Annotated in this window: 378 protein-coding genes, 11 tRNA genes, 2 rRNA genes and 1 pseudogene (1 of these 392 running past the window's edge); 212 read left to right on the top strand and 180 right to left on the bottom strand. The window is 55.8% G+C overall.

All coding sequences use genetic code 11. The features are described from left to right. Nucleotides 1–342 carry the 5' portion of a peptidylprolyl isomerase gene (locus ACDI13_RS05470; RefSeq protein WP_045931048.1) on the bottom strand. Its footprint begins 168 nt before the window's first position, so 342 of the gene's 510 nt are visible here — the first part of the coding sequence; the start codon lies at nucleotides 340–342; its stop codon lies off the left edge, out of view. Between the two features lie 169 nt (nucleotides 343–511). Continuing rightward, a complete protein-coding gene (locus ACDI13_RS05465) occupies nucleotides 512–1,123 on the bottom strand; it encodes a tetratricopeptide repeat protein (protein ID WP_372372848.1) in 612 nt (203 codons plus the stop codon). 265 nt (nucleotides 1,124–1,388) lie between these two features. Here ACDI13_RS05465 and cysS point away from each other — a divergent pair, with 265 nt between their 5' ends. The 10 genes from cysS to ACDI13_RS05415 all read left to right on the top strand — a co-directional run bounded on the left by cysS (nucleotide 1,389) and on the right by ACDI13_RS05415 (nucleotide 9,797). Beyond that, a complete protein-coding gene (gene cysS, locus ACDI13_RS05460; protein ID WP_316991020.1) occupies nucleotides 1,389–2,840 on the top strand; it encodes a cysteine--tRNA ligase in 1,452 nt (483 codons plus the stop codon). Continuing rightward, nucleotides 2,825–3,496 (top strand): DNA-3-methyladenine glycosylase 2 family protein, encoded by a 672-nt coding sequence (locus ACDI13_RS05455; RefSeq protein WP_316991021.1) that lies wholly within the window; start codon nucleotides 2,825–2,827, stop codon nucleotides 3,494–3,496. The genes cysS and ACDI13_RS05455 overlap by 16 nt, the downstream gene beginning before the upstream one ends. A gap of 26 nt (nucleotides 3,497–3,522) precedes the next feature. Next, nucleotides 3,523–4,488 carry an acetyl-CoA carboxylase carboxyltransferase subunit alpha gene (locus ACDI13_RS05450; protein ID WP_316991022.1) on the top strand — a complete coding sequence of 322 codons (966 nt, stop codon included), beginning with the start codon at nucleotides 3,523–3,525 and terminating at the stop codon, nucleotides 4,486–4,488. Next, entirely contained in the window at nucleotides 4,481–5,566 is a 1,086-nt protein-coding gene (gene tilS, locus ACDI13_RS05445; protein WP_316991023.1) for a tRNA lysidine(34) synthetase TilS, read from the top strand. Before ACDI13_RS05450 ends, tilS begins: the two co-directional genes overlap by 8 nt. A gap of 171 nt (nucleotides 5,567–5,737) precedes the next feature. Then, a complete protein-coding gene (locus ACDI13_RS05440; RefSeq protein ID WP_094195904.1) occupies nucleotides 5,738–6,991 on the top strand; it encodes an aspartate kinase in 1,254 nt (417 codons plus the stop codon). Nucleotides 6,992–7,051: 60 nt separating this feature from the next. After that, nucleotides 7,052–7,144: transfer RNA gene (locus ACDI13_RS05435), tRNA-Ser, on the top strand. A 418-nt stretch (nucleotides 7,145–7,562) separates the two neighbouring features. Then, complete coding sequence (locus ACDI13_RS05430) at nucleotides 7,563–8,123, top strand: hypothetical protein (protein WP_316991024.1); 561 nt, start codon at nucleotides 7,563–7,565, stop codon at nucleotides 8,121–8,123. A 172-nt stretch (nucleotides 8,124–8,295) separates the two neighbouring features. Beyond that, nucleotides 8,296–8,436: a hypothetical protein gene (locus ACDI13_RS05425; RefSeq protein WP_022983530.1), complete on the top strand. Its 141-nt coding sequence runs from the start codon at nucleotides 8,296–8,298 to the stop codon at nucleotides 8,434–8,436. After that, nucleotides 8,426–9,349, top strand: coding sequence for an SPFH domain-containing protein (locus tag ACDI13_RS05420; RefSeq protein ID WP_316991025.1), 924 nt, complete (start codon nucleotides 8,426–8,428; stop codon nucleotides 9,347–9,349). The genes ACDI13_RS05425 and ACDI13_RS05420 overlap by 11 nt, the downstream gene beginning before the upstream one ends. A gap of 88 nt (nucleotides 9,350–9,437) precedes the next feature. Further along, nucleotides 9,438–9,797: a hypothetical protein gene (locus ACDI13_RS05415; protein WP_316991026.1), complete on the top strand. Its 360-nt coding sequence runs from the start codon at nucleotides 9,438–9,440 to the stop codon at nucleotides 9,795–9,797. Here ACDI13_RS05415 and ACDI13_RS05410 read toward each other — a convergent pair whose 3' ends face one another. The 3 genes from ACDI13_RS05410 to ACDI13_RS05400 form a co-directional block, all read right to left on the bottom strand. Beyond that, nucleotides 9,798–10,781: a helix-turn-helix domain-containing protein gene (locus ACDI13_RS05410; RefSeq protein ID WP_316991027.1), complete on the bottom strand. Its 984-nt coding sequence runs from the start codon at nucleotides 10,779–10,781 to the stop codon at nucleotides 9,798–9,800. A 212-nt stretch (nucleotides 10,782–10,993) separates the two neighbouring features. Beyond that, nucleotides 10,994–12,064, bottom strand: a complete 1,071-nt coding sequence (locus ACDI13_RS05405; protein WP_316991028.1) for a nitrilase — start codon at nucleotides 12,062–12,064, stop codon at nucleotides 10,994–10,996. A 220-nt stretch (nucleotides 12,065–12,284) separates the two neighbouring features. After that, nucleotides 12,285–12,542, bottom strand: a complete 258-nt coding sequence (locus ACDI13_RS05400) for a hypothetical protein (RefSeq protein ID WP_316991029.1) — start codon at nucleotides 12,540–12,542, stop codon at nucleotides 12,285–12,287. Nucleotides 12,543–12,655: 113 nt separating this feature from the next. Between ACDI13_RS05400 and ACDI13_RS05395 the strand changes: the two genes are divergently transcribed. Both ACDI13_RS05395 and ACDI13_RS05390 read left to right on the top strand, forming a co-directional pair. After that, the gene (locus ACDI13_RS05395) at nucleotides 12,656–13,246 is read left to right on the top strand and encodes a phenylacetic acid degradation protein PaaY (RefSeq protein WP_094198279.1); all 591 of its coding nucleotides are present in this window, start codon (nucleotides 12,656–12,658) and stop codon (nucleotides 13,244–13,246) included. A 134-nt stretch (nucleotides 13,247–13,380) separates the two neighbouring features. Further along, nucleotides 13,381–13,524, top strand: coding sequence for a hypothetical protein (locus tag ACDI13_RS05390; RefSeq protein ID WP_316991030.1), 144 nt, complete (start codon nucleotides 13,381–13,383; stop codon nucleotides 13,522–13,524). Nucleotides 13,525–13,738: 214 nt separating this feature from the next. On the opposite strand, the gene ACDI13_RS05385 is transcribed toward ACDI13_RS05390, so the two are convergent. The 3 genes from ACDI13_RS05385 to ACDI13_RS05375 are packed head-to-tail and all read right to left on the bottom strand — an operon-like array spanning nucleotide 13,739 to nucleotide 17,482. Next, on the bottom strand, nucleotides 13,739–14,743 hold the full coding sequence (locus ACDI13_RS05385; RefSeq protein ID WP_316991031.1) for an extracellular solute-binding protein: 1,005 nt from the start codon (nucleotides 14,741–14,743) through the stop codon (nucleotides 13,739–13,741). Nucleotides 14,744–14,759: 16 nt separating this feature from the next. Beyond that, nucleotides 14,760–16,427, bottom strand: a complete 1,668-nt coding sequence (locus ACDI13_RS05380) for an iron ABC transporter permease (protein ID WP_316991032.1) — start codon at nucleotides 16,425–16,427, stop codon at nucleotides 14,760–14,762. Between the two features lie 5 nt (nucleotides 16,428–16,432). After that, nucleotides 16,433–17,482, bottom strand: coding sequence for an ABC transporter ATP-binding protein (locus tag ACDI13_RS05375; protein ID WP_316991033.1), 1,050 nt, complete (start codon nucleotides 17,480–17,482; stop codon nucleotides 16,433–16,435). 653 nt (nucleotides 17,483–18,135) lie between these two features. Between ACDI13_RS05375 and ACDI13_RS05370 the strand changes: the two genes are divergently transcribed. The 3 genes from ACDI13_RS05370 to ACDI13_RS05360 are packed head-to-tail and all read left to right on the top strand — an operon-like array spanning nucleotide 18,136 to nucleotide 21,012. After that, nucleotides 18,136–19,254: an NAD(P) transhydrogenase subunit alpha gene (locus ACDI13_RS05370; RefSeq protein WP_316991034.1), complete on the top strand. Its 1,119-nt coding sequence runs from the start codon at nucleotides 18,136–18,138 to the stop codon at nucleotides 19,252–19,254. 4 nt (nucleotides 19,255–19,258) lie between these two features. Continuing rightward, on the top strand, nucleotides 19,259–19,579 hold the full coding sequence (locus ACDI13_RS05365; protein ID WP_009457776.1) for an NAD(P) transhydrogenase subunit alpha: 321 nt from the start codon (nucleotides 19,259–19,261) through the stop codon (nucleotides 19,577–19,579). After that, the gene (locus ACDI13_RS05360) at nucleotides 19,576–21,012 is read left to right on the top strand and encodes an NAD(P)(+) transhydrogenase (Re/Si-specific) subunit beta (protein WP_316991035.1); all 1,437 of its coding nucleotides are present in this window, start codon (nucleotides 19,576–19,578) and stop codon (nucleotides 21,010–21,012) included. Before ACDI13_RS05365 ends, ACDI13_RS05360 begins: the two co-directional genes overlap by 4 nt. Before the next feature lie 82 nt (nucleotides 21,013–21,094). Here the strand turns inward: ACDI13_RS05360 and ACDI13_RS05355 are convergent, their stop codons facing one another. The 3 genes from ACDI13_RS05355 to ACDI13_RS05345 all read right to left on the bottom strand — a co-directional run bounded on the left by ACDI13_RS05355 (nucleotide 21,095) and on the right by ACDI13_RS05345 (nucleotide 22,221). After that, the gene (locus ACDI13_RS05355; protein WP_316991036.1) at nucleotides 21,095–21,430 is read right to left on the bottom strand and encodes a hypothetical protein; all 336 of its coding nucleotides are present in this window, start codon (nucleotides 21,428–21,430) and stop codon (nucleotides 21,095–21,097) included. A 340-nt stretch (nucleotides 21,431–21,770) separates the two neighbouring features. After that, a tRNA-Arg gene (locus ACDI13_RS05350) sits at nucleotides 21,771–21,847 on the bottom strand. 297 nt (nucleotides 21,848–22,144) lie between these two features. Continuing rightward, a tRNA-Arg gene (locus ACDI13_RS05345) sits at nucleotides 22,145–22,221 on the bottom strand. 273 nt (nucleotides 22,222–22,494) lie between these two features. Between ACDI13_RS05345 and ACDI13_RS05340 the strand changes: the two genes are divergently transcribed. Continuing rightward, nucleotides 22,495–23,664, top strand: coding sequence for an alpha-hydroxy acid oxidase (locus ACDI13_RS05340; RefSeq protein ID WP_316991037.1), 1,170 nt, complete (start codon nucleotides 22,495–22,497; stop codon nucleotides 23,662–23,664). Here ACDI13_RS05340 and ACDI13_RS05335 read toward each other — a convergent pair. From ACDI13_RS05335 to ACDI13_RS05305, 7 genes are all read right to left on the bottom strand, one after another. Further along, nucleotides 23,658–24,671, bottom strand: coding sequence for a glutathione S-transferase family protein (locus ACDI13_RS05335; protein WP_316991038.1), 1,014 nt, complete (start codon nucleotides 24,669–24,671; stop codon nucleotides 23,658–23,660). The genes ACDI13_RS05340 and ACDI13_RS05335 overlap by 7 nt on opposite strands. Nucleotides 24,672–24,685: 14 nt before the next feature. Beyond that, nucleotides 24,686–25,285: an NAD(P)H:quinone oxidoreductase gene (gene wrbA / locus ACDI13_RS05330; protein WP_316991039.1), complete on the bottom strand. Its 600-nt coding sequence runs from the start codon at nucleotides 25,283–25,285 to the stop codon at nucleotides 24,686–24,688. Nucleotides 25,286–25,463: 178 nt separating this feature from the next. Continuing rightward, nucleotides 25,464–25,871, bottom strand: coding sequence for a PaaI family thioesterase (locus ACDI13_RS05325; RefSeq protein ID WP_316991040.1), 408 nt, complete (start codon nucleotides 25,869–25,871; stop codon nucleotides 25,464–25,466). A 6-nt stretch (nucleotides 25,872–25,877) separates the two neighbouring features. Next, on the bottom strand, nucleotides 25,878–26,192 hold the full coding sequence (locus ACDI13_RS05320) for an I78 family peptidase inhibitor (RefSeq protein ID WP_316991041.1): 315 nt from the start codon (nucleotides 26,190–26,192) through the stop codon (nucleotides 25,878–25,880). 58 nt (nucleotides 26,193–26,250) lie between these two features. After that, nucleotides 26,251–26,868, bottom strand: a complete 618-nt coding sequence (locus ACDI13_RS05315) for a DNA-3-methyladenine glycosylase (RefSeq protein ID WP_316991042.1) — start codon at nucleotides 26,866–26,868, stop codon at nucleotides 26,251–26,253. Then, complete coding sequence (locus tag ACDI13_RS05310; protein WP_316991043.1) at nucleotides 26,861–27,898, bottom strand: adenosine deaminase; 1,038 nt, start codon at nucleotides 27,896–27,898, stop codon at nucleotides 26,861–26,863. The genes ACDI13_RS05315 and ACDI13_RS05310 overlap by 8 nt, the downstream gene beginning before the upstream one ends. 58 nt (nucleotides 27,899–27,956) lie before the next feature. Beyond that, nucleotides 27,957–28,337, bottom strand: coding sequence for a DUF423 domain-containing protein (locus ACDI13_RS05305; RefSeq protein ID WP_316991044.1), 381 nt, complete (start codon nucleotides 28,335–28,337; stop codon nucleotides 27,957–27,959). A 92-nt stretch (nucleotides 28,338–28,429) separates the two neighbouring features. On the opposite strand from ACDI13_RS05305, the gene ACDI13_RS05300 reads away from it, so the two are divergent. The 8 genes from ACDI13_RS05300 to ACDI13_RS05265 all read left to right on the top strand — a co-directional run bounded on the left by ACDI13_RS05300 (nucleotide 28,430) and on the right by ACDI13_RS05265 (nucleotide 38,617). Then, the gene (locus tag ACDI13_RS05300) at nucleotides 28,430–29,434 is read left to right on the top strand and encodes a magnesium and cobalt transport protein CorA (protein WP_316991045.1); all 1,005 of its coding nucleotides are present in this window, start codon (nucleotides 28,430–28,432) and stop codon (nucleotides 29,432–29,434) included. A 41-nt stretch (nucleotides 29,435–29,475) separates the two neighbouring features. Further along, nucleotides 29,476–31,077 carry an acyl-CoA dehydrogenase family protein gene (locus ACDI13_RS05295; RefSeq protein ID WP_316991046.1) on the top strand — a complete coding sequence of 534 codons (1,602 nt, stop codon included), beginning with the start codon at nucleotides 29,476–29,478 and terminating at the stop codon, nucleotides 31,075–31,077. 102 nt (nucleotides 31,078–31,179) lie between these two features. Further along, nucleotides 31,180–31,752: a thermonuclease family protein gene (locus tag ACDI13_RS05290; RefSeq protein ID WP_316990799.1), complete on the top strand. Its 573-nt coding sequence runs from the start codon at nucleotides 31,180–31,182 to the stop codon at nucleotides 31,750–31,752. Further along, nucleotides 31,746–33,932, top strand: a complete 2,187-nt coding sequence (locus ACDI13_RS05285; RefSeq protein WP_316990800.1) for an ABC transporter substrate-binding protein — start codon at nucleotides 31,746–31,748, stop codon at nucleotides 33,930–33,932. The genes ACDI13_RS05290 and ACDI13_RS05285 overlap by 7 nt, the downstream gene beginning before the upstream one ends. After that, nucleotides 33,932–34,909, top strand: coding sequence for an ABC transporter permease (locus ACDI13_RS05280; protein ID WP_316990801.1), 978 nt, complete (start codon nucleotides 33,932–33,934; stop codon nucleotides 34,907–34,909). Before ACDI13_RS05285 ends, ACDI13_RS05280 begins: the two co-directional genes overlap by 1 nt. 7 nt (nucleotides 34,910–34,916) lie before the next feature. Next, entirely contained in the window at nucleotides 34,917–36,371 is a 1,455-nt protein-coding gene (locus ACDI13_RS05275; RefSeq protein WP_316990802.1) for an ABC transporter permease, read from the top strand. Then, entirely contained in the window at nucleotides 36,368–38,053 is a 1,686-nt protein-coding gene (locus ACDI13_RS05270) for a dipeptide ABC transporter ATP-binding protein (protein ID WP_316990803.1), read from the top strand. Before ACDI13_RS05275 ends, ACDI13_RS05270 begins: the two co-directional genes overlap by 4 nt. An 87-nt stretch (nucleotides 38,054–38,140) precedes the next feature. Further along, nucleotides 38,141–38,617, top strand: a complete 477-nt coding sequence (locus ACDI13_RS05265) for a DUF1178 family protein (protein WP_316990804.1) — start codon at nucleotides 38,141–38,143, stop codon at nucleotides 38,615–38,617. On the opposite strand, the gene ACDI13_RS05260 is transcribed toward ACDI13_RS05265, so the two are convergent. Next, entirely contained in the window at nucleotides 38,568–40,445 is a 1,878-nt protein-coding gene (locus tag ACDI13_RS05260) for a sigma-54-dependent Fis family transcriptional regulator (RefSeq protein WP_316990805.1), read from the bottom strand. The two genes, ACDI13_RS05265 and ACDI13_RS05260, sit on opposite strands and share 50 nt — an antisense overlap. A gap of 242 nt (nucleotides 40,446–40,687) precedes the next feature. Here ACDI13_RS05260 and ACDI13_RS05255 point away from each other — a divergent pair, with 242 nt between their 5' ends. After that, a complete protein-coding gene (locus tag ACDI13_RS05255; protein WP_316990806.1) occupies nucleotides 40,688–42,214 on the top strand; it encodes an aldehyde dehydrogenase family protein in 1,527 nt (508 codons plus the stop codon). 134 nt (nucleotides 42,215–42,348) lie between these two features. After that, nucleotides 42,349–43,497, top strand: coding sequence for an iron-containing alcohol dehydrogenase (locus tag ACDI13_RS05250; RefSeq protein WP_316990807.1), 1,149 nt, complete (start codon nucleotides 42,349–42,351; stop codon nucleotides 43,495–43,497). Nucleotides 43,498–43,663: 166 nt separating this feature from the next. Here the strand turns inward: ACDI13_RS05250 and efp are convergent, their stop codons facing one another. The 11 genes from efp to prpB all read right to left on the bottom strand — a co-directional run bounded on the left by efp (nucleotide 43,664) and on the right by prpB (nucleotide 56,648). Then, nucleotides 43,664–44,221 carry an elongation factor P gene (gene efp / locus ACDI13_RS05245; RefSeq protein ID WP_003802564.1) on the bottom strand — a complete coding sequence of 186 codons (558 nt, stop codon included), beginning with the start codon at nucleotides 44,219–44,221 and terminating at the stop codon, nucleotides 43,664–43,666. 72 nt (nucleotides 44,222–44,293) lie between these two features. Then, on the bottom strand, nucleotides 44,294–45,433 hold the full coding sequence (gene earP / locus ACDI13_RS05240; RefSeq protein ID WP_316990808.1) for an elongation factor P maturation arginine rhamnosyltransferase EarP: 1,140 nt from the start codon (nucleotides 45,431–45,433) through the stop codon (nucleotides 44,294–44,296). Nucleotide 45,434: 1 nt separating this feature from the next. Beyond that, nucleotides 45,435–46,646 carry a DUF2863 family protein gene (locus ACDI13_RS05235; protein ID WP_316990809.1) on the bottom strand — a complete coding sequence of 404 codons (1,212 nt, stop codon included), beginning with the start codon at nucleotides 46,644–46,646 and terminating at the stop codon, nucleotides 45,435–45,437. 148 nt (nucleotides 46,647–46,794) lie between these two features. After that, nucleotides 46,795–48,717 (bottom strand): TRAP transporter large permease subunit, encoded by a 1,923-nt coding sequence (locus ACDI13_RS05230; RefSeq protein ID WP_316990810.1) that lies wholly within the window; start codon nucleotides 48,715–48,717, stop codon nucleotides 46,795–46,797. Next, on the bottom strand, nucleotides 48,714–49,346 hold the full coding sequence (locus tag ACDI13_RS05225; protein ID WP_316990811.1) for a TRAP transporter small permease subunit: 633 nt from the start codon (nucleotides 49,344–49,346) through the stop codon (nucleotides 48,714–48,716). Before ACDI13_RS05225 ends, ACDI13_RS05230 begins: the two co-directional genes overlap by 4 nt. Before the next feature lie 138 nt (nucleotides 49,347–49,484). Beyond that, nucleotides 49,485–50,651: a TRAP transporter substrate-binding protein gene (locus ACDI13_RS05220; protein ID WP_316990812.1), complete on the bottom strand. Its 1,167-nt coding sequence runs from the start codon at nucleotides 50,649–50,651 to the stop codon at nucleotides 49,485–49,487. Nucleotides 50,652–50,978: 327 nt separating this feature from the next. Then, nucleotides 50,979–53,564, bottom strand: coding sequence for a bifunctional aconitate hydratase 2/2-methylisocitrate dehydratase (acnB, locus tag ACDI13_RS05215; RefSeq protein ID WP_316990813.1), 2,586 nt, complete (start codon nucleotides 53,562–53,564; stop codon nucleotides 50,979–50,981). 139 nt (nucleotides 53,565–53,703) lie between these two features. Further along, nucleotides 53,704–53,979: a GNAT family N-acetyltransferase gene (locus tag ACDI13_RS05210; RefSeq protein ID WP_316990814.1), complete on the bottom strand. Its 276-nt coding sequence runs from the start codon at nucleotides 53,977–53,979 to the stop codon at nucleotides 53,704–53,706. 11 nt (nucleotides 53,980–53,990) lie between these two features. Continuing rightward, entirely contained in the window at nucleotides 53,991–54,392 is a 402-nt protein-coding gene (locus tag ACDI13_RS05205; RefSeq protein ID WP_316990815.1) for a hypothetical protein, read from the bottom strand. Nucleotides 54,393–54,480: 88 nt separating this feature from the next. After that, nucleotides 54,481–55,644, bottom strand: coding sequence for a 2-methylcitrate synthase (prpC, locus tag ACDI13_RS05200; RefSeq protein ID WP_316990816.1), 1,164 nt, complete (start codon nucleotides 55,642–55,644; stop codon nucleotides 54,481–54,483). A 104-nt stretch (nucleotides 55,645–55,748) separates the two neighbouring features. Then, nucleotides 55,749–56,648, bottom strand: coding sequence for a methylisocitrate lyase (gene prpB / locus ACDI13_RS05195; RefSeq protein WP_316990817.1), 900 nt, complete (start codon nucleotides 56,646–56,648; stop codon nucleotides 55,749–55,751). 254 nt (nucleotides 56,649–56,902) lie between these two features. On the opposite strand from prpB, the gene prpR reads away from it, so the two are divergent. Continuing rightward, nucleotides 56,903–58,816: a propionate catabolism operon regulatory protein PrpR gene (prpR, locus tag ACDI13_RS05190; protein ID WP_316990818.1), complete on the top strand. Its 1,914-nt coding sequence runs from the start codon at nucleotides 56,903–56,905 to the stop codon at nucleotides 58,814–58,816. A 43-nt stretch (nucleotides 58,817–58,859) separates the two neighbouring features. On the opposite strand, the gene ACDI13_RS05185 is transcribed toward prpR, so the two are convergent. After that, the gene (locus tag ACDI13_RS05185) at nucleotides 58,860–60,320 is read right to left on the bottom strand and encodes an MFS transporter (protein ID WP_316990819.1); all 1,461 of its coding nucleotides are present in this window, start codon (nucleotides 60,318–60,320) and stop codon (nucleotides 58,860–58,862) included. A gap of 100 nt (nucleotides 60,321–60,420) precedes the next feature. Here ACDI13_RS05185 and ACDI13_RS05180 point away from each other — a divergent pair, with 100 nt between their 5' ends. After that, complete coding sequence (locus ACDI13_RS05180) at nucleotides 60,421–61,236, top strand: helix-turn-helix transcriptional regulator (protein WP_316990820.1); 816 nt, start codon at nucleotides 60,421–60,423, stop codon at nucleotides 61,234–61,236. Between the two features lie 226 nt (nucleotides 61,237–61,462). On the opposite strand, the gene ACDI13_RS05175 is transcribed toward ACDI13_RS05180, so the two are convergent. Then, nucleotides 61,463–62,452 (bottom strand): malate dehydrogenase, encoded by a 990-nt coding sequence (locus ACDI13_RS05175; RefSeq protein ID WP_316990821.1) that lies wholly within the window; start codon nucleotides 62,450–62,452, stop codon nucleotides 61,463–61,465. Between the two features lie 280 nt (nucleotides 62,453–62,732). On the opposite strand from ACDI13_RS05175, the gene ACDI13_RS05170 reads away from it, so the two are divergent. The 7 genes from ACDI13_RS05170 to gltA all read left to right on the top strand — a co-directional run bounded on the left by ACDI13_RS05170 (nucleotide 62,733) and on the right by gltA (nucleotide 68,524). After that, the gene (locus tag ACDI13_RS05170) at nucleotides 62,733–63,512 is read left to right on the top strand and encodes a GntR family transcriptional regulator (RefSeq protein WP_372372830.1); all 780 of its coding nucleotides are present in this window, start codon (nucleotides 62,733–62,735) and stop codon (nucleotides 63,510–63,512) included. A 101-nt stretch (nucleotides 63,513–63,613) separates the two neighbouring features. After that, a complete protein-coding gene (gene sdhC / locus ACDI13_RS05165) occupies nucleotides 63,614–64,027 on the top strand; it encodes a succinate dehydrogenase, cytochrome b556 subunit (RefSeq protein ID WP_094195945.1) in 414 nt (137 codons plus the stop codon). Beyond that, nucleotides 64,027–64,410, top strand: coding sequence for a succinate dehydrogenase, hydrophobic membrane anchor protein (sdhD, locus tag ACDI13_RS05160; protein ID WP_316990823.1), 384 nt, complete (start codon nucleotides 64,027–64,029; stop codon nucleotides 64,408–64,410). The genes sdhC and sdhD overlap by 1 nt, the downstream gene beginning before the upstream one ends. Before the next feature lie 3 nt (nucleotides 64,411–64,413). After that, nucleotides 64,414–66,192: a succinate dehydrogenase flavoprotein subunit gene (gene sdhA / locus ACDI13_RS05155; RefSeq protein ID WP_316990824.1), complete on the top strand. Its 1,779-nt coding sequence runs from the start codon at nucleotides 64,414–64,416 to the stop codon at nucleotides 66,190–66,192. 13 nt (nucleotides 66,193–66,205) lie between these two features. Further along, nucleotides 66,206–66,922, top strand: a complete 717-nt coding sequence (locus ACDI13_RS05150; RefSeq protein WP_094195948.1) for a succinate dehydrogenase iron-sulfur subunit — start codon at nucleotides 66,206–66,208, stop codon at nucleotides 66,920–66,922. Between the two features lie 18 nt (nucleotides 66,923–66,940). Further along, on the top strand, nucleotides 66,941–67,201 hold the full coding sequence (locus ACDI13_RS05145; protein ID WP_003802528.1) for a succinate dehydrogenase assembly factor 2: 261 nt from the start codon (nucleotides 66,941–66,943) through the stop codon (nucleotides 67,199–67,201). Nucleotides 67,202–67,219: 18 nt separating this feature from the next. After that, entirely contained in the window at nucleotides 67,220–68,524 is a 1,305-nt protein-coding gene (gene gltA, locus ACDI13_RS05140) for a citrate synthase (RefSeq protein ID WP_316990825.1), read from the top strand. A 181-nt stretch (nucleotides 68,525–68,705) separates the two neighbouring features. On the opposite strand, the gene lldR is transcribed toward gltA, so the two are convergent. Next, nucleotides 68,706–69,485 (bottom strand): transcriptional regulator LldR, encoded by a 780-nt coding sequence (lldR, locus tag ACDI13_RS05135; RefSeq protein ID WP_316990826.1) that lies wholly within the window; start codon nucleotides 69,483–69,485, stop codon nucleotides 68,706–68,708. 239 nt (nucleotides 69,486–69,724) lie between these two features. Here lldR and ACDI13_RS05130 point away from each other — a divergent pair, with 239 nt between their 5' ends. Then, entirely contained in the window at nucleotides 69,725–71,488 is a 1,764-nt protein-coding gene (locus ACDI13_RS05130; RefSeq protein ID WP_316990827.1) for an L-lactate permease, read from the top strand. A 95-nt stretch (nucleotides 71,489–71,583) separates the two neighbouring features. Here ACDI13_RS05130 and ACDI13_RS05125 read toward each other — a convergent pair whose 3' ends face one another. After that, a complete protein-coding gene (locus ACDI13_RS05125; RefSeq protein WP_316990828.1) occupies nucleotides 71,584–73,878 on the bottom strand; it encodes an NADP-dependent malic enzyme in 2,295 nt (764 codons plus the stop codon). A 520-nt stretch (nucleotides 73,879–74,398) separates the two neighbouring features. On the opposite strand from ACDI13_RS05125, the gene ACDI13_RS05120 reads away from it, so the two are divergent. The 5 genes from ACDI13_RS05120 (at nucleotide 74,399) to ACDI13_RS05100 (ending at nucleotide 82,812) form a co-directional block, all read left to right on the top strand. Further along, nucleotides 74,399–77,266, top strand: coding sequence for a 2-oxoglutarate dehydrogenase E1 component (locus ACDI13_RS05120; RefSeq protein ID WP_316990829.1), 2,868 nt, complete (start codon nucleotides 74,399–74,401; stop codon nucleotides 77,264–77,266). Nucleotides 77,267–77,300: 34 nt separating this feature from the next. Next, on the top strand, nucleotides 77,301–78,515 hold the full coding sequence (gene odhB, locus ACDI13_RS05115; RefSeq protein WP_316990830.1) for a 2-oxoglutarate dehydrogenase complex dihydrolipoyllysine-residue succinyltransferase: 1,215 nt from the start codon (nucleotides 77,301–77,303) through the stop codon (nucleotides 78,513–78,515). A 161-nt stretch (nucleotides 78,516–78,676) separates the two neighbouring features. After that, complete coding sequence (gene lpdA, locus ACDI13_RS05110) at nucleotides 78,677–80,104, top strand: dihydrolipoyl dehydrogenase (RefSeq protein ID WP_316990831.1); 1,428 nt, start codon at nucleotides 78,677–78,679, stop codon at nucleotides 80,102–80,104. 217 nt (nucleotides 80,105–80,321) lie between these two features. Then, nucleotides 80,322–81,413, top strand: a complete 1,092-nt coding sequence (gene zapE, locus ACDI13_RS05105) for a cell division protein ZapE (RefSeq protein ID WP_316990832.1) — start codon at nucleotides 80,322–80,324, stop codon at nucleotides 81,411–81,413. Nucleotides 81,414–81,489: 76 nt separating this feature from the next. Continuing rightward, on the top strand, nucleotides 81,490–82,812 hold the full coding sequence (locus tag ACDI13_RS05100) for a tryptophan--tRNA ligase (RefSeq protein WP_316990833.1): 1,323 nt from the start codon (nucleotides 81,490–81,492) through the stop codon (nucleotides 82,810–82,812). A 155-nt stretch (nucleotides 82,813–82,967) separates the two neighbouring features. On the opposite strand, the gene ACDI13_RS05095 is transcribed toward ACDI13_RS05100, so the two are convergent. Continuing rightward, the gene (locus ACDI13_RS05095; RefSeq protein WP_316990834.1) at nucleotides 82,968–83,480 is read right to left on the bottom strand and encodes a hypothetical protein; all 513 of its coding nucleotides are present in this window, start codon (nucleotides 83,478–83,480) and stop codon (nucleotides 82,968–82,970) included. A gap of 3 nt (nucleotides 83,481–83,483) precedes the next feature. Then, nucleotides 83,484–85,832 (bottom strand): Tex family protein, encoded by a 2,349-nt coding sequence (locus ACDI13_RS05090; protein WP_316990835.1) that lies wholly within the window; start codon nucleotides 85,830–85,832, stop codon nucleotides 83,484–83,486. Between the two features lie 160 nt (nucleotides 85,833–85,992). Here ACDI13_RS05090 and ACDI13_RS05085 point away from each other — a divergent pair, with 160 nt between their 5' ends. Further along, a complete protein-coding gene (locus tag ACDI13_RS05085; protein ID WP_316990836.1) occupies nucleotides 85,993–88,041 on the top strand; it encodes an ATP-dependent DNA helicase in 2,049 nt (682 codons plus the stop codon). Nucleotides 88,042–88,420: 379 nt separating this feature from the next. Continuing rightward, complete coding sequence (locus tag ACDI13_RS05080; protein ID WP_316990848.1) at nucleotides 88,421–89,902, top strand: SulP family inorganic anion transporter; 1,482 nt, start codon at nucleotides 88,421–88,423, stop codon at nucleotides 89,900–89,902. A 219-nt stretch (nucleotides 89,903–90,121) separates the two neighbouring features. On the opposite strand, the gene ACDI13_RS05075 is transcribed toward ACDI13_RS05080, so the two are convergent. Next, the gene (locus tag ACDI13_RS05075) at nucleotides 90,122–90,898 is read right to left on the bottom strand and encodes an outer membrane protein assembly factor BamD (RefSeq protein WP_372373088.1); all 777 of its coding nucleotides are present in this window, start codon (nucleotides 90,896–90,898) and stop codon (nucleotides 90,122–90,124) included. Nucleotides 90,899–91,014: 116 nt separating this feature from the next. Between ACDI13_RS05075 and ACDI13_RS05070 the strand changes: the two genes are divergently transcribed. The 5 genes from ACDI13_RS05070 (at nucleotide 91,015) to phaR (ending at nucleotide 95,969) form a co-directional block, all read left to right on the top strand. Beyond that, nucleotides 91,015–91,980, top strand: a complete 966-nt coding sequence (locus ACDI13_RS05070; RefSeq protein ID WP_316990837.1) for an RluA family pseudouridine synthase — start codon at nucleotides 91,015–91,017, stop codon at nucleotides 91,978–91,980. After that, complete coding sequence (gene pgeF, locus ACDI13_RS05065) at nucleotides 91,962–92,729, top strand: peptidoglycan editing factor PgeF (protein WP_316990838.1); 768 nt, start codon at nucleotides 91,962–91,964, stop codon at nucleotides 92,727–92,729. The genes ACDI13_RS05070 and pgeF overlap by 19 nt, the downstream gene beginning before the upstream one ends. A gap of 142 nt (nucleotides 92,730–92,871) precedes the next feature. Beyond that, on the top strand, nucleotides 92,872–94,503 hold the full coding sequence (locus ACDI13_RS05060) for an alpha/beta fold hydrolase (RefSeq protein WP_316990839.1): 1,632 nt from the start codon (nucleotides 92,872–92,874) through the stop codon (nucleotides 94,501–94,503). A gap of 126 nt (nucleotides 94,504–94,629) precedes the next feature. Beyond that, nucleotides 94,630–95,367 carry an acetoacetyl-CoA reductase gene (phbB, locus tag ACDI13_RS05055; RefSeq protein WP_316990840.1) on the top strand — a complete coding sequence of 246 codons (738 nt, stop codon included), beginning with the start codon at nucleotides 94,630–94,632 and terminating at the stop codon, nucleotides 95,365–95,367. A 59-nt stretch (nucleotides 95,368–95,426) separates the two neighbouring features. After that, a complete protein-coding gene (phaR, locus tag ACDI13_RS05050) occupies nucleotides 95,427–95,969 on the top strand; it encodes a polyhydroxyalkanoate synthesis repressor PhaR (RefSeq protein ID WP_316990841.1) in 543 nt (180 codons plus the stop codon). A 5-nt stretch (nucleotides 95,970–95,974) separates the two neighbouring features. On the opposite strand, the gene ACDI13_RS05045 is transcribed toward phaR, so the two are convergent. Further along, the gene (locus ACDI13_RS05045; protein ID WP_316990842.1) at nucleotides 95,975–97,117 is read right to left on the bottom strand and encodes a GNAT family N-acetyltransferase; all 1,143 of its coding nucleotides are present in this window, start codon (nucleotides 97,115–97,117) and stop codon (nucleotides 95,975–95,977) included. A gap of 138 nt (nucleotides 97,118–97,255) precedes the next feature. Here ACDI13_RS05045 and ACDI13_RS05040 point away from each other — a divergent pair, with 138 nt between their 5' ends. Then, nucleotides 97,256–98,224 (top strand): hypothetical protein, encoded by a 969-nt coding sequence (locus ACDI13_RS05040; protein WP_316990843.1) that lies wholly within the window; start codon nucleotides 97,256–97,258, stop codon nucleotides 98,222–98,224. A gap of 219 nt (nucleotides 98,225–98,443) precedes the next feature. Here the strand turns inward: ACDI13_RS05040 and ACDI13_RS05035 are convergent. The 3 genes from ACDI13_RS05035 to ACDI13_RS05025 all read right to left on the bottom strand — a co-directional run bounded on the left by ACDI13_RS05035 (nucleotide 98,444) and on the right by ACDI13_RS05025 (nucleotide 99,422). Further along, nucleotides 98,444–98,520, bottom strand: a tRNA-Met gene (locus ACDI13_RS05035). A gap of 536 nt (nucleotides 98,521–99,056) precedes the next feature. Next, nucleotides 99,057–99,275 carry a hypothetical protein gene (locus tag ACDI13_RS05030; RefSeq protein ID WP_372372821.1) on the bottom strand — a complete coding sequence of 73 codons (219 nt, stop codon included), beginning with the start codon at nucleotides 99,273–99,275 and terminating at the stop codon, nucleotides 99,057–99,059. A 70-nt stretch (nucleotides 99,276–99,345) separates the two neighbouring features. Further along, nucleotides 99,346–99,422 (bottom strand) — tRNA-Met (locus ACDI13_RS05025). 132 nt (nucleotides 99,423–99,554) lie between these two features. On the opposite strand from ACDI13_RS05025, the gene scpB reads away from it, so the two are divergent. The 11 genes from scpB (at nucleotide 99,555) to ACDI13_RS04970 (ending at nucleotide 112,804) form a co-directional block, all read left to right on the top strand. Then, nucleotides 99,555–100,496 carry an SMC-Scp complex subunit ScpB gene (scpB, locus tag ACDI13_RS05020; RefSeq protein WP_372372819.1) on the top strand — a complete coding sequence of 314 codons (942 nt, stop codon included), beginning with the start codon at nucleotides 99,555–99,557 and terminating at the stop codon, nucleotides 100,494–100,496. Nucleotides 100,497–100,498: 2 nt separating this feature from the next. Continuing rightward, the gene (rluB, locus tag ACDI13_RS05015) at nucleotides 100,499–102,325 is read left to right on the top strand and encodes a 23S rRNA pseudouridine(2605) synthase RluB (protein ID WP_316990845.1); all 1,827 of its coding nucleotides are present in this window, start codon (nucleotides 100,499–100,501) and stop codon (nucleotides 102,323–102,325) included. A 334-nt stretch (nucleotides 102,326–102,659) separates the two neighbouring features. Then, entirely contained in the window at nucleotides 102,660–103,151 is a 492-nt protein-coding gene (gene rimP, locus ACDI13_RS05010; protein WP_316990846.1) for a ribosome maturation factor RimP, read from the top strand. After that, entirely contained in the window at nucleotides 103,148–104,632 is a 1,485-nt protein-coding gene (nusA, locus tag ACDI13_RS05005; RefSeq protein WP_316990847.1) for a transcription termination factor NusA, read from the top strand. The genes rimP and nusA overlap by 4 nt, the downstream gene beginning before the upstream one ends. A gap of 66 nt (nucleotides 104,633–104,698) precedes the next feature. Next, the gene (infB, locus tag ACDI13_RS05000) at nucleotides 104,699–107,755 is read left to right on the top strand and encodes a translation initiation factor IF-2 (protein ID WP_372372816.1); all 3,057 of its coding nucleotides are present in this window, start codon (nucleotides 104,699–104,701) and stop codon (nucleotides 107,753–107,755) included. A gap of 3 nt (nucleotides 107,756–107,758) precedes the next feature. Beyond that, nucleotides 107,759–108,172, top strand: a complete 414-nt coding sequence (gene rbfA, locus ACDI13_RS04995) for a 30S ribosome-binding factor RbfA (protein ID WP_316989149.1) — start codon at nucleotides 107,759–107,761, stop codon at nucleotides 108,170–108,172. 33 nt (nucleotides 108,173–108,205) lie between these two features. Then, nucleotides 108,206–108,958: a tRNA pseudouridine(55) synthase TruB gene (gene truB, locus ACDI13_RS04990; RefSeq protein WP_316989150.1), complete on the top strand. Its 753-nt coding sequence runs from the start codon at nucleotides 108,206–108,208 to the stop codon at nucleotides 108,956–108,958. A 3-nt stretch (nucleotides 108,959–108,961) separates the two neighbouring features. Then, nucleotides 108,962–110,779 carry a translational GTPase TypA gene (gene typA / locus ACDI13_RS04985; protein WP_316989151.1) on the top strand — a complete coding sequence of 606 codons (1,818 nt, stop codon included), beginning with the start codon at nucleotides 108,962–108,964 and terminating at the stop codon, nucleotides 110,777–110,779. A 360-nt stretch (nucleotides 110,780–111,139) separates the two neighbouring features. Then, nucleotides 111,140–112,330, top strand: coding sequence for an FAD/NAD(P)-binding oxidoreductase (locus ACDI13_RS04980; protein WP_316989152.1), 1,191 nt, complete (start codon nucleotides 111,140–111,142; stop codon nucleotides 112,328–112,330). A gap of 14 nt (nucleotides 112,331–112,344) precedes the next feature. Further along, the gene (locus ACDI13_RS04975) at nucleotides 112,345–112,539 is read left to right on the top strand and encodes a hypothetical protein (protein WP_316989153.1); all 195 of its coding nucleotides are present in this window, start codon (nucleotides 112,345–112,347) and stop codon (nucleotides 112,537–112,539) included. Next, nucleotides 112,511–112,804 (top strand): DUF1641 domain-containing protein, encoded by a 294-nt coding sequence (locus tag ACDI13_RS04970; protein WP_316989184.1) that lies wholly within the window; start codon nucleotides 112,511–112,513, stop codon nucleotides 112,802–112,804. Before ACDI13_RS04975 ends, ACDI13_RS04970 begins: the two co-directional genes overlap by 29 nt. A gap of 75 nt (nucleotides 112,805–112,879) precedes the next feature. Here ACDI13_RS04970 and hisM read toward each other — a convergent pair whose 3' ends face one another. The 4 genes from hisM to ACDI13_RS04950 form a co-directional block, all read right to left on the bottom strand. Beyond that, nucleotides 112,880–113,581, bottom strand: coding sequence for a histidine ABC transporter permease HisM (gene hisM / locus ACDI13_RS04965; protein ID WP_316989154.1), 702 nt, complete (start codon nucleotides 113,579–113,581; stop codon nucleotides 112,880–112,882). Beyond that, nucleotides 113,581–114,270, bottom strand: coding sequence for an ABC transporter permease subunit (locus ACDI13_RS04960; protein WP_316989155.1), 690 nt, complete (start codon nucleotides 114,268–114,270; stop codon nucleotides 113,581–113,583). The genes hisM and ACDI13_RS04960 overlap by 1 nt, the downstream gene beginning before the upstream one ends. Before the next feature lie 16 nt (nucleotides 114,271–114,286). Then, the gene (locus ACDI13_RS04955) at nucleotides 114,287–115,081 is read right to left on the bottom strand and encodes an ABC transporter substrate-binding protein (protein ID WP_316989156.1); all 795 of its coding nucleotides are present in this window, start codon (nucleotides 115,079–115,081) and stop codon (nucleotides 114,287–114,289) included. A 102-nt stretch (nucleotides 115,082–115,183) separates the two neighbouring features. Next, on the bottom strand, nucleotides 115,184–115,852 hold the full coding sequence (locus tag ACDI13_RS04950; RefSeq protein ID WP_316989157.1) for a TIGR00730 family Rossman fold protein: 669 nt from the start codon (nucleotides 115,850–115,852) through the stop codon (nucleotides 115,184–115,186). On the opposite strand from ACDI13_RS04950, the gene polA reads away from it, so the two are divergent. Next, on the top strand, nucleotides 115,851–118,568 hold the full coding sequence (gene polA / locus ACDI13_RS04945) for a DNA polymerase I (RefSeq protein ID WP_316989158.1): 2,718 nt from the start codon (nucleotides 115,851–115,853) through the stop codon (nucleotides 118,566–118,568). The genes ACDI13_RS04950 and polA overlap by 2 nt on opposite strands. 103 nt (nucleotides 118,569–118,671) lie before the next feature. Here polA and ACDI13_RS04940 read toward each other — a convergent pair whose 3' ends face one another. Then, on the bottom strand, nucleotides 118,672–120,336 hold the full coding sequence (locus ACDI13_RS04940) for a Na/Pi cotransporter family protein (protein ID WP_316989159.1): 1,665 nt from the start codon (nucleotides 120,334–120,336) through the stop codon (nucleotides 118,672–118,674). Between the two features lie 208 nt (nucleotides 120,337–120,544). On the opposite strand from ACDI13_RS04940, the gene ACDI13_RS04935 reads away from it, so the two are divergent. The 3 genes from ACDI13_RS04935 to ACDI13_RS04925 all read left to right on the top strand — a co-directional run bounded on the left by ACDI13_RS04935 (nucleotide 120,545) and on the right by ACDI13_RS04925 (nucleotide 122,663). Further along, the gene (locus ACDI13_RS04935; protein ID WP_316989160.1) at nucleotides 120,545–121,498 is read left to right on the top strand and encodes a prolyl oligopeptidase family serine peptidase; all 954 of its coding nucleotides are present in this window, start codon (nucleotides 120,545–120,547) and stop codon (nucleotides 121,496–121,498) included. Between the two features lie 61 nt (nucleotides 121,499–121,559). Continuing rightward, entirely contained in the window at nucleotides 121,560–122,018 is a 459-nt protein-coding gene (locus ACDI13_RS04930) for a GNAT family N-acetyltransferase (protein ID WP_316989161.1), read from the top strand. A 39-nt stretch (nucleotides 122,019–122,057) separates the two neighbouring features. Then, the gene (locus ACDI13_RS04925; RefSeq protein ID WP_316989162.1) at nucleotides 122,058–122,663 is read left to right on the top strand and encodes a GyrI-like domain-containing protein; all 606 of its coding nucleotides are present in this window, start codon (nucleotides 122,058–122,060) and stop codon (nucleotides 122,661–122,663) included. Between the two features lie 88 nt (nucleotides 122,664–122,751). Here the strand turns inward: ACDI13_RS04925 and htpX are convergent, their stop codons facing one another. After that, nucleotides 122,752–123,633, bottom strand: coding sequence for a protease HtpX (gene htpX / locus ACDI13_RS04920; RefSeq protein ID WP_316989163.1), 882 nt, complete (start codon nucleotides 123,631–123,633; stop codon nucleotides 122,752–122,754). Between htpX and ACDI13_RS04915 the strand changes: the two genes are divergently transcribed. From ACDI13_RS04915 to ACDI13_RS04860, 12 genes are all read left to right on the top strand, one after another. Continuing rightward, nucleotides 123,632–123,790: a hypothetical protein gene (locus tag ACDI13_RS04915; protein WP_372372812.1), complete on the top strand. Its 159-nt coding sequence runs from the start codon at nucleotides 123,632–123,634 to the stop codon at nucleotides 123,788–123,790. The genes htpX and ACDI13_RS04915 overlap by 2 nt on opposite strands. Before the next feature lie 89 nt (nucleotides 123,791–123,879). Continuing rightward, nucleotides 123,880–124,788, top strand: a complete 909-nt coding sequence (locus tag ACDI13_RS04910) for a DMT family transporter (RefSeq protein WP_316989164.1) — start codon at nucleotides 123,880–123,882, stop codon at nucleotides 124,786–124,788. Further along, nucleotides 124,781–125,632, top strand: coding sequence for a sulfurtransferase (locus ACDI13_RS04905; protein ID WP_372372809.1), 852 nt, complete (start codon nucleotides 124,781–124,783; stop codon nucleotides 125,630–125,632). Before ACDI13_RS04910 ends, ACDI13_RS04905 begins: the two co-directional genes overlap by 8 nt. 192 nt (nucleotides 125,633–125,824) lie before the next feature. Then, nucleotides 125,825–126,091: an exodeoxyribonuclease VII small subunit gene (gene xseB / locus ACDI13_RS04900; protein WP_316989165.1), complete on the top strand. Its 267-nt coding sequence runs from the start codon at nucleotides 125,825–125,827 to the stop codon at nucleotides 126,089–126,091. A gap of 1 nt (nucleotide 126,092) precedes the next feature. Continuing rightward, nucleotides 126,093–127,001, top strand: coding sequence for a farnesyl diphosphate synthase (locus tag ACDI13_RS04895; protein WP_316989166.1), 909 nt, complete (start codon nucleotides 126,093–126,095; stop codon nucleotides 126,999–127,001). Nucleotides 127,002–127,114: 113 nt separating this feature from the next. Next, nucleotides 127,115–128,980, top strand: a complete 1,866-nt coding sequence (gene dxs, locus ACDI13_RS04890) for a 1-deoxy-D-xylulose-5-phosphate synthase (RefSeq protein ID WP_316989167.1) — start codon at nucleotides 127,115–127,117, stop codon at nucleotides 128,978–128,980. 149 nt (nucleotides 128,981–129,129) lie between these two features. Beyond that, nucleotides 129,130–129,933: a GTP cyclohydrolase FolE2 gene (gene folE2 / locus ACDI13_RS04885; RefSeq protein WP_316989186.1), complete on the top strand. Its 804-nt coding sequence runs from the start codon at nucleotides 129,130–129,132 to the stop codon at nucleotides 129,931–129,933. A gap of 143 nt (nucleotides 129,934–130,076) precedes the next feature. Then, nucleotides 130,077–130,469, top strand: a complete 393-nt coding sequence (gene rpsF, locus ACDI13_RS04880; RefSeq protein ID WP_316989168.1) for a 30S ribosomal protein S6 — start codon at nucleotides 130,077–130,079, stop codon at nucleotides 130,467–130,469. A gap of 13 nt (nucleotides 130,470–130,482) precedes the next feature. Continuing rightward, nucleotides 130,483–130,800, top strand: coding sequence for a primosomal replication protein N (priB, locus tag ACDI13_RS04875; protein ID WP_316989169.1), 318 nt, complete (start codon nucleotides 130,483–130,485; stop codon nucleotides 130,798–130,800). 89 nt (nucleotides 130,801–130,889) lie between these two features. Further along, nucleotides 130,890–131,162 (top strand): 30S ribosomal protein S18, encoded by a 273-nt coding sequence (rpsR, locus tag ACDI13_RS04870; protein ID WP_003802444.1) that lies wholly within the window; start codon nucleotides 130,890–130,892, stop codon nucleotides 131,160–131,162. Nucleotides 131,163–131,180: 18 nt separating this feature from the next. Beyond that, complete coding sequence (gene rplI / locus ACDI13_RS04865; RefSeq protein ID WP_316989170.1) at nucleotides 131,181–131,636, top strand: 50S ribosomal protein L9; 456 nt, start codon at nucleotides 131,181–131,183, stop codon at nucleotides 131,634–131,636. A 274-nt stretch (nucleotides 131,637–131,910) separates the two neighbouring features. Further along, entirely contained in the window at nucleotides 131,911–133,281 is a 1,371-nt protein-coding gene (locus ACDI13_RS04860) for a replicative DNA helicase (protein WP_009457570.1), read from the top strand. Nucleotides 133,282–133,517: 236 nt separating this feature from the next. Here the strand turns inward: ACDI13_RS04860 and ACDI13_RS04855 are convergent, their stop codons facing one another. From ACDI13_RS04855 to ACDI13_RS04835, 5 genes are all read right to left on the bottom strand, one after another. Continuing rightward, nucleotides 133,518–134,489, bottom strand: a complete 972-nt coding sequence (locus ACDI13_RS04855; RefSeq protein WP_316989171.1) for a bile acid:sodium symporter family protein — start codon at nucleotides 134,487–134,489, stop codon at nucleotides 133,518–133,520. Beyond that, on the bottom strand, nucleotides 134,486–135,478 hold the full coding sequence (gene pdxA, locus ACDI13_RS04850) for a 4-hydroxythreonine-4-phosphate dehydrogenase PdxA (RefSeq protein ID WP_316989172.1): 993 nt from the start codon (nucleotides 135,476–135,478) through the stop codon (nucleotides 134,486–134,488). Before pdxA ends, ACDI13_RS04855 begins: the two co-directional genes overlap by 4 nt. Before the next feature lie 113 nt (nucleotides 135,479–135,591). Beyond that, on the bottom strand, nucleotides 135,592–137,316 hold the full coding sequence (locus ACDI13_RS04845) for a PhoH family protein (RefSeq protein ID WP_316989173.1): 1,725 nt from the start codon (nucleotides 137,314–137,316) through the stop codon (nucleotides 135,592–135,594). A 52-nt stretch (nucleotides 137,317–137,368) separates the two neighbouring features. Continuing rightward, nucleotides 137,369–137,836: a peroxiredoxin gene (locus ACDI13_RS04840; protein ID WP_316989174.1), complete on the bottom strand. Its 468-nt coding sequence runs from the start codon at nucleotides 137,834–137,836 to the stop codon at nucleotides 137,369–137,371. Continuing rightward, nucleotides 137,833–138,276, bottom strand: a complete 444-nt coding sequence (locus tag ACDI13_RS04835; protein ID WP_316989175.1) for an Mth938-like domain-containing protein — start codon at nucleotides 138,274–138,276, stop codon at nucleotides 137,833–137,835. The genes ACDI13_RS04840 and ACDI13_RS04835 overlap by 4 nt, the downstream gene beginning before the upstream one ends. 167 nt (nucleotides 138,277–138,443) lie before the next feature. Between ACDI13_RS04835 and alaC the strand changes: the two genes are divergently transcribed. The 4 genes from alaC to speG all read left to right on the top strand — a co-directional run bounded on the left by alaC (nucleotide 138,444) and on the right by speG (nucleotide 143,204). Further along, complete coding sequence (gene alaC, locus ACDI13_RS04830; RefSeq protein WP_121738467.1) at nucleotides 138,444–139,631, top strand: alanine transaminase; 1,188 nt, start codon at nucleotides 138,444–138,446, stop codon at nucleotides 139,629–139,631. Then, entirely contained in the window at nucleotides 139,628–140,926 is a 1,299-nt protein-coding gene (locus ACDI13_RS04825; RefSeq protein ID WP_316989176.1) for a homoserine dehydrogenase, read from the top strand. The genes alaC and ACDI13_RS04825 overlap by 4 nt, the downstream gene beginning before the upstream one ends. Further along, nucleotides 140,926–142,335, top strand: a complete 1,410-nt coding sequence (gene thrC / locus ACDI13_RS04820; RefSeq protein ID WP_316989177.1) for a threonine synthase — start codon at nucleotides 140,926–140,928, stop codon at nucleotides 142,333–142,335. The genes ACDI13_RS04825 and thrC overlap by 1 nt, the downstream gene beginning before the upstream one ends. A gap of 311 nt (nucleotides 142,336–142,646) precedes the next feature. Then, nucleotides 142,647–143,204, top strand: a complete 558-nt coding sequence (gene speG / locus ACDI13_RS04815; RefSeq protein WP_094196017.1) for a spermidine N1-acetyltransferase — start codon at nucleotides 142,647–142,649, stop codon at nucleotides 143,202–143,204. 243 nt (nucleotides 143,205–143,447) lie between these two features. Here speG and hpnE read toward each other — a convergent pair whose 3' ends face one another. Genes hpnE through hpnC form a run of 3 tightly spaced genes read right to left on the bottom strand, consistent with a single transcriptional unit; the run spans nucleotide 143,448 to nucleotide 146,461 of the window. After that, nucleotides 143,448–144,734: a hydroxysqualene dehydroxylase HpnE gene (gene hpnE / locus ACDI13_RS04810; RefSeq protein ID WP_316989178.1), complete on the bottom strand. Its 1,287-nt coding sequence runs from the start codon at nucleotides 144,732–144,734 to the stop codon at nucleotides 143,448–143,450. After that, a complete protein-coding gene (hpnD, locus tag ACDI13_RS04805) occupies nucleotides 144,731–145,594 on the bottom strand; it encodes a presqualene diphosphate synthase HpnD (RefSeq protein WP_316989179.1) in 864 nt (287 codons plus the stop codon). Before hpnD ends, hpnE begins: the two co-directional genes overlap by 4 nt. Before the next feature lie 6 nt (nucleotides 145,595–145,600). Then, nucleotides 145,601–146,461 (bottom strand): squalene synthase HpnC, encoded by an 861-nt coding sequence (gene hpnC, locus ACDI13_RS04800; protein ID WP_316989180.1) that lies wholly within the window; start codon nucleotides 146,459–146,461, stop codon nucleotides 145,601–145,603. Nucleotides 146,462–146,531: 70 nt separating this feature from the next. Between hpnC and alr the strand changes: the two genes are divergently transcribed. From alr to phoU, 12 genes are all read left to right on the top strand, one after another. Continuing rightward, the gene (alr, locus tag ACDI13_RS04795) at nucleotides 146,532–147,662 is read left to right on the top strand and encodes an alanine racemase (protein WP_316989181.1); all 1,131 of its coding nucleotides are present in this window, start codon (nucleotides 146,532–146,534) and stop codon (nucleotides 147,660–147,662) included. 18 nt (nucleotides 147,663–147,680) lie between these two features. Next, nucleotides 147,681–148,397, top strand: coding sequence for an SDR family oxidoreductase (locus ACDI13_RS04790; protein ID WP_009461640.1), 717 nt, complete (start codon nucleotides 147,681–147,683; stop codon nucleotides 148,395–148,397). A 9-nt stretch (nucleotides 148,398–148,406) separates the two neighbouring features. Next, entirely contained in the window at nucleotides 148,407–149,792 is a 1,386-nt protein-coding gene (radA, locus tag ACDI13_RS04785) for a DNA repair protein RadA (protein WP_153229484.1), read from the top strand. Nucleotides 149,793–149,797: 5 nt separating this feature from the next. After that, nucleotides 149,798–150,577 (top strand): sulfite exporter TauE/SafE family protein, encoded by a 780-nt coding sequence (locus ACDI13_RS04780; RefSeq protein WP_316989182.1) that lies wholly within the window; start codon nucleotides 149,798–149,800, stop codon nucleotides 150,575–150,577. A gap of 9 nt (nucleotides 150,578–150,586) precedes the next feature. After that, the gene (locus ACDI13_RS04775; protein WP_316989183.1) at nucleotides 150,587–151,306 is read left to right on the top strand and encodes a 3-deoxy-D-manno-octulosonic acid kinase; all 720 of its coding nucleotides are present in this window, start codon (nucleotides 150,587–150,589) and stop codon (nucleotides 151,304–151,306) included. Between the two features lie 89 nt (nucleotides 151,307–151,395). Further along, complete coding sequence (locus ACDI13_RS04770; RefSeq protein ID WP_372372799.1) at nucleotides 151,396–152,490, top strand: polyamine ABC transporter substrate-binding protein; 1,095 nt, start codon at nucleotides 151,396–151,398, stop codon at nucleotides 152,488–152,490. A 5-nt stretch (nucleotides 152,491–152,495) separates the two neighbouring features. Next, entirely contained in the window at nucleotides 152,496–153,626 is a 1,131-nt protein-coding gene (locus tag ACDI13_RS04765) for a polyamine ABC transporter ATP-binding protein (protein ID WP_316989039.1), read from the top strand. Further along, the gene (locus tag ACDI13_RS04760) at nucleotides 153,623–154,540 is read left to right on the top strand and encodes an ABC transporter permease subunit (protein ID WP_316989040.1); all 918 of its coding nucleotides are present in this window, start codon (nucleotides 153,623–153,625) and stop codon (nucleotides 154,538–154,540) included. The genes ACDI13_RS04765 and ACDI13_RS04760 overlap by 4 nt, the downstream gene beginning before the upstream one ends. Continuing rightward, the gene (locus ACDI13_RS04755; protein WP_316989041.1) at nucleotides 154,540–155,346 is read left to right on the top strand and encodes an ABC transporter permease subunit; all 807 of its coding nucleotides are present in this window, start codon (nucleotides 154,540–154,542) and stop codon (nucleotides 155,344–155,346) included. Before ACDI13_RS04760 ends, ACDI13_RS04755 begins: the two co-directional genes overlap by 1 nt. Before the next feature lie 27 nt (nucleotides 155,347–155,373). Then, nucleotides 155,374–155,718: a Spx/MgsR family RNA polymerase-binding regulatory protein gene (locus ACDI13_RS04750; RefSeq protein WP_372373085.1), complete on the top strand. Its 345-nt coding sequence runs from the start codon at nucleotides 155,374–155,376 to the stop codon at nucleotides 155,716–155,718. A gap of 39 nt (nucleotides 155,719–155,757) precedes the next feature. After that, entirely contained in the window at nucleotides 155,758–156,441 is a 684-nt protein-coding gene (rpiA, locus tag ACDI13_RS04745) for a ribose-5-phosphate isomerase RpiA (RefSeq protein ID WP_316989042.1), read from the top strand. Between the two features lie 87 nt (nucleotides 156,442–156,528). Then, nucleotides 156,529–157,263 (top strand): phosphate signaling complex protein PhoU, encoded by a 735-nt coding sequence (phoU, locus tag ACDI13_RS04740; protein WP_316989043.1) that lies wholly within the window; start codon nucleotides 156,529–156,531, stop codon nucleotides 157,261–157,263. A gap of 103 nt (nucleotides 157,264–157,366) precedes the next feature. Here phoU and ACDI13_RS04735 read toward each other — a convergent pair whose 3' ends face one another. From ACDI13_RS04735 to argA, 3 genes are all read right to left on the bottom strand, one after another. Next, nucleotides 157,367–158,653 carry an EAL domain-containing protein gene (locus ACDI13_RS04735; RefSeq protein WP_316989044.1) on the bottom strand — a complete coding sequence of 429 codons (1,287 nt, stop codon included), beginning with the start codon at nucleotides 158,651–158,653 and terminating at the stop codon, nucleotides 157,367–157,369. Nucleotides 158,654–159,080: 427 nt separating this feature from the next. Further along, a complete protein-coding gene (locus tag ACDI13_RS04730; RefSeq protein ID WP_009461661.1) occupies nucleotides 159,081–159,353 on the bottom strand; it encodes an oxidative damage protection protein in 273 nt (90 codons plus the stop codon). A 207-nt stretch (nucleotides 159,354–159,560) separates the two neighbouring features. Continuing rightward, complete coding sequence (gene argA, locus ACDI13_RS04725) at nucleotides 159,561–160,916, bottom strand: amino-acid N-acetyltransferase (protein ID WP_316989045.1); 1,356 nt, start codon at nucleotides 160,914–160,916, stop codon at nucleotides 159,561–159,563. Nucleotides 160,917–160,988: 72 nt separating this feature from the next. Between argA and hrpA the strand changes: the two genes are divergently transcribed. The 8 genes from hrpA (at nucleotide 160,989) to ACDI13_RS04685 (ending at nucleotide 174,341) form a co-directional block, all read left to right on the top strand. Next, nucleotides 160,989–164,780, top strand: coding sequence for an ATP-dependent RNA helicase HrpA (gene hrpA / locus ACDI13_RS04720; RefSeq protein WP_316989046.1), 3,792 nt, complete (start codon nucleotides 160,989–160,991; stop codon nucleotides 164,778–164,780). Nucleotides 164,781–164,942: 162 nt separating this feature from the next. Continuing rightward, nucleotides 164,943–168,419, top strand: a complete 3,477-nt coding sequence (dnaE, locus tag ACDI13_RS04715; protein ID WP_316989047.1) for a DNA polymerase III subunit alpha — start codon at nucleotides 164,943–164,945, stop codon at nucleotides 168,417–168,419. Then, nucleotides 168,416–169,522, top strand: a complete 1,107-nt coding sequence (locus ACDI13_RS04710) for a glycosyltransferase family 4 protein (RefSeq protein ID WP_316989048.1) — start codon at nucleotides 168,416–168,418, stop codon at nucleotides 169,520–169,522. Before dnaE ends, ACDI13_RS04710 begins: the two co-directional genes overlap by 4 nt. Next, nucleotides 169,519–170,361, top strand: coding sequence for a polysaccharide deacetylase family protein (locus tag ACDI13_RS04705; protein WP_316989049.1), 843 nt, complete (start codon nucleotides 169,519–169,521; stop codon nucleotides 170,359–170,361). The genes ACDI13_RS04710 and ACDI13_RS04705 overlap by 4 nt, the downstream gene beginning before the upstream one ends. Beyond that, nucleotides 170,334–171,140, top strand: coding sequence for a glycosyltransferase family 2 protein (locus tag ACDI13_RS04700; protein ID WP_316989050.1), 807 nt, complete (start codon nucleotides 170,334–170,336; stop codon nucleotides 171,138–171,140). Before ACDI13_RS04705 ends, ACDI13_RS04700 begins: the two co-directional genes overlap by 28 nt. A 33-nt stretch (nucleotides 171,141–171,173) precedes the next feature. Next, nucleotides 171,174–171,890: a polysaccharide deacetylase family protein gene (locus ACDI13_RS04695; protein WP_372373083.1), complete on the top strand. Its 717-nt coding sequence runs from the start codon at nucleotides 171,174–171,176 to the stop codon at nucleotides 171,888–171,890. Continuing rightward, nucleotides 171,887–173,065: a glycosyltransferase family 4 protein gene (locus ACDI13_RS04690; RefSeq protein ID WP_316989052.1), complete on the top strand. Its 1,179-nt coding sequence runs from the start codon at nucleotides 171,887–171,889 to the stop codon at nucleotides 173,063–173,065. Before ACDI13_RS04695 ends, ACDI13_RS04690 begins: the two co-directional genes overlap by 4 nt. Nucleotides 173,066–173,216: 151 nt before the next feature. After that, nucleotides 173,217–174,341, top strand: a complete 1,125-nt coding sequence (locus tag ACDI13_RS04685) for a glycosyltransferase family 4 protein (protein ID WP_316989053.1) — start codon at nucleotides 173,217–173,219, stop codon at nucleotides 174,339–174,341. Nucleotides 174,342–174,414: 73 nt separating this feature from the next. On the opposite strand, the gene ACDI13_RS04680 is transcribed toward ACDI13_RS04685, so the two are convergent. From ACDI13_RS04680 to ACDI13_RS04670, 3 genes are read right to left on the bottom strand one after another with little or no spacing between them, the layout of a single operon-like run. Beyond that, nucleotides 174,415–174,687 carry a YkgJ family cysteine cluster protein gene (locus ACDI13_RS04680; protein WP_316989054.1) on the bottom strand — a complete coding sequence of 91 codons (273 nt, stop codon included), beginning with the start codon at nucleotides 174,685–174,687 and terminating at the stop codon, nucleotides 174,415–174,417. Beyond that, complete coding sequence (locus ACDI13_RS04675) at nucleotides 174,684–175,448, bottom strand: YdcF family protein (RefSeq protein WP_316989055.1); 765 nt, start codon at nucleotides 175,446–175,448, stop codon at nucleotides 174,684–174,686. Before ACDI13_RS04675 ends, ACDI13_RS04680 begins: the two co-directional genes overlap by 4 nt. After that, nucleotides 175,445–176,407 carry a glycosyltransferase family 9 protein gene (locus tag ACDI13_RS04670; protein ID WP_372372794.1) on the bottom strand — a complete coding sequence of 321 codons (963 nt, stop codon included), beginning with the start codon at nucleotides 176,405–176,407 and terminating at the stop codon, nucleotides 175,445–175,447. Before ACDI13_RS04670 ends, ACDI13_RS04675 begins: the two co-directional genes overlap by 4 nt. 91 nt (nucleotides 176,408–176,498) lie before the next feature. Here ACDI13_RS04670 and msbA point away from each other — a divergent pair, with 91 nt between their 5' ends. From msbA to ACDI13_RS04655, 3 genes are all read left to right on the top strand, one after another. Then, nucleotides 176,499–178,292 carry a lipid A export permease/ATP-binding protein MsbA gene (gene msbA, locus ACDI13_RS04665; RefSeq protein WP_372372792.1) on the top strand — a complete coding sequence of 598 codons (1,794 nt, stop codon included), beginning with the start codon at nucleotides 176,499–176,501 and terminating at the stop codon, nucleotides 178,290–178,292. Between the two features lie 30 nt (nucleotides 178,293–178,322). Then, nucleotides 178,323–178,781: a lipoprotein gene (locus tag ACDI13_RS04660; RefSeq protein ID WP_316989057.1), complete on the top strand. Its 459-nt coding sequence runs from the start codon at nucleotides 178,323–178,325 to the stop codon at nucleotides 178,779–178,781. A 126-nt stretch (nucleotides 178,782–178,907) separates the two neighbouring features. After that, on the top strand, nucleotides 178,908–179,432 hold the full coding sequence (locus ACDI13_RS04655; RefSeq protein ID WP_316989058.1) for an ATP-binding protein: 525 nt from the start codon (nucleotides 178,908–178,910) through the stop codon (nucleotides 179,430–179,432). A gap of 105 nt (nucleotides 179,433–179,537) precedes the next feature. Here ACDI13_RS04655 and rng read toward each other — a convergent pair whose 3' ends face one another. Then, nucleotides 179,538–181,001 carry a ribonuclease G gene (rng, locus tag ACDI13_RS04650; protein ID WP_316989059.1) on the bottom strand — a complete coding sequence of 488 codons (1,464 nt, stop codon included), beginning with the start codon at nucleotides 180,999–181,001 and terminating at the stop codon, nucleotides 179,538–179,540. A gap of 1,651 nt (nucleotides 181,002–182,652) precedes the next feature. On the opposite strand from rng, the gene ACDI13_RS04645 reads away from it, so the two are divergent. From ACDI13_RS04645 to ACDI13_RS04625, 5 genes are all read left to right on the top strand, one after another. Next, nucleotides 182,653–184,191: ribosomal RNA gene (locus tag ACDI13_RS04645) — 16S ribosomal RNA — on the top strand. Between the two features lie 93 nt (nucleotides 184,192–184,284). Beyond that, nucleotides 184,285–184,361, top strand: a tRNA-Ile gene (locus tag ACDI13_RS04640). A 13-nt stretch (nucleotides 184,362–184,374) separates the two neighbouring features. Then, nucleotides 184,375–184,450 (top strand) — tRNA-Ala (locus ACDI13_RS04635). 377 nt (nucleotides 184,451–184,827) lie between these two features. Next, nucleotides 184,828–187,710 (top strand): 23S ribosomal RNA (locus tag ACDI13_RS04630). Together the 16S and 23S rRNA genes with 2 tRNA genes alongside form the textbook arrangement of a ribosomal RNA operon. Before the next feature lie 815 nt (nucleotides 187,711–188,525). Continuing rightward, the gene (locus ACDI13_RS04625; protein ID WP_316988574.1) at nucleotides 188,526–188,891 is read left to right on the top strand and encodes a hypothetical protein; all 366 of its coding nucleotides are present in this window, start codon (nucleotides 188,526–188,528) and stop codon (nucleotides 188,889–188,891) included. Between the two features lie 375 nt (nucleotides 188,892–189,266). Here ACDI13_RS04625 and ACDI13_RS04620 read toward each other — a convergent pair whose 3' ends face one another. The 3 genes from ACDI13_RS04620 to ACDI13_RS04610 form a co-directional block, all read right to left on the bottom strand. Next, nucleotides 189,267–189,845 carry a hypothetical protein gene (locus ACDI13_RS04620; protein WP_316988573.1) on the bottom strand — a complete coding sequence of 193 codons (579 nt, stop codon included), beginning with the start codon at nucleotides 189,843–189,845 and terminating at the stop codon, nucleotides 189,267–189,269. A gap of 18 nt (nucleotides 189,846–189,863) precedes the next feature. Continuing rightward, entirely contained in the window at nucleotides 189,864–191,303 is a 1,440-nt protein-coding gene (locus ACDI13_RS04615) for a deoxyribodipyrimidine photo-lyase (RefSeq protein ID WP_372372492.1), read from the bottom strand. 111 nt (nucleotides 191,304–191,414) lie between these two features. Beyond that, entirely contained in the window at nucleotides 191,415–191,693 is a 279-nt protein-coding gene (locus tag ACDI13_RS04610) for an SWIB/MDM2 domain-containing protein (protein WP_009459783.1), read from the bottom strand. 318 nt (nucleotides 191,694–192,011) lie between these two features. On the opposite strand from ACDI13_RS04610, the gene pyrC reads away from it, so the two are divergent. After that, complete coding sequence (pyrC, locus tag ACDI13_RS04605; RefSeq protein WP_316988571.1) at nucleotides 192,012–193,070, top strand: dihydroorotase; 1,059 nt, start codon at nucleotides 192,012–192,014, stop codon at nucleotides 193,068–193,070. An 87-nt stretch (nucleotides 193,071–193,157) separates the two neighbouring features. Continuing rightward, nucleotides 193,158–193,958 (top strand): hypothetical protein, encoded by an 801-nt coding sequence (locus ACDI13_RS04600; RefSeq protein ID WP_316988570.1) that lies wholly within the window; start codon nucleotides 193,158–193,160, stop codon nucleotides 193,956–193,958. A gap of 4 nt (nucleotides 193,959–193,962) precedes the next feature. Here the strand turns inward: ACDI13_RS04600 and ruvB are convergent, their stop codons facing one another. Beyond that, nucleotides 193,963–195,033 (bottom strand): Holliday junction branch migration DNA helicase RuvB, encoded by a 1,071-nt coding sequence (gene ruvB / locus ACDI13_RS04595; protein WP_316988569.1) that lies wholly within the window; start codon nucleotides 195,031–195,033, stop codon nucleotides 193,963–193,965. 201 nt (nucleotides 195,034–195,234) lie between these two features. On the opposite strand from ruvB, the gene ACDI13_RS04590 reads away from it, so the two are divergent. Beyond that, nucleotides 195,235–196,194, top strand: a complete 960-nt coding sequence (locus tag ACDI13_RS04590) for a threo-3-hydroxy-L-aspartate ammonia-lyase (RefSeq protein ID WP_316988568.1) — start codon at nucleotides 195,235–195,237, stop codon at nucleotides 196,192–196,194. Between the two features lie 24,735 nt (nucleotides 196,195–220,929). Here ACDI13_RS04590 and ruvA read toward each other — a convergent pair. The 6 genes from ruvA to ACDI13_RS04560 form a co-directional block, all read right to left on the bottom strand. Beyond that, on the bottom strand, nucleotides 220,930–221,511 hold the full coding sequence (gene ruvA / locus ACDI13_RS04585; protein WP_316988566.1) for a Holliday junction branch migration protein RuvA: 582 nt from the start codon (nucleotides 221,509–221,511) through the stop codon (nucleotides 220,930–220,932). 18 nt (nucleotides 221,512–221,529) lie between these two features. Further along, complete coding sequence (gene ruvC, locus ACDI13_RS04580; protein WP_316988565.1) at nucleotides 221,530–222,075, bottom strand: crossover junction endodeoxyribonuclease RuvC; 546 nt, start codon at nucleotides 222,073–222,075, stop codon at nucleotides 221,530–221,532. A gap of 1 nt (nucleotide 222,076) precedes the next feature. After that, the gene (gene purH / locus ACDI13_RS04575; protein WP_316988564.1) at nucleotides 222,077–223,669 is read right to left on the bottom strand and encodes a bifunctional phosphoribosylaminoimidazolecarboxamide formyltransferase/IMP cyclohydrolase; all 1,593 of its coding nucleotides are present in this window, start codon (nucleotides 223,667–223,669) and stop codon (nucleotides 222,077–222,079) included. Between the two features lie 26 nt (nucleotides 223,670–223,695). Further along, nucleotides 223,696–223,935 carry a helix-turn-helix domain-containing protein gene (locus ACDI13_RS04570; RefSeq protein ID WP_003803089.1) on the bottom strand — a complete coding sequence of 80 codons (240 nt, stop codon included), beginning with the start codon at nucleotides 223,933–223,935 and terminating at the stop codon, nucleotides 223,696–223,698. 54 nt (nucleotides 223,936–223,989) lie between these two features. Next, nucleotides 223,990–224,985 carry a tRNA dihydrouridine synthase DusB gene (dusB, locus tag ACDI13_RS04565; RefSeq protein ID WP_372372787.1) on the bottom strand — a complete coding sequence of 332 codons (996 nt, stop codon included), beginning with the start codon at nucleotides 224,983–224,985 and terminating at the stop codon, nucleotides 223,990–223,992. 95 nt (nucleotides 224,986–225,080) lie between these two features. After that, complete coding sequence (locus ACDI13_RS04560) at nucleotides 225,081–226,241, bottom strand: FAD-dependent monooxygenase (RefSeq protein ID WP_316988562.1); 1,161 nt, start codon at nucleotides 226,239–226,241, stop codon at nucleotides 225,081–225,083. 126 nt (nucleotides 226,242–226,367) lie between these two features. On the opposite strand from ACDI13_RS04560, the gene ACDI13_RS04555 reads away from it, so the two are divergent. From ACDI13_RS04555 to ACDI13_RS04540, 4 genes are all read left to right on the top strand, one after another. Next, on the top strand, nucleotides 226,368–226,817 hold the full coding sequence (locus ACDI13_RS04555; protein ID WP_316988561.1) for a hypothetical protein: 450 nt from the start codon (nucleotides 226,368–226,370) through the stop codon (nucleotides 226,815–226,817). Nucleotides 226,818–227,157: 340 nt separating this feature from the next. After that, nucleotides 227,158–227,493 (top strand): hypothetical protein, encoded by a 336-nt coding sequence (locus ACDI13_RS04550; protein ID WP_003803097.1) that lies wholly within the window; start codon nucleotides 227,158–227,160, stop codon nucleotides 227,491–227,493. Nucleotides 227,494–227,523: 30 nt separating this feature from the next. Then, nucleotides 227,524–228,378 carry a cytochrome c oxidase assembly protein gene (locus ACDI13_RS04545; RefSeq protein WP_316988560.1) on the top strand — a complete coding sequence of 285 codons (855 nt, stop codon included), beginning with the start codon at nucleotides 227,524–227,526 and terminating at the stop codon, nucleotides 228,376–228,378. A gap of 17 nt (nucleotides 228,379–228,395) precedes the next feature. After that, nucleotides 228,396–229,889, top strand: a complete 1,494-nt coding sequence (locus ACDI13_RS04540; protein ID WP_316988559.1) for a M48 family metalloprotease — start codon at nucleotides 228,396–228,398, stop codon at nucleotides 229,887–229,889. A 28-nt stretch (nucleotides 229,890–229,917) separates the two neighbouring features. Here the strand turns inward: ACDI13_RS04540 and ACDI13_RS04535 are convergent, their stop codons facing one another. Together ACDI13_RS04535 and ACDI13_RS04530 are read right to left on the bottom strand one after the other, a co-directional pair. Beyond that, complete coding sequence (locus tag ACDI13_RS04535; RefSeq protein WP_316988577.1) at nucleotides 229,918–231,063, bottom strand: alpha/beta fold hydrolase; 1,146 nt, start codon at nucleotides 231,061–231,063, stop codon at nucleotides 229,918–229,920. Nucleotides 231,064–231,114: 51 nt separating this feature from the next. Continuing rightward, the gene (locus ACDI13_RS04530; RefSeq protein WP_094197523.1) at nucleotides 231,115–231,327 is read right to left on the bottom strand and encodes a zinc-finger domain-containing protein; all 213 of its coding nucleotides are present in this window, start codon (nucleotides 231,325–231,327) and stop codon (nucleotides 231,115–231,117) included. Nucleotides 231,328–231,612: 285 nt separating this feature from the next. Between ACDI13_RS04530 and ACDI13_RS04525 the strand changes: the two genes are divergently transcribed. The 3 genes from ACDI13_RS04525 to ACDI13_RS04515 all read left to right on the top strand — a co-directional run bounded on the left by ACDI13_RS04525 (nucleotide 231,613) and on the right by ACDI13_RS04515 (nucleotide 234,116). Then, complete coding sequence (locus ACDI13_RS04525) at nucleotides 231,613–232,299, top strand: AzlC family ABC transporter permease (protein ID WP_316988576.1); 687 nt, start codon at nucleotides 231,613–231,615, stop codon at nucleotides 232,297–232,299. Beyond that, nucleotides 232,299–232,634 (top strand): AzlD domain-containing protein, encoded by a 336-nt coding sequence (locus tag ACDI13_RS04520; RefSeq protein WP_316988558.1) that lies wholly within the window; start codon nucleotides 232,299–232,301, stop codon nucleotides 232,632–232,634. Before ACDI13_RS04525 ends, ACDI13_RS04520 begins: the two co-directional genes overlap by 1 nt. A 114-nt stretch (nucleotides 232,635–232,748) precedes the next feature. After that, nucleotides 232,749–234,116, top strand: coding sequence for a DEAD/DEAH box helicase (locus tag ACDI13_RS04515; RefSeq protein WP_316988557.1), 1,368 nt, complete (start codon nucleotides 232,749–232,751; stop codon nucleotides 234,114–234,116). Here ACDI13_RS04515 and ACDI13_RS04510 read toward each other — a convergent pair. Next, a complete protein-coding gene (locus ACDI13_RS04510) occupies nucleotides 234,096–234,485 on the bottom strand; it encodes a thioredoxin family protein (protein WP_316988556.1) in 390 nt (129 codons plus the stop codon). The two genes, ACDI13_RS04515 and ACDI13_RS04510, sit on opposite strands and share 21 nt — an antisense overlap. A 73-nt stretch (nucleotides 234,486–234,558) precedes the next feature. Here ACDI13_RS04510 and ACDI13_RS04505 point away from each other — a divergent pair, with 73 nt between their 5' ends. From ACDI13_RS04505 to phaP, 4 genes are all read left to right on the top strand, one after another. Beyond that, nucleotides 234,559–235,377: an EI24 domain-containing protein gene (locus tag ACDI13_RS04505; protein WP_316988555.1), complete on the top strand. Its 819-nt coding sequence runs from the start codon at nucleotides 234,559–234,561 to the stop codon at nucleotides 235,375–235,377. After that, nucleotides 235,367–236,176, top strand: coding sequence for a molybdopterin-binding protein (locus ACDI13_RS04500; RefSeq protein ID WP_316988554.1), 810 nt, complete (start codon nucleotides 235,367–235,369; stop codon nucleotides 236,174–236,176). The genes ACDI13_RS04505 and ACDI13_RS04500 overlap by 11 nt, the downstream gene beginning before the upstream one ends. 121 nt (nucleotides 236,177–236,297) lie before the next feature. Continuing rightward, nucleotides 236,298–237,047: an IclR family transcriptional regulator gene (locus tag ACDI13_RS04495; RefSeq protein ID WP_162496905.1), complete on the top strand. Its 750-nt coding sequence runs from the start codon at nucleotides 236,298–236,300 to the stop codon at nucleotides 237,045–237,047. Between the two features lie 243 nt (nucleotides 237,048–237,290). Next, nucleotides 237,291–237,890, top strand: coding sequence for a TIGR01841 family phasin (gene phaP, locus ACDI13_RS04490; protein ID WP_316988553.1), 600 nt, complete (start codon nucleotides 237,291–237,293; stop codon nucleotides 237,888–237,890). 135 nt (nucleotides 237,891–238,025) lie between these two features. Here phaP and ACDI13_RS04485 read toward each other — a convergent pair whose 3' ends face one another. From ACDI13_RS04485 to ACDI13_RS04460, 6 genes are all read right to left on the bottom strand, one after another. Then, nucleotides 238,026–239,060 (bottom strand): quinone-dependent dihydroorotate dehydrogenase, encoded by a 1,035-nt coding sequence (locus tag ACDI13_RS04485; protein ID WP_316988552.1) that lies wholly within the window; start codon nucleotides 239,058–239,060, stop codon nucleotides 238,026–238,028. Nucleotides 239,061–239,081: 21 nt separating this feature from the next. After that, nucleotides 239,082–239,807, bottom strand: coding sequence for an arginyltransferase (locus ACDI13_RS04480; protein ID WP_316988551.1), 726 nt, complete (start codon nucleotides 239,805–239,807; stop codon nucleotides 239,082–239,084). A gap of 48 nt (nucleotides 239,808–239,855) precedes the next feature. Then, a complete protein-coding gene (aat, locus tag ACDI13_RS04475) occupies nucleotides 239,856–240,584 on the bottom strand; it encodes a leucyl/phenylalanyl-tRNA--protein transferase (protein ID WP_316988550.1) in 729 nt (242 codons plus the stop codon). Nucleotides 240,585–240,586: 2 nt separating this feature from the next. Continuing rightward, complete coding sequence (locus tag ACDI13_RS04470) at nucleotides 240,587–241,177, bottom strand: NUDIX hydrolase (RefSeq protein ID WP_316988549.1); 591 nt, start codon at nucleotides 241,175–241,177, stop codon at nucleotides 240,587–240,589. Nucleotides 241,178–241,197: 20 nt separating this feature from the next. After that, on the bottom strand, nucleotides 241,198–241,800 hold the full coding sequence (locus tag ACDI13_RS04465; protein ID WP_316988548.1) for a DUF2946 family protein: 603 nt from the start codon (nucleotides 241,798–241,800) through the stop codon (nucleotides 241,198–241,200). A gap of 111 nt (nucleotides 241,801–241,911) precedes the next feature. Beyond that, entirely contained in the window at nucleotides 241,912–242,469 is a 558-nt protein-coding gene (locus ACDI13_RS04460) for a MarR family transcriptional regulator (protein ID WP_316988547.1), read from the bottom strand. Between the two features lie 839 nt (nucleotides 242,470–243,308). Here ACDI13_RS04460 and ACDI13_RS04455 point away from each other — a divergent pair. Further along, on the top strand, nucleotides 243,309–244,727 hold the full coding sequence (locus ACDI13_RS04455) for an aspartate ammonia-lyase (protein ID WP_316988546.1): 1,419 nt from the start codon (nucleotides 243,309–243,311) through the stop codon (nucleotides 244,725–244,727). A gap of 380 nt (nucleotides 244,728–245,107) precedes the next feature. Further along, the gene (gene hppD, locus ACDI13_RS04450; RefSeq protein WP_316988545.1) at nucleotides 245,108–246,184 is read left to right on the top strand and encodes a 4-hydroxyphenylpyruvate dioxygenase; all 1,077 of its coding nucleotides are present in this window, start codon (nucleotides 245,108–245,110) and stop codon (nucleotides 246,182–246,184) included. A 102-nt stretch (nucleotides 246,185–246,286) separates the two neighbouring features. Here the strand turns inward: hppD and ACDI13_RS04445 are convergent, their stop codons facing one another. Next, nucleotides 246,287–247,420, bottom strand: coding sequence for an HPP family protein (locus ACDI13_RS04445; RefSeq protein ID WP_316988544.1), 1,134 nt, complete (start codon nucleotides 247,418–247,420; stop codon nucleotides 246,287–246,289). Between the two features lie 55 nt (nucleotides 247,421–247,475). Further along, entirely contained in the window at nucleotides 247,476–247,916 is a 441-nt protein-coding gene (locus ACDI13_RS04440) for a hypothetical protein (protein ID WP_316988543.1), read from the bottom strand. Nucleotides 247,917–248,043: 127 nt separating this feature from the next. On the opposite strand from ACDI13_RS04440, the gene gspG reads away from it, so the two are divergent. Genes gspG through gspF form a run of 11 tightly spaced genes read left to right on the top strand, consistent with a single transcriptional unit; the run spans nucleotide 248,044 to nucleotide 258,011 of the window. Beyond that, nucleotides 248,044–248,514, top strand: a complete 471-nt coding sequence (gspG, locus tag ACDI13_RS04435; protein WP_316988542.1) for a type II secretion system major pseudopilin GspG — start codon at nucleotides 248,044–248,046, stop codon at nucleotides 248,512–248,514. A 22-nt stretch (nucleotides 248,515–248,536) separates the two neighbouring features. Then, nucleotides 248,537–248,986: a type II secretion system protein GspH gene (locus ACDI13_RS04430; RefSeq protein WP_372372776.1), complete on the top strand. Its 450-nt coding sequence runs from the start codon at nucleotides 248,537–248,539 to the stop codon at nucleotides 248,984–248,986. Between the two features lie 11 nt (nucleotides 248,987–248,997). Then, nucleotides 248,998–249,342 (top strand): type II secretion system minor pseudopilin GspI, encoded by a 345-nt coding sequence (gene gspI / locus ACDI13_RS04425; RefSeq protein WP_316988540.1) that lies wholly within the window; start codon nucleotides 248,998–249,000, stop codon nucleotides 249,340–249,342. Further along, entirely contained in the window at nucleotides 249,339–249,938 is a 600-nt protein-coding gene (locus ACDI13_RS04420; RefSeq protein WP_316988539.1) for a prepilin-type N-terminal cleavage/methylation domain-containing protein, read from the top strand. Before gspI ends, ACDI13_RS04420 begins: the two co-directional genes overlap by 4 nt. Continuing rightward, nucleotides 249,935–250,795 (top strand): type II secretion system minor pseudopilin GspK, encoded by an 861-nt coding sequence (gene gspK / locus ACDI13_RS04415; protein WP_316988538.1) that lies wholly within the window; start codon nucleotides 249,935–249,937, stop codon nucleotides 250,793–250,795. The genes ACDI13_RS04420 and gspK overlap by 4 nt, the downstream gene beginning before the upstream one ends. 4 nt (nucleotides 250,796–250,799) lie before the next feature. After that, nucleotides 250,800–251,765 (top strand): GspL/Epsl periplasmic domain-containing protein, encoded by a 966-nt coding sequence (locus ACDI13_RS04410; RefSeq protein ID WP_316988537.1) that lies wholly within the window; start codon nucleotides 250,800–250,802, stop codon nucleotides 251,763–251,765. Next, nucleotides 251,762–252,313, top strand: coding sequence for a type II secretion system protein GspM (gene gspM / locus ACDI13_RS04405; RefSeq protein WP_316988536.1), 552 nt, complete (start codon nucleotides 251,762–251,764; stop codon nucleotides 252,311–252,313). The genes ACDI13_RS04410 and gspM overlap by 4 nt, the downstream gene beginning before the upstream one ends. After that, complete coding sequence (gspN, locus tag ACDI13_RS04400) at nucleotides 252,310–253,056, top strand: type II secretion system protein N (RefSeq protein ID WP_316988535.1); 747 nt, start codon at nucleotides 252,310–252,312, stop codon at nucleotides 253,054–253,056. Before gspM ends, gspN begins: the two co-directional genes overlap by 4 nt. A 13-nt stretch (nucleotides 253,057–253,069) precedes the next feature. Further along, a complete protein-coding gene (gspD, locus tag ACDI13_RS04395; protein ID WP_316988534.1) occupies nucleotides 253,070–255,379 on the top strand; it encodes a type II secretion system secretin GspD in 2,310 nt (769 codons plus the stop codon). Further along, nucleotides 255,376–256,794 (top strand): type II secretion system ATPase GspE, encoded by a 1,419-nt coding sequence (gspE, locus tag ACDI13_RS04390; protein WP_316988533.1) that lies wholly within the window; start codon nucleotides 255,376–255,378, stop codon nucleotides 256,792–256,794. Before gspD ends, gspE begins: the two co-directional genes overlap by 4 nt. Nucleotides 256,795–256,808: 14 nt before the next feature. Further along, nucleotides 256,809–258,011: a type II secretion system inner membrane protein GspF gene (gene gspF / locus ACDI13_RS04385; RefSeq protein ID WP_316988532.1), complete on the top strand. Its 1,203-nt coding sequence runs from the start codon at nucleotides 256,809–256,811 to the stop codon at nucleotides 258,009–258,011. Nucleotides 258,012–258,113: 102 nt separating this feature from the next. On the opposite strand, the gene ACDI13_RS04380 is transcribed toward gspF, so the two are convergent. Next, nucleotides 258,114–258,677: a recombinase family protein gene (locus tag ACDI13_RS04380; protein ID WP_316988531.1), complete on the bottom strand. Its 564-nt coding sequence runs from the start codon at nucleotides 258,675–258,677 to the stop codon at nucleotides 258,114–258,116. A 664-nt stretch (nucleotides 258,678–259,341) separates the two neighbouring features. Here ACDI13_RS04380 and ACDI13_RS04375 point away from each other — a divergent pair. The 5 genes from ACDI13_RS04375 (at nucleotide 259,342) to ACDI13_RS04355 (ending at nucleotide 268,471) form a co-directional block, all read left to right on the top strand. Beyond that, nucleotides 259,342–260,538 carry an EAL domain-containing protein gene (locus ACDI13_RS04375; RefSeq protein WP_372372769.1) on the top strand — a complete coding sequence of 399 codons (1,197 nt, stop codon included), beginning with the start codon at nucleotides 259,342–259,344 and terminating at the stop codon, nucleotides 260,536–260,538. Continuing rightward, nucleotides 260,535–266,510, top strand: coding sequence for a YadA-like family protein (locus tag ACDI13_RS04370; RefSeq protein ID WP_372372768.1), 5,976 nt, complete (start codon nucleotides 260,535–260,537; stop codon nucleotides 266,508–266,510). Before ACDI13_RS04375 ends, ACDI13_RS04370 begins: the two co-directional genes overlap by 4 nt. Nucleotides 266,511–266,584: 74 nt before the next feature. After that, on the top strand, nucleotides 266,585–267,358 hold the full coding sequence (locus tag ACDI13_RS04365) for an OmpA family protein (protein WP_316989496.1): 774 nt from the start codon (nucleotides 266,585–266,587) through the stop codon (nucleotides 267,356–267,358). A gap of 63 nt (nucleotides 267,359–267,421) precedes the next feature. After that, nucleotides 267,422–267,970 (top strand): hypothetical protein, encoded by a 549-nt coding sequence (locus ACDI13_RS04360; protein ID WP_316989497.1) that lies wholly within the window; start codon nucleotides 267,422–267,424, stop codon nucleotides 267,968–267,970. Between the two features lie 24 nt (nucleotides 267,971–267,994). Continuing rightward, nucleotides 267,995–268,471, top strand: coding sequence for a hypothetical protein (locus tag ACDI13_RS04355; RefSeq protein WP_316989498.1), 477 nt, complete (start codon nucleotides 267,995–267,997; stop codon nucleotides 268,469–268,471). Nucleotides 268,472–268,626: 155 nt separating this feature from the next. On the opposite strand, the gene ACDI13_RS04350 is transcribed toward ACDI13_RS04355, so the two are convergent. The 5 genes from ACDI13_RS04350 to ACDI13_RS04330 all read right to left on the bottom strand — a co-directional run bounded on the left by ACDI13_RS04350 (nucleotide 268,627) and on the right by ACDI13_RS04330 (nucleotide 276,397). After that, nucleotides 268,627–270,801 (bottom strand): phosphocholine-specific phospholipase C, encoded by a 2,175-nt coding sequence (locus tag ACDI13_RS04350; protein WP_316989499.1) that lies wholly within the window; start codon nucleotides 270,799–270,801, stop codon nucleotides 268,627–268,629. Nucleotides 270,802–270,822: 21 nt separating this feature from the next. After that, on the bottom strand, nucleotides 270,823–271,020 hold the full coding sequence (locus ACDI13_RS04345) for a hypothetical protein (RefSeq protein ID WP_316989500.1): 198 nt from the start codon (nucleotides 271,018–271,020) through the stop codon (nucleotides 270,823–270,825). Nucleotides 271,021–271,041: 21 nt separating this feature from the next. Then, nucleotides 271,042–273,120, bottom strand: a complete 2,079-nt coding sequence (locus tag ACDI13_RS04340; RefSeq protein ID WP_316989501.1) for a LamG-like jellyroll fold domain-containing protein — start codon at nucleotides 273,118–273,120, stop codon at nucleotides 271,042–271,044. Between the two features lie 907 nt (nucleotides 273,121–274,027). Continuing rightward, a complete protein-coding gene (murI, locus tag ACDI13_RS04335) occupies nucleotides 274,028–274,864 on the bottom strand; it encodes a glutamate racemase (protein ID WP_316989502.1) in 837 nt (278 codons plus the stop codon). A gap of 186 nt (nucleotides 274,865–275,050) precedes the next feature. Further along, nucleotides 275,051–276,397, bottom strand: a complete 1,347-nt coding sequence (locus tag ACDI13_RS04330) for an aspartate aminotransferase family protein (protein WP_316989503.1) — start codon at nucleotides 276,395–276,397, stop codon at nucleotides 275,051–275,053. A 100-nt stretch (nucleotides 276,398–276,497) separates the two neighbouring features. Between ACDI13_RS04330 and ACDI13_RS04325 the strand changes: the two genes are divergently transcribed. Next, entirely contained in the window at nucleotides 276,498–277,421 is a 924-nt protein-coding gene (locus ACDI13_RS04325; protein WP_316989504.1) for a LysR family transcriptional regulator, read from the top strand. A gap of 41 nt (nucleotides 277,422–277,462) precedes the next feature. On the opposite strand, the gene ACDI13_RS04320 is transcribed toward ACDI13_RS04325, so the two are convergent. Both ACDI13_RS04320 and ACDI13_RS04315 read right to left on the bottom strand, forming a co-directional pair. Next, the gene (locus tag ACDI13_RS04320; RefSeq protein WP_316989505.1) at nucleotides 277,463–277,888 is read right to left on the bottom strand and encodes a lipocalin-like domain-containing protein; all 426 of its coding nucleotides are present in this window, start codon (nucleotides 277,886–277,888) and stop codon (nucleotides 277,463–277,465) included. A gap of 116 nt (nucleotides 277,889–278,004) precedes the next feature. Further along, on the bottom strand, nucleotides 278,005–279,432 hold the full coding sequence (locus ACDI13_RS04315) for a PLP-dependent aminotransferase family protein (protein WP_316989506.1): 1,428 nt from the start codon (nucleotides 279,430–279,432) through the stop codon (nucleotides 278,005–278,007). 233 nt (nucleotides 279,433–279,665) lie between these two features. On the opposite strand from ACDI13_RS04315, the gene ACDI13_RS04310 reads away from it, so the two are divergent. From ACDI13_RS04310 to ACDI13_RS04300, 3 genes are read left to right on the top strand one after another with little or no spacing between them, the layout of a single operon-like run. Continuing rightward, the gene (locus ACDI13_RS04310) at nucleotides 279,666–281,318 is read left to right on the top strand and encodes a cbb3-type cytochrome c oxidase subunit I (protein WP_316989507.1); all 1,653 of its coding nucleotides are present in this window, start codon (nucleotides 279,666–279,668) and stop codon (nucleotides 281,316–281,318) included. Between the two features lie 4 nt (nucleotides 281,319–281,322). After that, complete coding sequence (locus ACDI13_RS04305) at nucleotides 281,323–281,931, top strand: cbb3-type cytochrome c oxidase subunit II (RefSeq protein ID WP_316989508.1); 609 nt, start codon at nucleotides 281,323–281,325, stop codon at nucleotides 281,929–281,931. Continuing rightward, on the top strand, nucleotides 281,928–282,518 hold the full coding sequence (locus ACDI13_RS04300; protein WP_316989509.1) for a cytochrome c: 591 nt from the start codon (nucleotides 281,928–281,930) through the stop codon (nucleotides 282,516–282,518). Before ACDI13_RS04305 ends, ACDI13_RS04300 begins: the two co-directional genes overlap by 4 nt. A 1,092-nt stretch (nucleotides 282,519–283,610) precedes the next feature. Here ACDI13_RS04300 and ACDI13_RS04295 read toward each other — a convergent pair. Beyond that, the gene (locus ACDI13_RS04295; protein ID WP_316990868.1) at nucleotides 283,611–284,471 is read right to left on the bottom strand and encodes a DMT family transporter; all 861 of its coding nucleotides are present in this window, start codon (nucleotides 284,469–284,471) and stop codon (nucleotides 283,611–283,613) included. 672 nt (nucleotides 284,472–285,143) lie between these two features. On the opposite strand from ACDI13_RS04295, the gene ACDI13_RS04290 reads away from it, so the two are divergent. The 4 genes from ACDI13_RS04290 to ACDI13_RS04275 all read left to right on the top strand — a co-directional run bounded on the left by ACDI13_RS04290 (nucleotide 285,144) and on the right by ACDI13_RS04275 (nucleotide 288,197). Further along, complete coding sequence (locus ACDI13_RS04290) at nucleotides 285,144–285,626, top strand: AmiS/UreI family transporter (RefSeq protein ID WP_316990867.1); 483 nt, start codon at nucleotides 285,144–285,146, stop codon at nucleotides 285,624–285,626. 184 nt (nucleotides 285,627–285,810) lie between these two features. Next, on the top strand, nucleotides 285,811–286,914 hold the full coding sequence (locus ACDI13_RS04285; protein ID WP_372373081.1) for a transporter substrate-binding domain-containing protein: 1,104 nt from the start codon (nucleotides 285,811–285,813) through the stop codon (nucleotides 286,912–286,914). Nucleotides 286,915–286,917: 3 nt separating this feature from the next. Then, entirely contained in the window at nucleotides 286,918–287,607 is a 690-nt protein-coding gene (locus ACDI13_RS04280; protein ID WP_316990865.1) for an ANTAR domain-containing protein, read from the top strand. Nucleotides 287,608–287,774: 167 nt separating this feature from the next. Beyond that, nucleotides 287,775–288,197, top strand: a complete 423-nt coding sequence (locus ACDI13_RS04275) for a hypothetical protein (protein ID WP_316990864.1) — start codon at nucleotides 287,775–287,777, stop codon at nucleotides 288,195–288,197. A gap of 2 nt (nucleotides 288,198–288,199) precedes the next feature. On the opposite strand, the gene ACDI13_RS04270 is transcribed toward ACDI13_RS04275, so the two are convergent. From ACDI13_RS04270 to ACDI13_RS04260, 3 genes are read right to left on the bottom strand one after another with little or no spacing between them, the layout of a single operon-like run. Continuing rightward, a complete protein-coding gene (locus tag ACDI13_RS04270; RefSeq protein WP_316990863.1) occupies nucleotides 288,200–289,633 on the bottom strand; it encodes a TolC family protein in 1,434 nt (477 codons plus the stop codon). Further along, on the bottom strand, nucleotides 289,630–292,746 hold the full coding sequence (locus ACDI13_RS04265; protein ID WP_316990862.1) for a MexW/MexI family multidrug efflux RND transporter permease subunit: 3,117 nt from the start codon (nucleotides 292,744–292,746) through the stop codon (nucleotides 289,630–289,632). Before ACDI13_RS04265 ends, ACDI13_RS04270 begins: the two co-directional genes overlap by 4 nt. Then, nucleotides 292,743–293,816, bottom strand: a complete 1,074-nt coding sequence (locus ACDI13_RS04260) for an efflux RND transporter periplasmic adaptor subunit (RefSeq protein WP_316990861.1) — start codon at nucleotides 293,814–293,816, stop codon at nucleotides 292,743–292,745. Before ACDI13_RS04260 ends, ACDI13_RS04265 begins: the two co-directional genes overlap by 4 nt. A 332-nt stretch (nucleotides 293,817–294,148) precedes the next feature. Here ACDI13_RS04260 and soxR point away from each other — a divergent pair, with 332 nt between their 5' ends. Next, nucleotides 294,149–294,625, top strand: coding sequence for a redox-sensitive transcriptional activator SoxR (gene soxR / locus ACDI13_RS04255; protein ID WP_316990860.1), 477 nt, complete (start codon nucleotides 294,149–294,151; stop codon nucleotides 294,623–294,625). Here soxR and ACDI13_RS04250 read toward each other — a convergent pair. The 5 genes from ACDI13_RS04250 to ACDI13_RS04230 form a co-directional block, all read right to left on the bottom strand. Further along, nucleotides 294,622–296,613: a choline BCCT transporter BetT gene (locus tag ACDI13_RS04250; protein ID WP_316990859.1), complete on the bottom strand. Its 1,992-nt coding sequence runs from the start codon at nucleotides 296,611–296,613 to the stop codon at nucleotides 294,622–294,624. The two genes, soxR and ACDI13_RS04250, sit on opposite strands and share 4 nt — an antisense overlap. Before the next feature lie 85 nt (nucleotides 296,614–296,698). After that, nucleotides 296,699–297,565: a pyridoxine/pyridoxal/pyridoxamine kinase gene (gene pdxK / locus ACDI13_RS04245; RefSeq protein ID WP_316990858.1), complete on the bottom strand. Its 867-nt coding sequence runs from the start codon at nucleotides 297,563–297,565 to the stop codon at nucleotides 296,699–296,701. Next, entirely contained in the window at nucleotides 297,562–298,284 is a 723-nt protein-coding gene (locus ACDI13_RS04240) for a glutamine amidotransferase (protein WP_316990857.1), read from the bottom strand. Before ACDI13_RS04240 ends, pdxK begins: the two co-directional genes overlap by 4 nt. 32 nt (nucleotides 298,285–298,316) lie before the next feature. Continuing rightward, nucleotides 298,317–299,369: a 2Fe-2S iron-sulfur cluster-binding protein gene (locus ACDI13_RS04235; protein ID WP_316990856.1), complete on the bottom strand. Its 1,053-nt coding sequence runs from the start codon at nucleotides 299,367–299,369 to the stop codon at nucleotides 298,317–298,319. Continuing rightward, nucleotides 299,366–300,319, bottom strand: a complete 954-nt coding sequence (locus tag ACDI13_RS04230; protein WP_316990855.1) for a diiron oxygenase — start codon at nucleotides 300,317–300,319, stop codon at nucleotides 299,366–299,368. The genes ACDI13_RS04235 and ACDI13_RS04230 overlap by 4 nt, the downstream gene beginning before the upstream one ends. Nucleotides 300,320–300,492: 173 nt before the next feature. On the opposite strand from ACDI13_RS04230, the gene ACDI13_RS04225 reads away from it, so the two are divergent. Continuing rightward, on the top strand, nucleotides 300,493–300,705 hold the full coding sequence (locus ACDI13_RS04225; protein ID WP_316990854.1) for a hypothetical protein: 213 nt from the start codon (nucleotides 300,493–300,495) through the stop codon (nucleotides 300,703–300,705). Nucleotides 300,706–300,980: 275 nt separating this feature from the next. Continuing rightward, the gene (gene glyA / locus ACDI13_RS04220) at nucleotides 300,981–302,276 is read left to right on the top strand and encodes a serine hydroxymethyltransferase (RefSeq protein ID WP_316990853.1); all 1,296 of its coding nucleotides are present in this window, start codon (nucleotides 300,981–300,983) and stop codon (nucleotides 302,274–302,276) included. Nucleotides 302,277–302,288: 12 nt separating this feature from the next. On the opposite strand, the gene ACDI13_RS04215 is transcribed toward glyA (ACDI13_RS04220), so the two are convergent. After that, on the bottom strand, nucleotides 302,289–303,794 hold the full coding sequence (locus tag ACDI13_RS04215; protein WP_316990852.1) for a PLP-dependent aminotransferase family protein: 1,506 nt from the start codon (nucleotides 303,792–303,794) through the stop codon (nucleotides 302,289–302,291). Between the two features lie 125 nt (nucleotides 303,795–303,919). On the opposite strand from ACDI13_RS04215, the gene serC reads away from it, so the two are divergent. The 3 genes from serC to ACDI13_RS04200 all read left to right on the top strand — a co-directional run bounded on the left by serC (nucleotide 303,920) and on the right by ACDI13_RS04200 (nucleotide 307,216). Then, nucleotides 303,920–305,002 (top strand): 3-phosphoserine/phosphohydroxythreonine transaminase, encoded by a 1,083-nt coding sequence (serC, locus tag ACDI13_RS04210; protein WP_316990851.1) that lies wholly within the window; start codon nucleotides 303,920–303,922, stop codon nucleotides 305,000–305,002. A gap of 73 nt (nucleotides 305,003–305,075) precedes the next feature. Beyond that, nucleotides 305,076–306,365 carry a serine hydroxymethyltransferase gene (gene glyA, locus ACDI13_RS04205; protein WP_316990296.1) on the top strand — a complete coding sequence of 430 codons (1,290 nt, stop codon included), beginning with the start codon at nucleotides 305,076–305,078 and terminating at the stop codon, nucleotides 306,363–306,365. A 53-nt stretch (nucleotides 306,366–306,418) separates the two neighbouring features. Beyond that, entirely contained in the window at nucleotides 306,419–307,216 is a 798-nt protein-coding gene (locus tag ACDI13_RS04200) for a DUF6216 family protein (protein ID WP_316990297.1), read from the top strand. Between the two features lie 10 nt (nucleotides 307,217–307,226). Here ACDI13_RS04200 and queC read toward each other — a convergent pair whose 3' ends face one another. The 3 genes from queC to ACDI13_RS04185 form a co-directional block, all read right to left on the bottom strand. After that, on the bottom strand, nucleotides 307,227–307,940 hold the full coding sequence (queC, locus tag ACDI13_RS04195) for a 7-cyano-7-deazaguanine synthase QueC (protein ID WP_316990298.1): 714 nt from the start codon (nucleotides 307,938–307,940) through the stop codon (nucleotides 307,227–307,229). Continuing rightward, complete coding sequence (locus ACDI13_RS04190) at nucleotides 307,937–308,611, bottom strand: 7-cyano-7-deazaguanine/7-aminomethyl-7-deazaguanine transporter (protein ID WP_316990299.1); 675 nt, start codon at nucleotides 308,609–308,611, stop codon at nucleotides 307,937–307,939. Before ACDI13_RS04190 ends, queC begins: the two co-directional genes overlap by 4 nt. Before the next feature lie 243 nt (nucleotides 308,612–308,854). After that, the gene (locus ACDI13_RS04185) at nucleotides 308,855–309,520 is read right to left on the bottom strand and encodes a TetR/AcrR family transcriptional regulator (RefSeq protein WP_316990300.1); all 666 of its coding nucleotides are present in this window, start codon (nucleotides 309,518–309,520) and stop codon (nucleotides 308,855–308,857) included. Nucleotides 309,521–309,957: 437 nt separating this feature from the next. Between ACDI13_RS04185 and ACDI13_RS04180 the strand changes: the two genes are divergently transcribed. From ACDI13_RS04180 to ACDI13_RS04135, 10 genes are all read left to right on the top strand, one after another. After that, on the top strand, nucleotides 309,958–311,712 hold the full coding sequence (locus ACDI13_RS04180) for an alpha/beta fold hydrolase (RefSeq protein WP_316990301.1): 1,755 nt from the start codon (nucleotides 309,958–309,960) through the stop codon (nucleotides 311,710–311,712). A 142-nt stretch (nucleotides 311,713–311,854) separates the two neighbouring features. Continuing rightward, nucleotides 311,855–313,360 carry an efflux transporter outer membrane subunit gene (locus ACDI13_RS04175; RefSeq protein WP_316990302.1) on the top strand — a complete coding sequence of 502 codons (1,506 nt, stop codon included), beginning with the start codon at nucleotides 311,855–311,857 and terminating at the stop codon, nucleotides 313,358–313,360. Continuing rightward, nucleotides 313,357–314,436 carry an efflux RND transporter periplasmic adaptor subunit gene (locus tag ACDI13_RS04170; RefSeq protein ID WP_316990303.1) on the top strand — a complete coding sequence of 360 codons (1,080 nt, stop codon included), beginning with the start codon at nucleotides 313,357–313,359 and terminating at the stop codon, nucleotides 314,434–314,436. Before ACDI13_RS04175 ends, ACDI13_RS04170 begins: the two co-directional genes overlap by 4 nt. Nucleotides 314,437–314,439: 3 nt before the next feature. Continuing rightward, the gene (gene rbbA, locus ACDI13_RS04165) at nucleotides 314,440–317,181 is read left to right on the top strand and encodes a ribosome-associated ATPase/putative transporter RbbA (RefSeq protein WP_316990304.1); all 2,742 of its coding nucleotides are present in this window, start codon (nucleotides 314,440–314,442) and stop codon (nucleotides 317,179–317,181) included. 1 nt (nucleotide 317,182) lies between these two features. Further along, nucleotides 317,183–318,307, top strand: coding sequence for an ABC transporter permease (locus ACDI13_RS04160; protein ID WP_316990305.1), 1,125 nt, complete (start codon nucleotides 317,183–317,185; stop codon nucleotides 318,305–318,307). Nucleotides 318,308–318,361: 54 nt separating this feature from the next. Then, nucleotides 318,362–318,802: a phasin family protein gene (locus ACDI13_RS04155; RefSeq protein ID WP_372372754.1), complete on the top strand. Its 441-nt coding sequence runs from the start codon at nucleotides 318,362–318,364 to the stop codon at nucleotides 318,800–318,802. Nucleotides 318,803–318,807: 5 nt separating this feature from the next. Next, nucleotides 318,808–319,554 carry an acetoacetyl-CoA reductase gene (gene phbB, locus ACDI13_RS04150; protein ID WP_316990307.1) on the top strand — a complete coding sequence of 249 codons (747 nt, stop codon included), beginning with the start codon at nucleotides 318,808–318,810 and terminating at the stop codon, nucleotides 319,552–319,554. A gap of 69 nt (nucleotides 319,555–319,623) precedes the next feature. Further along, nucleotides 319,624–320,808, top strand: coding sequence for an acetyl-CoA C-acetyltransferase (locus tag ACDI13_RS04145; RefSeq protein ID WP_316990308.1), 1,185 nt, complete (start codon nucleotides 319,624–319,626; stop codon nucleotides 320,806–320,808). Between the two features lie 28 nt (nucleotides 320,809–320,836). Further along, nucleotides 320,837–323,659, top strand: a complete 2,823-nt coding sequence (locus ACDI13_RS04140) for a DUF3141 domain-containing protein (protein WP_372372751.1) — start codon at nucleotides 320,837–320,839, stop codon at nucleotides 323,657–323,659. A 38-nt stretch (nucleotides 323,660–323,697) separates the two neighbouring features. Continuing rightward, nucleotides 323,698–324,450 carry an SDR family NAD(P)-dependent oxidoreductase gene (locus tag ACDI13_RS04135; protein WP_316990309.1) on the top strand — a complete coding sequence of 251 codons (753 nt, stop codon included), beginning with the start codon at nucleotides 323,698–323,700 and terminating at the stop codon, nucleotides 324,448–324,450. 100 nt (nucleotides 324,451–324,550) lie between these two features. Here ACDI13_RS04135 and ACDI13_RS04130 read toward each other — a convergent pair whose 3' ends face one another. Further along, entirely contained in the window at nucleotides 324,551–325,744 is a 1,194-nt protein-coding gene (locus ACDI13_RS04130; protein ID WP_316990310.1) for an MFS transporter, read from the bottom strand. 192 nt (nucleotides 325,745–325,936) lie between these two features. Between ACDI13_RS04130 and ACDI13_RS04125 the strand changes: the two genes are divergently transcribed. Next, complete coding sequence (locus ACDI13_RS04125; protein ID WP_316990311.1) at nucleotides 325,937–327,274, top strand: PLP-dependent aminotransferase family protein; 1,338 nt, start codon at nucleotides 325,937–325,939, stop codon at nucleotides 327,272–327,274. Between the two features lie 693 nt (nucleotides 327,275–327,967). Here ACDI13_RS04125 and ACDI13_RS04120 read toward each other — a convergent pair. Both ACDI13_RS04120 and ACDI13_RS04115 read right to left on the bottom strand, forming a co-directional pair. Next, nucleotides 327,968–329,380, bottom strand: a complete 1,413-nt coding sequence (locus ACDI13_RS04120) for an amidase (protein ID WP_316990312.1) — start codon at nucleotides 329,378–329,380, stop codon at nucleotides 327,968–327,970. Next, nucleotides 329,373–329,555, bottom strand: a complete 183-nt coding sequence (locus ACDI13_RS04115; protein ID WP_316990313.1) for a hypothetical protein — start codon at nucleotides 329,553–329,555, stop codon at nucleotides 329,373–329,375. The genes ACDI13_RS04120 and ACDI13_RS04115 overlap by 8 nt, the downstream gene beginning before the upstream one ends. A 419-nt stretch (nucleotides 329,556–329,974) precedes the next feature. Between ACDI13_RS04115 and ACDI13_RS04110 the strand changes: the two genes are divergently transcribed. Beyond that, on the top strand, nucleotides 329,975–330,889 hold the full coding sequence (locus ACDI13_RS04110) for an EAL domain-containing protein (RefSeq protein WP_316990314.1): 915 nt from the start codon (nucleotides 329,975–329,977) through the stop codon (nucleotides 330,887–330,889). On the opposite strand, the gene ACDI13_RS04105 is transcribed toward ACDI13_RS04110, so the two are convergent. The 6 genes from ACDI13_RS04105 to ACDI13_RS04080 form a co-directional block, all read right to left on the bottom strand. Then, entirely contained in the window at nucleotides 330,886–331,545 is a 660-nt protein-coding gene (locus tag ACDI13_RS04105) for a response regulator (protein ID WP_316990315.1), read from the bottom strand. The genes ACDI13_RS04110 and ACDI13_RS04105 overlap by 4 nt on opposite strands. 23 nt (nucleotides 331,546–331,568) lie before the next feature. Continuing rightward, complete coding sequence (locus ACDI13_RS04100) at nucleotides 331,569–334,712, bottom strand: response regulator (RefSeq protein WP_316990316.1); 3,144 nt, start codon at nucleotides 334,710–334,712, stop codon at nucleotides 331,569–331,571. Between the two features lie 85 nt (nucleotides 334,713–334,797). Then, nucleotides 334,798–337,590: an ATP-binding protein gene (locus ACDI13_RS04095; protein WP_316990317.1), complete on the bottom strand. Its 2,793-nt coding sequence runs from the start codon at nucleotides 337,588–337,590 to the stop codon at nucleotides 334,798–334,800. After that, nucleotides 337,587–340,259, bottom strand: coding sequence for a fimbria/pilus outer membrane usher protein (locus ACDI13_RS04090; RefSeq protein ID WP_316990318.1), 2,673 nt, complete (start codon nucleotides 340,257–340,259; stop codon nucleotides 337,587–337,589). The genes ACDI13_RS04095 and ACDI13_RS04090 overlap by 4 nt, the downstream gene beginning before the upstream one ends. Nucleotides 340,260–340,385: 126 nt before the next feature. After that, complete coding sequence (locus tag ACDI13_RS04085) at nucleotides 340,386–341,141, bottom strand: molecular chaperone (RefSeq protein WP_316990319.1); 756 nt, start codon at nucleotides 341,139–341,141, stop codon at nucleotides 340,386–340,388. A gap of 65 nt (nucleotides 341,142–341,206) precedes the next feature. Continuing rightward, nucleotides 341,207–341,770, bottom strand: coding sequence for a fimbrial protein (locus tag ACDI13_RS04080; protein ID WP_316990320.1), 564 nt, complete (start codon nucleotides 341,768–341,770; stop codon nucleotides 341,207–341,209). 384 nt (nucleotides 341,771–342,154) lie between these two features. Between ACDI13_RS04080 and ACDI13_RS04075 the strand changes: the two genes are divergently transcribed. Continuing rightward, nucleotides 342,155–343,309, top strand: coding sequence for a fimbrial protein (locus ACDI13_RS04075; RefSeq protein ID WP_316990321.1), 1,155 nt, complete (start codon nucleotides 342,155–342,157; stop codon nucleotides 343,307–343,309). 40 nt (nucleotides 343,310–343,349) lie between these two features. Here the strand turns inward: ACDI13_RS04075 and ACDI13_RS04070 are convergent, their stop codons facing one another. The 12 genes from ACDI13_RS04070 to hcaE form a co-directional block, all read right to left on the bottom strand. Continuing rightward, entirely contained in the window at nucleotides 343,350–343,967 is a 618-nt protein-coding gene (locus tag ACDI13_RS04070) for a hypothetical protein (protein WP_316990322.1), read from the bottom strand. Between the two features lie 263 nt (nucleotides 343,968–344,230). Next, nucleotides 344,231–345,475, bottom strand: a complete 1,245-nt coding sequence (gene mhpT, locus ACDI13_RS04065; protein WP_316990323.1) for a 3-(3-hydroxy-phenyl)propionate transporter MhpT — start codon at nucleotides 345,473–345,475, stop codon at nucleotides 344,231–344,233. A gap of 141 nt (nucleotides 345,476–345,616) precedes the next feature. After that, a complete protein-coding gene (dmpG, locus tag ACDI13_RS04060) occupies nucleotides 345,617–346,651 on the bottom strand; it encodes a 4-hydroxy-2-oxovalerate aldolase (protein ID WP_316990324.1) in 1,035 nt (344 codons plus the stop codon). 17 nt (nucleotides 346,652–346,668) lie between these two features. Next, nucleotides 346,669–347,616, bottom strand: coding sequence for an acetaldehyde dehydrogenase (acetylating) (locus tag ACDI13_RS04055; RefSeq protein WP_316990325.1), 948 nt, complete (start codon nucleotides 347,614–347,616; stop codon nucleotides 346,669–346,671). Between the two features lie 25 nt (nucleotides 347,617–347,641). Continuing rightward, nucleotides 347,642–348,439: a 2-keto-4-pentenoate hydratase gene (gene mhpD, locus ACDI13_RS04050; protein WP_316990326.1), complete on the bottom strand. Its 798-nt coding sequence runs from the start codon at nucleotides 348,437–348,439 to the stop codon at nucleotides 347,642–347,644. A 1-nt stretch (nucleotide 348,440) separates the two neighbouring features. Further along, nucleotides 348,441–349,295, bottom strand: coding sequence for an alpha/beta fold hydrolase (locus tag ACDI13_RS04045; protein ID WP_316990327.1), 855 nt, complete (start codon nucleotides 349,293–349,295; stop codon nucleotides 348,441–348,443). A gap of 32 nt (nucleotides 349,296–349,327) precedes the next feature. Continuing rightward, a complete protein-coding gene (locus ACDI13_RS04040) occupies nucleotides 349,328–350,275 on the bottom strand; it encodes a 3-carboxyethylcatechol 2,3-dioxygenase (RefSeq protein ID WP_316990328.1) in 948 nt (315 codons plus the stop codon). Nucleotides 350,276–350,294: 19 nt separating this feature from the next. Further along, nucleotides 350,295–351,590 (bottom strand): 3-phenylpropionate/cinnamic acid dioxygenase ferredoxin--NAD(+) reductase subunit, encoded by a 1,296-nt coding sequence (hcaD, locus tag ACDI13_RS04035; RefSeq protein ID WP_316990329.1) that lies wholly within the window; start codon nucleotides 351,588–351,590, stop codon nucleotides 350,295–350,297. Beyond that, nucleotides 351,590–352,405, bottom strand: a complete 816-nt coding sequence (hcaB, locus tag ACDI13_RS04030; protein WP_316990330.1) for a 3-phenylpropionate-dihydrodiol/cinnamic acid-dihydrodiol dehydrogenase — start codon at nucleotides 352,403–352,405, stop codon at nucleotides 351,590–351,592. The genes hcaD and hcaB overlap by 1 nt, the downstream gene beginning before the upstream one ends. Next, on the bottom strand, nucleotides 352,402–352,722 hold the full coding sequence (hcaC, locus tag ACDI13_RS04025) for a 3-phenylpropionate/cinnamic acid dioxygenase ferredoxin subunit (protein ID WP_094198412.1): 321 nt from the start codon (nucleotides 352,720–352,722) through the stop codon (nucleotides 352,402–352,404). Before hcaC ends, hcaB begins: the two co-directional genes overlap by 4 nt. 28 nt (nucleotides 352,723–352,750) lie before the next feature. After that, nucleotides 352,751–353,299 (bottom strand): 3-phenylpropionate/cinnamic acid dioxygenase subunit beta, encoded by a 549-nt coding sequence (gene hcaF / locus ACDI13_RS04020; protein WP_316990331.1) that lies wholly within the window; start codon nucleotides 353,297–353,299, stop codon nucleotides 352,751–352,753. Beyond that, on the bottom strand, nucleotides 353,296–354,654 hold the full coding sequence (gene hcaE / locus ACDI13_RS04015; RefSeq protein ID WP_316990332.1) for a 3-phenylpropionate/cinnamic acid dioxygenase subunit alpha: 1,359 nt from the start codon (nucleotides 354,652–354,654) through the stop codon (nucleotides 353,296–353,298). Before hcaE ends, hcaF begins: the two co-directional genes overlap by 4 nt. Before the next feature lie 384 nt (nucleotides 354,655–355,038). On the opposite strand from hcaE, the gene ACDI13_RS04010 reads away from it, so the two are divergent. Continuing rightward, nucleotides 355,039–355,992 (top strand): LysR substrate-binding domain-containing protein, encoded by a 954-nt coding sequence (locus ACDI13_RS04010; RefSeq protein ID WP_316990333.1) that lies wholly within the window; start codon nucleotides 355,039–355,041, stop codon nucleotides 355,990–355,992. 89 nt (nucleotides 355,993–356,081) lie between these two features. Here the strand turns inward: ACDI13_RS04010 and ACDI13_RS04005 are convergent, their stop codons facing one another. From ACDI13_RS04005 to ACDI13_RS03985, 5 genes and pseudogenes are all read right to left on the bottom strand, one after another. After that, nucleotides 356,082–356,387, bottom strand: coding sequence for an addiction module antidote protein (locus ACDI13_RS04005; protein ID WP_042487247.1), 306 nt, complete (start codon nucleotides 356,385–356,387; stop codon nucleotides 356,082–356,084). Nucleotides 356,388–356,400: 13 nt separating this feature from the next. Beyond that, nucleotides 356,401–356,580: pseudogene (locus tag ACDI13_RS04000) on the bottom strand (type II toxin-antitoxin system RelE/ParE family toxin); the annotation flags it as partial. A gap of 49 nt (nucleotides 356,581–356,629) precedes the next feature. Beyond that, the gene (dbpA, locus tag ACDI13_RS03995; RefSeq protein WP_316990355.1) at nucleotides 356,630–358,018 is read right to left on the bottom strand and encodes an ATP-dependent RNA helicase DbpA; all 1,389 of its coding nucleotides are present in this window, start codon (nucleotides 358,016–358,018) and stop codon (nucleotides 356,630–356,632) included. Between the two features lie 263 nt (nucleotides 358,019–358,281). After that, nucleotides 358,282–359,574, bottom strand: a complete 1,293-nt coding sequence (locus ACDI13_RS03990; RefSeq protein ID WP_316990335.1) for an MFS transporter — start codon at nucleotides 359,572–359,574, stop codon at nucleotides 358,282–358,284. Nucleotides 359,575–359,610: 36 nt separating this feature from the next. Then, nucleotides 359,611–360,585, bottom strand: a complete 975-nt coding sequence (locus tag ACDI13_RS03985; protein WP_372372741.1) for an ornithine cyclodeaminase family protein — start codon at nucleotides 360,583–360,585, stop codon at nucleotides 359,611–359,613. Between the two features lie 127 nt (nucleotides 360,586–360,712). Between ACDI13_RS03985 and ACDI13_RS03980 the strand changes: the two genes are divergently transcribed. Continuing rightward, complete coding sequence (locus tag ACDI13_RS03980; RefSeq protein ID WP_316990337.1) at nucleotides 360,713–361,300, top strand: XRE family transcriptional regulator; 588 nt, start codon at nucleotides 360,713–360,715, stop codon at nucleotides 361,298–361,300. Nucleotides 361,301–361,433: 133 nt separating this feature from the next. Here the strand turns inward: ACDI13_RS03980 and ACDI13_RS03975 are convergent, their stop codons facing one another. Beyond that, nucleotides 361,434–361,919, bottom strand: coding sequence for an Lrp/AsnC ligand binding domain-containing protein (locus ACDI13_RS03975; protein ID WP_316990338.1), 486 nt, complete (start codon nucleotides 361,917–361,919; stop codon nucleotides 361,434–361,436). A gap of 117 nt (nucleotides 361,920–362,036) precedes the next feature. Here ACDI13_RS03975 and putA point away from each other — a divergent pair, with 117 nt between their 5' ends. From putA to ACDI13_RS03960, 3 genes are all read left to right on the top strand, one after another. After that, nucleotides 362,037–365,822 carry a trifunctional transcriptional regulator/proline dehydrogenase/L-glutamate gamma-semialdehyde dehydrogenase gene (putA, locus tag ACDI13_RS03970; RefSeq protein WP_316990339.1) on the top strand — a complete coding sequence of 1,262 codons (3,786 nt, stop codon included), beginning with the start codon at nucleotides 362,037–362,039 and terminating at the stop codon, nucleotides 365,820–365,822. 110 nt (nucleotides 365,823–365,932) lie between these two features. After that, nucleotides 365,933–367,408, top strand: a complete 1,476-nt coding sequence (locus ACDI13_RS03965; RefSeq protein WP_316990340.1) for an NAD-dependent succinate-semialdehyde dehydrogenase — start codon at nucleotides 365,933–365,935, stop codon at nucleotides 367,406–367,408. A gap of 72 nt (nucleotides 367,409–367,480) precedes the next feature. Further along, complete coding sequence (locus ACDI13_RS03960; protein ID WP_316990341.1) at nucleotides 367,481–369,220, top strand: DUF4153 domain-containing protein; 1,740 nt, start codon at nucleotides 367,481–367,483, stop codon at nucleotides 369,218–369,220. A 51-nt stretch (nucleotides 369,221–369,271) separates the two neighbouring features. Here ACDI13_RS03960 and ACDI13_RS03955 read toward each other — a convergent pair whose 3' ends face one another. From ACDI13_RS03955 to ACDI13_RS03930, 6 genes are all read right to left on the bottom strand, one after another. Next, nucleotides 369,272–370,177, bottom strand: coding sequence for an alpha/beta hydrolase-fold protein (locus ACDI13_RS03955; protein WP_316990342.1), 906 nt, complete (start codon nucleotides 370,175–370,177; stop codon nucleotides 369,272–369,274). Nucleotides 370,178–370,466: 289 nt separating this feature from the next. Further along, nucleotides 370,467–371,339 (bottom strand): formate dehydrogenase accessory protein FdhE, encoded by an 873-nt coding sequence (gene fdhE, locus ACDI13_RS03950; protein WP_316990343.1) that lies wholly within the window; start codon nucleotides 371,337–371,339, stop codon nucleotides 370,467–370,469. Beyond that, nucleotides 371,336–371,989, bottom strand: coding sequence for a formate dehydrogenase subunit gamma (locus ACDI13_RS03945; RefSeq protein WP_316990344.1), 654 nt, complete (start codon nucleotides 371,987–371,989; stop codon nucleotides 371,336–371,338). The genes fdhE and ACDI13_RS03945 overlap by 4 nt, the downstream gene beginning before the upstream one ends. Next, nucleotides 371,973–372,887: a formate dehydrogenase subunit beta gene (gene fdxH / locus ACDI13_RS03940; protein WP_316990345.1), complete on the bottom strand. Its 915-nt coding sequence runs from the start codon at nucleotides 372,885–372,887 to the stop codon at nucleotides 371,973–371,975. The genes ACDI13_RS03945 and fdxH overlap by 17 nt, the downstream gene beginning before the upstream one ends. Further along, nucleotides 372,884–375,976, bottom strand: a complete 3,093-nt coding sequence (fdnG, locus tag ACDI13_RS03935; RefSeq protein WP_316990346.1) for a formate dehydrogenase-N subunit alpha — start codon at nucleotides 375,974–375,976, stop codon at nucleotides 372,884–372,886. Before fdnG ends, fdxH begins: the two co-directional genes overlap by 4 nt. A 125-nt stretch (nucleotides 375,977–376,101) precedes the next feature. Further along, nucleotides 376,102–376,371 carry a hypothetical protein gene (locus ACDI13_RS03930; RefSeq protein WP_372372736.1) on the bottom strand — a complete coding sequence of 90 codons (270 nt, stop codon included), beginning with the start codon at nucleotides 376,369–376,371 and terminating at the stop codon, nucleotides 376,102–376,104. Nucleotides 376,372–376,723: 352 nt separating this feature from the next. On the opposite strand from ACDI13_RS03930, the gene ACDI13_RS03925 reads away from it, so the two are divergent. The 3 genes from ACDI13_RS03925 to ACDI13_RS03915 all read left to right on the top strand — a co-directional run bounded on the left by ACDI13_RS03925 (nucleotide 376,724) and on the right by ACDI13_RS03915 (nucleotide 381,313). After that, nucleotides 376,724–377,668 carry a helix-turn-helix transcriptional regulator gene (locus ACDI13_RS03925; protein ID WP_316990348.1) on the top strand — a complete coding sequence of 315 codons (945 nt, stop codon included), beginning with the start codon at nucleotides 376,724–376,726 and terminating at the stop codon, nucleotides 377,666–377,668. Between the two features lie 157 nt (nucleotides 377,669–377,825). Continuing rightward, the gene (locus ACDI13_RS03920; RefSeq protein WP_316990356.1) at nucleotides 377,826–379,001 is read left to right on the top strand and encodes a multidrug effflux MFS transporter; all 1,176 of its coding nucleotides are present in this window, start codon (nucleotides 377,826–377,828) and stop codon (nucleotides 378,999–379,001) included. Between the two features lie 116 nt (nucleotides 379,002–379,117). Then, nucleotides 379,118–381,313: a TonB-dependent siderophore receptor gene (locus tag ACDI13_RS03915; RefSeq protein WP_316990349.1), complete on the top strand. Its 2,196-nt coding sequence runs from the start codon at nucleotides 379,118–379,120 to the stop codon at nucleotides 381,311–381,313. Nucleotides 381,314–381,490: 177 nt separating this feature from the next. On the opposite strand, the gene ACDI13_RS03910 is transcribed toward ACDI13_RS03915, so the two are convergent. The 5 genes from ACDI13_RS03910 to ACDI13_RS03890 form a co-directional block, all read right to left on the bottom strand. Further along, nucleotides 381,491–382,015, bottom strand: coding sequence for a DinB family protein (locus ACDI13_RS03910; RefSeq protein ID WP_316990350.1), 525 nt, complete (start codon nucleotides 382,013–382,015; stop codon nucleotides 381,491–381,493). A gap of 64 nt (nucleotides 382,016–382,079) precedes the next feature. Next, entirely contained in the window at nucleotides 382,080–384,329 is a 2,250-nt protein-coding gene (locus ACDI13_RS03905; RefSeq protein ID WP_316990351.1) for an EAL domain-containing protein, read from the bottom strand. Between the two features lie 290 nt (nucleotides 384,330–384,619). Further along, nucleotides 384,620–384,695: transfer RNA gene (locus ACDI13_RS03900), tRNA-Gly, on the bottom strand. Nucleotides 384,696–384,732: 37 nt separating this feature from the next. Continuing rightward, a tRNA-Cys gene (locus ACDI13_RS03895) sits at nucleotides 384,733–384,806 on the bottom strand. A 42-nt stretch (nucleotides 384,807–384,848) separates the two neighbouring features. Further along, nucleotides 384,849–384,924: transfer RNA gene (locus ACDI13_RS03890), tRNA-Gly, on the bottom strand. A 330-nt stretch (nucleotides 384,925–385,254) separates the two neighbouring features. Between ACDI13_RS03890 and murB the strand changes: the two genes are divergently transcribed. Further along, complete coding sequence (murB, locus tag ACDI13_RS03885) at nucleotides 385,255–386,265, top strand: UDP-N-acetylmuramate dehydrogenase (RefSeq protein WP_316990352.1); 1,011 nt, start codon at nucleotides 385,255–385,257, stop codon at nucleotides 386,263–386,265. Here the strand turns inward: murB and ACDI13_RS03880 are convergent. The 3 genes from ACDI13_RS03880 to ACDI13_RS03870 all read right to left on the bottom strand — a co-directional run bounded on the left by ACDI13_RS03880 (nucleotide 386,262) and on the right by ACDI13_RS03870 (nucleotide 388,573). Next, nucleotides 386,262–386,933: a GntR family transcriptional regulator gene (locus tag ACDI13_RS03880; RefSeq protein WP_316990353.1), complete on the bottom strand. Its 672-nt coding sequence runs from the start codon at nucleotides 386,931–386,933 to the stop codon at nucleotides 386,262–386,264. The genes murB and ACDI13_RS03880 overlap by 4 nt on opposite strands. 322 nt (nucleotides 386,934–387,255) lie before the next feature. Continuing rightward, a complete protein-coding gene (gene dapB, locus ACDI13_RS03875) occupies nucleotides 387,256–388,047 on the bottom strand; it encodes a 4-hydroxy-tetrahydrodipicolinate reductase (protein WP_316990354.1) in 792 nt (263 codons plus the stop codon). 25 nt (nucleotides 388,048–388,072) lie between these two features. After that, nucleotides 388,073–388,573, bottom strand: coding sequence for an outer membrane protein assembly factor BamE (locus ACDI13_RS03870; RefSeq protein ID WP_372372732.1), 501 nt, complete (start codon nucleotides 388,571–388,573; stop codon nucleotides 388,073–388,075). 113 nt (nucleotides 388,574–388,686) lie between these two features. On the opposite strand from ACDI13_RS03870, the gene fur reads away from it, so the two are divergent. Next, nucleotides 388,687–389,142, top strand: a complete 456-nt coding sequence (gene fur, locus ACDI13_RS03865) for a ferric iron uptake transcriptional regulator (RefSeq protein ID WP_316990546.1) — start codon at nucleotides 388,687–388,689, stop codon at nucleotides 389,140–389,142. Between the two features lie 179 nt (nucleotides 389,143–389,321). Here fur and recN read toward each other — a convergent pair whose 3' ends face one another. Both recN and ACDI13_RS03855 read right to left on the bottom strand, forming a co-directional pair. After that, nucleotides 389,322–390,968, bottom strand: coding sequence for a DNA repair protein RecN (gene recN, locus ACDI13_RS03860; protein WP_316990545.1), 1,647 nt, complete (start codon nucleotides 390,966–390,968; stop codon nucleotides 389,322–389,324). Nucleotides 390,969–390,974: 6 nt separating this feature from the next. Continuing rightward, a complete protein-coding gene (locus ACDI13_RS03855) occupies nucleotides 390,975–391,874 on the bottom strand; it encodes an NAD kinase (RefSeq protein WP_316990544.1) in 900 nt (299 codons plus the stop codon). A 127-nt stretch (nucleotides 391,875–392,001) separates the two neighbouring features. On the opposite strand from ACDI13_RS03855, the gene hrcA reads away from it, so the two are divergent. The 5 genes from hrcA (at nucleotide 392,002) to dnaJ (ending at nucleotide 398,224) form a co-directional block, all read left to right on the top strand. Continuing rightward, nucleotides 392,002–393,015: a heat-inducible transcriptional repressor HrcA gene (gene hrcA, locus ACDI13_RS03850; RefSeq protein ID WP_316990543.1), complete on the top strand. Its 1,014-nt coding sequence runs from the start codon at nucleotides 392,002–392,004 to the stop codon at nucleotides 393,013–393,015. Nucleotides 393,016–393,078: 63 nt separating this feature from the next. Beyond that, nucleotides 393,079–394,164, top strand: a complete 1,086-nt coding sequence (gene hemH, locus ACDI13_RS03845; protein WP_316990542.1) for a ferrochelatase — start codon at nucleotides 393,079–393,081, stop codon at nucleotides 394,162–394,164. A gap of 116 nt (nucleotides 394,165–394,280) precedes the next feature. Next, nucleotides 394,281–394,871, top strand: coding sequence for a nucleotide exchange factor GrpE (grpE, locus tag ACDI13_RS03840; protein WP_316990541.1), 591 nt, complete (start codon nucleotides 394,281–394,283; stop codon nucleotides 394,869–394,871). Nucleotides 394,872–395,059: 188 nt separating this feature from the next. Further along, complete coding sequence (dnaK, locus tag ACDI13_RS03835) at nucleotides 395,060–396,988, top strand: molecular chaperone DnaK (RefSeq protein WP_372372730.1); 1,929 nt, start codon at nucleotides 395,060–395,062, stop codon at nucleotides 396,986–396,988. A 102-nt stretch (nucleotides 396,989–397,090) separates the two neighbouring features. Then, nucleotides 397,091–398,224 carry a molecular chaperone DnaJ gene (dnaJ, locus tag ACDI13_RS03830; protein WP_316989566.1) on the top strand — a complete coding sequence of 378 codons (1,134 nt, stop codon included), beginning with the start codon at nucleotides 397,091–397,093 and terminating at the stop codon, nucleotides 398,222–398,224. Nucleotides 398,225–398,339: 115 nt separating this feature from the next. Here dnaJ and ACDI13_RS03825 read toward each other — a convergent pair whose 3' ends face one another. The 8 genes from ACDI13_RS03825 to ACDI13_RS03790 form a co-directional block, all read right to left on the bottom strand. Then, nucleotides 398,340–401,180 (bottom strand): pitrilysin family protein, encoded by a 2,841-nt coding sequence (locus ACDI13_RS03825; protein ID WP_316989565.1) that lies wholly within the window; start codon nucleotides 401,178–401,180, stop codon nucleotides 398,340–398,342. Nucleotides 401,181–401,356: 176 nt separating this feature from the next. Further along, a complete protein-coding gene (locus tag ACDI13_RS03820) occupies nucleotides 401,357–401,881 on the bottom strand; it encodes a helix-turn-helix domain-containing protein (protein WP_316989564.1) in 525 nt (174 codons plus the stop codon). A gap of 12 nt (nucleotides 401,882–401,893) precedes the next feature. Then, the gene (locus tag ACDI13_RS03815; protein WP_316989563.1) at nucleotides 401,894–402,853 is read right to left on the bottom strand and encodes a hypothetical protein; all 960 of its coding nucleotides are present in this window, start codon (nucleotides 402,851–402,853) and stop codon (nucleotides 401,894–401,896) included. A 107-nt stretch (nucleotides 402,854–402,960) separates the two neighbouring features. Continuing rightward, a complete protein-coding gene (locus ACDI13_RS03810) occupies nucleotides 402,961–403,881 on the bottom strand; it encodes a hypothetical protein (protein WP_316989562.1) in 921 nt (306 codons plus the stop codon). Between the two features lie 102 nt (nucleotides 403,882–403,983). Beyond that, a complete protein-coding gene (locus ACDI13_RS03805; RefSeq protein WP_372372729.1) occupies nucleotides 403,984–405,831 on the bottom strand; it encodes a collagen-like triple helix repeat-containing protein in 1,848 nt (615 codons plus the stop codon). A gap of 226 nt (nucleotides 405,832–406,057) precedes the next feature. After that, nucleotides 406,058–406,648 (bottom strand): MarR family transcriptional regulator, encoded by a 591-nt coding sequence (locus ACDI13_RS03800; protein WP_316989560.1) that lies wholly within the window; start codon nucleotides 406,646–406,648, stop codon nucleotides 406,058–406,060. Further along, entirely contained in the window at nucleotides 406,645–408,294 is a 1,650-nt protein-coding gene (locus ACDI13_RS03795; protein ID WP_316989559.1) for a collagen-like triple helix repeat-containing protein, read from the bottom strand. Before ACDI13_RS03795 ends, ACDI13_RS03800 begins: the two co-directional genes overlap by 4 nt. A 337-nt stretch (nucleotides 408,295–408,631) precedes the next feature. After that, nucleotides 408,632–410,383 (bottom strand): ShlB/FhaC/HecB family hemolysin secretion/activation protein, encoded by a 1,752-nt coding sequence (locus ACDI13_RS03790; protein WP_372372727.1) that lies wholly within the window; start codon nucleotides 410,381–410,383, stop codon nucleotides 408,632–408,634. A 674-nt stretch (nucleotides 410,384–411,057) separates the two neighbouring features. Between ACDI13_RS03790 and ACDI13_RS03785 the strand changes: the two genes are divergently transcribed. The 15 genes from ACDI13_RS03785 (at nucleotide 411,058) to ACDI13_RS03715 (ending at nucleotide 425,620) form a co-directional block, all read left to right on the top strand. Continuing rightward, nucleotides 411,058–411,261, top strand: a complete 204-nt coding sequence (locus tag ACDI13_RS03785) for a Flp family type IVb pilin (RefSeq protein ID WP_316989557.1) — start codon at nucleotides 411,058–411,060, stop codon at nucleotides 411,259–411,261. 62 nt (nucleotides 411,262–411,323) lie between these two features. Beyond that, nucleotides 411,324–411,833, top strand: coding sequence for a prepilin peptidase (locus ACDI13_RS03780; RefSeq protein WP_316989556.1), 510 nt, complete (start codon nucleotides 411,324–411,326; stop codon nucleotides 411,831–411,833). A gap of 110 nt (nucleotides 411,834–411,943) precedes the next feature. Next, entirely contained in the window at nucleotides 411,944–412,354 is a 411-nt protein-coding gene (locus tag ACDI13_RS03775; protein WP_372372724.1) for a pilus assembly protein, read from the top strand. Next, complete coding sequence (locus ACDI13_RS03770; RefSeq protein WP_316989554.1) at nucleotides 412,351–412,848, top strand: pilus assembly protein; 498 nt, start codon at nucleotides 412,351–412,353, stop codon at nucleotides 412,846–412,848. Before ACDI13_RS03775 ends, ACDI13_RS03770 begins: the two co-directional genes overlap by 4 nt. After that, on the top strand, nucleotides 412,848–413,804 hold the full coding sequence (cpaB, locus tag ACDI13_RS03765) for a Flp pilus assembly protein CpaB (RefSeq protein ID WP_316989553.1): 957 nt from the start codon (nucleotides 412,848–412,850) through the stop codon (nucleotides 413,802–413,804). The genes ACDI13_RS03770 and cpaB overlap by 1 nt, the downstream gene beginning before the upstream one ends. Nucleotides 413,805–413,888: 84 nt before the next feature. Beyond that, nucleotides 413,889–415,223, top strand: coding sequence for a type II and III secretion system protein family protein (locus tag ACDI13_RS03760; protein WP_316989552.1), 1,335 nt, complete (start codon nucleotides 413,889–413,891; stop codon nucleotides 415,221–415,223). A 17-nt stretch (nucleotides 415,224–415,240) separates the two neighbouring features. Continuing rightward, nucleotides 415,241–416,518, top strand: coding sequence for a pilus assembly protein CpaF (locus tag ACDI13_RS03755; protein WP_316989551.1), 1,278 nt, complete (start codon nucleotides 415,241–415,243; stop codon nucleotides 416,516–416,518). 27 nt (nucleotides 416,519–416,545) lie between these two features. After that, a complete protein-coding gene (locus tag ACDI13_RS03750) occupies nucleotides 416,546–417,880 on the top strand; it encodes a CpaF family protein (protein WP_316989550.1) in 1,335 nt (444 codons plus the stop codon). Continuing rightward, nucleotides 417,881–418,804, top strand: a complete 924-nt coding sequence (locus ACDI13_RS03745; protein ID WP_316989549.1) for a type II secretion system F family protein — start codon at nucleotides 417,881–417,883, stop codon at nucleotides 418,802–418,804. Between the two features lie 9 nt (nucleotides 418,805–418,813). Then, nucleotides 418,814–419,794 carry a type II secretion system F family protein gene (locus tag ACDI13_RS03740; RefSeq protein ID WP_316989548.1) on the top strand — a complete coding sequence of 327 codons (981 nt, stop codon included), beginning with the start codon at nucleotides 418,814–418,816 and terminating at the stop codon, nucleotides 419,792–419,794. Nucleotides 419,795–419,799: 5 nt separating this feature from the next. Next, a complete protein-coding gene (locus ACDI13_RS03735) occupies nucleotides 419,800–420,798 on the top strand; it encodes a tetratricopeptide repeat protein (RefSeq protein WP_316989547.1) in 999 nt (332 codons plus the stop codon). Between the two features lie 25 nt (nucleotides 420,799–420,823). Next, complete coding sequence (locus tag ACDI13_RS03730; protein ID WP_316990923.1) at nucleotides 420,824–421,315, top strand: DUF3613 domain-containing protein; 492 nt, start codon at nucleotides 420,824–420,826, stop codon at nucleotides 421,313–421,315. Between the two features lie 34 nt (nucleotides 421,316–421,349). Further along, nucleotides 421,350–423,422 (top strand): pilus assembly protein TadG-related protein, encoded by a 2,073-nt coding sequence (locus tag ACDI13_RS03725; RefSeq protein WP_316990922.1) that lies wholly within the window; start codon nucleotides 421,350–421,352, stop codon nucleotides 423,420–423,422. Nucleotides 423,423–423,442: 20 nt separating this feature from the next. Further along, on the top strand, nucleotides 423,443–424,846 hold the full coding sequence (locus ACDI13_RS03720) for a sigma-54 dependent transcriptional regulator (protein WP_316990921.1): 1,404 nt from the start codon (nucleotides 423,443–423,445) through the stop codon (nucleotides 424,844–424,846). A gap of 135 nt (nucleotides 424,847–424,981) precedes the next feature. Further along, nucleotides 424,982–425,620, top strand: coding sequence for a DUF2968 domain-containing protein (locus ACDI13_RS03715; protein WP_316990920.1), 639 nt, complete (start codon nucleotides 424,982–424,984; stop codon nucleotides 425,618–425,620). Nucleotides 425,621–425,773: 153 nt separating this feature from the next. Here ACDI13_RS03715 and ACDI13_RS03710 read toward each other — a convergent pair whose 3' ends face one another. Genes ACDI13_RS03710 through ACDI13_RS03700 form a run of 3 tightly spaced genes read right to left on the bottom strand, consistent with a single transcriptional unit; the run spans nucleotide 425,774 to nucleotide 428,415 of the window. After that, a complete protein-coding gene (locus tag ACDI13_RS03710; protein WP_316990919.1) occupies nucleotides 425,774–426,946 on the bottom strand; it encodes a VWA domain-containing protein in 1,173 nt (390 codons plus the stop codon). Continuing rightward, on the bottom strand, nucleotides 426,936–427,556 hold the full coding sequence (locus ACDI13_RS03705) for a GNAT family N-acetyltransferase (protein WP_316990918.1): 621 nt from the start codon (nucleotides 427,554–427,556) through the stop codon (nucleotides 426,936–426,938). The genes ACDI13_RS03710 and ACDI13_RS03705 overlap by 11 nt, the downstream gene beginning before the upstream one ends. Nucleotide 427,557: 1 nt before the next feature. Then, nucleotides 427,558–428,415, bottom strand: coding sequence for a MoxR family ATPase (locus ACDI13_RS03700; RefSeq protein ID WP_009456767.1), 858 nt, complete (start codon nucleotides 428,413–428,415; stop codon nucleotides 427,558–427,560). 217 nt (nucleotides 428,416–428,632) lie between these two features. Here ACDI13_RS03700 and ACDI13_RS03695 point away from each other — a divergent pair, with 217 nt between their 5' ends. Together ACDI13_RS03695 and ACDI13_RS03690 are read left to right on the top strand one after the other, a co-directional pair. Further along, nucleotides 428,633–428,989 carry a c-type cytochrome gene (locus ACDI13_RS03695; RefSeq protein ID WP_009456766.1) on the top strand — a complete coding sequence of 119 codons (357 nt, stop codon included), beginning with the start codon at nucleotides 428,633–428,635 and terminating at the stop codon, nucleotides 428,987–428,989. A 16-nt stretch (nucleotides 428,990–429,005) separates the two neighbouring features. Then, complete coding sequence (locus ACDI13_RS03690; protein WP_316990917.1) at nucleotides 429,006–429,374, top strand: c-type cytochrome; 369 nt, start codon at nucleotides 429,006–429,008, stop codon at nucleotides 429,372–429,374. Between the two features lie 17 nt (nucleotides 429,375–429,391). On the opposite strand, the gene ACDI13_RS03685 is transcribed toward ACDI13_RS03690, so the two are convergent. After that, entirely contained in the window at nucleotides 429,392–429,820 is a 429-nt protein-coding gene (locus ACDI13_RS03685) for a DUF1841 family protein (protein ID WP_316990916.1), read from the bottom strand. A gap of 267 nt (nucleotides 429,821–430,087) precedes the next feature. Here ACDI13_RS03685 and icd point away from each other — a divergent pair, with 267 nt between their 5' ends. The 3 genes from icd to ACDI13_RS03670 all read left to right on the top strand — a co-directional run bounded on the left by icd (nucleotide 430,088) and on the right by ACDI13_RS03670 (nucleotide 434,218). Further along, a complete protein-coding gene (gene icd, locus ACDI13_RS03680; protein ID WP_026483219.1) occupies nucleotides 430,088–431,344 on the top strand; it encodes an NADP-dependent isocitrate dehydrogenase in 1,257 nt (418 codons plus the stop codon). Nucleotides 431,345–431,644: 300 nt separating this feature from the next. Further along, nucleotides 431,645–432,880 carry an acyl-CoA dehydrogenase gene (locus ACDI13_RS03675; RefSeq protein WP_316990915.1) on the top strand — a complete coding sequence of 412 codons (1,236 nt, stop codon included), beginning with the start codon at nucleotides 431,645–431,647 and terminating at the stop codon, nucleotides 432,878–432,880. A gap of 3 nt (nucleotides 432,881–432,883) precedes the next feature. Continuing rightward, nucleotides 432,884–434,218, top strand: coding sequence for a carboxylesterase family protein (locus ACDI13_RS03670; protein WP_316990914.1), 1,335 nt, complete (start codon nucleotides 432,884–432,886; stop codon nucleotides 434,216–434,218). 14 nt (nucleotides 434,219–434,232) lie between these two features. Here the strand turns inward: ACDI13_RS03670 and ACDI13_RS03665 are convergent, their stop codons facing one another. Continuing rightward, nucleotides 434,233–435,129 carry a PaaX family transcriptional regulator C-terminal domain-containing protein gene (locus ACDI13_RS03665; RefSeq protein ID WP_316990913.1) on the bottom strand — a complete coding sequence of 299 codons (897 nt, stop codon included), beginning with the start codon at nucleotides 435,127–435,129 and terminating at the stop codon, nucleotides 434,233–434,235. Between the two features lie 148 nt (nucleotides 435,130–435,277). Continuing rightward, a complete protein-coding gene (locus tag ACDI13_RS03660) occupies nucleotides 435,278–435,583 on the bottom strand; it encodes a Dabb family protein (RefSeq protein WP_316990912.1) in 306 nt (101 codons plus the stop codon). Nucleotides 435,584–435,875: 292 nt separating this feature from the next. Here ACDI13_RS03660 and ACDI13_RS03655 point away from each other — a divergent pair, with 292 nt between their 5' ends. The 4 genes from ACDI13_RS03655 to ACDI13_RS03640 all read left to right on the top strand — a co-directional run bounded on the left by ACDI13_RS03655 (nucleotide 435,876) and on the right by ACDI13_RS03640 (nucleotide 439,422). Further along, the gene (locus ACDI13_RS03655) at nucleotides 435,876–436,373 is read left to right on the top strand and encodes a flavin reductase family protein (protein WP_316990911.1); all 498 of its coding nucleotides are present in this window, start codon (nucleotides 435,876–435,878) and stop codon (nucleotides 436,371–436,373) included. Nucleotides 436,374–436,468: 95 nt separating this feature from the next. Next, on the top strand, nucleotides 436,469–437,764 hold the full coding sequence (locus tag ACDI13_RS03650; protein ID WP_372372717.1) for an MFS transporter: 1,296 nt from the start codon (nucleotides 436,469–436,471) through the stop codon (nucleotides 437,762–437,764). Between the two features lie 68 nt (nucleotides 437,765–437,832). Continuing rightward, the gene (locus ACDI13_RS03645) at nucleotides 437,833–438,879 is read left to right on the top strand and encodes a peptidase M29 (protein ID WP_316990909.1); all 1,047 of its coding nucleotides are present in this window, start codon (nucleotides 437,833–437,835) and stop codon (nucleotides 438,877–438,879) included. A gap of 216 nt (nucleotides 438,880–439,095) precedes the next feature. After that, complete coding sequence (locus ACDI13_RS03640; protein ID WP_316990908.1) at nucleotides 439,096–439,422, top strand: tetratricopeptide repeat protein; 327 nt, start codon at nucleotides 439,096–439,098, stop codon at nucleotides 439,420–439,422. A gap of 251 nt (nucleotides 439,423–439,673) precedes the next feature. Here the strand turns inward: ACDI13_RS03640 and ACDI13_RS03635 are convergent, their stop codons facing one another. Both ACDI13_RS03635 and trxB read right to left on the bottom strand, forming a co-directional pair. After that, complete coding sequence (locus tag ACDI13_RS03635; protein WP_316990907.1) at nucleotides 439,674–440,441, bottom strand: Smr/MutS family protein; 768 nt, start codon at nucleotides 440,439–440,441, stop codon at nucleotides 439,674–439,676. Then, complete coding sequence (gene trxB / locus ACDI13_RS03630) at nucleotides 440,428–441,384, bottom strand: thioredoxin-disulfide reductase (protein WP_316990906.1); 957 nt, start codon at nucleotides 441,382–441,384, stop codon at nucleotides 440,428–440,430. Before trxB ends, ACDI13_RS03635 begins: the two co-directional genes overlap by 14 nt. Before the next feature lie 43 nt (nucleotides 441,385–441,427). Here trxB and ACDI13_RS03625 point away from each other — a divergent pair, with 43 nt between their 5' ends. The 4 genes from ACDI13_RS03625 (at nucleotide 441,428) to serS (ending at nucleotide 447,346) form a co-directional block, all read left to right on the top strand. Further along, nucleotides 441,428–443,803, top strand: a complete 2,376-nt coding sequence (locus tag ACDI13_RS03625) for a DNA translocase FtsK 4TM domain-containing protein (RefSeq protein WP_316989746.1) — start codon at nucleotides 441,428–441,430, stop codon at nucleotides 443,801–443,803. Then, on the top strand, nucleotides 443,793–444,419 hold the full coding sequence (lolA, locus tag ACDI13_RS03620) for an outer membrane lipoprotein chaperone LolA (protein WP_316989747.1): 627 nt from the start codon (nucleotides 443,793–443,795) through the stop codon (nucleotides 444,417–444,419). Before ACDI13_RS03625 ends, lolA begins: the two co-directional genes overlap by 11 nt. Nucleotides 444,420–444,543: 124 nt before the next feature. Then, nucleotides 444,544–445,857 (top strand): replication-associated recombination protein A, encoded by a 1,314-nt coding sequence (locus ACDI13_RS03615; RefSeq protein WP_316989748.1) that lies wholly within the window; start codon nucleotides 444,544–444,546, stop codon nucleotides 445,855–445,857. A gap of 142 nt (nucleotides 445,858–445,999) precedes the next feature. Continuing rightward, nucleotides 446,000–447,346: a serine--tRNA ligase gene (gene serS, locus ACDI13_RS03610; protein ID WP_316989749.1), complete on the top strand. Its 1,347-nt coding sequence runs from the start codon at nucleotides 446,000–446,002 to the stop codon at nucleotides 447,344–447,346. A gap of 80 nt (nucleotides 447,347–447,426) precedes the next feature. Here the strand turns inward: serS and ACDI13_RS03605 are convergent, their stop codons facing one another. The 4 genes from ACDI13_RS03605 to ACDI13_RS03590 form a co-directional block, all read right to left on the bottom strand. Next, nucleotides 447,427–447,735, bottom strand: coding sequence for a hypothetical protein (locus tag ACDI13_RS03605; protein ID WP_316989750.1), 309 nt, complete (start codon nucleotides 447,733–447,735; stop codon nucleotides 447,427–447,429). 184 nt (nucleotides 447,736–447,919) lie between these two features. Next, the gene (locus ACDI13_RS03600; protein WP_316989751.1) at nucleotides 447,920–448,330 is read right to left on the bottom strand and encodes a hypothetical protein; all 411 of its coding nucleotides are present in this window, start codon (nucleotides 448,328–448,330) and stop codon (nucleotides 447,920–447,922) included. Between the two features lie 234 nt (nucleotides 448,331–448,564). After that, the gene (locus ACDI13_RS03595; RefSeq protein ID WP_316989752.1) at nucleotides 448,565–450,118 is read right to left on the bottom strand and encodes a serine hydrolase; all 1,554 of its coding nucleotides are present in this window, start codon (nucleotides 450,116–450,118) and stop codon (nucleotides 448,565–448,567) included. An 11-nt stretch (nucleotides 450,119–450,129) separates the two neighbouring features. Continuing rightward, nucleotides 450,130–450,798 carry a helix-turn-helix domain-containing protein gene (locus tag ACDI13_RS03590; RefSeq protein ID WP_316989753.1) on the bottom strand — a complete coding sequence of 223 codons (669 nt, stop codon included), beginning with the start codon at nucleotides 450,796–450,798 and terminating at the stop codon, nucleotides 450,130–450,132. A 482-nt stretch (nucleotides 450,799–451,280) separates the two neighbouring features. Here ACDI13_RS03590 and ACDI13_RS03585 point away from each other — a divergent pair. Next, nucleotides 451,281–451,370, top strand: a tRNA-Ser gene (locus tag ACDI13_RS03585). Between the two features lie 15 nt (nucleotides 451,371–451,385). Here the strand turns inward: ACDI13_RS03585 and ACDI13_RS03580 are convergent. The 6 genes from ACDI13_RS03580 to ACDI13_RS03555 all read right to left on the bottom strand — a co-directional run bounded on the left by ACDI13_RS03580 (nucleotide 451,386) and on the right by ACDI13_RS03555 (nucleotide 455,471). Then, entirely contained in the window at nucleotides 451,386–452,456 is a 1,071-nt protein-coding gene (locus ACDI13_RS03580; protein WP_316989754.1) for a site-specific integrase, read from the bottom strand. Between the two features lie 291 nt (nucleotides 452,457–452,747). Continuing rightward, a complete protein-coding gene (locus ACDI13_RS03575; RefSeq protein ID WP_316989755.1) occupies nucleotides 452,748–452,975 on the bottom strand; it encodes a hypothetical protein in 228 nt (75 codons plus the stop codon). A 104-nt stretch (nucleotides 452,976–453,079) separates the two neighbouring features. Further along, entirely contained in the window at nucleotides 453,080–453,376 is a 297-nt protein-coding gene (locus ACDI13_RS03570) for a hypothetical protein (protein ID WP_316989756.1), read from the bottom strand. Continuing rightward, complete coding sequence (locus tag ACDI13_RS03565; RefSeq protein WP_316989757.1) at nucleotides 453,369–453,584, bottom strand: hypothetical protein; 216 nt, start codon at nucleotides 453,582–453,584, stop codon at nucleotides 453,369–453,371. Before ACDI13_RS03565 ends, ACDI13_RS03570 begins: the two co-directional genes overlap by 8 nt. Continuing rightward, nucleotides 453,581–454,306, bottom strand: a complete 726-nt coding sequence (locus tag ACDI13_RS03560) for a hypothetical protein (protein WP_316989758.1) — start codon at nucleotides 454,304–454,306, stop codon at nucleotides 453,581–453,583. Before ACDI13_RS03560 ends, ACDI13_RS03565 begins: the two co-directional genes overlap by 4 nt. A gap of 949 nt (nucleotides 454,307–455,255) precedes the next feature. Next, entirely contained in the window at nucleotides 455,256–455,471 is a 216-nt protein-coding gene (locus ACDI13_RS03555; protein WP_316989759.1) for a hypothetical protein, read from the bottom strand. A 162-nt stretch (nucleotides 455,472–455,633) separates the two neighbouring features. On the opposite strand from ACDI13_RS03555, the gene ACDI13_RS03550 reads away from it, so the two are divergent. Next, nucleotides 455,634–455,879, top strand: a complete 246-nt coding sequence (locus ACDI13_RS03550; protein WP_372372709.1) for a hypothetical protein — start codon at nucleotides 455,634–455,636, stop codon at nucleotides 455,877–455,879. On the opposite strand, the gene ACDI13_RS03545 is transcribed toward ACDI13_RS03550, so the two are convergent. From ACDI13_RS03545 to ACDI13_RS03515, 7 genes are all read right to left on the bottom strand, one after another. Further along, nucleotides 455,876–456,775 (bottom strand): recombination-associated protein RdgC, encoded by a 900-nt coding sequence (locus ACDI13_RS03545; protein ID WP_372372707.1) that lies wholly within the window; start codon nucleotides 456,773–456,775, stop codon nucleotides 455,876–455,878. The two genes, ACDI13_RS03550 and ACDI13_RS03545, sit on opposite strands and share 4 nt — an antisense overlap. Before the next feature lie 325 nt (nucleotides 456,776–457,100). Further along, nucleotides 457,101–457,541 (bottom strand): single-stranded DNA-binding protein, encoded by a 441-nt coding sequence (locus ACDI13_RS03540; protein WP_316988749.1) that lies wholly within the window; start codon nucleotides 457,539–457,541, stop codon nucleotides 457,101–457,103. Then, the gene (locus tag ACDI13_RS03535) at nucleotides 457,542–458,177 is read right to left on the bottom strand and encodes a YqaJ viral recombinase family protein (protein ID WP_316988750.1); all 636 of its coding nucleotides are present in this window, start codon (nucleotides 458,175–458,177) and stop codon (nucleotides 457,542–457,544) included. It abuts the gene before it with no gap. After that, complete coding sequence (locus ACDI13_RS03530; protein WP_316988751.1) at nucleotides 458,177–458,914, bottom strand: ERF family protein; 738 nt, start codon at nucleotides 458,912–458,914, stop codon at nucleotides 458,177–458,179. Before ACDI13_RS03530 ends, ACDI13_RS03535 begins: the two co-directional genes overlap by 1 nt. 7 nt (nucleotides 458,915–458,921) lie before the next feature. Continuing rightward, nucleotides 458,922–459,989 (bottom strand): hypothetical protein, encoded by a 1,068-nt coding sequence (locus tag ACDI13_RS03525; protein WP_316988752.1) that lies wholly within the window; start codon nucleotides 459,987–459,989, stop codon nucleotides 458,922–458,924. 179 nt (nucleotides 459,990–460,168) lie between these two features. Further along, nucleotides 460,169–460,564, bottom strand: a complete 396-nt coding sequence (locus tag ACDI13_RS03520) for an ead/Ea22-like family protein (protein WP_316988753.1) — start codon at nucleotides 460,562–460,564, stop codon at nucleotides 460,169–460,171. 106 nt (nucleotides 460,565–460,670) lie between these two features. Continuing rightward, nucleotides 460,671–461,030, bottom strand: a complete 360-nt coding sequence (locus ACDI13_RS03515; protein ID WP_316988754.1) for a hypothetical protein — start codon at nucleotides 461,028–461,030, stop codon at nucleotides 460,671–460,673. Between the last annotated feature and the right edge of the window lie 343 nt (nucleotides 461,031–461,373).

Genomic DNA, 461,373 nt, shown 5'->3' with positions numbered 1-461,373 from the left:
GTTCAGGAAGTCGTTGTCAGCCACGTTGATGAAGAACTGAGCGGTAGCCGAGTGCGGGTCGGACGTGCGAGCCATGGCCAGGGTGTATTTGTCATTCTTCAGACCGTTGTCGGCTTCATTTTTGACAGGAGCGTTGGTCGCTTTTTGCTTCATGTCGGCCTCAAAGCCGCCACCCTGGATCATGAAGTTGTTGATCACACGGTGAAACACGGTGCCATCATAAAAACCGCTGGACACGTAGTCCACAAAGTTGGCGACGGTGTTGGGGGCCTTTTCTGCGTTCAGTTCGATCAGGATGGTGCCCTGGTTCGTCTGCAGTTGGACGCGTGGGGAGGTGCTCATAGAAGTGCCTTCAGAAGAAGTGGAAGAATCTGCTGCCATAGCCGGACTGCTCATCATAGGCATAGCCATACAGGCAGCAATAAGCAGGGTGCGCAAGCGGCGAGCCTGATCACACCATTGAAATGTGCTTGCAAACATAAGATAGGGACAATCCCGTCAAAGAAAAATCTTATTGTTGCAGAATTTGGCCAGTTTGTTGCGCGCGTTGGGCTGCGTTGGGCACACCGCTGGCTGCTGCCTGACGATAGGTGTCGTTGGCCAGCATCAGTTGGACTTCACCCATATTGGCACGGGCCAGTGCGTAGGACGGATCGGCAGTCAACGCCATTTTCAGGGCCTCCAATGCCATGTCCAGCTTGTCTTGCGCAATGTACTCAGCCGCCAGATTATTCCAGGGCTCGGGAAGCTCCGGGTAATAGGTGGTCATGTTCTGATAAAGGCGGATGGCGCCATTATGATCACCACTGGCCGACAGGGCGCGCGCTTTCAAAAACAGCAGTTGCACATTGGCACCGGGTTCGCCACGGTCCTTGCGCTGCGCCAGTTGTTTTTCAATGGCTTGCAAGGCGTCGGCATGACGGCCCTGGGCAATCAGGGTGCTGATGCGCTGACTGATTTCAGCGGAGCTAAGCGGCAAAGACGTATCAACACTGGGAGCCAGCACGTCCAGAGCGCGGGCCAGTCCCTTCCAGCCACGTTCAGGTTCGGGGGCAATATCCAGCAAGGGATCATTCACCCGTGCGCTGGGCGGGGGCAAATCGGGCAGGGATTGGGCGCTCACGTTAAGACCCAGGGCCAGTAAAAAGGCCAGGGTGTACGGAGCGAAAAACCGAGTCCGTTGAGGTGTACTGAGCACGGAGGGGGCGCCTATAAAATCTGGCTTGAAGACCAGGAAGGTTGGTAGATTGCTGCCTTTAACGAGGTCTGCTTGCTATACTTGTTGACCATCATTCTAACCTTGCCTCTTGCCGGGCGGGAAATACGGAACCTGGTCCAAGGGCAAATTGTTCTGGCACCAAGTTTCGATTTTATGACGATTACAGGCCATGTTGCGTATTTATAACTCGTTGTCACGCTCTAAAGAGGTGTTTTCTCCAGTTGAACCGGGCCACGTACGCATGTACGTCTGTGGCATGACGGTGTACGACTTCTGTCATTTGGGGCACGCTCGTATGCTGGTCAGCTTTGACATCGTGCAACGCTGGTTGCGGGCAAGCGGCTATCGCGTCTCGTATGTGCGCAACATTACCGATATTGATGACAAGATTATCCGCCGTGCTGTCGAGCGCAAGCAACGGATGTCCCAGGTCACGGACTTCTATATCAAGGCTATGCATGCCGACGAAAAGGCCCTGGGTGTGCAAAGCCCGGATTCGGAGCCACGTGCTACCCAGCACGTACCCGATATGCTGGGCATTATTGCCAAGTTGGAAGAGAACGGTCTGGCCTATCAGTCCGAAGACGGCGATGTGAACTACGCGGTGCGTCAGTTCCCCGGCTACGGCAAATTGTCGGGTCGCTCTTTGGATGACTTGCGCGCCGGTGAGCGTGTCGCCCTGAACTCGGCCAAGCGTGACCCTCTGGATTTTGTGCTGTGGAAGTCGGCCAAAGAAGACGAGCCAGCCGAATCCAAATGGGAATCGTCCTACGGCCTGGGCCGTCCAGGCTGGCATATTGAGTGCTCGGCCATGAGCAAGGCACTGCTGGGCTTGCCTCTGGACATTCACGGTGGTGGCCCGGATTTGAAGTTCCCCCATCATGAAAACGAAATTGCCCAATCGGAAGGCGCCTTTGGCGGCCAGTTGGCCAATGTCTGGATGCACTGCGGCCCCCTGATGGTGGATTCGGAAAAAATGTCCAAGTCCCTGGGCAACTTCCGTCGCATTCGCGATACCGTGGCGCCTGAAGGTCTGGCTGACGAACAAAGCAGCTACATCGCCAATCCGCGTGAAGCGGAAATGCTGCGCTTTTTTATTGTGCGCAACCATTACCGCAGCTTGCAGAACTACGCGCCGGACAACCTGCGCGACGCTCAACAGGCTTTGGATCGTCTCTACCAGACTCTTCAACACGTTCCTGCCGCTGAGGTTCAAATCGATTGGACTCAAGGCCCCGCTTTGGCTTTTGCCGAGGCCATGAACGATGACTTCAATACGGCTGGTGCCATTGCCGTTCTGTTCGAGCTGGCGGGTCAGGCCAACCGCGAAAAGGATGCGCAGGCTGCTGGCTTGATGCGTGCCCTGGGTGGTGTGATTGGTCTTTTGCAAGTGGACCCTGCCGTCTACTGGCGCGCCAGCACACGTTTTGGTCAAGCGGCCAGCGTGGCGGGTGTCGACTCCTTGAGCGATGCTCAAATTGACGAACTGTTGGCTGAACGCAGCCAGGCTAAACAGAACCGCGATTTTGCCCGTGCCGACGCCATCCGTGAGCAGCTTAAAGAGCAGGGCGTTGAGCTGGAAGATCGGCCAGGTGGAGCAACGCAATGGCGCAGGGCCTAAACGGCGTTCAATCCGGCCCTCAAGTTCGTTTGGTGGGCAAACCTGATTACTGGGACGACGCGTGCGCCCAGTTGATGAAGCGCGATCGTATCCTGCGCAAGCTCATCCCCCAGCATGGTGACTACTGGCTACAGCATCAGGCCCCGGCTTTTACCACGTTGGTGCGTTCTATCGTGGGCCAGCAACTGGCCTCGCGTACAGCGGATCAGTTGTGGCGCAAGCTGCTGGACGGTTGTGGCCAGGCCCTCTCGCCCAAACTGATTGTGGAGCTGGGCTACGAGTCCTTGCATGGTTTGGGTTTGCCCAAACGCAAGGCCGAATACATTGTTGATTTGGCGACGCACTTTGATGCTCGTAAAATCGACCCCCAGGCATGGCAGTCCCTGCCTGACGAGGCCGTTATTGCTGATCTGTGCACCATTCGTGGCGTGGGTCGCTGGACGGCAGATATGTTTCTGATTTTCAACTTGCACAGACCCGATGTTCTCCCTTTGGATGATGCGGGACTGCTCAAGGCAATCTCTCAGCACTATTTCAGCGGCGAGCCGGTATCCCGGTTCGAGGCGCGTGAAGTTGCCCAAGCGTGGGCACCGTGGTGTACGGTGGCTACCTGGCATCTGTGGCGCAGTCTGAACACAGTTGCGGTACGATATTAAATTAGGCCTAAACCTTAAGAACCGACATGCGAAATACATTCCTGGAATTTGAGCAGCCTTTGGCCGAGCTCGAAGGCAAAATCGAAGAGCTCCGCTACGTGCAATCTGATTCCGCAGTGGATATTTCAGAGGAGCTCAGCCGTCTGCAGCAAAAAAGCCAGACGCTGGCCAAGAATATTTACGCCAAGCTCACGCCTTGGCAAACGGCCCTGGTTGCTCGCCATCCCCAACGTCCCTACACGCTGGACTATATCAACCAGATTTTCTCGGACTTTCATGAATTGCATGGTGACCGCATGTATGCGGATGACCTGGCGATCGTGGGAGGGCTGGCCCGTTTCAATGGCACACCGTGTATGGTCATTGGCCATCAGAAAGGTCGTGATACCAAAGAACGCGCCCGTCGCAACTTCGGCATGCCACGTCCCGAAGGGTATCGCAAAGCCTTGCGCCTGATGCATCTGGCAGAAAAATTCGGTATTCCGGTGTTCACGTTCGTGGACACCCCCGGTGCCTATCCCGGTATTGGTGCGGAAGAGCGTGGTCAGTCCGAGGCGATCGGCCATAACCTGTTTGCCATGGCCAAGTTGCGTGTGCCTATTATCTCCACCATTATTGGTGAAGGCGGCTCGGGTGGTGCTTTGGCGATTGCGGTCGGTGACGTGGTTTCCATGCTGCAATACTCCACCTACGCTGTGATCTCGCCCGAAGGGTGTGCCTCAATTTTGTGGCGTAGTGCGGATAAGGCTCCGGTGGCCGCAGAAGCCCTGGCCATTACTGCCCCGCGTCTGAAAGAGCTGGGTCTGGTCGATCGCGTGATCAATGAGCCTATTGGTGGTGCTCATCGCGACCCCACCATGATGGCGCGTCAATTAGGCCGTGCGCTGGCCGATGCCTTGCGCCAGGTTTCGGGCCTGAGTACCGAACAATTGCTGGCGCAGCGTATGGAACGTCTATTGGCCTACGGTCGTTATCAGGAAGTTCGTGCCTGATTCATTGTCTTCCAGTCAGCTTTGGGGCTTTAGCCCCTCACCCACGCTGCTGGAGGCGCTTGACCACCACCTAGGTTTTAAAAGTGGCGATAGCGTCGCTGTTGCCTTAAGTGGTGGTGCGGACTCGGCAATGCTGGCGGTACATGCTCATCTTTGGGCCAGCCGCCGCAACGTCACACTTCATTTTTTCCATATTCATCATGGCCTGCAAGCCATTGCCGATCAGTGGCAAGCGCACGTGCATGATTTGGCTGCGCGTTTGCAGAGGCCCTGTCACAGCTTGCGGGTTCAAGTTCAGTCCCGCCGCTTGAGTGCTGATGGTATGGAGTCCGCCGCGCGTGATGCCCGCTATCAGGGCTTGGCTGAACTGGCGCGTTTTGCTGGCTTGCAGCATATACTGCTGGCCCATCATCAGGACGATCAGGCTGAAACTGTTTTGATGCGTTTGCTGCGAGGCACGGGCACAACCGGCCTGGGCGCGATGGCGCCTCATAGTCTGCGCGATAATCTGAACTACTGGCGACCTTGGCTGGAACAGCCCAGGGCACTCATTCTTCAAGCCAGTGAACATTTTTCGGCGGCCACAGGCTGGCACGCAGTACAAGATCCTACCAATACCAATCCTGATTACACACGGGGTGCGGTGCGCGACTTGCTCACGCCTGTGCTGGATGCGCGCTGGCCGGGTTGGCAAAGCCGTTTGCAACGACAAGCCCAGTTAAGCCGCGAGACGCAGGCAGTATTGGACAGCGTAGCCCGCCAGGACTGGCTGGGTCTGGAGCCGGATGAAACCGGCCGTAGCTTCAGTCTGAGCGCCTGGCGCAGTCTGGAACCGGCTCGGCAAAGTATGGTTATCCGTCATTGGTTGCAGGAGCAGGGCGCTGGTTTACCCACGCATGCCCGCCTGGCTGAGTTGTTGCGCCAGCTGCGGGGGGTGCATGCTCAGGGTCATGACAGAAATTTGATGTGGAAGCATGGACCGAACCTGATCCGCTGCGTGCGTGGTCGGGTGCAGATTGAATCTGCCTGTTCAGGTGAGCAGAAAAGCAGCCTGGGGGCCGATCAATCGAGCAAATAAGTCGTTTTTGGGTGGCCTGTGGTTGGAGCGTGGGCTATGGTGTTGAGTCGGCAAAGTATGTGTTTTTTGCGTGCGTATCAGGTAGAGCCTGCGCTTGGGGCACAGAAAGTCGTTAAAATAGTCGGGTTTTGTGTCTATCCCAGACCTTAGCCCTTTGATGCAGAGTAAAAGATGTCCCTGATCGTACATAAATATGGCGGCACGTCGATGGGCTCGATCGAGCGCATCCAGAATGTGGCGCGTCGGGTTGCCAAATGGCATGCTGCCGGGCACCAAGTGGTGGTCGTTCCGTCGGCCATGTCCGGTGAAACCAACCGTTTGCTAGGCTTGGCAAAAGAATTGAGTATTCAGCCTGATCCGCGTGAGCTGGATATGCTGGCTGCCACGGGCGAGCAAGCCAGTAGTGCCTTGTTGGCCATGGCCCTGGCCGCTCAAGGTGTTCCCGCCCGCAGCTACGCCGGTTGGCAGGTTCCTGTCAAAACCGACAATGCCTATACCCGTGCCCGCATTAGTTCTATTGATGACACCCGTATTCGCCAGGATCTGGACGCAGGCCGTGTGGTCGTTGTGACAGGTTTCCAAGGTGTAGATGAAGAAGGCAACATCACGACCTTGGGTCGTGGCGGTTCGGACACCTCTGCGGTGGCCATGGCCGCTGCCATGAAGGCCAGTGAATGCCTGATCTTTACCGATGTGGACGGTGTTTACACGACTGACCCGCGCGTTGTGCCAGAAGCCCGCCGCATGAAAGTGCTGTCCTTTGAAGAAATGCTGGAAATGGCCTCTTTGGGCTCCAAAGTTCTTCAAATCCGGTCTGTGGAGTTTGCTGGCAAGTACAAGGTGCCTGTGCGCGTCCTGTCCTCCATGACCGACCCCATGATTCCGCTCGAAGAAGAAATGTCTTCGGGCACGCTGATTACTTTCGAGGAAGACCAAAAAATGGAAGCTGCCGTTGTCTCTGGCATTGCCTTCAGCCGTGATGAAGCCAAGTTCACCCTGCGCGCCGTTCCTGACACCCCCGGCGTGGCCTATTCCATTCTGGGCCCCATCGCCGCAGCCAACATCGAAGTCGACATGATTTTGCAGAACCTGTCGGTTCAAGGCACCACAGACTTCTCCTTTACCGTCAGCCGCAACGATGCACTGCGTACCAAGGAATTGTTGATGAACCAGGTCGGTCCTGCTGTGGGCGCTGGCGAAATCGTGTTTGATGAAGCTGTGTGCAAAGTGTCCATCGTTGGTATCGGCATGCGTAACCACGCTGGCATTGCCAGCTCCATGTTCCGCGCCTTGTCCGAAGAGGGCATCAACATCCAGATGATCAGCACCAGCGAGATCAAAACCTCCGTGATCATTGCCGACAAGTACATGGAGTTGGCCGTGCGTGCTCTGCACAAGACGTTCGAGCTGGATCAGGAAAAATAATCCCTTTGGCTATTTGCATTGGTTTTTTAAAAATGCTATAGTTACTTCTTTCCTAGAGCTGGAGACGTGGCCGAGAGGTTGAAGGTACTCCCCTGCTAAGGGAGCATACGGCTTATACCCGTATCGAGGGTTCGAATCCCTCCGTCTCCGCCAGCTGAAATTAAATTAAGCCCTTGTTTTCAAGGGCTTTTTTTATTGCCTGACGCTTTGCTTGAACAGTGTTCGGGTAAGTTTTCAAGTCTGACCTGGTTCAGGTAAACCCCTGATTGCTGTATCAGCAGCGGCAAGCGGACAGGGCTAGAGCTTTTACAGCGACAAGAACAAAAAATAATGGTTACTTTTTTATCTCAGCCGGCTCAGGCGAAGTTAAGCCTCGGGCATCTGTCGGCAGGCCTGTTTTAAACGATATGAATGTTTAAAGCGCAAGGCTTTTCAATTCAATATTGTTGAGGATTGAAAATGCTGTGTCGTTTTTGGCACAGGCTTAGAAAAGCAGTGAGTCTCGTGCTTACAATCAATCAACGTGTTTTGCGTCGTTCAAGACGGCAGTCTTGTTTTTTTAGGATGAGCGATGATTAAACGAGTCCTCTGTATCTGTGGCATGGCCTTGATGGGCCTGCCGTTCTTGGCATCCTCAACAGAGCGGGGATTGGATGATCAGGTCGTGACTCGTTATGTGCAAAGCCTGGCTGAGATCTTGCCGGTGCTACAAACTGTAGAGCGTAGCGAACCGGTATGGAATGGTGGTCTGCCAGACGGTTTCCCACCCATGTTGGAGGTAGGTCAGGTGGAGCCTGGGTCTGGCCTTTACCGTCAACTGAACAGCCTGTCGCAAAAATATGGTTTTGCCGGGCTGGAGCAATGGGATGCGGTAGGCCGTGATATCTGGCTGACCCGTCTCTATATCCAAGAGCGGGAAGATCTGGACTTGGTTTATGAGCAGCTCGATGCGCTGGAAGCGACCTTGCGTGATAACGCTCGCCAATACTCCACGGCCGAGCTCGAGCAACTGATGCGCACCTTTCAGAGCAGCAAAAATCATATTCTGCGCTTGATTGCGACTCGCAACGATGTGCCGCCCGTGCAGGCTCATATGGCTGATCTGGATGCTGCATTGGCTTCTTTGGAATAGCGAGATAAGTCGTTTTTTCCCCTGTTCAGGCCACTGCAATGGCGGCCGTTTAAGATTTGTTACCAGCAATGCTGCCCATTTGTCATATTTTGACGCTTCTTTTCTGAGCGTGGCAGAAGGAATCGGGGATAATTGCCGTCTGTTTGAAATCTAGTGGGAAGACTGAAGCGTCATGCGTATCATCTTGATTTTGTTGGGGGCCGCTGTGCTGGCCTACTTGATTGCCAAAGGCATACGGCAACTGATGGTGGAACGTCGTCAATTAAAAGACCAGACGCGTCAGCCACACAAAGGAAGCCGTGATGAGCACTGATAAAAATCCATTGATGAAACTGGCCGCTAAAACAAAGTCAGAAGGTGGCACGACCAATTACTCCAAGGGACTGGGTTTCCTTGGGGCTGCTGTGGTTATTTTCCTGATCCTGATCGTGGCCTCCATGGGCTCGTTCTTGCAGGTCGATCAGGGTGAGCGTGGCGTGGTGCTGCGTAACGGTAAGCTGGTTCGTGTGGCTGAACCTGGTTTGGACTTCAAGGTCCCGTTCTTTGATACGGTACGCAAAATCTCGGTACGTGATCACACGGTTCGCATGCAACTTGAGGCGTACAGTTTTGACCAGCAGTCTGCCTCCATGGTGGCCTCGGTAACGTATCGAGTGCCTGAAACCGATGTGGCTCAGCTATATTCCGAATACGGTTCGCTGGAAGCGTTGGAAGCCCGCTTGCTGGAGCGTAAGGCTTTGGACGTGATCAAGAACGTGTTTGGTAAATACACGGCTGCTCAGTCCATCCAGAATCGCGAGAAGCTGGGGGCTGACATCAATGAAGCCATGCGTGTGACGTTGGAGGCCGCTCCTTTGCAAATGATGGGCGTGCAGGTTGAGGAAGTGGCTTTCTCAAAAGCCTACGAGCAATCGATTGAAAACCGCATGTTGGCTCAGGTTCAAATTGAAACCACACGCCAGCAAAAAGAAACTGCTTCCATTCAGGCTGAAATCCAAGTTGTGCAGGCTGAAGCAGAGGCTCGCGCTCAGCGAGAACGCTACATGGCTGAAGCCGATGGTATTCGTCTGCGTGGTGAAGCCGAAGCCAAGGCGATTTCTGCCAAGGCACAGGCATTGGCCCAGAACACAAATCTGGTCAATTTGAATGCAGTGGAAAAATGGGACGGTAAATTGCCAGAAAGCCTGGTTCCCGGTTCTGCCATGCCCTTTATTGGACTGCGTTAATTTACTGGCAGTCGTTGGCCCGAACAACTTTTCTCCGGTAGCGTTACGGCAAAGGTAACGCTACCGTTTGTTTTCCAAGGAGTAATGAATGAGTGATGACATGAACCCGGTTCCACAAGACGAGGGTACCAAGCAGTTGGTCAACCTGCGTAACCTGACATTAATCAATTACGCCCTGTACATTTTGTCCATGTTTGGCGGTATTACCGCCTTGGCCGCCATCATCATCAATTACATCAAGCGTGATGAGGTTCGCGGCACCTACCTGGAGTCGCACTTCGATTGGCAAATCCGTACCTTCTGGTGGGGCTTTGTGGGCGTGGCGCTTTCGTTCTTGCTGATGGCAATTCTGGTGGGTTTTGTGACCATCGTAATTGTGGGCGTGTGGATTTTGTACCGCCTGGTCAAAGGCCTGTTGGCCTTGAATGATGGCAAGGCGATTGCCTGATCAGACAGGCATCGAGTCTGATTGAACCAGGGCCCGCATACTTTCGCGGGCCTCTTTGGGCGGCACACCAAAGTGCTGCCGAAATGCCCGGCTGAAATGGGCAGAGCTGCTGAACCCCCAGTGGTAAGCAATTTCCGTGATGGTCTTGTTGTGGTGGGCCAGCCGGCGCAAATCCTGTTCAGCGCCTTTCAGGCGCATGGACCAAATCCAGTTTGTCAGTGAATCGGCTTCGCCTTCCCAGGCACGATGCACGGTGCTGGCCGTCAGGCTCAGACGTTTGGCAATCTTGCCTATATTCAGCTCCGGGTCGCGCAGATTTTCCAGCACATAGGCTTTGATGCGGTCGCGTCGGACAGATCCCGTATCGTCGCTTAAAGGCAGGCTGCCCAGATTTTCTGCCAGCGCGGCGACCAGAATACCGACCAGGCTGTCGGCAAGCGACAAATCTACAATAGGGCCACCGGAGGGTGGGCAGTCCATCAGTTCGCTGACCATATGGGAGAGCAAACGTGCCGTGCCCGATTGGGCGCTAGTGATTTTGCAGGCCGTCATGTCCTCGGCATTGTGCAAACGCTTGCGCAAGATGGAGCCGGGCAAAGAAAGCACATACTGCTTGAAGTCATGGTCAAACAAGAGCTGATAGGGACGGGTGGAGTCGTACAAGGCCAACTCACCGGGCTGCAGGTAAGCGGTCTTGTCATCCTGAACCAGCTTTCCCGCTCCGGCCACTTGTATGCTGAGCAGAAAAATATCCTCGGATGCTCTGGAGATTTGCAGCGGTGTGCGCAGGACTGTCTGTGTGGTCGAGGTGATATGAGAGAGGCTGACGGCCGCCAGCTCACGACGCGTAATGGCTCCGAAGAAAGGGGCGCTGGAGCGGGACGGAACGGCGCATTCCAGTTGCACATAGGCCTTGCTGACGGCCTCCATCCAATAGGGCGCGCGCCGGGTGGCGGGAATTGCCGTGGTGGACCATTGCTCCATTGATGACCTCTCCGTCTTGAGTCCAAAGGCTGATGGCTGGGACTGCGATCAACTGGACTGACTAAGTATCCGGCAAGATCTCTGGTTTGTGCCAGACCAGAAAGAGTGACAGGCGACGATAATTTCCGACCAGGATGAAGCGGATGCGGGATCGGGGACGCAGAAGGAATCAAGGCCCGGACAGTTTGCCCGGGCCTTGTCATCTTTTGGGGTCAGGACGGTTCTTGCACCAGCAGCGTATCCGAGTCCTGAGTCTGGCTGATGGCGACGGGCGCAGCCGTACTTTGCCCGCGCGGCTCGGGCGCTTCTTCCTTGATCACACTTTTGGAGTGCACCCGAGTCATGGGTTCACGGTGCCCCAGGTCCAGTACCAGACGGGTGGCCTCGGGTTTGGAGTAGTGGCCCACAGGGTCGTTGATGGCCTTGGCGAAGGCAATTTCTTCCATGTTCAGATCGGCAATGATCAGGCCTTCGGCATCGTGTGGCAGGTAGGGCGCCAGGGTGCGTCCGTCCGGCGCAAAAATCATGGAACTGCCGCCGCCCACTTTCAGCAAGGAGGCGTTGTGTTCACCGACTTCCAGCATGTCCAGTGTCTCCTGGGTGACGACACTGCTGGCGGCGATGGTAAAGCACTGGCCTTCAACTGAATAGATTTGCGAGGCAGCCATGTTCACTTTGGCGCTGAGCGCATGGGCCTGTTCGCTGTACAGCGAAAAGGACGGCCAGGCGGCAATGTGAATGGCTTCGTGCTGGGAGTACAGCGCGTACTTGCTCAAGGGGGACAGGTGCTCCCAGCAGCACAGGGCACCGACGCGGCCCAGCTCGGTGTCGGACACAATCAGATCACGGGCATAACCTTCACCAAACACGGTGCGCTCGACATGTGTAGGTTTGAGTTTGCGACGCGACCACAGCATCTCGCCCTTGTCGTCGATCAGGCATTGGCCCAGGTAAAGGCTGCCCCCGCTGCGCTCGCTATAACCCAGTGCGATGAAAATACCCAAGGTCCGTGCGGCCTGGGCAATGCGTTGAAACTCTGCACTGTCCAGCGAGAGTGAGTTGGCATAGTAGCGGGCACTGTACTTCAGCGACCAGGCCGGTGCGCCCAGCCAGACGTGGAAGGGATAGCCGGGCAGCCAGGTTTCACCAAACACGATCAGGTCGCAGCCCTCATCGCGTGCCTGACGAGCCAGCTCAATGGTTTTATCAACACCCGCTGCCAGATCGTAGTTGGGAGAGGCGGCCTGTACGGCGGCTGCCCGGACGATTTTTCTTGTCTGCATACATCCTCCTTGTCGCGGTATCCGCGATCTTGATCGCCAGACCGCGCTGCTTACCGAGCCCGGCCGTCTTGGTTTGCGTCAGTGTAGGAGGGGAGGGCGGCGCTGAATTGACTGACAGGCGCAGAATGCTTGACTGGGAGTCGCAAGCACGGGGAGCGGGAGTCCCCTATCCTGGCTTGGCCGTTTGGGCAGTGAACAAGAGGGATGGGGGCTGTCTGGCTTAAAGCGCGAAGCTGTATTGCACCGTCAGTCCCATGCCCACGACCCACAGAATCAGGGGAATGGGGCGCATCAGCAAGCCGGGAATGGCGCGCAGAATAAAGCCGATCAAGCGGGTGAACAGCCAGAGCAGGGGTGGCGATTGATCTTTTTCCTTCATATAGAGGATGCCTTGCGACAGCAAAAAGGACTGCGACAAGTAGGCGGCGTAAAACACCATGCCCAAGGAAAAAGCCAGCCAGTAATACAACATGCTCATAGGATGCAAAAAGAAAGAGTACGGCGCATTATATCGGTCTGTAGCAGCTATGATCGTATTTTTGGCCGGACCTGGGGCCGGCTGTGGGTGCAGGCTTTTTGTACGAGGCAGGTATGCAAAATATTTATTCTATTGATGGGCTGGTGCCCGTGGTTCATCCTACGGCCTATGTTCATCCTACCGCTGTACTGATTGGTGACGTCATTATTGGTGAGGGCGTGTACATCGGCCCTCTGGCCAGTTTGCGAGGGGACTTCGGGCGCATCATCATGAAGGCCGGCTCCAACATTCAGGACACCTGTGTTATTCACGGCACGCCTTATCAGGACACCGTGGTGCATGAGGATGGCCACGTCGGACACGGTGCAGTGCTGCACGGCTGCGTCATTGGCCGCAATGTGCTGGTGGGCATGAATGCGGTCGTCATGGACGCGGCGGACATCGGTGCAGACAGCATTATTGGTGCCATGGCCTTTGTGAAAAAAGGCATGCAGGTGCCACCCCGCAGTCTGGTGGCGGGTTCTCCAGCCACGGTGGTCAAGGAACTGGATCAGAAAGCCATTGATGGCAAGTTCTTCGGTACGCGTATGTATCAGCGTCTGGCTCAGCGGTCCCTGGCAACGATGCAGCGCGTGGAGCCGTTGACGGAAGTGGAAGCAGACCGTCCGCGTTTGCGTGAAGACCAGATTTATCCGGTGGATTAAATACGGTGGGGGCTGGAATGGAGATAGGCTTCCATCAGGATCCCGTTCTTGTTGCTGATTGATGCGCCGATTTGCATAAGCACGGGGCTATTTATTGGCGCTCCACGCGCCCTAATTTTCGGCTTGTGTTTGATATGGTGACACAACAGGGGCTGGAGGTTCTGCCCTTGGCGGCCAATGTAGGCGGGGACTTTTTAAACTACATCATTCGTCTTGATTGTGTGGAGCAAGAGGGTTTGGAGGCTACAGGACAGCGAGTCTCGGCGGCGATGGCTTGATGGATGGAGCTTGGTGAGCCGGTGCTGCATATTGAACGACTCTGAGAGGGTTAGGGCGGATCTTGCTTCTTTTTTGGGCGTCGTTTTTTAGCGGTGATAAAAAACCCTTGGTGCGCAGCGAAGCCCACACCAAGGGTTTTGTATTGAGTTCTGATCAATCAACGGGTGGGTCAGGCCCACTTGGCGTCGTTGTTCAGTTCGGGGCTTGGTCGGTTTATTTACCCACTGCTGCCAACGCCTGTTTCCAGGCCTCGATGACTGTTTCGTACTCGGCAGCGGCCTTCAAAGGATCGGTGCTGGCAATCTTGATCTGATCCAGGTTCGGCAAGTTGGTCAGCTCGGCCACATTGATGTCGCTGCGGGTGGGGCGGCGAAAGTTCTCAACCAGCTCGGCTTCCTGAACCTCTTTGGACAGCAAGATGTCCACCAGTTTGTGGGCGGCTTCCTGGCCGTTTTTGGGGTTCTTGATCACGGCCACGCCTTCCGGGGCAATGAAGGTGCCGTCTTCAGGGTAGATCAGCGCAATGCCTTTCTGACCACCGGCCACGTAGGCGTAGGCGGCGTACTCCATGGTCACGCCCAAGGGGTATTCGCCGTTCGCCACGCTCTTGTAAACCTGGCCTGAACTTTTGGACACGACGACGTTGGCCGCCAGTTTCTGCAGGCCTTCAGCGCCGTACAGTTGGTAGATGCCGTAAACCTGGTCGTACGCACTGCCCGAGGATGCTGGATCACCAATAATGACCTTGCCTTTCCACTGGGGATCGAACAGGTCGGCCCAGGTTTTGGGAGCGGCCTGGCCTTTCAGTTGGCGATCATTGGCCATGATGACCATGACGTGGGCGTTGGAGCTGGTCCACAGGCTGTCCTTGCCGTGGAAGGCTTCAGGAATGGCCTTGTTTTCGGGCGATTCGTAGGCTTCGAAATTCTGCTGGAAAGCAGCCATGGTGCCATAGCCAGTGCCCCATACCACATCACCCAGCGGGTTTTTTGCTTCGGCTTCGATACGCTTCATCAAGGCGCCAGCACCCGAAGTCACTTGTTGAATGGACAGGTCAGGAGCGGTCTTGCGAGCGATTTCCAGTGCTGTATCAATGGTTTGTACATTATTGGGCGTGTACATCACGGCATTGGCGGCCAGGGCGGCACTGGATAGGGACAGGGCGCCGACACTGAAGGAGAGTGCCAGACCAGTTTTCAGAAAACGTGTAGTCAGCATAGTGAGCCTTTTTAGATTAGCGGCTGGAAAACAGATCCAGCTTGAGAAAACGGATAGCCAGATAAATCGGCACCAGAATCACGACCATCAGGATCACCCCGTAAGCCGAAGCGCGGGCCAAAAAGCCGGCGTCGATCTGGCGGAACATCTGGATGGGCATGGTCTCCATACCACCGTAATACAGCACGATAGTGGCGGAAATTTCAGCCAGCGACGTGACCCACATCAGGATGGCCGCGCCTAGAATGGCGGGTTTCATCAAGGGCAGAACCACTTTGAAGAAACTCTGGAAGGGGCTGACGCCCAGATTGATGGAGGCTTCTTCGATGGAGTCGGGAATGTTGTAGAGCGAGGCCGAGGCCGAGCGAATGGAGAAGGGTACTTTACGCACAAAGTACGCGCCGGCCATAATCACCCAGGTGCCAGTCAGCACCAGCATGCCGCTGTTGTAGGTCTGGATCAGGGCAATACCCAGCACGGTGCCGGAAATGGCCAACGGCAGCATCACCATATAGTCCAGCGCGGTTACCACGAACAGGCGCTTTTTCACGATCAGGTAACTGCAGATCGTGGCAAAGCAGGTGCCTGCAATCGTGGCGACACTGGCCAGCATCAGCGAGTTCAGGATAGGCTCGGGAGCGTAGCGCAGGGCACGCTCCATATTGTCCAGCGTGAAGGTGCCGTATTGCATGACCGGGCCGCTGGCTTTGGTGAAGGCGCCCATCAGCACGATAAAGGCCGGGATCAGCGAGAAGGTCACAAACAGTACGGCACCGATGGTCAGCAAGATGCCGGCCAGACCTTGAGCACGGACCGGGAGCGGGGCACGGCCTTGCTGCATCTGGAAGGTCTTGCGCTCCAGCACTCGTTTCTGAATGAACAGCACGGCACCGACCAAAATCACGGACACCACGGCCAGCACACCTTGCATGGTGGGGTTGCCGCTCATCTCGGACAGAAAGGTGGTGTAGGTCAGCGAGGACAGCACATCCACCTGACCACCCAGAATCATGGGGATGGAGAAGTTGTCCACGGCCAGCGTGAACACAATCATGGCGTTGACCAGCAGGGCAGGCATCAGCACCGGGAAGGTCACGCTAAGCGCACGCTTGAAGTTGCTGGCACCCAGGTTCACGGCCGCTTCTTCCAGCGTGCCATCAATGGCCTTGAGCGCAGCCAGCATGCCGATATACACATAGGTGTAATCGTTCAGGATCAGCACGTAGGACATGCCGAACCAGCCATAGAAGCTGGGCAGGTCGATACCAATACCTTCCAGGGCCAGACGCACCACACCGTTATTACCCAGCAGCATCAGCCAGGCCTGTGAGACGATGATGTCCGGCAGCACAATGGTGGTCAGGGGCAGGATGGCCACAATGGCCTTGCCGGGGAAGTCGTAGCGGGCCACCACATAGGCCAGCGGAGCACCCAGCAGCAAGGTGCCGATGGTGGAGATCAGGCCCAGCTTGATGGTGTTGAAAAAGGCTTCAACATAGCGCGGTTCGCTAAAGAAGGTTTCAAAGCCATGCAGGCTGGGCAGGCCCGTTGCCGGGTCGATGACGCTTTGATAGAACAGGGAGGCGAGAGGCCAGACAACCCAGAACACCAGCACCACCAGACAGACCAGGGCGGGCAGAAACCAGGGAGAACGAAGGGCCAGGGGGCGTGCAGCAATAGCCATGGGTCTTAGGCCTCGACCAGACGACATTCAGGGCTAAAGCTCAGGTTCACCGAAGCTCCTGCAGACAGATGCAGATCCTGGGCGGCAGCAACGTCAGCAATAATTTGTTTGCCGTCGCTCAGCTTCAGGCTGTAGGCCGTTTTGGTTCCCAGATACTGGCGCGCCACGACGTGGGCCGGAATGCTCGCAGCCTGGGCCTCGGTATGCAGGGTGATGTTTTCAGGGCGTACTGCCAGCAGCACTTGGCCGGCAGGTGGTGGGTTGTTCACCATAATGTGCCCACCGGCAATGCTGACGGTGGTGTGATCAGCTTCCATGTGCACGCTTAGGGTGTCGATCAGGTTGGCCGCACCGATAAAGTCGGCGGCATAGGCGGTGCGTGGGGTGGAGTACATGGCTTCGGGGGTATCGAGCTGGTCGATACGGCCCTGGCGCAGCAAGGCAATACGGTCCGACATGGACAGGGCTTCTTCCTGGTCATGTGTCACGAAAATAGCCGTAATGTTGGATTCCTGCTGCAATTCGCGGATGACCTGACGCATTTGAATACGCAGCTTGGCATCCAGATTGGACAAGGGCTCATCCATCAACAAGACGCGGGGCTCGATGACCAAAGAGCGGGCCAGGGCCACACGCTGGCGCTGGCCGCCGGACAGCTCGGCCGGGTAACGTTCGCCCATACCGCCCAGTTCCACGCGGTCCAGAATATAGGCGACTTTTTTCTTGATGTCGCTGCTGCTGACTTTGCGGACGCGCAAGCCGTAAGCCACATTGTCAAACACGGTTTTATCCGGGAACAGTGCGTAGTCCTGAAACACCATGCCGGTCTCGCGCTTGTGTGCGGGCAGATAGGTAATGTCTTCTTTGTCCAGAAACAGACGGCCTTCATCAGGGATGATGAAACCGGCAATCATACGCAGCAAGGTGGTTTTTCCACAGCCGCTGGGCCCGAGTAAAGTAAAGAACTCGCCATGCCGGATTTGCAGGCTAAGTTCATTGATGATGGTGTTGCTGCCGTAGCGTTTCACTACGCGATCGATGTTGATTTCTGCCATGGGGATAGATCAGCCTGGAGCTTAATAGTGCAGGTGAACCGTGATTCAAGGGAGCGCCTGCCTAGGCTTTTAAAAGAAGCGACTCAGTAGCGATTAACGAGGTAAGCCTCGCGGTGGCGTGATTCTGAGTAAGCATTACAGCTTGATGACAAGTTTTATAAGAAGTTGCTATCTTAGCAGCAGAGCAATACTTGTGGTTTTAATTATCAGGCGTCTAAGTCCAGGGCACAGGCTGATCTGATCCGTGTTGCCTGGCAGGTAAATAAAAAAAATCGGTAGAACAAGCCTCCTATTGCGATAATCAGGTGGTAGTAATGTGTCTTGCTTTTTCGCCTAAAGCGGTCTAGTGCGAGTTAGGGTTTCTTGTGTCAAATAAAGGCCCTTATAGTGAGTTAAAAAGAATGACAGTTTCCTGCAAGGGGCAGGAGTGGGAGAGGGACACAAAAGGGTGGGTTTCTACCCTGTTCAAGCAGGCCTGGAATAGGCCTGTTCATGCACATCCGAATTTATAGATGGTGTTCCGGTACTGTGGACAAACACATACCGGGCCGGAGAGGTTGTTGGGTCATGTCCTGTTGGTGACAGACTCACCCATCCGGGTACTGCACGTCGTCAGAGATCGTAGAAGTTAGTTAATTAACTGGAGATTGAAGATGCGACTGGGTGTACTAAGCCCCCGGGGGACCGGGGAAAAGAGGGTAGCGGCCACGCCCGATACCATCAAGGCCTACCGCAAGGCGGGCCATGAGGTGATTATCGAGGCGGGTGCCGGACAAGGTATTGCCAGCTCGGATGCCGATTACCAGGCAGCAGGGGCAACGATAGGAGATCCCTATCAAGCTACCGTGCTGTTGGTAGTAGGCCCGGCTGATGTGGATTCGGCGCGTTTACGTGCCGAGCATGTGGTCGTCGGTATGCTGGATCCTTACGAGAGTCAGGGTCTGGACCGGCTGGCCTCTTCGGGTTGTCAGGCATTCGCCCTGGAGCTGATCCCGCGTACCACGCGGGCGCAAAGCATGGACGTTCTGTCCTCGCAGGCCAATATCGCGGGTTATGCCGCGGTACTGAAAGCGGCCACCTTATATCCCCGATTCTTTCCCATGATGATGACCGCGGCGGGCACCGTCAAAGCGGCCCGTGTCGTGGTGCTGGGCGCGGGTGTAGCTGGCTTGCAAGCGATTGCGACAGCACGTCGTTTGGGGGCGGTAGTGGAAGCCTCTGACGTACGTCCTGCCGCGCGTGAGCAGATCGAATCGTTAGGCGGCAAGTTCATTGATGTGCCTTACGAGACCGATGAGGAGCGTGAGGCCGCGCAAGGAGTGGGCGGTTATGCCCGTCCCATGCCGGCTTCCTGGTTACAACGGCAGGCAACGGTCGTGGCCGCACGCTGCGCGCAGGCTGATGTCATTATTTCCACGGCCTTGATTCCGGGGCGTCCTGCTCCGCGGTTGATTGCCGAGGAAGTCGTGCAGTCCATGCGAGCGGGTTCGGTCATTGTTGACCTGGCTGCAGCACGTGGCGGTAATTGCGCGTTGACTGAAGCCGATCAGATTGTGGAAAAACATGGCGTGACCCTGGTGGGCGAGACCAACTTCCCGGCCCGGGTGGCCGCGGATGCGTCAGCCTTGTATGCACGCAATATTCAACAGTTCCTGGGCTTGATGCTCAAGGATCAGTCTGACGAGCTGCATATCCCTGCGGACGACGACATTGTGAATGCCAGCCGGGTGGTACAGGGTGGCAAACGACTCTTTCCACAGCAGGGAGCCTGACGCCATGGATATTATTTCTCCTCTGGTCATTAACCTGATCATCTTTGTTCTGGCCATTTACGTGGGGTACCACGTGGTCTGGACAGTGACGCCCGCTTTGCACACGCCTTTGATGGCGGTGACCAATGCGATCTCGGCCATCATTATTGTGGGCGGGATGCTGGCAGCGGCCCTGACCGAAAGCCCTTGGGCGCAGGCGATGGGCATTATTGCCACCGCGCTGGCCTCGGTCAACGTGTTTGGTGGTTTCCTGGTAACCCGCCGCATGTTGGAAATGTTTAAAAAGAAGGGCGCTAAAAATACGCCCAAGGAAGGGCAGTCATGATCTCCATGAATACCGTTACCTTGTGCTATTTGCTGGCCTCGGTGTGTTTTATTCAAGCCCTGAAAGGCTTGTCGCATCCGGCCAGTTCGCGTCGTGGCAATTTGTTCGGCATGGTGGGGATGGCCTTGGCCATTGCCACTACCGCTGTGCTGATCTATAGCCTGGCTCCTGCAGGCAAAGAGCTATCGGGCCTGTTGCGGGTGCTGATTGGTCTGGTGATTGGTGGCGTGCTGGGCACCGTCATGGCGCGCCGTGTCGAAATGACCAAGATGCCGGAACTGGTGGCCTTCATGCACAGCATGATCGGTCTGGCTGCGGTAGCCATTGCGATTGCCGTGGTGCTGGAGCCGGTGGCCTTTGGTATTGGTTCGGCCGAGTTTGCTCTTCCCATGGGTAACCGTGTGGAGCTGGCTTTGGGCGCGCTGGTCGGTGCCATTACCTTCTCCGGCTCGGTGATCGCGTTTGGCAAGCTGTCGGGCAAGTACAAGTTCCGATTGTTCCAGGGCGCACCCGTCACCTTTAAAGGTCAGCACATGCTGAACCTGCTGCTGGGCTTGCTGGCTTTGGCGTGCGGCGCGATCTTTGTGATGACGCAGGCATGGTGGGCCTTTGGTGTGCTGCTGGCCTTGTCCTTTCTGCTGGGTGTGATGCTGATCATCCCGATTGGCGGTGCGGACATGCCCGTGGTGGTGTCCATGCTGAACAGCTATTCGGGCTGGGCGGCAGCCGGGATTGGTTTTTCCCTGAACAACTCCATGCTGATCATTGCGGGCTCGTTGGTGGGTTCCTCCGGGGCGATTCTGTCCTACATCATGTGCAAGGCCATGAACCGTGCCTTCTTCAACGTGATTCTGGGTGGTTTTGGTGCCAATCCGGAAGCTGCAGCGGGTGGGGCAGATCAGGGCAATCGTTCGGTGAAGTCCGGTAGTGCTGACGATGCCGCGTTCATGATGAGCAATGCCGAGTCCGTGGTGATTGTGCCTGGTTACGGTTTGGCCGTGGCTCGTGCCCAACACGCTTTGAAAGAGTTGTCGGACAAGCTGACCAGCCAGGGCGTGAATGTGCGCTACGCTATTCACCCAGTGGCGGGTCGTATGCCTGGTCATATGAACGTCTTGCTGGCCGAGGCAGAAATGCCTTACGAACAGGTCTTTGAAATGGACGACATCAATAGTGAGTTTGCCCAGACCGATGTGGTGCTGGTTCTAGGCGCTAACGATGTGGTCAACCCGGCCGCCAAGAACGATCCGGCTTCGCCGATTGCGGGCATGCCGATTCTGGAGGCCTACAAAGCCCGAACCGTGATCGTGAACAAACGTTCCATGGCAGCCGGTTATGCTGGTCTGGATAACGAGCTGTTCTATATGGACAAGACCATGATGGTGTTTGGCGATGCCAAAAAGACCATCGAAGATATGGTCAAGGCGCTGTAAGCCCTTCGGGTTTTGGCGCTGGCAGTAAAAGGCGCTCTGGTTCCTTGCGAACCAGAGCGCCTTTTTGCTGGGCGGAGCGAACTCAGAACTTCGGGCCGGAGCGCAATTGCTCGCACATTTGCTGGCGTTGTTCGGCTGTGGCTTTCTGTAGATCCTGACGACCCCGACCCAGGCCTTGCTCAAAGGCTTTCTCAAAGTCCTCGTCATTCAAGCCCATGCTTTGAATGGAGGATTTCTGCTGTTTTTTCATTTCATCAAGCTGGGCCTGGTTGTAGTCACCACACACTTCGGCGGCAGCATGCATGGCTCCGCCCATTTGGGCCAGTTGAATGGCGGGGCTGCTGTCCTGAGCATGGCTATTGGCGCTGCTCAGAAGGAGGGCCGCTACAGGCAAAAGAAGTTTTGTGCGCTCAAACATGGTCAATCCTGTCGAATAAGAAGAGTTCCGCGCAGATTGTGTGGGTAAGCAGGAACAGGGAGGTCCTGTCTGGCGGAAGTCGCTACTTTACACTGTGTGCCCCTTTGCGATTTATGTCATCGGGGCAGGAGGGCGTTATGGCTATTGTGCCCGGTTTTCAATGACAGGGATTTGATTGGCCTGTGGGTGAGCAGTAGAAAGGAGAAGAAAGTGGCAGGCAAAGAAAAAGCCCTGATGACAATGTCATCAGGGCTGATCTTTTCAGAGTCCTATCCATTGGGTTTGACCCCACGAGTTCTAACTCTGGTCGTTGATTTCAACAAGGGAACCAACTGGAATATGGCGCGGCTGGCAAGATTCGAACTCACGACCCCTTGGTTCGTAGCCAAGTACTCTATCCAACTGAGCTACAGCCGCTAAAGAAGTGAAACTATAGCAGACTATTTATTCTCATGACAAGCCAAAAAAGCATTTTTCTTAAAATAAAGATGAAATTTTTTTGAAAATGCCAAGAAATAAGGCTTTGCTGGGGCGTGCGGAGCAGGGGGAGGCGGATTTAACCCGGCACTGTGTAGTGTTTTTAGTTTTTGGTATTGGCGATTGTACCGAGGCCAGCGTGCCTTGTCTGTGCCCTATCGTATTGCGGATGCAGGGGTGATGCTCGAGTAGAAAGCAAAAAAGCCATTTCCGAAGAAATGGCTTTTTTGCTGAATATGGCGCGGCTGGCAGGATTCGAACCCACGACCCCTTGGTTCGTAGCCAAGTACTCTATCCAACTGAGCTACAGCCGCTAAAGAAGTAGAACTATAGCACGGCTATTTTTACTTGTCACCAATATCTCAGTGCTTTTTAGCGAAATAGTCTTTTTTTGGATTTTTTATGTATGAAAACACTGGGAGGCCGCCAGTGGCAAGGTTTGCCGCTCTGCCAGGGCCTGGTCACGCTCAGTATGGCGCATACGAAGTAAAACAGAGAAGGCAGAAACTTCGCACTTTGGCCTCGGATGACTTGCCCCACAGGACACAAAGTCGCATTATTACGACATTGTTTTGGAGCCTACTGTAATGGATCTGTCGAAAATTACCTGCACTGAAGATTTCCGCTTGGTGGCTAAACGCCGTGTGCCCAAGATGTTTTATGACTACGCCGACTCCGGCTCCTGGACACAGGGTACGTATCACGCGAACGAGCAGGATTTTCACAAGCTGAAATTCAAACAGCGCGTGGCCGTGGACATTGACCACCGCAGTCTGAAAACCCAGTTACTGGGCCAGGATGTGGCCATGCCAGTCGCCATTTCGCCTACGGGTCTGACGGGTATGCAGCACGCCGATGGTGAAATGCTGGCGGCTTTGGCAGCACGGGATTTTGGCATTCCTTTTACCCTGTCCACCATGAGCGTGTGCTCGTTGGAAGATGTGGCCCAGGCTACCCGCGCCCCATTCTGGTTTCAGTTGTACGTGATGCGTGATCGCAGCTTTATTGAAAACTTGATTGCGCGTGCTAAAGCAGCTAATTGCTCGGCGCTGGTCCTGACTCTGGACTTGCAGGTTCTGGGGCAGCGTCACAAAGATATTAAAAATGGCCTGACCACGCCTCCGCGTCTGACTATTCCTAACCTGCTGAATCTGGCGACCAAGCCGTACTGGTGTCGCAATATGCTGCGCACACACCGTCGCAGCTTTGGCAATATTGTCGGCCATGCCAAGGGAGTGTCGGATTTGCGCTCCTTGTCCACGTGGACGGCAGAGCAATTTGACCCGACCTTGAACTGGAAAGACATTGAGTGGATCAAGAATGCCTGGGGCGGAAAGCTGATTGTGAAAGGCATTATGGATGCGGACGATGCGCGTTACGCCGTCGATAGCGGCGCCGATGCCTTGATCGTGTCCAATCACGGTGGCCGTCAGTTGGATGGCGCACCGTCATCAATTTCCTGCCTGCCTGCGATCAGCAAGGCGGTGGGCGACAAGATTGAAGTGCTGGTCGATGGGGGGGTCCGCAGCGGCCAGGATGTGTTGCGCGCCCGTGCCCTGGGTGCCCAAGGCGCCATGATTGGTCGTGCTTTCCTGTATGCCCTGGGTGCAGCAGGTCAGGCCGGCGTAGCCCGTTTGCTGAAACTGATGGCCAATGAGCTAGATGTATCCATGGCGTTTTGCGGCCGTACCGATATCAATCAGGTAGACCGCTCGATCTTGCTCAATCCTGATATTTTCGATCGTCCTGGTTACTGAAGACCGATATGCAAGGGCCCTGGCTGGACAGGTAAATGACCTCGTCCGTGGGGCCCGTTCAGATCCAGCACCGGGCCAGCCGGCACAATGCCTGTTGGGTTCAGTTGACGATGGCTGCTGTAGTAGTGGATCTTGATGTGATTCAGGCTGAGCGTGTCGGCCACGCCGGGCATCTGGTACAGCTCCAGCATGTAATTCCACAGGTTCGGATAGTCAATCAGACGGCGCAGATTGCATTTGAAATGATCAACATAGACGGGATCAAAGCGAATCAAGGTGGTGAACAGGCGCCAGTCGGCTTCGGTCAGTTGCGTACCGGCCAGGTAGCGTTGTTGGCTTAGGCGGACTTCCAGTCCGTCCAGACTATCGAACAAGCCATGAACCGCTGTGTCGTAGGCGGCTTGTGAGCGGGCAAAACCTGCTTTGTAGACCCCGTTATTGACGGTGTCATACACATGGGCATTGATCTTGTCTATTTCGCCCAGCAGCTCGACAGGTGCCATATCCAGGCTCCGCGCGCCCAAAGTATCAAAGGCGCTATTGAAAATGCGCATGATCTCGGACGACTCGTTATTGATGATCGTGCCGCGCTGCTTGTCCCACAGTACGGGGACGGTAACGCGCCCCGTAAATTGCGGGTCTGCCTTGGCATAGAGCTGATGCAGGAATTGAGCATCCATGACCGGGTCCGGCACCACGCCCTCTGCTGGTTCAAAGGTCCAGCCCTGATCGCCCATGATAGGGTTCACCACCGAGACGGAAATCAGTTTGTGCAGCCCTTTTAATTCGCGCATGATCAAGGTGCGATGCGCCCAGGGGCAGGCCAGCGAAACATACAGGTGATAGCGGTTGGCCTGGGCCGCTTGCGCTGCCTGGCCGTCCGGGCCGGGGCCACCATCGGCCGTAATCCAGTCCCGGAAGGCAGACTGGGCACGTTCAAAGGTATCGGACTGGGTGTTGCTGACAGGCTCTTTGCTATGCCATTGTCCATCTATCATCATGCCCATCTGTGTACTCCGTTTCAGCCTTTGAGCTTGATTGCAATTTCAGCGATATGACGGCCCTGGTAGCGTGCGCCGTCCAGTTCGTTCTGGCTGGGCTGACGAGAACCGTCGCCACCGGCAATGGTGGAGGCGCCGTAGGGGCTGCCACCGGTTACCTCATCAATCAGGGTCTGACCGGCAAAGCTGTAGGGCAGGCCCACCACGATCATGCCAAAGTGCATCAGGTTATGAATAATGGACAGCAGTGTCAGCTCCTGCCCGCCGTGTTGGGTGGCGGTAGACGTAAAGGCGCCGCCTACCTTGCCATTGAGTGCGCCACGCGCCCACAGACCACCGGCCTGATCCAGAAAACTGGCCATTTGCGAGCTGATGCGCCCGAAACGGGTGCCAGTGCCCACGATAATGGCGTCGTAATTTTCCAGGTCGGCAATGGTGGCGACCGGAGCGGCTTGATCCAGCTTGAAATTCGCTTTCTGGGCCACCGCTTCCGGGACCAGTTCGGGGACACGCTTGATATCTACCGCCGCGCCAGCACTTTGTGCTCCTTCGGCCACTGCTTGAGCCATTTTTTCTACGTGGCCATAGGCGGAGTAATAGAGAACCAGGACTTTTGCCATTTCAACTTCTCCAGTAAAGCGATCAACGAGGAATCGGGCGGGGTAGGGCCCCAAGGCAATGCTGGGGCACAGGTGCTAGGACGATGATAGTCGGGCCAGGCTTGCTCTGACAAACGGTTAGGCGCACTGTTTTGTGTCAGAGTCTGTCTTGAAAATCGGGTGGGTGTTTAGGGCGGAATCAGCCCGGCAGGAGCGCGTAGGTGGTGGTGGCGTGAGCCGCCAGCCTGCCTTGCTCGTCCAGCAGCTTGATGTCGCCAAAGACCATGCTTTTGCCACGTTTCAGCACCTGGGCGTGTACCAGCACATCCCCTTGGCTGACCGGGCGGACAAAGCTGGTGTTCAGTGAAACCGTGGTCATGGGGCGAAACTCGCCCAGGCTTTGGCTGACCGCCAGCACCATGGCGGTATCGGCCGCCGCCATATACACCTGACCGCAGACCACACCGGCCACGTGTGTCAATTGATCCGAAAAAGGCAGGCGCAACACAACGCCGTCTTCATTGACGTTTTCTACGCTCAGCTTGAGGGCTTGTACCCAGGGGGCGAACAGAGTGTCCAGCAAATGCTGGCTTTGGTCGTGAGTCATGGGGGATCAGCCGCAGTAAACAGAAATAATGCTGTTTTGTTCGTCTACGCGGATGTTCAGGCGGCTTGGGTCGTAGTCGGTGGTGTACATGCGGTCTGGGGCCAGTACGCGCGCTTTAGCGGCACCGGCTTGTTTAACCAGACGCTCAACCTGGCTTTTGCTGGCGGTCTGACCTGCAGGGCTCAGGGCGTCCGCATTGCATAGGCCAACAGGGTCGTCGCTGAACGAAGAGCTCGAGCCTGTTTGTGCGCTATTACCTGTGGCTGTGCAAGCAGTCAGCAAAATGGCGGGAAGGACGCTAAGTAGTACGGAGAGTCGCATGAGAAATCCTTAAAAGCAGCTAGTAAGCATTCAGCGTGAAGGATTAATAATACCTGTTCTAAGCGGGGCGTTTAAGGCCTTTGACACTGCGTTTTGTGGTGGCTTTGCCCGGTTTGACCGATACCTCCGGATGCTGGGCAATTGAGTAGCGCAAGGGCGCCTTGGCCCAGGCTCCTGCATAGTCCACGCCGATACGCGGGCTGATCAGGATTTGCTCGGGCGGTAGGGCCGGGGCGTCCAGTAAATGCAGCTCAGGGGCGCAGGCATCCGCACCGTTATAGGCCTTGTCGATACCCAGTCCTTTGCACAGACGCCCTGGGCCAGACAGGGAGAGGCCATCCTCAGGGGAAGTCCATTGTGCTGCCCGCAGCAAGACGGCCGTGCCGTCGCCGGGTACGCCACTGACGATATTCATGCAGTGGTGCAGGCCATAAATCAGATACACATAGGCGTAGCCTGCCGGGCCAAACATCAGGCGTGTGCGCTCGGTAATGCCGCGCCGGCTGTGGGCAGCCTGATCTTGAGGGCCCAAATAAGCCTCGGTTTCTACTATGGTGGCGCAGCGTCTGCCCCGTTCGTCATTCAAAACCAGGGTTTTGCCCAGCAACTCCAGGGCAACGTAACGCGGGTCACGGGCAAAGAAGGCTCTTGGTAGAGACAGCGTGGACTCAGTCATGTCCGGGGATCTGCTCCAGTTTGTTCAACCAGGCCTGTTTTTGTTCCTTGGGTAAAAAGGAGGAGCGCAGGCTATTGGCTGCCAGGGTACGCAAGTCGGCTTCTCGTAGATTCAGAGCCTGGGCGCTTTGCATATAGTTGTCCAGCAGATAGCCGCCAAAATAGGCCGGGTCGTCCGAGTTCACGCAAACATTCAGGCCGCGATCGAGCAAATGCTTCAGATTGTGCTGGTGCAGGCTGTCAAAAACCTTGAGCTTGATGTTGGACAGGGGACAGACCGTCAAGGAAATGGCGTGATCGGCCAAATATTGCATCAGGGCTGGGTCGTCCTGGCTGCGCACACCATGATCGATGCGCTCCACGTTCAGAAGTTGCAGGGCATCGCGTACATAGCTGGCTGGGCCTTCTTCTCCGGCATGGGCGACCAGTCTGAAACCTAGTTCTCGGCAACGGGCATAGACCTTCTCGAACTTGGCGGGCGGGTTGCCTTTTTCAGAGGAATCCAGGCCAATCGCAATCCACAGGTCGGAGTATTGGTTACGTAAGGGCAGGGCGGCGTCCAGAGTGGCAAAAGCGTCGGCTTCGCTCAGATGACGCAGGAAACTCAGGATCAGATAGCTGCTGATACCCAGGTCGGACTTGGCCTGGCGGGCGGCGCGGGCAATTCCGGCAAAGACGGTTTCCATGGCGATCCCGCGTGCCGTGTGTGTTTGCGGGTCAAACATGATTTCTGTATGCACAATGCCATCGGCCTGGGCGCGCAGAAAGTAGGCCCAGGTCATGTCAAAGAAATCCTGCTCGGTGATCAGGACGCCGGCCCCCGCGTAATACAGGTCCAGAAAGGATTGCAGGTCGGTGAACTGATAGGCGGCGTGCAGGCTGGCCTGATCGGGATAGGGCAGCGTCATGTGATTGCGCTGGGCCAGCTTGAAGATCAAGTCTGGTTCCAGTGTGCCCTCAATATGAAGGTGCAGTTCAGCCTTGGGCAGTTGGCGGGTAAATTCGCGTAAAGAAAAAGCGGAATCAGACACGGGGCGCTCCTGTTAAGCACACTATGCGCCCCATTATACGAAGGCGTAGACTCTGGGGTCAGGTGTCCTTGCCACGCCAGGCGGCTATTGCCAGACAGAGCCAGGCCAAGATCATGGCAACCCCGCCGATAGGGGTAATGGCACCTAGCCATTTCACGCCGCTCAGCACCAGAATGTACAAGCTGCCGCTGAATATCAGCACGCCAGCCAGCATCAGAATGGCGCTGCGGGACTGCCAGGCCATATTTAGTTGTGAGCCCAACGCGACAATCAGCAGCAGGCCCAGGCCATGCAGTAATTGATACAGCACGGCGGTATGCCAGGTCGCCAGGGCTGACGCCTCAACCATGGCGCGCAATGCGTGAGCGCCGAACGCGCCCAGGCCTACGCCCAGAGCCAGAATCAGTGCGCCCAGGCACAGGATGGATCGTGATTTCATGTCTTTCCTTGCAAGTCGCTGCAGTCGCAGCGCGGAGGGAGGCCAGTGCTATTATCGAACAAAAAAATGGGCTTTGTCTGCAAGGAGGCAGCATGCAAGAGATGGCTCCGGTTCCCCCAGATGCACAAGATATTGTGGTGGCTGCGTATCGCTATCAGTCTGGCCAGCCAGCGCAGGTTTTGGATATTCATCACCTTGCTGCACATGACCCCTTGCAGGATGGTTTTATCTGGATTGGTTTGAAAGACCCTGGCGAGGCCACCTTGCGCGAAGTGGGGGCGCAACTGGGTCTGCCAGACAATGCAGTTGAAGAGTTAATGGCTCCCCATCGCCGCCCCAAGTTGCTGGAGTTCAGTAATTGTCTGATTGTGGTGGCGGTGACTCTGGGCCTGAAAGATCTGCGCCCGCTGTTGGGTACGACCCAGATTTTGATTGCCCATGGCTTGTTGCTGACGGTGCGCCGTGGCTCCAACAGCAGTTACCTGCCCTTGCGTGCCCGTCTGGAAAGCACACCTGCTTTGCTGGCACGGGGCAGCGATTTTGTAGCCTCAGCGTTGCTGGATCTGATTGTGGACCAGTACCAGACTTCTTTGGAGCAGACCGAGAAGGCCGTGGAGGCCATTGAACAGCAGTTTCTGATTCGTGGTTTCAAGGAAAATGATGTGCGGCGTATTTATCGTTTGCGGCGCGATTTGCTGCGTGTCCATACGGCGGTATCGCCGCTGGCTGAATTGACGCGTCGCTTGTCGCGCATCGAACTTGAGTATGTCGATGCGGAAAGCAGGGCTTATTTTGCTGAGGTTTCAGACCGTATTGCTCGAACTGCCGAGTTTATTAATAGTCAGCGACAAGCCCTGGCTTTTGCCTTTGAAGGCGGCTTGATGATCGGGCAAATGCAGCAAACCGATACGACCCGCAAGCTGGCAGCCTGGGCGGCCATTCTGGCTGTGCCGACCGCCGTGGCGGGGATTTATGGCATGAACTTCAAGTACATGCCGGAACTGGAGTGGACGCTGGGCTACCCCCTGGCCTTGGGCTTGATGGGCAGCGTTTGCGGATTTTTGTATTGGAAATTCAAAAAGGCCAAATGGCTCTAGTCTGAAACAAAGAGCGACAAGGCCGAAATCAAGGAGGCGATATGAGTCTGGGACAGCAATTACAGAATCAGGTGCCGGATTTGATGAATGACGATCTGTTTGGCGAGGATCCGGCCCTGCAACAGTGGCAAAGCAAATTGGCTTCCAACAAGGCCCGGCAAGCTCTGGCGGACTACGGCCAGAAACTGGGCTCTGCTCATTGGCGCGGACAAGGTGCCTTGGCCAATCGTCAGCCGCCGCAATGGCGAGGCTGGTCTGCTCAAGGGCAACGAGTCGATCAGGTGGACTTCCATCCCGCTTGGCATCACTTGATAAGCCTGGGCATGGAGCAGGGCCTGCATATCTGGCCCCATCAGTCCGAGCCCGGCTTGCATCTACAACGAGCCATGGGCTTTTATATGCATGGTCAGATCGAGGCGGGCACCCTGTGTCCCTTGACCATGACACGTGCCGCAGCGCCCTTGTTGCAGTCTGATCCGTTTCAGGAGTGGGCGGCCAAGCTGGACATTAATCAGTACGATTCTTCTGACCAGTTGATGACAGAAAAAAGCAGCGTGCTGCTGGGCATGGGCATGACGGAAATGCAGGGCGGCTCTGATCTACGTGGCTGCACCACCGAAGCACACCCGGACGGGCAGGCTTTTCGTCTTTACGGGCACAAATGGTTTTTCTCTGTGCCGCAGGCGGACGGGCATCTGGTACTGGCGCGTGAGCACGAGCAGTTTTCCTGTTTCTTGATGCCGCGCTATACCGAATATGGCTTGAATCGCCGTTATATACGCAGGCTGAAAGACAAATTGGGTAATCGTTCCAATGCCAGTGCCGAGATGGATTTTGATGGTGCGCTGGCCTGGCGCGTGGGCCAGGCCGGTCGCGGTATTGCCCTGTTGGCTGCAATGGCGGCCCGTACCCGTATTGACTGCGTGTTGGGCAGCGCCGCCCTGATGCGGCAAGCCTTGGTGCAGTCTTTGCACTACTGTCAGCACCGACGCTGCTTTGGCAAACAATTGATCGAGCAGCCTTTGATGCAGGCGGTTCTGCTGGATATGAGTCTGGAAAGCGAAGCCGCCACTCATCTGGCTCTGTTTCTGGTGGACTTGCAGGAGCGGGTCGATGATCCTGTCGCGCAGGCGGTGTTGCGCGTGCTGGCCCCAGCCGCCAAGTTCTGGGTATGCCGTCGGGCCATCGCTCTGTGTGCGGACGCCATGGAAACCTGGGGCGGTAATGGCTATATCGAGGATGGCCCCATGCCGCGCTTGCTGCGCGAGGCTCCCGTTAACTCCATTTGGGAAGGCTCGGGCAATGTGATGTGCCTGGATGTGCAGCGCGCCTTGAGTCAGGAAGGCGTTTTGGAGGCCTTGCAGGCGGACTTGCGTGCCCGTACAGGGGATGATGCCGACCTGGGGCAGGTTGCACAGGATTTGTTGAGCACTGTTTCCCAGGCGGGAGGCCGTATCTGGACGCAGAAACTGGCCCTTCTGTACCAAGCCTGCCTGATGCGCCAGGTGGCTCCTGATGCCGTCGCGGATCTGTTTGCGACCCATCGTCTGCAACAAGGCCCCGCTGCCGTATTCGGGCTGGAAGGTGTGGAGCAGGCCTGCTGGTATTTGCATCGCATCTGGCCCCGTCTGCAAGCGTCTTGATGTGAGCCTGCCTACTAGGGACATTGCTCTGGACAGGCGGTGCGCAGTATCTATAATTTGTTAGCCTAGTTTCTGCTACCCGCCTGGAGTGTTGTCCGCATCATGACTGTGTTTTCCCTGTCCGGCTTTTCTTCTTTGACGCGGCGCACAGCCGTTTGTGCTGGCTTGACGGCTGTGATGGCTGTCTGTGCCTTGCCTGTTCAGGCTCAAAACTTCGAATTGACCGGACGCGTGGTGCGGGTGGCGGATGGCGATACGCTGACGATTCTGCCCAGCAATAACAGGCAGGTTCGCGTGCGTCTGGCCAGTATTGATGCCCCCGAAACCACCAAAGACAGCCGTCGTCCTGGTCAGCCCTTTGCGGTGGCCTCGCGGCGCTTCTTGTCGGATTTGGTCTCCGGCAAGCACTTGACCCTGTCTTGCTATGAGAGCGATCGACACGGTCGTGCCGTATGTGATGTCCTTTTGGCTGATGGTGAAACCGCTAATCAGAAGCTGGTACAGGCTGGTATGGCGATGGCCAATCGGGAAAAACGGGGTCGCTTCTTGCGTGATCCGCGTATCGACCAACTGGAGCGCGAGGCCAAAGAAGCCCGTGTGGGCATCTGGTCCGAGCCCAACCCAGTGCCGCCATGGAAATGGCGCTATGACTGCTGGCGGCAAGGGCAATGTTAAGCCTTTGGCGGTGGGGCGGGTTGGCCCTGTTGTGTGTCGGATTGGTAGCCTGCTCCAAGCCCGTTAACAGCCCTTATCACGAAGAAAGCGCAGCAGAAAACACGTTGTACAGCGCGTTCACGACCCGTTCCCCCAATCACCTGGATCCGGCCTTGTCCTATTCTGGTGATGAGACGCCGTTTACCTATTCGATTTACGAGCCGCTGTACGGCTACCACTATCTGGACCGTCCCTATCGCCTGATCCCCAAGACGGCAGCCGAGTTGGTCGACCCGGTGTATTTGGATGCGCAAGGCAAGCGTCTGCCTGCCGATGTGCCGGGAGAGCAGGTGGCCATCAGCCGTTATGACATTCCCATCAAGCAAGGCATTCGCTTTCAGCCGCATCCGGCCTTTGCCTTGGATGAGCAGGGCGAGTTCTACTATTACCCCATGCGGGCGCCGGACTTGAATGACGCCTTTAGCATTGCTGACTTTGCTCATACTGGCTCGCGGGAGTTGACGGCTCACGATTATGTTTATGCCTTCAAACGTTTGGCCAGCCCGCGTTTGGCTTCGCCTGCATTGGGGGTGATGGCCGAGCATATCCGTGGCTTCAAGGAGTTCAGCGACGAACTGGCCCGGATCGACAAGCAGGAGCCGCGTGCGCAATGGTTGGATCTGCGGCCCTTTAGCTTGCCGGGTGTGCGGGCTCTGGATAAACATACCTTGCGTATCGAGGTCAATGGCAAGTATCCGCAGTTCAAGTACTGGCTGGCCATGACTTTTACGGCTCCTATGGCTTGGGAGGCCGAGCGTTTCTATAGCCAGCCACGCATGGCACAGCACAATCTGACGCTGGATAGTTGGCCGGTGGGCACGGGCCCATTCATGCTGACGGAGTCCTTGACCAACCGCCGCCATGTGTTGAGCCGCAATCCCAATTACCGGGGCGAGCCCTACCCGTGTGTGGGCGAGCCGGGTGATCAAGCAGCCGGTTTGCTGGAGGATTGCGGTAAACCCATGCCTTTCCTGGACAAAGTGGTGTTCTCTTTGGAAAAAGAAGGCGTACCTTTGATGGGCAAGTTCCTGCAAGGCTATTACGACATTCCGCAGGTGGAGCGGGGCGAGTATGGTGTGGCCATGACTGTAGCGGCACAGGATTCGGTTGATAAAGCCAATCTGTATCAGGAGCGCGGTTTGCAATTGCGCACGGCTCCTGAAGCGCAATTGTTTTATATGGGCTTTAACTGGCACGACCCGGTGGTCGGTCAGGGCGACACCCCCGAGCAGTTCGAGAAAAACCGCAAGCTGCGTTTGGCCATCAGTATTGTGTTCGACTGGGAACAGTACGTTTCCATTTTCATGAATGACCAAGGGCAAGCCGCGCATGGGCCCTTACCGCCCGGCGTGCCGGGTTATCAGCCCTTGCCCCAAGGCGCCAACCCCTACGTCTACACCAAGGACAATGGTGTGGTGAAACGTCGCAGCCTGGACGAAGCACGCGAGTTGCTGCGGCAGGCCGGTTATCCCGGTGGACGGGATAGTCGAACCGGCAAGCCCTTGATCCTGTATTACGACTCCATGATGGGCATGGGGTCGGATGCCACGGTGGACTGGATGCGTCGTCAATTAGCCCAAGTGGGCTTGCAACTGGAAGTGCGTGCCACCGACTACAACCGCTTTCAGGACAAGATGAAGCGTGGTGCGGCCCAGTTGTTCTTGTGGGGATGGGTAGCCGACTACCCGGATGCTGAAAACTTCTTCACCTTGCTGTATGGTCCCCAGGCCAAAAAAGATTTTGGCGGTGAAAACGCCGCCAACTATCAAAGCGCGGAGTTTGATCGTCTGTACGAGCAGATGCGCTTTTTGAATGACGGCCCGGACAAGCAGGCGGTGGTGCAGCAGATGATTCATCGGGTTCAGCATGATGCCCCCTGGATGTTCGGCTATGTGCCCAATGCGGGCGGGGCGTATCAAAGCTGGGTGCGCAATGCCAAACCGTCCATGATGGTGCGCGACAGCATCCAGTATTACCGTATCGACCCCGAACAGCGCGTTGAGCGCATTGATCGCTGGAACCGTCCTGTCTGGTGGCCTGCCATACCGTTGGGCTTGCTGGCCTTGATGTTGCTGTGGGTGGTGCGCTCGCAGGCGTTGGCTCGTCGGCGCCATGTGGCTTTGCGCAAGGAGAAAGACTGATGTTTTCCTATGTGCTGCGGCGCATTCTGTATGGCGTGCTGATTCTGATCGGGGTCAATTTGCTGACCTTCGTCTTGTTTTTTGCCGTCAATACGCCGGACGATATGGCCCGTTTGTCCATTGGTGGTCAGCGCGTCAGCCAAACTGCCATTGAAAACTGGAAGGCTGAGCGCGGCTACAACAAACCGCTGTTTTATAACGCTCAAGCCGAGGGCAGCAACGCGTTGACCGACACGATTTTCTACGAACGCTCGGTTCCCTTATTGCGCCTGGACTTTGGCTTGTCTGATCAGGGGCAGGATATTGCCTATCAAATCAAGCAACGCATGGGGCCCAGCCTGGCGCTGGCCCTGCCCACCTTCTTTTTAGGTTTATGGGTGTGTATCAGCTTTGCCTTGCTGATGGTGTTTTTCCGGGGAACCCGACTGGATTTCTCAGCCGTCGTGCTGTGCGTGGTGCTGATGTCCATTTCGGGTCTGTTCTACATCATTGCCGGGCAGTGGCTGTTTGCGCGGGTGCTGCGCTGGGTGCCGTTCTCGGGTTGGGTGGAAGGGATGGATAACTGGCGCTTTCTGGTCTTGCCGGTGCTGGTGGGGATTTTGTCGCGCATTGGCGCGGAGTCTCGCTTTTATCGCAGTTTGTTCCTGGAAGAGGCCAGCCGTGACTACGTGCGTACGGCACGTTCCAAGGGCCTGACGGAGTCCTCCGTTTTGTTCCGCCACGTGTTGCCCAATGCGCTCTTGCCCATTCTGACGGGCACCGTATCGGCTCTGCCCTTGTTGTTCATGGGGAGCCTGATTTCCGAGTCTTTTTTTGGTATTCCGGGCCTGGGCAGCTTCACCATTGATGCCATCAATGCTCAGGACTTCTCCATTGTGCGTGCCATGGTGTTTTTAGGATCGATGCTTTATATCGCTGGTTTGATTTTGGCTGATATCTCCTACACCCTGGTCGACCCCCGCATTCGTTTCAGTTGAGCCCGCCATGCCACAGTTCGTCTTTCTTTGGACCGATACCTTCGTGCTGGCACTGTTTTTGGCCATGGCGGTCTATACCTGGCGTGTCGTCAAGCGTCCCGCTTTGCGCTCGGCCTGGGCCAGTGTGGCGCGTACACCTTCGGCCATGTGTGCTGCTGTTTTTCTGTTGTTTTTCCTGTTGGTTGGGCTATTGGATTCCATTCATTACCGGCCGCTCTTGCCAGCGGCTCCGGGGCAGGAGGCCAGCACACCCAGTTATGCGCCTGTGGCCCGATCGGCACTGGATGATGTGTTGAAAGCGGCAGGTCTGAGCAAGGTTGAAAAAACGTATTCGGCTCCCTTGGCGCGTTTTCAGTTGACCAAGGAAAGCATGTTGATTGACGGCAAGCCTGTGCGCGATTTTCCGCGCCTGGTCAATGCCGGGGTAGGCATGGATACGCCAGAGGAGCACCAACAGGATATTCTCCAGCTCAGTCTGAAAGGCTTGATCTGGGGACTTCTGGGCAGCGTGGCGCTGGCTGTCTTGCTGACACTTTGGGGGCGCAAGCAGTCCATGGAGCCGGGTTGGGGCGCGGCCTGGCGCTATTGGTGGCAGGGGCAGGGCTTAGTGAATTGGCGGCTGGTCTGGTTCAGCGCCTGCGCGCTGGTGATAGGGCTGTGCCTGATTCTGAGCCTGAGCGCGAATTACTATGTGCTGGGCACCGATCGCACGGGTAACGACATCATCTGGCAGGCTTTGAAAAGCGTGCGCACTGCCTTGGTGATTGGCACCTTGACGACCTTCGCCATGCTGCCACCGGCCATTATTCTGGGTTTGGCCGCTGGCTACTTCCGGGGCTGGGTGGATGATGTCATTCAATACATTTACACCACACTGACCTCCATCCCCGGCGTGTTGCTGATCGCTGCTTGCGTTCTGATGATGCAGGTCTATATCGATACCCACCCCGACAGCTTTGATACCGTGGCTGCCCGCGCTGACCTGCGTTTGTTCATGCTGTGTCTGATTCTGGGCCTGACTGGCTGGGCGGGCCTGTGCCGCCTGCTGCGTGCCGAGGTGTTGAAACTGCGCGAGCTGGACTATGTTCAGGCTGCCCAAGCTTTTGGTGTGGGTCATCTGCGCATCATGTTCCGGCACCTGCTGCCTAACGTCATGCACATTGTGCTGATCACCCTGATTCTGGAGTTCTCTGGCCTGGTGCTATACGAGGCCGTGCTGTCTTATCTGGGCATTGGTGTGGACCCCAGCATGCCTTCCTTTGGACGCATGATTGATGCCGCCCGTAGCGAACTGTCCCGCGATCCGATTATCTGGTGGGGGCTGGCCGGGGCCTTTGTGATGATGCTGGGGCTGGTTCTGTCTGCAAACATTTTTGCTGATGCGGTGCAAACAGCTTTTGATCCTCGTACCCGCCGCTTCAAGGCTTGGCGAGTACGTCGTCCAGGAGGAGCCAAGGTATGAGCCAGCTTGAGAACGTCTCCGCCGTGAAGCCCTCCGCCATGCCTGCTGTGCTGAATATCGAGGGTCTGGAACTGCGCGTGCAGTCCGATGCGGGTGTGCAAAGTGTGGTGCGCAATCTGTCTTTGGCCGTGCAGCGCGGTGAAACCTTTGCTTTGGTGGGGGAGTCTGGCTGCGGCAAAAGCATGACAGCCATGGCGATTCTGCGCCTCTTGCCCGAAGCCGCCTGGATGCAGTCCGGTCATATTGCCTTGGACGGGCTGGAATTGCCGCCTTTGCCTGAACAGCACATGCAAGATGTGCGCGGCAAACGCATCAGCGTGATTTTTCAGGAGCCGTCCACCAGCCTGAATCCGGTCATGTCGATTGGCCGGCAGATCAGTGAGGTGATTCGTCGTCATGATGTGGCTCCTGCAGGGCAGGAAAGGGCAAGGGCCATCAAATGGCTGGAGCGAGTCGGCATTCCCGGTGCTGCCCAGCGTTACGACGATTTTCCGTTTCAGTTTTCCGGTGGCCAGAAGCAACGCATCATGATTGCCATTGCTTTGGCGGCGGAACCTGATTTGCTGGTGGCTGACGAGCCAACCACCGCGCTGGATGTGACGGTTCAGGCGCAGATTTTGCAATTGCTGGCTGATATACAGAAAGAGATGGGCCTGGCGATCTTGTTGATCACGCACGATTTGCTGTTGGTAAAGCAGTACGCCGACTATGTGGCCTTGATGCGGCATGGGCAAATTGTGGAAGCGGGACTGGCCAGCCAGTTCTTTTTGCGCCCTAGCCATCCGTATGCCCGTGAATTGCTGGACGCTATTCCCACGTTTGAAAAGCGTGGGCGACCCTTGTCCCGTGCCATTGCACCTATCGAGGCGGTAGCACCGCGCAATAGCGGCAAAGAGCGGGTGCTGGATATTCAGAACCTGTCTGTTTCCTATAAGCAGGCTGGTTCCTGGTGGCGGCGCTTGCCCGTGATTCCTGTGGTCAAAGACTTGAGCCTGCAACTGCACAAGGGCGAAACCCTGGCTTTGGTCGGCGAGTCGGGCTGCGGTAAAAGCACGGTCGCACGTACCTTGATGCGCTTGCTGGATCATCAGGCGCAGATCAGAGGTCAGGTGCAGATGCAGGGGCAGAATGTTCTACAAGTGAAAGGCAAGGCCTTGCGGCAATTGCGCTCCCGTTTGCAGATCATTTTTCAGGATCCGTATGGGTCGCTGGACCCGCGCATGATGGTGGGCGATATCCTCTTGGAGGGCCTGACGGCGCTGCGTCCCGAACTGGATGCCAAGGCGCGTCGCAAGCGAATTGAAACTTTAGTGGACCAAGTCGGTCTACCCAAGAACGCCCTGGATCGTTACGCGCATGAGTTCTCTGGTGGACAACGACAGCGCATCGCCATTGCGCGCGCCTTGGCGGTCGAACCCACCGTTCTGATTTGCGATGAACCCACCTCGGCCCTGGACGTATCCGTACAAGCGCAGATTCTGGATTTGATGCGCGAATTGCAGATGGAGTTGGGTCTGGCTTATTTGTTCATTACCCATAATTTCGGGGTCGTGGAGTATCTGGCTGATCGAATTGCTATCATGGCCAAGGGGCGTATCGTGGAGCAGGGCAGTGCACAGCAGGTTCTGTTCCATCCACAGGAAGAATTGACGCAGCGTTTGCTGGCCGCTGTGCCCCGTTAAGCCTTACCGCATGCCGGGCCTGGCATCATCGGTCCGGTACTTCCATGTCACCCTACGGCGGCTTGTCCGCCCATCGATAGACACATTATGAGTTTGAAGGTTTTTGATCTTGAGTGCGAGCACGGCCATGTGTTCGAGGGTTGGTTTAGCTCACGCGAAAGTTATGATGAGCAAATCAGTCGTGGACTCTTGTGTTGCCCTGTCTGTGATAGCCACGAGGTCAAACGCAAACTTTCGGCTTCACGTATCAATGTGGGTGCGCAAGAAAGCGGCAGTGCTCCTGTCAGTACTCCCGTCCCACCACCCTTGCCGTCAACCATGCCCACCGAAGCGCAAATGCGGGCGATGCAAGGCCAGCTCTTGCAAGAGCTGCGCTCGGTGATCCGCCAGTCGGACAATGTAGGTACCCAGTTTGCCCAGGAAGCGCGCCGTATGCATGAAGGCGATATTGAGCCGCGCGCCATTCGAGGTCAGGCTACCGTGCAGGAGTATCAGGAGTTGGCCGACGACGGCATTATTGCCATGCCGATTCCTGATTTTCTGGACGATGATCATCTGCAGTAAATAGCTGCGACATTTCTTTCAGCCTGCGATGCAAGGTGCTGCGATGCAGGCCCAAGGCGCGTGCCGCTTGGGAAATATTCCCCTGATACTGCTCCAAAGCCTGTTGCACGGCGGCGTACTCCTGCTCCTTCAGGGTTTGCGGCTTGGAAGCGGCAAAGGAGCTTGCATCTGTTATGTTTTTGCTTTTTGGGGTGGCGGGTTCTTGGGCCAGCACCGGGTGTTCGATATTCAAACACGGCAGGGTCGGCAAATCCTGGGTCAACCAGAGCCGCCCTGGCGCATCTTCCACAATGATTTGCAGCAGCACTGATCGCAACTGGCGGTAATTGCCCGGCCAATCGTAATCCTGCAGGGTTTGCAGGGCGTCGGGGTGCAGTTGGGGTGTGGCCTGCCCGTGTGCCAGAGTGGCCAGCTCCTTTGAAATGTAGTCGCCCAGATCCTTGCGTTCTCTGAGGCTAGGGACCGTGCAGATATAGTCTTGTAGCCGGAAGTACAGGTCGGCACGGAAGTGGCCATCCCGTACCCGTTTTTCCAGTGGCTGATGGCTGGCACTGATCAACTGGAAGTCCAGTCGGTGCGTGCGCTCCGAACCCAGGGCCTGAACTTCGCGTTCTTGCAAAACCCGCAGCAGACGGCTTTGCAAACCGACCGGCATATCGCCAATCTCATCCAGAAACAGTACGCCGCCGTGTGCTTGCCGTAATTTGCCCGCATAGCCCTGGCGACGCGCGCCGGTAAACGCACCGGCTTCATACCCGAACAACTCGGCTTCGATCAGGGTTTCGGGCAGGGCGGCGCAGTTAATCGCCACAAAAGGACCGGGCTGCGACTTGTGACGGCGATGCAGCTCACGCGCCATACGCTCCTTGCCCGAGCCGCTGGGGCCGCTGAGCAAGATGGACAAGCCCATTTTCATGGCCCGTAAAGCCGGTTCCAACGCCTTTTCCTGCTGAGGGGACAGTTGCGTTGTTTCTGCTGTCTCCGCCCGAGCCTGCACCGCACGAGCCGGAGCCGGGGCTTTGGCCACCGTACTCAGGTGCAGCGCCACGGGGCGACTCGTATTCTTCGCCTGTTCCAGTACCGAACGTAAATCCTGGCCGGGCAGCTCTTGCCAATCCTGGCGCAACATGCGGGCGGCCAACTCATCGGCAGCCACAATCGTGTCGTCCTCCAGAACCAGTCGACCACTAAAAGCACTATTAAGCAAACCAGGATCGGTATGCAGGTGCAGAAGGCGGCGGGATGAGGTACACAGCGATTCCAGCATCTGGCGGCTGATTTGGCGCGCGTACAACTGCGCCAAATCCAGCGCGTAGTGATGCTCCAGCTCCGAAGGCCCGGAAATATCCAGCACCCCAATGATCTGACCGTAAGGGTCGTGGATGGGAGCAGCATGGCAGCTCAGAATCCGGTTGTCAGGCAGATAGTGCTGGCTGCCGTGAATCTTGATGGGCTGGGCGCAGAACAGGGCGGTGCCAATTGCATTCGTACCGCGATGGTTTTCGGCCCAGCTAACGCCAGCACGCAAGGCAACCTGCTCGGCCCGCTGCAGAAAATGTGGATCGCCCGCCTGTTGCAACACCGTGCCCTGCGCGTCGCACAATAAAACCAGACTGCGATGCGGGTGCACGAGCGCCGCCAGATCCTGTATCGCTGCTGAGGAATGATGCAGCAAGTGATGCTGCTGTTCCAGTAACTGTCGCAGGGCGCCTTGGCTCATGTCCCTGGGTTCCGCGCTTAATTCTGACTTCATCGTTTGACAACGCTCCCAGGACTGACGCCACATGGTTTCGTTGGTCTGCGGGCAAAACGAGTGTAGAGAAGTCATGAATGTGCTCCGGGAGGGGTGTCGCATTTTGCGACAGTGCTCGCTTTTTGCGACAGTGGCTGTCGCAGCTTGCGACTGGAGGTCGTTCCATTATGGAGGTGGGCAGGCTCAGGAGCGAGTCGGGACAATCGCTAGTTAGCTTGGCACGCTATTTGCTTTAGTAAAACCAAGATAAAGGAGAACCTTGCCTTTTTCTACGGTGCGCCTTCGGTGACACCACATTAACTAATAAAGGAGACATCATGAATCTGTCCGATCTCAAATCCATGGGCCTGGATCTGGAATTCCCCTTCAAGTCCCGTTACGACAATTACATTGGTGGACGTTGGGTACCGCCGGTCGAGGGTGAGTATTTTGATAACGTCTCCCCCGTCACCGGGCAAGTGTTTTGCCAGGTCGCCCGATCGGGCGCAGCGGACATCGACCTTGCTCTGGACGCGGCGCACAAGGTGCGTCATCAGTGGGCCAACACACCGCCTGCCGAGCGTTCTGCCGTCTTGCTGCGCATTGCTGACCGTATCGAGCAAAACCTGGAACGTCTGGCGGTTGCCGAAACGATCGACAACGGCAAACCCATCCGTGAAACTCGTGCTGCCGACTTGCCCTTGGCTGTGGACCACTTCCGTTACTTCGCCGGTTGCCTGCGCGCACAAGAAGGCAGTATTTCGGATGTGGACAGCACCACGGTTGCCTACCACTTCCATGAACCTATCGGCGTCGTCGGCCAGATCATCCCCTGGAACTTCCCGCTGCTGATGGCCGCCTGGAAACTGGCTCCTGCCCTGGCCGCTGGTTGCCCTATCGTCCTGAAACCCGCCGAGCAAACCCCCGCTTCCATTTTGCTGCTGATGGAAGTCATCGGCGATCTGTTGCCTGCTGGCGTACTGAACGTCGTCACTGGCTACGGTAAAGAAGCTGGCCATGCCTTGGCCAACTCCAAGCGCATCGCCAAAATCGCCTTCACCGGCTCCACCCCCGTTGGCCGGGAAATCCTGCACGCGGCTGCCGACCGCCTGATCCCCGCTACGGTCGAGTTGGGCGGCAAAAGCCCCAACATCTTCTTTGAAGATGTGATGCAGGCTGATGATGCTTTCCTGGACAAAGCCCTGGAAGGCTTGAGCATGTTCGCCCTGAACCAAGGCGAGATCTGCACATGCCCATCGCGCATCCTGATTCAGGAGTCCATCTACGAACGCTTTATTGAGCGTGCTGTCGAGCGAGTCAGACGTATTCAGACCGGCAATCCGCTCAATGCCGGGACAATGGTGGGCGCGCAGGTGTCCGAGAAACAGATGGAGCGCATCCTGGGTTACATCAATATCGGTCGTGAGGAGGGCGCACAAGCCTTGACCGGTGGCGAACGCAATCGTCTGGGCGAAGGCCTGGATAATGGCTACTACATCAGCCCCACCATGCTGCTGGGTAAAAACAGCATGCGTACCTTCCAGGAAGAGATCTTCGGACCGGTGGCCGCCGTGACCACCTTCAAGGACGAAGAAGAAGCTATCGCCATCGCCAACGACACCGAGTTTGGCCTGGGTGCTGGCGTCTGGAGTCGCGACGGCTCGCGTGCCTATCGCGTGGGCCGTGGCGTTGAAGCTGGTCGCGTCTGGACCAACTGCTATCACCTGTATCCGGCTCATGCCGCCTTCGGTGGCTACAAGCAATCCGGCATTGGCCGCGAAACCCACAAGATGGCCCTCAATAACTACCAGCAAACCAAGTGTCTGCTGGTCAGCTACAGCCCGAACGCCCTGGGCTTTTTCTGATCTCTTGATCTATTCGTAGTGTTGTCAGACCTCCCCCCATGCAATATGGGGGGATGCCCTTCTTGCGTGCTTTCGATGCGTATTGCCTTGAGGTCGCAAGGAGCTTCTTCTAGCGTTCATTAGGAGCACGCACAATGACTGTCTCTGAGTTTTTCATGACCCCCCACAATGTTCTGGGCCCAGGCGCTCTGGATCAGGCTATGTCGATTGTTGGAAAAATGGGCTTCAAAAAAGCCTTGATTATCACCGACTCCGATCTGGCCAAATTGGGTATGGCCAAATTGGTGGCAGATAAGCTGATTGCGCAGGGCATCGATACAGCGATTTTTGATCATGTGCAGCCTAATCCCACCGTGGGTAACGTCAATGCAGGCTTGGAAGCCCTAAAAGCACACGGTGCAGATATGATCGTCTCCCTGGGGGGCGGCTCCTCCCACGACTGTGCTAAAGGTGTGGCCCTGGTTGCTAGCAACGGCGGCAAGATTGCGGACTACGAAGGCGTAGATAAATCCGCCAAGCCACAACTGCCATTGCTGGCTATCAACACCACAGCAGGCACGGCGTCGGAAATGACACGCTTCACCATCATTACCGACGAAACCCGCCACGTAAAAATGGCGATCATCGACCGCCACATCACTCCCTTCCTGTCTGTGAACGACTCCGACCTGATGGAAGGCATGCCTGCCTCGCTAACTGCGGCCACCGGCATGGATGCCCTGACTCACGCAGTCGAAGCCTATGTATCAACCATTGCCACCCCCATCACCGATGCCTGTGCAGTGAAAGTGGTAGAGCTGATTGCCAGCTATCTGCCTGTTGCCGTGCGTGAGCCACATAACAAGAAAGCCCGTGAACAAATGGCGTATGCGCAGTTCCTGGCAGGCATGGCATTCAATAACGCGTCACTGGGCTATGTCCATGCCATGGCGCACCAGCTAGGTGGTTTCTACGACCTGCCGCACGGTGTTTGCAATGCCCTGTTGCTGCCGCATGTGCAGTCGTTCAATATGCAAGCAGTAAAAGGACGCTTGGATGAGTTGGGCAAAATATTGTCGGACAATAATCCTGACCTGAAAGGCCTGGATGTTATCGCTGCGATTAAAAAGCTGGCAGATATTGTGGGGATTCCGAAGTCGCTGGAGGAACTGGGGGTAAAGCGGGAGGATTTTGATGTCTTGGCTGAGAATGCACTGAAAGATGTGTGTGGTGCAACGAATCCGGTTCAGACGGATAAGAAGACGATTGTGGGGATTTTTGAGGAGGCGTTTGGGGAAAGGTAGGAGCTTGCGGGCTGAACACCGAGTGTATTAACGATAGCGGTATCCAGCCTCTACTACCTTTACCATGTTCAGAAGGCCTCTTGGTGAATCTGGCAGGCAGGAAAAAGGGGCTGTTTTTACAGCCCCTTTTTTGGCGTGTACCACACTGGGCGGCACTGCGCCTTTCTTACATCACGCGGCTGCGGTATTCGCCAGTGCGGGTGTCGATTTCGATCTTGTCGCCGATATTGCAGAACAAAGGCACGCTGATTTCGGTGCCCGTGTTGATCTTGGCAGGCTTCAGCACTTTACCGGAGGTATCGCCTTTCACGGCAGGTTCGGTGTAGGTGATTTCGCGCACGATGATGGTGGGCAGCTCAACCGAGATAGCACGACCTTCGTAGAAAACGGCCTCAACGGACATGTTTTCTTCCAGGTAGTCCAGGGCGTCGCCCATGCTTTCGGCTTCGATTTCGTACTGGTTGTACTCTTCGTCCATGAAGACGTACATGGGGTCAGCGAAGTAGGAGTAAGTGCATTCGCGCTTTTCCAGCTGAACAACTTCAAATTTTTCGTCGGCTTTGTGCACGGCTTCGCTGTTCGAGCCGGTCAGCAGGTTTTTGAACTTCAGTTTGACAACGGCGGAGTTGCGACCGGATTTGTTGTATTCCGTTTTCTGAACGACCAGAGGGTCGCCATTGACCATCGCGACGTTACCAACGCGCAGTTCTTGTGCGGTTTTCATTTAAAAAACTCCGAATGGGACAGGCTCCGCCAAACGCAGTGTCAGGGAGCTTTTAAGAGGTAATCCGTTATTTTAGCGTTTTCGGGCGACTTGGGTGTAAAAACTCAGCAAACTGCTGGCCAAATCGGCTTGTTCAGCCAGTTTTTCACTATAAGCACGGGCTTCTTGTTGCCATAGACGCAACACCTGCGGTTCCAGGCAGCGGCTCAAGGCAGTGGCGGCACCGGCTTGATCGGTACTGCTCCAGGCCAGATGCAGGGCTTGAACCGGGTCGGGCAAATTGCCGGTATCCAGCCAGGCTTGCAGCTTGTCCAGATGAGCCTGTTCTTCCTGCACGTAAGGCTGCCACAGCATGGGCTGACCGGCCCAGATGGCGCGTACCAGCGAGTCCTCGCCACGCACCATATTCAGTGCGCTGCGCCAGAGCAGGGCATCAAAATCGGCCTGATTTACGGCGGGGATGTGCTGGACTCGCAAGTGGCCTTGCTCCAGATCCGGGATGCGTTGGGCAACAGACTCGGGCACCAACAGCAGGGTTTTCTGCTTTAGCGTGGACAGTACGTCAGGCAGGGCCAGGACGGGTGCATCGGGATAGCAGAACAGGAACATTTGCTGCATCTGGCCCTGGAGCAGGGCTTGAATGTGTTCCTGTGCGACGCCGAGACGATTCAGCATGGTCTGGTAGGCGGCATCGTCCTGTTGAAAGGCCTCGCGACGGGCCAGCAGATCGCTTTCACGCAGCAGCCCCCCTGTTTGCGGGACAAAACCGGGGAAAAAGAAATACTTGTTGGCCCCGTTTGCTTGTGGGGAGGGCAGGCCGTGGCAGCCCTGTACCCAGGGCTCGGCGCTCAGGTAATCCAGATTGATCCACACATGGCTATCTGCCGTCAGTTGCCTTGTCATGGCTTCGGGCGGTTCGCAGGCAAAGGCCTCGATCACGAAGGGATGTGCTGCGGGGTAGTCTTGGCGGGCATCGTGCCAATGCTCAATATCCACACCTTGTAACTGCTGGCTTTGCAGGCCGCTTTGGATGTCGGACTGGATGCGGCCAAAGCTGTGTAGATCATCCACCCATAGGCGTAGCTGGGCGACCTCGGGTTTGGCCGCCAGTTGACGGGCCAGCCGCCAGCACACGCCTATATCCCCCAAATTGTCGATAACACGGCAAAACAGGTCTATGGATACAGGCAGGGAAGCAGTAGCGGTATTCAATTTAGTGTAGCTGTACGGGGTCCAGATCGATTTCGTCCGGCAGTTCCGGGTGCTGCATCTCGCCGTTAATATCCGGGAAGAAAGGTGCGTTGCAATCGTCGCAGGTCTCGGTGGAGTGCAGGCCGGGCAGGCGCTGAATCTGGACCAGGCCCAGATTGCTGAGCAGGGCGGCAATCACGTCCGGGATGTCGATATGATCATCGCTGTGGAGTGAGGATTCTGCCTCCTCCTGGCTCAACACCGGCCAGATACAGCCATAAATCACGGTGGGCGAGGAAATGGTGCTAAAGCCCACGCGATATTCTTCGATCTGTTCTTGGCCGCACGCAACGATGACCGCACGTAAATGGTCGGGTGAGAGCGTCACGGCCGTTTGCAGCCAGGTAATACCGGCCTTCAAGGCTAATGGGCGAATTTCGCGGTCTGACTCGCGGTTGTTGACGTAATAAGCGTTGGGAGCCAGGAATTGCAGTTGGCAGCCGGTAAACAAAGGCGTGACGATGGCGGAGTAACGCTCCACCCACTGCTCTACCCAACGCAGGTGCTCGGCTTGCAGATTGTCGCTGGATTGCTGCCAGCGAAACAGAGGCTGACCGACCGGAGCCATGACGACACCAATCAGAAAGCGGGCGTCGGCTAGCAAGCTATTGGCCTCTTCGGGTTTGTTCAGTGGAGCAGGTTCCTGACTGCGGCCCAGGGCTTGCGCAGTCAGACTGCGCGTCCAGGCGTAAGCCTGCTGATACGTCTGCGGCATCTCGTCGTAATTGACCAGATTGGGCAGTAGAGCGCACATCGTGCCCTCGGCCAGAACCGTGGCGCGCAAGGCCTCTTCCAGTTCTTTGTGTTGCTGGGGTTTGAGGACGCCCTGAGGCAGTTGATAGCGTGTCCAGGCCGTCAGCGGGGCCGAAAACAGCAGGGCGTCATACAGCACGCCCTCATGCTCGATTTGCTGACACTCGGCGTGGGACTCGGCCAGTTCCATCAGGATTTCGTAATGTTGGTTTTGTTGCTGGCTGCCCAGCAATTCCAGTGTCTGTTCAACCGCTGTATTGCGGCGTCCGCTATAGAGTTTGTCCAGCAATTGAGCGGTCAGCCCTTGCCAGTAGCGATCTTCGATCTGCGAGCCGGAACGCACCAGCGCATCTGTGTAATTGATCAGACGCTGGATTTCTTTGGGTTGTTGGGCGAGCAGTTTGGAATTGAGTTGCGACATGGACATACAAAACCGATAGAGGGACAAGCTAGTTTACCCTTTGCCACGACCGGGGTGTGTGAATGATGGGACCGTCCCTATGCACCCGAAGCCGCCTCATTCAAAAATGGGACGGCTTCTGGCCTGATCCGATGTTGGCAGATTGCTCTCAGTACAACACGCTGGGTAGCCACAGGCCGATGCCGGGGAACAGGTACAGGATGATAATCGCCAGGACCTGGATGCCCATGAAGGGCAGCATGCCCAGGAAAATCTGGTTCAGGGTGACATGGGGTGGCGAGACGCCCTTCAGGTAGAAGGCCGACATGGCAACCGGTGGCGACAGGAATGCCGTTTGCAGGTTCAGCGCCACCAGCAAACCGAAGAACAGGGGGTCGATTTGATAGTGCCCTAGCAGCGGCAGGAAAATGGGCATGAAAATAATGATGATCTCTGTCCATTCCAGTGGCCAGCCCAGCAGAAAAATAACAATTTGCGCCAGGATCATGAACTGGATGGGCGTCAGATCCATGGACAGCACCCAGTTATTGATCAGTTCCTGGCCGCCCAGCAAGGCGAAGGCAGCCGAGAAAATACTGGAACCGACGAACAGCCAGCAGACCATGGCACTGGTCTTGGCGCTGAGGTACACCGATTCGCGCACCATGGCGAAGTTCAGGCGGCGATAGGCGAAGGCTAACAGGATACCGCCCAAGGCACCCAAGGCCGCCGCTTCGGTGGGGGTGCACAGGCCAACGATGATGCTACCCAGCACGGCAAGGATCAGCATGGTCAGCGGAAAGAAGGAGCTGAGCAGCATCTTGAAGATTTCCAGCCGTGCGAAGTTCAGCATGGCGTAATAAGCCAGCAAGGCCAGACTGCCCACGATCAGAAAGATCCAGAATGTCATCGGCGCAGCTCGGCGCTCTGTTGTCGTGGCTTCTTCGGTGGCCCCCGCTGCAGTTGCGGGAGCTTCTGCGCCCGGTTCGCTGATACCCAGCGCAAGGAGTGGCTCACTGCCTTCGGGTTCGGACAAACCGCCAGCCCCCGGAGGCTCTGCCAGTCCGCCGCTACTGTAGTCATTGTCGAAACTACTGAAACCACCGCCCATTTCCTGCAGCTCGTAGTGCTCGGCTGTCTTGGGTGCGGTAACCGATTGATAGCTAAAGCCCATGACAGCGAGGAAGATCACCGCGGGCAGCAAGGCCACGGCCAGATTCTTGAGCAGCAGCGTCATGGGTACATCGACATTGCGAGGCCCCTTCATGGCGCTGATCAGGCCGGGCACAGCACGATCCGTCATGGTCTCCTTGATGGTTTGCGCGAAGGCCGGCAGTGGCACAATCCGGTCTTGCGCAGAAAGCGGGGGCGCGACGCTGGGTTTGAGCTTGGCCAGGATGATCACGTACAGCACGTACATGACGGCCAGTAGCAGGCCAGGGAAGAAGGCGCCAGCGTACAGTTTCACGACCGAAACCCCCGCGACGGCGCCATACAGAATCAGCAGCACGGAGGGGGGCAGCATAATACCCAGGCAGCCCCCGGCGGTGATGGAGCCGGCTGTAAGCTGTACGCTGTAGCCCGCCCGCAGCATGGCGGGCATCGCCAGCAAGCCCATCAGTGTTACGACCGCGCCCACAATGCCAGTGGCGGTAGCAAAGATGGCGCAGGTGGCAATCGTGGCTACCGCCAGCGAACCAGGAACTCTCGCCATGGCCAGGTGCATGCCCTGGAACAGGCTTTGGATCAGGTTTGCGCGTTCAACCAGGTAACCCATGAAAATGAACAGAGGCACTGCAATCAACACATCGTTGGTCATGACGGCGTAGGTGCGCAGAACCATCAGGTCCAGGGTCTGCTGAATCGCTTGTTGCGTGCCCATGTCGCGATAGGCAAGCCAGGTAAAGATCACCCCCATCCCCATCAAGGTGAAGGCAGTGGGAAAGCCCAGCATGATAGTGACAACAATCAGCGCCAGCATGAGCAGACCCAAATGACCGTTTGTCATGTCTGCAGGGGCTGGCATGAAGATGGCAATGCTCAGGACAATGCCGATCAGTAGGGAGAGCCCGAACCAGATTTCTTTTCTCATGTTGGACTCCCTTTCTTGCCGTTGCTTGTGACAAAGGCATCCAGCTTTTTGAGGTCATCGCTCTTGACGTCCACCATATTCCTTAGCTTGTCTACATCGACCTCTTCAACGTCCTTGTCGCGTGAAGGCCATGTTCCGTCCCGCAGGCAGCGTACGCAGTACACCATTTCCACGAAGCTTTGCAGCAGCAGGCAGAAACCAGCCAGTGGAATGATGGCCTTGAACGGGTAGATAGGCGGCCCGTTGGCGGTGATATTCGAGTGCTCCATGATGGCCCAGGACTCGGCAGCGAAGTAGTAACCGGCCCAGAACATGGCGACCACACCGGGGATGAAGAACAGGATGTACAGGATCAGATCCAGGGCCGCCTGCAGGCGGGGCGGGAAAAAGCCATACAGGACATCCCCGCGGACATGGCCGTTCTTGGAGAGCGTATAGGCACCTGCCATCATGAACAGGCCGCCGTACAGCATGTTCATCATGTCAAAGGCCCAGGCGTGTGGGTTGGAGAGTACGTATCGAGAGAAAACCTCGAAGGAAACGAACAGGGTCAATGCCAGGACTAGCCAGCCGAACAACTGGCCTATCCACGTATTGAACCGGTCGATAAAGACCAGAATTTTCTGCATGGTAGGTTCACCTTGCTAGCGCGGAAAGGGTCTGATGCGTGTCGGCTGCGGCTTGAGGCGCGGCCGGCCTGGAGCGGGGAGGGAGACGTCATCCGCATCCGGCAGGACGGGATGACGCGGTGCGATTGCCGCCAGGGGTCAGCTCTTGGCTTGGGGGGTCTTGCGACCGAAGTAGTGGTTGTAGGCCATACGGCGGTTATTGTTGGTGTCCATATCCCAGGCCATGGCGCGTGCCGCGAACGCTCGTTGCGAGGCGTCGATTTCTTTGAACAAGGGGTTGGTCTCGGCTTTCTTGGCGACAATCTGGTCCCACACGACCAACTGTTGTTGCAAGATGGTGTCAGGCGTTTTGTAGAATTTGACGCCGTCTTCTTTTTGCAGGCGTTGATAGTCTTGCGAGTAACGGTCAACCGCCTTCCAGGACATGTCGGCCGATGAGGCCTCGACAGCGTTATCGACAATGGCTTTCAGTTGTGTCGGCAAGGCGTTGTACTTGTCCTTGTTGAACATGATCTCGAAGGTTTCGGAGGCCTGGTGGAAGCTTTGCAGCATGCAAACCTTGGACACGTCCGGAAAGCCCAGGGCGCGGTCCGATGCGGCATTGTTGAACTCGGCTCCATCGAGCAGGCCGCGGTCCAGGGCGGGGACAATCTCACCACCTGGCAGGGCGTTGACGGCAGCGCCCATTTCGGTGAACAGGTCGATCGCCAGGCCATTGGTACGGAATTTCAGGCCCTTGAGGTCTTCGGTCTTGGCGATGGGGTTTTTGAACCAGCCGAACGGTTGAGTGGGCATCGGGCCGGTCAGAAACGAGACAACATTGCCACCGATGGCATCGTACAGCTTGGCGAGCAATTCTTTGCCGCCGCCGTATTTGTGCCATGCAAGAACCATATTGGCGTCCATGCCAAAGGCCGGGCCAGATGAAAACAAAGCCAAGGCATTTTGCTTGCCGTAGTTGTAGCCCAGCACGCCATGGCCGCCGTCAAGCGTTCCCTTGGAGACGGCATCCAGCAAGCCAAAGGCCGGTACAACGGCCCCTGCGGGCAGGACTTCGATTTTCAGGTCTCCACCGGTCATGTCGTTGATCTTCGTGGCGAAATCAAGGGCGAATTCGTGGAAGATATCGACGGTGGGCCAAGTGCTTTGAAAGCGGAAGTTGATGGGACCCTGCGCGCGAGCGATGGCAGGAAAGCCCATCGTTGCTGCAGCCGCGGTGCCGGCTGCAGCACCGCTCAGGAACTTGCGCCGGGATGCGCCAGTGTGTTCGTGTGGCGCGGTGCTTTTTTTGATCCTGTTTCTCATGAGGTGTGTCTCCGAAGTGGCTGTAAGCGTTCGAGAGCAAACTGCAGCAACCTGATATGTTTTCAGCTTTATTTCAGTATTCTTTCAGTTTGCTTTCAGCGTTATAGGCGATTCGAGCACCAGCCGTACATAAGGAGTAACCACGATGATGGTAGGGGTATACCCGAGTGCAGTCAGGTTCGGGTATGCGTACTGATAACTGCAGGTAGTCCTGATATCCAGGCTTTTTTTGTCTGTGCCTTGAGAGAGGGGGATTTCAAACAGGCAAAGAAAAACGCCTTCGCCGCATGAAGCGGCGAAGGCGTTATTTGCAAGCGCCAGGGCGGCTTACAGACCTACGGAGTCAGCAATTTCCTTGAACTCTTCGATCTGGTCGAAGTTCATGTAGCGATAGATGTTGTCGCTGTCGGCTTGCAGAACGCCCATGTCGGCCAGGTACTCTTCGCGGGTTGGGATGCGACCCAGACGCGAGCAGATGGCGGCCAGTTCAGCCGAACCCAGGAACACGTTGGTGTTCTTGCCCAGACGGTTGGGGAAGTTACGGGTACTGGTGGACATGACGGTGGCGCCTTCACGAACCTGTGCCTGGTTACCCATGCACAAGGAGCAACCGGGCATTTCCATACGAGCACCGGCCACGCCCAGAACGCCGTAGTGACCTTCTTCGCTCAGTTGTTGCTGGTCCATCTTGGTCGGCGGAGCGACCCACAGGCGGGTTGGAATGTCACGCTTGCCTTCCAGCAGCTTGGAGGCCGCACGGAAGTGACCGATGTTGGTCATGCAGCTACCGATGAACACTTCGTCGATCACGGTGCCGGACACGTCGGACATGGTTTTCACGTCGTCAGGGTCGTTGGGGCAAGCCACGATAGGCTCGTGGATTTCAGCCAGATCGATGTCGATAACAGCCGCGTACTCAGCGTCTGCATCGGGTTCCAGCAGTTCAGGGTTGGCCAGCCAGGCTTCCATGTTCTTGATACGACGCGAGATAGTGCGCTCGTCTTCGTAGCCATTGGCAATCATCCACTTGAGCAGTGTGATGTTGCTGTTCAGGTATTCGATGATGGGCTCTTTGCTCAGACGAACGGTACATGCAGCGGCGGAACGCTCGGCTGACGCGTCGGACAGCTCGAAAGCCTGTTCGATCTTCAGGTTGGGCAGACCTTCGATTTCCAGGATGCGACCGGAGAAGATGTTCTTCTTGCCGGCTTTTTCCACGGTCAGCAAGCCTTGCTTGATGGCGTACAGGGGAATGGCGTTAACCAGGTCACGCAGGGTGACGCCGGGCTGCATTTCGCCCTTGAAGCGCACCAGCACGGATTCTGGCATGTCCAGAGGCATCACGCCGGTAGCAGCGGCAAAGGCCACCAGACCGGAACCAGCAGGGAAGCTGATGCCGATAGGGAAACGGGTGTGCGAGTCGCCACCGGTACCCACGGTATCGGGCAACAACATGCGGTTCAGCCAGGAGTGGATGATACCGTCGCCTGGACGCAGGGAAACACCACCGCGTGTGCTGATGAAAGCAGGCAGTTCGTGGTGAGTTTTAACGTCAACAGGTTTGGGGTAAGCGGCGGTGTGGCAGAAGGACTGCATTACCAGATCGGACGAGAAGCCCAGGCAAGCCAGGTCTTTCAGTTCGTCACGAGTCATTGGGCCCGTCGTATCCTGGCTGCCAACGGTGGTCATGCGTGGTTCGCAGTAGGTACCGGGACGCACGCCTTGGCCTTCAGGCAGACCGCAAGCACGGCCAACCATCTTCTGAGCCAGGGAGAAGCCTTTACCGGAATCGGCAGGGCTTTGTGGCAGACGGAACAGGGTGGTTGGGGGCAGACCCAGTGCTTCGCGAGCACGGGTAGTCAGGCCACGGCCAATGATCAGGGGAATACGGCCACCGGCGCGTACTTCGTCAAACAGCACGTCGGACTTGACCTGGAATTCGGCAATCAGCTCGCCATTCTTGAAGGCTTTGCCTTCGTAGGGACGCAGTTCAACGACGTCGCCCATTTCCATGTTGGAAACGTCCAGTTCGATGGGCAGAGCGCCAGCATCTTCCATGGTGTTGTAGAAGATAGGAGCAATCTTGCTGCCCAGGCACACACCACCAAAACGCTTGTTGGGAACGAAAGGAATGTCTTGGCCGGTGAACCACAACACGGAGTTGGTGGCCGATTTACGCGAAGAGCCGGTACCGACCACGTCGCCTACGTAGGCAACCAGGTGGCCCTTTTCTTTCAGGGATTCGATAAAGTTGACAGGCCCTTTCTTGCCGGGCTCTTCAGGCTCGATACCTGGGCGCGGGTTCTTCAGCATGGCCAGAGCGTGCAGCGGAATATCCGGGCGGCTCCAGGCGTCAGGGGCGGGGGACAGATCGTCCGTGTTGGTCTCGCCGGTGACTTTGAAAACGGTCACGGTCAGGCTTTCGGGGACTTCAGGACGGCTGGTGAACCATTCGCCGTCGGCCCAACTTTGCAGCACTTCTTTTGCAAAGGCATTGCCCTTTTCGGCTTTTTCCTGAACGTCGTGGAAAGCGTCAAACATCAACAGGGTGTTTTTCAGGCCGTTGGCAGCGATCTGGCCCAGCTCGGGGCTGTCCAGCAGATCGATCAGCGGGCTGATGTTGTAGCCACCCAGCATGGTTCCCAGCAGCTCAGTGGCACGCTCGCGGCTGATCAAGGCACAGGTTTCTGTGCCCAGCGCGATGGCGGCCAGGTAGGAAGCTTTCACTTTGGCAGCATCGTCCACACCGGCGGGGACGCGGTGCGTCAGCAGCTCGAGCAGGAATGCGTCCTCACCGGCAGGTGGGTTCTTGATGAGCTCGATCAGCTCGGCGGTCTGCTGAGCCGACAAAGGCAGCGGGGGAATGCCCAGAGCAGCGCGCTCGGCAACATGTTCGCGGTAAGAGTCCAGCATAGTGCGGGTGCCTATCGGTAAATGGTTGATATGAAAATGCAATAAATCGCGTGTTGCCCCAATTGTAATTTGAAGCGCACAGCGAAGCAATGGTCTTATATCTTATATAAGACTTGCAGGAAGCTGAATGTTGCCGGGTTCAGGCCAGCAAGTCGGCGTATTCAGGGTGACGGCGGAAATAGACCACGGCATAGCTGCAAACCGGGTGTACTTTCCACTGTTGGTTTTTTGCTGTTTCCAGCGCAAAGCGGGTCAGTTGCCCGGCAATGCCGCGGCCTTCCAGCTCGGGCGGCACACGGGTGTGGGTGATGCTCATGACAGCATCGTCCAGTTCGTATTCGATCACGCTGCGGCGGTTTTCAACATCGCAGTAAAACAGACGCGCTTGCGGGTCGTGATGGATCTCGGTAGTCAAGGCAGGCTCCTTCAAGTAGGGGTGGAGTGCAGGGCGACCAGAATCCAAACAGCCAGCATACTGATCATGCCCAGAAAGCAGCCGCCCCATAGCCCCATCAGGGGCCATTTGATGCCCATGGGGACGTCCTCGGGTTGTACATGCTTGAGCAGACGGTTGGCATTGCCAAACAGCGAGCTTTGGCGTTTGGGGAAATTCAGGCGCAAAAAATAATCCAGCAGTACGCCGGCCTTCAGCGAAAAACTGAGTTTTTCCCAGGGGTATTGGTCCAGATAAGGATGGCGCAATACCTGGTTGCTGCGGCGCAGATTGAACAGCAATAAATAAGCACCGGAAACCAGAGTGGTCAGGGCGCAGGCAATCATCAGGGTGCCGGCCAGCGGCAGGGCGTAGCGTACAAATTCAGAGAGCATGGAAGTCACCAGCAAGACGGCCCCGCGTGCGCAATGCAGCGGGGCCGTGGGTTAGATCACAGGCGAATAATAGCCCAGGATCGGTGACTTATGGGCGCTGATCCAGAGGCACAAAGCTCTGGTTTTCAGGGCCAATGTAGTTGGCGGTGGGACGAATAATCTTGTTGTCCACGCGCTGCTCAATGACGTGAGCGGCCCAGCCAGCCGTACGCGCGATCACGAACAAAGGCGTGAACATGGCGGTCGGCACACCCATGGTGTGGTAGGACACGGCCGAGAACCAGTCCAGGTTGGGGAACATTTTCTTCACTTCCCACATCACGCTTTCCAGACGCTCGGCAATGTCGAACATGCGGGTGTTGCCATCGGCCACGGCCAGCTCTTTGGCCACCGATTTGATCACTTCGTTGCGTGGGTCGGAGATGGTGTAGACGGGGTGACCGAAGCCAATGATGACTTCCTTGTTTTCCACGCGCTTGCGGATATCTTCCTCGGCCTGGTCAGGGGTCTCGTAACGCTTCTGGATTTCAAAGGCGACTTCGTTGGCGCCACCGTGCTTGGGACCGCGCAGGGCGCCAATCGCACCAGCGATGGCGGAGTAGAAATCCGAACCTGTACCGGCGATCACGCGGCTGGTAAAGGTGGAGGCGTTGAACTCGTGCTCAGCGTACAGGTTCAGCGACACGTGCATGGCTTTTTCCCACTCGGCCGATGGCTTCTCACCATGCAGCAAGTGCAGGAAATGCGCGCCGATGCTGTCATCGTCAGTCTGCACATCAATCATCTCGCCGTTGTGGCTGTAGTGGTACCAGTACAGCAGGGCCGAACCCAGGCAAGCCATCAGACGGTCGGCGATGTCGCGCGCGTCGGGCAGGTTGTGGTCGTCTTTTTCAGGCAGCACGCAACCCAGAACCGACACGGCAGTACGCATCACGTCCATGGGGTGACTGTGAGCAGGCAGGGTTTCCAGCGCGGTTTGCAAGGCCAGGGGCAGGCCACGCAGACGCTTGAGCTTTTGCTTGTACGCGCGCAGTTCGTCGCGGTTGGGCAATTTGCCGTGAATCAGCAAATGAGCCACTTCCTCAAATTCGCAAGCCTGGGCCAGATCCAAGATATCGTAGCCGCGGTAGTGCAGATCATTGCCACTGCGGCCGACCGTGCACAAGGCGGTATTGCCTGCCACAACGCCAGACAGGGCAACAGACTTCTTGGGCTTGAAGCCAGTGCTAGGGGTGTTCTCAGTACTGCTCATAAAGGTCTCCTGGTTGCTGGGCAGCCAGCACGAGGCTGGCTGCTGAATGGGGTTTTATCCGCGCCAAAGCTCTGTTAACGGGCCGGGCGGGAGCCTGTGGTGGCTCAGGACTTCTTGTTTTTCTGGAACAGCTTGTCAAGGCTTTGCTCGTAAGCATGGTAGCCGATACGATCGTACAGTTCTTCACGAGTCTGCATCAAATCGATGACATTTTTTTGATGTCCGTCACGACGGATCGCCTGGTAGACCGTTTCTGCGGCCTTGTTCATGGCGCGGAAGGCGGACAGGGGGTAGAGCACCATGGCCACATTGGCCGACGCCAGTTCTTCCACGGTGAACAATGGGGTTTGACCGAACTCGGTAATGTTCGCCAGCACAGGCACATTCAGCGTTTCGGTAAAACGGCGGTAGGTGTCCAGGTCGTAGCAGGCTTCAGCAAAAATGCCGTCTGCACCCGCTTCCACGCAAGCCTGGGCACGTTCCAGAGCGGCGTCCACGCCTTCGACGGCAATCGCATCCGTACGAGCCATGATGAAAAACTCCGGATCGGTACGGGCATCAACAGCGGCTTTCACGCGGTCGGCCATTTCGCCAGTGCTGACGATTTCTTTGCCGGGGCGGTGGCCGCATCGCTTGGCACCGACCTGGTCTTCAATGTGGCAAGCGGCTGCGCCGAACTTGATCAGACTCTTGATGGTACGGGCGATGTTGAAGGCCGAAGCACCAAAGCCGGTATCAATGTCCACCATCAAAGGCAGATCGCACACATCGGTAATGCGACGAATGTCGGTCAGCACGTCGTCCAGCGTATTGATGCCCAGATCAGGCAAGCCCAAAGAGCCAGCCGCGACACCGCCACCCGACAAGTAAATAGCGCGGTAGCCGGCGCGTTGGGCCAACAAAGCGTGGTTGGCGTTGATGGCGCCGATGATTTGCAAAGGCTGTTCTTCACGCAGGGCCTGGCGGAAACGGACGCCTGCCGATGTCAGTTGGTTTTGGCTCATTTGGGGCTCCAGATCACAAGATAAGAAAATGTCGTCAGCGCAATGCTGCGATGGGTTGAATTGATTAAAGCAAATGCTGTGCCAAGTTCAGTTATGGGGATGATGAAACGCCTGAAGCCAGCCAGGAAGGGGAGTTCTTCCGTGGTTTGTAGTCATCATCCCTTTCTGCGAATACTGTCTTTTCCTGTTTCGTGTTTCAATATTGAAACGTAATTTGAAACAGCGTCGCATTGTTGATGCCTGGGTGAAACCGTATGCCTTATCCTTCTTCCCCTCCTGCCCGTCTGCGTCTGGTGGCCTTTGGCCTGCATGGACTGCGTTCTCTCCTGGAAGAACTGGTGCCGCAGTTCCGCACCCAGGCTGAAATCCTGATCGTGGATAAAGCCTATGGCGAGGCCGTAGAAGCTGTGCAGGTGTTGCGACAAACAGGCGAGATTGATGTGCTGGTGTCTGCCGGTTCCAACGGCAGTTATTTGCGCGAACATCTGGACCTGCCGGTGGTGTTGGTCCATCCAGGTGGCTTCGACATCATGGGCAGTTTGGCCTCGGCACAGGCCGAGCGTAAAGCCGTGGTGACTTACGGCGAAATGCCGCTGGAGCTGATGGAGTTCGTGCAGCGTTTTGATCTGCCTGTGGAGCTACGCAGCTATCGCAGCGAGGCCGATGCCCGTAGCTGTGTTCAGGATTTGAAAGAGCTGGGCGTGGAGTGGGTGCTGGCACCCGGCCTGGTCGTGGATCTGGCGCGTGAGAACCAGATGGAAGGCATGCTGCTGTATTCACAAGGAGCGGTGCGACAGGCCCTGGAGTCCGCTATTGAACTGGCCCGCGTGGCTCGTGCTGAAGCGGCTCGCCGGGATCGCTTGAATACGATTCTGGCGCAGTTGCGTGACGGTGTGGTGTCAGTGGACAGGGATGAACGTATTGAAACCGTGAACCCGGCGATGGAAGCCTGGTTGGGCCAACCGGCTCAAGCCATGATTGGCCGCCGTTTGGGTTCCTTGTATCCCGAGCTGGATCTGGCTGGCACGCTGCGCAGTCTGGACGTGCAGTTGGATACGGTGCAACAAGTGGGTGGCCGTACCGCAATTGTCACCCGCATGCCGATTCTGGAGCAGGGGCGTTTGAGCGGGGCGGTGTTGCTCTGCCAGGACCCGGCCGCGATTCAACGACTGGACCGCAGCTTGCGTTCCCGCAGTCAGCAAGCGGTATCGCGTCATGCCCGGTACGAGTTATCTGATCTGGTGGGACAGAGCTCGCTCATGCGCAAGCTGCGTGCCCAGGCTCAGGCTTGTGCACAAAGTACGGCGACGACCCTGATTATTGGGGAGAGCGGCACGGGTAAGGAGCTGCTGGCTCAAGGAATACACAGTGCCAGCGCCAGGCGCGCGCAACCTTTTGTGGCCGTGAACTGCGCGGCTTTCCCCGACAGTCTGCTGGAAAGTGAGCTGTTCGGTTATGTGGAGGGTGCCTTCACGGGTTCCAGCCGGGGCGGCAAAGTCGGGCTGGTGGAAGCAGCTCACACCGGCACCCTGTTTCTGGATGAGATCGGGGAAATGCCCTTGCCACTGCAAACCCGTTTGCTACGGGTGCTGCAAGAAAAAGAAGTCCTGCGTATCGGGGCGATTGAGCCCACGCCGGTGGATGTGCGTGTGATTGCGGCCACTCACCGGGATCTGGCCGCGCAGGTTAAAGAAGGCGTGTTCCGTCAGGACCTGTTTTATCGCCTGAACATTCTGGTGCTGCGCTTGCCGCCCTTGCGTTTGCGCACACAGGATTTGCCAGAACTGGTGGAGCATCTCCTGGCAAAAGTGGCCCAGCGTCTGGGTGGTGCCGTGACGCTGAACCCGGATTGGCTGGCCGAGCTGCTGGAACTGGGCCGTCACTACACCTGGCCCGGTAATATCCGCGAGCTGGAAAATCTGATCGAACGCTTGATGGTCCTGGGTACAGTGCAAGGCGATCAGGCTGTGGTGCTGGAAGATATTGCGCCGGAGCTGCGGGCGGGGGGGGTAGCGCCTGCTATCCCTGCACTACGTGATCAACAAGAACGCAACGAACAGAAGCATTTGGCCAAGGTGCTGGAAGAGTGTAGGGGTAACCGTGCCCTGGCCGCCCAGCAATTGGGGATTAGTCGCAGCACCTTATGGCGGAAGTTGCGCAAAATGTGAGGTTGGCCCCTGTGTGCCGGAGGGGGCACATAGAGAGCCGTTTTCAGATATCTTGTTCGTGTTGATGAGTCTTGCTTAAAGCCAATAATAGAAAACTGATCAGTACGGAGGCCAGTAGGTTGTAGCTCATGCCTATCACAAAGGCAGAGGCATATTGCTCAGCCAGTGATGACACTGCAGCGCCCGAGTGTTGCCCTGCAGTAAAGAGCAGTCCAACCACGGCAACCCCAAGGGCGGCCCCCACCTGCTGGATACTGGAAACAACACCTGACGCCATGCCTGCCTGATCTTCGTTTACAAAGCCCAGAACCAGATTCAACAAGGGGGTCATGATCAAACCTTGGCAGGCTCCCAGAAAGATTAAGGCAGGGATCAGATGGGCGGGTTCTGTTTGTGCGCCTGCCCAGGCAACCTGGCCGATCAAGCAGGCAAACGATACGGCGTAGCCCATAGCGCCAAACGTAATCGCACGAGTGCCGTAGCGTGTGACAAGGCGAGGTGCTCCGAGAGAGGCCGCGACAAAGCCCACGCTGGCAGGGGCGAAAATACTGCCCGCATGGAAAGGGCTCAAGCCCAGCCCACTTTGCAGTAAAAGGGCAAAGCACAGAAAAAAAGAGCTGGCGGTGGAGTACACCAGCAAGACCAGCAGGACTCCCAAGGCAAAACGAGGTTGTGCCAGAAGCTGCATATCCACCAAGGGTGAGTGTCCTGCGCATCGGCGCCTTTCTTGTTGCTTGTAAAAAATGATGAACAGTAAGCCGGCGGCGGCCAGAGCGGCCAGGCTGGAGGCGGGCCAGCCGTACTCCGAGCTTTGGATCAGGGGGATCAGTAGCAGGCTCAGGGCAAGGCTGATCAGGACTACGCCTGTACTATCTAGCCCTTGGCCGTGCGGGGCGCGGGTTTCAGGGATGTAGCGGGCCGATGCAATGGCCAGCAGGCCTATGGGGATATTGATCAGGAAGATGCTGCGCCAACCCAGGCCAAACAGGTCGGCATGAACCAGCCAGCCTCCCAGTACTTGCCCGGCAATGGCGGCCAGTCCCAGGGTCATGCCCAGCAAGCCGAAGGCACGGCGGCTGTCATCGCCCTCAAAATTCACCCGGATGGATGCATACACTTGGGGAAAGAGCAGGGCGGCAGCCAGGCCCTGCAATACCCTGGCAATAATCAGAAAAAAAGCGTTGGGCGCCAGACCGCATAGGGCAGAGGCGAGCGTAAAGCCTGCCATGCCGATGATAAAGAGTCTGCGTCGGCCAAATAAATCGCCTAGCCGTCCGCCTGTAATGAGCAGGACGCCAAAAGCCAGTTCGTAGCCCGCCACGATAAAGCCGATCTGGCTAAAGCTGGCCTCTAGCTGGTTCTGGATATTGGGAATGGCGACATTGACGACGAACAGATCAAAAATAGTGACAAAACCAGCCAGAAGTAATACCGACAGGCCCAGCCAGGGCGGGGTGTGGGTGGCCCCTGAGTGGATGTCTTGAGAGTTAATCTTGGAGTTCATGATAGGTGCTTGAGGTGAAAACCTGTGTATTCTTGAACTCTTTTTAAGCAATTACAATTTAACTATTTATGCTATTACTAAAAGCAATGGGGGTGCACTCATGAGAACGCTGGAACGAACGCGTCCGGATCTGGCTGCCTTCTTGCGCGCCTGTCGTGAGCGTCTCTTGCCCGAGGAGGTGGGCCTGCCCAGCGGCGGGCGCCGTCGGACTCCGGGGCTGCGTCGTGAGGAAGTTGCTGCTTTGGCGGGAGTCGGGCTGACCTGGTACACCTGGCTGGAGCAAGGGCGTGATATTGGGGTGTCGGCCAGCTTTCTGGACAATTTGGCGCGGGTTCTGAAACTGGATGCGGCCGAACGTAGACACTTGTTTTTGCTGGCGCACGAGCGCCTGCCTGCCGAGCCAGGAATTACCTGGTGTGTCTTGCCGCCCTTGGTGCGACGCCTGATGCATGATGTGCCTCATCCCGCTTTTGTTTTGAATCTGCGTTGGGACGTTCTGGGTTTCAATACTTTGGCGGATAAATTGCTGGGCTTTGGTGCGTATCCGGAGGGACAGCGCAATTTGCTGTGGCAGATGTTTACGAACCCCGCTTTGCACACGCGCTTTATGCCCTGGGAGCCACAGGCATTGGAGATGTTGTGCAGTTTTCGCCGCGACTTCGCCCGGGCAACGGCAGGCACGGATATTCATGGGCTGGCCGATGAACTCAAATGTGTATCACCAGAGTTCAAGGAGTGGTGGGAGCAGCACGACGTGCAACCGCCTTGCGGTGGGCGGCTTTCCTTGATGGTGCAAGGAAAACAGCGCGAGTTAGAGCAAACTTCGCTCATTATTGATGAGAGCCGCCATTTGCGTATGGTGGTGTATGTACCCGCTTTGCAGGAAGGTAAAGGCGATGGGGGCGGTTCACGCTAGTATTGTGCAGAGCTTGTAGAACGCAAGTAGTGAGTGCTCAGTACTGCCGTGATGCTAATAGCAGGATCCTGGTTTTACGTGTTGAGTTCCAGCATTCAGCATCAAGCACTAAGCATCGAGCAGCAGACGTTAGGGATCAGGCGTCAGGTCTCACCCATTAGACGGTAGGTATCAGGTAAAAAAATCCCCGCCGATCAGGCGGGGATTGCAGACACTGGTGGCTTAATTAGCCCAGCAGGTCTTTCACACCGTCACGCTCTTCCAGCAGCTCGTTCAGGGTGTGGTCCATACGCTCACGCGAGAAAGCGTCGATCTCCAGACCTTCAACACGCTTGTACTCACCGTTTTCGGTGGTGACAGGCACGCCGTAGATGATGCCCTCGGGGATGCCGTAGGAGCCGTCCGAAGGAACACCCATGGTGACCCATTTGCCGTTGGAACCCAGGACCCAGTCACGCACGTGGTCGATGGCCGCGTTGGCAGCCGAAGCAGCCGAGGACAGGCCACGGGCTTCGATAATGGCGGCACCACGTTTGCCCACGGTGGGGATAAAGGTTTCGCGGTTCCAGGCCTGATCGTTGATGATCGCGTCGATTTTCTCGCCGTTCACGGTAGCGAAACGGGTATCTGGGTACATGGTGGGCGAGTGGTTGCCCCAAACGATCAGGTTTTCGATATCAGCAACAGCCTTGCCGGACTTGGTGGCCAACTGCGACAGGGCGCGGTTGTGGTCCAGGCGCAGCATGGCGGTGAAGTTCTTTGCTGGCAGATCAGGAGCGGACTTCATGGCGATGTAGGCGTTGGTGTTGGCCGGGTTGCCGACAACCAGAACCTTGACGTCACGGCTGGCCACTTTGTTCAGGGCGCGGCCTTGGGCGGTGAAGATCTGGGCGTTGAAGGCCAGCAGGTCTTTACGCTCCATGCCTGGGCCACGAGGACGGGCACCGACCAGCAGGGCGACATCAACATCTTTGAAGGCGGTTTCAGGGTCGCTGTGGGCGGACATGCCTTGCAGCAGCGGGAAGGCGCAGTCGTCCAGTTCCATCATGACGCCCTTCAGGGCCTTCTGGGCTTTCTCGTCGGGAAGCTCCAGCAACTGCAGGATCACAGGCTGGTCTTTGCCCAGCATTTCGCCGGAAGCGATGCGAAACAGCAGGGCGTAGCCAATCTGGCCAGCAGCGCCGGTAACAGCGACGCGCATTGCGGGTTTGGACATGAGAGTATGACTCCGTTTTTGGGTTTGAAGACGGTGACGAAAAACACAGTTTAAATCTTTTGCAGACCGGGCGGCTGGCGTGGAAAACGGTTTTTCGCAAGAGAAAAAGCCTCTTTTTTCACTGCGCAGACTAGACCAAAACGATAGCGCCGTCAAACGTCTTATATCTTATATAAGACATAAGAGCGTTAGACATTCGGGGCCGGGCATGCGAAAATTAGTGCACTGTCTATTTTATGAACAAATGCGCGCCGCAGGCTGTATTGATCGCGCATTTTTTATGAGCCCCATGTCTGATAACGTGCCGCCGCTACGCGCCCAGGAAATCGAAAAGTCCGCTCCTGGCGCTGCCTATAGCCCTCTGTACCAACAGATCAAGGCGTTGTTGCTGCAGGGGCTGGATCGTGGCGAGTGGAAGCCCGGCGAGGCCATCCCCAGTGAACTGGAACTGGCCGCCCGTTTTCAGGTCAGCCAGGGGACGGTGCGCAAGGCCATTGACGAGCTGGCTGCCGACAATCTCCTGATTCGTCGCCAGGGCAAGGGTACTTTTGTCGCTACCCATCACGAGGCTCGTGTGCGCTTTCGTTTTTTGCGCCTGGCCCCGGACGATGGCAAGCCCGTTGCTTCCCAAAGCCGTATCCTGGATGTGCGCCGCATGAAAGCACCTACGGATGTAGCCGTGCTACTGGATTTGCGCACTTCCGATATGGTGGTGAACCTGCGCCGTGTTCTGTCTTTTGATCAGGCCCCGACCATTTATGACGACATCTGGCTTCCTGGCTCTGTCTTCAAGGGGCTGACCCTGGAAGCCGTCGAGCAGAACAGGGGCCCGATGTATGCCTGGTTCGAGAGCAAGTTTGGCGTGAGCATGGTGCGTGCCGATGAAAAGATCGGTGCTGTCAGCGCCACCGAGGAGGCTGCCTCGGTCTTGCTGGTGGAAGCTGGTTCACCGCTTTTGCACGTGGAACGCGTGTCCTATACCTATGGTGATCGACCGATGGAGTTGCGCCGGGGTTTGTACCTGACGGAGCGCTTTCATTACCGAAACACGCTCAGCTAGTTCGGCGGCATACGTATTTGATACTGCACCGTAGTGTCAAATAGGTGAAAATACCAAGGTTAAAAATTTTATGACTTTTTTTTATCTACTTCGAGGCCATCATGTCTGATACCGCACCCAAGCAGCGTCCGCAGTATCGCAATGTCAGCTTGCCGCAGATATTGAGCTACCGCATGCCCCTGGCTGCAAAATCGTCGATTTTGCATCGTGTCAGTGGTGCATTGCTGTTTCTTTGCCTGCCGCTCGTTTTATTGCCACTGTTCTCTTTGAGCGTCAGCTCTCCAGAGTCTTTCGAGACCTTGCGCAGCTACGTCGACAACCCCGTCTGTAAGCTGATTCTTCTGGTCCTGATCTGGGGCTACCTGCACCATTTCTGTGCCGGTATCCGCTATCTGACACTGGACCTGCACCTGGGTAACGACAAAGAGTCCGCCAAGAAATCGGCCGGTCTGGTGTTCGGGGTTAGCTTGGCGCTGACCGTTGTGTTTGGTTTGAAACTGTTTGGGGTGTGGTAATGGCTAATCGTGAACGCATCGGCGCACACCGTCTGGTCGTGGGCGCCCATTACGGGACCTTGGATTTTCTGGCACAACGTGTCACCGCAGTCATCATGGCCATCTACACCTTGGTCATCATCGGCGGCATTCTGTTTAGCAGTGAACTGAATTTCGAGACCTGGCGCGGCCTGTTCTCGTTCACGGTCGGCTCCCTGCCTTTGGGTCAGTTGCTGGCAACCTTGTTCTTCCTGTCTTTGTCCTGGCACGCCTGGATCGGTGTGCGTGACATCTGGATGGACTACGTCAAGCCTGCTGGCCTGCGCTTGTTCCTGCAAGTGTTGACCTTGCTGTGGCTGGTTGCCAGTGTCGTCTTTTTTGCAAAAATTATCTGGAGTCTCTAAACCGTGGCTTCCATCACAAAATCTTTGCCCCGCCGTCAGTTTGACGTAGTGGTGGTCGGTGCCGGTGGCGCCGGTATGCGTTGTTCCCTGCAATTGGCTCAGGCTGGCTTGTCCGTGGCCGTGCTCAGCAAGGTGTTCCCAACCCGCTCCCACACTGTGGCGGCTCAGGGCGGCGTCAGTGCTTCCCTGGGCAACATGAGCGAGGACCACTGGTACTGGCACATGTACGACACCGTTAAAGGTTCGGACTGGCTGGGCGACCAGGACGCCATCGAATTCATGTGCCGTGAAGCTCCACATGCTGTGTACGAGCTCGAGCACTTCGGTATGCCGTTTGACCGTAACCAGGACGGTACGATTTACCAGCGTCCATTTGGTGGCCACACCGCCAACTTTGGTGAAAAGCCGGTTCAACGTGCCTGTGCTGCTGCTGACCGTACCGGCCATGCCATGTTGCACACTCTGTACCAGCGTAACGTAGCTGCCCGTACCCAGTTCTTCGTGGAATGGATGGCTCTGGATCTGCTGCGTAACGAAGCGGGCGACGTTCTGGGTGTAACCGCTCTGGAAATGGAAACCGGCGAAATCTACGTTCTGGAAGGCAAGCGCGTGGTGCTGGCGACCGGCGGTGCTGGCCGTATCTGGGCTGCTTCCACCAACGCCTTCATCAACACGGGTGACGGCCTGGGTATGGCTGCTCGTGCCGGTCTGCCTTTGCAGGATATGGAATTCTGGCAATTCCACCCCACTGGTGTGGCGGGTGCTGGCGTGCTGATTACCGAAGGCGTGCGCGGTGAAGGCGGTATCTTGCTCAATAAAGACGGTGAGCGTTTCATGGAGCGTTATGCTCCCACCCTGAAAGACTTGGCCCCACGCGACTTCGTGTCCCGTTCCATGGACCAGGAGATCAAGGAAGGTCGCGGTTGTGGCGACGGTAGCTACGTGGTTCTGAAACTGGATCACCTGGGCGCTGACGTCATCAAGAAGCGTTTGCCCTCGATTCGCGAAATCGCGATCAAGTTCGGTAACGTGGACCCGATCAAAGACCCAATCCCTGTGGTCCCCACCATTCACTACCAGATGGGCGGTATTCCCACGAACTACTACGGTCAGGTTGTGACCCAAACGCCAACGGGCGAGAGCAAGGTTGTCAACGGTCTGTACGCCATCGGTGAATGTGCTGCTACGTCTGTGCATGGTGCCAACCGTCTGGGTACGAATTCCCTGCTGGACCTGATCGTGTTCGGTCGCGCCGCGGGCAACCACATTGTGGATTCTCACCCCGAGAAAACGCACGCTCACCAGGAAATCAACGAGTCCTCCATCGAGTACTCGCTGGACCGCGTCAACCGTCTGGAATCCCGTACCTCGGGCGAGAAGGCACAGGACGTGGGCAACAAGATCCGTGTGGCCATGCAGGCTCACTGCGGTGTGTTCCGTACCCTGGATCTGTTGCACAAGGGTGTCGACCAGATCGAATCCCTGGTTCCCGAAGTTAAGGATATTTACTTCAAAGACAAGTCCAAGGTGTTCAATACCGCCCGTATTGAAGCTCTGGAAGTGGCCAACATGATCGAAGTGGCTCGTGCTACCACGAAGTCGGCCGCCAATCGTACTGAAAGTCGCGGCGCTCATGCTCTGAACGACCACCCAGAACGTGACGACGAAAACTGGCTGCGTCACACCTTGTGGTATTCGGAAGGCAGCAAGCTGGACTACAAACCTGTCCAGATGAAGCCACTGACGGCCGAAACCGTTCCGCCCAAGCCTCGGACTTTCTAAGCAGGATACTGACATGAGCCAAAAACGTAAGGTCAAATTTGAAATCTACCGCTACGATCCTGACAAGGACGAGCGTCCCTACATGCAAAAGATCGAAGTCGAGTTGGAACCGACCGACAAGATGCTGCTCGATGCGATCCTGCGCATTAAAAACGACATGGACGACAGCCTGGCGCTGCGTCGCTCCTGCCGTGAAGGTGTGTGCGGTTCCGATGCCATGAACATCAATGGCAAGAACGGTCTGGCCTGCACCACCAACATGCGCGACTTGAAAGAGCCTGTGGTTCTGCGCCCACTGCCAGGTCTGCCGGTTATCCGTGACCTGATCGTGGACATGACCCACTTCTTCGATCAGTACCATTCGGTCAAGCCGTTCCTGATCAACGATGCTCCTCCTCCCGAGAAAGAGCGTTTGCAAACGCCTGAGGCCCGCGAGGAGCTCGATGGTCTGTACGAGTGCATTCTGTGCGCCTGCTGCTCGACCTCTTGCCCATCGTTCTGGTGGAACCCCGACAAGTTCGTCGGTCCTGCTGGTTTGTTGCAAGCCTATCGTTTCATTGCTGACTCGCGTGACGAAGCAACGGGTGAGCGCCTGGACAATCTGGAAGATCCATACCGCTTGTTCCGCTGCCACACGATCATGAATTGTACGGACGTCTGTCCAAAAGGACTGAACCCGTCGCATGCCATCGGCAAGATCAAAGAAATGCTGGTGCGTCGCGGTATCTAAAAAGGTGGGTATGTACCGATGAGAACATTGACGGAATTGGAGCGTGCACGCCTGCGTTGGCGTGCGCGCCGGGGCTTGCTTGAAAACGACTTGATGATCACCCGTTTTCTGGATCAATACGAAAACGAGCTGACTGATCAGGACGTCTCGGCCCTGACCCGCTTGTTCGAAATGGACGATACAGTTTTGCTGGATGTCCTTCTGGCTCGCTCCGAGCCAGAAGGGCAGTACGCCACACCGGACATTCAGCGACTAGTAGACATTATGCGAAAGCTATAACCATTGAGGAAAAAAGTGATGGAATTGTCAGATAAAAAAGCCACGCTATCCTTCTCCGACGGTAGCCCTTCGGTTGAGTTCCCTGTACACAAGGGCACCGTAGGTCCGGACGTGATCGATATCCGTAAGCTCTACGGTCAGACAGGTATGTTTACCTATGACCCCGGCTTTATGGCGACGGCGGCTTGCGAATCCGGTATCACCTACATTGACGGCGACAAGGGCCAGTTGATGTACCGTGGCTACCCGATCGACCAGTTGGCGCAAAAGTGCGATTTCATGGATGTGTGCTACTTGATCCTGAACGGCGACTTGCCCAACGCAGATCAGAAGCAGGAATTTGATTCCCTGGTCACGAACCACACCATGGTTCAGGAACAGATGCAGCACTTCCTGCGTGGCTTCCGTCCGGACGCTCACCCCATGGCCATACTGACCGGTCTGGTTGGTGCCCTGTCGGCGTTCTACCATGATTCCACGGACATCACGAATCCTCATCACCGTCATGTGTCGGCTATCCGCTTGATCGCCAAGCTGCCTACTCTGGTTGCGATGGCGTACAAGTATTCTTTGGGACAGCCTTTCATCTATCCCAAGAATGATTTGTCCTACACCGGCAACTTCTTGCGCATGATGTTCGCGACCCCTTGCGAAGACTACAAGGTCAACGAAGTGGTTGAGCGCGCTCTGGACCGTATCTTCATCCTGCATGCAGATCACGAACAAAACGCCTCCACCTCCACCGTGCGCCTGTGCGGTTCGTCGGGTACCAATCCTTTCGCTGCGATCGCTGCGGGTGTTGCTTGCTTGTGGGGTCCTGCCCACGGTGGTGCAAACGAAGCTTGCCTGAACATGCTGGAAGAGTTGCAAGCCAACGGCGGCATCGACAAGGTTGGCGAGTTCATGGAGAAGGTCAAGGACAAGAACTCGGGCGTGCGCCTGATGGGCTTTGGTCACCGTGTCTACAAGAACTACGACCCACGCGCCAAGCTGATGCAAGAAACCTGCAAGGAAGTTCTGGAAGCCCTGGGCCTGGAGAACGATCCTCTGTTCAAGCTGGCCATGGAACTGGAGCGCATTGCTCTGGAAGATCCATACTTCGTCGAACGCAAGCTGTACCCCAACGTAGACTTCTACTCGGGTATCGTTCAGCGCGCTATCGGCATCCCAACATCCTTGTTCACCGCTATCTTCGCCCTGGCTCGTACCGTAGGCTGGATTGCTCAGTGGAACGAAATGCTGTCCGATCCAGATTACAAGATCGGCCGTCCACGTCAGTTGTACGTGGGTCAAACTCAGCGCGACGTACCTGATCAGCGTTAATAACGGTGGGCTCAAAGGGGCCTGGATCAATCCGGGTACCATTCGTCATTGTGTTGACTGAGCCCCTGGTTTTACGCAAGTGCACCAATATGTGGTGCACTTTTTTTTCGTCCGTGTGTTTCGGTATTGGGCCGCTGCTCAGACAGGCTCTTGATAAACCGTATCCTGTGCAGATAAGGGTTCAGGGCTGTAGGAACTGGTGGTTGAAACGGGAGAGCCGCTGCTCGCGGGCATTATTTTCTTCCGACTGTCGGACTTTGGCCTGTACATGATCCAGGTGCTTGTTGATCTGATCACGGGCCAGATCGGCATTACCTTCCAAAATAGCGTTCATCACGGCCTCATGCTGCTGGGTCAATACCTCTACTTCGCGTGCATTGTCGAACTCGAACATGGCACGACGGTTTTCCTTGACGGTGGAAAAGACGAGTTGAAACAGGCCATTCATGATCTGCAAGAGCACCACGTTGTGAGATGCTTGGGCAATGGCCAGGTGGAAATGGGCATCAGCGCGGGCCGATAGCTCGGTGTCCTGGTTTTGTTGGTGCTCCACCATGATGTCAAAGCATTGCTTGATCCGCTTTTTATCCGTTTGTGTGGCCCGCATGGCAGCGTGCCATACCGTGCTGGCTTCCAAGGCTCGGCGAGCCTCCAGAACATCGTAGCGATACAAGGGGTCCTGGCTAATAAGCTGTTCCAAGGGAGCGATGGCCTGGGCGGGCCAATTGATCAAGTCGCTTTTCTGTACGAAGGTGCCGCCACCTTGGCGGGTAAACAAGACACCCTGTGAACAGAGCGTGCGTAGGGCTTCCCGTATTGGCACACGCGATACGTCCAACTGCTCAGCCAGTTGTCGCTCGGAGGGGATCCGGTCGCCAGGCTGCAGTTGCTCTTCCTGAATGAGCTGGATAATTTTTTCAGTAATCTGGTCTGATAGACGGGTTTTGGGGTTGGTAATCATAAATCAACTAAAGTGGTAAGACCAATTATTGTTTTTGGTGTCAGTATAAGGGAGAAAAACGCTAAAAATATCAGGGTTTATGCTGGTAATTAAAAAGTGGTAATACCGCTATCATTCTCCAAGCGACAACAAGAGGGGGAAGGGCTGCACGACGCTAAGGCTGGCATTCCGGTCTTGGCGCTTGGGCTAGCAGCCTCTCTTTCCATAAAACGTGCTATCGACACGAAGGAGAACTGGAGATGAGTCTGTTATACACCTTGATGGCGCTGGCGCCATTGTTGGTTGTGTTTTTGTTGATGGTGGTGCTGGGGCGCTCGGCGAAGCTGTCTATGGGTACGGCCTATATTGTGACAGCCTTGCTGGCCTTGTTTGTGTGGGGCAGTCAGGCCGAGGTCATTGCTGCGGCCACGGTCAATGGAGTGGTCATCGCCTTGACCTTGCTGTTCATTGTTTTTGGCGCCATCTTGTTGCTGAACACACTCAAGGTAGGTGGGGCGCTGGCAGCCATTCGCCAGGGCTTCATGGATGTGTCGCCTGACCGTCGCGTACAGGTCATTATTGTGGCCTGGTTGTTTGGCTCTTTGATTGAGGGTTCATCCGGTTTTGGTACACCGTCTGCGGTCGGTGCCCCTTTACTGCTGGCGTTGGGTTTTCCGGCCATGGCGGCGGTGATGTCGGTTTTGGTTATTCAGTCCACACCGGTTTCGTTTGGGGCTGTGGGTACGCCCATGCTGGTTGGTGTGCGCTCGGGGGTCGATAACAAACTTGATGTAGCCGCGGCTATTGCTCCTATGCAGCCTCTGGAGTATTTGCAGCAGATTGTCGAGAACGTGGCATTGATTCATGCCATGACTGGCTTTGTGATTCCTCTGCTGCTGTGTGGCTTGTTGACGCGCTTTTTTGGCGAACGTCGCTCCTTTACGGAAGGCTTTGGCGCCTGGAAATTTGCCTTGTTTGCCGGTGTTGCCTTCACTGTTCCTTATTACTTGATCGCGGTTGTTTTGGGGCCGGAGTTCCCATCCATGTTGGGCGCGATGGTGGGGCTGGTGATTGTCGTGACTGCGGCACGTAAGGGGTGGTTTGTGCCGTCCAAGACGTTTGATTTCCCGGACCGCAGTCAGTGGCCTTCCCATTGGCTGGGCACGGTCGTCATGGACAATGTTGAAACCAAGCAGACTTTTTCCGTGCTGAGAGCCTTTTCGCCTTACGTGCTTGTTGTGTTGCTGTTGATTTTTACCCGTACAGTTCCTGCCGTGAAAGCCTGGCTGACCGGTCCGTCTACGACGATCAGGATTGAGGCGTTGTTCGGTACGAATATTGCAACGTCGGTACAGTTGTTGTTTTCGCCGGGCGCGATCTTGATCCTGGTTTCCCTGGCATGTATTGCCATCTTCCGCATGAGTGGTCAGCAGTATATGCAAGGGGTCAAGCAATCGCTTGGCACGATGGCCAGTGCTGCTCCCGCCTTGTTGCTGGCGGTGCCGATGGTGCAAGTGTTCATCAATTCAGCCGCTGCTGATGGTTCGATTGCCAGCATGCCGTTGGTCCTGGCGCAAGGTGCGGCGGCGGCTGCCGGTCAAGCATGGCCAACAATTTCACCCTGGGTAGGCAGCTTGGGCGCCTTTATTGCTGGCTCCAATACGGTCAGCAATATGATGTTCTCGTACTTCCAGTTCTCGACAGCTCAGCAAATTGGCCTGAGTGTGGATCAGTCCGCTATCGTCGTGGCTCTGCAGGCAGTCGGTGGTGCGGCTGGCAATATGATTTGTGTGCATAACGTTGTGGCCGCGGGCGCCGTGGTAGGCATGTTGGGACGGGAAGGGGAGATTGTGCGCAAGACCCTGATACCCATGGTGTATTACGTTATTCAGGCGGGCTTGATTGGGCAGGCTTTGATTACAGGTGCCGTAGGCTGGTGGCTGGCTGCCGCTGTTTTCCTGGTCGTGACCATCGGCGGCTTGAGTTTGTCTCGTGGCCGTCAAATGGCCCCGGCGATGGCCTAAAGAGTGCTCCTGTCGAATATGGCAGGGGTTGATCAAGCAATAAAAAACCGGATGTCGCTTTATGCGGCATCCGGTTTTTATTTAGCTAAACAGGATTAGCTGTTTTGCAGGGCTTCTTGCTGAGCATCCACAACAGCCAGGGCTGTCATGTTGATGATGCGACGCACCGTGGCGCTGGTCGTCAGGATGTGGATGGGGCGAGCCGCACCCAGCAGGATGGGGCCCATGGCCACACCGTTGCTGCCTGTCATTTTCAACATGTTGTAGGTGATGTTGCCGGCATCCAGATTAGGCGTGATCAGCAGATTGGCCGAACCGCGCAGCGTGCTGTCGGGGAAGGCTTTCAGGCGGATCTTCTCGGACAGGGCGGAGTCAGCGTGCATCTCGCCGTCCACTTCCAGGTCGGGAGCGCGTTCAGCCAGGATCTGACGAGCCTTGGCCATCTTGCGCGAGGACTCGGTCTGGCGGCTACCAAAGTTCGAGTGCGACAGCAGAGCAACGCGAGGCACCACACCGAAGCGTTTGACTTCATCGGCGGCCTGGATCGTCATGTCGGCGATCTGTTCGGCTGTGGGGTTCTCGTTGACGTGGGTGTCACACACAAACAGCGTTTGTGTGGGCAGCATCAGCACGTTCATGGCGGCGAAGGTTTGGGCTTCTTTTTTCAGGCCAATGACTTGCTCGACATAGTTAAGCTGGCTGTCGTAGTTGCTGGCCACGCCGCAGATCATGCCGTCGGCATCACCGCGTTGCAGCAGCATCACGCCAATTAGCGAATTGTGCTTGCGGATCATGGCCTTGGCGATGTCTGGCGTGACGCCCTCACGTGCCTTGAGCTTGTAGTAGGCAGTCCAGGTTTCGGTGAAGCGATCGTCGTCTTCAGGGTCAACGATTTGCACGTTTTTACCCGCTTCCAGACGCAGGCCAGCTTTCTTGACGCGCATGTCGATCACGCTGGGGCGACCCACCAAAATAGGCTGGGCCAGCTTTTCGTCCACCACGGTTTGCACCGCACGCAATACGCGCTCGTCTTCACCGTCAGCGTAAATGATGCGCTTGGGTGCGGCCTTGGCCTGCATGTACAACGGACGCATCAGCGGGCCGGTGTGGTAGGTCATGGCGATCAGTTTCTGGCGGTAGGCGTCCATGTCTTCGATAGGACGGGCGGCAACGCCGGAGTCCATCGCCGCCTGGGCCACGGCAGGAGCGATCTGAACGATCAGACGGGAATCAAACGGTTTGGGAATGATGTACTCAGGACCAAAACGCAGATCTTCGCCGCCGTAAGCAGTGGCCATATCGTCGCTTTGCTCGACCTGGGCCAGCTCGGCAATGGCTTTCACGCAAGCCAGCTTCATTTCTTCGTTGATCACGCTGGCGCCAACGTCCAGGGCACCACGGAAAATGAAGGGGAAGCACAGCACGTTGTTGACCTGGTTCGGGTAGTCCGAACGGCCGGTAGCAACGATGCAGTCAGGGCGAGCTGCCTTGGCGACTTCGGGGCGGATTTCAGGCTCGGGGTTGGCCAGGGCCAGAATCAGCGGTTTGTCGGCCATGGTCTTGACCATATCGGCGCTCAGCACGCCAGGAGCCGAACAACCCAGGAACACGTCGGCACCCACCATGGCATCGGCCAGTGTGCGGGCATCGGTTTCTTGAGCGTAGCGAGCCTTGTTGGGCTCCATGTTTTCGTCGCGACCTTTCCAGATGATGCCGCGCGAATCGGCCACGAAAATGTTGCTTTGCTTCACGCCCAGGGCCACCAGCAAGTCCAGGCAAGCAATGGCGGCAGCACCTGCGCCCGAGCAAACCAGCTTGATGTCGGCAATGTTCTTGTTGACGACTTTCAGGCCGTTCAGAACGGCGGAGGACGAGATGATGGCCGTACCGTGCTGGTCGTCGTGGAACACGGGAATGCTCATGCGCTCGCGCAGCTTCTTCTCGATGTAGAAGCACTCGGGGGCCTTGATGTCTTCCAGGTTCACCCCACCCAGAGTGGGTTCCAGCGCAGCAATGATGTCGACCAGCTTGTCCGGATCGGTTTCGTTCAGTTCGATATCGAATACATCGATGCCGGCGAATTTCTTGAACAGGCAGCCTTTGCCTTCCATGACGGGCTTGGCAGCCAGTGGGCCAATATTGCCCAGACCCAGCACGGCGGTACCGTTGGTAACCACCGCTACCAGGTTGGCGCGCGAGGTGTACTTGGCGGCAGCTTCTTCGCCTTCGGCGTGGATGGCCATGCAAGCAGATGCGACGCCGGGGGAGTAGGCTAGCGAGAGGTCATCTTGATTGGCTAGGGTCTTGGTGGGGACCACCGAGATTTTTCCGGGCGTGGGATACGCGTGATAGTCCAGCGCAAGTTTGGCCAGATCGGCGTTGGCATCCATGTTGGTAAAGCTCCTGATAGGATTTTCTAGTGTAAAAGTGAATCTAATTTATAAGAAATACAGTCACCAGGTAGGTGCTGATTTGTTATAGGCAGCATATGTGAAGGCAACGCTGCTTGCCTGCCTCAAGGTGACCAAGGGCAGGCAGGGCTCGGTTTGGTGGAAAAGGGGCCCGCGAAGCGCGTACTTGCTGCACCCGTTTAGCATATCGGAATTTTTCCTTCATGTGGGGCGGGCCAGAGGTGTCAATCATGATTTGAGGTGCTTCTTTTGTAAGAATTCACCCCCGTGATAGATCGATGTGTTTGTTAATGCCAACGGTCTGATGTAGTCCCCAAGCATTTTAGATGTCATTAATTGCGCCTTTTGTGTGCGGCGTTATACTAGATCGATACGGCTTGTATAAGGCGTCCTACGTTGCCTTCTGCTCCTGCTATCCGCTAACCGGCGAGGTCCGTGTCGCGGAAGGTTTTCCTGCATCTCAACACGAGTGAAACACTCGGATAGGTGAAGCGTAATAATGTCATCGCAAAAAGAACTGCTTAGTAATTCATATCTGTTCGGGAGCAATGCTCCTTACGTCGAAGAACTCTACGAGTCCTACCTCGACAATCCGGGCTCTGTTGCCGACCAATGGCGCGAGTACTTCGATCAACTACAGCATCAGCCAGCGACTGACGGCCGCGACAGCACCCGCGATCAAGCGCACGCGCCTATTGTCGAGTCCTTCGCCCAACGTGCCAAAGCCAATGCCTTCCTGACCAGCGCGCAAGCACCGGATCTGACCGTTGCCATGAAGCAGGTGTCGGTCCAGTCCATGATTGCGGCGTACCGTTCTCTGGGTGCCCGTATTGCCGATCTGGATCCCTTGAAGCGTTCCGAGCGACCCAGCATTCCAGAACTGGATCCCGCTTTTTACGGCTTGACGGAAGCGGATCTGGACCAGGTCTACTCCGCTACCAACACCTACTTCACCAAAGCCGACACCATGACGCTGCGCGACATGCTCAAGGCCTTGCGTGATACGTACTCCCGTTCGGTGGGCGCAGAATTCATGTACATCTCCGACCCGGTGGTCAAACGCTGGATTCAGCAGCGTCTGGAGTCCGTGCATGGTACTGGTTCGTTCAACGTTGAGCAAAAACGCAATATCTTGAAGCAGTTGACCGAGGCCGAAGGCCTGGAGCGTTTCCTGCACACCAAATACGTAGGCCAGAAGCGCTTCTCCCTGGAGGGTGGTGAAAGTTTCATTGCTTGTATGGATGAAGTCGTCAATCACGCTGGCGAGAACGGCGTTCAGGAAATCATCGTGGGCATGGCTCACCGTGGTCGTCTGAACATGCTGGTCAACATCATGGGCAAAATGCCCGGTGACCTGTTTGCCGAGTTTGAAGGCCGTCACGCTGAAGGCCTGACCGACGGCGACGTGAAATATCACAATGGTTTCTCCAGCGACCTGTCCACCCGTGGCGGTCCGGTTCACTTGTCCTTGGCCTTTAACCCCTCCCACCTGGAAATTGTTAATCCAGTGGTCGAAGGTTCGGTCCGTGCTCGCCAGGACCGTCGTAGCGACGAGGACGGCAGCCAGGTTCTGCCCGTGCTGGTTCACGGTGACGCGGCCTTTGCTGGTCAGGGTGTGGTCATGGAAACACTGAACCTGGCCCAGACTCGTGGTTACGGTACCGGTGGCACGCTGCACATCGTTATTAACAACCAGATCGGTTTCACCACCTCTGACCCCCGCGATACACGCTCCACGCTGTATTGCACGGACGTGGTCAAGATGATTGAAGCCCCAGTATTCCACGTAAACGGCGACGATCCTGAAGCCGTGGTGTTCGTGACTCAGTTGGCTCTGGATTTCCGCCGTGAGTTCAAGCACGACGTCGTGGTTGATATTGTTTGCTTCCGTAAACTGGGCCACAACGAGCAAGATACGCCTTCGATGACCCAGCCGCTGATGTACAAGACGATTGGTCAGCACAATGGCACCCGCAAGCTGTACGCTGATAAGCTGGTTGCACAAGGTGTTCTGTCCGATAACGAACCCGAAGATCTGGTCAAGGGCTATCGTCAACTGATGGAAGACGGCAAGCGGACGGTTGAACCTGTTCTGACTGACTACAAGAACAAGTACGCCACCGACTGGTCTGCCTTCCTGGGCGCCAAATGGACCGACCAGGCTGATACCGCCTTGCCGATGTCCGAGCTGACACGCATCGGTGAAAAACTGACGACCGTGCCAGAAGGCTTTACCGTTCACCCTCTGGTCAACCGCATGTTGAACGACCGCCGTGCCATGGCGCGTGGTGAAGCGCAAGTGGATTGGGGCATGGGCGAGCACCTGGCCTTTGCAACCTTGGTGAACAATGGCTATGCCATTCGTATTACCGGGCAGGATTCGGGCCGTGGTACGTTCACGCACCGCCATGCCGTGCTGCATGATCAAAAACGCGAACGCTGGAACGACGGTACCTACATTCCTTTGCAGAACGTCTCCGAAGGCCAAGCTACCTTCACGGTGATTGACTCGGTCTTGTCCGAAGAAGCCGTGCTGGCCTTTGAATACGGTTACGCTTCGGCAGAGCCCAATATCTTGACGATCTGGGAAGCCCAGTTCGGCGACTTTGCCAACGGCGCCCAGGTTGTGATTGACCAGTTCATTACATCGGGTGAAGCCAAATGGGGCCGTCATTGCGGCCTGACCTTGATGCTGCCACACGGTTACGAAGGTCAGGGTCCCGAGCACTCTTCGGCACGTATCGAGCGTTTCTTGCAACTGTGTGCAGACAACAATATCCAGGTTGTCCAGCCCACCAATGGTGCCCAGATCTTCCACGTTCTGCGTCGCCAGATGATCCGTCCTTTCCGCAAGCCTTTGGTCATCATGACGCCCAAGTCCTTGCTGCGTAACAAAGATGCTACCTCGCCATTGAGCGATCTGGCTGAAGGCCACTTCATGCCTGTAATCGGTGAAACGGATCAGGCGATTGATGCAGCCGCTGTCAAACGTGTTCTGGCTTGCTCGGGCAAGGTTTACTACGATCTGGTCAACCACCGCAAAGAGCTGGAGCGCAACGATATTGCCATTATCCGTGTGGAGCAGTTGTATCCGTTTGCCCACAAGGCCTTCCAGGCAGAGCTGGCTAAGTACAGCAACGCCAAGGAAGTTATCTGGGTTCAGGACGAACCTCAAAACCAAGGTGCATGGTTCTACGTTCAGCATCACATCTACGAGAACATGACCGAAGGTCAGAAGCTGGGTTACGCCGGTCGTGCCGCGTCCGCTTCGCCGGCTGTTGGTTACCTGGCCAAGCACCAGGAACAACACAAGGTGTTGCTGGAGCAGGCTTTCGGCGCTCGCAAAGGCTTCATGCTGACCAAATAACGCACCCCAAATTTTAAATACGGAAAATATAATCATGGCAATTACTGACGTTCTGGTTCCCCAACTTTCTGAATCCATCTCCGAAGCCACCTTGCTGGAATGGAAAAAACAACCTGGCGAAATGGTTCAGGCCGACGAAATCCTGATCGAGGTCGAAACTGACAAGGTTGTGCTGGAAGTTCCCGCTCCTGCATCGGGTGTACTGAGCGAAATCGTCAAGGCCAACGGCAGCACCGTGACCTCCGGTGACGTGCTGGCCCGTATCGACTCCGAAGGCAAGGCCAGCGCCGCCGCTCCTGCTGCCGCTCAAGAAGCTGCCCCAGCCGCTGCGCCCGCTGCTGCTGCCCCAGCCACCAGTTCGGCTGCTTCCTCGGTTGCTTCGCCTGCTGCTGCCAAGATCCTGGCTGAGAAAGGCGTGGAAGCCAGCTCCGTGGAAGGCTCCGGCCGTGGTGGTCGCATCACCAAGGGCGACGCTCTGGAAGCCAACGCCGCTGCCGCCAGCAAGCCTGCGGCTGCTCCTGTTGCACCCGCCACCTTGTCTCTGGATGGCCGTCCAGAGCAGCGCGTGCCCATGAGCCGCCTGCGTGCTCGTATCGCCGAGCGTCTGCTGCAGTCGCAATCCGAAAACGCCATGTTGACCACGTTCAACGAAGTGAACATGCAAGCGGTGCTGGATTTGCGTAAAAAATACAAAGATCAGTTCGAGAAAGAGCACGGTGTGAAACTGGGTTTCATGTCCTTCTTCGTGAAAGCGGCTGTGGCTGCGTTGAAGAAGTACCCCGTGCTGAACGCCTCGGTGGATGGCAAAGACGTCATCTATCACGGTTACTTTGACATCGGTGTGGCCGTTGGCAGCCCACGCGGTTTGGTGGTGCCCATCCTGCGTAACGCCGATCAAATGTCCATCGCTGACATCGAAAAGCAAATCGCTGACTTCGGTGCCCGTGCTCGCGACGGCAAGCTGACCCTGGAAGAAATGACAGGCGGTACCTTCTCGATCTCCAACGGTGGTGTGTTCGGCTCCATGCTGTCCACTCCCATCATCAACCCACCTCAGTCCGCCATCCTGGGCATTCACGCCACCAAGGACCGTGCTGTTGTGGAGAACGGTCAGATCGTGATTCGCCCCATGAACTACCTGGCCATGTCCTACGACCACCGCATCATCGACGGCCGCGAAGCCGTTCTGGGTCTGGTGGCCATGAAGGAAGCCTTGGAAGATCCACAGCGTCTGCTGTTGAACGTCTAAGCACGCGGTAGTTTCGGTCTAGTATGTTTACGGCCAAGTGCTTGCTTCTAAGCCTTGGCCGACTTTGTTTAAGGAGCTGGGGGTTGGCGTCCGCCACCTGATTCTTTCCCGCCTGCTTGTAGGGCGGTCCAGTGTGCCTTTTCACATTTATGGGATTTTTTATGGCTAAGCAATTTGATGTTGTCGTGATTGGTGCAGGCCCTGGTGGCTACATCGCCGCCATCCGCGCTGCTCAACTGGGTATGAGCGTCGCTTGCGTGGATGCATGGTCCACCGCGGAAGGCAAACCCGCTCCTGGCGGTACGTGCACCAACGTTGGTTGCATTCCTTCCAAGGCCTTGCTGCAATCGTCCGAACACTTCGAGCACGCCAATTTGCATCTGGCTGATCATGGCGTGGATGTCAAGGGCGTATCGCTGAATCTGGACAAGCTGATCGGTCGTAAAGACGTGGTCGTCAAGCAGAACAACGACGGCATTCTGTACCTGTTCAAAAAGAACAAGGTTAACTTCTTTCACGGTACGGCCTCTTTTGGCGGCAAGGTTGACGGCGGCTGGTCGGTGAACGTGGCCGGTGCCAATGCCGAAGAGCTGGTTGCCAAGAACGTCATCATCGCTACCGGTAGTTCGGCTCGTGCCTTGCCTGGTGCCGATTTCGACGAAGAGCAAATTTTGTCCAACGACGGCGCACTGCGTCTGCCCAAGGTTCCCAAGAAGCTGGCCGTTATCGGTGCTGGCGTGATCGGTCTGGAACTGGGTAGCGTGTGGCGTCGTCTGGGCGCCGAAGTGACCATTCTGGAAGGGGCTCCCGAGTTCCTGTCCGCTGTGGATCGCGACGTTGCCAAGGAAGCTCTGAAGGCTTTCACCAAGCAAGGTCTGAAGATCAATGTGGGCGTGAAAGTGGGTGAAATCAAAAAGACGGCCAAGAGTGTTGCCATCAACTATGTGGACGCCGCTGGTGCCGAGCACAAGCTGGAGGCCGACAAGTTGATCGTGTCCATTGGCCGTGTGCCTAACACGGCCGGTCTGGGTGCAGACACCATTGGTCTGAAACTGGACGAGCGCGGCTTCGTGGTGGTGGACGACGATTGCGCCACCAGCCTGCCAGGTATCTGGGCGGTGGGTGACGTGGTGCGTGGTCCTATGCTGGCTCACAAGGCCGAAGAGGAAGGTGTGGCTGTGGCCGAGCGTCTGGCTGGTCAGCAACCCCACGTCAACTTCGACACCGTGCCTTGGGTTATTTACACCTCGCCCGAAATCGCCTGGGTTGGCAAGACCGAACAGCAACTGAAGACCGAAGGCCGTGCTTACCGCGCTGGCAGCTTCCCCTTCCTGGCTAATGGCCGTGCCCGCGCATTGGGTGACACTACCGGCTTTGTGAAGGTTCTGGCGGATGCCAAGACGGACGAAGTTCTGGGCGTGCACTTTGTGGGCCCTGTGGCTTCCGAGCTGGTGGCTGAAGCTGTTGCCATTATGGAATTCCGTGGCGCGTCGGAAGATATCGCCCGTATTTGCCATGCTCACCCAACCCTGTCCGAAGCCCTGAAAGAAGCGGCCTTGGCAGTGGACAAACGCGCTCTGAACTTCTGATAGACTTTCAGGGTGTTGTTGGAAAAGGGCGGGCACGGGCTCGCCCTTTTTTTCGTCACGAAAGGCTGATCACAGCAGTCCGTAGCGGCTGCGATGCGTGAGGTAATTAACCGCGCAGTAGGCTCAGACCCTGCGTCAAAAGCGGTGCTGCTGGGGATTACAGTGCATACTGGCAGACCACTACCTGTCTTGGACAGGTTCTTTTATTTTCAGTGATATGAATGTTCACGAGTATTACCATCAGGCTTTAGCGGAAAAAGGCTACCGTGCCGACCAGGCACAGGAGCAGGCTATAGACCGGTTGCAACGCTATTACGACGAGTGGGTGGAGTTTCGCAGAATGCGCTCCGGGGCCTTGCGTCGTATGTTTTCCCGTCCGGAAGTGCCGCGTGGTGTGTACCTGTGGGGTGGGGTCGGGCGCGGCAAGAGCTTCCTGATGGACGCCTTCTACCTGACGGTGCCGCTCAAGCGCAAAACTCGGATTCACTTCCATGAGTTCATGCGCGGCGTGCACAAAGAGCTGAATCAGGTCAAAGGCATGAGTGATCCCTTGGATGAGGTCGCCAAACGTATCGCCAAGCGTTATCGCCTGATCTGTTTTGACGAGTTCCACGTCTCGGATGTGGCCGATGCCATGATTTTGTACAAGCTGCTGCTGGGCCTGTTCGAGCGCGGTACGTCCTTTGTGATGACCTCCAACTACGAGCCTTCCACCTTGTATCCGGAAGGCCTGCACCGCGACCGCATCTTGCCCGCTATTGCGCTGATCCAGAAGAACATGGACATCATGAACGTGGACACGGGGGTGGATTACCGTCGCCGTGCGCTGGAGCAGGTGAAAACCTATTTGACGCCATTGGGGCCACAGACCACCGCAGAGTTGCAAGCCATGTTCACGGCCTTGTCGGACACGGCCCCTCAAGAGCCGGTGCTCAGCATCGAAAACCGGGATGTAAAAGCGGTGGCCTTGTCAGGCTCGGCTGTCTGGTTTGATTTCGAGACTTTGTGCGTCAGCGCACGTTCGCAGAACGATTATCTGGAACTGGCTAACCGATTCCAGACTGTGATCCTGTCCGATGTTCCCCGCATGACGGCTCGTGATGCTTCTGCGGCCCGGCGCTTTACCTGGCTGGTCGATGTTTTTTACGATCACAAAGTCAAATTTATTATGTCCGCGGCGGTGCCCGAGGATCAGTTGTATGTCGATGGCCCCATGGCCAATGAGTTCCACCGTACTGTCTCGCGTTTGATGGAAATGCAATCGCGCGAGTACCTGGAGTCAGAGCGGCGCCAGGCAGTTATTTTGTAGGAGGCTGGGTGCGGCCACTGGCCACGCGCCTGATTCCTGAACCCTGACACGTAGTTTTATAAGCGTATTTTTTATCATGACGACACGAGTACTGACCGGCGTTACAACGACCGGTATTCCACACTTGGGTAATTATGCCGGGGCGATTCGTCCGGCTATCCGTGCTAGCCAGCAAGCTGATGTCGACGCATTTTTCTTCATGGCGGACTACCACGCCCTGATCAAATGTGACGACCCGGAACGCGTAGCCATTTCGCGCCGTGCGATTGCGGCTACCTGGCTGGCCTGCGGCCTGGATGTGGAAAAAGTAACGTTCTACCGTCAATCCGATATTCCGGAGATTCCGGAGTTGTCCTGGATGCTGGGCTGTGTAACCGGCAAGGGCTTGATGAACCGTGCGCACGCTTACAAGGCTTCTGTCGACAAGAATGAGGCGGCGGGCGTAGAGCCTGATGATGGCGTTACCATGGGCCTGTTCAGCTACCCCGTACTGATGGCGGCCGACATCCTGATGTTCAATGCCCATAAGGTACCTGTGGGCCGGGATCAGGTGCAGCACCTGGAAATGGCACGCGATATCGCCAAGAGCTTCAATCACCTGTATGGCCGTGGCAAGGAGCTGTTTGTCTTGCCTGAGGTGCAGGTAGAAGAGGACGTGGCCCTCTTGCCCGGCCTGGATGGCCGCAAGATGTCCAAGAGCTATGACAACACCATTCCCTTGTTTGAAGGTGGTGCCAAGGCACTGAAGTCTGCCATCGCCCGCATCGTGACGGACTCCAAAGGTCCCGGCGAGTCTAAAGACCCCGATGAGTCGCACCTGACGGCCTTGTACAAGGCCTTTGCGACACCCGAGCAGACTCAAGCCTTCCGTCAGCAGTTGATCGACGGTATGGCCTGGGGCGAGGCTAAGGATGCTTTGCATCAGTTGCTGGAAGCCATGATTGCGCCCATGCGGGATCGCTACGAAGCCTTGATGGCTCGTCCTCAGGATATTGAGGATTTGCTGCAAGTTGGCGCGCGCAAGGCCCGAGCCTACGCCACCCCCTTCATCCATGAATTGAAGGCGGCCGTGGGCCTGCGTGACCCCTTGAGCGTGGCAGTTAGCAAGACTGAAGCCAAGGCTCGTAAAGCTCGTTTTGTGAACTTCCGCGACGAAGACGGCACCTTCCGTTTCCGCCTGCAAGATGCTGCTGGACAAGAGCTGTTTCTGTCTCGCTCTTACGCAGACCCAAAACAGGCTGGTGTGGCGATCAAGGCACTGCAGACAGCGGCTTTTGCCGAAGTCGCCAAACAGGAAGGTCAGGAGCTGCACATTCATTGCGCTGGTGAAGAAGTGGCACGTGTCTCGGCAGATTTGCGCGATGCGCTCGAAGCGGCTTTGGATTCGATGCGAGACTAGGTGATGATTCTGCTGCGAGATGGGTATGAAGGATACCCGTAGCGGATGCAGTCAGTTTGAAAAGCAACAGGCCCACTCATCCGTGGGCCTGTTGGTTTATGGTGGCTAGTCCCCGTGTATCTCGATGAGGGCTTGTGCTCGCATCGATACGGTCTTTATTGAGCAGGCTGGGCGGGAATACCCAGCTCTTCACACAGATTTAGAATTTCTTCCAGGTTCTCGCGTTTGACCACGATCAGTTGAAACTCTTCGTCATAGCTTTGGGCAAACTCCAGCAGGCAGTAGGAGGGGTGAAACTCTTGTAACTGTTCGTTAGCCCATTGGAAAAAGCCGTCCACGTCCTGAAAAGGCATATCGTCGTAGGGAAAGGCGGGCAGGTCCTGGCTCTCAAACGCAGCCAGGATTTCTTCCCACAGCTCATCAACGGTATCGGCCAGGGCCAGATAGTCGTCCAGTTCGTAGCTGATGGCCAGGATCAGAGCACCATCTGGATCATGTTCCATCAGGTTCTGGGCGTGCTTGCCATAAGCCTCACCCATCGCCGCCGGGCTGGCGCTGGCAGTCAGTACGGACTGGCTGATGGCTGCAATATCCTGTTCCTTCTGATCAAATCCGGTCAGCAGATTGAGCAGACGCGTCAGTTGGGGAAGGCGCTCGGTCTCAGTCATGGCTTATCTCCGAAGCTTGCTAAAGGCGGCTGCCATGGCACCGGTTGGTGCCGGTTCAGCTTGCCGGTTGGGACGATTGTTTCCGGAACGGCGCTGGGGAGCGTTGTTTGTGCTGCTGGAACCACGCATCGGGCCGCTGTCGTCGTTCAGGCGCATGGTCAAACCAATACGCTTGCGGGCTACATCCACTTCCTGAACTTTAACCTTAACCGTCTGACCCACGCGAACGACATCTCTCGGGTCTTTCACAAAGGTGTCGGACAGGGCCGAGATATGGACCAGACCGTCCTGGTGTACGCCTACGTCCACGAAGGCGCCAAAGTTGGCTACGTTGGTGACTACGCCTTCCAGAATCATGCCGGGCGTCAAATCGTTCAGAGAGTTGATGCCTTCCTGGAACTTGGCGGTGGTGAATTCAGGGCGAGGGTCGCGGCCGGGTTTTTCAATTTCGTTAAAAATATCACGCACGGTGGGCAAACCAAAGCGTTCATCCGTAAAGTCCGACGGCGACAAGCCTTTCAATGCGCCGGACTTACCCATGACATCACTGGCTTCGGTTTGCAGACGCTCCAGAATACGGGCAGCAACCGGGTAGGCCTCCGGGTGAACTGCAGAGGCATCCAGCGGGTTGGCTGCGCCGGGAATACGCAAAAAGCCCGCGGCCTGTTCAAAGGCTTTTTCACCAAAACGTGGTACGTCACGCAACTGCTTGCGGCTTTGGAAGGCACCGTTTTCGTCACGCCAGATGACGATGTTTTTGGCCAGCGTGTTGTTCAGGCCGGACACGCGCGCCAGCAGGGGAGCGGAAGCAGTGTTGACGTCCACACCCACGGCGTTCACACAATCCTCGACGACGGCGTCCAGGCTGCGAGCCAGTTCGCGCTGGTTCACGTCGTGCTGGTACTGACCCACACCAATGGATTTGGGGTCGATCTTGACCAGCTCGGCCAGTGGATCTTGCAGGCGGCGGGCAATAGAGACGGCACCGCGCAGGCTGACGTCCATGTCAGGGAATTCCTGGGCAGCCAGCTCGGAGGCGGAGTACACCGAAGCACCGGCCTCGGACACGACGACGCGGGTTAGCGGCAGTTGGGGGAAAGCCGATTGCAGGTCAGCCACCAGTTTTTCGGTTTCGCGTGACGCTGTACCGTTACCAATCGCCACCAGTTCAACTTGGTAGCGAGTAGCCAGACCGGCCAGGGTACGAATGGCGCCTTCGCGGTCACGACGGGGCTCAAAGGGGTAGACGGTGGCCGTATCCAGCACCTTGCCGGTTGCATCGATCACAGCGGCTTTTACGCCGGTACGAATACCTGGGTCCAGGCCCAGCACGGCTTTATTGCCAGCGGGGGCCGCCAGCAGCAAATCACGCAGGTTGGCGGCAAACACGCGGGTGGATTCTTGCTCGGCTTGTTCGCGCAGACGACCAATCAGCTCGGATTCAAACGCTGTCAGCAACTTGACGCGCCAGGTCCAGCGGCAGACCTCGGCTAACCAGTGATCACGTGGGCTGGCGTCGGCGGAAAAGTCAGCGCCAATATCGGTCAGCTCGGCAACTTTCAGCACACAAGGGTGGGGCAAAAGCGCATCCTGCTCGGGGTTCAGACCCAGGCGCAGATCCAGCGCACCTTGCTGGCGACCGCGCAACAAAGCCAGTACGCGGTGAGAAGGCAGTTGGCGCAGTGCTTCGTTAAAGTCGAACCAGTCGCGGAACTTGTCGCCTTCCTGCTCCTTGCCTTCGGCAACCTTGGAGTACAAGTGGGCGGACTTCCACAGATAGTCGCGCATGGCTTCCAGCAGGTCGGCTTGCTCGGCAAAGCGTTCGGCCAGAATGTCGCGGGCACCGTCCAGAGCAGCTTTGGTCGTGTCGATCTTGGCTTCGGCATTCAGATAGCCTTCGGCCAACGTCAGAGGGTCGGCCTCCTTCTGGGCCAGAATGGCGTCCGCCAGCGGCTCCAGACCGGCCTCGCGGGCAATCTGAGCACGGGTACGACGCTTGGGCTTGTACGGTGCATATAAGTCTTCCAGACGCTGCTTGGTGTCCGCCGCCAAAATGGCTTGCTCCAGCTCGGGCGTCAGTTTTTCTTGCTGGCGGATCGATTCCAGAATGGCATGACGACGCGATTGCATATCGCGCAAATAGATCAGGCGCACTTCCAGATCACGCAGGACATTATCGTCCAGGCCGCCAGTCGCTTCCTTGCGGTAACGGGCAATAAAAGGGACCGTGGCCCCGTTGTCCAAGAGCTCAACCGTAGAGGCGGCTTGTTGGATGCGGATGTTCAGTTCAGAGGCCAGTAGCGCCAGAATCTGTTGGTGATCCTGTTGCTGGGCGAGGGTTTCCACAGTCATTTCAGTTATGGGTCCATCGTTGTAAAAGGGTCTGCAAGCGCCGCATTTTGCCATAAAGACCGGCAGCGACCCAGAATTGGCAGGTATCATCTTGTATGTATTCCACTGTGATTGTAGACAGTTCTGTCATTCGTCACCTCTCCCTGAGCGGTTTTGCCCCATGTTGTTGCAGGATTATTCCGATATATTTTCCCCCCAAGGCCCATTGGCAGAATCTGTCTCGCACTATCGTCCGCGACAGGCTCAGTTGGAGCTGGCCCAAGCCATCAGCGAGACCGTCGCCGAGTCTGGCGTATTGATCGCCGAGGCTGGTACCGGAACGGGCAAGACCTGGGCCTATCTGGTGCCCGTGTTCATGCAAGGTGGCAAAGCCTTGGTCTCGACTGGAACGCGCACCTTGCAGGATCAATTGTTCCGTCGTGATATTCCTCATCTGCGCAAGGCGCTGGCCTTGCCGGTGGATGTGGCCTTGCTCAAGGGGCGCAGTAACTATGTCTGTCATTACCATCTGGAACGATTGGGTCAGGACGACCGTGCCCTGAAGTCCCGTGCGGAAATTGCGTATCTGCGTGCCATCCAGCTTTTTACGGAGCGTAGCCGTAGCGGTGACAAGGGTGAACTGGCCGAGGTCCCGGAGGACGCGGATATTTGGCATCGAGTCACTTCCACACGGGATAACTGCCTGGGACAGGACTGTCCCTTTGTGCGCGACTGCTTTGTGATGAAAGCCCGCCGTCATGCCCAGGATGCCGATGTGGTGGTGGTGAACCATGCCCTGTTCATGGCCGACCTGGCCTTGCGTGAAGAAGGCGTGACGGATTTGCTGCCCAGCGTGGATCTGGTGGTATTTGACGAAGCGCACCAACTGCCCGATGTGGCTACCCGTTTTCTGGGTAGCAGCGTGTCCTTGTATCAATTGACGGATTTGTGTCGGCAGATAGAAGCGGCGGGTTTGGCCCAGGCCCGTGAGACCGTGGACTGGAGTCAGGTTGCCCGCAAGCTGGAACAATCGGCGCGGGATTTGCATCTGCGTACTGCTTCGCTGGCGGCCCAAGGTGGCCGTGCTACTTTTCAGGCCTTGCCCGAACCCGAGCTTTTTGATGAGGCGCTGGAGAATGTGCTGGAGACCTTCGACAAGGTCATCAAGATGCTGGCCATGGTGGCTGAACGCCATCCTGATCTGGCGGCGGCACATAAGAGCGCATTGGAAATACGTGCGCGCTTGTTCCAGTGGAGTCAGCCAGATCGCCAGGGCCGTCACGCTTATCTGCCAGAAAGCGAAAAAGACGAAGATCAGCCTGACGAGTTCGTGCGTTGGGTAGAAAGCGGTCAGCATTATTTGCGCCTGCACAGTGCGCCTTTGTCAGTAGCCAAGATTTTCTCGCGCTACCGAGGCAAGGAGCAGTCCTGGGTGCTGACCTCGGCCACTTTGTCGGTGCACGGGGACTTCAATCACTTCAAGCGGCAACTGGGCTTGTTCGATGCCCGCACGCAAGCCTGGGCGTCACCGTTCGACTATCCCAATCAGGCACTGTTCTATGTGCCCAGCACCTTGCCGCTTCCTAGCCATCCGAATTTCAATCAGGCATTCGTGGATGCGCTCATTCCCTTGATCAAGGCCGGTCAGGGCGGTGTGCTGGTGCTCTGTACCACCTTGCGCTCGGTAGAGCGGATTGCCGATATGCTGCGGGACCGATTTGATCGGGAAGACATAGAGCGCAATGTGCTGCGTCAGGGGGAGCGTTCCCGGCAAGTTCTGCTGGACGAGTTCCGTGCTCGTGGCAATGCGGTGCTGGTGGGTAGTGCCAGTTTTTGGGAAGGGATTGACCTGCCCGGCGATGCTTTGACGCTGGTTGCCATCGACAAGCTGCCCTTTGCGCCACCCGATGATCCGGTGCTGGAAGCCCGTATCAAGGAATGCAAGGACAGAGGCGGTAATCCCTTTATGGAGTATCAGTTGCCCGAAGCCGCTATTGCCTTGAAACAAGGGGCAGGGCGTCTGATCCGTACCGAACGTGATTGGGGCGTGCTGATGGTGGGTGACACCCGTATTGTTGAGAAGCCCTACGGCAAATTGTTGTGGCGTGGTTTGCCACCTTTTGCCCGTACTCGTGATCCTGCTCGGGCCTTGGCGTTTTTGCGGGAGCAAAAGGCCAAGCGACACAGCGATGAAGCGGGGCAAGTGATGGTAGGAGACGGCCTGGAGTAACGGTGAAGGGCCAGTCGATTAGCTGGCTTCTTGCTCAAAATCACAGACTAGACCATCTCTGGTGGGCTGTCTGTTTTCAAGGGCAGGGAACACGTTTTGTTTTCTGAGTACAATCATGGCCATGGCTAACCTTGCTTACCTCACACTGAAACCGGTTCATTACCGGGGCGCAGCCATGCCTCGCGGACATTTTCACTCCGTCACCCCCCCTTAAGGGGGCGCCAGCGCGGCAAGAGCATTCTTCTCTTGTTTTTCCCTTTTATCCAGCCCCTCGCTGTCTGCTGCGACGGGCTTGCTCATGTTTGCCCTGTATGTCCAGCCTGTGACGGCTGCGCTGGGCATGGTGAGCGCGTCTCTCTTCTTTGTAAATGCGGTGTTTATGTTGATTGAAAAAATCAGAACGGAATGGTTCTCCAACGTTCGGGGTGATTTGTTGGCTGGTCTTGTGGTGGCATTGGCGCTGATTCCAGAAGCCATTGCGTTTTCCATTATTGCGGGTGTGGACCCTAAGGTCGGCCTGTATGCTTCTTTCTCTATCGCCACGCTTATTGCTTTTGTCGGTGGCCGGCCAGGCATGATTTCGGCTGCGACCGGGGCGATGGCCTTGGTGATGGTGACACTGGTGAAAGAGCATGGGCTGGATTACTTGTTGGCGGCGACCATTCTTGCCGGGATGCTGCAAATGTTGGCTGGGTTTTTTCGCCTTGGGCAACTGATGCAGTTTGTCTCGCGCTCGGTCATCACTGGCTTTGTCAATGCCCTGGCGATCTTGATTTTTATGGCCCAATTGCCGGAGTTGACGAATGTGACCTGGCACGTTTATGCCATGACGGCGGCTGGCCTGGTCATTATTTATGGATTGCCTTACATCACCCGGGCTGTGCCTTCGCCCCTGGTTGCCATTGTGGTTCTCAGCATTGTCTATATGGTTCTTGAGCTGGATATCCGCACTGTGGGTGATATGGGGGAGTTGCCAGACAGCCTGCCCAGCTTTTTGATTCCCCAGGTTCCTTGGGCTTGGGAAACGGTGCAGATTATTTTTCCTTACTCGGTCACCTTATGTGTCGTGGGCCTGTTGGAATCCTTGATGACGGCCACGATCGTGGACGATATGACTGACACCATGAGCAACAAAGACAGAGAGTGTGTAGGGCAAGGGGTTGCCAATATCGCCACAGGCTTTGTCGGAGGGATGGCGGGCTGTGCCATGATTGGTCAGTCTGTGATCAACGTCAAGTCAGGTGGCCGTGGTCGACTGTCCACCTTAACAGCGGGTGTGGTGCTGTTGATACTGGTTGTCTTTCTGGGGGAGTGGGTCAAGCAGATACCGATGGCTGCCCTGGTTGCCGTGATGGTGATGGTTTCCATTAGTACATTCAATTGGCGTTCAATCAAAGACTTGGTCGTGCATCCTAGAACATCCAGTGTCGTCATGTTGGCGACGGTGGTGGTCACTGTCGCCACCCACGATCTGGCCAAAGGGGTGCTGACAGGTGTTCTGTTCTCCGGTGTGTTCTTTGCACACAAGGTGCGCCGTATTTTGCATATCACCTCAAGTCTCAGCGAAGATGGCCAGACACGTACTTATATTGTTTTCGGGCAGGTGTTTTTTGCGTCTGCAGAGAACTTTTTTTCACAGTTCGACTATCAAGAGAAAGTGCCGCATATCTGTATTGATGTGAGCCAGACACGATTTTGGGACTTAAGTTCGGTTGCGGCCTTGGATCGGGTTGTACTGAAATTGCGTCGTGGTGGTGCTCAGGTGCAGGTACAGGGGCTTGATGCCAGTAGCACGACGATGGTCAAACAGTTTGCTCGCTACCCCAGTAGTGATGGTGCAAGCCCGGTCAATCCTCATTAAAGAGCGAGGCCGGAGCTGGCTGCTCCGGCTTCAGGCGTTTGGGTTTGGATGGCAATTGGCAGGCAGAGCCTTCTGAAACAGATCAGTTGCCCACAACTCAAAAGTAAAAAGGGCCGAATCCCATCCAGGATTCGGCCCTTTTTTGGGCTGCATTCAGTGAGACGTTTTATTGCCGTTTCACAAAGGCAGTCCGTATCTTGTGCTGCTTTGCTGCAAGGCTTAGAACCAGTTAATCGGGTTCCAGTAGTTAACCTTGGTATCCAAGCCTTCCGTGAAGTATTTTGAGTCCGGGAAGTTTTGATCCATCACGCGTTTGGTGGTGTCGCGCAACTCGGTTTGACCCATCTTGTCGTAGGACAGGTACATCAGGTACAGCGCGCGCTCGGCGATTGGCACACCCTTGAAGTCCGTAATCACGGTTTGGGCACGGTTCACCGCAGCGACGTAAGCGCCACGTTTGTAGTAGTACTCGGCCACATGCACTTCGTTCTGAGCGATGGTGCTGACCAGCCAAGTCAAACGCTTGGCGGCATCGGGTGCGTATCGGCTATCAGGGTAGCGTTGCAGCAGATCGTTAAAGGCTTCGTAGGATTCGCGCAGACCTTTAGGGTCACGCTCGCTGGGGTCCTGTTGGGTAATGTTGGACAGAGCTGCACTAGGGGGCGTAAAGGAGATGAGCCCTTTCAGGTACAGCATATAGTCGGTGCCGGGGTGGCTGGGGTATTGCTTCTGGAAACGGTCAATAGCGGCCAGGGCTTTGGCAGGCTCTTCGTCTTTCCAGTTAATGTAGGCTTGGTCGATCAGCGATTGCTGTGCGTAAGTGCCAAAGGGGTAGCGGGACTCGACGGCTTCCAGGCGGGTACGCGCCTCTTTCCAGTTGCCGGCGGACATTTCTTCACGGGCGTCTTTATACAGGCGATCGGCGGTCCAACCCGTGGTGGGGTCAACTTCTTTTTTGGTAGTGCCGCAGCCAGCAAGCAACGTGGCGGCCAGCATTAATGCGGCTACGTGGGCCAGCTTGGTGCCACGAATACGTGGCAAGTTCAGGTTCAGGCGAGTCACAAAAGCGTCCTTGGTGTTAGCATTGCTGCTCAATTATATGATTTGTCGCCATGCCTGACACAGATACTGAAAAAGATAGTGTTGTTTCTTCCGACGCACTGCGTTTTATCCTTCCCATCACTGCGTCTCCCGATCGTCTGGACAAGACCTTAGCGCGTTTACTGCCACAGCATTCGCGCAGCCGTCTACAGTCCTGGGTCGAGAGTGGGCATGTTCTTGTCAACGGCCAGGCCGTCAAGGTCAAGCATACGGTTTACCCCGGTGATACCGTGCTGGTCTGGGAACAACAGGCCCCAGAAGACATGGCGTTTGAGCCGGATGACGTGGACTTCGAGGTTGTGGCTCAAAGCGACTCCTGGCTGGTGATTAACAAGCCAGTGGGTCTGGTCACACATCCGGGCGCGGGTAACTGGCGTGGCACCTTGCTCAATGGTTTGCTGTTTCGCTTTCCCAATCTGCGTCAGGTGCCTCGTGCCGGTGTTGTACACCGGCTGGACAAAGACACTTCCGGCTTGCTGGTGGTGGCGCGCACAGAAGTCGCACAAACTCACTTTGTCCGACAACTGCAAGAGCGTAGCATGGGACGCCAGTATCTGGCCTTGGTTCATGGTGTCTTGCCGGGCCAGGGCTCGGTCGATGAGCCGATTGGACGCGATTTGCGCGTGCCCGTGCGCATGAGTACTGGGCCATCCGTCGCCCCCAAGCATGCTGTAACGCATTATCAAATGTTGCGTCAGGGTTATGCGGGCGAGGAGGCCGTGACCGAAGTGGCTTGCCGGCTGGAAACCGGGCGTACCCACCAGATTCGCGTCCACCTGAGTTCGATCAAGCATCCCTTGCTGGCCGATACCTTATATGGTGGTCGCGTCGTCGCGGGGGCGCAGCGCCAAATGCTGCATGCGCATGTGCTGGAGTTTGAGGATCCCGATACGGGCGAACGCCGCAGCTTCTCGGCGGAGCCACCGTCAGACTATCAATCTGTTGCAGAGTCTATTGAATGGCACACTCAACGTTGATTCCTACTGTTAGTGGCCCCGCACAAGCGGGGCTGCTTTATTTCTGTACGACTCGGGCTGGCGGCGTCAGCCAGGACGAACGTGACAGCCTGAACCTAGGCTTGAATACGGGCGATGATCCGGAGCGGGTGCAGGTCAACCGCCAGCGGCTTGCAGACTTCCTGGGTTCGGAGCCAATCTGGTTGGCACAGGTACATGGCACTGATGTGCTGGATGCCGATCAGGATGTGTTGCCTGCCGCACCCAGACCGTTTGACGCTGCCATCACCACGCGCCGGGATCGCACTTTGGCCATTCTGACGGCGGATTGCCTGCCGGTGGTGATCTGGGACGAGCAGGCCCAGGTGCTGGGCGTGGCCCATGCCGGTTGGCGTGGTCTGCAAGCCGGAGTCCTGGAGCGCACCTGGCAGACGATGACTGCTCGTTGTCCCCAAGCGCAATCCTGGCAAGCCTGGGTTGGTCCAGCGATTAGCCAAGAGCACTTTGAAGTTGGGCAAGAGGTTTTTGATGCCTATGTCCTGGACGAGCCGGAATTGGCTGCCTTTTTTATTCAGGGAAAGCGCCCTGGAAAATGGCAAGCGGATTTGCCGGGTATTGCATGCCACCGATTGGAAAAATTGAGCCCCGGTAAAATGAGCGTGCATTTAAGTGGGCTGTGCACGTTTCAAGAGAATGAATTGTTTTATTCCTACCGACGCTCGCCCTTGACGGGCCGACAGGCCACCATTGCTCGCTTGAGCCCGCCTTAACGGTTTTTTGAGCGTATTAAAGACGAGATGGAATCTTTAATTCTGTCTATTGGCGTGCCAACCTAATTAATTACCCCAATTGACTGCCTTTGTTACGAACGTCATGCTTTAAGCGTATTTGCAATTCGTTTACAGGTGGCAGATGTCGAGTAACAACAGAGCTTTTCAAGGTTTTGGCAAACCGATGGATGCCACCCGCTGTGCTGAACTGCAAGCTCGTTATATGCAGCGGTGGCAGGATCTGTGGGACCAAGCCCAACGCGGTGCTTTGCCACCCCCACAGGATCGTCGGTTTGCGGATGCCGCTTGGCAGCGCAATCCCACCGCCTTGTTCAACGCCCATATCTGGCAGCTTGGCGTTCAGGCCATGAACGAGATGCTGGACCTGATGGAGCTGGACGCCGCACAGCGCGAGCGTTTGAGCTTTTCCATGATGCAGTGGGCCGAGGCCATGTCGCCCAGCAACTATCTGCTGCTCAACCCCCAGGCTCTGCAAACCATGATGGATACCGGGGGCCAGTCCGTGCTGGAGGGTATGTCCAATTTTATGGGCGACTGGCAAAAAGGGCGTCTGACTCAAACGGATGAAAGCCAGTTTCAGTTGGGACAAAACGTGGGCACCACCTCGGGTGCCGTGGTGTTCCAGAACGATATTTTTCAGTTGATTCAGTACGCACCCACCACCAGTATGGTGCATGCCGTGCCTTTGCTGATCGTGCCTCCGTGCATCAACAAGTTCTACATTTTGGATTTGCAGCCCGAGAATTCGTTTGTACGTCACGCCCTGGATCAGGGGCTGACGGTGTATCTGATGTCCTGGCGCAATCCTCAGCCGAATGACGCGGCCCATATTCATGCCCTGGGCTGGCAGGATTATCTGGAGCAAGGCGTGCTGGAGGCGATTCGGGTCAGTCAGGAGCTGTCGGGACAGGAAAAAATCAATACGCTGGGCTTTTGTATTGGTGGCACCTTGCTGGCCAGCGCCTTGGCGCTGGCACGCAATAAAGGTCAGGACCCGGCCGCTTCCATGACCTTGCTGACCACCATGCTGGACTTCACCGACGTGGGCATGCTGAATGTTTTTATCGACGAAGCGCAGGTCGCGTTTCGGGAGTGGCAATTGGGGCAGGGCGGCTTGCTCAATGCTCGCGAACTGGCCAGTACCTTTTCTTTCCTGCGCCCCGCCGAGCTGGTTTGGAACTATGTGAACAGCAATTACTTGCAGGGTAAAAAACCACCTGCCTTTGACTTGCTGTACTGGAACTCCGACGGCACCCATTTGCCCGGTCCTTTCTTTACCTGGTACTTGCGTAATACCTATCTGGAAAATCGTCTGGTTCAGAAAGGCGGTGTCCCTGTGGGGGAGCACCGTGCCGATCTGAGTCAGCTTGATTTGCCTGTCTACTTGTATGGCTCCAGAGACGACCATATCGTGCCCTGGCAGTCGGCCTATGCATCCTTGCGAGCATTGCCTGCGGCCCAGCATCGTTTTGTGCTGGGGGCCTCGGGCCATATTGCAGGTGTCATTAACCCGCCTGCCAAGCAGCGTCGTAATTACTGGGTGCTGCAAGACGGCGAGCCGGTTGCCACGCTGGATGCCCAGCAGTATATGGAACGGGCGCAGGCCGTCCCCGGTAGTTGGTGGTCGGACTGGACTGCTTGGCTTGCGCCCTTGTCAGGCTCACGACGTCGCGCAAAACGTCGTTTGGGCCATGCGCGTTATCCCGTGCTGGAAGAGGCACCCGGCAGTTATGTGAAAGTGCGCGCCAGTTAATTTTTCAGTTTTTCAGGTTTCGGGAGCAGGGCGTTCTGCCTGCTTCCTTTATCCCGATGCCAGACTTTTCCATTGCCCGGGCTGGCTCAGGGATTCGAGCGTTGTCACCCCTTTCAGGAGATGTATATGAGCAGCAAAGTCGCTTACGTAACTGGTGGTATGGGAGGGATAGGGACAGTCATTTGTCAGCGCCTGGCCAAAGACGGCTTTACCGTTGTTGCAGGCTGCGGCCCCAACCGTGATTTTCAGAAATGGTTGGGTGAGCAAGCCGAGCTGGGTTACACATTTCATGCTTCGGTGGGCAACGTAGCAGACTGGGATTCGACTGTTGAGACCTTTAAAAAGGTATTTGCCGATTTTGGTCGTGTAGACGTATTGGTCAATAATGCCGGGATTACGCGCGACGGGACCTTCCGTAAAATGAGCCAGGAAGATTGGCGTGCGGTGATCGACACCAACTTGAACAGTTTGTTCAACGTGACCAAGCAGGTGATTGATGGCATGGTAGAGCGTCAGTGGGGCCGTATCATCAACATCAGTTCGGTGAATGGGCAAAAAGGGCAGTTTGGCCAGACCAACTACTCCACGGCCAAAGCCGGGATTCATGGCTTTACCATGGCCCTGGCCCAGGAGGTTGCTAACAAGGGGGTGACGGTCAATACTATCTCCCCCGGTTATATTGGTACGGATATGGTGCGTGCGATTCGCCCCGATGTTCTGGAGAAAATCGTGGCGACCATTCCAGTAGGCCGTTTGGGTACACCGGATGAAATTGGCTCCATGGTGGCTTGGCTGGCCTCGGGTGATTCAGGCTTTGCCACGGGCGCGGATTTTTCCCTGAACGGTGGCTTGCACATGAGCTAAGGCTTGTTGCAGTGCAGAGCGCGTGTTTTTGTTTTATTGATTAGGAAGTCAGTACCAGCATGGGATCCCCTCGACTCATCAAGAAATACCCCAATCGCCGCTTGTACGATACACAGGCCAGTGCTTACATCACGATGGTCGATGTCAAGCAACTGGTCCTGTCAGGCGAGGAGTTCGCGGTCGTCGATGCTAAAAGCGGCGAAGACCTGACGCGCAGTATTTTGCTGCAGATTATTCTTGAGGAAGAAAGCGGGGGGATCCCGATGTTTTCCACTCCGGTGCTGATGCAGATCATCCGCTTTTATGGCAATGCCATGCAGGGGGTGATGGGCTCGTATCTGGAAAAAAACATTCAGGCTTTCATGGAAATCCAGGAGCGCATGACCGAACAGTCCAAGGGCGTGTATGGCGGGCAGTTTGGCCCCGAGGCCTGGGCGCAATTCATGAGTCTACAGGCGCCTGTGATGCAAACCGTCATGAACAGCTATATCGATCAAAGCAAGAATCTGTTCGTGCAAATGCAGGATCAGATGCAGGACCAGACCCGGCAGATGTTCTCGGTCTTTCCCTTTGCGCCACCCGGCAAAGACAAGAAAGACTGATTTTTTTAGCCTGCCAGCGTTTTAAACGGGGTATGGCTGCTGAGCGTTTCCTGATAGCGGGCCACATGGCCCGCTTCTTCATGCAGGAATGCTTCAATGGCGTGGGCAAAGCGAGGATCTGCAATCCAATGTGCCGAGCTGGTGGGAGTTGGCAACAAGCCACGCGAGAGCTTGTGCTCCCCTTGAGCGCCACCTTCAAAGAAACGCAGTTGCTGTGCAATGCAGAACTGGATCGCCTGGTTGTAGCAGGTCTCGAAGTGCAGGCCAGGTACGTAGCGAGTACAGCCCCAGTAACGTCCATAAAGTGTGTGCCCATCCCGTAGCGATAGGGCGCAGGCTACTGTTTGCCCATGTTGTTGGGCCAGAATCAACACGAGGGATTCGGGTAACTGTTCATGCAGGCGCGCAAAGAATTCCCGATTCAGATAAGGACGTTGCCCGCGCTCCTGATAAGTGTTGGCGTAGCACTGGTAAAAGTAGTCTAGATTTTGTTCGCTAATCTCTTGACCCTGCTTGTGTTTAAAGGACAGGCCTTGTTCGTAAATCTTGCGGCTGTCCTGTCGCATTTTTTTGCGCTTTTGCTGAGTCAGCGAAGCCAGAAAGTCCTCGTAGCTGGCGTAGTCCTGGTTCTGCCAGTGAAATTGCACATCATGGCGAATCATGAAGCCAGCCTGCTCCAGAGCTTGCCTGTCGTCCGGATTGGGGAACAGCACATGCACGGAGGATAACTGATTGTTCTGTGTCAGTTGGATCAGTTGCCGGGCCAGCAGGACGCGATCTTCCTGGGTGTGAGCCAAAAGACGCGGGCCGCTGACGGGCGTAAAGGGGATGGCGCACAAGAGCTTGGGGTAATAGTCCAGACCATGGCGTTGATAGGCTTGGGCCCAGCCTTGGTCAAACACATATTCTCCCCGGGAGTGATGCTTCAGATACAGGGGCACGGCGCCACACAGCGTCTGGCCACGATGCATCAATAGGTAATTCGGTGACCAGCCTGTTTGCGGGGTGACGCAACCGGTTTCGTGCAGGGACCTTAAAAAAGCATGGCGAAGCAAGAGGTGATGGCCCGATAGCGCATCCCAGCTTGCTGAGTCGAGATCATTCAGTTGTGTGCAAAGTGAAAATTGGATCGGTTCAGTACTGGCCATGGCGAAGGGGCATTGGTGTGCCTATCTTGAAACAGGGTAGGGCTTAGGCCCTGATGGCTTTGTATACTAGCCAGCGTTTCATGCAAAGGGAAGGCTTGTTTGGTATGGTTGCCGGCGCTTGCCCACGACGAGGACTTCATGAAGAAAAAAATTGCCTTGATATTAGGGGGCGCGATGGTGCTGGCCAGTTCAGCCCAAGCGGGGCCTGCTTGTGAGTATTTGCGTCATTATGTCGCGTTGCAGCCGCAATCAGGTGACGAGCTTCAGATGCAGGATCGGGATGGAGCTTGTCGAGTCCAGAATGGGCAGTGGTCGGCTGGTTTTTCGTCCATGTTGTTGGCTTTCGATGAGCTTGTGTTGCGCGATGAGGGGGTGGCTGTACTTTCCGAGCGGCAAGCTGTTCCAGACTCCATGGATCTAAACGTAAGCGGAATCTATGTTCTGACAGGGCGTTTTCCTGGGCAGGATTACGTGATGCGTCTGCAAGCCAAACCGATGGATTTTTCTCTCAAGTACACGTGGAATTCGGCTTCGGCGCAATTGTATTTGGAGCAGGTTCGACTGCGTAGTCAGCATCTGCGTGAGGTTCGTATTCAGGCGCAGTTCGGGATTGAGTCGGCAGCAGGGCGTGCCTTGGGGCCGGACGAACTTGAGCAGGCCGAACTTAAAAGCCTGAGTCTGTATCTGGATAATCAGAATCTGATCCAGTCCATGGTCATCCCCCCATTGGTTATGAATATGAGCATGTACGAGGATCCGCGCCCGGGTATTGAGAAGGCCTTGTTGGCAGCACGCACTTCTGTACAACTGATGCCTGACTCGGTTGCGGATCGGGACAGTCGCGATGCTTTGCTGGCATTTATTGCTCAGCTCCCCGCACCCAAGGGGCGTTTGAGCTTGGAGGTGACCATGGATCCTCCCTGGCCTGCGACCCGCCTGGAGTCTGGCTTGTCTATGGATCAAATGCGTAAATTGATGTCCGGCCTGAACGTGCAGGCCAGATTCGATACGGGGCAAGAAGTCCCTTCTGCCTATGTCTGGCTACGCGATCAGTTGCGTTATGGTTTGAAGTGGTTTGGCCTTGCCAAGGCCGACGCATCGAATTGATCGGGCGCCAAGCATTGTCGGCCTTTAGGGGGCTGGCAGTGCTTTTCTGGCTGTTGCGCTATGTAGAGTGGGTGTTGCCCAACACACGCTCTGGTTCTGGGTACCAAAAGCATCGAGGCCATGTTGCTTGGTTTGTTGCAAGCAGTAGGGCCTGAAATGATGAGCGTCCCGAGGCAGGACGAAAAAAAACCGCCGCATAAGCGACGGTTTTTTTAAATATGGTTGCGGGGGCAGGATTTGAACCTACGACCTTCGGGTTATGAGCCCGACGAGCTACCATGCTGCTCCACCCCGCGTCAGAAAAATAACTATAACATAGTTTTTGATTATGTACATAGTGTGGCGTGTTTATTTCATTAATATTTGGCGATTGCCGTCGGGAAGGGCATGAAGGCAGGATAAAACGGCCCTCAATTTTCTTGCGTCTTGCTGGTCGCAATGGTGTAATACGGACTGTGCTTACAGGTTCAGCCGGATTGGCATTTCTAAAAGCTCAAACGCGCAAGCGGCTCCCTGTATAGCGACCAGTTCTTGATGGCTGGCATCTGGCTTTGATAGCAGTCGGCTCCCCTACTAGGCGGGATGTCCCGGCAAAACGAATTTCTCTGTTTCTGGCTTTGCTTCAGGTTTAGGCAATCGATAACCCCTGCGGTGGTCTGTTGGTGCCTTGATATTGGCATTTGACCATGTAGACCTGTCGCCCCGATCAGTTATTGCCCCAAACGTTGTTGTGCTGTTTTCGCGTTCCGCTAATCAGGACCGCTAATTCAAATCCCGTCCGATAGGGCTTGCGGACATACTCATCATCAGCATGTGTGCTTACACAACATTTTTAATTGCTTTTAAAGCGGCTGTTTCTGGTTTGAGCCAGGGCGGTGGGCTTGTGTGCGCTTCCGGCCCTGTGCAAGGCCCGATAGCGGCGATGGTGATTCAGATGCGTGCTGTGGCCGCTGTGGTGGCCTTTGCTTGGGCTGGGATTATTGCTGCGGTGTTGATGGCTGGCCTGCGTGTTCTGGCTGTGGGCTGTGCCGCGCACAAGATTGATGATCAACACCGCGGGCAACAAAAAAGCCAGCGCGAATTGGCTGGCTTGTTTGATTTTGCTAGGCAGTTCCGGATGATGGTTGCGGGGGCAGGATTTGAACCTACGACCTTCGGGTTATGAGCCCGACGAGCTACCATGCTGCTCCACCCCGCGCCGTAAAAGATAAATACTAACATGGAATTTTTGCTTTATGCAAGTATCGCCAGAAAGTGAGGCTTCCCAGCAGTGACTGAAAGTGAAATAATCCGAGTCCTGGAGACGGCTTTGCTGTGTGCACAGCAGCCCATGAACAGCGCCGAGTTGCGCAAAATGTTTGTCTCCCCGCCGCTGAGCGCGGATGATCTGCGCCGTTATCTGGCTATCTTGCAATTGGATTGGAAAGAGCGAGGCCTGGAGTTGGTTCAGGTTGCCTCGGGTTGGCGCTTTCAAAGTCGCCCGGCCATGCAAGTGTTTTTGTCCCGTCTGAGTCTGGAACGCGCGCCCAAGTATTCGCGGGCTGTGCTGGAAACCTTGGCGATTATTGCTTGGCGGCAACCTGTAACCCGTGGGGATATTGAGGACATACGGGGTGTCAGCGTATCGACTCAAATTGTGCGCACCTTGGAAGATCGGGGCTGGATTGAGGTGCTGGGCTATCGTGATGCGCCCGGACGTCCGGCATTGCTGGGAACGACCCGTCAGTTTCTGAATGATCTGGGCCTGCGTTCTTTGGATGAATTGCCTTCGGTTGAAACTCTGGATTCCCTGGATGTATTGACATCCTTGCCAAACGGGCAAGCGGCAGCATCGGCTGATCAGGGGCAAGACAAAGAGCCGGGTCAAGAACTGGACCAGCAGCCGGATCAACAGCAGCAGGGTAAGGATCATCAGGGCCAGGAGCAGGCGGCAGAGCTGGGTGCGCAAGAGTCTGCATCTGTGGTGGCGCAGCAGACTGGTCCGGAAGCAGGGCAAGAAATAGAACAAGAAGCAGAACAAGACGCTGCTTTGGAAGTGAGCGTGGAGCCGCTACAGGCTGTTGCTGCTCAACTTGAACTGGAGTCCGAAGCGGATTCTGATTCAGGTAGTCAGGACAAGTTGCTTGAGGCAGTTTCAGAAGCGGAACTGCCACAAACGGAACAAGCTGAAGTGAATACGACACCGGACCCCGTGGATGAGGCCCAGGCTGCGGCTGGCCTATCGGATGTACAGGTACCGGATGAAATAAAAAACTCTGGAGTAAATGATTAAAAATGACTGATTCGCACGAGACGAACACAGCCTCTACATCGGACGCCTCAGGCGCGGCCGAATCCAAGAATCCCCGCGCGAAAGGCCAGGGGCGCAAATTGCGCACGCCGTTTCGCCGCCGTCGTGGTGATGCCGCTCAAGAGTCGGCTCCTCGCCAGAACGACGAGGTCCAGGCGGCCGCTCCAAGTGAAGCCAAGGCCCGTCCAGCTCGCCCACAGAATAATCGTCGCAAACCCGCCTCGGCCGGTCGTCGTCAAGAGGCACGCGGTGGCGCTGGCAAGCGCCCCGGTAGCAGCCAGGAAGCTCGCTACTCGAATCCGGCTGATGATGCACCCGTTGTGATCTTGGATGGTGATGATGACATCGCATTCAGCCACCTGGACAAGCAAAATCGCCTGTCACAGCGTTTGGGTAAATACATGGGCAGCGAACTGGTGCAGCCCAAATTGCACAAGGTGCTGGCAGAGGCCGGTATTGGTTCGCGCCGCGATATGGAAGAGTTGATTGTGGCGGGCCGTGTTTCGGTGAATGGTGAACCGGCTCATATTGGGCAACGTGTCAGTGTAGACGACAAGGTGCGTATCAATGGTCAGTTGATCAATCGTGCCAATACCAAACGTCCTCCACGCGTGATTCTGTATCACAAGCCTGCAGGCGAAATTGTCACGCACGACGATCCCGAAGGCCGTGCCACCGTGTTTGGTCGTCTGCCTTCCCTGAAAGTGGGCAAGTGGTTGTCGGTTGGTCGTCTGGATTTGAATACCGAAGGTTTGTTGATCTTCACCACATCAGGCGATATTGCCAACCGTATGATGCATCCGCGCTACGGTGCCGAGCGTGAGTACGCAGTACGTGTTTTGGGTGAACTGAGCGAAGAGCAAATGCAGTCCATGCGCGATGGCGTGCAGTTGGAAGACGGCGTGGCCAAGTTCGGCCTGATCGAATTCCTGGGTGGTGAGGGCAGTAACCGTTGGTATCGCGTCACCATTCATGAGGGCCGTAACCGCGAAGTGCGTCGTATGTTTGAAGCCATGGGTGTGACGGTCAGCCGTTTGATCCGTACCCGTTTTGGTGATGTTGGTCTGCCCAAGAATTTGCGCCGTGGTCGTTGGGAGGAGTTGGATGCGGATGTCGTGATGGCATTTATGCTGCGCCTGGGCTTGGTGAAAGAATCGGATGACGCTGGTGGTCATCAGCGTCGCGAACGTCAGCCCCTGTCTCATGACAGTGCCTTGCCTCCTGGTTTCGGTACGCTGGAGAACAACGGTCTGAGCGGTGCTCGTATGGGGCGTGGTGGTCGTGTGGCGGGTCGCGGTCGATCCTCGAATAATGTGCGTGTGAATGAGTCCGTCAGCGGCGCTTTGTTCATCAGCGGTGGTTTGGCCAATGGTCACCCTGATGGCGGCCGTCGTGAGCACGGTGGCCAAGGGCGAGGTGCTCCACGGGGTGGGCAGGGTGCTCGTGGTCAGCAGCGCGGTCGTTCGGCAGAAGGGCGTTCTTCGGAAGGCCGTTCGCATGAAGGCCGCGGCCGCGAGGGGCGGACGCAGGAAGGGGCGCGTGTACATAATGGCCGCCGCCCAGCGCGCGGAGACCAGGCGCGCGGCGAGGGGCGTAGTGATCAAGCCCGTGGTGGTCATGCTCGCGGTGCCCAGGAAAGTCGTGCGCCCTCGGCTCGTCGCGCAGCTTCCGGTCGTGCGGGTGCTGGGCAATCGCCCAAGGCGCATGTGAAGAAAACAACGGTGGTGCGTCGTGTCAGTCGTCGTGATGATGACTGGCAGCCAGCCAGTTCGGCGGCCCATGAATCCCACTTGGGGCGCGGGCGTCGGTAACGCTAAGTCGCACGGACTTTGAGTTTGTGGCCCGAACCCTGCGGTTTGGGCCTGTAAGGCCGTGTGAATGCACGTATTTTCCGGTTTTCTGGTAGAATATAGAACTTGGCTCAGAGACGTTTGTGTCGGCTGGGTCTTTTTTGATGCTGCGCGCCAGCGAATAGGGCGGTCTTTCAAAGCAAAGTCAAGGCAAAGACCGCGTGGATCATCCGGTTCGGTTGCGCCTGCAACTATCCCGATTTGACGTTGGCAATGCGCAAGGCCAGGGCCCGCTTGATTTTCAAGCGTGCATGGTGACCATGGGCTGGCGTACAGCCCATTTTTTTTGGATTTTATGGCAGACATTCTAGCTTTGGCACAAGAGACCCTGGCGGGTACCGAGTACGAACTGGTGGACGTGGAGCGTGCGCCGCTAGGCTTGCTACGTATCATCATCGATCACCCGGAAGGGGTGCGTATCGAACACTGTGAATGGGTGTCTAAACAACTGTCGCGCGTTTTCGAAGTGGAAAACGTGGACTATCAACGCATGGAAGTGACGTCGCCCGGGGTGGATCGCCCCTTGTTGCGCGTTGCTGACTATGTGCGTTTTTCGGGTGAGCGGGTGCAGGTGCGCCTGCATGAAGCACTCGATAATCGGAAAGTGTTTGTGGGTACGCTCCACGCTCCTGAAGGGGCGCTACCGGCTAGTGTTCCGCTGGATACCGTTTTTAGGCTGGAACTGGACGAAGCATCGGGCAAGCTGACGCAGGTCGAATTCACCTATGACCAGGTGGATCGTGCCAAATTGGATCCCGTTCTTGATTTCAAGGGTAAGAAGCGATGAGTCGCGAAATTCTATTGCTGGTCGATGCGCTGGCGCGTGAAAAATCTGTAGCGCGTGATGTCGTGTTCACCGCGCTCGAAAGCGCCTTGGCCTCGGCCATGAAAAAGCGCTTCAAGGAAGATGTCGATATCCGTGTGGAAATCGACAGGGAAACCGGCGCCCACGAAGGCTTCCGGCGCTGGCTGGTCGTGCCCGATGAGGCCGGCCTGCAAGAGCCTGATAAACAGGAAATGCTGTCGGACGCCCAGGAAATCGATCCCGAGCTGCAAGTGGACGATTACATCGAAGAGCCACTCGAGCCTATCGAGTTTGGCCGTATCGGTGCCCAGGCGGCCAAACAGGCCATTTTGCAAAAAATCCGCGACGCCGAGCGCGAACAGGTTCTGAACGACTTCCTGGAGCGTGGTGAAACCATTGTTTCCGGTACAGTCAAGCGCATGGATAAGGGCGATGCCATTATCGAAATGGGCAAGATCGAAGCACGCTTGCCTCGTTCGGAGATGATCCCCAAGGAAAATATCCGCGTGGGCGACCGTGTTCGTGCCTGGGTGCAGAAAGTGGATTATGCCGCTCGTGGTCAACAGGTCATCTTGTCGCGTACGGCCCCTGAGTTTATTAAAGAGCTGTTCGAGAACGAAGTGCCCGAGATCGAACAGGGCCTGCTGGAAATCAAGGCTGCTGCCCGTGATGCGGGTGTGCGTGCCAAGATCGCCGTTATCGCTTACGACAAGCGTATCGATCCCATCGGTACTTGTGTGGGCATGCGCGGTTCGCGCGTTACTGCAGTGCGTAACGAGCTGGGTGGCGAGCAGGTCGATATCGTGTTGTGGGCCGATGATCCGGCCGAATTTGTGATTGGTGCTTTGGCGCCGGCGCATGTCGAATCCATTTTGGTGGACGAGGACAAACACGCCATGGACGTGGTGGTAGACGAAGAAAACCTGCCCAAGGCGATTGGTTCGCGTGGTCAGAACGTGCGTCTGGCATCGGAGTTGACTGGCTGGCAGATCAACATCATGACACCGGAAGAAAGCCGCAACCGCCAGGACGAAGAGCGCGAAGAATTGCGCGCCATGTTCATGTCCCGCCTGGATGTGGACGAAGCCGTGGCCGATATTCTGATCGACGAAGGGTTTACCGGTCTGGAGGAAATTGCTTACGTACCGTTGCAGGAACTGCAGGATATCGAGGCTTTTGACGAGGAAACCGTCAACGAGCTGCGTGCCCGCGCCCGCAATGCACTGCTGAGCGAGGCCATTGCCAAGGAAGAATTGGTACAGACCGCAGTCAAGGAACTGGCAGGAATCGAGGGCATGACGCCTGAACTGATCGCTGTACTGGCTGAAAACGAGATTACAACGCTGGATGAACTGGCGGAACTGGCAACGGACGAGCTGTCCGAGATGACCGGCCTGGCGCAAGATGCGGCCAGCGACCTGATCATGCGAGCCCGTGCCCACTGGTTTGACGACGAGGCCTGATATGTCTAGCTAGGTCCGCGCGTTGTATTCATTGAGAATAGTTGTAGTAAAGCAAGAGAGAGTCGAATGTCGAGTAACACTGTCGCCCAGTTCGCTCAAGAACTGAAAATGCCTGCGAATGTTCTGCTGGAGCAGTTGCGTAGCGCAGGTATTGAGCTCAAATCAGTTGATGACGCCATCACTGATTCGGATAAGGCGAAGCTGCTTGAATCGTTGCGCCGCTCGCACGGCAGTCAGGAAGGTCAGAAGATCACCCTGACTCGTCGTCAAACATCGGAGATCCGTCAGGATGACGGGTCGGGTCGTTCCCGCACGATTCAGGTGGAAACACGCAAAAAACGTGTGTTTGTAAAGCGTGATCCCTCCGAGCTGGTGGCAGAAGCCAATGCGGCATTGGCCCAGGAAAATGCAAAGGAGCAAGCGGCTCAGGCCCAAGCGGCCAGTCAGGAAAAACCGGCTGTTGAACAGGCGCCCGCCGCGCCTGTCAACGAGCCCGTGGCTCCTGTGCTTGCTGCTCCTGAAACGCCGGTGCAGGAGCAAGCCCCTGTCGAGTCCAAGCCTGAACCCAAGCCAGAGCCTGAACCCGAAGTGGTCGCAGTCCCTGAGCCGACTCCTGTTGCAGAGCCCGCGCCTGAACCAGCCGCTCCTGCAGAGCCCGTTGTGGTCGCGCAGGAAAAACCAAGCCAAGCCGAGCCCCAGCCTCAGGAACAGGCCCCAGTTGCATCGGAACCGTCCGAAGCCGCCGCGGAGCCTGTTCAGGAAAGGGCCGAATCGGCTCCCTCTCCTACGGCCCAGGAAAAGCCTGTGGAATCTACTAAATCTGTAAACGACGCCCGTCAAGCTAACTCTGTGAATAAAAATCAGCACCCTCAAGGGACAAAAGCCCCCACTTCGACTGGAAAACCTCGGGATATGGCCACCAACAGCCAGCGCCGTGCCGTGCGTGGCCCGGTGATTCCTCCTGTTGCCGCCGATGTGGAGCAAGACCAGGATCGTGATCGTGCCCGTAAGGCCGCAGAGGCGGAAGCCGCTGCGTTGCGCGATATGTTGAACCGTCCTCGTAAAGTCTTGCGTGCTCCCGAGCCAGAGGCTGATAGCAAACCAGGTGCCAAGGGTGCCCAGAAGAAAGATGTCAAAGGCACCAAGGCTGAGAAGGCCCCGGGCAAACCCGTCAAGACCGACAGCACGCCTGGTTGGACCAATGACGCCAGCCGCAAGAAGCAGCCTTCCAAGGCTGATGTGGCCTCCGCCGGTGCGGGTGGTGGCCGTGAAGGCTGGAAATCCAACGCCAAGGCCGGTCGTGGCAAGGGTGGACGTGGTGGCCGCAATGCTCAGGTAGAGCGTCGTGAACCACAAGTGGCAGAATTCATTGCCCGCGAAGTACACGTACCCGAAACCATTTCCGTCAGCGATCTGGCCCACCGTATGGCCGTCAAGGCAGCCGAGGTGATCAAGCACCTGATGAAATTGGGTCAGATGGTTACCATCAACCAGGTCCTGGATCAGGAAACGGCCATGATTCTGGTCGAAGAGCTCGGTCACAAGGCCATTGCCGCCAAGCTGGACGATCCTGAAGCCTTCCTGGTGGATACCGATGCCCAGAACGATGCCGAACTCAAGCCTCGTGCTCCAGTGGTAACCGTGATGGGTCACGTTGACCACGGTAAAACCTCGCTGCTGGACTACATCCGTCGCGCCAAGATTGCGTCGGGCGAAGCCGGCGGTATTACGCAGCACATCGGTGCGTACAACGTTAAAACGGATCGCGGCACCGCCACCTTCCTGGATACCCCCGGTCACGAAGCCTTTACGGCCATGCGTGCTCGCGGTACCAAAGCAACGGATATCGTGATTCTGGTGGTGGCTGCGGATGACGGCGTGATGCCTCAGACGCGTGAAGCCATTCACCACGCTCGTGCCGCTGACGTGCCGCTGGTGGTGGCAATCAACAAGATCGACAAACCCGAAGCCAACCCAGAGCGCGTCAAGCAAGAGCTGGTGGCCGAGGAGGTGGTGCCCGAAGAATACGGTGGTGATGTGCCCTTTATTCCTGTGTCGGCCAAGAGCGGCCAGGGCATCGACGAGTTGCTGGAAAACGTCCTGCTGCAAGCCGAAATGCTGGAGTTGAAGGCGCCAGTTGATGCGCCTGCCAAGGGTACGGTTATTGAAGCCCGTCTGGACAAGGGGCGTGGTCCAGTGGCCACCATTCTGGTTCAGAGCGGTACTTTGAACCGGGGCGACAGCGTGCTGGTTGGTGCCTCTTTCGGCCGCGTTCGCGCCATGTTGAACGAAACGGGCAAGTCGCTGACCTCTGCAGGTCCGTCGATTCCGGTGGAAATTCAGGGTCTGACCGAAGTGCCCGCAGCAGGTGACGAATTGGTTGTGATGGCTGACGAGCGTAAAGCCCGCGAGATCGCTCTGTTCCGCCAAGGCAAGTTCCGTGATGTGAAACTGTCGCGCCAACAGGCCGCCAAGCTGGAGTCCATGTTCGACAACCTGGGCGAAGGTACGCAAACCCTGTCGCTGATCATCAAGACCGACGTGCAAGGTTCACAAGAAGCTCTGGTGCAGTCGCTGGTCAAGCTGTCTACCGACGAAGTGCGTGTGGTCGTTGTACACGCCGCTGTGGGTGGCATCTCCGAGAGCGACGTCAACCTGGCGATTGCCTCCAACGCGGTGGTTATTGGCTTTAACGTTCGTGCCGAGCAAAGCGCCAAGAAACTGGCTGAAGCCAACGGTATTGATTTGCGTTACTACAACATCATTTACGATGCGGTGGACGAGGTTAAAGCGGCTCTGTCTGGCATGTTGGCTCCCGAGCAGCGCGAAGAAGTCATCGGTATGGTCGAAATTCGGGAAGTCTACAACGTGTCACGCATTGGTAACATCGCCGGGTGTATGGTTACCGAAGGTGTGGTTCGCCGTGACTCGCAAGTCCGCTTGCTGCGTAACAACGTGGTGCACTGGAGTGGCTACCTGGATTCCCTGCGCCGCTTCAAGGACGATGTCAAGGAAGTGCGTTCCGGCTTCGATTGCGGTATCACACTGCGTGGCAACAACGACATCCAAGTGGGCGACCAGCTTGAGATCTTCGAGATCAAAGAGATCGCCCGGACACTGTAATTTATGGCACGACACAAGTCCAAACCAAACCCAGGGCGCAATCTGCGCCTGGCCGACCAGATCCAGAAGGATCTGGCGGTCCTGATCCAGCGCGAGATCGATATGACCCGCGCTGGTCTGATTACCTTGACTGGCGTGGAGCTGTCTCCCGATTACGCACACGCCAAAGTGTATTACTCGGTGCTGGGCGCCGAGCCCGAAGTCGCCCAGGCGGCTTTGACCGAGAAGGCCGGTTGGTTGCACTCGCTGCTGTTCAAGCTGCTGCATATCCACACGGTTCCTACTTTGCATTTTCATCACGACCGACAGTTGGAACGCGGCATGGAGCTCTCCAGGCTCATCGACAGCGCCAACCAGGCCGATAGCGAATTAGCTGGCTCAGCGTCCAAGTCGGACGAGCCAGACCAACAGCCCTGACGCGGCTGTTGTTTCTTCACGGATTGACACACGATGGCTACGCGAAAACGCGGGCAGTTGATTGATGGTGTGCTGCTACTGGACAAGTCCGACGGAATGTCCAGCAACCACGCTTTGCAGCGTGCCCGCCGCACTCTGGATGCCCGCAAAGCAGGCCATACTGGAACCCTGGACCCGTTTGCAACGGGCCTGCTGGTTTGCTGTTTTGGCCGGGCTACCAAGATTTCCGCCACGATGCTGGAAGCAGACAAAGCCTATGAAGCTACCTTGCAGTTTGGGCAGGAAACCGATTCAGGTGACTTGACCGGCAATGTGGTGTCCCAGGCTCCGGCAGATGTTGCCGGTGTCACCCTCGAGGCGCTGGAAGCAGTATTGCCTGCTTTCCGAGGACCCATTACCCAGGTGCCGCCCATGTATTCCGCGCTCAAGCGCGATGGCAAGCCCCTGTATGAATATGCCCGTCAGGGTATAGAGCTGGAACGTGAGGCACGACATCTCGTGATTCACGATTTGCAGGTGCAAGACTTTACGCCGCAATCGGCACGTTTGTTTGTACGTTGCAGCAAGGGAACCTATATTCGGACCCTGGCGCAAGACATTGGACGTGCTCTGGGGTGTTTTGCCCATCTGACGGCCTTGCGCCGGACAGAATTAGGACCTTTTCATATCGACGACGCCTATACCCTGGACGGGTTGCAGGCGATGGAAGACCCGATGTCGGCCTTGCTGGCCATCGAGAGCTTGCCTACCGAGATTTTGCCCAAAAAACTTCAATCAGAAGGATGAGTTATGAGACGCGCATTGCGCAATGTGGCCATTATTGCCCACGTTGACCACGGGAAGACCACCCTGGTCGATCAATTGTTGAGACAGGCAGGTACGTTCCGTGACAACGAACATATCTCCGAACGTGTCATGGACTCGGGCGATATCGAGAAAGAACGCGGTATTACCATTCTGGCGAAGAACTGTGCCGTTGAATACGAAGGCACCCACATCAACATTATCGACACCCCCGGTCACGCCGACTTCGGTGGCGAGGTCGAGCGCGTGCTGTCCATGGTTGACGGCGTGCTGTTGCTGGTGGATGCGGTGGAAGGCCCCATGCCTCAAACCCGTTTCGTGACTCGTAAAGCGTTGGAACTGGGTCTGCGTCCGATTGTGGTGGTCAACAAGGTTGACCGCCCCGGCGCCCGTCCTGACTTCGCGATCAACGCCACGTTCGACCTGTTCGACAAACTGGGCGCGACCGACGAGCAGTTGGACTTCCCCATCATTTACGCATCGGGTCTGTCGGGTTATGCCGGTTTGACCGAAGATGTGCGCGAAGGCGATATGCGTCCTTTGTTCGAGGCTATCTTGCAGCACGTGCCCCAGCGCGAAGACGATGCTGACGCTCCGTTGCAGTTGCAGATCTGTTCGTTGGACTACAGTTCCTACGTGGGCAAGATCGGTGTAGGCCGTGTGAACCGTGGTCGCGTGCGCGCTGCCCAGGACGTGGTCGTGAAATTTGGTCCTGATGGCGAAGTCATCAAGGGCCGTATCAACCAGGTTTTGAAGTTCAAGGGGCTGGAGCGTGTATCAGTGGATGAAGCCGAAGCCGGTGATATCGTGCTGATCAACGGTATTGAAGAGCTGGGCATTGGTTGCACGGTGACCGATCCTGCTCATCAGGACGCCTTGCCTTTGCTGCGCATTGACGAGCCTACTCTGACGATGAACTTCATGGTGAACACCTCGCCTCTGGCTGGCCGTGAAGGCAAGTTCGTGACCAGCCGTCAGTTGCGCGATCGTTTGGACCGCGAACTGAAATCCAACGTGGCGCTGCGGGTTAACGAAACCGACGACGACACCGTCTTTGAAGTGTGTGGTCGTGGCGAGTTGCACTTGACCATTCTGATCGAAAATATGCGTCGTGAAGGCTACGAAATGGCCGTATCGCGTCCACGCGTGCTGATTCGTGAAGAGAACGGCGTCAAGATGGAACCCTACGAGCAACTGACCGTGGACGTGGAAGACGGCCATCAAGGTGGCGTGATGGAAGAGCTGGGTCGCCGTCGCGGTGACTTGCAGGATATGGTTGCCGATGGCCGTGGTCGTACACGCCTGGAGTACCGTATTCCCGCCCGTGGCCTGATCGGCTTCCAAGGCGAGTTCATGACGCTGACACGCGGTACTGGCTTGATGAGCCATACTTTTGACGAGTTCCGTCCTATGCGTGAAGGCGCGGTTGGTGAGCGTCGTAACGGCGTGCTGATCAGTCAGGACGACGGCGATGCCGTGGCCTACGCCTTGTGGAAGCTGCAGGATCGCGGTCGCATGTTCGTATCCCCCGGTGATGCGCTGTACGAAGGCATGATCATCGGTATTCACAGCCGCGACAATGATCTGGTGGTTAACCCCATCAAGGAAAAGAAACTGACCAACGTGCGTGCCTCTGGCAAGGACGAGCACATTGATTTGGTTCCACCTGTCCGCTTGAGCCTGGAGTACGCCGTGGACTTCCTGGATGATGATGAGCTGGTTGAAGTGACTCCCAAGTCCATTCGCCTGCGCAAGCGTTACCTGAAAGAACACGAGCGCCGTCGCAGTCAACGAGAAAGTTAATTCCTCGGGTTTTGCGATAGGAGAAAACGCCTGCTTGATGCAGGCGTTTTTTTTATCCTATAGTGGCAGGGTTGGGCCATATGTGAGAAAGTTATTAAGAAGCTGGGGCATATACATCATTGCCCCAGCTTGTTTTTTAAATCGGCAAAGGGTGTGGGATAAATAAATTTGATTGAATAAGCCATCAAAAAAAAACAGCCGTTTTAATTTCTGCTTAATACCTATTTGATACAAACTGGCTGGACACATTACCAAGCTCGCTTTGCATAGTCTCAGTGGTCGCTGTGTATCATCCTGTTTTTCTTGGCTTTTAGTAAATCAGGGTGCGCTTCACAGTTTCCCCCATTAAGGAGAATACTGATGGTGCAGCATATTGTGATTGTAGGTGGTGGTGTTGGCGGTACGATGACGGCCAATCATTTGGTAACCAAGCTATATCCGGAAATTCGCTCGGGTAAAGTCCGCATTACCCTGTTGTCCAATTCCCCCTGGCATTATTACAAGCCTGCTTTTATGTATGTGGCTTTTGATGCCTTTTTCCGGGATGAGCTACGGCGACCGCAAATTTCTCTTTTACGTCCCGAAATTGATTTCCAACTGGAGGAGGTCACTGGTTTCGACTTCAAGGCCAGCCGTCTGCACTGCGCCAGCGGCAAGAAGATCGATTACGACTATCTGGTGCTGTCTACCGGCTGCGTCCCCTCACCGGAAAAAATCGAAGGCCTGAAAGAGGGCGGTGATCACTTCTATCAACACGCTCCTGCGCGTCAACTGGCGGACCGCCTGAGCAAGTTGGAAAAGGGCCGTGTGCTGATTACGGTGACTTTTCCTAAAACCCATAACGTGCCCCACCAGTGCGGGATTGCCCCGGTGGAAACTACCTTGATGCTGGACGAGTACCTGCGTCGCCGTGGTGTGCGTGACAAGGTGGAGATTGCCTACACCTACCCGACAACCTCCCAACTGCTGCGCAATTGTTTGTTCTTGCAAAACGAGGTTTGCCAAGTGCTGCCCCCGATTTTTGGGGATCGCGACATCAAGCATCAGCGTGGTTTCACCTTGAATCGTGTGGACCCGGAGCGCAAGATTGCCTACTCCGAAGAAGGAGGGGAGGAGCCTTTCGATATTTTGATGGCGACACCTCCGATTACGGCCGTGCCTGTGGTGCGCGACTCGGGCATTTCGCAAGCAGCGGACAACGAAGGCTGGGTGCCTACGGATCACCAGACAATGAAAGTGCTGGGCCTGGACAATGTGTATGTACTGGGCGATACGGTGGACTTGCCTATCAGCAAAGCCGGTGGTTCTTGCCACAACCAGTCTCCTGTCGTCGTCAATAACCTGGCCTCGGAGCTGCGTTTCGGACGCACGTGTGACGAATACGATGGCCGGGTGGTGGCAGTGGCACAAATGGGTCTGGAGGGCGGCATGCCGCTCTGGTACGACTACAAGGAGGATGTGCATCCTACGCCGCCCACCAAGCTGGGTGGCTTGCTGCGCAAGGGTTTTAACCGGGGTATTTACTGGGCCGTGGCCCGTGGCTTGGTCTAATTCAGGAGAGACAGATGAATTCGGTATCGGATAAATCCTTGAATCCCGGTGATGCGGGCGCTGCTCAGAAGGCCCCTTCTGCCCTGGAGAGCCTGCTGGGAGAAGATCCGGGCATCAAGGGCCTGGATGAGTTGATCGGCAAGATCGAACCCTTGCTGGCGGGGGGGGCGTTTGAATCGGGTGGTGGATGTGGTGTCCCTGCTGGCTGATCTGGTCGATATGAGCGACGACTATATGCTCGAAAAACTCATGAAGGGCTTTGAGGAGGGGGTAGGGGCCGCCTGGTCGGTTGGCAACGCTGCACGTATGGCTGCGGACCAGGTGAGGGCTACCGAGACAACCCCGACCCTGATGGGGCTTATACGCCTGGCCAAGGAGCCGGAAGTGCGACGTGGTCTGACGTTCTTTCTGATGATGGCCGGTGTGATGGGGCGCCAGATGCGCTATCAGAACCTGGACCATATGGGGGATTGATACGGTAGCTGTATCGCTAAAGAAAAATGGGCCGCTTTTGCAAGCAGCCCATTTTTTTGTTCAGTACCTCAGCACTTAGTGATTCAAAAATGCCATCTGGCGCTTTTCCACAATACGGAAAGCACCCACCAAAATAAAGGACACGCACAGGTAAATCAGTGCAGCAATCCCGTAGGAGGTAAAGGTCTGGTACGTGGCCGCATTGGCATCTCGCGCGATCTTGAGCAAGTCAGGAACCGTGGCGGTAAAGGCCAGCGAGGTAGCATGCAGCATCAGGACCACTTCATTGCTGTAAGCAGGCAGGACACGGCGCAGGGCTTGCGGCAAAATTACACGGCGGTACAAGGTCCAGCCGGACATGCCATAGGCGCGGGCCGACTCGACTTCGCCAGGAGGCATGGACCGGATGGCACCGGCAAAAATCTCGGTGGTATAGCCCACGGTATTCAAGGTCAGTGCCAGAACCATGCAGTTAAAGCCGCTCATGAAAAAGGCTTCCAATGCAGGCACGGACTTGACGATGGCCAGCTTGTACATGGCGGTGTAGATCAGCAGAATCTGCACGTACAAGGGGGTGCCACGGAAAAAATAGGTGAAGGCACCGATAGGGCGCGACAGCCAGGCCTTGCCCGAAACACGGCCAATGGCCATGAAAATAGACAGGAAAAAGCCGATCACGACCGAGATCACCAGCAGCCACAGTGTCATGGCCAAGCCCGAGAGCTGACCATTGCTTTGGTACAGGTAGGCGCGCCAAAATTCGTTCAGGACATCCATTAGAACTGCGCTCCTTTCACGCCAATGTTATAGCGACGCTCCAGGTAGCTCAGCCCGATATTGCTAATGGCGGTCAGGCCCAGATAGATCAGGGCGGTGAGGCCAACAAAAAGGAAGGAGTTGAAGGTCGCATTGCCAGCGTTTTGCGCAATCTTGACCACATCGCTCAGGCCGATCAGGGACACCAGCGCGGTGGATTTGAGCAGGATTTGCCAGTTATTGCCCAGTCCGGGCAGCGCGTAGCGCATCATTTGCGGGATCTGGATGCGGTGCAGAACTTGCCAGGGGCTCCAGCCACAGGCCTTGCCGGCTTCCATCTGGCCTTTGGGGATGGCCATCAGGGCACCGCGGAAGGTCTCGGCAAAGTAGGCGCCATAAATAAAACCCAGCGTGACCACACCGGCACCGAAGGGATCGATCTCGATCATGTCCCATTCCAGCCAGTCAGTCAGCTCGTTCAACCAGATCTGCAGGCTGAAAAAGAACAACATCAAGAGCACCAGATCCGGGACGCCCCGAATCAAGGTGGTATACAAACCGCCCACCCAACGCAGCAGCGAAGCGCGGGACAGTTTCATCAGGGCAGCGACCAGACCCAGAACCAGGGAAACCAGCAGTGAAAGCACGGCGAGCTTGATGGTTTCCCAGGTGCCGACCAGCAACTGCGGCCCATAACCGTAAAGCAACATGGTTCAGGTATCCAGGTCAGGGCGCGATGCGAATGTTGTCTTTTTGGAAGTATTTGTCGGCAAAGGTCTGCATGGTGCCGTCGGCCTTCATTTCGCGCAGAACTTCATCAACGGTTTTTTTGAGCTTTTTGTTGCCCTTGCGAATGCCCATGGCAATGGGTTCGTTCAAAATGGGGCTGTCGTCCACGGTGCTGCCGGTCAGTTCAAAATCGGCACCAGCCGGTTTGCTCAGAAAACCTTCAATGGCATTCTGGGCTTCCTGGAAGGTGGCATCAACGCGGCCACCGGCCAGATCATTGAAGGCGTCGGTATAGCTGGGGTAGGCCACAATGGTGACGCCGTTATTGGCCCAGTTCTGGCGCGCATAGGTTTCCATGGTGGTGCCTTGCTGCACACCGACACGTTTGCCTTTGAGCGATTCGGCGGTGGGCTCCAGACCGCTGCCTTTGCGTGCGGCCAGGCGAACCGGCACGATGTACATGGGCTCGCTAAAGTCGATAACCTTGGCGCGTGCCTCAGTAGCCGTCATGGTGGAATTGGCCAGATCGAATTTGCGGGCTTGCAGGCCGGGGATCAAGCTGTCAAAGGACTGATCGATCCAGACGCACTTGGCCTGCAGGCGTTTACAGATTTCGTTGCCGATGTCGATATCAAAGCCTTGCAGCTCGCCACTGGGGTTCAGAAATTCGAAGGGGGGATAGCCCGCTTCTGTGGCAAAACGGATTTCGGTCGGCTCGTCTGCGTAAGCGGCAGCGGGCACCAAGGCACTGCAAAAAGCCACCATCAGGAGGCGGGCAAGTAGTTTGTTCATGTGGAGGACTCCGGCAAATATCGACTAGCTTGTGGCATTCAATACGAATTCGGCCCTGCTGATGGAGGGCCGAAGAAAGACTGCAAATTTAACCCGTACGCCTTACTGGGGCAATGCGGGTTCCGCCCTAGGCAGCACGCAGCACTGCTTGATGTAGCCCATGACCTCGTCCAGATCGTCGGTCAGGACCAGCAAATTCAGGTCTTTGGGGCCAATCAGACCCATTTCCATTAAATGCTCACCAATCCAGTCGATCAGGCCGGACCAAAAGGAAGTGCCGATCAGTACAATGGGGGCGGGTGGGACTTTGCCTGTTTGAACCAGGGTCATGACTTCAAACAGCTCGTCCAGGGTACCGAAGCCGCCCGGCAGGGCAATGTAGGCCCAGCTGTGCATGAAAAAGGTGGCCTTGCGCGAGTAGAAGTACTCGAACTGAAGACTGTGTGTCTGGTAAGGGTTGTTGGTGGTTTCGCGGGGCAGGCGTATATTCAGGCCAACACTTTGCCCGCCTGCTTCGTACGCGCCTTTATTGGCCGCTTCCATCAGGCCAGGGCCGCCGCCCGCAATCAGGGTGACGCCCGCTTCGGCCAGACGACGGCCCAGTTCCTGGGCCAGTTCGTAGTAAGGATGACCGGGTTTGATGCGTGCGCTGCCGAAAACACTCACGCCAGCGCCCATTTCTTTTAATGTATCGACCGCAGTTTGCAGTTCCTTCATGATGGTAGGAATCTGCTCAGAGGCCGGTAAACGGACGATTTTATTGTTAGACATGAAAAAAACCTTGTTGCTCGTTGATGGTTCCAGCTATCTGTATCGAGCGTACCATGCGATGCCCGATCTGCGAAACGCGCAAGGCCAGCCTACAGGCGCCTTGTACGGGGTCATCAATATGCTGCGCCGCTTGTTACAGGATTATCAGGCGGACTATATGGTATGCGTTTTTGATGCCAAGGGCCGCACTTTCCGGGACGATCTGTACGATCAATACAAGGCTAACCGACCTTCCATGCCCGAAGACATGGCGGTGCAAATAGAGCCTATTCACAAAGCGGTACGCGCCATGGGTTGGCACCTGATTTGTCAGTCCGGGGTAGAGGCCGACGATATTATCGGTACGCTTTCTCGTCTGGCTGCGGAAAATGGCATCGAGACCGTGGTGTCGACCGGGGATAAGGACTTGGCCCAGTTGGTCAATGAGCATGTGCAGTTGGTCAACACCATGAGTAACGAAAAGCTGGATGTAGAAGGCGTTACCAGCAAATACGGCGTGCGCCCGGATCAGATTATCGATTATTTGATGCTGATTGGCGACACTTCGGACAATATTCCCGGTGTCCCCAAAGTGGGCCCCAAGACGGCCGCCAAGTGGCTGGCCGAGTATGGCAGCCTGGACGAGTTGTTGCAGCATGCCGACAAAATCAAGGGGGTGGCCGGCCAGAACTTGCGCGATTTCAGCGCCAATTTTGAAATGACGCGCAAGCTGGTCACGGTCAAGCTCGATTGCGAGGTGCCCGGCTTTACGGGGGATTTCGAGGCTTTGGAGCCGGAGCCGCGTGACAATGCCACGTTGCAGAATATTTACGAGACTTATGGTTTTCGCACCTGGTTGCGCGAACTGACGGATGATCCTAAACGGGTGCCTGCCCAGGATGCTCGTGTCGAAGCTGAAACGCCTGCAGCCCCCGCTGAGCTGGATTACCAGACCGTCACGACTAAAGAACAGTTGCAGTCCCTGCTAAGCCTGCTGGAAAAGGCCGAGCTGGTGGCGCTGGATACGGAAACCACGTCGCTGGACCCTTTGATGGCGCGCATGGTGGGTTTGTCTGTATCGGTTAAGGCGGGTCAGGCTTTCTATGTGCCGGTCGCCCACCGTGGTTCGCTGGATGTAGAGCAACTGGATAAAGAGCATGTGCTGGAAACCTTGCGTCCTTGGCTGGAGAATGCTGAGGCGGCCAAGGTCTTGCACAATGCCAAATACGATACCCATGTCCTGCTGAATGAAAAAGTCAGCCTGCGCGGTATCCGCGAGGACACCATGTTGCAGGCGTATGTTCTGCAATCGCACAAGCGTGTCGGCATGGAAGAGTTGGCCTTGCAATGGCTGGGCCTGAAAGGTGCGTCTTACGAGGATATCTGCGGCAAGGGTGCCAAGCAGATCGGCTTTGACGAGGTGGATATTCAGGTGGCCTCGCAGTACGCCTGCGAAGATGCAGACTACACTTTGCGTCTGCACCAGTGCCTGCGCCCTCAAGTAGCCAAGGAAGAGGGGCTGGAACGTATCTATTTGCTGGAAGTGCAGGCTTCGGACGTGCTGACCATTGTGGAGCGCAATGGCGTCAAGATTGATGTGCCGACCTTGGCGCGTCAAAGCCACGAGCTGGGCCAGAAAATGCTGGAGCTGGAAAACAAGGCCTACGAACTGGCCGATCAGCCCTTCAATATGAACTCTCCCAAGCAAGTGGGCGAAATTCTGTTCGGTAAGCTGGGTATCCCGGTGGTGCGTAAAACGGCCAGCGGTGCTCCCTCTACCGACGAGGATGTCTTGACCCGCTTGGCTCAGGACTACCCTTTGCCGCAGGTGCTGTTGGAGTACCGTGGCCTGGCCAAACTCAAGTCCACCTACACGGACAAGCTGCCCAAAATGGTGAACCCGGATAGTGGCCGCGTACATACCCGTTATGCACAAGCTGCCGTCATTACCGGGCGTCTGGCCTCTTCCGACCCCAACTTGCAGAATATCCCGGTGCGTACGGCAGAAGGTCGTCGTGTTCGCGCCGCCTTTGTGTCTGCACTGGGCAAAGTGGTCTCGGCTGACTATTCCCAGATCGAATTGCGTGTGATGGCGCATGTGTCGGGCGACGCCAATTTGCAGCAGGTCTTTGAGCAGGGTGGGGACGTACACACGGCCACCGCTGCCGAGATCTTTGGGGTGGATGCCAAGGACGTCAGCTCTGATCAGCGCCGTGCGGCCAAGGCGATTAACTTTGGTCTGATCTATGGCATGGGTGAGTTCGGCCTGGCCAGCAATCTGGGCATTACCCGCGATGCGGCCCGTGCCTATATTGATCGTTATTTTGCCCGCTACCCCGGCGTGGCCAGCTACATGACGCGCATCAAAGCGCAGGCGCACGAGCAGGGTTATGTGGAAACCGTGTTTGGTCGCCGCCTATGGCTGCCTGAACTGAAGGGGGCGAAAGGACCGCGCATGGCCGGTGCAGAACGCGCTGCGATTAATGCGCCTATGCAGGGTACTTCGGCTGATCTGATCAAGATGGCCATGGTGGCAGTGCAGCGTTGGCTGGAAGAAAAGGGTTTGCGCACGCAGATGGTCATGCAGGTTCATGACGAACTGGTATTTGATGTGCCCGAGGACGAACTGGATACGCTGCGTGAGAACCTGCCTGGTTTGATGTGCAATGTGGCCAAGCTGGATATTCCGCTGGTCGCTGAAGTGGGTGTCGGTGATAACTGGGAGCAGGCTCACTAAGGCTTTCTGGCAAGCTCAAGGAAAAGGCGACCTGATGGTCGCCTTTCTGTTTCTGAGTAGCTGGAATTTCGTGGGCAGGGCGTTGTAAGCCCTGATGATCTGTCTAGTCTTCGTTGGAGCGAACCCGGTTAGGGAGCAATTCGTCGTGCTTGGCCAGAATCGGATAGGCTGCGGCGCTGACCAGATAGGAGTTGATGGTGCGCACGTCACGCAAAATCTCCAGATACAAAGAGCCTTGCTCGGCAACGTCCAGTTGACCGGCCTTGATCTTGCGAAGATGACGGTCTGCGGCCGCCACCTCCAGCTCACGGAAGAAGTCTTTTTCAAAGGCCAGGAAGCGGGCTGTTTTTACGTCCTCGGCGACAAACAGGGCTGCGGCCTGACGCTGGTTGCGAATCAGCCTGTCCATGACCTTGCCAATCTCGGCTTGTTCTTCCGCTTGCAGTATCCATCCTTGTTTGCGCAGCTTGGCCGTATGGCTGAGCAGACCATTGACGCTGATGGTGGCGGCGTGCGAGATATTGGTGGAAAAAGTCAGAATATCGTTCAGGCGACGCGTATCTTTCTTGTTCAGGTTTTCCTGGTCCATGCTGGCCAGATAGGTGGTGATCAGCGGCTCCAGACGGTTGACGGCATTGCTGATATAGCGCGCATGGTTAATGCTTTGGGCACTATTGTTCAGCATGTTTTGACGAGCCGTATCCAGGATCTCCTGCAGCATATCGGACAGGCGCAATGCTTCCCGCGCCGCATTGCCCAAGGCCACCGCGGGGACCTCCTGGGCGGATTGGTCCAGATACAAGGGCAGGCCAGGATCGTCGGGGTCGGTGCGACGGGGCAGATAGCGGCTCAGTAAGCGTGAATAGGGCTTGAGCAATGGCAGGAACAAGGCGGCTACGGCCAGATTGAAGAAGGTATGGAAGTTGGCCACAGCCCGCGCTGGGTCATCGGTAAACCAGTTCATCAAATCTGGAATCCAGGGCAGCAAAATCATGCCGATCAGGCAACCAAACACACGCGTGCCCAAGTTACCGATGGGCAGGCGTTTGTTGGCTGGGTCCTTGGTGCCGCCTGCCCCTTCCAGAATTGGGTTGATGGCCGTCCCTACGTTGGCGCCCAGCACCAGCGCGTAGGTTAGTTGTGGGTCCATATGCTGATGGCTGGCCAGCGAGATGATCAACACGACAATGGCTACGCTGGAGTGTGCGGCCCAGGTCAGCAGGGCCGCCAGCAACATGCCTGTCATGGGACTGCTTGCCAGTGCTTCCAGAATGGTTTCCAGCAGGGGGGCGTCCTGAATGGGCGAGAACAGGCCCACCAGTTCGTGCAGGGACAGCAGCAAAAGGCCCAGACCAATAAAGACGCGGCCCAGATCGCGCCGGCGTCCAGGCTCTTGCGAGCGGAACAGCCAGACACCCAGAAGAATCAGGGCAGGGGCCAGGGCAGTCATCTTGAAGGACAGCAATTGCACGATCAGCGTCGTGCCGACATTGGCGCCCAGCATGGCGGCCAGGGCTGGAACCAGGGCGACCATGCCGGTGGCCGCAAAGCTGGTAATCATCAGCCCGGTGGCGGTACTGCTTTGAATGGCGGCAGTAATGGCTGCACCTGCAAAAAAAGCGCGACGAGGGCGGCCCAGCGCGTGACCCATCCAGATGCCCAGTTCGGCACCGAATGCGCGTTGCACACCGCTTTGCACCATGTGGATACCCCACAGCAGCAAAGCGATATACCCCCCGAAATCGAGAAGTGCGAAGATTTCTTTCATTGTTAAATAATAGCCCAGCGCATCTTACAAGCGTGAGACTCAGGATTCAGGGAAGCACTCCCAGGCCTGAGGGGGCTGTTAAGCGACTCCGAGGCCAAGTCTGCTGGTCTTTTCGGGTAACACGTGTATTGGCTGCTGGCCTTTTGTCAGGGCGTTAGTTAGTCTTTTTTTTCATCCATTCCTGATCATTTTGTGCCACAGTACGGTCATGGAATATTCAATTTCTTTAGCCCGCCTGGCGGGCTTTGTTGTCTTGGGTGTCTTTGGGGGGGTGGCCCGGCAGGTTCATGCACACGTGCAACCATACGAATTGGCGCGTCCGGATGGCAGTGCCATTCATTATTATGTCCAGCCTGCTATCGCGCCCCAGAGCGGGGTGCGTGAACTGCTCTTGATTGTTCAGGGCTCGGATTGCAATAGTGTGGCGCATAAGAGCCTTGTCTGGGAAACCCTGGCCAAGACCCGCCCGCAAGCCCAGGTGCTTGCCGTAGAAAAATATGCGCTGACGGCCGCTTTGTCTGCCAGCGATGAGTCTGAGCGCAGTGACTGCCCGGCAGACTATATTCAACACGATCATCCTCAGCAACGTGTCGCGGACCTGGATGCGGTTCTCAAACAACTGCAAAGCCAGACCCACTATGACAAGATTTTTGCCTTGGGTGGCAGCGAGGGAGCCGTAATTGTTCATTTGCTGGCGGCCCAGACTTCTTATTTGGATGCGGTAGTCAGTTTTAACGGGGGTGGGCGCTGGTTTCAGGATGATGTGCTCTATAGTGCCTCAGCCCAAGAGATGCCCGCTGATGACAAGCAAGCCATGCTCGATGGCTTGGGTGACTTTTTGCAACAGGCCAAAGCTGGATTGGATACTGAGATGAGTCAGCATGGACGCGATTGGTGGCAGCAAATGCTGAACCTGGATCAAGCAGAGGTGCTAGGACGGATTGGCATTCCTGCCCTGATCATTCAATCCGGGCGCGATAGCTCGGTTTCGCCGCAAGCGGCTGCAGAGATGGTGGCTCATGTCGATAACCCGTTCTTGGTGTGGCGCACCTATCCTGATCTGGATCACGTCATGAAACAGGCCGATGGTCGCTCGGCCATGCCACAGGTCGTAGGCGATATTGCCCACTGGCTAAACCAGCTCAAGCGTGACATCCCTTAAGTTTTTTAGGGTTGACACTATGATGATTTGCCGTACTCGTTCTTTTTATTTGGAGTAGTGAATGAGCAAGACCGTCTTGCGTGCAGCCGTGCCTGACGATGCTCGTGAATGCCTGCGTATTCGAGGTCTGACTCGTGAGAATGCTTTTTCTGAGCAGGATCTGGCGGCTTTGGGCGTTACCGCCGAAAGCTGGGCCGCAGGTATCGAAGAGGAGAGCTGCCCCGGCTATGTTGCCCTGGTCGATGAACAGATGGCTGGCTATTGCTTTGGTGATCGCGAGAGCGGCGAGATCATGGTGCTGGCGTTGTTGCCCGAATATGAAAGCCTAGGTTTAGGCCGTCGTCTGTTGACACAGATGATGCAAGACTTGCAGGGGCGTGGTTTTACGCGCCTGTTCCTGGCCTGTAGTAGTGATCCTCAGGTGCGCTCTTATGGTTTCTATCGCTATTTGGGCTGGACCGAAAGCGGCCAGCGAGATGCGTTCGGTGACGATATTTTGGAGTATCACTTTCCTGATTAAGCATGGAGTTGTGTGAGACCCCTTATGGCTGAGGAAAACATGATTGATTTAAGCCAGGACGTCGAAACCCTGAAGATGTTGTATGCGCCTTTGCAGCACCATTTCCGGGTGCTGGACGTGCCGACTTTGCCCTTTGCTATTTTGGATGGCCACGGTGCGCCCGAGCCTGCGGCCGTGGGGGCTGCCATCAAGACCTTGCGGATGGCTATTGAGCCTATCCGTCGGGAGGCACGCCAGCGTATGGGCCGTGACTTTATGGAAGCGCCGGTTGAAATTCTGTACTGGGCCGATGATCCGAACGATCTGGAAGCAGGGCGGCGGGAAAACTGGCAATGGCGCGTGCAAATGACGCTGCCCGTGTGGGCTGACAGGGCGGGACTGGAGGGTGCGGTGGCTCAGATGCGTGCTCAGTTGGGGAATGCGCCGGTTCCTCGCTGGGAAGCCGTGACAGAGGGCAAATGCGTGCAGGTGATGCACGTAGGCTCCCAAGCGGATCTGTCGGCCTTGTTGTCGCAGCTCTATACCAAGTTCCTGCCACAGGAAGGGCTGGAGCCTTTAGGCGTGTACCACGAGATCTATCTGCATGACTGGAGCACGGTATCGTCGAGTCGGCACAAGATGATCGTCCGGCAGCCAATACGCTAAGTTCACGTTAAGGTATAAAAAACGCCCCAAAAGCACATTGGCTTTTGGGGCGTTTTATTGGGCAGTGCCGTTCAGGTTGTCTGTGCTCTTAGACCGACTGGGCGCTTTGCAAAGCCTGGATACGGGCCGCGATAGGGGGGTGAGATGCGAAGATTGCGCTGATGGAGCGACCACCTGAAATACCGGAGGCTTCAAAGTTCTTGGGCAGTTCGCCAGGAGCCATGCCACCCAGGCGGGCCAGAGCATGGATCATGGGCTGACGTGAACCCAGCAACTGGGCGGAGCCGGCATCGGCACGGTACTCACGTTGACGCGAGAACCAGGCCACGATGATGGAGGCCAATACGCCAAAAATCAGTTCAAACACAAAGACCGAGGCGTAGTAACCCATGCCTACGTCGCGATCATTGCGCAGCAGCACGCGGTCCACAAAGTAGCCGGCCAGACGGGCCAGGAAGATCACAAAGGTGTTCACCACGCCCTGGATCAAGGTCAGGGTGACCATATCGCCATTGGCAATGTGGGCAACCTCGTGACCGAGTACGGCCATGACTTCTTCTTCGGTCATGCCGCGCAGCAAGCCGGTGGACACGGCGACCAGCGCATCATTCTTGAACGCGCCGGTGGCAAAGGCATTGGGTTCTCCGTCGTAAATAGCCACTTCTGGGCGGCCAATACCGGCACGGTCGGCCAACTGGTGCACGGTATCCACCAGCCAGGCTTCTTCAGCATTGGCGGGGGCGTTCGGGTCAATGACGCGGGCGTTCACGCTTTGCTTGGCCATCCATTTGCTCATCAGCAAGGAAATGATGGCGCCGGTAAAACCGACCAAGGCCGAAAAAATCAGCAATTGAGTCAGGTCCAGACCTTGCGCGTTCAGGTAACGTCCCACACCCAAAATATTCATGGAGGCACTGAGCACCAGCATGACGGCCAAGTTGGTTATTAAGAAAAGGACAATTCGTTTCATGAATGCGGATTCCGGTATGACAGAAGAAATCGTGATCGCGAGAACACGATCTGCGCGAATTTTAGCCTTGATTCCAGGCGTGATAATAAAAGATTCAGCTTTTAGTCAGCTTTCAGGCAAGATAGTTTCTTGTGTTGTGGTTCTGACTGTTGTGTAAGTGGTCTAGACATGGGGTTACCGGGCCACTTTTACAAGGTCGGGAGTATAGTAATGCCTTTCCCTTATTACTGAATTTGGTTTGATCACATGCAGTCATTGTGGATGCTGGTAGCCTGCGCCATGTTTGCCATTATGGGGGCCTGTGTCAAAGTGTCCGCCGATGCCGGGGCGTCAATGGCACAAATCGTTTTGTTCCGGGGTGTCCCCTCGGTTCTTCTTTTGGTGTTCTGGGCAAAGAGCCGTGGCTTGCGGCTGGCTCCTCAAAGCTGGAAGCTGCATATTCGGCGTAATGTGTCCGGGGTCAGTTCCATGTGGCTGGGTTTTCTGGCTCTGGCGAATCTGCCCTTGTCGACTGCCGTCAGCCTGAACTACACCGCCCCCTTGTTCATTGCTTTCTGGATGCTGGCCTGGGGCGGCACTCAGCGTGATCCTGTGCGTCTGATTGCTGTGTTATTGGGGTTTATGGGGGTGATCGGCGTGCTGCGCCCCAGTATTACGCCAGACCAATGGTGGGCCGCCATGTTGGGGTTGTGCGCGGGTGCCTTGAGCGCAGTGGCCATGATGCAGGTGCGTGCGCTGGGACGTTCAGGCGAGCCTGAGTGGCGCACCGTGCTGCTGTTTTCCTGTTTTGTCGTCTGTTCCAGTCTGGTTGGTTTGCTGTGGGAAGGTTGGCGCGAACTGAGTTGGCGTGCCTGGCTATCCCTGTTGGGTGTAGGCTTATCGGGTTTGTTTGGGCAATTGACCATGACGCGTGCTTTTGGGCTGGGTTCGGCCTTGTTGACCGCCGCCTTGCAATACACCACCATTATTTTCGCCGCCCTGATTGGTATCGCTTTCTGGGGAGATGTGCCTGACTGGTTAGCCTGGGCAGGGATGGCATTGATTATCGGGTCTGGTCTGTTGTCAGCCTGGCGTACCTACAGCGAGGATCGTATCTTGCGAGGGCAGGCCACGGCAGCCGAACAGGCTCCCGTCAAGGAGGCAGAACGTGTTTGAATTTCTGATTAGCGCAGAACAGGTCCAGGTCAATCTGAATAATTCAGAATGGTTGATTCTGGATGTGCGCCATGATTTGGCCGATCATCAGGCAGGACGACGCGCCTATGAACAGGGACATATTCCTGGGGCGGTGTTTCTGGATCATGAGGTCGATCTGGCTGCACCCAAGACGGGGCTGAATGGCCGTCATCCTTTGCCCAGCCGTCAGGCGCTGGCTCAACTTTTGCAGCAAAATGGCTTGCGTGACGGCATGCAGGTCGTGGTCTACGATGCCCAGGGCTCCTTGTTTGCCAGTCATATGTGGTGGATGCTGCGCTGGTTGGGGCATCCTCAGGTCGCTATTCTGGACGGTGGCTGGCAGGCCTGGCAACAACTGGGCGGAGTCGAAGAAAGCGGTCCGGCCAAGCCAACCCCATCGGTGGCCGAATTGAGCGTGCTTGAACAGGCCGCCATGCCTACCGTGCAAACGGATCAGGTCCTGAAGAATCTGTCCAAACCTATTTTTACCGTGTTGGATGCGCGCGCTGCTGAACGCTATCGCGGTGATGTGGAACCGATGGACCCGGTCGCAGGTCATATCCCTGACGCGCTTAACCGTTCGCACCTGAATAATCTGGGTGAACAAGGGCGCTTCAAACCCGCCGAGCAGCTACGGCAGGAGTTTCAGGATTTGCTGGGGACGATTTCGGCAGAGATGGTTGTCCATCAGTGCGGTTCGGGTATTACAGCCTGTCACAATCTTTTTGCCATGGAATTGGCTGGGCTGCCTGGTTCCAGCATTTACCCCGGCTCCTGGAGTGAATGGGTCAGTGACGCCAGCCGACCTGTTGCGCGCAGCTAGTCAAAGGCAATGAACTTCTGTTGCTGAGAAAGCCGCCCTAAAGCGGCTTTTTTACTGTCAGGCGGCGCTAAGGCTCGGCATCCCGCCAAAAAGCGCCCTCTCGGGAGGCCCGCAAGCCGCAGGCTCCCGTACAATGCCACATCCAATTGGGCCCCAGTTAGTCTGGACGGCCCTCATTGATCAGGAATAATTATGGTTAAATCTCGCGATGATAATCAAAGTGCCCAGGAGCCAGAACAGCAGGATTTTGAGTCCGCTCTGGCACAGTTGGAGGCGCTGGTCGCTCGTATGGAAAGCGGAGCACTGCCGTTGGAGCAGGCTTTGCAGGCTTACGAACAGGGTGTGGAATTAGCCCAATTGTGTCAGCGCAAACTGGACCTTGCCCAAGAACAAGTCAGTGTATTGCAGGGCAATCTGCTGCGTCCCTTGTCGGGGGATGAGGCTGTTGGAGATAGTTAAGATGAGTTCTACCAGTTTTTCTGATTGGTTGCAGGCGCGGGTCGAGCAGACTGAGGCCGTGCTGGATCAGTCCTTGCCCCCTGTCAGCCAGGAACCGGCTCGTTTGCACGAAGCCATGCGCTATTCTGTGCTGGGTGGTGGCAAACGTGTGCGTGCGGCTTTGGTCTATGCTGCGGGCGAGGCCGCCCTGCAAGGCAAGCCCATGGCGGCGGCTCAACTGAAAGCATTGGAGCTGGCAGCGGCGGCAGTGGAGTTGATTCATGCCTACTCGCTGGTTCACGACGATTTGCCTTGCATGGACGACGACAAGTTGCGTCGTGGTCGCCCGACTACCCATGTTCAGTTTGATGAAGCTTGCGCCATGTTGGCGGGCGATGCCTTGCAGCCTTTGGCTTTCGAACTGTTGGCTCAAATGCCGATTGCCCCTGCCTTGATTGTGCAAGCCATTACCCAATTGGCTCAGGCTGCGGGCAGTGCTGGCATGGCTGGTGGCCAGGCGATTGATTGTGAAAGCGTGGGTATTGCCCTGGACCGCGATCAGTTGCAGGAAATGCACAGTATGAAAACCGGCGCGATGTTGCAGGCCAGCGTGTTGTTGGGCGGTATTGTGGCGGGTGCCTCATCGACTGTGCGTAATGGTTTGGAAGACTATGCCCAAGCCGTCGGTCTGGCTTTCCAGGTTGTGGACGACATTCTGGACGTAACAGCCGATACGGCCACACTGGGCAAGACCGCCGGTAAAGATGCGGCCGACAACAAGCCTACCTATGTTTCCATTCTGGGTATGGACGGATCGCGCGAATTGCTCGGTGCGCTGAACGAGCAGGCTCAGTTGGCTTTGCGCCCCTTGGGGCCGGCGGCTGCGCGCCTGATGCAACTGGCTGACTATATCGTGGGCCGCAATCATTAAGCGACGTGGGCCTGTGCTACTTTGGCACAGGCTGCGAAGCGTTTTACAATAGCCGATTGACGATTGTCTTTAGACAGCCGTTTCACTTATTTGCCCGGATAGACGTCTTTAGTATGACAACCGTTTCCCTAGAGCAGATTCAGTCTCCCGCCGACTTGCGTCAGCTTGATCAAAGCGATCTTCCCGAGCTGGCACGACAACTGCGCGAGTTTGTTCTGCAATCCGTATCCAAAACCGGTGGGCATTTGTCGTCCAATCTGGGCACGGTTGAATTGACCACTGCCTTGCACTACGTGTTCGAGACGCCCCACGACCGTATCGTGTGGGATGTGGGTCACCAGTCCTATCCGCACAAAATTCTGACTGGCCGGCGTGATCAGATGGGCAGTTTGCGTCAGCAAGATGGCATCTCCGGTTTTCCCAAGCGTTCCGAGTCCGAGTACGACGACTTTGGCACCGCGCACTCCTCGACCTCAATTTCTGCCGTATTGGGTATGGCCGTGGCCTCGCGCAATGCCGGAATCGAGCGTCAGCACATTGCTGTGATCGGTGATGGTGCGATGACCGCCGGTATGGCGTTTGAAGCCCTGAACAATGCAGGTGTCACCCCCGATGTGAATGTGCTGGTGGTGCTGAACGACAATGACATGTCGATCTCCCCGCCTGTGGGTGCCCTGAATCATTATCTGGCTCGTCTGATGTCGGGCCGGTTCTATGCCGCTGCCAAGAATGTGGGCCGTGCTGTTTTGCAGCATGTGCCGCCCGTTCTGGATCTGGCGCGCAAGTTTGAAGGCCACGCCAAGGGGATTCTGTCTCCGGCCACGCTGTTTGAAGAGCTGGGCTTTAACTACGTAGGCCCAATTGATGGCCACGATCTGGATGCGCTGGTCTCTACCTTGAGCAATCTGCGTGATCTGGGTGGTTTGCAATTCCTGCATGTGGTTACCCGTAAAGGGCAGGGCTACAAGCTGGCCGAAGCAGACCCGGTGCTCTACCACGGTCCTGGCAAGTTCGATCCCTCGGTGGGGCTGGTGAAGCCCACGACCAAGCCGCGCCCGACGTTTACGCAGATCTTCGGTCAGTGGCTGTGCGACATGGCCAAACAGGATCAGCGCCTATACGGTATTACCCCCGCCATGCGTGAAGGCAGTGGCATGGTGGAGTTTGAGCAGCAGTTTCCCCGTCGTTATTTTGATGTGGGCATTGCCGAGCAGCACGCTGTCACGTTTGCCGGCGGCTTGGCCTGTGAAGGACAAAAACCGGTTGTGGCGATTTACTCCACGTTTTTGCAGCGTGGCTACGATCAACTGATTCACGATGTGGCCCTGCAGAATCTGGATGTCACGTTTGCCTTGGACCGTGCCGGTATTGTGGGCGCAGACGGGGCAACGCATGCCGGTAATTACGACATTGCCTTTTTGCGCTGCATTCCGAACATGGTGGTTGCCACCCCTTCGGATGAGAACGAAACCCGCTTGTTGCTGACCTGTTGCTATCAGCACCCAGGACCCAGTTCGGTGCGCTATCCGCGCGGAGCCGGCATCGGTGCTGAAGTGGATCAGGCGCTCCATACCGTGCCGTTGGGCAAGGCCAATCTTCGCCGTCAGGGCAAGAGCCTGGCTATTCTGGCGTTCGGCCCCGTCTTGCACGAGGCCCTGAAAGCGGCCGAGGTTCTGGACGTTACCGTGGTCGACATGCGCTTTGTCAAACCGATGGACGAAGCCTTGCTGCAAGAGCTGGCACAAAGCCATCAGGCGTTTGTGACTGTGGAAGAGGGCTGTTTGATGGGGGGCGCAGGTAGCGCGGTACTAGAATTTGTCAGCCGTGCTGCGTTGGTGATGCCGGTGCTGCAACTGGGCTACCCCGACGAGTTCATTGACCACGGGGATCAGAAGAAAATAGCTCAGGATCTGGGTCTGGATGCGGCGGGCATCGAACGCTCGATTCGTGAGCGTTTCTCAAGTTTGTTTGAGGTGTAAGGCAATTGCGACGTATTTTAGGTATTGAATACCCCAATATGCGCGTTCTTCTTAAGGTTATCGAAGCTCGCTTGTGATAAGCGTAAGATAATCATTCATTATTGTTTTTATTTACGGTTGCGGCTCTGTCGTGGCTGAACCTGATGGATATGAATACAGTGTCGGAATCGCCTTTGGCCATGCCAGATGTGCAAAGCAGCATGGATACGCGCCGTGTTGCGATTCAGCGCGTGGGTGTGCGCGGGGTGCGGCATCCGATGATGCTGGATCTGCAAGGGCAGGCTGTGCCCACCGTGGCGCAATGGGAGTTGACGGTGGCTTTGCCTCCCGAAGAAAAAGGCACCCATATGTCGCGTTTTGTGGCTTTGCTGGAAGAGTATCGCCAGCAAGCCATGACACCTGCCGGTTTTGTGCAGATGGCCCAAAGCATGTTGCCCTTGCTTGGGGCCGGGCGTGGCGACATGACCGCTACTTTCCCCGTGTTCCTGGAAAAAGTGGCGCCCGTATCGGGGGTGGCCAGCCTGATGGATTACACCGTCAGTTGGACGGCACGTGTCGGTGTGGATACTCAGCCCGAATTTGAGTTATCTGTACTGGTCCCTGTCACCAGCTTGTGTCCATGCTCCAAGGCAATTTCAGAGTACGGCGCGCATAATCAACGCTCGCACGTCACGGTGCAGGCCGTGTTTGCTGATCCGGCTGCGCTGGATTTGCCCGCGCTGATCAAGTCAGTTGAGGAGCAGGCGTCCTGTCAGTTGTGGGGCTTGCTCAAGCGCACTGACGAAAAATACGTTACCGAATACGCCTACGACAATCCCAAATTTGTCGAAGATCTGGTGCGCGATGTGGCCGTTAGCGTGCGCAGCTTGCCCGGAGTGTTGCGTTATAGCATCGAAGCCGAGAATTTTGAGTCGATTCATAATCACTCTGCCTACGCGAGCGTGCAGGGCTAAGGCTTTTGGCTTGTCAGCCAGCCTTTCTTGGTGCTAGTATCTATGGTTTCTTGCTCGACCCGGATTGAATGGGCGGGCTGTCGCGCTTGGTGCCTGGCTGGTTTTACAGCAGGTAGTAGGCGATATCCACAAGGAGTTGTTCCATGCGTCACTACGAAGTAGTGTTCATTGTGCATCCCGATCAAAGCGAGCAAGTGCCCGCCATGATCGAGCGCTATTCGGCGATTGTTACTTCCGAAGGCGGTGCTATTCATCGTCTGGAAGACTGGGGCCGCCGTCAACTGGCTTACCCAATCCAGAAACTGGTCAAGGCTCACTACGTGTGCCTGAACATCGAATGCGGTCAGTCCACCCTGGACGAACTGGAGCATTCCTTCCGCTACAACGACGCTATCTTGCGTTACCTCGTCGCTGGCACGAAGAAAGCCCCTGAAGGCGCTTCGGTCATGATGAAGTCCGTCGAACGCGAAGAAGCACGTAAAGCAAGCACTGAGGCCAGCACTCCCGCAGCGGCTGAAGCTCAAGCTGAAGAGTAATAGCTCCGACTGCGTGAACCAGTACTCTCTTGCCGGTCAGCTTATCGACATCAAGCCCTTGCGTTATACGCCGGCGGGTGTCCCAGCTCTGGAATTGGTCCTGGAACACGAATCTTCCGTAATGGAAGCCGGTCACTCCCGGCAGATCGTGTTGACGATGCAGGTAGTGGCTCTGGGAAATAATGCATTGGGTCTGGCAGACACTCCTTTGGGAGCTCGTTTGCAACTACAAGGTTTTATTGCCCCCGCCCGTAAAGGCTCGACGCGACTGGTACTGCATGTACAGCACTATCAGCGTCACTTTCCAGGGCAAGGCTCTGTTACGGTTTGACTGGTCTGGCTCGATCGTCGCGAAGTGTTCAACACCTCGCTTCACACTGAATTCTTCCGGGTATAGCCCGGTTACTAACGAGGCACAAAATGGCTTTCCGTAGAGGCAAAGACAAAAAACGCAAATTTGCACAACAGAACCCACTGTTCAAGCGCCGCAAATTCTGCCGCTTCACCGTCGCTGGCGTTGAAGAAATTGATTACAAAGATCTGGACACCCTGCGTGATTTCATCCAGGAAAATGGCAAGATCATCCCTGCACGTTTGACGGGCACCAAAGCTCACTACCAGCGTCAGCTGGACACCGCTGTCAAGCGCGCTCGTTTCCTGGCTCTGTTGCCGTACACCGACAACCACAAATAATCCAGAGGAACCTTAGTCATGCAAGTTATTTTGCTCGAAAAAGTCGCCAACCTGGGTAATCTGGGTGACGTTGTGCGCGTACGTGATGGTTACGCCCGTAATTTCCTGCTGCCACGCAAAGTTGCTCGCCGTGCTACGGCTGCTGCTCTGCAGGAGTTCGAAGCACGCCGTGCCGAACTGGAAAAGCTGCAAGCTGAAAAGCTGGCCGCTGCTCAGGCTCAGAACGAAAAGCTGAACGGTCAAACTTTCACCCTGGTTCAAAAAGCCGGCGTGGATGGTCGTTTGTTTGGTTCCGTGACCACCATGGACATCGCCAATGCATTGCAAAATGCGGGCTTTGCTGACCTGGTCAAGACCCAGGTTCGTCTGCCCGACGGTCACCTGAAAGCCGTTGGCGAGTACCCCGTTCAGGTTGCTCTGCACCCTGACGTGACTGCTGAAATCAACGTTGTGGTTCAAGGCGACGTCGCCTAAGACGAGTGCGTTGACGCATGGTACATTCTTTCATGGAGTGTATCTGCCAAGCTCAAAAAAGCCGGTGCAAGCCGGCTTTTTTGTTTTCTCTTCGTTTTGTCCGAGGAGAGCCAGCACGCTTGCTGCGTGATTGTGCCGCCGCATTGGGTCCCGTCAACTCAATACCCTGTTGAGGCAGACTGTTCTGACCCCAGATATACATACTGTTCAAGTCCGCACAACGTATTCTGTTGGCTGCGGCATCGATTTTTTTCCTTGATTTGAAGGTATATGCATGGAAAGCAAGTCAGCCAAATCCGATTCAACGCTGGATTACCTTAGGGTCCCACCTCATTCCATTGAGGCGGAGCAGTCGGTACTCGGTGGCTTGTTGCTCGATAATGCCGCGTTTGACCGGGTGGCCGATATTGTCACCGACGAGGATTTTTATCGTTTTGATCACAAGCTGATCTGGCAACACATTACCCGCTTGATTGGCCTGGCCCGTCCTGCCGACGTGGTCACGGTCTTTGAGTCCTTGTCGGTTGCCGGCAAGCAAGAAGAGGTGGGTGGGCTGGCCTATTTGAATGCGCTGGCTCACAACACGCCATCGGCTGCTAACATTCGTCGCTACGCCGAAATCGTGCGCGAACGTTCCACGCTGCGCAAGCTGGTGACGGTCGCCGATGATATTTCCTCGGCCGCTTTTAACCCCCAGGGCAAGGAAGCCCGCCAGATTCTGGACGAGGCGGAGACCCGCGTGTTTCAGATTGCTCAGGAAGGGGCGCGAGGTTCGCAGGGTTTTCTGGAAATCCAGCCACTGTTGAGCCAGGTGGTGGAACGTATTGACGAGCTGTATCACCGCGAAGGCGACTCGGAAGTGACCGGGGTGCCAACAGGCTTTATAGACCTGGACAAGATGACCTCGGGCTTGCAGCCTGGTGACCTGGTGATTGTGGCGGGTCGTCCTTCCATGGGTAAAACTTCGTTCTCCATGAACATTGGCGAACACGTGGCGATTGCCCAGGGTTTGCCCGTTGCCGTGTTCTCCATGGAAATGGGCGCGGTGCAACTGGCCATGCGTATGGTGGGCTCGGTCGGTTTGCTGGACCAGCATCGCATGCGTACCGGCAAGCTGACCGCCGATGATTGGCCGCGCCTGACGCACGCGGTGCAGCAGGTGCAGGAAGCCCAGATTTACATTGATGAAACGCCCGGTCTGTCCTCCATGGAAGTGCGGGCGCGGGCTCGACGACTGGCACGGCAGTGTGGTCAGCTAGGCTTGATCATCATCGACTACTTGCAGCTGATGTCATCAAGCGGTGGCGAGAACCGGGCAACGGAAATTTCTGAGATCAGTCGTTCCTTGAAGGGTCTGGCCAAAGAGCTGAACTGCCCCTTGATCGCCTTGTCGCAGTTGAACCGAAGTCTGGAACAACGGCCCAACAAGCGCCCAGTGATGAGTGACTTGCGCGAATCCGGTGCTATTGAGCAGGATGCTGACTTGATCTTGTTTATTTACCGTGACGAGGTCTACAACCCGGACTCGCCCGATAAAGGCACGGCTGAAATTATTATTGGTAAACAGCGTAACGGTCCTATTGGTTCGGTTCGCTTGACCTTCGCCGGAGCCAGCACGCGCTTTCTGGATTACATGCCGAACTAAGAAGGCACAGTGCGTGTTTTTATGCTCAAGCGTATGAGTCTGTTGGCCAGCGATCAGGATAAAAAAGAGGCATACCTGGGTACGCCTCTTTTTTTATTAATGGTGACTCGTCCTGAATTTGCTTAACACCTACGGTAGGACGGATCATTGCAGCAGGACTCACGATCAGGCTAGAGGCGTTTGCCTATCGTCGCTTAGTCAACATGGGTCGTCACGCAAGGCTGTTCGCCGTTCTCTTATCGCTCGCTCTGAGCAGCTAGTCTTTTCGCCAGCCACGCGCAGACCAGTAATTGCCACTGGTGAAACAACATGATTGGCAAGATGATGGGCCCCACCATGGCGCTGGGAAAAATGACGTTGGCAATCGGGATGCCGCTGCTCAGGCTTTTATTGGAACCACACATCAGCAGGCTGACACGGTCTTCAAAGGAAAAGCCCAGCCAACGCCCCAGATTCCAGGCCAGCACTTGTGCCAGGGTCAGCAGAACGGCGTTGGACAGCACAATCAGCCCCAAGGCGCTGAGTGGGGTAGAGGACCACAGACCACCCACCACCGCGCCTGAAAAAGCGGTATACACCACCAGCAGAATGGAGCCTTGGTCCACGACTTTTAGCATTTGCTGGCGTTTCATGACCCAGGTGTCAATCACGGGACGCAGTAAATGCCCAAAGACAAAGGGGAAAAACAGTTGCAGCATGATTTTTCCCACCGCCTCCAGCGACACGGTGGCCTGGGCGCTGGTCGCACCTGCCAGCATAATGCCGACCAGCAGGGGCGTGATGAACACGCCCAGCAAGGTAGAGGCAGAGGCGCTGCATATTGAAACTGGTACGTTGCCGCGCGCCATGGCTGTCAGCGCCACCGCAGACTGCACGGTGCTGGGCAGGCAAGCCAGAAACAGAACTCCCAGGTACAGATTGTCGGTTAGCCAGGGGCGTAGCACAGCAGCCACTCCACTGCCCAGGATGGGGAAGAGCAGAAAGGTGACCGACAGAATCAGCAGGTGCAAACGCCAGTGGGACAAGCCACCCCAGATGGCTTCGCGTGACAGTCGGGCGCCATGCAAAAAGAACAGCAGGGCAATCGCGATCTGTGTGATGTGTTGAAACAGCGGCACGCCCCAACCTTGGGCGGGCAGCAGACTGGCAAGCGCAACCGTGGCAAACAACTTCAGCAAAAACGGGTCAATCGGTAAACGCTTGATCATGCTTGATGTGCGCTCATGGAAAGCGCCATACGGTAGGCATAGCCCAGGGAGGAGGCATCAGCCTTGCCCTGTCCGGCAATGTCGTACGCGGTGCCGTGGTCAACACTGGTGCGGATAAAGGGCAGGCCCACGGTCACGTTCACGCCCTCGTCCAGCCCCAGCAGCTTGATGGGAATCAGCCCCTGGTCATGGTACTGGGCTACCACAATATCGAACTCTCCTTGGCGAGCCCGCATGAAAATCGTATCGCCGGGCCAGGGACCGCTGGCCTGGATACCTTCCGCGCAGGCTTGTTCTATGGCGGGGCTGATCTGCTCCATATCCTCAGAACCGAATTTGCCGCCTTCACCCGCGTGGGGGTTCAGGCCCGCAACGGCCACACGGGGCTTGGCGATCCCGGCCTGAGTGCAGGCCAGTTGTGCCAGTCGTATGGTTTGCAGCACGCGTTCCTTCGTAATCAGGGAGGGCACACGGGCCAGCGGCTCGTGAATGGTGACCAGAATGGAGCGCAAATGCTCGTTGGCCAGCATCATGGCGTAGTGCTCGGTATGGCTGCGTTCGGCCAGAATTTCGGTATGGCCGGGGGCATCAATACCGCCTTTCTGCATGGCTAGTTTGTTCAGCGGGGCAGTGACGATGGCGCGGATCAGGCCGGCCTGAGCATCATCAATGGCGTGGCACAGGTATTCGTAGGCACCGCGTCCAGCCAGGGCGTGAACTTCACCATAGGGCAGATCTTCGGGCAGGGCTTGCCAGCGATTCAGTACCGCAATCACCCCTTTGGGCGTACAAACAGGCTGCTCCACTTCCTCGATGTGCCAATCCTGATTGGCTCCAATGAGTGTCAGGGCACGGCGCATCGCGCCCGCATCGCCATAAACCACGGCGGGGTGGGGTAAGCCGTCAACAATCAGGCGGGCAATGATTTCCGGGCCTATGCCAGCGGCATCGCCCATGGTAAGCCCGATGGGCTGTGCAGTACGTTTCATAGCAGTCATTCATCCCCCACGTGGCGTCTTTGCTGTGCTTGTTGGCCTTGATGCAGCCAGGTGGTAAAAAAAAACCGGGTCCAAGACCCGGTTTGAGTGTGTAGTGATTCGGTTTAGAGTGCGTCGCTGGCGTAATCAGCCAGACGGGAACGCTCCCCACGTTGCAAGGTAATGTGGCCTGCATGCGGCCAGCCTTTGAATCGGTCTACTACGTAGGTCAGCCCCGAACTGCCCTCGGTCAGGTAGGGCGTGTCGATCTGGGCAATATTGCCCAGGCAGACAATTTTAGTTCCTGGGCCGGCGCGCGTCACCAGTGTTTTCATCTGCTTGGGCGTCAGGTTTTGCGCCTCGTCGATGATCAGGAACTTGTTCATGAAGGTACGGCCACGCATGAAGCTCAAGGATTTGACCTTGATCTTGGAGCGCACCAGTTCCATGGTGGAGTTGCGTGGAGCTTCGCTGCCTTGAGGATTGCTCAGGTTGCCGGAGGACTTGCCCGTGCCCAGGTGCAGGACTTCCAGATTGTCTTCCAGTGCCCCCATCCAAGGCTGCATTTTTTCTTCCTCGGTACCCGGCAGGAAGCCGATGTCATCCCCGACGGGCACGGTGGCCCGGGTAATGATGATCTCGTTGTAGCGTTTGGTCTCCAGTGTTTGGGTCAGCGCACTGGCCAGGGCCAGCAGCGTTTTACCCGTACCGGCATGACCGAGCAGGGAGACGAAGTCAAAATCCGGGTTCATCAACAGATTCAGGGCAAAGTTCTGTTCGCGGTTGCGAGCGGTAATGCCCCAGACGTTGTTCTTGCCATGGCTGTAATCACGCAAGGTGGCCAGTACTGCGGTATTGCCAGCCGTTTCGCGTACCTGGGCATACAAGGGATCGTCGCCTTCGATAAACACGAACTGGTTGACCATGAACTGGCTGCATAGTGGGCCGCTGACACGGTAGAAGGTGGTGCCCCCCTGCTGCCAGGACTCCATGTTCTTGCCGTGTTTGTTCCAGAAATTATCTGGCAAGGGCATGACACCGTCATACAGTAAATCGGAGTCATCCAGAACGTGGTCGTGGAGGTAGTCCTCTGCCAGCAGGCCCAGTGCCTTGGCTTTGAGGCGCATATTGATGTCTTTGGACACCAGGACCACCTCGCGCTTGGGCATGCTCTGGGCCAGGGCATTGACCACGGCCAAAATGGCATTGTCTGCCTTGCCTAGCGGCAACTGGATAGGCAGGTTGGTATCCAGGGCGCTGGTCTGGAAGGTGACAGCGCCACGCGCTTCTGTATTACCAATGCCATCCAGATTGATGGGTTTGTCCAGGCCATGATCGCCCACCAGGCCTTCCAGGGAACGGCTGACCTGGCGCGCATTGCGAGCTACCTCTGACAGGCCCTTTTTCTGGTGATCCAGCTCTTCGAGCACCATCATGGGCAGGAAGATGTCGTGCTCTTCAAACTTGAAGAGCGAATTGGAGTCATGCAGCAAGACGTTGGTATCGAGCACAAACAGTTTGCGCTGGGTGGGGGCCAGACGAGTGCGTTTGCCCGATGTGCTGGTAGTGGGTTTGGGCTGCTGGGCTGGGCTGGCAGCGGCTTTTTTGTTTGGAGCTGGCTTGGCGGAGCTGGCGGGAGCAGGTTTGGCCGCCGGGGCCGCAGGCGCTGTTTTGACAGGCGCTGTCTTTTTTGCGCGTGGCTCAACAGCGGGTTTGCTGGCTGGAGCGTTGGGGCGGGCGGGAGGCGCTTCGTCTTCGTCGAGTGGTACGGGTGGATCGGCAAGGATGACACTGTCATCTTTTTCGCTAAGCAGGGTTCCCAGCTTGGTGGGTAACGTTGGTAGCGGCATATAACACGTACTCCTGGTTGTGTGCCGACCCGCAGGCCGGCACGGTAAGGTTTCAGGCGGCTTGTTGGGCAGCCTGTAATACAGCCTGGACGTGGCCGGGCACTTTGATGCCACGCCATTCTTGAATCAACACACCTTGGGCGTCGATCAAAAAGGTGCTGCGCTCGATGCCACGTACCTGTTTACCGTACATGTTTTTCATTTTCATGACCCCAAACAGTTCGCACAAGTGCTCGTCGGTGTCAGCAAGCAAAGGGAAAGTCAGGGCTTGCTTGTCGATAAAACGCTCGTGCGAACTGAGCGAGTCACGTGAAACACCAATGATTTGTGCGCCTGCAGCCTGGAATTCGGGAAGGGCATCGCGGAAATTCTGGGATTCGGTGGTGCAGCCTGGCGTGTTGTCCTTGGGGTAAAAGTACAACACTGTCATTTTTCCTTTCAGGTCAGCCGCGCTGAACTCGCCCTGGGTAGAGGGCACGGAGAAGTCGGGGATAGGGGCACCAATTTGTACGGCAGTCATGCTTGTTCCTGTATCAGTAAGGCCGCGACGACTTTGCGGCCTTCGGCCATAAGGATATTGTAGGTTCTGGCGGCGGCCTGGGTATCCATGATTTCCACACCTATGCCCCACTGCAGCATTTCCTGCGTGACAGCCGGGTGCAAAAAGTGCTGGCGCTGGCCAGTACCAATCAAAATCAGTTCGGGGGCGTTGTCCGGGCGCGCCGGCGGGGCGTCGTCCAGAAAGGCCATGGGGTCTTGCTTGACCGATTCCAGTCCAGCAATCCGACGCAGCAATGCGGCTGTCAGTTCGGATGCGCTTTGAATGGCCAGGTCCTGAACCGGACCTTCGGGGCTAAAGAAGATGGAATGATCGTGGTTTTGAAAGTTGATCGCCACATAGTCCTCACCGTAAGCGGTGATGGCATTCATGGCTGGATTGTGTTCGCGTTGCAGTTGCACGATGAGTCTCTCCGGTTTTCAGCTATCGATGATAGCGCAAAGCGCCAGCGACAATGCGGCACCTGATCTGTGTGCAGTGATTCTCAGTCAGTCAATCATGGATTAAACTCTTTGATTCACTTTTACCTTTTGGTCTGGGTCTTCGCGTTTTCTCATTAAGGAATACCATGATTCGCTTTCCGCGCATCGAGCGTTTGCCGCCTTACGTGTTCAATATTACTGGCGAGTTGAAAATGGCCGCCCGCCGTCGTGGCGAGGACATTATTGATATGTCCATGGGGAACCCGGACGGCGCGACACCGGCGCACATCGTGGAAAAGCTGGTCGAGGCGGCTACCCGCCCTGACACGCATGGTTATTCTGTCTCCAAAGGTATCCCGCGTTTGCGCCGAGCCGTGACCAATTGGTACGAGCGCCGCTACAATGTGCACTTGGATCCGGATAGTGAAGCAATCGTTACCATCGGTTCCAAAGAAGGTCTGGCCCACTTGATGCTGGCAACGCTGGACAAGGGCGATACCGTGCTGGTGCCCAATCCCAGTTATCCGATTCATATCTATGGTGCCGTCATTGCCGGCGCGAATATCCGTTCGGTGCCCATGGTCCCAGGCGTGGACTTTTTCGAGGAAATCGAGAAAGCCGTGCGGGAGTCCATCCCCAAGCCCAAAATGATGATTCTGGGTTTTCCCAGCAATCCGACAGCCCAGTGCGTGGAACTGTCCTTTTTTGAGCGTATTGTGGCGCTGGCGCGCGAGCACAATATTCTGGTGGTACACGATCTGGCCTATGCCGACATTACCTTTGACGGCTATGTGGCCCCCTCCATCATGCAAGTGGAAGGCGCGCGCGATGTCGCCGTTGAGTTTTTCACCATGAGCAAAAGCTACAATATGGCCGGCTGGCGTATTGGTTTTATGGTGGGCAACGAGTCACTGGTCAATGCTCTGGCGCGTATCAAGAGTTATCACGACTACGGTACCTTCACACCGATTCAGGTGGCCGCCATTGCGGCGCTGGAGGGACCACAAGATTGTGTCAAGGAGGTGGTGGAGCAGTACCGCCGCCGCCGTGACGTATTGGCCAAGGGCCTGCATGAAGCAGGCTGGATGGTCGATGTCCCCAAGGCATCAATGTATATCTGGGCCAAGATTCCCGAGTTCTACAAGGACATCGGTTCGCTGGAGTTTGCCAAACGCTTACTGAGCGATGCCAAAGTAGCCGTATCCCCCGGCATCGGCTTTGGTGAGTATGGCGACAACTATGTGCGCTTTGCGCTGATCGAAAACGAGCAACGTACCCGTCAGGCGGTACGCGGCATCAAAGAAATGTTCCGTAAGGACGGATTTGTTCAATGAGTCCTATCAAAGTAGGTTTGCTGGGTTTGGGTGTGGTTGGCAGCGGCACCTGGAACGTATTGAAACGCAATGCAGATGAAATCGCTCGCCGCGCCGGTCGCCGTATTGAGGTGGTCGCTATTGCGGTGCGTGATCTGGAAAAGGCACGCGCGCTGGTGGGGGACGACGTCACCTTGACCACGGACGGCATGGACGTGGTGCGCAACCCCGAGATCGATATTGTGGTCGAGCTGGTGGGGGGCGACACCTTGGCACGCGAATGGGTCATGGAAGCCATTGCCCAGGGCAAGCACGTGGTCACCGCCAACAAGGCGCTGCTGGCCAAGCATGGCAACGAGATTTTTGCCGCTGCTCACGAGCGCAGTGTCATGGTGGCGTTTGAAGCTGCTGTGGCCGGTGGTATTCCTATCATCAAGGCAATTCGCGAAGGCCTGACGGCCAACCGTATTCAGTGGCTGGCCGGCATTATCAACGGCACCACCAACTACATCCTGTCCGAAATGCGCAACCGTGGCGTCAGCTTTGCGCAAGCCCTGGCCGATGCCCAGCGTCTGGGTTACGCCGAAGCTGACCCCACTTTCGACATTGAAGGTGTGGACGCGGCGCACAAGCTGAGCCTGCTGGCCTCCCTGGCCTTCGGTATCCCGGTGCAGTTCAGCAAGGCCCACGTGGAAGGCATTACCAGTCTGGCACTGGAAGATCTGCAACATGCTCAGCGCCTGGGCTACAACATCAAGCTGCTGGGTATCACCCGCGCCCGTGAAGAAGGTATTGAACTGCGCGTACACCCCACACTGGTTCCGCTGCAAAGCATGCTGGCCAATGTGCAAGGTGCCATGAACGCGGTACTGGTGCATGGCGATGCCGTGGGCCAGACTGTGTACTACGGCGCCGGTGCCGGTGCCTTGCCAACCGCGTCGGCGGTGGTGGCCGATCTGGTGGACGTGACCCGTCTGCAAACCGCAGAACCCGAACATCGCGTGCCTTACCTGGCCTTCCAGCACAACGCCATGTCCGATACACCCATCCTGCCTATGGATGAAGTGGTGTCCTCGTACTACCTGCGCTTGCGTGTGGACGACCGCCCTGGCGTGCTGGCTGATGTGGCCCGTATTCTGGCGCAAGCTTCGATCTCGATTGGTTCCATGTTCCAGGAACCGGCTGGCGAACAGGCCGATATCATCTTTCTGACGCATGAAGCGCGTGAAGGTGCGATCAATGGCGCGATCAGCCAGATTCAGAATCTGCCTTTTGTTCAGTCTGCCGTGACCCGTTTGCGCGTGGAGAACCTGTAATGAATTACATCTCTACCCGTGGTGGCATGAAGGCCCAGCCATTCTCGGACATCCTGCTGGAAGGCTTGGCCCCGGATGGTGGTCTGGCCATGCCAGAGAGCTACCCTCAAGTCAGTGCAGAAACGCTGGAATCCTGGCGTGCCCTGAGCTACCCCGAACTGGCTGCCAAAGTGCTGGGCCTGTTTGTCACCGATATTCCGGCTGATGAACTGTCCGCCTTGACGGCACGTGCTTACGCACCCGGCGTGTTCGACAGCGAGCAGGTGGTTCCCGTCAAGGAACTGGAACCCGGCTTCTCCTTGCTGGGCTTGTCCCAAGGCCCCACTCTGGCTTTTAAAGACATGGCGATGCAGTTCCTGGGCCAGGTTTTCGAATACGTGCTGACACAGCGCAACAGCACTCTGAACATTGTGGGCGCCACGTCCGGCGACACGGGTTCGGCGGCTGAATACGCCTTGCGCGGCAAGCGTGGCGTCAGCGTGTTCATGCTCTCGCCTTACGGCCGCATGAGTGCTTTCCAACGCGCCCAGATGTACTCCTTGCAAGACGACAACATCCACAACCTGTCGGTAAAGGGCGTGTTTGATGATTGCCAGGATATCGTCAAGGCTTTGGCGGGCGATTTGGAATTCAAGTCCAAATGGCATCTGGGTGCCGTGAACTCCATTAACTGGGCACGGATTTCGGCTCAGGTGGTGTACTACTTCTGGGGCTGGTTGCGCAGCACGAGCCAGGCCGGTCAAACGGTCTCGTTTGCTGTTCCTTCGGGCAACTTTGGCAATATTCTGTCGGGTCACATTGCTCGCCAGATGGGTCTGCCTATCGCCAAGCTGGTTCTGGCCACTAACGAAAACAACGTGCTGGAAGAATTCTTCCGCACTGGTATTTATCGTCCCCGTGGTTCCGAGCAGACTTACGCCACGTCCAGCCCGTCCATGGATATTTCCCGTGCCTCCAACTTCGAGCGCTTTGTGTTTGATCTGCTGGGCCGTGATGGCAGCAAGGTCAAGGCATTGTGGGAGCAGTTGGCTAAAGAAGGCCAGTTCGACCTGAGCGAGTATCTGCCACGCTTCCAGGAAGAGTTCGGCTTTGTAGCTGGCGCCAGCTCGCACCAGGATCGTCTGAACACGATTGCCCAGGTGAACACGCAGTACCAGACTCTGATCGACCCGCACACGGCAGACGCCGTCAAGGTGGCTCAGAATTTCCGCGAAGAAGGCATCCCCATGCTGGTGCTGGAAACCGCGCTGCCAGCCAAGTTCTCCGAGACGATCGAAGAAGCGATTGGTCAGCCCGCTCCGGTGCCTGCGCACCTGGCCGGTCTGGCAGATTTGCCACAGAAAGTGGTGGTGATGGATTCGGATGTAGCCCAAGTACGTCGCTATATCGAGGAACACGCCCCAACCTGATGCCCGCTACCTGCGCTGGCTCTGTGCTGGCGCAGCCATGGCGGCCAGGTAGTTGTTTCAAACCCCGATTTTGATATTCCTGCTGGCCTGACTGATGTTCAGTTTGCTATGCAGGAAAGCAGAAATCGGGGTTTTTGCGTTTTTGGCCGGTTTTGCTGCAAGACTGGCAGGGCTGCGGTTTCGCAGCCAACTGAACTTTTTCTATCAGGTCTTCATCAAAAACACACGATATGCGGGCATGATGTCTATGGCCTTTGGTATAGGCAGATAGGCGGCTCGTCTATCGACCATAGAGAAAGGATAGAAAAGCCATGAGTAAAACGACTCACGTAAAATTACGCCCCCTGGAGCGCGAGGACCTGCGCTTTGTGCATTTGCTGGACAATAACGCCAGCGTGATGCGCTATTGGTTCGAGGAACCTTACGAAACCTATGGCGAGCTGGCGGCTCTGTACGATGAGCACATTCATGATCAGCGTGAACGTCGTTTTGTGGTGGAGTGGGAAGGACAGCCGTCCGGTGTGGTGGAGCTGGTGGAAATTGATTATGTACACCGCCGGGCAGAGTTCCAGATCATTATTGCGCCGGAGTTCCAGGGCAAGGGTATTGCCTCGCGGGCGACCAAGCTGGCTATCGAATACGGCTTTGGGGTGTTGAACCTGTACAAGATCGTGCTGATTGTGGACAAGGAAAACCACAAGGCCATCCACATTTATCAGAAGTTTGGTTTTCAGGTCGAAGGTGAGCTCAAGCACGAGTTCTTCATTAATGGCCAGTATCGGGATGTGGTGCGCATGCGTTTGTTCCAGGCGGACTTTCTGGCGGCCAACAAGCCCGCTCAGACTTTGCTGACGCCCTTGGCGCAATAGTGCCTGGTCTCGAGAGAAAAAAGGCGGTAGCAGTAACCGCCAAAACAACCAAGATAAACGCTACAGCTAGTGGTGCAAAAGGTTCATTGCGAAATGACGTGGAACCAAATAAAAACGACAAGCAGAAAGCGAAGTCAAGGAAGGACAAAGCCTGCATCCATGTATGAATTAAGCAGGCTCGTCGCGGGAAAAAGCAGATGCCTGACACAGGTTTTACGGCTTTTATCCGTGTCGACTGGGTACTTACAGATGCGCCGCTTTCAGACCGCTGCGTACTGCCCCTTCCAGCACGCCAGGGTAGCCGGTATCAGTCCAGTCGCCTGCCAGACGAATGGCAGACCAAGGTGTCTTTACCGAAGGACGACGCAAGCCTGGAATGGCTGCGAAAGTGGCCCGCTTTTCGATAATCAGCTCGCTGGCGCGTACGGCTGGCATGGCTTTCAGATGCTGGGTTTGAGTGCGCACCTGCTCGATAATGGCGGCAATGGCCTGCTCCCGATCCTGGGCTTGCAAACGTACCGCGTCGCTGATGACAATCCCTACCAGCGTTTCACCGCTGCCCGGTTTCAGCGCGCTGTGGTCAAACAGCCATTGCCCGCCGCTGCCGCTGCTATCGTCCAGCATCAGCATGGCGTGGGGCAGCTTCCAGGCTTGCTCCAGTTCCAGATACAGGGTGGCGATAGGGATATAGCTGAATGCCTCCAGATCCGCCAGCAACTGTTCGCTGGCCGGGCTGCTTGGCAGGCTGTGCAGCAAGCGCGCCGCTTGTACAGGTGGGCAAGCCACAATGGTGGCATCAAATTGCAGGCCATCGATCAGCACTCCCGACTCCGTCAACTCCAGCCTTTGCACCCGGTGGCCTAGTTGTAGCTGAATATCGCGCAGGGCGGATTCACACCAGAGCTGGCTTAAGTCTGTCAACGGGATCAAGGTTTGGCTGGCTTGTCGGGGACCGCCCAGGCTATCGCGCAGGACATGGGCAAACAACTGGGCGCAGGCTTGCTCAATGGGGGTGTTCATGGCGGCCACGCACAGCGGTTGCCAGAACAAGCGGATGACATGGCTGTCTTGTTGGTGTTGCTTCAGAAGCTGCAACACCGTCAGACCGGCTGGCGTGTGCCATTGCTGTTTCATCAGCCAGAGGCAAAAACGTGCCAGCTTGATTTTTTGGGACCCGCTCAGACCTTGGGCACTCAGTAGGCCAGTTAATAAATGGAAGGGGGCGGGCAGGGGGCGATTGCGTAGGCGAAAACTCCCGTCGGCCGAGATGATGTCCAGATCCTTGCGTTCCAGACGGGAGGTTTCGTTCAGCCCAATTTCCCCCATCAAACCCAGAATGACGGAATAGGCGCCCAGCATGATGTGCTGGCCGTTATCGGTATCACGCCCCAGATTGGGACTGTGGATGCGGCGGGCACGCCCGCCTATATGACGCGAGGCTTCAAAGACGCTGACCTGATGGCCTTGGGTCTTCAGCCGCCAGGCGGCAGCACAGCCTGCCCAGCCCGCCCCAATCACGGCGACTTTCATCGGCCTAATTTGCGCTGTAAGCGACGGCCGCCCGATACCCAGGTTTTCCAGGCAAGCCAGAACTTGCGAATGGGGGTCAGCGAAATACGCTGTTCCAGCACATGCCAGCGATCATTGGCAATTTCCACCAGTAAAGCGTGATAGATGGCCGCCATCAACAGGCCAGGGCGTTGTGCCCGGCGATCAACAGCGGGCAGGGCACGCATGGCCTGGCGGTACAGATCCTGGGCGCGTTCGGTTTGAAAGGCCATCAAGGCCTCGAAACGCTCCGAGTGCTGCTGGTCCAGAATCTCGTGTGGCGACACGCCAAACTGGTCCAGGTCCTCTTGGGGCAAGTAGATGCGACCACGACGGGCGTCATCACCCACATCGCGGATGATATTGGTCAGTTGAAAAGCCAGGCCCAGTTTTTGGGCATAGTCGCTGGTCTGTTCCTGCGTCTGGCCAAAAATGCGCGCCGACAGCAAACCTACGACACCAGCAGCGTGCCAACAGTAACGCTGCAATTCGCTCCAGCTTGGGTAGCGCACCTGATCCAGATCCATCTCCATGCCGTCAATCACGGCCAGCAGCTCGTCCTGGGGCAAGTCGAACGCCTTGACATGAGGGGCCAGAGCCTGCATGACCGGATGGTGGGCACGGCCCTCATACAGATCAGCTACTTGCGTGCGCCACCACACCAGCTTCATGCGGGCCACCGATTCCTCGTGAACTTCGTCCACCACATCGTCTACCTCGCGGCAAAACGCATACAGTGCCGTAATGGCGCGACGACGTTCAGGCGGGAGAAACAAAAAGGCGTAGTAGAAGCTGGAGCCGCTTTGGGCTGCCTTGTTCTGACAATACTCGTCTGGGCTCATGGACGTTCAGGGTCGGTAAGAGGTACGGCTCAGGCCGCGGGTGATCAGGCGTAGCCAGTCCAGGCGGGACAGGGTGGGGCGGTGGCTGAAGACATCAAACTTTACCGCTTCCAGGCGTTCCAGAATACGCAGGCCGCCCAGCACCATCATTTTCAATTCCAGACTGATGCGCCCGGACAGGTGGGAGGACAGCAGCAGTCCGGCTTGCAGGCGCTGACGGGCATCGGTGACCAGCAGTTGCATCATTTCCTGCCAGCGTGCGTCGGCCTCGGGTTGACGCAGAAGCTGGGTGCGGGCCTGGATGTAATCGTCATCCAGATCATATTGGGCCAGCAGGTCTTGCGGGATATAGACACGGTTCTTGTGCCAGTCCAGCGCCACGTCCTGCCAGAAATTAACCAGTTGCAGCCCTGTACAGGTGGAGTCGGCCATCTCGACCAGCTCCGGACTGTGGGCTTGATACAGATGCAGCATCAAGCGGCCAACCGGGTTGGCCGAGCGGGTACAGTAATCCAGCACCTGCGCCATATCGCTATACCGATGGGTGGTGACATCCTGGCGAAACGCAGACAACAGGTCCAGAAAAGGCTTGAGCGGCAACTGGAAATTGCTGATGCTGCTGGCCAGCGGGATAAAAATCTCGCTGTGCGGGGTATCAGCCAGGACGGGCTGGTGATATTGCAGTTGTTCTATTCCGGCCTCGAATTGGGCCAGCAGTTCCAGGCGCTCGGCGGCGCTCAAATCGCCTTCATCGGCAATGTCGTCGGCGCTGCGGGCAAAACGATAAATATCGGTGACTGGTCGGCGTAGCCGACGAGGCAGCAGCACAGAGGCGACAGGGAAGTTTTCATAGTGCTCGATAGACATAGTCCGCCAGTATACGGCTTTCGTTTCCACTAGGGCTGGTTTAGACTTTCGTATTGCTTCGGGGAGAACCATGCCACGTCCTATCTCGGCCACCATTCATATTGCGTCACTGCGTCACAATCTCGATATGGTTATTCAGAGCCTGAATAACGCCACGGCTCCATCGGGCGTAAAACGGCCCCATATCTGGGCCGTCATGAAGGCCAATGCGTACGGTCATGACATCGAAAATGCGGTGCGGGCATTCAGTGCCGCCGAAGGCATGGCGATGCTGGACCTGAAAGAAGCCATACGCTGTCGGGCTGCCGGCTGGACCGGCCCCATCATGTTGCTGGAAGGTTTTTTCCAGCCTGAAGATCTGGATGTGCTGGCAGAGTTTGGCCTGACGACCGTCATTCATTGCCACGAACAGCTCAAGATGCTGGAGCAGTGGAAGGGCGGGGTAGCCTTGAACGCCATGGTCAAGCTAAACAGTGGCATGAATCGTCTGGGTTTCAGCGTGGATGATTACCCCGCTGCTTTTGCGCGCGCCCAGCGACTGCAAAAAGCGGGCAAGCTGGATACGGTCGGGCGCATGACGCACTTTGCGCGCGCCGACGACAATATTGATGCCACGCTGGAGCAGATTCGCTGCTTTAACCGGATTACCGACGGCTTGCCTGGTCCGGTCAGTGTGTGCAATTCAGCAGCAACCCTCAGCCCCGACTTGGGCGCTTACATGCCCTCCGGCCCGGATCACTGGGTACGCCCCGGTATCTGTTTGTACGGCAGCTCGCCCTTTGCGAATATCAGCGCCGACGACTTCGGGTTGCAACCCGGCATGACGCTGGCTGCAGAGCTGATCAGCGTGCGTGGCGTCAAGCAGGGCGAGGGCATTGGTTACGGCCATACCTATATTGCCGAGCAGGCCATGCGCGTTGGGGTGGTGGCTTGCGGTTATGCCGATGGTTACCCGCGTCATGCGGGGACGGGCACCCCGATTACCGTGAACGGTGTGCGTACCCGTTTGCTTGGTCGTGTGTCCATGGACATGCTGGCAGTAGATCTGACCCCGGTGCCCGCCGCCGGTGTAGGCAGTCAGGCGGTGTTGTTCGGTCAAGGCGGGCCCAGTGTGGATGAGGTTGCTGCGGCAGCCGGAACCCTGGGCTACGAATTGATTTGTGCAGTGGCGCCACGCGTGCCACGCATCATTCAGGATTAACACCAATAAGGCATAGCCATGAAAAATAAATGTGTACTCGTTACTGGCGCTACCAAAGGAATCGGCTGGGCAATCAGCCAAAGGCTGGCCGATGCCGGGGCCCACGTTGTGGGTCTGGCCCGCCACACCGAAAGCATTGATTTCCCCGGATATCTGTACTCCTGCGACTTGAGCAATGCAGGCGAAACCGAGGAAATGCTGCGCGTTATCCGCGAAAAATACCCTGTTGATGCGGTGGTGAACAATGTGGGTATGGTCGCGCCCGAGCCGATTGGTCAGGTGGATCTGGGCAATCTTTACCAAGTGTTTGACTTGAATGTACGTGTGGCGGTGCAAGTGGCCCAGGCCTTCATCCCCTCGATGAAAGCACGTAAGGAAGGCCGTATCGTCAATATTTGCAGTCGCGTCGTACACGGCGGCTCCGACCGTACCAGTTATGCTGCGGCCAAAAGTGCCTTGCTGGGTTGTACCCGCACCTGGGCGCTGGAACTGGCCCCTTACGGCATTACCGTCAATGCAGTTTCTCCGGGTCCGATCGAAACTGAATTGTTCCGTGCCAATCATCCCGTTGGCAGCGAAGCCGAACAGCGCAGCCTGTCCTCCATTCCTTTGGGACGTTTTGGGCAGGCCGCGGAAGTGGCTGCTGCAGTCACCTTCCTGCTAAGCGACGAAGCCGCTTATATCACCGGCCAGAACCTGGGCGTGGATGGCGGCGGCAGTCTGGCCGGACGTTAAGGACTTTCTATGGCCACCAGTACTCGTGCGGCCCGCAAGGCCAAAGTTGTATTTGTTTGCACAGAGTGCGGGGCAGATACACCCAAGTGGGCGGGCAAATGCCCGGCTTGCGGGGCGTGGAACAGCTTGCAGGAAACGGTGGAGACGCCGGCTGCGGCCAGTGCTCACCGCTTTGCTTCCCTGGCCGGTTCCAGCCCGGTTCAAAGTCTTTCCGATGTGCAGGCCCGGGAATTGCCGCGTGTGCCTACTGGCATAGGCGAGTTCGATCGTGTCCTGGGCGGAGGGTTGGTTGAGGGCGGCGTGATCCTGATCGGGGGCGATCCTGGTGTCGGTAAATCTACGCTGCTGCTGCAGGCCATGGCGGCCTTGGCCCAGCAGACCAAAGTTCTGTATGTGACGGGCGAGGAATCCGCCGAGCAGGTTGCCTTGCGTGCTCGCCGTCTGGGCGTGCCTACCGAGGGCGTGGATTTGCTGGCCGAAATCCGTCTGGAATCCATCAGCCAGGCCTTGCAATCGCACCAGCCTAGCGTGGTGGTGATCGACTCAATCCAAACTTTGTATTCGGATCAGCTCAGTGCGGCTCCAGGTTCGGTATCGCAAGTGCGCGAATGCGCGGCCCAGTTGACCCGATTGGCCAAGCAAAGCGGCACCTCCATGATTTTTATCGGTCACGTCACCAAAGACGGGACCTTGGCCGGGCCACGAGTGCTGGAGCACATCGTGGATACGGTGCTGTATTTCGAGGGCGATACGCATTCGTCCTTTCGCATGGTGCGGGCATTCAAGAACCGCTTTGGCGCTGTGAATGAACTGGGCGTGTTTGCCATGACGGAAAAGGGTTTGAAAGGGGTCAGCAATCCGTCGGCCCTGTTCTTGTCGCAGCACTCCCAGTCGGTCGCCGGTTCCTGCGTCATGGCCACTCAGGAAGGCACACGGCCTTTGCTGGTGGAGATTCAGGCTTTGGTGGACTCGGCCCACGTACCCAATCCGCGCCGCCTGTCTGTGGGCCTGGAAAGCTCCCGTTTGGCCATGTTGCTGGCGGTAATGCATCGCCATGCTGGTGTGGTCACCTACGACCAGGACGTGTTTGTGAACGCTGTCGGTGGCGTCAAGATTACCGAACCAGCGGCTGACCTGGCGGTGCTGCTGGCTATTTTGTCCTCCTTGAATAACCGTCCCTTGCCACGCGGTCTGGTCGTGTTTGGTGAAATCGGTCTGGCTGGTGAAATTCGTCCCGCCCCGCGAGGGCAGGAGCGTTTGCGCGAAGCGGCCAAGTTGGGTTTCAGCATTGCGCTGATTCCCAAGAGTAATGCCCCACGTCAGCCGGTTGAAGGCCTGGAAATCTGGGCGGTAGATCGGGTGGAAGACGCTGTCGATCGTCTGCGCAACCTGTAATTGTCATGTTAAGTCTCGAATTGATCCTGGCCTGTTTGCTGGGAGGTGCGCTTATTGGCTATACCGGCGGGGTGCTTGGGATTGGTGGCGGCTTGCTGGCCATTCCGCTTCTGGGCCTGATTCTAGGTATGGATCAGCAAACGGCTCAGGGTACAGCCCTGATCATGGTGGTGCCCGCCGTGTTGCTGACTGTACGCCAGTATCATCGCCGCAATCAGATTGATTTTCGCCGGGCTGCTCTGGGGGCGGTTTCTTCCATTATCTTTACCTGGCTGGGCGCACGTCTGGCCCTGGGTATGGATGCGATCTTGCTGCGTCGCATTTACTCGGTATTTGTGATGGCCATTGCCCTGTATTATTTCGACCAGAGTTTGGGCTTTTCCCGACGCCGTCGCCGCAGTGACAAGCCGCGCCCGGATCCCGAGTCGTTTGGGCAACTGTGGTATATCGCCGTTGGCATGATGGCCGGTTTGGCCGGAGGCGTATTCGGTGTGGGCGGCGCGGTGCTGGTCGTGCCGTTCCTGACCAGCCGCATGGGATATAGCCAGACCGGTGCGCAAGGTTTGGCGCTGTCCATGATTATTCCCGGCACCTTGGTCGCCTTGGCGACGTATGCGTTTCATGGTCAGGCCATGTGGCAGGTCGGCATTCCGATGGCGATAGGTAGCCTGATGCTGGTTCCCTTTGGCGTGCGTCTGGCCTACCGTCTGCCTGAGAATCGTCTGAAGTTTATTTTTGCCTGCATGCTGGTACTGATCGTAACCTTGTTGCTGGTTCGAGCCTGAGGAGTTGCTGTGAGCACCCGATCCGAAACTGTTTATGCTTTACCCGGTGGCGGTGCCGTATTGGCTCCGGCGATGGCCAATCAACTGGATCTGGAGCCGGCGGCTTTGCAGCGTTGGTTCGAGGCGGCTTCCTATGGTGATCAGGCCAGTAAAGTCGGGCAGGGTGGTCGTCAGGCAGCCTGGTTTGTGAATGGCCCTTTTGGTCAGGCCGTGTTGCGTCACTATCGCCGTGGCGGTCTGGTGGCTCACTTCAATGAGTCCGCTTATCTCTGGCAAGGCGCATCAAATACCCGTAGTTGGCAAGAGTTTCAAGTGATGTCTTATTTGCACAACAAGGGTTTGGCCGTTCCCGAGGTGCTGGCGGGGGCGTGGTGGCGGCAGGGTTTTTGGTATCGTGCGGCGCTGATAAGCCGGAGGTTGCCCGATGTGCAGCCTTTGACTCTGTGCCTGGACCGCGCCTGCCCGGAAAGAGTGGCGCGCGAGATTGTCCGCATGCACCAATTCGAGGTTTGGCATGCTGATCTTAACGCCTACAATATTTTGTTGGATGCGAATGACAAAGTCTGGCTGATCGATTTTGACCGTGCACGACAGGGGCCTGTCAGCCCTGCCCAGGCGCTGGGCAATGTGCACCGCCTCAGACGATCATTGCTCAAGGTGTGTGGGCCGCGTGGCGATCAGTGGTGGCAGCAGATGTTTTCTGCTTACCGCCATGAAACGCAGCGTTAATTACGACTACGGGCTTTAAAAAAGCTTTATCATCTCGCCTTTTGGGTTTTTCGCTTTCGATAGGAAGGGGACTCGTGATGTCTTTTGGGATGAACACACCACAGGTACTCGCCGGCCTGCTGGCCGCTGCTGCCATCATGCCTGTTGCACAGGCACAAAATCAGGTTGTTAACGTTTATAACTGGGCTGAATACACGGCCCCCGACACCTTGTCCGGCTTTCAGGAAGCCACGGGCATTACCGTACGGTATGACGTTTACGATAATAATGACACCTTGCAAGCCAAGTTGTTGACGGGCAAATCGGGTTACGACGTGGTGGTTCCCTCCACGCATTATGCCGCACGTCAGATCGAAGGTGGTTTGTTCCAGAAGCTGGATAAAAGCCAGATTCCCAATTGGTCTCATCTGGATCCGGACATCATGGCCTTGCTCTCGGATGTGGACCCTGGCAACGAGTACCTGATTCCCTGGGGCTATGGCACCAACGGCTTGGGCTACAACGTCACCAAAGTCAAAGAAATCATGGGTGAGCAAGTGGACCTGGGTAACTGGGACATGCTGTTCAAGCCTGAACATGCCGAGAAATTGAAAGGCTGTGGTATTTCCATCCTGGATGAAGCCGCCCAGGTCTTCCCTGCCGTACTGCACTACATGGGCAAAGACCCCAACAGCAGCAACGAGGCCGACTACCGCGAGGCGCTGGATCTGCTCAAGACGATCCGTCCTTACGTGCGCCAGTTCAGCTCCTCGGGGTATATCGATGAGCTGGCTGCGGGTGATCTGTGCATGGTCTACGGTTTCTCGGGCGATGTGATGATTTCTGCTGACCGCGCTCGTCAGGCGGGTAAACCTTACACCATCGACTACTACATTCCGCAAGGCGGAGCTCCTATCTGGTTCGATACCATGGCTATCCCCAAGGGTGCCAACAATGTGAAAGAGGCCCACGCCTTTATCAATTACATTGAAACACCAGAAGTCCATGCTGCCATTACCAACACCATGTTCTACCCGAATGCCAATAAAGAGGCGCGCAAGTTCGTGGTCAAGGAAGTGGCCGACAACCCCATGATTTACCCCTCGTCTGAGGTCTCCAAGACCTTGTTCGTGATCAAACCTCAGCCATTGAAAGTGCAGCGCCTGCAAACGCGCCTGTGGGCTGAACTCAAGTCCGGGCGCTAGACATCATGCAAGATATCCGTACCGGAACCTCGCCCTGGATGGACGGCGAGGATGCTTTCGTGCGTGTGGACGAAGTCGTCAAGATTTTTGGCGATACGGTGGCTGTCCAGTCCGCGAGTCTGGACGTCGCCCGTCACGAAATTTTTGCGCTGCTGGGCAGTTCGGGCAGTGGCAAATCCACCTTGCTGCGCATGCTGGCAGGGTTTGAGGAGCCGACTTCCGGTCGGATTTACCTGGATAACGAGGACATTACGGACCTGCCGCCTTATCGGCGGCCGGTCAATATGATGTTCCAGTCCTATGCCCTGTTTCCGCACATGTCGGTCGAAGCCAATGTGGCTTTTGGCTTGAAGCAGGAGGGTGTGCCTCGCAATGAAATCCACGAGCGTGTGTTCGAGGCTTTGGACTTGGTGCAGATGGCCGGTTTTTCGCGCCGCAAGCCCAACCAGTTGTCGGGTGGGCAACAACAGCGTGTCGCTTTGGCGCGCAGCCTGGTCAAACGGCCTAAACTGCTTTTGCTGGATGAGCCCATGTCGGCTCTGGACAAGCAGATTCGCCAGAAAACCCAGATCGAGCTGGTCAAGATTCTGGAGCGCGTGGGGGTGACCTGCATTATGGTTACCCACGATCAGGAGGAGGCCATGACCATGGCCAACCGACTGGCCGTGATGTCCGACGGGCAGATCATCCAGTCTGGTACGCCTTACGATGTGTACTCTTTTCCGAATTCGCGGTTTGTGGCGGGCTTTATCGGCTCCACCAATTTGTTCACCGGGGTGGTAACCGTGGACGAACCGGACCACGTTCATATCGAGTGCGAAGAGTTAAACCGCCCCTTGTATGTCAGCCACGGGATCAGCGAGCCGCTGGGCATGGACGTGTACGTGTCCATCCGCCCCGAGCAGATCAAGGTGGGGCGCGAATTACCTTCGGAAGATACCAATTGGGGCCACGGCATTGTGACCCACGTGTCCTGGATGGGCAGCTACACCCGCTACCAGATTCGTCTGGATGCCGGCATGTTGATCGAAGCGCAAATGCCTAGCGGCACGTTGGCTCAGCCAGATGCGCCCGGCGTGGATGAAGAGGTCTACGTGTCCTGGTCTGACGATAGCGCAACGGTACTGAGCACATGAAGAACCTGTCCTGGCGCAAACTGCTGCCCACCAGTCGCACGCTGGTGGTCGCACCCACATTCCTGTGGATGATCCTGTTTCTGCTGGTGCCGTTTTTGCTCGTGCTCAAGATCAGTTTTGCCGATCTTGATTTCGGGGTGCCGCCGTATACGCCTTTGGCCCAGTTTGCCGAGGAAAGCATTTCCTTTGTGCTGAACCTGCGCGGCTATATCCTGCTGTTCAGCGACAATCTGTATCTGGCCACCTACGTCAGTTCGCTGAAGATGGCTGCCGTTACCACGATCTTTTGTATCTTGATCGGCTACCCGGTGGCTTATTACATTGCGCGCTCTTCACCCGCCGTGCGTAGTCTCTTGTTGCTGGCGGTGATTCTGCCTTTCTGGACCTCCATGCTGCTGCGCGTCTACGCCTGGGTAGGCATTTTGCGGGGCGATGGCTTGCTCAATCAGGTTTTGCTGTGGATAGGCATTATTGATGCGCCGCTGGAAATTTACCGCACCGATCTGGCCGTCTATATCGGTTTGATCTACGCCTATCTGCCGTTTTTCATCCTGCCGCTGTACGCCAATCTGGTCAAATTGGATATGCGCATGCTGGAAGCGGCTTATGACTTGGGGGCACGTCCCTGGTCGGCGTTCTGGCACATCACTTTGCCCATGTCCATGTCAGGCGTGATTGCCGGTGCCATGCTGGTGTTCATCCCGGCAGTGGGGGAGTACGTGATTCCGGAAATGCTGGGTGGTGCCGATACCTTGATGATGGGTCGCGTCATGTGGACCGAGTTCTTCAATAATGCGGACTGGCCGATGGCCGCTGCTGTGACCTGCGTAATGGTCTTGCTGCTGATCATTCCTTTGATCTTTTTCCAGTACAGCCAGATGCGACAGATGCAAGTTCAACGGGGAGGCCGCTGATGACGACGCCTAATCCCTGGTTGCGTGCCTTGGTCTTGACACTGGGCTTTGGCTTTTTGTACATCCCCATTCTGTTTCTGATTGTCTTTTCATTTAATGAATCGGCCATCATGACGTCCTGGTCGGGCTTTTCCTTGCGCTGGTACGAGTCCCTGTTTCAGGACAGGGCTTTGCTCAGTGCCGCCAAGCTGTCCTTTCTGATTGCGGTATTGACGGCTACCATGGCCACTATTTTGGGCACCTGGGCCGCCTACGTACTGGCTCGCATGGGCCGCTTCAAGGGATTTGCGCTGTATATCGGCTTGGTCAGTGCGCCGCTGGTCATCCCGGAAGTCGTGTTGGGCATTTCCCTGCTGCTCATGTTTGTGGAATTGAACTCCTTGTTTGGCTGGCCGGAACAGAATGGTATTTTCACCATCTGGATTGGGCACGTGGTGCTGTGTACCGCCTATGCCACCGTGATTCTGCAATCACGCATGCGTGAGCTGGATCGTTCTCAAGAAGAGGCGGCGCTGGATCTGGGGGCGACTCCTTTGCGGGCGTTTTTCCAGGTTGTTCTGCCCTCGATCGTGCCGTCCTTGATGGCTGCCTGGTTGCTGGCTTTTACCTTGTCGCTGGACGATGTGGTGATTGCCTCTTTCCTGTCCGGTCCGGGGTTTACCACCTTGCCGGTGGAAGTTTTTTCGCGCGTACGCTTGGGCCTCAAGCCCGAGATCAACGCCTTGGCAACCCTGCTTATTTTGGTGATTGGTATTTTTGTGATCGTCGCCAATCGCTTGCAGGCACGCCGCGAGCGTCGCGCCTGATTGATAAGGAGTCTGGCTGTGTTCACGATGTATGGGTTGAAAAACTGCAGTACCTGCCAAAAGGCGATTGCCTGGTTTGAGCAAAACGGTCTGTCGTTGAACTTTGTGGATTACCGCGAACATCCCTTGGAAGCGGCCCGTTTGCAACAATGGGCGCAGGAACTGGGTGGCTGGCCCAAACTGGTCAACCGTGCTTCCATGACCTGGCGTAATCTGCCTGCGGAGCGTAAAGAGCCGCAGGACGATGCTCAGTGGTTGGCCTTGATTGCCGAGTTTCCTGCTCTGGTACGCCGTCCCTTGCTGATCAGCCCCGAGGGGGAAGCCAGCGTAGGTTTTAACGAAGGCAAATTTGCTGCTCGTTTTCTTAAGTAAACCAAAGGGGGGCCAAGCCCCCCGATTTTTATCTTTGCCATGTACACACAGTCCGAACTCAAACAACAGGTGGCTCAGGCCGCCGTTGAATACGTCCTTCCTTTCCTGCGCCCTGATTCCATTCTGGGGGTGGGTACGGGCTCCACGGTTGATCTGTTTATTGATGCCCTGGCGGCGCACAAGCATGCCTTCAAGGCTGCCGCGTCCAGTTCGGATCGCTCGACTGCCCGCCTGCAAAGCCTGGGTATTGCGGTGCAAGACTTAAATACCATCGAACGCATGGACTGGTATGTGGATGGTGCCGATGAAATCGATGCGGCTTTGAACATGACCAAAGGTGGCGGTGGCGCTTTGACGCGCGAGAAAATCGTGGCCTCGGTGTCGGACAAGTTCCTGTGCATTGTGGACGACTCCAAGCTGGTGGATCGACTGGGGGCTTTTCCCCTGCCGGTGGAAGTGATTCCCATGGCCAAGAATGCGGTTGCCCGTCAGTTGCGTGCCCTGGGGGGCAATCCTGTCGAGCGCACGGGCTTTGTCACCGATAACGGTGGCGTGATTCTGGACGTGTCTGGTCTGTCCATTGAAAACCCTGCTGCTTTGGAAGCGCGTATCAACAATATGCCCGGTGTGGTGTGTTGCGGTCTGTTCGCGATTGCTCCGGCCAGTGTGGCTTTGATTGCGGGTCAACAAGGTGTACGCACCCTGTCTGGCAACGGTTTCTGAATTTTAATGTCTCTGTCATAATCGGTGCTTAATCTATGCACGGATTAAGCGCAGGCGCGAGCCATTTTGCTGTTACAGAAGGCCACTATGAACGAACATACCAATAAGCAGTTTCACTCCGATCTGGAGGCCACCCGTTCGCTGTTTTTGCAGATGGGCGGTATTGTTGAATCGATGGTTCGCAGTGCGACCGAAGCCCTGCAAACCGGGGATATGTCGCTGGTTGACCAGGTTCGCGAGCGTGAAAAAGACATCAACCGCCTGGAAGTGGAGATTGACGAGCGCATCACCAACCTGATCGCCCGTAATCAGCCTACTGCCATTGACTTGCGCATGTTGCTGTCCATCTCCAAAATGCTGACCGACATGGAACGTTGCGGGGACGAGGCCGAGCGCATCGCCAAGATGGCGCGTCGTCTGCACGAAGGTACCGCTGGCTACGAGCCGGTGGTCGAGCTGCGTCATATGAGCTCTTCGGTCGCTGGCATGATCAATGACGTGCTGGATGCCTTTGCGCGCCAGGACGCCGTGCATGCGGCACAGATTGTGCGCAGCGACAAGGAGGTGGATCGTGAGTGGAAAGGCTCGTTGCGTCACATCATCACGTACATGATTGAAGACCCGCGCACGATCTCGCACTCTATTGACCTGATTTTTATCGCCCGTGCGCTGGAGCGCATTGGTGACCATGCCAAGAACATGGCCGAACGCGTGATCTACATGGTGCGTGGCGATGATGTGCGTCACACCGGAGTGAAAAACACCGAGCGTACAGCACGTGGTGAACCGTTGCCCGAGCCGGAATCCGAAGACAAAGCCTGATTAATCCTGGCCTTCTTGCGTCAAGCCTTGCATGGTTTCATGCAAGGCTTGTTTGCTTTCAGGACGGTGAAAAGCAGTCTGTTCTTATCAGGACAGCCACGTTTCAAAAATCAAGGCCGTAGCCTGTGGGAGCGTGGCCGGGATAGAACTGAGTGCGAACAAGCACCGCATCCTGCACGGTGATCAAAGCCGGTGAGTTCCACCAGGAAGGGGTCAGGGTGGGCAAGGCCAGTAGATAGCCTTGTGCGCCGTGTGCGCCGGACTGGCGGACAAACTCAAGGTCAGTTTCGTCCTCCACCCCTTCAATGACGACATAGGGGCAGTAATCGGCGCAGACATTGACCAGATTGCGCAACAAGTGGGCGGGTTGCCCAGGGCTACGCGCCCGCAGCAAAATAGAACGATCAATTTTGATAATGTCAGCGTGGGTCTGGGCCAGAAAGGACAGGGTACTGTTGCCTGAGCCGGTGTCGTCCAGCGCAATGCGCACGCCCAGGTTCTGCAACTGTGCAATCAGACGCAGCGCCGTGGGTTTGTGGGCAATGGTACCGGTTTCAGTCACTTCCAGAATCAGGCGCTGGGCGATATCCGGGCGGCTGTCCAAATAGCTGAACAAATCTTGCCACCACAAGTCATCTTGCAAAGAACCGGCGGACAGGTTGGCACCCAGACACAGTGTCGCTTGTGTGCTGAGCAGTTTCACCACACTGCCCAGCACACTGCGATCTAGTCGCGAAATCAGTCCCAGTCGCTCCAAGGCGGCAATCGCTTCGGGCAGGGAATAATCAGCACCGCTGCAGTGGCGAATCAGCGCCTCTTCATAAAAGTCTTTATTTTTGTGTTGCTCACCGAGGTGAAAGAGGCGCTGAAAAGCCAGTACCAATACGCCGTTTTGCAAGTCATCCAGCATACGCACCGCCAGGCTCATATCGTCCCGGTAGGTCTTGGCCCAGACCTTGTGCCAGACGGCCAGTGTGGCCGGATGGTTGTGAGAGCAGGGGTTGGGAGTCGGAGGGTGGAGCAGGTCTGTATCGTACTGTCGGCTGTCGTAGTGATAGGCCAATTGTGTATGCAAGTAGATACGATGCTCGTCCTGAGTGATGGGATCGCACTCCAGGGCCGCGCCCAGTAATTGAGCCAGTGCGTTGGGGTGGGTGCGCTTGAAGCGGTTCTGTTTACCCAGTTGCTGGAGGGCAATCAGGACAAAATCCCCCTGTATAAGGATCTCGTCTGTATTCAGCCCACAATCCAGCAGCCTTTGTTGCACCGTGTCCAGCACAAAAGCATGGAACTGCGGCCCATACAAGGCCTTCAAGTAGCTCAGGTTGACCAGCCACAGGCGCAGGTGGGTGGAGCACTGATCAGTCTCGGGGAGGTCTAGGCGGCACATGAACTTCTTTTCCTGTGGGTAAAGCAGTAAGTGGCTGTGCTGTTCAGGCCCGGCGCAAGGCGCGAACTTGGCTGCTCAGACATGGGCACGTGATGGGCCCGCTCCCTGCAGCATTATTCCTGTGCTTGTGCTGCGCTTCATACTTGGCTTGGGGGCTGTGCAGGCACATTCAGGCCAGCCGTGATTTTGTGCGTTAAGGCTATTCGTAATTATAGAAAATGATCATTTCTTTTGATTTTTAACCAGTCTGAAACTGATTTGTCGCGCAGCGTTTCATTTGATTACTTTTTTGCTTGGCAGCAAAAGAGAAGACACGGTAAGTCTGGTGGAGGGAAAGGCAAGGAAACGGGAGCAGAAATAAAGAAACCCCGGAGCACGAGGTCATGCTCCGGGGTCTGTAAGTGGTGGTCAGCGTGTGGGTTTGGTCTTAGGCGGAAGGAGCAGTAAAACCATCGGCTTCCACGTCCTTGTCTTCAAACAGATATTGCTCCATCTGTTCTTTCAAGTACGTGCGGGCACGGGCATCAGCCAGGTTCAGGCGGTTCTCGTTCACCAGACGGGTTTGCACGTCCATCCAGTTGGCCCAGGCCTGTTTGGAAATCGAGTGCCAGATCTTGGTACCCAGCTCGCCGGGATAGGGGGGAAACTCCAGGCCCTCGGCTTCCTGTTTCAGCTTCACACAGTGAATCATGCGTGCCATATGCGTTCCTTTCTAATCAAATACTTGAATGGGCGTATTGTACTGAGGGCATAAAGGTCGTCAAACCAGCCCGGTGGCGGCTTGATGTGCCAAGCGAATGATTGGCCGCCCATCATGCCCGGGCTTGATGACACCAAGGCGATGCGTGGGCATCGCCTTGCCTGTTTTTTTGCAGTGGGCAGGACCTTGGAAGTTCAGCGCAAAGGCTTAGAGCTTCTTGATAAAGACCATACTGTTGCGCGAACGGTTGTAATGCGACTGCTTGCCCTTGGGCAGATCCGATACGCCACCTTGCACAAAACCGCGTTTGATAAACCAGTGCGATGTGCGGGTGGTCAGGACGAACAGGCGCTTGAAGCCGGCTGCACGGGCCTTGGCTTCGGTGTGACGCAAAAGGATCTCGCCTTCGCCTGAGCCTTGCCATTCTGGGTGTACGATTAAACAAGCCATCTCGGCCATGCTTTCTTCTTCGTAGGGGATCAGGGCGACGCAGCCGTAAATAATGCCGTCGTGCTCCAGGACCGTGAACTGCTCCACTTCACGCTCAATCACAGAGCGACCACGGGGCACCAGGGTGCCGTCAATTTCCAGTGGCTCGATCAACTGCACAATCGCACCCACATCATCCAGATTGGCTGGGCGCAAGTCGTCCAAGGTATCTTCCACCACCATGGTGCCTACCCCGTCGTGGGTGAAGATCTCCAGCAAAATGCTGCCGTCTTGCTTGTAGGGCACCAGGTGTGCACGGGCAATGCCGCGTTTGACGGCTTGCGAGGCATAGCGCAAAAAGGTGGAGCAGTCCTCGTCCAGCTTGCCCGAGGCCAGCAGGCCATCGGCATCGGCACGGGCCAGTTCCGAATCAATGTCCAGATTATTGGAGTGTCCAATATGCTCCGGTGTCAGGAAAATCAGTTTTTCAGCGCGCAGGGCGATGGCCGTGCTGGTCGCCAGATCCTCCATGTCCAGGGTAAACGCCTCTCCGGTTGGAGAAAAACCCAAGGGAGAGAGTAGAATAAGCGCACCTTGATTCAGGATGACGCGCATGGCGTCCACATCCAGCTTGCGCACCGCGCCAGAGTGCTTGAAGTCCAGGCCATCAATCACACCCACAGGACGCGCCGTCACAAAGTTGCCCGAAATAATGCGAATTTGGGCATGCGACATGGGGGTGTTGGGCAAACCCTGGCTGAATGCGGCTTCAATATCCAGGCGAACTTCACCGGCAGCTTCTTTGGCGCATTCCAGAGCGACGGCGCTGGTCGGCTCGGTACCACGGCCAAATTGTGTGGTTTCCCCTTTCAGGCGTAGCTGTTCATTGACTTGAGGGCGTGAGCCATGCACCAGCACCAGCTTGATGCCCAGCGCCGATAGCAGTGACAAGTCCGGGATCAGGGTATAGAGCAATCCATCATTGATGAGCTCGCCCCCAAAGGCCACCACGAACGTCTTGCCTCGAAAGTCGTGTACATAAGGCGCCACTTCCCTGAACCATCGCACAAATTGTGCCTGGGATTCATCAGGTGTTTCGATGGCGTTGTACGAGTCGGGGATGTCTGTGTTCATTGCGGGGGATCTTTGCGTCCAAATGGTTTCAAGCCAAAATTATAATGATGTCTGTACCAGAAACTACCTTTCATGCACGAGTCCGACGAATTGACTGAAAACCCACACTCTTTACCAACAATTTCTTATCCTGATGACCTGCCAGTCAGCGCCCGACGAGCCGAAATTGCGCAGGCGATCAAAGACCATCAGGTGGTCATTGTGTGTGGTGAAACCGGCTCGGGTAAAACCACCCAGTTACCCAAAATCTGTCTGGAGCTGGGCCGTGGCCTGCAGGGCAAGATTATTGGCCATACCCAGCCGCGTCGGTTGGCGGCCACGTCGGTCGCCAAGCGTATTGCCCAGGAGCTGCAGTCGGAGATTGGTGACTGGGTAGGGTACCAAATCCGCTTTAATGACAAGACCGGGCCGCGCTCGGCCATCAAGTTGATGACAGACGGGATCTTGCTGGCCGAATCCCAGCGCGATCCCCTGTTAAGCCGCTACGACACCATCATTATTGACGAGGCCCATGAACGCAGTCTGAACATTGACTTCCTACTGGGCTTTTTAAAGCAACTGCTGCCACGGCGTCCGGACCTGAAGCTGATCATTACCTCGGCCACGATTGATGCCGAGCGTTTCGCGCAGCACTTTGCCCACAAGGGCAAGAAGGCACCGGTGATCGAAGTGTCGGGCCGTCTGTACCCCGTCGATATTGTGTATCGCCCGATTCTGGACCCGTCCTTGGTCGATGCCGAAGCGCGCCGTTCTGCCTCCGAGGAAGAGCGGGATTTGATGCAAGGCATTGTGGATGCGGTGCAGGAATGCGCCCGACACGGTACTGGCGATATTCTGGTGTTCCTGCCCGGCGAGCGCGAAATCCGCGAAGCCACCGAGGCGCTGGAAAAAGAAAAACCCATCAATACCGTGATCCTGCCTTTGTTTGCGCGCCTGTCGCAAGCGGATCAGGAACGTATTTTCCGACCCAAAGGCAATGCGCGCCGTGTAGTGTTGGCCACCAACGTGGCAGAAACGTCGCTGACCGTACCTGGCATTCGCTTTGTGGTCGATAGCGGCTTGGCGCGCATCAAGCGTTATTCCTGGCGCAACAAGGTCGAACAGTTGCGTATCGAGGCGATCAGCCAGGCCTCGGCCAGCCAGCGGGCAGGGCGTTGCGGCCGTATCGGTCCCGGTGTCTGTATCCGTCTGTATGACGAGCAGGATTTCAAGAGCCGTCCTCCCTTTACCGATCCCGAGATTCTGCGTTCTTCGCTGGCCTCGGTGATTCTGCGCATGAAGGCCCTGCATCTGGACGATGTGGAAACCTTCCCCTTTGTGGAGCCACCGACTGGCCGCGCCATTGCCGATGGCTATCAAATTCTGCAAGAGCTCGGTGCGCTGGATGAACAACAACGCCTGACCAAGGTAGGCCGTTCCCTGGCCAAGCTGCCGGTGGACCCGCGTGTAGCTCGCATGATTCTGGCTGGTCACGAACACCATTGTTTGACGGAAATGCTGATTGTGGCCTCGGCCATGTCTGTGCAAGACCCGCGTGATCGACCTGTTCATGAGCGTGAAGCAGCCAATCAGGCCCATGCCCGTTTCAATGATGACAAGTCCGAGTTTTTGTCCTACGTGAAGTTGTGGAACTGGCTGGAAGAGCTGTCGCAGGAGCAAAGCTCGCAGCGCAAGTTTGCCAATAGCGTCAAACAGGCTTTGTTGTCCCCTTTGCGTATTCGGGAATGGCGTGATGTTCATACCCAATTGCGTAGCCTGGTGCAGGAGCAGCGTTGGGTCGCCAACCCCTCGGCAGCCACGTATGAGCAAGTTCATCTGGCCTTGTTGACGGGTTTGATCGGCAATATTGGCTACAAGAGCGAAGAAACCGGCGTGTATCAAGGCACGCGTGAATTGCGCTTTGTGATTCACCCCGGTTCCAAGCTGGTCAAGAAAGCAGGCCGCTGGATTCTGGCTGGCGAGTTGATGGAAACCACGCGACTCTTTGCCCGCTGTGTGGCGCGTATCGAGCCGCAATGGATTGAAAAAGTTGGCGCCCATTTGCTGCGTAAAACCTGGGGCGATCCGCGTTGGGAGAAGAAAGCTGGCCAAGTGGTAGCCAACGAACGCGCTACCTTGTACGGCTTGCTGATTTACAGTGGTCGTCGCATTCACTTTGGCCGCATTGATCCGGTGCAGGCCCGCGAATTGTTCTTGCGCCAGGCTCTGGTGCCGGGCGAGATTGATTCCAAGCTGCCTTTCCTGCGTCATAACCGTCAGCAAATTCAGGCGGTAGAGCGTTTGGAGCACCAGTCTCGTCGTCCTGACATTCTGGTGGATGAGGAACTGATCTACGCCTTTTACGATCAGCGCATTCCCAAGGATGTGTATCAGACCGCCACCTTGGAAAAGTGGTTCAAGGGCTTGTCCAAAGAAGAGGCCAAGGGCCTGGAGCTGAACCGCGACGAGCTGATGCAGCACGACGCCGCCGGTATCACCACCGAGGTGTTCCCGCGCTCGGTTGAGTGGCAGGGCGTGAAGATGGCGCTGGACTATCACTTCGAGCCGGGCTCGGTGCGCGATGGGGTGACCTTGAGCGTCCCCTTGTTCGCCTTGAACCAGATTGACGCCGCGCGTTGCGAATGGCTGGTGCCCGGCATGTTGAAAGAAAAAGTGCTGGCTTTGCTGAAATCCTTGCCGCAGCGTATTCGTCGCCACTGCGTGCCGCTGCCGGATTACGCTGCCGCCTTCCACCAACGCTGGTTTGAAAAAGCGGCTGATCCGGGCATGAGCCTGCTGGACGCGATTTCCCAGGATATGTGGGTGCAGGTCAAGCAAAGACCGCAGCGCAGCGATTTCAAGCCCGAGACGCTGGCGACACACTTGTTCATGAACTTTCGGGTGATTGACGAGCATGGCCGCATGTTGTCGGGTGGGCGCAATCTGGATCAGCTCAAGGCCGAGCATGGCCGTCAGGCCCAGGCCTCCTTCCAGCAAATGGCCGCCAGTGATGAACAGGTGGCGCAAGTGCTGGATCACGAGCAACTGACTAGCTGGAGTTTTGGTGAACTGCCCGAGCTGATGGAAATCAAGCGCAAGGGCCGCAGCTTTATGGGCTACCCGGCCTTGATCGACAAGAAAACCCATTGCGATCTGGATGTATTTGACGACCCGGCCCAGGCTCAGCGTCAACACCGATTGGGTTTGCGCCGCCTGTTCCGCCTGGCTTTGCGCGAGCAGGTGCGCTTTCTGGAAAAGAACATTACGGATCTGACCCGCATCAGCATGCTGTACATCAATCTGGGGACGCAGGAACAATTGCGTGACCAGATTATTGATGTGGCTCTGGAACAGTCCTGCATGATGGAACCCTGGCCCAAGAATCAGGCCCAGTTCGAGGCCCGTGTGCAGGAAGGCCGTAGCCGGTTGGGGCTGGTGGCTCAGGAGGTGGCGCGCCTGGCCGGGCAGATTCTGAATGAGTGGAGTGCCGCTCAGAAAAAACTGGTGCAAGTCAAAGCGCATCCCGAGGCCTTGAAAGACATACAGCAGCAATTGAATGCCTTGATGCCTACCATGTTTTTGGAAAGCAATGAATACGTGCAGTTGGCTCATATGCCGCGTTATTTGAAAGCCGTACAAACACGGGTGGACAAGCTGCGTGCCGATCCGGCCCGCGATAAACGATTGATGCAGGATATGTCCGTCTTGCTGACCAAGTACCAGCGTGCCCTAGCCGCGCTCAAAGGCGCAACGGATAGCGGTTTGCGGGACTTTCGCTGGATGCTGGAAGAACTGCGCGTGTCCTTGTTTGCGCAAGAGTTACGCACCCCCATGCCGGTTTCGGTCAAGCGCCTGGAAAAAGCCTGGGCTGCGTTGCAACGTTAAGGTTTCATCTGTTTGGGATCTGCATGGCGATATTAGGCATTTGGATGCGTCGTTGCAGATCATGCGCTTTGGATTTGCATGCCTTGCACTACGTTTCAAGGTATTCACCCGTAGCGCCATTTCAGCCTCAACAATGTCCATAGGCTTCAGTACAATTCCATCATGAGCGAAACCAACCCTTCCTTTGTCCATTTGCGATCCCACTCGGAGTTCTCCGTGGTGGACGGCATCGCCCGTATTCCCGAAATGATCAAAAAAGCGCAGGCCTATGGGCAGCCTGCACTGGCCTTGACGGATTTGTGCAACTTGTTTGGGCAGATCAAGTTCTATACCTCGGCACGTAAGGCCGGGCTGAAAGCCATCATGGGTTGTGATATTTGGCTGCAGAACGAGGAAGACCGCGAAAAGCCGTCACGCTTGTTGTTGCTGGTGCAAAACGAGGCCGGTTACCTGAGCCTGTGCGACATCTTGACCCGTGCCTGGCTGGGCAATCAGTACAAGGGGCGGGCAGAAGTGCAGCGCGCCTGGTTGAAAGAGTGCCGTGGTTTGATTGCCTTGTCCGGTGGACGGATGGGGGATATTGGTCATGCCTTGGCCGATGGCAATCTGGACCTGGCCCGTGATTGTGCTCGTCATTGGGAGGACTTGTTCCCCGGTGCTTTCTATATTGAGTTGCAGCGCAGCGGTGCGGACGGCGACGAGCTGTATGTCCAGGCTGCCATGCGTTTGGCCGCAGAGCTGAATCTGCCGGTGGTGGCGACGCATCCGATTCAATTTATTGCACGGGACGATTTCCGCGCGCACGAGGTGCGGGTGTGTATTGCCGAAGGCGAGCAACTGGCCAACCCTAAACGTGTGAAGCGGTTCACGCCAGAGCAGTATTTTCTGAGCTCGGATGAAATGCAGCAGCGTTTTGCGGACGTTCCTGTTGCGCTGGAAAACACCTTGGAAATTGCCAAGCGTTGCAACCTGGAGCTGGAACTGGGCAAACCCTATCTGCCCGATTTTCCCACGCCCGAGGGTATGTCGCTGGGCGACTTCCTGATTCAGCAGGCCAAAGACGGTCTGGAAATCCGCTTGAAGCAGTTGTATGCCGACCCCCAGGAGCGCGAGAAGCAACGCCCGACCTACGAAGAACGCTTGATGTGGGAGTGCAACACCATTATTTCCATGGGGTTCCCCGGTTACTTTCTGATCGTGGCGGACTTTATTAACTGGGGCAAGCACAATGGTGTGCCAGTCGGACCGGGCCGGGGTTCGGGCGCGGGCTCTTTGGTGGCCTACAGCATGGGGATTACCGACCTGGACCCCTTGCGCTATGACTTGCTGTTCGAGCGTTTCCTGAACCCCGAGCGGGTTTCCATGCCTGACTTTGACGTGGACTTTTGTCAGGACAACCGCGAACGCGTTATTGATTACGTGAAACAGAAGTATGGCCGTCAGGCCGTCAGCCAGATCGCCACATTCGGTACTCTGGGCGCAAAAGCGGTGGTGCGCGACGTAGGCCGCGTGCTGGAGTTGCCCTACAGCCTGTGCGATGGCTTGTCCAAACTGATACCCTTTAACCCCGCCGATCCCTGGACGCTGGAACGTGCGCTGGCTGATGAGCCCGCTTTCCGCGAGCGTTACGAGAACGACGAGGAAGTCAAAGCCCTGATCGATCTGGCCCGCCCCCTGGAAGGTCTGACCCGTAGCGTGGGCATGCATGCCGGGGGCGTGCTGATTGCGCCTGGGCAGTTAATTGATTTCTGCCCGCTGTATGCGCAATCCGGTCCCGATGCCAATGCCGTGTCCCAGTATGACAAGGACGACGTAGAGGCCGCCGGTCTGGTCAAGTTTGACTTTCTGGGCCTGCGTAATCTGACCATTCTGGACTGGGCCGTGCGCTATGTGCGCCAGTTCAATGCGGACAAGCGCGAGTTCGACATCATGGCCTTGCCATTGGATGACGACGCCTCCTACAAGCTGCTGTGCGAAGGCAATACTACCGCTGTGTTCCAACTGGAATCGCGTGGGATGAAGGAGCTGTTGCGCAGCCTGCGGCCCTCTACCTTTGAAGACATTATCGCCATGCTGGCCCTGTATCGTCCGGGGCCACTGGAGTCGGGCATGGTGGTGGACTTCGTGAACCGTAAACACGGTCGAGCCGAGGTCGATTACTTTCACCCGGATTTGGAAAGCACGCTGAGCAGTACCTACGGGGTGATCGTCTACCAGGAACAGGTGATGCTGATCTCGCAGATTATCGGTGGCTACTCACTCGGTGGTGCCGATTTGCTGCGTCGTGCCATGGGTAAGAAAAAACCCGAGGAAATGGCCAAGCACCGGGTTCTGTTTGAGGAAGGGGCAGTCAAGAAAGGCCACGATCCTGAACTGGCGGTGAAACTGTTTGACCTGATGGAAAAGTTTGCGGGCTATGGCTTTAACAAGAGTCACTCTGCCGCTTATGCCCTGATCGCCTATCACACGGCCTGGTTGAAAGCCCACCATCCGGCCGAGTTCCTGGCCGCGACCTTGCTGTCCGATATGGACGATACCGACAAGGTTCAGATCTTCTGGAAAGACGCGCTGGCCAATGGCGTGGAAGTCTTGCCGCCAGATATCAATGCGTCCAACTATCGCTTTGAGCCGGTCAAGGACAGCCATACAGAAAAAGGTTTGCCGCCGCGCACCATGCGTTACGGCCTGGGCGCCGTGAAAGGCACCGGCCAGGCTGCTGTTGAAGCCATTGTGGATGCGCGCAAGCAAGGTGGTCCTTTCACCAGCCTGTTCGACTTCTGCCGTCGTGTGGACCGTCATCAAGTCAACAAGCGCACGATTGAAGCCTTGGTGCGTGCCGGTGCTTTTGACACGATTGATGAAAACCGCGCTGCCTTGCTGGCCAGTATCGGGGCGGCTACCGAAGCCGCCGAGCAGGCTGAGCGTAGCGCGAATCAATCCTCGCTGTTTGATGATGACTCCAACGATATTGTGGAAGGCGAAGTGGCCAAAGTTGCCCCTTGGAGCCTGCAGGATCGCTTGCGTCAGGAAAAGACGGCACTGGGTTTTTACTTCAGCGGCCACTTGTTTGATGCCTGGCGTGATGAAGTTCGCCGTTTCGCACCGACTCCCTTGGCACGTCTGGAAGCCTCGCGCAGCCCCCAGTGGTTTGCTGGCGTGCTGTCAGCGGTGCGGGTACGCATGACCCGTCGCGGCAAGATGCTGTATGCCATGCTGGATGACGGCTCGGCGCAGTTGGAGGTGGCGATCTTCAATGAGCTTTTTGAGGAGCATCGCCAGCGTTTGAAAGAAGACCAACTGATCATTATTCAGGGCAAGGTCAGTAACGACGATTACACCGGCGGCTTGCGTATCAATGCCGATGCTATTTTCGACTTGCAGTTGGCCCGTGAAGCCCGTGCCAGTTGTCTGAGCATCGCCCTGAACAATAATGCTGACGCGCAGCGTCTGCAAACTTTGCTGGCGCCACATCGTGCTCAGGAGCAGGGCGGAGTGCCGGTCGAGGTACAACTGCAGCGTCCCGATTACGAATGCGTGGTGCAACTGGGCCCGCAATGGCGTGTTCGTCTGGCCGATTCCTTGCTGGAACAGTTGGAAAGCTGGGATGCCACGCACGAGGTGGAGATCAGCTACCGATGAGGTCCTTGCGCATTTTGCACTCGGAAGCCGCCACCAGTTTTGGCGGTCAGGAAAATTACATCCTGCGCGCCATGCGAATCTTGCGGGAACGCGGGCATCAGGTGGAGGCCGCCTGCCAACCCCATGCCCAGTTGACCGAGCGCCTGCGCGACGAGGGCTTCGTTGTTCATACCTTGTTGATGGATGGCCCGGCCAATTACATGCGCGGTGTGCGCCAATTGCGCCGGGTGCTGCGTCAAGGCCAGTTTGATGTGCTAAACAGCCATAGTCGTCGCGATACCATGCTGGCGGGTGTGGCCGGGCGTTTGGCGGGAACGCCTTTGATTGTGCGCACGCGCCATCTGGCCAAGAAAGTGGGTTCCTTGATGTCTTACACCATCGTGCCCAAGCGGGTAATCACGCCCAGCGATTATGTGCGTGATCACTTGATCGAGCGCGGTGTGAAGCCTGAGCATGTCCAGGTGGTCTATCCCTGTGTTGATCCTGGTGTGATCGATTCGGCTCCCGTCCTGGATTTGCGCGCTGAACTAGGCTTGGCGTCGGATAGCGTGCTGGTAGGCTGCGTTGCCGTACTGCGGCGCGAAAAAGGTCATCATGAATTGATCGCTGCCATGCAGCCTTTGTTTGATCGCTATTCTCAGTTGCATCTGGTGCTGGTGGGGGGCGGCTCGCCGGGCTATGAGCAATTGCAGGCCTTGATCGCGGAGCTGGGACTGCAGGAACGGATTCATTTGCTGGGCGCTCGTTCTGATGTGCCTTCGATTTTGCCCAATCTGGATGTATTTGCTCTGGCGACCCATATGGAAGCCTCGGGCACCGTATTTGTAGAGGCCGGAAGTGCCGGTATTCCTGTACTGGGCAGCCGCGTTGGCGGGGTCCCGGAGATGATGCAAGAAGGCCGCAGCGGTTTTTTGGTGGATTTGCACGACCCGGAGCAGTGGCGTGCCGCATTGGAAAAAATGATCGAAAGCACAGAGCTGCGTCAGGAAATGGGAGCGGCGGGCCGCCTGTTTTGTCGTAGCGACGAGCGTTTTACCCCCGTTGCGATGGGCGACCGGCTGGAAGGCGCTTATTATGCTTGGTTAAAGGAGCTTCAGGGATGAAAGTGGCAAGTACTGTGCCCGTCATGATGTATCACCATGTCACTCCGGAAGGGGGCATGATCAATGCCAGTCCCGAGCATTTCGAGCAACATTTGCAATGGTTGAAGAAAAACGGCTGGACCAGCCTGACAACCGAGCAGTTTGTTGGCCATCTGCAAGGGCAGGGCGTACCACCCAAATCGGTGCTGATCACCTTTGACGATGGTTATTTGGATAACTGGGTCTACGCCTATCCCTTGCTGAAAAAGTATGGCTTCAATGCCGTGATTTTTCTGGTGACAAGCTGGATCAATGAGGGGCCTGTGCGCCCTTATCTGGGCCAGGGTCAGGACGTGCCGGAGTGTCCGGATCATCGTGAATGTGAAGCGCGCATCGAGCAAGACCGTAGCGATGAGGTTATCTTGCGCTGGAGTGAAATCCACGCCATGCAGGCCGATGGTGTGTTTGAGTTCCACAGCCATACTCATACGCATACTCGCTGGGACTTAAGTGAACAACGTGATCAAAAGAACGACAAGATGCGTTGGGAGCTGGAGCAGTCGCGCAAGACCTTGAAGGCCAATATGGGCAGGGTCTCCGATCAGCTCTGTTGGCCACAAGGCTATTTTGATCCGGATTACGTACAGGTCGCCCAGCAGGCAGGTTTCCGCTATCTGTACACGACGCGTGCCTTTGGCTCCAACCAGCCTGGCAGCGATCCTTTGCATATTTATCGTTTCGCCGTGCGGGACACGACAGGCGTGTCGGTTGGGCGCAGGCTGAATGTCGCGGTACATCCCGTGATTGGTCCGATTTTCAACAGGTGGAAAGCATGGCGTCGTCGTCAACGACAGAAGTAGAGCAAAGCGCCGTGTTGCGTTCCGGCAAGCGGCTGTCCGTTATCCTGATTACGAAAAATGAACAGGCGCATATTCGTGCCTGCCTGGAGTCGGTGGCCTTTGCAGACGAGATCATTGTGGTGGACTCCGGTAGTACGGATGAGACAGTGGAAATCGCTCGTTCCATGGGGGCGAACGTGACGATCACGCCGGACTGGCCCGGCTTTGGGCCGCAAAAAAATCGGGCGCTGGATCAGGCCACGGGTGAATGGGTGCTGTCCATTGATGCAGATGAGCGCGTCACGCCCGAGCTGGCGCAGCGGATTCAGCAGGAAATGGCCCAGCCGCGTGGTACGGCTTATCGGATTGCCCGCCTGTCCGAATTTGCTGGCCGCTGGATGCGTCATAGTGGCTGGTGGCCAGACCGGGTTCTGCGTCTGTTCAAACGCGGTACCGCCCGCTTTAATGACGCCAAAGTCCATGAACGTGTACAGACCGACCATCCCGTCCTGATTCTGGATGGGCATTTTCTGCATTACCCCTACGCCAGCCTGGAGGTCTTTATCGACAAGATCAACCGTTACTCGTCGGATGCAGCGCGTCAAATGCAGGCCAAGGGCAAGACCACCAGCCTGCCCGGTATTGCGGGTCATGCCAGTTGGACCTTTGTGCGCCACTATATTGTTCGGCGCGGTTTTTTGGACGGCCCGCAAGGTTTCATTCTGGCGTGCATGGCCGCTTCGGGCAGCCTGTTTCGATATAGTAAGCTGTGGTACTACACCCGTCAGAAGTCTGATTAGCCCCTTATAATGCCGCCTATGATTCCGATTCTTATGTACCACCAGGTCGGGGTGCCTGCTCCCAAAGGTTCGCCGTATCGTGGCTTGACTGTGCACCCTACTGACTTTCGGCGCCAGATGACATGGCTAAAACGCCTGGGCTATCAAGGTTTGTCCATGGCGCAATTGATGCCGTACCTGCGTGGCGAAAAGCAGGGCAAGGTCGTGGGAATCAGTTTTGATGACGGCTACCGTAACGTGTTTCAGAACGCGATGCCGGTGCTGGACGAATTGGGCTTTACCGCCACCAATTACATCGTTGCCCGGCATTTGGACGGCTCCAATTTCTGGGATCAACCCAAAGGCGTGCCGCACTCTGGGTTGATGTCCTTGCCCGAGTTGCGCGCCTGGGTCAATGCAGGTCATGAGGCCGGTTCGCATACCCTGGACCATGTGCATCTGACCGATGTGTCCTCGGAAATTGCCCATTATCAGATCGTACAATCCAAAACAGAGCTGCAAGAAGTGCTGCAAGTGGAAGTCAGCGCCTTTTGCTATCCCTATGGCGATCAGAATCAGGCTATTCGTGATCAGGTGCGTCAGGCTGGTTATCTGAATGCCACCACGACCAATCGCGGTCTGGTCCGTTCGGATGATGATTTGTTTGACCTGCCCCGCGTTACGGTTTCGCGCTCCACCCATATTTTGCGTTTTGTACAAAAGTGCGTGACACGCCTGGAAGACAAGCGTCGTACGGTTTCCCGCTCATGAACTCAGATCAAGCCCGCGACACGCCCGCTGCGATTCCCGAGCGCCTGCGCATCGCTTTTGTGGTCGACCGTTTCGGTAACCGCTTTGGCGGTGCCGAGGCTTACGGGGTGGAGCTGATGCGCGAGCTGGCCGAAAAGCACGAAGTCACCGTGTTTGCGCGCGAATATGACAGCCGCTGCGACTTGAAGCTGGCCTACGTGCCTATTCGTCATTGGTCGCACTGGCCTGGCTGGATACGCGGCATCCTGTTTGCCCGTCAGGCCGCCAAGGCCACGGCGCAAGGTTTTGATCTTGTGCACTCGCATATGAACGGCTGGTGCGGGGACGTGGAAGTAGTGCATGTCACCCCCGTGCGGTTTAACTGGCGCGTGCGGCCTTTGCCTTTGTTGAAAAAACTGGGCTCCTACTTCAGCCCCAGGGTCTGGGGGTATCTGGGCCTGGAAAAACGCCGTTTGCGCCCAGGTCCTCATGCAGTGGTCGCCGTTTCGGGCCTGATTGCCGAACAATTGCAGCAAGCTTATGGCAGCGTACACGACTATCCCGTCATAGCGCCTGGGGTCGCCTTGCCACAAGCTGACCCGCAAGGTGAAGAGCGCAACAAGGTTCGCGAGTCTTTGGGTTTTACGAACGATCAGGTCGTCTGCCTGTTGGTGGCTCGCAATCCGCTGCGTAAAGGCTTGAATACGGTGTTGGAAGCCTTGGCGAAACTGCCCCCCCATTATCGACTGCTGGTGGTGGGTGGAAAGCCGGGGCTGCGTGACCAGATACGCCAGCAGCTTCAGACGCTGAATAGGCAGGATCGCGTTATCCTGCAGGGTGAAACCTCTAATGTTGAACCTTTTTATCGCGCTGCCGATATTTACGTGCATCCTACCTTGAATGACAGCTTTGGCATGGCACCGCTGGAAGCCATGTCCTATGGCTTGCCGGTCATCCTGAGCCCGGCTCCGTGGTGCGGCTTCGCACAATACGTCCAGGGCGGCTATCACGCCTTGCTGCTCAGTCATCCCGAAGATACTCAGGAACTGGCCCAAGCGATTGAGAAAATCAGCAAGGATCCGGTGATGGCCCGTAATCTGGTCGAGAACTCTCGGGAATTGCTGGCCCAGTTCAGTTGGTCTGCAGTTGCCTCTCAGTACCAGGATCTGTATGCCGAGGTTTTGAGGCGTCGTTAAGACCGCTTGTTGTATTTAGGTTGCGCCTGAACCTATCAAAATGCGTTCAGTTATTGTTCAGCCAGGGCTAGAGCAGATACACTTCGTTTCGTGTACGCATCTTCGTGGTGCTTTTTGTAGTCAATTAAGCACGTTGCGGGCGGAGCGATTAGTGAAGGTTCTTATTACCGATATTCATCATGGCAATGGCGGTGGTCACGTCACTTACGTGCTGAGTTTGTTGCGTGAGATGGCCAATCGCTGCGAATTCACGCTGGCCGTGCCGCCAACGGGGCGTCTCTATCAAGAGGCTTGCCGCATACCCAATGTGCGTGTGCTGCCGGGTTTGTATACATCCCGTATCTTTACGGCCGTGCCAGAAATCTGGCGTCTGCGCCAATTTTTGAAAGCCAATCGTTTCGATATTGCTCACTGCAATGGTGGTGCGGATCACCGACACCTGATGGCGGCCTGCCTGGGGCTGCGTGAAGCTCCGGCCATTGTCTGGACAAAACATAATACGAATGAAGTCAACAGTTTCGGTCATAGCCTGCGTGCCCGTTTCGGTACCCAGTCCGCCATTGCTGTTTGTGAATTCGTGAAAGCTCAGTTGCAGCAGTCAGGCTATGCTCGCGCGCCGATTACGGTGGTGCGTAATGGTATTGATGTGTCGTATTTGCAGCCTTTTTCTCCTGTCCAACGAGCACAGGCTCGCCAGCAGTTTTTTGGAGATTTACCCGACAATGCGCTGGTTTTTGGCAGTATCGGCGGCACCGATCTGAATAAAGGCTGGCTATTGCTGGTGGAGGCTGTGAGCCGCTTGTCCGCTGAGCAGCGTGGCCGTATCCGTATCCTGGTAGCGGGTGATCCGCCTAATGAGGCGATGAAAGCGCGTGTTCGTGAGCTGAACATGGGGCAATCCGTCATCTTTCCAGGTCTGATCTCTGACGTGCGTCAAGTGCTGGCTGCCAGCGACGTGGGTTTTGTGCTGTCTTATCGTGAAGCAGCCTCTTACGCCAGTTGTGAAACCATGGCGGCTGGCTTGCCGACTCTGGTTTCGGCAGCGGGAGGTTTGCCAGAGAACGTGCGTGATGGTGTGGATGGTTGGGTTGTGCCGGTGGGAGATGTGCAAGCTTTGCACTCGTATCTGCAACAACTGCTCAATGACAAATTTTGTCTGAAAACCTTGGGTGGCAATGCCCGGCGTCGTGTGCTGGAGAAGTTTGCCATGAGCAAGTTTGCGGAGGATACCGAAAAGGTTTACCTTCATGCCCGAGCTTTGCGCGTTAGGGGGTGACAGACGCATCCCCCCTGATTGGGGGCTTGAACGAAAAAGAGGTGCTCTGACTTGGGTTCAGGCCACCTCTTTTTTATATCTCGTTCGTCAGGGCCGGTGCTGTCAGCGTTTCCAACTGGTTTAGCCAGATCAACGCATCTTCGCGTTTCTGCCCGCACATGTCTGGCGAGGCTTGTAAACCGGAGCAACAGGCAGGCCGTTCGGGTTGGCCGAAAATCCGGCAGCGCAGTTGTTCGTCCAGTTGGATACAGGGTACACCCGCCGGCTTGCCGTGAGGCATGCCAGGAATGGGGCTGGAAATGGAGGGGGCGATACAGCAGGCCCCGCATTCGGAACGACAAATCATGCCCAGCCTCGGGACCAATACACCAGAATACCGACATACTCCTTGATGATGGAGCGGCTGGACTGCAGGGCCATGAGGCTTGGCTTCCACCTGGAAAACCCGGGACTGTTCGGAACTGTTAACTGTGGAGCTGCACCGGCCGGAATTACATCAACTCCCTGCTTGCGGAAAATAGCCATGGCACGTGGCAGGTGCAGGGCTGATGTCACTAGCAGAACATCCTTGGCCTGTTTTTCTTGCAGTAGCCTGGCCGTGTATGCGCCATTTTGTTGAGTGGTCAGGCTGTCGTTTTCCATCAGCAGGGCCGAGGCCGGGACATCCAGGTTATTCAGGGTGTTCGCCATGACCTTGGCCTCGCTGATGCCGCCGTCCAGAGCTGCCCCCGACAGGACAATATAAGGCGCACGTCCCGCCTTATACAGATCAGCCGCCCGTTCTACTCGTGCCGATGTTTTTTGTGCGGTCTGCGGCAAGAACCAATTGCTGCGGTTTTGGGCGGTGTGACCGCCCAGAACGACAATGGCATCGGCCTGTGTCACGTGTTCGGCCGGTTGGTAGGGATACATGTTTTCCAGATAGCCGCCTGCATACAGGCTGGTCGCTGGAAGGGACCAGGCGCCGGTCCAGAGCAGTCCGGCCAAAGCCAGGGCAGCAGCCGTTTTACGCTGACGCAAGATAAAGAGCAAGACCGCCAAAAGTAAAAGGGCTGCAAACAAGTTCAATGGAATGACCAGGCTGGTCAGGATGCTCGATACGCTCATGGGTGCTCCTGTTCTGACTCCAGCACATGCACTACCTCGTCCAGCGTAGGCCATTGGCCATCATGGCCCAGGCAGATCGCCCGTGGCGACCAGGGGCCGGTGTCTTGCGGGTTGGTGACGCCACATAAGGTCAGTTGCTGAGCCTTGATGGCTGCTGCAACATGGGAGACGCCAGAGTCATTGCAAACGACCCACTGCGCCTGTTGGCAAAGCCGTGCAAACGCTCCTAAGGGCAGGGGCGGCAGGCAACGTGCGCTGGGCGCATTGTGCAGGGCAGCCTCATGCTCGTTGGGCGGAGGACACATAATGACGGTTTTGCCTTGGGCTTGCAGATGTCGGGTCAGTTGGTCGAAATAGGGCCAGACTTTGACGCGGCCTTTGTGCAGTCCCGTTGCAGTCGGGGCGATCAGAATATAGTCACCGGGGCGCAGGGCGGCTTGGCGCAAACTGTTGTCGCCTTCTTGCCGTTGCAGGGGGCTGAGCGTCAAATCCAGGGTGGCTGGGGCTTGTTCTGCTGCTGGGTTCAAGTTCCACAGCTTCAAAGCCTGTTGAACAATATAGAACCAGGATTGCACCGCGTGCAACCGCTTTTGCGGCTTATTTAAAGGCCAACGTAATAAAAGGCTACGGCCATCGTCCCGGTAACCGCAGGCTGGCAGGCCGGCCAGTTTGAAGCTGAGCGCACTGCTCAGTGAATCGGGCAGCAGCAGGCCGTACGCGTTGCGCTGGCCGTGCTGGCGACGATAACGGCGTATGGCTTTGGCATCTTGATGCCAGTGGCTGGTCATGGGGATGAAACCATGCAAGGGATAAGCTGACAGCAGCTCGCGGGCCCAGGGGCGGGCGCAAACCACAACAGGCAAACCGGTATCGAGCAGAGCCTGTAAACACGGCAGGCTCATGCAGACATCGCCTAGCCAATTAGGCAGTCGTAGGTAAAGGGCAGAGGGATCAGACATGAACAGGGACAACGCGGCAGAACCAACAAAAGCGAGGACGCTCGACTCAGGCAATGAGCGTTAGAATAAACACAATTAGATAGTATATAGGGTGTCCTCGTTGTCCAACGCCATCGAAACCAAAATCAAGCCTGCTGGGCACGATCCCGTCAAATCCGATCTCTGGAAGCGCATTTATAGCCGTTTGTTGCCTTACTGGAAGGTGGTGGTACTGGCGCTGATCCTGGTCAGTATTTCCTCGGCCACCCAGCCGGTACTGGCCGTGATCATGAAGCCTTTGCTGGACGGGGGCTTTACCGGCGCCAATCCTGACTATATGTGGTCTATCCCGCTGGCGGTGATCGGGCTGATGTTTGTGCGCGGCGTCACCACTTACGGCAGCTCTTACTTGTTTGCCTGGATCGCCAACAAAATGTTGCTGACTTTACGTGCAGACATGTTCTCCCGCCTGTTGGGATTGTCCGATTCGGAGTTCAAGCAGGGGGATACGGGCCGTTTGCTGAACCGTTTCACGATTGATGCCGGCACCATGACCGGCGTGGCCACAGAGGTTGTCACGGTTGTGGTGCGTGAAACCCTGACGGTGATCGCCTTGTTGGCCGTTTTGCTGTACATGTCCTGGCAATTGACCGTGATTGTGTTTCTGGTCATGCCAGCCTCGGTTTTTGTCGCCAAAATGGTGTCGCGCCGCTTGCGTCGCATCAACCGCGATACGGTGAACATGAATGCTGAGCTGACCCGTGTGGTTAGCGAGGCCATTGATGCTCAACGCGTCATTAAGCTGTTTGATGGCTACGAGCGTGAAAACACGCGTTTCATGTACGTGAATGCGCGCCTGCGCCGTTTTGCCATGCGTGCTGCTTCTGCGGATGCGGCCTTGTCGCCCATTACGCAGCTGTTTGTGTCTATCGCGGTGGCTGGGGTGATTTTTGTGGCGCTGTATCAGGCCAATACCGGCACGCTGACTATTGGTAGCTTTGCGGCCTTCATGGCAGCTTTGGGGCAGATTTTTGATCCCATCAAGCGCCTGACCAATATCACGGGCACGATGCAGCGCATGTTGGTCGCGGCAGAAAGCGTGTTCAAGCTGGTCGACCAGGATCCCGAGCCTGATACCGGGACTCGCGAATTCAAGCAGCCTGTGCGCGGTCATATCGAGTTTGATGTGGTCTCCCACCGTTTCCCCAACGCCCATCGTGATACCTTGTCCGAGGTCAGCTTTGCGGTGCAGCCTGGCCAGACTATTGCTCTGGTCGGTCGTTCCGGCAGTGGCAAGACCACGCTGGCCAATATGGTGCCGCGCTTTTTAGTGCCGACTAGTGGGCAAGTGCGGGTTGATGGCATTGCCTCGGAAGAGCTGACCTTGCGCAGCTTGCGTAGCCAGATTTCTTTGGTCAGTCAGGATGTGGTGCTGTTTGAGGCGACGATCGGCCAGAATGTGGCCTATGGTGCGGGGGCCGATGTTCCATCGGAGCGTATTTGGGAAGCCCTGGAAGCTGCCAATTTGCGTGAGTTTGTGGAAGGTCTGCCCCAAGGTCTGGATACAATGGTTGGCGAAAATGCCAACTTCCTGTCGGGCGGTCAACGTCAGCGTTTGGCAATTGCGCGTGCCCTGATAAAAAATGCGCCAATCTTGATTCTGGATGAAGCAACCTCCGCCTTGGATAACGAATCCGAGCGTCAGGTTCAGATGTCTCTGGAAACCTTGATGAAAGGTCGTAGTACCTTGGTGATTGCCCATCGCCTGTCTACCGTACAAAATGCTGATCAAATCCTGGTGCTGGACGAGGGGCGGATTATTGAGCAGGGCAGTCACGACGAATTGCTGGCTCGCAATGGTGTGTACGCCGGTTTCTACCAAATGCAGTTTCAGTTCAACGAATAAGCGGCCTGGGGCTGCACAATAAGGAACATCATGAAGAAGATCATTCTTGCGCTGGCCGGGGTGGCTGTGTTGGCAGGATGTGCCAAGCAGAATGCACAATTGCGGGAACAGGATTTGCGTCGGTCCAGCTTTTTCAAGACTGAGCGACGCATCAATATGGATTTCGTGGGCATTCAGCGCGCCTTGTTCAAGCACCAGGCAGAGTGCGGCAAAGCGGCCGTGTTCAAAATGCAAGAGGGGCAGGCCAGCTACGGCACCTTGCGTTACGAACTGGAGCCAGGGGCGGGGTGGGATAACAGCATTCTGATTGATCTGACCTTGATGCAAAAAGGCTGGGTGGATGCCAAGGTCTATAGCTACCGTGCGGATGTGAAAAAGGAAATCAGGGCAATATTTACCTCGATTCGTGCTCCAGGTGTGTGCAATCCTGATGATGCGCCTAAAGAGGTGTTGCCTGAAGATGACTTTGTCCCCGCTGTACCGCTGTAATGGTTCAAGCTTTGCGAAGGGCGACGTTTTGAATACATGAAGTGCCCAACCGCAGCACAAGTCCATTCTTGACCCGCCTTTTCAGGCGGGTTTATTGTTTTCAGTCCCTTCCCGTTAAGAGAGAAGATGATGGATTTTGCCGCTATGCCCCAAGCCAAACCGACAGCCACGATGCTCTATCTTATTTGCGGCAAGATTGCGGCAGGCAAATCCACCTTTGCCAAGCAGTTGTCCGAGCCGTCAAAGACAGTACTGATCAGCGAAGATGTTTGGCTGGCTAGCGTGTATCCCGGTCAAATTACGTCTTTGGAAGAGTACGCGCGTTGTTCCGGCCTGCTGCGTAGTGTCATGGCGCCGCATATTGTGGGCCTGCTGCAGGCCGGGGTATCCGTGGTGCTGGATTTTCCATCCAATACGTTGGCAACACGCGCGTGGGCACGGGAGCTAATTGAAAAAGCAGGCGTGGCTCATGAACTGCATTATCTGGATGTGGCCGATGCCTTGTGCAAAGCGCGTTTGCATGCCCGTAATGCCAGTGGTGAACATCCTTTTGAAACAACAGAGACGCAGTTTGATTTGTTTAGTCGTTATTTTGTAGCGCCACAGGAGTCAGAGGGCTTTCATATCATCCATCATCAGATCACGGAATAGGCATGGAGCTTTTTGACAGAAGCTAGGGGGCTGTCTGACGGAGGTCTTGTCGCACGCAAGGTAATGGAAGGGATTGGCTACCCAGCCAATCCCAAGACAGAACACTTACAGCAAGATAATGTCGTACTGTTCTTGGGAGTAGTGCGGGTCTACTTCCAGGGAGATAGGCTTGCCGATAAAATCACCGGCTACAGCCAGGTGTTGGCTTTCCTCCTCTAGAAAAAGATCCACGACTTCCTGAGCCGCCAGAATACGGAATTCTTTTGGATTGAATTGTTTGGCTTCACGTAGTACTTCGCGCAGGATTTCATAGCAGACAGTACGGGCCGTGCGCACGGAACCACGTGACTGGCAGGTAGGGCAGGGCTCGCATAGTTGGTGTGCCAAGGAATCACGCGTGCGTTTGCGTGTCATCTCCACCAACCCTAACTGACTAAAACCATTGATCGTCACACGAGTACGATCTTTGGCCAGTGCTTTTTGCAGCTCTTGCAAGACCGACTCCCGGTGGGCGGGGTCGTCCATATCAATGAAGTCCAAAATGATGATGCCACCTAGATTGCGCAGACGCAGTTGGCGGGCCAGGGCAATTGCCGCCTCCAGGTTGGTCTTGAAAATGGTGTCGTCGAAGTTTCGGCCGCCAACAAAACCACCTGTATTCACATCTACCGTCGTCAGAGCTTCGGTCTGGTCGATAATCAAGTAACCGCCTGATTTCAAATCTACCCGACGCGACAGGGCGCGGTTGATCTCCTCATCCACATGGGCGGTATCGAACAAGGCGCGGCTGCCCTTGTGATGATTAATGCGCTCCAGTACGGATGGCGTATAAATCTGTGCCCATTCCTTCATCTCTTGCACCACCATGCGCGAATCCACCACGATGGACTGAGTGTTGGGTGTCACCATATCGCGTAAAACACGTTGCGCAAGGCTCAAGTCCGTATAAAGCACAGAGGGGGCGCCTTGCTCGCGGATACGTTCCTGAATACGGGTCCATAAAGTGCGCAGATATTGCTGATCCGCACTGATCTCTTCGTCTGTTGCGCATTCGGCTTGAGTCCGTACGATAAAACCGCCTTTCTCGTCCTTGGGCATCAGGCGGCTGACGCGTTCGCGCAGCTCGATCCGGTCTGCATCCGAACCAATCCGCTGCGACACACCAATATGAGGATCAAAGGGCAGATACACCAGCATGCGGCCAGCAATGCTGATTTGCGTCGAGACGCGAGCGCCTTTGGTACCCAAAGGATCCTTGATGACTTGTACTAATAGAGATTGGCCTTCAAACAAGAGTTTTTCAATGGGCGTGGTCGCGCTGCCTTGATTGCGTTCGGCGCGATTCTGGCGCAAGTCGGCTACATGAATAAATGCAGCGCGCTCCAGCCCTATATCAATAAAGGCACTTTGCATGCCGGGTAGAACCCGAGCTACTTTTCCCAGATACACGTTCCCCACATAGCCGCGTTGAATGCTGCGCTCGATATGAATCTCCTGGACAGCACCTTGCTCGACCAGGGCAACACGGGTTTCAAAGGGAGTGACGTTAATCAGGATGTCTTCATGCATAGTTAGTTTCGCTAAAGGAATATCTGTTCCGGGCTAGTGTAGGGCCAAGTCAGTGAGGCTGCTATGCCTTTATGACTATATAGCGTGTTTAGGGAGGATGAATGTGTCGCTTGCCTTTGTTTGGGAGATTGCTTGTGGGGGCGGTTGTTGTTCCAGTCGTTCTACGTAGGTCGCCACTCGGAGCCCGAAAAGGGCGTTTGTTGTTCCAGTCGCTCTACGTAGGTCGCCACTCGAAGCCCCGGGACCGGGTGTTGGGGCGGACTCCTTGCCGGCGCAACGCGCCGGTTCCCTTGTCAGAGTCACAATCGGGGCGCAGTCTGAACTCGCCCAGTGATTGGTCCTCGGACCAATCACAAACCTTGGGCTCAAACAGCAGACTGCTTGCATCCCCGATGGTGACTCCGACTGCGGCAAGTCGTCTGACTCGCCCCAACACCCGGTCCCGGGGCCCCGAGCGGCTAACAGCTCTGCATCGTGTTCGATCTTGGAGGCCACTCAACGTCCTATCTATATAGAGACACTCTTGATTTTGGGCGAGGGCATGGCGCTGTGTGTTTACCGCCGCTAGCCTGTTTGCCAACCATCCAACCATCCAACCATCCAACCATCCAACCATCCAGCCATCCAACCATCCAGCCAGCAAACCATCCAGTTAGTCAGTCAATCCATCGACAGACAACTATTTTTGGGAGGGAACTTCCCCCCTACCTATATGGAGGGGGATTTATCAGAGGGTGGGGGGATGATCTGGCGAGTTTCTGTGAGGAAAACAGCGATCAGTCCATGTTCTGCTCTGTAGAGGGCTGAGGTCTTCCGCCCGTAGGCAAAAATTCGAAGTTAATCTAAAAATTATTTTTATAGTTATTCTTCATAGTTATCAATGTGCTAGGTGCTTTTTTTGGATTTCCCCTCCTCAAATACCCAGAAAAAAGTCAAAGAAGGCTTGCAAGTCTGAAAATCATCGTGCTATAGTTCTTTTCTCGCTGCAGCACACACAGGTTTTCTGAGGCGCCGCAGAGAGCAGTTGGACAAGTTTCACCGCCTTGGCCAAGAGGCCCGCACCGAAGCTTGAATGACTGGTCAGGGAACTGACACGGCGTAAAACCCGGAGTTTGACAAATCAGAAAATTCTGTGTTAAAGTTCTAGGTTCTGCTCCAGAGAACGCAACGTTAAGTTTTTAGCTGTTTTGAAGGTTGAGACGGTTTTGAAAATTTACCCTTGTTTGTGAAGTTGGATGGTTAGCCTTTTAGGTTGATTGTTCGCTAGGTAGATTGGAACGAAAGTTCTGGTTTAAGCGGGACGAGTTAGACAGTTTTAAACTTTCTAGCTTCTTCAAAAAAACGCTTGACACGCTGCCTGATTTGCTTCATAATCTCGTTTCTCTGCTGCTAACACAGCAAGGCACGAAGCACTAAACGCAACGAGCCAGCCGGGTTAGTCAGTGGAACGACAGGCAACTGTCACTGCTCTTTAACAATTAACAGCCGATAAGTGTGGGCGCTTGGAATGAGCGAGTCGAACCCTTCGGGGATCGCCACAAGTTTGTATCAAGTGCTCACAAACGAAAGATGAAGAATTACCTTGTGTAACTCTGAATTTTTCTTTGAGACACAATCGGTCTTGTCGCAAGACGGGACAACCACAGAGATTAAACTGAAGAGTTTGATCCTGGCTCAGATTGAACGCTAGCGGGATGCTTTACACATGCAAGTCGAACGGCAGCGCGAGAGAGCTTGCTCTCTTGGCGGCGAGTGGCGGACGGGTGAGTAATATATCGGAACGTGCCCAGTAGCGGGGGATAACTACTCGAAAGAGTGGCTAATACCGCATACGCCCTACGGGGGAAAGGGGGGGATTCTTCGGAACCTCTCACTATTGGAGCGGCCGATATCGGATTAGCTAGTTGGTGGGGTAAAAGCTCACCAAGGCAACGATCCGTAGCTGGTTTGAGAGGACGACCAGCCACACTGGGACTGAGACACGGCCCAGACTCCTACGGGAGGCAGCAGTGGGGAATTTTGGACAATGGGGGAAACCCTGATCCAGCCATCCCGCGTGTATGATGAAGGCCTTCGGGTTGTAAAGTACTTTTGGCAGAGAAGAAAAGGTATCCCCTAATACGGGATACTGCTGACGGTATCTGCAGAATAAGCACCGGCTAACTACGTGCCAGCAGCCGCGGTAATACGTAGGGTGCAAGCGTTAATCGGAATTACTGGGCGTAAAGCGTGTGTAGGCGGTTCGGAAAGAAAGATGTGAAATCCCAGGGCTCAACCTTGGAACTGCATTTTTAACTGCCGAGCTAGAGTATGTCAGAGGGGGGTAGAATTCCACGTGTAGCAGTGAAATGCGTAGATATGTGGAGGAATACCGATGGCGAAGGCAGCCCCCTGGGATAATACTGACGCTCAGACACGAAAGCGTGGGGAGCAAACAGGATTAGATACCCTGGTAGTCCACGCCCTAAACGATGTCAACTAGCTGTTGGGGCCGTTAGGCCTTAGTAGCGCAGCTAACGCGTGAAGTTGACCGCCTGGGGAGTACGGTCGCAAGATTAAAACTCAAAGGAATTGACGGGGACCCGCACAAGCGGTGGATGATGTGGATTAATTCGATGCAACGCGAAAAACCTTACCTACCCTTGACATGTCTGGAAAGCCGAAGAGATTTGGCCGTGCTCGCAAGAGAACCGGAACACAGGTGCTGCATGGCTGTCGTCAGCTCGTGTCGTGAGATGTTGGGTTAAGTCCCGCAACGAGCGCAACCCTTGTCATTAGTTGCTACGCAAGAGCACTCTAATGAGACTGCCGGTGACAAACCGGAGGAAGGTGGGGATGACGTCAAGTCCTCATGGCCCTTATGGGTAGGGCTTCACACGTCATACAATGGTCGGGACAGAGGGTCGCCAACCCGCGAGGGGGAGCCAATCTCAGAAACCCGATCGTAGTCCGGATCGCAGTCTGCAACTCGACTGCGTGAAGTCGGAATCGCTAGTAATCGCGGATCAGAATGTCGCGGTGAATACGTTCCCGGGTCTTGTACACACCGCCCGTCACACCATGGGAGTGGGTTTCACCAGAAGTAGGTAGCCTAACCGTAAGGAGGGCGCTTACCACGGTGGGATTCATGACTGGGGTGAAGTCGTAACAAGGTAGCCGTATCGGAAGGTGCGGCTGGATCACCTCCTTTTAGAGCGAATGGCTCGCAAAGCGAAAGCGTCCACACTTATTGGCTGTTAGTTCATGTCATGACCATTGAAGGTATCGCCCACTGGTGATAGATGGGTCAGTAGCTCAGTCGGTTAGAGCACCGTCTTGATAAGGCGGGGGTCGTTGGTTCGATTCCAACTTGACCCACCAACGATTACTTCGGGGGGGATTAGCTCAGCTGGGAGAGCACCTGCTTTGCAAGCAGGGGGTCGTCGGTTCGATCCCGTCATCCTCCACCACCGCTTTTATGGGGGTGGTCGATATAGCAAGGTTCATGACAGAGTATAGGGCACAGGACAACAACGGTTGGCCTGGCGCGAGATTCAACGAAGAGTGTTCTTTGTAAAGAATACTGCTCGTTGGGTTATGCAACCCACGAATTGCTCTTTAACAATTAGGAAGAAGCACAACGAAGGTGTGTTGTCTCATAAACGCAAGACGATTAGTCGACTTGTGATGACAATACACGGGTTGTGATTGCAACAGAACAAATTATGTTCAACGAAAGTTCTCAAAAATATAGACGTTGTTCAATCTTCGGATTGGATAACAGCTAAGGATTGATGAACGGCAACAACGTATACTCATATTCCTATAACAGCATCAAGCGTTATAGGATCAAGCGAATAAGTGCATATGATGGATGCCTTGGCGATCACAGGCGATGAAGGACGCGGTAGCCTGCGAAAAGCTACGGGGAGCTGGCAAACAAGCTTTGATCCGTAGATGTCCGAATGGGGAAACCCACCGTAGCAATACGGTATCCCATACTGAATACATAGGTATGTGGAGGCGAACCGAGTGAACTGAACCATCTCAGTAACTCGAGGAAAAGAAATCAACCGAGATTCCGGAAGTAGTGGCGAGCGAAACCGGACCAGCCTGGATGTTTTAGCGTAGTGAATAGTCGAATGGAATGGAAAGTCCAGCCGTAGCAGGTGATAGCCCTGTAGGCGAAATTCAGTACGTGGAACTAAGCATCGAACAAGTAGGGCGGGACACGTGAAATCCTGTCTGAATATGGGGGGACCATCCTCCAAGGCTAAATACTCGTGATCGACCGATAGTGAACCAGTACCGTGAGGGAAAGGCGAAAAGAACCCCGGAAGGGGAGTGAAATAGATCCTGAAATCGTATGCATACAAACAGTAGGAGCCCCTTCGTGGGGTGACTGCGTACCTTTTGTATAATGGGTCAGCGACTTACATTCAGTGGCAAGCTTAACCGAATAGGGGAGGCGTAGCGAAAGCGAGTCCGAACAGGGCGATTCAGTCGCTGGGTGTAGACCCGAAACCAGGCGATCTATCCATGGCCAGGTTGAAGGCACGGTAACACGTGCTGGAGGACCGAACCCACTAATGTTGAAAAATTAGGGGATGAGCTGTGGATCGGAGTGAAAGGCTAAACAAGCCTGGAGATAGCTGGTTCTCTCCGAAAACTATTTAGGTAGTGCCTCGTATATTACTGCCGGGGGTAGAGCACTGTTATGGCTAGGGGGTCACAGCGACTTACCAAACCATGGCAAACTCCGAATACCGGCAAGTACAGTACGGGAGACAGAGCACCGGGTGCTAACGTCCGGACTCAAGAGGGAAACAACCCAGACCGCCAGCTAAGGTCCCTAACTATGGCTAAGTGGGAAACGAAGTGGGAAGGCATAGACAGTCAGGAGGTTGGCTTAGAAGCAGCCATCCTTTAAAGAAAGCGTAATAGCTCACTGATCGAGTCGTCCTGCGCGGAAGATGTAACGGGGCTAAGCCATAGACCGAAGCTGCGGATGTGTACTATGTACACATGGTAGGAGAGCGTTCCGTAAGCCTGTGAAGGTGTTCCGTGAGGAATGCTGGAGGTATCGGAAGTGAGAATGCTGACATGAGTAGCGATAAAGGGGGTGAAAAGCCCCCTCGCCGTAAGTCCAAGGTTTCCTGCGCAACGTTCATCGGCGCAGGGTGAGTCGGCCCCTAAGGCGAGGCAGAGATGCGTAGCTGATGGGAAGCGGGTTAATATTCCCGCACCGTCGTAGAGTGCGATGGGGGGACGGATTGCAGAATGTTATCGGGGTGTTGGATGTCCCCGTTGGCGCATCATAGAAGGCACTTAGGCAAATCCGGGTGCGAAATTCAAGGGTGTGACTGGATAGAGCTTCGGCTCTAAACTAACTGGAAGCAGTTCCAAGAAAAGCCTCTAAGCTTCAGCTCTACGAGACCGTACCGCAAACCGACACAGGTGGACGGGATGAATATTCCAAGGCGCTTGAGAGAACTCAGGAGAAGGAACTCGGCAAATTAATACCGTAACTTCGGGAGAAGGTATGCCTCATTAGTGTGATGTGCCTGCGCACAAAGCATGAAGAGGCCGCAGTGAATCGGTGGCTGCGACTGTTTACTAAAAACACAGCACTCTGCAAACACGAAAGTGGACGTATAGGGTGTGACGCCTGCCCGGTGCCGGAAGGTTAAGTGATGGGGTGCAAGCTCTTGATCGAAGCCCCGGTAAACGGCGGCCGTAACTATAACGGTCCTAAGGTAGCGAAATTCCTTGTCGGGTAAGTTCCGACCTGCACGAATGGCGTAACGATGGCCACACTGTCTCCTCCTGAGACTCAGCGAAGTTGACATGGTTGTGATGATGCAATCTCCCCGCGGCTAGACGGAAAGACCCCATGAACCTTTACTGTAGCTTTGCATTGGATTGTGAACCGGCCTGTGTAGGATAGGTGGGAGACGTTGAAGCGTGGTCGCCAGATCGCGTGGAGTCATCCTTGAAATACCACCCTGGTCTGTTTGCGGTTCTAACCTAGGTCCCTTACCGGGATCGGGGACCGTGCATGGTGGGCAGTTTGACTGGGGCGGTCTCCTCCTAAAGTGTAACGGAGGAGTTCGAAGGTACGCTAGAGACGGTCGGAAATCGTCTTGATAGTGCAATGGCATAAGCGTGCTTGACTGTGAGACTGACAAGTCGAACAGGTACGAAAGTAGGACATAGTGATCCGGTGGTTCTGTATGGAAGGGCCATCGCTCAACGGATAAAAGGTACTCTGGGGATAACAGGCTGATACCGCCCAAGAGTTCATATCGACGGCGGTGTTTGGCACCTCGATGTCGGCTCATCTCATCCTGGGGCTGTAGCCGGTCCCAAGGGTATGGCTGTTCGCCATTTAAAGAGGTACGTGAGCTGGGTTTAAAACGTCGTGAGACAGTTTGGTCCCTATCTGCCGTGGGCGTTGGATACTTGACGGAGCCTGCTCCTAGTACGAGAGGACCGGAGTGGACGTACCACTGGTGTATCGGTTGTCATGCCAATGGCATTGCCGAGTAGCTACGTACGGAAGAGATAACCGCTGAAGGCATCTAAGCGGGAAACTCGTCTGAAGATTAGGTATCCCGGGGGCTTGACCCCCCTGTAGGGTCGTCCGAGACCAGGACGTTGATAGGCTGGGTGTGGAAGTGCAGTAATGCATGTAGCTAACCAGTACTAATTGCCCGTGTGGCTTGATCCTATAACCCTTGAGGTTGTAGTGAGCGCAAGTATCCCTTGCGGGGGTTTTGTTTTAGGCGCAACAACCGCACACGCGACCGGCACGCCCGGAGGCCACATAGGCCTGATTCCCTGGGTCATCCGCCTCAGGCGCACCGACACCCCTTCTGGCTGCACAAAGGCCAGCGATCCTCACGATCCCTCCTCCAGGCCTACCACCACCCCTTCAGGCCCGTTCCGGGCACGTTTATCTCTCCCTCTACATACGTATGCCTATCAGCCCGAGACGCCATTGGCTCGGCCACCATTACGAGCAGTCCTGGGATCAAAGGATTGCATGTTCATTCTCTTCTTCGGGGTATGTCAGGAGCCTGGCCTCTATCGAGCATCATGGTGATTGACGTTCAAGCCGTCGTTTTTTTATCTGTTGTACGTGGCTGCTCCGCTTTTTTTTGATAGACCTCGGGTAGCGACGACGGCTTGGCATCCGGAGAGCCAAGAAATCCCGAGCCTTGGGCCTCATCGAGCAGATGGTTTATTGGCTGTGTGTACGCTGGATCTTCTCAATCCTTCGTCTATTCAGCACCTTCCCTTCCTCCCGTAAAAAAACGTTCCGGGTACGTCCTTCCTTTGTGCGGCTGCGGGTTGCCGCTTTTATCGAGCACGACGGGGCTTGTTTTACCCGTGATGTGTTAGTGGCCGTTGCGAGTGGGCGGCTGTAGGCCTCTCCTTTTATCTGTAAGGTGGTAGCTTTACCACCGTCATACGGTTAATGCCCAAAGTATGGGTAAAATGGTTCGATATAGTTATTGTTAATGCTTGTTTCAGGAGAACTGAATGAATCAGCCCATTAGCCCCGAGCTTGAACCAGGCTTGTCGCTGCGCAAGATTACGCACATCTGCTATGGCTTGTTTTCTTTGGCTATGATCAGTGCAGGTATCTTCGGTGCGGCGGCTGTGGCAGCAGTGATTCTGGCCTATGTCAAACGCGGTGATGCATCAGGCACAATTTACGCCAGCCATCTGGACTGGGTTATCAAGACCTTTTGGTGGGGGCTGTTGTGGATGGTGCTGAGTGCCTTGCTGACGGCCATTTTCATTGGTTGGGTAACTGCACTGGTGGCCTTGGTTTGGATAGTGCATCGCTTGATCAAAGGCTGGTTGGCTTTGGCAGGCGGTCAAGCACTGGGTCAGGATTACTAAGCCGATCCAGTACCCGGCTTGTTCCGAGTCAAGCTGGAAAGAGGTATTTTAAAAGGTGCTCTGGTGAGCACCTTTTTTGATGTGATCTGGTTTTGTGATCTCGTTTCGATCAGCTCTGAGCTGGAGCTGTCTTGAGTTTCCTGGCTATACAGGCTGACTCAGCTTCATAGCATGGCTTGCAAGCTGTGTGCTTCACCCTGTGTAAGCCTCAAGGAAAAAACTCAAGATGTGTTAACAGCGTTTCAGAAAGTCTCGCTATATAAGGCAGGGCATTCACTGTTTCGATGCTTGCATCTGGGCGATGCCTAGGTTAATTCCAAGCTGTTTCCTGAATGGCTGGATTTATCTTTATATGGATGCTCAAAAGGGGAAGTCTCAGGGCGCCAGCAGGTGAATCTGCTCGATGTGCATATGGTGCATGCATTCACGCAGAAGTAGCAGGTACATACCCAGGTTTTGATTGTTGACTAGTTGATGGGTATTTTCCAAAGAGCCAGCGTTGATCATTTTCAGGCTGACATTCCCTTGGCTGGCGGCTGCATACAGGGTGAATAGGTCGTCAATCGTGTCCCGATTCAGGATGTGCTGCTCGCTGTCTTGGGCTTCATGGAGCCAGGCGCCAAGCTCTTCTGCGAAATCACCGGCAGCAAATACCATAAACTGGCGTAGATCCAGACTGGCTGGCAGGATAGCGTCTTCGACGGCTTCAATGGCATGCTCCAACTGCGCCTCCCGTGAGCTTGAGTCTGAAAAACAGCTGGCCAACAGTTGGATTCCGCTGAGTTCTGGGAAGTGTTCGGTATGGACAGGGACGCCTTTATGAACCAGACAGATTTCGGCATGGTCTGCGCCGAAGTTCAGGACGGCAACTCGTGCTTGGGGGTGAGCGGCTTGCAGATTTTGTAGTAATACGGAGGTACTGATCGGAGAAGGTCGTTTGAAGCTATCTGACATAAGTATCCTTAAAGTAGTTCAATTCGCTTGTTCGTGCTCTCCTGCTTGCTTGAATAAGGCCAAAGCAAGGTGCCGTTGCGTGTCGTGATCCACGATGGGGGCCGGGTAGTCTTGTCCCGGCCGGAATTCGATAGGGAGCTGCTTGGCTTGCCAAGGCGCATGAACAGCTTGTTTGTCCAACGATGCCAGTTCGGGCACATAGCGACGTATGAATTGTCCGTCTGGATCAAATTTACGCGATTGAGTGACGGGGTTAAAGATGCGAAAGTAAGGCTGCGCATCACATCCGGTGGAGGCGGCCCATTGCCAGCCCCCCACATTGGAAGCCATATCGTAATCAAGTAGCTTCTGGGCAAAATACTGCTCGCCCAATCGCCAGTCTATCAGCAAGTCTTTCACTAAAAAGGATGCACTGATCATACGTAGCCGGTTGTGCATATAGCCAGACTGGTTCAATTGACGCATGGCGGCGTCAACAATTGGATAGCCGGTTCGACCTTCTTTCCAGGCCTGAAACCAGTCTTCGCGATTAGGAAACGGCAAGTCCTTGTAGGCGGGTTTGAAGCTTTCTGTCGCCGTTTCTGGATGATGCCATAGGAACTGCTGGTAGAACTCTCGCCAGATCAGTTCGCTCAGCCAGGTAGCCGCGCCCTCGGAGTCGCTGGGCCAGGCCAGAGATACGGCTTGGCGGATGGATAGTGTTCCAAATCGCAGATGGGGGGCCAAATAGGACACACCTCGTTTGGCTGGAAAATCCCGGCGTTCATGATAGGCATGGATTCTGGGCTCAAATTGCTCCAACAAGGTCTGGGCGCCTTGCCAACCGGCGGGATTGAGTAGTTTTGCACGAGATTTTTCCTGAAAGCCTAATTCGTCCAAATCAGGCAAGGCTTGCTCTGGCAGGGCAGCCCATGGCCCTTGCGTGCAGTCATAGGGCTGTATATCCCTCGATTGGATGCGCGCCAGCCAGTTACGCTTGTAGGGGGTAAAAACGGTATAGGGCTGTTTTTGCTGCGTCAGGATTTCATCGCGGGCAAAAATGACCTGGTCCTTGAAGAGCCGTAGCTCGATGTCTTGTGTGGACAGGGTTCGGCTGACAGTCTGATCCCGAGTCATAGCCGCAGGTTCGTAGTCCTCATTCGCATAGACGGCCTTTGCATTCAGGCTGTTAGCGAGTTCAGGAATTTTATGTACCGGGTCACCATGGGCTGTGATCAGTTCGCTGCCATATTGGCGCAGTTGCTCCTGCACCTGCAGCAGGCTGTCGTGTATAAAAGCCAGTCGTACATCATCGGCAGGCAAGCATTCCAGGATTGTGCTGTCAAAGACAAACACACAGGCCACAGGCAAACCGCTTTTCAGTGCGTGGTGCAAGGCTGCGTGGTCATGCAGGCGAAGATCACGACGCAGCCAGCATAGAACACGTGGGCTTGGATCGGGAGGAGCAGAGATAGACATCGACATGAAGATGCGAATGCAGAGGCTTTATGATGCCACATGAAAAAGGGCCGCGGCTGAAAGCTCAGCAACGCGACCCGATATTGCCAAAGGTGCCTGGGCACCCCGCGCTTATTTGAGGTGAGCACTGACCAGCTTGGTCAGTTCAAACATGGAGACCTGATCCTTGCCGAACAAGGGGCGCAGCTTGGCGTCAGCATTGATATTGCGACGGTTCTTGGGATCCTGGAGATCGTGTTTCTTGATGTATTCCCAGATTTTCTTCGTAACTTCAGTGCGCGGAAGCGCGCCAGAGCCAATCACCGCAGCCAGTGTCGGGCTAGGAGTGAGTGGTTTCATGAAGGCTGCATTGGGTTTGCGGGTAGCAGGTTTTTTTTCAGTGCTGGCCATGAACGGAACTCCTGAGAAACGAGTTGAAGGGGCGGGTTATGCGCTAGGGCACGACTTGTCTGTCAGCATACCGTGATACTCCCTGTACGTCCAAGCCCTTTGTGAGCAAGAGCTTTGCGGGTCTGTAAGCAGATTTGCCAGTGTTTACAGGCTGCTGCAATGCACGATTAAGTGGGGTTCGGAACTTCTGTGCTGACATGCGCAGCGCAGGTAGCTGTAGCATAATGACGGATTCGGCCTGTTGAAAGGCAATTGTGGCACCTGTTGCTTTCTTGATGGTTCAAAGCACAGAGCCGTTGTTTGATATTGAGTAAAGATATGAGCCCTACTGTGGATACCCTGGTCATTCGTCGTCCTGACGATTGGCATTTGCACCTGCGCGACGGTGCTGTGTTGGAGTCGGTTTTGGGCCATACTGCGGCACAATTTGACCGGGCTATCGTCATGCCCAATCTGACCCCACCCGTTACCGCAATCGTACAGGCGTTGGCCTATCGGGAGCGTATTCTGAGCGCCTTGGCCAAAACCGAGTATGTCGGCAAGTTTGAGCCTTTGATGACCTTGTACCTGACTGATAATACTCAGCCTGAGGAAATTGTTCGCGCCAAGGAAAGCGGGGTTGTGCATGGCGTGAAGCTCTATCCTGCCGGGGCCACCACCAATTCTGACGCGGGTGTGACGGATTTGCTGAAGAACTGTTCCAAGGCACTGGCCCAGATGCAGGAATCGGGCATGCCTTTGCTGATGCACGGCGAGGTCACGGACCCCAGTATCGACTTGTTCGACCGTGAAGCCGTATTCATTGAGCGCGTGATGATTCCTATGCGTAAGGCTTTTCCCGAGCTGAAAGTGGTATTTGAGCATTTGACCACGGCAGAGGGCGCCGCTTACGTGAGCCAGGCCGAGGGCCCGGTTGCTGCGACCATCACGGCCCATCACTTGCTCTATAACCGTAATGCTCTGTTCCAAGGTGGCTTGCAGCCACACTGGTACTGTCTGCCTGTCTTGAAGCGTGAGAAGCACCGTCAGGCTTTGGTGGACGCCGCAACCAGTGACAGCAATCGTTTCTTCCTGGGGACAGATAGCGCACCCCACTCGCGTAGCCGCAAGGAACAAAGCTGTGGTTGTGCGGGCTGTTATACCGCGCTGCACGCTATGGAACTGTACGCATCGGCTTTTGACAAGGCCGGTCGTCTGGATCGTCTGGAAGCCTTTGCCAGCTTGAATGGCCCCGCTTTTTACGGCTTGCCTGTCAATGAAGGAACAATGACGCTGCAACGCAGCCAGTTCACTATTCCCGAATCCGTGGAAATGGCCGGTGAGCCATTGATTCCGCTGGCGGCCGGTCAGGCTCTGGACTGGAGTGTGGTGAGCTAAGGAAGAAAGAGCTAGCTCGGTCTTAGTGTCTGTCATGATGCTTGGCTGGGCAGCTCTTGATACCTGGTTTCACTGCAAGATACCTTCGTGGAAACTATTTTGCTTGATGTGGCATGGTCTGCCTTGGCCGTGCGCATGGCCGCTACTGCTTTGGTGGTTGTGCTGGTTTCGTGGTCAGTGGGCGCATTTGGCCCATTGATCGGGGGGGCCTTGGCGGGCTTGCCCATGGTGCTGGGCCCCGGCTTTTATTTTTTGTCCCAACAGTTTCCTGCCGATTATGTGCAGCAAGCGGCAACTTATGCCGTGTATTCGCTGAGTGCGACGCAACTGTTTTTGTTGCTCATCATTCTTTGTGCTCCCAACTTGTCGCCTTGGCGCACCTTGTTGTGTGCGGTCGCAGGTTGGGCGGTAGCTGCCTTGCTCTTGTCCTTCATGCCCGTGCAACCTGTGCTGGGGCTAGCCTTGTTTATTGCCGTCACTGCGTTCAGCTTGCGCGCGTCGCGCCGTTTGGCCGGCATGAAAGGGACTAATAAAGCGAAGGCGGGGTGGGGCTTGCTGATATTCAGAGGGGCCTTGGCGGGACTTTTGGTTGCGCTTGTGACCACCAGCAGCTCTTTGTTGGGGCCGAGCTTGTCAGGGCTGATCATGGCCTTTCCCATTGGCTATACCGTGGTGGCTGTGACCATTCATCAAACCCTGGGTGCTGCCAGCCTGGTAGCGACTCTGCGTTCGGCTTTGTGGGGAACCGGCAGTCTGGCAGGATTTTGCACCACGCTAGCCATGGTCTTTACACAGATGCACTGGCTGCCAGCCTTGCTGTTGGCTGCAGCTGTATCCATTGCGATTACCTTGCTACTGGTGTTTCGCCCTTGGGCTCGGCGGGGCTAAACGCTTATTCTGCTCCAAACAGATCCTGACCTTGTGTATTGCGTGGAGGCGTGAGTCCAAGGTGACGCCAAGTGTTCAGCGTGGCAATACGGCCTCTGGGAGTGCGTTGTAAAAAACCATGCTGGATCAGATAGGGCTCGATCACGTCCTCGATGGTGTCGCGCTCTTCGCCAATGGCAGCAGCCAGGCTGTCTACGCCTACTGGACCGCCGTCGAATTTATGGACGATGGCCTCCAGCAATTTTCTGTCCATCAAATCCAGTCCTTGCGGGTCTACCTCCAGCATGGACAGCGCAGCTTGGGCGCATTCGGTATGGATGATGCCGCCCGTTTTGACTTCGGCGTAGTCGCGTACGCGGCGCAAAAGCCGGTTGGCAATACGCGGTGTGCCACGTGAGCGGCGGGCAATTTCGTAGGTGCCGTCATCCGTGGTGGTGACATTCAGTAGCCCTGCACTACGCGCCACAATGTGTGTCAAGTCCTTGACATCATAGAACTCCAGGCGGGACACAATGCCAAAGCGGTCGCGCAAGGGGTTGGTCAGCATGCCGGCACGAGTGGTGGCACCGACCAAGGTAAAGGGCTGCAGATCCAGTTTGACACTGCGGGCGGCTGGGCCTTCTCCAATCAGGATATCAATTTGAAAGTCTTCCAGCGCGGGATACAGGATTTCCTCCACGACGGGTGACAGGCGATGGATTTCGTCAATAAATAGAACATCGTTGGGTTCCAGGTTGGTCAGCAAGGCTGCCAGATCTCCCGGGCGTTCCAATACGGGGCCTGAGGTTTGGCGCAGGTTCACCCCCATTTCATGAGCAATGATATGGGCCAGAGTGGTTTTACCCAGACCGGGCGGCCCAAACAGCAGAACGTGGTCCAGGGCTTCCTGGCGTTGGCGGGCAGCCGCAATAAAGATTTCCAGTTGCTCACGCGCCCGGGCTTGTCCGACATAGTCCTCCAGCATCTTGGGGCGCAAGGCGCGTTCGATGGACTCTTCGTTGGGTGACAAGGGTTTGGGCGTGATGATGCGCTGTTCAGAAGGCAGGCTGGAGAGCGAATCGGAGTGTATGGCCATGATGACTACGCTGATTGAATATACAGTATGGTACACCAAGCACCCGCCGCCTGAGTACTCAGGGTTGGGGCAGGATACAGGGAGTGCGTGGGCAAATCGGTCATCCAGTGCAGCCAGGCTAGATTTGTCCGGTCAGCGTTAGGCTGCTTTGCTTGGCATCGCGCATAATGTGGGTTGGAGTTTTAAACCGAGATTTTAGCCATGTCCCTGGAATTACCTGATTTTGCTGATGTTGTCGCTGCTGCTGAACGCTTGGCACCTGTCGCCCACCGCACACCAGTCTTGACCTCTGCAACCTTGAACGAGCGCCTGAATGGCGAAGTCTACTTCAAGTGTGAGAACTTTCAGCGTATTGGCGCCTTCAAGTTTCGAGGTGGCTTCAATGCCTTGGCACAGTTAAATGATCAGCAAAAAAAAGCAGGTGTTGTGGCTTTTTCTTCGGGCAACCATGCACAGGCTGTGGCCTTGTCGGCCAAACTTCTGGGTATTCCTGCCACCATCATCATGAATTCGGATGCTCCGGCTGCCAAATTGGCCGCAACGCGTGGCTACGGTGCCAAAGTGATCGAGTACGATCGCTTGACCCAGGATCGTGCCCAAATTGCACAAGAGCTGGTCGAGCGTGAAGGGCTGACCTTGATTCCTCCCTTTGCTCATCCCGATGTCATCGCGGGCCAGGGGACGGCAGCATTGGAGCTGTTTCAGGAGGTGCCGGACTTGCAGCAGTTCTACGTTCCCTTAGGAGGCGGTGGCTTGCTGTCGGGCTGCTTGCTGGCTGCCAAGGCCATGGCTCCGGCTTGCGAAGTCTTTGGTGTGGAGCCGCAGGCAGGGGATGATGCTCAGCAGTCCTTGCGCCGTGGGGAGATCGTCAAGATTGCGCCACCTGCATCCATTGCTGATGGGGCGCTGACCCAAGCTTTGGCTCCGATGACCTTTGAGTTGATCCGTAGCATGGTGACGGATATTTTGACGGTGCCTGATACCGAGCTGGTTCAGGCCATGCGTTTCTTTGCGGAGCGCATGAAGATGGTGGTGGAGCCTACGGGTTGTTTGGGTGCTGCGGTGGTAATGCGGCAGGGAGATTTGCAAGGCCGCAAGGTGGGCGTGCTGATCAGTGGCGGTAATGTGGATGTGCCCGCCCTGGGACGTCTGCTCGCTTGATGCGTTAAATGGTTTGCAGACGCAGGCATTGATCTTGCTGATGGTTCAGAAAACGGGTCAAGCTGGAGCTGAAAACGAGCNACGAGCAAACGAGCAAACGAGCAAACGAGCAAACGAGCAAACGAGCAAACGAGCAAACGAGCAAACGAGCAAACGAGCAAACGAGCAAACGAGCAAACGAGCAAACGAGCAAACGAGCAAACGAGCAAACGAGCAAACGAGCAAACGAGCAAACGAGCAAACGAGCAAACGAGCAAACGAGCAAACGAGCAAACGAGCAAACGAGCAAACGAGCAAACGAGCAAACGAGCAAACGAGCAAACGAGCAAACGAGCAAACGAGCAAACGAGCAAACGAGCAAACGAGCAAACGAGCAAACGAGCAAACGAGCAAACGAGCAAACGAGCAAACGAGCAAACGAGCAAACGAGCAAACGAGCAAACGAGCAAACGAGCAAACGAGCAAACGAGCAAACGAGCAAACGAGCAAACGAGCAAACGAGCAAACGAGCAAACGAGCAAACGAGCAAACGAGCAAACGAGCAAACGAGCAAACGAGCAAACGAGCAAACGAGCAAACGAGCAAACGAGCAAACGAGCAAACGAGCAAACGAGCAAACGAGCAAACGAGCAAACGAGCAAACGAGCAAACGAGCAAACGAGCAAACGAGCAAACGAGCAAACGAGCAAACGAGCAAACGAGCAAACGAGCAAACGAGCAAACGAGCAAACGAGCAAACGAGCAAACGAGCAAACGAGCAAACGAGCAAACGAGCAAACGAGCAAACGAGCAAACGAGCAAACGAGCAAACGAGCAAACGAGCAAACGAGCAAACGAGCAAACGAGCAAACGAGCAAACGAGCAAACGAGCAAACGAGCAAACGAGCAAACGAGCAAACGAGCAAACGAGCAAACGAGCAAACGAGCAAACGAGCAAACGAGCAAACGAGCAAACGAGCAAACGAGCAAACGAGCAAACGAGCAAACGAGCAAACGAGCAAACGAGCAAACGAGCAAACGAGCAAACGAGCAAACGAGCAAACGAGCAAACGAGCAAACGAGCAAACGAGCAAACGAGCAAACGAGCAAACGAGCAAACGAGCAAACGAGCAAACGAGCAAACGAGCAAACGAGCAAACGAGCAAACGAGCAAACGAGCAAACGAGCAAACGAGCAAACGAGCAAACGAGCAAACGAGCAAACGAGCAAACGAGCAAACGAGCAAACGAGCAAACGAGCAAACGAGCAAACGAGCAAACGAGCAAACGAGCAAACGAGCAAACGAGCAAACGAGCAAACGAGCAAACGAGCAAACGAGCAAACGAGCAAACGAGCAAACGAGCAAACGAGCAAACGAGCAAACGAGCAAACGAGCAAACGAGCAAACGAGCAAACGAGCAAACGAGCAAACGAGCAAACGAGCAAACGAGCAAACGAGCAAACGAGCAAACGAGCAAACGAGCAAACGAGCAAACGAGCAAACGAGCAAACGAGCAAACGAGCAAACGAGCAAACGAGCAAACGAGCAAACGAGCAAACGAGCAAACGAGCAAACGAGCAAACGAGCAAACGAGCAAACGAGCAAACGAGCAAACGAGCAAACGAGCAAACGAGCAAACGAGCAAACGAGCAAACGAGCAAACGAGCAAACGAGCAAACGAGCAAACGAGCAAACGAGCAAACGAGCAAACGAGCAAACGAGCAAACGAGCAAACGAGCAAACGAGCAAACGAGCAAACGAGCAAACGAGCAAACGAGCAAACGAGCAAACGAGCAAACGAGCAAACGAGCAAACGAGCAAACGAGCAAACGAGCAAACGAGCAAACGAGCAAACGAGCAAACGAGCAAACGAGCAAACGAGCAAACGAGCAAACGAGCAAACGAGCAAACGAGCAAACGAGCAAACGAGCAAACGAGCAAACGAGCAAACGAGCAAACGAGCAAACGAGCAAACGAGCAAACGAGCAAACGAGCAAACGAGCAAACGAGCAAACGAGCAAACGAGCAAACGAGCAAACGAGCAAACGAGCAAACGAGCAAACGAGCAAACGAGCAAACGAGCAAACGAGCAAACGAGCAAACGAGCAAACGAGCAAACGAGCAAACGAGCAAACGAGCAAACGAGCAAACGAGCAAACGAGCAAACGAGCAAACGAGCAAACGAGCAAACGAGCAAACGAGCAAACGAGCAAACGAGCAAACGAGCAAACGAGCAAACGAGCAAACGAGCAAACGAGCAAACGAGCAAACGAGCAAACGAGCAAACGAGCAAACGAGCAAACGAGCAAACGAGCAAACGAGCAAACGAGCAAACGAGCAAACGAGCAAACGAGCAAACGAGCAAACGAGCAAACGAGCAAACGAGCAAACGAGCAAACGAGCAAACGAGCAAACGAGCAAACGAGCAAACGAGCAAACGAGCAAACGAGCAAACGAGCAAACGAGCAAACGAGCAAACGAGCAAACGAGCAAACGAGCAAACGAGCAAACGAGCAAACGAGCAAACGAGCAAACGAGCAAACGAGCAAACGAGCAAACGAGCAAACGAGCAAACGAGCAAACGAGCAAACGAGCAAACGAGCAAACGAGCAAACGAGCAAACGAGCAAACGAGCAAACGAGCAAACGAGCAAACGAGCAAACGAGCAAACGAGCAAACGAGCAAACGAGCAAACGAGCAAACGAGCAAACGAGCAAACGAGCAAACGAGCAAACGAGCAAACGAGCAAACGAGCAAACGAGCAAACGAGCAAACGAGCAAACGAGCAAACGAGCAAACGAGCAAACGAGCAAACGAGCAAACGAGCAAACGAGCAAACGAGCAAACGAGCAAACGAGCAAACGAGCAAACGAGCAAACGAGCAAACGAGCAAACGAGCAAACGAGCAAACGAGCAAACGAGCAAACGAGCAAACGAGCAAACGAGCAAACGAGCAAACGAGCAAACGAGCAAACGAGCAAACGAGCAAACGAGCAAACGAGCAAACGAGCAAACGAGCAAACGAGCAAACGAGCAAACGAGCAAACGAGCAAACGAGCAAACGAGCAAACGAGCAAACGAGCAAACGAGCAAACGAGCAAACGAGCAAACGAGCAAACGAGCAAACGAGCAAACGAGCAAACGAGCAAACGAGCAAACGAGCAAACGAGCAAACGAGCAAACGAGCAAACGAGCAAACGAGCAAACGAGCAAACGAGCAAACGAGCAAACGAGCAAACGAGCAAACGAGCAAACGAGCAAACGAGCAAACGAGCAAACGAGCAAACGAGCAAACGAGCAAACGAGCAAACGAGCAAACGAGCAAACGAGCAAACGAGCAAACGAGCAAACGAGCAAACGAGCAAACGAGCAAACGAGCAAACGAGCAAACGAGCAAACGAGCAAACGAGCAAACGAGCAAACGAGCAAACGAGCAAACGAGCAAACGAGCAAACGAGCAAACGAGCAAACGAGCAAACGAGCAAACGAGCAAACGAGCAAACGAGCAAACGAGCAAACGAGCAAACGAGCAAACGAGCAAACGAGCAAACGAGCAAACGAGCAAACGAGCAAACGAGCAAACGAGCAAACGAGCAAACGAGCAAACGAGCAAACGAGCAAACGAGCAAACGAGCAAACGAGCAAACGAGCAAACGAGCAAACGAGCAAACGAGCAAACGAGCAAACGAGCAAACGAGCAAACGAGCAAACGAGCAAACGAGCAAACGAGCAAACGAGCAAACGAGCAAACGAGCAAACGAGCAAACGAGCAAACGAGCAAACGAGCAAACGAGCAAACGAGCAAACGAGCAAACGAGCAAACGAGCAAACGAGCAAACGAGCAAACGAGCAAACGAGCAAACGAGCAAACGAGCAAACGAGCAAACGAGCAAACGAGCAAACGAGCAAACGAGCAAACGAGCAAACGAGCAAACGAGCAAACGAGCAAACGAGCAAACGAGCAAACGAGCAAACGAGCAAACGAGCAAACGAGCAAACGAGCAAACGAGCAAACGAGCAAACGAGCAAACGAGCAAACGAGCAAACGAGCAAACGAGCAAACGAGCAAACGAGCAAACGAGCAAACGAGCAAACGAGCAAACGAGCAAACGAGCAAACGAGCAAACGAGCAAACGAGCAAACGAGCAAACGAGCAAACGAGCAAACGAGCAAACGAGCAAACGAGCAAACGAGCAAACGAGCAAACGAGCAAACGAGCAAACGAGCAAACGAGCAAACGAGCAAACGAGCAAACGAGCAAACGAGCAAACGAGCAAACGAGCAAACGAGCAAACGAGCAAACGAGCAAACGAGCAAACGAGCAAACGAGCAAACGAGCAAACGAGCAAACGAGCAAACGAGCAAACGAGCAAACGAGCAAACGAGCAAACGAGCAAACGAGCAAACGAGCAAACGAGCAAACGAGCAAACGAGCAAACGAGCAAACGAGCAAACGAGCAAACGAGCAAACGAGCAAACGAGCAAACGAGCAAACGAGCAAACGAGCAAACGAGCAAACGAGCAAACGAGCAAACGAGCAAACGAGCAAACGAGCAAACGAGCAAACGAGCAAACGAGCAAACGAGCAAACGAGCAAACGAGCAAACGAGCAAACGAGCAAACGAGCAAACGAGCAAACGAGCAAACGAGCAAACGAGCAAACGAGCAAACGAGCAAACGAGCAAACGAGCAAACGAGCAAACGAGCAAACGAGCAAACGAGCAAACGAGCAAACGAGCAAACGAGCAAACGAGCAAACGAGCAAACGAGCAAACGAGCAAACGAGCAAACGAGCAAACGAGCAAACGAGCAAACGAGCAAACGAGCAAACGAGCAAACGAGCAAACGAGCAAACGAGCAAACGAGCAAACGAGCAAACGAGCAAACGAGCAAACGAGCAAACGAGCAAACGAGCAAACGAGCAAACGAGCAAACGAGCAAACGAGCAAACGAGCAAACGAGCAAACGAGCAAACGAGCAAACGAGCAAACGAGCAAACGAGCAAACGAGCAAACGAGCAAACGAGCAAACGAGCAAACGAGCAAACGAGCAAACGAGCAAACGAGCAAACGAGCAAACGAGCAAACGAGCAAACGAGCAAACGAGCAAACGAGCAAACGAGCAAACGAGCAAACGAGCAAACGAGCAAACGAGCAAACGAGCAAACGAGCAAACGAGCAAACGAGCAAACGAGCAAACGAGCAAACGAGCAAACGAGCAAACGAGCAAACGAGCAAACGAGCAAACGAGCAAACGAGCAAACGAGCAAACGAGCAAACGAGCAAACGAGCAAACGAGCAAACGAGCAAACGAGCAAACGAGCAAACGAGCAAACGAGCAAACGAGCAAACGAGCAAACGAGCAAACGAGCAAACGAGCAAACGAGCAAACGAGCAAACGAGCAAACGAGCAAACGAGCAAACGAGCAAACGAGCAAACGAGCAAACGAGCAAACGAGCAAACGAGCAAACGAGCAAACGAGCAAACGAGCAAACGAGCAAACGAGCAAACGAGCAAACGAGCAAACGAGCAAACGAGCAAACGAGCAAACGAGCAAACGAGCAAACGAGCAAACGAGCAAACGAGCAAACGAGCAAACGAGCAAACGAGCAAACGAGCAAACGAGCAAACGAGCAAACGAGCAAACGAGCAAACGAGCAAACGAGCAAACGAGCAAACGAGCAAACGAGCAAACGAGCAAACGAGCAAACGAGCAAACGAGCAAACGAGCAAACGAGCAAACGAGCAAACGAGCAAACGAGCAAACGAGCAAACGAGCAAACGAGCAAACGAGCAAACGAGCAAACGAGCAAACGAGCAAACGAGCAAACGAGCAAACGAGCAAACGAGCAAACGAGCAAACGAGCAAACGAGCAAACGAGCAAACGAGCAAACGAGCAAACGAGCAAACGAGCAAACGAGCAAACGAGCAAACGAGCAAACGAGCAAACGAGCAAACGAGCAAACGAGCAAACGAGCAAACGAGCAAACGAGCAAACGAGCAAACGAGCAAACGAGCAAACGAGCAAACGAGCAAACGAGCAAACGAGCAAACGAGCAAACGAGCAAACGAGCAAACGAGCAAACGAGCAAACGAGCAAACGAGCAAACGAGCAAACGAGCAAACGAGCAAACGAGCAAACGAGCAAACGAGCAAACGAGCAAACGAGCAAACGAGCAAACGAGCAAACGAGCAAACGAGCAAACGAGCAAACGAGCAAACGAGCAAACGAGCAAACGAGCAAACGAGCAAACGAGCAAACGAGCAAACGAGCAAACGAGCAAACGAGCAAACGAGCAAACGAGCAAACGAGCAAACGAGCAAACGAGCAAACGAGCAAACGAGCAAACGAGCAAACGAGCAAACGAGCAAACGAGCAAACGAGCAAACGAGCAAACGAGCAAACGAGCAAACGAGCAAACGAGCAAACGAGCAAACGAGCAAACGAGCAAACGAGCAAACGAGCAAACGAGCAAACGAGCAAACGAGCAAACGAGCAAACGAGCAAACGAGCAAACGAGCAAACGAGCAAACGAGCAAACGAGCAAACGAGCAAACGAGCAAACGAGCAAACGAGCAAACGAGCAAACGAGCAAACGAGCAAACGAGCAAACGAGCAAACGAGCAAACGAGCAAACGAGCAAACGAGCAAACGAGCAAACGAGCAAACGAGCAAACGAGCAAACGAGCAAACGAGCAAACGAGCAAACGAGCAAACGAGCAAACGAGCAAACGAGCAAACGAGCAAACGAGCAAACGAGCAAACGAGCAAACGAGCAAACGAGCAAACGAGCAAACGAGCAAACGAGCAAACGAGCAAACGAGCAAACGAGCAAACGAGCAAACGAGCAAACGAGCAAACGAGCAAACGAGCAAACGAGCAAACGAGCAAACGAGCAAACGAGCAAACGAGCAAACGAGCAAACGAGCAAACGAGCAAACGAGCAAACGAGCAAACGAGCAAACGAGCAAACGAGCAAACGAGCAAACGAGCAAACGAGCAAACGAGCAAACGAGCAAACGAGCAAACGAGCAAACGAGCAAACGAGCAAACGAGCAAACGAGCAAACGAGCAAACGAGCAAACGAGCAAACGAGCAAACGAGCAAACGAGCAAACGAGCAAACGAGCAAACGAGCAAACGAGCAAACGAGCAAACGAGCAAACGAGCAAACGAGCAAACGAGCAAACGAGCAAACGAGCAAACGAGCAAACGAGCAAACGAGCAAACGAGCAAACGAGCAAACGAGCAAACGAGCAAACGAGCAAACGAGCAAACGAGCAAACGAGCAAACGAGCAAACGAGCAAACGAGCAAACGAGCAAACGAGCAAACGAGCAAACGAGCAAACGAGCAAACGAGCAAACGAGCAAACGAGCAAACGAGCAAACGAGCAAACGAGCAAACGAGCAAACGAGCAAACGAGCAAACGAGCAAACGAGCAAACGAGCAAACGAGCAAACGAGCAAACGAGCAAACGAGCAAACGAGCAAACGAGCAAACGAGCAAACGAGCAAACGAGCAAACGAGCAAACGAGCAAACGAGCAAACGAGCAAACGAGCAAACGAGCAAACGAGCAAACGAGCAAACGAGCAAACGAGCAAACGAGCAAACGAGCAAACGAGCAAACGAGCAAACGAGCAAACGAGCAAACGAGCAAACGAGCAAACGAGCAAACGAGCAAACGAGCAAACGAGCAAACGAGCAAACGAGCAAACGAGCAAACGAGCAAACGAGCAAACGAGCAAACGAGCAAACGAGCAAACGAGCAAACGAGCAAACGAGCAAACGAGCAAACGAGCAAACGAGCAAACGAGCAAACGAGCAAACGAGCAAACGAGCAAACGAGCAAACGAGCAAACGAGCAAACGAGCAAACGAGCAAACGAGCAAACGAGCAAACGAGCAAACGAGCAAACGAGCAAACGAGCAAACGAGCAAACGAGCAAACGAGCAAACGAGCAAACGAGCAAACGAGCAAACGAGCAAACGAGCAAACGAGCAAACGAGCAAACGAGCAAACGAGCAAACGAGCAAACGAGCAAACGAGCAAACGAGCAAACGAGCAAACGAGCAAACGAGCAAACGAGCAAACGAGCAAACGAGCAAACGAGCAAACGAGCAAACGAGCAAACGAGCAAACGAGCAAACGAGCAAACGAGCAAACGAGCAAACGAGCAAACGAGCAAACGAGCAAACGAGCAAACGAGCAAACGAGCAAACGAGCAAACGAGCAAACGAGCAAACGAGCAAACGAGCAAACGAGCAAACGAGCAAACGAGCAAACGAGCAAACGAGCAAACGAGCAAACGAGCAAACGAGCAAACGAGCAAACGAGCAAACGAGCAAACGAGCAAACGAGCAAACGAGCAAACGAGCAAACGAGCAAACGAGCAAACGAGCAAACGAGCAAACGAGCAAACGAGCAAACGAGCAAACGAGCAAACGAGCAAACGAGCAAACGAGCAAACGAGCAAACGAGCAAACGAGCAAACGAGCAAACGAGCAAACGAGCAAACGAGCAAACGAGCAAACGAGCAAACGAGCAAACGAGCAAACGAGCAAACGAGCAAACGAGCAAACGAGCAAACGAGCAAACGAGCAAACGAGCAAACGAGCAAACGAGCAAACGAGCAAACGAGCAAACGAGCAAACGAGCAAACGAGCAAACGAGCAAACGAGCAAACGAGCAAACGAGCAAACGAGCAAACGAGCAAACGAGCAAACGAGCAAACGAGCAAACGAGCAAACGAGCAAACGAGCAAACGAGCAAACGAGCAAACGAGCAAACGAGCAAACGAGCAAACGAGCAAACGAGCAAACGAGCAAACGAGCAAACGAGCAAACGAGCAAACGAGCAAACGAGCAAACGAGCAAACGAGCAAACGAGCAAACGAGCAAACGAGCAAACGAGCAAACGAGCAAACGAGCAAACGAGCAAACGAGCAAACGAGCAAACGAGCAAACGAGCAAACGAGCAAACGAGCAAACGAGCAAACGAGCAAACGAGCAAACGAGCAAACGAGCAAACGAGCAAACGAGCAAACGAGCAAACGAGCAAACGAGCAAACGAGCAAACGAGCAAACGAGCAAACGAGCAAACGAGCAAACGAGCAAACGAGCAAACGAGCAAACGAGCAAACGAGCAAACGAGCAAACGAGCAAACGAGCAAACGAGCAAACGAGCAAACGAGCAAACGAGCAAACGAGCAAACGAGCAAACGAGCAAACGAGCAAACGAGCAAACGAGCAAACGAGCAAACGAGCAAACGAGCAAACGAGCAAACGAGCAAACGAGCAAACGAGCAAACGAGCAAACGAGCAAACGAGCAAACGAGCAAACGAGCAAACGAGCAAACGAGCAAACGAGCAAACGAGCAAACGAGCAAACGAGCAAACGAGCAAACGAGCAAACGAGCAAACGAGCAAACGAGCAAACGAGCAAACGAGCAAACGAGCAAACGAGCAAACGAGCAAACGAGCAAACGAGCAAACGAGCAAACGAGCAAACGAGCAAACGAGCAAACGAGCAAACGAGCAAACGAGCAAACGAGCAAACGAGCAAACGAGCAAACGAGCAAACGAGCAAACGAGCAAACGAGCAAACGAGCAAACGAGCAAACGAGCAAACGAGCAAACGAGCAAACGAGCAAACGAGCAAACGAGCAAACGAGCAAACGAGCAAACGAGCAAACGAGCAAACGAGCAAACGAGCAAACGAGCAAACGAGCAAACGAGCAAACGAGCAAACGAGCAAACGAGCAAACGAGCAAACGAGCAAACGAGCAAACGAGCAAACGAGCAAACGAGCAAACGAGCAAACGAGCAAACGAGCAAACGAGCAAACGAGCAAACGAGCAAACGAGCAAACGAGCAAACGAGCAAACGAGCAAACGAGCAAACGAGCAAACGAGCAAACGAGCAAACGAGCAAACGAGCAAACGAGCAAACGAGCAAACGAGCAAACGAGCAAACGAGCAAACGAGCAAACGAGCAAACGAGCAAACGAGCAAACGAGCAAACGAGCAAACGAGCAAACGAGCAAACGAGCAAACGAGCAAACGAGCAAACGAGCAAACGAGCAAACGAGCAAACGAGCAAACGAGCAAACGAGCAAACGAGCAAACGAGCAAACGAGCAAACGAGCAAACGAGCAAACGAGCAAACGAGCAAACGAGCAAACGAGCAAACGAGCAAACGAGCAAACGAGCAAACGAGCAAACGAGCAAACGAGCAAACGAGCAAACGAGCAAACGAGCAAACGAGCAAACGAGCAAACGAGCAAACGAGCAAACGAGCAAACGAGCAAACGAGCAAACGAGCAAACGAGCAAACGAGCAAACGAGCAAACGAGCAAACGAGCAAACGAGCAAACGAGCAAACGAGCAAACGAGCAAACGAGCAAACGAGCAAACGAGCAAACGAGCAAACGAGCAAACGAGCAAACGAGCAAACGAGCAAACGAGCAAACGAGCAAACGAGCAAACGAGCAAACGAGCAAACGAGCAAACGAGCAAACGAGCAAACGAGCAAACGAGCAAACGAGCAAACGAGCAAACGAGCAAACGAGCAAACGAGCAAACGAGCAAACGAGCAAACGAGCAAACGAGCAAACGAGCAAACGAGCAAACGAGCAAACGAGCAAACGAGCAAACGAGCAAACGAGCAAACGAGCAAACGAGCAAACGAGCAAACGAGCAAACGAGCAAACGAGCAAACGAGCAAACGAGCAAACGAGCAAACGAGCAAACGAGCAAACGAGCAAACGAGCAAACGAGCAAACGAGCAAACGAGCAAACGAGCAAACGAGCAAACGAGCAAACGAGCAAACGAGCAAACGAGCAAACGAGCAAACGAGCAAACGAGCAAACGAGCAAACGAGCAAACGAGCAAACGAGCAAACGAGCAAACGAGCAAACGAGCAAACGAGCAAACGAGCAAACGAGCAAACGAGCAAACGAGCAAACGAGCAAACGAGCAAACGAGCAAACGAGCAAACGAGCAAACGAGCAAACGAGCAAACGAGCAAACGAGCAAACGAGCAAACGAGCAAACGAGCAAACGAGCAAACGAGCAAACGAGCAAACGAGCAAACGAGCAAACGAGCAAACGAGCAAACGAGCAAACGAGCAAACGAGCAAACGAGCAAACGAGCAAACGAGCAAACGAGCAAACGAGCAAACGAGCAAACGAGCAAACGAGCAAACGAGCAAACGAGCAAACGAGCAAACGAGCAAACGAGCAAACGAGCAAACGAGCAAACGAGCAAACGAGCAAACGAGCAAACGAGCAAACGAGCAAACGAGCAAACGAGCAAACGAGCAAACGAGCAAACGAGCAAACGAGCAAACGAGCAAACGAGCAAACGAGCAAACGAGCAAACGAGCAAACGAGCAAACGAGCAAACGAGCAAACGAGCAAACGAGCAAACGAGCAAACGAGCAAACGAGCAAACGAGCAAACGAGCAAACGAGCAAACGAGCAAACGAGCAAACGAGCAAACGAGCAAACGAGCAAACGAGCAAACGAGCAAACGAGCAAACGAGCAAACGAGCAAACGAGCAAACGAGCAAACGAGCAAACGAGCAAACGAGCAAACGAGCAAACGAGCAAACGAGCAAACGAGCAAACGAGCAAACGAGCAAACGAGCAAACGAGCAAACGAGCAAACGAGCAAACGAGCAAACGAGCAAACGAGCAAACGAGCAAACGAGCAAACGAGCAAACGAGCAAACGAGCAAACGAGCAAACGAGCAAACGAGCAAACGAGCAAACGAGCAAACGAGCAAACGAGCAAACGAGCAAACGAGCAAACGAGCAAACGAGCAAACGAGCAAACGAGCAAACGAGCAAACGAGCAAACGAGCAAACGAGCAAACGAGCAAACGAGCAAACGAGCAAACGAGCAAACGAGCAAACGAGCAAACGAGCAAACGAGCAAACGAGCAAACGAGCAAACGAGCAAACGAGCAAACGAGCAAACGAGCAAACGAGCAAACGAGCAAACGAGCAAACGAGCAAACGAGCAAACGAGCAAACGAGCAAACGAGCAAACGAGCAAACGAGCAAACGAGCAAACGAGCAAACGAGCAAACGAGCAAACGAGCAAACGAGCAAACGAGCAAACGAGCAAACGAGCAAACGAGCAAACGAGCAAACGAGCAAACGAGCAAACGAGCAAACGAGCAAACGAGCAAACGAGCAAACGAGCAAACGAGCAAACGAGCAAACGAGCAAACGAGCAAACGAGCAAACGAGCAAACGAGCAAACGAGCAAACGAGCAAACGAGCAAACGAGCAAACGAGCAAACGAGCAAACGAGCAAACGAGCAAACGAGCAAACGAGCAAACGAGCAAACGAGCAAACGAGCAAACGAGCAAACGAGCAAACGAGCAAACGAGCAAACGAGCAAACGAGCAAACGAGCAAACGAGCAAACGAGCAAACGAGCAAACGAGCAAACGAGCAAACGAGCAAACGAGCAAACGAGCAAACGAGCAAACGAGCAAACGAGCAAACGAGCAAACGAGCAAACGAGCAAACGAGCAAACGAGCAAACGAGCAAACGAGCAAACGAGCAAACGAGCAAACGAGCAAACGAGCAAACGAGCAAACGAGCAAACGAGCAAACGAGCAAACGAGCAAACGAGCAAACGAGCAAACGAGCAAACGAGCAAACGAGCAAACGAGCAAACGAGCAAACGAGCAAACGAGCAAACGAGCAAACGAGCAAACGAGCAAACGAGCAAACGAGCAAACGAGCAAACGAGCAAACGAGCAAACGAGCAAACGAGCAAACGAGCAAACGAGCAAACGAGCAAACGAGCAAACGAGCAAACGAGCAAACGAGCAAACGAGCAAACGAGCAAACGAGCAAACGAGCAAACGAGCAAACGAGCAAACGAGCAAACGAGCAAACGAGCAAACGAGCAAACGAGCAAACGAGCAAACGAGCAAACGAGCAAACGAGCAAACGAGCAAACGAGCAAACGAGCAAACGAGCAAACGAGCAAACGAGCAAACGAGCAAACGAGCAAACGAGCAAACGAGCAAACGAGCAAACGAGCAAACGAGCAAACGAGCAAACGAGCAAACGAGCAAACGAGCAAACGAGCAAACGAGCAAACGAGCAAACGAGCAAACGAGCAAACGAGCAAACGAGCAAACGAGCAAACGAGCAAACGAGCAAACGAGCAAACGAGCAAACGAGCAAACGAGCAAACGAGCAAACGAGCAAACGAGCAAACGAGCAAACGAGCAAACGAGCAAACGAGCAAACGAGCAAACGAGCAAACGAGCAAACGAGCAAACGAGCAAACGAGCAAACGAGCAAACGAGCAAACGAGCAAACGAGCAAACGAGCAAACGAGCAAACGAGCAAACGAGCAAACGAGCAAACGAGCAAACGAGCAAACGAGCAAACGAGCAAACGAGCAAACGAGCAAACGAGCAAACGAGCAAACGAGCAAACGAGCAAACGAGCAAACGAGCAAACGAGCAAACGAGCAAACGAGCAAACGAGCAAACGAGCAAACGAGCAAACGAGCAAACGAGCAAACGAGCAAACGAGCAAACGAGCAAACGAGCAAACGAGCAAACGAGCAAACGAGCAAACGAGCAAACGAGCAAACGAGCAAACGAGCAAACGAGCAAACGAGCAAACGAGCAAACGAGCAAACGAGCAAACGAGCAAACGAGCAAACGAGCAAACGAGCAAACGAGCAAACGAGCAAACGAGCAAACGAGCAAACGAGCAAACGAGCAAACGAGCAAACGAGCAAACGAGCAAACGAGCAAACGAGCAAACGAGCAAACGAGCAAACGAGCAAACGAGCAAACGAGCAAACGAGCAAACGAGCAAACGAGCAAACGAGCAAACGAGCAAACGAGCAAACGAGCAAACGAGCAAACGAGCAAACGAGCAAACGAGCAAACGAGCAAACGAGCAAACGAGCAAACGAGCAAACGAGCAAACGAGCAAACGAGCAAACGAGCAAACGAGCAAACGAGCAAACGAGCAAACGAGCAAACGAGCAAACGAGCAAACGAGCAAACGAGCAAACGAGCAAACGAGCAAACGAGCAAACGAGCAAACGAGCAAACGAGCAAACGAGCAAACGAGCAAACGAGCAAACGAGCAAACGAGCAAACGAGCAAACGAGCAAACGAGCAAACGAGCAAACGAGCAAACGAGCAAACGAGCAAACGAGCAAACGAGCAAACGAGCAAACGAGCAAACGAGCAAACGAGCAAACGAGCAAACGAGCAAACGAGCAAACGAGCAAACGAGCAAACGAGCAAACGAGCAAACGAGCAAACGAGCAAACGAGCAAACGAGCAAACGAGCAAACGAGCAAACGAGCAAACGAGCAAACGAGCAAACGAGCAAACGAGCAAACGAGCAAACGAGCAAACGAGCAAACGAGCAAACGAGCAAACGAGCAAACGAGCAAACGAGCAAACGAGCAAACGAGCAAACGAGCAAACGAGCAAACGAGCAAACGAGCAAACGAGCAAACGAGCAAACGAGCAAACGAGCAAACGAGCAAACGAGCAAACGAGCAAACGAGCAAACGAGCAAACGAGCAAACGAGCAAACGAGCAAACGAGCAAACGAGCAAACGAGCAAACGAGCAAACGAGCAAACGAGCAAACGAGCAAACGAGCAAACGAGCAAACGAGCAAACGAGCAAACGAGCAAACGAGCAAACGAGCAAACGAGCAAACGAGCAAACGAGCAAACGAGCAAACGAGCAAACGAGCAAACGAGCAAACGAGCAAACGAGCAAACGAGCAAACGAGCAAACGAGCAAACGAGCAAACGAGCAAACGAGCAAACGAGCAAACGAGCAAACGAGCAAACGAGCAAACGAGCAAACGAGCAAACGAGCAAACGAGCAAACGAGCAAACGAGCAAACGAGCAAACGAGCAAACGAGCAAACGAGCAAACGAGCAAACGAGCAAACGAGCAAACGAGCAAACGAGCAAACGAGCAAACGAGCAAACGAGCAAACGAGCAAACGAGCAAACGAGCAAACGAGCAAACGAGCAAACGAGCAAACGAGCAAACGAGCAAACGAGCAAACGAGCAAACGAGCAAACGAGCAAACGAGCAAACGAGCAAACGAGCAAACGAGCAAACGAGCAAACGAGCAAACGAGCAAACGAGCAAACGAGCAAACGAGCAAACGAGCAAACGAGCAAACGAGCAAACGAGCAAACGAGCAAACGAGCAAACGAGCAAACGAGCAAACGAGCAAACGAGCAAACGAGCAAACGAGCAAACGAGCAAACGAGCAAACGAGCAAACGAGCAAACGAGCAAACGAGCAAACGAGCAAACGAGCAAACGAGCAAACGAGCAAACGAGCAAACGAGCAAACGAGCAAACGAGCAAACGAGCAAACGAGCAAACGAGCAAACGAGCAAACGAGCAAACGAGCAAACGAGCAAACGAGCAAACGAGCAAACGAGCAAACGAGCAAACGAGCAAACGAGCAAACGAGCAAACGAGCAAACGAGCAAACGAGCAAACGAGCAAACGAGCAAACGAGCAAACGAGCAAACGAGCAAACGAGCAAACGAGCAAACGAGCAAACGAGCAAACGAGCAAACGAGCAAACGAGCAAACGAGCAAACGAGCAAACGAGCAAACGAGCAAACGAGCAAACGAGCAAACGAGCAAACGAGCAAACGAGCAAACGAGCAAACGAGCAAACGAGCAAACGAGCAAACGAGCAAACGAGCAAACGAGCAAACGAGCAAACGAGCAAACGAGCAAACGAGCAAACGAGCAAACGAGCAAACGAGCAAACGAGCAAACGAGCAAACGAGCAAACGAGCAAACGAGCAAACGAGCAAACGAGCAAACGAGCAAACGAGCAAACGAGCAAACGAGCAAACGAGCAAACGAGCAAACGAGCAAACGAGCAAACGAGCAAACGAGCAAACGAGCAAACGAGCAAACGAGCAAACGAGCAAACGAGCAAACGAGCAAACGAGCAAACGAGCAAACGAGCAAACGAGCAAACGAGCAAACGAGCAAACGAGCAAACGAGCAAACGAGCAAACGAGCAAACGAGCAAACGAGCAAACGAGCAAACGAGCAAACGAGCAAACGAGCAAACGAGCAAACGAGCAAACGAGCAAACGAGCAAACGAGCAAACGAGCAAACGAGCAAACGAGCAAACGAGCAAACGAGCAAACGAGCAAACGAGCAAACGAGCAAACGAGCAAACGAGCAAACGAGCAAACGAGCAAACGAGCAAACGAGCAAACGAGCAAACGAGCAAACGAGCAAACGAGCAAACGAGCAAACGAGCAAACGAGCAAACGAGCAAACGAGCAAACGAGCAAACGAGCAAACGAGCAAACGAGCAAACGAGCAAACGAGCAAACGAGCAAACGAGCAAACGAGCAAACGAGCAAACGAGCAAACGAGCAAACGAGCAAACGAGCAAACGAGCAAACGAGCAAACGAGCAAACGAGCAAACGAGCAAACGAGCAAACGAGCAAACGAGCAAACGAGCAAACGAGCAAACGAGCAAACGAGCAAACGAGCAAACGAGCAAACGAGCAAACGAGCAAACGAGCAAACGAGCAAACGAGCAAACGAGCAAACGAGCAAACGAGCAAACGAGCAAACGAGCAAACGAGCAAACGAGCAAACGAGCAAACGAGCAAACGAGCAAACGAGCAAACGAGCAAACGAGCAAACGAGCAAACGAGCAAACGAGCAAACGAGCAAACGAGCAAACGAGCAAACGAGCAAACGAGCAAACGAGCAAACGAGCAAACGAGCAAACGAGCAAACGAGCAAACGAGCAAACGAGCAAACGAGCAAACGAGCAAACGAGCAAACGAGCAAACGAGCAAACGAGCAAACGAGCAAACGAGCAAACGAGCAAACGAGCAAACGAGCAAACGAGCAAACGAGCAAACGAGCAAACGAGCAAACGAGCAAACGAGCAAACGAGCAAACGAGCAAACGAGCAAACGAGCAAACGAGCAAACGAGCAAACGAGCAAACGAGCAAACGAGCAAACGAGCAAACGAGCAAACGAGCAAACGAGCAAACGAGCAAACGAGCAAACGAGCAAACGAGCAAACGAGCAAACGAGCAAACGAGCAAACGAGCAAACGAGCAAACGAGCAAACGAGCAAACGAGCAAACGAGCAAACGAGCAAACGAGCAAACGAGCAAACGAGCAAACGAGCAAACGAGCAAACGAGCAAACGAGCAAACGAGCAAACGAGCAAACGAGCAAACGAGCAAACGAGCAAACGAGCAAACGAGCAAACGAGCAAACGAGCAAACGAGCAAACGAGCAAACGAGCAAACGAGCAAACGAGCAAACGAGCAAACGAGCAAACGAGCAAACGAGCAAACGAGCAAACGAGCAAACGAGCAAACGAGCAAACGAGCAAACGAGCAAACGAGCAAACGAGCAAACGAGCAAACGAGCAAACGAGCAAACGAGCAAACGAGCAAACGAGCAAACGAGCAAACGAGCAAACGAGCAAACGAGCAAACGAGCAAACGAGCAAACGAGCAAACGAGCAAACGAGCAAACGAGCAAACGAGCAAACGAGCAAACGAGCAAACGAGCAAACGAGCAAACGAGCAAACGAGCAAACGAGCAAACGAGCAAACGAGCAAACGAGCAAACGAGCAAACGAGCAAACGAGCAAACGAGCAAACGAGCAAACGAGCAAACGAGCAAACGAGCAAACGAGCAAACGAGCAAACGAGCAAACGAGCAAACGAGCAAACGAGCAAACGAGCAAACGAGCAAACGAGCAAACGAGCAAACGAGCAAACGAGCAAACGAGCAAACGAGCAAACGAGCAAACGAGCAAACGAGCAAACGAGCAAACGAGCAAACGAGCAAACGAGCAAACGAGCAAACGAGCAAACGAGCAAACGAGCAAACGAGCAAACGAGCAAACGAGCAAACGAGCAAACGAGCAAACGAGCAAACGAGCAAACGAGCAAACGAGCAAACGAGCAAACGAGCAAACGAGCAAACGAGCAAACGAGCAAACGAGCAAACGAGCAAACGAGCAAACGAGCAAACGAGCAAACGAGCAAACGAGCAAACGAGCAAACGAGCAAACGAGCAAACGAGCAAACGAGCAAACGAGCAAACGAGCAAACGAGCAAACGAGCAAACGAGCAAACGAGCAAACGAGCAAACGAGCAAACGAGCAAACGAGCAAACGAGCAAACGAGCAAACGAGCAAACGAGCAAACGAGCAAACGAGCAAACGAGCAAACGAGCAAACGAGCAAACGAGCAAACGAGCAAACGAGCAAACGAGCAAACGAGCAAACGAGCAAACGAGCAAACGAGCAAACGAGCAAACGAGCAAACGAGCAAACGAGCAAACGAGCAAACGAGCAAACGAGCAAACGAGCAAACGAGCAAACGAGCAAACGAGCAAACGAGCAAACGAGCAAACGAGCAAACGAGCAAACGAGCAAACGAGCAAACGAGCAAACGAGCAAACGAGCAAACGAGCAAACGAGCAAACGAGCAAACGAGCAAACGAGCAAACGAGCAAACGAGCAAACGAGCAAACGAGCAAACGAGCAAACGAGCAAACGAGCAAACGAGCAAACGAGCAAACGAGCAAACGAGCAAACGAGCAAACGAGCAAACGAGCAAACGAGCAAACGAGCAAACGAGCAAACGAGCAAACGAGCAAACGAGCAAACGAGCAAACGAGCAAACGAGCAAACGAGCAAACGAGCAAACGAGCAAACGAGCAAACGAGCAAACGAGCAAACGAGCAAACGAGCAAACGAGCAAACGAGCAAACGAGCAAACGAGCAAACGAGCAAACGAGCAAACGAGCAAACGAGCAAACGAGCAAACGAGCAAACGAGCAAACGAGCAAACGAGCAAACGAGCAAACGAGCAAACGAGCAAACGAGCAAACGAGCAAACGAGCAAACGAGCAAACGAGCAAACGAGCAAACGAGCAAACGAGCAAACGAGCAAACGAGCAAACGAGCAAACGAGCAAACGAGCAAACGAGCAAACGAGCAAACGAGCAAACGAGCAAACGAGCAAACGAGCAAACGAGCAAACGAGCAAACGAGCAAACGAGCAAACGAGCAAACGAGCAAACGAGCAAACGAGCAAACGAGCAAACGAGCAAACGAGCAAACGAGCAAACGAGCAAACGAGCAAACGAGCAAACGAGCAAACGAGCAAACGAGCAAACGAGCAAACGAGCAAACGAGCAAACGAGCAAACGAGCAAACGAGCAAACGAGCAAACGAGCAAACGAGCAAACGAGCAAACGAGCAAACGAGCAAACGAGCAAACGAGCAAACGAGCAAACGAGCAAACGAGCAAACGAGCAAACGAGCAAACGAGCAAACGAGCAAACGAGCAAACGAGCAAACGAGCAAACGAGCAAACGAGCAAACGAGCAAACGAGCAAACGAGCAAACGAGCAAACGAGCAAACGAGCAAACGAGCAAACGAGCAAACGAGCAAACGAGCAAACGAGCAAACGAGCAAACGAGCAAACGAGCAAACGAGCAAACGAGCAAACGAGCAAACGAGCAAACGAGCAAACGAGCAAACGAGCAAACGAGCAAACGAGCAAACGAGCAAACGAGCAAACGAGCAAACGAGCAAACGAGCAAACGAGCAAACGAGCAAACGAGCAAACGAGCAAACGAGCAAACGAGCAAACGAGCAAACGAGCAAACGAGCAAACGAGCAAACGAGCAAACGAGCAAACGAGCAAACGAGCAAACGAGCAAACGAGCAAACGAGCAAACGAGCAAACGAGCAAACGAGCAAACGAGCAAACGAGCAAACGAGCAAACGAGCAAACGAGCAAACGAGCAAACGAGCAAACGAGCAAACGAGCAAACGAGCAAACGAGCAAACGAGCAAACGAGCAAACGAGCAAACGAGCAAACGAGCAAACGAGCAAACGAGCAAACGAGCAAACGAGCAAACGAGCAAACGAGCAAACGAGCAAACGAGCAAACGAGCAAACGAGCAAACGAGCAAACGAGCAAACGAGCAAACGAGCAAACGAGCAAACGAGCAAACGAGCAAACGAGCAAACGAGCAAACGAGCAAACGAGCAAACGAGCAAACGAGCAAACGAGCAAACGAGCAAACGAGCAAACGAGCAAACGAGCAAACGAGCAAACGAGCAAACGAGCAAACGAGCAAACGAGCAAACGAGCAAACGAGCAAACGAGCAAACGAGCAAACGAGCAAACGAGCAAACGAGCAAACGAGCAAACGAGCAAACGAGCAAACGAGCAAACGAGCAAACGAGCAAACGAGCAAACGAGCAAACGAGCAAACGAGCAAACGAGCAAACGAGCAAACGAGCAAACGAGCAAACGAGCAAACGAGCAAACGAGCAAACGAGCAAACGAGCAAACGAGCAAACGAGCAAACGAGCAAACGAGCAAACGAGCAAACGAGCAAACGAGCAAACGAGCAAACGAGCAAACGAGCAAACGAGCAAACGAGCAAACGAGCAAACGAGCAAACGAGCAAACGAGCAAACGAGCAAACGAGCAAACGAGCAAACGAGCAAACGAGCAAACGAGCAAACGAGCAAACGAGCAAACGAGCAAACGAGCAAACGAGCAAACGAGCAAACGAGCAAACGAGCAAACGAGCAAACGAGCAAACGAGCAAACGAGCAAACGAGCAAACGAGCAAACGAGCAAACGAGCAAACGAGCAAACGAGCAAACGAGCAAACGAGCAAACGAGCAAACGAGCAAACGAGCAAACGAGCAAACGAGCAAACGAGCAAACGAGCAAACGAGCAAACGAGCAAACGAGCAAACGAGCAAACGAGCAAACGAGCAAACGAGCAAACGAGCAAACGAGCAAACGAGCAAACGAGCAAACGAGCAAACGAGCAAACGAGCAAACGAGCAAACGAGCAAACGAGCAAACGAGCAAACGAGCAAACGAGCAAACGAGCAAACGAGCAAACGAGCAAACGAGCAAACGAGCAAACGAGCAAACGAGCAAACGAGCAAACGAGCAAACGAGCAAACGAGCAAACGAGCAAACGAGCAAACGAGCAAACGAGCAAACGAGCAAACGAGCAAACGAGCAAACGAGCAAACGAGCAAACGAGCAAACGAGCAAACGAGCAAACGAGCAAACGAGCAAACGAGCAAACGAGCAAACGAGCAAACGAGCAAACGAGCAAACGAGCAAACGAGCAAACGAGCAAACGAGCAAACGAGCAAACGAGCAAACGAGCAAACGAGCAAACGAGCAAACGAGCAAACGAGCAAACGAGCAAACGAGCAAACGAGCAAACGAGCAAACGAGCAAACGAGCAAACGAGCAAACGAGCAAACGAGCAAACGAGCAAACGAGCAAACGAGCAAACGAGCAAACGAGCAAACGAGCAAACGAGCAAACGAGCAAACGAGCAAACGAGCAAACGAGCAAACGAGCAAACGAGCAAACGAGCAAACGAGCAAACGAGCAAACGAGCAAACGAGCAAACGAGCAAACGAGCAAACGAGCAAACGAGCAAACGAGCAAACGAGCAAACGAGCAAACGAGCAAACGAGCAAACGAGCAAACGAGCAAACGAGCAAACGAGCAAACGAGCAAACGAGCAAACGAGCAAACGAGCAAACGAGCAAACGAGCAAACGAGCAAACGAGCAAACGAGCAAACGAGCAAACGAGCAAACGAGCAAACGAGCAAACGAGCAAACGAGCAAACGAGCAAACGAGCAAACGAGCAAACGAGCAAACGAGCAAACGAGCAAACGAGCAAACGAGCAAACGAGCAAACGAGCAAACGAGCAAACGAGCAAACGAGCAAACGAGCAAACGAGCAAACGAGCAAACGAGCAAACGAGCAAACGAGCAAACGAGCAAACGAGCAAACGAGCAAACGAGCAAACGAGCAAACGAGCAAACGAGCAAACGAGCAAACGAGCAAACGAGCAAACGAGCAAACGAGCAAACGAGCAAACGAGCAAACGAGCAAACGAGCAAACGAGCAAACGAGCAAACGAGCAAACGAGCAAACGAGCAAACGAGCAAACGAGCAAACGAGCAAACGAGCAAACGAGCAAACGAGCAAACGAGCAAACGAGCAAACGAGCAAACGAGCAAACGAGCAAACGAGCAAACGAGCAAACGAGCAAACGAGCAAACGAGCAAACGAGCAAACGAGCAAACGAGCAAACGAGCAAACGAGCAAACGAGCAAACGAGCAAACGAGCAAACGAGCAAACGAGCAAACGAGCAAACGAGCAAACGAGCAAACGAGCAAACGAGCAAACGAGCAAACGAGCAAACGAGCAAACGAGCAAACGAGCAAACGAGCAAACGAGCAAACGAGCAAACGAGCAAACGAGCAAACGAGCAAACGAGCAAACGAGCAAACGAGCAAACGAGCAAACGAGCAAACGAGCAAACGAGCAAACGAGCAAACGAGCAAACGAGCAAACGAGCAAACGAGCAAACGAGCAAACGAGCAAACGAGCAAACGAGCAAACGAGCAAACGAGCAAACGAGCAAACGAGCAAACGAGCAAACGAGCAAACGAGCAAACGAGCAAACGAGCAAACGAGCAAACGAGCAAACGAGCAAACGAGCAAACGAGCAAACGAGCAAACGAGCAAACGAGCAAACGAGCAAACGAGCAAACGAGCAAACGAGCAAACGAGCAAACGAGCAAACGAGCAAACGAGCAAACGAGCAAACGAGCAAACGAGCAAACGAGCAAACGAGCAAACGAGCAAACGAGCAAACGAGCAAACGAGCAAACGAGCAAACGAGCAAACGAGCAAACGAGCAAACGAGCAAACGAGCAAACGAGCAAACGAGCAAACGAGCAAACGAGCAAACGAGCAAACGAGCAAACGAGCAAACGAGCAAACGAGCAAACGAGCAAACGAGCAAACGAGCAAACGAGCAAACGAGCAAACGAGCAAACGAGCAAACGAGCAAACGAGCAAACGAGCAAACGAGCAAACGAGCAAACGAGCAAACGAGCAAACGAGCAAACGAGCAAACGAGCAAACGAGCAAACGAGCAAACGAGCAAACGAGCAAACGAGCAAACGAGCAAACGAGCAAACGAGCAAACGAGCAAACGAGCAAACGAGCAAACGAGCAAACGAGCAAACGAGCAAACGAGCAAACGAGCAAACGAGCAAACGAGCAAACGAGCAAACGAGCAAACGAGCAAACGAGCAAACGAGCAAACGAGCAAACGAGCAAACGAGCAAACGAGCAAACGAGCAAACGAGCAAACGAGCAAACGAGCAAACGAGCAAACGAGCAAACGAGCAAACGAGCAAACGAGCAAACGAGCAAACGAGCAAACGAGCAAACGAGCAAACGAGCAAACGAGCAAACGAGCAAACGAGCAAACGAGCAAACGAGCAAACGAGCAAACGAGCAAACGAGCAAACGAGCAAACGAGCAAACGAGCAAACGAGCAAACGAGCAAACGAGCAAACGAGCAAACGAGCAAACGAGCAAACGAGCAAACGAGCAAACGAGCAAACGAGCAAACGAGCAAACGAGCAAACGAGCAAACGAGCAAACGAGCAAACGAGCAAACGAGCAAACGAGCAAACGAGCAAACGAGCAAACGAGCAAACGAGCAAACGAGCAAACGAGCAAACGAGCAAACGAGCAAACGAGCAAACGAGCAAACGAGCAAACGAGCAAACGAGCAAACGAGCAAACGAGCAAACGAGCAAACGAGCAAACGAGCAAACGAGCAAACGAGCAAACGAGCAAACGAGCAAACGAGCAAACGAGCAAACGAGCAAACGAGCAAACGAGCAAACGAGCAAACGAGCAAACGAGCAAACGAGCAAACGAGCAAACGAGCAAACGAGCAAACGAGCAAACGAGCAAACGAGCAAACGAGCAAACGAGCAAACGAGCAAACGAGCAAACGAGCAAACGAGCAAACGAGCAAACGAGCAAACGAGCAAACGAGCAAACGAGCAAACGAGCAAACGAGCAAACGAGCAAACGAGCAAACGAGCAAACGAGCAAACGAGCAAACGAGCAAACGAGCAAACGAGCAAACGAGCAAACGAGCAAACGAGCAAACGAGCAAACGAGCAAACGAGCAAACGAGCAAACGAGCAAACGAGCAAACGAGCAAACGAGCAAACGAGCAAACGAGCAAACGAGCAAACGAGCAAACGAGCAAACGAGCAAACGAGCAAACGAGCAAACGAGCAAACGAGCAAACGAGCAAACGAGCAAACGAGCAAACGAGCAAACGAGCAAACGAGCAAACGAGCAAACGAGCAAACGAGCAAACGAGCAAACGAGCAAACGAGCAAACGAGCAAACGAGCAAACGAGCAAACGAGCAAACGAGCAAACGAGCAAACGAGCAAACGAGCAAACGAGCAAACGAGCAAACGAGCAAACGAGCAAACGAGCAAACGAGCAAACGAGCAAACGAGCAAACGAGCAAACGAGCAAACGAGCAAACGAGCAAACGAGCAAACGAGCAAACGAGCAAACGAGCAAACGAGCAAACGAGCAAACGAGCAAACGAGCAAACGAGCAAACGAGCAAACGAGCAAACGAGCAAACGAGCAAACGAGCAAACCATAGGAAGCCAATAGGACAATTAGCCAGTAAATCATCACATCAATAAGAGTCACGGCGGATAAGCTGCCACATGGATAGATAAAAAAAACCGTGCCGTTCCTATGAACGGCACGGTTTTTTATACATAGCAGTGTCGTATCAAGCGCGTGATAGTGACTTCAATGCCTGTTTGATCCCTTCCGACACATCAATATCATCGGGCAAGGCCTTGACGGCAATACTGGCTTCCTTGTTGGAGTAGCCCAGGGCTTCCAAAGCGTGCAATACATCATCACGGCTATTGGGAGCGGCGCCAACTGTGCCACTGCTGCCCAGGTCTGCACCGAGTTTGCCGCGCAACTCCAGTAAAAGACGTTCGGCCGTTTTCTTGCCTATGCCAGGAATCTTCACCAGACGGGAAGTTTCCTGGCGAGTGATGGCATCGGCCAGTTCTTCGGCACTCATACCCGATAGCAAGGACAGGGCTGTGCGGGCGCCAATACCCGTGACTTTGATCAGTGCCTTGAAGGTGCTGCGCTCGTTCAGGCTGGAAAAACCAAACAGCACATGGGCATCTTCACGAATTGCCAGATGGGTGAACAGATTGACCTGTGCGCCCAGCTCCGGCATTTGGTAGAGCGTACTCATGGGTACATCGATTTCATAGCCGACCCCGCCCACATCCACACAGATGGTAGGAGGTTGTTTTTCGATCAAGGTACCCCGGATGCGACCTATCATGATGTTCCTTCTGGAGAGTTAACCCAAGATCCGGCCAGCGCGAATGCGACGGCGCGGCCCGGTAGTGATGGCTCCGCTTTTTTGCAGGCCGCCCACCACACTGCTGTGATGAGCATGGCTGATGGCGCAGGCCAGGGCATCGGCCGAGTCCGAGGCAGGCAGGCCGTTCAGTTGCAGGAGCCGCTGTACCATCAGCTGGATTTGTTCTTTGGCTGCATGGCCGCTGCCGGTGACGGTTTTCTTGATCTGCAAGGCGGTGTATTCATGGACATCCAGCCCGCCTACAGCCAACGCGCACAAGGCGGCGCCCCGTGCTTGCCCTAGTAAAAGGGTGGAGGCCGGGTTGCTGTTTACAAAGACTTTTTCGATGGCAGAGGTATCGGGCTTGCTTTGTTCAATCACTTCCGTGATGTGAGTCAGTATCAGCTTTAGCCGCTGTGCCAGAGGCAGATCAGGCGGGACCACAATGGTCCCGCTAGCCACATAGCGCAAGCTGGGCCCCTGGGCGTCGATCACTCCGAAACCAGTGCGACGCAAGCCAGGGTCTATGCCCAGGATTCGCATCTTAGTGACGGAAGTGGCGTGTGCCGGTCAAGACCATGGCAATACCACGCTCGTTGGCGGCGGCGATGACTTCGTCGTCACGCACGCTGCCGCCCGGTTGAATGACGCAGGTGGCACCGGCTTCGGCAACCACATCCAGACCATCACGGAAGGGGAAGAACGCGTCGGACGCGACAGCCGAACCTTGCAGGGTCAAGCCAGCATTTTCAGCCTTGATGGAGGCGATGCGGGCAGAGTCCACACGGCTCATCTGACCAGCGCCTACACCCAGCGTCATGCCTTGACCGCAGAACACGATCGCGTTGGATTTCACGTACTTGGCCACGTTCCAGGCAAACAGCATGTCTTGCATTTGCTGGGGGCTGGGTTGGACTTGCGTCACGACCTTGAAGCCTTCGGTGTTGTCGCGGAAGGTATCGGGCGTTTGCACCAACCAGCCGCCACCCACACGTTTCACATCAAAAGCGTTGTGAGCCTGACCAGGCTGAATGCTCAGCACGCGCACGTTCTTTTTCGCAGCAAACACGTCCAGAGCACCTGGAGTGTAGGAAGGTGCCAGCAGCACTTCCACAAACTGGCTGCTGATAGCCTGGGCAGCGGCTTCGTCCACTTCGCGGTTGAAGGCAATAATGCCGCCAAAGGCTGACGTTGGGTCGGTTTGGAAGGCTTTGCGGTAGGACTGCTCGGCGGTTTCGCCCAGGGCAACACCGCAAGGGTTGGCGTGCTTGACGATGACGCAAGCGCCCGCATCAAAGCTGCGCACACATTCCCAAGCGGCATCGGCGTCAGCAATATTGTTGTAGGACAGTTCCTTGCCCTGCAGTTGCTTGTAACGACCCAGCAAACCTTCGCCAATGGTGCCGTCTGTGTAGAAAGCCGCGCTTTGGTGCGGGTTCTCGCCGTAGCGCAGAGTCTGTTCCTGTTTGAGCTGAATGGTCAGCACATTGGGCCAGGTGTTCACTTCGGGGGCGCTGTCCTGGGCAGGCTCGGCCTGAGCCAGGCTGGTGAGGTAAGCCGCAATAGCACCGTCGTAAGCGGCGGTGTGGGCGTAGACTTTGGCAGCCAGTTCCAGACGCAGGCCGTAAGAGGGGTGTCCGGCAGGGCCGTCCATATCCGCCAGTACGCGTTCGTAATCGACAGGGTCAATGACGACACAGGCGCCGCCTTCAGGCGTGCCGTGGTTTTTGGCAGCAGCGCGCAGCATGGCAGGGCCACCAATATCAATGTTCTCTACCGCATCGGCAAAGGTGCAACCCGGCTTGGCAATGGTTTCACGGAAAGGGTAGAGGTTGACGACCAGCAGATCGATACGGTCAATACCGTGCTCTTCCATAGTCTTCAAGTGTTCGGCGCTGTCGCGACGCGCCAGCAGGCCACCGTGAATTTTTGGATGCAGTGTTTTGACACGGCCATCCAGAATTTCTGGAGAGCCGGTGTGCTGGGCCACTTCGGTAACGGTCAGGCCAGCCTGGGCCAACAGCTTGGCCGTGCCGCCAGTGGACAGAAGCCGCACTCCGCGCTGGGCGAGTGCTTGTGCAAATTCGACAATACCGGTTTTGTCGGAGACAGAGAGAAGAGCTGTCTGGATTTTCATGGAAGGTGAGACGTGAGAGTTAGGAATCAGGGTTGCAGATTGTGGGCGCTGAGCTTTTTACGCAAGGTACTACGCGTGATGCCCAGCATTTCTGCGGCCTTGGATTGGTTGCCCGCGGATTTCTCCAGGGCAACTTGCAGCACAGGCCGTTCCACGCAGGAGATGACCATCGACAACAGATCGCGTGGCTCGGATTCGCCCAGGTCGGCGAAGTAGCGTTCGAGGCGTTCACGTACGGACTGTTCTAGTGGGTTGGTCGTTGACATTTTTTTCTGAAGGTATACGTAGTACTTAAATACAAAAGAGCCACATGCTGTCTTTTATTGCAGGTAGGGCTGGTCCAGGTCGCATTCTTGAAACCAGTGAGTAATGGCTTCTAATTGATCTGCGCAGTTGTCGATACGATTAATCTGATCCAGCCAGTGTCGGGAGTCCGGCATATCCGACAAATACCAGCCTATATGCTTGCGGGCAGTACGTACTCCAGTGTGCTGCCCGTAGAAAACGTAGTGGTCTTGCAGGTGTTCGATCATGCAATCGCGCAGCTCGCCAAAGGTGGGGGCTGCGCGATGTTCGCCATGTTCGAGGTAATGCAGGATTTCCCGGAAAATCCAGGGTCGCCCTTGCGCAGCTCGACCGATCATGACGGCATCCGCTCCGGTGTACTCTAGTACGAATTTTGCCTTTTCGGGACTATCGATATCCCCATTGGCGATGACCGGAATAGAGAGACTGTTTTTGACTTCGCGTATGGTGTCGTATTCGGCGTGGCCCTGGTAGAAGTCGCAGCGGGTGCGGCCATGCAGGGTCAAAGCGGCGATGCCGATATCTTCGGCCAAGTGGGCAATACGGACAGCATTGCGCGATTGCGCATCCCAGCCGGTGCGGGTCTTGAGTGTAACCGGAACCTGGTAGGGAGTACATGCCTTGACAACGTGCTCCAGGATTTCAATGATGCGTGGCTCGTCACGCAAGAGGGCGGAACCCGAGGCGACGTTACACACTTTTTTGGCCGGGCATCCCATATTGATATCAATGATGCGAGCGCCTTTGCTGATATTGAACACGGCGGCTTCGGCCATCATTTCAGGGTCGGAACCGGCAATCTGTACAGCAACCGGATCAGCCTCACCCTCGTGATTCAGACGGCGTGCTGTTTTTACGCTGTCCCATAAGCGTTTGTTGCTGGCGGCCATTTCCGAGACGGCATAACCGGCACCCAGCGTCTTGCACAGACGACGATAAGGTCTGTCTGTGACTCCAGCCATGGGGGCAATGAAAATAGGGTTGGGAAGGGTCCAGGGGCCGATACGCATGGGGAAGATTTTAACCCTGCGGCACGGCTTCGTGGGCAAGGACTTGCAAGAAGAAAAGGACAGGCCCCAAATTGGGGCCGTTGTGAGTGGTGGGTCTAGGCACGCATCCCTTGCAGTAGCTGTCGGGCAAAGGGCTGACGGGCGAACGGCAGGGTGTCCATGGCCAACAGTCCTAGACCACAAGCGTGCTGGATCAAAGGGTTTTTGGTCGCAAACAGGCGTGGCAAGGTGTCGGTAATGGCGGCGGTCAACCAGCGATCGGGGCGACGAAGACGGACGTAACGTGCCAAAAAAGGATCGGGGTTCTGGCTGCAATCTGCTTGCCAGGCGGCCAGGCATTGTGACAATTGTGCGACATCACGCAGGCCCAGGTTAAGACCCTGGCCGGCAACCGGGTGCAAGGTCTGAGCGGCATTGCCGACTGCCAGCAGGCGCTCGGACAAGCGGCTGGGGCCCGCGTGAAAGGCAAGCGGGAAGATATGGCGCTTGGAGACCAGCTCCAGATGTCCCAGGCGCTCTCCAAAGGCTTGCCGCATGGCGGCCTGAAATTCTTCGACAGGCAGTTCGGCCAGAAATTGGCTGCGTTCTGGGCTGTTACACCAGACGATGGCGTACAGGTCTGGGGCGTCAGGGTGGGGCAGGGCTGCAAAGGGGCCGTGTTCGGTAAAGCGTTCGTAGGCCCAGCCGGTTTGAGGCTGGCTGGCGCGCACCGTCGTCAACAGGGCGTACTGGTCGTAATCGCGTCGCATGCCGCTCGGGCGGACGCCATCGCACTGTACGGCAATCAAGGCGGTGGCCTGGCCCGCATCGTGGTCGACCAGAATCTGCCTGGGGGCGGAGTGGGTACGGGCTTGCTGGGCGGGTAGCAGCGTGACGCCGCTGTCTCGGAGCCGGGCATGCAAGGCCCAGAGCAAATCATCGTAATGAACCACAGCACCCAGGTCAGGTACGCCCAGCTCATCGGCCTGGATCAGGCAGCGACCCAGTCGTCCCTTTTGGGAAACATGCACGGTACGCATCAGGGCGGCGCGCTCGGGCCAGGCTTTGAGCTGATTCAAAATCAGGCGGCGGCTGCCGTGATTCAGGGCCAGGGTGCGTGGATCGCCCTGGGCATGTTCGGTACTGGCCAGATTGAAGTTTTTCCCCAGAACGGCAATGCGTGACGGGCTTGGGTGCTGGGCAGCCAGCATTAGCGCCAAAGATGCGCCTACGGGACCGGCGCCACAAATGGCGATGTCGTAGTCGGTGGCATTCATGGGGGACCTCATGACGGCAAGGAAGTAATTCAGGTATTGTACGGGAAGGTGGCTGTCAAATTGGCGTTAAGCAAAGGACAGCCGTGCGCAATGGCTGGCAGCACAAGCCCGGATTGGATGCCCTGCATGTCTCAGCAGACGTTGTCATTTGTACAGACCAAACCTTTTCGCCATAAAGTCACCGCCGCGTGGCTGTCTCTTTTATTAGGGATGGTGGGCGCACAGCACCGCTATCTGGGCAGACGCTTTTGGTATGTCCCTTTGGTGTTTACCAGCTTGGCCATTCTGGGAACGCTGGTGTTTCAGCAGGGGCTGGATTCGTTATTCCCCAATTTGCTGATCTTGCCGGTCAGTGCCGGGATTATCGAGGCCGTGATTCTGGCGCTGCGTAGCCCCGAAAAATTTGACGCGCTCTACAACCCCCAAAGCGAGCAACACAATCAGCATGGCTGGCCCAGCGTCCTGACAGCGGTGATCTCGACGGTTGCCTTTGCCAATATCAGCCTGTTCTGGCTGGTACACATCATCATGGCCTTTTATCGCTACATGGGCTGGCTGGATCTGTCTGTGTATTAAACACGTCAAGTGCCTTGTAAAGTAAAGGTTTTTCACAGACCTGCCCTTGTGGCAAGGGCTTGTGCACGTTACAATACGAGTTCTTTGGTTTTATAGGAGCTGTGTGGTGAATCCCGACCCCGGCGACAGTGCTAGTCGATCTATGTTCGACCTATCCATGTCCAGGCGCGTTCAGGCCCGCTGATTCCTTCACAGCTTGCCGCGTCCTGGAATTTTCAGGGCGTGGTGTCTCAGGCGGCTGTTCTGCTGCCTTACATTCCCCGCCATTTCATTCTCTGGAAAGCCCTTGGCTTTCTGAATCCTGATGTGTTGCAACTTTAATGTGCAATAGGGGGAATGTATGCGTATTTTCGATCTCTTTTTGCGCCGTGCCGGCATCCAGGCGTCTGCCCTGCGTGCTCGTGCCCCTTTGTCCGTCTCCCGTTTGACGGTTGTCTGCCCTCGTGGCGATCTGGCCCAGATCCGACGTCGTATTTACTCGGACCTGAATACCGCGGGTATCCGCGTGGCCAATGTGCAGGTAGACCATTCCGATACGCACGATACGGCGTGCGTGACCTTGACCTGCCCGCCTGAGCTGCGTGCAGAGCTGATGCAGCGTGCCCGGCTGATTCGGGATTATCCCGGTGTGCTGAATGTGAAGTGGGCAGGACGGGAGCGTATTGCTATAAACTAAACCGCAACTGGATTTGCGGATGGCGCTGCTATGTCCTTGCTCGACTGGCTGACTCCTTGGGAGTTTTCTCCTGTTCTGCTATTGACCTTCTTGCTGGTCATCGTTTTGTACGTCCGGGGGCGGCAAGTACACCGCCCCAACCTTTTGCGCCAGTCCTTCTTCTGGATTGGCCTGATTCTTCTCTATCTTTCCCTGCACACGCGCCTGGACTATTACGCCGAGCGCATGTTCTTCATTCATCGGGCTCAGCATTTGATCTTGCATCATCTGGGCCCCTTGTTCCTGATGGGAGCCTACCCCGGCCAGACCCTGCGCGCCGGCCTGCCTTTAAGCTGGCGTCGTGCTTTGGCTCTATGGCTGCGCAGACCCAGTGGCCGACGTGTTCAGGCTGTCCTGACCAATCCGATACTGGTCGCCTTTCTGTTTGTTTTCCTGGTCCTGATCTGGATGCTGCCCACGGTGCAGTTTTACTCCATGCTGGACTGGCGTTTGTACCGTTTGATGAACTGGTCTGTGGTCATCAGCGGGATCATGTATTGGAATCTGATCCTGGATCGCCGACCTTCGCCACCCGCCCGGCTGTCGGTGGGTGGGCGTATACTTTCGCCGGTGATTACGATGGTGCCACAAATGGTTGTGGGTGCCATCATCACGTTTACCGAATACGACCTTTACCCAATTTTTGATTTATGTGGCCGTGCCATTGCGGGCATGGACGCACTGGATGATCAGGTCATGGGTGGGCTGATCATGTGGGTGCTGGCCGGTCTGGTGGAGGTGTTTGGCCTTTTGTATGCCTTGGGCACCTTGATGCGCCTGTCCGCGAGTCACCGTTTGCCAGAATCTCGCAGGCGGACAAACGCTATGATGGTCAGGGCCAATTGATTTTGTCGGGAGTATCCATGCAGTTTAAACCCGCCCGTTCCGCGCTTTCTTTGTGTCTGGCACTGTCGCTGACGTTCAGTTCAGTGATACCTGTACAGGCGCAGCCTATAGGCATTCCTTCCATGGGGGCGGCCTCTGGCGCCGAATTGTCTCCGGCTTTGGAGCGGACCTTGGGCAATGCCATCATGGAGCAGGGCAGGCGCTCGCCCGAGTATGTGTCGGACCCGGATATCAATCAGTATCTGACGGATATGGGCCGCAGGCTGGCTCAGTATGGTCCTGCCATGGAGCAGCCCGTAACCGTGTTTGTCTTGCGGGATAACAGTATCAACGCTTTTGCTTTGCCTGGTGGTTATATTGGTATTCATAGCGGCTTGTTTACGGCGTCACAGTCTGAGTCCGAACTGGCTTCGGTGTTGGCTCACGAGATTGCCCACGTGGCGCAACGTCACGTGGCTCGCGGTATTACGCAAAGTGCGCAAAGCAACCACTTGCTCATCGCCGCCCTGGCCGGTGCCTTGCTGGGTGCCCTGGCTGGCAGCGGTGATCTGGCGATGGGGGCGGCCGCCTTTGGACAAGCGGCAGCGGTGGATCGTCAGTTGGGATTTTCGCGTCAGGCCGAGCAAGAGGCTGACCGGGTTGGTTTCGAGATGCTGCTCAAGGCAGGCTACGAACCTCAGGGTATGGTGCAGATGTTTCAGCGTCTGGCTGCGGCCTCACGCTTGAATGAGCGTGCGACAGCCAATGAGTACGCCAGCACGCACCCCATGTCCCAGCAGCGTGAATCGGACATCAGCAACCGGGTGCGTGGTCTGCCAGCCAGCAATTATCAGGATACGACCTCGTTCTGGTATATCCGTGCGAAGTTGATGGTGATGCAGGCCGGGGGCGGGCAGTCCTTGCGTGCACTGGAACAGGCTTTGCAAAGCACGAACCAGTCGCAAAGCGATCTGGAGCGTTCAGCGGCTCAGTATGGTCTGGCCTATATTGCACAAGGCCGTCAGGATTATGAGCAAGCGCGTGCGCATTTGGCCGAGGCACGGGCGCAGGGCCAGTTCCAGGCCCCTGAGCTGGATACCTTGGGTATTCGCATTGCGATCGCCGATCGTGATGTGCAAGGGGCGCTGAACTTAGCGAAACAAGCCTGGCAGCGATGGCCCAAGAGCCAAGGGGTGGCCCTGGCTTATGTGCAGGTCTTGCAACAACTGGGACAGAATGATCAGGCACAGGCTTTCTTGGTGGATCGCATCAAGCAATGGCCTGATGAGCCGCAACTGCATCAGTTGCTGGCTAAAACCTATGATCGTTTGGGTGATGGCGTTAAGGCTCGTCGTGCCATGGCTCAATATTACGAACTAGTCGGGGCATTGCCTACTGCGGTGGAACAACTACAGCAGGCGCGTAATTTGACCCAGGATTTCTATCAGCAATCTGAACTGGATACGCAGATTCGCCAATTGCGTGAGCGTGTTGAAAGTGAGCGTGTCTTGCTGGAGCGTTTTCGCTCCTGAGGAGCCCGCAGGCCCGCTTTAACCAGTCTTAGCTATTGGTTTCAAAAAAGCGGGCAAGTCTTGCGGGTAACCATCCCATATTGCCGGGAATACTGCCCGTAATGAATCCGACGTGCCCACCTTCGGCTGGTTGGTGCAGCAAAATAGAATCCGAGCAATCCTGAATAGTGGGCAAGCTGGCATGCGGCACGAAAGGATCGTTGCGGGCATTTAAAACCAAGGTGGGGATTTTGATATTGCGCAGTAAGGGTTTACTGGACGCGCGTGTCCAGTAGTCCAGCGCATGGCTGAAACCGTGCATGGGCGCGGTGTAAATATCGTCAAAGTCGCGTATGGTGCGGGCCTGGCTCAAGCGGGCAGTATCGACCATGCCAGGAAAGCGATGGGCCTTGTCTTGCAGTTTGCGGCGCATGCTTTTCAGAAAGTAGGGCGAGTAGAACCAGCGACCCATTCGGGATTCGGACAGGTAGCGGCCGCAAGCAACCAGATCCAGTGGCACTGAAATCGAGGCACAGGCTTGCAGCCAGGAGACCTCATCACCCGCTTCCCCCAAATATTTGAGCATGGCATTGCCGCCCAGCGAGGTGCCGGCTACGTGCCAGCGCACATGGGGCAGATGGCCTCGAACGGTATTTAAGATAAAGCTGATTTCTTCCGAATCGCCCGAATAATAGGCGCGCGCCATGCGATTTGGAAAGCCAGAGCAACCCCGGAAATGGGCAACAACTACAATCCAGCCGCGCGCACGGAAGTACTGTGCAATGGCCTGGATGTAATGGCTGCGGCTGCTGCCTTCCAGCCCGTGAAACAGAACCAGGGCATGGGTATCGGCCATGCTGGGCAGGCTGTCCCAATCCTGGGGCTGCATCCAGCGACGGGCGGCGGTGCGGGATAGGTGGGCGTCGGGTTGGGCGGTGGTGCCGTTGGCCAGCTTGTCGGCAAACAGGCCAGGCCCGGTCCAGTCCAGGTCCAGGAAGTCGCCATCGGGCGTATCAAGCCTTTGACGGACAAAGGCGATGTGGTGATGGCGGGCAAAAAATGCCCCGTGGATAGTTTGAAGGTGTCCGCCAGGCAGCCAGGCGGGCAGAGGGCAGGCGCTGGAGTCCAGACGAGCAACTACATCGGCATGACGCCAAGGGTGCGCGTCTGCTCCGGGTACGGAGCCCGACTCTATCGCATTGTCAGAGGGGGGGGCAGAGGAGTCCAACGAAGCCAGATTCAAAAATTAATGACCGTGAACCTTCTCGCCTTCTTTCAGGCGGTAGCGGGCACCACAGTATGGACAAGCGGCTTCGCCAGTTTTGCTGATATCGATGAATACGCGAGGGTGCATATTCCATAGCGTGCTGCCAGGACGAGGGCAGTGTACGGGCAGATCGTCAGCTCCGACCATGATCAGTTCGTGATCTGCTTTTTTAGGTTCGATAGCGGCGCTCATAAGGTTCCTGATAACAATGAGAGGGTAACAATACCGTACACGTAACGGCGATACTGAGCCTTACGTGCGTAGACGGATGATTGTAGCAAGACCCGGCCTGTTTTTTCTTGACCATATTAATAGAGCAAGATGTTCGGGGCCGTCTTTTGCTTCTAGAATAAGGAAAATCACAAAGCAAAGCTGCCTCCACTGTTTTCCGCTTGCGGGCAGCACATCTCAGGAGACGGCGTGTCAGCCATCACAAGATTATCGACCTTGTTGCCTAGTGCACAGGATCGTGTACACATGCGCGCTGGTTTTATCGACTTTATTCCCGCTTTGATAGCCACGGTAGTCTGGGGCTTTGTGACAGGTGTGGCGATGGTCAAGTCCGGTTTGAGCGGGTTTGAAGCCACCTTGATGACCTTGTTTGTATATGCCGGCTCGGCGCAGTTGACGGCGCTACCGCTGATCGAGTCCCACGCACCCTTGTGGCTGATTTTCACTGCCGGCTTTATCGTCAATATCCGTTTCATTATTTTTGGAGCGGCCTTGCAGCCCTTTTTCCGTCATCTGAGCTGGAAAAAACGCCTGGGTCTGGGCTACATCACCAGTGACATGGTGTTTGTTCTGTTTATGTCCAAGTATGGCGATTCCAAAGAGCGTGGCTCGCGTGAGCATCTTTGGTATTACCTGGGTATCATTTTGCCTGGTTGGCTAAGCTGGCAGATTGCGTCCTTGTCGGGCATTGTGCTCAGTGCTTATGTACCGCCTTCCTGGTCGCTGGAGTTTGCGGCCATTCTGGCCTTGCTGGCGCTGTTGATTCCCCTGGTCAACAACCGTGCCATGTGGGCCTGTTTGATTACGGCCAGTGTGATTGCGTGGGCTGGACAGGCGCTGCCCTTGCGTTTGGGGTTGGTGGCTGCGGTGCTTGGTGGAGTGTTGGCGGGCGTGGCGGCAGAACAACTGCAACGGCATAGGGATGCACGGTGATGAGCGATTGGCAGTATGATTGGTACGTTTTGGGTGCAATTGCCTTGTTGGTGTTGTGCAGCGTGCTCACCCGCACAGGCTATTTCATGTTTGGTGATTTGCTACCCCTGACTGAACGTATGCGGCGCGCCTTGCGCTTTGCTCCGGTGGCTGCTCTGGCAGCAATCATCATCCCGGAACTTTTGCCTTGGGCTTACGGCGACACCCCTCGACTGGATATTAAAGCCTTGGCCAGCCTGGTGGCTGTGCTGGTGTTTATCCGTACCCGTAACGCTGTTTGGGTAATCGTGGCCGGGATGGTGGCGTTCTGGCTGATACGTGCCGTGATGCCCTGAAATCCTGACGCGAGTACTTACATGCCTGTGGCCGCTGTTGATGCTGGCGGGCATCAGTTAAAATAGGATTGTTACAAATGCTTGCCACTTATGGCAAGCCGACTTTTTGCGTACATGACAGATAAAACTCCTTCGACTCCCACTGACCTTACGTTTGCTGATTTCGGTCTGCACCCTGGAATATTAAATGCCGTCACCGAGGCGGGATATTCCAAGCCTACGCCTATTCAGGCCGAGGCGATTCCCGTGGTGCTGGCTGGCCGTGATGTCATGGGGGCAGCCCAGACCGGTACAGGTAAGACGGCAGCCTTTTCTTTGCCCATCCTGAATCGGCTGATGGCACACGCCACGACCAGCGCCTCTCCCGCTCGTCACCCGGTGCGGGCCTTGGTGCTGACGCCAACGCGCGAGTTGGCCGACCAGGTGGCTGAGAGCATCGCGCTCTACAGCAAATCGGTCCCCTTGCGCTCGACGGTGGTGTTCGGCGGTGTGGATATCGGACCACAAAAAGAAGCCCTGCGACGTGGTGTAGAGATTGTCATCGCCACCCCAGGCCGTCTGCTCGATCACATTGACCAGCGCACGATCAATTTAAGCCAGGTCAGCATTCTGGTACTGGACGAAGCAGACCGCATGCTGGACATGGGCTTTTTGCCTGATCTGGATCGTATTGTTTCCATGCTGCCGAAAAACCGTCAGGGCTTGTTGTTCTCGGCGACATTCAGCAAGGAAATTCGCAAGCTGGCCCGCAACTTCCTGAATGATCCGGTCGAGATTGAGGTGGCAGCCCGCAACGCGACGGCCTCGAATGTGACCCAGGTGGTGTACCCCATGTCGGCAGACGACAAGCGTCGCGCCGTCGTGCATCTGGTCAAGACCAAAAAGTTGACGCAAACCATCGTTTTTTCCAATACCAAGATTGGTGCGGGTCAACTGGCCCGCTATCTGGAGCGTGAAGGCATCAAGGCGGAATCCATTCATGGCAACAAAAGTCAGCTTGAGCGCATGAAGGTGTTGGACGCCTTCAAGAGCGGCAGCGTGGATGTGCTGGTGGCAACCGATGTGGCCGCCCGTGGCTTGGACGTGGCCGGTATGCCATGTGTGATCAATGTGGACTTGCCGTATAACGCTGAAGACTACGTCCATCGCATTGGGCGTACTGGGCGTGCTGGTGCTTCGGGTGAGGCCATTGCCTTGATGGCCCCCGATGAAGAGCACCTGCTGCAGGAAATTGAAAAGTTGATTGGCACAGCGGTGCCACGCCTGAAACTGGATTTGCCGTCAACGGCCTCCTCGTCTCGTTCTGGCTCCAAGCGCCATGAGCGTCGTTCGTATCAGTCGAATACGCCGCCGGTAGATGATTTTTTCTTGAAGCCCTATGAGCCATCGACCGCTGCGGCTCCCAAGCCAGCGGTGACGCCTTCCTCCAATACAACGCGCAAGCGTTCGGTGGGTGTGCTTTTAGGTGGCGGCCGCTACTAAGGCACGTAAATCCCCTGGTCCGGCATCAATGACCGGGCTGCGTTCTGAGATGCTGTGCACCAGACGCTGCAGATGTTCGATATGAGGCAGCATGGGACCGTAAAAAACGGTCCCATTTTCGTTCTGGATCAGTAAGGTGGGGAAGTCCTCGATATCTTCCTCACCCAGCAGCTCGGGCTGTTCTTCAATATCAATCCAGATCAGGCAGGCTTGGGGAAACTGTGTGGCTAAAGCCTCAAAAGCGGGCTGATATTGCTGGCAGGTTTTGCACCATTGGGCGCAGAAACAGGCAATCAGCAAGGCGTTGGGGGTAGCTTGCAAATGGGTGGCCAGCGTGGGCAGATCGTGTTGGGCGTTGAACAGGGCCATAATTTCATACAGACAAAAAGAAGCGACTGTGTCTATGATACCTGGGTAATCGATTTTGCTTCGCAGGAGCTGTATGTCCCTTTTTTCATCTGCCCCATCTCGATCGGGCCCTGCCGGTGGATGGGCCAGTATTTCAACCGCCTTCAAGCGTTCATTGGTGTCGCAATTTCAGCCACGCATGCTGGTGGCTTTGGTCATGCCCTTTCTGATCATGTTTGTGGGCTTGATTTTGCTGAGCTGGTTGCTGTGGACGCCTCTCCAGAACTGGTTGCTGGAGGTGTTGGGCGGCTGGAATACCTTTGAGTCTGTAGATCAGTGGTTGGTGGGCCTGGGCCTGTTCTCGCTGAAAGTGTACTTGGCTCCCTTGCTGGCCTTGGGTATTTTATTGCCGTTGGCGGGTGTACTGGGCTTGATTCTTGCAGCCGTTCTGGTCATGCCTTTGGTTTTGGGGCATTTGCAGCAGAAAGACTATCCCGATGTGATCAAGCAAGGCCATAATGCGACGGCTTATGGCGTCTGGAATGCTGTTTGGGTCGGAACCTTGTTTCTAGTAGGCTGGCTAGTGACCTTGCCCTTATGGATCTTTCCTCCTTTTGCGCTGATTCTTCCTGTGCTGTGGTGGGTTTTTGCCCTGACACGCATGTTACGGGTGGACTCCTTGGTAGAACATGCCAATGTGCAGGAGCGTAAATATCTGTGGTCCCGTCTGAATAGCCAGTATTGGCTGATTGGCCTGATATTTGCCCTGTTGAACCTGATTCCGCCCGCTTGGCTGGTCTTGCCTGTGTTCTCGGCCCTGGTGTTTGCTCATTTCTCTTTGGAAAACCTTCGTCGCCTGCGTCAGCACGAGGCAACTGCGGCGTCTACTTCGCTCATTGATCATGACAACTAAGGATCAAGCCATTATTCGTTTGATTATCATTGGCGACGAAATCCTGTCGGGACGCCGCTACGATAAACATTTTTCAAAACTGATTGAACTGTTGGGGGCCAGGGGTTTGCAACTGGGGGGCGCACAGATTATTCCTGATGATCTGGACACAATAGCCGCCACTCTGGAGCGCAGTTTTGCGACGCCAGATATTGTGTTTTGCTGTGGTGGAATTGGTGCGACACCGGATGATCAAACCCGTCAGGCGACGGCCAAGGCTTTGGCCGTAGAACTGAAACTACATCCCGAGGCGGCGGCCTTGATTACCGAGCGTTGCGCTGAAAACGAACGGAATGGCGTGGGCAGTGCTGATATGTCCTTGCCCGAGAACCAGCAGCGATTACAGATGGGTATGTTCCCTGAGGGGGCAGACATTGTGCCCAATACGTACAACAAAATTCCCGGTTTTTTTATTCGCAACCATACCTTCATGCCAGGTTTTCCCGTGATGGCCTGGCCGATGATGGAGTGGACGCTGGATACTCGCTATCGGGAGTTGCATCATCTGGCTCATCGGGTAGAGCATTCTTTCCTGGCTTTTAATTTGCCTGAGTCACGCATTACACCGGCCATGGAACACATAGAGCTGACGTGGCCTGGGGTAAGAGTCTTTAGTTTGCCTAGCGTGGGAGGGGCGGGTGGGCGGCCTCACATTGATCTGGGTGTAAAAGGAGACCCGGAACCGGCAGCAGAAGCATTGGCTTATTTGCGCCAACAGGTGCTGGATCTAGGGGGGAGCTTGAGCCCTGCGTTAAAATAATACTTGCCAAGTATGCGCCCATTTCATATTATGGAATTTGTTGCGTTGCATCATAATTCTCCTAATAATGACAACAAATTCCTTTACGCCTTCTACTGCACCGTCAAGCAATGGTGGGCAAATGTCGATCCAGGTGTTGGAACGCGCCATGATCCTCTTGGATGAGCTGGCCAAGCAATCCGAGCCAGTGGCATTAAAGAATCTGGCTGCGGCAACGGGTCTGCATACGTCTACGACTCACCGCATCCTGAATGATTTGGTGGTGGGGCGCTACGTTGAGCGTGTAGATAGTGGTTTATATCGACTGGGCATGCGTTTGCTGGAGTTAGGCTCTCTGGTTAAGGGGCGTCTTAATGTTCGTGCGGCATCCTTGGCTCCCATGCGCGAGCTGCACAAGTACACTGGGCAAACGGTCAATCTGTCCCTGCAGCAGGGCGATGAAATTGTGTATGTGGAGCGTTCCTGGAGCGAGAGCTCCGGCATGCAAGTGGTGCGGGCCATTGGTGGCCATGCGCCTTTGCATTTGACCTCTACTGGCAAGCTGTTTTTGGCTTCCTGGGAGCCGCGTCAGGTTCGGGCCTACGTTATGCGTACTGGTCTGGCCGGCGCAACCCGCAACAGCATCACCCAGCTGGAGCTGCTGGAGCGCGAACTGGCTCAAGTTCGTCGCCTAGGTTATGCCCGTGATAACGAAGAGTTGGAAATGGGTGTGCGTTGTATTGCGGCCGGTGTATACGACGATACCGGCAAACTTCTGGCAGGTTTATCTTTGTCTGCGCCTGCTGAACGTTTGCATGACGATTGGATTCCTGTTCTCTTGAGCACAGCCGCCAGGATTTCCGAAACACTGGGGTACGACAAACAACGCTAATCCATTGTTTTTTCATGGTTTAACGCTGTTGATGAGAAATTCGGACGTGTTTTGTTGCGGCGCAACAAATTCCGTTGACTTTGCTTTGGATAACGCTTAAAGTTGAATTGTTGCGGTGCAACATAGAAGGTTTGCCTTGCGTAGTTGCGAATGGGCTGGGCCTTCTACAGACCCTTGTCTAGTAACACTGACACTAATTTCACGTTGGCTTGACCCTGGCCACGTATCTCCAAGGAAAACATCATGAGTGCTATTCCACAAAACGTACTGGAATCCCAACAAGCTACTTTGAACAATCTGTTTGCCGCTCAAGGTCAACTGTTGCAAGGCTTTGAAAAACTGGTTGGTCTGAACCTGAATCTGCTGCGTAGCTCGCTGGAGCAAGCAGCTGGCCAATCCCAGCAAGCCATCAACGCCAAAGACGTGCAAGACGTTGTGGCCTTGTCGCAAAGCGTAGCCAAGCCTAACGCTGCTCAGGCTCTGGAATATGGCAAAAACGTGTACGACATTTTCTCCGATCTGCAACTGAACTTGTCGCGTATCGCTGAAGCTCAACTGGCTCAAGGCCAACAACACGCTGCTGATGCTATCGATCAGTTGGCCAAGAATGCGCCTACCGGCACCGAAAGTGCAGTTGCTCTGTTGAAGTCTTCTTTTGCCACGGCGTCCAACGCTGCCGAGACCGTTGTTAAAGCGGCTCGCCAAGCGGCTGATGCTGCTGAAAGCAACATTCAGGCTGCCACCAACGCCAGTTTGAAAGCGGCTGCTCAAGTAACTGAAGCCAGCAACAAAACAGTTGAAGCGGCCGCTGCTGCTGCAACGGCTGCTACCAGCAAGAAGTAAATTGTTGCTTGCCTGATTTGATCAGGCGTTAAAAGAAAAGCCAGCTCGATGAGCTGGCTTTTTTGTTGCGTGCAGTGCGAAGCTGCCAATGTACTTCTGGATGCTGTTGCCCGCGTCAAGCGGGCAATCGGCGTTCTACAGAGCCCGAATGCACTCAGAAATCAGTGCGGGGCCTTTGTAAATCAAGCCGGTATATAGCTGCACCGCCTGGGCACCCGCCTGGATTTTTTCCTGGGCCTGACGGCCGGATTCAATACCGCCCACGCCAATAATCGGGAAGTCTGGTCCTAATTGTTCACGCAGACGACGAATGACGTTCAAGGATAACTCGTGTACTGGTGGGCCGGATAGGCCACCTTGCTCTTGACCATGCTGTAAACCTTGGACGGCCTCTCGTGACAAGGTGGTGTTGGTGGCAATAATGCCGTCCAGCCCTTGCGAAGGTACGGTGTCTGCGATGGCATCAATTTGCGATTGATCCAGATCGGGCGCGATTTTCACGATGATAGGCACGTAGCGTTTGTGCTCTTCTGCCAACTCGGTGCGCAGCGCTTGCAAGGCACCCAGCAGGCGAGCCAGCTCGTCCTGAGCTTGCAATGCACGCAGGTTTTGCGTATTGGGTGAGGAGATATTCACAGTGACGTAATCGGCGTGAGGATAGACCGCGCGAAGACAGGTCAGATAGTCCTGATCGGCCTGCTCAATAGGGGTGCTCGCGTTTTTGCCAATATTCAGGCCCAGAATGCCGCCTTGCAAGCGAAACTGGCTTTTGCGCACATTTTCAATAAAGGTATCCAGGCCGTGGTTGTTAAAGCCGAAGCGATTGATCAGGCTATTGGCTTCTGGCAGGCGGAACAGGCGTGGCTTGGGATTGCCGGGCTGCGCTTTCGGAGTCACGGTGCCGACTTCGACAAAACCAAAACCCAGGGCGCCCAAGGCATCGATATGAGCACCATTCTTATCCAGGCCAGCGGCCAGGCCCACGGGATTGCGCAGCTTCAGGCCCATCAGCTCCAGAGGTTTGCTGGGCAGGTCTTTGAGCAAGCTGCCCAAAATAGGGGTTTGGTGGGCGCAATGCAGGGATTTCAGAGTCAGTTCGTGAGCGCGTTCAGCATCCAGACTGAACAGCACCCGGCGAGCCAAGGGATAAAGGCTGAATAGGGCAGACATGGAGATCGATAAAAGAGGACGTTAGGCCAGCCATTCCCAACGACCTTTTATCAGGAGCTGGTAGGGGCGAAAGCGGGTTTTGTAGGCCATTTTACGGCTTTCTTTGATCCAATAGCCTAAATAGAGCCAGGGCAGGGATTGTTGACGGCAATAATCCAATTGCCAGAGTACGGCGTAGGTGCCCAGACTACCGCTGTCGTCAGGGTCAAAAAAGGTATAGACGGCGGAAAGCCCGTCTTGCAGCATGTCGATGACGGCCACGATTTTCAAGGTGCCGTCGGGCTCACGAAATTCCAGCAGGCGTGAGGTGACATGGCTGGCCAGCAGAAACTGGGCGTACTGGGACTGGTCGTCTTCGTCCATGCCGGCACCGGGGTGACGACTGGCTTGGTAACGACGGTACAGCTCGTAGTGCTCGGCATTCCAGTGCAGCGGCAGATCTTGTACGACCAGATTGCCGTGCCTTTTTTTGGCACGGCGCTGGGCACGGTCGGGCTGAAAGTGCAGAGTGTCGCAACGCAAGGGCTGGCAAGCGCGGCATTGGTCGCAATAGGGACGATAGGTAAAGGTGCCGCTGCGTCGAAAGCCCTGCTGAACCAGTTTGGAGTAAACCGTGTCGTTAATCAGGTGCGCAGGAGCGGCAACCAGAGAGCGTGCCTGTTGCTCTGGCAGGTAGCTGCAACGGTAGCTGGCCGTGGAATAGAATTGCAGCGTTTGGGGGCTGGTGGGTGCTTTGGGATAATTCATGCGACTCTGCCAAGCGTGATAGAGCCATTATGGGATGCTCGCGCTAGCCTAGCAAGTTGGGGGCAGGCCTAGTTGCCATGTCCCGCGTGGCCAGACCGGGCTGGGTTGATCGTTGGCCCAGGCCAAGGCAGCCATAAACTCTTTCCGGGGGATAGGGCTGGCCCCCAGACTGGCCAGATGCGATGTCTCTTGCTGGCAGTCTATATACGGGATGCCCGCGAACTTCAGGAACTCCACCAGATGGGCCAGGGCGATCTTGCTGGCATCGGTTTGCAAGGCAAACATGGATTCGCCAAAGAAAAAGCGACCCAGATTCACGCCATACAAGCCACCCACCAGCTTGCCGTCCATCCAGGTTTCTATGCTGTGGGCGTAGCCGCTGTGGTGCAAATCGGTATAGACCTGTTGAATGTCAGGGCTGATCCAGGTGCCGGTGGCGCTGCGTTGAGCCGCGCATTGGCCGATGACTTGTTCGAAAGCCAGATCGCAGGTGACACGAAGGCGGCCCCCGTCGTGCTCTTGCTGACGTGCAATCTGGCGCAGCTTTTTGCCCAGGGAGCGGGAAATCTTGAATTGATCGACCTCCAGCACCATGCGCGGATCAGGAGACCACCACAGTACCGGGTCGCCAGGGTTGTACCAGGGAAACATGCCTTGACGGTAGGCTTCTAGCAGGCGTGGAACACTTAAATCCAGACCGGCGGCTACCAGCCCTTCAGGGCTGGCGTGTTCAGGGCTGGGCAGGGCCTGATCGGGAGAGACCCATACAAGCGACATGATCAGTCGTGGTCGCGGGGGGCGATATCAAATTCGTGAATCTGGAAGCGGCCTGCCTTGCGATCCTCGACGTAGCGTTCCAGGGTGGCGCTGACCGTGCGGAACGCCAGATTGTCCCAGGGAATATCGTCCAGGTGAAAGAAGCGGGCTTCCAAAGATTCCGGGCCGGGATCCAGCACATCGCTGGTGACGTTGGCCAGGTAGTACACATGTACTTGCTCGGCGTAAGGCACACTGATGACGGTAAAAAGTGGGCCGGGTTCGACCTGTGCACCGGCTTCTTCGCCCATTTCCCGCAGGGCACCTTGTCCCAGGGTCTCGCCCAGCTCCATAAAACCGGCGGGCAAGGTCCAGGTGTTGTAGCGTGGCTCGATGGCGCGACGGCATAACAAGATCTGATCGTCTTTCCAGACAGGCACAATCCCGACCACATTACGGGGGTTCTGGTAGTGCACCGCACCGCAGTTTTGGCAGACATCACGCATGCGGTTATCGTCTGGGGGCACCAGTCGGGTCAGTTTGCTGCCGCATTGACTGCAGAAATGTTGCGTTCGTGGAGCGGGGAAGTAAAAAGAGGCGGGTGGCTGGGTCATGCAGATTCTGTGATGGCGGTTCAAATAGGATCGGGCTCAGGCAAAACAATATACGCCAATTCGTCGGCGGGCGACACGCAGGATGACCAGACTGTCAGGGAACAGCTTCCGGAGTAGGCGGGTAAAGACCAGCCTTCGCTGTGCTGGGGCTGCTCCAGATCCAGATTGTCCAGGCCGTGCTGGTCTGTTCGTAATTGTTCCAGCAGCGCAGGAATGTCGCGACTTGCCAATAAGGCCGGGCCTGTCGGGGTACGCAGATACAGCCGACCTTCAGCACTGATGAACCAGGCCTGGACGGCTTTTACGAGGCGTCCGGTGTGGTCTTGCAAATGTGCCTGATCCTCGGCCAGGGACACAATGAAAGGGGCGGCGTCCAGGCGAACATAGGCGCGTTGGGGGCCATTCTGGATAAACCAGCGGCCTTGCTCATCAGCCTGATAATTACGATTGAAAAATGCCAGTAAACCCTGGTGGACGATGCGCTCGCCTACTTGTTCGGGGCGTTTATTGGCATCGCCAGCCGGGTGGTGACGCCAATGGCCAGCTTGATCCAAAGAGATATACCCGCTGACAGCGGGTACATTAGGCCATTTTTTCATGGCATCAATAACAGCAGTATCCATAAACGTCAGCCTTGTGGGCGCGAAAACAAAAGGTGGCCACCGTATCCGGTGCCACCCTTGATAGTGTGGGGTCGACCACAAGGTTGACCTTTAGGCAGATGACCTTGCGTCTTATGCCATATAACTGCGCTGCAAGGTTCCGGGAACGGGGTGCGCAAGAGGTTTTTCAATTTTGATTTCCCCACTGCTATCGCCTTGCATGGCCCTGGATAACAAACTGGACAAGCGTTCACGCACGTCTTGGGGGACATGGCTAAACACACCCGAGAGCCACTCGATGTAGTAGGGCAGCAAGTGCTCACACAACTCTTGTCCTGTTTCGGTGAGTTTAACAGTGAGTACACGGCGGTCCGAAGCATTGTTTTGTCGCACCAGCAATTGCTGCTGCTCCAGCCCGTCCAGCAGACCGGTAATGGTGGCGCGGGTGACGCCAGCTTGTTCTGCCAGCAGGGCGGGGCTCAGGCCGGAGGGTTGGCGGCTAAGTAGAAACAGTAGAACCACACGGCCTTCGGACAGGCCAAACTCGTTCAGAACGGAGCTGGAAGCGCGATTAATGCTGGAGGCCATCGATAGAACGCGTAAACACAGTTCGATATCCTCGGTTTTAGGGTGAGCCTGGCGCTGGGATTCGCTCAGGATAGTTTGATACTTCAGATCGAGTAATTTCATAGTGCTGTGCCGTTAAGGAGTACGCGGCAAAGAGCAGTAGTTATTTAGAAAGAATCACAAAGACCAATAAGTTTGGGCTTGCTTTCTTTTATTACTGGGCCGCTGCTTTTAAAGTGGAAATTTATCTTATTTTTTAATTCCATTTTGATTGATTTAAACATCTTTTATTGATTAGGAATTTTCATTTAGTAAAATAAGGTCGGTTTTTTTCAGCATAGATGACCAAGCGTTTATGGGATGGTCTTAAAGCCTGTGTATACGCTTTGGCCTTCCTCTTTTTCTCAAACTGCAAGGTTCACGAACTTCTGATCCGGGCAGCAAGAGGATGATTTTTGATCCTGTGCTGTGAGTCTTATAGCGCAACAGCATCAAAATGATGCAAACGCGCAACGCTCGTGTTCAAAACGCCAGATCTTTGCTACAGACAGCATGAGTGAGCTATATCAGAGATAGATCGTCAAATTAAGTCGGCTCTCAACCGTCCGCCAGCACAACCAAGTTAGGCGACTCAAGAAAAACCGTAAAACGACGTGCATGCAAGCGCCCGGCGTTTACAATGTCCACACGCTTCCCAAGCTCGACGATGCCTTCAAAAAAGGCGGTTGGATCATTCACCCTGCTTGGTGGATTGCAATAGAGGCCCGTTTTTTACGGGCCTTTGCTTTCCGCAATTGGATACAAGCATTATCCAAAGCTTATTAGTGGTATTTGCCAGCATGTCCCCGAGCCCCTGCCCAGTTCGCAAGAAATGGCAGGGCTTTGTTCCGTTTGTACTCCGGGATTGAGTATGAGGCGTATCAGAAAAGTCTTGCTATCGTTATTAAGGAAACGAAGGAATTATGAGTCAGTTCCGTATCGAACATGATTTGCTGGGAGACCGCCAAGTCCCCGATGAAGTCTATTATGGTGTTCATACCTTGCGCGCCAAGGAGAATTTCCACATTACCGGTACGCCTATTTCAACTTACCCGGAACTGATTAATGCTCTGGCTCTGGTCAAGCAGGCAGCTGCTCAGGCCAATTTCAAACTGGGTTTGCTGGAGCAGGACAAGCACGACGCCATTGTGGCCGCGTGTCAGGCTGTACAAGCAGGTAAGTATCATGAGCATTTTGTGGTAGACATGATTCAGGGCGGTGCAGGTACCTCGACCAATATGAATGCCAACGAGGTCATTTGTAATCTGGCTTTGGAACATATGGGTCACAAGCGTGGCGAGTATCAGTATCTTCACCCCAATGAAGATGTAAACATGGCTCAAAGCACAAATGACGTCTATCCAACGGCTTTGCACCTGGCCGCTTACCGTTCGCTGGATCCGTTGTTTGCGGCTATGGAGCGTTTGCGTGATGCCTTTTTGAAGAAGTCCGAGGAATTCTCCTCGTACATGAAGATTGGCCGCACACAGTTGCAAGATGCCGTGCCCATGAGCCTGGGCCAGGAGTTCAACGCATTTGCCACCATGATTAACGAAGACATCGTGCGCCTGAAAGAATCGCGCAAGCTGATGTGTGATGTGAATCTGGGTGGTACGGCAATTGGTACGGGTATTACCGCTCACCCTGACTATGCCGAGCTGGCGGTAGCGGCCTTGTCCGATCTGTCCGGTGTTCAACTGCGCGTGTCTGCCGACCTGATCGAAGCCACCCAGGATTGCGGTGGTTTCCTGCATTTGTCAGGGGTGTTGAAGCGGGCTGCCGTCAAGCTGTCCAAGTTGTCTAACGACTTGCGTCTGCTCTCTAGTGGTCCTCGTGCAGGTATGGGTGAAATTTGTCTGCCTGCCGTGCAAGCGGGTTCGTCCATCATGCCTGGCAAGGTCAACCCCGTGATTCCCGAGGTGGTCAATCAGGTTGCCTTTGAAGTGATTGGTGCTGACCTGACTGTGACCATGGCTGCTGAAGCGGGTCAATTACAGCTGAACGCATTTGAGCCGGTGATTATTCACTCTCTGCTGCGCAGCATGAGTTTGTTGAGCAATGCTTGCGACACATTGACTCAGTTCTGCGTGGTGGGTATCACTGCCAACCGTGAATGCCTGGAAAGCAATATCGAGCGTTCCATTTCCCTGGTGACGGCCTTGAACCCGTTCATCGGTTACAAAGCCGCTACCTCGGTTGCCGCCGAAGCCTTCCAGACAGGTACTAATATTCGTGATGTGGTTCTCAAGCGTGGCCTGATGGATGCCGAGACCCTCAATGAAGTGTTGTGTGCCGAATCGCTGATCCAACCTCGTGATCTGCGCGCTGCTGACCCAGCCTGAACCAATCTGAGCCAGGCATGATTTGGCCAGCTTTGGCCGACGCCGGTGACAGTTTGGGAAGCCTCCATGTTGGAGGCTTTTTTCTGCCTGCTCGTTTCGTATCAGGCGGCAGGTGCTTTAGACCTCTAGGGTAATGCTCTATATCGAAAAGGGGCCTGCTCCCTGCATAATGAACATCGGCGATGGGAGCGCATTTCGGGTTCCCGCCCACTGGAGCAGAGCCTGTGAGAGTTCTGGGGTTTCAATTGTTGTTTGGTGATCACTTGGCACGCAGTGTGCGCGGGATATCCTGCGCCCCTCCCAGCCAGGCTTAAGTCAACGTTTCAGGGCGTTTTTACGCCGTATTTGATTTGATTACCTGATGACAACTGGAGTCTGCTATGACTGACTTGTTTGAAAATCCAATGGGCCTGATGGGCTTTGAGTTCATCGAATTTGCCGCTCCCCAGCCTGGCGTACTGGAACCCGTCTTTGAGATGATGGGGTTCACCAAAGTGGCGGTACACCGCTCCAAGAAAGTATCCCTGTATCGCCAGGGTGAGATCAACCTGATTTTGAACGAAGAGCCCAAGAGCCATGCGGCTTACTTTGCCGCCGAGCACGGCCCTTCGGCCTGCGGCATGGCGTTTCGGGTGCGCGATGCACAACAAGCCTACGAGCGCGCGCTGGAACTGGGTGCCCAGCCTGTTGATATTCCCACCGGACCGATGGAACTGCGTCTGCCTGCCATTAAAGGTATTGGTGGTGCGCCTCTGTACCTGATCGACCGTTTTGGCGAAGGCAACTCCATCTACGATATCGACTTCGTTTACCTGGACGGCGTGGATCGTCATCCCGTGGGCGCAGGCTTGAAAGAGATCGATCACCTGACCCACAACGTGTACCGCGGTCGCATGGCCTACTGGGCCCAGTTCTATGAGCACCTGTTCAACTTCCGTGAGATTCGCTACTTCGACATCAAGGGCGAATACACCGGCCTGACGTCCAAAGCCATGACCGCCCCCGATGGCAAGATCCGCATTCCTCTGAACGAGGAATCCGCCAAGGGTTCGGGCCAGATCGAAGAGTTTTTGATGCAGTTCAATGGTGAAGGTATCCAGCACGTGGCATTCCTGACCGATGATCTGATTGCTTCCTGGGACAAGCTCAAGGCCATGGGCATGCGTTTTATGACGGCGCCGCCACAAACCTATTATGAAATGCTGGAAGGTCGTTTGCCTGAGCACGGTGAACCCACGGCAGAATTGCAAAACCGTGGCATTTTGCTCGATGGCACATCGGAAGGTGGCCACCGCCGTCTCTTGTTGCAGATTTTCTCTGAAACCTTGATGGGTCCGGTGTTCTTCGAGTTTATTCAGCGCAAGGGCGATGATGGTTTTGGCGAAGGCAACTTCAAGGCCTTGTTTGAATCCATCGAACGCGACCAACTGCGCCGTGGTGTTTTGCAGGCGGAGTAAAAGGGTTCTGTGCCGGTGCTGCGTGCACGGGTGCTGATCTACCCCCACTGTTTGGCGATGGCAAACAGTGGGGGTTTTTATTTGGGCTGAGCCTTTGTATGTTTAATCCGGCTTGTTACGTGGAGGCTGCAGGATTCTGAACAGTTCCAGCATCAGGTCAGACTGGGTAATCATGCCCACCAGTTCTTTGTGCTCATTGACCACAGGCATATGACGATGGCGGCCCTGGCTGAACAAGGGAATCAGTTCGGCCACAGACCAGTTTGCATTGGCGGTGACGGCAGGTGTGGTCATGACGTCGGCCACCGTGGGGGCGGATGGCTGCTTGGGGCTTAAAAAGCGTTTGAGTCGCTGGCGCAGATTATCAGGTTGATCCAGTCCGGCGCGCTGCAAGAAGTCCGACAAGGCCAGGATACCAATCACATGTTTGTCTTGATCCAGCACGGGCAAGGCCTTGATCTTGCGCTCGCGCATCATGTCCCAGGCTTGTTGCAAAGGCGTGCTGACCTGGCAGGACAGGGGGGCATCATTCATCAAGGTCGCGCAGCGTCGTGTGCCCAGATTGCGTCGGAAGGCAGACTGGTGTACGTAGCTGACCAACTTCTCCAGATCGTCCTGGCTGATGTTCAGCGTCTGGTTGTAGTGGCTGAGCGCAGCATCGTAATCCTGATCCGTAAAGCGTGACAGGGGGCTTGTCGGACGAGTGGCGGGCTTATGGATGGGGGGATAGGTAACACCGGTCAGGCGGTTGTACAGCATGCCCAGGAAAATCAGCACGCAGGAGTCAAACAGGACTGGAAACAGCACAAAGTCGTAATTGTGAATCCCATTCAGGGCGGGGAAAACTGCCATTGCCACGCTGGGTGGATGCACGCAGCGCAAGGCCAGCATGATGGGCATGGCCACACACACGGCCATCGTAATGGCGGCAATCGGATGGGGTAGCAAAATGGCACAACTAATCCCGGTCAAAGCACCGACCAGATTACCCAGCAATACATTCCAGGGCTGGGCCAATGGGCTGGTTGGGACCAGAAAAATCAGCAAGGCACTGGCCGCCAGGGACGCCACCAGCCAGTGGTGCGTGTGGGCAAAATCTGACAGGTACAGGCTCAGAGAGGAAACAATCAGTACGCTAAGCGTGGCGCCTAGCGTGGCACGCAGCATTTCAGGGCGCGCAATGGCCAGCGACTTGGGACGCAGGCTGTCAAACCAGTGACGAAATAAAGCAGACATACCCACCAGGGTGAAGAAGAAAGACAGCTTTTAATCATACTGCTAACTCTTTCATTCAGGGCTTAGCCCCTTGCTGGATGCCGGGAATGATGGCGGGGCCTTGGCGTTCAGTGGTGATGTTCTGGGGCACGGCATCGACTGTAATCACAATATGCTCGCGCTCTAGCGAGTCCAGCAGTACGCCCGGTGCCAGCTCTTGGCCAGGGCGGTAGGCGCGTACCGCCTGTTGATTAATGCTGAGTAGGGCGGCGCCACCCTGGCCGCTCACGATCATGCCGTGCAAACGCAGTTCGGGCAGGGCGGTGTTGCCTCCAAACCATTGTGCAATTTGTTGCGTGCTGATCTGTTCGCGGTGGTCCTGCTCCAGCACTGGTGCAATCGTTCCTTCCGAGGGCAGAAGGAGATGGATCAGCAGATTGATCAAGGCCAGAGCAATGCCAGCCTGACACAAACGCAGCCAAAGATGTGACGGAAATATGGCGGAAATAATACCCATTTAGACTGCATCGCATAGTGCATTGGCAGACGGCCCGTATGGCTGTCTTAAGGGCTCTTAGTGTGCGTGTGCTGCATGAAGCCCGTATGACAAGAGCTTGGGTTTTTTTGGGTGGCTTATTTCCTTCATGTCTCGATCTACTTTATCTCGCCGTCCGGCACGCCGTTTGGCCGGCTCTGTTCAGTCCCGCGCTCAACACGGTTTTTCTCTGATTGAGGTCATGGTGGTGGTGGTCATCATGGGCATTATGGCGGCCCTGGTCGTCCCCAGTCTGATGGACCGTCCCGATCAGGCTCGTGCTGTTGCCGCTCGTCAGGACATTGCTGCACTGACACAGGCTTTGAAACTGTACCGCCTGGATAACGGCCGCTATCCCAGTACCGCTCAAGGTTTGGCGGCGCTGCATCAGCGCCCCACTCAGCCTCCCGAGCCACGCAACTGGCGTCCTTATATGGACCGTCTGCCCAACGACCCTTGGGGCAATCCGTACCAATACCTGCAACCCGGCGTTCACGGCGAGATTGATGTGTTCTCGCTGGGAGCGGATGGGCAGGCTGGCGGGTCGGGTAGCGATGCCGATATAGGCAATTGGGACTGACGTGGCTCAGCGGGGCTTTTCCTTGATCGAGACCCTGGTGGTCTTGCTGATCGTGGGCATTGTCAGCAGCGCGGGTTTAAGCGTGCTGGTACTGGACCGGGATCAGGGGATACAGCGAGAAGCCCGTCAACTGGCTCTGCGTCTGGCCGAATTGCAAAGCTATGTGCGTGAAAGCGGTCGCAGCGTGGCCTGGAATGCGGATCAGCAGGGCTATCGCTTCAGTCTGATCCCGGATGCTACGGATGGTTCCAACCCTACACCGGGCTGGCTGCGCGATCAGGCCCGTTTTGCCCAATTGTTTCCTCAGCGATCCTGGACCTTGGAATCCGTGCGTGTGCGCCTGGAGCCAGCGGGGCCGTGGGTTTTTGTAAATGAATGGTTGTCCGCGCCGCGTCAGCTGGAGTTGGATGATGGCCACGAAGTGCTGCACTTACGCAGCGATCCGACAGGCCGGTTTGATGTGCAGTCATGACAGAGCGTGGCATGAGTTTGATTGAAGTGTTGATTGCGCTGGCCATCGTGTCGGTGGCCCTGACCGCTGGATTGCGCGCACTGGGCCTGAGCGCCTCTGGTAGCCAGGCCATGCATGAACGCAGCCTGGCTCTGTTGGCAGCCGATGGCGTGGTGGCCGAGATGCGGCTGCGCCGCCTGTTTCCCGATCCGGGTGAAACCGTCGTGCCTTGTCGTCAGGGGGCTTTGAACTTGCAGTGCAAGCAAACCGTGCAAGCCACGGCCAATCGTTTCTTTCGTCAGGTAACGGTCCAGGCTTTTCTGCCCAAGGGCCCTGTGCTGGCCGAGCTGCACGCGACCTTGGCGTCCTTGCCATGACAGACGCGGGCCAGGAAGGCTTTACTTTGGTGGAAATGCTGGTGGCCTTGACCATCATGGCCTTGATCAGCCTGATGTCCTGGCGCGGCCTGGACGCGGTCTTGCATGCGGATGAACAGCTTAGTCGACAGGCGCGCCAGACCCAGGCCTTGTTCAATGTCTTGTCCCAAATGGGCCGGGATCTGGAGTTGCACCTGCCTCCCGTGCCAGGCCCGGTGGACCCGACAGGGGCGATGGCGGTGCTGCCAGCCAGTATTCGCTGGCAAGCCAAGGGCGAGGGTCCGGCCATCTTGATGATTGAACGCCGTGCTGAAACGGGCGCAGGAACGCAGCAAATTCAATGGCGTTTGCAGCAAGGCGTGTTGCAACGGGCCATTACCCAAGCGGGAACGGTTTACCCCTTGCCGGAGTTGGGATCGTTGCACGATGTGCTGGAGCAGGTTACCGCCTGGAACGTGCGTATCTGGATTCCGGCGCGTGGCTGGCAAAGCTGGCCGTGGCCCGAGCAGGCCGGAGCAGCGGCGACTGGCATAGAGCTGACCGTGCAATTGGAGGGGCAGGAGCATCCGTATCGCAAAGTGGTGATGCTGCTATGAAACGGACATCCCAACAAGGCATGGCGGTGATCAATGCACTGGTGGTCGTGATGGCGGTGTCCATTGCCACTATGGGTATTGTGCAGCGTCAAAGTGGCTTGGCAACACAGTTGGCCAGTGAGCGAGATTATATGCAGGCCAACTGGTTGCTGCGCGGTGCGCTGGATTGGGCCGTGCTGGTCTTGCGTCTGGACTCGCAGCGTTCGGCTGTGACGCATAAAGGTGGGTTGTGGGCGCAGGCCCTGAGCGAGCTGAAGATAGAGACACCGGACAAGACCCGTGCAGCTTACTTCTCCGGCTATATCCAGGACGAGCAGGGCAAATTCAATCTGGCTTTATTGCTGCGTGATGGCCGTGTCCAAGCCCGCTATGTGCAGGCATTGGAACAGTTGTTGGGCAGCGTGCAGCAGGAGCCCTCGTTGGCTTTGGATCTGGCCCAGCGATTGGAGCGGGCACAGGCCGGGCAAGCGCCCTGGCCCTCTCATTTGCAGGACTTCTTTCCCAATGCGGCGCAACAGGCCAAGCAGTTGGAGCCGTATCTTAGCTATCTGCCGCAAGCCAAATCCTTGAATGTGAATACCGCCAGTGCCCAGGTGCTGGCGGCGGTGCAGCCTTCCGTCAGCCTGGTGGAGTGGCGTGGCCTGTTGGAGCAGCGCGACCGGGGCCAGTGGTTTCGGGATCAGGCCGATGTGCAAGCCCGCCTCCAACGTCAGGAGGCGCTGGAAGGGCAAACGCTGAGCGTGCGCAGTGAGTGGTTTTTATTAAGTGGTGAGTTGCGACTTGACCATAGCCGGGTGGCGACCCAGGCCCTGATCAACAGGGCCGCGGATCGCAGCCGGATTGTCTGGATTCGTTGAAGTGATGAGCAAAGTGCTGCGTATTTATTTGGACTCTCCGCCCAGGCTGGATCAGCCGGTGGACTTTGTGCTGCGGGACAAGCGCGCCAAGGTAGTGCGCCGTGGGCGGGGAGAGGTGCAGGCGTTCAAGGGCCTGGCCCGCTCTTTGGAGCTGGTCTTGCCTGCGGGCATGGCGACGGTGACTGAAGCGCGTATTCCTTTGGTCAGTGCCTCGCGGCGGCAGGCCGTGGCATGCAGTGCGGTCGAGCCTATGTGCTTGAGCCCTATCGAACAGGTGTGGGTGGCGTGTTCGGCACCCGGGCCTTCCGGCATGAGTCAACTGGCCTGGACGGAGCGCCAGCCCTTGCTGGCCTTGGGAGAGCAGGCGCGCCAGTTGGGCCTGCCCTTGAGTGGAGTCTATGCCTGGTCCGATGGTCACGAGAAAGACAGACAAGGCCAAGGACAAACACTGACCGTACCCGCCTGCTCCTTGCTGATGCCGGAGATGGCCGCCAGTGGCGGAAACAGTGTGCTGCGACAAAGCCTGTGGTGGACTTTGGCCGCCGTCTTGAGCTGGACCTTGGTGTTGCAGCAGCAGGCGCAGTCGCTGCGATCTCAAATGAAACAGGTACAGACCCAGATGGAGCAGGCGGTTCGGCAAGCCTTGCCGCATTTGCCTGTCATCGTCGCACCTTTGACGCAGGCCAGGCAGCATCGCGATGGTTTACTGGCCGATAAAAGCCCGGCCTCAGCCCCTTTTGATCGTTTGTTGATGGCCAGCGCCGTGCAGTGGCCAGCTTTGCAAGGACAGGTGCGGGCATTGAATTTCAAAGACCAACAATTGCTCTTGACCCTGGCCAGTGATTTGCCCGCACAGCCTTTGCCGGCTGAATCGGATCTGGAGTGGAAACAGGGCGAGTCGGCCCGTCAGTGGGAAGTCGGTTTCAGCAAGGCAGCGCACGCAGCCAGCCAGCAGGGGGCGCAGCAATGAGCAAATTCACCGCCCTTCAGCCTGTATGGCTGACCGTACAAAGCAAGCTCGCTCTGGCAAGACAGTACTGGCAAGCCTTGGGCCGTCGGGATCAATTGGCCTTGTCGGTATTGGGCGCTTTGCTGGTGTTGATGTTTCTGTGGTTGTTGCTGTTACGTCCTGCCATTCGTGATCTGGCCTTGGCAAAACAGGAGCTGCCCCGCCTGCAGTATGAGATGGCGCAGTTGCAAACCGTGCTGTCGCAAATTCAGGTTCTGGATAAAGAGCTGGTCGCGCCTGTGGATGCGCAAGGACAAGACAAAGCCTTACAGCGCAGCTTGCAGACCTTGGGTACCCAGTGTCAGACAGAGGCGTCGCCGGCCGAGCAACGTGTTCTGGTCTGTCAGGCTGTGGCCGCTCCTGCCTTGATGGATTGGCTGATGCACGCCCCCCGTGTGCTGGGCTTTGCCGTGCAGGAAGTCAGCGTGAGTCGCTCTGTGGTCGATAGCCGTGAACGTGCCGGCCTGCTGGATGGCCGCATTGTGCTGCGTGCAGGAGATCCTTCATGAAAAAACTGGCCAAGATCATGGCCTGGGCCTTGCTGGTGCTGTGCCTGCTGCTGGCCGCCGTGCCCTTTCTACCCGCCCGCATGATGTTGATCTGGCAGCCGGAGCAATTACCGCTACGGCTGGAAACGGCACACGGCAGCCTGGCCTCCGGTCAAGGCTTGCTGGTAGTCGGTTCGGGGCTGCTGGCCCGCACCGTTCCCGGCCCTGTCCGCTGGCGCTGGCGTCTGACGCCCTGGCCGCAAATGGAATTGAGCCATGGCTGGCTGGATCAGCCTGTGCGTCTGCAAGCCAGCTTGCAAGGTTGGCGTATTTCGGGTCAAAGCCTGACGGTTCCAGCCTCACTGTTAGGGCGCTTGCATCCCTTGCTGCAGACCGTGCAACCGCAAGGGCAGTTACAACTGCGCTGGCCCAGTCAGGCGTTGGCCGCTGAAAGTGGCGCTTTGCTGGAGCTGGATTGGCGCAATGCGCGCTCGGCTTTGGCAGCCCAAGCCGAGCTGGGCGATTACCAGTTGGCTGTCAACCGCAAGGGCCAGGGCGTGCAGCTTAGCCTGCGAACCCTGGCGGGGGACTTGACCTTGGCAGGGCAAGGTCAGTGGGGGCCGGATGGCGGGCTATTTGAAGGACGTGCCCAAGCAAAACAGGCCGATGATCAACGATTCAACGAGTTATTAGAGGCCTTGGGGCCTCAGCGTCAGGGTGTGACCCAATGGCGAATAGCCACAACGACTAGCAAGCAGGAATAAGCATATTTTGACTATGAGTACCTTGACTAAACGACTTCCTGGGCTGCGTCCCCGCTTCCTTTCAAGCCTGGGTGCCGCCATGCTGTTAAGCGCCTGTGCCAGCACGGGCCAGAAACCTGAACCCGGCCCCGATCCTTCTTCGTTTTTTGCTTCAGTAGGCAAGACGCCCGTGCGCAGTACCCAGGCTGATCCACGTTTTGCTAATGATACGACGCCTTCTGCGGCTGTGACGCGTCGAGTTCCTCAACGAGTTGGAGGCCGTGCCGCGCCGATTGATTTGCCCGACCCGGCCGAGTTTCCGCAAGGTGACGACATTAGCTTGAATTTTGTGGAGGCGGAGCTGGATGGTGTGGTGGCGGCTCTGGCGCGCTTTACCGGCCAGAACTTCATCGTGGACCCACGTGTAAAAGGACAACTGACCTTGGTGTCGGAGGTGCCAGTCGATGCCCGTACTGCGTATGAGATGTTGCTGTCCGCTCTGCGTATGCAAGGGTTTGCGGTACTGCGCAATGGCAAGGTCAGCCGAGTGGTGCCTGAAGCTGAAGCGCGTCAACAAGGTGGCGCGGTGCGTGCTGCGGGTGCCGGGGCCAGTGGCAGTGGCGAGCTGGAAACCCGTGTTTTCAACCTGCGCTATGAAAACGCCACGGCCTTGGTGCCGGTGTTGCGGCCCATGATTTCGCCCAACAACCCGATCAATGCCTACCCCTCCAATAACACCCTGGTCGTGACGGACTATGGTGACAATCTGGATCGTATTGCCCAAGTGATCGCCGGGATTGATACCCCCGCCGGTTTGAACACGGACATCATCCCGATTGATTACGGGGTGGCGCTGGATGTGGCGGCCTTGGCATCCCAAATGCTGGACACGCCCGGCAACGATGTCGCTCAACGTATTACCGTGGTGGCTGACCCGCGCAGTAATTCCGTGTTGGTGCGGGCAGGCAGTCCGGCTCGGCTGGATCTGGCGCGGGATTTGATACGCCGTATCGACAGCCCGGAAAGCAATAAGGGTAATTTGCATGTGGTCTATTTGCGTAACGCTCAGGCCGTGCAGTTGGCCGAAGTGTTACGGGCCGCTTTGACTGGGCAGTCCGGCTCGGGCAATACGGCAACGGGTGGGCAGCAACAGAGCAACAGCCTGGCTCCTTCTGGCCATGCCTCCGGCACCATGGGCGCGACCAAGGCGATGGAGACGTCGGCAACCGCAGGACAGTCTCAAGGTGAAATGGGTTTGAGTGCCCCGAATACTGCCAGTGGCACTGTGGCCTTCAGTGCGGGGGGGGCGACTGTTCAAGCTGACCCGTCCACCAATACCTTGATTATCTCGGCCCCTGATCCGGTCTACCGCAGCTTGCGTGAAGTCATTGATCAACTGGATCAACGCCGTGCTCAGGTGTTGGTAGAAAGCCTGATCGTGGAAGTGAACGCGGAAAATGCCGCCGAGTTCGGTATTCAATGGATGACTGGCGGCGGCAATATTGGGAGTGATGGTTCAGGCTTTGTGGGGGGGGCCAATCTGGGCGGCAGCGGTATCACCAAGGCCGGGGCAACCACGCTGGATTCGCTGGCGGCTGGTTTGAGTTTGGGCGTTGTTAAAGGCACGGTGGATGTGCTGGGTCAGCAAGTGGTCAATCTGGGCGTACTGGCGCGTGCGCTGGAGCGCCAGGGTGGGACCAATATTTTGTCCACGCCTAATTTGATGACGCTGGACAATGAAGAGGCCAGCATCATGGTGGGCCGTACCGTTCCTTTTGTGACGGGCCAATACACCACTACGGGTGACGGGGCTAGCAATCCTTTCCAAACGATTCAGCGAGAGGACGTGGGCCTGACCCTGAAGGTGCGCCCGCAGATTTCCGAAGGCGGCACCGTCAAGATGGCGCTCTACCAGGAAGTCAGTAGCATCGATACGGCCATGTCGGTATCGGCTAACTCGCCAGTTACGCGCAAACGTGCGCTTAGCACCAATGTGCTGGTCGATGATGGTCAGATCATTGTGCTGGGTGGCTTGCTGGAAGATTCGATCGAGGACGGCACACAATCGGTGCCTTTGCTGGGCGATATTCCGCTGGTGGGTAACCTCTTCAAATACGAGAAACGCAAGCGCACCAAAACCAATTTGATGGTGTTCCTGCGCCCCCATATTGTGCGTAATGCTCAAGATAGCCAAAGCCTGTCTCTGGATCGCTACAACTACATGCGCGCTGTACAGACCGGCCTGCCAGATCGCTCGACCTGGTTCCACCCGGATGCAGGGCATATGGTCTTGCCGCAGGCTGGAGCGTCATCTGGCACTGTGGACTTGCGGGAGACCTTATGACTCGCCTGCCGTACTCCTGGGCACGTCAGCACCGCGCTGTGCTGACGCAGCAGCAAGGCGTGGGTACGCTGGTCATCAGCGAACGCACACCGGATTGGGCCTTGGTGGAATTGCGGCGACGCTACCCTGAGCTGGACGAGCGACAAGTCCCGGATGCGGAACTGGATACCTTGATTGATGCCAGTTACGCACAGGGCGACGATGCCGCCAGCGTAGTGGATGCCGCTGCCAACGAGGTGGACCTGGATCGACTGATGCAGGAACTGCCTGCCGTTACCGACTTGCTGGAGAACCAGGACGATGCGCCGGTCATCCGCATGATCAATGCCTTGTTCACGCAGGCTGTGCGCGATGGCGCCAGTGATATTCACCTGGAGCCTTATGAAACCCACTCGGTCGTGCGCTATCGGGTAGATGGTCGTTTGCGCGATATCGTCAGCCCGCGCCGAGCCTTGCATGGTGCCTTGGTGTCGCGTATCAAGATTATGGCCAGCCTGGATATTGCCGAAAAACGCCTGCCACAAGATGGTCGTATTGCCTTGAAAGTGGGGGGCAGGGCGCTGGACCTGCGTGTCTCGATTCTGCCTACCGGACATGGCGAACGTGCCGTGATGCGTTTGTTGGACAAGTCCGCTGGGCAACTGGAGCTGGAGCGTCTGGGCATGGCCCCGGATATTTTGGCTCAATTGGACGAGCTGATTCATCAACCACACGGTATTGTGCTGGTTACCGGCCCTACTGGCAGCGGTAAAACTACCACCTTGTATGCCGCCCTGGGCCGTGTTGATACAGCCCGCAGCAATGTGCTGACGGTGGAGGATCCGATTGAATATGACTTGCCTGGCGTCGGCCAGACACAGGTCAACCCTCGTATTGAATTGAGCTTTGCACGTGCCTTGCGTGCCATATTGCGACAGGACCCGGACATCATCATGATCGGGGAAATCCGTGATCTGGAAACTGCACAGATTGCGGTGCAGGCTTCTTTGACAGGTCACTTGGTGCTGGCTACCTTGCACACTAACGATGCCGTGTCAGCCGCGACGCGTTTGGTCGATATGGGTGTGGAACCTTTCTTGCTGGCCTCCACTTTGCGGGGTGTGCTGGCCCAGCGGCTGATACGCAAGCTGTGCCAACACTGCCGTCAGCCTGCCGAGCAGGGGCAATACCGGGCCAGCCCGGATGGTTGCGAGCATTGTGCCCACACGGGCTATCAGGGTCGTACCGGGATTCACGAGCTCTATCGTATCGACGAACGTGCCCAGCACTTGTTGAATGCCGCCGGAGCCGAACCTGCCTTGCGTCAGGCTGCGCGTGAGTCGGGCATGCGCAGCTTGCGCGAGGACGCCCAGCGGTGGGTAGAGCAGGGCATCAGTACCCCTGAAGAAGTATTGCGCGTCACGCGCGAGTTATAGGTTGTCGAAACAGCATGGGTACCTATCACTATGAGGCCGTGGATCAGGCCGGACGCAGCGAGCGGGGTGTGCTGGAGGCCGAGAGCGAACGGCTGGCGCGTCAGCAGTTACTGTCACGTGGTCTGCTGACCGTTTCCCTGAAAGCAGGGCGTAGTCGTGCTGTGGCTCGGGCCCGCAGTGCGGGCTTGCGCCGTACCGAGCTTTCCTGGTTGACCCGTCAGTTAGCCAGTCTGGTGGCGGCGGGCTTGTCCTTGGAAGCCAGCCTGGGTGTCGTGATTGAGCAGGCGACTCGTCGGCCTTTGGTGCAACTGCTGGCCGCCTTGCGTGCTGATATCCGAGCAGGGCAAAGCCTGAGCGATGCCTTGGCCAATCACCCTCGTGACTTCCCTGAGATTTACCGAGCATTGGTGCGGGCAGGTGAACAGTCTGGCGAGCTCGAGCAAGTGCTGGATCGTTTGGCCAGTTTCATCGAAGACAGCGGAGCCTTGCGTGGCAAGGTGCTGACGGCTTTTATCTATCCCGCTATCGTCAGCCTGATTTCGGTGGCGATGGTGGTGTTTTTGCTGAGCTATGTGGTCCCGCAAGTGGTCGGCGCTTTCACCCAAGCCAAACAGCAACTGCCCATGCTGACCCGGGTCATGATCAGCGCCAGCGATCTGCTGCGTGAATGGGGCTTGGTGTTATTTGTCGTGCTCTTACTGGCGGCGGGTCTGGTGGCTTTTTTGCTGCGCCAACCGGCCTTGAAGCTGGCCTTTCACCGACGTCTGTTAAGCGTGCCTGTTCTGGGGGGCTACTTGCTGGGCGTCGATACTGCTCGCTTCGCCGCCACGCTGGCCATTCTGGCTGGCAGCAATGTGGCCTTGCTGACTGCGCTGGAAGCCGCCGGGCGTACCGTGTCGAATCTGGCCTTGCGCGATGCGGTGAATCAGGCGGCCATTCGGGTGCGTGAAGGTTTGCCATTGGCCACGGCCTTGCAGCGTAGCGCCTTGTTTCCGCCGTTATTGGTACAACTGATTGCCAGTGGTGAAAAAACTGGTGAACTGGCCCCTATGCTGGACCGTGCGGCAAGCACCTTGTCAACCGAGTTGGAGCGCAAGGCGCTGACCATGACCGCTTTGCTGGAACCCTTGATGATTTTGCTGATGGGGGGCCTGGTATTGTTGATTGTATTGGCGGTGATGTTGCCGATTATCGAGATGAATCAGTTGGTGCAGTAAAAGGCAGCAGGGTTCCTGTACTGTTTCCGCAAAAAGCATTGCCACCACATTGCGGTCTGGCGGCAATGCGGATTACTCCTCAAGTCACTGGCGTTGTCCTGATTATGAGGAGGACATTGCTTTGATGCGGCGGATTGTCCTTGGGTGGACGTCATATTTCTTTGCCACAATGTCCAGCGGAACATGATTCGTCAGGGCAGTAAGGGCTTCTTGGTGTTGAGCAGGCGATAGGGCAGGGCGTCTGCCCAGTGGTCTGCCGTTGGCACGTGCGGCTGCCATTCCCGCTCGGGTGCGTTCGCTAATGAGAGATCGCTCAAATTCGGCCAGGGCGGCCATCATATGAAAAAGCAATCTGCCGCCCGAAGTGGTGGTGTCTATGTTTTCGGTCAGGGAAATGAAATGGATATTCTCTTTGCCCAAGCGATCAATGGTGTCGACCAAATAGCGTAGTGATCTGCCCAGTCTATCCAAACGCCAGACAATAAGCGTGTCGCCCGATTTCAATGTTCGCTGCAGATGATTAAGGCCTGGACGCGAGGCTTTAGCTCCGGATATTCCTCTATCCGTATAGATATGATCACAATTGACTTTTTGTAGGGCCGCGATCTGTAGGTCCAGGTTTTGATCCTGTGTTGAAACGCGTGCATACCCATATTTCTTGCTCATAATACCCATCTTCCTAGCGCAAGGCGCAGCCTTCTTGTCCCCTCCCTTCGATGACATCTGTGTGCAATCAACGTTAGTAAATTCAAGATGCTTCAGTGGGGTGGCCACGCGATGTCAAGTTTTACTAACCACATGCAAACCTGCTGCCACGTAAACGGCGATTGAGGTCGCTCGTACTGCAATAAAAACTATTACGTAATTTTTTATTAACGCTGTGTTTCAGATGCAGATACTGATTAAGTGTTAGCGGCTGGCACATGTGTGTCAACACGAAGCGGGTCTGGCCGATGCACTTTCTGAAGAACGTTGCAGCCAGCCATAGGCAAGCGTCAACAATGGTTAAGAAAAGGCGTAATTAGGCTTGCGATTTTGACAAGAAGCCTCCTTTTTGCCCAAACCGAATAACGCATTGAAAAGCTCCCTTTCAGCGTGGATTTCATGCAAAAACGTGTCTATTTGTTATGGAAATGATGTTGACATAAAGGAGGCTTTTTGACCGCTGCCAGGTTGAAAGCCAGACGCTGACTCACGCTCCGCGTCCAGAGTGCCAACCGACGATGCGGGGCGCGTAATGGGCGTCCAGTCGGTAGAGTTATTGTCCTGCTGGTTGCAGCAAGTTACTCCTTCAAGCAGCTATTTGCTTTTAGGCTTGCCAAAGCTGGCCATGCTCGCTCAGGCCTATGATGCGCACCTGTTCCAGCACGTCTTTTTGTCCGCCATTTCGGAGCGTCTGCGTCCCTACGGCGTGATGCGCAATGACATTTTGGCGCTTGATCAAGTGGTACTGATTGGCCTGACGAATTGCCGTCTGCCCACCCAGTTTGACAAGGACCTATTCCTGCAACGAGTCAAAGCGGCGCTGTGTTACGAGCCCGTTCGCTGTGGTTCGGACTTCATCCTGGTCAATGTTGTTCCGGCCTGGGTTGAAGCATCGGGCAACCGTCCGGTTTGCCTGTCTCATTTGCAGTCTCTGGCCAGCACCATTGCCTTTTCCGAGGTTGAGCCACCCGTTTGCGAACAAACGCGACGCGACATGGCTCTGGCGACTCGTTTCTTTACAGACATGCGGGACGAGAAGGTTTCCCTGTCATTTCAGCCTGTGGTGTTTGTGCAGGACTGCGAGCAAGTTCTGTACTACGAAGTGCTGTTGCGCTGGGATGATGCGCAGGACAGTACTCAGTCCGTTTCTTGTGCGCAGGTTGTTCAGGCCATAGAACGCCTGCATGTGACCGAACGCCTGGATGCCAGTGTTCTTTGGTCGGTGGTACAGGTGCTGGAGCGTTGTCCGGATGTTCACCTGGCCTGCAATATTTCCCCCTTGTCTTTGCAGCAAGGGCCGTGGTGGCGGTTGTTGATGGCTGTGCTGCGCGGTGCGCCGCAATTGGCCAGCCGTCTGACCCTGGAAGTTACCGAAACGGCTTCTGTCTTTGATCAGAAAGCCGCCACCAGCCTGCTGCGCTCCTTGCGCGACCTGGGCTGCAAAGTTGCCATTGATGATATCGGGACCGGATTCAACACGCTGGATCTGGCTCGGCAGATCCGTCCTCACATCATAAAAATTGATAAGTCCCTGGTGCATCAGGCACGCGATAGGGACGGTATGGATGCTCTTCATGCTTGGGTTGATGCCTCGCGCGGCATCAGCCAATACGTCATCGCCGAAGGAATTGAGACGGCCTTGGATTTCCAGTTGAGCGTCGATGCCGGCGTGCACGCCGTCCAAGGCTACCTCATTGAACCTCCCTGCGTCTTGCCCCCCTGGGAGGGGGCGGAGCCTTTGTGCGTTCGAGACAGTTTCAGCCCTACTCACACACACGTAGCACTCAATACGTATTCCTTAAAGGATCAGGAACAGAGATGAATCACGTCTATAAAACCATCTGGAATGAGCAAACGGGAACATTTGTTGCCGTTTCTGAGCACAAGAAAGCCAAAGGCAAGCGCAGCTCCTCTTGCGTCACAGGAGGAAAGCGTTCGTCTTTTTCCGCACGCATGGGATGGGGCGCCTTGTTGACAGCAAGCGCATTGGCGACGAGTAATGCCTGGGCTGTGGTTGATATTCCGGGCGGCGGTCAGGATAACGTCATTAACTTCACCAGCCCAGGCGGCACTATCGAGTTTTTGGGGGGTGGCAGCATTGTCGGGCTGAGCAGCCTGACCATCTCCGGTGCCTTGAATGCTGATCAGATTACGGTGGGTGGGGAGTCTGTGGCGACCCTGACGCAGCTCAATGCAACTTCTGCCGATGTGCAGACCAATACTGGCAAGATTGATGGGCTGGAAGCACGGGTCACGAGCAATGAGTCCACTCTGACGGATCATGGGACTCGCATTACGGATAATGAAACGGCCATTACGAGCCATGACACCCGAATCTCGGACAATGAAACGGTTATTGCTGATCATGGCAGCCGCATTGGAACGGCTGAAGCCGGGTTGGTAACGATCAACGATCGTCTGACCGCCCTGGGAGTGGACGATACCAATCCAGGTGTGAAGTATTTTCGTGCCAACTCGGAGCTGCCTGATTCCGAGGCGAATGGTGAAGAGTCCATTGCGATTGGTCCTGAGTCCAAGGCAGAGGGTGATCGCAGTATTGCCGCAGGCCAAGCTGCGTTGGCCGATGCCGAAAGCGCGATTGCATTGGGCGATGGTGCTCGTGTCGCCAGTGCAGACAGCCGACCCAAACCAGAGGCAGCCATTGCCATTGGTAAGGACAGTGTGAGCAGTGGTCAGGCCAGCGTTGCGGTAGGCCGCGAAGCAGTGGCGGGTGGAAGTAATGCGCTTGCCCTGGGCAGGCAAGCACAGGCCAGTGGTGCTAACGGTATCGCCTTGGGTCTGGGTGCCCAGGCCGATGCAGAAAACAATATTTCTATCGGTGGTGACGCAGGCAAGGCCACGGGCAATCACCTGCCTGGAGACCGTTCTCACAATATTGCGATTGGTCAGGCTAGCGGTCAGGACGTCAAGGGCCAGTTCAATGCGGCAATTGGTGACAATGCGGGTAATGGCGTGGATGGCAATCAGAACGTCGCCATGGGGAAAGGGGCTGGTTCCAGTGTGGCGGGCGATGACAACATCAGCCTGGGCACCAATGCTAATCAGGGGCGTACGTCAAATCGTGCCGTGGGTATCGGTGCCAACGCTAGTGCAGATACAGAAGGCATTGCCATTGGCTATAACGCAGTTGCCGGCAATACCGGTGTTGCCGTAGGACGCCAGTCAATGGCATTGGGAACGGGTACGGCCATTGGTCCTAATGCTCATGCGGACAGCAATTTTGTGGCCCTGGGCTTGAACTCTCATGCCGCGCAAAATGATGTGTCTGGCCTGGGCCGGTTTACCAACAAAGGCTTCACTGGAAGTGCGGTTTCCGTTGGCAGCAGTCAGTCGGGCAGTGAGTTCACACGTCGTATTGTCAATGTGGAAGACGGAGCCAATGATACTGATGCGGTGAACGTGCGTCAGTTGCAGGCGGCTGTGGACCAAGCTGTCTTGGGTGGACCTGTGGATTACGACCAGTTGGCCGAAAAAATTGGTGATGACTGGGGGCAGCAGATTGAAGACAGTAAAACACGTTATTTCAGTGTGAATGACGGTGGTGTGGATAAAGGCAACAAGAACAATAACGGTGCCGCTGCTACTGCCATTGATTCGATTGCCATCGGCCCGGATGCGACTGCCAAGGAGAAAGACTCGGTTGCGATCGGGCACATGGCGGGTGCCGAGGGGGTGTCAGCGGTTGTGCTGGGGCACAACATCAAGGGATTGGGGGTGAACTCTACGACCATCGGTAACTCCCAATCCGAGGCGCGAGATGAGGGCGGTGTGGCCATTGGTACGCACGTCGTTAGTCGTGACAAGAACTCCATTGTTATTGGCCGGGATTCCTATACGGATCGCCAGGCAAACGGTCCCTCTGTCGAGAATTCGATTGTGATTGGTACAGAATCCAGTTCTACAGCCGTGGAAGGGATTGTGATTGGTAAAAACTCGGTGGTGAATGCGGCTCGCGGTATCGCGCAGGGTAGCAATGCGGAGGCAACGGCTAATGACGCCATGGCGTTTGGCACGCGGTCGCGGGCGGCTGCCGGTGATTCCCAAGCCAGCGGTACGGATGCCAAGGCCTTTGCGGCACGCGGTATTGCCATGGGTACTAACGCTCGCTCCGGCCAGTCCAATCCTGATGTGGAAAATCAGGAAAAGAATCGTGATTCGATTGCGCTGGGTACAGACTCCATTGCTGAGTTCAATAGCAGCATCGCGGTAGGTCGCGAGGCCCAGGCTACAGCCGACTTTGCACAGGCACAGGGCATGGGCGCTCATGCTTTTGGCGAGGCATCGATTGCTCAAGGTCGTGACGCTTGGGCTCTTGAGCGGCAGTCGATCGCACTGGGTGACGGTTCCCGTAGCACGGCCGACCGTGCTGTCGCTATTGGACAGGGCGCACAGGCCGGTAACGCACGTTCAGTAGCTCTGGGTGATGGTGCAGAGACAGCAGGCGCGGTTGGCACCTTGAACGCAGAATTGAATGGCCTGCGCTACGGCAACTTCGCTGGGGATCGTCCTATTGCTACGGTCAGCGTGGGTACGGACGAGGAAAAACGTACGTTGACGAATGTGGCCGCGGGTCGGATCAGCGCCAGCAGCACCGATGCGATCAACGGCAGCCAGTTGTATGCCACCAATTCGGTGCTGGGCAATGTGGCCAACACCACGAAAAACATTCTGGGTGGTAATGCCACATTGGCATCTGATGGCAGCCTGAGCATGAGCAACATCGGTGACACCGGCGAAAATACGGTGCACGATGCGATCAAATATGCTGCTCAAGGCTGGAACATCAGCGCCAATGGTGCCGCCAGCGAGAATGTGAAGCCAGGCGGTTCGGTGGACTTCAGCAATGATGATGACAATATCGTCATCTCGCGCGACGGCACTGATCTGGCCTTCAACCTGGCCGATGATCTGACTGTGGGCAACAGCATTACCGTGGGCGATACCGTGATCAACGGCGATAGCGTCACGGTAGGTGACACGATCGTTAATGGTGACAGCGTCACAACCAACAATCTGACGGTTACGGGTGAAACTCGCCTGGGTGACAACTTTGTGGTCAATAACGCGGGTGACGTTACTTACAAGGGTAATGAAGTCGCTACTCAGGCCGATGGTTTGAGCTTTGCGGGTAACACCGGCAGCACCATTGCCAAGACTCTGGGCGACAACACGCCGTTAACGGTTTCCGGTGAGCTGGCCGAGGGTGAAGCCTCTACCGGAGCAAACCTGCGTGTCGATAGCGACGGCAACAAGCTGAACCTGGTCATGGCTCAGAACCTGACGGATCTGAACAGCATCACCATCAATAACGGTGGTCCGGTGATCAACGGTGATGGCATCAATATGGGTGGCAAGAAGATCACCAATCTGGCCGAGGGTACGGATGACACCGATGCGGTGAACGTGTCGCAGTTGAAGGACGTGTCAGACGTGGCCAATGCGGGCTGGAACATCAGCGCCAATGGTGCAACTGCCGAGAACGTCAAGCCGGGTGATTCGGTGGACTTCAGCAATGATGATGACAATATCGTCATCTCGCGCGACGGCACTGATCTGGCCTTCAACCTGGCCGATGATCTGACTGTGGGCAACAGCATTACCGTGGGCGATACCGTGATCAACGGCGATAGCGTCACAGTAGGTGACACGATCGTTAATGGTGACAGCGTCACGACCAACAACCTGACGGTTACGGGTGAAACTCGCCTGGGTGACAACTTTGTGGTCAATAACGCGGGTGACGTCACTTACAAGGGTAATGAAGTCGCTACTCAGGCCGATGGCTTGAGCTTTGCGGGTAACACCGGCAGCACCATTGCCAAGACCTTGGGCGACAACACGCCATTGACCATTTCAGGTGAGTTGGCCGAGGGTGAAGCCTCTACCGGTGCAAACCTGCGTGTCGATAGCGACGGCAACAAGCTGAACCTGGTCATGGCTCAGAACCTGACGGATCTGAACAGCATCACCATCAATAACGGTGGTCCGGTGATCAACGGTGATGGCATCAATATGGGTGGCAAGAAGATCACCAATCTGGCCGAGGGTACGGATGACACCGATGCGGTGAACGTGTCGCAGTTGAAGGACGTGTCAGACGTGGCCAATGCGGGCTGGAACATTAGTGCTAATGGTGGTGCCACAGAAAATGTGAAACCAGGCGCATCGGTGGACTTCAGCAATACGGATGGCAATATCAATATCACACGTGATGGCACGGACCTGGCTTTCAACCTGAACAAGGATATTGATCTGGGTACGGATGGCAGCCTGAAGACGGGTAACGCCTTGGTCAATAACGACGGTCTGACTGTAGAGGATAGTGCAGGTAACAAGACCTCTACGACTGCGGCAGGCACCACGGTCAGCAATGCCGCCGGTGACACGACTACCGTAGGCGCCGGTTCGATTACGGTGGCAGATGCGGCGGGTAACAGCACCTCGGTGGGCAGCACGCAGGTGGTCGTGGGCGGAGCGAACCCGGTCACCATCAATGGTGAGACGGGCCGCATTGGTGGCCTGACCAACCTTACTTGGGATCCGGATAACTACACCAGCGGCCAGGCAGCGACTGAGGACCAGCTCAAGCAAGTCAGTGATGTTGCCAGCGCAGGCTGGAATGTGACCGATGCGGATGGTAATAGTGCCAATATTGGCCCGAACGGCCAGGTTGCCTTTGTCGGTGACAATAACGTCACGGTTGAGCAGACCGGAACCGATGATTCCGGGCAGCTTGAAGTCAAGCTGAACAAGGACATTGATCTGGGTGCAGATGGCAGCCTGACGACCGGCGACACCATCATCAATAACGCAGGAGTTGCGGTAGGAAACGACGTACACCTGGGTAATACCGGCCTGACCATCAACAATGGCCCCAGCATCACCCTGGCTGGCATCAATGCGGGTGATATGCGCATCACCAATGTGGCCGCCGGTCGCAATCCGACGGATGCCGTCAATTACGGCCAGCTCCAGCCTATCGAGTCCTTCATTGGTCTGGATGGAAACGGCTCGTTTGCCTACAACGGTGGCCAGCATTCCTCCTTGAAAGATGTTCTGGACAGCATGCACTGGAATGTTGAGGCGCCTGCGGACGGCAATGACGGCGGCAATACTGGTGGCTCCAATGGCAATGGTTCCGGCTCCAACGGTGGTGGCAGTAATGGCTCTGGTGACGGCACACCTATCCACAATGGCAACACCGTGGGTTTTGTTGAAGGCGACAACATCGTGATTTCCAAGACGGACCGGGTCAATGATGCAGGCCAGACCGTTGGCGCTGATATCAAGGTGTCGGTGTCCCAGGATCTGAAGGTCAATTCCATTACGGCAGTGAATGTTCAGGCCGATGAAATTCAGATCAATAACGGTGGTCCGATCATCAACGAGAACGGCATCAATATGTCCGGCAAGCACATCACCAATGTGGCGGCGGGCGTGAATGACACCGATGCGGTGAACGTGAGCCAGTTGAATCAGGTTGCGGGCAATCTGCAAGGCCAGATCAACAACATTCGTCACGATATCAACCGTCTGGATAACCGCTTGAGTGCAGGTGTGGCGGCCGCCATGGCAACAGCGTCACTGCCCCAGGCTTACTTGCCGGGCAAACACATGATGTCCATGGCTGGTGGTACCTGGCGTGGAGAGTCCGGCATGGCCATTGGTTTCTCCGGAATTACCGATAACGGCAAATGGGTTTACAAGCTCTCGGGCAATACCACCTCGCGCGGTGATTACGGTGGTGCCGTGGGTATTGGTTATCAATGGTAAGTCGGCCCTGACTCTATGGTGCATCGGCGCATTGGCGCCGATGCACAGCACACACTTTTGAAGGAATTCAGATCATGAAGAAAAATTGGTTTGGGGCTGCTTTGCTTGGCAGTCTGGTGCTTGCTGGTTGCGGAACCTTGAGTCAGGTGGACTCGGAGGGCCACACGGAAAACCCGGTGTTTCCGGAAGTGGATAAAGCGACTTTTCATACGGGTTCTTACCCGAATATCGACAATCTGCGTCAGGTCCGGGAAGGCGTGACACGCGATCAGTTGTATGACCTGCTGGGTCGTCCGCACTTTGCCGAAGGCTTCAAGGTTCGCGAGTGGGATTACCTGTTTCATTTCAACACGGCACAGGGCATCAAGACGTGTCAGTTCAAGGTGCTGTTTGATCAGGACAAGCTGGGTCGCAGCTTTTACTGGAAGCCTAGTGAGTGTGCTTCTGTGCTGGATGCGGCGCCGCAAACCGCGACCGTTCAACCCTTCTCGCTTTCCGGGGACGTGGCCTTTGCTTTTGGCAGTGCGACCTTGACCAGTGCTGGTCTGAACACGATTCGTGATATTGCAGGCCAGCTCAAGCAAATGTCCGACATCGAACGGGTGACTGTATCCGGTCATACGGATCGAATCGGAAATGCGGCATCGAATCAGCATTTGTCGCAGCAACGAGCCCAGGCAGTGCGACAGGCCTTGTCGGCCCAGGGTATTGCAGCCGCTGCACTTGTGACGCAAGGCTTTGGTTCGGATCGTCCCCTTGTGCAGTGTGATCAACCCAATCGTACTGAGTTGATCGCTTGCCTGGCGCCGAATCGTCGGGTCGATATCGAGGTTCAAGGCCAACGTTAAGTTGGATACCGCAACCCGGCACGCACCCGGCTTGTCGGGCTGCGTGCCGTGATTGAGAAAATAATGAATATTCTGCACAAATTAGCGTTACTGATTCTGGCGGGCGGCCTGGCTGCTTGTCAGCAAACGATGCCTCGCCAGGCTCCTGATCCTGTAGATCCGGCACCGCCTGTCATGCAAGGTTCTGCCTCGTCGGCCAAGGCCCCTGCGGTGGCAGCAACAGCCTCTCGCAATCAATCCAACACGGTCATCACCCTGCATTTGGCGCAGGAGAAAGCGGAAGCGCCCTTGGTGGCGGTGGACGTGGGCGGAACCTCTCTTTATGCGCTGCCGCAGCCTGTTCTGACGCAAGCCGATCTGCACCGAGTCACTCCCGTGACGACACAAGATCAAGGAACCTTTCTGTTACTGGAAATGAACCAGAACGGGATTACTAAACTGCGTAGTGTCACGGCTCAGGCGCAAGGCCACTATCTGCTGCTAAGTGTGCAAGGGCAACTGGTGAGTGTGGCGCGTATCAGTGAAACGATTTCCGATGGGCGTTTGCTGATCGGAACCCAGAATGCCCAGCATACACAGGCCATTATTAAATTGATGCAGGGTGGTCAGTGATAACAGGACTGCGTATCGCGCCCTATGTACGATTTTGATGTGGTTTTTCTCCTGATTGCACAGCCTGCATCATCGCGTGTGGGCGATATGTTGGCCCTGCATGATCATTTGGCCGGCTCCGGGATGTGCACGACGGTAGCAACCAGCCCTACAGACCTTGCCATGTTCGGAAAGCGTCTGCGCATTCTGATTATTGACGGGGAGGGCGAGAGCGCGTTTGATGTGTATGCCGTTATCTCTGCGATGCGGCAACTGGATAATGTCAGCATTCTGTTTCTGGCCGATGAGTCCCCCTTGTCCTGTGAGCGCGCCTTGTATGCAGGGGCTGACGTTTGTCTGCCTGCTCGTACTGCTTACGCTGCTGTTTTACGTGCGGTTGTGGAACTGGCCAGTGCCCGGAAACCGGCCCCCATCCATGATGAAAGAGTGGCGGTAAAAAGAAAGAGGCAACGTAGACGGCATTACATGGGCCTGAATTTTCGGTCACGTTATTCCCGCTAAGCCTGCTGGAAGCCGTTGGGCCTTGCCCTCTATCTCACACCGATAAGTATCAAAAAAAACCCGATGCCAAGGATAGGCATCGGGGTAAAAAGTGTGCGTGGTGCGCACGCACACATAGTCAGACAGTGGAACGTTGGATTCAGAGTATTTACGTTTTACAGGTAGGCGGGGATCCCCAGGGCTGGGTCGCTGACGCCATGCTCACCAAACTCGACTCGGCCTGCAAAGCGACGGTAGTAGCTGGGGTCGTTGCTGCTGCGGACCACAAAGTCGTACCAGTGGCCGCTGGACTTCAATGCCCAGGACTGTTTGGATTGCTGACCTGGCTCAACGGTCACGTCCCAGGGGCCGTCTTCGCGGTAGGCCATGGACTGGATGGTGAAGGTGCAGGCAGACTGACCGCCGTTCATCATTTCCAGATAGACGTCACCCTTGGTGACTTCGTAGCAGACGCGAATTTCGGGGCGGGCGGCCTCGGACTGGCTCAGTACGCTGACATCGCCACGGAAGTGACGGTGAAAGCCGTTCGGGCCCAGTACCCACAGGTCGTAGTGACCCAGGTTATCGGCCTGAACATCCCAGACATCGTCCAGCATCTGGTCGGGCTCGACCATGTAGCGGCGGGGAATGCGGTCCAGGTTCAGTTTGTCGTAGACATGGAAAACAGCCGCCGCTTTGCCCGTGTTGGAGAACAACAGTTGCACGCCTTTTTCGCTATCGCAGCGGGCGCTGACATGTAGTTCGTAGGGCAGGGCGCGCGATGGACGCACACCGGTTTGCTGAACAGGAATACGCTGATTGTCCAGGGGCTGAGGAACTTGAGCCAGGCGTTCCTGGGCACGGCGGATGGCGTCGGCTTCGTCGCGGCTACGACGGCCATTCAAGGTAGGCAGGGGTTCGGTGTTCGGGCTGGCGAAGTTAAAGGCACTGGTCAAATCGCCACATACTGCACGGCGGTACGGGCTGATATTTGGTTCCATCACGCCAAAACGCTCTTCCATGAAGCGGATCACGGAGGTGTGGTCGAAGACCTGTGAGTTCACCCAGCCACCACGGCTCCAAGGGGAAATAACGTACATCGGCACGCGTACACCGGGGCCAAACACCTTGCCGTCGCGTGGAGGTTGGCCCAGCAAGCCTTTAGGGCTGGGGTAGTTGTAGTATTCAAAAGCAATCTGCTCATCGGTCAAGGTGGTTTTGCCCATAGCCTTGCCCGTGTCCGGATCAATGGAGGGGGCCGACGGGGACGGTACGTGGTCAAAAAAACCGTCGTTTTCATCAAAATTGACCAGCAGAACCGTCTTGCTCCAGACCTCGGGGTTGGCGGTCAGCGCATCGAGCAGTTCCTGCGTGTACCAGGCACCTTGTACGGGGCTGGATGGGCCAGGGTGTTCGGAGTAGGCGGCCGGTGCCACGACCCAGGAAATCTGGGGCAAGTTCCCTTCTTCGACATCCTTGCGCAGTTGGCCGAAGAAGCCACCGTCGGGCATGGTGTTGGCCACGCCCTTGTACAGCGGATTGCCAATGTCATCCGACGGCTCGTAGGGGGTATTGTTTGGTTTGCCCGATTGTTCGTTGGCACGACGATATTGTTTGAAGCCTGCCAGTGAGTTGTCGGTAAAGTTGTCGGGCAGATTCTGGTAGACCTTCCAACTGATACCGGCTTCTTCCAGGCGCTCAGGGTACGTCTTCCACTCGTAGCCCAACAGCGAGGAACCCAGGCTGTCCCAGGCGTTGTTGACGGTACATTCACCTGTTCCGGTTGGGCCGTTAGTCCCGGTCCACATAAACATGCGGTTGGAGTTTGTACCGGTGTGCATGGAGCAGTGGTAGGCATCGCACAGGGTAAAGGCGTTGGCCATGGCGAACTGGAACGGCACCTCGGCTTCGCGGTAGTAGCCCATGGAGTGGGGGCGCTTGTACTTGGGCCAGAAAGCCATGCGGCCATGATCCCAGGCTTGTTGTCCATCTACCCAGGCGTGGGGGGTGCCGTTGACCCGCTGAGCATTGCCCTTGGTGCTGTCCAAGTGGTAGGGCATGATGGTTTCGGTGGAACTGAGGTTTTGCTGCCAGACGTTGCGGCCATTCGGGAGCGGGATGGTGAAGCGATCCCCGAAACCACGTACCCCTTTCATCGTGCCAAAGTAATTGTCGAATGAGCGGTTCTCCTGCATCAGGACGACGATGTGTTCCACATCCTTGATGGTGCCTGTCTTGTTGTTGGCCGGAATGGCCAGCGCCTTGCGGATGCTGGGAGGGAACGCGGCCAGGGAACCGGCAGCCAGGCTGGCACCGGTCATATTGCGTAGGAAATTGCGGCGTGAAGTCATTGTGCTTAATCTCTTAGTCAATCAAGGGGCGCATTTGAGTTGTGGCGCGGGTTCTGGAGTGGGCTTGCCGGGTTCAGTCGGCTCTTCTGGCGAGCCGGGGCTGCCGGAGCTGCCGTTGTCGCTACCGCTACTGCAAGCCGCCAGCAGGCCGCAGAACATCAACAAGACGGATGCGCGTTTTAGGCGCTCAAAGGTGGGTGAAGCGTTCTTGGAAGTCATAAAAAAGTCCTTGCTTGGCGATCAGGGTTGGAGGCTGGACAGAGGTTGGCGCGATTCGTAAATACTGGTCAGCTCGTCCGTGCTCAGGGCGCGGTCCCACATGGCCAGCTCACCAAAGTCCATATTGATGTCGCTGCGTCCCCAGCGTTTGTAGTACTGGCCGGTAACGTCTTCGTTCAGGCCCAGTTCGCTCGTGCCGGTGCCACCCAGAGCTTGAAGGGCACGGGCTTCCAGAGCCACCGAGCCAAACTGCGCCCCTTTTTTGGGGTCAAATACGTGGCCCAGCATCTTGCCTTGGGCTTTGTCGATGACGACAGCCACATAGGCCCATTCGTCGGGGGTGATGTTGTAGCCTCTGCTCTCGTTGCGGCCGCCACCATAGCCCGTGTTAAAGCGGATGTCGCAACCGTTGGCATTGAACAGACCCAATGCAAAACCGGGGTTGTTGCCGGAGTCGTAGTTTTTGTTCGCCATGATGGAGGCGCCGTAGCCGTGGCAGTTGTTGGGCGTGCGCAGCCAAAAGCCAATCGTCATTTGCTGCACGCTGCTCAGCGTGAACAGGTTGCGGCTCATGGACAGGCGGTAGCCACGGTTGCCGTTGCCATCGACATTGCTGCCCATGATGCGCAGACCACCCTTGTCTGTGCTGGGATCCAGGAAGTCGGCGGCAATCAACTGACCGGCGGGTACCGCAGGGGTCGAGGTTTGCAGCGTGCTGCCACCTTTGCTGTCGGTAAACGGTTGGGCGCTGAAGGTGTAGTAGCTTTGCAGGCCATTTTTCAGGGTGTCAGCCAGTTTCGGTGGGGGCTTGTAACCCACTTCTGCTTTCAGGGTGGATGCTGCCTTGCCTGTTTGGATCGAGTAGTAGAGCGAGTAGATTTGCTCGGTGTCCGACGAGGGCAAGGGGTCGGAGTATTGTGTTGTGCCTGCAGGCAGGGTAGCGATCAGCTTGCCGTCGCGCATGACCTGGATTTCCTGCGAGGCGTCACCATCCAGCACCCATTTCAGGTCCACTATGTTTTTGTCGTCTGGCTTGCTGAAGGAGACGTTGCGCACGCGAGTGTCAGCTTGCAGTGGCGAGCCACGGAAGCGGTATTGTTCGCTTTGGACGCCCAGGTGGGACAGCACGGTGGGGGCAATGTCGATGACAGCCGCCAGGGTGTTCATGTTGGTGGTGCTGGAGACTTGGCTGTCGGCGGCGGGTAAGGAGGCCAGGGGTTTATTGGTAGCAATAAAACTGGTTTTGTTGCGGTTAAATTGCGAGCCTGTTGTGCCACCAAACTCGTCCAGACCATAGCTGGTGGTCAGAATGACCAACCAGTCTTCCGAGGCGTCAGCCTGTTGGCGTTTGTCAATCAGGGCGAACAGTTTGTCTAGTGATGCCAGGGAATCGTTAACTGCTTCTTGGTAGGCGGGGCTGCCCAGACCACCTTGGGTTGCGGCACGAGCAGGGGCCTGGATTTGGGCCAGGATCAGGGACTTGCCTTCTTGCAGGTACTGTTGTGTTTGCTCGCTGACACAACTGTCGGAGTCGGTACAGTTGGCCGCTTCGATGATGCGGCCTTCTTGCAGGTCCTGGCTCCACAGTGTGCGGTAGTCGGCGGTGCTCAAGGACAGGGCGGCCTGGGTTGGCTCGGCGGTCTGAGCGACCAAGGTGGGGCTAGTGAGTTTGGCGTCTTCCTGGCCGACACCGCGCAGCCCGTGCTGGTCTGCCCAGACGCCGGTAATTAGCGAGGCCCAGCCAGGCAGTGGCAGGGTGCGTTGTTCGCTGGGGGTGCCGGTATAGCCGCCGGTTTGGGCGGGGGCGATGGTCAGGTCTTTCAGGGCAGGGTGCTTGCCAGCCTGGCGGGCTTGCAGCAGGGCTTCGTAGCTCAGGCCGTCGATGGTGACGATCAGGGCTTTTTTGCCGCCCAGCGCCTGGGGTTTGTCGCCAGGTTCTACGGTAGGAGGTTCGGGATGGGTGCCGGGGTTAGCCGGACCATCGCTGCCATTGGAACCGCTGCCGCAGGCGGTCAAGAGCAGGGCCAGGGACAGGGAGAGTCCGGCTTGTTGCAGGCGCTGCACGGTGTGAGATTTTTGGGGGCGGGAGGTGAAGGTCATACAGCCACTCGTGGAGAGAAGGTAAAAAGAGAGGCCAGACTGTGCGTGGGGGTGGGCGGCTCAGTCGGCATCGGATCAGGACTGCGGGCAGTGTAGGAAGGGCGTGTGACTGCCCTGTGAACGGATCAGCAAATCCGCCGATGATTGGATTGTGTTTTATGTGAAGGGCTGGTTCCGGGGGGATGGGGTGGGGGGAGAGTGGCGGCGGGCTGCGGCTTGGCGGGGATGTGGCGGGTGGATGTCTGGTTTGTTACGGGGGGAGGAGGGCGGTGGGTTTTGAGCGGTTTTTTATGTTTTAGGTTCAAAATTGTTGTTGGATTTGGGTTGAAGGTGGGGCGTAGGGTCGGGGGCTGGATGGGGAAACAGAGGAGAGGATCGCCTGGGGCATTCTTCGTAGGTCGCTACTCGGGGTGCTGGGACAAGGGGTGCGGGGCGGACCACTTGCCGACGCTGCGCGTCGGTGCCCTTGTCAGAGTGGCAATCGGGGCGCAGCCTGAACTCGCCTGGTGGTTTGTCCCCCGGACAAACCACAAGCGTCGGGCTCACACAGCAGGCCGCTTGTACCCCCGATCGCCACTCCGCCTGCGGCAAGTCGTCTGACTCGCCCCGCACCCCTTGTCCCAGCACCCCGAGCAGCTCTCAACGGTTTGAGGAGGCATGCCTGGGATCTTTGTTCCTGCGGATTGTTGTTCGAGTCGTGGGGCTCGGGGCTTGTTGCTCGGGCTGACTTTACAACCGTCCGGAAGGAGGGTTTTTAAAGTCATCACGTCACTACGGACGCGGGTTTGATCGAAGGTGGCGAAAGAGGGGGCCGAAACTGGACAGCAGGAGGTAGAGATCAGCCAGATAGAGCAGCCGATTCAAGCTGCTCTTATTGGACACATCGGGGAATTAAGGACGGCCGGTTTTACAGCGTGTTCAGCGTCTGTGTCGGGAATGTCAGCATGGTGGGTTCTGTAAGTCCTGTCAGTGCTTGGATGACTTTTTGGGCTTGGTCCATGGGGGCGCTGCTGATGAAGGCGCTGTTGCCTGCCTGGGTTTGGGTGTTCAGGCAGTTGGCTTGGTCCAGGCGGCGGTGGACTTGGGCGGCCACGGCGAAGGAGGGTTCCAGGATATGGAAGCGCGAGCCGCTGATGGCTTCGATGGTGGCGCGCAGGAAGGGGTAGTGGGTACAGCCCAGTACGAGTGTGTCGGCCTGGCTTTGCAGGGCCGGAGCCAGGCGGTGGCGTAGTTCTGCTTCGATTTCCGGGCCGCTCAGTTGCAGGGCTTCGACGCGGTCGGCCAGGCCGGGGCAGGGGATGCGGATGATTTCTACGTCGCTGGCATAGCGGTCGATCAGGCTTTGCAGGCCGCTGCTATCCAGGGTGCGGCTGGTGGCCATCAGGGCGACACTACGGTTGCGGCTCAGTGCAGCGGCGGGTTTGATGGCCGGTTCGATGGCGATGATGGGAATGCTCAGTGTGGCGCGCAGGGCCTGGGCCGCTACCAGGGTGGCGGTGTTGCAGGCGATAACCAGTGCTTTGCAGCCTTGATCTATCAGCAATTGAGTCATTTGCAGGGTACGCTCCACAATCCACTCGGGGGATCGGTCACCGTAGGGAGCGTACTGGGAATCGGCCAGGTAGAGAAGATGCTCGTTGGGCAGGGATTGGCGCAGGGCACGCCAGATGGACAAACCACCCACGCCCGAGTCAAACACGCCAATAGGGGCCTGTGCAAAAACGGGGGGGTGGGATGGACTCATGGCGCTGAACGATTCTTGTGGGGCAAAAATTCTATTATGGCGCTTTTGTTGTGTTTGGAGCAGGGGCTACCGCCTGGATTGCACAGACTGTCTCCTTTAGCCCCTGTTCAAGGTCTTGGCTTCGGTGTGAGGCGGTTTTGTTAGCGACAGTAGAGCGGCCTTTTCTTGACCGCCCGGTCGCTACGTTCAGCTCAGGTTCTTCAGGACACTACCAACGGCATCGAATAGTGAGTCAAGCTGTGCGTGTGTGCTGGTGAAGGTGGGGCCAAATTGCAGGGTGTCGCCACCAAAGCGCACGTAAAAGCCCTGTTTCCACAGTTGCAGACCGGCTTCAAAAGGGCGGATGGCAGGGTCGCCATTACGCGGAGCCAGTTGGATGGCACCTGCCAGGCCGCAGTTGCGGATGTCGATGACATTTGGGCTGTCGCGCAGTTGGTGCAGAGCCTGCTCAAAATGCGGGGCCAGTTCGGCGGAGCGTTGCAGCAGATTGTCTTGTTCCAGCAACTCCAGGGCAGCCAGTCCAGCGGCGCAGGCGACGGGGTGGGCAGAGTAGGTGTGACCGTGGCTGAATTCCACAGCGTGCAGTGGCAGGTCCTGACCCATGAAGGTTTGGTAGATTTCTTGGCTGGCAATGACCGCTCCCATGGGAATGGCACCGTTGGTCAGTTGCTTGGCCATGGTCATGATGTCGGGGGTGACGCCAAAGTACTCGGCTCCGGTATAAGTGCCCAAGCGGCCCAGGCCGGTGATGACCTCATCAAAGACCAGCAGAATGTTGTGCTGATCGCAAATCTGGCGCAGGCGTTGCAGGTAGCCGGTAGGGGGCACCAGCACGCCTGCCGAGCCCGAAACGGGCTCGACAAAAACGGCCGCGATGGTGCTGGCGTCGTGCAGTTCGATCAGTTTCAGCAGTTCGTCGGCCAGGGTCAGGCCCCCTGTCGCGGGCTGGCCGCGCGTGAAGGCGCAGTCTGCTTGCAGTACATGGGGCAGGTGATCGGCATCCATCAACTGGCCGAACATTTTGCGGTTGCCGCCTATGCCGCCCAGGCTGGTGCCGGCCACGTTCACGCCGTGATAGCCACGCGCCCGGCCAATCAAACGGGTTTTGGTCGCCTGGCCTTTGATGCGCCAGTAGGCTCGCACCATCTTCACGACAGTGTCGGTACATTCAGAACCGGAGTTGGTGAAGAAAACGTGATCCAGACCCTCGGGGGTGTATTGCGTCAGCTTGTCAGCCAGTTGAAACGCGGCGGGATGCCCAAACTGAAAGGCGGGAGAGTAGTCCAGTTGTCCGAGTTGACGATGCACGGCGGCCTGGATTTCATGGCGAGCGTGTCCGGCACCGCATGTCCAAAGCCCGGACAGGCTGTCAAGAATCTGGCGGCCATCCTGGTCGTACAGCCAGTTGCCTTCGGCTTTGACGACCAGACGCGGGTCCTGCTGGAAGTGCCGGTTCGCGGTAAAGGGCATCCAGTGGGACTGGAGATTGAGTTCACTGGCAATCTGCTGTGGCGCAAAGTAGGGTGAGTTCACATCGGTCTCCTCAAGGCGGTGAATACCCCCAGTGTAGGCCGCTAAGTTGTTGAGTAAAATACGTTTTTATTCAACTTTACTTATTGTTTTACTCACCTATATGCAATTCAAGGGACTCTTGCAGGTTTCTGATTTTGATTTGCGTCTGCTGCGTGTGTTCAGAACAGTGGCGCAAGTGGGCAGCTTTTCGGCGGCGGAAGGCGTGCTGGGCATTACGCGCTCGGCCATCAGCCTGCATATGAGCGACTTGGAAAAGCGCCTGGGTGGAATCCGGCTGTGCCAGCGTGGCCGGGCTGGCTTTGCCTTGACCGAGGAAGGGCGGCAGGTGTTACGGGCTAGTGAAACCTTGATGGCCGCAGTGGAGAATTTTCGCAGTGAAGTGAATCAGCTGCATTCCAGCTTGCGAGGGGATCTGAATATAGGCTTGATGAATAGCCTGATCTCGCAGCCCCATATGCACATCACCTCGGCCTTGCGTGCCTTACGGCAAAAAAGCGAGGCGGTGCGTGTCCATATCAGCATGAGTACGCCGGGTGAGATTGAGCGTGGTTTATTGGATGGTCGCTTGCACATGGGTGTGCTGCCCGAAACCAATGCCTTGAGTGGGCTGGAGTATCGCACGCTTTATGCAGAGCCTTATTTTCTGTATTGCTCCTGGGAGCATCCTTTGTTTGAAGCGGTGCAAACAGGCTCGGTGTCTCGGGACGCCTTGTGTGGGGCTGCGGCCATTGCGCCTGCTTATCGTATGAGCCCGGAGGCGATTGGCCAGCACCAGGATTTGAATTGCGTTGCTACCGCCAGTGATCGGGAAGGGATCGCCTTTTTGATTTTGACGGGGGAGTACATCGGCTTTTTGCCCGAGCACGTGGCGGCTCGCTGGGTAGAGAAGGGCCAGATGATGGCGGTGGACCCGCAGCAGCGTCAGTTCACGATTCCCTTGTCCTTGGCCATGCGCAAGGACAGGCGTGCACACGCGATTGTGGATTATTTTCTGGGCCTGCTCGATGGTGAGGTTCAAAACTGAAACGGCCAACAAAGGCTGGCCGCTAGTTATGGCGTATCTGCTTAGGCTGGCCCGGCGCGGTGCCACAGCAAGGTGCCCACTCCCAGTTTGCCTGCTACCGTCACGGGTTCACGGGTACTCAGTTCCAGCGCGTCTTGAGTAAAACGTGCCAGGCGTAGCTGGGGAACCCCTACCCAATCAGGGTACAGAGACATATCAACAAAGTGGGTGACGCACTGGGTGGCTTCATCCACTTCAAACGTACCGGCGTAGGCCAGATACGTATCCAGTAGCGATTGACAGTTGTCCTGTACCGTTCGGGTGCTGCTGCCCAGTTGCGCCCCTACATAACCTGTTTCTGTATAGATCAGTTGACCGATAGGGTTAGGTCCCAGTCCTGGATAGCTGGGCGAGCCATCTTCCGGGACAAATTCAAAGGACTCCAATTGCCAGACACCGATCAGCTTGCTACGTAAGGTATGGGCCATCAAAAACTCCTGAATAGACAGTGTTGTTGCGTTATGTAACGGCGCCATCATGCTGTCTTTTTATTTGTTATTCAATGACTTGCCTATTCTTATTTTCTATCGCCAGGCCCTACGCTTCATGACTTTTTAAGTGGCAATGATCGGCAGGAATTACCCAGAATTTCCAGAGCCTGGTCACTGTGTTCGGTCCAGGGGTGACCAAAGTTAAGGCGCAGGCAATGGCTGTAATTCTGGGTGGTTGAAAAGATAGAACCCGGCGCCAGACTGATGCCTTGTGACAGGGCCTGGCGATGCAATTCCAGGGTTTGTACGCTTTTTTCCAGCTCTATCCACAAGAAGTAGCCACCTTCGGGGCGGGTTGCCCGTGTGCCTGAGGGGAAGTGGCGCCCCAAGGCTTTGGCGAATTGTCCATACTGGTTTTTTAACTGGGTACGCAAACGGCGCAGGTGCTGGTCATACGCGCCTTTTTCCAGGTAGCTGGCCAGGGCTAGCTGGGTAGGGACGGGGGAAGTCAGGGTGGTGGTCAGTTTGGCCTGGGCGACTTCACGCAGATAGCGTCCCGGCACAGCCCAGCCGATGCGATAACCGGGTGCCAGGGTTTTGGAGAAAGAAGAGCAGTGCATCACCAGGCCCTGGCGGTCGAAGGCTTTGGCGGGGCGGGGGCGTTCTGTGTCGAAGTACAGCTCGCCGTAAACATCGTCCTCGATCAGGGGGATGTCATAACGGGCCAGCAGTTCGACCAATTGGGCTTTTTTCGCATCGGGCATCAGGCTGCCCAGCGGGTTCTGGAAGTTGGTCATCAGCCAGCAGGCTTTGGGGGCATGTTGCTTGATGGCGTGCTCCAGCGCGTCCAGATCAATGCCTTCACGCGGGTGTGTGGGCACTTCCAGGGCCTGTAGCTTCATGCGTTCCAGCGACTGCAAAGCCGCATAAAAGGTGGGTGACTCTACCAGCACAATGTCACCCGGTTGAGTCACTGCAGCCAGACAGAGGTTCAGTGCTTCCAGAGCCCCGTTGGTAATCACAATATCGTTGGCATTGATCGCCATGCCTTGAGCCAGGTAACGCAAGGCAATCTGGCGGCGCAAGGGGGCGTGGCCCTGGGTCAGGTCATCCACGCTGGCCCAAGGGTCTTGTTGTTTCAGGCTGGCTGATAAAAAGCGGCCCAGTCGCTCCAGAGGAAAGAGCAGGGGGCTGGGGAAGGCGGATCCCAAGGGGGCTACGGATCGCTCGGAACTGGATTGCAAGATTGCCATGATCAGGTCGCTATTGTTGACGCTGGTGGCTTGCAGAGGTGGCTGGGAGGCGGTGTCTGCCTCCAAGGTATGAGGCGCCAGGCTGGGGCAGACGTAGTAGCCCGAACGAGGGCGCGCCTTGATCAAGCCTTGTGCTTCCAGTCGGTAATAGGCCTGGAAAATCGTCGAGGCACTGATCTTGTGCTTATCCATCAATTGGCGCACGGAAGGCATGCGCTCGCCTGCCGCTACGGTGCCGTCCAGAATGGCCTGGGCCAGCTCCTTGGCCAGGGTCTCGTACAGTTTCATGCTGCTCAGTGCTCCATCTGATACGGTAGTTTTGATAAATGTGGTTTTTTTATTATCTGATGGGTGTGGTGGCAGGCACAAGTAGGCCGCAGTTGACGCGGCTTTCCAGCCAACTGATAGGGTTTTTTAAGCCTTAACTGATTCTTGGAATGCTCTGTACCGACAGGTAGCCTTGCCGGGTGTTTTTGTCCGTGCCCCTGTGGGCGGCGGGCCTATCTAATCAGAGGAATACCATGAACCCGACGGCGCTTTTGCTTGCCGCATTCATCCTGTCGATTGCCGGGCTTTTTGCCTTTATCTGGTCCTTGCGCAAGGGCCTGTTCGACGCTGACGTCAGTGGTGCGCGCACTATTTTTCACAAGGGCGAAATCGGCCAGCCCGAAGAACCTTCTGCTGGTGATGCCCAACGGCAGGCGCTCAGCCTGGCGGCGGCCGACCATATTGCAGAGAACCATGGTCAGCAAACCAGCGCGCTTGAAATGGCGGCGCGTGAGCAGGCTGACCGCTCCAGCTCCATGCCTGCTTTTTTGTTGATTGTCTGTGCGGTGGTCTGGCTGGTGGTGGCCTCGTTTGCGGGGCTGATCAGCTCCTTGAAACTGCACTGGCCCGAGTTTCTGGGTGACGTTTCCTGGTTGAGCTTTGGCCGTCTGCGCACGATTCACCTGAACGGTGTGGCCTATGGTTGGGCCCCGATGGGTTTGCTGGGCCTGACCATCTGGATGTTGCCGCGTTTGCTGCAAACCCCCTTGTTGGGAGGCCGTTTGGTGATGGTGGGTGGCCTGGTCTGGAACGCGGCTTTGGTCGCCGGCATTGGGGCCTTGGCCATTGGCTTGAACGCGGGCCTGGAGTGGCTGGAAATCCCTTGGCAAATTGGGGTGCTGTTCGCCTTTGGCGGCATGATGATCGGTATGCCGCTGGCCTTGATGCTCTCGCAACGCAAGGTCAAGCACTTGTACGTGTCGGTTTGGTATATCGGTGCGGCGCTGTTTTGGTTTCCCATTCTGTATCTGGTGGCTAAGGTTCCGGGTGTGCACTTCGGGGTGGAGCAAGCCACCATGAACTGGTGGTTCGGGCATAACGTATTGGGCTTGTTCTATACCCCCATGTCGATTGCCGCCATTTACTACTTCCTGCCCAAAGTCATCGGTCGGCCCGTGCGCTCCTATAACTTGTCGCTGCTGGGGTTCTGGACGCTGGCGTTTTTCTATGGGCAGGTGGGCGCGCATCACTTGATTGGTGGCCCTATTCCTGAATGGCTGATTACCTTGTCCATCGTTCAAAGCATGATGATGGTGATTCCGGTACTGGCTTTCTCGGCTAACCAGCACTTGACGCTGAAGGGCCATTTCAGTGCGTTGCGTCACTCGCCGGTTCTGCGTTTCATTGTCTTTGGCGCCATGATGTACACCGTCGCGTCCCTGCAAGGTTCGGCTGAAGCCTTGCGTTCGCTGAACGCCATCACTCACTTTACGCACTTCACGGTGGCCCATGCTCATCTGGGGATGTACGGCTTTGTGACCATGGTGATCTTTGGCGGAGTGTACTTTGCCTTGCCCCGCATTCTGAACACCGCCTGGCCCCGTCCTGCCTTGATTTCCTGGCACTTCTGGCTGGTGGTGGCTGGTTTTGCCATCTACATCATTACGCTCAGCATTGGTGGTGTGCTGCAAGGCTTGGCCTTGCTGGATCCGGCTCGTGGTTTTATGGAATCGGTGGCGGTCACCATGCCGTGGCTGCAGGGTCGTTCCATTGGTGGTGCCATGATGACTTTGGGTCATCTGGTCTTTGCCCTGCACGTGTTGCTGATGATTGTGAAGTCGGGGGCGTTTGCCGTGACTGAGTCCCGCTCGGCTCCTATGCACCGTACCGCTGGGCTGGAGGTTTAAGGACATGGAAAACGAACTGAAGTTGATTATCGGGTCCATGGTGACCTTGTCTTTGGCAACGGCGGCCATGATTGTGGTGCCCTTTTTGCAGTTGAAAGACGAGCCTGCCCCGGAAGGCTTGTCGCCCTATACCAGCCAGGAAATACGGGGGCGGGCGGTGTATCGAGGCAATGGTTGCATTACTTGCCACACGCAGCAGCCCAGTACCACGGGTGCGGGTGTGGCGGATGCCAGCCGTGGCTGGGGGCGTGCTTCGGTCGCCGGGGATTATCACTACGACGATCCACCTTTGCTGGGCACCATGCGTACCGGGCCGGATCTGTTCAATATTGGTGTGCGTCAGCCTAGTCAGGATTGGCATTTGGGGCACTTGTACGATCCGCGCGCTTACTCGCCGGGCAGCAATATGCCTGCCTATCGCTTCTTGTTTGAGGCCAAGAATCCGGAGCAGGTGCAGCCTGATGAGCGCGTCGTGAGTCTGCCACCGGGTGTGGCACCGGAAGGCAAAGTGGTGGTGGCTCGTCCGGAGGCTTTGGATCTGGTGGTGTATTTGCAGTCACTCAAGCATGTGTATCCGATCTTGAGTGCGGATGCAGTGGGAGGTGAGGAATGAGTCGCCCTGTGCAAAGTCGTCAAAGCGAGAATGCCGATCCTCACGAGCAGTACAACCCGGTTCCGCGCGTAGTGATTTTGGTGATTTTGGCTTTGTTGGCCTGGGCGGTGTATTACATCGTGTCAGCTCAGCCGAATAGCTCTCCCCGCCTGGGGGATCAACGACCGTTGGCTGTGTTGGCTCCCGCTCCTGGCAGTGCGTCTGCGGATGGCAAGCAGCTATATGCCAATGCCTGTGTGGCGTGCCACCAGGCAAGCGGGCAAGGTTTGCCGGGGGTGTTTCCGCCTTTGGCTGACTCTGAATGGGTGAAGGGCCAACCCAAAGTGTTAGCTCAGTTGGTGCTGCATGGCATTAACGGGCCTATCACGGTGAAAGGACAGCAGTATCAGGGTGCGATGCCTGCTTTTGCGGAGCAGTTCAGTGATGCGGAGCTGGCGGCTGTGTTGAGCTTTATTCGCCATGAGTGGGGAAATGAGGTGGATGCCGTCACTCCTGAGTTTGTGGCCGAGGCGCGGGCGGCTAGTGCTGATCGAAGCCAACCCTGGCAAGGGGAGAAGGAATTGCAGGACTGGATTGCGGCGCAGTGAGGCGGTTGGGACTGGTTCTTCTGGAATTAATAATTAGAAGCACGTGTTGAAACGGTAGTACGCCGGGAACAGGCCCCCGGCTTTTGAACCGATATCTCGCCCGACCCCAGGGTTGGAGATGTCGGTTTTTTTTGTTTGGTGTCTCGGTGTGGGGACGCCGCTTGGGGGCCGGGTCCAGGGGGTGGGCTTGACTACTTGCCGATGCTGCGCATCGGTGCCCTTGTCGATGTCTTGATACGGGCGCACTCTGAACTCGCCCGGTGGTTTGTCCCCCGGACAAACCACAAGCGTCGGGCTCAAACAGCAGAGTGCTTGCCTCCCGTATCAAGACATCGCCTGCGGCAAGCAGTCTGAATCGTCCACCCCCCTGGACCCGGCCCCCAAGCGGCTCACAACGGAGAAATATAAAAAACCGATTTGTGGCGGGAGAAAGTGCTGGTTGTATAGGAGACAGGGGGCTTTTTAGTGTTCCTTGGCTTGGCGCTTGGTGGGCTTACGGCTTGTTGTCGGCCAAGTTGTTGAGATGGATTGAAGAGGCACTGCGGTTGAGCGCAGTGAGGCTAGTTGAAAAAGCCCAAAAGTAAACATTACTGATGATCAACGTGCTCGCAGTACTCACACACTGATGATTGGCATCAATCTGTAGCGAGAACTTGTAAACCAGGGGCTTTTAGAGGGGGCTTTGAGGGTTGCTGCTTAAAAATGGAGATCCAGGCATTGGATCTGTCTATGCAGCACCTGGATCTTGGAAGCAAACCGGCTTGAGTCGTGGATATGCATCACTGTGAACCACTTGGGGCCCTCTGCAGGGATTGGGCGGATCAGAGTACTTGCCGCGGTCAGGAGATAGCGTAGGGATGCAAGCACCCTGTTGTTTGACCGGGGCGCTTGTGGTTCGTCCGGGGGACGAACCACCCCGGGAGTTCAGGATGCGCCCGTAGCTATCTCCTGACAAGGGCACCGGTGCGAAGCACCGGCAAGTGCTCAGCCCAATCCCTGTAGAGGGCCCCAAGTGGTGGTTTCACTGAGACCGATCTCATCATTCAAAGACTGATTTCACTCTCTATGAAACCCCACTTACAAAAAGCAGACTTACGCCGCTTTCTTCCGTAATGTCAGCCACAGACCAGCCAAGATAGCTACCAGTCCCAACCCCGCGCGAGCCGCCAAGGTATTCCCCAGAACCAGGAAATCCAATCCGGCTGTCACCACAGGAACCAGATAAAACAGGCTAGTGACATTGACCAGATTCCCGCTGCGAATCATGCGATACAGCAATAACTGGGCCAGCACGGAAATCACCAGGCCAAGCCAAATAACAGGCCCCCAAAAGCCCAGCGTGTTCTCCCAGCGGATTTCCTGTCCTAACCCCAGGGACACCAGAGTAAACAAGCCCAGAGACAAGGAGTATTGCAAGGGCATCCCCTGCAACGCCCCCACAGGTTGACGCTTTTGAACAATTGTCCCGATGGTGATGCTCAACAAAGCAGCAATCGCAAACACCAGACCCATTACGGACAAGCGGCTGACAATCAGGCTTTGATACACCACCAGAATCAGCCCGGTCAACGACAGTGCCAAACCGGCTATACGGCTCAAAGAAAAACGCCGCTCGGTCAAAGCCAAGGTCAGAATCGGCTGTACCCCCAGGATCGTCGCCAGCAGACCCGGAGTGATTCCTTGAGCCAGGGTTTCAAAATAGAAAAAGGAATACAACCCAATCATCAGCAAACCGCTGATAGCCGGTAACAGACGTTGCCCTTTGGGCGGTAGCCAGCCGCCATTGAAGTGCCCCAGCATAATCACCATAGGCAGGGCGATGGCAAAACGCAGAATCAGCATGGCCATCACCGAGCCATGGTCCAAACCGATACGCGTGAAAATACCCGCGCTGCCCCAAAGCAGCACGAACAGGGCAATAGCACCCCCTTGGGCGCGAGAAGAAGAAGTCATGATGTTCTTTATCTGTCTAAATAAATTAGGTTTGTCTGCAAAGACATTCCAAGCGCATCAATGGCGCAGGAAAAGAGGTCTTAGGAGCAGACGCTGTAGACGCGTGTGTCGACGACGACGCCGGACACGACTGCGGCTTGATTGCCGACGCCCGGGGCGACGACAGTCAACAGCAAGACAGATGGAGGAGAGCCCGCCCGCAGCGACGCGGCCCGCGACAGGGGCAGAGTGCTTGGCAAAGAAGATGCGGGGCGGTTCATGAAATAAGAATCAGATCGTTAAATCGATGGAGCACTTTAGCATGAAATGTATTTGGGACGTCAATCGTCAGCCGCTAGGGTAATCGCTAGTACAGACGACAGACCTGGCTATGTAAGAATTGCACCGATCGCGATTTCAGATCGCTGCGACATTTCCGAATAGACACGACATCCGCTGCCAATGCTGCCAGCGCCGATGCCGGGCAAAAAGGCCCAGACCGGTTCAGTGCTTGAACCGGTCTGGGCCTTTTCGTTTGTCTGAAAGAAATCCGACCTCGTAATTAGGTCACAAACTATTCGGGGCCATGCTTGGCAGCAATACGCTATCGCAAAAATACAGAGCTCACGCAGCACCAGATGTTTCGGGTGCCAGCCAGGCCGGGATCGTCACCTTGTTTTGGAGGCTTATGCCATGTTGGGTGTTGCGCTTTTCTTTATTGGGGCTGTGCTGATTGTGAATGGTGTGGGTTTGACTGGACGTATCGAAAGTCGGGACCTGGCCCCCTTTAACTTGCTGGTGGGGCTGTTGGCCCTGTTCATCAATTTGTTGGGTCTGCAGCGCGGTGAGCAAATGGCGGATTACTTTGCCGTTGCTGGTGGGCTGCTGTTTGCCTTCACCTATCTGTATCTGGCCGTGGTGCAGTGGTATGGCTTGAAAGGAGTGGGCTTTGGCTGGTATTGCCTGTTTGTTGCCATCAGTGCGCTGGCCTTTGCGGGGTCTGCCAGCGATTCGCGTTTGATCGCCATGTGGCTTTTGTGGTCCAGCCTGTGGTTCCTGTTTTTTCTGGCTTTGGGACTGGGGCGGTCCTTGCGTATCTTGCCTGCGTATACCGTCGTGATCGGGGCCTTGACCTGCTGGTTGCCCGGCACCCTGATCATGATGGATGCCTGGTAGTTTTCATAGGCGTGCAAGCGTAGTGGGGAGCCAGAGTAACCCTGTCTTTTTGGAGTAAGCTGATGCTCGCTCGTCGTGTTTACCGGCAGGTTTGTCGACCTGCGCCCCTACCATGCTAGACAGGAGATGGACTTTGGCTCACAACGAACCCGTACGCGTCGGCGTTCTGTATTCTGCAACCGGCATGACCTCTACCATTGGTCAGTCGCAATGGCAGGGCACCAAGCTGGCGATTGAGGAAATCAACGAGGCCGGTGGCCTGCTGGGGCGCGAGCTGGTGGCGGTGTGCTACGACCCGGCGTCCAGGCCCGCTCTCTATGCTCAACAGGCCGAACGGCTGATTGTGCAGGACCGCGTCAATGTGATCTTTGGTTGCTATATGTCCAGCAGCCGCAAGGCCGTGATCCCGATTGTGGAGAAGTGGAACAAGCTGCTGTTTTACCCCACCTTGTACGAGGGCTTCGAGTTTTCGGGCAATGTGATTTACACCGGCGCCGCCCCGAATCAGAACAGTGTGCAACTGGCGCATTTCATGACCAGCAATTTCGGTGCGCGAGTCTACATGATTGGATCGGACTATATCTATCCTTACGAGTCCAACCGCATCATGCGCGAGCTGGTCATGCAGCATCCTGATAGCCAAGTGCTGGGCGAGCACTATCTGCCTCTGGACGCCAGCGAAGGCGATTACAGTCGGATCATGGACGACATACGCCAGAAGCAGCCGGACTTTATTTTCTCCACCGTGGTGGGGGACTCCACCGCCAATCTGTATCGAGCCTATGCCAATGCGGGCTTTAATCCGCAGACCATGCCCATTGCCAGCCTGACGACCTCCGAGGCCGAGATCGCGCAGATGGGGGCCGATATTGCCTGTGGGCATTTCACCGCTGCACCGTATTTTCAATCCATCGAGTCGGAGGTCAATGCGCGTTGCCTGGCCAGTTTGCGCAAGCGTTTTGGGGCCGACTGCCACCCGAATCTGTGCTGGGAAGCGGCCTATTCACAGATGCATTTGTTCGCCAATGCGTATCGGCAATCCGCCAGTGATGCGATCGGGGATTTGCTGCCCTATTTGCTGGGCAGTGAACTGGATGCGCCTCAGGGGCGGATCAAGATCGATCCCAATAATCACCATACGTGGCTTTACCCACGGATTGGACGCATCAATGCCGACGGCGAGTTTGTGATTGTGCGCCAGGCAACGCGCCCGGTCTCGCCCGACCCGTATCTGGTCACCCACTCCTTGGGTGACTGGACTGCCAAGCTGGATACTTTGGAGACATAAAGCGTGGCCAACTCCTCTTCCTACGGTGATGAGCCGGCAAACAAGCCCATGCGAACGCGGCATCGTTTTCCGCATGCCACCTCGCCGCAGCTCAAGGAACTGCGGCAATTGACGATGGTGGTCATGCATCCGGACGATAGCGATGGACGCTTGCTGACCCAACAACTACAGCGTATTGGGTGTTCGGTCCAGACGATCTGGCCTCCCACGCAAAACCTGCCTTCAGGAACGGATCTGGTCTTTCTGGCCGTGCAACCTGATCTTTTGCACCTGCGCCTGGACTGGGTCTGCGAGGAAGAGGCCCCCACGATTATTGCCGTGGTCAACTATGAGAACCCCACGATAGTTTCCGCTGTGCTGGATTTGAATATTCAGGCGATCCTGCCTGCACCGATTCGTTCTTTTGGCTTGTTGTCCACGGTGGTGCTGGCGCGCAAGTACCATAAGGAACTGCGCCAGCAACGTCGGCTAATCAGCAAGCTGCAAACCAAACTGATGGGGCAGCGGCATGTGGCGCAGGCCAAGACGATCTTGATGCGTACCCATCAGGTGTCCGAGGACCAGGCCTACGATCTGATCCGCGAACAGGCCATGAACAAACGCAGCACGATTGAAGATATTTCGATTGCCATTGTGAATGCCAGTGAGGTGCTGTCCCTAGGGCAGAAAGGTTCGTCCTTGCTGGGGAACTAGCCACGTTTTCTGGCTATTCTGATGGGCGGTGGGCAGCGAGAGCAGGCGTGGCGTACGTGAAGTAGTAGGAACAGGCTAGCTTGGTAAAGAAAAAGACAGAAACACTCCCTGTTTCTTTTCCTCCTACAATAGCGTTTTTCTAGAGTACTCCGCTGTCAGGCGTAGAGATGATGAGCAATCAGGCACATGAACCAGGCAGGCCGGTGACACAGGAGCAGCGCGCCGCCTGGGCGCAATTGCAAAAAGACCGCGATCAGCTTTACGAGCAATTAGAAACTCTGGAACGTGGTCACCTGGACTTGAGGAAATTCTTGCTCAAGGCCAAGCGCAATAATTGGATTGCCTGCACTTTAGTGGTGATATTTACCGCGCTTGGCTGGCTGCTGGATGCATCGGTCTGGCTGCGTTGGTATGTATTGCCGATTACATTTTTCTGCTGCGCCTTGTTGTGGTTTGGCGGAAAGCTGCTGGAGCGGCTGATGCAAAGCAAGCTTGCGAATCTATCCGAGTTTCTGCAACAGACGGATGCACAAATAGAAAAAGGGCGGCCTATCTTCGAGACAGACCACCCCCAAGCCAATCAACGCTGAAACTACTCCGTCGGACTCGGTGCCGCCACTCCCCAACCCAAAGCCTGATACAAGGCAATCACATTCAGGTACGAGCCGGTTTCGGCAATCGCCAGCTCTTGCCGGGTCTGGTTCAGGCTGCGCTGATTTTCCAGCACTTGCTGGTAGGCTCCGGCTCCCATTTCATAACGCGTCAAGGCACGCTCATGGGCATTTTCCAGATGTGACGCCGCTCGAGTCAGGCTAAGCAGGCTTTCCTGATGTTGAGTCAGCCTTTGCAAAGAGCCCTGAATTTCTTCCTGAGCTTGCAACAGCACTTGTTGATAGTGCAGGCGTGATTCATCAGCCACGGCTTCCATGCCACGTAAGCGCGCTCTGGCATGACCCAGGCGCAGGGCAGGCCATTGCATGGCGGGTGAGACATCGAAGGTGCGGGCAGCATGGCCCAGGTCGCTACCTCGCAAAGCAAAGAAGCCGATAAAGCCAGCCAGATCCAGGCGGGGGTACAGCTCGGCGGTGGCGGCGGCCACTTCGTGCGAACTGGCCAGGATTTCCTGCCGGGCGGCGCGTACGTCCGGCCGGTTGAACAGCATGGCGTTGACGTCCCCCAAAGGCAGGGATGCAGCTAAAGGTGCTTTGGCGCTAGGCAGCGGTGTATCAATGCTCTTGGCTTGTCCGCCGCTGAGTACCTGAATGCGCAAACGAGCCAGTTCCAGATCGCTGCGCAGTTGAGGTACCAGGGTGTTGGCTCGTTCCAGACCAGCCTGGGCATTGTCCAGATTCTCCGGCAGTTCCCGGCCCAGCGACACACCCGCCTGCACCAGCCTGATCGTATGTTCCCAACTGCGTACGTCGTCCTCAGCCAGCGCCAGTCGCCGTTGCAAACCTTGGGCTTGTACGTACTGACGTGCCAGTTCAGCCGCGATAGCCTGGCGAGTCAGATCCAGTTGGTCTGCACTGGCCTCGCTGCGAGCCTGGGCAGAACGAGCCAACTGTTCCAGACGACCAAACAGATCAATCTCCCACGTGGCCTGCATGCCCAGGCGCCAGTTTTCGCTAATGCCGTGGTCAATGGAGCCATCGGGCGCGGCAAACTGTGAACCGCTACGGTTGTAGCTGGCGTGGGCCGTGACAGCCGGCAGGCGGTCGTGCTGGCGCTCGTCGATCAGGGCGCGGGAGGCCCGCCAGCGGGCCTGTGCCTGGGCAATATCCAGGTTGTGATCCAGGGCCTTGGCAATCAGGGTGTCCAGTTGCGGGTCTTGCAGCAAGGTCCACCAGTTTTCGCGTTGCTCGGTGGCTTGAGCGAACTGACTGTTCCAGTTGGTGTCGGCCAAGCTTGGGGCGGTGGGAATGGAGGTGTCCAGCCCCACGGCGCAAGCGCTCAGGATCAGGCAGGGGATCATCAGTCGCAGAGCACGCGCCACAGGCGCTAGCCTGTTTGATAGTTGTGGCGTCATGATGCGTGTTCTCCAGTCGAAGGGCGCAGGGCTTGCGCCAAATCGCGCGCCCGCGGGGTGTCTGCTTGATGGGCGTGATCGCGCGCCAGCAAGGTATACAAAGTCGGCAAGATAAACAGGGTGAATACTGTGCCGATCAACATGCCCGAGACCAGCACCACACCCAGGCCAAAGCGGCTGTTAGCACCCGCACCGGAGGCAAACAGCAGAGGCACCAGACCAAAGACCATGGCTCCGGTTGTCATCAGCACAGGGCGCAAACGAATGCGGGCGGCCTGCAAGATGGCTTCGGTTTTTTTCAGACCCTCTTTGAATTGCAGCTCATTGGCAAACTCCACCATCAGAATGCCGTGCTTGCTGATCAGGCCGACCAGCGTTAACAGACCTATCTGGGTGTAGATGTTGAGCGTGCCAAACCCCAGGGCCAAAGGCAGCAGGGCGCCGCACAGGGACAAGGGCACCGTCACCAGAATGATGATGGGGTCCACCAGGCTTTCGTACTGCGCGGCCAGTACCAGATAAATCACCACCAGCGCGGCCAGGAAGGCCCACACCAGAGACTGACTTTCCTGGGTGAATTGGCGCGACTCGGATTGCCAGTCATGCGTAAAGCCTGCGGGCAATTGACGTGCGATGTCGTCCAGATAGCCCACTGCTTGCCCCAGCGTGACGCCCGGAGCGGGAATGGCTTGCAGCGTGGCCGAGTTTTGCTGGTTGAATTGGCGCAGGCTGTTCGGCTCCACTTCGCTGTGGATTTGAACCATGGTCGACAAGGGCACCAGCTCGCCATTGGCACTGCGTACAAACTGGCGTGTCAGGGCTTGAGCCGTCAGGCGCAGTTCACGCTGGCTTTGCGGAATGACGTCGTACGAGCGGCCATCCAGCGAGAAGCGGTTCAGGTAGTTCTCGCCCACCAGTACAGCCAAAGAGTCGGCAATATCACGCAGACTAATACCCATGCTGGCCGCTTTGCTGCGGTCAATTTCCACGCGGGAAACGGGCTTGTTGTAGTCCAGGTCGCTGTCCACCACCACAAACAATCCGCTTTCACGGGCTTGCTGTTTGACCCACTCCATCGTGTCGTACACCGTGCGGTAGTCGCCGGGGCTGCGCAGTACCAGTTGAACCGGCAGACCGCCGCTGGAACCGGGCAAGGGGGCAAGCTGGAAGGCGAAGATACTGCTGCCGGGAATCGCGCTGACGCGTCCTTGCAGTTCACCTTGTACGGCGCTGGCATCGCGGTCGCGCTTGCTCCAGTCCTTCAGGTTGATCCCGCCAAAGCTGGCGGCCGGGCCGTCTGTCCCCACAATCAACCAGGTGCTTTCGGTTTCGGCCACTTCACGATACGTGTCATCCAGCAGCTTGCCGTCGCGCTCGGCATAGGCCAGGTTGGCATTTTGCGGAGCTTTCACGGCGGTCAGCACGCTGGCCTGATCTTCAATGGGAGCCAGTTCGCTGTGCGTCATTTGATAGAGCACGGGCAGGCTGATAAAGACCAGCAAGGCCATAGCACCCGTAATCCAGCGATGGCGCAGGGAGCGGGCCAGCAATCGACCGTAGCGGGCAGACAGGCCACCAAAGAATCGCTCTGCCAGATGGGCCATGCGGCCCTCTTCTTGCTGTGAGGGCAGTAGCAAGGAACTCATCACTGGGGACAAGGTCAGGGCCACCACACCGGATACCAGTACAGCACCGGCCAGGGTCAGGGCAAACTCTTTGAACAGTGCTCCAGTCAGGCCACCCATCAGACCAATTGGGGCATAAACTGCAGCCAGCGTCAGGGTCATGGCGATTACTGGGCCGGCCACTTCTCGGGCACCTAGCAAGGCGGCCACCACGGGCGAACGCCCGGCAGCAATATGACGGTGTACGTTTTCAACCACCACAATCGCATCGTCCACCACCAATCCGATAGCCAGCACCATGGCCAGCAAGGTCAGCAAGTTGATGCTGAAACCAAAGGCCAGCATCAAGGCGGCGGCTCCCAACATGGACAAGGGAATGGTGGCCAGGGGAATCAGCACACTGCGGAAGGAACCCAGGCACAGGTAAATCACCAGTACCACGATAATCATGGCTTCGGTCAGGGCCTTCAGTACTTCATCAATTGAGGCTTGAATGAAGCGGGCGGTTTCAAAAGCCAGGGCCACTTCTACGCCGGGTGGCAAGGTCGCCTCAATAGCGGGCAGGCGATCTCGAATGCCTTCCACAATGCGCAAGGGATTGCCGCCGGGAGTGGGGAACAAACCCAGGTGAATGGCAGGCAGACCATCCATCAAGGCGCTGGTTTCTGTTGCCGCTGCCCCCAGCTCCACCTTGCCTATGTCTCGCAGTCGTACCAACGAGGTGCCGTCCTCTCGCACGATCAGGTCCTGAAATTCAGCTACGCTGGTCAGGTCCGAGTTGAGCTGAATATTGCTCAAGACATGCTGGCCTTTGACCATGCCGGGAGCGGCCTGATAGTTGTTGGCGCGTACAGCCTGGGCAATATCGGCCGCTGTCAGACCATAGCCAGCCATGCGGTCCGAATCCAGCCACAGCCTCATGGCCAGTTTTTGACCGCCAAAGGTTTGGATCTTTGCTACACCATCAATGGTGGAGAACATGGGTTCCACCACGCGGGACAAATAATCGTTCAGTTCCGGGATGGAAATCGACGTCGTGGAAAAGCCCACATAGGCCACGGCGGTGGAGTCCCCGGAAGAGCGTTCCACAACCGGGTCATACGCACCTTCCGGCAGGCGATAGCGCACCTGGCTGACCTTGCTCATGACTTCGGTCAGGGCCTGGGTGGAGTCGCGGTTCAGTTCCATGCGCAAGGTCACGACACTGCGGCTTTGTACGGAGTGGGAGGACAGATAATCCACCCCTTCCACCGAGGCCAGTGCCTGAGCAATGGGTTGAGTGACAAAGCCTTGCATCAGTTGTGCAGAGGCGCCGGGATACTCGGTGGTAATCGTGATGGTGGAATTCTCCAGCAGGGGATACTGCCGGATGGGCAGCTTGTCCAGAGAGAACAGCCCCAACATCAGGAGCAAAGCACTGACCACCAGAGCAAGGACCGGCCGACGTACGAACAAGTCGGTAAAGCCGGGACGGGAGGTGGTGTTCATACGGACTCCTTGTCCTTGGCGGTCTGTACCGTGGAGCCGTCCTGAATCTTGATCTGGCCGGCGCTGACCACCTTGTCGCCTTCTTGCAGGCCATCAATGATCTCGACACGCTCATCCCATTGCTCGCCGGTTTGTACCGCCACGCGTTTGACCTGCCACAGACCCTGATCCGTGGGGGAGGCCACAAAAACAGTCTGGCCATAGGCGGTGTAGGTCAATGCGGTTTCGGGTACGGTCAGTACGGGTGCTTCGGCGGGGCGCTTCAACTGAGCTCGCGCATACATTCCTGCTTTCAGGCGATTGTCCGGGTTGGGCAGCAGGGCTTGCAGGCGCACCGTGCGCGAATCACCGATCAAAGGGTCGATGGCGCTGATGCTTGCCTGAAAGTTCTCGTCCGGCCAGGCGTCGACCTGTACTTGCAGCGTTTGGCCCACGTTCAAGTCAGGCAGGCTTTGCTCGGGGACGGTCAGGTTCACACGCAGTTGGCTGTCATCAACCAGGCTGGCAATCGCTTGACCGGGTTGCAGGTAGTGGCCCCGGTGCAGGCTGGTGATACCGATGCGGCCCGAGAAGGGAGCGGCAATCTGTTTCAAGGCCAGTTCAGCGCGCTGGTACTGCAGTTGGGCCTGGGCCACCGCGTGATCAGCCTGGGCTTGATCCAGTTGCTCCTGAGTGGCGGCTTGCTGCTCTTTCAGCTTGCGTACGCGCGTCAGTTGAATAGCCGTCTGTTTGACTTGCGCCTGTTCGCGGCGCACGCTGGCTTGTTCCAGTTCGTCATTCAGCAAGACCAGAGGCTGACCGGCTCTGACTGGCTGTCCGGAAGTGAAATCAATCTTGCGAATGCGGCCGCTGGTCTCTGCACTGAGCAGCACTTGTTGCCAGGCTTCCAGTACACCGACGGCATGTAAAAGGCGAGGGGCGATTTGGGACTCGACGCTGGATAGCTCGACGACGGCAGGTGGGTAGGCTCCCCCTGCTTGAGCTTCTTGTGAAGCTGGCAACAAGCGCCAGCCTATGGCCAATACACCGGCCAGAACGGGAATCATGATCCAAGTACGGCGCGAACTCATGCTGCTTGACCTCCTGTGGGGCAAGAGGGCCACAGGGGCTGTCTGTTCGGAAGCGTCCAGCCGAATCGTTGATCGCTTTGCGTCCAGTCTTCGGGTTTGAAATGGATGGCCGCGACAAGCGGTTTGCGGGCTTGTGTTTCCAGGGCAGCGGTGATTGCGCTCAGACCAAGCAAGGACTGCTGCAACCATGACAGAGGTCTGGCAAACGTAATCCAAATGAGGGAAGGCATGGCAGGTTCCTGTGACAACAAAGAGGCAGCCGACATGGCTTGCCTTAATTAGGTACCTGGACTATAAAACCTCAAGTTAACTTGAGGTCAAGGAGTGCGGGAGTGGCAAAAACAGTGGATTTCACGCGTGCATTGACGGTGGGAGAGGTGGCTAAACGCAGTGGCGTACCTGTCTCTACCGTGCATTTTTATGAAGCGAAAGGTTTGATTGCCAGTACCCGCAACAGTGGTAACCAGCGTCGTTTCGACTCGGTGGTTTTACGCTACATTGCGATCATCAAAGTGGCGCAGCGTACGGGAATTCCTTTGGAAGAAATCCACGAGGTCTTGCGGGGCTTGCCACCGGGTAGCAGACCGTCCAGCCAACAATGGCGGGCCATGTCCAGCCGCTGGCAAGCCAGTTTGAATGATCGTATTGAGCAGTTGACGCGACTGCGTGATGAGCTGACCCACTGCATTGGCTGTGGGTGCTTGTCCATGAGTGAATGTCCCTTGCGTAATCCGGCCGATATCCTGGGCCAGCAAGGGCCCGGCCCCCAGATTCTGGAAAGAAAGCTGGAGGCCGGATCAGAGGTTTAGGTCGGGTCGGGCGATTGCGCGTACAGGGCTGTCGCCTCGGAGGTGACTAATGCCTGATAGCGTTCAAAGTGGTTCAGGATATCGTTAATGACCTGGCTGGAGGACAAACCCATCAGGTCATAACCCCGGCTGCCGTCGGCAAAAACCGTGCGCACCTGCCATTCCTGAGGGCGAGCCTGCTCGTTGCGGGCAGCGGCTGCCGTAAAGCTGGCAACCCGACGGGCACGCAATTCCACGCCATAGACGAAGTTGCGCTGGTTATCCGCTTGAATCGTCAGTTGAGCGGTATCGGGATCGCTGGTTTCAAGGCTGACATTCAGATTGCGTTTACCCAGCTCGTCGGCCACTGCCTGTAATGCGGGAATGACGGTCTCGCCCATAAAGCGACGGGCATCACGCTGGTTAGGCGTATGCAAGATGGTCGAGAGGCGACGACGCCAGGACACTTCCGAACCGGGTGCCGGGCCGGACATGGGGCTTTGGCGACGCAGACGTGACATATCTGCTTTCATACCCTTGAACAGTCCCAGTATCAGCAAAAAGACGATCACTGCAAAAGGTAGGGCGCTGACCAGCGTGACGGTTTGCAGTGCGGTCAGACCACCGGCCAACAACAGCAAGGCGGCGGCGACACCCTCCAGCGTGCACCAGTAGATCCGTTGCCATACGGGGGCGTCTTCTACGCCACCGGCTGCCAGTGTGTCGATCACCAGGGAGCCAGAGTCTGCTGAGGTGATAAAGAAAATGGTAACCAGCAGTACAGCCAGAGCCGAGGTGACGCCAGGCCAGGGTAGGTACTCAAAAAACTCGAACAAGGCGACCGAGGCGTTATTGGCTGCTTCTTGGGCCAGTTGGCCAGCCGCAACTCCCATATCCAGAAAAATGGCTGTGTTACCAAACACGGTCATCCAGAAAAAGGTGAACACGGTGGGAACCAGCAAGACACCCAGGACGAATTCACGCACAGTACGACCGCGCGAGATGCGGGCGATGAACATGCCGACAAAGGGCGACCACGCAATCCACCAGGCCCAGTAAAACAGGGTCCAGGCTTTCATCCAGCTCTGCTCTCGGAATGCTTGTGTACTGAATGAACGTGCGAAAAAGTTATCCAGATATCCGCCAATATTCTGTACAAAAGCATTCATTAAAAAGGAGGTGGGGCCAACAGTCAGCACAAACAGCATCAGACACACGGCAACCAGCAGATTCAGCTCGGAAAGGCGCCGAATGCCCACATCCAGGCCGCTGATCACGGATAAGGTCGCCAGGGCGGTGACACCGATAATGAGTGAGATCTGTAGCCAAGTCGCTTGCGGCCAGCCAAACAGGTATTCAAGCCCTGCGTTGATCTGTAAAACACCGAGACCCATGGAGGTTGCGATACCAAACAAGGTGCCGCAGACAGCAAAAATATCAACGCTGTCACCAATCCAGCCCTCGATGCGCTTGCCAAACAGTGGGTAAAGGCCCGAGCGAATCGTCAGCGGTAGGTTGTAACGAAAACAAAAATAGGCCAGCGACAGCCCGACCACGGCATAGACGGCCCAGGCATGTACCCCCCAGTGAAAGAAGGTGATGATCTGTGCCTGATGGGCTGATGTGGTTGTGCTGGCCAGCCCTGATGGCGGGGCCGAGAAGTGCTGTAGCGGTTCGGCCACGGCAAAAAACATCAAGCCAATACCCATTCCGGCGGCAAACAGCATGGCCATCCAGGTCAGGTAAGGGTAGTCAGGCTCAGAGTCATCCGGCCCTAACTTCAAATTGCCATAGCGGCTTAAGGCCAGATACACCACCGCAAAGAAAAATAAAGCGACGGCAAGGATGTAGAACCAGCCGAAGCTTTTGATGACCCAGTCTTGTAACTGTTCAAAAATAAGTGCGGCGTCTTTAGGGAAAATGATCCCGATCAGTAGGAAAATCAGGACGATAAAGGTAGATCCCCAGAACACCCGTGGATGTAGCGTGCTTCTAAAAGGCAGCCCCATGTCATGCTCCGTTTGTAACTAAGAGGGCACAGCTTAACGAGAACGGCTGACAGTTGAAAGCCTTGTTAGATTAAGAAATATTTGCTCAGGCTCGGAAAGGATCTATTGGCAAAATTAATTCCTGGTGTCCGGCCTGTCGTGTCAGCTCCAATTGGTGCAGCACACTGGCACTGGCTGTATGCACAGCAGAGTGCAGGTCTGCACCCAATATCAGATGAGCCAGCAAGGTGGCGGCAAACAGGTCGCCGGTGCCTTTGGCGGCACAGCCGACGCGCGGGTGACTAAGCAGCGTATCGGCACGCGGCTCTTTGCGAGATAGTAATAATTTGATTTGGCCATCTTGCCAGGATTGGGGGGCGGCACTGGTGGCAATGACCCATTCGGTACGGCCGCTTAACAAGGCGTGAGCTGCGCTTGAACTGGCCTGAATCGTGTCGCATGACTGTTGAGACAGCAAGGACAACTCGTAGTTATTGGGCGTCAAGCCCGTGGCCAGCGGTAGTAATGTTTCGTGATAGGCGGGAATCAAGGCGGGGTCTACATAGACGCCTACGTCCAGATCGCCAATGACCGGGTCCACAATGACCAGAATGTCCGGGTGCTCGTGCAGCAACGCTTTTAACCAGCGCGCAATGATGACAGCTTGATTGGCGCTGCCCAGGTAACCAATCAGGACAGCGCGTACCTTGTCGAGTGCGCCACGCAAAACCAGATCGTCCAGAAAACCCTGTAGCCATTCATCGGGTACGGCACCACCGTGTACCGTGGGGTATTGCGGGTTGTTGCTAAGCAACACGGTGGGAACGGTAGCTACTTTAAAGCCGTGTCTACGTAAAGTCGGGCCGGCAACGTTGTTGCCTACCCGACCGTAGACGACTTGGGACTGAATCGAAACGACATCCACATGGTAGGGATGTCGTTCACGATCAACAAACGTTACAGCAGGGTTCATGCCGCACAATCAGCGGAACTGGCTTGTTTAAGTTGGCTGAGCCAGTTGGTCAGGACTGTACCCGCAGCGGCGTGCAGGCGTTTTTGTACCGCCATGGCTTCCAGACGCAGCATTTGTGGGTCGATATCAGCTTGTCCCAGTTCGTTGGCATGACCAACCAGCCAACGCTCTAGTTTGCTGGTGTCGGCTTCCAGGTGAAACTGCAGGCCCAAGACCTGGGTTCCAAAGGAGAAGGCCTGGTTGGGGCCCACATCCGTGCTGGCCAGGTGAATGGCGCCATCAGGAATGTCGAACTGATCCCCGTGCCAGTGCAAGACAGGAATACCATTAATAGCGGCCAGGGGCGATTCTTTGCCCGCTTCCGTCAGCTTCAAGGGGGAGAAACCGATTTCTTTCACACCCAGTGGGTATACATTGGCTCCCAGGGTACGTGCAATCAGTTGTGCGCCCAGACAAATGCCCAGCAGGGGTTTGCCAGCCAGCAAGAATTTGTTGATCAGCTCCAGCTCTTCGGAGAGGAATGGGTAAATCTTTTCGTCGTAGGCGCCAATTGGCCCGCCCAATACAACCAGCAGGTCAGCGTCCTGTTCACCCACGTGACGCAGTGACTCGACGGAAGGGTCAATGTATTGAACTTGGTAGCCCTGTTCGATCAGAACAGGTTCCAGTGTGCCCAAGTCTTCAAAATGGATATGACGCAGTGCGATGACTTTCTTCATAAGGGGGTCTTTTAATCCAGGTGGTAAGGATGTCAGCTCGTGGTGCCAATGTCTACATTCATGGCACCCGATAGGGGAAAGGTGCAACATGCCAGTGCATGGCCCTGTGCCTTGTCCTGATCGCTCAGGCAAAAGTCCGGCTCAGAGCGGTACTCGCCCTCCGATATCTGTACTCGGCAAGCGCCACATATGCCTGAACGGCATTGACTGCGAATAGGTACATCGGCGGCTTCCAGCATTTCCAGCAAACTACTGCCCGGCTCGGGCGAGAGCGTTTGCCCTGTGCTGCGTACATTGAGTTGCAAGGGGGCGCTGCCTGCTTCAGGCAGGATTTCCACACCTGTTTTGGCCGGAGGGGAAAAGGCCTCAATCAACATATGCGAGATGGGGTGCGCCTGAATGGTGTATTCGCGCAAAGCCTGGGCAAAGCCATGGCTGCCGCAAATCACCACGGCCTGCGGGTCTTTCAACTGTTCCATATTTTCAAAAGAAGGGCGTCCCACTTTGAAATGCGCGCTTTCACGGATTTTTTCTTGCGTGACAAATACCGTCAGTGTGAACCAACTGGTGCTCAGATCCAGTTGCAGCAGTTCGTGCAAGAAGGGAATGTCGGCAATACGAGCAATACTGAGCAGCAAATGTACTTGTGGTACTGGCAAGCCATCCTGGGCTCGCGCCGCCAATTCACGCAGCAAGGCAATGGGCAGGGTAATGCCAATGCCGCCTGCGATCATGGCGATACGCTCATAACCCACAATAGAGTTCACCGAAATATCACCCGCTACATATTGCAAAGGCACACTCATGCCCTCGCGCAAGGTGGCGTGCAAATGATCGGAGACACTATTGCGGCCTGAACCTTTCACGGCAATTTCAATCAGGTCTGGATCAGCCATACGGGTGATCGAGTACATACGCTGTTGAATGGTGCCGCCGGTATCAGGGTAGCTCAGGGCGACATGCTTGCCCGCCTGCAAGGCGCTTAGAAAATCAAAGTGACCACTTTGCACCCGCAGCGTGAAGACTTTGACATTCCCGGCCTCGGGGCGAACAGTCTCGCAGCGCGCCTGAATCATGGCTGTCATTGCAGCGCCTCCTGTTGCTCTGCTTCGGGCTGGGCTTTACCAGATTTGCTGTTCAAGCCAATGCGCTCGATCAGGCTTTCAACTGAACCGGTGTACACGCCAATTTCGTTGGAGTCGCCCGTATCGTGCAGGATGTCACGAGCGTTGGGGAAGTTCACCATCGAAAAGACTTTTTCCCAGGCCCCCATTTCATTGTTGGCGAACATTTCCACAGTGCGCAAAATGGTGGCACGCATGTGTTCACGTTCTTTCTGGCTCAGGCCGTGAATGATGTCGGAGGCGACAAAGCTGAACACGCTGGAGTGGCTCCACTCGTCCATGGCATGGGTGCGAGTGACCTCATGGCACACGGTCTGGATACTCTTGTCCTCGGCCATGGTTTTCAAATAGTCGGTAATCAGGGTCTCGGACGCGCAGGCAATGGCAAAGCGGGTCAGGCGGCGTTCGGATTCGGAGCTGCACTGGCTCAGGATGTCATTGCGCCATTGCACCAGGTTGAAGTTGGTGAAATCCAGCGGCTGCAGGCCGCGCATGGAATAGATGTAGTTGCACGCCATAATCGACATGCGTGTGTGCAGAGCCTCGTCCAGCAAGGCCTGGGACATGACATCTTGCAGCAGATTGCGGTTGGAGCTTGGGGGCGGGGTTTTGATGATGTCTTCGCAAGAAGGGGTAACCACGTTGCATTCAACGTAAATGGTTTTAAGGTTGTAAATACCCCAGGCATAGGACAAGCACTGCGATTTCAATTCTTCGGGTGCTTCCAACCAGGCTTGATGCTCACGGAAAGGCAACAGGCATTCGCTGAAATCGGCCTTGTTGGGGTCGAACGCCAGATTGTTGTAATCCGGCAGCTCCTGATTGACAGCGGCCCGATTTTTCCAAAGAACAGACAGCTTTTGCAGCATATTACGTACGGCGTCATCAGTTTCGTAGCTTTTGGTTGTCATTTCAAACTTCCTTGCTGTTGATTGCGATCTGTTCAAAATGAATAGATCGTTTCTGTATATCGCCTATCTCTATTTCCAAATGGAAATCCGCAGGCTTAAAAGGATTTGCTTGACCTTAAGAACAAGACCCAAAAAAAAACCGTTATTGGGTCTTTCAAGTCTTGGGGATCAGCATGGTTGAACTGCCTTTAAAGCAATGGCCTTTCCTATGGTCGTGGGAAAATGGGAGTCGTTCTGACGTGTGCGGATTAAAAAGTGATAATCTGCTTGAGCGTTTAGAAATATGGCTGTTGAGTATTCGTTGGCTGCATTCTAATGATCCTATGACAATAAATGACAGACCATTTCAAAGTTATATGGCAGACCACTTGCAAATTGAAAATTAAGATTTTTTCTAATTCCCTACTAAAGTAATCGGAATTGGCTTTTGATCTGTGTTTCAGCGGATTTTGGATTGTTTATGTTTTAAATTTTTATTTAAATAACAATAATAAAAAGTGGTCTGGTGAATAAGTTTTTATTGGACTGTTTAATAGGTGGAAAAACGGACTAGGATGTGTGTTTTTCGCCCTTGGAACTATCGTGCCAGGGGTGGGGTTTTCTCTCGTGCCTAAAAAAAGCCACGATTGCAAAAGTAGCCAATCTTTAAACAGGAACTCCCATGAAGAGTCTTGCCGGTGGCGACACCCCCCACCTGCCTCTGGTGGGTTCGCAATTTCTACAGCAAAGTGATCGCAATCTTTGGGACATCATCGAGGCCGAGCGGGGGCGGCAACAACACACCATCGAGTTGATCGCTTCCGAGAATTATTTGAGCCGAGCCGTCTTGGATGTACAGGGTTCCTTGCTTAGCAACAAGCAGGCGCAGGGTTATCCTGGACAGCGGATTTACGGTGGGTGTGAACAAGCCGATCAGACTGAAGAGCTGGCTATCGAGCGGGCTAAAGCAGTCTTTGGGGCCGCCTATGCCAACGTGCAGGCACACTCGGGCAGTCAGGCCAATCTAGCGGTATATCTAGCCTTGCTCTCGCCGGGCGACACGATTCTGGCGCTGGATCAAAGTGCGGGTGGGCACCTTAGTCACGGTTCGCGTTTCAATGTGTCCGGACGCTGGTTTCAGACTTGCTCGTATGGCGTGGATCGTCAGACTCAATGGGTGGATATGGATGAAGTGCGCGCTCTGGCTCACAAGGAGCGGCCACGGCTGATCATTGCCGGAGGGTCGTCCTATTCGCGCACGCCGAATTTTGCCGAATTCAGACATATCGCCAACGAGATCAACGCTTATTTAATGGTGGATTTAGCGCATAGCGCAGGTCTGGTCGCAGCGGGCCTGATGGACTCGCCGGTCAAACATGCACACGTCACCACTTTTTCCACACACGGCACCTTACGTGGCCCGCGTGGCGGCATTATTCTGAGCAATGAACCCAAGTTGGCCGAACGCTTGAGCCAAGGCGTGTATCCAGGCTTGCAGGGTGGACCTTTGCTGAACATTCTGGCTGCTAAGGCAGTCGCTTTTGGGGAGGCAATGAGCCCATCCTATAAAGCCTACGCCCAGTCCGTCATCAACAATGCCCGCAGCTTGTGCCGTCGCTTGTCCGAGGGGGGGTTGACGGTGGTGTCAGGGGGAACAGACTGTCACTTTGGTGTGGTGGATCTGCGCCCTTGGGATTTGTCAGGTCCCTTGGTGGAGCAGGTGCTGGCTCAGTTAGGCATTAGTTTGAGCAAGCACCGGGTGCCTTATGAGCAAGACAATGCGGCGTATTCAGGCGTGCGTGTGGGCAGTGCAGCCTGTACCACACGAGGTCTGGGCGAGGACGACTTCAAAGAGATTGGCGACATGATTCTGGCCTTGCTGGGCGGTGTGCGCAGTGGCTCGCGTAACCCACGCACCGAGAATGCCATTCTGGAAGGGGTCGCCGACCTGAACCGGCGATACCCCTTGATGTATTGATACTCAGCAGCTCTAGCCTTTCCCCTGGCGTAGAGCGTTGGCCAGACGCAACATGGCTGATTCGATTTCATAAGCGGTCAGAGACGCGTAGCCCAGTAGCCAGCCTTGTTGTTGCTCTTCACCCATGTACAGGCGACTCAAGCCGGGTAGTTGGACGCCCGCACTTAAGGCGCGGCGCAAGGTGTGCTCTTCTGACCAGCCCGGCTCCAGAAAGCAGGGGATTTGTAAACCACCCTCAGGTCGGGCTGCGCGGACAATGCCTTGCAAGTGCTGCTCGATTGCTTCCAGCATGATCTCCCGCCGCCCGGCATAGAGCTTGCGCATGGCGCGGATATGCGAGTTGTAATGCCCGTCTTCCATAAAGCGCGCCAGGGTTAGCTGCAGGATTTGTGGCGTGTGGCCGTCCATGATGCTGCGGGCTTGGGTAAAGGGTTTGACCAGCTCGGGCGGCAAGGCCATATAGCCCATGCGCAGTCCTGGATACAGGGTTTTGCTGAAGGTGCCCAGGTAGATGGTGCGTTGGTATTTATCCAGACCCTGTACGCATGCCGTGGGTAGCCCGTCGTAATGAAACTCGCTGTCGTAGTCGTCTTCCATAATCCAGCGGCCATTTTCTGCTGCCCAGTGTATGAGTTCCAGACGACGCTCCAGGGACATGGTGGCCCCGGTGGGATACTGGTGCGAGGGCGTCACATAAATACAGTTTGCACCGCTGCGATCTTCATTCAGTAAATCGGTGCGCAAACCTTGTTCGTCTACACCAATCGGTACCACACGGGCCTCGGCAGCTTCAAAGGCTTTGCGGGCGCCGAAGTAGCCGGGGTTTTCCACCAGAATGGGTTTGCCAGCATCGACCAGCAATTGTGCGCACAGGAACAGGGCTTGGCGTGTGCTGCTCAGAATCAAAATTTGATCGGCAGAGACTTTGGCGCCACGCTCCAGATTCAGGTACACAGCGATGGCTTTGCGCAGGCATTCAGTGCCTTGCGGATCGCCGTGCAGCAGGATGTTGGCCCGATAGTCTTTCATGGCCTGACGTTGCAGGCGCTCCCACACATCGGTGGGGAAGTTGCGGGTTTCCGGCAAACCCGTGGCAAAAGCCTTGATGGTTTGTTGATCGGCAATGCCGCCACTTTCAAACACGGCGCGACCCCGGCGGCTTAAACCTGTGCCGGGTTCCATCACGCTGCGTTTCAGATCCTGGGCTTTGATGCGACGGTAGGCACTGCCGCGCAGCTCGGTGCCGACCGATTCAGAAACATAGCTGCCTGAGCCTTCACGTCGCACAATAAAACCGTCGCGATGCAGCTGAACATAGGCGTTTTCAACAGTGTCGCGGGCCATGCCCAGGGACTTGGCCAGGGAGCGTGTAGCAGGTAGCTTGACCCCGGGACCTAGAGCACCATCCAGAATCAATGCCCGTAAGGCACGCTGAATGCGCTGATGAAGATCCAGGGATTGAAGTTCGGCATCGTTAAGACGCATCTTCAAGGTGTCCAGTTCAAACGAACGCGTCATGCGGTCTGCTCCAGGGAAGATTAATGGTCTGACTAGTCAGACCATTGTGCTCGTAGACTTGATTGTCATTGCCGAAACAGGGGGGCCTGTTTCGGCGTTCAGGTTTGTACAGGATCTCAACAAGTATGTCCCGACCCTTTAATTTCAGTGCAGGGCCCAGTGCCTTGCCGATGGATGTTCTATTGCAAGTACGAGATGAGCTGCTTGATTTCGCCGGCACAGGGGTTTCTGTGATGGAAATCAGTCATCGTTCTCAGCCTTTCATGGATTTTGCCCACCGTACTGAGGCCGCTGTACGTCGTGTTCTGGCCGTGCCATCGGATTATCACGTCTTGCTCCTGCAAGGAGGGTCGTATCTGCAGTTTTCTCAAATTCCGATGAACTTGCTTCATCAAAAAAACACAGCGGACTATATACATACAGGGCTATGGTCGGAACAAGCCGCCAATGCTGCCGGGCAATATGGGCAAGTAAGAATCATAGCGAGTTCTTATGAAACTGGATTTGATCGTATCCCGGAAATTAATGAATCTAATATTAATCTGGATGCTGCGTATTTGCATTACACAGAGAATGAAACGGCACAGGGCTTGCAATTTTCAACACCACCTGTTTCACCTATTCCATTGGTATGTGATGCGTGCTCCAGCCTGATGTCAAAACCGCTTGATATCTCAGCCCACGATTTGATTTACGCCTCAGCCCAGAAAAACATGGGTATTGCTGGTGTGACAATGGTATTGCTGAATCCTGCTATTTTAGACAAGCCTTTAGCTGGTACGCCACAGGTGTTGGATTTTTCCATGCAGGCAAAAAAGCAATCCTTGTTCAATACGCCGTCTACTTTTTCCTGGTATGTATTGGGTTTGACGCTGGAGTGGATTGAACGGGTAGGTGGAATAGACGTGTTGTACGAAATAAATCAGAAAAAAGCACAACATCTCTATGATGTTATTGATAAAAGTAATGGTTTTTATATCAATAACGTGTGGTCTGCCTATCGATCCATCAATAATGTGCCGTTTCATATTGCTGAAACGGCTTTGGATGATTTGTTTGCGAAAGAAGCGCAGAAAAATGGTTTTCACGGTTTGAAGGGGCATCAATCAACGGGAGGCTGGCGCGCCAGTATCTACAACGCCGTCACCTTGGACGCGGTGCAGGCCTTGGGAGCGTTCATGCGCGAGTTCGAGCGCACGCACGGTTAGGGCGTGCGTCTGCTTTGCAAGGCGGCCAAGCAAGTAGCCGCGACGTGGGTAGAAATTTTTTTAAGGAAAAGCGATGTACGACAACACACTCAGCCTGGCTGAATTCGACAAGGAATTGGCTCAGGCCATTCAGGGCGAAGAAAGCCGTCAGGAAGATCACGTAGAACTGATTGCCTCGGAAAACTATGCCAGCCCTTTGGTTATGCAGGTTCAGAACTCCGTGTTTACCAACAAATACGCCGAGGGTTATCCGGACAAGCGTTACTACGCCGGTTGTGAATTTGTGGACGTAGCCGAACGTCTGGCTATCGAGCGTCTGAAAGCTGTGTTCGATTGTGATTACGCCAACGTACAGCCTCATGCTGGAGCGCAGGCTAATACTGCTGTATTTCTGGCTTTGCTCAAACCGGGCGATACGGTGATGGGGATGAACCTGGCTCAGGGGGGGCACCTGACCCACGGTAACCCCATCAATATTTCCGGGCGTCTTTACAACATTGTTCCTTACGGAGTGGATACCCAAACCGGGCTGATCGATTACGACGAAATGGAGCGCATTGCTATCGAGACCAAGCCCAAAATGCTGATTGGTGGTTTCTCGGCCTATTCCCGTGTGAAGGATTGGGCGCGTATGCGACAGATCGCCGACAAGGTCGGTGCCTGGTTCTGGGTGGATATGGCGCACGTAGCTGGTCTGGTGGCGGCGGGCGAATACCCCAGCCCCTTGCCATACGCCCATGTAGTCACCAGCACAACGCACAAAACCCTGCGCGGTCCACGTGGTGGCGTGATCATGGCTAAAGGGCAAAGCGAAGATTTCTACAAACGCCTGAATTCCGCTGTATTCCCAGGCGTGCAAGGCGGCCCCTTGATGCACTTGATTGCGGCCAAAGCCATTGCTTTCAAAGAGGCTTTGCAGCCGGAATTCCGTACCTATCAGCAAAACGTGGTGCGTAATGCCCGCGCCATGGCGGCGGTACTGATGCAGCGTGGTCACAACATCGTGTCAGGCGGGACGGATAACCACATGATGCTGATCAACTTGTCGGCCAAGCCCTACACCGGGCAAGAGGCCAGCGATGCCTTGGCAGATGTCTACATTACTGTGAACAAGAACTCCGTGCCCAACGATCCCCGATCACCCATGGTGACCTCGGGTATCCGTATCGGAACGCCGGCTGTAACAACACGTGGCTTTACGGTGGAGGACTGCGAGCAGCTGGCGCATTACTTGTGTGATGTGCTTGATGCCTATGAGGCTGGCACTTTAGATAAGGTCAAGCACGAGATCCGCGAAAAAATTGTGAGCTTGTGCCGAAGCTATCCGGTGTATCAAGTGCAGACGGAGCCAGCGCAGCTGTGATTTGATTGATTTTTTTATAGGAGCCCAGCCACTTTGGTGGTTGGGTTTTTTTTATGGTTAACTTAATTTCTTCTTCTTTAACTTATTTTTCTTCTTTGCTTGCTGTTGTTGTGTTCTTTTTTTCAGTTGCTTATCTTAAATATAAAGGAGCGTACTTTATTTTCTTTAATAAAATTTGGTCTTCTTTTCATAGGGAAGAGTTTTATGATTCATTTCTTGAGTCTGAAAGAAAAAATTGCTTGGACTTAGAAAGGTTCAAGGCAATGTACTCTATCGAGGGTGTGAGTTGTCCTAGGGATACCAATAGAGCAGTCAAATGGTCACGTTCTTTATCTATCCCATTAAAAAATATGGGTAAAGCAGGCCGTTGGGTAAAGTGGGGTGAGTGTAAGGTAAGCAAACCTACTGCTGATCGTGTGATTTTCACCACTCTAGGGTTTGCTTTTTTGTTGTTCCTTTCTACACCCTTCGCTATCTTGACTTTTAATTCTGAGGCAATAATTAAATTTGATGAAAGTGATGTTTGGGTGTGGCAAGGGGAGCAGGGTTTGAGATCTTTCTTGAAGTATGGCGATGAGCGTTGGTTTTTTGATGTTTCACTTTGTTTAAGTGGTGTTTCTGATGAGACTAAGCCTCTTTCTTTGAGTGATCTGGAAAGCGTTTGTGAGGCGGTTGAGTCTGGGGGCTATTTTAGTCAGTTGGAGTCGACGGTGACACTTCAAAGGTATTTTGCGGGTCCATTTTTAATTTATTTCTTGTTTTTTATCATGCTTGTAATTAAGGAGTTATTGTCTTTACAGGCGGCAGTGACACTGTATCGCGAGGTCCCAGCCGCCTATCGTATTGAGTAACTACGTAATATCAGCCCCTCAACTTCCAATCCCCATACCCTTTAGCCCGCAGCTCACAAGCCGGGCATTGCCCACAGCCATATCCCCAGTCATGCAGCGTTTCTCGCACATTCTGGTAGCAGGTATGGCTGTCTTCCTGGATCAGTTTCACTAAAGCATCCGAGCCCAACTGGTGGGCCAGTTCCCAGGTATCTGCTTTATCCAGCCACATCAATGGTGTTTCCACGGTCAGCGGGCGCTCGATCCCCAGGCTCAATGCCACTTGCAGTGTTTTTAGCGTGTTGTCGCGACAGTCTGGGTAGCCCGAGTAGTCGGTTTCAGACATGCCGCCAACCAGTGTATCCAGGCCACGGCGGTAAGCCAGAGCGCCAGCCAGAGTAAAGAACAGCAGGTTGCGACCGGGCACAAAGGTATTGGGCAGACCGTCTTTCTGCATGGCAATTGTCATGGATTCGGTCATGGCGCTGCCGCCTATCTGAGCCAGGACGCTGGCATCGAGCACATGGTCTTGCCCCAGGCGCTCTGCCCAGTGCGGGAACTGCTGGCAGAGCTTGTTGCGGAGTGTCTGTCGACACTGCAGTTCCGCATGGTTGCGCTGGCCGTAGTCAAAGCCCACGGTTTCTACAAAGGCAAAGCGGTCCAGGGCCCAGGCCAGGCAGGTGGCGGAGTCTTGTCCGCCTGAAAATAAAACCAGTGCCCGGCGGCGAGCAGTGTGCGGTTTCATGCTTTGACCTGCGCGGTGCTTAGGGTGCGGCGTTTCATCGTATTGATCAGAGAATTGAGCAGCACACCATACATAGGTACAAACAGCAGCAGGCTGACGCCCAGCTTGATGACGTAATCGACGATGGCAATCTCGCCCCAGTGCTCGGCCATGAAGGGATTGCTACTGCGCCAGAAGGCGATGCCGAAAAAGGCCAAGGTATCCAGAGCCTGGCCAAAGACGGAGGCGGCGGCTGGAGCAACCCACCATTGCTTGTAGTCGCGACGGATGCGGTCAAAGACCTGAACATCCAGTAATTGCCCCAAAACGTAGGCGGCAAAACTGGCCACGGCAATACGAAATACAAAGCTGTTGAACTCGCCTAGCGTCTGCAAACCATTGAACTGGCCTTCATGAAAGAGCACGGAGACTACATAAGAGGCGATCAGGGCTGGAAACATGGCGCGGGTAATCACGCGGCGTGCTTCGGACTTGCCCATCAAACGGACGGTCAGATCGGTAGCCAGAAAAACAAAGGGAAAGCTAAAGGCTCCCCAGGTGCTATGAAAGCCGAATAGTTCAATAGGAAGTTGAACCAGATAATTGCTGGCAATCACAATAAAAATGTGAAAGGCAATCAGAAGTCGCACGTAGAACGACAGCCGTGAAGACGGCACAGTAGGCAGAGTCATGTCTGGACCTTTTTGGTGGATGGGGTGAGGGAACCCATTGAAAATGGACTGCAACCGACAATTGTACGAGTAGTTGCGGTTCAAGGGAATAATTGGTGGCCACAAGTGTAGCGCGCCGCTCGGCTGTGCTTATACGTCAGGCTTGATGAGGCTTATGGCCTACAACACAAGAGGCCTTGCATGCCAATCAAGCCTGCTTGCCCATGCCATTAGCCTGATTGCCTGATGTCACGGGGGGCGTGCTCAGGCAGACACGGGTTGCAGACACTCTATTAATAAGCGTTTGTGCAAGAGGCGGACTTCCTCAAAGGGCACAGGCGAGTGTTGCGGGCCTAGAACCAGCAAAACCATTAACCACATCAGGGAAGGGGAGGCCGCCTGGAGGTAGTCCGAGGAGCTCACATCGGGGCGGATAAGCCCTCGTTGGATGCCCAGTTGAAAAAAAGCCTGGTTGGCCGTGTAGTTCTGCTCCAAGAGTTGTTGTCCCCAATACTGGGCCAGATCAGGGACACGACCGCTTTCGGTCATCAACAGTCTGAACATGGCTTGCACGTCCGGGCTGGACAGGCGTTCATAGAGTTGCTTGAGGTATGCGTCTACAAGACAGGAAAGGGTGTCTGCCTCGCAGGTATCGGGAAGCTCAAAGGTGTTGTTCTCGGGGGGCAGGAGCGTGCAGTGGAGCATGTCCTCGAATACGTCATCTTTGCTGTTGTAGTGGGCGTAAATTCCGGACTTGGAAATTCCAGCGCGGGCGGCGATGCGCTCAAGCGAAGTTCCCAAAAAACCCCGGTGGGAAAACTCGTCAAAAGCGGCCTTCAGGATTTCTCGCTTGCGCTCGGCCGAGGGCAGGTAACGTCGCTTGTTTGTGCTTTCGTTTTTATGAGGCTTATTTGGGTGCGTGACTGTCATGTCATCCTGTGTGGATGGGCAAGATATGGGGCCTGCAGTATATCAGGCTGCTTGTTCCAGGCGGATGGTAAACCAGGTTGAATGAGAGGCGGTGCTTTGCTTGTTTTGTCACATAGTTGCAGAAATAATGGTTCTGTTCTGTGTTTGGGTAGCCACTGGTTTCATTGAAATGCCGTGTTTTGTTTTCTAAAATTTTTTAAAACATTTATTTGTTTTTGACTGGCTTTCATTTCCTTATTTCATAAAAGTCACGGTATAACAAAAAATGGGGTTCAAGCTGACGGTTTTTTATCTGTCATGAACTTGATCTAACGCAAAGGTTTTTTATCGCTCTTTATTAAAAGGCCTGCATGCAAAAGGTTTAGATGTAAACTGGTGTACTATTAAAAAGACTAAGTAGTCGTATCTGTTTTTTGTGTACTTTTTGCGGAGTGGCAATGGTTAGCAGGCAGTCCCTTGATCAGACTGAGCAGTTAGATGCATCCGCACGAGCCGCCTGGGCTCGCATCTGGAGCTCCATCTCCCCTGAATCGCAATTTCTTGCCTGGATGGATTGGATACGTCATCTGGCCCTTAGCCCCGGCAAACAAGAGCAGTTAAGACAGTTGGCCCAACGCCAGTGGGAACAGTTGTTCCTCGAATGGAGCGAGGAGCTGGCGGCATCGGCCCAGTTGTCTTCGCCAAGGTCTGAACAAACCCCCACGCCTGTCTATACTGATCGCCGTTTTTCTGATCCCGCCTGGGACCGCTGGCCTTTTAATTTGCTGCGACAAACCTATCAGGCGCAGCAGCAGTGGTGGCAAAGCGCCACGGAAGGTGTGGCCGGTGTTGAACCCCATCATCAAAAGCTGATTGCCTTCGGTGCCGAGCAATGGCTGAACATGCTCAGCCCCAGCAACTTCGCTTGGACCAATCCTTTGGTGTGGGACAAAACCCTTGCGGAACAGGGGGATAACTTCAGCCGTGGCCTGGCAAACTGGCAGCAGGATATGCAGGCCCAGTTTGCCGGTGAACCCCCCGCAGGTACGGAAGATTTTGTGGTCGGCAAGGATCTCGCCGCTACACCGGGCAAGGTGGTGCTGCGTAACGAGCTGGTCGAACTGATCCAGTACACGCCTACTACCAAGCAGGTCCATCCAGAGCCTGTTCTGATCGTGCCGGCCTGGATCATGAAGTACTACATTCTGGATTTGTCCCAGCAAAACTCCCTGATCAAATACCTGGTGGATCAAGGCCATACCGTATTTTGCCTGTCCTGGAAAAACCCTGGTGCCCAAGATCATGCCTTCGGGATGGACGACTACATTCGTTTGGGTTGGAAGGCCAGTCTGGATGCAGTGAATGCCATTGTCCCCGGCCAGAAAATCCACGCCACTGGCTATTGTCTGGGTGGCACCTTGCTGGCCATTGCCGCAGCCGCCATGGCACGCGATGGTGACGACAGGCTCGCTTCCCTGACGTTCTTTGCCGCTCAAACCGACTTTTCCGAACCTGGTGATTTGTCCCTGTTTATTGATGAGAGCCAGGTCAGCCTGCTGGAAGCCCAGATGGCTGATGAGGGGTACTTGCGCGCCAATCAGATGGAAGTTGCTTTTCAAATGCTGCGCTCCGCTGATTTATTGTGGGCGCCCATGGTTAATAAGTATCTATTGGGCGAACGTCGCCCCTTGAGCGATTTAATGGCCTGGAATGCAGATGCCACGCGTATGCCAGCCACTATGCATTCGCAGTATTTGCGGCGCATGTATTTGAATAATGATTTAAGTCAAAACCGTTATCCGGTTCAAGGTCGTATCGTTTCTTTGGCGCAAGTTGATTTGCCCATTTTCTGCGTCGGTACGGTTTCCGATCACGTTGCACCTTGGCGCTCTGTTTACAAGCTGCATTATCTGGTCCCTTCTGAGATCACTTTTGTTTTGACCACGGGTGGGCATAACGCTGGAATTGTCAGTGAACCGGGTCATCCGCGTCGCAAATATCAGATCCATACCCGCGCAGCAGGCACCGCGCCTGTACTGGTGGACGACTGGCAGGCACAAGCGGAGTCTCATCAGGGCTCCTGGTGGCCCGCCTGGACTGAATGGCTGAAAACCCGTTCGGGCGAGGCCGTAAAACCGCCGCAAATGGGGGCAGCCAAACAGGGCTATACGCCAGTCGGCCCGGCACCCGGTCAATATGTATTAGTGAAGTAAGCGATCTGGTTCATACAAGCTCACGGTTGAGGTGAGCGAGTTGTTCTGTTTTATGTCGGCGATAGGCACAAGGCGGCCTATCGCTGGCGTGCTGTTTTGCCTTGACGGCAGTTCTCCTTTTTCTCCTTAGGCATGTTTTCCCATGGCCCCACAGACCTATGATTTGAGTATCACGTACCGAAGTGCTGCGCGTCGCCCTCATTTTGCGTTGGCTGCCTTGCTGCTGACGTTAACTGCTTGTGCTTCAATGGCACCCGATTACCAGCAGCCCGCCGCCCCCGTTCCGCAAGTCTATTCGGACCTGTCTGCAGAGCAGGCCAATGCTGTGCGGGCGCGTGATCTGGGTTGGCGCCAATATTTTAAAGATCCGGTTCTGAGCAAGCTCATTGAGACGGCACTGGAAAACAACCGCGATATGCGCGTCGCCATGTTACGGGTGGATGAGGCCCGGGCCATGCTGAATTTGCAGCGCAGCGAACGCTTTCCTGAATTCACCGTGGGTGGTCAGACTGCGCGTTCGCGCGTGCCAGGTGATATGAACCCGAGCGGCCAGGCCGTGACGGGCGGAGATTATCGTGCCCAGGTCGGTTTGACGAGTTGGGAGCTGGATTTGTGGGGCCGTGTACGTAGCCTGGAAGATGCCGCCTTGCAAGGCTGGCTGGCTACCGAGGCAGGCCGACAGGCTGTGCATGTGGCCCTGGTTTCGCAAGTGGCCAATAACTATATTGTGGTACGCGAGCTGGACGAGCGAGTGCAGATCGCTCGTAAAAGCGTGGAGACGCGTCAGGAGTCCTACCGCATTTTCTCCCGCCGCTATGAAGTGGGTGCAACGTCCAAGCTGGATGTGACGCAGGTGCAAACCTTGCTGACGCAGGCTCAGTCCATGCTGGCTCAATTGGAGCAGCAGCGCGCGGTACAACTGCATGCCTTGCAACAGCTATTGGGTGCCGATCCGGGAGTGTCTCTAACGGGGGAGCCTGTAGCTGAAAACCTTGTGCTGGCCGAGCTGGCCCCCGGTTTGCCGTCGGACTTGATGGTCTGGCGTCCCGACATTATTGCGGCTGAACACAAGTTGCGGGCGGCCAACGCCAATATTGGTGCAGCCCGCGCTGCCTTCTTCCCGCGTATTGCCTTGACCGGCAATTTCGGCACCGCCAGCGCCGAGCTGGATGGTCTGTTTGATTCCGGCAGCAAAGCCTGGATGTTCGCCCCTACGATTTCCCTGCCTATCTTTGACGGTGGCCGTCGCAGCGCCAATCTGGACGTCTCATACGTGCGTCGTGACATGCGTATCGCCGAGTACGAGCAAGCGATTCAGACCGCATTCCGGGAAGTGTCGGATGCTTTGTCGACTCGCCATTGGTTAAGGCAGCAACTGGACGTTCAACTGGTGGCCCGTCGCGCTCAGACCGAGCGCGCCCGCCTGGCACAGATGCGTTACGACAACGGTTCAGCCGCCTATCTGGAAGTGCTGGATGCGCAGCGTGATTTGCTGGATGTGGAGCAGCAAGTGGTGCAAACACGTCGCGCGCTCTTGGCCAGCCAGATTGCTATGTATAGCGCCTTGGGCGGTGGGCTGGACCCCGCCGAGCCTCTGACCAACATCCATAACTCCTCTCAATCGAATCCATCCTCGAGCCAGCTATGAGCAAACAATCTTCGTTGAAAAAAAATCTTGTTCCTGTCCTAATCGTTGCCGGGGTTCTGGGCCTGGGCTGGTGGGCATGGCAGAAAATGTCCAATACGGGTCCCGGAGAAGGTTTTGTCAGTGGTAATGGTCGTATTGAAGCGACCGAGATTGATATCTCTACCAAGTTTGCTGGACGTATTCAGAGCATTGCTGCCCATGAGGGCGACTTCGTGAAGGAAGGTCAAGTGCTGGCCGTCATGCAGCAAGACAGCCTGGAAGCGGCTCGTGACGAAGCAGTGGCCGGTTTGCGTCAGGCCGAAAACAATGTGGCGGCCTCTCAGGCACAAGTTGCCTTGCGTGAAAGCGATGCCATCGCCGCCAAAGCCTTGATCGGTCAACGTGAGTCGGAGCTGGATGCGGCTCAGCGCCGTCTGGCCCGTTCCACCACCCTGGCCAAAGAAGGGGCTGCCTCCGCTCAGGAGCTCGATGATGATCGCGCTCGTGTGCGTGGTGCCCAGGCGGCTGTCGCTGCTACCAAAGCCCAGGCCAATGCGGCGCACGCTGCCATTAACGCCGCAAAAGCGCAGTTGATTGGTGCACAGTCTGCCGTAGAGGCGGCTACTGCGGCTGTTGCCCGTATTGAGGCTGATCTGCGTGACAGCGAACTGGTCAGTCCGCGAGATGGGCGGGTGCAATTTCGTGTTGCTCAACCCGGTGAAGTACTGGGTGCCGGTGGCCGTGTGTTGAACGTGCTGGACTTGTCTGATGTGTACATGACTTTCTTCTTGCCCAGTGAAGTGGCCGGCAGGGTAGCTCTGGGTACGGAGGTTCGTCTGGTGCTCGATGCCATCCCTGATATTCCGGTTCCTGCCACTGTGTCCTTCGTGGCCAGTTCGGCCCAGTTCACCCCCAAAAGTGTAGAAACAGCCTCGGAGCGTCAAAAACTGATGTTCCGCGTCAAGGCCCAGATTGCCCCCGAGCTGCTGAAACAGCATCTGGAGCAAGTCAAGACCGGCTTGCCCGGTGTGGCCTGGGTAAAACTGGATCCTAATGCCAGTTGGCCCGAGTCGCTGACTTCTACCTTGGCGGAGTAAATTATGCCCAAGCAGCAAGCGGCGACCGTTGCTCGCGTTGTTGAACTCAGTCAACGTTACGGCGACACGCTCGCACTGGATCGTTTAAGTCTGGATGTTCCTGCTGCTTGCATGGTCGGGCTGATTGGTCCTGACGGTGTGGGCAAGTCCAGCTTGTTGTCCCTGCTGGCCGGTGCCCGCGTGATTCAGGAGGGCCGTATTGAGGTGCTGGGTGGCGATATGGCGGAAAAAAGCCATCGCGACCAGATTTGTCCGCGCATTGCCTATATGCCTCAAGGTCTGGGCAAGAACTTGTACCCCACCTTGTCGGTGGAAGAAAACCTGCAGTTCTTTGGCCGTTTGTTCGGGCATGATGCCGCCGAGCGGCGGCGTCGTATTGACGATCTGACGCGCAGCACGGGCCTGCATCCTTTCCTGACCCGGCCTGCAGGCAAGCTCTCGGGCGGTATGAAACAAAAGCTGGGTCTGTGTTGCGCCTTGATTCACGACCCGGACTTTCTGCTGCTGGACGAACCGACTACCGGGGTGGACCCCTTGGCGCGCAAGCAGTTCTGGGATTTGATCGAGCGCATTCGCATCGAACGCCCTGGCATGAGCGTGATTGTCGCCACCGCTTATATGGATGAAGCCCAGCGTTTTGACTGGCTGGTCGCCATGGATGACGGTCAGATTCTGGCAACGGGCTCACCCAAAGAGTTACTGGAACGCACGGAAAGCAAGAGCCTGGAGCAAGCCTTTATCCGCCTTTTGCCCGAGGATAAGCGCCAAGGCCACAAGGCGGTGGACATTCCGCCGCTGGATGTGGACGCCGATGATATCGCTATTGAAGCCGAAGGGCTGACGATTCGTTTTGGCGACTTTACCGCTGTAGACAAGGTGTCTTTCCGGATTCGGCGCGGCGAGATTTTTGGTTTTCTGGGATCAAATGGTTGTGGCAAATCCACCACCATGAAGATGCTGACCGGCTTGTTGCCCGCGTCCGAAGGGCAGGCCTGGCTGTTTGGCCACGAGGTTGATCCCAAAGATATCGATACCCGCCGTCGAGTGGGCTATATGTCGCAGGCTTTCTCCCTGTACAGCGAACTGACGGTTCGCCAGAACCTGGTGCTGCACGCCCAGTTGTTCCACGTCCCCGAGGACGAGGTGGAGAGCCGAGTGGCCGAAATGGTGAAGCGTTTTGAGCTAGGTCAGATTTTGGACCGTCTGCCTGATGCGATTCCCCTGGGCATGCGCCAGCGTCTGTCCTTGGCTGTGGCCATGGTGCACAAACCAGAGCTGCTGATTCTGGACGAACCGACCTCGGGGGTGGACCCGGTCGCGCGCGACAATTTCTGGCGTTTGCTAATCGAGCTGTCCCGCCGTGACAAGGTTACGATTTTCATTTCCACCCACTTCATGAATGAGGCCGAGCGTTGCGATCGCATGTCCATGATGCACGCCGGCAAGGTGCTCGATAGTGATACACCCGCCAATTTGGTGAAAAAACGTGGCGCGATGAATCTGGAAGAAGCCTTTATTGGCTACTTGCTAGAAGCCAGTGGCCCCGAGCCGGAAGTGGTTGCCAATCCTGAACAGACCGTGGTCGTGCCCGAGCAAGGGCATAGCGACAAAAGCGACCGTTTCAGCTTGCAGCGGCTGTTGAGCTACACCTGGCGCGAAGCCCTGGAACTGCGTCGTGATCCGGTGCGCGCCACCTTGGCCTTGGCCGGCTCCTTGATTTTGCTGTTTGTAATGGGCTTTGGCATTACGCTGGACGTAGAGGATTTACGCTACGCCGTGCTGGACCGTGACCAAACCAGTATCAGCCAGAACTACGCCTTGAACCTGTCCGGTTCACGCTACTTTCTGGAGCAGCCGCCGCTGACGGATTATCAGGACCTGGATGACAGAATGCGGCGTGGCAAGATTGCGCTGGCTATTGAAATTCCGCCTGGTTTTGGGCGTGACGTGTTGCGTGGCAGCAAGCCGGAAGTTGCAGCCTGGGTGGACGGCTCCATGCCTACCCGCGCAGAGACCGTTCAAGGTTATGTGAAAGCCATGCACCAGCAGTGGTTGATTACGCAGGCCAAGGAACGTCTGGGGGCAGGGGCCTTGGTGGTGCCAGCCAGTATTCAGGACCGGTACCGATACAACCCGGACGTCAAGAGTTTGCCGGCCATGGTTCCCGCCGTGATTCCGGTGCTCTTGCTGATGTTGCCCGCCATGCTGACTGCACTGTCTGTGGTGCGCGAAAAAGAACTGGGTTCCATCATCAATCTGTACGTGACCCCGGTCACGCGAGTGGAGTTCTTGCTGGGCAAGCAGATTCCCTATATTGGCTTGGCGATGGTCAATTTTTTATGTATGTGTCTGTTGGCCATCACGGTGTTTGACGTCCCTATCAAGGGCAGTTTTCTGACCTTGAGTGTGGCGACCTTGATGTTTTGCGTGATTTCGACCGGCATGGGCTTGGTGGCTTCCACGGTGACCCAAAGCCAGATTGCAGCCATGTTCTTTGCCATGATCGGCACCATGCTGCCCGCCGTGCAGATATCGGGTTTGCTCAACCCTGTGTCTTCCATGGAAGGGATCAGTCGCTGGGCAGGCGAAATTTACCCGGCGACACATATGTTCAACATCAGCCGTGGGGTATTTAACAAGGCCCTGGCTTTCTCGGACTTGCAGGGTGCCTTGCTGGCCTTGGCGCTGGCCATTCCGGTGGTCCTGGGTGCGGCGGTCTTGCTGCTGAAAAAGCAGGAGAAGTGAGATGAGAAAACTCAAGAATGTGCTGTTGTTGGGCCGCAAGGAGCTATGGAGTCTGGCCCGCGACCCCATGATGCTGTTGCTCATTGTGTATGTGTTTTCGGTCTCGATCTACACCTCGGCAACGGCTCAGCCCGAGACCCTGAACAATGCACCCATTGCGATTGTGGATCAGGACCAAAGTCCGTTATCCGCGCGTATTGCGTCGGCTTTCTATCCGCCGGAGTTCATTTACCCGCGCATGATCGAGTATGGCGAAATGGATTCGGGCATGGATACTGGCGAGTTTACTTTTGTGCTGAATATCCCACCTGATTTCCAACGCGATGTGCTGGCCGGACGCAGCCCCGAGGTGCAGTTGAACATTGACGCCACCCGTATGAGTCAGGCCTTTACGGGCAATAACTACATCCAGCAGGTGGTCATGGGCGAGGTCAACGAGTTCGTACGGCGATACCGCAGCGTTGACACCCTGCCGGTGGATCTTGCTTTGCGAGTGCGCTTTAACCCCACCTTGGAAAAGGCCTGGTTCGGCAGTATTGCCGAGGTCATCAACTCGGTCGCCATGCTGTCCATCATCCTGACTGGGGCGGCCCTGATTCGTGAGCGCGAGCACGGCACCATTGAGCACTTGTTGGTCATGCCTGTCACGCCGGGTGAGATTATGGCTTCCAAAGTAACGGCCATGGGTCTGGTGGTACTGATTGCGACTGCCGCGTCCCTGAACGTCGTGGTGCGCGGCTTGCTGGGCGTACCGATTGAAGGCTCCATTCCTTTGTTCCTGTGCGGCACTGTGCTGTGCCTGTTTGCCATGACCTCCATGGGCATCTATCTGGCGACCTTGTCGCGTAGCATGCCGCAGTTTGGCTTGCTCCTGATGCTGACCTTGCTGCCCATGAATTTGCTCTCGGGCGGACGGACTCCCCGCGAAAGCATGCCTGAAATTGTTCAAAACCTGATGCAACTGGCCCCCACCACGCACTTCGTGTCCTTGGGGCAGGCCATTTTGTTTCGCGGCGCGGGCCTTGAAACCGTGTGGCAACCCTTTTTAGCCCTGTTGGTGATTGGAACGGCCTTGTTTGTTCTGTCGCTGCGGCGTTTTCGTAACACCATCTCTCAGATGGCTTGATGGGCTGGGCCCCGTGACGGGGTATTTTTTTCCTTTAAGGAGATTTCGATGAGCATGGAAACACTTCCCCTGGATCTGTACAAGGCCAATGTTGAGTTGCAACTGCGTATCACTCGCCTGCTGCAGGAAGGTGGTCATCGCTGGCTGGAGTCGGTACAGAAAAGCAATTTGCGCAGCATGGAGCAGACCACCGCTGAAATCGAGGGTTTGCTGCAAACCGGTAACTGGCAGTCCTTGGCCGCCTTGCCCGCCGACACCTTTTGGCGCTTGTTTCAGCATGGTGTCAATGACAGTCAGACTATCAATCAGCTTGCCATTGAGAACCAAACCGAGTTTACGTCAGGCTTGCAGCAAGCGTTGGAAGCTTGGCAGAAGTCGGTGATGGCGGTGGTCAGTGATAGCAGCGCAGCCCTGCCTGTGATGGATATTTTCAAGCAGTGGGGCGCACCTTGGGCAAATGTTGCCAGCGCCTCTGACACTAAAAAGGGAGCATAAGCGGTATGTCTACGGTAAAACGCACGGCCTTGGTGACAGGGGGGATGGGCGGTCTGGGTCAAGAGATTGCCCGTGCCCTGCATGATGCAGGCCATCACGTTTTGGTGACGCATTCGCGTAGCGAGGCCGATGCCCAGGTCTGGCTTAAAGAGCAGGCCGATGCCGGCTATGTGTTTCAGGGCTATCACGTTGATGTGGCCGATTTCGAGTCCTGCCAGCAAATGGCGCAAGCCATTGAGAAGGATGGTCTGCAGGTTGATATCCTGATCAATAACGCCGGTATTACGCGCGATGGAACGTTCCGCAAGCTCAGTAAAGACAAGTGGGACGATGTGCTGCGTGTCAATCTGGACTCGGTATACAACGTGACCAAGCCCTTTATCGACGGCATGCTGGAGCGTGCTTGGGGCCGGGTGATCAATATCTCTTCCATCAATGGCAGCAAGGGGCAGTTTGGCCAAACCAACTACTCGGCCGCCAAGGCAGGGATGCACGGCTTTACCAAGGCATTGGCCCAGGAAGTGGCGCGCAAGGGCATCACGGTCAATACCGTTTCGCCCGGCTATTTGGCCACGAAAATGGTCATGGCGGTGCCCGAGGATGTGCGTAACAGCATTATCGCGGGCATCCCGGTAGGCCGTTTGGGCCAGCCCGAGGAGATTGCCGCTCTGGTGACTTTTATTGCCAGCGAGGCAGCCGGATTTATGACAGGTAGTAATGTCGCCATGAATGGCGGCCAGCATATGTACTAGCCTGACCCTGTTCGGCTGCTGCCTGTATGGGCCCGATTGTTGGGCCTGCGACTTACGAAAGGAATGGATATGCACACAGATATTGCGATTGTTGCTGCAACTCGCAGCCCCATCGGCCGTTTTCAAGGGGGGCTGTCTACGGTGCCCGCTCATGATTTAAGCGCACAATTGATTCGTGCCGTGCTCCAGAGCACAGGCGTGGCAGTCGAGCAGATTGATGAAGTCATTTTGGGCCAGATTCTGACCGCCGGTGCAGGGCAGAATCCGGCCCGTCAGGCAGCGGTCAACGCCGGCCTGCCGTATGACGTTCCCTCCATGTCCCTGAACAAACTGTGCGGTTCGGGCTTGAAGGCGGTGCATCTGGCCGCTCAGGCTATTGCCGTGGGCGATGCGGATCTGGTGTTGGCGGGTGGTCAGGAAAGCATGAGTCTGGCGCCCTTTGTCGTGCACAAGGCGCGCACCGGCCTGGGCCTGGGTCACGCCATGATGGACGACACCTTGCTGCGTGACGGTTTGACTGACGCCTTCCACAACTACCACATGGGTATCACGGCAGAAAATCTGGCTGAACGTTACGGCATCACCCGTGAACAGCAGGATGCGTTTGCGGTGGAGTCCCAGCGTAAAGCGGTCGCGGCCATGGAAGCAGGGCGCTTCAAGGATGAAATCACGCCTATCGAGGTTCCGCAGCGCAAGGGCGACCCAGTCCGTGTCGAGGCCGACGAGCAGCCACGTGCCCAAACCACCTTGGAGTCCCTGGCCAAGCTGCGTCCCGCCTTCAAAAAAGAGGGCACGGTCACAGCGGGCAATGCGTCCACCATTAACGATGGTGCGGCTGTGCTATTGCTGGCCAGTGCAGAAAAAGCCAAGGAACTGGGCCTGCCTGTTCTGGCCTGGATTCGTGGCTGGGCCAGCACGGGCGTAGATCCGGCCATCATGGGTATTGGCCCGGTATCGGCCAGCCGCAAGGTTTTGAAAAAGGTAGGTTGGGAGCTGGATCAGTTGGACTTGATCGAAGCCAATGAAGCCTTTGCCGCCCAGTCGCTGGCGGTGGCTAAAGACTTGCAGTGGGATATGAACAAGGTCAACGTCAATGGCGGTGCCATTGCCTTGGGTCACCCCATTGGCGCATCCGGTGCGCGTGTGCTGGTGACGCTGGTTCATGAAATGTGTCGCCGTGGTGCCCAGAAAGGTCTGGCCACCTTGTGCATTGGCGGTGGTCAAGGCGTCGCGATTGCCATTGAGGCCGCTTGAACAGATAGCTGATTGAAGGGAGAAGATGATGACAGATACGTCTCGTGACGACAGCACGGCTTGGTCCTCCTGGATGATGAATCCCTGGAGCCTGGGTCAGACCGTCTCCTCGTACTTTGTGGACGCTTGGCAGCGCGCCATTCTGTATGCCGATATCGAGCGTCAGGTCGGGGATCAGTACCAGGCCCAACGCAAGGTTGAGGTGCCCAATGTGCTGAACTTTCCGGCTGAACTGGTCATGTCGGGTCTGACTCTTCCCCGACCCGTCAACTATCTGATGGTGCGCATTCTGGCACCGGAAGATCAGCCTACCGATCCCAGCAAACGTCCTTTCCTGGTGGTGGACCCCCGGGCAGGGCATGGGCCAGGGATCGGTGGCTTCAAATCCGACAGTGAAATCGGTGCCGCGCTGCAAGCAGGGCACCCTTGCTATTTCGTCGGTTTTTTACCGGACCCCGCTCCCGGCCAGACGGTCGAGGATGTGATGCGTGCTCATGCTGCCTTTGTCAGCAAAGCGGCTGAACTGCATCCGGACAGTCAGGGCAAGCCGGTGGTGATCGGCAATTGTCAGGCGGGCTGGCAGGTCATGATGGCCGCCGCCGTCTGGCCGGAGCTGTTTGGCCCGCTGATTCTGGCCGGTGCCCCTGTGTCCTACTGGGCCGGTCGTAATCCCATGCGGTATGCCGGAGGTTTGCTGGGTGGCAGTTGGTTGACCGCCATGACCAGTGATCTGGGCAATGGTCGCTTTGACGGTGCGTGGCTGGTCAAGAACTTCGAGAACCTGGACCCAGCCAATACCTTGTGGACCAAGCAGTACAACGTGTATGCCAAGGCGGACACCGAGGCCGAACGCTATATTGGCTTCGAGAAGTACTGGGGCGGTTATGTCTTTCTGAACGATGTGGAAATGCAGTACATCGTGGACAATCTGTTCATCGGCAACAAACTGTCTACGGCTCAGTTACTGACCTCGGACGGTATCCGTATCGACCTGCGCAATATTCGTTCGCCCATTGTGGTGTTCAGCTCCTTTGGCGATAACATCACGCCGCCTGCACAGGCTCTGGGCTGGATAACTGATCTGTATCTGGACGACGATGATGTACGCAGTCACGACCAGACCATTGTGTTTACGACCCATGACCGTATCGGCCATTTGGGTATTTTTGTGTCCGGCAGTGTGGGCAGCAAAGAGCACCGCAAATTTGCCAGCACGATTGATCAGATTGATCTGTTGCCTGCTGGCATTTATCGGGCCACTGTTGAGGAAACACCGGACGACGACACTTTGCTGAACGACCCGTATTTGATGTCGGTGCGTCAAAGTAATCTGGCTGAAATTGCCGAGATCGTGCAGCCTGACCCCGAATCAGATCGCCGCTTTGCAGCGGCTGCACGTTTATCGGAAATCAACCTGGCTTTCTACAAGAGCACAGTGCAGCCTTGGATCAAAGCCTTGACCACACCTTATACCGCTGCTCTGCTGGAAGCCTTGCATCCCATGCGCCTGTCCTACGAGTCCTGGACCAGTGCCAATCCGTGGGCTGCTACCGTTCATCAATGGGCCGAGAACATCAGCCAGCAGCGCCAGACTGTCGACAAAGATAATCTGTTCCTGGAAGCGCAGGAGAATTTCTCTCAGGCCATGGAACGGGTCTTGAATAATTACCGGGACCGTCGCGACAGCATCTATCAGATCTGGTTTGACACGGTGTACGGTTCGCCCTTGCTGATGGCCCTGGCGGGGCATGCACCGGGCGATTCTGCACCGGCACGCCCGCATCCTGGCAGCTCGCCTGAACATCTGGCGTTTGTGCGTGAGCAAATGCACAGGTTGGACGGTTTGTTGAACGAAGGCGGTTTGCTGGAAGCGGCACTGCGCGGTTTGTTCCATATCGCCAAACAGCGCAACAGCGTGGATGAGCGTTATCACCATGCCGCCATGCGTTTGCGCGAACAGTACGATACAGGCAAGTTCGATATTGAGAAAATGCGTGCTGCGATCCGCGAGCAGGCCTTGGTGCTGGCGCACCACGGCCATAAAGCCGTAGAAGCGATTCCGCATTTGTTGAGTAAACATACGCCAGAGGAAATCCGTTTGGTGGCATCCCTGATCAAGAAGCTGATCAGTGCGATTGATGAGCAGGATGCCGCCCCCGAGGCTGTGGTCAAGGCGTCTGAGGAAGTGCTGGGTTTGTTCGAGACAGCCGCCCAACAGCAAGAAGAGCAGGGCGGAAAGTCGAGCGGGGTGGACGCCAAGCCTGTTGCTAAAACGGTAAGTAAGACAAGCACGAAAGCCGCTGCTAAAACCACGCCGGTAGCGGCTACGAAGTCGGCGGCTCCTGTGTCAGTCAAACCAAGGACGGCCCAGCCAGCAAGGAAAACGGCAGCGAAATCGGCGGGCGCATCGCCAACGGGTACGACCGCTAAAACAGCAGCACCAGTGAAACCAGCCGCCAAGCCAGCGACAAAACCGCTTGCCCAAACCACGGCAGGCACCTTGACTCAGGCGGCGGCTAAGTCCACCGCTGACAAACCTGTCTCTCGCTCCGTGGGTGATACCAAGGTGGGTGCCGCTACAAAAACAGAGGGTAATGCTACGGCTAAACCTCAGGCCAAGTTGGCAGAGCCCAGCAAGGAAACGGGTAAAGCAACTAATACGGCTGGGACTCCAGCATCAGGCGCTGCAAGCTCGGCGGCTCCGGCTACCAGCAAATCGCCAGTCTCTCAATCTGCGACGCCTAGCTCATCGAAACGGCCTACGCCTGCTACAGGCGCAGCTAATAAACCAGCGGCCACCAAGCCTGTTAGCACGGGTGCCGCATCCAGGACTCGTCAGCGCAAGACTTGAGACTGGGTTCCAGTGAATTTTTTGAAGGAGTTGTCAGTATGAAATACTCATTTTCCGGCCATGCTGTTCTGGTGACGGGCGCTGCTTCGGGTATCGGTGCTGCAACGGCTCGTCTGCTGGCCGCCAATGGCTTGTCGGTTGTGGTGTCTGACGTACAGGCCGACGCGGTCCAATCCGTGGTCAAGAGTATTGAGCAGGCCGGTGGCAAGGCGGTGGCGAACGTGGCCGATGTCACCCAGCCTGATCAATTGAAAGACGCTGTTGATGCCGCTATTGAGCATTTCGGTGCTTTGCACTTTGCCGTCAATAACGCCGGTGTGGCCGGGGATTCTGGTCCGGCTGGCGAGATGGATTTGGACGGCTGGCGTCGCCTGATCGACATCAACCTGAACGGCGTGGCCTATGGTCTGCGCTATCAGATTCCTGCCATTCTGGCCGCAGGCGGGGGCGCAATTGTGAATATGTCGTCCATCATGGGCCTGGTGGCCAACCCTACTTTGCCTGGTTACAACGCCGCTAAACATGGGGTGATTGGCTTGAGCCGTTCTGCTGCGCTGGAGTATTCCTCCAAAGGCATACGTATCAATACGATTCATCCCGGTTATGTGGATACGCCGATTTTGTCGGGCTTAGATGATGCCGCCCGTGCAGCACTCGTGGATCAGCATCCGATTGGTCGCCTGGGTCATGCCGATGAAATCGCCCATGCGATTGCCTTCCTGCTCTCGGATGGGGCCAGCTTCATGACAGGCGCGTGCATGGTGGCCGATGGGGGTTATACCGCTCGTTAAGGCTACGTTACGTGAAATAGGACTTCTCTATTGAAAGAAAGACCGGAGCGTTTGGTGTGGCTCCGGTCTTTTTGCGTTGTAGACAGGCTGTTTACGGCATTTATGTTGTCGTTTGTGGTGATTTCAGATATCGCACCGACGCCAGTAACAAGAGCAAGCAGATCAGGCCAGAGAGCAGATTGGTGCCACTCCAACCCATAAAGCTGAACAGAAAGGCAGGGGCGAAAGCCCCTAGGGTGGCCAGGATGGATACTCCCAGGTCATTGACCCCCTGCACGGCCAGAAAAGAGGGGTTGCCGTCCAGACTGTCTGTCAGCAGGGCGCTGCCGCCGACATAGGTGAAATTCCAGCCCAGCCCCAGAATCAGCAAAGACAGGCTCAAGGCCGTGTAGCCGTGGGCCACAAGGTTAATGCCACTACTGATCAGCAGTAGTGCAATGCCGCTGAGTGCAATGGCCTTCACGCTAAATTTCTGGATCAAGCGGCCGGTAAAAAATGAGGGGGCGAACATGGCCAGAACGTGCCATTGAATGGCCGCGCTGATGTCGGAAAAGTGGACATGGAGCTGGGCCATGTGCATGGATGCCTGGATCATCAATAGGTTCATGATCCCATAGCCAATTGCAGCAATGCTGATCGCGATGAGTACGTTCCTATTGCGCAATATCAGTCCCCAGGTCTGACCGCGACTGGACGTCAGGATGCTGGTGTTGGGCGGCGGCGGCACGTCCTTGATCAGCAGGTTCAGGATAAGAGAGACGACGGCCAGCGCGGTGAAGGCGGCATAGCAGGCGGCAAATTCCGGGGCAAAGCTGCTGCTTTTCAGACTGCGGATCAATAAGGGACCTAGCACGGCGGCAATCACGCCACCGGCAACGACCAGTGAAATAGCGCGCGGTTTCACGCTGGCGTCCAAACCATCGCTAGCTGCAAAGCGGTTGAAGTTGGCAAAGGCAATGTAGATACCCAGTAGGGCATGTGAGGCCACCAGCCAGGAAAACTGTTTCATTTCAATGGCCCAGTAACCCACCATGCCAGAGGCCGCCAACGGCAGGGTAGCCAGCAAAAAGGATTTCTTTCGACCTATGGCAGCCATCAGTCTGGAGGCAGGCAAGGTAAACAGCATGACAAACAAGAACTGAAAACCATAAGGCACAGTCGATAGCCAAGGCTCGGGAGCCAGACTGCTGCCTACCAGAGCCGCCATGGTGACGGACATGACGGCGGTCGTCAGATTGATCGATTGAGCCAGGAAGTAGAGGTAGGTGCGAGAGGGAAGGTAAGTGTTAGCCATACTGTTACGTGGTGATGGGCCTGGAGGCAAGGCTGCGCTAGTTACAGTCTTGCCCCAAAGAGAGGATATGCGTCAGTGCCGAGCTCAGTCAGGATGATTTTGTAGGTTCACGAGGCGCTTGTCTCGAACAGTAGGTGTACTATCCTGAAAACTGTTAGCTAATTTTTTCTAACAGTGCTTAGGGTGAGTTGTATGGATTTCTACGAGCGTCTGAAGGAAGCGATTGTTCAGGGTGACTGGTCGGTGGGGCAGCAGTTGCCTTCCATTCGCAAGATGATGGCGACCGAAAACCTGAGTCATCACACCGTAGTCAGTGCCTATACGCGTTTGGTTGGCCAGGGGATGTTGGAGGCCTTGCAAGGTCGCGGTTATTTTGTGGCCCGTTGGTCTGGCTTGGGGGAGCATTTGCCTCTTTCCCCAGCAGAAGAGGAAAGGGACCCGCTGCTCAAGATCTTGCAGGCCAAGCCCGAGCAGTGCAAGTTGGGTTGCGGCTGGTTGCCTGTGCCGTGGAGGGATACGGATGCCTTGGCCAAGGCTATACGCAAGACGGCGCGCTCGGGGCGCAGCGGCTTGGTGGAGTACGGGGATATTCAGGGCTATCTGCCGCTGCGCAAGCAGTTGTCCATGTTGTTGCGGCAATCGACCTTGATCGAGGTGTCCCCCCAGCAGATTGTGACGACCTTAGGCGCGACCCAGGCGTTGGATTTGATCGCGCGAACTGTGATTCGTCAGGGTGATCATGTTCTGGTCGATGAGCCTTGTAGCAGCAACTTGATCAAGCTGATTCGCTTGTGTGGGGGTGTGCCTGTTGGTGTGCCGCGCCGGGCGGATGGGCCGGATGTGGTGGCTTTGGAGCAGATTTTGCACACCTGCAAGGTGCGAGCCTTTTTTTGCAATAGCTCCTTTCATAATCCGACCGGGGCGGGCTTAAGTCCCAAGGTGGCGTTGGCCGTGGTCAAGTTGGCGGCGGAGCACGATTTCCTCATTGTCGAGGATGATGTGTACGGGGATTTTTTCCCTGGAGTGCGGCAGACTTTTGCAGGGCTGGGGGATTTGGAGCATGTGGTTTATATAGGCAGTTTTTCCAAGTCTTTGTCCGCGTCCTTGCGAATTGGCTATATCGCCTGCGGGACGTCGTTGCTTGATCCTTTGATTCGTTTGAAGCTGTTGACCAGCGTGGCTGTGCCAGGGTTTTGTGAGCGTTTCGTCAATACCATTTTGGCCGATGGCACCTATGCGAAACATACGCAGGCCATTCAGCGGCAGTTGATGACGCATCAGCACATTGCACAAAAGGCGTTGACGCAATATGGCTGGGTGTTTGAGGTGCCGGCGCAGGGCGGGATGTTCTTGTGGGTCGGGCATCCGGATATGCCGGATTTGACGGCTTATATAGAGAGGCTGGAACAGCAGGGGATCTTGCTGATGCCGGGGGCCTCGTTTGCTGTAGACAGGGATTTTAAAGACAGGATACGCCTGAATGTGGCGCATTTGACGCAGGAGGTGATGCCTTGTTTGGGGTGGGTGTAAGAGGTTGCGCTGTTTGACGTGCTTCGGGTTGGAGCAGGGGGGGCTCGTTTTGAAAGACGCCATTCACGTTCGCCCCGTGGCTGAGCGGCTGAGTCCTTGCCGACGCTGCGCGTCGGTCCCCTTGGCAATGGCAGGATACGGGCGCGCCCTTAACTTGCCCGGTGATGTGTCCCCCGGACACATCACAAGCGTCGGGCGCGAACAGAAGGGCGCTTGCACCCCGTATCCCGCCATCGCCCGCGGCAAGAACTCTGACTCGCCGCTCAGCCACGGGGCGAACGTGAATGGCTTATTGAAAGAAAACAGAGCCCCTCTGTGTTTACGATTTTGATGGCTTTGGCTTTGGCTTTGGCTTTGGCTTTGGCTTTGGCTTTGGCTTTGGCTTTGGCTCTGAGCTGGTTGTGGATGCTTTGTCTTTGCCTGGCTGGGTCGGATGTGGGGGGTATTGGGCCAGTTCGGGTGGGATCAAACGGTCTGAGTCCATTTAAGTGACTGAGCATGCAAGGAGGAGCCTGATGTGTTGGGTGTCCAGCCTGGGATGATGAAAGGCGAAGATAGAACAGAGTCGTATGTTGGTTGTTTTTGGTAGATGGATCTGAGCTGTATAGATTTCTTCTTTTCTCCGCTTTTCTAAAGAAAGCCCCTGTCTGCTGTTAGCAGGCAGGGGCTTGTTCCTGTGGTGCTTTGTTGAGCTTACGGTTTCAGGACGGGCTGGTGTCCTGCCAGTGGTTTCATGTTTTCCACGGCGTAGGCAACGTTCAGGATGCGGGCTTCTTCAAAGGCGGGGCCAATGACTTGCAGGCCCACGGGCATGCCCTCAGATATACCGGCGGGTACGGTGATGGCGGGTAGGCCGGTCAAGTTGCTGGGGCCGGTAAAGCGGATGCCTTCGTCGATGAAGTCCAGGGTTTTGCCATTGATGTTGACGGTATCGGTGCCGATATTGGGTACCTGGCAAGGCAGGGTGGGGGTGATGATGACGTCTACGTCTTTGAAGGTGGCGGTAAATTGCTGTTTCAGCGCACGGCGCACTTGTTGGGCTTGCAGGTAGTCGATGCCGCTGAACAGTTCGCCCAGCTCAAACAGGAAGCGGATGTCGGCGCCGAAATCGTCAGGGCGTTTGATCAGATCCTGGTGGTGGATGGTGGCCGCTTCAGTCAGGCTGACGGCCAGCTCGGCCCATTCGGAGTGGCGTAGGGCGGGGACGTTCAGCGGGATGATGGTGGCACCCTGTTTTTCCAGGTCGGTCAGACGGTCACGGATCACTTTTTCGATACCGGCGTCCACGTTCTTGAAGAAATAGTCTTCGATGATGCCAATGCGCAGTCCTTTGACATTCCCATTGAGCGCGTTCAGGTAGGAGCCGACGGGAACGTTGGCGCACGTGGGGTCGCGGCCATCAAAGCCAGCAATCACTTCCAGCATGGCGGCGGCGTCAGCGACGGTTTTGGACATGGGGCCGACGTGGTCCAGGGTCCAGGCCAGGGGGTAGACACCGAATTTGCTGACGCGACCATGCGTGGGTTTCAGACCCACAAGGCCGCAGGCAGCCGAGGGGATGCGAATCGAGCCAGCGGTATCAGTGCCCAGCGTGTTGTAGGAGCTGTGGGAGGCTACGGCAGCACCCGAGCCACCGCTGGAACCACCGGGGACACGGTCAGGATTCCAGGGGTTATGGACGGCACCAAAGTGCGGGTTGTTGTTGTCAATGCCCCAGGCGTATTCGTGCATGTTCAGCTTGCCGGTGAAGATTACCCCGGCATCGCGCAGCTTGGTAGCCACGGTGGCGTCGTCCTTGGAGACAAAGTCCTTGTGGATTTTGGAGGCCATGGTGGTGACCTCGTTTGCAAAGTAGATATTGTCTTTCAGGGCCAGCGGAACACCGTGGAAAACGCCTTTGTACTTTCCGGCCATGATGTCCTGTTCCGCTTGTTTGGCGCTTTTGCGGGCCTGCTCAGCCGTCACAGAGATGTAGGCGTTGGTTTGCTTGTTGGATTGCTCGATGTAGGCGAGCAGGTTGTCGGTCACTTCTACGGGGGAGACAGCCTTGTTGCGCAGCTTGTCGGCCAAGTCGATAACGCTCAGTTCAAGCAGGTCTTTATTCATGATGGTCGCCTCCGGCCAGGTGTTTGATGGCTACGTCTGCATCGTCAATGGCAATGCCTTCCAGATTGCCTTTCATGGCCTGGATCTCGCGCCATTTGGCCTCCAGCTTTTCCAGATGCTGGGGGCTGGGATGTATCCCTTTTGCCGCCAAGGCGTCTTTCACACTTACCGTCATTTGTCTTCTCCTTGTGGTGGTCATAAAACAGGCATGCATCAATCGCGCGCACAAAAAAAGCCCCACCCCTGATGACAGGGAGTGAGGCTTTATTGCCTGCATGTCGCTGGCAACGTTGGCAGCGCATGCATCTGTTTTGGCAGACGAGGATGTCTGCTTATTTAATCTACAAAATCTGCTGCTTGAAAAATACTAGGGTTTTCCTGTGCCTGATGTGACGGGCAAGCACATGGGTTTTACTGCTCTTGGGTGACGGACGGGGTCTCCATGTAATCCTTGTATTGAAAATGAGTTGACGGGTTTTTCGGATTATTCCTAGACCCGTCAAGTCGCTGGAATCTTAAGCTTTAAAGCATTGATGATGGCTACTGAACCGCAAGGCGGTTTGTGATGCGTATCTTTTGTTGCCAGGGCTTTTCATGTTTGCACCTTCTCCTTTTCAAGTACCGTCCGGATGCCTGACTTATCGACCCGTCAGCAAGCTGGCGCATCCGGTGCGTCGCACTCGTTCGGATGCGGCTTTGTGGGTGTCGGAGCGTCAGGCGATCAAGCCGTCCGGTGGAATTATCATCAGCCGCTCTGTCTTGCTCGATGCCTTGCACAAGGACCAGATCCAGGCGTGGTTGCAGCCCAAAGTTTCGGTGCAGTCTCAACAACTGGTGGCTTTGGAAGCCCTGGCGCGCTGGCGTCACCCTCAATGGGGTATCTTGTCGCCCCATGTGTTTTTACCCTGGTTCAGCGTGCATGGTCTGGACGAAGCCTTGCTGATGCACATCTTGCAGGAGGTGCTGGGGCTGCAGGCATACTGGCGGCGCCAAGGCATGGTAATGCCCGTGTCGGTGAATTTGCCCACCCATTTGCTGGATGATGCCAGTCTGCCAGATCGCGTGATGGCCTGTGTAAAAGCCAAGCAAGGTCGGGCTTGTGACATCACTTTCGAGTTGTTGGAAAACTCGGATACCAAGACGCCCTGTGCTTTGTTTATGGGGGCTAGTCGTTTGGTGGCAATGGGTTTTGGGCTGGCCCAGGATGATGTGGGTGTGCAGTACAGTTCGATGGAGCGGCTGGTCGGTGCGCCGTTTTCAGAGCTGAAACTGGATCGGCGTTTTGTGCATGGACTGTCTGCCAATCGCCAGCAAGCTACGCAGGTTTTGGGCTGGATTGCTATCGCCAAGGAGCGTGGTGTGCGAGTGACGGCAGAGGGCGTGGAAGTCCAGGCTGATCTGCAATTGCTGCAGCAAATGGGGTGTGATTATGCCCAAGGCTATTTATTTGCCAAGCCTGCCCCAGCTTTCGAGTTGGACATGTGGATGCGTCAGCGTTGGCCAGCCTAGGTGAACAGGTTGTGTTGAGTGCAGAAGGCAATCAGGTCCTGATTATTATGCACATTGAGCTTGCGCATGGCCGAGGCTTTTTGTGCGCTGATGGTCTTGATGCTGCGGTTCAATTGTTCGGCGATGGTGCTGATGGAACCCCCCATGGCAAACAGGCGCAGGACTTCAAACTCTCGCGGGCTCAGGGATTTCAGGCGTTCTTGTACCGAGCTGGTCAGCACGTCTTTGGGCGTATCTTGCTTGAAATTAGCGGGGTAATACTTTACACCCTGGCGCAGCAAATGCAGGGCGACCAGGACTTCAGACAGCTCGTCTTGTTTGAGGACGACCCCTTGTACGCCAGCATCGTACAAAGAAGAAATAATCATGGGGTTGGACACCATGGTCAACACAATCAGTTTGACGTTGGGAAAGTGGCGTCGCAGATAAGAAATGAAGCGCATGCCGTCGCCATATTGTTCATCGCCGGGCATGGAGTAGTCGGTAATGATGGCATCAGGCGGGCTTTTTTGCAGGTGCTCGACCAGCTCCGAGGGGCTGGCCGCCACGGCGTCGACACTCAGGTTAATATCGCGTCCCAGCAACTCGCGTATCCCCATCAAAATCAATGGGTGATCGTCAGCAATGATGACGCGCAGTTTTTGAATTGCGGGCATACCGGGGGTCCTTGCTTGTTTTGCTAAGCTTGTTCGATCAGCTCGCGTAGTGCATTGCAAACTGCGATGGCTGTTTGAACTTGTGTGTCGGTCTGTGGAGTATTTTGCCTGAAATTTTGTTCAAGCTCTTTCACTTTATCAGCGATTTCATGCAAACCCATTACCACCAGAGCACCGGCCATGCGATGCAAGACGGCTTGGCTGTTGGCAGTGTTCTGTTCTTGCAAGGCTTGTTCCAGAGCTTCCAGATCCTTGCTCATGGTGCTGCGGAAAATGGCGCGGTAGCGTTGAGGCACGGGCGAGCTGATCAGAGATTCCAGCAAACTGCCCAAGGTGGCCAGATTCATGGGTTTGACCAGGCAGGCGTTCATGCCGCTTTGGGTGCAGCGTTGGGCTTCGTCACGCATGGCGTTGGCAGTAATGCCAATAATGGGGGCGCTCATGCCTTGGGCGCGCAAGCGGCGGGCTAGCTCGTAACCTGTCATATTGGGCATGTTCACGTCTGTCAGCAGCAGATCGTGGTTGTTGCCATCCCACAGGCCCAGTGCTTCCTCCCCATCCTGAGCCAGGGTAACCTGGCATCCCAATCGTTCCAGTTGCTCGCGCAAGGTCGCCTGATTCAGGGGATTGTCTTCTGCCACCAGCACATGCAGACCGGGTCGGTCAGGTGCTTTGATGGCGGCTTTGACAGGCGGCGTGGTCATGGATTCCTGTTCGGGTGTAGCGTGTTGCTGTGCCTGCCAATGTTCCAGCGCACGGGCAATGCTTTCTGGGTTGGTGCCGTCGGCTTTGTGCAAGGTGGTGCTGCCGTCGCGTGCAGAAACGCTGATATAAGGGCCTGGCCAGTGGGGGGCAGGACTGCTGCTGGGCATCATCACATCCAGCAAGATATCCTCGACATTGCCTGTTAGCGGATAGCTGGGCAGCATGGCCTGGGCTCGGGCATTCCAGCGATTGAGCCAGACGCAAATTGACTCGGATAGCTCGGCATGGGGAGTGCGTACATGCAGTGTCATGCCTTGCAGATCGGGTGCCTGGTGCGTTTGATCGCCTGTAGGTGCGATATCCAGGTTCAGCATAAAAGAAAAACTGCTACCCAAACCGGGTTCACTAGTCAGGTGAATCTGGCTGTCCATCAGTTCGATCAGACGGGCGCAGATGGACAAGCCCAGGCCCGCCCCGCGTATCGTGTGTTCGCCTGAGTGAGCCACATAGAAGGGGGTAAACAGCTTGTCCTGGCGTTCGTGTTCGATACCCACACCGCTGTCAGCTACCTGAAATAGCAAGTGTGCTTTGTCTTGGGCAAGCTGTTCCAGACGCAATCGAACAATAATGTGGCCTGCCTGGGTGAACTTGACGGCGTTGCTGATCAGGTTGCTCAGAATCTGGCGTATATGCAGCGGGTCTCCCAGGACGCTGCGGGGTACATCCGGGTCCACATGACAGAACAACAGCAGGTTTTTTTGCTGGGCCATGGCGGTGTAGGCGGCGGTGCAGTCTTGCACCAGGGCGACGGGGTCCAGTGGTACCGACTGCACATGCGTTTGGCCGGCTTCAATTCGGCTGATATCCAGAATGTCGCTGATGATTTGCAGCAGTTGGCGCGAGGCCCCCTGTATCCGGTCTACTTGCTGATGTTGCTGGCCATCAAGCTCGGTCAAGGACAGCAGCTCCAAAGACCCCAAGACGCCGTACAAAGGTGTGCGAATTTCGTGGCTCATGGTGGCCAGGAAGGCGGACTTGGCGGTGCTGGCTTCGTCTGCCGCAGCGCGAGCACGCTCTAGTTCACGCTGGATTTCCTCTTGGGCCGTCAAGTCCATCAGAACGCACAGCAAGACGTCTTGCTCATGGTAGCGACTGGGCGCGCAGGCCAAGTGCAGACTGCGGCCATCGGGCAAGTCCACTTTGCCTTCGTTCGCATTCGGCTCTTGTTGTTGCCGTTCGTTCAAGGCCAGGGACAGGGGGGACTGCTCGGGCAAGGTGTCGCCTGCATCCAGTCCTAGCCATTCCAGCGCCTGGGCATTGCCAAAAATAATCTGTCGTTTGTCCTTGCTGATCACGCATAGGGCCACCGGCGAGGTATCAATCAGATTGCGGTTAAAGTCCTGGCTTTCCAGTAATGCGCGTTGTGCCTGACGGGCTGGCTCCACTACTTGGCGTCCATACCAGCGGGCATAGGCCAGGCCGCCCAGCAGGCTTAATAATAAGAACACCAAGGTGCCCAATGGTACCCAGGTGCTGTTGAGCAATTGGCCGGGGCTGATCAGATAGCGGCCCGTCCAGGTTCCCGATGGGTCGCGCATTTGGAAGGCCAGCCCTTGCAGGCTGATGGTGAAGCCGTCATGTGTTAGCTTGGGGGAGTCATTTTTCCCGATCAACAAACCTTGTTCGGCATGGTGCAGCCAGAAGCGATAGCCCAGTGGGGCTTCGGATTGATTGAAAAACTCGCGCAGCCTGCCCTTGTCAAACAGGCTCATGGCCTGGAATCGGGTCGGGTCCGCGCCGGGCACGGGCAGGCCAGGCAAGGATAGGGGAATGATGCCCAGCATGTGCAGCGGGTGTTCGGGCAAGGAAACCCATTTCACGGCAGATGGACCGGAGACGAGTTTGCCAGGGGGCTGGATGTGTTGGCGTGCTTCGTTGTGCGAGGCAACTGGCAGGACCGTATCCGTGCGGGCGGACTCCAGCTCCGGAATGCTCAAACTGTCTTCCCTGTCGGGATGGAACAGGAACAAATAACCGGATGGAAAATAGGACTGGGCCCAGAAGGAGGCAAAGCTGTCGGCCAGGTCTGCACCCATCGTCCCGTAAGCCTCTTTGGGCGCACGGCAAGGCTGCTCGCAAATCATGGAAAAGGATACGCTGGCGGTTGGCCGCCAAATGCTGACGGAGTGGCCGCTCTCTACGGGGGGGGGCTCGGGTTGCGGCCCGGCCTGCAACTGGCCTGCATCGGCCTTTAACTGGGCCAAAAACCGTTCTTGTTCCTGTATGTAGGCCAAGGTCACGTTGAAGTCGGATACCAGGCGATGGCGTTCATTACTGAAAAAATGCTGGCCACCTACGAGCAGCGCGCCCAGCAGAATGAACGAGACAGGAATAACGCCGAGCAGCAGCCGCGCGTGTCCGCGCGAGCGTCGCGTCATACGATTAAAGGGTGAGTTGGCCATGGTTCTCCGTGGGGTCGCCTTATAGGGCAAGTCCTGCCGTATCATACCGTCCCGCGCCGCAGGCGTCGTGGATGATGGGGCAGGCTTAAAGCGTCGGAGGCTGCAGGCTGTCGCGCAAGGCAGCCATGGGCAACGGCTTGATCAGCAGGGCATCCATGCCTGCGGCGGACCATTCCTTGTCTTTATCCAAAATGGCATTGGCGGTAATGCCAATAATGCGTCCCTGGTAGCCTTCCGCCCGCAGGGCGCGAGCCAGGGAGTAGCCGTCCATGCCGGGCATGAACAGGTCGGTAAAGACAATATCAAAGCGGTTCTTGTCTGTCAGCGCCAGTGCGGCTTGGCCACTGGCTTCCAGATGGGTGGTGCAGCCCAGCACGGTCAGTTGTTCCTGAAGAATCTGGCGGTTCACCGGATTGTCGTCAACTACCAGCACGTGCTGCGCTCGGACAGGTGGGGTAAAAGGCTCGTCAGTCCGTGCAGAAGCACAGTCCAGTGCCTGAGCCTGTTGTACTGCCTGCATGATGTCATTGATGGCGGTGGAGGCGGTGTAAAAATAGTCCGGATTGTCGGTTTGAGTGCTCGTACTTGGGGTGCTGGGCTGAACCATGACCTGACGGCCCGCCCATTCAGGCGTGTTGGTGGCATAAGAAGGCCAGCTATGGACCAGCACCATACCGGGTTTGGCTAGTTGGCCTGTGTAGGGCAAGGCATAGGCGCCCCAGTGACGCAGCCATTTGCTGACGTTGGATACGATCTCTGGAATGTCTCCGGTGACATACACCGGCCGGAACGCCAGCTCGGACGCCGGTGCCGGAGGCGTACCAGGGGGCGTGGCGATAGGCAAAATCACTTCAAAGGTAATGCTGGTTCCCAGACCGGGTTCGCTGACCACGGACAGGGATCCGCCCATCAGGCTGGCCAGGCGCTGGCAAATAGGCAGTCCCAGACCTGTACCCACCTGCTTGTTGGCTCTGTCTTCGTTCAGGCTGAAGTAGGGCAGGAACAGCTTGGGCAACACATCTGCACTGATGCCGTGCCCCGAGTCCGTGATCTGAAAGCGCAGGGACAGACGGTTGCCCGGTTGAGGCTCGGTATGCAGACGCAGCACCACATGCCCCGAGGTCGTGAACTTGATGGCATTGCTGACTAGATTGCTCAGGATCTGGCGGATTTTCAAGGGGTCGCCAATCGTAGGCACCAAAGCCTGTACCGGGGTGACGGAGTACAGCAGCAAACCCTTGTTTTGCGCGGTGGCCGCAAAGGCGGCAATGACTTCATCAACCTGCTCTTGCGGCGTAAATTCGCGCGGCTCCAGGGTGACGTGGCCCGCTTCTATGCGCGACAGGTCCAGCGATTCGCCCACCACCCGGAACAGGGTTTCTGCCGAGCGGCGCAAGGTGTCCAGATAGGGGGAAGAGTGCGGGTGTTTCTCGGATAGGGACAGCAGTTCCAGCGTGCCCAGAATGCCGTACAGAGGCGTGCGGATTTCATGGCTCATGGTGGTCAGGAACTGGGTCTTGGCGATATTGGCATTTTCAGCCAATTGGCGGGAATGACGCAGGGCCGCCTCCTCTGCTTTCTCGCTGGTAATGTCAATGATGGAGCACAGAGCCGCCCGATTGCCACGGTAGTTCAGGCTGATAGCATGCACGCGCACGCTGCGGCCATCCTTCAGGGTGACGTCGGTGCAGGCGCTTGGGTCATGCTCTCCCGGCAGCCGCGAGCGCCATTGCTCATCACCTTGCATCCAGGTTCGTGCTTGCAGGTTTTCTTGAAAGATCACCTCGCCCTGGGCATCGACCAGAGCCAGGCCGACAGGGGCCATGGCAATCAGCTTGCGATTCAGGGACACGCTATCGACCAGACTTTGCTGTTGCTGGCGGGCAGGCAGCAGCAAACGGCGCCGGATCAGGCTGGCACCGACCAGCACAATCGTGGTGAAGATGGTCAAGGTCAGCAGGGCGGTAATCAGGGCGCTGCGGCCATCGCGCAGCAATTGCTGGGTCGGCAAGGCATAGAGCACCCGTAAGCCGCCGGTTCCGATGGATTTGCTCAGGATGATGTGTTGCGGCCAGCCTTTGCCATCAAAACCAAAATAGTCTTGTTGTACCCAACGCAGCTCGGATGCGTCGGGCGGAGCACTGCTGAACAATACCGCTTGCCCCCGTATATCGAACAGGATGTATTCGGTGCTGGGCGGTGGTGGTGTCAGGGTCAAGGCACGGTCTATGTCCTTTAGCTCCAGTCCCAGCCAGGCGCCTTGGCGCTTGTCCCTGTCGATAGGGGTGTAGGCTACCAGCCGTGACGCAGAGTCATCGTCTTGATGCAGCCAGACAACCGGAATGTGTCGGGCATGAGGCTCTTGATTGATGGTGATCAGGCGCATGGCCAGTGCATTTTCTTGTGCTTGCCAAGACAGGTGCCGCCCCTCCCGCTCCAGGCGGAAATCCTGGGCGAGATTCGGGTCGGTGTACCGTAGGGTGCCGGTGCGATGGATGGCGTTCCAATGACGACGCGTCAATAGCAAGGTGTAGTGATTGGCAGAGCCCTTGTCGGGGGAGTCTATGGCTTCCAGATTGCCTTGCTGCGGGGCAAACGACATTGTATCCGAGGCAATGGCGCTGGCTGCGACGGCACGCAACAGCACTTCACGTTGGTCAAAGAATAGTTGCGTGTGGTCCGCGGCGCTATTGAGCTGCCGGCGATATTCGGAAATCAGGTGTGTGGCCGATGCGTATAAGTAAGCCCCGGTGCCCAGTGAGGCACATAAAATCAGGATCAGGGACAAGGCGCCCAGCAAGACGCTGGGAAAGCGTGGAACCTGCATGGCAGGCAGGTTTTCACGCATCGGACCGCCGCTTAGCTGTGCGGTTCTCATACCGCGGCGTCTTGTGCCGTGCCTTGTTGAGCAAGGTTGTCTGGCAGCATGGGGTCGGGGTCACGCTTGATGCAGTTCAGGCGGACCAACTGATAGTTCAGGCTTTCTGCACTTTCGGACAACTCGTAGCGAGCGCGGCACAACTGGCCGTCACGGCTGATATCCAGATGGCCGCGCATTTGTTCGGGTGACACCATGGTCAGAATGCGGCCACGCGGGTCGGTCATGCCCAGTTGCTGGCCGGAGGCATCGCGAACCATGGCACCAAAGGGCAGGGACGTACCTTGTTCGTCGCGCAGTTCAAACTGCACGCGGTAGCCGACTTCGGCCTTGAAGGTAGCCAGAGCAACAGCGCCACGGGTAGGCACGATTTGCTGCACCGCGTTGTTGAACTCGGCGTTTTTCGGAGCGTTACGTGTATCCAGGCTGACGTGGTTGCTGCGGTAGGGGGTTGCATTGGGGATGATGGCGTAGCCGTTCGAGCCGGTCTTGACCCCGGCGTGGCTGGACACGCCAACGCCCGCAACAGGCGGTTCCACCTTGGCCAGCATGATGGTCTCGCCCAGAGCCTGCCCCAGGTTGACGCCGCCACTGTGCGCCACAAAGGAGCCATTGGCCGAGAAGTTGCCGGAGTTGTGTCGATTGCCGTAGGAATAGCCAGCATTCATACGGGCAAAGGAGGTGGTGGTGCCGATGTTGACCGATGCCGTGCTTTCTCCGGAGGCCGTGCGGCCACCGGCAACGGCATAGCTGATTTCGCGTTTGGTAGGCAGCAGGCCGCTGGCACCGGCCTGGACTGCATTGCCGGTATTGTCGTGGTTGACGGTAGTAAAGCTTTGTGGCGCGTTCGGGCCGCTACCCAGAGGAATGCTCAGGGTCAGCATGATGGCGTTGTCATGCGAACGCGAAGGACCGAACGAGGATTGCAGGTTGCGGGTACGGGTGTAGGACAGGTTGTAGTTCACCTTGCCGATATGGTTGCTATAGCCCACCGACAAGCTGTTGGAAGATTGGTTGTCCCAGTTCTTGTTGTAGGAGGCGTTCAGGTACATATTGCCGCCACCCACGGGCTGGCTGATGTTGGCATCAATACGCTGCCGCGAGTCGCGCTGAGTCTCCAGACGCAGGTGCGAAGGGGCTTGGCTGGCGTTGATGTGGTCGGCCAGGGTGCGATAGCCACGGCTCAGGTCGTGACGCATATTGATGGACACATTCGAGCCCGTGGCTTCGATGAACTTGCTGTATCGCATGTTCATGCTGGTGCCCTGGGATTGCTGCCCCTGGATGCGGCTGGTGGAGCGAGTTGCATCCAGCGAGACTGCGCCCAGTTGGGTATTCATGCCTACACCCAAAGAATAGGCGTTGAAATCCTTGGAGACCTGTACACCCGCGGCCAGGGTGGTGTTGGTGCTGACGCCATACAGCATGGAGCCGCTGACAAAGTGGGGGCGCTCCTGCATATCGTCGTTCAGGCGTACCTGACCGGCGGCCATGTCATAGCTCAGGCGGCCTTCGCGCACCATCAAGGGGGGAGCGGAAAAAGCCTGGCGCAAGATGCGGCGCGAGCCATCGGCTTCGATAATGGTGATTTCCAGATCGCCATTCGAGCCCGAAGGAGACAGATCACTGATCGCAAAAGGGCCGGGTGCCACGTTGGTGGTGTAGATCACATAGCCGTTCTGGCGCACTTCCACGGTGGCATTGCTCTCGGCTGTGCCACGGATGACAGGTGCATAGCCTTGCTCGCTGTCCGGGCGCATGGCGTCATCGGACAACATTTGCACACCCAGAAAGCGCACACTGTCAAAAAGTGGCGAACGAGTATAGGTTTGACCGGCTACCAACTGACTTTTCAGGGAGACGATGTCGCGCTGGGCATAGGTGTTCTGGCTGGTAAAGGTGCTGGAACGGTGGGTGCCCGAGTTGTAGTAGGAGTTGTTGCGGATACGCCAGGAGCCAATGTTCACGCCCATGCGCAGGTCTGCGCTGATGTTATTGGTGGCGGACATGCCCTTGCTCTGGTCACGGCGCACATTGACGCCATAATTTACAAAGGCTGCGGTCTGGCCTGAGTCCCACAGTGAGGGGTCTACATAGCCGCGTTTGCTGGGGTTTAGATAGATTTGTGGAATGCTCAGCATCAAACGCAGCTGGGCGCTTTCATACACCACTGTGGCGTCAGGCACGATCTCGGGCAGGCGCAGACAAGTGGCTTGCGCCGATACCGGGGCGGGCAGCTTGCTCATGTCAATCCCGACCTGATCAAGCATTTCCTGATTGAAGCAGGGCTCGTTCTCGTCGGTGCGTGGGTTGCGCTTGAAGGTGATGTCGCGTCGTCCGGTGCGCTGCTGGTTCACATACAAGTCCACGCGTTGCACGCCTTCGGACACATTGCTGTTCGAGAGCAGGGTGCGCAGGTCCGCAGTGGAGGCGTTGCCTTGCAGAAAGGCTATGTTGAAACCCATGGTTTCAGACGCATCCAGGGCGGCCACTTGAACAGCCTCGACCTGCTTCTCTTCGGGGGCGGGGATGGTAATTGTGTTTGTTTGGGCCTGAGCGGAGCAAGCCGCAATCACCATGCTAGGCAGCAAGGCAAGTCGCAAGGCGGCCAGTGGCTGGCGGCTGATGGGGCGCATGCGTTGGCAGAACAGATGGTTTTTTGTGAACATGACTCTGCACCCAGGGGGCGTGATTGACGATTTGAAAACGTGCAAGGGCTCCTGCTACTGGCCAGATGCCAGTAGCCGAAAGGGTCAGACGTGAGGCGGGGGGAGGCGGCGCGCGGCGCCGCTGTCTTATGGTGTGTCGGTGCTCAAGGCACGACCCTGAACTTTGGTCTGGCCGTTCAGGCGCACTTCATATGGGTCGGCACTGCCGTAGTCGCTGATAGCGCGAAATTGCAAGGTGTCCTGGGTACCCGAGCGGCCCAGTGGCAGCAGACGAGTCTGGCCGGGGGCAATCATGCCGGGGTCTTCCATTTCCTGGCCCTTGGCGCTGCGCAGGGTGGACATGGACACGTGGTAGGCGCTGGGATTGTGAATCTCCAGCATGGGTTTGCCTTGACTGCTCACCACAGACCACTGCAACTGGGTAGGGGCCTGTTCTGCCGAACCAGGCAGCCCGTCAGGACGGAAAAATAATTTGATGCGTTGGCGAATGGCAATCTGTAGCTGGTTCTCACCGGGCCCTTGTTGAGGGATCTCCTGGATGTTCAGCCAAAGCACGGTTTCGCGGTCGCGGGGCAGGCCTTGATCACCACCGGCATAGAGCACGCGCATCACCTGTTGACCGTTTGGCGCAACTTTGACCAAGGCCGGGGTTATGGCAAAAGGCAGTTCAGCGTGATCGTGATCGGTATTCGTTTCCAGCCAGGATTGAACCAGGATGGGCGAATTGTCGTTGCGAACCACGATGGAGGCTTCTTGTTGTTTCTCGGGCAGGATCAAACGAGTACCGCTCAAGGAGATCGAGGCGTGTGCCTGGCTGCTCAACAGCGCAGCGCCAAGGCTGAGACACCCGAAAGCCAGTTTCTTGAAGGTTAAGACGGACATGGTTCATTCTCCTTGAGGGGTGAGGCTGGCGAAGGGGATCCCCTTCGCGAGAGGCTTAGGCGGTCTTATTCGTAAGACAGCTCGTAGGCAACGGTAGCGTTGGCTTGGCCACCGACTACATCAGCCACTTCAGCACCGGCCTTACGGGTGTAGTAGGCGGTCAGAGGGATATTGATGGCGCCGTCAACGTAAGGAGCGTCCAGTGTGGTCGAGCCACTGCTGAAGTCCAGAATATTCTGGTCGCTGACCAGCATGATCTGCACGTTCTGGGCGCCGCCAGTGACCGCAATACCCTTGCCGGAGGTAGCGGTAGGAGCCAGCTTCAACTCAACTTTAGTGCCGGTGGCACATTCGATTTGCATGTCGATGTTCTTGGAGAAGGCTGTGATGCCACCCGCAGAGGTCGCTGGCTGGGCTTCGGTGCCCAGCGTCTTGGCCGAGACCGGGCCCATGTCGACCAGCATGTTGGCACCGGAGCTGGATGCACCAGGGGAACGCACAGTGCAACTGTCAGCGTTGATGCTGCCGATAAAGCTGATGTTGCCGCGGGCACCAATGGTGGGTTCAGCCTGAGCACCGGCTGCAGCGAAAGCGGAAAGGATGGTGAGGCCGAAAAGGATCTTTTTCATGATTGATTTGACTTCCGATTGTTGGACAAACGAAGCAACCTTGTTGTACGCCTTGGGGCGCTCTAAGGTTCCCAGGTATGTGCTCTGTTTGGGCACAATTGAAGTTTAGGAAATCAATTGGGGAAAAGATTTAGGACTATTCTTAAAATGAGGTTTTGTGAATTGAGAGGATTTATTTTTTAATTAGCTTCTCTGTCAAGCGGCTTGTTTGCTGGCTTTGCGATTTTTGACGATTGGGTTTGGTTAAATTCGTATTTTTAATGAAGCTTAAAAATTACTCTCGGAATAATCTTAAATAATTAAAGAAGTTGCGCTTCTAAAATTCCATCTTCAAAGGGGCCATATAGGGCCCAAAAATGAATTTTGATGAATGAGGAGCGTGATATGTGGAACCTTCTATTCAAGCGGCAGGGTTTGTCAGGCCGGCGGTTGGGGGGCAGCAGCGCGCTGGTGCTGCCTGTTGTTCTGCTGATCGGGGCAAGTCAGGTTCAAGCTCAGTCGGCGAGCTGTTTCAGATCCCGTGACCTGACACCCAGTACAAGCTGGAGCATGGCTCCGAGTGGCAGTGTCTTTAAGAATGGCGATATTGTGGGGCGCACGTCCGCTTACGCCCAGTACTACGTACCCATTGCCCATGGGGAAACGATTAGGGTTGATGCTAACGGGCAGTTAGTGAGTAATCCTTATAGGGCTGTCCCCTTGAGCGGTATGCCTGGACTGGGTTTGATTGTGCGCTGGTCGGGGTACTCCTCGACTGTTGGTTTGACACCAACAGGCCCGGGTGCGCCAGCAGGAACCATTATTTCCAGTACTCAGTGGACATCCATGCTTCAGGCGCGGACCGCGGTTAATTACACACTGACCCAGTTTTATAGCTTTGAACTGGTCGTGATTGATGAAACGGTATACAAGGGTGGCAAGTTGACCTTTACTGAGGTAAATAAAGTTCGAGTGCTGACATCCAATCAAAAGGGTACAAACATCCCTCAGCTCTGTCTTGATGGCTATCTAGACCCCATGGCGGCGTTGACCGGCACCGTGCAAGTTCCCGAATTACCCAAACCTGCCTTGCCAAGTTGCAAGTTCTCGACCAGTACCTTGACGCAAAGCGTTGCCCTGGGACCAGTTGATCCTGGTCAGATTCCGCCGACCAGTACCCTTCGACCCTCTGGAGAGGCAGGGCAGAACTACTTTCTCATTGAGGGAACAGGCTGTACGAAAGACACCAAGTTGAGTTTTTACTTCACTGACACCCGGGATATGGCAACGACTAAAGACTATTTGTTGACGAGTAACCCGGCAGTGGGTATCCGTCTGTTTCATCGTGGTGAGTATGATCCCGTGCCGTTTGGGCCACCCCCTTCAGGCTCTTGGGTGCCGCCGCGTTATGCGCCTTCCGTGGGACCGGCAACGACAGACGGGGCGACGCTTTCCACTGGTTTTACCGCCCAGTATGTACGCCTTCCGAATAAAACTGAAGCAGACATCAAACCGGGGCCTCTGGAGGCGGCAGCAACCTTTGTGATTGTGTATCCCTGATTAACAGGACGCAAAAAACGGAGCCAATAGGTTCCGTTTTTTATTTCTTGTCCGTGCCTTGTTGCCAGCGTAAGTAAGCGTTGCGAGTCTGGGCAGAGACAGACTCCAGCACTTTTTGATGCGTGACTTTATGGCGTGCCATCAAGCGTGCATCGGCGACGGTGCGGGACTTGCAGAACCAGTGGCAACTATGTTGAAACAGATACAGCTCGGCGGACAAATGAAAGGCCCGGCTTTTGGGGGCCAGTTGTTCAGGATTGTCGACGACGTGACGTAAACCGGCGGCATGAATTTGCAAAAGCTGACGAAAGTCGCGCGTCATGGACGGGATGATTCGTTCCGCGTAAGGCACGCAAAAAGGCAACATGCCCACACGGGTGTTGTCAGCCGGTTCTTTTTGTAGCAAGTCGGCCAAGGATTGAATCTGGGTAGCCACGGCGTTTTCGGTCTGGGCAAACATGTCCAGAACTTGCTGTTGGCGTGAGGGGTCCTGTTCGCCAATCGCGCGGGTATAGCCGTCTGTGAGCGTTTCCATGTGACGCTCCAGCTGAAAGCCGCTTAGATGGTGGCCCAGCAAGATAATGCGCCCGCGTTGATAGCGTGCCCGTACAAAATGAAGGGCAATAGCGGCGATCAGAAGAAGTATGACTGTATCCATCACTCGTGTTTCCGTGCTGGGCCAGGCGCCTTGTTCTTGTTTCCCGCTGAAGGGTTAGGCCAGGCCGTAAAAAATGCTGTCAACGTAGCAGCCGGCCATTGTATCCCGTCATGCTTTATTCTTGTTTGCATTCTTATCAGGGATGGCCACCGATAAGTCTGGAGTGCCTTCTCTTGGTCGGCTGCAGTCTTGGCACAAGGGCTGCTCATGGAAGGGGGCAGTGCGGACTACAGCTTGGTGTTGGTCTGCAGTCCGCGTTGTTACTAGGCTTTCCCCGCTGCAGGCAAGGCGGAGGCGACGGATGCCTGTGCCTGCTCCTGACGGATCTGACGCACCACCAGCAGCATGCACAATGCAGAGACAATAATGCAGGGAATCGCTGAACTGATCACACCAGCCGCACCATAACCCTGACTAAGCAACATGCCTGCAAGGGTGGGGCCCAGCGTCGCACCAATGCGGCCAACGGCTGCGGCGGTACCGACTCCAGTGGCACGCACGGAGGTGGGGTAGACAATGCCGCCAAAGGCATACAGCACACCTTGGCAACCGATGACAAACGCACCAGTCAGTGCAGCGGCCCAATACATCTGCTCCAGACCGGCTGCCGCGTTCAGACTTAATAAGCCGGCCAGAATACCGCCGTACATCAGCGCAATGACCAACGCCTTTTTCCAGCGATCGGTCAGATAACCCAGCAAGACGGTGCCCCCAGTCGCACTGACCATGAACCAGAACTGGGCGGTGCTGCCTTGTTTACGACTAAAACCAAGCTCCTGGAACAGGGAGGGTAACCAGCTCAGCATCAGATACACCACCATCAATGTGAAGAAATAGCTGACCCACAACAGCAAGGTACGGGTGGCAAGACCATTGCTGAACAAGTCCTGGAAGCGTCCCTGCACGATGGTTCGACTCTGGCGTGCATGCAAGAATTCGCGTGACTCGGGCAGGAACCATACCATGACAGGGATAACCAGTAGGGGAAGCAGGCCACCCAGATAGAAAATGTTTTTCCAGTTTTCCCCAAAATTGGAGGCGGCCACCAGTGACAGGATGGCTGCGCCCACCGGCATGCCTGCATACATCATGCCCACGGCGCGGGCACGGTGTTCGGGCTTGACGGACTCGGCCGCCAAGGTGATCAGGTTGGGCATGGCGGCGCCCAGACCAGCACCGGCCAGAAAGCGCACCAACAACAGAATAGCCAGACTGTTGACCCAGGCGGTGAACAAGGTAAACAGGGCAAAGATGGCGACCGAGGCAATCAACACGGCTTTGCGACCGTATTTATCGGCCCAGCGTCCGCCCATCAGCGAACCGGGCAGCAGCCCTAGAATGCCTGCGCTTAGAAAATAGCCCTGATAGGTTTTATCCAGTCCAAACTCTGCCGCCACGCCTTTAACGGCAATACCGGCTGCCTGAATGTCCATGCCTTCGATAACAGCGATCAGAAAGCAGATCGCCACGGTAAGAACCGCGTGCTTGCGGCCGTGGGTTTGTGTCATTGAAATGTCTCCTCGGTTGACCGGGACGTTTTTTTTCTTGCTTCTGCCACCTGCCCGCCCCGAATTCAGGGTGCAGAAATCCGACACACCACGCGTGAAAGTGGCGGTGAGTCGGGGTAGAGCTTTTTCGTTTTTTTGAAATCAGGCGGTGGTGCCTTGTCGTTGCAGCAAGTCCAGAGCCACGTCCACAATCATGTCTTCCTGGCCACCCACCATGCGGCGTTTGCCCAGTTCGACCAGAATGTCCACGGTTTTCAGGCCATATTTCTGGGCGGCTACTTCGCTGTGACGCAAGAAGCTGCTATAGACGCCTGCATAGCCCAGGGCCAGGGTTTCGCGGTCTACGCGTACGGGGCGATCCTGCAAGGGGCGCACAATGTCGTCCGCTGCATCCATCAAGGTGTATAGATCCGTGCCATGGTTCCAGCCCATGCGTGCAGCGGCAGCAATAAACACTTCCAAGGGCGCATTACCGGCTCCTGCACCCATGCCCGCCAGGCTGGCATCGATACGGTCGCAGCCTTCTTCCACGGCCACAATGCTGTTGGCCACACCCAGGGACAGGTTGTGGTGGGCGTGAATGCCGGTTTCGGTTTCGGACTTGAGCACATCCTTGAAGGCGCGGAAACGGTCACGCACATCATTCATGTTCAAGGCACCGCCTGAATCGACCACATAGCAGCAGGTCGCCCCGTAGCTTTCCATCAGCTTGGCTTGTTCGGCCAAGTGTTGTGGGGTCGTCATGTGGCTCATCATTAGAAAGCCCACCGTATCCATACCCAGATTGCGAGCATATTCGATGTACTGTTTGCTGACGTCGGCCTCGGTACAGTGCGTGGCCACGCGCACAGTACGGGCACCGGCGTCGTAGGCGGCCTTCAGATCGTGGATGGTGCCAATGCCGGGCAGTAGCAAGGTGGCGATTTTGGCGTGCGTGACGACCGAGGCCACCGCTTCAATCCATTCCAGGTCGGTGTGCGCGCCAAAACCGTAGTTAAAGCTGGAGCCGCACAAACCATCGCCATGGGCCACTTCAATGGAATCGACCTTGGCCTGGTCCAGGGCACGGGCAATATCCATGGCGTTTTGCACGCTGTATTGATGACGCACCGCGTGGCTGCCGTCGCGCAGGGTCACATCGGAGATATAGAGCTTCTTGTTGGGATCGTGTGCCATTGTGATGTCCTTGCGTGTCATGCGGTTTGCGTCAGCAGGCGGGTTTGGGCCAGACGCTCGGCGCAGGCCAATGCCGCACTGGTCATGATGTCCAGATTGCCGGCATAGGCGGGCAGATAGTGGGCCGCGCCCTCGACTTCGATAAACACCGAGGTTTTCAGGCCGGAACGCCATCCCAGACCAGGCACATTGATGGGCTTGTCCTCGGGGATGACATCGAATTGCACTTTTTGCTTGAGGCGATAGCCGGGCACGTAAGCCTGCACCTTGTCGGCCATGCGCTGGATGGACTGCTCGATTTCGGCTTCCTTGCCCGGATCGCTGAGGGTGTAGACGGTGTCGCGCATCAGCAAAGGCGGCTCGGCCGGGTTGAGCACAATGATGGCTTTGCCCACGGTGGCACCGCCCACCACTTGCATGGCTTTGCTGGTGGTCTCAGTAAATTCGTCAATATTGGCGCGGGTGCCCGGACCGGCGGATTTGGACGAGATCGAGGCAATGATCTCGGCATAGTGCACGGGGCTAATCTGCGAGACCGCCGCAATGATGGGGACGGTGGCTTGTCCGCCACAGGTCACCATATTGATGTTGGGCGCGTCCAGATTGTCGTCCAGGTTAACGACCGGGATGGTGTAGGGGCCAATCGCCGCCGGTGTCAGGTCAATGACCTGAATGCCGTGCTCTTGCAGGACGGCATTGTGACGGGCGTGGGCACCGGCGCTGGTCGCATCAAACACAATGCGAATGTCTTTGAAATTGGGCAGCTTCAACAGCCCATCCAGTCCTTCATGGGTGGTGGGCACGCCCAGGCGGGCCGCACGGGCCAGACCATCGGAGGCCGGGTCGATCCCGACCATCGCGCCCATTTTCAGGTGTTTGCTTTGGCGCATCACCTTGATCATCAGGTCGGTGCCGATATTGCCCGAGCCTATGATGGCGACGGCAATGCCGTTGGGGTTTGTCATGTGTGTTACTCCGTACAAAGAGGACTTAGCCTGCGCTGAAGGTGACGGATACCGAGCCTATGCCCTCGATCACGGCTTCAAAGTGATCGCCGGCAGCAACGGGTGCCATCGGGCCTAATGCGCCGGTCAGAATCAGATCGCCGGCCCGTAGCGGTTCGCCCAGTTTGGCCATGGTGCGGGCTAGCCAGGCGGCGGCATTAAAAGGGTGGCCCAGGCATTCGGCACCGCTGCCACTGGAGGCCAGTTCCCCATTGCGATGCAGGCTCATGCGGGCATTGCGCAGGTCCAGACCGTCCAGGCGACGGGCGGGGCCGCCCAGCACGTACAGGCCGCTGGAGGCGTTGTCGGCCACGGTATCCACAAAGCGGATATCCCAGTTGGCAATGCGGCTGCCCACGATTTCCAGCGAGGGCATGACCCAGCCTACGGCAGCGGCGATATCACCAAAGCTGGTGTCGGCATGGGGCAGGTCGCGCTCCAGCACCAGGGCAATTTCAGCCTCGATCTTCGGTTGCAGGATGCGCTCGACAGGAACGGTTTCGCCATCGCCATAGGCCATGTCGGCAAACAGGGCGCCAAAGTCGGGTTGCGACACGCCCAGTTGCTGCTGGACCTTGGGGTTGGTCAGGCCAATCTTTCGGCCCGTCAGGCGACGGCCCTGGGCAAGACCTCGGGCAATATTGATGCGCTGGATGGTGTAGGCCGCCTCGGCATTGTCTTCACCAATCAGGCTGCGAATCGGATCGATGGACTGACTGCTGTTCTCGGCCTGTCGCAAACGGCTGGCCAGGGTGTCGAGCAGATCGCTGGATGTTTCGCTCATCTCAACGCTCCAGGAAATCCAGAACCAACTGGTTGAATTTCTCGGCATGTTCCCACTGTGCCCAGTGACCGCACTGGTTGTAGACATGCAGTTCGGAGTTGGGAATGCCAGCCAGCAGGCGCAGCCCGGTATCGAAAGGCACGACGCGGTCCTGACGGCCCCAGATGATCAAGGTAGGAGCGGCGATGCTGGGCAGGCGCGGGCTGAAATCCGGGAACTGACGTGGATTGGCTTCCAGCGATTTCAGGAAGTTTTCCAGGTGATCCTTGCGGCTGAGCATATTGTTCAGACGGGCTTGCAGCAGCTCGTCGGTCAGCACACTGGCGTCGAACACGAACACATTGTTAAAGCGTTTCAGGTTTTCCAGCGTAGGCTCGCGGTACAGGCCGTTAAGCAGTTTGATGCCTTCGCTGGGCATAGGCGTAAACAGGCTCATGCCGCCCGTGCCGCCACCCATCAGAACCAGCTTGGCCACACGTTCAGGCCAGGTCAGGGCAAAGGCCACCGAGCTATGACCGCCCATGGAGTTACCCAGCATGTGGATTTTGTCTATGCCCAACTGGTCGATGATGCTTTTGACAACACGGGCATTCAAATCCGAGCGCGAACCGCTGTTGACGATGGAGTCGCTCTTGCCCCAGCCGGGGCAATCGATCAGCAAGACGCGGTAGCCAGCTTGTGTGAGCGGTTCAATATTGCGGTTGAAATTGGCCCAGCCGGTGGCGCCGGGACCCGAGCCGTGCAACATGACGACCGTCTGTTCGCCTTGACCCAAATCGTTGTAATGGATGCGCAGTTCTTTGCCTTCCTCGACCACGGTCGCGAAACGGCTGTAATCAGATTCATTCAGACTCATGACAATCTCCTGAGGTTTTGTTGTGGTGGATTTCAGTTCTTGCGCGGATGGGCGGACAAGCCGCCAAAGCCGGCAATCCACTCGGGAATTTCGCGGTAATAGCGATGCCCCGCGTCGTAAGGGCCATAGGCTGACAGTCCGGCAAAAGCGGCCACCCAGGTCTTGACCTCGTGGGCACTACGCCCGGCCAGTGCCGAGACGTCGTCATTCGCCACTTCATCGAGCTGTTGGTAGCCTTGTGTTTGGAGCAGATCCAGAAAGTTCTGGTCCCATTCGGGGTTGAGGGGATGCAGAACAGAAGGGTCCTGGGTAAAGGCTTTGCCAGCATCAATGGTGCGTTGTGTACGGGCAGCACGCGCCTCGGGCGAGAGCGTGTAGCCTTCGCCGTCCAGCGAGCGACGCACGGCATCGGGGGCTTCGGCGTAGACGGGTACGGGAGGTTGATGCGACAAGCCGCCCGAACCGATCCACAGCACGCGCTTGCCGGTGGAGCGGGCCCATTGCCCGATGGCCTCGCCCAGCAAGCGGGCGCGCTTGAAGGTTGGCAAAGGGGCCGCTACCGAGTTGATAAATACCGGGATGACCGGGTATTGGTCCAGACTGCCCACCATATGTTCCAGTGGGTAGGCGGCACCATGATCGAGCTGCATATCGTGCGAAATGGCCACATCCACGCCGCTATTGATTACATGGGTGGCGCATTGTGTGGCCAGCTCGAAAGGCACATCCAGGCGTCCGGCCAGGCTGTCAAAATCGCCAATGGCATGGGCGCCAGTGCCGATGCAAAAGCTGGGCATGACATTGTAGAAAAAACCGTTGAAATGATCGGGAGTGAACAGCACGATCAGATCAGGTTTGAACGCCGCGACACGTTCACGGGCGGCTTTCTGTACCGCAAAAACTTCGTCCAGAACGGCTTGAGCCGGGTCGTGGTGACCCAGCAAAGGCGTGTGTGAAAGACACTCAAGGTGTGCCTGCATGCCAGTCTCCTGACTCTGATTATGGGTGTAAGGGGGCCGTTGTTTCGCCTGCCTCTGCAGCGATTGCGGCTGGGCTGTTTGTTGCCTGGGCGACTTGTTTGGCCAGATTGCGCAGGTTCTGGGTTGTGTCGCTCCAGACCTCCAGCGGCAGAACAGCCCGGTGTTCGATCAGCTCTTTAAGCGGGCGCATGTCGCGGCCTTGATTGACGGTGATGGCTCCACAGATGGCCCCTTCGGGGTCCAGACCAATCAGGACGAAAGGGGGCGTGTCCAGATTGCCGCGCAGGATCCAATGGGCAGCGGCCAACTCCCCGGCAAACTGGATGTTCATATCGCATTGGTCTGTCCAGAACCAAGCCGGGCAGGCTTGGACAGGTTCCTGATTCAGCATGTGGCAAACTGCCATGCAGGCCTGACGGTTGGCGTTCTCCCAGGTTTCCTGTCGTTGCCAGCGGCCATCCAGACCAATTTGCACGGTGGTGTCGCCAGCGGCATAAATAGCAGGCTGGGAACTGCGGCCGTGCTCATCAATTACAATCGCACCCTGTTCGGTGTGCAGTCCGGCGCTGTCGGCCAAGCGGGTATCAATGGTCACTCCGACACCGTAAATCAGCAGATCACCTTGCAATTCCTGGCCATTGTCCAGCGTCAGCACGACTTTCTGTTCTGGGTCGAGGTGGGCCTTGCTGACCTGGGTGCCCAGGTGAAAGCGCACGCCGCGCGCTTCATGCACGGTTTGCAGATACTGGCTGAGGATTTCCGGCGCGTTGCGCGACATGACCCGGGCGGCCGGGTCGATCAGCTCTACACTGGCACCCAAAGCGATCAGGCTGGAGGCCAGCTCCAAACCAATGACGCCAGCGCCTACCAGCAAGACATGGCTGCCAGGCTTGAGCTGGGCACGGATGCGGTTGGCGTCGTCCAGCGTACGCAAAACATGCGATACCGAACCCAGGGCGTCCAGCTCGGGCAGGCGTCGCGCTTGTGCGCCCGTAGCCAGCAGCAAGCTGTCATAGTTCAGGGTTTCGCCATTGGACAGGGTGACGCAGTTTTGTTGAGCATCAATTGAATCGGCACGGACACCCAGTTTCAGGGTGATGTTTTGCTCGGTGTAAAAGCTCTGCGGATGCACACCGAGTTGCACATTGTCCGGATCCAACAAGGCATCTTTGGACAGGGGCGGGCGTTCGTAAGGCAGGTGGGGCTCCTCACCGACCAGGGTGATCTGTCCGGTAAACTCACGACGGCGCAGTTCAGCGGCGGCTGTGGCACCAGCTTGTCCCCCACCAATAATCACAATATGAGGTGTCTGCATCACAGCTCCAGTCCACCGGCCACATTGCGTATGCCGCGTACTCCCAGACCTGCGTCGGCATTGATCATGACGCCGGTCAGAGTCTGGTTGTTCTGGCGCGAGGCCAGCAGCACAAAGGGGCCGGTAAATTCTTCAGGTTCGGGAAAGAATTGCAGGGGCAGGATTGCTTTGATGGCATCGGGCGAGCGCGAATCCATGATGCGCGTATCTTGCTGCCCCAAAGCTTGCGGGCCTCGCAGATCGGTTTTCATGCCGCAAGGCCCCACGCCGTTGACACGCACTTTAGGGGCCAGTTCAAACGCCAGTTCGCGGATCAGACCGACCGCCGCATGTTTGCTGGCGGTATAGAGCGGGCCACCGCCTTCGGCGTAAAAGGCTGAATTGCTTAGCGTGAAAATCATGCTGCCGCAGGATTTGACCAGTTCAGCCGCGGCTGCCTTGGCACCGAGCAGATAGCCTTTGACGTTGATGGCAAACAGCTCGTCAAAGCCCGTGTCCAATTGCTCCATGCTGGTGTTGATCAGCCGTGCACCGTGGTCCCAGACCGCGGCGTTCCCAATAAAGCAGTCCAGCTTACCGAAGCGAGCAACCGTGGCATCCACGACTTTCTGGTTGTCCGCCGCACTGCACACATCGCCCTGGATGGCCAGCACTTTGCCGTCGAATTTCTGTTCCAGATCGGCACATTTTTCTGCCGAGCGTTCCAGTACCGCCACGGATGCGCCTTCCTTGAGAAAGCGTTCCACCAATGCCAGGCCCAGGCCTGAGCCGCCGCCAGTAATCAAAGCGACTTCGTTTTGTAGCCAGCCGTTCATGCCTGGGCCTCCAGATCGATATAGACCATGCCTTCGCTGATGATCACCGGATAGGTGCGTAGCGCCTCGGTGGCGGGTTGGCACAGGGCTGCACCCGTTTTCAGACAGAAACGGGCCGCGTGCAGCGGGCACTCCACGGTGCCGTCGTCCTCGACATAGCCTTCGGACATGGACGCGTTGCCATGTGTGCAACGGTCGTCAGTCGCATAGAAGGTGCCATCAATATTGAACAGGGCAATCTGGCGGTCGGGGGTGTCTATCTTCAGTGCCTCGCCATCGGCCAGGGCACCGGTTTCACATGCGGTAATGCGTGTCATATCAATCAACATCGGAAAGTGAGCAGGGTCAGAACAAGACGCTCAGGTTGTGGGAGGTAATGACCACTTGATCCAGAACGATCTCGCGTTCATACAGCTCCCAACCAAAGCGATTGTCTGCACGGCGTACATAATCCAGGCGTTTGCCGGCGTACCAGGTCTCGTCCTTTTCTTTCTGGGCGCGGTACAGGATGTAGTTGCTACGGATTTCGTAACCCTGGCCGTCGGCAGTGGGGCGAATACGCAGGTTGCTGACAAAGTGGCGGGTGCGCGAAGGGGGTTCCTCCGCCCAGGCCATACCGGTTTCCAGGCGGGCGACGCGACGCTCTAGCTGGAACTTGTTGTCGTTAAAGATCCAGGTGGTGGGCGGCTGCACGCTGCGGCGACGGTCGCGGGTTTGCGCATTGGTGGTGCTGCGCATGTGGTAGTGCACATCCTCGGACAGCAGGTCCAGCCAGTCGCGAAATTGCCAGTCGTCCAGCAGTTCGGCTTCCATGTACAGGAAGTCGGCAATTTCATGATGCAGTTGCATGTCGACGATGGCTGTTTGGGTCGGTTCTTCAATGACGGTGCTCATTTCACCAACTCCTCTTCGTAGACGCGGCTGCGCTCCAGCACTTCATCCCAGGTCTCGGACACCATCAGGTCGGCCCAGTACTTGTACAGACCGCGAGCGGCTGTTTCGGAGAAGATGTAGTTGGTGACGCCTGGTACACCGTCGCTGCGCAGACCTTCGTTGCCCAAGCCCATTTCCATGCACAGTTGAGTGCCACGGGCGCGTTTGCCGCGCAGGATTTTCTGGATCTCAGCCCAGTTTTCGGAGTCGTCCTGCTCCAGGAAACCGGCGGGACCAAAAGCGCGGGTGGCGCTGCGTTCAAAGGCGGCCTTTACATCGTCGGGAGCGGCAGCATCGGCAATACAAAACGCCCAGACTTCCACCTGGTTCGGGCCGCGTGGATGCCAGACGCGCAGCGTTGCCGTGCCGTTCAGCCAGCTCAGTGTGGGGAACATATTGTTGTGGCCGGCCAGACGCAGGGCACGTACTTCGCCCAGGCGCTCGTGGGCTTCGGCGTACGTGTCGCGAAAGTATTGCGAGACCTCACCGTCTACCCACACGTTGGCATCGGGTTGTTCGGTAAAAAAGAAACCACTGCCATGGCCGCGTTGACCATACTGGACGGCGTCCTTGGCAGTTTCCCAGACAGGACGCGCGGTTTGCCCGGCACCCAGCGCCTTGTCATCATCACCGGGTTTCTGGCCCAGCACCTGCACGGCAGAAGCGTGTGAGAACAGCGCATGGTATTGGTCGGACGCGAATTGCTCGGCGGGGAATTTCCAGTTGCATTCGATGGTCCACTTCTGAACACCACCAATGATTTCAGTCCCGCCTTCACGGCGGTCCAATACACCGTCCAGATACCAGGCGATATCGCCCATGTATTCTTCCAGATCAGGGGCGCTTGCATCCCAGTTGCCAAAGACCAGACCCTTGTATACTTTGACGCGGGTCACTTCTTGCAGACCCCACTTTTCCTTGCACAAGCCTTGCGGATAGGCGCGTGGTTCCAGCGGTACGTCCACCAGATCGCCGTTCGTGCCATAGCTCCAGCCGTGGTAGGGACAGGTAAAGGCTTTGGTGTTGCCCGAGTCGGCATAGGACACGCGCATCGAGCGGTGTCGGCATTGGTTCAGGAAGGCCTTGATCGAGCCGTCTTTTTGACGGACAACGATAATCGGGTCCTCGCCCATATAGGTATTGAAGAAGTCTCCCGCTTTGGGAATCTGGCTGGTGTGACACAAGAACAGCCAGGTGCGGCCAAAGATGCGCTCCAGCTCCAGCTCATAAATATCCGGGTCGGTGTAAATGGAAGGGGTAACGCGTCCATTACGTGCATCGACCAAGGCTTCGATTTTTTCAGGGTTGATTCCCATCGCTTGCTCCTCGCTATTGCAATGCGTGCTTTTGCGAAACAGGTTTTTGTCGTCAACGGCAAAATGTAGAAGCTTGAAATGAGTTCGACCAATACTTGCTTTAGATCGGGTGATCGGCAAACCCGATAAGTCCGCTTTAAAACCTTGGTATGTATAGGGCTTAAGTCTGAAGCCCAATATTGATGCGGCTTTACAGATACTTAGGGTTTACGAGAGCTTCAATTGCTGCGGTGCAGCAATGAAAATCGCCGTGGCTTGCAAAGCCTTTGAAGCAGCGACAATAGTGCTTGCAAGAATGGCTTGTTCGGGAGATATACCGTCGGCCGAGCCCTATGCTGTTCGGGTCCGAACCGGACAGGGCGACTAATTTGACAGGAGACTAACTTGGAATTGCGACACTTGCGTTACTTCGTTGCAGTCGCGGAAGAGTTGAATTTCACCCGTGCTGCTGAGCGGCTCTATACTTCTCAACCCTCCTTGAGTGAGCAGATCCGCAATCTGGAAGAGGATATTGGTTATCCCTTGTTGAGCCGTACTCGCCGTAAGGTCGAGTTGACGGAGGCCGGGGCCGTTTTCCTGGATGACGCCCGCGAGATTCTGCAAAAAGTGGACGAGGCGGTGATACGTGCTGGCAAGGCGGCATCGCAAGCCAGGGAAGTGTTGACGATAGGCTTTGTCCCGGCGGCAGAGGTGCGTATCTTTCCGGCGGTACTGCCTGCCTTTCGGGCGGCTTTCCCGCAGGTGGATGTGGTGCTGCGTAGCCTGACATCCAACGAGCAGGAAGGAGCCATGGCCAGAGGGGAGCTGGATCTGGCTTTTATGCGTGGTCCGGTGCGAGCCACCAATGTCTGTAGCGAAGTGGTATGGGATGAACCCTTGCGTGTCTATCTACCTAAAGGCCATCGTCTGGAAGCGTATAGCCTGATCCCGCCCGCGCGTTTGAACCGCCTGCCCATGATTGCCGTGGACCGCTCTTATGGCCGTTCCATGCACGATGTGCTGGCTCGCTATCTGGCCCACCACAAGGTGGTGCCCGAGCATACCTACAACTCGGCCAACCCCTTGATGAGTATTAATCTGGTCGCGGCTGGTTTGGGCTATACCTTGCTGCCCACCTACGCGGAATACTTCATGCCCAAAAACGTGGTGTCACGGCCCTTGATCGGCGGCGGCCCGCGCTGCGAGTTATTGATGGCCTACCCACGAGAGACCGGCAGCCTGAGTGAAGCGGCTGCCAGCTTGATAGAACGCATACGGGAGCTGGCACGCTGGCATGGTTCAGGACCCTCCGCGGCCAGTCATTTGAAGCAGGCGCCCAGCAAGATCGCCTGTATGTAGGAAGGACAAGAGTTTTTCGTCTGAGTCTGAAGGGCCGACGGAGAAATGATGCTTGCACCAGCCATGTTTGGAATGGGTAGTGTAGTGGGTTATGAATTGTGGGGAGCAAGCTGCGGTTGCAATTTGATTCCCAACGCGTGCATGACTTTCAGAATGGTGCCAAAGCTTGGATTGCCTTCGCCAGACAGGGCCTTGTACAGGCTTTCACGTCCCAAGCCTGTTTCTTTGGCCAGTTGGCTCATGCCCTTGGCGCGAGCAATATTACCTAATGCTTTTGCAATAAAAGCGGCATCGTCGCCAGCTTCTTCCATGCAGGCTTCCAGGTACAGCACCATGTCTTCTTCGGTTTGGAGGTATTCGGCACTATCCCATTTGCGTAGTTTGATGGTTCCCATGATTAAAGCAGCCTCGGTAGCCAGGTCCGTAGTGAATACGCATTTCGGAGACCCCTTCGCCGACAGGCTCGCAGTCTCCAAAGTTGCCATCTTCAGCTCGGTCAATACGAACCTGAATCCGTCTAGCGGCCTGCTTGTCGCGCAGACCGCCAAACCAGTGATCGAAGGTATCGGTGGTGTGGATAGTCTTCATGGACTGATTGTATAAAACAGGATACAGTCAGTCAAATACTGCTTGGTATTTATTTATCTTCCACAAAACGCATACGGAAGCGACGGCCCTTGATGTTGGTGTTGGAAATACGGTCAAAGAATTGACGGGCAATTCCACGATCCAGGGCCACGTAGGAGCGGGCGTCGGTAATGGCAATCTTGCCGACCTGGTCGCCTTTCAGACCGACATCACGCGTCAAGGCACCGAGCAGGTCGCCGGGGCGTAGCTTGTCTTTTTTGCCACCCTGAATTTCCAGCGTCATCATGGGGGCGCGTAGCGGCTCTTTGGATTGAGATCGCAAGGCTTTCAGATTGCCCCATTTGACTTCTTTGCCCTGGAATTCCTCAATCAGTTTCACCCAACGCTGCTCGCTGCGCGAGACCAGGTTCAGGGCCAGGCCTTTCTGATCACCCCGGCCGACCCGACCCACGCGATGGATATGCACTTCGCTGTCTTTGGTGACGTCTACGTTGATGACGGCCCCCAGATTCTGAATGTCCAAACCGCGTGAGGCCACATCGGTCGCGACCAGTACGGCGCAGCTCTGGTTGGAGAACTGCACCAGAATTTCATCGCGATCACGCTGCTCCAGGTCGCCGGTCAAGGCCAGAGCCTGGATGCCTTCGGATTGCAGTTCTCCGACCACTTCCTGGCAACGCATCTTGGTGTTGCAGAAAACCAGGGTCGAGGCGGGGCGGAAGTGCTCCAGCAGCGTCACCACGGCAGACAAACGCTGCTCGGGATGAACTTCGTAAAAAATCTGTTCGATCTGGCTGGCATCGTGCAGTGCTTCCACTTTGACTTCGGCGGGTTTGTGCAGAAAGCGGGCGCTCAGATTGCGGATGTTCTCGGGGTAGGTGGCCGAGAACAGCAGGGTTTGACGACGGGGTGGGCAGTGCGAGGCAATGGCCACGATGTCATCGTGAAAGCCCATATCCACCATGCGGTCGGCTTCGTCCAGGACCAATGTTTTCAGGGCGGACAAGTCCAGATTGCCGCGCTCCAGATGGTCCTGAATACGGCCCGGCGTTCCCACCACCACGTGCGCACCATTGCGCAAGGCTTCGGTTTGCGGACGTGAAGGCACACCACCGCACAAAGTCAGCATGCGCACGTTAGGAATCTGGCGGGCCAGACGACGCAGTTCCGTGGTGACCTGATCGGCCAGCTCGCGCGTGGGGCAGATCACCAGGGCTTGCGGAGTCAGCTTGCTGGGGTTGAGGGTTTGCAACAGACCCAGGCCAAACGCGGCGGTTTTGCCGCTGCCGGTCTTGGCTTGGGCGATCAGGTCGCGGCCTTGCAGAATCAAGGGCAGGCTCTGTTCCTGAATGGCCGTCATTTTTTCAAAGCCCAGGCTATCCAGGGTTTCAAGCAAGGCGGGCAGAAGGGGAAGGGTACTGAAAGAGGTATGGGGCACGATGGGTGACATCAAAAAGGACTGCAAAATAAAGGATTTAGCGACAGTTTACCGGTATCGCCTTATGTGCGGCATCTTAATGCGGTTGCTTGGATTGCTGTTTGGTATCTGCAGCCAGTCTCGGCAGGCCTGCAAGGAGTCGATCACGCTGCTGTGATCGGTTGTCTGATCGTCTGGCTGGGCGCACAAAAAATAAACCCCAAGTTGTAGAACCTGGGGTTTATCGGCGGTCTTGGAAAGCGTGGTGAACACGCTTTTTGGGTTTACTCCGGTTTGCGTATCCGTACGGCTGACACGGCTGCAATGGAGATGAGCGCGGCAACAATAATGTAGACCGCGACAGGCACCCAGGAGCCGTCGTATCGACTCATGAGCCATGTTGCGATCAATGGTGCTGTCCCACCGGCCAAGGCGGCACCAATTTGATAGCCCAGGGTAATGCCGGTATAGCGGACACGTGTAGCGAAAATCTCCGAAAACATGGTGCCCAGCACGGCGGTGATGGGTGCCCAGATCAGACCCAGGGCAACAACCGTAGCAATCATTAAGGATGTGGTGGAGCGTTGGTCAAGTAGCAGGAAGTAAGGGACGGCAAACAAGGCCATGGCTACTGCGCCAGCAATAAATACTTTGACGCGACCGATATAGTCCGACAACAGCCCCATCAGTGGAATGCAGAAGGTGGTGACCAGCGTGGCGACGGTCACCGCGTTAAGAACATCAAAACGTTCGTACTGCAAGGTGCTGCTGGTGGCGTAGCTGACGACAAAGGTCGAGAATAAATAAAAGGGTGCCGTTTCCACAATTTTGGCGCCGATGGCAATCAGCACTTCACGCCAATGGTCTCGCAAGGTTTCAACCAATGGCATTTTGGCCACTTGACCTTCTTGCTTGGCTTTCTGGAAGTCCGGTGTCTCATCAATGCCATTACGTACCCATAGGCCCAGAAAAACCAGTCCGGCGCTTGCCAGGAAGGGGATGCGCCAGCCCCAGCTCATGAACTGTTCATCGGGCAGCAGGCTCATCAAGGTCATGGCCAAGGTAGCCAGCAGCATGCCAATGGTCACGCCCATCTGCGGAACGCTACCGAACAGCCCGCGCCGGTTTGGCGCTGCATATTCATAGGCCAGTAGCAAGGCACCGCCCCATTCTCCACCAATACCCAAACCTTGAATCAGACGCAGCAGCACCAGCAAAATGGGCGCCCAGACGCCGATCGTATCGTAGCCTGGCAAGAGTCCAATCAGAACGGTGGCCCCGCCCATCATGGACAAGGTAATGACCAGGGTTTTCTTGCGTCCGATTCGGTCCCCAATATGGGCAAAGATCAAGCCGCCCAAGGGTCGAATGAAGAAGGTGAGGGCAAAGGAGAGGTAGGCCAGCATTAAACCGACGACAGGGTCGAAGGTTGGGAAAAACAGTTTGTTAAAAACGAGTGCGGCGGTTGTGCCGTACAGAAAATAATCAAACCATTCAATAGAACTGCCTGTCAGGCTAGCCAGAAGTACGCGCTTGGCGGAGGCACGTTGTGCGGGGGGGGTGACGTTTGCCGTCATGAGGGGTTTCCTTGTTATTGGTTCGCGTTGAGCCAATCAGCCCGGTGTAAAAGTAGAGGATTGTTCTTGCCAAAGGTCGTAAGCCAGTGTCGCGGCAGCCAGGTCTTCCAAGGCTGTGCCAACGGCTTTGAACAGTGTGATTTCGTCGGCACTCTGGCGGCCAGGATGTCGGCCCTGGCACAGATCTTCCAGCGTGGCGGTAATGTCGGCAGGGTCGAATTTTCCGGATTTGATGGGTTCCAGAATGTCGCCGGATTTCATCGCTGCCTCATCGGTATCAACAAAAACGGTGGCGCGTGTAAAGCAGGCGTCATCGCTCTCGCGCATGGTGGGCATGAAGCTGCCGATCAGGTCCAGATGCGTACCGGCTTGCAGCCATTGGCCTTGAATCAGTGGCTCGGTGGCCAGGGTGGCGCAAGTAATGATGTCCGCTTGTTGTGCGGCGCTTTCCAGCTCAAGCGCATGATGAGCGTCAAAGCCGTCGCGGTTTAAACGTTCGACCAAGGCGAGTGCATTGTCGGCATTTCGATCCCAGACCAAGACCGTGCGGATGGGGCGGACGGTGCGATAGGCATCGGCCAGCAAGCTGGCAATCCGACCTGCGCCAACGACCAGTAGCGTTTGCGAGTCGGGGCGGCTGAGCCAGCGTGCAGCCAGGGCTGAGGCGGCAGCGGTACGACGGGAGGTGATGACATCGCCGTTCAGGGCCGCCAGCGGTTTGCCTGTGGTGGCATCAAACAGGGTATAGGTTGAGTGCAGGCCAGGCAGGCCCTGAGTGTTATTGTCCGGAAAAATGGATACGGTTTTCAGGCCCAGGCGCTTACCGGGCTGCCAGGCGGGCATCAGCAGCAGGGTGCCGGGGGTGTGATCGGCGTTTTCAATGGCGTGGTTGTGCCGTAAAGGCACGCTGCAGCCTTCAATAAACATGGATTCGATCGCATCAAAAAGACGATCGAAAGGCATGGAGTGCTCAGTTTGAGCTTGATCCAGGATTTGCATGTGATCTACCATCAACGTACAGGCACCTGCCTGTAATTTTGAGAAAAAAATTTCTTATACGAAATAATATTGCCATATTGGAAAATTCTCTTTAAGGGTTTTCCATAGGTAGTGCATCCAGGACGCCTTAAAAACTGCCATGACCCCCCCTGATGATCCCGTCAATGTATTGGCCGCCAAACTGAATCAATTACGCCGTCAGGCCAAATTGACCCTGCAACAATTAAGTGAGCGATCGGGGATTTCTGCCTCGGCCTTATCCAAGATTGAAAATGGGCAGTTATCTCCGACATACGAAAAAATTGCTGCCCTGGCCCAAGGGTTAGATGTGCATGTGGGCGAACTGTTTGGCCAGACTTCCAAGCCCACACCGCTGGGTAGACGCAGCGTGTCTCGACGGGGGGAAGGCGTGGTGCATGACACGCGGCAGTACAGTTATGAAATCTTGCACAGCGATCTGGCGGATAAGCAATTTATCCCCTTGGTAACCACGATCAAGGCGCATGACTCCAAGGCCTTTAAGACTTTGTTGCGGCATGATGGCGAGGAATTCATCTATGTGTTGACAGGGACGGTGGTGATACACACGGATTTTTATGCCCCTCTGGAGCTGGAAAGTGGAGACTCCTGTTACTTTGACAGCGCGATGGGACATGCCTGTATTTCCGGTGGCGAGCAGGATGCCACCGTGCTGTGGGTAAGTTCACACCCCACCTTGGGGGAGTGATTCTCCGGCCGATCGACAGCTAACAATGGCAAGGCCTGGCCGTCTCAGCGTTGTGCTTGGCATCGCGCAGGACGGCGTGGCTTGACGGTAAGACGGGCGCTGACGGCGCCCTTAACGAGGTCTCTCGCTCGAGTTACCAAATCCGGCTTAAATCCAGGGCCATGGAGCTTTTGACCTCTTCCATGACGGCAAAGGTGCGGGTTTCACGGATACCAGGTAGTTTCCACAGTACGCGACCGGCAAAGTCCCGGTACGCAGTCATATCTTCGTGACGGGTTTTGAGCAGGTAGTCAAAACCGCCTGCCACCATATGACATTCCATGACTTCGCGTCGATCCTGTAGCGCCAGCTTGAACTCTTCAAATACGTTGGGCGTGGTGCGGTCTAACAATACTTCAACAAACACCAACATCCCTGCCTTGAGCTTGGCGGGATTGAGTCGGGCCTCGTAGCCCAGGATATAGCCTTCTCGCGTTAGACGCTGCACCCGAGCCAGAGCTGCTGTTGGAGACAGGGCAACGGCCTCGGCCAGTTTGGTGTTGGCAATACGTCCGTCTTGTTGCAGCAAGTCCAGAATTTTCAGATCTTGCTTGTCAAGTTGGTGCTCATGGTCTTTCATGATTTATTTTTCACTACTGAATAGCCTAAATATAGTGAGAAATTTTACATTTATTCCTTAATAATAGCGAAAAATTTGTCATCAATCTGTCTTTCGTCTTTATTGCAGGGGTAGTTCATGGTCCTACAACAAGGTGCGTGCGCGTCGCCAGTTCGTGCAGCCGTACACTCTTTCGCCGCTTTGACGCCTTGGTTGGAGCAATCCCCTTTGCGGCAAGCCATTACGCGGGCCTGGCTGTGTCCAGAAACCGAGCTTGTGCCCAGTCTGTTGGACCAGGCTCGTTTACCGGGTGAGATGGCGACCCGGGCGCAGGCTCTGGCCCTGCGGGTTGCGGGAGCGTTGCGGCAGCGTAAAACCGCCACGGGCAAGTCGGGATTGGTGCAGGGCCTCTTACAGGAGTTTTCCTTGTCGTCCCAGGAGGGCATTGCCCTGATGTGTCTGGCCGAGGCCTTGCTGCGTATTCCTGATACGGCAACACGCGATGCCTTGATTCGTGACAAGATCAGTCATGGCAATTGGCGTCAACACGTTGGCAAGAAAGGTGCGCCCATCTTTGTCAACGCCGCCGCGTGGGGTTTGATGGTGACGGGCAAACTGGTATCCACCTATAGCGAAACCGGGATGTCGGCCTCGCTGGGGCGTTTGATCGCCAAAGGTGGTGAACCCCTGATTCGCAAAGGGGTGGATATGGCAATGCGGATGATGGGCGAGCAGTTTGTGACGGGTGAAACCATCCAGGCGGCCTTGCAACACGCAGGCTCCCTGGAGGCCAAGGGCTTTCGTTATTCCTATGACATGCTCGGTGAGGCGGCGTTGACGGCGGCCGATGCCCAACGCTATCTGCAAGATTACGAGCAGGCTATTCATGCCATTGGCAAGGCCTCCAATGGCCGTGGCGTGTATGACGGCCCAGGGATTTCCATCAAATTGTCTGCCTTGCATCCGCGTTACAGCCGTGCCCAGATTGACCGGGTGCACGAAGAGTTGTATCCCTTGGTGTTAAAGCTGGCCCGTCTGGCATGTCATTACGATATTGGTCTGAATATTGACGCGGAGGAGGCCGATCGCCTGGAGATTTCCCTGGGCCTGTTGGAGCGGCTTTGTTTCGAGCCAGACTTACGGGGCTGGAAAGGAATTGGCTTTGTGATTCAGGCCTACCAAAAGCGATGCCCGTATGTCATTGACTATGTCATTGATCTGGCCCGTCGCAGTAATCAGCGTTTGATGGTTCGTCTGGTCAAGGGGGCGTATTGGGACAGTGAAATCAAACGGGCGCAGTTAGATGGTTTGGACGGTTACCCGGTCTATACACGTAAGCCCTATACCGATCTGTCGTATGTCGCGTGCGCACGCAAACTGCTGGCTGCACCAGAACAAATCTATCCCCAGTTTGCCACGCATAATGCTCAGACACTGGCCAGCATTTATGAGCTGGCCGGGCCTGATCAGTATCATCCGGGACAGTATGAATTCCAGTGCTTGCACGGGATGGGGGAGCCTTTATACGAGCAGGTGGTGGGCCAGCCCGAGCAAGGCAAACTGGGGCGACCTTGCCGCATTTACGCACCCGTTGGTACGCATGAGACTTTGTTGGCGTATCTGGTGCGGCGCTTGCTGGAAAATGGGGCCAATACGTCGTTTGTGAATCAGGTCGCGGACGAGAGCATCGCGCTGGGCGAACTGGTGCGTGATCCTGTGTTGCAGGTCGAGCAAATGGCCGCGCAAGAGGGGCAGCTTGGCTTGCCGCATGCTGGCATTGCCTTGCCACGCGATTTGTATGGTGCATCCCGTCCCAACTCATGGGGATTGAATCTAGCCGATGAGCAGCAGTTAAAGACGCTTTCGCAAACCTTGCAGCAGGAAGCGAGCACGTCTATGCAGGTGCAAGCCATGTTGGGCATGGAGACGCCGCATGATGATTTGGCCGCAGCTGTGGCGACACCGATCGTGAATCCAGCGGATCATCGCGATCAGCTTGGTCAGGTATCCAGTGCGACAGAGCAGCAGGTGGAGTTGGCCTTGCAGACGGCCAGTCAGTATTTTCCTCAATGGGCTGCGGTCGAGCCTGCTGAGCGTGCAGCCATCTTGTTGCGGGCGGCGGATGGCATGGAGGCGCAAATGCAGCCTCTGATGGGAATACTGGTGCGCGAGGCGGGTAAAACCTATGCCAATGCGATTGCCGAGGTGCGTGAGGCGGTGGATTTCCTGCGTTATTACGCCCAGCAAGTGCAGGTCCAGTTCTCCAACCACAGCCATCGCCCTCTTGGGCCAATCGTGTGCATCAGCCCCTGGAACTTCCCCTTGGCGATTTTCACGGGTCAGGTAGCCGCCGCCTTGGCGGCGGGCAATACAGTATTGGCCAAACCAGCGGAGCAGACCTCCTTGATTGCCGCCCAGGCGGTTCGACTGTTGTGGGACGCGGGTGTGCCCCGCCAGGCTGTGCAACTGGTGATTGGTCGAGGCAGTGTAGTTGGACCACAGTTGACGTCGGATGATCGTGTGCAGGGCGTCATGTTTACCGGCTCAACCGAAGTGGCTCGTGGCTTACAGGCGACGGTCTCGCAACGAATGGGTCAGCATGGGGGGCCAGTGCCTTTGATTGCGGAGACAGGTGGTCAAAATGCCATGATTGTCGATTCGTCTGCATTGACTGAGCAGGTTGTGCAAGATGTGATCGTATCGGCTTTCGATAGTGCTGGGCAGCGTTGTTCGGCATTGCGGGTTTTATTTGTCCAGGAAGAAGCGGCAGATCGTTTGATCACCATGCTGCAGGGTGCGATGGCTCAATTGCGGGTAGGCAATCCTATTGAGTGGGCTAATGATATTGGCCCGGTGATTGATCAGCGGGCTCAAGAGGGGATTGAGCAGCATATTGCAAAAATGCGTGCCAAAGGCCATATCGTCCATCAGTTGAGTCTGGGCGGTGAAGCCGCCCGTACGCTGACAACGGCCAACGGCACGTTCATTGCGCCGACCTTGATTGAGCTGCCTGATCTGTCGGATTTGACGCGAGAGGTATTTGGCCCGGTACTGCACTTGTTGCGTTATCGCCGTGATCAACTGGATGCGGTGCTCGAGCAGATCCGGGCCAAGGGCTATGGCTTGACCATGGGTTTGCATACCCGTATTGATGAAACCATTGACTATGTTGTGGCGCGCAGCCATGTGGGCAATATGTATGTCAATCGCAATACGGTGGGGGCCGTGGTGGGCGTACAGCCTTTTGGGGGAGAGGGTTTGTCGGGAACAGGGCCCAAAGCGGGTGGACCTTTGTACCTGTATCGCTTATTGGCGGAGCGGCCTGAACAGGTACTCAATCAGCCTTTCGGCACAGACGGGGCAGGCCAGTTCTTAGGGAATCCGCAGGAGGCTGCGCGACAAGCCTTGGCCGATTGGTTGAGTCAGCATCCTGAACTGGCTCCAACTCGTGCGCCGATGCGCTTTTTCAGTAACTGCCGCTTTGAATTGCGTGGGCCAACGGGGGAGTCCAATACCTATCGCTTAGTGCCTCGTCAGGCGGTGCTGGGCGTGGCTGATAATGAGCGAGACCGTATCGCGCAATTGTGCGCCGTGTTGGCTGTTGGCAGTCAGATGGTATGGGATGCGCATGATGAGCAGGCACAGAGACTACACGCCCGTTTGCCAGCCTTGGTGCGTTCGGCCATTACGCTGTCTGATGATCTGGAGCGTTGCTACATGGACGCCATGCTGCATCATGGACAGGCCAGTTCATTGCAACGCTGGCAACAACGAATCGCGGCCCGAGAGGGAATGATTGTCAGTATTACCGCATTGGCTCCAGGAGACCATGCGATTGCGTTGGAGCGACTGGTTCAGGAACGTGTCTTGAGCGTGAATACGGCGGCCGCTGGAGGGAATGCAAGCTTGATGACGATGGCGTAAGCGATTGGGATGTTCTATAGGTAAACTGGAGCCTCAGTTTGTTGAGGCTCCGATTGTTTGATCTTGATGTTTTTGATCGGGTTCATCGTTTTAGAAACAGGTTGATCATAATGCACACTATAGCGACATCATTGATGAGTAAGCTGAAGGATCCCCGTCTGGCGAAAGATCAGTCCTGGACCGCCCAGGGTTGGGTCAGCGCAGCGGATGGCGATACCTTTGCCGTTCTGAATCCTGCTACGGGCCAGTGCCTGGCTGATGTCGCCAGCCTGGCTAAAGCAGAAATTGAAGCAGTCATCAGCGATGCGGAAGTGGCCCAGCGCGAATGGAAGGCACGCAGCGGGCACGAACGTGCCAAGTTGTTGCGCGCCTGGTTTGATGCCATGGTTGCCAATGCAGATGACCTGGCCACCATCATGACCCTGGAGCAGGGCAAGCCCTGGGCGGAGGCGCGCGGTGAGGTGCTGTACGCCGCCTCCTTTGTGGAGTGGTTCAGCGAAGAAGCCAAGCGCGTGTACGGCGATGTGATGGGGCACCCCCAGTCGGACAAACGCATTGTGGTGGTCAAGCAGCCTGTGGGTGTGTGTGCGGCCATCACTCCCTGGAATTTCCCTGCGGCCATGATTACTCGTAAGGTAGCGCCTGCGTTGGCCGCGGGTTGCAGCATTATTGTTCGTCCTGCCAGCCTGACTCCCCTGACCGCTCTGGCCTTGGCGGCGCTGGCCGAGCAGGTGGGTATTCCTGCCGGTGTATTCCAACTGGTCACAGGCTCGTCCAGCGTGGTGGGGGCTGCGTTGACGGAAAGTCCCATTGTGCGCAAGTTATCGTTTACCGGCTCGACCGAAGTGGGGCGTTTGTTGATGGCGCAATGTGCCCCTACCATCAAACGCCTGTCGTTAGAGCTGGGGGGCAACGCTCCGTTCATCGTCTTTGATGATGCCGATCTGGATGCCGCCATTGAGGGGGCGATAGCCTCTAAATACCGCAACAGTGGTCAGACTTGCGTGTGTGCCAACCGCTTTCTGGTGCAGGACGGTATTTATGATCGCTTTGCCAAAGGCTTAAGCGAACGTGTTGCCACCCTGAAAGTGGGCAACGGGATGGATGCGGGGGTGGAGCAAGGCCCATTAATCGAGCAAAAAGCCGTCGATCATCTGCGCGAGCTGATTGATGATGCCCTGGAACACGGGGCCCGTGTTCTGCTAGGAGGGCAACCCCACCCCTTAGGCGGAACCTATTTCTTGCCCACGGTCTTGGGGGAGGCAAACTCCGCCATGCGTGTGGCCCGTGAAGAGTTATTCGGTCCAGTGGCCCCTTTGTTCCGCTTTGGCACTGAAGAGCAGGCCGTTGCCATGGCCAACGATACCGAATATGGCTTGGCCGCGTATTTGTTCACCCGGGACAACGCGCGAGTCTGGCGGATGGGGGAGGCCTTGGAGTACGGCATGGTTGGTGTTAACACCGGCCTGATTTCTAACGAAGTAGCCCCTTTTGGGGGCATCAAACAGTCTGGCCTGGGCCGCGAAGGTTCACGCTACGGTATCGACGAGTACCTGGAAATCAAGTACCTGTGCCAACAACTTTAGGGAATGATCCCTATCGTACATAGCGCAGCAAAAAGACGCCCTTTTTGTCTAACGAATAGCTTCTTATTTACCATGACGCCGACACCTCTTTCTCTTCTCCAAAACCGGCGGACGCTGACCTTGTGCCTGGCCGGGGCCTTGCTGGGCTTGCTTGAATGGGTGGCCTTCAATAATTTGATGATGGCCTCTGAATCTTACGAGTATCTCTGGGTTTCCTTGCTGCTGGCTGTGGGAATCTTTGGGGTGGCGTCTTTTACCTTGCTGATGCACGTTTCTGTACGCAAAGCCCTGCTGGTGTCTCTGGGGCTGGGAGTGGCTAGCGCAGCGCTGATCTTGCAGGCACAAGGGGGATATGCAGAGGTCGCCCTTTTTTGGCGAGCCCCCCAGATGTGGGTGGCCATGGGGCTGCTGGCGACCATTACTCTGCCGTTTCTTGCCATTCTGGTAGAGCATCCACGGGACTGGGCGGATTACCGTCGCTTGTTCGAACTGAGCTGGTCCATGGTGTGTTCCTGGGCGGTGGCCTTGTTCTTCTGCGGACTGGCCTGGGGCGTGCTGATGGCATGTCATCTTCTGCTCAGCTTTGTGGGTATTACCCTTCTTGGGGATGGACTGCTGGAACCCCCCGTTGCGGCTGTGGTGTCAGGTGCTTTGGTAGGGGCAGGTCTGGCGCTTGCCTCGGACTCGGACGGTGGTTATCTGTCTCCGATACTGTTGCTGAAGCTGCTGCGTTTGCTGACCCCCGTGTTGTTGGTGGTGATGGTGGTGTTCATCGTGGCTTTGCCTTGGCGGACGGGTGAAGGCTTGCCGCTGGCCGCCTTGTGCGTGGCGGCTGTTCTGGGGGCCTCGACGCTGGTGTCTTCTGTCGTCGCGGATGAGGACACAAATGCCAGCGCCACCCCTTTACTGCGTGCTTCGGCCCGTCTGCTGGGCTTTGTGATGCCGGTGCTGGCAGGTGTTGCCTTGTGGGCTATGGGGGCGCGGGTTGCTCAATATGGTTGGACCCCCAGTCGTGTTCTGGCAACGACCGCGGCGCTGGTCACAGCGGGCTATGGTTTGAGCTACTTTTGGGCCGCCTGCCACCCTCAACATTGGATGGCGCGAGTACGTCGCTCCAATGTGGGGATGGCGCTGGTTCTGATTGTGCTGGCCATTATCTGGCTGCTGCGCATTGGCTCTCCCGAAGCGATTTCGGCGGCTTCGCAAGTGGCTCGGCTGGAGGCTGGTACCTTAAGCGCGGATGACTTTCCGGATACGGAAATGAGAATGTATTGGGGGCTGCCAGGGCAGAGGGCCATGGACTATGTGGTCGAGAAAAACCTGTTGGTCGGTAAGTCTGAAGAAGCTGTGCCGGACAAGGATCTGGAAGTCTGGGATATAGGCGAGGACAAGGCGCGGCAGATGCTCTTGAACGCTTTGCCCAGCTCTCCGGCAGATCATCCTTTGCGCCAGTCCTTTATCGAAACCTATCCAGGCTGGGATATCGCCTATCTGGCCAAGGCGTGCGAGACTCGAACGCCGGGTGACCATGCTGGTTGCTTGCTGGTATTTGTGGATTTGTTGCCGGGCGAAGCTGGAGACGAAGCAATTGTTCTGTCGGTCAACAATCCCATGAATATGGGGGCTGTGTTTGTGCAGACAGCAGAGGGGGGCTGGGAGAAGGCGACAGGTTTCACGCCTGGTTTGTCTCTGGACAATATGGGCGACGTTATTGATGGCATTCATGCCAAGGGAGCGGTGATTGAACCCGCTCCTTTCAATGTATTGACCTTGCCCGATGGCGGCTTTGTGGGGGCGGCTCAGCGCCCTTGATGGCAGGGCGCTGATGTGGTGCTCAGCCGTGATGCTTTCGGTTCGAGGGCATCACGGCTGGGCGGCAATTCGCAGGGCGGGTTTCAAGGAGGCGGCCAGCATCTGCCCGTGGTTCAGCTCGCTGAAGTTCTCGTAGCTGACGTTCAGCCCGGCCTCTTGCAAATGCTTGGTGAGATCCTGTGTGGACCATTGAGCCGCGGCATTGCTCATGGATGTACTGCGGCGCTGTCCGCCGACCATGATGGCGATTTGTTTGTCCTTGGCCCGCGTCGTATCAAAGGCCTGAGCCGTCTTGACCAGAATTCCGTCGTACCACCAAAGGGAAGGATCGCCTGCCACATAACGCTGGTACAGATTTGGATGGGTGAATAGGGTATGCAAGGTAAACAAGCCACCATAAGAGTGGCCCCACAGAGTCTGGCGGGAGCGATCAATAGGTTCGCGTTTTTCTACGGCAGGCTTGATGTGCGTTTCTATATAGTCCAGAAAAATATCGGCGCCGCCCCCTAAACGACCCCGTACTTTCACAGACTTGCTGACCCCGTTTTCTGTCACGGGAGGGGTGTAGTCAAAGGAGCGGGCCACGACATCGTGACGTGCTGGGGTATCGTAGCCAATGGCGACCAAGACCGGAGCAGACAGGGCGCTGATGGCTTTCAAGTCATCTACATCAATATTGGCCATGGCGGCGTTGCCATCGACCATGTAAAGGACTGGATGACCGCTTGCGGGGGCGGGGCGGTTTGGGGTGCCTATCTGTATTTTGTAGTGCCGCTTGCCGTCTTCCGAGGACATGGTCAGCGTTTCAAAGCGGTACAGGCTTTGTTGCTGGTCCACGATGGTGGAGCCCACGGATTCATTCCAGGGGCGTGTCGTTTGTTGGGCTTGGACGGGCAGCGTGCAGGCCAGGCAGAGCGTGACGGTACTAAACAGAAAGTGAGGTAAAGAAGTTTTCATCAAAGTCGGATCGCAGAAAGCTAAACAGGAATCATTCTTGATTATAGGGCTTGTGGAACCTCAGAAAACAAATACCCGGACACGATGAGGGCGCTAATGGTCTACAGCCTATTCGCTCTTATTGGCTATCGGGAGCTTGCAAGTGCGTAATAGAAGGGTGTGGACTGCTTTTGATCGTGCAACGAAAAGGGCAGAGCACCGAGCATGCTGGGCGCAGAGTTCAATGCTGGTAGCGCGAAACAAGTGTGAAAAAAAAACGGACCAGCATGCCGCCAATCCGTGCTTTTCTTTACAGGGCTTGATCAGGCAATGCAAAGGGATTCAGGCCGGTGCGACCATAACCTTCTGCGCTTGCTGCATCATCCAACACCAGCGTCGCCAAGTCGTCCGCGACACTTTCTGCATTGGGTTCGTGTTCCTGTGAGATCACTTTCAGATAGCTGTGGCAGTGACCACAGCTTTCCGCACGCACCACCGCTTCGGTGGTATCGAAGCTCAGGTAGTCCAGATCGCCCGCATCGCCACAGTTGGTACATTTGGCGCGAACCATATGCCATTGGGACTCACACAAGGAACAGTGCAAATAGCGCAGACCTTGTCGGGTGCCTTTATAGATCAGGCTGGCGATAGGGGCGCCACCACAAACCGGGCAGTTGGAGGACTCTTCATTGCTGGCCACGGGCAAAGGAGCGGCCCGTACTGTCAATGCGACTTCCAAAGACAAGGCGGCCCACAGAAAAGGAGCTAATGCCTGGGGGACGGCATCAAACTGGTGTTGTGCCAGGGCCAGGCCAGCCTCCAGACGCGTCTGGGTGCTCATGGCGCGCAGGGCGTCCAGATGTGGGGTAATCGCTGGCGAAGCACTGGGGGCAAGTTGGTCCAGCAGGGTATCCAGATGACTTACCCATGTACCTTGGCGAGCGATCTTTACAGGATCAACGGCCACGGCATCGGAACGGCTTTCAGGTGAAACTGTTGCCTGAGCCTGAGCCACATCGGCGGCCAAACGCAGATAGGCCTCCAGCTCATGTCCTTGAGCCAGCTCACGTAAACGGGATGCGCGGGCGGAGTAAAGCTGCTGCAATTCAGGCTGCAGGATGGGGTCGAAATGCCGGGTGGACTCTTCCGACGGAACGGAACGGCGAACAGGAACTTCGTTCATGCCTTGCCTTCCTTTACATCTTTTTCTGCAGTCTGCAATTCATCGTGCCAGCGATCGTGATGATGGCGTATCCAGGCTTTGGAAACATAGCCTGTCACCATGCCGGTGATGGCGCCACGCACCCAGATAGCCAGATAAATATGGCCCAGAATCAGCAGGATCAGCCCGATCCCGGCCACGGAGTGGATCAGGATGGCCAGACGCAGCACGGGAATGGAGAAGAACTCGGCAAAGTAGGCGCGCCACATGATCAGGCCCGATACCAGCAGCGTGACGATGGACAGCATGATCAGCCAGAACAGCACTTTTTGCCCGGCATTGTATTTGCCGATTTTCAATGGCTGTTTGGCGTTGTTCAGGATCACACCTTTGACGTTACGGAACCAGATCAGGTCTGTTTTGGCCGGTAGGTTGTACTTCACAAAGCGGACGAACATATAACAAAGGCCAACGAAAACCGCGATCCCTAAAAAGGGATGCAGAACACGCGCCAGTTGCGGGGTGCCCAGAAAGGAACTTAACCAGGAAAAAGAGGGGAAGAACCAGGACAGCCCCGACGTTGCTGCCAGGAAAAAGCACAGCACGACGGCCCAGTGGCACAGCCGCTCGGGGAACTTGGTGCGCAGAACAAGATTATCTTTCCTGGACATGATCGCCTCCTTCCGTTTCCGTGTTGTCCGTGTGCTCGTCGTCCTCGTCAATACGGTTGGGGCCCACGCCGATGAAGTGGGCTGCCATACCGGCTACCGCAACAGCCCCGGCTACGGCAGCAGCAGGTTTGAGTACGTCCTTCCAGCCACCGACTACTGAACTGATGTGTGGATCTTGGGGGAGACCGGCATAGCGCTGTGGATCGTCCGCGTGCTGCAGCACGTACATGACGTGGGTGCCGCCTACACCTTGGGGATCGTACAGACCGGCGTTTTCATAACCGCGCTCGTTCAGGTCCTCGATACGACTCAGGGCCAGATCCTTCATTTCCTGTTTTGAGCCAAACGCAATGGCGCCGGTCGGGCAGGTTTTCGCGCAAGCGGGAGCCTGACCCACGGCAACACGGTCCGAACACAGGGTGCACTTGTAGGCCTTATTATCTTTCTTGGAAATACGTGGCACGTCGAAAGGACAGCCTGCCACGCAGTAACCGCAGCCCACACATAGGTCGGACTGAAAATCCACAATGCCATTGGCATACTGAACAATTGCACCGGGAACCGGACAGGCTTTCAGGCAACCGGGGTCCTCGCAGTGCATGCATCCGTCCTTGCGTATCAGCCATTCCAGCTTGCCTGCTTCGTCCTCATGCTCGGTAAAGCGCATCAAGGTCCAGCTATCGGGGCTCAGGTCGCTGGGGTTGTCGTACACACCGACGTTTTCCTCAACCTGGCCACGCAAGTCGTTCCATTCATTGCAGGCAACCTGACAAGCCTTGCAGCCAATGCAGATGGACACGTCAATGAGCTTGGCCACTTCCATTTGGTGATCACGCACTTGTGGTGCAGGCGTGACCGAGTTGGTGGCCGAACGGCGCACTATGTTTTGCGAATTCATGCCGTGGCTCCCTTCATTTTCTCGACATTGACCAGAAAGGCTTTGAACTCCGGTGTTTGCGTATTGGCATCGCCAACGCCGGGGGACAGCGTATTGGCCAGAAAGCCCTTGCGGGTTTCACCTTCAAAGCCCCAATGGCAGGGGATACCAATTTGCTGCACTTCCTGACCCGCAACGGTCAGGGTGCGCATGCGCTTGGTCACCACCGCCTTGGCGGTGATGTAGCCGCGCTTGGTCGTGACTTTGACAGTGTCGCCGTGACGGATGTCTTTTTCTGCGGCCAGTTGCTCGCCAATTTCCACAAACTGTTCAGGCTGCAACATGGCATTCAGATAGGAATGCTTGGTCCAGTGACGGAACAGCTCGGTAATGGAATAGGTGGTGGCCACATACGGATAGTCGTGACGATTTCCCATGCGCTCGGCATCGTTGGACAGAATCCGGGCCGTCGGGTTATGCGTCACTTTCTCGTGCAGCGGGTTCTGTGCAATCGGGCTTTCCACCGGCTCGTAGTGTTCCGGGAAGGGGCCGTCATTAATGCCTTTTGCCGAGAACAGGCGGCCCATGCCTTCGGGCAGCATGATGAAGGGGGCAGCGGGGCTACCGGGGGGCAGAGTGGCCGGGAAATCCGGAATATCCGCCCCGGTCCATTGCTGGCCGTCCCAATGCAGGATCTGGCGGTGTTCATCCCAGGGCTTGCCCATTTCATCCATGGAGGCGCGGTTGTACAAAATGCGCCGGTTGGCCGGCCAGGCCCAGGCCCAGCCGGGGGTGTTGCCCAGGCCCGTGTCGGTATTGTCCCGATTGGCCATCTGGTTGCCTTTCTCTGTCCAGGAACCCGTAAATACCCAGCAATAGCTTTGGGTCGTGCCGTCATCGCGCAATTGCGCGAAGCTGTCCAGCAATTGGCCCTTGCGTAGAATCTGCTTGCCGTTCTCGTCGAAAACGTCAGCCAGCGCATAGCCATTGGCCTCTTTGGCCACTTCTTCCGGATGCGGGAAATGCGGGTCGTGATAGGTGTCGGCGTCCCAGGTCATGCTCAGGACTTGTTCGGGACAGGCGCCGCCTTCTTCTTCGTACAGGCGACGCAGCTCCATCATGATGTCGCCCAGAATATTGGGGTCATGGCGGGCCAGGCCAGGAGGTTGCTGACCGGCGTAGTGCCACTGCAACCAGCGGCCCGAGTTCACGATGGAGCCGTCCTCTTCCGCAAAACAGTTCGATGGCAGGCGGAACACTTCCGTCATGACCTCTTCGGTCTTGATGTCGTTGAACTGGCCTTCGTTGCGCCAGAAGTTCGAGGTCTCGGTGACCAGCGGATCCACGATGACCAGGAACTTCAGCTTGGACAAGGCCTTGGAGGTCTTGTTCTTGTCCGGCATCGCGGCCAGCGGGTTAAAGCCTTGGGCGAAGTAACCGTTGACCTTGCCTTCATACATCATGTCGAAGTAGGCCAGCATGTCGTAGCTGCGGTCCCATTTGGGCAGCAGGTCAAAGGCAAAATCGTTGGCTTGCGTGGCGTGCTTGCCGTACAGATTCTTCAGCAAGGAAATGAAGAACTTGGGTGTGTGCTTCCAGTAATTCACCTGACCGGGTAACACATCCTTGGGGGTGGTTTCGTCCAGATACTGCGCCAGCGTTTGCTGATTGTCCGAGGGCAGGTTCATATAACCCGGCAAACGCAAGGACAGCAGACCCAGGTCGGTATAGCCCTGGATATTGGAGTGACCGCGCAAGGCGTTCACGCCGCCACCGGCCATACCGATATTGCCCAGCAAGAGCTGGATCATGGCGGCGCCACGAATAATCTGCGCGCCACCGGTGTGGTGTGTCCAACCCAGCGCATACAGCCAGGTCAGGGTTTTGTTTTTGGCCGAACAGGAACCAATGATTTCGGCAATCTGCAGGAAATCGGCCTGCTTGACGCCGGTAATGTTCTCCACGACTTCGGGCGTGTAGCGGTCCACGTGGGCTTTCAACAGTTGCAGCACGGAGCGTGGATGCGTCATGCTCATGTCACGCATGACTTCGCCGTTTTCGTCCAGCGCATAGGTCCAGGAGGACTTGTCATACACCTTGGTTTGCGGGTTAAAGCCGGAGAATATGCCTTCGTCAAAGGCGAAGTCCTCGCGCACGATCAGGGAGGCGTTGGTATAGGCGCGTACGTAGTCGTGCTGAATCTTGTCGTTCTCCAGCAGCCAGCGCACCATGCCCATCAAAAAGGCGGTGTCCGAGCCAGCGCGGATGGGCGAGAAGATGTCCGCCACGGCCGCCGTGCGGTTAAAGCGCGGGTCCACCACAATGACCTTGGCCTTGTTCTTGATCTTGGCCTCAATCACCCATTTGAAGCCGACCGGGTGGGCTTCGGCAGGGTTGCCGCCCATCACAATCACCACGTTGGCGTTCTTGATGTCCACCCAGTGGTTGGTCATGGCACCGCGCCCAAAGCTGGGGGCCAGGGCTGACACGGTCGGAGCGTGACAGAGCCGCGCCTGACAGTCGATGCCCAGCATCCCCAAGGCACGGGTAAATTTGAAGTCCAGCAGGCCGGTTTCGTTGGATGCGGCCGAGGAAGCCAGAAAGCCCGAAGAGAGCCAGCGGTTCACCACCTGGCCTTTCTCGTTCTTGGCAATGAAGTTGGCGTCGCGGTCGTCTTTCAGCAAACGGGCGATGCGCTTGGTGGCCTCGCTCCAGCTGATCTTGACCCATTCTTTGGAGCCTGGTGCCCGGTATTCGGGGTGCAGCAGGCGATTCTTGGAGTGGATCATGTCCAGCAGGCCAGCGCCTTTGGGACAGAGAGAGCCACGGCTGACCGGGTGGTCCGGGTCGCCTTCAATGTGAAAGATACGGGGTTTCGCGTTTTTGGAGCCATCGCCCATGGAGTACATGAGGATGCCGCAACCGACTGAACAGTACGTACAGTTATTACGGGTCTCTTTGGCACGCAGCAGTTTGTAGGGCCGGACGGCGGCGGGAACTTGAGCGGCGGCTGTCGAAAGTCCCATCGCGGTAGCCGACAGCGCAGCTGCCCCAGCACCAAGAATTTTGAGAAACTGACGCCGACCAAAACTTGGCACGGTGTTATTCATGAAGGATTCTTCTTGCAAAAAAGGTAGTGGCAAAAGGATCACTAATTGCCGGGCCGGATTATAGCAGGATGCGTATAAGCTGCTTTTGTTGTGCGGATACTGTTGTTTTTAAAGGGGGCGGTGTTTTACGGCTTATTTTTGTAGCAGTGGCCAATGACTCGCCACAGGTAAGACACAGCGATCACGCTAAGGATAAAGGCGGGCAAAGCCCAGACCATACCACCGCCGATCAGATTGTCTCCTTGTGCGCTCAGGCAACTGGAAGCCGCCGTTTCTATACAGCCTTTGTAACGGTAGTAGCGTTCGTAAAATAGCCACCAGAACAAACCAGCCAGGATAGAAAACATAATCAGGCCAATCGCTGATGTAAGGCGAGACGTTGAGCGGGTAATCATGCTTGGGAATGTGAAGCCATCGATGTAATAAAAAAAGACCTACGTCCCGATGGTTTTAACTGATTGCGCTTTGCAGGGCGAGAAACAGCGAAAAAACAGGTGTGGCACCGATACCAAGCAGTCGCGGGCTTGTGTGTCAACGCTGATGCAAGGATTGGCCCTGGAACGATAAGGTCACCATAAAACCCCATTAATTCAAGGTGTTGTCGGGGTTTTGTGTTTTTGGATGCCACCTTACAATTGAGAATGTGTGTTATTCTCGTTTTTTTTGGTGTCGTTTGTATTGTTCCCTTCGGGCCGAGTACCTTGGGCCTGTATCTATTAGGCTGACGCTGTTTTCCCCTACATTCCTATGATCAGATTTACAGTATCGGACTTTGATCGACTCGGTAGTCCGGCAGGCTTTCACTATCGTTTGCCTCACTATGCCGGCCCAGATCGGGATAGGGAACAGCTTTGCATCGCTGAAGGGCGTGTACAGGAACACGAGGTCAGGCCGGGTATCAAACTGGTGTTGTCGGATATCGTCACGCACCATCACTACGAGTCCAGTTCCGTCAGCGCGCCGCAGTTCTCTGCCATTGTGATGCTGCAAGGCCGGGCACACGCTCGCCTGGCCAGTCAGAATCAACTGAGCCTGGTCGCGCAAAGTGGCGTCAGTATTGCGCATAGCGAATCGGTCGCGTTGACCGGGATACACCCGGCCGGACAGCGTTTGCGCTGCATTAACCTCACTTTGCGTTCAGCAGAAAGCGTGGGCGACTCGCGCTTGGGCGACACCCTGTCCAAACTGATGGGTCCGTCCGGACTGTGCATGCAGAAGTGGACGGTCCCGCCGCATTTGCTCAACACGCTTGAACAGTTGATAGACAGCCCCTGGCAGGGGGCTACCTACGATTTGCTGCTGGAAGGTGTCAGCCTGCAAGTGCTGGCTCACGCACTGGATGGGTTGAGTTCCAAGCCAGCCAAAGAATCGCCAGCTACGGCCCGTGACCGACAGCTACTGGAGCGTGTGCGTGAACGCTTGTACAACGCACCGGGTGAGGACCATACCTTGGCGGATCTGGCCAAGCTGGCCTGCATGAGCCCGAGCACCTTGCGGGTGAAGTTTCAGGCCACTTACCAAAGCTCTGTGTTTGGCTGGTTGCGTGAGCGTCGTCTGGAGCTGGCACGCGATTATCTGGCTCAGGGCTGGAGCGTGCAGCAGGCGGCTCACTTTGTGGGCTATCGCCATGCCACCAACTTTGCCACGGCCTTTCGTGAACGCTACGGGATTGCGCCCAGCGAATTGAATTGAGGCGGCCAGCTCTGTCATTGTTCAAAGCTCTTTAGGCGTTTGCCATTCCCCACGCTGGCGCGCCTGGTCCATCCTGAAATAGACCTCCCCTATGCGGGTTTGTTTTTTTATTTCAGACAGAGCTGTGTTGCCTTCTTCGCTTCCCCCGTATCCCTTGATGGTGCTGATTCTGGGCCTGCTGGCCTGCGTAGCACCGGCCACGATTGACGCCTATTTACCTGCTTTCAGCGCGTTGGAGCGCGAGTTTCAGGTGCCGCCCGAAAGCGTGCAGCAGACCCTGGGTGTGTATATGTTTGCCTATGCGGCGATGTTGCTGCTGCATGGCACTTTGTCCGATGCCTGGGGGCGCAAGCCCGTGATTGTTGCGTCTCTGGCGGTGTATATCACGGGCTCGGTGATGGCGGCCTTGGCACCCAGCATGGATTGGCTCCTGGTTGCTCGGGTACTGCAGGGCTTGTCAGCCGGAGCGGGCTTGGTGATCGGTCAAGCCATGGTGCGTGATTGCTATCAAGGTGAGCAGGCGCAACGGACGCTGTCTTATATCGTTGTGGTCTTTAATGTCTCGCCCGCATTGGCACCGATTGTGGGTGGGCAATTGATTGCGCTTTTGGGTTGGCGCTCTGTGTTCTGGATGCTGGCCGCCCTGGCGATTGCAGCGTGCTATTTGTGCCTGCGTCGCTTGCCTGAAACCTTGCCCAGCAGTCAGCGTCAACCTTTGGTTTGGCGCCAGTTGCGTAGCGACATGACGCAATTGCTAGGTAGTGTGCCTTTCATGGGCATGAGTCTGGCCTTAAGTTTGTTGATCGGGGCTCAGGCTTTTTTGATTGGCGCCGCCCCGGATTTCATCTCTCATACCTTGAACTTGCCTGAAACCGCCTTTGCCGTGCTGTTTGTTCCTTTGGTGCTCGGGGCCATGTTGGGGGCTTTGGCTTCTGCTCATCTTGTACGGTATTGGGGAGACATCAGGATCATTCACTGCGCTTATGGCTTGATGCTGGCCAGTTGCGCTGCCTATACCGGGTATCTGGCCAAGGCTGCGCATCCTGCCTTGCCGTGGGCGGTGTTGCTTCCTGCCTTTTTCACCGCCGGTCTGGCTATGTTGATGCCGGTCGTGACCATGCGTATTTTGGCCCAAGTGCCCAGTCGGGCAGGGCTGGCGGCTTCCCTATTGGGCTTTTGTCAGATGGCCACCTTTTCGGTTGTCAGTGGCTGGTTGGTGCCGTGGGTTTATGGCCAGCCCTTGCGGATGTCAGCCGCCATGTTGATCTGCGTTGTGTTCAGTGCCGTTAGCTGGTTTTGGCTGCAACAGCGCGCTGATCGATCCCCTGCCTAGAAGGAAACCGGCAGGACTGATATTTGGAATAGGGTTTTTGCGTTTAGGGATACGCTTGTGCAAATTCTGTAGATGATAATTGTTCGCATCTAAAACCTGTCCTGAGATCCTTGTTCATGCCTGCTGTTTCCACCAATTTCGCTCGTTCAAGACTGCGCTTGCTTGCCCCTGTCACTCGTTCCGCCATGTTGCTGGCTGCTGCTGGCAGCCCTGCCTGGGCGCAGGATACGGCGGCTGATGCGCCTGTGGAGCTGTCCACCATTACGATCAAGGGCAATCGTGATCCCGGCGTGACGGAAACCGATCCCTCCTACACCACCCAGGCCATGAGTACGGCGACAGGGCTGTCTCTTTCTATTAAGGAGACGCCGCAATCAGTCAGCGTGGTCACCCGAAAAATGATGGATGATCGCGGCTTGCAGACGACGGCGGATGCCTTGCAAAGCGCGCCAGGTATTTCTGTGACACGCAGCGATACCAATCGTTATTCCTTTTCCTCGCGTGGTTTTGGTATCGACAACTATCAGTTTGATGGTTTGACGCAGCCTGTTTTATCGCCCTGGGCCTTTGGCGAGAGCAATCTGGATCTGGTTGTTTTTGACCGGCTTGAAGTGGTGCGTGGAGCAACCGGCTTGATGACGGGGGCCGGTAACCCCTCGGCAGCCGTCAACTATGTGCGCAAACGTCCTTTGCGGGACTTTGCCGCATCGGGGGGGATCAGCGTCGGAAGTTGGGATTTTGTGCGTGGGTACGCGGATGTGTCTACCCCGATCACGAAAGATGGTCGTATCCGTGGTCGTATCGTAGGAGCCTATGGCAAGGCCAATAGCTATACCGATTTGCAGGATACTAACACCCGTACCTTATATGGCGTGGTCACTGCAGATTTGATGCCCGGCATGGAGTTGACAGGGGGCGTTGCCTATCAGTCCAGCTCCAATAATGGTTTTGGCAGTGGCTTTCCGTTGTTCTATAGCGATGGCTCTCGCACGGATTTCAAGCGTTCGATTTCCAACAATACAGACTGGTCACGCATCGAGAACAATACGACAACGGGTTTTGTGGATTTGAGTCACCGGTTCGAGAATAACTTGAGCTTGCGTTTGAGCTATAACCAGTCCTACACCGATGCTTTCATGAAGAACCTGTTTCGGGGTGGGTATCCGGATCGGGAAACAGGGCTGGGTACATCGAACTCTTACTCTTATTACGAGGGGGATGTACGCCGCAAGGCCTTGAACGCATCCTTGTCCGGGCCATTTACCTTGTTTGGCAAAGAGCACGAGTTCTCGGTGGGCTGGATGATGTCTCAGGATCGCGTCTCTTTCCCGCAGTATCGGGCCGTGCCACCGTTGGCCGCAGCGGCCAGTTTCTATCAGCCAGGTCAAGAGCCAGAGCCGAACTGGTCAAGTGAACCATCCCAGGCTGATGACACGGATAACAAACAGTCCGGTGCCTATGCCGTTGGTCGTTTTGCCTTGAGCGATCGTTTGCGCTTGATGGTGGGGGGGCGGCTGAGCAATTGGGAAACCGATCAGACGTACTTCGGTTCCAAGCGCCAGTATCGTCATCGTAACGAGTTCATCCCCTATGCCGGTCTGATCTATGACTTTGATGATACCTATACCGCCTACGCCAGCTATACCGAGATATTCAAGCCACAGAATGCCCGTGACGAACAGGGTGTAATCCTGGCACCGATTACCGGTAAAAGCTATGAGTTGGGCTTGAAAGCGGCATGGATGGATGGCCGACTTAATGGGGCACTGTCCCTGTTTCAGACGCGGCAGGACAATTTGGCGGAAGCCACAGGCAATAATGTGATTGGCGCACCCCCCAATACGCCTGCTTACCGCCCGGTGTCGGGAGCCAAGGTAGAAGGGGTAGAGCTGGAGTTGGGCGGCGAACTGATGCCGGGCTGGAATCTGGCCACGAGTTTGACGACCTTTACCGCCAAGGATGCGAAAGGCAAACCTATCAATACCAGCAAGCCGCGTACCTTGTTCAAGCTCTACACCACCTATCGCTTGTCAGGGGACTGGCAAGGGCTGACCGTTGGTGGCGGTATTGATTGGCAAAATCGCATGTATCAAAACGCCACGGCACCCGGCCGCAAAGTGGTGAATGTGGAGCAGGGCAGCTATGCCATCGTGAATCTGATGGCAAGCTATGACTTCAACAAGCGCGTTTCGGCCACCTTGAATGTGAACAACCTGTTCGATAAAAAGTATTACTCGCAGATCGGGTTTTATAACCAGGGCTGGTACGGGGCACCACAGAACGTGATGCTGTCCTTGCGGGCGCAGTATTAAGGGTGAAATGAGCAGGCAGGATTGCTTGATACAAAAGCCTGCTTGGCGATGACAGGCAGGCTTTATTCATTGGAAGCGGATACTTGAGTTGCGCTATCTCAGACATAGAAATCTTGCGGCCCTTGAGCGACAAGAACAGTGCTGTCCGTTTGCCTTGAAGCCGGCGAGCTACAAAATTCAGGACACCAAAGCCATTAAATCAGTCACCCCAATATCGACACCCGCTTGATACAACAAGGTGCTGGCTTGACCGCGATGGTGAGTCTGGTGATTAAAAAAGTGCGTCACCAAAAGTGCAAAATCCTTCTCCATGCTCTGGCCCGCCATATTGCGATAGCGTAGCGTTTGGCCCAGTTGTTCCGGTGTCAGCGTGGCCGCCCAAGCAGTAATGATCAGATCCAGTGTGCGACGGTACTGATCCAGTTCCGCCAAGGTGTCGAACAACTGCTGGTCCAGTGCAAGCGGTTTGGAAAATGCTCCAATTGCTTCGTGCAAGGCGTGAGCATCAGGATGCTGGGCAAAGCGGTGCAACCAGATGGTGTCCCCAACCGCCATGTGCATCATGGTCTTGAACAGCGAACCAAAGAAGGCGCCACGGTCTTGATGCAGTTGTTCTGGGGACAAGCGAGCTGCGGCCTGATAAAGACGACGGTTCATTTGGCTGTTGTAGTCAGCCATTCGGATGGCAGTTTGGGGTGTCATGAAGGGCAGTATCCGGCGAGATGAAGTATTCCGATTGTTTCCTTAAAAGACAGCGATACCAAGATCAAGGGCCATCTCTGTCAGCCATGCCTTGTGCGGTGGATGCTGTGCTGGCTTGTTGCCTGGCGTGTGGAACGTTGAGCGGACCCTTGTGCTCGACAAATTGCGCTGTGAATGTTTCTGCCGAGACAGGTCTTCCAAAAAGATAGCCTTGTACTTCCAGGCATTTATTATTTTTAAGGAATAGGATTTGCTCTTCCGTTTCCACGCCTTCTGCAATGACATCCAGGTCAAAGTTTTTGGCCAAGTAGATAATGGCCTTGACCAGTGCAGCACTTCCGGTATTTTCGCAGACATGGCGGATGAACGATCGGTCGATTTTTAGACGGCTGACCGGATAGGTTTTGAGCAAACTTAATGATGCGTAGCCTGTCCCGTAGTCGTCGAAGGCCAGCCCCACGCCGATGTCGCGTAAGTTATGAAATAGTTTTTTTGTGACTGCTTCATTGCGAAGAAAGGAGGTTTCCACAATCTCCAGTTCGAGGGAACTGGCCGGCAGACCTGTTTCAGCCAGTAGGGAGCTGACTGTAGAGAGCAGGCGATTGGTACGTAGTTGCGCCTCGAACAGGTTTACGCCAATACGAAAATCCGGGATAGTCGCTTGCCAGCCAACGGCCTGACGGCAGGCCGTGTGTAGTATCCATTCTCCTATCGCAGGCGCAGATTGCTTTTCGTTGAGCACATCAATAAAAGAGACCGGGGTTAACAGACCTCTTGTGGGGTGGTTCCACCGAATCAGTGCTTCTGCTCCGGTCAGCAGCCTGGTGTGTGCTGATACTTGGGCTTGGTAGAAGAGCTCAAACTCACCGTTCTCAAAAGCCAGGCGTAATTCTCGCTCGAACGATCTGCGTGCGACAGCGACCTTGCGCAAGGTCGGGGAGAATACCTCGTAGTACCTTTTGCCGGCTGATTTTGCTTTATGGAGTGCCAGATCGGCTGCGCTCAGAATATCCTCGGCGCTGGTACCGTGCATTGGAGCGAGAACCACGCCAATGCTGATATTGGTTTCAAAAGACTGGCCGGTAAAGGTAAAGGGTGTTGTAACGGTGTTGATCAATGTTTGTGCGGCGCGTTGCGCTGCCTGTACGTCGTTCCCGGGTAGCAAGGCGACAAACTCGTCACCACCGAATCGAGCAAGTTTAATGGCGTTCGGAAAGGTCGACTTTATATGCTGGGCGATGTGTTTGAGGGCGGCATCGCCTGCCGCGTGCCCGAAGGTATCGTTGATTTCCTTGAAGTCGTCCAGCTCAATCAACAAGATGGTTGCAGGGGTTTCGTCGGCCAGTGTTTGGGCAAGGCGTGCCCGCCATATTTCCCGACTGGCGAGGTTGGTAAGGGAGTCTAGCGAGGCTAGCTGGAATAGCCTTTCTTCATGATGCCGTCGCTCCGTGATGTCCCGCACAATGGCACCGATATGGGTGGAGTCTGCTTCAATCCAGGTCGATAATGAGAACTCTGCCGGGAACTCCGTTCCATCCTTACGCAAAGCGGATAGTTCGATCGTGCGGTCAGCAAGTTTCATTCGCTCGCCCTGTTGCAAGCGTAAAAGCTCTGCTTCGTAAACCTTACGCCAGTTGTCGGGCAAAATAATCGATCCTGGCTGGTTAAGGGTCTCGTGTGCTAAATAGCCAAAGATTTTCTCAGCAGAGCGATTCCAGAACGTGATGCGGCCATGTTCGTCAGAGCAGATGATGGCATCGGGAGAGGTGGCTGCGATGTTTTCAAAACGGGCTTTGCCAACGGATTGAGTGTGTTCTAGGCGGTGCGCTTCCATTCGTGCCATCACCAGGGTTGCCAGGTCGGAAAGGTTGGCACGATCATTTTCGGTGAAGGCATGACGCGGCTTGGTATCCATCAGGCATACCGTGCCCAATCGCTCCCCCGTTGGGGCCAGTAGTGGTTTTCCTGCGTAGAAGCGAACGTATGGCGGGTGAGTGACGAACGGGTTGGGGGCAAAGTGGGGGGCGTTCAGGGTGTCTGGGACAAGCAAAATGTCATTGGACAGGATGGTATTCGTGCAAAACGAATCCGCCCGCCTTGTTTCGCGTATATCAATACCAACCCGTGCCTTGAAAAACTGTCGATCCCTATCGATCAGTGAGATCAGAGCGATCGGTACTTTGAATAGTCTGGCTGCTAAGTTAACGAGTTGGTCAAACTCCTCTGTAGGAGGGGTGTCCAGCAGTTTGTACTCTGCCAGGAGGCGTAGGCGATGATCTTCTTCGACAGGTACCGGGGAGGAGAGGGATTTCATAGTGTCCTGTACTCCATAGATTAAGCTGTAAAAATAATCAATCACTGGGGGCCGTATCGATTACGTTTATGGTTGGAGGATGGTGCCTCCCGGCTTGTTCTATGTAACCGCACTTTACAGACAGTTATACCCCTAGGAGGGCCGTGTTGTCTTATCTATACGTAGGTGCTTATACGTAATAAGCAGGCAGCAGCAGGCCGTCGTTGCGGTGGCACGTGGGTGAAACGGAGGGGGGAAGGGAAAGGGCAGGACGAAAAAAAGCCCAAACTGAAGTTTGGGCTTTTTGAATTTGGAGCGGGAGACGAGTCTCGAACTCGCGACCTCAACCTTGGCAAGGTTGCGCTCTACCAACTGAGCTACTCCCGCATTTTTTACTGCACTACCGACTTGTGACCAGAATTACTGGAGGCGCAAGCCGGAATCGAACCGACCTAGACGGATTTGCAATCCGCTGCATAACCACTCTGCCATTGCGCCGTGGTCGATTAAAAAGGGAAGCCTAGGCTTCCCTTAGGAATCTGGAGCGGGAGACGAGTCTCGAACTCGCGACCTCAACCTTGGCAAGGTTGCGCTCTACCAACTGAGCTACTCCCGCATTTTGCTGTGCAGATTGAATCTGTTGTCAGCGATTTACTTATTAGCTTTTGCTTATTAAGTAAAGAAAGCTAGTTTAGAGTGGCTATATTTGTTTGTCAAGTGGTTTTGATATTTTGCTTACGCTTTTGATCGCTTGTGCTTTTTATCTGTACTGCCTAACAAACTTGCCTATTTTTAAACTGCTTTTGCTGCGAAACCGACGCTGCGCTAAGCAAGAACGTAACTATAAACTGCAGAAAACAAGCTTGTCAATAGATTCTGTAAATTTTTCCGGAAAACAGGCTGTCCGAGCTATGCTTACTGCTTTCTTTGATCGTGAGACAAGGCCGTGGACAGGCAGCGTAATGTGGATTTGAGCTCTTTTAATACCTTGGGTTTGGGCAGCCGCGCGCGCGACCTGGTGGTGTATGACCATGTTACCCAGCTACCTGTCTTGCACATGTTGGTGGAGCAGGGGGAGCGAGTCTTTGTGCTGGGCGGTGGCAGCAATGTGGTGCTGGCCGAACAAGTGGATGCCCTGGTGATCAAGGTCGAAAACAAAGGGGTCCGTTTACTGCAAGAGCGAGATGATGCCTATATTGTGGAAGCGCAGGCAGGCGAGTGCTGGCATGACTTTGTGCAGTATTGCTTGAGGCAGGGCTGGCCTGGTCTGGAAAATCTGGCGTTGATTCCTGGTACGGTGGGCGCGGCTCCGGTTCAGAATATTGGTGCTTATGGTCTGGAGCTGGAGCAGCGGGTGCACAGCGTACTGGCCTGGAGCTTTAAAGAGGGTAAAGAGGTGGAACTGTCTGCGGCCGAGTGCGGCTTTGCCTATAGGGACAGCCGCTTCAAGCACGATCCAGCCGGTAGCTGGTTGATTCTGGCCGTGCGCTTTGCCTTGCCGCGTCAGTGGACGCCGGTGCTGGAGTATCCCGATCTTAATAAGCAAGCTCACTGGGCGGGGGAGCCAGATCCTCAACGTATTTTTGATGCGGTTTGCGAGATTCGTCGTCAAAAATTGCCTGACCCTCGTGTTTTGGGTAATGCGGGCAGTTTCTTCAAGAATCCTGTGGTGCAGACCGAGCAGCGTGATGCCTTGAAGCAGCAATGGCCCAATTTGGTTTCTTATGAGGTTGGGCAAGGCCAATGCAAGTTAGCAGCAGGCTGGTTGATTGACCAGTGTGGCTGGAAAGGCAAGCGCGATGGCGCCGTGGGCGTGCATGATCGTCAGGCTTTGGTGCTGGTGAATCATGGCGGCGGGACGGCCCATGATATCGAACGTCTGGCCCAAGCGATTCGGGGCTCTGTTCGGGAGCGTTTCGGCGTGGAGCTGGAACAAGAGCCCGTGATGGTGAATTAAGCGTCGACCGCACCCCACCATCGCAGCGTTTGTGCCAGATGGTGGCGCACGGCCTCCATCGCTGCTTCGGGATTGCCTGCCTGAAGCATATCCAGAATGTGTAAATGCTCTTTCATGGCGGGCACGATGCGCTCGGGCAATGGGCGGCGCGAGTGCTGCAGCACATTGATGCGATCACAGTTTTCTTCGTAAATCGTCATCGCCGAGCGGTTTTGCAGTGCCTGTGCCAGATAACGATGCAAGGCCCAGTCCACTTCCATGGCCTGAATCTGCAGGGACGTGGTGACAAGGCCGCTTTGCGCTTGTTCCAGAATTTTCTCGTGTTTGTCCCGCAAGCCCTCCAGTGCGGGCGGCGTGGCACAGCTTGCCAATATCCTGGCTCCTTCCTGATCGAAGACACAGCGCAATTGAAAGCATTCCCGTAGTGCTTCCGTGGTTGCCTCCAGAACCAGCACTCCCCGCTTGGGCAGGATAGAAACCAGCCCGGCAGCCGCCGCGCGCTTGACGGCCTCGCGCACCGGAGCCAGTGGAAAGTCGCTTAATTTCATCAGCTCCGCCATCGACACCATCTGCCCCGCACGTACCTGTCCGGTCGCCAATAAATGACGAAATGCCTGAAACGCCTGGGTTGCCAGCAACATGTCATCCGAGGAGGAGGGGATATTCATTGAGTGTCTCCGTGGGGGCAATGCAGCTTTGTGACTGCTTTTGTATCGTTGGCTGTGATTGTATTCGGTATTTCTTTTTGAATATGTACTGATATTCAAGATGAAATGCCTGCTGCTGGGTGTGTGTTCAGAAACAGCCGATCGCGGAGGTATCGAGTGATGTTGGCGAAGGGAGTATCTGTTCAGGTCTGTTGATTTTCTCTCTGGAATTCTGGCAGGCTGCCAATTAGAGAAAAAGAAGGTCAACTGGCTTGATGTGGTACAGCGTCAAAAAGCCGGCTTTCGAGCCGGCTTTTTGGCAAAGTATTGGCAAGTCAGGAACTTACAGCCCCAGCACGTCCTGCATGGTGTACAGGCCAGTGCTTTTATCGCCCAGGAAACGGGCGGCACGCAGGCTGCCATTGGCATAACCGGCACGGCTGCTGGAGCGGTGCGAGATCTCGATGCGTTCGCCTTCGCCGCAGAAAAACACGGTGTGATCGCCCACAATGTCGCCACCACGGACGACGGAAAAACCAATGCGGCCATCCTGACGGGCACCGGTGTGGCCGTGACGGGCCCAGTCGGCCACATCGTTCAGGGACTCGCCCCAGGTCTTGGCGATGGCTTCACCCATGGCCAAGGCCGTGCCCGATGGTGCATCCACCTTGTTGCGGTGGTGGGCTTCAAACACCTCGGCGTCGTAGCCTTGGTTCAGCAAGGCAGCCGCCATTTCAATCAATTTCAGGGTGGCATTGACGCCTACGCTCATGTTCGGAGCAAAGACAATGGCAATCTCGCGGCCAGCCGCCAGAATCTGTTGTTTCTCTGCTTCAGAAAAGCCGGTTGTGCCAATCACCAGGCGGGTGCCGTGTTGGACGCAGGCATCCAGATGAGCCAGGGTACCTTCGGGGCGGGTGAAATCAATCAGGCAGTCGGCTTGGGCCAGGGCGTTCAAATCGTCCGTGATCTTGAGGCCTGTGTCTTTACCCAGAAAGGCTCCTGCGTCCTGGCCGATGGCTTTGGAGCCGCTGTGGTCCAAGGCGGCGGTCAGTGTCAGGTCGGTACTGTTCAAAACAGCTTCAATCAGCATACGGCCCATACGGCCGTCTGCGCCAGCAATGGCAATGCGCATGTATCCAGTGTCCTTAACGTAAAGCTTAAAGCGTGGGCTGGTTGCCGCTCACGCTGGGCGTTGGCGCTGCATTTTCGGCGTCAGCGGGGGGCGGAGTTTGTTTTTTGCCGGTATCGCTGCGCTCGAAGGGTTGGCGGTCAGGTTGTTCGTCACCTTGCCAGCGAACCAGGGTGTCGCCTTCAAACCAGACGGTGAAGGTACGCTGCTCGGTCTTGCCGTAGCCAGGCTGGTTCAGGTAGGGGTAGTCCCAACGGTCGGCGTGGAAAATGTCTTGCAAGGTCGGTGAGCCCAGCAGATAACGTACCTGTTCGCGAGTCATCCCCGATTGCAGGCGGGCCACTTGCTCTGCAGTGATCCAGTTCCCCTGCTGAATATCGGCGCGGTATGGGAAGCCCCATTTGGAGGATCCGCAGGCGCTCAGGGCGGCGGCAGCCAGGCTGGCTGCGAGTACGGCGCGGATGACAGGAGTGAATGAATTGGCCTTCTTCTGCACGAAATGCCCCAGTAGGAATAAAATCGTTATCATATAAGGGTTTAGGAAAAAGCGCATGAATTGCGCGTTGAACCGCCTCAAGACGAGCTGGTTTTTAACCAGAACGGACTTGAGATCCATCCCCATCAAGATGCGATAATTTAGCCATGAACGATCAAAATGAACTGAAGAACATGGGGCTTAAGGCGACGTTCCCGCGCCTGAAGATTCTGGACATTTTTCGCCGCTCCGATCAGGACGGTCAACGACACCTGAGTGCTGAAGACGTTTACCGTCTACTCATTGCCGAAGAGGTCGATATTGGTTTGGCCACGGTATACCGTGTGTTGACTCAGTTTGAACAAGCCGGGATTCTGGTACGTAGCCAGTTTGACGGGGGCAAGGCCGTCTTTGAACTGAACGATGGTGATCACCATGATCACCTGATTTGCACCAACTGCGGCGCTGTGGAAGAGTTTACCGACAGCAATATCGAAGCCCGTCAGCATCAGGTCGCTCAAGACCACGGTTTTGTGCTGGAGAGCCACACGATGTTGCTTTACGGTATTTGCCCCAAGTGTTCGGAAGCGGGTAAGCAGGTCAAGCCCGGTTTGCGTAGTTAATCCGGTTGTTGCTGGCCCGTAGGTTCAGGATCTGACGATTGGGGGCAGGATCGCCAAGGGGGCATCCTGAAAATTCAAAGAACAGTCAGATCCGGGGTTGTAGGGCATCACAGCCGGATATAGAAAAACCACCAGTTGCCACAGGCACTGGTGGTTTGGTTTGTGTTTTAAACGTGTTGTTACTGCCGCGCCAGCATTTCCTGTGCATGTTCACGCGTGGTTTGTGTAATTTTCAGGCCACCTAGCATACGGGCAATCTCATCGACCCGTTCATCTTGCGTCAAGGGGCGGATCGAGGAAAAAGTCTGACCTTGCTCGGTTGTTTTCTCGACTTTCAGGTGATGGTTCCCACAGGCAGCCACTTGGGGAAGATGGGTCACGCACAAGACTTGGTGACGGGCCCCCAACTCTTGCAACAAACGCCCGACCACTTCGGCCACTGCGCCACCCACCCCGGTATCCACTTCATCAAAAATCAAGGTAGGTACACGAGCCGCTTGACTGGCGATAACAGACAGCGCCAGGGAAATTCGGGCTAATTCGCCGCCAGAGGCCACTTTGGCAAGCGGACGCGGTGTGACTCCTTCATGACCTGCAACCAGGAACTCTACTTGCTCGACGCCGTGGACTTGAGGGGCGCAAGCGGTCAGGGCGACCTCAAAACGACCGCCTTGCATGGCCATGGACTGCATGGCCTGGCTGACTTGTTTGCCAAGCTGCACACTGGTTTTGCGTCTTGCGGCGCTGAGTTTGCCGCTCAGTTCCTGATACTGTCTTTCCGCTTGTTGAGCCTTGGCTTGCAGGGCTTCCAAATCAAAAGATTGCTGCAACTGTGCAAGCTGTTCCTGCCAGGTCTCCAGCAGGCTGGGTAATTCCTCGGGTTCTACTTTCAATTTGCGGGCGGCGCTGAAAATGGCCGACACCCGCTCCTCTGCTTGAGCCAGGCGCTCCGGGTCCAGCTCCATATCGCTCAAGTAGCTGTTCAGGTCCGAAGCCGCTTCGGTGACGGCAATTTGTGCCGACTCCAGCGCATCCACAATCGCTTGCAGGCCTGGGTCATGGCGCAACAGGGCGTTCATTTCGTGGCTGGCCTTGCCCAGTAGTTGCTGTACCGAGGTTTCCTCGCCATCCAGAGCGGTCAGGGCCAGCGCACTGCCATCAATCAGGGCTTGAGCGTGCGACAGACGGGTATGTTCTTGTTGCAGTTGGTCCCACTCCCCAGCACGCAGATTCAGGCTGGAGAGCTCATTGATCTGCCATTCCAGGCGCTCCTGTTCGCGTTTGCCCTGTTCGGCACTTTGACTGGCTTGTTCGACGGCTTTGCGTGCCTGGCTCCATTGCTGCCAGGACTGCGCCACCTGGCGCGCCAGTGGCAAATGGCCGCCTTGGCTATCGAGTAAATCGTACTGGCTCTGAGGGTTCATCAGGCTTTGATGTGCGTGCTGCCCGTGAATATCCACGAGCAATTCGCCCAGCTCGCGCAACTGGGTCAAGGTGGCTGCGCTGCCGTTGATGTAGCTGCGGTTGCGCCCTTGCAGGTCAATCAGACGACGCAAGATCAGCTCGTCCGAGACATCAAAGTCACGCTCGCTGAGCCAGCTCTGAATGTCCGGTTCGCAATCGAAGTGTGCGCTGACTTCGGTGCGTGTGCAGCCTTCGCGTATGGCTTTGGCATCGCCGCGTGCCCCCAGAACCAGGGAGAGCGCGTCGATCAGGATGGATTTGCCAGCGCCGGTCTCCCCGGAAAAAACCGTGAAGCCGGTGTCGAAATCAATCGTGGCTTGATCCACGATGACAAAGTCTCGAACGTGCAGGGTACGGAGCATAGAGGTTTATTCGTTTTCGTCGTTAGGCAAAGGGATGTGATTCCAGCCCAGTTTTTGGCGCAGAGTGGAAAAAAAGCTGTAGCCCTTGGGATGGATAAAGCGAATGGTGTCCTGGGAGCGACGCACATCAATGCGGTCTCCCTGCTGACAGTCGGACCAGGTTTGCATGTCAAAGTGCACGCTGCCTCCTGATTCCACCCGGCTCAGCGCCGTAATGGTGAGGTTCAAGGTGCCTGTGTCGGGTAGCACGATGGGTCGGTTAGACAGGGTTTGCGGTGCCACAGGCACCAGCAAAAAGGCTTTCAGGGATGGGTGCAGCAAGGGGCCGCTGGCCGCCAGGGCATAGGCGGTCGAACCTGTGGGCGTGGAGATGATCAGGCCATCCGAACGCTGGCGGTACATGAATACGCCATCCAGTTCTACGCGCAGCTCGATCATGCCGCCACGGCCGGCGCGGTTGATGACCACATCGTTCAAGGCCACGCCTGAATACAGCACCTGCCCGTCACGCACGACGCGGCCTTCCAGCATGGAACGCTCTTCCACGTCGTACTCGCCTTTCAGAACGCTCAGCAAGGCTTCGTTGGCGTCATTCAAGGGAATGTCGGTAATAAAGCCCAGGCGACCATGGTTGATCCCGATCAGGGGGACTTTGCTGTGGGCTAATTCGCGAGCAGCGCCTATCATGGTGCCATCGCCGCCCATCACGATAGCCAGATCGGCACACTCGCCGATTTGGGCATAGTCGCCGATGGGAAATTCGGTAATACCGGCATTCTGGGCGGTTGTGGCCTCAAGCAACACCGAGCAACCAGTGTTGACCAGGGTGTTGGCCAGCGATCGGATGGGGGCATCCAAGCCAGAGTCCTGGTATCTGCCAACAATGGCAACCGTTTTGAAATGCATGGGGCGAAAACCTTAAGATTAATGAAATAATGGCGATCAGTGGATTATAGAGTTGCCACTCTAGGCTTGGCTGTAAGATTCTCCCCTTTATCATGCAGTGCTGGTGTTTTTAAGTGACGTACGCGACATGGATGACAGAGCAAATGCCTTGTTGAAGGTGCTGATCGAGCGTTACATCGCCGATGGTCAGCCGGTAGGGTCTCGTACCTTATCGACCGTTTTTGATTTTTCTCCGGCCACTATTCGTAATGTGATGGCCGAGCTGGAAGGCCTGGGACTGATTCACAGCCCGCACACCTCGGCGGGGCGTATTCCCACGCCCAAGGGTTACCGCTTGTTTGTGGACCGTCTGTTGGCGGCAGAGCGGTTCGAGCGGCCCGATGCCCGCAACCTTGGCCAGTATCTGCCTTTTGATGAACCTAACCGGGCAGTCAGTTCCGCCGCTGCCTTGTTGTCGAATCTGTCGCAGTTTGCCGGCGTGGTGCTGGCGCCCAAAAAAGCGCAGACCTTCCGGCAGATTGAGTTTATTCGCCTGTCGGACAAGCGGGTGTTGCTGATTATCGTCACACCAGACGGCGATGTGCAAAACCGTATTCTGTTTGTGCCGCGCGACTACCTGGAGCAGGAGTTGGTCGAGGCCAGCAACTTTTTCAATCAGCATTTTTCTGGCCTGTCGTTTGAGTCGGTCAAGTTGGCCTTGTCGCAGGAGCTTAGCTCTTTGCAGGCGGACATTTCGCGTCTGATGCAGCAAGCGGTGGATGTAGGCAGCCATCAGCCTGACAGCGAAGAGGCCGTGGTGATCGCTGGCGAGAGCAAGTTGCTGAACGTCTCGGAAATGGTGGCGGACATGGATCGTTTACGCCGTTTGTTTTCCCTGTTCGAGAAAAAAACCGATCTGCTGCACTTGCTGGATGTGTCCAGCCAGGCCGATGGTGTACAGATTTATATCGGTGGGGATTCGCAGCTTTTGCCGTTGGATGATGTGTCCGTGATTACCGCACCGTATGGCGTGGACGGCAAGGTGGTGGGCACGTTGGGTGTGATCGGGCCATCGCGGATGGCGTATGATCGTGTGATTCCTATCGTGGACATTACGGCACGGCTATTGTCCAATGCCTTGAGTCATCACTCTGCCAGTTAAGGGTTGAGCCTTCGGCTCATTGTTGAGCTCACGGTAACCTGGCTGTTTAACGTACTAATCATCATGCCCAAGTTGTTTGCTTCCCCTTATTTGCCCGAAGCGCAGGACGCCGATATGCTCAATGATCAGGCTCCGGTACGCGAGGCCGGGCCCATCGGTATTTTGCTGGTCAATCTGGGTACACCGGATCAGCCCGATGCGGCATCCATTCGACGTTATCTGGGCGAGTTTCTGTCCGATCCTCGGGTTATTGAGATTCCGCAGCCGGTCTGGCAGATTATTCTGCGTCTGTTCATCTTGCCGCGCCGTCCCAGCAAACTGGCGCCGCGTTACAAGGACATCTGGCTGCCGCAAGGTGCCCCCTTGCTGGTTTACAGTCAGGCGCAGGCAGATGGTCTGCAGGAGTTGCTGCAAGCGCAAGGCCACGATGTGAAGGTGGAGCTGGGCATGCGTTATGGCAACCCGTCCATTGCCAGTGGTCTGGATAAATTGAAAGCAGCGGGTTGCGAGCGGATTTTGAGTTTGCCCCTGTATCCGCAATATGCGGCCAGCACCACGGCCACTGCGGTTGACTGTGTCGCCGCGCATCTGGGCAAACAACGCAATCAGCCCGAGCTGCGTTTTCTCAAACGCTATCACACCCACCCGGATTACATTGGTCCTTTGGCGGCGCTGATTCGTCGTTATTGGGATGAACATGGCAAGCCAGAGCGTTTGTTGTTGAGTTTTCATGGTTTGCCACGCCGCTGCGTAGAGTTGGGTGACCCGTATTACCGCGATTGTCGTGAGACAGCCAACGCCTTGCGTGCGGCGCTTGATGAGCCTGCAGTAGAAGTGCATATGGCTTTTCAAAGCCGCTTTGGTGCGCAGCGTTGGCTGGAACCGTACACCGAGCCTACCTTGCGTGAGTGGGGCAAGCAGGGGGTAGGGCGTGTCGATGCCGTTTGCCCTGGTTTCCTGGCGGATTGCCTGGAAACCCTGGAGGAGATACAGGTGGAATGCCGTGATGCCTTTCTGGAAGAAGGTGGTCGTGAATTCCATTACATTCCTTGCCTGAATGACGACCCGCAATGGATTGAAGGTTTGGGTCGGCTGGCCGTGCAGCATTTGGGAGGCTGGTTGCCCAGTCGTCTGGTATCAGCCCGATAGCGACAAGGGAAGGTTTTTGCGGGCTGGGTCAGCAAAATACGAAAGCAGGTCTTGAACTGGGGGCAGATGCCCCCATTTTCATGCGATCAACGAATTCTGTAGTGGAGAACAATCGAATGGCTACACATGCCGATCCCAATAAGCCTCTGGACGGGGAAGTGACGGAAAACACGCCTGAGCAGGCGCAAGCGGGCACTGTCGAGCAAGACCAGCCAGAGATTTTGGCCCAGCAGCCCGAAGAAAGTTCGGCTGACCTGGCCACTGAATTGGCCCAGGCTCAGGAGAAAGTGTCGCAGTATTACGATCAGTTGCTGCGTGCCAAAGCTGAAGTGGAAAACATCCGTCGTCGTGCTGATGACGATGTTGCCAAAGCCCGTAAGTTCGGTACCGAGTCCTTTGCCGAAAGCCTGATTCCGGTGCGTGATAGCCTGGAAGCAGCCCTGGCCCAGAGCGAACAAAGCCCTGAAGCCTGGAAAGAAGGGGTGGAAACCACCTTGCGCCAACTGAACAAGGCTTTTGAGCGCAATAGCCTGAAAGAAGTGGCCCCGCAAGCCGGTGACAAGTTTGACCCGCATCTGCACCAGGCTATTTCGGCCGTGCCTTCGGAGTTTGAAGAGGGCGCGGTCGCCCAGTTGCTGCAAAAGGGTTACACCATTTCGGATCGTGTTTTGCGTCCTGCCTTGGTGATGGTGTCAGCTCCCAAGTGATAAAGGCCAGCCTGACTGTGCCGGCAGGTTTTTCAGGTTGAACGCGCTTTCAAGCGTCTTTTTCGGATTCCCTGTAGGCATAGTGAAAAAAATAGGGCTGTTGCTCTTGAAATGCACGCAGCGTTCCCCATATGCATTTCATCAAATAATTTGCTTTCGCAATCAATCTTTTAGTCAGGTAAAAAATCATGGGCAAAATCATTGGTATTGACCTTGGAACCACCAATAGCTGTGTATCGGTATTGGACGGCGACCAGGTTCGTATTATCGAAAATGCCGAAGGCGGTCGCACGACCCCTTCCATCGTGGCTTACATGCAGGATGGTGAAATCCTGGTTGGCGCTCCTGCCAAACGCCAGGCTGTGACCAACCCCGCCAACACCATCTTCGCGGTCAAGCGTTTGATCGGTCGTAAGTTCACGGAAAAGGCCGTTCAGACAGATATTGAACACGTGCCTTACACCATTGTTGCTGCCGATAACGGCGACGCATGGGTGGAAGCACAGGGCAAGAAGATGGCACCTCAGCAAGTGTCTGCCGACATCTTGCGCAAAATGAAGAAAACCGCCGAAGACTACCTGGGCGAAGAAGTAACCGAGGCCGTGATTACCGTGCCTGCTTACTTTAACGACAGCCAGCGTCAGGCAACGAAAGATGCAGGCCGCATTGCTGGTCTGGATGTCAAGCGCATCATCAACGAGCCAACCGCTGCGGCTTTGGCTTTCGGCCTGGACAAGGCTGAAAAAGGGGATCGCAAGATCGCGGTGTACGACTTGGGTGGCGGTACGTTTGACGTGTCCATCATCGAAATCGCTGACATCGACGGTGAAAAGCAGTTTGAAGTGCTCTCCACCAACGGCGATACCTTCCTGGGTGGTGAGGACTTTGACAAGCGCATCATCGACTACATCATCGACGAGTTCAAGAAAGAAAGCGGCGTTGATCTGTCCAAAGATGTGCTGGCCTTGCAGCGCCTGAAAGAGTCCGCTGAAAAAGCCAAGATCGAGCTGTCCTCTACGCAGCAGACCGAAATCAACCTGCCTTACATCACGGCAGACGCGTCCGGTCCTAAGCACTTGAACCTGAAGATCACTCGCTCCAAGCTGGAAGCGTTGGTCGAGGACTTGATCGAACGCACGATCGAGCCTTGCCGTGTTGCCATCAAGGATGCTGGCGTGAAGGTTTCGGAAATCGACGACGTGATCTTGGTTGGCGGTATGAGCCGTATGCCCAAGGTGCAAGAGCGCGTTAAAGAGTTCTTTGGCCGTGACCCACGTAAAGATATCAACCCGGACGAAGCTGTTGCCGCTGGTGCAGCCATTCAAGGTTCTGTCCTGTCGGGCGACCGTACTGACGTCTTGCTGCTGGACGTGACGCCTCTGTCCCTGGGTATTGAAACCCTGGGTGGCGTCATGACCAAGATGATCCAGAAGAACACCACGATTCCTACGCGTCACTCGCAAGTGTTCTCCACGGCTGACGATAACCAGCCTGCTGTGACCATCAAAGTATTCCAGGGCGAGCGTGAAATCGCTGCCGGTAACAAGGCTCTGGGCGAGTTCAATCTGGAAGGCATTCCACCGGCAGCACGTGGCCTGCCACAGATTGAAGTGACCTTCGACATCGACGCCAACGGTATTTTGCACGTGTCCGCCAAAGACAAGGGCACAGGCAAAGAGAACAAGATCACCATCAAGGCAAACTCCGGTTTGTCCGACGAGGAGATCGAGCGCATGGTGAAAGATGCCGAGGTCAACGCAGCAGAAGACCACCGCATCGCTGAGCTGGCCGTTGCTCGTAACCAGGCTGAGGCTTTGATTCACTCGACTCGCAAGTCCATGACGGACTACGGCGACAAGCTGGAAGCGGACGAGAAAGAAGCCATCGAGAAGGCCATCGCTGATCTGGAGGAAACGCTGAAAGAAGGCGATAAGGAAGCCATCGATGCCAAGGTGGAAGCGCTGGGTGTGGCCTCGCAGAAACTGGGCGAGAAGATGTACGCTGACATGCAGGCCCAGGCCGCAGCACAAGAAGGTGCTGAAGGTACGGCCCAGCAGCAGCCCGCCGACGAGAACGTGGTCGACGCTGACTTTAAAGAAGTCAAACGCGATCAGTAATTGAGAGCCTGATTCAGGTTCCCTGGCCCGATCTTTGGCGGCATACGCTGGAGATCGGGCATTATTATTCAAACAGCGGCGTTTGGACGTCGTTAATCAAACATGGCAAAACGCGACTTATACGAAATTCTCGGTGTGGCCAAAAATGCGACGCAGGATGAAATCCGCAAGGCGTATCGCAAGTTGGCCATGAAGTTCCACCCTGACCGTAATCCGGATAGCAAGGACGCCGAAGAAAAGTTCAAGGAAGCCAAGGAAGCGTACGAGATCCTGTCCGACGAACAGAAACGCGAAGCCTATGACCGCTATGGTCATGCCGGAGTCGACCCCAACGCTGGCATGGGCGGCATGGGTGGCGGCATGGGCGGAGCCGGATTTGCAGACGCCTTTGGCGATATTTTTGGCGAGATATTTGGTGGCAGTGGCGGACGCCGCGGCGGTGGCCCTCAGGTTTACCGTGGCGCGGATTTGCGCTATGCGCTGGATATCAGTCTGGAGCAGGCAGCAACTGGTTTTGATACTGAAATTCGCGTACCCAGCTGGGAAAACTGTGAAACCTGCTCGGGTTCGGGGGCTAAACCCGGTACGTCTGCGCAGACTTGCCGCACTTGCCAAGGCAGTGGCGCTGTCCGGATGCAGCAGGGTATTTTCAGCATGCAGCAAACCTGCCCGACCTGCCACGGTAGCGGCAAGGAAATTCCTGATCCCTGCGTGGTGTGCCACGGCGAAGGCAAGGTTAAAAAGACCAAGACCTTGCAGGTCAAGATCCCAGCCGGTATTGATGATGGCATGCGCATTCGCTCCAGCGGCAATGGCGAGCCTGGCGTTAACGGTGGTCCTGCCGGCGACTTGTATGTAGAAATTCGCATCAAGCCACACGGTATTTTCCAGCGTGATGGTGAGGACCTGCATTGCGAGCTGACCATCCCCTTTACCACGGCGGCCTTGGGGGGGGTAGTGGAAGTTCCTACCCTGACAGGGCGTGGTGAAATCACCATTCCTGAAGGCACTCAAGTGGGCAAGACATTCCGCTTGCGCGGTAAGGGCATCAAGGGCTTGCGCTCCAGCTACCCCGGTGACTTGTACTGCCACATTCAAATCGAGACGCCTGTGCGTCTGAACGAGGAGCAAAAGAAATTGCTACGCCAGTTTGAACAGGCCTTGAGCGATGGTGGTGTCAAGCACTCGCCCAAAAGCGAATCCTGGACGGACAAGGTGAAGGGCTTCTTTTCCTGAATGTTGGCACGGCTCCAGCAAGGAGTCGCTAAATAGGAAGTAAAAAGCCCGGTACAAGAGTACCGGGCTTTTTTACGCCTGTTCAAAGATCAGGCAAGCAGGGTTGTTGGTTTGATCAAGGTTGGGCATCCAGTGGCTCTGGAGCCGGTGCTGTAACCGGAGCCTGTTCTGCGGTTTCAGGCGTTGCTGCGGCTGCCCCTTGCTGTTGACGCTCATGGTCAGCGGCAATTGCCACGACCATTTCCTTGGGTTTCAGGTATTTACGCAAAGCTGCATTGACCTGTTCAGCGTTGAGCTTTTGCAGCTCCTGATCCATTTTCTCGGACCATTCAAAGCTGCGACCTAAATCCAGGTAGTTCAACCAGGCGCTGCTGACCACGGTGTCCTGGCTGCGGGACAAGCGACGATAATTCAGCAAGGCATTCACGCCTTCCTTGACCTCTTGCTCGCTAAAGCCATCTTTTAGTGCTTGCGTCAATACGTCGTCGATAGTCTTGCCCAGCGTTTCGCTATTGCTGGGGGCGTGGATGGCATAGACCGTCCACGAGCCATGGGGTTCATGGCTGGACGCCTCCACCTGACTACGTACGTTGTAGGACAAGCCATCTTCCACACGTACGCGATTCCACAAGCGCGAGGTTTCAGACAGGCCCAGCAAGTAGTTGGCCAAGTAGACAGCCGGGAAGTCCACATCGCTGTCTTGCAGTTTCAGGCCCAGATCCGCCAGATAAAAGGCGTTTGCTTTGTCTGGGGTGTTGATGTCAAAGACCTTGGGAGCCACAGTTTGCAGTGGATTGTCCGGACGTTGGTAGGTCGGGGCTTTGCGCCAACCTTGCAAACCATCGGCCAAAGCCTTGCGAACTTCTTCCTTGTCAAAGTCGCCCACGGCGCTAAAGGTGACATCGCCCGTACCGTAGAATTTTTGATGGAAGTCTCGTACTTGCTTGATGTTTACCGCCTGGACTCGCTCTATGCCTTCCTCAAAGCTGGGCGTGTAGCGAATGTCGTCTTTAGGCCAGGGGTTGGTATAGCGTTCAATTGCCTGGCTTGCCAGGGCTGCTGGCTCGGTACTGGCCGATTTCAGGCTGGTCACAACGGCTTGCTGATACTTCTTCAGCTCATCCTCGGGGAAGTTCGCGTCGCGCAGAACATCCAGCGCCAGCGCAATGGCCTTAGGTAGGTTCTCGCGGTTGGACGACAGGCTCAGGTACAAACGACCATTGGAGCCGCTGGTGCTGAACTGGGTTTGCATGGCGGTGAACTGATCGGAAATCTGTTCCCGGTTCAGTTTTTTGGTGCCGGTGCTCAGCAGGCTGGCGACAGCAGCCGCGGTAGCGGTTTGGTTCTTGAGTTGGTCAGGCGAGCCAAACTTGATGGACAAGCGAGCTTCCACGCGTTCAGCGCGTGTCTCCTTGGGCAGCAGAGCCATTTTTACTTCACCCAGATCCTTGCCCAAGGACAAGGGCTGCAGATCAGTGCGGGCCATGATGTTGGCAGGGCTGGGGTCAAAGGCTTCAACGGCTTTACCGCTGTCTTTGCCGGTGTAGTCCTGTACCAACTTGGCGACATCAACCGTGGTGGCTTCAGGGGCGCGTAGCGGCTTTTCCGTGGGGATGTATAAACCATTGCTGCGGTTGCTGGCGACCAGCCAGGTTTCCAGCGCCTTTTGAACTTGGGGCAGCTTGGCCGCTTCTACCCGGTCTCGTTGCAGGAAGAACAAACGCCAGTCGCCGCTGGCCGCCGCTTCAGATAGCGCGCTGGCCAGGCGGGAGGGATTGGCATAGGTTTGTGTCCAACCCGTCATCCATTGGCTGCGGATGCGCTCCAGGTCCGTTTCTTTCAGCGGGGATTTGGCCAGACCTTCCAGGGTGTCATTCATGACCTGCAAGGCTTTTTGCTGATCCATATCGGGTTTCAGCTCGGCACCAAACAGGGCGTAGCCTGGATCGTGGCTTTCGGAATCAAAGCTAAATACGCTGGTGGCCAGGTTTTTGTTCACCAGGTTCTTGTACAGTTGTCCGCTGGGGGTATCGCCCAAGGCACTGATACCCAGGCTCAAGTCCATGTACTCCGGGCTGGCTGCGCTGGGCAGGTGGTATAGCGACATGATCAGGGGCGTACCACCATGACGGCGCAAGGTCACCGTGCGGGTGCCGTCCTGTACAGGTTCTACCGTGTACTCAGGACGCAGCGTGCGAGTCGGCTTGGGGATGGAGCCAAAGGCTTTGGCAATGTTTTCCAGGGTTTGCTCGGTATCGAACTGCCCAGTTACAAACAGCACGGCATTATCAGGCTGATAGTAGTCGTGGTAGAACTTGCGAAGCTGTTCAATATCGACATTTTCGACGTCGGAGCGGGCGCCAATGGTGGTCTTGCCGTAGCTATGCCATTGGTAGGCGGCAGCGGTCAGTTTTTGCATCAGAACACGGAAAGGGCTGTTTTCACCGCTTTCCATTTCATTGCGTACCACGGGCATTTCCGCTTCCAGATCCTGCTTGTCGATCAAGGCGTTGACCATGACATCGGCTTGCCAGTCCAGATACCATTTCAGGGTTTCGGGATCTGCGGCAAAGCTGGCAAAGTAATTGGTACGGTCGCTGGAGGTGGTGCCATTGGCTTCCAGTCCTCGCTTGGAGAATTCCCCCAGTGCATTGCGCAGGGTCGGCGTGCCCCGAAACAGCATGTGTTCCAGCAGGTGGGCCATACCGGTTTGCCCGTAGTTCTCGTGTCGCGAGCCGACCAGGTACGTCATGTTGACGGTGGTCGTCGGTTTGGAATCGTCGGGGGCCAGCACAAGGCGCAAGCCATTGTCCAGCGTGTATTGAGTGACGCCTTCAACTGAGGGGCCTTGGGCCAGACCTGCGGGTAGGGCATAGGCTGCCAGCGAAGTGGACAGCAGCGCAGCCCCTGCAAGATGGCGCAGGCGCAGGGCGGCAATCAGTACAGAGAGTTTCATGAACACATCCTTACGGTTTTAGCGATGAAAAAGCCAGCCAGGCCGACCAGTGTCTTTTGTAGCATGGGGCCGTTTGGCTGGGTAGGCGGTCACAGGGACAAAATAGGGACGTAGCCGAAAAAAAGCCCACCAGGGGTAACTGGTGGGCAAAACAGCAAGAAACCGGTCCCTGATCCTTAGTCGGGTTTGCGCTGGAGCCTGTGCATCGCATCTTCACGCAAGTAGTCGATGCTGCTGATTAAAAAATCGTATAGGGCAAGCAGTTGGCTAGGGTTATGCCGGGCAGTGGCATGGATAATGTGTTGCGCTGCGTGTTCCATATTAGCGATCAGACGTCTACATCGCTCCTGATTGGGGTAGAGGTTGGTCATGCGTCCATCGCGAGGGTGTGGCTTGCGGGTCAGATAACCCGCCTGTTCCAGCCGGGTAATCAGGGCGTGGGTACCACTGGGACTCAGGTGCAGGAGCTGGGCCAGTCTGCCCGGTGACAAGGGTTTGAGCTCCAGCACGAATTCCAGTGCCTTGTATTCGTTCAGGCTCAGGCCTGCTTCTTGTGCCAGTTCATGCTTGTTGGCTTCCATATAGACATCGAACTGGCGCACCATCATGCGAACAATGTCCCCGCGCATATGCCCTGACAGCACCGTATCCGAAGGATCGGCGTCGATCCAGGTCCTTGTCAGTGTCTGTTTATCTGGCATACGCACGCATCCTTAATGTGGTGCACCACCCAGCAGGCCGCTGACCAGACCAGTGACGGGGGCCAACAAACCGCGATGGGCTGCTGTTGTTGCGGAGTTGTTCGCAGGTAGTGATGCCTGCACGTTATTGACCGGGCCCGCCGAGGCATTGCCTAGCAAGCCTGTCACCAGGCCGGTGACAGGCGTCAACAAACCATTGTTGCTGTCTGCCGTATTGGGCAAGCCGCCTGCCAGCCCACCGCCAGGCAGATTACCGACTGGAGCCAGCAGGCCGTCGTTGCTTGTGTTGGTGTTGAGCAAGCCCCCGCCCGTAGCGTTGACCAGGTTGGTGACGGGGGAGAGGAGATGTGCGTTGCCGGGACTGTTGCTCGTCAGACCATTGAGCAGCCCGCTGTTGACAGTAGCTTGAAGTCCACCGTCTTGGAACAAAGCATCCGTTGCATGGGCCAGGCTGCCGCTTAGAGCATTGAGTGTGTTGCTAATGGAGTAGGGGTTGTCCGGATTGTTTCTGACCAGGTCGCCCACGTTGCCAACAGTGTCGCTAACGCCGTGGAGTAATGATCCGGCAGCTTGCCCTGCATGAAAGGGGAGGGGAGTGTTCGCAAGTTGTTGGCTCAGTTCGTCAATACCCTGCTCCGCCGTATTCAATATTGGTTTTACGATTTCGTCGGTGACATCGCCCCTGTCGATTGCACCCATAACGCGGTCTTTCCAACGTTCTAGTTGGGCAACATCCACGTTAATAGCACTCATCAATTTGCCGGCGTCCCGTACTGGTTCCTGCAGTCCCAGCGGAGCGATATTATCCACTGCCAGGCCAATATTCCCCAGGCTCGTCGCAAGTCTGTCGGATGCTGGCGAGTCCAGATTGCTGGCACCCACGATATCGGCCTGTGCGCTTAGTGAAACCAGGCTTGCTGTCAGTCCGAGCAAAATGATCCTGCTGGAAGCTAAACGTGTCTTTGTAATCATGACTGACTCCATCTATGAATTAGGGGCGCTCTGATTTTTCAGACTGAGATGAGCTAAGTTCTGGGGTTAAGCAATGAGGCCGTGCAGGCCCCATTTGCCCGCCTTGTTTAGCGAGGGTTGCCCAGCCAATCACCGAGCAGCCCGGTTACAGGGGCCAGCGGGCCGCCATTGACGGTGTCTCCATTTCCATTCAGACCGGCAAGGACATTCGTGACGGGGGCAAGCAGACCATCGGTGGTCCCCGTATTCAGGTTTGCCGGCGAGGCGGGATTGGGTGATGGGGCTGACAACAAGGGATTGCCTTGAAGCAAGGTATCGGTCGCTGATGTAATTCCGTTCGTGCCGTGTGCTAGTAAAGATACCAACGAGTCTGTGTCTCCTGGGCCTGGGTAGAGCACGTTGCCAACCCTGCCTACAGAATGAGTCTGATCTTGGGTGTTTCGCCGCGTAGAGTTGACAATGTGTCTGGAAGCACTTTCACGACTGCTCACCCTGTTTGTCAGTAACGGCCCGTCCAGAAACAAGGTTTCGGTAGTTGCGGCAAGGCCGTTGGTCGCAGATCCCAATATGGGCGTCAGGGGATTAGGCTCATCTGGAACGTCGTAGAGCAGGCCGCCTGTGCTGAGAACGGTATCACCTACGCCATGAAACAGCCTGGATGCGGCTTGTCCTGTTTCCAAGGGCAAGCCGATAGCAGCGACTGTGTCACCTAGGGAGTGTATTTGTCCGTGTGCCAGTTGTAGTGCAGGGCTTAGTACCGGCTCCGGCGGGATCAGGGCGTGCATTTGATTGTGTACGGTTTCAAATACCACCTCGACATCGACGTAGTCGAGAACGGAGGTGTCCAGCTCCTGACCCAATAGCCTTGCAGTTTGCTGCAACTCAAGAGGGAGGAGGTTATCAACCGCCTTCCCAATATTGCCCATGCTGGTTCCGAGTACCTCGGCCTGTGCGTTTATTGAAAACAGGCTGGCTGTCAGGCTGAGCAAAATGATCTTGCTGGATGTAAAACGTGGCTTTCTAGTCATGACTTACTCCAACTGGTGATCAGGCTTGCTCAGCCATTTCACGTAGAAATGAGGGGCATGCTGGGGTTTAGGGATGGGGCGTACTCCGCCCCATCCTCTTGCTTAGCGAGGGCCGCCCAGCAAACCACCCAGCAGTCCGGTTACTGGTGCGAGTAGGCCGCCATTATTGGTGCCCGCAGGGGCTTCCCCACCAGTATTCGTGTTGCCAGTGGCGCCGCCTAAAAGCCCACCGACCAAGCCGGTAACAGGGGCCAGCAAGCCACCGTTGGCGGCATCACCACCACCTAGCCCGCCGGTCAAACCACCGACCAGGTTGGTAACAGGAGCCAGCAAGCCACCGTTGGCGGCATCACCACCACCTAGCCCGCCGGTCAAACCACCGACGAGACCCGTGACAGGGGCCAGCAAACCACCGTTGGCGGCGTCACCACCACCTAGTCCGCCGGTCAAACCACCGACCAGGTTGGTAACAGGGGCCAGCAAGCCGCCGTTGGCGCCCTCACCATCGCCCAAACCACCTGTCAGGCCGCCGAGCAAATCAGTAACTGGTGAGAGCAAACCACCGTTGGCAGCATCACCACCACCCAAACCACCCGTCAGCCCACCGGTCAGGGAGGCGACGGCTTGTGTCGCGTGATTCAGGGTGTTGCCCAGCGGGTTGGTATTGCTGTCAGTTTGGTGGACCAGCCCTCCGACCGAGGCAACGGCCTGGCCCAAGTGCCCGACGACACCGCCCAGACCCAGTGGGGCGGCGCCATCAATTTGCGTACCGACATTACCCAAGGCACTTCCTACGCCGCCCAATAGGGCATTGATGGGCTGGCCAATACCTAGGCCGTCACCCACTTGTTGAGTGACATTGGTCACCGTGGCACCGACAGGAGCGACCACGGTATCCAGGGTTTCACCGACATTGCCCAGGATGGGGTTCAGGCCCACAGGCAGAATGTTGTCGACGGTTTGGCCCACGTTGGCAAGGGAAGGCTCAAGAATGGGGGCGGCATTTGCACCGTCCAGCAAGCCACCCAAACCGAGTTGACCTGTGATGGGGTGCAACAAGCTGCCTTCGCCCAAGAGGGAGTCGGTCAGTGCCGCAACGCCACCGGTGGCGTGACCCAGCACGGCGGTCAATGGATTAGGGTTGTTGGCGTCAGCATGCAGCAAACCGCCTGCACTGCCCACCGCGTTGCCCAATCCCGTTAAAAGACCACCGACGCCTTGGCCCAGATTCAGGGGCAGGCCACTATTGCCCAGTTGCTCACCCAGATTGGTCACAACGCCACCTACTTGTTGTGTCAGACCATTGATGGGTTGACCCAAGCCGGTTGCACCGCCAATTTGTTGAGTCAGACCCGTTGCCGTGTCGACGACAGGGGCAACCACGGTGTCCAGTGTTTTGCCCAGTTTGCCACCGGTATCTTGCAAACCGACTGGCAGGACATTGTCGACGGCTTCGCCTACATTATTCAGTGTGGTTTCAAGTGGGCCAGGAGTGTGAGGATTCCCACCGTTGTCACCGCCGCCGTTGTCACCGCCGCCGTTATCGCCGCCACCGTTATCGCCACCGCCGTTATCGCCGCCACCGTTATCGCCACCGCCGTTATCGCCGCCACCGTTATCGCCGCCACCGTTATCGCCGCCGCCGTTATCGCCACCGCCGTTATCGCCGCCACCGTTATCGCCACCGCCGTTGTCACCGCCGCCGTTGTCACCGCCACCGTTGTCACCGCCGCCGTTATCGCCACCGCCGTTGTCACCACCGCCGTTATCGCCGCCGTTACCAGGCCCACCCGTGCCTGGGTTGGTGGGGGTTTCTCCACCGCCACCACTACTGCCGCTGCCCCCTCCTAATAAGCTGCCGCAGGCGGTCAAGGTCAAGGTACTGGCCATCAAGGTGGCCAGGAGTGTCAGGCGTAGGCCTGGTTTCTTGCTGTCTGTATTTTTATGCATTGCTTGCTCCAATAAATGATCGGGTTACTTGCTTGCTTCCTGATTTTGTTAGAAGCAATTTCCATGCCAATCTATTGGAATCGTGCTAGGCCGCATGTTCTTTGGATTTGATGCAAAGTACGTAAAAAAAAGAGGGCTATTTGTTACGGGTTTTGGGTGGAACATGTTACGTAACAAAAGAAGAACCGCTGACAAGCAGCGGTTCGGTAGGGGTAAAGCGGGGTGCTTAGGAACTGCGTGGCACCAAGGCCTTGGCATCCAGCCAGGTTTTGGTGTTCTGTCTGAAGGTGCTCATGCTGTCGACGAGAAAGTCGTACATGGCAATCAACTGGGCTGGGTTTTGATTCGCTGCCGTGTTGATGGCTTGATTAATGGCACGCTCTTTCACCGCCAAAACTTCGCGACACTTGTCCATCACGGGGTGCAAGGCAATCACGCGTTTGTCCAGAGGGTGACGGCCACGCGTGATGTAACCGCGGTGCTCAAGGCGATTGATCAGGGCGCTAACACCACTGGCACTCAAGTCCATCAAGTGTGCTAACTGGCCGGTGGGCAAGGCATCGAACTCCATGATGTATTCCAAGGCCTTGAAGTCGTTCAGGGGCATGTTTGCCTCTTCGGCCAGGCTGGCTTTCAGGGCTTCCGCGTAGATGGTGAATTGACGACCCAGCATCTTGCCCAGATCCATCAACATTTTTTCTGACAGCATGCTGTGCTCATGGTTGTGCGAGGACCAGTTGGAGCGGGCACTGGCGCTCTGTGCGCCAGGATGACGGCTCACTGGTAAATTGACCGGGTTCATGACTTTATTCATCATTGACGGCCGCCTCCCAGCAGGCCACCGAGCAAGCCGGTTACGGGCGCGAGCAAGCCGCCGTTGGCTTGTCCACCGCCGCTGGTGTCGGCATTTGCCTGCACGTTAACGCCGCCAGTCAATCCACCAACCAGGCCACCGACCAAACCGGTCACAGGTGCCAGCAAGCCGCCACTGGCCTGACCTTCGACCGCTGCTCCACCGCCAATCGAAACACTGCCTGTAATGCCGCCCAGAAGGCCGGTCACCGGAGCCAGCAAACCGCCGTTGGAGGCGTCACCCCCCGTCAGGCCACCCGTTAAACCGCCAACAAGGTTGGTGACAGGGGCCAGCAGCCCCCCATTGGTAGCCTCTCCACCGCCCAGGCCGCCGGTCAAGCCACCGACCAGGTTAGTGACGGGTGCCAGCAATCCACCGTTCGCGCCCTCTGCACCGCCCAGGCCACCCAACAGTCCGGTCACAGGTGCCAGCAGGCCACCGCCTTCACCGCCTGTGATGCCACCTAGTCCGCCCGTCAAGGAGGCGACGGCTTGGGTGGCGTGATTCAAGGTATTGCCCAAGGGGTTGGTGTTTGTATCGGTTGCGTGCAACAAACCGCCTGCCGAAGCCACAGCCTGCCCCAGATGTCCTACGACACCGCCCAGGCCAAGAGGTGCGGCATTGTCTAATTGATTACCCACGTTCCCTAAGGCACTCCCCACACCACCGAGTAAAGCATTGATGGGTTGGCCAATCCCTAGACCACCCCCCACTTGCTGAGTCACATTGGTGACGGTGGCAACGACAGGTGCCACCGTGTTATCCAGGGCGCCACCCACGTCACCCAGAATCGGGTTCAGGCCCAGCGGCAGAATGTTGTCCACGGTTTGTCCAACATTGCCCAGTGCCGGTTGCAGGATGGGCTCGCCGCTGCCCGCCAACAAGATCCCGTCCAGGCCCAGTTGTGAGGTCAAGGGGTGCAGCAGGCTGCCTTCACCCAGCAAGGAACCGGTCAGCACTTCTACACCTTTGGTTGCATGGTGCAGGGTATTGCCCAGTGGATTGGCGTTATTGGGATCGTTAACCAGCAAGCCGCCAACTGAGCCCACGGCTTGGCCCAGATGGGACAGCAGGCCGCCAGCACCTTCACCGAGATTCAGGGGAAGGCCTGTCTGACCTAACTGCTCGCCCAGATTGGTCACGACGCCACCGACTTGATTCGTCAGGCCGTTGACGGGTTGGCCCAGTCCAGTCACGCTGCCGACGGTGCGTGTGGTATCTGTCACGATATCGGTGACGGGTTTGAGTGCGCTATCCAGCGTCTTGCCCAGTTGATTGCCTGTTTTGCTCAGGTTCAAGGGCACTACGTTGTCGACTGCCTGGCCTAGATTGCCCAGCGCATTTTGCGTCAGGCTCGTGTCCTTGCCGCCGGTATCCCCACCCCCGTTATCGCCACCGCCATTGTCCCCGCCACCATTGTCGCCATCGCCGGGGTTGGGCAGATTGGGATCAACAACAGGTGGGCGAACGGATATATCCAGACCATCGCGTACCCCGCCGCGCGAGGAGCAGCCGGCCAAAACGGCGGCGCTGATAACTAATGTAGCGACAACGGCGCGTTGCAGCGTGCGTTGGGTCGAGGCGTTTCTTGCTGAATTCCTTGCTTTCATGTCTGACTCCGATCTGAAGTGTGAGCACGCCCTCAAGGGGCTATTGATAGACATGAAGCAAGTAGCGTGCCAAATTTCTATGATTGTGATTTATTTTGCTTTTATGGTTTTTAATCAAGGGGTTGCGTTGATTTTTTGTTTTCTTTTGACGTGGTGTTATTAGGCGTTAAGGCTTGTTTACGCTTTTGGAAGGCTGTTTTTACGGGGTGTTCCGTTCCTGTTACGTAACGTTTTTCGTAACACCTGAGCCCGAAATTCGTTGGAATGCAAAACAAAAAAGGCCATCTTGTGATGGCCTTGGGGGGAATGAAACAGTCACGGTGCGCAGGGGCCGTGTTTAAAAACCGTCGTAGAAGAACAGGAAGTTAGTGTTTAAACGTAGCTTGCGTTCATCGGAGTTAACCGGCAAATCGCCCAGTGGTTTGGCGACGTTGATGTCAAACAAGTAATGCTTGTTATTGGACAGTCGTACCCCAATTGCGGCAGAGCGCAGGTTGCGGTTGTTATAGCTGTTGAGTCGGTCCAGGTTGTACCAGGCACGCGCCCAGTCATAGGCGATATACGGCTGGATGTTGTTGAGCCAGGTGGATGAGTTGGTGAAGCGTCGGTTGATTTCCAGCGTGGCACCTATGCCTTTGTCTCCAGCCAGCTCGCCTTGCGGATAGCCATAGCCATGTCGCCAGGCGCCAAAAGATATCTGTTCGGAGTTCGGTAAGACGTTCGAGCTGTACTGACCGCTGGCTGAGAAACTCATGCCGAACTTGCCCGGTAAAGCCAGGTTCTGTTTGAAAGAGGCCGTCCAGCGGGTGAAGTCCAAATCCAGATCCGATTCGGCATCACGTTGTAAATAGGTGTTCAAGGATTTGCGGGCACCCATCGCATCCAGACCTTTATACACCCCGAAATTGACCTCGCGCGATTGTCGTGGCGAGGCATCGGTATAGCGCAATTCGGCCTTCAGGGCGCGTACGTCCGTGGTGTTTTCAATCCAGACATTATCCAGCGTTTTGTGGGTGTAATCGTCCAGGGAGCGGCTGGCATAAAAGCCTGCTGTGCCTTTAAGGCTGCGCTGATTGTTCAAAATAAAGGGGTAGCTGATCGCCGCCCCGATACGTTCGTTGATGACCTTACGGTTCCAGCCCTGGCTTTCCAGCACTTCGTCGCGTGGCTCGGAGCGGTAGTGATAACCATCAATTTCCAGGTTCAATCCATTACCGCTCAGAGGAATGGTCAGGTTCCCGCTGACATACTTTACGTCTTCGGAGCGGGTGGGGATGGCAGCGGTCAGCTTCAGTTCTTCGCCCAAGGGTGTCAGGCTATTGGCGCTCAATTGCACCAGAGCCTGCTTGCTGGAACCCATTTCTGCGACACTGGCGTGGGCGTCGAAGGATTTGTGCTGTGCATTGATGAGCAGCTCCGAAGCCCCATCGGTGCGTACGGGCATGTCCAGCTTGGGGTCTATTTTCAGGCCAGGGACGGTACGCAGCAAATTCATGGTGCGTTCCAGCGTGCGTTGGGTAAGCGGTTTTTCATCCACCATGGCCTGGGCAATACGTTCGATGCGAGCCTGACTGCGACCTGGATCGCCTTCAATACGAACGCTGCCTACATGGCCTTCCACCACCGTGACCTTGATGTGTCCTTGCGCGAAGTCCTGCTGCTGCAAGATGGCAAAGGACAGGGGGTAGCCGTGTTGCTGATACAAGGCGGTGATCTTGTTCACCTCGTTGATGAGCTGGGCAAGGCTGAGTGTTTTGCCGGCCAGAGGTTCCAGAATGGCGGTGATCTGCTCAAAAGGAATGCTGCGACTGCCGCTGACATCAAAGCTGCGCACTACTACTTGCAACTGTAGCTGTTGCTGCAATTGAGTCTGGGCTGCTGCGGGCGGAATGTGTAAAGAGGGAGCGCGGCTGCTGGGTGTAGGTGCATTAATGGGCGGCAAAGAGTCAACCGGGTTCCCCCGCAAGGGGGCGTCCGCCCAGCTTTCTGAACCCGTCGTGGCCAGACCCAGACATAAGCCCAAGCCGATAATCATGCCGGGATTTTTTTTTCTGAGCAGGGTCGGTGACAAGTGGTGCTTGAGATTCATGTTCATTAATGAGTATTCGCTAGAAATCGGGCGCTTTTTTCTACTGTGCCGTAGTTTATCTTCACTGTCACTTTTTGGTGTTTGAAAGCGAGGAATTCCTTCTTGCTGCTGTAAAAGGCCTTAACTATTACATTCTGAAACGTAAAAAAAATAGCCCTGATTTAGCTCGTTAGCGAACAGTCCTTTATCGCTGTATTCAGGCTTACTGTAGCGGTTGCGGGTTTTCCCTTGCAGGTGGCAATGCATTGAAAAAAAATCGCTTTCTTTCAAGTAATTAAAGTTGAGTTTCTGAGGCTCTCCAACTGCGTATCACTTCTTTTCTTGTTTCATTTTGAAATGATAGAAACAGTAACAATAACAATATTTGACACAATTATGGTAAGTAAAAGTTTCAAATTAGCTGTTTTTTGGCCTTTTTTTATAAGAATTTGGCTGTTGTAAATGCACAATCATGCGTTTTTCGTATCTTTGAGCTAGAATTCGTTTGTGTATTCGACAGTTGTTACACGTAAACCCTAGTAAAAACATAGACATACCTGGGTTTAAGATGATTTCATCTGGAAAATACAAAAATTGATAACAGTTAGCAGTGAAAGTTGGCAAAGTGTTGTGCCCCGAGGGGCCTCTAGCCCTCGCTATTGAGGGTGATTTTTTCTTTTTAAATGGGGACAGTCATGAAGACTCAACTTAAGCAATTTTGGAACGATGAAGACGGCGCAACGGCTATTGAGTATGGCCTGATCGCAGGGCTGATCGCGGTGGCGATCATTGCCGCTTTGACAGCACTTGGTACGGATTTGAAGGGCATGTTTGCCAAAGTTTCAAACGCTCTTAAGGATGGCACTCCTGCTGCTGGCGGCGAGACGTCCAGTTCATAGTTTGACTTTGTTTGAACATCAGCCAATTCAAGCCTGGCTGTGCCTTTTAGCTTGAATGGCTGATGCTTATGCTTGTTTTAATAAGCCTTTCTTTTATTTTTATTCTGTTTTTCTTTTCCGTTCAGATTATCTATAACGATCTGAGATTACGGAAAATCCCTAATTCCTTATTAGTTTTTTATGGTTTAGCGGTTCTGCTGCATAAGCTTGTTGTCAGTTTGTCTTATGGCCTTCCTTTAGGATGGGTGGCGGGCTGGGGGGACTCCCTGATCGGTTTTTCAGCCGCCTTGATCCTGTTTTATCCGGTCTGGATATTACGTTTGATGGGCGCAGCCGATGTAAAGCTGATGGCGGTGCTGGGGCTGGCTTTGGGGTGGAAAGAGGCCGGCATGGTGGTGTTGTTTGGCACGGTACTGGCCGGTTTGCATGCCTTGGTGCTGGTGCTGATTCCATCCTTGGAACGTAAATATGGATTTGCTTTGCCGGGAACCCGAGTCAAGGCGCGTAGTGTGCCTTTAGGGGCCTGGTTATCCCTTGCAACAATGGGGTGGGTATGGATTCAAAATCAATAAAGCCCCCACGAGAGGGCCAATTAGCAACACGGCGTGGCGTCATTAAAAAGCACCAACAAGGGGCTTACGCGCTGGAGTTTGCATTGGTCTTTCCTTTGTTGTTTCTCTTTATGTATGGCTTGCTGACGTTCGGTTTGATTATGACCGCTCAGCAATCTTTGAATTTTGCTGCCGAATCTGGTGCCCGTGCTGCCCTGATTGAACCAGGGGCGGGGCCGGGAGGCCCTCTGCTTAGTCAGGACCGTTTGCAGGCACGTGTGGATCGGGCCAAGGCAGTGGCTGCTGATCAGGTGCAGTGGCTAAGCAATTGGGTGGGTAGTGAGCATGTACGCATCTCCACGGATTTACACAGTGAAGAACTGCGTGTCGGCATTGTGTACGACTATCTACAAGCCCCGCTGATTCCCCGTTTCGCTCCCGATACCTTGTTTGCCTTGGTCGTGCCTGAGCAATTAAAGGGCAAGGCGCAGATCAATTTGTTGGTTGCGGGTGAGGTGGGCGCCACGGGAGGCACGCCATGACTCGCGCAGCGCCGTTCTTTCCGGCCGCACAGCGCCAGCAAGGTGTTGCAGCCATCGAGTTCGCCTTGATGGTGGGGATGTTGTTGCTGATCTTCAGCGGCATCATCACGTTCAGCTCCTTGTTTTTGGCCAAGCAGAAAATGAGCCATTTGGTCGGTGACCTTTCCCGGCAAGTGACGATGAACGTCAAAACTGTGGATCAGATTGCGCCCTTTGTGGATGACGTACTGGAGAAAGAGTATGGCAAGGGCCAAGCCAAGGGTGATGCATTTTTGCACTGGTTTGGTGATCTTAGCGCGGATGTTCAATCCCAGGCTTGTGCCTCGGAGCCTCTATACGATTGCGCCCAGCTCTCTCTGAAGCTGGATATTGAACCTGGAATCCTTTCTAAAACCCTGGATCTGCTCAGCTCTGAAGAAGATCAGACAGATCCTGAAGATTATGTGCGCAGCTTAAGCGCCAAGACATTACTCGTACTACGGAGACCACATTAATGAGCGGCATTATGAAGGGGGCGGCAGTCCTTTTATTGCTGATCGCAGCCGTACTGGTTGCGTTTGCCTTGTACCTGGGAATGAAGCCCAAACCCGAGGTGGTCCAGCCGGTAGTCAGCACGCAAAGCGCAGAACCAGCGGTGAGCTTGCAGGCGGTGGTCTTGGTCAAACGAGATATGAAAGCCGGGGAAACCTTGCAGGCTGATGCGCTGGAGCTGGCGCAGTGGCCAGCCGCTCCCGCTCAGTCTTTCAATAACCTGGAGGCCTTGACTGGCAAAACCTTGCGTTTTGATCTGGGCCAGGGCCAACCCGTGCTAAGCAGCTTTATTGCTAAAAGCTTGGCCACGTATCTGGAAGATGGCGAGCGGGCTGTCACCATTCCCATTGACGTGATTACCGGCGCCAGCCATAGGGTGGAGCCGGGCGATCTGGTGGATATCTTCATTACCTTCAACAGCGGTAACGAGGTCAATGACACACAAGCCCGTTTGTTGATGCCACGGGTGCGCGTGCTGGCCTACGGTGGCGCTTCACTGTCCGGGCCGGATCCGGCAGAAGCCAGCGCCACTACCAATCGTGCCGAAACCCAAGCCCGCCATGCCATGGTGGCCGTCCCTGTGGAGTCGGTCAATGAGCTCTTGCTCGCTAGCCGCGGCGGTAGCCTGCAACTGGTCTTGCGTGCTCCCAAGGACGAGAACCTGCCCGATGCTTCTTTGTTTCCCGAATTTGCGGGCTTGATCCCGGCACGTGCTGGGCTGGACGCGGATCAGCGCGATGCCTTGAAGTTGCCGGAAAACCGTGCCATGGCGGGCTTGGGCTTGCGTGAATTTGCAATCAGTCAGACGGAAAAAGAACAGGTGCAGGCACGAGCCAAAGCCAGTGGCGAGCCGTATGCGGCGCCGCCGCGCCGCACGGAAGTTATCCGCGGAGGCCGTTTAGAGGTCATTCAGTATTAAGCAATACAGAGCTTGTTGTGGGGACGGGTCAGCCAGCTTGTGGGGGTTGACGGGAAGCGACGCAAGGCAGCATGGATGAAACACATGAGACAGAAAATCAAAAAAGCAGTTCTGGGTTTGGGGTGCTGGTACGCGCTCTGCTTGTCGGGACTGGCACCGGTGCCCGTCATGGCGCAAACGACGCAGGCCAGCGCCAGTCAGAAGGTGATTCGCCTGGTGGCGAACGATCAGGATATCTTGCGCTTGTCGCAAGTCCCGCAACGGGTGGCGATCAGCGATGAGAGCGTGGCGGATGTGCAGATTCTGTCTGCGTCGACCGGACAGCGAGGCGAGGTTCTGTTGATTGGCAAGCGCGCAGGCACGGCGGATTTGCGTGTCTGGATGCCGGGTCGCGCCAACCCGGATCGCTGGACCATTGAAGTGAGCAGCCAGGTGCAGCAGCAACTGGCGCAATCGGGCAGCCCCCTGTCTGCACAGATCTCCAGTGCCGGGCAGCAGTCCTTGATTACAGGTAGCAGCCCCTCTTTGCTGGACCATCAAAACGCCATGGCCGCAGCGCGTTCCGGTGCCGGCCCGGATGCCGACGTGCTGGACCTGTCCGAGGTCAGCGCCAGTGGCATGGTGCAGGTAGAAGTCAAAGTGGTGGAAGTCTCCCGCGAAGTGATGAAGGACATTGGCTTGAGTGCCAATGCCATTGGCGGCAAGCCCTGGTCGGGCGGAGTGAACCTGTTGCCTCAGGCTTTAAGCGGTGGCTTGAGTTTGGCTTATAACTCGAGCAACTTCAGTGCGGCCTTGAATCTGCTGGAACAAAACGGCTTGGCCCGTGTGCTGGCCGAGCCAACCTTGGTCGCCATGTCCGGCCACAGCGCCAGTTTTCTGTCCGGTGGCGAGATCCCTATCCCCAGTTCGGGCGGTTTGGGCACGACCACAGTGGAATACAAACCGTTTGGTATCGGTTTGACGGTGACGCCGACGGTGCTGTCTCCCGAACGTATTGCCTTGAAGGTTGCCCCTGAAGCCAGTGATCTGGATTACTCACGTGTGGTGGAAATGCCCGGCGGCGGTGTGATGCCTTCTTTGCGTACCCGCCGCGCCGATACCACGATCGAGCTGGGTGATGGTCAGAGCTACATCATCAGTGGCCTGGTGTCGCGCCAAACCGCCGCTGCTGTCAAAAAGATCCCTTTCCTGGGGGATTTGCCCATTTTGGGTAGTTTTTTCCGCAATGTGCAGTACAGCCAGAAAGAACTGGAACTGGTCATTGTTGTTACTCCCCGCCTGATCAAACCTATCCAGAAGGGCGCCACAATTGCCTTGCCGGGTGGTCGTCAGGAAAAGCTGGATGATGCCCCCAATGCCTGGGGCTACTTCTTGCTGGGCCGCCATGGTTACGAGCAGATGCCGGGGTTTTCGCGCTAAGCGTGTGGAGTGGTGACGTGCAACGATACCGGGAATATCTCTTGTGTACAGAGCACCCCGAGCTGGCTGTGATGATCAACACGGCAGCCGCCGGGCTGCTGACGGTAAGGGCAATTGAGCCCACGACCGAGAGTTTGCGCCGGGAGCTGGCCAAGCAAGCGGAACCTTTGGTGTTTTTTGATTTTGTGCATGGACAGCATGAGGATGAAAGCGGGCCGGTCATGACTTTGGTGCGCAGCCTGGCGCGGCTCGATGCCAGTGTGCAGCGTGTGGCGGTGGGACGGGCATCGGTACCAAAGGGGCCCGTGAATGCCTTGCGTGCGGGTGCCAATGAGTTCTTGAGCCTGGATACGAGTGAGGACCTGCATCATCAATTGCAGGTACTGATAGAAAAATTGGGTCAGGCCCAGCACAGCCCTTTGTTGGACAAACCGTTTCGCAGTGTTTTGTTGATGGGGGCGCGGATCGGCGTCGGTTGCAGTACCGCTGCCAGCAGTCTGGCCTGGCTCTTGCAGCAAGAGATGAATCGCATGGGCAAGGAAGTCCGCGGTGTGTCCTCGGCCAAACCTTTGCCGGTTGAGCTGGTGCCGCTGACCGAGCGTGTGGGCTTGCTGGATCTGGGCGCGCCCACCGGAGATTGTGCTTTGTACATGGGCTTGGGCTCGGATTTTGATTTTATTCAGGCTGCCTCGCAGCGTCATCGCATGGACGACACCATGCTGCACTCGGCGCTGGCACAGCACAGTAGCGGCTTGAACCTGCTGTCTTTGCCAGCCGATGTGAACACCTTGAATCAGATCAGTCTGGAAGATTCGCTGGGCCTGTGCAGTTATTTGCGTGAACGCATGGGTTGTCTGGTGATTGATGCCGGTGGCTTTCCTAATCCGCGCTTTCTGGTGGAACTGGAGTCGCTGGTGGATGAGGTGCTGGTCGTCACTGATCAAAGCATGGGTGCCCTGGTGTCCCTGGCCGAATTCATGGCCTTGCGTGCGCAGTTTGATGCGCTGGCCAATGTGCGTCTGGTGGTCAATCAGTTTGATCCGGCTTATGGCTTTTCGGCGCAGGCCATCGCAGAGCGTTTTGGTCTGGAACTGGCCGCCGTGCTACCGGATCGGCGTCTTGGGCATATGCGCAGCGCCGGACTGGGCAAGATTTTGGTGCAAGTAGATGAGAAGGACCCGTATACCCGTGCCATGCAAAGTCTGGCATCAGGTCTGACGGGACGCAGGCAGGGGCTGTCACAAAACAAGGTCAGTACGGTTTTGGGACGGTTTAAATTCAGGTTCGGGGGCTGAACAGGCCCAAGCATGGAAAAGTAAAGCATGAACAATACTTCATTGCTCGGTGGTCGTCCCGACCTGATTCAGGTTCGGGAGCAGGCCCATGAACATTTGCTGGCTCGCATCGAGGAGTTGGGAGCCGAGTTTGGCCGCTGGACACGGCAGGCCATACAGGATTTTGTGGGCATCGAGTTAGCCAGTTTTGTGCGTTTGAAACGGGTGCCTGTCAACGAACAGGAAGTGCGCGAGATTGTGCAGGCGCTGACTCGTGAGCTGGCGGGTTTGGGGCCTTTGGAGGATCTGCTGGAAGATCCTGGTGTCGAAGATATTCTGATCAACGGCTACGACAAGCTGTTTGTGTCGCGCGGTGGCGTGTTGGGCCAAGAGCCTAGTGGGTTTACGGATGACCAGCACGTGCTGCGTATCGTGCGCCGTATTCTGGCTCCCTTGGGGCGCAGACTGGACGAGTCGGTCCCGATGGTCGATGCCCGCTTGCCCGATGGTGGCCGTCTGAACGTCGTCATTCATCCTCTGGCGGTGGATGGCCCCATGGTCTCCATCCGTAAGTTCCGCAAGGACCCGCTAAAGCCTGAAGACCTGATGCGTTTGGGGGCGTTTGACGAGCCGGTGGACCGACTGCTGCAAGCCGCCGTGAAATCGCGCTGCAATATTCTGATCTCTGGCGGAACCAGCTCCGGCAAGACATCCTTGCTGAATGCCTTGGCTTTTTATATTCCCAAAACCGAGCGTGTTGTGACCGTGGAAGATACGGCTGAGTTAGCCTTGAACCACCCGCACGTCGTGCGTCTGGAAGCGCGTCAGGCCGGGTATGACGGCAGCGGCGAAATCTCGATTCGTGAACTCTTGCGCAACAGCTTGCGTATGCGTCCGGACCGAGTGGTGGTGGGTGAGGTGCGGGGTGCCGAGGTGATCGACATGCTGCAAGCCATGAATACCGGCCATGAAGGCTCCATGGCCACGATTCACGCCAACTCGCCGCGCGAATGTGTGTATCGAGTGGAAATGCTGGCCGGTTTTGCCGGGTTTCAGGGCAGCGAGGACAGCTTGCGTCGGCAGATAGCCAGTGCGCTGGACTTCATTATTCAAATTGGCCGTTTGCCCAATGGCAAGCGCCGGGTGTTGTCCATTACCGAAATCACCGGCATGGGCGATGGCGTGATTGCCATGCAGGAGCTGTATCGCCACGAGTCCTATGTGCTGGACGATGGCTCTGAGCAGGATCGTTGGGTCAGCCTGGGCATTCATCCGCATACCCGCAAGTTGATGCAGTACCGCGATCAACTGGCTAATGAGCAGGTTCAGGCCCAGGAAAATACCCCTAAAGAGGGAGGTGGCTTCTGGGATTGGAGACGCTAAATGATGGCTTTGTATATCGCATTGGCGGCTGTGATTCTGATGCTGGGCGCTGTGCTGCTCTGGGCCAAAGGCGCTCAGCGTCAGCAGGCCCAGCGTTCAGCGCAGGTGCTGGAGCAGCAACTGGCGTTGCGTCCGGCAGTACAGAGCAGTGTGCGAGCACAGCCCAGCCCCCAGGATGCCTGGTTGGGTGCGCCCAAAGGTTGGCGGGAGTTCATGCTGCGCACCGGCATTCAGCCGTCACAGCGTTTTTATCTGACCCTTTTGCTGTGCATTGTGGTGCCGCCTGCCGTATTGCTGGCCTTGGTTGGCCCCGTGGCGGGGATAGCCATGCTGCTAGCCACTGTACTGGGCGCCTATACCTTTCTGTGGTTTCGTAGCGATAAGCGTCACCGCAAAATCGTTTCGCAGATTCCGGACTTTCTGGATCTCATGGTTCGCTTGATCACCATCGGCAACAGTATGGGTGCCGCCTTTTTGAATGCGGCTGACAATACGCCGCAGCCTTTGGGGCAGGTGTTGCAGGATGCCAATTCTTTGCATCGGTCCGGCCAGGATCTGGATGTGGCCTTGCGTGCCGTGTCGCGTCAGCACGGATTGCATGAGCTGTTTCTGGTGGCTGCCGTGATCAGTGTGGCCATGCGTTTTGGTGGTCGCAGTGATCAGACCATGGAGCGTATGGCGGGCTTTATGCGTGACCGGGAAAACGCCCGCAGCGAGCTGGTCGCTTTGTCGGCCGAGGTGCGTCTGTCCGCCTGGATTCTGGCTTTATTGCCGATCCTGATCGGTGTCTACATTCTGATTTTCAATAACGAGCTGTTCCTGACGATGTGGAACGACCCGGTGGGTTTCCGCATGCTGTTGTTCGCAGCGGTTTTGCAGTGTGTGGGTTGTTATTGGCTGTATTGGATGGCACGCAATGTCTAGGAGCAAGACATGATGGCCTTGGAAGCACAAACTGTTCTGGTCTGGGGAGCCGTGGCTTGCGCGCTGGCTGGCCTGATTTTGTTTGCCTTGTGGTTTCACAACCATTGGCAGCAGCGTCAGCAAGCCATGCGTTTAAGCCAGGTGGTCGATGAGCGCCTGAAAGGCGCGCCGCATACGACGCAAGCACCTAGCCAGTCTCGTCAGACGGTCGAACAAATCAAGATGCAGGCGGGTAGCCTGGGAGAGCGTTGGCTGAAAGGGCGCTTTGGGTCCAGCCTGCTTAGCGAAGAAGACCGCGTGCTCATCATGAATGCCGGCTTCAAGCATATTGATGTGGCGCGGCAGTACTTCGTCTTGAGTCGAGTGGGGTTGAGCATTGTCTTGATTGTCCTGTTCAGCTTGCTGCCCCTGACTCGCAGGCTGAATGAGTACGTGCCGTTTGTGTCCGTGTTTCTTGGCTTTGCTCTGGGCTGGATGCTGCCCAAGTGGTGGCTGGCACGACGGGTCTCGCAGCGTCGTCTGCGTATCGCTGCCGAGTTGCCCCTGTTTGTGGACTTGCTGCGTTTGCTGCAAGGCGTGGGCCTGTCCATGGACCAGACCTTGCACACCATTGAGCGCGAGTTCCATGACGTGATTCCCGTGATGGGTTCAGAGCTGACCATTGCGGTCGAACAATACGCCCGTGGCCGTACCCGTGAGCAGTCCTTGGAGCGGATTGCCAGCGGCTTTACCAATGAAGATCTGGCCGTGATCTGCCGCCTGATTGTGCAGGTGGACCAGCACGGTGGCGCGATGCAGGAGCCCTTGCATCGTTTCGGCGTGCGCTTGCGTGAGCAGCGTCGTCTGGAGATGAAAGCCAAAGTGGGCAAACTGACTGTCAAGATGACGGGCGTCATGGTGCTGACCTTGTTGCCTGCCTTGTTGATTATTACTGCAGGGTCAGGTTTTCTGGCCTTGTTCCGTGGCTTGAGCCAAGTGGCCGGAGGATGATTTTAATGAAAACATCGATATGGATTCGTCCCGTGATGCGCTGGGCTGCACTGGGTTTGAGCAGTACCTTGCTGGTCGCGTGTTCCACCACGGATTCGGCTTACGAGCTGGTGCGTCAGCAACAGGAGCAGGAAGCCTTTTTGCAGAGCAAGGAAATTGAGCACTGGGAAAAGCGCAAACCTACCGATAAGCAGATGGCGGTACGCATGCTGCAAGAGACACAAAAGCAGGGACGTTACTTTGCTTCTCTGGCGTATGCCGAGGCCATGGAGAAAGAGTACGGAACGGATCCCGAGGTCATGGTGTTGCGGGCTGAAGCGCAGCGTCAAACCGGGCAGTTGGAACAGGCTGCGCACACGTTCAAGGCCCTGTTGAATACACCAGTGGCCGGGAGGGCTTATCAAGGCTTGGGTTTGATCGCTGGCTCGCAAGAGCACTTTGATCAAGCCGCCCATTTTCTGAAGCAGGCCGCTCAGCAAGACCCGACGAATGCGATTGTCCAAAGCGATCTGGCTTATGCCTACTTGCGTTCCGGTCGCCCTCAGCAAGCACGTCTGGCTTTGGGCAAGGCCGCAGAACTGGCCCCGGACAATCCCAAGATACTGAGCAATATGGCCTTGTATCTGCTGGTTAGCCAGGAGACGCAACGCGCCGGTTTTGTGATGCAGCAGGCGGGTATGGATCCGGCCACCCAGCAAGCCATTGTGCAGATGGCCGAGCAAATTGGGCAGGAGCTCGAACAATTGCACGCACGTCAGCAAATGCAGAAGCACCAGGAGCGGCGCATGGCGGCGGCTGCACAGCAAGAGCAGGCCAGAGCTCAGGCGGTGGCCTTGGGTTCAGCCCCCTCGGTGGCAACGGATCAAGTGGTCCTGAATCGATCTGCTCAGCCCCAGCGTCAGGTCGTGGCTCGTCCTGCTCCTGTTGTGGTTTCCTCCACCCAAGCGGGCTTGAACCGACCCTTGCTCGAGAGCCTGGGACCCGCGCCCTCGTCAATGAATTGATTGCCGTTTTTTCAAGGATATCGCAATGAACCGATCCCGCATTTTGGCCTGCTGCACCTTGTTGATGGCCAGTAGTGCCTGGGCGCAGACACAAGCTCCGCTGACTGGAACCATGGTTTCAGGCACCCATACATACCCGGTCAGCACCAGCCCGGCAACCGCCAGCAATCAAGGCGTGCCTACCCCGGCGGCGCCAACTGCAGCAACCACCACGCCAGCCGAACGACAGCCTTACGAAAAGTACCGCTTGAGCGATAAGGAAGTACACCCTTGGCCTGAAGTGGAGGGCTTGCCTGTGCATGTACAGAACGAGCGTCGTCATATTCCACCACGTATCGAGGTCGGCCCGGATACCCGCAGCCTGCTCAGCATGCAGGCCGATCCGGACCGGGAAGGCAAGGTCTTGCCTGTACACGGTGCGGCAGCCAATCTGGTTTGGGAGCGTTATTTGAACAGCTTCAAGCACCCCATTCCCGAGTACATGAAAGAACGCATCAAAACAAACAGTAGTGATTAAGGCCTAAAGGGCTGGAGCGGGCCAGGAGAGCAAGATGAAATGGGGAATAACTCGAACCCAGAACGAGCAGGCGCACAAGCAGCAAGGTTCCATTATTGTGCCTGCGGCCGCGGCTTTGCTGGTGGGGCTGGTGTTGCTGGGTGCGGCGCACCTGGGGCATAACTTCCATGTGAAGCGGGGGTTGCAAAACGCGGCCGATCTGGCTGCCTTGGCGGGGGCGCAGGCCCTGGGTTCTGGGGATACCTTGGGCTGCCAGCAAGGTGAAAACATGGCCAGGTTCAGCCTGCGCAGCCAGCCTGATTCACCTGCGGCGGGTTTGACGGGCGATGGTGCCAAAGTCTTTTGTGGTCAATGGAACAGCAGCCACAGTGATCCGGCCCAGCGTTTTGTCTCTGCCTTGCCCGCTGATTCGGTGCGTGTGCACTTGAGCTATCAGCCACCTTCCTTGTTTCCCTTCTTTACTTCCTCGGTGATTGAAGCGGTTGCCACGGCCAAGAACAGCGAGCCGGTTGCCACCTTTTCCGTGGGCAGTCGATTGCTGTCCTTAAAACGTAATGGTTTGGTCTATAACCTGCTGCGCGGCGTGGGTCTGCGCCCGGACCAATTGACGGTGCTGGACTCGGCTGGTCTGGTCAATGCCAAGATTACGCCTTCTGGTTTGTTGAAAGCCTTGGGATTGCCAGCAACGGTTATTGCCGGTGTCGGAACGCCACAGGAGCTGGCGCGACTGGAGCAATTGACCTTGGCCGATTTGCTCAGCGCCAGTCTGGATTTGCTGGATCAGCAAAAAACACTGGGTCTGGATGTCGGGGCCTTACAAGATTACATTCGCTTGTTGCTGGGCGTCGGCCCCCTGGATTTGCCGGTCAAGTTGCTGGGGGACGGCGGTATCCTGGCCCTGATCAATGGTGTGGATCCCCTGTCGGCTTTGAATGTGAACCTGGACGTACTGCAATTGGTCAATACGGGTTTGGTGGTTGCCAATGGCCAGAATCTGATTGATCTGAACCTGACGGCGCTGCCAGCCGGTTTGACCGACATGTTCAATAATGCCCTGGATTTGCGAGTGCGGATTGTGGAGCCGCCCAGTATTGCCATGGGCGGGGTAGGCACGAAAGCGAACTCGGCGGGTGTACGTGTTTATCTGAATCTGGATTCATCCAAGATTCCCTTGGCAGGCCCGATTTTGAAAGTTCTGGGAACAGAAATAAGCCTGCCGGTCATTATCGAGTTATCTCAGGCCTCCGGTGAGCTGGTTAATGTCTGCCGTGCGCCGATTGCCGAGAATCAGGCCACCATAGCGGTCAGCTCCTCCTTGGTGAACGTGTGTCTGGGCAAGTTCCCGCATTCGGATTTCTTCTCGACCAGCAATAGCTGCAAGGATGAGTCCTTTGGGGACATTCAGCGTCACCGCGTCATTAACGTGCTGGGTATTTTGCCCCTGACGGCCAAAGTGACCTTGCCTCTGATTGATACCAAAAATCCTGTTCACGTGACGCTGACCGCGCCTCCGGGTGAGCCCTCGGAGGCAACGGTCAATGCCACTCAACTGGACTTGTCCCGTAGTGTGCGTCTGCTCTCTGATGCGGTTCTTTCCGGCATTCTCGGTGATTTGTTGAACACCCCATGGAGTGGTGCTTCCGGCAAGCGTACGATGGCAGAGAGTCTGGTGGGAGATGGATACGGCCGCTCCGTGTCTGAGGTGGTTAACGAGATGAACTGGTCCAAGGAACGTATGGATCAACTGGCCCGCACCATGAGCCAGAATGGCTTGATTGGTGTGTTGGGCGGCACCCTGGGCTTTGTTGATAATCTGCTGACCACGCTGCTGGGGGCGCCCTTGAGTGATTTGGCCTGCGTGATCGGTGGCATTGGTGGTCAGCAAGCGATGCGTGAGTGCCGGACAGGGGCGGTAGAGGTGCTGGTCTTCAAAGACTCCAACCTGGTCGGTGCTGTATTAAGTTTGGTTGTCGCTTTGTTGGATCCGGTATTGCAAGGCTTGAGTGCTCTGCTGGAGGAGTTGTTAAAGCTGCTGGGCTTGAGTCTGGTCGAGGCTGACGTGAAACTTCATGATGTGCAGTGCGGTACTGCCTATCTGGTGCAATAGGGCGGGAGGCGAACACAGTCATGAGTACCAGCTTTATGGGTAATGAACCTGTCTTATACGTCTGGGAGGGCAGCTCCGATCTAGTGACGCGTGCCGAGCGCGCCATGGAACCCAGTTCGATAGCGGTCATGCGTGTAGAGCCTTCGCTGGTGTTGGATGCCGAGCGTTATCCCACGCGTCATGCGGTTGCTTTGGTGTCCGTCAGCGTGATGGCCCAAGGGCGGTTCGAGCAACACCAATGGCTGGTCGAGCATGCGATTCCGGTAATCTGGGTCGCCTCGGAGGACCGGGGCTACGACCCACGTTTTTACCCGTCGGCTTATTCCTATACCTTGCCGCTTTCTTTCAGTCAGGCCGAGTTGCGAACTCTGGTTGCCAAGCTGGCCGGTCTGGCTGCACAGGTCGAGCGTGAGGGGCAGGGTGGCCCTCAGCCTTTAGTTGCCGTCTCGCCTGTGATGCGAGCCTTGATTGCCGAGGCGGATATGTACGCCGATAGCGGGGCCAGTGTGCTGATTCATGGTGAAACTGGCGTGGGCAAAGAACGCATTGCCCAACTGTTGCACGAGCGATCTTCGCGTGCCCAAGGCCCTTTCGTTCCGGTCAATTGCGGGGCAGTACCTGAGGGTTTGTTCGAGGCCCATTTTTTCGGCCATGCAAAAGGGGCTTTTACAGGTGCGATTGGTGCCCATAAAGGCTATTTCGAGCAGGCAGATCAAGGCACCCTGTTTCTGGATGAGATCGGGGATTTGCCCTTGCATCAACAGGTCAAACTGCTGCGTGTGTTGGAGCAGCGTTGCGTGACGCGCCTGGGGTCGACGCAACAGATTCCGGTCGATTTTCGTATGGTGGCGGCCACCAACAAAAACCTGTTGGGGCTGGTGCAACAAGGCCAGTTCCGTGCAGACCTGTATTACCGCCTGGCTGTGGTGGAGCTGCTGATTCCGAATCTGGAGCAGCGTGGCTCCCAGGAAAAAATCGCCATTTTTTGCGCCTTGCTGGAACAGGCCCTGGAGTGCGACGTCGAGGACATTCCCCAATGGGTGCTGGATGCGGTGGGCAGCATGCGCTTTAACGGTAATGTGCGCGAGTTGGCCAATCTGGTCGAGCGTGTTGCTGTCATGAGCAAGCAGTTCGGTGCCTGGGAATCGGTGCAGTTGCGACAAGTGCTGGAACGCTTTAATGCCCCTGTTATGGCACCAGCCTTGGCCTTGCCTGACGATGCGCCTATTCTGGAACGGCCCGAGCCAGCCATCAGCCTGAGTGCGCAGGAGCAGGAAGAGCGTGCCCGCATTATCAATGTTCTGGATACGCAGAACTGGCGACGTCAGGATACGGCTGCCGTATTAGGGATTTCTCGCAAAGTCTTGTGGGAAAAGATGCGCAAATTCAACATAAAGGCACAAGATGCGACGAGCCGCGTTTAGAATACGGGCTGATTCTGTGTATCAAGCTAAACACAAAAAATTGATTATCAAGGGATGGGTATGGTGAACCATAGTCACAAGACGGCGGTGTTGCTGTCCTTGGGAGGACTTCTTTTATTGTCAGGGTGCAGCTCGATGTCTTTGGTACAGGAGCCAGAGCGGCCCGTAGTGGCACAAACTCAGGAGCAAGATGTCCAGGAAGTAGCGCCTGTTGCCCCGCCAGAGGTAGCCCCAGCACCCGCAGCGGCTCCGGCATACCAGAACACCACCGTGGCCCAGTTGCAGCAGTTGATTCAGGCCCGTGCGGTGCAAGAGTTGCGTACCGCCTATAACGGTCGTTTTGGTGCCAGCTTGCTGTTCTCTGCCGAGAGCATGACGTATTACGTGGCCCTGTTTCAGCAGCGCGAGTTCTGGCGTGTGTTCAAGACCACTGACGAATCCCTGGCCGAGCGCATGTACACCCAGTACCGTCAGGACACCGTAGACTATGCGGCCGCGGATCTGGAGCGCATCAAGCTGCAGGCCGAAGTGGCCGATGCTGAAAAGCAATTGAATGAAAGCGCAGACCAACTGACTGTGTTGCAAAATGATCTGGCTTTGCAGCGTCAGCAAGAAGCGTTGGCCATTGCGCAGCGTGAACAGTCTCGCCGTGAAGCTCATGCTCTGGCTGAACAGGAACGCGAAGCCCGTGAGCAGTTGCGTGAATTGCAGCGTCAGATCAAGGAGTTGGAGAAGCAGCGCGCTGGGATGTTGCAGCGTCAGAAAGGGCGCTGATGGCTTGAAAGGCTCGATGAAGAACCCGCAGCAGTCTTGCGACTGTGCGGGTTTTTTTATGTCGGAAGGGGGACTTGGCTGACCTTGTGCATTTGTCCTTCGTGGTGGCCGGATGTTGACTTCTAGCCCCATCGCCAAGCAAAAGGTGGCTGCTTAGCGCGACAAGTACCGCATCGCCTCTTCCAGCCCTGCGCTGGTAACCGGGTACATATGGTCGGACATCAGGTTCTGGATGATGGCGATGGATTGGCGGTAGGGCCAGTAAGCCTGCGGCTCGGGGTTGAGCCAGGCGATGCGGGGCCAGTGGTCATTGAGCCGTTGTAGCCAGGCCGCGCCGGTTTCCTTGTTGTAGTGTTCGACAGAACCTCCTGGAGCCATGATCTCGTAAGGACTCATGGTGGCATCGCCCACAATAATGATGCGCCAGTCCTCGTTGTACTTGCGCAGCAAATCCCAGGTTTCCAGTCTCTCGCTTTGGCGGCGTGAGTTGTGCCGCCATACCGATTCATACACACAGTTATGGAAGTAGTAGGCCTCCAGGTGTTTGAATTCGGAACGTGCCGCCGAGAACAGGGATTCGACCTGGGCAATGTGGTCATCCATGCTGCCGCCTATATCCAGCAGCATCAGCACATTGACGCGGTTTTGTCGCTCGGCCTGCATGTGCAGGTCCAGCATGCCCGCGTTGCGAGCCGTCTCGCGTATGGTGCTGTCCAGATCCAGTTCGGTGGGGGCGCCTTGGCGGGCAAAACGGCGCAGGCGTCGTAATGCCATCTTGAAGTTGCGTGTGCCCAGTTCCTGCTGGTCATCGTAGTCCACGAACTCGCGCTTTTCCCAAACCTTGATGGCCGTACGGTTCCCCGCAGAAGGGCCGCCGATACGGATACCTTCGGGATGATAGCCACCATGTCCAAATGGGGATGAGCCGCCGGTGCCGATCCACTTGCTACCGCCTGCATGCCGTCCTTGCTGCTCTTTCAGACGCTCCTTGAACATTTCCAGCAGTTTTTCCAGACCATGCTTTTCCAGTGCGGCTTTCTGTTCCGGGGTCAGGTTACGCGTCAGGGTTTTGCGTAGCCAGTCTTCGGGCAGGGTCTTGTCCTTGGCCAGTGCTTCAAGCTGTGGCTGATAGAACTCGCCAAAGGCCAGGTCAAAGCGGTCGTACAAGGTTTCGTCTTTGATCAAGACCAGTCTGGACAGATGATAGAAATCGTCCAGTGTGGGCGGCATGATGCCTTTGCACAGGGCATCCAGCAGTGTCAGGTGTTCCTGGATGGAAACCGGCAGGCCACGTTCGCGCAGGTGGTAGAAGAAATCAAGCAACATGGCCGTGCTGCCTTAATGTATCCAGCAAGTGGGCGCGGGTGTCGGGCCACTCGCCTGCCATCAGGCTGTAGAACATCGTGTCGCGTATTGTCCCGTCACGGCGCACGGCATGGTGGCGAACCCGCCCGTCAAAACGTGCGCCCAGGCGGGTGATGGCTTGCTGGGATTTGAAGTTCAGGTGGTCAGTACGCCAGCCTACGACGCCGGCTCCCAAGGTCTCGAACGCATGTTGTAGCAGGAGCAGCTTGGCCGCGGTATTGACGTGGCTGCGCTGGGCGCTGCGTGCGTACCAGGTGTAGCCGATTTCCAAGCGGGCCACTGGCGCAACAATGTCGTGATAGCGCGTGGTGCCGACAGCTTGGCCTGTTGTCAGGTCCCGCACCAGAAAGGGCAGCATATGGCCTTGCTCCAGGCCGTCCAGCGCCTTTTTTACATAGTCCTGGGCCTGGCCGGGGGCGGGTACGCTGGTCACACGTATATTCCAAAGTTCGCCATCGGCAGCGGCCGCTTCCAGCAGGGCAACATGCGCCAACTGCAAGGGTTCCAGACGCACGCCCCATCCTTCTAGCGTCAGAGGAGCCAATGGCTGGGAGAAAGCGTTTGTTTGCATATCAGCTCCGGCGCTGGCTGCGTTGGCTCATGGCAGCCAGACGCTGCATCAAGGACAAGTCCTGTTCGTTTTTCAACAAGGCACCGGCCATGGGGGGTAAGCCCTCATCCAGCTCGTGCAGGGCATCGGCAGGAATGTCGTTGGCCAGCAGCAGACGCAGCCAGTCCAGAAACTCCGAGGTGGAAGGTTTTTTCTTCAGGCCAGGGACATCGCGCAGGGCAAAGAAGGTATCCAGGGCGCTGGACAGAATGTCGCTGCGCAGATTGGGGTAGTGTACCGCCACAATCTGCTCCATGGTTTCGCGCTCGGGGAAGCGGATGTAGTGAAAGAAGCAGCGGCGCAAGAAGGCGTCGGGCAGGTCTTTCTCGTTATTGGACGTGATGATGATCAAGGGGCGGTGACGCGCCTTGACGGTTTGGCGAGTCTCATAGACATGAAACTCCATGCGGTCCAGTTCCTGCAGCAAGTCATTGGGGAACTCGATATCCGCCTTGTCGATTTCGTCGATCAGAACGACGGTAGGCTCTTCGGATTCAAAGGCTTGCCACAAGGTGCCCTGCACAATGTAGTTGCCGATATCGCGGACTTTTTCATCGCCCAGTTGGGAGTCACGCAGACGCGAGACAGCATCATACTCATACAGGCCCTGATGCGCCTTGGTGGTGGACTTGATGTGCCATTGCAGCAGGGGGCGTCCCAGGGCGCGGGCCACTTCCAGGGCCAGCAGTGTCTTGCCGGTTCCCGGCTCGCCTTTGATCAGCAAAGGGCGTTGCAGCGTCAAAGCGGCGTTGACGGCCAGCTTCAAATCATCGGTGGCAACGTACTGGTCGGTGCCTTCAAAACGGGTCGTAGTAGTCATAAATCGGCTCAAACTTGTACTTAAAATGTTGATCTGTCAAGAATAGAAACTCGGGTATAAATACTAGTATCAGTCATCCTTGGCAATTATCATACAATCGACTCAGTACTCGTCGGTCAGCATCACAGAGCCAGGTGTCGCGTTGATTCACCTTTTGCTGCAATAGACGCAGAGCCTGACCCGGACCGTTTTCAACTCCACGACAAAGCGAATAGCGATGATGAAGTTGCAAATGAAGCGGTATGTCTCTTTCTTTCTTCTGGCCTCCAGCTCCTGTCTGCCCTGGGCAGCCCAGGCGCAAGACTCCGAGCCGATCAAGGCCAATCCCGAGGCGGCGCGCGACAAGATCTCCATGTGTATAGGCTGTCATGGCTTGCCCGGTTACAAGGCCAGCTTTCCCGAGGTCTATCACGTTCCCATGATTGCCGGGCAGGGCGCCGCTTATATAGAGGCAGCCCTCAAGGAGTATGCCAGCGGCGCTCGAACCTTCCCCACCATGCAAGCCATTGCGCTGAGCTTGTCCGAACAGGACATGGCGGACATTGCCGCGTACTACGCGGGCAACAAACCTTGAGGACGGGGAGGCACGTATGAGAAAAACAATCTTGCTGGTGGCAATGGGACTGATGGTTGCAGTGGGCGCTCAGGCAAGGGCTGCCGACGATCTGGTCAAGGCAGGCGGGGAAGCCTGGAAGACTCTGAATTGCGCATCCTGTCATGGCGAGGATGCGAAAACGCCTTTGAATCCGGAGTATCCGATTCTGGCTGGCCAGCATGCGGATTATTTGCGTCAGGCCCTGATGGCGTATAAACGTGGGCAGGCTGGGGCGCCGGCAACGTCCAATATTCGCAAGAATGCGATTATGGGCGCGATGGCCAACACCATGAGCCAGGCGGATATTGACAGTATTTCCGTATGGCTGTCGCGTCAGCCCGGCCCTTTGAGCCATAGAAAGTAAAGCAGCCTGCGGCTTGTTTAGTCACGCGTGCTGTGGCGCAAAATCAATTCGATATAGCGTTCGTTGTTCAGTGGGGTCCCCAGACGTTGTGCCTCCCAGATCACCTCGCCCAGCGCCTCCATGATGATGTGCGCTGCGGCGTGCGGGTCATGTTTGCTCAACAGGCGCTGATAGGCGCCCTTGATGCCCGGGGGCTGATCAATGGACAACTGTTCATTGATGGCCAAGTGCATGGACAGGTGCAGAAAGGGATTGCTGCGGCCTTGCTCAACTGAATACTCCTGGTTGACGGCGTCGGTGTTGCGCAAATCGTCGTGGTACTCAGGGTGCTGTTGCACCAGATCCACCGCCATCGTTTCCAGAGCGGTCAGCAGATGACCACTTTGGTGCTTGTCCCAAGCTTCAATGAAAAATTGGCGAACCTGCTCGCGTGAGGGGTTGAACATGGTGGAATCGAGAAAAAAATAGTCAGAAAATGCGAATTTTTGGCGCGCATGTTACGGGAAACGGTGGGCGTGTGGGGCCGGTGCCAGCCGCAATCAGGGCCGTGTAGAATGGATAAGTTGTCAAGAATGCACGCATTTTTGGCAAGCTTTGAGTTTACAGGTGCCTGAATACGCGCGAATTAAGTTAAACTCTTATATAAGACTTCGGAAACGCAAAAGCGTTCCGTGTTTAGCTATCCCTAATATTGGAGCACAACTGGAGCATCCATGTCCTATCAGCATATCAAGATCCCCGCGTCGGGGCAGAAAATTACAGTTAACGCGGATTTTTCCCTGAATGTTCCCGATCAACCCATTATTCCTTACATCGAGGGTGATGGTACGGGCGTGGATATTTCGCCAGTCATGATCAAAGTGGTCGACGCTGCGGTTGCCAAAGCGTATGGCGGCAAGCGCAAGATCGAATGGATGGAAGTGTTCGCCGGTGAAAAATCCACCAAGGTGTACGGTTCCGACGTCTGGCTGCCAGAAGAAACGCTGGATGCCGTTAAAGACTACGTCGTGTCCATCAAAGGCCCTCTGACGACTCCCGTTGGCGGCGGCATCCGTTCCCTGAACGTGGCCCTGCGTCAGCAACTGGACCTGTACGTCTGCCTGCGCCCAGTGCGCTACTTCAAGGGTGTTCCTTCGCCTGTGCGTGAGCCAGAAAAGACCGAAATGGTCATTTTCCGCGAGAACTCCGAAGACATTTACGCCGGTATCGAATTTGCTGCTGAGTCCGAAAGCGCCAAGAAGCTGATCGACTTCCTGCAAAACACCCTGGGCGTGAACAAGATCCGCTTCCCCAATACCTCCGGTATCGGTGTCAAACCTGTTTCCCGCGAAGGTACCGAGCGTCTGGTGCGCAAGGCCATCCAGTACGCCATCGACAACGATCGTTCTTCCGTGACCATCGTTCACAAGGGCAACATCATGAAGTTCACCGAAGGTGGCTTCCGTGATTGGGCTTACGAACTGGCTCAAAAAGAATTCGGCGCTGAATTGATCGACGGCGGCCCATGGTGCAAATTCAAGAATCCCAAGACCGGTCGCGAGATCATCGTCAAGGATTCGATTGCTGACGCCTTCCTGCAACAGATTCTGCTGCGTCCTGCCGAGTACGACGTTATCGCCACACTGAACCTGAACGGCGACTACATCTCCGACGCTCTGGCTGCTCAAGTTGGTGGTATTGGTATCGCTCCCGGTGCCAACCTGTCCGACTCCGTGGCCATGTTTGAAGCTACCCACGGTACCGCTCCCAAGTACGCTGGCAAGGACTACGTGAACCCCGGTTCGCTGATCCTGTCCGCTGAAATGATGCTGCGTCACATGGGCTGGACCGAAGCGGCTGATCTGATCATCTCCAGCATGGAAAAATCCATCACCTCGCGTAAAGTGACGTATGACTTTGCTCGTCTGATGGAAGGCGCGACTCAAGTGTCCTGCTCCGGCTTTGGCGATGTCATGATCGAAAATATGTAATGAATACAGGCTGTTAAAGCCAGTTTTCTACATGAGAAACCGCCGACCTTCGGGTCGGCGGTTTTTTTTCGTCTCATGCTTTGGCGGGCTGGTCTGCTCTCATCTTTTTTTATGCTCAAATTATGTTTGATCGTTAGTTTTATGCAATTAATAATAAAATTGGGTCATGGATTTTTATAGGTGAAAACCCGAATAATTCCAATAAAACAAGCGGTTTCTATGATTTCCATGCTTATTTGTATTGCGATTAATTTACGATAGCTATAAATTTGACATATTAAATAATGCTAAGGAGCAGTTATGACTATCACAGGAGCTACATGGGTCGCCGAGCGTGAGCGGATCGCCGTTGCCCAGGCCCCATCCCAGCAGGAGACAGAGGAGATTCTGGCGCGTATCCATGAAATCGGCCCGCTGCTACGCGAACTGGCCCCACAGGCTGACCGGAATCGCATGTTGTCGGATGAGGCGGTTCAGGCTTTGGAGTCCACCGGGGCTTGGCGCATTTCCGCTTTGAAACGCTACGGTGGTTACGAGGGTGGGGCGGAAATGCTCTTGCAATGCGCCAGTGCTGTGGGCTATTACGATCCGGCAGCAGCCTGGTGTGTGGTGATCTCCAATGGTTCGGTCATGTTGGCCAACCGCTTTAGCGATACCATGCTGGACGAGGTGTTTGTGGATGGCCCTATCCGTGCCGCGTCCATTTTTGCCCAGCCGCAAGGTACGGCAACGCCGGATGGTGATGGCTGGCGCATTACGGGCAAGTGGCCTTTTGCCTCGAACAGCAATCACTCGGACTGGGCGCTGGGGATTCTGTTCATCAAGGAAAGCGAGCTGGTCGAGCCTACCGTGGGCTTTGTGCTGATGCGTCGTGATGAGTTTGAAATTCAGGATACTTGGTACACCATCGGCATGCGCGGTTCGGGCTCCAACACCATGGTGGCTGAAGACCTGTGGGTGCCCAAAGAGCGCCTGATTACGTTTCAGCAATTGATGGGCGACGTACAAGAGCAAGATCCCTTGGCTACGTTTGGTCGTCGTTTGACGCCGCACCTGACCATGTCCACCTGCATTCAAGCGCCATCGTTGGGGGCTGCGCAAGCCGCCGTGGATTTCACGACTGGTGTCAGTGGCAAGCGTGGCATTACCTATACCCATTACAAGAAGCAGTCGGACTCGGGGGCGTTTGTGCAGAACCTGGGAACCGCCAGTATTCAGATTGATGGTGCCCGCTTATTGCTGGAACGCGCGGCGGCGCAGATCGATGCTGCGGCTTCTGGCACCGTGCCCATGCCTTTGGAACTGCGCGCCCGCCATCGTGCCGGGATCGGCCATGCGGGACATGAGTTGGTGGATGCGGTGAACAATCTGTGCTGGTTGCATGGCACGGCCTCCTTTGCGGAAAACAGTTTGCTGGGCCGCATGTGGCGGGATATTAATACAGGTACTCGCCATGCCTCGATTACTGCGCCGATGGGATACGAGCTGCACGGCAACGGCATGACCGGTACGCCTTATATTTCCAACAAGCTCTAAGCCATGGCGGCGACCTTGCTGATCAATGCCCCCTCGCGCCATTGTCGTGCCGATGGCGTAGAGGTACAGGCCTGGTATGGCCTGCGTTACGCCCAAGGCACGCGCCGTTTTGAAGCGGCGTGGGCGGCGACGGGTCGGGTTGCAGCGACATCGCTGGATCAGGTGCCTGTATTTCCGCAGCGCCCCAGCCGCCTTGCTGCGGTCATGGGCGCAGGCAGTGCCAATCCGCAATCTGAAGACGCTTATTTTCTGAATGTGTGGGCACCCGCCCAAGCGCAAGGCCTGCCCGTGCTGTTCTTTATCCACGGCGGTGCCTGGATGAGTGGCGGCGCTTCTTTGGATTGGTATGACGGCACCCGCCTGGCAGCGCAAGGCATGGTGGTGGTCAATGTGAACTACCGCCTTGGCGCCTTGGGGCACTTGGGTGATGCACAAGCGGACGACTTGCCTTTGCCGGCAGCCGATTTGCTCTTGGCGCTGCAGTGGGTGAAGGATCGCATCCATACCTTTGGTGGCGACCCGGACAAGATTACCTTGATGGGGCAATCGGCAGGTGGCTGGTACGCGCATTTGCTCAGCGTACTGGAGTCCACCCGAGGCTGGATTGATCGCGTGGCTTTGCTCAGCATGGGAACGCGCACGCCGTGGTCGCCCGAGCAGCAAAGAAAAACTACGGAACGTGTGCGACAAAGCCTGGGTGATCAGTGGCTGACGGCGGACGTGAATACCTTGATGCAACACGGCATGATGGCCTTGGGCAAAGAGCCGCCGCGTTTGGCGCATGCTCCTTCAGCATTCTTGCCGGTGGCCAGTGCGGGGACGCCGCCGGATTTATTGAATCCTGACTGGGCGGCGCAAGCCTGCCACGCGCAGGCGGTGTATCTGCGCTGTACAGCCCAAGAGTCCTCGGTGTTCTTTTTTGACGTACCTTTTCATCGGCAGGCGACGCAAGAGCAGGTCGATCAGGCTTTGAGTGTATGGCCTGTAGAGGATTTACCAGACAGCCTGCTGCGAAATGGGGCGTATCAGGGAGCGGAATCGGGCCTGACGCCGTATCAGCAAGTGGTGGCAGCCTCGTCCTGGTTGCAATTTCAGCGTTTTCCCACGCAGTATGCGGCCAGTTTGACGGCAGCGGGGCACTCTGTGGTTTGGAGTGACTTCACGGAACAAAGCCCGCTTGAAGCGGTATTCAGCGGGCATTGTTTTGATTTGCCGTTTCAGTTTGGCAACCTCCAAGCCTGGCAGGATGCACCCATGATGCAGGGGGTGACACAGGAGCGGTTTGAACGTGTCGCCCAGGATTTGATGGGCGACATCGCTCGCTTTGTGGGGGCGTAACCAAAGGAGAGGGCTTACTCCGTGCCGCGGGCCTTCCAGTTTGGAATGGCCTGCTGCACGTGTTGCGAGCTCAAGGGACTAAGCAGTCGATGCAAGTCACCAAACAGTTTGCGGGCCGTATTGCCGACCCAGTTGTCCGGCAATAGCTCGGGTGCCAGGCCAGGATCCAGAAAGGGCAGTCGGCGCCAGCGGGTCACCATGGGCATATAGAGTCGGAAGGCTTCCAAAGGGTCGCCCGTGCCCTGACGCAAAGCGGTTTGCCAGACTTCAACGTCGTGCTGATACGAGTTCAAAAAGGACTGGTACTCGTTGGCCAGCTTGTCCCAATTCCACCAGCGGGAAATCTTTTCCTGAATATCGCTCAGGCCACTGGGTTCACAGGTGAACAGCTCAATATAGGGCCAGAGCTGGTGCTCGCGTATGTACTCGACAGCTTCCGCCTGCAAGCGCGCCGGGCCTATATACAGGCCCGCATTCACCGTGCCAAAACCCATGCGGGCCAAGCCCGTACGAATCTTGTGGCGATGTTGGCGTTCGCTTTCCGGGACGGAGAAGGACACCAGCAGCCAGGGGTCCCGAATATTCATGGAGGGCGAGGAGAAAATCCGCTCGTCACCGGCTTGCATATGCGGTTCCAGTTCGGCAGCCAAGGCATAGCCTTTGCCCGAGGCGGCTTGCTGGCTGACCAGTACGCCTTTTTTCTTCAGTCTGGAAATGGCGGAGCGCACGCTGGATGGTTCAGCGCCCAGGTCGGCCAGTAGTTGAACCACGCTGGCCACCGGAATGATGACGCCGGTGGGGCGGGCGAACAGACCGTAGAGCGTCAGAATGTAGTGGTGCGGGGCAAGTTGCTCGTGCTCGCCGTGGTCTCGGCTGGCGATGAACTCATCAATCGCGACGCTTGCTTTCATTCTGTTTTCCGGTGGTGGGGCGGATGGCTACCCATTTTTGATAGTAGGTTTGTAGCGGGCCATTTTACCGTGCGTGCCCCGGCGGCGCTAGCGTAGCCGCAGGGGGGGCTTGTTACGTCTTGTGTGCCTGGGTGGCGGCTGGGATTTTTCAGGGCAGGCTTTCCTCCAGCACGCTGTCCAGCACCACGATGTCCTGAATGTACGGGGCGATGGCATCCAGCATGGCCTGGTGAGCGTCACTCTCTCTGTAGGCGTCCAGTGCTTCTTGAGTGCGAAATACAGACAGCAGGGCATGGCTGTAGCGCGCCGAGCTGCGTGACAGGTTCGGCACCCATTCAAAGCGTTCTATGCCTGAGCATTCCTGATGTATGCGGATAAAGGCGTGATCCAGCTTGGGTGCCAGTTCCGGGCTGACAGGGGTGTGAGGTGCCATCAAAACGATATGTAGATACATGCTTTCCTTTGTGCTTTAGAAGGGATGTTGTTCTGTTTTTTTATTGCAAATAAGTAATGACAAAAGATAATACGCAATAAAATTCAGATGAATTGTATAAGCCTATAGCTTTTAAAACGACGATTTTTCATAGGGTTAATACCTAAATTCAATAAAAATAATCATTGATTGTCTATTTTGTTATTGCAAATAAATGACGATCGAAACAAAATTGAGTTCAGGCGAGCAAGCTGTCGCAGCGTTCGCCTCATTTTGGGTTTTAGGTCTTTAACGCCTGAGCAGAGTCATCGTCATGAAAGAAAACATAAGTGGGTTGGGAGCCAGGGTGGTACGCGAAGCCTTCGGACACTTTCCATCCGGGGTAGCGGCCATTGCCGCCGTACTCGATGGCAAGCCGCAGGTCATTGTTGCGTCCAGCTTCTCCGTAGGGGTATCGCTGGATCCGCCGTTGGCCGCCTTTTTTGTGCAGAAAAGTTCCTCGACCTGGGCGCTGCTGTCTCGCGCCTCGCGTCTGGGGGTGTCAATTTTGAGTGCTGAACATGCGGCTATTTGTCGCCAGTTGGCTGGGCCGGACAAGGACAGCCGTTTCAGCGATATCGAGGTCGAGCAGACCGAGGAGGGGGCCGTCCATATCCAAGGGGCATCAGTCTGGTTTGATTGCAGTGTTTTTCAAGTGCATCCCGCCGGAGACCACGATGCCGTGCAATTGCTTATCCACGATGTACAGGTCGAGCGTGAAATCTCGCCACTGATCTTTCATCGTTCTCGTTTCACGCAGTTGGTGGCCTAGGCCGCCGGATCAAAAACAAACAACAAGAAGCATAACTATCACAGTGAAGGGGACATCTCTTGGACGTACATACATCATCTTTGCGCGCGCAGCCCATGACTGCCGCGCAACGTCGACGCGTTATTTTTGGGGTTGGGGCGGGTAACGCTCTGGAGTGGTACGACTGGACGGCGTATTCGATTTTCGCCGCCTATTTTGCCAAGCAGTTTTTTCATAGCGAGGACCCGCTGGCAGCCTTGCTGGGCACGCTGGCGGTATTTGCGGTGGGCTTTTTCATGCGCCCACTGGGAGGCATCTTTTTTGGTTGGCTGGCCGACCGCAAGGGGCGGCGCTTCACCATGACCCTGTCCATGCTGGTAACCGCTCTGGGCAGTTTGGTGATTGGTATTGCGCCTACGTATGACATGGTGGGGCCGATTGCCGCCTTGTTCTTGTTGATGGGCCGATTGCTGCAAGGTATTGGCCATGGTGGGGAGGTGGTGTCTTCCTTTACCTATGTCACCGAAATGGCGCCTGCCCACAAACGCGGGCTGTGGTCTTCCTCCGTCTTTGTGTTTGTCACGATCGGGGTCCTGGCGGCTGTGTTGCTCAGTGCCTGCCTGACCAGCCTGCTGGGTGAAGAAGTCGTTCGGGCCTGGGCATGGCGTGTGCCTTTTGTATTGGGTGGTGCCTTGGGGGTATATGCGCTGTATCTGCGCAGAAAGCTGGATGAAACCCCCATGTTCAAAGCCCGTCAAGCCGCAGCGCAAGCGTCAGGCAAAACGGCACGCCCGGGCGCACGCGTGTTCTGGTCCGAGGTCTGGAAGTACCGTAGCGCCTGCTTGCGCGTCTTTGCCTTGTCGGCGGGCGGCACCGTGCTGTATTACGTCTGGGCCATCATGGCGCCCACCTTTGCCATCACCTCCCTGGGCATGCCTGCCGCCAAGGTGATGTGGGTAGGCGTCGGGGCCAATCTGTTTCTGATTCTGTGCCTGATTTTCTGGGGGGCATTTTCGGATCGATTTGGTCGCAAGGCGAACTGGTACTTCTTTTCCATCGGTTCCATCATCAGCATCATCCCGCTGACCTTGGTGCTGACTGGCGGTCAGGGCGAGATCTGGCGTCTGGTGGTGTTCATGGCAGGTGGCATGCTCTTGATCTCGGCTCCCACGGCCATCATGCCCGCCTTTTTTCCCGAGCAGTTTCCAACCCGTATCCGTGCGGTCGCCATGGGCTTGCCGTATTCGGTCGCCGGAGCTCTGACGGGCGGCACCGCTCCCTATTTGCAAGCCTGGCTGCATTCGATCAATCAACAACAGGTGTTTGACTGGTATCTGATCGGCCTGTGCGTTTTGGCTTTGTGGGCCACCATTGCCTCGCCTGAAACCAAGGGCAAGGATCTGCATGACTGATGTGCATAGGCGCCGCCTGGCTGAAAAAGCTGTGCAGCGCCTTTTTCGAATTTTCAAGGAGTAGTGAGATGTTGCGTGAGCATATTGAAGGCAAGTGGATTGCTGATTTTGTCGAAGTGTTTGGACTGTGCAAGGTGCAGCCCGGCGAGATGGCCGTTGTGCTGTCCGAGACGCAATCGCGTTCCGTGCTGGCCGAGCTGGCCGAGTTGGCCCTGACGCAAATGGGAGCACGAGTTTGCCATGTGAAACTGGTCTCGCCACGTCTGAAAAGCAATATTGCCTTGCGCTCGACCGGGACTTCTTTGGCCCTGGAAGGTATGGACCCGATTGTTCAGGCTTTGGCGGGCAGCCAGTTCATTGTGGACTGCACCGTGGAAGGGCTGCTGCATTCGCCCGAGCGTGCTGCATTGCTGGCCAAAGGTGCCCGCATCATGATGATTAGCGACGAGCATCCCGAGATTCTGGAGCGGGTCAAACCGAGCCCTTATTTACAAAGCAAGTGCGATATTGGCGGCAAGCTGATTAGCGATGCCAACGTCATGCACATTCGCTCCGAGGCTGGTACAGATTTGACGGTCAGTCTGGCGGGGGTGATCGGACGCGGCAGTGCCGGGATTGCCGACAAGCCAGGCAGTTTTGGGTACTGGCCTGCCGGTCTGTGCATTTGCTACCCCAGCAACGGCAGTGTGAATGGCACGCTGGTGCTCGATAGCGGGGATGTGAACCTGACCTTCAAGCGTTATCTGGAGTCGGCGGTGACTCTGCGTATTGAAAACGATTATGTCGTGGCCATTGAGGGCAAGGGCGTGGATGCCGATTTGATCCGTTCCTATTACGCCAGTTGGAATGATAAAGATGCCTATGCGGTTAGCCATGTGGGCTGGGGCATGGCTCCGGCGGCTCGCTGGGACTCTATGGCCATGTACGACAAACGCGATACCAACGGAACCGAGTTGCGCGCCTTTGCAGGAAACTTCCTTTTCTCTACCGGCGCAAATCCCGCGGCAGGTCGCTTCTCCGATTGTCACTTTGACTATCCGATGCGCAATTGCACCGTCAGTTTGGATGGTCGTGAAGTCGTCAGCAAGGGTGTGTTGCAAGGCGATTTGGCCTAAAAGCGTTTGCAAGCGCGGTACTGGCAGGGGAATGGGCCTACAGAGCCTAGCCTGTTGGGGCCATCCGTTGATATTCCGTGCTACAAAACCAAGCTTAAAGATTGATGCTTATATAGTTCGATAATCATCAGGTTGCTCAGGCTGATCGCTGCTGCTATTTTGCTTTGTGTGAAGGCAATGCGGCCAAATCTTGCTTGGTTTTCAGAGGTACGGATTATGCGCGAAGGATTGGAAAAACTACTGGCAGCAGGCAAGGATAATGCCTTGTTGCGCTTTGGCTTGGGCAATGCGTGCATGGGCGAGGGTGATCTGAAAGCAGCTTGCGAGCATTTTTCCAAAGCGGTGGAAATGAATCCACGTTACACCGCAGCCTGGAAGCTGTTGGGCCGGGTGCTGGTGAACCTGGAACAATTCAAACAGGCCAAGGAAATGCTGGAGCAGGGTTTGGTCATTGCCCAGGAGCAGGGTGACAAGCAGGCTGAAAAGGAAATGCAGGTGTTTTTGAAGCGGGCCGTAAAGGCTTTGGAGCAGGCGGAAGAATAAAGATTGCGAATGGGCGACTGATGTTTTCTTAGTGGGCGGGTATCAGTGCATTCCCTAAGTGTGACAGCTTTATAAATGGGGCACAATACGTTTCATGCAGGTGAGGAGACATAGCCCCGCAAAGCTGGGCAATAAAGACCGACATAAAACGGTCACTATTATAAAAGCAATAGGCAGTACAACATAACAACAACAAAAAAAAGGCCAGCGAAAGCTGGCCTTTTTTACGTCTGTACCCAATGAAAAAAAATTCAAACGTTGGGTTCGGACATGGCTTGCAGCACCAGTTTGACGGCACCTTGCCCGCCTTCATTGGGTGCGCATTCCATATAGGCCAGCACGCTGGGCAACTGGGTCAACCAGCGACGCACGGCATGACGCAAAACGGGTTCGCCATTGCGCGAGCCGTAGCCCGTGCCATGGACAATGCGGACACAGCGCACACCGTGCTCCAGACAGGAGCGCAGAAAGTTGTCCAGCCGCTCGCGGGCCTGTTCCAGATCCGAGCCATGCAAATCCAGGCTGGACTCAATGGGCCAACGGTTGCGTTCCAGATCGCGCAAGACATCGGTGCCACAGCCAGCACGCAAATGTCGTATATCGCTGCTTTCACCTTGCGCGCTGACATAGTGGTCAGAGGCCTGGGGCAGGGCAGGCGTACTGACGGGCGCACCTACCGCGTGACGACGACGTTGTTCCAACTGTTCCGGGCTGGCGGCAGGGCGGCTCATGACCATGCGTTGACCGCGTTTTTTCAGGGGGGCGACGTCACGCATGGACTGGCGTAGCCAGGCCCTGTCGCTGGGGTCCAATAAGGAAACGGGGTCTTGGGCCGCTGTAGCGTTACTGGCAGGAGCCAGTTTGGCTGGCTTGCCACCGGGATCCGGTGGACGGGGACGCTTGCGAGCTTGGGGACGGGCGGGGGCCGGGGGCGGATTGAGATCCTGGCGGACCTGAGCTTGCAACTTCTTCAGGTCTGCCAGGCTACGGCCTACGGCTTTGGGCTTACTTGTTTTCATCCAACCAGCGCTGTGCGTCCAGGGCGGCCATGCAACCGCTGGCTGCACTGGTAATGGCCTGACGATAGATATTGTCTTGCACATCGCCCGCGGCAAACACGCCAGGAACGGAAGTCATGGTGGCCATGCCTTTCAGACCGCTACGGGTGGTGATGTAGCCGTCGTGCATCTCCAGCTTGCCTTCAAAGATCCCGGTGTTGGGCTTGTGGCCGATGGCGATAAAGGCGCCGGTCACAGCCAGGTCTTCCGTGGCCTGGGTCTGGTTATTGACGATACGCACCCCGGTTACGCCAGAAGCGTCACCCAGAACTTCCTGCAGTTCGCTGTGCAGTTTCAGGCGGATATTGCCGTTCTGGACGCGATCCATCAGCTTGTCGGTCAGGATGGGCTCGGACCGGAAGGTATCGCGACGGTGAATCAAGGTCACGGTCTTGCAAATATTGGACAGGTACAGGGCTTCTTCCACGGCGGTATTGCCACCACCGACCACGACCACGTCCTGGTTTTTGTAGAAGAAACCGTCACATGTTGCGCAACCGGACACGCCACGGCCCATGAATTCCTGCTCTGTTGGCAGGCCCAGGTACTGTGCTGATGCGCCTGTCGCAATAATCAGCGAATCGCAGGTGTAGACTGTGCCACTATCACCATTCAAGGTCAGTGGGCGGGTGGACAGATCAACCGAGGACACCATGTCAAAGATTAATTCTGTTTCGAATCGTTCCGCATGAGCCTGGAATCGTGCCATAAGATCAGGTCCCTGGACGCCTTGGGCATCGGCTGGCCAGTTATCTACATCCGTGGTGGTCATCAGTTGGCCACCTTGCTCCATGCCAGTGACCAAGACGGGGTTGAGGTTGGCGCGGGCTGCGTAGATCGCTGCGGTATAGCCGGCCGGGCCTGAGCCCAGAATGAGTACTTTTGCGTGCTTAGTAGTCGACATCACAGAAAATCCGAAAAAGACGATCTCCAATTATAATGAGTCCATGGCAAGAATACCTGCAACATCCCCTCGTTCGTCCCGGTCATCCAAAAATGTGCGTAATGGGCCTTCAGCCCTGCAACAGCGCCTGACAGGACTGCTGCGCGAAGCCCGGTGGATTATCTTCGCTGCGCTGGCAGCCTGGCTGGGCCTGGTACTGGCGACCTGGGATCCGGGCGATCCCGGCTGGTCGCACTCCGTACATTCGGGTCTGACCCAAAACGGCGGGGGCATTTTTGGTGCCCACATCGCTGACTTCCTCTTGTTTCTATTTGGTCTGACGGCCTGGCTCTGGGTGGTGCTGCTGGTGCAGCGTGTGGCCGTAGGTTTTTACCGCCTGACCGCTTTGCTCTTGCCCAGCACCAAAAACGAGGACGTCCTGCCGCGAGTACGTTGGGAAATTGGCATCGGCTTTTTCTTTTTGTTTCTGGGCAGTATGGGCCTGGAGTCGCTGTTTTTTAAAGACCTGGGCCAGCAATGGCAGCTTCCGGCGGGGGCTGGTGGGCAGTTAGGCCAGTTGTTTTCGCAACTATTGGTAACTTCGATAGGCTTTGGCGGTGCCACGTTGGTGTTGATGGGCCTGCTCGCTGGTGGGGCCAGCTTGTTCTTCGGTTTCTCCTGGCTGACACTGGCTGAACGTCTGGGTGGATTGATCGAAGGGGCGATCCGCCGTGTGATGGCCTTGTGGTCGGCTCGTCAGGATCGTCGTGTAGGTGAAGTCAAGCGTGCCGAGCGTACGGAAAGCGTGGTCGCCAAGCAGGAGCAACTGGTCCACGAGCAGCCTGTTCGTATCGAACCCGCTTTTGTGGCCGTGCCCAAATCCGAGCGCGTCGAGAAAGAAAAGCAGCAGACTTTGTTCAAGGTGCCTCGTCAGGCTGGCGAAGCGGGCGATTTGCCTCCGCTGTCCCTGCTGGACCCGGCTTCGGACCATGTAGAAACCGTGTCGCCGGAAACCATCGAGTTCACCTCGCGCCTGATTGAAAAGAAATTGTCGGACTTTGGTGTTTCGGTCACGGTGGTGACCGCCCAGGCCGGCCCGGTCATTACGCGTTATGAGATTGAGCCTGCCACGGGCGTGAAGGGCAGCCAGATCGTGAATCTGGCCAAAGACCTGGCCCGCGCCTTGAGTCTGGTCAGCATCCGGGTGGTGGAAACCATTCCCGGAAAAAACCTGATGGGCCTGGAACTGCCTAACCCTCGTCGTCAAATGGTGCGTCTGGAGGAAATCGTCGGTTCGCAAACCTATCACAGCAGTGCTTCTTTGCTGACGATGGCCTTGGGCAAAGATATTGCCGGCAAGCCCGTGGTGGCGGATTTGGCCAAAATGCCCCACTTGTTGGTAGCCGGTACAACTGGCTCCGGGAAGTCCGTGGGGATTAACGCCATGATTCTGTCGCTGCTGTACAAGGCAGACCCGGCAGATGTGCGCCTGATCCTGATCGACCCCAAGATGCTGGAAATGAGTGTCTATGAGGGCATTCCTCATTTGCTGGCACCGGTAGTCACGGATATGCGTCTGGCCTCCAACGCCCTGAATTGGTGTGTGGCCGAAATGGAAAAACGCTACCGCTTGATGAGCAAGCTGGGTGTGCGCAATCTGGCCGGTTACAACGCCAAGATACGTGAAGCGCAAAAGCGTGAAGAGCCTATCCCCAATCCTTTTTCTTTGACGCCGGATGCGCCCGAGCCGCTGTCGGTACTGCCCATGATTGTGGTCATTATTGACGAGTTGGCAGACCTGATGATGGTGCAGGGCAAGAAGATCGAAGAGTTGATCGCTCGTTTGGCCCAGAAAGCCCGTGCGGCTGGCATTCACCTGATTCTGGCTACACAGCGTCCTAGCGTGGATGTGATTACGGGTCTGATCAAAGCAAACATTCCTACCCGTATCGCTTTTCAGGTGTCCTCCAAGATTGACTCGCGTACCATTCTGGATCAGATGGGAGCAGAAACCTTGCTGGGGCAGGGTGATATGTTGTATCTGCCTCCCGGTACAGGCTTGCCCAAACGGGTGCATGGTGCTTTTGTCAGCGACGATGAAGTTCACCGTGTTGTCGAGCACTTGAAAGAACACGGCGAGCCGGACTATATCGAAGGCCTTTTGGAAGGCGCTGTCGAAGGTGAGTCAGGTGACGGCGTCAACTCGGCGACCGGCATGGCAGATGCGGAAGCGGACCCGCTGTATGACCAGGCCGTTCAAGTCATTATCAAAAATCGCCGCGCCTCGATTTCCTCGGTGCAGCGTCATTTGCGTATCGGTTACAACCGGGCAGCCCGGCTGCTGGAACAAATGGAGCAGGCCGGCCTGGTATCGGCCATGCAGCCCAACGGTAACCGCGAAATTCTGGTCCCCGCAGGAGGTGCCAAAGATGAAGATTAAGACACTGTTGGCCAGCATGCTGCTGGCCGCTACACCTGCCTTGACCATGGCTGCTTCGGCCAGCGAGCAATTACGCGCTTTTGTACAAGATGTGCATGCTGCAAAGGGCGATTTTTCCCAGCGTACGGTCGATAGTAGCGGCCAGTCCAAAGGTGCGCCGCAATCCGGGCAATTCGTGTTTCAGCGTCCCGGTCAGTTCAAATGGCATGTACAACGCCCTTATGAGCAGTTGATCGTGTCTGACGGCAAGTTACTCTATCAATACGATCCGGATCTGGCTCAAGTTACTGAGCGCGGTGTGGACCAATCCATCGGCGCTTCGCCTGCTGCGATCTTGTTTGGTACTGGCAATCTGGAAGAGTCCTTCCGTCTGGTTGAGCAAGATGCACGCGATGGGCTGGAATGGATCCGAGCCACACCATTGCAAAGCGATGCGGGCTTTTCCTACGTGGATATCGGCTTCAAGGATCGTGAGCCGCGTCGTCTGGAATTGCAGGACTCGTTCGGGCAAACCACGTATATCGACTTCACTGGCTTGGAACCGAACCCTCGGATTACCTTGGGTACCTTCACGTTCAAGGCTCCAGCCGGAGTGGATGTCGTCTCCATGCCTTGATGCACATTCTGTTTTTGTGCAGCTATCGTCAGGGTCAGCACTTGGCTGGCTCTGACAAAACAAGTTTTCAATACAGACCTGGTCCGCTTGGCCAGGTCTTGCCATTTTAGGAAGGGCGATCGCCATGCGTGATTTGTTCGCTCAGGAACCCGCCGCACCCTTGGCCGAAGCATTGCGCCCCAAAACCCTGGATCAGGTGGTGGGGCAGTCTCATTTGCTGGGCGAGGGCAAGCCTCTGCGTCTGGCTTTTCAGTCCGGCAAACCACACTCCATGATTTTCTGGGGGCCCCCAGGTGTGGGTAAAACCACGCTGGCTCGTTTGACAGCCAGTGCGTTTGAATGCGAGTTCATCGCCTTGTCCGCCGTTTTTTCGGGTGTGAAAGATATCCGTGCCGCCATGGAGCAGGCCCAGCAGAATCTGGCGATGGGCAAGCAGACCATCCTGTTTGTGGACGAGATACATCGCTTCAACAAGTCCCAGCAAGACGCGCTGCTTCCGTATGCCGAAAGCGGCTTGGTGACCTTTATTGGCGCCACCACGGAAAATCCGTCGTTCGAGGTTAATTCGGCCTTGCTTTCACGGGCCCAGGTTTATGTGCTCAAGTCCCTGACGGATGAGGAGCTGAAGCTGTTGCTGCGCCGTGTACAGGAGCAGAACGCGCTGGATGGTCTGGAGTTTGAGGATCAAGCCGTTGACACCTTGATCGGCTATGCGGACGGCGATGCGCGCCGCTTCTTGAACCTGCTGGAGCAGACCAATACGGCCGCCAAGACCTCCGGCACCGAGTTGGTCACGACAGATTTCCTGCAAAACGCACTCACCTTGAATTCACGGCGTTTTGACAAGGGGGGCGACAATTTCTACGACCAGATTTCTGCTTTGCATAAATCGGTGCGCGGTTCCAACCCGGATGCCGCCTTGTATTGGCTGACCCGGATGCTGGACGGCGGGGCTGATGCCCGCTATTTGTCGCGCCGCATCATACGCATGGCTTGGGAGGATATCGGTTTGGCCGATCCGCGCGCCATGCAGATTGCCAACGATGCTGCCTTGACCTTCGAGCGTCTGGGTAGTCCTGAAGGCGAACTGGCGCTCGGGCAGGCCGTGATTTATCTGGCTATCGCCGCCAAGAGCAATGCCGGTTATATGGCATACAACCAAGCCCGCGCCTTTGTGAAGCAGGATAAAAGCCGCGAAGTGCCCGTGCATTTGCGCAACGCGCCCACCAAGCTGATGAAAGAGCTGGGCCACGGTCATGCGTATCGCTATGCGCATGACGAGCCCAATGCCTACGCGGCGGGTGAGACTTACTTGCCGGACGGTATTCCCGATCCGCATTGGTATCAGCCCGTGCCCCGTGGTCTGGAAATCAAGATTGCCGAAAAAATGGAGCGCCTGCGTCAGTTGGACGAGCAGGCCGGTAAGAAAGACAGCTAAGACAGGACAGGCGCTTGCTTGGCCTGTCACCTTCGTATTTCCCGATGTCTCGCTACGGCTTGCGCTGTGCTGCGCTTGTGGTGGCTTGTGGTTAAAATCACCAGATCAATCGGGATTGAACCATCACCTATATGGCTATTAAATGTTAGATCTGAACCAATTACGCAAAGACTTGGAGCCGCTGGTACAGGGCCTGGCGAAACGTGGCGTGCAATTTGACACCGAGCGTTTCCAGCAACTGGAAGCCCGCCGCAAAGCGGTACAGGTGGAAACCGAAACCTTGCAGGCCGAGCGCAATGCACTGGCCAAACGCATCGGCCAGCTCAAGTCCAAGGGCGAAGACGCCAGCGAGGCATTGGCTCAATCCCAGCAGATCCCGGTGCGTTTGAAGCAACTGGAGCAGGACCTGTCCCAGGTACAGGCCGAGCTATCCTCCTGGTTCGCCACGATTCCTAACCTGCCGCACGAAAGCGTGCCGGTGGGCGAGTCCGAAGAAGACAACGTCGAAGTACGTCGCTGGATTCCCGGTCCTAAAGATGATCAGGGCAAGCCTGCGCACATCACCTTTGAGCCGCGTGATCACGTGGACCTGGGTGAGCAGTTTGGTCTGGATTTTGAGGCAGCCCGCAAGCTGGCTGGTGCCCGTTTCATGGTTCTGCGTGGCCCTCTGGCCCGTTTGCACCGTGCTCTGGCTCAGTTCATGCTGGATACCCAAGTGGAAGAGCACGGCTACACCGAGTGCTACACCCCTTACATCGTGAACGCGTCCACCTTGTACGGCACAGGCCAGTTGCCCAAGTTTAAGGACGATATGTTCTGGGTCACCAAAGGTGGTCAGGACAACGAGCCAGCGGATCCCGCCGAGTCCAAACCTGAAGACCTGTACCTGATCTCCACCTCCGAGATCAGTTTGACGGGCATGGTGCGCGACGAGATTCTGGCTGGTGATGCGTTGCCTATGCGTCTGACTGCTCATTCCCCTTGTTTCCGTTCGGAAGCCGGTAGCGGTGGCCGTGACACCCGTGGCGTCATTCGCCAGCACCAGTTCGACAAAGTAGAAATGGTGCAGATTGTTCACCCCGAACAATCCTACGAAGCATTGGAGTCCATGGTCAGTCACGCCGAGCACGTTCTGCAGGCTCTGGAGCTGCCATATCGTGTCGTGCAGTTGTGTACTGGCGATATGGGTTTTTCTGCCGCCAAAACCTACGACCTGGAAGTGTGGCTGCCAGCACAAGACACGTTCCGCGAGATTTCCTCGGTCTCGAACTGCGAGGCTTTCCAGGCCCGTCGTTTGCAAGCGCGTTTCCGTGCCGACAGCAAGGCACGTCCGGAGTTTGTGCATACGCTGAACGGTTCCGGTCTGGCCGTAGGCCGTGCCTTGGTTGCTGTGCTGGAAAACCACCAGCAAGAAGATGGCAGCGTGATTGTGCCCAAGGTTTTGCGTCCTTATATGGGTGGCCTGGAACGTTTGGTGCCTGGGCAGTAACGCATTTGGCTGAATAGAAAAAGGGCTGATGACCGTCATGGTCCCCAGCCCTTTTTTAATGTTGGTTCCGTTCTGAAGGATTAGTCGTCATCCCAGTGGCGTTCCTGCTGCTTGCGCCAGCGTTTGTGTGCGCGTCGCTGTTCTTTGCGCCACTCCTTGTTGGAGCGACCATATTCCACGTAGCCGGGACGATAGACATAACGTGGCGGGTGGTAAACCACAGGTGGGGGAGAGACATAAACCGGGCGTTCCACAACATGGGCGGGTGGGTAGTAGATCGGCCCGTAACCGATACCGGGAATACCGACATTGATGTCTACATTCACACCACCTGCAAAGGCGGTGCTGGTGCCCAAGACCATCAAACCGGCTAATAGTAGTTTTTTCATATGCTGCACCTCTCGTGAGTCTAGCTGCAGCGATTGTTGCCCAAAACCTGTGGTCCAAACGTTAGGTAATCCTGGCAAAGCACTTCCAAACGCAACATGGCTTGTATGAGCTATGCCAGGGGTTTACCTTTCTTAACACATGTGTCGCCCTGCCCGGCAGGACAGGGCGGGCACATGAGCGTATCTAGAAGGTATGGCGTTCAACCTGACGATGGCGGATTGGGCGACGGTTGTAGTTCGCATGTAGCTGTCGACCGTGCACAGAATCCATTTGCTTGTTCAAGTGTGGGGTACGGCGTGGGTTGCGCTGTGCAGGCTCTGCGCGAGGCTTGGAATTGACTTCCAAAAACCAGAGGCAGAGCGCAGCCCAGAAAAACAGCGACAGAATACTGACTAGTCCACCTCGTAAGGAAGCATAGCCTGTCGCCTCTGAGGCCTGGATACGCAAGACATCGGACAGGATTGGGATGGAGCCTAAGGTTTCAACCACCAGGCTGCCTGGTACACGAAAAGCCCAGCGCAGAGTCTGGAGAATCTCATTGAGGCTATATATACCGTCGCCGTTGGCGTCGATAATCCATTGGAAGGTTTGCATGACAATTCCTTTTATCAAGTCCGGCAAGTTGCGCCGGAATTACAAGGACTGCCTTAAAAAGGGCAGGGCTGCGATGCATCAATGTGTGCTTCCAATATAGGCCTGCGGCTCAGGGGGGACAAGTGAAATAGGCTGAAGTAAAGGGTAAACCCTTGATCGTTCAGCCTTCTTTCTTGGGACGTCGTAGCGGGTATTGAGACAGCCCCTTTTAAAGGGGAGGGCGGCTTAGCGGGTTTAGTAGCTGCTGCGTATAAAACTCCCGCCTGATAAATCTTCAGCGAAGTATTCAGTACGCAGGCCTGTTACGTTGCCGACCGGGTTGACCGTGAAATCCAGATACGAGACTGAGCCTTCGACGGCATTTTCACCCAGCAGGCTGAAAACGAAGCGAGAACCGTCCCAGTGGAGTAGCTTGTAGGACGATTGACCGTGTTTGCCCAGATTGAGTGTCAGCGTACCGTTTTCGAGGGTGACGGAGGCTTGTCCGTAATAGTCATTGTTGTATGTGCCAGTGTAGCGTTCCAGTGGTAGAGGGGGGAGAGGTGTGGCAGGGGGTGTTTTGCCCGCCAATGAGCCGAAAGGTTGAAACATTTCCTGCTGGAATTGATCATGAATGACGGTGTACCAGTCTTGTGAGGTGGTGCCGTCACGTACGAGCTCGATAAAGGAAATGGCACTGGCTTCGGCGACACCGCTGGGCGCGGCATTCGTAAGAACCACAATGCCAAGTGCAGAATCCGGCCAGTGCATGAATACGGTAGAGGCTCCCAGTAGAAAAGCTCCCGAGTGCGAGTTCAGGCGCTGGCCATAGGGGTCATTGCCGACATTAAAGCCAAAGCCGTATTGTGTGCCGGGTGGAGATTGGCGCACCAGTGCGGGTTCCAGAGCAGCGGGTGCGAATAGCTTGCGACCGTCGGCACTGGTCCCCATGCCTTGCAACAGAGTTAGCCATCGCGCCATATCGTGTGCGCTGGAACTGACGCCACCAGCGGGGGATTGTGCATCGGGCTGGCGTTGATATAAAGCCTGGTAGCGTCCGTCCTGCCAACTATGGCCTATGGCACGATTATCCTGGGCGATGAAGTCGGCAAAGCGCGAGCTGCTGCGGCTCATTCCTAAAGGTTGGTATAACTCACGCTCTGAAAGTGTGGCCCATTCGGTGCCGGCGGCGTTGGCTACAGCCTGGGCCGCCGCAGTCAGGCCAAAGTTGGTGTAGGCGTAGTGGCTGCCCAGTTGCTTGACGGGCACATACCGCAGGCGGTGCAAAATGGTGTCGCGGTCATAGCCCAGATCCTCCAGTTGGTCCCCTGCGTGGTCGGGTAAACCCGATCGATGGGCGTAAAGATCACCGACGCTGGGTTGGGGGCCATCACCAGCAAGCCGAAAGTCCGGTAGCTGTGTGGCTACGGGGGTGTCCCAGGTGATGACGCCAGCATCCACTTGAGTGGCAACGACGGTGGCGCCCACCGACTTGGAGACCGAGGCAAGCTGGAACACAGTGTCTGGCGTGATGGGCTCGGGTTTGCCTGCCTCGCGCACACCAAAGCCTTGGGCATAACGTAGTTCTCCATTCCAGACAACGGCCACGGCGACGCCAGGTACACCGGATCGCTCCATTAACTGCGGCACCAGGGTTTGCAAGCCTTGTATGCCACGTTCGAGCTGTCCCTCCGTGAGGTCGCTGGAGGGCGTGTAATCGTAGTTGCCGCTGCAAGCGGCTAGCAGCAGGCTGGTGGTACTGAGCAGTGGAATCAGCAGACGTTGTGGTGAGAGCAGGGAAATAGACATGGTCAAAGGGCTTAGCGGGGAGAGGAGGACAGGTTCGTGCGGCTCCAGACATGTTTATGCCATTCCGATGGACAAACATGAAAGCAGGCTTTGAAGAGCTTGCTAAAGCTGGACTGATCGGTAAAGCCGCAGCGCCAGGATAAGGCGCCCAAGTGAAGTTGAGGAGGGTGTTTGAGGAGCGGTTTAGTGCGTTGTAGACGAATTTCACGCAGGGTTTGCATGACTGAGGTGTTATGTCGGGCGAAGGCCGCGTATAGGCGCGTGCGCGAACAGCCTATACCTGTCGCGATAGCGGTAGCGTCCAGTTCGTGTTGATGTAGGTTGCACACCATCAGACGTAGAGCGGCTTGGTAACGCCCTTGGTGCTGGTTCGCGGCAGTGTCCGCAGGCTTGCTCAGAAACTGTTTCCCCAAGTTGTGCAGCATGAGCATTGCCATTGAACGGGCTTGCTTGAGTAACGCCGCATATTCGTTGGCATCCAGTGTGGTTGGGCTCTGTACTAGCAGGGCCATTTGGTTCAGTTGTGTGTTCAGGGTGGGGGCTAGTACAGCTTGTGGCGGAACCAGGAGCATGCCGACCCATCGGTGCGCTTGTTTACGCCACGCCTCAAAGCGCAGTGCAGGCTCTGTATCGCAAGAGGAGAGGCGTTGTGGCGGGCAGGACTCGGTCGTTGGCGGCATTCGAGGATTCTGTCGTCGGAAAAGGCGTTGCTTGGGTAGAGGAGGGAGCGCATCACTTTTTTGTGATGCTAGAGAGCTTGGTTCCGCTTGTCTATCGTTGAAAACACCGTTGGGTGTCGCACGCCATGATGGCTGCTTGTTCAAAATGTGGAGCTTTGTTAGGCAGCGCAATTAGTTCAACGTCAAATAATTTTGCCACGGCCTCAATCGAGGATGACAAGCGGGTTTGGGGCATTTGTCCCAGGTTGTGGTGAGTTGTTCCAGGGAGTTCAGATACAGGTAGCCCAGTATGCAGCGCCGGTGTTGTTTCAAGCGTGATCAAGCAATGTCACCGTGACAACAAGGTGTGGGGGCGCTCTCTTGGTGTCGTCTGCGCAAGCCGATCTTGTGAAAGGGTTTCCCCGCATTCGTTTTTAATGCTTGTCATCGTTTGCTATTTCATCTATATTTATGGGCTTGCTTGTAACCACATAAGCAATCGCGGACAGGTGGCAGAGTGGTCGAATGTACCTGACTCGAAATCAGGCGTACGTGCAAGCGTACCGTGGGTTCGAATCCCACCCTGTCCGCCACTTCTTCTTTGAAGATCAATAGTTTACGGCAACTAGGGCGCAATCCTTGTTGCCGTTTTCTTTTTCCTCTTCCTGTTCTTGTGACCAAAACGTGACTGTGCTCGCGTGGGCTGCCAAGTGACTTGGGGCCAGGTGTGCGTACTTCTGCACCATCTCGATGGTCTCCCATCCCCCCAATTCCTTCAGCACCATAAGCGGAGTTCCGCCTTGGACGTGCCAGCTGGCCCAGGTGTGACGAATGTCGTGGAACCGGAAGTCTTCAATCCCGGCATCAGCGCATGCCTTGATAAACATCCTGTCATCCCCGCCCCGAATCTGTTTGCTGTTGCGTGACAGTACATAGCGAGGGTGGCTGCCTTTCCTGCGACGAATCACTGCCAGTGCATCATCGTTAAGCGGGATGCTGCGGGCTCGGCCAGATTTGGTTTGATCGTTGCCAACCCAGGCTGTATGTGCCCGCTCGTTTACCTGAGTCCATTCCATCCCATATAACTCAGCTTCACGCATGCCAGTCGCAAAGCCTAGAATGCAGGCATCTTGCAGCCACGGTTGAGGTATACGGCTAATGAGTGCCATAGCCTCTGCGCGTGAAATCCAGCGAATTCGCTTCTTCGGCTCCGCAAAGTTTGGGAGTTTCGGTGCGTGGTGAATCCAGCCCCAGGTTACGCACATGTTGAGCATGCTGCGGATTGTGGCCAGGTAACGGTTCTTGGTGGCAGGCGAAAGAGGCTGCGCTCCTTGGTGCTTGTAGGTCTTGTGTGTAGGAAGACCGTCAAATATGACGTCTGCTGTAATTTCACCTACCGTTAAATGACCCAAGTATTGACGCCAGTAGGCTATGTAACGGACTTTCGAGTCGTAGTCAGACTGATCTTCGTGGGCTGCCAGAAAGCGCAACGCTGCCTCGCTGTATGAGCGAGGCTTTTGTTCACCGAGTTTATGTTGTCGCCAGAGCTGGGCTTTCAGGCGGTCGTGGTATTCCTGCGCGGCCTTTTTGTCCGCTGTGCCAGTAGAGTGTCTAATTCTCTCTCCGCTCGGCGCATAGAAATCGACGTGCCAGATACCTTGACGTTGTCGGATTGACATTGTGTTCTCCTGTCACCGACCGACGCTATCCGAGTGACGTTGTAATTCGGTTGAGTGATCTTTGCAAGTTGGGAAGGCCACACTCGCCAGATCCGGCTATCAGGCAGCCGGAAGGCAAGTTTGTGTCGTCGTTGCCAAACCGTTTGATATGAAACGCCAAGTCGCTCGGCCGCTTCCTTCAATGAAATCGCTGATTCATTCATGCGACCTCCCATAAAAAACCCGCCTCGGGGGCGGGTAAATTCCAATCTTTGGCTGTTCTGGCCAGGACTTCCAAAATTCGATCTTGCATTAGCGGGCTTGTCGAAACTCCTGCAGGAACCGCTGGCGGAACTGCTCTGTATCCAAGTCCGTGGTGCGCACCTTGGTGTTTTCGGGGTTGTTCATCCAGTTCCACATGCGTGTGCTGAGCATCTGGGCTCCGGTGATCTGGCGCTGCAGATCCTCAATTTCGCAAGCGATGCATGCACGACCGCGATGCGCCTGGGCTTCACTGTGTTTCTCACAGCTGTAGTTCATGTCTTTTTCCTGATCAGATAATTAAAGGGGCAGGCTGTCCACCCACTTGATGAACAGCTCCCAGAGTGTTTTGCGTCCCGCCTCAGCGGCTTCGGGTGAAATGCTCATGCTCCAGGCTCCTTGGGGACTGGAGCCTGCCGCAGCATCTTGAGTAGGGCTGTCCGGTACTCACCCAGGCTCAGATACGAGATAGCGGACGCATCGCAGGCGACAAAGGCCTCGATGTTGGCCAAGGTTCTTTGTTGCTGGTCGGCTTGGCCCGCCATGTCGAGCAGCGCGAGGATATTTAGTGGGTGAGCTACAACGTCAACAAAAGGCCCGAAGTGACGGTTACATGCGTCTCTAGCATCCTCGGCCGCTCTGCGTAGGCGTTTGCGCTCTTCGTAGCTTAGGCTAGTCATTGACCGCCTCCTTGATGGCAGCGCATTTGCAAGGCAATACGGTCGCCTCCCATTGCCCAGTGAAATGAGGCGTCACTGTGCAGCCATCAGAAAGCCACTTGCCCAGTATCTGGCCTGCGTCCTTTTGATCGGTTCGCGTGAAGTCCATAGCGCCGGTCAGCACGCCGCATTGGCAAACGGCGACAAAGCCAGTCGGTTTGCGTTTCATGCCTGCTCCTTACGGGCTGCGTCGATAGCGGCGTCATACTGCTTCCGGTCAATCGTGATACGTGTGACAGGGATACTGTTGGCGCTGCGGAACATGGCGTGAACCATTTCAGCCAGGGCCGCATCCACCTTGTCGGCGTCCTGTTTTTCGAGCAAATCACGCATCACGTCTGCGCGATGCCAGCCCAGATATCTGGCAGACAGTTTGCGTGTGTTTATCCACTCCTGAACGAACTCGGTTTTGTTGAGCCATTCCTCAAGTTGTCCGGAATTTCCGGATAACTGAGCCTTTGCAGCCTCCAGGGCATCACTGATAACCTGGTCAACACTGCGCGACTTCCACATTTCCTGTGGTGGATCTGACATAAGCATTACCCCATGGCATGTTCTCGCCAGATCAAGAGCTTCACATAGCTGGGCTATCAGCTTCCTATCAGCACCGCTTACAGGCTGCTGCAGAAGCGAGACCGTTTTTTCCAGCTCGTCCGCAATCTCGTTTTTTCCGGCACGGCGAAGCGCATTGAGCGCAAGAATCAACGCGCCGCCGTTCACCAATGTATCCGCTGGCGTGCGTGAATCGGGCTGCACCTGGGCGGCAACGGGGGCGGCAGGGGCTGCGGTGAATTTGCAAAGTGGGTGATGATGATCAATTCCGCACAGCGGGCCGCCGCAGGCAAGCGGAATACCCATCTCTCCAAGTCTCGGGTCGTGTGTGTTTGTCATCGTTTCTTCTCCATTAATTGCAGGTTGAACGCTTCTTGCGGGGTAGACCGCGCCTGGTTGTGTGGGTGGGTGTTCATGCAAATTCCTTTTTGACGGAGCATCTGCGAGCAACCTCTACAAGCCACTCAGCCAAAAGAGGCGGGGTGTGCTCTCGCTCTGCCTTTGTGATGCTTGGCAGGCGCGGATAGCTTTTGGTTGGTCTGACGCAGTGCGTTGGCTTGCCTTCTCTATGAGGAATAGCGGGCAAGTCGTCAGGATCGATCCCGACGATGTAGAACCATGTTGATTTCTCTGCCCGGTGACCGAAGTGGAATTGATTGATAGATACACTCCAGCCCCCCCATGCGTCTGGGAAACGGCCAGGCGCTGGCATGCCGCAGTGCGCGAATAACGTCGACTCTGCTGGGTGCTCGAGAACACCGCCGTATGTGCGCACTTGGTTAACAGCCCAAGGCCCTAGCGCTTTTTCATCTTCACGTGGTTTTGCGAATTGCCGGAGCCTGCCCCATGTGCGGCATGGTGGATGTGCAACGACAGGCATACCGCCTTGGAAAGTTCTTGCATCACGCTCAATGTCGTATACCTCACAAGCTTCCAGCTTTTTGTAGATGCTGTCTTGGCGCGCAAACAGGACAGCCACCACCGGTTCATTGTTCACTCTCTGGCTCTCCATCCGTTCTCACCCCAAACCACACAAGAGCGTTCCAGCTCATGGCACAGGGATGCATATCCGTTATTGAAATGACCATGAGTGCTTGTCTTGTGCAGGAGCACGCGCACTTCCGGGTCATGGCGAAGGGTAAAAAATTGCCCCGGTTCGATGTGTCGAAGGCGGGGCAGGGGTCGGGCAAATTCGGCTTGTCTGGCCATGCGGCCTCCGTTTTCATCTACTGGGACGTCAGAGCTTTTGCCCTGGCAGTGGGGGTAGCAGATTCATCTATCTGTCTGGTTACTCACCAGCGAGGGCCAACGCACCATCCAGGATGGAGCGGATTGATTTCGTCACCTTCTCGGGCTGACCTAAGTCCACCACTAGTTCTGTGGCTTCGAGGTCGATTCCTGCAGCGTCAGCGAACGCCTGGGTGGTCTTGGCAAGCATATAAACGTAGGCGCGCAGCTTGCGTGCCTCCTCAGCGGTCGGCGCTGGAGATTCAATGGTGGTCATGAGTGGTTCCTAGAAAAGAAAAACCCCGGTTGAGTAAATCAAGCGGGGTTATGGGGTGTTGCTGTAGTCGTGATGCTTCATAGGGGAGGCATCCTATGTTTTAGTCACAGAGGTTCGGCTATGCTGTGCGGGCATTCGATCAATTTTTTCATAGGTGCCCTCATGGATAATGGTCCAATAGTTTTTCGCGAGTATCGTGGGATGCGGTTTGCTGTGGAGTGCTATCGCATTCGTTCTGACGCAGATGCTTGGGAGTGGGGAGTGGTTATCTGCGATCAGCATGGGGAAAGTCTCACTCCTGAGCGTCGCGATCATGATCATTGGCATCCATCATATGAGAAAGCTAAAGAGGCTGGGATAGCCATGGCGCAGCAAATGATCGATAAGATGGTTGCTAATGAGGCCTAGCTAGTGCGCTCTCCGCCCAGCAATTCCACGATACTGGCGAGCAAGCCGCTCAGCTCCGAAGCCATCAAGGTCATGTCGGCATCAAAGATATCGTCATCGTTGACGGCATAGATGTCCTGTTTTTCAGTCAGGATGTCCAGTGGGGCCACGCGTTTGACGTCCAGCGCGTCGGTCAGCACAAAGCTGATGCGATCTGCCCAGGTCATGGCCAAACGGGTGCATTGCTTGCCGGCTTCAACGTGCTTGCGCACTTCGTCAATGTCGGCGCTTTGCTTCACGTAGCGCACGGCAGCGCCGCTATCGCCGGTGGAACGCAGCTCAGTGTCCTGGTCCACAGTAAAGTTGGCCAGTTGTTCTTCGTCCACCAGCCAGGAGGTCATGGCCGCACCGGGCGATTGCTCGGTGTACAACGGCTGTACGGGGAAGGGTTCCACACTCTTGGCTAACAGACCCAGAACTTCGTCACTCTTAGCCACGGCTGCAGCATCAATCACAAACCAATGGTTTTGTGTGTCGATCCACACCATTGTGTCGCGCTGCACAGCATGAGAGCGGGGCATCAAGTCAATGATGATCTGCTCTTTGATTTCCTTCATCTGCTTGCGGCCTGGCTTGAAGCCTTGCTGCTCTTCGATTTCGCGAGCCTTCTCGCGTGCCGACTGGTTGACCACGGCGCTGGGCAGCAGCTTCTTTTCAGCACGCATGCAGATCAGATACTGTCCATTCACCTCATGGACCAGCTCACCACCTTCGCGCGGCGGCACCCAGCCCAGGCTGAGCGGTTCCTGGCTGGAGCCAGGGGTGAAGCTGTGTTTGGCCAACATCTCGACCAGTTGTTGAGCTGAAACCCCGAAATGGGGGTCCAGACGATAGATACGCAGGTTTTTAAACCACATGGGTGTATTCCTTTCAGGATGGGCTATGCTCTTAGAAAACATCTAAGAGGGAGGTGGCATGGCTATTGATTCGCCGTATGAATGGGTGATCGTTGAGAGTTTCGTCACGAACGATCCATCTGGACGAAGGGGCGCTGTTCATATTCGCCCTGTCGCGCCGGGTAAATATCCGACACACATGTATGTCGAGTGCTCCAAGTCTCTTTCGAGGGACTATCCGGTGGGAACCCGTTTTAGGCTCAAAGCAAAATTGACGGATCGAGAGGGTGGCACGAAGTACCTGTATAGCTATCACGGATGGAAAGCGGAGGTTATCGATTAGGCGCTAGAACGGAATATCGTCATCCATATCGGCTAGGTTGTTCGTTATTGGAGAACGTTGTTGCTGTTGCTCGCGCCCGGTGGCTTCCGCGTAGTTGTTGCGCTGCTGGCCTTGTGGTTGTTGTGTGCCGTTTCCGTCTCGCTTACCAAGCAGGGTGATGTCGCTGACTCGCACTTCTAGGGCCTGCCGCTTCGCTCCGTTGTTATCGTCCCACTCACGCAGCGTTACTTCACCACATATGCCAACTGGCTGCCCTTTGTTCAGGTAAGGCAGGAGAGAGTCACCTCGCTTTCCCCACAACTGGCAGCGAGGCCAAGTGGTGTGTTGGCGGTCTCCATAGCCAGAAGCAACGGCTACTGAGAACGTCACAACAGAATCGCCGTTCTGAGTGAACCGCTGCTCGGCATCCTTCCCCAGGTGGCCAGTGAAATTCCAGTTATTCATTTATGCAGCCTCCAGCAGGGCGTCCCGCAGCTTTTGTTGATACTTGGTGACCGTCCGCTCAAATTCCATCAGATCGGATTCAAGTGATTCGATCTGGTTGTCGTCACGCTCGATGCGGATGATTTTCATGCGGTCCAGGTCATGAACCCACAAGATCAGATCCACCCACTTGCGACCAAGTAGCCACATTGCGCCATTGCACTGGTCTACATAGGCGGCAATATCACCGTTCACAAAGGCAGTGAACAGGGTGTCGCTGCTGACCATCGTCTTGATTTCAATGATCCCATCATCGCCCACTAAACCGTCCACGCTGACCCCAAACAGGCGGTCGTGCGTTGTAATGAAGCCTGCTTCGTCAACGATATGGCCGGTCTTGCGCTCATAGACAGCTCGGGCGTAGGGCTCTTGCTCTGTGCCCAGGCGCATAGCGCCGTTCACAAAGACCTGCATGGGCTCACCGCCTTCGCGCTCTCGGGCTACGTCCATGGCGTAGTCCAGACATTTCTTGGATGGAGCACCGCTTTTCAGGCGGTCGCGGCAGTCTTTGAAACGGCTGCCGGTGATGGCGCCTTTGCGGGCCTGGAGCCATTCTGGAGTGCCTTGTTCGGCAGTGTGAATGATTAAACCTTCCATTATTGAGCCTCCGTGAGCATCTTTTTCTTGTCCGATACGGCCTTTTTGAAGGCGTTGTAATCAGCAAGGTTGTTGGTCGCGTAAATGACGTTGCCGCCTTGTTGCCAGATGGTCTCTAGCTCTTCCAGCGTTTCGGCCTTGGCTACTTCGCTAATCCAAGAGTCTTTCAGAGCAGGGTCAGTCGACGCCCGGCCATCGGTGTCGTCGTCTTGCTCGGACAGTCCGGTAATGGCCTTCAAGGTGTATCGCTCCAAGTAGGTCTTGGTGCTGGCGCGTGACTGAATAGCGTTGCGACCTGGGCCGGTATCTGGTGGCCCGCCCATGCTGACACTTTCCTGATGACCCCCAACGTGCCGCAGGTAGCAGGTGACCTCCATCCAGTCTTTGTCATCCTTGGTCAGCTTCCAACTGGACGAAAGTCCATGCTTGGAGAGGGCGGGGGTGACAGCATTCACAACGTCATGCAGCTCGGCGTATTTCTGATTCTTAAGCGGGCCATCGGAACGGGCCTTACCCTTGATGATTGTGACTGACTCGGCCTTGAATGCAGCGAACGCCTCGTCATAAGCTTTCTTGGCCTGGGTGGCGTTGTAGCGATCCTGTAGGTCCATCATCTGCCCGATCTGCTCAGGACTCATTCCAGATTGCAGGGCGGCGATTGCCATGGCCATTGGCGACCCAGCCGGGGCGGGCGCTGCGACAGCCGTCTGTGGAGCTTCAATGATTTCTGTACTCATGGTGTCCTCAATATTGGATTCGGATAGCTGGGATCAGGCCCTTAGCGATCAGAATTACGGCTTGCTTAGCACATGCGTCGGGCAAGCCGTTCTCAATGAATGCAGCCAGGGCGGCATTGTTGATGCTGGCTTTATGCGCGATATCGGCCTCGCGTTTTCGCTGTGCTGCATCTTCGGCTGCCTTGGCGTCGGCTTGGCGCTTGATTTCGGTCTGACGTGCAGCCTCAGCGGCTTGCTTGGCCCGCTCGACCGATGCAAGACGTTCAGCTTCGGCCTGTTCTTCGGCGCGGCGCTGACGTTCGGCTGCGTCCTTGGCGTCTTGCTCGGCCTTAGCTTGGGCGGCTTTTGCGTCTGCTTCGCGCTTGGCTGCAGCATCGCGTTCAGCCTGGGCCTTGGCTTCCGCGTCGGCGCGGGCCTTCTCGGCCGCTTGTCGGGCAATCTCCGCCTCGCGGTCTTTCTGTTCTTGCTCGGTCTGCTTGCGTCGTAGCTCGGCTAGTTCTGCCTGCTCGGCTTCGTAATTTTGGCGCTCAGTCAGGGCTGCGTTCAGGATTTCCAGTGCCTTGGCTTTGACTCGGTGAGCCTCGGCCTCAAACTCTTCCCAGGACTCACCAATCACCGCAGATTCAACTGTTGCGATACGCTGGCGCAGGGCTTCAACATCAAGCCCGCCGACTTCTCGGGCTTGCTCGGCCATACCGTCCAGGTCGGCACGATGTAGTGCTACCCGGCTGGCCTCTGCTTCTTCCCAGTCTGTGAGTGGCTTGCGGACTTCATCTGCCAGCGCATCCAGCGTTTCTCGCATGCGCTTACGTTCAGCGTCGATCAGCTTCGGGATTTCCTTGAGCCTGTCCACCTGCTCTTTACCCAAGCCATCCAAGGCAGTTTTGATCTTGCGGACCTTGAATGCCCGGCTTGCAATCGCGTCACGGCCTTTCTTTGTTTTCAAGTCCGGTTCGTGACCAGTCACTTCTTGGCGGATGCGCTCAATGTAAGGGTCCAGGCCTTTCGCTGTTTGGTAGATTTGCAGCGCCGTTTCTGCTGGCGGCAGTTCCGTCAACTCTAAGACTTCGGTCATGTCATGCTCCAATCGCTCGGGCCACCAGAGTCGGGCCGAAAAAAAGCAGCCCGCAGACTGCAATGGCAATGAGTAGGGTTAGGAACCACCCCCAAGGCGGGGTGCTGCTATTTGGTGCGTAGCATCCCTGGCCATCGAAAGGGTTACGGCGGCGAGTGCGGGGGAAGCCGGGGTTTTGGCTATGAGGCATCGGGGTCTCCGTATAAGGCGATCTGAACTGCGTCATAGGCTGGCTCGTAGGCCTTCCCGTGCTCTTCAGTGGCGTGAGCTAGTGCAAGGACAGCGACACGCAGGGCTTTTTTAAGTCGCTCAATCTCAGCCGCTTGGGCGTCTCGCTCTACGAGTAGCGCGCAGATGGTTTCAGGATTGGCCGCTGCGATCAGCAAGGCATTGGCGCGCTGTTCAGACTGCTGCTCTGGGTGGGGCCACCCGGTTTCGACGAACGCCATGACGCCACTAACACTACTGCCTCGAACGACTATCCGGTGTGAGTCGCCTACTTCGTTGATGGATCGTGGGCCCGGCGTGGGCCCGTTTGCCAGCGCCGCACGCAGTTGCGCGTAGTTGTAGCTCATGGCTGCCTCCAGATACTGATTACTTCTGAAATTAGGTAAGCAAAGCCCATGCAACCAAAGACAATGGCAAGCAATGTGACGATGCCAAGAATGAAAGCGGCGAGGTCTAGCACGGCAACGCCTCCAGTTCCTGCGCTGTCATTGCGTCGTGGCTGGCATCAGCCCAGCTCAGAATCAGAGCGTTGATATGGGCGTTCAGGCCGTTGGCGTAAACCGGGTCATTGGTGAGCATGGCTTTCAGAAAGGGGCCGATTGCGTCTGATTTCTCGTAGGAAATAAGCTGGTCGCTCATGACTTCCAGCAGATCGGCGCGGCTTTTGAGGTTGGGAAGGTCAGGGCGGTCCCACGACATCAGCACCGCCTGGGACTTGCCGATCAGGCAATCCTTGATCTGCTGTGCAATAACTTCGCGGCGGCGCTCCGCCAGCTCGTGCGCGTCTATCTCACGCATAGCAAAAGCGTTCATGGTTAGCTCCGGGGGGATTGCGCCGCGTCCGGCGCTTGAGAATAGGAAGAGGGTTAGTTTGCATCCCCCACCGTCACGACTTGCGCGCGCAAGTCGGTATTGGCAGGTTCTGGAGTTCTATGCCCTCTAGTCGCAGCACTCCCGCCGCCCATGGCGTGGGCGGGTTTGATATCGAATTGGTTAAGGGAGTAGGAATGCTGCGGCTGGAGGGTGCCCGCTCTCACCATGCGGGCCATGGGCCTGTGCGCTCTCAGGCTGGCGTGTGGCTTGCCGGGTGCTACCCGTATGCCAGCGGCGGGGAGGCCAGCGGCACATCATCCCCGTTATTCCTGGCTGGCCGGAT

It is taken from the genome of Alcaligenes faecalis (genome assembly GCF_041521385.1).
Taxonomy (GTDB): domain Bacteria; phylum Pseudomonadota; class Gammaproteobacteria; order Burkholderiales; family Burkholderiaceae_B; genus Alcaligenes; species Alcaligenes faecalis_E.
The sequence above is the reverse complement of the archived record's forward strand: the minus strand, read 5'-3'. Positions and strand labels throughout refer to the sequence as shown.

Coding starts and splice junctions, on each gene's coding strand:
- cysS (WP_316991020.1), top strand. CDS start 1,389: ATGTTGCGTATTTATAACTCGTTGTCACGCTCTAAAGAGGTGTTTTCT.
- ACDI13_RS05455 (WP_316991021.1), top strand. CDS start 2,825: ATGGCGCAGGGCCTAAACGGCGTTCAATCCGGCCCTCAAGTTCGTTTG.
- ACDI13_RS05450 (WP_316991022.1), top strand. CDS start 3,523: ATGCGAAATACATTCCTGGAATTTGAGCAGCCTTTGGCCGAGCTCGAA.
- ACDI13_RS05440 (WP_094195904.1), top strand. CDS start 5,738: ATGTCCCTGATCGTACATAAATATGGCGGCACGTCGATGGGCTCGATC.
- ACDI13_RS05430 (WP_316991024.1), top strand. CDS start 7,563: ATGATTAAACGAGTCCTCTGTATCTGTGGCATGGCCTTGATGGGCCTG.
- ACDI13_RS05425 (WP_022983530.1), top strand. CDS start 8,296: ATGCGTATCATCTTGATTTTGTTGGGGGCCGCTGTGCTGGCCTACTTG.
- ACDI13_RS05420 (WP_316991025.1), top strand. CDS start 8,426: ATGAGCACTGATAAAAATCCATTGATGAAACTGGCCGCTAAAACAAAG.
- ACDI13_RS05415 (WP_316991026.1), top strand. CDS start 9,438: ATGAGTGATGACATGAACCCGGTTCCACAAGACGAGGGTACCAAGCAG.
- ACDI13_RS05410 (WP_316991027.1), bottom strand. CDS start 10,781: ATGGAGCAATGGTCCACCACGGCAATTCCCGCCACCCGGCGCGCGCCC.
- ACDI13_RS05405 (WP_316991028.1), bottom strand. CDS start 12,064: ATGCAGACAAGAAAAATCGTCCGGGCAGCCGCCGTACAGGCCGCCTCT.
- ACDI13_RS05400 (WP_316991029.1), bottom strand. CDS start 12,542: ATGAGCATGTTGTATTACTGGCTGGCTTTTTCCTTGGGCATGGTGTTT.
- ACDI13_RS05395 (WP_094198279.1), top strand. CDS start 12,656: ATGCAAAATATTTATTCTATTGATGGGCTGGTGCCCGTGGTTCATCCT.
- ACDI13_RS05390 (WP_316991030.1), top strand. CDS start 13,381: ATGGTGACACAACAGGGGCTGGAGGTTCTGCCCTTGGCGGCCAATGTA.
- ACDI13_RS05385 (WP_316991031.1), bottom strand. CDS start 14,743: ATGCTGACTACACGTTTTCTGAAAACTGGTCTGGCACTCTCCTTCAGT.
- ACDI13_RS05380 (WP_316991032.1), bottom strand. CDS start 16,427: ATGGCTATTGCTGCACGCCCCCTGGCCCTTCGTTCTCCCTGGTTTCTG.
- ACDI13_RS05375 (WP_316991033.1), bottom strand. CDS start 17,482: ATGGCAGAAATCAACATCGATCGCGTAGTGAAACGCTACGGCAGCAAC.
- ACDI13_RS05370 (WP_316991034.1), top strand. CDS start 18,136: ATGCGACTGGGTGTACTAAGCCCCCGGGGGACCGGGGAAAAGAGGGTA.
- ACDI13_RS05365 (WP_009457776.1), top strand. CDS start 19,259: ATGGATATTATTTCTCCTCTGGTCATTAACCTGATCATCTTTGTTCTG.
- ACDI13_RS05360 (WP_316991035.1), top strand. CDS start 19,576: ATGATCTCCATGAATACCGTTACCTTGTGCTATTTGCTGGCCTCGGTG.
- ACDI13_RS05355 (WP_316991036.1), bottom strand. CDS start 21,430: ATGTTTGAGCGCACAAAACTTCTTTTGCCTGTAGCGGCCCTCCTTCTG.
- ACDI13_RS05340 (WP_316991037.1), top strand. CDS start 22,495: ATGGATCTGTCGAAAATTACCTGCACTGAAGATTTCCGCTTGGTGGCT.
- ACDI13_RS05335 (WP_316991038.1), bottom strand. CDS start 24,671: ATGGGCATGATGATAGATGGACAATGGCATAGCAAAGAGCCTGTCAGC.
- wrbA (WP_316991039.1), bottom strand. CDS start 25,285: ATGGCAAAAGTCCTGGTTCTCTATTACTCCGCCTATGGCCACGTAGAA.
- ACDI13_RS05325 (WP_316991040.1), bottom strand. CDS start 25,871: ATGACTCACGACCAAAGCCAGCATTTGCTGGACACTCTGTTCGCCCCC.
- ACDI13_RS05320 (WP_316991041.1), bottom strand. CDS start 26,192: ATGCGACTCTCCGTACTACTTAGCGTCCTTCCCGCCATTTTGCTGACT.
- ACDI13_RS05315 (WP_316991042.1), bottom strand. CDS start 26,868: ATGACTGAGTCCACGCTGTCTCTACCAAGAGCCTTCTTTGCCCGTGAC.
- ACDI13_RS05305 (WP_316991044.1), bottom strand. CDS start 28,337: ATGAAATCACGATCCATCCTGTGCCTGGGCGCACTGATTCTGGCTCTG.
- ACDI13_RS05300 (WP_316991045.1), top strand. CDS start 28,430: ATGCAAGAGATGGCTCCGGTTCCCCCAGATGCACAAGATATTGTGGTG.
- ACDI13_RS05295 (WP_316991046.1), top strand. CDS start 29,476: ATGAGTCTGGGACAGCAATTACAGAATCAGGTGCCGGATTTGATGAAT.
- ACDI13_RS05290 (WP_316990799.1), top strand. CDS start 31,180: ATGACTGTGTTTTCCCTGTCCGGCTTTTCTTCTTTGACGCGGCGCACA.
- ACDI13_RS05285 (WP_316990800.1), top strand. CDS start 31,746: ATGTTAAGCCTTTGGCGGTGGGGCGGGTTGGCCCTGTTGTGTGTCGGA.
- ACDI13_RS05280 (WP_316990801.1), top strand. CDS start 33,932: ATGTTTTCCTATGTGCTGCGGCGCATTCTGTATGGCGTGCTGATTCTG.
- ACDI13_RS05275 (WP_316990802.1), top strand. CDS start 34,917: ATGCCACAGTTCGTCTTTCTTTGGACCGATACCTTCGTGCTGGCACTG.
- ACDI13_RS05270 (WP_316990803.1), top strand. CDS start 36,368: ATGAGCCAGCTTGAGAACGTCTCCGCCGTGAAGCCCTCCGCCATGCCT.
- ACDI13_RS05265 (WP_316990804.1), top strand. CDS start 38,141: ATGAGTTTGAAGGTTTTTGATCTTGAGTGCGAGCACGGCCATGTGTTC.
- ACDI13_RS05260 (WP_316990805.1), bottom strand. CDS start 40,445: ATGACTTCTCTACACTCGTTTTGCCCGCAGACCAACGAAACCATGTGG.
- ACDI13_RS05255 (WP_316990806.1), top strand. CDS start 40,688: ATGAATCTGTCCGATCTCAAATCCATGGGCCTGGATCTGGAATTCCCC.
- ACDI13_RS05250 (WP_316990807.1), top strand. CDS start 42,349: ATGACTGTCTCTGAGTTTTTCATGACCCCCCACAATGTTCTGGGCCCA.
- efp (WP_003802564.1), bottom strand. CDS start 44,221: ATGAAAACCGCACAAGAACTGCGCGTTGGTAACGTCGCGATGGTCAAT.
- ACDI13_RS05235 (WP_316990809.1), bottom strand. CDS start 46,646: ATGTCGCAACTCAATTCCAAACTGCTCGCCCAACAACCCAAAGAAATC.
- ACDI13_RS05230 (WP_316990810.1), bottom strand. CDS start 48,717: ATGAGAAAAGAAATCTGGTTCGGGCTCTCCCTACTGATCGGCATTGTC.
- ACDI13_RS05225 (WP_316990811.1), bottom strand. CDS start 49,346: ATGCAGAAAATTCTGGTCTTTATCGACCGGTTCAATACGTGGATAGGC.
- ACDI13_RS05220 (WP_316990812.1), bottom strand. CDS start 50,651: ATGAGAAACAGGATCAAAAAAAGCACCGCGCCACACGAACACACTGGC.
- acnB (WP_316990813.1), bottom strand. CDS start 53,564: ATGCTGGACTCTTACCGCGAACATGTTGCCGAGCGCGCTGCTCTGGGC.
- ACDI13_RS05205 (WP_316990815.1), bottom strand. CDS start 54,392: ATGCTCTCTGAATTTGTACGCTACGCCCTGCCGCTGGCCGGCACCCTG.
- prpC (WP_316990816.1), bottom strand. CDS start 55,644: ATGAGCAGTACTGAGAACACCCCTAGCACTGGCTTCAAGCCCAAGAAG.
- prpB (WP_316990817.1), bottom strand. CDS start 56,648: ATGAGCCAAAACCAACTGACATCGGCAGGCGTCCGTTTCCGCCAGGCC.
- prpR (WP_316990818.1), top strand. CDS start 56,903: ATGCCTTATCCTTCTTCCCCTCCTGCCCGTCTGCGTCTGGTGGCCTTT.
- ACDI13_RS05185 (WP_316990819.1), bottom strand. CDS start 60,320: ATGAACTCCAAGATTAACTCTCAAGACATCCACTCAGGGGCCACCCAC.
- ACDI13_RS05180 (WP_316990820.1), top strand. CDS start 60,421: ATGAGAACGCTGGAACGAACGCGTCCGGATCTGGCTGCCTTCTTGCGC.
- ACDI13_RS05175 (WP_316990821.1), bottom strand. CDS start 62,452: ATGTCCAAACCCGCAATGCGCGTCGCTGTTACCGGCGCTGCTGGCCAG.
- ACDI13_RS05170 (WP_372372830.1), top strand. CDS start 62,733: ATGAGCCCCATGTCTGATAACGTGCCGCCGCTACGCGCCCAGGAAATC.
- sdhC (WP_094195945.1), top strand. CDS start 63,614: ATGTCTGATACCGCACCCAAGCAGCGTCCGCAGTATCGCAATGTCAGC.
- sdhD (WP_316990823.1), top strand. CDS start 64,027: ATGGCTAATCGTGAACGCATCGGCGCACACCGTCTGGTCGTGGGCGCC.
- ACDI13_RS05150 (WP_094195948.1), top strand. CDS start 66,206: ATGAGCCAAAAACGTAAGGTCAAATTTGAAATCTACCGCTACGATCCT.
- ACDI13_RS05145 (WP_003802528.1), top strand. CDS start 66,941: ATGAGAACATTGACGGAATTGGAGCGTGCACGCCTGCGTTGGCGTGCG.
- gltA (WP_316990825.1), top strand. CDS start 67,220: ATGGAATTGTCAGATAAAAAAGCCACGCTATCCTTCTCCGACGGTAGC.
- lldR (WP_316990826.1), bottom strand. CDS start 69,485: ATGATTACCAACCCCAAAACCCGTCTATCAGACCAGATTACTGAAAAA.
- ACDI13_RS05130 (WP_316990827.1), top strand. CDS start 69,725: ATGAGTCTGTTATACACCTTGATGGCGCTGGCGCCATTGTTGGTTGTG.
- ACDI13_RS05125 (WP_316990828.1), bottom strand. CDS start 73,878: ATGGATGCCAACGCCGATCTGGCCAAACTTGCGCTGGACTATCACGCG.
- ACDI13_RS05120 (WP_316990829.1), top strand. CDS start 74,399: ATGTCATCGCAAAAAGAACTGCTTAGTAATTCATATCTGTTCGGGAGC.
- odhB (WP_316990830.1), top strand. CDS start 77,301: ATGGCAATTACTGACGTTCTGGTTCCCCAACTTTCTGAATCCATCTCC.
- lpdA (WP_316990831.1), top strand. CDS start 78,677: ATGGCTAAGCAATTTGATGTTGTCGTGATTGGTGCAGGCCCTGGTGGC.
- zapE (WP_316990832.1), top strand. CDS start 80,322: ATGAATGTTCACGAGTATTACCATCAGGCTTTAGCGGAAAAAGGCTAC.
- ACDI13_RS05100 (WP_316990833.1), top strand. CDS start 81,490: ATGACGACACGAGTACTGACCGGCGTTACAACGACCGGTATTCCACAC.
- ACDI13_RS05095 (WP_316990834.1), bottom strand. CDS start 83,480: ATGACTGAGACCGAGCGCCTTCCCCAACTGACGCGTCTGCTCAATCTG.
- ACDI13_RS05090 (WP_316990835.1), bottom strand. CDS start 85,832: ATGACTGTGGAAACCCTCGCCCAGCAACAGGATCACCAACAGATTCTG.
- ACDI13_RS05085 (WP_316990836.1), top strand. CDS start 85,993: ATGTTGTTGCAGGATTATTCCGATATATTTTCCCCCCAAGGCCCATTG.
- ACDI13_RS05080 (WP_316990848.1), top strand. CDS start 88,421: ATGTTGATTGAAAAAATCAGAACGGAATGGTTCTCCAACGTTCGGGGT.
- ACDI13_RS05075 (WP_372373088.1), bottom strand. CDS start 90,898: ATGCTGGCCGCCACGTTGCTTGCTGGCTGCGGCACTACCAAAAAAGAA.
- ACDI13_RS05070 (WP_316990837.1), top strand. CDS start 91,015: ATGCCTGACACAGATACTGAAAAAGATAGTGTTGTTTCTTCCGACGCA.
- pgeF (WP_316990838.1), top strand. CDS start 91,962: ATGGCACACTCAACGTTGATTCCTACTGTTAGTGGCCCCGCACAAGCG.
- ACDI13_RS05060 (WP_316990839.1), top strand. CDS start 92,872: ATGTCGAGTAACAACAGAGCTTTTCAAGGTTTTGGCAAACCGATGGAT.
- phbB (WP_316990840.1), top strand. CDS start 94,630: ATGAGCAGCAAAGTCGCTTACGTAACTGGTGGTATGGGAGGGATAGGG.
- phaR (WP_316990841.1), top strand. CDS start 95,427: ATGGGATCCCCTCGACTCATCAAGAAATACCCCAATCGCCGCTTGTAC.
- ACDI13_RS05045 (WP_316990842.1), bottom strand. CDS start 97,117: ATGGCCAGTACTGAACCGATCCAATTTTCACTTTGCACACAACTGAAT.
- ACDI13_RS05040 (WP_316990843.1), top strand. CDS start 97,256: ATGAAGAAAAAAATTGCCTTGATATTAGGGGGCGCGATGGTGCTGGCC.
- scpB (WP_372372819.1), top strand. CDS start 99,555: ATGAACAGCGCCGAGTTGCGCAAAATGTTTGTCTCCCCGCCGCTGAGC.
- rluB (WP_316990845.1), top strand. CDS start 100,499: ATGACTGATTCGCACGAGACGAACACAGCCTCTACATCGGACGCCTCA.
- rimP (WP_316990846.1), top strand. CDS start 102,660: ATGGCAGACATTCTAGCTTTGGCACAAGAGACCCTGGCGGGTACCGAG.
- nusA (WP_316990847.1), top strand. CDS start 103,148: ATGAGTCGCGAAATTCTATTGCTGGTCGATGCGCTGGCGCGTGAAAAA.
- infB (WP_372372816.1), top strand. CDS start 104,699: ATGTCGAGTAACACTGTCGCCCAGTTCGCTCAAGAACTGAAAATGCCT.
- rbfA (WP_316989149.1), top strand. CDS start 107,759: ATGGCACGACACAAGTCCAAACCAAACCCAGGGCGCAATCTGCGCCTG.
- truB (WP_316989150.1), top strand. CDS start 108,206: ATGGCTACGCGAAAACGCGGGCAGTTGATTGATGGTGTGCTGCTACTG.
- typA (WP_316989151.1), top strand. CDS start 108,962: ATGAGACGCGCATTGCGCAATGTGGCCATTATTGCCCACGTTGACCAC.
- ACDI13_RS04980 (WP_316989152.1), top strand. CDS start 111,140: ATGGTGCAGCATATTGTGATTGTAGGTGGTGGTGTTGGCGGTACGATG.
- ACDI13_RS04975 (WP_316989153.1), top strand. CDS start 112,345: ATGAATTCGGTATCGGATAAATCCTTGAATCCCGGTGATGCGGGCGCT.
- hisM (WP_316989154.1), bottom strand. CDS start 113,581: ATGGATGTCCTGAACGAATTTTGGCGCGCCTACCTGTACCAAAGCAAT.
- ACDI13_RS04960 (WP_316989155.1), bottom strand. CDS start 114,270: ATGTTGCTTTACGGTTATGGGCCGCAGTTGCTGGTCGGCACCTGGGAA.
- ACDI13_RS04955 (WP_316989156.1), bottom strand. CDS start 115,081: ATGAACAAACTACTTGCCCGCCTCCTGATGGTGGCTTTTTGCAGTGCC.
- polA (WP_316989158.1), top strand. CDS start 115,851: ATGAAAAAAACCTTGTTGCTCGTTGATGGTTCCAGCTATCTGTATCGA.
- ACDI13_RS04950 (WP_316989157.1), bottom strand. CDS start 115,852: ATGTCTAACAATAAAATCGTCCGTTTACCGGCCTCTGAGCAGATTCCT.
- ACDI13_RS04940 (WP_316989159.1), bottom strand. CDS start 120,336: ATGAAAGAAATCTTCGCACTTCTCGATTTCGGGGGGTATATCGCTTTG.
- ACDI13_RS04935 (WP_316989160.1), top strand. CDS start 120,545: ATGGAATATTCAATTTCTTTAGCCCGCCTGGCGGGCTTTGTTGTCTTG.
- ACDI13_RS04930 (WP_316989161.1), top strand. CDS start 121,560: ATGAGCAAGACCGTCTTGCGTGCAGCCGTGCCTGACGATGCTCGTGAA.
- ACDI13_RS04925 (WP_316989162.1), top strand. CDS start 122,058: ATGATTGATTTAAGCCAGGACGTCGAAACCCTGAAGATGTTGTATGCG.
- ACDI13_RS04915 (WP_372372812.1), top strand. CDS start 123,632: ATGAATGCGGATTCCGGTATGACAGAAGAAATCGTGATCGCGAGAACA.
- htpX (WP_316989163.1), bottom strand. CDS start 123,633: ATGAAACGAATTGTCCTTTTCTTAATAACCAACTTGGCCGTCATGCTG.
- ACDI13_RS04910 (WP_316989164.1), top strand. CDS start 123,880: ATGCAGTCATTGTGGATGCTGGTAGCCTGCGCCATGTTTGCCATTATG.
- xseB (WP_316989165.1), top strand. CDS start 125,825: ATGGTTAAATCTCGCGATGATAATCAAAGTGCCCAGGAGCCAGAACAG.
- ACDI13_RS04895 (WP_316989166.1), top strand. CDS start 126,093: ATGAGTTCTACCAGTTTTTCTGATTGGTTGCAGGCGCGGGTCGAGCAG.
- dxs (WP_316989167.1), top strand. CDS start 127,115: ATGACAACCGTTTCCCTAGAGCAGATTCAGTCTCCCGCCGACTTGCGT.
- folE2 (WP_316989186.1), top strand. CDS start 129,130: ATGAATACAGTGTCGGAATCGCCTTTGGCCATGCCAGATGTGCAAAGC.
- rpsF (WP_316989168.1), top strand. CDS start 130,077: ATGCGTCACTACGAAGTAGTGTTCATTGTGCATCCCGATCAAAGCGAG.
- rpsR (WP_003802444.1), top strand. CDS start 130,890: ATGGCTTTCCGTAGAGGCAAAGACAAAAAACGCAAATTTGCACAACAG.
- rplI (WP_316989170.1), top strand. CDS start 131,181: ATGCAAGTTATTTTGCTCGAAAAAGTCGCCAACCTGGGTAATCTGGGT.
- ACDI13_RS04860 (WP_009457570.1), top strand. CDS start 131,911: ATGGAAAGCAAGTCAGCCAAATCCGATTCAACGCTGGATTACCTTAGG.
- ACDI13_RS04855 (WP_316989171.1), bottom strand. CDS start 134,489: ATGATCAAGCGTTTACCGATTGACCCGTTTTTGCTGAAGTTGTTTGCC.
- pdxA (WP_316989172.1), bottom strand. CDS start 135,478: ATGAAACGTACTGCACAGCCCATCGGGCTTACCATGGGCGATGCCGCT.
- ACDI13_RS04845 (WP_316989173.1), bottom strand. CDS start 137,316: ATGCCGCTACCAACGTTACCCACCAAGCTGGGAACCCTGCTTAGCGAA.
- ACDI13_RS04840 (WP_316989174.1), bottom strand. CDS start 137,836: ATGACTGCCGTACAAATTGGTGCCCCTATCCCCGACTTCTCCGTGCCC.
- alaC (WP_121738467.1), top strand. CDS start 138,444: ATGATTCGCTTTCCGCGCATCGAGCGTTTGCCGCCTTACGTGTTCAAT.
- ACDI13_RS04825 (WP_316989176.1), top strand. CDS start 139,628: ATGAGTCCTATCAAAGTAGGTTTGCTGGGTTTGGGTGTGGTTGGCAGC.
- thrC (WP_316989177.1), top strand. CDS start 140,926: ATGAATTACATCTCTACCCGTGGTGGCATGAAGGCCCAGCCATTCTCG.
- speG (WP_094196017.1), top strand. CDS start 142,647: ATGAGTAAAACGACTCACGTAAAATTACGCCCCCTGGAGCGCGAGGAC.
- hpnE (WP_316989178.1), bottom strand. CDS start 144,734: ATGAAAGTCGCCGTGATTGGGGCGGGCTGGGCAGGCTGTGCTGCCGCC.
- hpnD (WP_316989179.1), bottom strand. CDS start 145,594: ATGAGCCCAGACGAGTATTGTCAGAACAAGGCAGCCCAAAGCGGCTCC.
- hpnC (WP_316989180.1), bottom strand. CDS start 146,461: ATGTCTATCGAGCACTATGAAAACTTCCCTGTCGCCTCTGTGCTGCTG.
- alr (WP_316989181.1), top strand. CDS start 146,532: ATGCCACGTCCTATCTCGGCCACCATTCATATTGCGTCACTGCGTCAC.
- ACDI13_RS04790 (WP_009461640.1), top strand. CDS start 147,681: ATGAAAAATAAATGTGTACTCGTTACTGGCGCTACCAAAGGAATCGGC.
- radA (WP_153229484.1), top strand. CDS start 148,407: ATGGCCACCAGTACTCGTGCGGCCCGCAAGGCCAAAGTTGTATTTGTT.
- ACDI13_RS04780 (WP_316989182.1), top strand. CDS start 149,798: ATGTTAAGTCTCGAATTGATCCTGGCCTGTTTGCTGGGAGGTGCGCTT.
- ACDI13_RS04770 (WP_372372799.1), top strand. CDS start 151,396: ATGAACACACCACAGGTACTCGCCGGCCTGCTGGCCGCTGCTGCCATC.
- ACDI13_RS04765 (WP_316989039.1), top strand. CDS start 152,496: ATGCAAGATATCCGTACCGGAACCTCGCCCTGGATGGACGGCGAGGAT.
- ACDI13_RS04760 (WP_316989040.1), top strand. CDS start 153,623: ATGAAGAACCTGTCCTGGCGCAAACTGCTGCCCACCAGTCGCACGCTG.
- ACDI13_RS04755 (WP_316989041.1), top strand. CDS start 154,540: ATGACGACGCCTAATCCCTGGTTGCGTGCCTTGGTCTTGACACTGGGC.
- ACDI13_RS04750 (WP_372373085.1), top strand. CDS start 155,374: ATGTATGGGTTGAAAAACTGCAGTACCTGCCAAAAGGCGATTGCCTGG.
- rpiA (WP_316989042.1), top strand. CDS start 155,758: ATGTACACACAGTCCGAACTCAAACAACAGGTGGCTCAGGCCGCCGTT.
- phoU (WP_316989043.1), top strand. CDS start 156,529: ATGAACGAACATACCAATAAGCAGTTTCACTCCGATCTGGAGGCCACC.
- ACDI13_RS04735 (WP_316989044.1), bottom strand. CDS start 158,653: ATGTGCCGCCTAGACCTCCCCGAGACTGATCAGTGCTCCACCCACCTG.
- ACDI13_RS04730 (WP_009461661.1), bottom strand. CDS start 159,353: ATGGCACGCATGATTCACTGTGTGAAGCTGAAACAGGAAGCCGAGGGC.
- argA (WP_316989045.1), bottom strand. CDS start 160,916: ATGAACACAGACATCCCCGACTCGTACAACGCCATCGAAACACCTGAT.
- hrpA (WP_316989046.1), top strand. CDS start 160,989: ATGCACGAGTCCGACGAATTGACTGAAAACCCACACTCTTTACCAACA.
- dnaE (WP_316989047.1), top strand. CDS start 164,943: ATGAGCGAAACCAACCCTTCCTTTGTCCATTTGCGATCCCACTCGGAG.
- ACDI13_RS04710 (WP_316989048.1), top strand. CDS start 168,416: ATGAGGTCCTTGCGCATTTTGCACTCGGAAGCCGCCACCAGTTTTGGC.
- ACDI13_RS04705 (WP_316989049.1), top strand. CDS start 169,519: ATGAAAGTGGCAAGTACTGTGCCCGTCATGATGTATCACCATGTCACT.
- ACDI13_RS04700 (WP_316989050.1), top strand. CDS start 170,334: ATGGCGTCGTCGTCAACGACAGAAGTAGAGCAAAGCGCCGTGTTGCGT.
- ACDI13_RS04695 (WP_372373083.1), top strand. CDS start 171,174: ATGTACCACCAGGTCGGGGTGCCTGCTCCCAAAGGTTCGCCGTATCGT.
- ACDI13_RS04690 (WP_316989052.1), top strand. CDS start 171,887: ATGAACTCAGATCAAGCCCGCGACACGCCCGCTGCGATTCCCGAGCGC.
- ACDI13_RS04680 (WP_316989054.1), bottom strand. CDS start 174,687: ATGATTTGTCGTTCCGAATGCGGGGCCTGCTGTATCGCCCCCTCCATT.
- ACDI13_RS04675 (WP_316989055.1), bottom strand. CDS start 175,448: ATGAGCGTATCGAGCATCCTGACCAGCCTGGTCATTCCATTGAACTTG.
- ACDI13_RS04670 (WP_372372794.1), bottom strand. CDS start 176,407: ATGTCTGATCCCTCTGCCCTTTACCTACGACTGCCTAATTGGCTAGGC.
- ACDI13_RS04660 (WP_316989057.1), top strand. CDS start 178,323: ATGAAGAAGATCATTCTTGCGCTGGCCGGGGTGGCTGTGTTGGCAGGA.
- ACDI13_RS04655 (WP_316989058.1), top strand. CDS start 178,908: ATGATGGATTTTGCCGCTATGCCCCAAGCCAAACCGACAGCCACGATG.
- rng (WP_316989059.1), bottom strand. CDS start 181,001: ATGCATGAAGACATCCTGATTAACGTCACTCCCTTTGAAACCCGTGTT.
- ACDI13_RS04625 (WP_316988574.1), top strand. CDS start 188,526: ATGAATCAGCCCATTAGCCCCGAGCTTGAACCAGGCTTGTCGCTGCGC.
- ACDI13_RS04620 (WP_316988573.1), bottom strand. CDS start 189,845: ATGTCAGATAGCTTCAAACGACCTTCTCCGATCAGTACCTCCGTATTA.
- ACDI13_RS04615 (WP_372372492.1), bottom strand. CDS start 191,303: ATGTCTATCTCTGCTCCTCCCGATCCAAGCCCACGTGTTCTATGCTGG.
- ACDI13_RS04610 (WP_009459783.1), bottom strand. CDS start 191,693: ATGGCCAGCACTGAAAAAAAACCTGCTACCCGCAAACCCAATGCAGCC.
- pyrC (WP_316988571.1), top strand. CDS start 192,012: ATGAGCCCTACTGTGGATACCCTGGTCATTCGTCGTCCTGACGATTGG.
- ruvB (WP_316988569.1), bottom strand. CDS start 195,033: ATGGCCATACACTCCGATTCGCTCTCCAGCCTGCCTTCTGAACAGCGC.
- ACDI13_RS04590 (WP_316988568.1), top strand. CDS start 195,235: ATGTCCCTGGAATTACCTGATTTTGCTGATGTTGTCGCTGCTGCTGAA.
- ruvA (WP_316988566.1), bottom strand. CDS start 221,511: ATGATAGGTCGCATCCGGGGTACCTTGATCGAAAAACAACCTCCTACC.
- ruvC (WP_316988565.1), bottom strand. CDS start 222,075: ATGCGAATCCTGGGCATAGACCCTGGCTTGCGTCGCACTGGTTTCGGA.
- purH (WP_316988564.1), bottom strand. CDS start 223,669: ATGAAAATCCAGACAGCTCTTCTCTCTGTCTCCGACAAAACCGGTATT.
- ACDI13_RS04570 (WP_003803089.1), bottom strand. CDS start 223,935: ATGTCAACGACCAACCCACTAGAACAGTCCGTACGTGAACGCCTCGAA.
- dusB (WP_372372787.1), bottom strand. CDS start 224,985: ATGCGTATCGGCCCCTGGACCCTTCCCAACCCTATTTTCATTGCCCCC.
- ACDI13_RS04560 (WP_316988562.1), bottom strand. CDS start 226,241: ATGAATGCCACCGACTACGACATCGCCATTTGTGGCGCCGGTCCCGTA.
- ACDI13_RS04555 (WP_316988561.1), top strand. CDS start 226,368: ATGTCTCAGCAGACGTTGTCATTTGTACAGACCAAACCTTTTCGCCAT.
- ACDI13_RS04550 (WP_003803097.1), top strand. CDS start 227,158: ATGCGTATTTTCGATCTCTTTTTGCGCCGTGCCGGCATCCAGGCGTCT.
- ACDI13_RS04545 (WP_316988560.1), top strand. CDS start 227,524: ATGTCCTTGCTCGACTGGCTGACTCCTTGGGAGTTTTCTCCTGTTCTG.
- ACDI13_RS04540 (WP_316988559.1), top strand. CDS start 228,396: ATGCAGTTTAAACCCGCCCGTTCCGCGCTTTCTTTGTGTCTGGCACTG.
- ACDI13_RS04530 (WP_094197523.1), bottom strand. CDS start 231,327: ATGAGCGCCGCTATCGAACCTAAAAAAGCAGATCACGAACTGATCATG.
- ACDI13_RS04525 (WP_316988576.1), top strand. CDS start 231,613: ATGCGCGCTGGTTTTATCGACTTTATTCCCGCTTTGATAGCCACGGTA.
- ACDI13_RS04520 (WP_316988558.1), top strand. CDS start 232,299: ATGAGCGATTGGCAGTATGATTGGTACGTTTTGGGTGCAATTGCCTTG.
- ACDI13_RS04515 (WP_316988557.1), top strand. CDS start 232,749: ATGACAGATAAAACTCCTTCGACTCCCACTGACCTTACGTTTGCTGAT.
- ACDI13_RS04510 (WP_316988556.1), bottom strand. CDS start 234,485: ATGGCCCTGTTCAACGCCCAACACGATCTGCCCACGCTGGCCACCCAT.
- ACDI13_RS04505 (WP_316988555.1), top strand. CDS start 234,559: ATGTCCCTTTTTTCATCTGCCCCATCTCGATCGGGCCCTGCCGGTGGA.
- ACDI13_RS04500 (WP_316988554.1), top strand. CDS start 235,367: ATGACAACTAAGGATCAAGCCATTATTCGTTTGATTATCATTGGCGAC.
- ACDI13_RS04495 (WP_162496905.1), top strand. CDS start 236,298: ATGTCGATCCAGGTGTTGGAACGCGCCATGATCCTCTTGGATGAGCTG.
- phaP (WP_316988553.1), top strand. CDS start 237,291: ATGAGTGCTATTCCACAAAACGTACTGGAATCCCAACAAGCTACTTTG.
- ACDI13_RS04485 (WP_316988552.1), bottom strand. CDS start 239,060: ATGTCTGCCCTATTCAGCCTTTATCCCTTGGCTCGCCGGGTGCTGTTC.
- ACDI13_RS04480 (WP_316988551.1), bottom strand. CDS start 239,807: ATGAATTATCCCAAAGCACCCACCAGCCCCCAAACGCTGCAATTCTAT.
- aat (WP_316988550.1), bottom strand. CDS start 240,584: ATGTCGCTTGTATGGGTCTCTCCCGATCAGGCCCTGCCCAGCCCTGAA.
- ACDI13_RS04470 (WP_316988549.1), bottom strand. CDS start 241,177: ATGACCCAGCCACCCGCCTCTTTTTACTTCCCCGCTCCACGAACGCAA.
- ACDI13_RS04465 (WP_316988548.1), bottom strand. CDS start 241,800: ATGGATACTGCTGTTATTGATGCCATGAAAAAATGGCCTAATGTACCC.
- ACDI13_RS04460 (WP_316988547.1), bottom strand. CDS start 242,469: ATGAAATTACTCGATCTGAAGTATCAAACTATCCTGAGCGAATCCCAG.
- ACDI13_RS04455 (WP_316988546.1), top strand. CDS start 243,309: ATGAGTCAGTTCCGTATCGAACATGATTTGCTGGGAGACCGCCAAGTC.
- hppD (WP_316988545.1), top strand. CDS start 245,108: ATGACTGACTTGTTTGAAAATCCAATGGGCCTGATGGGCTTTGAGTTC.
- ACDI13_RS04445 (WP_316988544.1), bottom strand. CDS start 247,420: ATGTCTGCTTTATTTCGTCACTGGTTTGACAGCCTGCGTCCCAAGTCG.
- ACDI13_RS04440 (WP_316988543.1), bottom strand. CDS start 247,916: ATGGGTATTATTTCCGCCATATTTCCGTCACATCTTTGGCTGCGTTTG.
- gspG (WP_316988542.1), top strand. CDS start 248,044: ATGTCTCGATCTACTTTATCTCGCCGTCCGGCACGCCGTTTGGCCGGC.
- gspI (WP_316988540.1), top strand. CDS start 248,998: ATGAGTTTGATTGAAGTGTTGATTGCGCTGGCCATCGTGTCGGTGGCC.
- ACDI13_RS04420 (WP_316988539.1), top strand. CDS start 249,339: ATGACAGACGCGGGCCAGGAAGGCTTTACTTTGGTGGAAATGCTGGTG.
- gspK (WP_316988538.1), top strand. CDS start 249,935: ATGAAACGGACATCCCAACAAGGCATGGCGGTGATCAATGCACTGGTG.
- ACDI13_RS04410 (WP_316988537.1), top strand. CDS start 250,800: ATGAGCAAAGTGCTGCGTATTTATTTGGACTCTCCGCCCAGGCTGGAT.
- gspM (WP_316988536.1), top strand. CDS start 251,762: ATGAGCAAATTCACCGCCCTTCAGCCTGTATGGCTGACCGTACAAAGC.
- gspN (WP_316988535.1), top strand. CDS start 252,310: ATGAAAAAACTGGCCAAGATCATGGCCTGGGCCTTGCTGGTGCTGTGC.
- gspD (WP_316988534.1), top strand. CDS start 253,070: ATGAGTACCTTGACTAAACGACTTCCTGGGCTGCGTCCCCGCTTCCTT.
- gspE (WP_316988533.1), top strand. CDS start 255,376: ATGACTCGCCTGCCGTACTCCTGGGCACGTCAGCACCGCGCTGTGCTG.
- gspF (WP_316988532.1), top strand. CDS start 256,809: ATGGGTACCTATCACTATGAGGCCGTGGATCAGGCCGGACGCAGCGAG.
- ACDI13_RS04380 (WP_316988531.1), bottom strand. CDS start 258,677: ATGAGCAAGAAATATGGGTATGCACGCGTTTCAACACAGGATCAAAAC.
- ACDI13_RS04375 (WP_372372769.1), top strand. CDS start 259,342: ATGCTCGCTCAGGCCTATGATGCGCACCTGTTCCAGCACGTCTTTTTG.
- ACDI13_RS04370 (WP_372372768.1), top strand. CDS start 260,535: ATGAATCACGTCTATAAAACCATCTGGAATGAGCAAACGGGAACATTT.
- ACDI13_RS04365 (WP_316989496.1), top strand. CDS start 266,585: ATGAAGAAAAATTGGTTTGGGGCTGCTTTGCTTGGCAGTCTGGTGCTT.
- ACDI13_RS04360 (WP_316989497.1), top strand. CDS start 267,422: ATGAATATTCTGCACAAATTAGCGTTACTGATTCTGGCGGGCGGCCTG.
- ACDI13_RS04355 (WP_316989498.1), top strand. CDS start 267,995: ATGTACGATTTTGATGTGGTTTTTCTCCTGATTGCACAGCCTGCATCA.
- ACDI13_RS04350 (WP_316989499.1), bottom strand. CDS start 270,801: ATGACTTCACGCCGCAATTTCCTACGCAATATGACCGGTGCCAGCCTG.
- ACDI13_RS04345 (WP_316989500.1), bottom strand. CDS start 271,020: ATGACTTCCAAGAACGCTTCACCCACCTTTGAGCGCCTAAAACGCGCA.
- ACDI13_RS04340 (WP_316989501.1), bottom strand. CDS start 273,120: ATGACCTTCACCTCCCGCCCCCAAAAATCTCACACCGTGCAGCGCCTG.
- murI (WP_316989502.1), bottom strand. CDS start 274,864: ATGAGTCCATCCCACCCCCCCGTTTTTGCACAGGCCCCTATTGGCGTG.
- ACDI13_RS04325 (WP_316989504.1), top strand. CDS start 276,498: ATGCAATTCAAGGGACTCTTGCAGGTTTCTGATTTTGATTTGCGTCTG.
- ACDI13_RS04320 (WP_316989505.1), bottom strand. CDS start 277,888: ATGGCCCATACCTTACGTAGCAAGCTGATCGGTGTCTGGCAATTGGAG.
- ACDI13_RS04315 (WP_316989506.1), bottom strand. CDS start 279,432: ATGAAACTGTACGAGACCCTGGCCAAGGAGCTGGCCCAGGCCATTCTG.
- ACDI13_RS04310 (WP_316989507.1), top strand. CDS start 279,666: ATGAACCCGACGGCGCTTTTGCTTGCCGCATTCATCCTGTCGATTGCC.
- ACDI13_RS04305 (WP_316989508.1), top strand. CDS start 281,323: ATGGAAAACGAACTGAAGTTGATTATCGGGTCCATGGTGACCTTGTCT.
- ACDI13_RS04300 (WP_316989509.1), top strand. CDS start 281,928: ATGAGTCGCCCTGTGCAAAGTCGTCAAAGCGAGAATGCCGATCCTCAC.
- ACDI13_RS04295 (WP_316990868.1), bottom strand. CDS start 284,471: ATGACTTCTTCTTCTCGCGCCCAAGGGGGTGCTATTGCCCTGTTCGTG.
- ACDI13_RS04290 (WP_316990867.1), top strand. CDS start 285,144: ATGTTGGGTGTTGCGCTTTTCTTTATTGGGGCTGTGCTGATTGTGAAT.
- ACDI13_RS04285 (WP_372373081.1), top strand. CDS start 285,811: ATGACCTCTACCATTGGTCAGTCGCAATGGCAGGGCACCAAGCTGGCG.
- ACDI13_RS04275 (WP_316990864.1), top strand. CDS start 287,775: ATGATGAGCAATCAGGCACATGAACCAGGCAGGCCGGTGACACAGGAG.
- ACDI13_RS04270 (WP_316990863.1), bottom strand. CDS start 289,633: ATGACGCCACAACTATCAAACAGGCTAGCGCCTGTGGCGCGTGCTCTG.
- ACDI13_RS04265 (WP_316990862.1), bottom strand. CDS start 292,746: ATGAACACCACCTCCCGTCCCGGCTTTACCGACTTGTTCGTACGTCGG.
- ACDI13_RS04260 (WP_316990861.1), bottom strand. CDS start 293,816: ATGAGTTCGCGCCGTACTTGGATCATGATTCCCGTTCTGGCCGGTGTA.
- ACDI13_RS04250 (WP_316990859.1), bottom strand. CDS start 296,613: ATGGGGCTGCCTTTTAGAAGCACGCTACATCCACGGGTGTTCTGGGGA.
- pdxK (WP_316990858.1), bottom strand. CDS start 297,565: ATGAACCCTGCTGTAACGTTTGTTGATCGTGAACGACATCCCTACCAT.
- ACDI13_RS04240 (WP_316990857.1), bottom strand. CDS start 298,284: ATGAAGAAAGTCATCGCACTGCGTCATATCCATTTTGAAGACTTGGGC.
- ACDI13_RS04235 (WP_316990856.1), bottom strand. CDS start 299,369: ATGACAGCCATGATTCAGGCGCGCTGCGAGACTGTTCGCCCCGAGGCC.
- ACDI13_RS04230 (WP_316990855.1), bottom strand. CDS start 300,319: ATGACAACCAAAAGCTACGAAACTGATGACGCCGTACGTAATATGCTG.
- ACDI13_RS04225 (WP_316990854.1), top strand. CDS start 300,493: ATGGTTGAACTGCCTTTAAAGCAATGGCCTTTCCTATGGTCGTGGGAA.
- glyA (WP_316990853.1), top strand. CDS start 300,981: ATGAAGAGTCTTGCCGGTGGCGACACCCCCCACCTGCCTCTGGTGGGT.
- ACDI13_RS04215 (WP_316990852.1), bottom strand. CDS start 303,794: ATGACGCGTTCGTTTGAACTGGACACCTTGAAGATGCGTCTTAACGAT.
- serC (WP_316990851.1), top strand. CDS start 303,920: ATGTCCCGACCCTTTAATTTCAGTGCAGGGCCCAGTGCCTTGCCGATG.
- glyA (WP_316990296.1), top strand. CDS start 305,076: ATGTACGACAACACACTCAGCCTGGCTGAATTCGACAAGGAATTGGCT.
- ACDI13_RS04200 (WP_316990297.1), top strand. CDS start 306,419: ATGGTTAACTTAATTTCTTCTTCTTTAACTTATTTTTCTTCTTTGCTT.
- queC (WP_316990298.1), bottom strand. CDS start 307,940: ATGAAACCGCACACTGCTCGCCGCCGGGCACTGGTTTTATTTTCAGGC.
- ACDI13_RS04190 (WP_316990299.1), bottom strand. CDS start 308,611: ATGACTCTGCCTACTGTGCCGTCTTCACGGCTGTCGTTCTACGTGCGA.
- ACDI13_RS04185 (WP_316990300.1), bottom strand. CDS start 309,520: ATGACAGTCACGCACCCAAATAAGCCTCATAAAAACGAAAGCACAAAC.
- ACDI13_RS04180 (WP_316990301.1), top strand. CDS start 309,958: ATGGTTAGCAGGCAGTCCCTTGATCAGACTGAGCAGTTAGATGCATCC.
- ACDI13_RS04175 (WP_316990302.1), top strand. CDS start 311,855: ATGGCCCCACAGACCTATGATTTGAGTATCACGTACCGAAGTGCTGCG.
- ACDI13_RS04170 (WP_316990303.1), top strand. CDS start 313,357: ATGAGCAAACAATCTTCGTTGAAAAAAAATCTTGTTCCTGTCCTAATC.
- rbbA (WP_316990304.1), top strand. CDS start 314,440: ATGCCCAAGCAGCAAGCGGCGACCGTTGCTCGCGTTGTTGAACTCAGT.
- ACDI13_RS04160 (WP_316990305.1), top strand. CDS start 317,183: ATGAGAAAACTCAAGAATGTGCTGTTGTTGGGCCGCAAGGAGCTATGG.
- ACDI13_RS04155 (WP_372372754.1), top strand. CDS start 318,362: ATGGAAACACTTCCCCTGGATCTGTACAAGGCCAATGTTGAGTTGCAA.
- phbB (WP_316990307.1), top strand. CDS start 318,808: ATGTCTACGGTAAAACGCACGGCCTTGGTGACAGGGGGGATGGGCGGT.
- ACDI13_RS04145 (WP_316990308.1), top strand. CDS start 319,624: ATGCACACAGATATTGCGATTGTTGCTGCAACTCGCAGCCCCATCGGC.
- ACDI13_RS04140 (WP_372372751.1), top strand. CDS start 320,837: ATGACAGATACGTCTCGTGACGACAGCACGGCTTGGTCCTCCTGGATG.
- ACDI13_RS04135 (WP_316990309.1), top strand. CDS start 323,698: ATGAAATACTCATTTTCCGGCCATGCTGTTCTGGTGACGGGCGCTGCT.
- ACDI13_RS04130 (WP_316990310.1), bottom strand. CDS start 325,744: ATGGCTAACACTTACCTTCCCTCTCGCACCTACCTCTACTTCCTGGCT.
- ACDI13_RS04125 (WP_316990311.1), top strand. CDS start 325,937: ATGGATTTCTACGAGCGTCTGAAGGAAGCGATTGTTCAGGGTGACTGG.
- ACDI13_RS04120 (WP_316990312.1), bottom strand. CDS start 329,380: ATGAATAAAGACCTGCTTGAACTGAGCGTTATCGACTTGGCCGACAAG.
- ACDI13_RS04115 (WP_316990313.1), bottom strand. CDS start 329,555: ATGACGGTAAGTGTGAAAGACGCCTTGGCGGCAAAAGGGATACATCCC.
- ACDI13_RS04110 (WP_316990314.1), top strand. CDS start 329,975: ATGTTTGCACCTTCTCCTTTTCAAGTACCGTCCGGATGCCTGACTTAT.
- ACDI13_RS04105 (WP_316990315.1), bottom strand. CDS start 331,545: ATGCCCGCAATTCAAAAACTGCGCGTCATCATTGCTGACGATCACCCA.
- ACDI13_RS04100 (WP_316990316.1), bottom strand. CDS start 334,712: ATGGCCAACTCACCCTTTAATCGTATGACGCGACGCTCGCGCGGACAC.
- ACDI13_RS04095 (WP_316990317.1), bottom strand. CDS start 337,590: ATGAGAACCGCACAGCTAAGCGGCGGTCCGATGCGTGAAAACCTGCCT.
- ACDI13_RS04090 (WP_316990318.1), bottom strand. CDS start 340,259: ATGTTCACAAAAAACCATCTGTTCTGCCAACGCATGCGCCCCATCAGC.
- ACDI13_RS04085 (WP_316990319.1), bottom strand. CDS start 341,141: ATGTCCGTCTTAACCTTCAAGAAACTGGCTTTCGGGTGTCTCAGCCTT.
- ACDI13_RS04080 (WP_316990320.1), bottom strand. CDS start 341,770: ATGAAAAAGATCCTTTTCGGCCTCACCATCCTTTCCGCTTTCGCTGCA.
- ACDI13_RS04075 (WP_316990321.1), top strand. CDS start 342,155: ATGTGGAACCTTCTATTCAAGCGGCAGGGTTTGTCAGGCCGGCGGTTG.
- ACDI13_RS04070 (WP_316990322.1), bottom strand. CDS start 343,967: ATGGATACAGTCATACTTCTTCTGATCGCCGCTATTGCCCTTCATTTT.
- mhpT (WP_316990323.1), bottom strand. CDS start 345,475: ATGACACAAACCCACGGCCGCAAGCACGCGGTTCTTACCGTGGCGATC.
- dmpG (WP_316990324.1), bottom strand. CDS start 346,651: ATGGCACACGATCCCAACAAGAAGCTCTATATCTCCGATGTGACCCTG.
- ACDI13_RS04055 (WP_316990325.1), bottom strand. CDS start 347,616: ATGACAAACCCCAACGGCATTGCCGTCGCCATCATAGGCTCGGGCAAT.
- mhpD (WP_316990326.1), bottom strand. CDS start 348,439: ATGAGCGAAACATCCAGCGATCTGCTCGACACCCTGGCCAGCCGTTTG.
- ACDI13_RS04045 (WP_316990327.1), bottom strand. CDS start 349,295: ATGAGTCTGAATGAATCTGATTACAGCCGTTTCGCGACCGTGGTCGAG.
- ACDI13_RS04040 (WP_316990328.1), bottom strand. CDS start 350,275: ATGCAGGCACACCTTGAGTGTCTTTCACACACGCCTTTGCTGGGTCAC.
- hcaD (WP_316990329.1), bottom strand. CDS start 351,590: ATGCAGACACCTCATATTGTGATTATTGGTGGGGGACAAGCTGGTGCC.
- hcaB (WP_316990330.1), bottom strand. CDS start 352,405: ATGAACGGCTGGCTACAAAACGAAGTCGCTTTGATTACTGGCGGCGGC.
- hcaC (WP_094198412.1), bottom strand. CDS start 352,722: ATGACACGCATTACCGCATGTGAAACCGGTGCCCTGGCCGATGGCGAG.
- hcaF (WP_316990331.1), bottom strand. CDS start 353,299: ATGAGCACCGTCATTGAAGAACCGACCCAAACAGCCATCGTCGACATG.
- hcaE (WP_316990332.1), bottom strand. CDS start 354,654: ATGGGAATCAACCCTGAAAAAATCGAAGCCTTGGTCGATGCACGTAAT.
- ACDI13_RS04005 (WP_042487247.1), bottom strand. CDS start 356,387: ATGGGAACCATCAAACTACGCAAATGGGATAGTGCCGAATACCTCCAA.
- ACDI13_RS03990 (WP_316990335.1), bottom strand. CDS start 359,574: ATGACGGCAAACGTCACCCCCCCCGCACAACGTGCCTCCGCCAAGCGC.
- ACDI13_RS03985 (WP_372372741.1), bottom strand. CDS start 360,585: ATGGTAGATCACATGCAAATCCTGGATCAAGCTCAAACTGAGCACTCC.
- ACDI13_RS03980 (WP_316990337.1), top strand. CDS start 360,713: ATGACCCCCCCTGATGATCCCGTCAATGTATTGGCCGCCAAACTGAAT.
- ACDI13_RS03975 (WP_316990338.1), bottom strand. CDS start 361,919: ATGAAAGACCATGAGCACCAACTTGACAAGCAAGATCTGAAAATTCTG.
- putA (WP_316990339.1), top strand. CDS start 362,037: ATGGTCCTACAACAAGGTGCGTGCGCGTCGCCAGTTCGTGCAGCCGTA.
- ACDI13_RS03965 (WP_316990340.1), top strand. CDS start 365,933: ATGCACACTATAGCGACATCATTGATGAGTAAGCTGAAGGATCCCCGT.
- ACDI13_RS03960 (WP_316990341.1), top strand. CDS start 367,481: ATGACGCCGACACCTCTTTCTCTTCTCCAAAACCGGCGGACGCTGACC.
- ACDI13_RS03955 (WP_316990342.1), bottom strand. CDS start 370,177: ATGAAAACTTCTTTACCTCACTTTCTGTTTAGTACCGTCACGCTCTGC.
- fdhE (WP_316990343.1), bottom strand. CDS start 371,339: ATGAACGAAGTTCCTGTTCGCCGTTCCGTTCCGTCGGAAGAGTCCACC.
- ACDI13_RS03945 (WP_316990344.1), bottom strand. CDS start 371,989: ATGTCCAGGAAAGATAATCTTGTTCTGCGCACCAAGTTCCCCGAGCGG.
- fdxH (WP_316990345.1), bottom strand. CDS start 372,887: ATGAATTCGCAAAACATAGTGCGCCGTTCGGCCACCAACTCGGTCACG.
- fdnG (WP_316990346.1), bottom strand. CDS start 375,976: ATGAATAACACCGTGCCAAGTTTTGGTCGGCGTCAGTTTCTCAAAATT.
- ACDI13_RS03930 (WP_372372736.1), bottom strand. CDS start 376,371: ATGATTACCCGCTCAACGTCTCGCCTTACATCAGCGATTGGCCTGATT.
- ACDI13_RS03925 (WP_316990348.1), top strand. CDS start 376,724: ATGATCAGATTTACAGTATCGGACTTTGATCGACTCGGTAGTCCGGCA.
- ACDI13_RS03920 (WP_316990356.1), top strand. CDS start 377,826: ATGGTGCTGATTCTGGGCCTGCTGGCCTGCGTAGCACCGGCCACGATT.
- ACDI13_RS03915 (WP_316990349.1), top strand. CDS start 379,118: ATGCCTGCTGTTTCCACCAATTTCGCTCGTTCAAGACTGCGCTTGCTT.
- ACDI13_RS03910 (WP_316990350.1), bottom strand. CDS start 382,015: ATGACACCCCAAACTGCCATCCGAATGGCTGACTACAACAGCCAAATG.
- ACDI13_RS03905 (WP_316990351.1), bottom strand. CDS start 384,329: ATGAAATCCCTCTCCTCCCCGGTACCTGTCGAAGAAGATCATCGCCTA.
- ACDI13_RS03880 (WP_316990353.1), bottom strand. CDS start 386,933: ATGAATATCCCCTCCTCCTCGGATGACATGTTGCTGGCAACCCAGGCG.
- dapB (WP_316990354.1), bottom strand. CDS start 388,047: ATGCGCATTGCCATTGCTGGCGCAGACGGCCGTATGGGCCGTATGCTG.
- ACDI13_RS03870 (WP_372372732.1), bottom strand. CDS start 388,573: ATGATAACGATTTTATTCCTACTGGGGCATTTCGTGCAGAAGAAGGCC.
- fur (WP_316990546.1), top strand. CDS start 388,687: ATGAACGATCAAAATGAACTGAAGAACATGGGGCTTAAGGCGACGTTC.
- recN (WP_316990545.1), bottom strand. CDS start 390,968: ATGCTCCGTACCCTGCACGTTCGAGACTTTGTCATCGTGGATCAAGCC.
- ACDI13_RS03855 (WP_316990544.1), bottom strand. CDS start 391,874: ATGCATTTCAAAACGGTTGCCATTGTTGGCAGATACCAGGACTCTGGC.
- hrcA (WP_316990543.1), top strand. CDS start 392,002: ATGGATGACAGAGCAAATGCCTTGTTGAAGGTGCTGATCGAGCGTTAC.
- hemH (WP_316990542.1), top strand. CDS start 393,079: ATGCCCAAGTTGTTTGCTTCCCCTTATTTGCCCGAAGCGCAGGACGCC.
- grpE (WP_316990541.1), top strand. CDS start 394,281: ATGGCTACACATGCCGATCCCAATAAGCCTCTGGACGGGGAAGTGACG.
- dnaK (WP_372372730.1), top strand. CDS start 395,060: ATGGGCAAAATCATTGGTATTGACCTTGGAACCACCAATAGCTGTGTA.
- dnaJ (WP_316989566.1), top strand. CDS start 397,091: ATGGCAAAACGCGACTTATACGAAATTCTCGGTGTGGCCAAAAATGCG.
- ACDI13_RS03825 (WP_316989565.1), bottom strand. CDS start 401,180: ATGAAACTCTCTGTACTGATTGCCGCCCTGCGCCTGCGCCATCTTGCA.
- ACDI13_RS03820 (WP_316989564.1), bottom strand. CDS start 401,881: ATGCCAGATAAACAGACACTGACAAGGACCTGGATCGACGCCGATCCT.
- ACDI13_RS03815 (WP_316989563.1), bottom strand. CDS start 402,853: ATGATTACAAAGACACGTTTAGCTTCCAGCAGGATCATTTTGCTCGGA.
- ACDI13_RS03810 (WP_316989562.1), bottom strand. CDS start 403,881: ATGACTAGAAAGCCACGTTTTACATCCAGCAAGATCATTTTGCTCAGC.
- ACDI13_RS03805 (WP_372372729.1), bottom strand. CDS start 405,831: ATGCATAAAAATACAGACAGCAAGAAACCAGGCCTACGCCTGACACTC.
- ACDI13_RS03800 (WP_316989560.1), bottom strand. CDS start 406,648: ATGATGAATAAAGTCATGAACCCGGTCAATTTACCAGTGAGCCGTCAT.
- ACDI13_RS03795 (WP_316989559.1), bottom strand. CDS start 408,294: ATGAAAGCAAGGAATTCAGCAAGAAACGCCTCGACCCAACGCACGCTG.
- ACDI13_RS03790 (WP_372372727.1), bottom strand. CDS start 410,383: ATGAATCTCAAGCACCACTTGTCACCGACCCTGCTCAGAAAAAAAAAT.
- ACDI13_RS03785 (WP_316989557.1), top strand. CDS start 411,058: ATGAAGACTCAACTTAAGCAATTTTGGAACGATGAAGACGGCGCAACG.
- ACDI13_RS03780 (WP_316989556.1), top strand. CDS start 411,324: ATGCTTATGCTTGTTTTAATAAGCCTTTCTTTTATTTTTATTCTGTTT.
- ACDI13_RS03775 (WP_372372724.1), top strand. CDS start 411,944: ATGTATGGCTTGCTGACGTTCGGTTTGATTATGACCGCTCAGCAATCT.
- ACDI13_RS03770 (WP_316989554.1), top strand. CDS start 412,351: ATGACTCGCGCAGCGCCGTTCTTTCCGGCCGCACAGCGCCAGCAAGGT.
- cpaB (WP_316989553.1), top strand. CDS start 412,848: ATGAGCGGCATTATGAAGGGGGCGGCAGTCCTTTTATTGCTGATCGCA.
- ACDI13_RS03760 (WP_316989552.1), top strand. CDS start 413,889: ATGAGACAGAAAATCAAAAAAGCAGTTCTGGGTTTGGGGTGCTGGTAC.
- ACDI13_RS03750 (WP_316989550.1), top strand. CDS start 416,546: ATGAACAATACTTCATTGCTCGGTGGTCGTCCCGACCTGATTCAGGTT.
- ACDI13_RS03745 (WP_316989549.1), top strand. CDS start 417,881: ATGATGGCTTTGTATATCGCATTGGCGGCTGTGATTCTGATGCTGGGC.
- ACDI13_RS03740 (WP_316989548.1), top strand. CDS start 418,814: ATGATGGCCTTGGAAGCACAAACTGTTCTGGTCTGGGGAGCCGTGGCT.
- ACDI13_RS03735 (WP_316989547.1), top strand. CDS start 419,800: ATGAAAACATCGATATGGATTCGTCCCGTGATGCGCTGGGCTGCACTG.
- ACDI13_RS03730 (WP_316990923.1), top strand. CDS start 420,824: ATGAACCGATCCCGCATTTTGGCCTGCTGCACCTTGTTGATGGCCAGT.
- ACDI13_RS03725 (WP_316990922.1), top strand. CDS start 421,350: ATGAAATGGGGAATAACTCGAACCCAGAACGAGCAGGCGCACAAGCAG.
- ACDI13_RS03720 (WP_316990921.1), top strand. CDS start 423,443: ATGAGTACCAGCTTTATGGGTAATGAACCTGTCTTATACGTCTGGGAG.
- ACDI13_RS03715 (WP_316990920.1), top strand. CDS start 424,982: ATGTCTTTGGTACAGGAGCCAGAGCGGCCCGTAGTGGCACAAACTCAG.
- ACDI13_RS03710 (WP_316990919.1), bottom strand. CDS start 426,946: ATGTTGCTTGATTTCTTCTACCACCTGCGCGAACGTGGCCTGCCGGTT.
- ACDI13_RS03705 (WP_316990918.1), bottom strand. CDS start 427,556: ATGCAAACAAACGCTTTCTCCCAGCCATTGGCTCCTCTGACGCTAGAA.
- ACDI13_RS03700 (WP_009456767.1), bottom strand. CDS start 428,415: ATGACTACTACGACCCGTTTTGAAGGCACCGACCAGTACGTTGCCACC.
- ACDI13_RS03695 (WP_009456766.1), top strand. CDS start 428,633: ATGATGAAGTTGCAAATGAAGCGGTATGTCTCTTTCTTTCTTCTGGCC.
- ACDI13_RS03690 (WP_316990917.1), top strand. CDS start 429,006: ATGAGAAAAACAATCTTGCTGGTGGCAATGGGACTGATGGTTGCAGTG.
- ACDI13_RS03685 (WP_316990916.1), bottom strand. CDS start 429,820: ATGTTCAACCCCTCACGCGAGCAGGTTCGCCAATTTTTCATTGAAGCT.
- icd (WP_026483219.1), top strand. CDS start 430,088: ATGTCCTATCAGCATATCAAGATCCCCGCGTCGGGGCAGAAAATTACA.
- ACDI13_RS03675 (WP_316990915.1), top strand. CDS start 431,645: ATGACTATCACAGGAGCTACATGGGTCGCCGAGCGTGAGCGGATCGCC.
- ACDI13_RS03670 (WP_316990914.1), top strand. CDS start 432,884: ATGGCGGCGACCTTGCTGATCAATGCCCCCTCGCGCCATTGTCGTGCC.
- ACDI13_RS03665 (WP_316990913.1), bottom strand. CDS start 435,129: ATGAAAGCAAGCGTCGCGATTGATGAGTTCATCGCCAGCCGAGACCAC.
- ACDI13_RS03660 (WP_316990912.1), bottom strand. CDS start 435,583: ATGTATCTACATATCGTTTTGATGGCACCTCACACCCCTGTCAGCCCG.
- ACDI13_RS03655 (WP_316990911.1), top strand. CDS start 435,876: ATGAAAGAAAACATAAGTGGGTTGGGAGCCAGGGTGGTACGCGAAGCC.
- ACDI13_RS03650 (WP_372372717.1), top strand. CDS start 436,469: ATGACTGCCGCGCAACGTCGACGCGTTATTTTTGGGGTTGGGGCGGGT.
- ACDI13_RS03645 (WP_316990909.1), top strand. CDS start 437,833: ATGTTGCGTGAGCATATTGAAGGCAAGTGGATTGCTGATTTTGTCGAA.
- ACDI13_RS03640 (WP_316990908.1), top strand. CDS start 439,096: ATGCGCGAAGGATTGGAAAAACTACTGGCAGCAGGCAAGGATAATGCC.
- ACDI13_RS03635 (WP_316990907.1), bottom strand. CDS start 440,441: ATGAAAACAAGTAAGCCCAAAGCCGTAGGCCGTAGCCTGGCAGACCTG.
- trxB (WP_316990906.1), bottom strand. CDS start 441,384: ATGTCGACTACTAAGCACGCAAAAGTACTCATTCTGGGCTCAGGCCCG.
- ACDI13_RS03625 (WP_316989746.1), top strand. CDS start 441,428: ATGGCAAGAATACCTGCAACATCCCCTCGTTCGTCCCGGTCATCCAAA.
- lolA (WP_316989747.1), top strand. CDS start 443,793: ATGAAGATTAAGACACTGTTGGCCAGCATGCTGCTGGCCGCTACACCT.
- ACDI13_RS03615 (WP_316989748.1), top strand. CDS start 444,544: ATGCGTGATTTGTTCGCTCAGGAACCCGCCGCACCCTTGGCCGAAGCA.
- serS (WP_316989749.1), top strand. CDS start 446,000: ATGTTAGATCTGAACCAATTACGCAAAGACTTGGAGCCGCTGGTACAG.
- ACDI13_RS03605 (WP_316989750.1), bottom strand. CDS start 447,735: ATGAAAAAACTACTATTAGCCGGTTTGATGGTCTTGGGCACCAGCACC.
- ACDI13_RS03600 (WP_316989751.1), bottom strand. CDS start 448,330: ATGCAAACCTTCCAATGGATTATCGACGCCAACGGCGACGGTATATAT.
- ACDI13_RS03595 (WP_316989752.1), bottom strand. CDS start 450,118: ATGTCTATTTCCCTGCTCTCACCACAACGTCTGCTGATTCCACTGCTC.
- ACDI13_RS03590 (WP_316989753.1), bottom strand. CDS start 450,798: ATGCCGCCAACGACCGAGTCCTGCCCGCCACAACGCCTCTCCTCTTGC.
- ACDI13_RS03580 (WP_316989754.1), bottom strand. CDS start 452,456: ATGTCAATCCGACAACGTCAAGGTATCTGGCACGTCGATTTCTATGCG.
- ACDI13_RS03575 (WP_316989755.1), bottom strand. CDS start 452,975: ATGAACTACAGCTGTGAGAAACACAGTGAAGCCCAGGCGCATCGCGGT.
- ACDI13_RS03570 (WP_316989756.1), bottom strand. CDS start 453,376: ATGACTAGCCTAAGCTACGAAGAGCGCAAACGCCTACGCAGAGCGGCC.
- ACDI13_RS03565 (WP_316989757.1), bottom strand. CDS start 453,584: ATGAAACGCAAACCGACTGGCTTTGTCGCCGTTTGCCAATGCGGCGTG.
- ACDI13_RS03560 (WP_316989758.1), bottom strand. CDS start 454,306: ATGACAAACACACACGACCCGAGACTTGGAGAGATGGGTATTCCGCTT.
- ACDI13_RS03555 (WP_316989759.1), bottom strand. CDS start 455,471: ATGACCACCATTGAATCTCCAGCGCCGACCGCTGAGGAGGCACGCAAG.
- ACDI13_RS03550 (WP_372372709.1), top strand. CDS start 455,634: ATGGATAATGGTCCAATAGTTTTTCGCGAGTATCGTGGGATGCGGTTT.
- ACDI13_RS03545 (WP_372372707.1), bottom strand. CDS start 456,775: ATGTGGTTTAAAAACCTGCGTATCTATCGTCTGGACCCCCATTTCGGG.
- ACDI13_RS03540 (WP_316988749.1), bottom strand. CDS start 457,541: ATGAATAACTGGAATTTCACTGGCCACCTGGGGAAGGATGCCGAGCAG.
- ACDI13_RS03535 (WP_316988750.1), bottom strand. CDS start 458,177: ATGGAAGGTTTAATCATTCACACTGCCGAACAAGGCACTCCAGAATGG.
- ACDI13_RS03530 (WP_316988751.1), bottom strand. CDS start 458,914: ATGAGTACAGAAATCATTGAAGCTCCACAGACGGCTGTCGCAGCGCCC.
- ACDI13_RS03525 (WP_316988752.1), bottom strand. CDS start 459,989: ATGACCGAAGTCTTAGAGTTGACGGAACTGCCGCCAGCAGAAACGGCG.
- ACDI13_RS03520 (WP_316988753.1), bottom strand. CDS start 460,564: ATGAGCTACAACTACGCGCAACTGCGTGCGGCGCTGGCAAACGGGCCC.
- ACDI13_RS03515 (WP_316988754.1), bottom strand. CDS start 461,030: ATGAACGCTTTTGCTATGCGTGAGATAGACGCGCACGAGCTGGCGGAG.